This is a genomic window from Cohaesibacter sp. CAU 1516 (assembly GCF_005771485.1).
GTDB classification, from domain to species: domain Bacteria; phylum Pseudomonadota; class Alphaproteobacteria; order Rhizobiales; family Cohaesibacteraceae; genus Cohaesibacter; species Cohaesibacter intestini.
The window spans coordinates 869902-1331274 of record NZ_VANT01000001.1 but is presented as its reverse complement, the minus strand read 5'-3'; the positions used below and the strand labels follow the sequence as shown (position 1 = coordinate 1331274).

Below are 461373 nucleotides of genomic sequence, written 5' to 3'. Positions count from 1 at the left end.
TGATCCTTGACTGAGTGATTGCAACTTGGGATAGCTACCCATCCGGCCGCATTATAGATCAGGATCCGGCAAATGTATGCAAGCACTTGCCAGTGCCGCAACACCCTCTTTTCTGCCAGTAAAACCAAGGCGTTCGCTTGTGGTTGCCTTGACGCTGACCCGCCCAATTGCGATCTCGCAGATGTCGGCAATCGTGGTGCGCATTGCCGGACGATGCGGACCAATTTTCGGCGCCTCGCAAATGACTGTCAGGTCAATATTGCCAATCTTGCCACCCAGCTCACGCACACGTCGTACCGCATCCTTGAGAAACAAATCAGACGGAGCCCCTTTCCACTGTGGGTCCGATGGCGGGAAATGTGTGCCGATGTCACCATCAGCGATCGCTCCGAGGATCGCATCCGTGATCGCGTGCAGGCCAACATCAGCGTCTGAATGCCCTTTCAGCTTCCTGTCATGCGGAATTGAGACGCCGCCAATGATCACGGCATCCCCGTCATCGAACGCGTGAACGTCATAGCCGGTGCCTAAGCGAATATCCGTCAGTGGAGCAGAAGAGCCCTGTTGGGTGGATGAGGTGCGTTCACGCATTGTCTTGTCAGCCATATCGAGATCTTCCGGATTGGTCAGTTTGATATTCTTTGAGCTGCCTTCAACGATCCAGACGCGCTCACCCGCCCATTCAGCGACCGCAGCATCATCCGTGAAAGTGAGATCATGTTGTTCGCTCGCCGCCTCATGGGCCGCAAGAATGAAGGGATAGTCAAAGCCCTGTGGTGTCTGCGCGGACCATAGAGCGGTGCGATCAATTGTCGCGGCAATATAGCCAGCGCCATCAATCTGTTTGATCGTATCGGTCACCGGACTGGCAACCAGACAAGCCTTGTGACTGGCAAGGGCATCAAGGCAACGCTCAAGAGTGTCGCCGGTCACAAAGGGCCTCGCTGCATCATGGATCAACACCTTGTCGGGCTGATGGGCCTCTAGAGCACGCAGTCCATTCAGAACCGACGCCTGCCGCGTTGCGCCGCCCATCACCGGAGCACAGAATTTCGCGCGCTCTGACGCTGACAAAGAGGAGAAAGCCGCCGCGTAGAGCGCTTCATCGCCTTCGGCAATCACGACCAGCGCCACGTCAATCACAGTGCTTTTGGCAAACACATCCAGCGTGTGGGCCAGCACCATTCTGCCCGCAACTTCGACATATTGTTTGGCTACCTGATCTTCAGGTCGGCGTGCACGACTGCCAGACCCTGCGGCGACAATGATGGCGGCTGACGTCATTTCGGAGCCTTTTCCGGTTTATGAATTCTTCCCAGCTGCTTTCAAACATATTAGACGAGGGGTCAAGGTGCTTTCTGGGGCTTTTGGGTGCAAAGGGTGTGAATGACTAAATATTGACCATCGAATTAGCTTGCACATTTATTAGGCATCTTTATACTGAGCTCCAATTGTAGCTGTATCAAGAGAGCTTTATGACGACTGCACCCCTCCATTCTGCCGCAAATCCACTGTCCATCGGATCGGTAACGGTACCAAACGCCGTTTTTCTGGCTCCGATGTCAGGCATCACGGATTTGCCATTCCGGGAGATCGCAAGGCGATTCGGGGCAGGGCTTGTGGTCTCCGAGATGGTCGCAAGCAAAGCGTTCGCTGTCGGCAAGGAAGAGATGCGTCTGCGAGCCGAAGGGCAGGGCATGGACATTCATGCGGTACAGCTGGCAGGCAACCGCCCCGATTGGATGGCCGAAGCTGCCAAAATCAGCGAAGGGGCAGGGGCCTCCCTCATTGACATCAATATGGGTTGCCCGGCCAAGAAGGTCATTTCCGGTTATTCCGGCTCGGCTTTGATGCGCGATCTCGATCAGGCCCTGAGTCTGATTGATGCCGTGGTGGAAGCCGTCGCAGTCCCCGTAACGGTCAAGATGCGCCTCGGCTGGGATGTTGACAGTCTGAACGCACCAGAACTTGCCGCTCGTGCTGAACAGAGCGGCGTGGCTCTGGTAACCGTCCATGGCCGCACCCGCAATCAATTCTACAAAGGCAATGCTGACTGGTCTGCCATCAAGGCGGTAGCGGATGCCGTCACCATTCCGCTCATTGCCAATGGCGATGTGCTCGATGAGAGCGACGCGCCCGACATTCTCCAACAATCCGGCGCAGACGGGCTGATGATCGGACGTGGCGCCTATGGTCGCCCTTGGCTTCCCGGCCACATTGCGCACTATCTGCACACTGGCTCGCGCCGGAGCGCACCTGAAAGCACAGCTCTGCTTGAGCTGATCTGCGAGCATTATGACCGGATGATCGACTATTACCCGGATGTGGTCGGTGTGCGCTGCGCCCGCAAGCATCTGGGCTGGTACATGGATACTGTGACCGAGCAGACAGACCTTAGCGGTTCACTCGCGGCACAACTGAGAAAGAGAATTTTAACAGCCGACGATCCGAAAGAGGTCCGCGCTGGCTTGCGCGACTTTTTCAGCGTGGCTGCAGAGAGGCAGGTTGCATGAGTGAGAGACAAAAGAGCCCGAATCCGACAGAAGTGCCTTACCAGTCAATGATGAGCGCCTTGCCGCATCCTGTCATCATGGTCGATGAGGACAGTTTTGTCATTGCAGCCAACGACATGGCACAGTTCTTCTTCCAGTCAAGCGCAACCTATCTGGCCCGACACAAATTGTCAGATCTTCTGCCCTTTGGCAGTCCGGTGCTGGCATTGGTAGAACAGGCCCGTGACCGGTTGGCTCCGGTCAATGAATATCGCGTCGACATCTCCAACCCGCGCATCGGTGTCGATAAGGTTGTCGATGTCTATGCCGGTCCGGTGCAAGACCGCACTGGCGCGGTCGTGGTGATGCTGCATGAACGCTCGATCGCCGACAAAATGGATCGCCAACTGACGCACCGAGACTCCGCCCGCTCGGTCACCGGGCTTGCCGCCATGCTGGGCCATGAGGTCAAGAACCCGCTTTCGGGCATCCGTGGCGCCGCCCAATTGCTGGAAAGCTCAGTCTCGGATGCAGACCGCGCCCTGACGCAACTGATCACCGAGGAAACCGACCGCATCGTGCGCCTGATTGATCGAATGGAAGTCTTTTCCGATCAGCGCCCGGTAGAGAGGGAAGCGGTCAACATTCACGTCGTTCTTGATCGGGTCAAGCAATTGGCGCACGCCGAGTTTGGGGACAAAATCCGCCTCACCGAGCATTATGACCCGTCCCTGCCTGCCGTTTATGCCAATCAGGATCAACTGGTTCAGGTCTTCCTGAACCTTGTCAAGAATGCTGCCGAAGCGATCCTTGATACGCAGGATCCGGAAATCGAGCTGACCACAGCATTCCGCCCCGGCATCCGCATACAGGTGCCGGGTTCTGCAGAGAAGACCTCTCTGCCATTGGAGATCTGTGTCAAAGACAATGGACCCGGCATCCCGAAAGAAATCGAGGATTGCCTGTTCGACCCGTTTGTTACTTCCAAGACCAACGGATCCGGCCTTGGATTGGCGCTGGTTGCCAAATTGATTGGCGACCATGGCGGCGTCATCGAGTTTGACACTGCAGGCCGCCATACCGTTTTCCGCGTCATGCTGCCCACCAGCGACGAAAGCCATTCATAGGAGTTTGGACCATGAGCAAAGGGACAATCCTTCTTGCCGACGACGATACTGCAATCCGCACAGTGCTCAATCAGGCCCTGTCCCGGGCAGGTTACACGGTGCGGCTGACCTCCAACGCCACCACTTTGTGGAGCTGGATTTCACAAGGCGAGGGCGATCTGGTGATCACCGATGTCGTGATGCCGGATGAGAATATTTTTGACGTGCTGCCGCGCATCAAAAAGGCAAGACCGCATTTGCCGGTCATCGTCATGAGTGCTCAAAACACCTTCATGACCGCCATTAAGGCCTCTGAGCGCGGCGCTTATGAATATCTCCCCAAACCTTTCGATCTGAAAGAACTGATCAATATTGCCGGTCGCGCACTGTCTGAGCCACGCCCCAGCCTGCAGGTTTCCGAAGAGGATGGGATGGACATTCCTCTGATCGGCCGGTCAGCCGCGATGCAGGACATCTACCGCATGCTGGCGCGCCTGATGCAGAACGACCTGACCGTCATGGTCACCGGCGAAAGCGGCACCGGCAAGGAACTGGTCGCCCGCGCCCTGCATGATTATGGCAAGCGCCGCAAAGGTCCGTTCGTTGCCATCAACATGGCGGCCATTCCCAAGGATCTGATCGAGTCCGAGTTGTTCGGCCACGAAAAAGGCTCCTTCACCGGCGCCCATGGCCGCTCGGCAGGCAAGTTCGAAATGGCCGAAGGCGGCACCCTGTTCCTTGACGAGATCGGCGACATGCCGATGGAGGCGCAAACCCGTCTGCTGCGTGTCCTTCAGCAGGGCGAATATACCACGGTCGGCGGTCGTACCCCGATCAAGACCAATGTTCGCATTGTCGCCGCCACCAACAAGGATCTTCAGTCTCTCATTCATCAGGGGCTGTTCCGCGAAGATCTGTTCTTCCGTCTCAATGTTGTCCCGATGCGCTTGCCGCCTCTGCGCGAACGCTCTGAAGACATCAAGGATCTGGTCCGCCACTTCTTTGCCATTGGTGAACGCGAAGGCCTGCCGGTCAAACAACTCCAGCCAGAAGCCCTCGACGTCATGCTGCGCTATCGCTGGCCGGGCAACGTGCGAGAGCTGGAAAATCTGGTGCGGCGTCTTGCAGCCCTCTATCCGCAGGAAACCATCACCAGTGTTCAGATTGAAAATGAACTCAATCAGATCAGTCTGACTTCGGAAATCCAGCCAGAACAGAAGGTTCAGAGTCTGTCCGGCGCGATGGAATCCTATCTGGAACAACTATTCAAGGAATATGGTGACAGCCTTCCCCCTCCGGGCCTTTATCATCGACTGCTACGGGAAATCGAGTTTCCCCTGATTTGTGCGTCTCTGGCTGCAACCAAAGGCAACCAGATCAAGACTGCCGAGCTCCTCGGGCTGAACCGCAACACCTTGCGCAAGAAGATAAAAGACTTAGAAATTCAAGTCGTTAGAGGAGCCTGATACATTATTCGAGCTCTTTGACACACAACATCTGTGACTTTTCCGACACAGTTTCTCCGTTGACCATGGACAGGCCCTCCAAGACCTGTCACATTTAGGCAACAATTCAGAGGAATAGAAAGGGCCTGCTTCTTCCAAAAGCCAGGCCCTTTGCGAAGGAAACGCCGCGCGTGTCGAGTATGTCTCATAACGAACCCAAACAAAAAGCCTCCTTGTGGCGTGACCCGTTGGATACACTGACCGACAATATCAGCGTCAGCGCCAACCAATCGGACAAGCGTAGCTGGTCGCGCATCGCCGGCTTGATCATGGTCATTCTGGCCGTGCTGTCCGGGATAGTTTCTTTCGTCATCCTGCTGGGTCTTACATCCATTGAGCCAACCGAGCAGGTCATCGGCATTGCAATGATCATCAACGGGGTCATGCTGGTGTTGCTGACCCTGATGATCGGTTGGGAAGCAACTCGAATGCTGTGGGCGCGCCAGAAGGGCCGCGCCGGGGCAGGGCTTCATATCCGGGTGATGGGCCTGTTCGCTTTGGTGGCAGCGGCCCCGACCATTCTGGTGGCCATTTTTGCCTCTATCACACTTGATCAGGGCCTTGATCGCTGGTTCTCGTCGCGCACGCTGGCCATCATCAACAGCTCAAAAACAGTTGCCGATGCTTACAATCAGGAGCATGCCCGTGTTCTGCGCAACGAGCTGCTCGGCATTGGTCGTGTGCTGAATGAATCCGAACCCTATTTTCTGTTGGCAGAAGACCGCTTCAGGGCAATCTTTGCGCGTCAAACCCGTATTCGTGGCATTCCGGCTGCTTTTGTGGTGGACGGCGAGGGAACGGAAATGATGGCCTCACCAAGTCGCCTCAATCAGCCGGTTCCCAGAATGCCAACCAAAGATTTGCTGGAACAGGCCCGCAGTCAGCCCGTATTGATCGCGTTGGGCGAGTCCAACCTCGTCGCCGGCATCATGCGGCTGGATGAGTTTAGCGATGCCTATCTCTTCATTGTGCGCGTGATTGATCCGGTGGTGTCGAACTTCCTGCGCATGACATCGGAGAATGTGCAGGAATATCAGGCATTTTTTGAAAGCCGCTCGAGCATCCAGACCGCCTTTGCCATTCTGTATGTTGGTGCGGGATTGATCATCCTGCTCTCCACCACATGGTTCGCCATTGGCTTTGCCAACACCCTTGTTTCGCCCATCCGGCGCTTGATTTCGGCGGCAGAAAGCGTCCGCAACGGCGATCTATTCGTTCAGCTGCCGATCGATCAGCGTTCGTCTGATTTCAGCAACCTCAACAACACCTTCAACACCATGACCATGGAGCTGCGGTCCCAGCGGGATGAGTTGATTCTCGCACGCGACGCGATGGATGCCCGTCGACGGTTCACCGAAGCCATGTTGCAAGGGGTCAGTGCCGGTGTCATCGGTGTCGATGCGACTGGATTGATTACCCTTGCCAATCCGTCGGTTCAGGACTTGCTCAATGCAAGGGAAAGCGATCTTCTCGGGGAGGATTTGCGCAATGTCTTGCCCGAGATCGCTCCGCTGGTTGAAGGGGCCGAAAGCAAAATCGGGGCGCACAAGGAAGAACAGGTCGCCATTGTGCGCGACGGCATAGAACACGCCATGCGCGTCCGCGTCACCTCGGAACGCGGCGAAGAAGATGTGCATTCCTATGTCGTTACCCTCGATGACGTGACCGATCTCGTATCTGCCCAACGGTCAGCTGCATGGGCAGATGTCGCTCGCCGCATTGCCCACGAAATCAAAAACCCGCTGACACCCATCCAATTGTCAGCCGAGCGCCTCAGACGACGCTATGGCAACAAGGTGGCGGAAGATGACCGCAAGGTGTTTGACCAATGCGTGAACACCATCGTGCGTCAGGTTGGCGATATCGGCCGCATGATCGATGAATTTTCCTCCTTTGCCCGCATGCCCAAACCGGTATTCGAGCCCGGAGACCTGTCCGAAGTGATCAAGCAATCGGTCTTTCTGATTGAGGTGGCCAATCAGGATATCACTTTTAACACAGACATACCGGAGAAGATGCCCGGATCATTTGACCAAAGGCTTCTGTCGCAAGCGGTTGCCAATGTGGTCAAGAATGCCACGGAAGCGATTGGCAGGAGCGAGGACAAGGCAACCTGTCCCGGCCAGATCACCGTCTGCGGTAAAGAAGATGCGGACGCCTATTGCGTTCGGGTGATCGACAATGGTGTCGGCTTGCCAAGCTCCAACCGACAAATGTTGCTCGAGCCCTATATGACGACGCGTGAATCCGGCAGTGGTCTGGGATTGGCGATCGTAAGAAAGATCTTGCAGGAGCATGGCGGATCTATTCATTTGCGCGATGCACAGGAAGTGTCTGATTTTGCGAGTGGTGCCTGTATCGAAATGCGGGTGCCAAAGGTCGCGGAATATCAGGATGAAGGCGCTGACGATGGATCGGAGGCAAACTACAATTCCGGATTGGGATTGCCAGCCAGCCCTGCAACCAAGACAAGTGAAGGAGAATGACCATGACGGCCGATATTCTCGTTGTTGACGATGAAGTGGATATTCGCGAACTGGTAGCGGGCCTTCTGGAAGATGAGGGTTATGAAACCCGCATGGCGGCCCATAGCGACGAAGCGCTCGAATTGATTGAGAAGCGACGTCCATCACTGATATTCCTTGACATTTGGCTTCAAGGATCGCGACTGGATGGCCTCGCCCTGCTCGCTGTCATCAAGCAGAAACATCCGGAGCTGCCAGTGGTCATGATCTCTGGTCATGGTGGCGTCGAGACTGCGGTGGCAGCCATCAAACGTGGGGCCTATGACTTCATCGAAAAGCCCTTCAAGGCTGACCGGCTGATACTGGTTGCTGAACGCGCCCTCGAGGCTTCGACTCTGAAACGGCAGGTCAAGGATCTGAAGTCTCGTTCTGGCGACACAACCAAGCTGGTTGGTTCGTCCAGCGTCATGAATCATCTGCGCCAGACCATCAACCGCGTTGCCCAAACCAACAGTCGGGTCCTGATTTCGGGCCAGTCCGGCTCCGGCAAGGAGCTGGTCGCACGCTGCATCCATCAACAATCCCACCGCGCCGACAATGCCTTTGTGGCTTTCTCTCCCATCCAGTTCAATGACGAAGATCTCGAAATCGCGCTGTTTGGTACCGAAGCCGATGGCACCAGCGCCCGCAAGATTGGCGTGCTGGAAGAAGCCCATGGCGGCACCATCTATTTTGAGGAAATCGCGGATCTGCCAAGCGAAATCCAGAGCAAACTGACCCGTGTTCTGACAACCAGCAAGTTTATTCGCGTCGGCGGACAAAAGCCGGTGCAGGTCGATATCCGCGTCATATCCTCCACCGCCCGCAACATGCAAAGCATGGTTGAGGAGGGGCACTTTCGCGAAGATCTATTCCATCGTCTCAATGTGGTTCCGCTCTCTGTTCCAGCCTTGGCAGACCGCCGTGAGGATATCCCGGAACTGGTTTTGCATTTCATGGAAATGCTCTCCTCCACCTCTGGCCTGCCAGCCCGCAGGATCGGTGAAGACGCCATGGCGATTTTGCAGGCGCATAACTGGCCGGGCAACATCCGTCAATTGCGCAACAATATCGAGCGTCTGCTGATTCTCACCAAAGGCGACGAACAAGCCATCATTACCGCCGATCTTCTCCCCTCGGAAGTCGGAGAAACCGCGCCCAGTGTGCCGGGCAGCGGCGAAGCGGGCGAGCAAATCATGTCTCTGCCACTGAAGAAAGCCCGTGAGGTGTTTGAACGGGAATATCTCAAAGCCCAGATAGCGCGCTTTGGCGGCAATGTCTCAAGAACCGCAGAATTTGTTGGCATGGAACGATCCGCTTTACATCGAAAACTCAAGAGTCTGGGTGTGGTTTAGCGTTTGCACAGCCAGAGCGAAAGCAAATGGCATCCCGGTCATGCACGGAATTGAACCTAGGCATGCGTTTAAGAGATTGGGCTGAATGACAAAATATGCCATAAAGCAGGCTCGACAAGACTTTGTGGCAGGACCAGTTGCATGGTGAAGGGTAGGGCAGTGCTTTGGCTGACACCTTCCAACATGCAAAATAAATAGAAGGCAATCGGCTATGAAAGTGGTGATTTGCGGCGCGGGGCAGGTTGGCTATGGCATCGCCCGGCATCTGGCATCCGAGCAGAATGACGTCACGGTCATTGACAGCTCACCCGCTCTGGTTTCTGCCATTCGCGACTCTCTCGACGTCCGAGGCTATGTCGGTCACGGCGCACATCCCGACGTGCTCGCCCGTGCCGGAGCAGATGAAGCCGACATGATCATTGCAGTCACCCTGTATGACGAGGTCAATATGGTTGCCTGTCAGGTTGCGCATTCAATTTTCAATGTTCCGACCAAAGTGGCACGTGTCCGCGCGCAATCCTATCTGGAAAAACACTGGGCTGATCTCTTCTCGCGCGAACATCTGCCAATCGACGTGATCATTTCACCAGAGGTGGAAGTGGGCGAAATGGTTCTTTCGCGCATGGCGATGCCAGGAGCCGAAGACACCGTCCGTTTTGCCGATGGTGAGGTCCTGATGATCGCCATCGAATGCTCCGAAGAATGCCCTGTTGTCGACACACCCTTGCGACAGCTGACCGAACTGTTCCCGGATTTGAACGCAGTCGTTGTCGGTATCCGGCGCAACGCCACCCTGTTTGTGCCGCACGCCGAGGATCAGATGCTGGCGGGTGACCGCGCCTATGTGGTTGTTGAACGCGAACAGGTCTGGCGTACATTGAGCATTTTCGGACATGAAGAAGGGCAGGCCAATCGCGTGGTCATAGCAGGCGGGGGCAATATTGGCCGCTATGTCGCCCTGGCCATCGAGGAACGGCGCAACCGCACGCGCGCCAAGGTGATTGAGCTTAATCGCGACCGCGCCATCAAGATTGCCAACGATTTCAACGATACGATCGTGTTGCAGGGCAGTGCACTTGATCGCGACATTCTCAAGGAAGCAGACATTCGCGACACCGACACATTGATCGCCCTAACCAACAACGATCAGGTCAACATTCTGTCCTGCGCCATGGCCAAACGCATGGGCTGCAAGCGCACCATGGCACTGCTCAATGATTCTCACTATCCGGATCTCGCTTATGATCTAGGGATTGATTCCTACGTGAATCCGCGCTCCGTTACCATCTCCAAGATCCTGCAGCATATGCGCCGGGGTCGCATTCGAGGCGTTCATGCGGTAGAAGATGGGGCCGCGGAAGGCATCGAGGCCGAAGCACTCGAAACGTCACCACTGGTAGGCCGCCCGTTGCGCAGTGTCGAGTTCCCCGACGGGGTTCGCGTTGGTGCCATCTATCGCGACGGCAAGGTGCTATCCCCCAATGGAGACGTCTCCATACAGGCCGGCGACCGTGTGATCCTTTTTGCTCTCGCCGATCGCGTTAAGCAGGTGGAGCTTTTGTTCCGCGTCAGCTTCGAATTCTTCTGATTCCGACGGATATCGAGACCCATGATCGCGATCCTCTATTTCCTGTCGATTTTGCTTGGCGCCCTAGGCGGGTTAATGCTGCCTACGGCCCTTGTCGCCTTGAGCGCAGGAGATAGCGAACTGGCAGGATCCTTCCTGCTGACATCCGGCCTGACCGGTTTTTTCTCTGGCGGGGTCTATTTCGCCTTGCGCGGCCACAAGAAGGAACTGGTCAACGCCCAGACCTTTTTGCTGTGTGTGCTGGCATGGTTCGGCCTGCCATTGGCCGGGGCCTTTCCGTTTGTCATTTCCGGTCAACTCAACGGCATCGATTCCTTGTTTGAAGCTGCGTCCGGGTTGACCACGACGGGTTCAACTATGTTTCGCAGCCTAGCCGATGTACCAACTGCAATGATTTTTTGGCGGGCGATCTTGCAATGGTTCGGCGGGCTTCTCACCCTGTTGAGCTTTTTGCTCATTCTGGCCCCGAGTGGCATCGGCGGCTTGCCCAATCAGCAGGTTGGTGTGATCGAACGCAATCTTGGCGATGATGCGGGGCGTCTGCTTTATGTGGTGCGCCAAATTGCGGCAGCCTATTCGGTTCTCACACTCACGCTCGCCTGGTTGCTGATCATTGCCGACATTCCCCCTTTTGATGCTATCTGTCTCGCCTTTTCCACTCTGTCGACTGGTGGTTTCATGCCAATTGACGGAACACTGGCAGAATATGACAATCGACTGGCGGAACTGATCATCGCAATGGGCATGATCATAGGCTCAACCAGCGTGCTCTGGCATCGAATGGCGGTACGCGGCAAGTTCCCGTTGCTGCGGGAGCATATGGAAAGCATAGCCATGCTGGTGTTGGTGCTTAGTCTGGGCTTGCTTTATTCCATTGTCTTGTTCCGCTTGGCAGGCAGTGCCTCCGTCTTGCCGCCATCATCGGCGCTGCGTCAGGGTTTCTTTGCCGCCATTTCGCTCATTTCTACCTCGGGCTTCGAACTGCGCCATGCCGACGTCACCGTCCTGCCAAGCCTGCTCGTCATCTGTGTCGCCTTGGTTGGTGCCACACCATTTTCGACCGCAGGCGGTTTGAAACTCTATCGAATCGGCGCGATGACCCTTCAGGCAATGAGCGAAATTAGCCGTCTCATTCATCCCTCATCAGTGCAAGGAGGCAGGATTGGCCGCAGTGCCTTTACTGTCCGATTGCTCAAGGCAATCTGGTCCTCTTTCCTGTTGTCGATGATTTTGATTGCCGTGGTTGCCGGCATGGTGACCTATGACATTGGTCACTTCGATGGCGGTCTTGTCGCTGCCATCTCCAGTTTTTCCAACATCGGCCCCCTCTATACAACGGGCTGGAGTCAGGTGGGCGCTTGGCCGGCCTATTACGACATGGATTTGATTGTCAAATATGCCCTGATTGTCACGATGGTTCTCGGGCGCATCGAAATTATTGTCTTGCTTGGGGCGTTAAATCTGAATTTCTGGCGTCGTTAGGACGAGATATAGTGCAACCCTGTGCATCTCAAACGCCAATACTAGCAACGCATTCATCTTTCAACGCATTTGCAAGGCTTTAGACTTGTCAAAAGTGAATATTTATAACAATTGTCGCTTGGCAATCGAACGGATATGGTTAAACTGTAAAGAATCGGTCCCTAGAACCGTTTTAAAACGCTAAATTTGCAGCAGCATGGCATGTGTGGGGATGTTGTGCTGTGTGCTCGGCATCTATTTCCCCCAATTTGTGGACAAGACCCGTAATCAAGTTATGCGGTTGCAAAAGGATCAGAATGTCACTGGTCTATTAGGAATGACTGCGTCATACTGCAACCGTTTTCCGGGTTAATAACCGAGTGATGAAATACAACAATAAGGCAGGACTTATGGCAGAAAGAGCCCAGAACCTCCAGGATACCTTTCTTAATCACGTACGTAAGACGAAGACACCATTGACCATTTTCCTCGTCAATGGCGTGAAGTTGCAAGGTGTTGTAACCTGGTTTGATAATTTTTGCGTGCTGCTGCGGCGTGATGGGCATTCCCAACTCGTTTACAAGCATGCAATTTCTACGATCATGCCAAACGGCCCGCTGTCTCTTTTTGAGGCTGGCGAGACTAACGAGAAAACTGAGGGCTGATTGTCCGATTTCAAAGATATGGGAAACGGGGTCGCTGAAAAAGGCGAAGGCAAACTGATTGATCGCCGAGCAACCCCGACCCGCGCACTTGTCCTAGTTCCGATTCTTTCCACACCGCTGCAAAACAAGGCCGCCGCTGAAGGTCGACTGATCCGGCGCACAGATGACGCACGTCTGGAGGAAGCCGCCGGATTGGCCGCAGCGATTGAGCTTGATATCATTCACGTTTTGCGCGTTCCTCTGAATGCCTTGCGTCCGGCAACGCTGCTGGGCACCGGCAAGGTGGCCGAACTGGGCCATCTTATCAAGGACGAAGAGATAGAGTTGGTCATAATGGACCACGCCCTGTCGCCAATCCAGCAACGCAATCTGGAAAAAGAATGGGGTTGCAAGATCCTAGACCGTACCGGTTTGATCCTTGAGATCTTCGGCCGTCGCGCCCAGACCAAAGAAGGTCGACTGCAGGTAGAGCTAGCCCATCTCAATTATCAAAAAGGGCGGTTGGTTCGCAGTTGGACCCACCTGGAACGCCAGCGCGGTGGCATTGGCTTCATGGGTGGTCCCGGTGAAACCCAGATCGAGGCTGACCGACGGGCCTTGCAAGACAAGATCAACCGCCTTGAAAAAGATCTCGAGCAGGTGCGGCGCACCCGTGGCCTGCATCGCAGCAACCGCCAGAAAGTGCCACACCCGGTTGTCGCTCTGGTCGGTTATACCAACGCTGGCAAGTCGACGCTGTTCAACCAGCTGACCGGCTCCAACATCTTTGCCAAGGATTTGCTGTTCGCGACACTCGATCCGACACTTCGCACATTGGCTTTGCCTCATGGACGCCAGATCATTCTGTCCGACACGGTGGGTTTCATTTCAGATTTGCCGACGCATTTGATCGCCGCCTTCCGCGCGACACTGGAAGAAGTGCTGGAAGCTGACGTCATTCTTCATGTTCGCGACATTGTGCATGAAGATACCGGCGCACAGGCTGCCGATGTGGCCAGCGTGCTCCATGATCTCGGTATCGAAATTTATCAGGATCCACGAGTCATCGAAATATGGAACAAGATTGATTTGCTCGAAGAGGAAGAGCGGCAAACAATTCTCGACCGCGCCGCTTTGCAGCAGCCGTCACGCACGACAGGCCAGTTGCAACCCGTCGCCCTGTCAGCAACGACAGGCGAGGGCACCGATATCCTGCTGCATGAAATCGAAGTCAAGCTTGCACAGAATGACAACATTCTGTCGATCCATCTCGGCTTTGAAGATGGAGAAGGGCTCGCGTGGCTTTATCGTCATTGTGATGTTCTGGAACGAAATGACAGCGAAGACGGCATTGACCTGACGATCCGGGCACCGGAAAAGCTACAGACCGAATTGCTTAATCGCTTTCAGGTCAACTGATGTGTTTGAGCGGATAATGAGAAGGCCGGGAAGGCAACATAACCTTCCCGGCCTTTGGCATTTCCCTATCCTTCAAGCCCCTGCGACTGGTTCGCGCAGCCCCCCCCAAAAAAATCCAAGACTCTTCAGCCTTAATTTTTCTTGGCCTGCTGCCAAAGCTGTTCCATCTCATCAAGTGAGGCAGCTTCGAGCGAGCGGCCCTGCTGTTCCAGCGCCTGTTCGATGAAGCCAAAGCGGTCGCGGAACTTCTGGTTGGTCGCAGCCAGTGCCTCATCGGGCTCCACATGCATGTGACGCGCAAGATTGGCCACAGCGAACAGCAGATCGCCAATCTCATCCTTGATGGCCTCATCATTGGTGCCGTCGGCCTGATCCAACTCAGCCCGCACCTCTTGGGCTTCCTCGATAATCTTGTCGAGCACAAGCTTCGGGTCATTCCAGTCGAACCCGACTCTACCGGCCTGCTTTTGCAGTTTCACCGCTGCCTTCATGGACGGCAACCCGCGCGGCACATCATCCAGCAGACCCTTCGTCCCATCTTCTAGCCCCAACTCGGTCCGGTGGATGGCACGCTCCGCTTTCTCTTCCTGTTTGATTGCTTCCCACGCCTCCCGCACCAAGGCTTTGCCACGCTCACCCGCATCGCCAAAGACATGAGGGTGGCGGCGGATCATCTTCTTGGTGATGGCATGAACCACATCGCCGAAGTTGAAGCGCGCCGGCTCGTCCGCCAGTTCACTGCCCATCTGAGCATGAAAGACAACTTGCAACAGCAAGTCTCCCAACTCCTCGCGCAAATCATGCATGTCATTGCGCTCGATTGCATCTTGCACCTCATAGGCTTCTTCGATCGTATAGGGAATGATTGATGCAAAGGTCTGCTCAATGTCCCATGGACAACCGCTCTCTTTGTCGCGCAACCGTTGCATGATCTCGACAAGCATCTCAATGTCGCGGGAAGGGGCAATTGTCATGGTTGGCTCATTTTTCTGAATGGGAGGAGAGGGAGGAAGGCGGCTTGCACCCGGTGATCATATCCCGTTTATGCCCAAAGCCCTTGCGCTTGGCAATGGAGAAGCCAGCGGCCTGCAAATTACGCCGCACCCAACCGGCCGCCGTGTAACTGGCCAGCGTGGCATGATCGGTACTGGCATCAAACACAGCCTGCATCAACGCCCCCGACCATAGGTCCGGATTGGTTTTCGGATTGAAGCCATCCAGATACCAGGCATCGACGGCGACAGGCATTGTAGCGAGTGCATCCACCGCGTCACCGATATAGAGCAGCAGCCGCACCCCATCAAAGGACAGTGCCTGCCAACCAGCCTGCTCCGGCTGCCATGCGGCCGCCAACTGATTGGCCAGAGGATGCAGAATCTCCCATGGTGACAAAGCGGTCAGAAGGCTCATCCGATCCATCGGATATTTCTCTACCGAAACAAATGTCAGTGACTGTTGCGCAGAGCGCGCCGAGCCATCCAAACCTTGCACCGCTGACCCGTGAGCAAGCCACGTGGCGAGAAAGTTCAATCCGGTACCGAACCCCAACTCACCAATCACCGGATTGTCGCCCGCCCACCAGCGATCCGGCAGGCCATTGCCATCAAGGAACACATAACGTGTTTCTTCCAGACCGTCGGTGCGGGAATAATAGGTATCGTCAAAGCGTGTGGATTTGGGGGTCAAATTGTCCAGCCAGACAAGTTCGGGCTGTTTAGGCATGGCTTTTTTCCGGCAAAGGAGTAGGTTGCAGCAAACAATACGCGGCTTTAGTTTGCCGCCAGTCTACCTGTCATAAAAAGAAATGAGCCCCATGCCAAGCCCTCAAACGCCTGTCACCCCAACTCTTGCCAAACAGCACCATGACGTCATCATCATTGGCGGTGGTGTCTTTGGCCTTTCCATCGCTCGCGCCACTTTGGCCGCGGGTTTGAGCACCATGCTGATCGACAAAGGCGAAATCGGGCAGGGCGCCAGCTATGGTCTATTAGGGGCGCTGCTGCCCCATATGTCTGAAAGATGGAATGAGAAAAAACAATTTCAATTCAATGCATTGAAAAAGCTTTCTGAAGTTAAAGTGCAACTTGAGGAAGAGACTGGAATGTCCATTGGCTACGACCGCTGCGGCCGCGTCGTTCCACTGGCAACCGCCAATCTTCGCGAGCGTCATGAAATCCGATCCAAGGAAGCCGAGACTTTGTGGAATGGACCAGAAACTGGTTATTTTCACCGAGTCTATGAACCAAGCGATCTCAATGGCTGGCTGAATACAGACCTTTGCCCGGAAGGCTATGCCTTTGACAATTTCTCAGCCCGGGCCAATCCGCGCGCCTATTGTGCGGCAGCCAAAGCATCGGTCGAGAAACGCGCGGGCACTTTGCTGGAATGCACGGAAGTGGTCGACATCAAGGACAATGGCAACGGTGCTGAAGTAACACTCAAGAGCGGCGAAACGCTCTCTGGGGGCATCGTAGTTCTTGCTGCAGGCTATCGCAGTTTCCCGATGCTCGAACGTCTGACAGGTCTTGAAGCGCTTGGCAAAGGCATCAAGGGTCAGGCCTTGATCGCCAAGGTCGGGCAGGCGGATGGATTGCCCATTCTTTATGACCGCAAGATCTACGTCGTACCGCACGATGGCGGCGTTTGCGCCATAGGCAGCACCACAGAGGAAGAATGGGACGACGAGAACAGCACAGACGAGCGCTGCGACGACATCTGGGCTCACGCCAACACGCTTTGCCCAATGCTAAAGGATGCTCAAATCCTGCAACGTTGGGCAGGTATTCGCCCAAAAGCAACCAAGCGAGACCCGATGGTCGGCTTCCTGCCAAACTCCAAAAGCGTCTTTGTCGCCACGGGCGGTTTCAAGATTGGCTTTGGATTGGCATATGACATCGCTCAGGTATCCGTAGAACGGATTGCTGGACTGGAAACAACGATCCAGTTGCCTGCAAGCTTCGAGATGGCCCATCATCTTGATGGCAAAGACTGGTAGCATCGATCAACGCACATCACCGTGGCGGCGCGTATGCCGTCACGGTGTGAGCACATGATCAAGGGCAGTAGCGCAAGTCCGCAAGAGTGGAGCGGGGCAATTTGAAAATAAATTGAGACCGATATCACGGTCCCAATGATCATATATATAATTCGTGTAATCTATATTATGGAATTTTTATCTTAAAGTCATTTTGAGGACCACTCTCGATTGAGACTGGATTATATAATAAAAACAAAGACTAATCTGATATTCTTGATTCACTTACTTCAAACATCACACCAGTCATCCGCATTATCTGGAATCAACGATGTCTCCTATGGACAACTGCATAACGCGGCAAGGCCCAAAGACCAAAGACGTAGCACAGCTATCAGCTATCAGCTATCAGCTATCAGCTATCAGCTATCAGCTATCAGCTATCAGCTATCAGAAAATGTTGGAGCAAAAGAAGCTGACTGTCCAGCACCAATGCATGCTCATGCATCAGTCCGCTCAGATGCGGTCAAAGGACAGAACCATCCCGTCATAGGCCGGAACCACATTGTCCGGTAAGGTCCGGCACAAAGTGTCATAATCCATGTCGACATGCATGTGAGTCAAAATGGTTTTGCGCGGCTTCAGCCGCTCCACCCAGCTCAACACCTCATCGAGGGAGAAATGACTTGGATGAGGTGCATAGCGAAGTGCATCGACGATCCAGACATCAAGGCCCTGCAGCATCAGCTCGGTCTCAGGCTCGATGTCACTGACATCGGAGCTATAGGCCAGATTACCGATACGAAAGCCCAGCGAGTGAATGTCCCCATGCACCTGATTGTAAGGCATGGCATCAATCGTCCCTGCAGGCCCTTCGACAGAAACCAACTGGCCATGCTCGATCAGGCTCGGATCCAGGATCGGAGGATAAGAACTACCAGGTGGTGTTTCGAGACAATAGCCAAAGGCTTGCTCGATCCGTTCCATCGTCATTGCATTGGCGTGGATTTTCACCCGCTGTCGACGATTGAACACAAAGGCCCGCAAGTCATCGATACCGTGCAAATGATCCGCATGCGGATGGGTGTAAACAACACCGTCGACCCAGTTGATTCCCGCCGTCAGCATTTGCTGGCGAAAATCTGGACCGCTATCGATCAGCAGTCGAGTGACAGTGTCACCGTCGAACTTTTCCACCAGTGCAGAACAACGGGTGCGGCGGTTCTTCGGATTGTTTGGGTCGCATTTGCCCCAGTCATTGCCAACCCGTGGCACGCCGGGAGAAGACCCGCATCCGAGAATGTGAAATTTATAGCCGCTTTCCGTCATTGCTTTCCTCAAGTCGCAGGATCCGCAGTCTAGCTGCGCTCTGCCTTGCTGAACAGACGGAAAAAGTTGTCTGTGGTGATCTGCGCAATCGCGTCCTTCGAGACACCTTTGACGTCAGCCAGAACCTCCGCCGTATGCGCCACATAGGAAGGCTCATTGCGCTTGCCGCGATATGGCATCGGTGCCAGATACGGCGCATCGGTTTCCACCAGCAACTGATCAATTGGCACTTCAGCAACGATATCGCGAATATCCTGAGAGCGCTTGAAGGTCAGAATGCCGGAGAGGGAGACATACATCCCCATTTCAACGGCCCGCATGGCGAGTTCGCGTCCCGACGAGAAGCAATGCAGAATGGCTTTATAAGGCCCCTCTTCCATCCCTTCACTCAGGATCGCGATCATGTCCTCATCCGCATCACGCGAATGAATGACCAGCGGCAGACCGGTCATCTGCGCCGCCTTGATGTGGGTGCGCAAGCCCTGAGCCTGCGCTTCCCTTGGGGCATTGTCATAGAAATAATCAAGCCCTGCTTCGCCGATCGCCACGCATTTGGGATGCTCCGCCAGCTTGGCAATATCGTCTGCGCTGAAATCCATTTCCTGATCCGCATTATGCGGATGGGTGCCGACCGAGCAGAAGATATTGTCATAGCGTTCCGCAATGGCCTTGATCTGATCAAACTTGCGAATATGAGTGCAGATGGTCACCATATGCCCGACGCCTGCCAATTCGGCACGCCGGATCACATCGTCCAACTCTTCCTTGAAATCGGGAAAGTCCAGATGGCAGTGGCTGTCGACAAGCATGGGTCGATTTATTCCTCTTCTTCGGTCTTCTCAACATAGCGCGGGAAGACCGGGCTTGGCTTGTCAATTGGCGTGCCAGCTTTCAGGCGATGCTCGGCACCTAGCGAGGCAAAGCTGCGCTCCTCATCAGCCAGTGCAAATAGATCCAACAACTTGGCCGCAGAGGTCGGAATGAAAGGCTGAGCCAGAATACCAACCTGACGGATCACTTCCGCCGTGACATAAAGAACCGTCTTCATCCGTTCCGGATCACTTTTGCGCAAGGCCCAAGGCTCTTGTGAAGCGAAATAGCGGTTGGCTTCGCCAACCACATCCCAGACGGTTTCAAGCGCCTTATGGATCAGCTGCTTGTCCATGAAGGCCTGACATTTTTCCAGCATCCCATCGGCCTGGACCAACATCGCTTTGTCTTCAGCGCTATAGTCCCCCGGTGCAGGCAGAGCCTTGTCGCAGTTCTTGGCGATCATCGACAAAGAACGGCTAGCCAGATTGCCCAGATCGTTGGCAAGATCGGCATTGGTCCGGTTAACGATGGCCTCGTGGCTGTAATTGCCATCCTGACCGAACGGCACTTCGCGCATGAAGAAGAAACGGGTCTGATCAAGACCATATTCTTCAATCAAGCCAAAGGGATCGATCACATTGCCAACCGACTTGGACATTTTCTCGCCGCGGTTGAACAGGAAGCCATGGGCATAGACACGCTTGGGCAGTGGAATGCCTGCGGACATCAGGAAAGCAGGCCAGTAAACCGCATGAAAGCGAATGATGTCCTTGCCGATGATGTGAGTGGCATTGGACCAATAGTTCTGGAACTTCTCACTGTCCATGTTCGGATAACCAAGCGCAGTGATATAGTTGGTCAGCGCATCAACCCAGACATACATGACGTGATTGTCTGTGCCCGGCACCGGAATACCCCAGTCAAAGGTGGTGCGCGAGATTGACAGATCGCGCAGACCGCCCTTCACAAAGCTCATCACCTCGTTGCGGCGCTCGGACGGGCCCATGAAATCCGGTTGGCTTTCATACAGCTCCATCAGCTTGTCCTGATAGTTGGACAGACGGAAGAAGTAGCTTTCCTCTTCGGTCCATTCCACTGGCGAACCCTGTGGGCCATAACGCACGCCATCTTCGCGCAGTTCGGTTTCGCTTTCAGCATAGAAGGCTTCATCGCGTACGGAATACCAACCGGCATAGCTGTCGAGATAAATGTCGCCAGCCTCTTCCATTGCCTTCCAGATGGCCTTTGACGCCTCATAATGGCGCGGCTGCGAGGTGCGAATGAAATCATCATTGGAACAGCCAAGGGCCTTGGCCATTTCTTCAAACACAGGCGCATTGCGGTCCGCCAACTGAGCGGCGGTCAGTCCCTGCTTCTCCGCCGTCTGTTGCATCTTCTGGCCATGCTCGTCTGTGCCGGTCACAAAGAAGACATTGTAACCATCCAGCCGCTTGAAGCGTGCCATGGCATCCGTTGCCATCATCTCGTAGGCGTGCCCGATATGAGGCGCTCCGTTGGGATAGGAAATGGCGGTGGAAATGAAAAACGGTTGCTTGTCAGTCATGCCGGATGTCGTCTTTTCAAAAGGTTGTTGTCTCGATGCGGGATTTCCAGATGATAGCGACCTTGATGTCGCCGCAACAAATCGGGCGACCATGAGGGGTCGGGCTGGAAATGGTCACCTGAGGTTTTGGGCGAAGGGGCCGGTTGCGTCAAGGCTTTTCATTGATGCTTGCCCGTTTATGGTCAATTTGCCCCCATTCGTCAGGTACACAATCTGGTAATAGCTGACAGTGATGGGAGAAACTCAGAGGCCTTTGGAGGCTTTTGCCACCATCCGCATCACGGCGATGACGGCTTGCTTCTTGTCGAGATTGAAAATGCGGGTTTCGCGCAAGATAGAACCTGCTTTCTCCCAGGCCTCGGCCAAAGGGTAGAGGTCGGCCCCGCTCACATCCCCCTTCCCGCCGCCTTTATGCAGCTGATTGGAAAGGTGGCGGTGAACAAGATCAGCAAACCCATCGAACCGTTGATCCTTGCCGCGCTGATCAACCATTTCCGCAAAAGCACTCAGGCTTTCATAATCAGGATTGTAAGGGGGCTGCAACAACCGCTCGAAAGCGTGGACCAGCACCAGACCTTCATCGCTTTGCAGTTCGGCAGCCTTGCGGATTGACCCGTCACACAGAATGCTGAGATCTGCCACCTGATCACCGGATGCTATGTCCAGCCCCATCAGGGCTTCCGACAAAACCGGATTTTCGAGCGGAGCGAAAGACAGGCGACGACAACGCGACCGGATGGTCGGCAACAGGCGCCCGGGCGCGTGGGAGACCAAAAAGAAAATAGCATGCTTGGGTGGTTCTTCGAGTATCTTCAACAAGGCATTCGCCGCATTGCCATTCAAATCGTCAGCGGGATCGACGATACAAACACGCCAGCTATTTTCACCCGCCGTAGAGCCAAAGAAGCGCACGGTTTTGCGCACTTCATCAACCGTAATTTCGGTGCGGAATTTCTTGGTTTTTTGATCATAAGGACGATCAATCGCAAGCAGATTTGGATGAGCATAATTGGCAACCAGTTTGGCCGCGTGGCTGTCGGGACTGACATCAAGACTGCTAGGTCCGAAACGATCACCAAGCAGGGAATCCCCTGCAGACATCCCTGACGACCCCAACCCTTCATTGAAAATGAACCGCGCTGCCCGATAGGCAAAGGTTGCCTTGCCAATCCCTTTCGGTCCAGTCAACAACCATGCATGATGCATCTTGCCCGACTGCCAAGCGGACAAAAAGGTCTCTTCCGCCTTGCTGTGACCGAAAAACTGCTCTTGCTGGTGCGGAGCTGCCAATCCTTCCAGACTATCAAAAATCGGAAAATCCAGATCCATATCCGCCATCTAAGCCTCTACGCTTTCACGCTTGTTGTCGTCCTGATCCGACAGGAGCTTGGCTTCCACGACTTGCCAAATATCTGCAGCAATTTCATCCACGCTCTGCGACGCATCAATCACCTTGCAGCGCTTGGGATCACTATAGGCAAGTTGCAAAAAGGCATTGCGTCGGGCTTCGTGAATGACAAGATCTTCGCGTTCGAACCGGTCGGCAATCTCGTCAGCGGACCGTCTTGCATGCGCTCGGCTCATGCCCACTTCAGCGCGCAAGTCCAGAATAAGTGTCAGATCCGGCCGCATGCCATCAATGGCAAGACGCTCCAGCTGATCAACCAATTCAGGGGCCACACCACCGCTTTCCCCTTGATAGACTCTGGTGGAATCCATAAACCGATCGCACAGAACCCACTGTCCCTGTTCAAGCGCAGGCTTGATCTTGCTGTCCACATGATCAGCACGGGCCGCGGCAAAGAGGATCGCCTCACCGCTTTCCCCCAACCCCATCTGATCGGCGATGCCTGACAGCAAAACATGCCGCAAGGCTTCCGCGCGCGGTGAGCCGCCAGGTTCACGGCTTTTGATACAATCGATATTCTGCTTGGACAAACGCTCTTCAAGCAAGCGTATCTGGGTGGTTTTTCCGACCCCTTCGCCCCCTTCAAAGGTTATGAATTTGCCTTTTCGCATAAATATCTCGATTGTTGTTTCAGTGGCACCACGCACCGGCGCCGACACCCTGCGCGAATCTCTACAAGCCGATTAGTCAGGCAGACGCTCCGACAAACAAGAGGCTTTTCATAAAAAAGCCTCTTGCATACACGCCTTTGTGTGACCCTTAAAGAATCCCCTATGTGTCAAACGCGCGATAGCTGAATCACAGCCATCCAAGCAACAGTTCTTGAAGACCATCCATGGCGCGCTGGCTCAGTGTTCCCTTGCCTACCGAATGACCGGTAACCAGCGGGGTCTCCAAAATGACTGTGTCATCTGACCAGACCTTGAGGGTTGCCACCTTGGCTCCCTCCTCTAGCGGCGCTTTCAGCGGTCCTTGATAGTAGATGCGAGCCTTCAGCCGGCCTTCCTGCGACCGAGCCATGAAAACGCTGACAGGGCGTTCACTGACCAGCATTACGCTGGATTGATCCCCACCATGCACATTGGCAGTCGCGATTTCCTCATCGGCATCATAAATGCGTTTGGAGGTAAAGGCCCGAAAGCCCCAACCCATCAGTTTGCGGGCTTCTTCACGACGCTCTTTCTTGCTTTTCATGCCACTGAGCACGGCAATCAGACGCTGATCCCCCTGCTTGGCGGACGAAACGAGACCATAGCCGGATTTTTCGGTGTAACCGGTTTTCATCCCGTCGGCTCCTTGCGTAAACCCAAGGGTGGGATTGCGATTGCGCTGGGTGATGTTGTTCCAGGTGAACTCGGGAATGGAGAAAAAGTGATAATATTCCGGGTAGGTTTCGATGATGTGCCGCGCGAGGATCGACAGATCCTTGGCGGTCACATGCTGTCCCTCTGCTGGCAAACCGGTGGAATTGACAAAATTGGAGCCGGTCAGACCGATATCCTCGGCGCGGTTGTTCATCAGTTGCGCAAAACTCGCCTCATTGCCCGCCATGCCTTCGGCAACAGCAATACAGGCATCGTTGCCCGATTGCACAGTGATGCCCTGAATAAGGGCCTCTAGCGGGACACTGGACCCAAGCTTTGCAAACATGGTCGAGCCGCCCGAATTGGCGCCGCCCTCTCGCCATGCAAATTCTGAGATCAGAAACTCGTCTTCCATAGACAAAGAGCCGGTCTTCAAAGCATTGAAGACGACTTCCAACGTCATCAATTTCGCCAAAGACGCAGGAGGAATTTGCTCATTTTCGTTTTTGCTCAAAAGCACTGATCCAGAATTGGCATCAATCATGTAGGCCTGTTCAGCCTTGGTCTGAAACACTTGAGCCTCGGCAGACAGGCCCGGCAAGACAATCAGACCGGCTGTCAGAAGAGCGAAAAAATTATTACGCTTGCAAAACAAATTTAGCATTCTTACCTCGTAAAGTCTTCTCAGTTGGGGGAGAGTCCCTCGCCTCGCCAATCCCAACAATCAATGAAACCCACTTGGTTCTTCAATGGCTTTCTTATGCATGCAGGCAGTAAACACTGAGCCACGATCTGTTCGGCACAACATCAATCATCAGCATTAGACCTGCATGGCCTGAATCTCTGGCGATAGTACAACGCAAACCCAAAAAGAAAAAGGAGAGGACTGGCCTCTCCCTTCAAAACTGCTTGAATATGCGTCAGAATTTCCAACCCAAGGAAAGGTTATCCAGACCCCTAGCCTCGTGGCAGCCCGAAAGATTGCCGCAGCAGGTCAATATCCCCCACGCCGACACCTGATTTGAGCGCAGTCAGACGCAGCAACACACGCCCATCGACCAGAGCAACCATGTCGACCGCACTCAATTGGGCAAACTCTTCTGCCAAACGTTTGGCATAGGCAGGCTTGAACACACCCAGCTTGATCGGCTCGCTCAGCGAAACGGCATGAGAGCCATTATGATGTTTCACATAACCAGCGGCCTCGCGGGATAAAATTTCGGACATCTCCCTTTGGTTCGGCTGCGACACGATCGCATCGATCGCAGCGTGACCTGCCGCAATCCGGGTTTCAATCGCAGCGTAATTCAGCTGGATCGGAGCCAACTCGACCAAAGGCGGCAAATCGCCTTTGGATGGCAACACCGCTCCATCGCCCACCAGATCAATCGGTGCCCAAGAACCGGCTGGCGCCGGCGCGGACAACTCGACCGGACTTGGTGCAGACGCCTTCGAACCGAGCGGCGGCAAGTGGGCAAGAAGATAATTGCCCCGTTTTTTCGTTTTCTGTTGCGGCTTGGCAGAGGCAACCATGATCCGCTGAGGCGCATCGCGGTCGCTGCCATTGCCTGGTAAAGACTTCCGATCGTCACCAATCCGCTGGCCCGGCCCACGATAGGACGCCTCGAGATACGTACGATCCTTGCCGTCCATCCGCGCCTTGCCGACATATTTCACCCGAACGTTGGCAATCCCGTCTCGTTTGAAATCAAGCACTTCTGCCACGCGTTTTGACAAATCGATAATCCGATTGTGCGCATAAGGGCCGCGATCGTTGATCCTGACAATCACCGAGCGACCATTTTTCAGGTTGGTCACTCTCGCATAAGAAGGCAGTGGCAGTGTCGGGTGGGCTGCCGTCAAATCATGCATGTCGAAAATTTCGCCATTGGCAGTCAGACGGCCGTGAAAATCATCGCCATACCAAGACGCCCTGCCCGTTTTGTTATAGTTGGGCTGGTGTTTTGGCACATAAGTCCGGCCAGCAACTTTGTATGGTCTGCCAACCTTGTAATGCCCACCACCTTTTCGGAAATCTGACCGCTCGTTGGCCACGCGCGCACTCGCAGATACCCCATATTTCGGGTCATACTTGCCCTTGCTCGGTGAGCCCGGACCAGACGAACATGCTGCCAGCAGCATGGATGCAGCCGCAATGGCACAAAACGTAAAAGCTGATTTCTGGCCCGACACAAGACCAGACGAAGGGCGAGCCCCCATGGCGGAAATCCATTTGATTGACGTGTTCATGTCGACAAAACTCACAACTCGAAAGCCGACGCACCCGTCCCGGCGGTAACGTGAATAATCAAGGTTAACAAGGCCGAGACCACATACAGGATCCAGTTTAGCTTGCAAAAGACTGTTATTCCTGAATCTGGGTCAAAATTCCAGCAAAAACCACGCCTTCCGCTCCACATGGTAAAGACTTGATTAAAAATTCCAAAGCCATATACGTTGGCTCTTTAACTATGAGGCAAGCCCAATCCCCCTTGACGTTGGCTCTCAGAGATCGCCCTTTCAGCGTTTTTCAACAGTCAACGCCCTTTTTGTAGCGAACGCTTGCATTTGCCAGCAAATAGCGGCAAAAGGGCGATCAGCCACACACTGTGGAGAGGTGGCAGAGTGGTCGAATGCTCCGGTCTTGAAAACCGGCGTGCGTGCAAGCGTACCGTGGGTTCGAATCCCACCCTCTCCGCCATCCCCTTGCATTGGCAAATGATCTCAACAACTTATTGATATCTTGAGGGTTTGACTTCCCGCTGTTCCATCAGACTGTTGTAGCGTGCAATTTTGTATGAGGCGGCGCGCTGGTCCCGAGTCTAGCCACGAATAAGGCGGCGCAGGGAGCAATCCCACGCCGCCGTCAATTGGCTTCCACAGCGCGATGTGGTGCCTGGCAGGAAGCCTTGAGCGTCTCCCATCTCGCTTGGGCGCTGCATGACATTCCGTCCGATCCGTTCCATGCCTCCTATGATGCAGCATCCCTTGATGACATCCAGCTGGTCCATTGCGCCTGCAGCCCCTGTTCCGGCCAGCGCGGCGGCAAGCAAAACCATCACCGAAATCGCCTTCCGCTGGGGCTTTAATGATGCAGCCCATTTTAGTCGATCTTTCCGCCGCTGCTATGGTGAAGCCGCGCGCGTCTTCAGAAGTCGTTACCCGTGAAAATAAAAGCCAAACACGGTTGAAACCGCCCACGACTGATAAGGCCATTCTGCCTTTTGATGCGCTGAAACGATGATTCTGATCATCGGCAACAATCGAATCTCTCTATTTTAAATGTACCTATATTCCACGTACTTATTTAGGATTGCAGCTGAGCCGGATATTGGACCTGATGGTGCTTTATGCATATTTGCGAAGAAAATCATTCACCCAAACCACATAGAGTAACCTGTCGTTTTCATAGACTATCGTGTTATTTTCTACTCGCCGTGGTTGCGGTTGCGGGAGAGCTATAACACAATTCAACGCGCTTGGTTCCCACGGAGCCAAGGGAGGAAAAAGTCATTCTGCGCGAGTGCGTTAAGCCAATTTGAGGGGGGCGGCAGGTATGGCGAGGGATTCCAATCCAGCGCTGGAAATGCGCGATATTTCCAAAACCTTCGGGGCTATTCGCGCTTTATCCGATGTATCTCTGACGGCCTATGGCGGTGAAGTTCACGCTTTGATGGGTGAGAACGGAGCTGGCAAATCGACGCTTATGAAAATCCTGTCGGGCGCTTACAAGTCCGACAAAGGTGGAGAAGTCCTAATCTCAGGAAATGCCATGCCGACTGGCAATCCAAAGATTGCAAAGGCATATGGCATTGCTGTCATTTATCAGGAATTGTCTCTCGCACCCAATCTCACTGTCGCTGAAAATATTTTCCTTGGCAACGAACGCGCTCGTTTCGGGCTCGTCAATCATGCGGCCATGCGCAACGAAACCCAGCCTATATTGAACCGTCTGGGCGTTTCGTTCCTCCCTTCCACGAAAGTCAGGGATCTTTCTCTTGGCGAGCGGCAATTGGTAGAAATCGCACGCGCCCTGTCGGCAGATGCGCGCATCATTGTCATGGACGAGCCGACAACCGCCCTCTCCAGCCGGGAAACCGAGCGCCTGTTTGATGTCATCGAAGCCCTCAAACAAGATAACATCGCGATCATCTATATCAGCCACCGTATGGAAGAAGTGTACAAGCTCGCCGATCGCTGCTCGGTGCTGCGCGATGGCAAATATATCGGCACGCTGGATCGTCAGGAACTGAGCGCTGAACGCCTGATCTCGATGATGGTTGGACGGGAGCTGTCTTCATTCTACAAAAAGGAACACCGAGCCGAGGATCTGTCGGACATTGTCATGCGCGTTAAAAGGTTGGGTGACAACCGCAAGGTGCGCAATTGCTCATTTGAGGTCCATCGTGGTGAGGTGCTCGGCATCTCGGGGCTGGTCGGCTCTGGCCGGACAGAACTCGCTCGTTTGATTTATGGAGCGGACCGCAAAGAAACGGGCCAGATTTTTCTTGATGGCGCGCAGGTTGACCCACAAAGCCCCGGTGATGCCCTGTCCAAAGGCATCGCTTATCTGACCGAAGACCGCAAGCAGTTGGGGTTGTTTCTTGAGATGTCGATCTCAGACAACATCAACATGTGTGTGATGAGTGAAGATGCGACAATGGCGGTTCTCAAAAACTTCGCCAAAGCAACTCAAAGGTCCGGCAAGGCATTTGAGGACTTGTCCATCAAAGCGCCGTCCGCGTCGGTTGTGGTCGGGTCTCTGTCGGGCGGAAACCAACAAAAGGTGCTTCTTGCCCGCCTTCTCGAAGCAAAGCCCAAGGTCATTCTGCTGGATGAACCCACACGTGGTGTCGATGTCGGGGCCAAGTCGGAAATTTATCGCCTGATCGATGAGTTGGCTCGGCAAGGGATGGCAATCGTCATGATTTCCAGTGAGCTACCGGAAATTGTTGGCGTGGCTGACCGCGTCCTCGTGCTGCGGGAAGGCGAAATTGCAGGCGAGGTCAAAGCCAGCCAAGCCCAACCCATTCAACAAGAAGCGATTATGAGGCTTTCAACGGGTACGATCGCTGGAAGTCACCCCGCACAATAATTAGCAATGCGCCAAAAGGATCGTTCAAGATGAGCTCTGCTCCGACCTCAAATTCCAAGAATTCATCCGCTCAATTCAAAGGCATCATTCGGGCTTTGGGCATGTTGCCTGTCTTGATCCTGTTGGCGCTCGCCTTTCACGCCCTGACAGGCAAGTTTCTGGCGGCTGGCAATCTGTCCATTGTCTTGCAGCAGGCGTCCATCAACATCGTTTTGGCCGCAGGCATGACCTTTGTCATCTTGACCGGCGGCATCGATTTGTCGGTGGGCTCCATTTTGGCAGCATCGGCCATGGCCGCCGTGATTATGTCACTCATTCCGGGGCTGGGATGGATCGGCGTTCCAGCCGGGATTGCTCTGGGGCTTGTGTTTGGTCTTGTCAATGGCGCCTTCGTGGCCGTTCTGAAATTACCGCCCTTTATCGTGACATTGGGGTCACTGACGGCGGTGCGCGGGATTGCCCGGCTTCTGGGTGGCGACACCACGGTGTTCAATGCGGATCTGCCCTTTGCCGTGATCGGGGACGGCACCATTCTTGGTGTGCCAATCCTGGCGATCATTGCCATTTCCGTGATCATCTTGTCCTGGTTCATCCTGCGGCGCACCATTCTGGGCACCTGGATTTATGCCGTCGGTGGCAATGAGGAAGCGGCGAGACTGACCGGTATCAAGGTGCCGCTGGTGCTGCTGTTCGTTTATGCCATGTCTGGCATGATGTCGGGCCTTGGGGGGGTGATGTCAGCCGCACGCCTCTATGCGGCCAACGGCCTGCAACTCGGTCAGGCCTATGAACTTGACGCCATCGCGGCGGTTATTCTTGGCGGCACCAGTTTTGTTGGTGGCGTCGGCTCCATTACGGGCACTTTGATCGGCGCGTTGATCATAGCTGTCCTTTCGAACGGCCTGATCCTCACTGGTACCTCGGACATCTGGCAGTTCATCATCAAGGGTCTCGTCATCATCGCGGCGGTCACGCTGGATCGTTTCCGCGGGAAAAGCACGACCGCCTGATCGACAAGCCCATCTTCAAACTTGTTATCCATTTTCCAAGGGAGGATTTAAAATGGGAAAAGCACTTAAACTCGTACTGGGCGCAGCAACCGCTTTGTCCGTGTTGGCATCGGGCGCAATGGCCGCCGATAAGGAACTCAAAAGCATCGGGATTTCTGTCGGGCTGCTCGGCAATCCATTCTTCGTTGCCACCATCAAAGGCATCGAGGACCGTGCACGTGAAATCAACCCAGATGTTGAAATCACATCCGTTTCTGCGGACTATGACCTGAACAAACAGGTCAGCCAGATCGATAGTTTCATCGCCAAAGGCGTGGACATCATCATGCTCAATGCAGTGGATGATACTGCGATCGCACCGGCTGTGAACCGCGCCAAAAAGGCTGGTGTGACGATTGCTGCTTTTGACGTGTCCGCACCTGGCGCAGATGTCACCGTGATGACCGACAATGTGGCAGCTGGCCGCAAAGCCTGCCAATATATTGTCGATGCGCTTGATGGCAAAGGCAATGTAGCCATCATCAAAGGCCCGTCGTCCTCCTCGCTCAACGACCGCTTCAACGGCTGCATGGGTGTATTTGAGAAGAATTCAGATATCAAGGTTGTCTCCAACGACCAGAATGGTCTGGCCGCGCGCGAAGGCGGCATGAATGTGATGCAAGGTCTTTTGACCCGCTTCTCCGATCTTGATGCTGTCTTTGGTGCAAATGATCCAATGGCTCTTGGTGCGCAACTCGCCGCCAAGCAGCTGAAACGGACCGACATCATCATCACTGGTGTTGATGGGGCGCCTGACACTGAAAAAGCGCTGGCCGATCCAGATTCCCTGATCAAGGCATCCGCTTCGCAGGATCCCTATGTCATGGCTGGTGAAGCACTAAAAATGGGCTATGATTTCTTCAATGGCAAGAAGCCTGAAAAAGACACCGTCTTGATCGACCCTGTCCTGATCACGGCAGACAATCTGAAAGACTATAAAGGCTGGACCTCTCCTCGCTGATTGCGAGATGAGCGAACGTTAAGACAAAGGGCCGGAACCATCGCAGGTGGTTCCGGCTCTGTTTGTTTGTGCTGCGAGAGCACCCATCAAAACCACCCTCCCCGCCATATCCCTTTGAAGATCGAAAGAGCGAGACAAGGCAGGCAAAAGTTCCCTTGTTCACGCTTGATTTTTACTGTTCCCAAAAAAGGGTTAGATCTTTTTGTCGGTTACCAGCCTGAAGCCCAAATGCGGCGGCGGGGTACCAACCGCGCAGCCGCCACGCGCCGGGTCTCTGACCAGAAACGGAATAACGGCCATATGCTCCCCGGCAACGTAAAATGCAGGGCAACGCTGTTTGGAAACTGTTCCACTTTCACCGACATAGCAGTCATCGGTCCATTCCCAAACGCTGCCATCCAAGTCGGCAATCCCTTGTGCATTGGTAGAAAAGCTGCCTCTTTTCTCCAAACGCCGGGACTTGCGTGCATTGACCAGATAGTCAGACGCCCAACGTAGAGAAGGATCGGAAAAGATTGGCTCAGGCTTTTCGGGCAAGACAGGTTTGGCCATAAACTCCCATTCCTTGGTGGCAGGCAGCCGGAAGGGATGATTGGCGCGTTCCGAGATCCAGCGAACATACTGACTGATGTCGAGATAGTTCAATCCAGTGGCCGGCGCATCCGCTGCGGTCAGTCCCTTTGGTGGGCGAAGTTTCTCAGAACAGACGCCCTCGGCATGACATGCATTCCATTCGGCAACGGAGACTTCGTATTTCTGGACGAAAATAACGCGCCCATCCGGCAGTTGAACGGACGTTTCGGCCATTTGCGGCAAATAGGCCCGATTGGGAAGGGTGCCGGAGCGATATAGCATATATACCGCTCCAGCGAGACACAGCATCACCAGGCAAAGAATAGTCAGGGGCTTTATCCCTATTCTGCAGTGGGGGGGGGAGATGATGCTGGTCATATCTGCAGTCCTGTCGTTATTTGGCCCCTAGGAGTCAGACTGAGGTTGCCCTTGGAGCAACGACCTGCTCCATCAGTTCATTGTCCCACTCCCCATCGACGACGAAATGGGCTGTGGCGCCAAGCAATGCAGCCTCAATGAGATTGTGGTTCACATAGGCATAGACACCGGGCTGCTGGAAGGTATACAGGGCCGCACCTGCACTACCACCGCGAATAAACCAGCTTTCAAGACCGGTCTGCGGCGCGTCGGAGAAGGAACCGGCCTCCCAGACATATTCTCCATGCCCACCAATGAGATGCGGGCGTGAATCGCGGTTGGCCTGATTGTGGATCATCAGAACAGTTTCACCCACTTTTGCCCGCAAGGCGTGATCTCCGGTCAGTGCACCAACCGATCCGTTGAAGACGGAATGGGTCGGAACAAGAGTCCGCATCGCGTCAATGCTGTCGGCATAATCGTCGCCGGCCGCTTCGTAGGTCTTGTAGTCTCCATTCTCGTCTTGCGGCAGATAGAAGTCCTGCTCACCGATATAAGCGATGCTATCGTAGCGCAGCGGGTTGCCATCACGATCCTTGAGCCCATCGCGCGGCAATACCATAACCGCACCATTCATGCCGTGCGTAACGTGATAGGGAATCATCGCTCCACCAGGGGCGCAGTGATAGGTGAAGACACCCGGTTTGGTCGCCTTCCAACGCAACACAGCTTCTTCACCCGGATAGACATGGGTTAAACCACCGCCACCCAACGCTCCCGTCGATGCATGGAAATCGATATTGTGTTCCATGATGCTGTTTTCCGGGTTGCGCAGGGTCAACTCTACATAGTCACCCTCATGCACGATGATGAGTGGTCCGGGCACAGACCCGTTATAGGTCAAGGCCCAGATACTGGCACCGGTGTCCTCATCAACCGTGATCAACCGTTCTTCGGTCACCAGTTCCACTTCAACAATCTTTGGACCACCCTTGGCGACCTGATCATGCTTTGGAGCAAAAGGAGGATCGACAAGCTCTTGCTTGACGCGTGTATAGCCAGAAAGATCAACCGGTTTCGCTTTGGCCTTCGTTTGCGCTTCTGCTTCAGCGCTTACAAACTTTGCGGAAGGGCTACGAGGTGTTACGGAACGCAAATGAGGCATTGCCTGAGATGAGGCTGCTCCCGCTCCGACGGCAACAGCTGCAGCGCCCCCCACGAGGCCACCCCGCAACAGGGCGCGGCGATTAAGATTGATGCTATTCTGTTTTCCTGACTTGAACATTGCGTCCTCCGGTCTCTTGCATGTCAGTAGAATTCTGCGTTGGGTGTCTTAGAGATTTGAGAGTTGCTCTTCAAAGCGTGCCTTGGCTTTTTTGGGAATGCGCCCTTCAAGGAAGGAAGCAGGTGCCTCTGCACCATCGCCCACAGCGATGGTCATCACCATACCCATGGCGAAATGTGGTTTACATTCAATTGCATAGAAACCTTCTGTGGTCAGGGTAACCTCGATTTCTTTGCTCATCTTGCCTTTGAACGGCTCAGCCCCTTCCGGGATACGCCCTTTGACGGTTTGAGCATTGTGGCCCTTGTCGGTGGGAATGAAGCGAACCGTATCGCCGCTGGCGATGCGAAGGAACTCGGGCTCAAAGACCATGCGTTCCTTGCCGCTCTTGTTGAGCATTTTGACTTCGAAAGTCTCCGCGAGAGCAACGCCTCCCATAAGACCCGTTGCGATTGCTGTTGTGATCAGTGTGCGAAGCATGTGTCGATATCCTCATTGGTTATTGATCTGTTGCTGTCGAAGCTACATCGCACGAGCAAAAGAACGTTGTTCTGGCACAACCTTCTCAATAGTTTTCCGGGCAGCAACCGAAATGAGTGGTGGAAGTTGTGCGCATGAAACGCTAGAAAACGGCTATGGGAGAAGAAAAACCGCCAAAGACAATGCCGAGGCTTGATGAAAGCCTTCTGACGCATATCCCGCCCTTCTCAAAGTTGGCGCTGAACGAGATTCGTGAGATTCTCGATCAGGCAAGTTCGCGACGCTATAGCGAAGGCGTTGCCGTTTTCTCGGAGGGCGGAGCCGCCGATCGCTTCTTCATGCTTCTGGACGGCTATATCCGCGTCATTCGTGTGACAGAGACCGGCGAACAAGTCATCGCTCTGCATATCCCATCGGGACAATTGTTCGGCATTGCCAAGGCCCTGGGGCGCGACACCTACCCCGCCACAGCGGTGACGGCTTCGGAGGCCATCATTCTAAGCTGGCCGAATTCCTTATGGGATCGCTTTGTGACGAATTATGAGGGCTTCTCAACCGAGACCTACAAGATTGTCGGCAAGCGGGTCGGTGAAATGAACATGCGTCTTGTGGAGATGGCAACTCAGCAAGTCGAGCAACGGGTGGCAAACGCCTTGATGCGTCTAATTAGCCAGACGGGCCGAAAAGTGGACGATGGAATCGAGGTCGATTTTCCGATCACACGGCAAGACCTGTCCGAAATGACAGCGACGACATTACACACCGTTTCACGCCTCTTGAGCGGCTGGGAAAAACAGGGGCTGATCAAAAGCCGCAGGAAACGCATCCTCGTGACCGACCCCCATGGTTTGATGTTGCTCAGTCAGCAACGTTGATGGCTGCGCGAAGTTCAACCCGGAAGCTTTCTTCATCCAGATCATATTCGGCACAGGCGTCTGCTATTGTGTGAAAGGGGTTCACCAGACACCCCACGCACAGCATTTTATGGTGCAGAAACACACCTACGGTCTGAGGCCATGTTTTCATAACCTCATCGAGCGTCAGGTCAGGATTTTCCAGATTTGCAATGGTCATCGGTCAATATCTCCTTCCTGCCATTCTAGGGAGTTGATCGCCTCAAACGTTGTTCCAGCGCAAACTTCGCCTTTACGAAACACGCTAGCTATTGCGGTATTCCCGATTGATTTGGAGGCCGTCGATGGCAGAAATACTGACAAAATCGCGGGCAAGGAATGTGTTTTACGGAGGCTCACTTTTCTTCGTTGCCGTCTTTATCGCCCTCACCGTGCATAGCCATTATTATGTACTCAACAATTCTACATCCAAATTGCCACTGACCGAGGAAGTGGTGTTGGGCAAACGGGTCTGGGAGAAAAACTCCTGTATCAACTGCCACACACTTCACGGTGAAGGCGCGTATTTTGCCCCCGAAGTTGGCAACGTCATGACCCGTTGGGGTGTTGCCGATGATCCCGAAGGGGCGTTCGAAACCCTCAAGACCTGGATGGAAGCCCAGCCTTCGGGCGTCGAAGGCAGACGCCAAATGCCAAACTTTCATCTGACTGACGAAGAGATCCGAGGGCTCGCAGAATTCCTGCGTTGGGCTGATCATACGGACACGCAAGGCTGGCCGCCGAACGACGCGGGCTAAGGGAGAGGACCATGAAATATCAATCTCAAAAGGTGGCCAAGGCCTATTTCTACTGTGCCATGGCACTGTTTGGCGTGCAGGTGCTTGGCGGACTGCTGGCTGGCTGGATCTATGTCTCGCCAAACTTTCTATCCGACCTTGTACCATTCAACATCATCCGGATGATCCACACCAATGCGTTGATCGTCTGGTTGTTGCTGGGCTTTTTCGGAGCGGCCTATTTTCTCGTCCCCGAAGAGGCAGAACGAGAGCTTTTCTCGGTCAAACTGGCTTACATCCAGCTTGCACTATTGATGGTGGGCACGCTGGGTGCCGTGGCTGGCTATCTGGTCGGCATTCATGAAGGACGTGAATTCCTCGAACAGCCACTCTGGGTGAAACTCGGAATTCTGGTTGCTGCAGTCATCTTCCTGGTCAACATTTCGCTGACCGTTCTGGCTGGGCGCAAAACCGCAATCACCAACGTGCTGCTGATGGGTCTGTGGTTGTTGTCCCTGTTGTGGATTTTTGCCTTCATCAATCCAGAGAATCTTAGCCTTGATAAAATGTACTGGTGGTTCGTTGTTCACCTGTGGGTGGAAGCAACCTGGGAACTGGTGATGGCTGCGATCCTTGGTTATTTGATGCTCAAACTGACCGGTGTTGACCGTGAAGTGGTCGAGAAGTGGCTCTATGTCATCGTTGCCACCGCCCTCTTCTCGGGCATTTTGGGGACGGGACACCATTTCTACTGGATTGGTTTGCCGGGTTACTGGCAGTGGATCGGCTCCATCTTCTCTACATTCGAGGTAATCCCCTTCTTCCTGATGATGTCCTTCGCCTTCGTCATGGTCTGGAAGGGACGCAAGAACCACCCCAACAAGGCCGCTTTGTTGTGGTCGCTGGGGTCTTCCACGGTTGCCTTCTTTGGCGCTGGCGTCTGGGGCTTCTTGCACACCCTGCATGGGGTCAACTTCTACAGCCATGGCACGCAAATCACCGCAGCCCATGGGCATCTGGCCTTCTTTGGCGCCTATGTTGCCCTCAATCTGGCGGTCTTCACTTACGCAATGCCAATGCTGCGCAACCGCGATCCTTATAATCAGGTGATCAACATGGCGAGCTTCTGGCTGATGACCGGTGGAATGGCCTTCATGACCTTCGTTCTGACCTTTGCAGGAACCATCCAGACGCACATGCAGCGTGTGATCGGCGACTATTTCATGGAAGTGCAAGACAGCCTGTCGGTCTTCTATCTGATGCGCTTTGGAGCCGGTGCAGCGGTGGTATTGGGGGCCCTCGCCTTCATCTATTCGATCGTTGTCGCCCAGAAACGTGAAGTGATCGCGCCAGGATCAGCCAATCCGGCCCCAGGAGAATAAGGAGATGAATATGCAGATGCGTAACCAGATCCCTTACTATTTTCCAACCGGTAACGAGTGTGATCTCTTTGAAACCGCATATGACAAAGGTCTGCCCCTTCTTTTGAAGGGGCCGACCGGCTGCGGCAAGACACGGTTTGTCGAACATATGGCAGCACGCATGGGCAAAAAGCTCTATACCGTTGCTTGTCACGATGATCTGTCTGCAGCAGACCTGATCGGACGTTACTTGCTCAAGGGCGGGCAGACACAGTGGGTTGACGGGCCTTTGACACGCGCCGTCCGAGAAGGTGCGATCTGCTATCTCGACGAAATCGTCGAGGCCCGCAAAGACGTCACCGTGGTGTTGCATCCCCTGACAGACACCCGGCGGACCTTGGTCATTGACCGCACCACCGAAGAACTCGTAGCCCCTCCGGGCTTCATGCTGGTCGCCTCCTACAATCCCGGCTACCAAAATGTGCTCAAACGCCTGAAGCCCTCTACAAGACAACGCTTCTTGTCGATGTCCTTCGACTTTCCCGATCCGGAAAGTGAGATTGCCGTCATCTCGAGTGAATCCGGGCTGGAACCTGGCCGCGTTGCGCCTCTTGTCCGCCTGGCAGGGCACATCAGAGCTCTCTCGGGTATGGATCTGGAGGAAGGTGTTTCCACGCGTCTCCTGATCTACACTGCCAAACTGGTAGCTGGCGGTATGGGGATTGATCAGGCCATCACCGTCGCAATCATCGAACCTTTGACAGACGAACCAGATGTGAAGACTGCTCTGAACGATCTGGTTTCAACGATCTACGGGTAACCTCATGCATTTGCTCGACTTGATGGAACCGGAAGAAACCGTTGGCAACCTCTGGCACGACTTGGCCAGTGGCATGGGGATCGACGCCAGCTATCCCGATGAAGCGGTCTCACTTGACGGTCTGGGCACCAGCCTTCTGTTGCTTTTCCGGGCATTGGGAGGCAGTCCATCCGTCGATTTGGTGCCATCTCCCGCCACGCTTGTACAGCATCGACGGCCCCAGTTGCGCAAGCTCGGTGCCGAGCGAGATCGTGAATGGGTGGCCAGCTTTGACGCAGAACGCCTCCGGTTGCCGCCGGCCATCTCCCATTTTCCAAGCCGCGCACTCAATCGTGCCTGTTACTTCTGGCTGACGGCCCTTGCGGCTTTGAACCGTCCTGAAGACGACATCAACACCTCGCCCCAAGGAGCCTGTCCGCAACAAGACTGGGCACAGATTGAAGCCAACCGTAAGGCAACGGACCGGTCACTTGAGGCTTGTCCCGGATTGGCCGCGCCCTTCGAGCAAATGCGTCTACATCACCTCAGCCAGCGAAAGGCTTTACCCAAGGCTGGTGCTGAGGCACAAATTGAAGCTGCACTCTTGGCGGTCCTCGGCAGAGAGAGCGTGGATCGTCCATCTCTAAACAAACAGGGACGCAACCACGCTCCCTTCATGACGGTTCCCCTCTGGCTGCGGTTCGATCACCGCCAAGCGGGGTCATCAAGTCATGAGCAGACAGGCGATGACACCGCAACGGCACCATTTGGTGCGACAACGTCGCGCAAGGTGGGAGAGCGAAAAGAGCAAGAGCAAACCAACCGGAAAGACAGCTTTGTCATTCACAGGTTTGAATCAATCCTGTCGTGGGTCGAGTCCATGAACATCAATCGCAGTGTTGATGATGACGATCTCGACAATGCCCAAAAAGCCGCCGAAGATCAGGATCGCATCACCCTGTCCAAGCATGACAGGCGGATTGCCTCCCGGCTCAGACTTCATCTCGACCTGTCGCCTGCCGACAGCCTGCATGAAAAACTGGCGGGAGAATTTGTCTATCCGGAATGGGATCACCGGACACGAAGCTATCTTGATGGTCATTGTCGTGTGCTGGAAGCCCCCGCGCACCCCGAAGCCAGTGACAGCTTCGTTGCCGATCCGCGCCGCATTCGCGCAGTCCGCAAACAGTTCGAAGCCCTCAGACCCAGGCGCAAAATACAACCGCGTCAGATCGACGGTGCCGAGCTCAATCTGGATGCCCTGATCTGCATGCAAACAGACCTCATGGCAACTGGCTATGGCAGTGACCGGATCTGGATGGATCAACGCCAGAGCGAGCGCGACCTGTCCGTCGCTTTCCTCATTGACACCTCCCGCTCCACGGAAGCCGCGATTGGCGACACCTCGGTGATCGATGTCGCCAAGGACGCGATGACGGCGCTTGCCTTTGGCATCGATGCCGCGGGCGATCATCTGGGGATCTGGAGCTTTTCCTCGCTCAAACGCGATCGTGTCTTTTTAACCAAGGTCAAAGACTTTGACGATCCTATGAGCCAAACCATCGCCGACAATATCGCCTCTCTCAAACCGGGACATTTCACCCGACTGGGTGCAGCGATACGCCATGTTGCCAGCAAGCTGGAAAAGCAACCTTCCACGCGCAAGTTGCTGATCGTCCTGACAGATGGCAAACCCAACGATCTGGATCACTATGAAGGCCAACACGGCATTGAAGACAGCCACATGGCGGTGCGAGAAGCGCGTCGAGCCGGTCTCACCCTGCATGGTGTTATCATAGACGAAGATGGTCAGGACTGGTTCGCACGGATCTTCGCACGCGGTGGCTTCACACTGCTGCCTGACCCCGAGCGTCTGCTCAGGGCCTTGCCTGAAATCTACCGCACACTGACAAGAGATCAATAAGAAGGAAGATCGACATGCGTTACCTGACATTCGCCCTCGCCATGCTGCCAGTCTCCGCGCTTGCAGCCCCTTATGATCGCCCCCTCCCGCAGGCCCAATCAGCCACTGCAGAATTATGGTTCGCACTGGCCAGCGTGACATTGATTGCCGCGCTATACTGCGTGCACCGTGTGGTGTCTCGGCGATGAGAAGGACAGGCTGGTCAGTGGAAAAAATCACCTTGGCACTCTATCCTTTCGGGGCTGGAGCGATGGCCGTCAATGCCTTCTTCGCGTCCCTAATTTTCAGCTGGATCGGAGGTCCGATCCTTTCCACCACCGCAGCAATTGCGATTGGAGCCGTGATCGGCCTGCCTGCCACCTATGCTTTCGCCCGTCACATCCGGGCACTCATGGATCAGGCCGATGCAGGACCTCATCACTGACTCTGTGTAGCCATTTTCACCCAAGGATCACGCAAATGAGCCAATCAACTGCAGACCAAATGAGACGCTGGCAAGGACCTGCAATCCTGAGCTACGGGTTTCGTCCTTTCTTTCTTCTGGGAGCCATCTGGGCCTCGGTTGCGGTGGTGGTTTGGATTCTGGCTCTGTCCGGCAATCTCACGCTCTCGAGCGAAATGGACCCGGTGTCATGGCACGCCCACGCCTTTCTGTTCGGCTATACAGGCGCGATTATCGCTGGCTTTCTGCTGACCGCCGTTCCCAATTGGACTGGTCGTCTGCCCGTTATAGGTTGGGCGTTGGCAGGGCTTGTCGGCCTTTGGATTGCCGGTCGTATCGGTATCCTTTTTTCACAAGCCTTGCCATACTGGGTGGTGATAGTCGGTGATCTGGCTTTCCCGATTGTGCTCGGGCTGGTCATCCTGCGCGAGATCGTGGCGGGCAAGAACTGGCGCAATCTGATCATCCTGTTGCTTCTTGTCGTCTTCACGCTTGCCAACCTTCTGTTCCACATCGATGTGCAGAATGGGTACTATGCGGCACAAGGATATGGGGCCCGTTTGGGGCTGGCAGCAGTCCTATTGATGATCGGCGTCATCGGCGGACGCATCGTGCCCTCCTTCACACGCAATTGGCTGGTGCGTGAAGGTTACAAACAGATGCCCGCCGCACCCATGCAACGCCTCGACAAACTGGTTCTGCTGGTGAGCATACCGGCATTCATTATGTGGGTGCTCTGGCCAGACTCTCCACTCGCGGCGGCCTTGTTGTTTCTCTTCGGTGTTGGACACACAGCAAGGCTAGGGCGCTGGAAGGGCTGGTTCACACGTTCCGAGCCACTGGTGGTTATCCTGCATCTTGCCTATCTGTTTCTACCGCTGGGGGCATTCGCCATGACATTTGCAATTGTCCGTCCTGACATTCTGCCAGCCTCGGCAGCACAACATCTCTGGATGGCGGGCGCACTGGGCGGCATGACCTTGGCGGTCATGACACGGGCATCCCTTGGGCATACCGGTCAACCTCTTCATTCCGGTATTGGAACCTCCGTCATCTATCTGGCGATCATGGCGTCAACCATCGTCCGGTTCATCGCCGGTTTCTGGCCCGAAGATATGCTCTACCACATGGCGGGTGGGCTCTGGTTCGTTGCATTCGCCGGTTTTGCCATGGTCTATGGACCGCTTCTGCTGCGGCCACGGAGCTGAAACATCGGTCAGCCCGGATCAAGGCAGATGAACGACGCGACCGCACATCTGTGATGGGTTTGATTATCGCCTAGCCAACATTGGCAAGATCAAACCCCACCGGGTCTCTTGAGGAGAGCCGACTTTTTCGAAACCAAGTTTCCGATAGACGGCGATTGCCCGTTCATTGTCTGGATGGGGATCCGTCGCAATCACTGGTGCCCCATCATCGAACAAGGATTGCATTCTCGTGGCGATGAACGCCGATCCATGTCCGATACCGACCATGTCAGCCTCACCGATAAACTGATCGATCCCCCGGGATCCCTTGGGAAGATAGGAGAAATGGTGCTCTTCCCATCCATGCACTGCATAATCCTGCATGAAGGCAAAAGGACGCGCAGCGCGTGAAACAATCCAGCGCGCCACCCGAATATCCGCCAAATCCGCTTCAGAATAGGGTTCAGATGCATCCCACCATTCGACAACATGCGGGGTCTTCTGCCATGCTTCCAGCAAGGCAAGATCATCCAAGGTCACTCTTCGAAATGTGTAATGGCTGGCTGAGGTCATCCAGTAATTTTATCACATTGTCTGAGGGTAGGCATGGCAATATAGGCTGGAATAGTGCCCTGGATCCAAAGGAAAACCGAGACATATTCCAACCAAACCACGTCTACCCTCTCCCCACATCATCATCAGCGGTTCGCGGAACAGAAAAGCCTCGAATGATTGCCAAACAAGTCCTTTCTTCAAAGCGGCCGTAGCTGGTCAGCTCCGCTTTTGCAGATGCTCAAACAGCCGCGCGATGGCCTCGGCTCCGGGATCAATGTGCCCTTCCAACTGCTTGGAGCTGATATAGGCCGCACGCCCCGCTTTGGCGCTCAGCATCAAGGCTGTTTCATTGGCACCATCACGGGCTGCCTTGGCAGCCGCTGCAATACCGTCACCCAACGCGTCAAGAGCCGGAGCCAGCGCGTCGACCATCGTCCGGTCCCCCAAACGAGCCCCGCCAATTTCCTGCATTCGAGCAAGCCCCGCTTGAAAGGCCTCGCGTGCAGGCAACCCGCTGGATGCGCCATCGCCTGTCGCCGCAAAGAAAATGGCGAGCAAGACACCAGATGAACCGCCCATGGTCTGGCTCAACTCCAGCCCAATGGCGCGATACAGTTGAGTATGGTCAGCCAGTGGCAAACGATCCATCGCATCAATCAGGGCACGCGCGGCCCCGGCAAGGGTTGAACCGGTGTCACCGTCGCCGGTCTTGGCATCAAGGGCATTGAGATCATCCTCCGCAGCAATCAACACCTTGCAACAGTCGATCAGAAACTCCCGCGTTGCTGCATGATCACTTGGCAGTGGGGTGATCGGTGTCAAGCCATCTGGCAAGGAGACAGTTTCAACCGGAGCAATCTCACAAACCCCCGGCCACGCCGCCACAGGTGTCGGCTGATCCAGCAACTGGATTTCCTCATTGCTGGCGGGATAAACCGAAATCGAGAAGCCATGCATGTCAAGGGATGTCATCAAGGCAGCCGGGCCAACGATATACTCGATCTTCTCACCGATACGGGACTGGCTCAACTCATACAGCAGCACATTCATCTCAAGGATCGACGTGCCGCCGAGATTGTTGAGCAAGACAACATAGCGCTCTTCGGTCATCAGGGTTTCGAGCTTTTCAACCATTGCCGACATGGCTTCCCTTGCATGGGTGAAGGCAACCTGCTCAACGCCCGCCTCGCCATGAATGCCAAGACCCAGTTCGGCCATACCTTGCGGGATACGGTCTTCCTTTGGAGATCCGGGAACGGAACAGGTGCTCAGGGACATGCCGATGCTTTTTGTCCCTGCAATCACCTTGCGGGCCGCTTCGGCAATCGTTTCCAGATCCTCACCGCGTTGGGCCAAAGCTCCTGCAATCTTGTGCACGAACAGGGTCCCGGCAATTCCGCGCGCCTGCGGCAGATCCGGAAGAGCGATGTCATCATCGACGATGACCATCTCAACCTTGAGGCCAAAGGCCCGCGCCCGTTCAGCAGCAAGGCCGAAATTGAGCCGATCTCCGGTATAATTCTTGACGATCAACAGACAACCCGCCGGACCGGTGACCGCGAGAATGCCAGCCAAAACCGCATCCACGCTTGGTGAGGCGAAAATGTCGCCACAGACCGCTGCGGTCAGCATACCTCGGCCGACAAACCCGGCATGAGCCGGCTCATGCCCCGAGCCACCGCCTGAAACAAGAGCAACCTTGGAGCGGTCCCAGTCCTTGCGGGTCACCACCTTGATGTGAGGATACCCGTCAAGGCGCAGCAATGTCCGTCCTGATGAGGAGACAACGGCATCGATGGCTTCGAGGACCATGTCTTCCTTTTTATTCATAAAATGGGCCATAGTGTTCCCCTAGTTGGCAATGCGATCGCCATCTGCATCAAAGTAGAATGGCTTCTCTGGCTGAATTTTGACAATGTCACCGCTATTGAGGCCCGTATGAGCGTCGGTCACGGTGACCAGATCATGATCTTTGAACGAGAGATGCAGCCGGGTCTGATCTCCCAGATGTTCTACCCGTTTGACGAAACTATCCTCCCCGGCCCCCTGCTCTATCTGTTCGGGTCGGAGCCCGATTGACTTCGCATTGGCAGGGGCATTGGGAAACAGATCCGCAGGCAAAATATTGATGCGAGGCTGCCCAAGGCGGCTGGCCGCATAAATGCTCACCGGATTTTCATAGATGTCGCGCGGCGTCCCGAACTGGACCAGTTTTCCGTGATCCAGAACGCCCACATGGGTCGCGATGGTCATTGCTTCCACCTGATCATGGGTCACATAAAGCAGTGTCGCTCCGGAATGGGCCTGAATGCTTTTCAGCTCGATCCGCAAATCAGCCCGCAGCTTGGCATCAAGCGAGCTGAGCGGCTCATCCATCAGATAGATGGATGGATTACGCACCAGCGCCCGACCAATGGAAACGCGCTGCATTTCACCACCGGACAGGGCCGTGGCCTTGTTGTCCAGCTTGTGCGAGATCTGCAGGATTTCAGCCACATGATTGACCTTCTCGACAATCTGATCTGCCGGTGTGTTCAGCAGGGGTGACTTGAGCGGAAATTCCAGATTTTGCCGCACCGAGAGATGCGGATAGAGCGAATATTGCTGGAACACCATCGCCACATTGCGCTGGGCCGGTGTCAGTCCCTTCATTGACCGATCGTCAATAAAGATCTCGCCGCTATCGGGCACGTCCAGCCCCGAAACCATGCGCAAGGTTGTCGTCTTTCCGGCACCGGTCGGCCCCAGCAACACAACAAAGGCACCATCAGGAATGGTCAGGGAAACATTGCTCAAGGCAAGGTTGTCGCCGAATGCCTTGGTGACATTTTCCAATCGAACCTCAGCCATGATGCAGCACTCCTTCATTCGCTTCCGACACCAAAGCACGTCCCTTGGTGCCTTCAAAAACGGTCAGGGTGCGTTCATCGAAGTGAAGCCCGACAGTCTCGCCTTCTTTCACCGGCACTTTCGATGAAATGCGGGCCTTGATGACCCCGTTTGGCGTCTCGAGAATGACGATCTGGGTCGTTCCGAGATATTCACTCGTCAGCACCTTGCCCCGATAAGCGGAGGAGTCAGAAAAATGGATATGCTCGGGACGAACGCCCAGCGACAACTGACCCTCAGCCCCTTCGCGCAACACCGGCACCTTGATCTGATGCCCATCCAGCGAAACGGAACTGGCCCCCGACCCGATCATGCCTTCAAACTCAAGAAAGTTCATCGACGGCGAACCGATAAAATCCGCAACAAACTTGGTTGCAGGCCAATCATATATCTCCTGCGGCTTACCGAATTGTTCGACAACGCCATGATTCATCACGACAATCTTGTCCCCCATCTGCATGGCCTCGAGCTGATCATGGGTCACATAGACGGTGGTTGCTCCCATCCGGTCATGCAGCGCCCGCAACTCCTCGGCCATATGCTCACGGAACTCCGCATCAAGCGCGCCCAGAGGTTCATCCATAAAGAAGGCCTTGGGCTCACGCACAATGGCTCGCCCGAGGGCGACCCTTTGTCGATCCCCACCGGACAAACCACCCACGGGCCGATCCAGCATATGCTCAATGCCCAGAATACAAGCGACTTCGTGAACCCGCTGCCTCGCCGCTTTCTTGGGCATGCCCTGACTAAGCAGAGGGTAGGCCATATTCTTCCCAACATTCATGTGCGGATAGAGCGCAAACATCTGGAAGACAAAGGCAATATCGCGCTGGGAGGCAGGCTTCATGCCCACTTCCTCACCATCGATATAAATTTGTCCACTGGTCGGCAGTTCGAGCCCTGCCATCATCCGAAGGGTTGTGGTCTTGCCACACCCGGACGGCCCCAGAAGCATGAAGAATTCACCATCTTCGATTGTGAAGCTCGAGGACTTCACCGCAGTGAATGCACCGAAATCCTTGCGCACATTTTCAATTCTGATCTGTGCCATGAGTCACTCCGGAAAATGGCTGACGATGATGAACATCACAGTGCCAACCAGCGTTATGATGAAGGAGTAGGTGAACAGCGACATAATCATTGGCTGCATCAGCATGACCACTCCAAGTGCGATGAGGATGGATGCCACCATCTCCCAGGGGCCACGTCTCAGGCGCAGCAAACCATTGACAAAATTCGTCATTTTCTTACAGCTCCGAACGTGATGCCACGCAGCAGATGTTTGCGTAGAAGGATGGTGAAGACCATGACCGGTAGCAGGAACAGGGTTGCGCCTGCCGCAACAGCCGGCCAGTCCTGTCCGCCGACACCAATAATCGTTGGAATGAAGGGCGGTGCTGTCTGGGCGGTGCCAGAGGTCAAAAGAACCGCAAAGGCATATTCATTCCACGCAAAGATCAGACAGAAAATCGCAGTCGAGGCGATGCCGGTGGCGGCCTGAGGCAAAACCACCTTGTAGAAGGCCTGAAACCGCGTATAGCCATCAATCAACGCTGCCTCTTCATATTCGATGGGTATCTCGTCAATGAAGCCATTGATCAGCCAGACAGACAGAGACAGATTGACCGCCGTGTAAAGCAGGATCATCCCGGCATGAGTGTCATTCAGTCCCAGTTGCCGGAACATCAAAAAGATCGGGATTGCAACGGCAATTGGCGGCATCATCCGTGTGGAGAGAATGAAGAACAGCAGATCATCCTTCAGCGGCACCCGGAACCGGGAAAAGGCATAGGCAGCAGCGGTCCCCAGAACGATTGCAAAGAAGGTGGACCCAAAACCGATGATCACCGAGTTGAAGAACCGTTCAGAAAAGCGGGATGGGCCAACAATGGTGTTGCCTTTCTCGCGCACCAGACGCTCATACCACGGCATGTCATCGGTGATCTGTGTGGTGTCATTCTGATTGATACGGGTCTGCGTGGTGAACAGGTTCACATACCCCTCCACCGTCGGTTCAAAGACCACTTTGGGTGGATAGGCGATGGAATCTGGCGAGGATTTGAAGCCCGTCGCGATGATCCAGACCAACGGCAGCATTGTCAGCAGCGCGTAGGAAATGACCAGAATGCCGGCGAGCCATTTTTGCCGTTTGGACGGCTCTGTGACGGAGAAACTCATCTTTCTTTCACCTTGTTGAGCGCCTTGACATAGATGGAGGCCAGACCGAACACGGTCACGAACAGAATGACCGCATAGGCAGAGGCATAGCCCGTGCGCCACTTCTCAAAAGCCTCACGCTTGAGGTTGATAGAGGTGAGTTCCGTGGTTGAACCGGGACCGCCACCCGTCAGCTGAACCACCAAGTCGAACATCTTGAAATTCTCGATGCCGCGGAACAGCACCGCCAACATCAGGAACGGCAGCACCATCGGAATGGTAATGGTCCAGAATTGCCGCCACTTGCTGGCCCGGTCACATTCCGCCGCTTCATAAATACTGTCGGGAATGGAGCGCAGACCGGCCAGACAGATCAGCATCACGAAGGGCGTCCACATCCAGGTGTCCACGATGACGATGGCCCATGGTGCCAGAGACACCTCCCCGATCATCGTAAAGCTGGATGGATCCGCTCCGGTGAAGAATCCGATGATGTAATTGAACAGACCAATTTGCGGCTGATACAGGAAAGTCCAGAAGTTGCCGACCACCGCAGGCGACAGCATCATCGGCAGAACAATGATGGTCGTCCAGAGATCGTTGCCTTTGAACTTCTTGTTGATCAGATAGGCCAGAGAAAAGCCGATCAAAACCTGCAATATGATGGTCCAGACCAGAAAGTTGGCCGTTGCCTGCATCGTGATCCAGATGTCATTGTCTGTCAGGATGCGTTCATAATTGCGCAGCCCGATGAAATCGACGTCACGGTTGGGGCGGTTGACGCGATAGTTGGTAAAGCTGAGATAGATCGTCCAGATCAGCGGGAAGATGTTGATTGCCAGCAACAGCACGATTGTTGGCGCAACAAAGATCCATGCGATGGCTCTGTCCGACAATCCTGTGATCTTATGAGCGACATCCGGCGGCGTGGACCGCGCAGCACGCTCCAATACAGATTCCGACATAACAGTCTCTTGAAAAAAGGGTGCAGGCTGGCAATGCCGGGACGTCACTTTGTCTCCGGCATTGCCGTCTCACCAGGAGGATAAACCGGGCTCAGAGAGGGCTATTTCTTGCCTTCATCCTCAAACACTTCGTCCCAATCCTTGACAAGGCTGTCCAACGCTTCTTTCGCTGTGCCCTGTTCGGCAATGACGTAATTGTGCACGCGGGACTGCATGGCCAAAAGCAGATCGGCATAGGCAGGCTCTGCCCAGAAGTCTTTCACAATCGCCATGGAGTCGAGGAAGGTCTGCGCAAAAGGCTGGCTTTTTGCAAAGTCCGGCGCTTCCACAACAGCTCGGAAAGCAGGTGCGCCGCCGGCATCCCACCATTTCTGCTGAATCTCGGGCTGTGCGAACCACTTGATATATTCAAGAGCGGCATCCTGCTTGGAAGAATAGGAAACCACAGAGATGCCCTGCCCGCCCAACTGCGCGAAGTGACCACCGGGGCCTTTGGGGTTGGAAAAATAGCCAGACTTGCCACCGCCGACATTCGGATCAGCTTCAACGCCGGGCCAGATGAAAGCGAAGTTCATCTGCATGGCCACCTGACCGGATTTATAGGCGTCGATATCTTCGGACATGTACCAATCCGAGGAGCCCGGAGGGGTGCAGCAATCATAAAGCGACTTGTAGTATTCAAGCCCGGCAACGGCTTCCGGAGAGTTCACAAACCCTTCCAGTTCGTATGGCTTGTTCGGATCCTCATACTTGAAACCGTAATTGTAGAGCGCATTGGTCACACCCATCGTGATGCCTTCCGAACCACGCTCGGTATAGATGGCCGCTCCATAGACGGTCTTGCCATCAATTTCGCGTCCCTGGAAGAATTCGCCGATCTGTTTGAGCTGTTCCAGTGTCTCAGGAGCATCCAGCTTGTAGCCGTATTTCTCCATGAATTCCTTTTGCAGCTCGGGGCGTTCAAACCAGTCCTTGCGATAGGTCCAACCAACCACGTCTGCATAGGCGGGCAATGCCCAGTAGTTCGGGGTATTCTTTGGCCATTCCGAATATCCGGTCACGGTCGCCGGAATGAAATCATCCATCGAGATTCCCTCTTTCTCGAAGAAATCATTCAGTTTGACATAATGGCCATTTTCTGCGGCGCCGCCGATCCACTGGCTATCACCAATCATCAGGTCGCACAGTTTGCCGCCAGAGTTCAATTCGTTGAGCATCCGATCAGCGAAATTCGGCCATGGCACAAACTCGAAGCTCATATTGTGGCCGGACTTCGCTTCGAAATCCTTGGAGAGCTCAACAAGGGCATTTGCCGGATCCCACGCTGCCCAGCACAGGGTCAGATCCTCGGCCTTTGCCGCAGCGCTACCAAACAGGCAACTGCCGACGGTCAGCCCCAAAATTGCAGCAGAATTCAAAAACTTTGATTGCATGTGATGTTCCTCCCAATGTCGACCTCGCAAAAGACAAAGCAAAGCCGTCTCGAGCACTGCCGTGCCCAAGGTGCAAACCGAAACCGAGGCACGAGCCTCAACTTTGGTATGATTTCACTCCCTATTCGATGAAATGCCTTAAAAACTCCCATTTACATAAGGCCCATCGCACTGTCACCATAACTGAGGTACGTGCGTCAATTCAAGAGAAAATTTTAACTCTCTTTACCAATCAGCTTGCTTTTCAAGGCGGTTTGTTCGAAAAATCTCATATTGAGGTGACCACCTCAGAACCAGAAGAGGGTCAAATGAGGCCAACAACCAAAGATCTCGCAGAAGCCGCAGGGGTAAGTCTTGCCACCGTTGATCGCGTGCTCAACAACCGGCCAAACGCCAGCAAAAGATCCATTCAAAAGGTGAATGAAGCCATTGAAAGAATTGGTTTCGTCCGTAATTTTGCGGCGGTCAGTCTGGCCCGCAACAAAGCCTACAGAGTGCGCTTCATTCTCCCCACTGCAGGGGATCTCTACCTTGAGGAACTGCTCAAGCAAGTCGGTCATGTCAATGAAAGCCTTCAGCAGGAACTGGCCTCAGCGGACACCGTTCAGCTGCCGATGAATAATCCACATGCCGTGGCAAATTACCTCTCCACTCTGGATGTAACCGACGTTGATGGCATCGCCATTATGGCCCCGGAATCGCCGCAGGTGCGCGATGCGATGACCCGACTGGGGGAACGCAACATCAAGGTCGTTCAGTTCCTGTCAGGACAGGAAAGCCATGACGATCTGGATTTTGTCGGGATTGACAACTTCGCAGCCGGAGCGACCGCGGCACGCATCATTGGGCGATTTGTTGACAAGCAGCCCGGCAAAATCATGGTAATTTCGGAAACCATGCAGTCGCTGGACAGCATCGAGCGTCGTCTGGGCTTTGATCAGATCATCAATACCGAATTTGGTCATCTCTCTGTCTTGCCTTCACTGGAAACCTACGCCGATGACGCTCGCGCCCACAGGATCATCGCCAGACAGGTTGAGAGAAATGACGATATTGTCGGCCTGTATGTGATGAGTTCCGAAGCCCGCGCCCCCGTCGTCCAATGTGCGCGATCTTGCGATCTGGCGAGCCTGACCGTGGTTGCCCATGAACGCACACCCTTCAGCGAACAGGCTCTCAAAACCGGAGACATAGACGCCATCATTGCGCAAAACCCGAACAGCGCTGTACGCAAGGCCGTGCGGATGCTGCGCACAAGAAGCGAAAACAGAGAGCCAGACCTGAAACAGGAAAATCTACGCATCGAAGTCTTGCTGAAGGACAATCTTTGAAAGCCAGCTCGGTGGAAAAATCCAAAGGATGAACCGATGGGGTAAATCGTTGACGACAAACCGCGCTTCGATAGCGCCGTGATATTCGAACAATTTGAAGCAACCATTTACAAGAACTTTAATATACTTCCCGTTTAACGACATTGCTGATTATTAATTACTTTACTCATGTGTGATAAAAACACGTTGCTCAAAAAGCCTATTCAAGAATAGAGCCGGGATCAATTTCAGGTCCCTAGGAAGAATGGCGGGGGACAAACACATGACAAACGAAGCTTGCCAGTCGCGCACGCTAAGCGATCGTATCGTTGGATTATCAGACTGGCTTACCCGACTAGACTATTTCGTTGCCATTCGTCGCGGTTTTATTCTGCCCTTTCCACTGATCATGATTGGTGCCCTTGCCCTTCTTGTCAAACACTCGCCCTTTCACATCCTTGAAAGCACCATTCCAGATAGGTGGCAGTCATTTCTGGTAAAGACCCTGGATTTGATCATCGCCGGCACCTTTGGCATCGCAGCTTTGGTCGTACTCATTGGATTTGCCACAATCCTGTCCCAGCTTCACAACAAAAAGCCCGACAGAATCATCGCAAATCCAATAGTGACGGTCACTGTCGTGCTGTGCTGCTATCTGGTGCTTGCTGCGCCCGCCATGGGTGGGGACCTCAGTGCGGCCATGAGCCTGAGCCGGGGGCTGTTGACGGCCGCATTGACCGCATCGCTGGCCGGTACGATTTATTTGAAAATTCTAGAAGTGCGCTGGTTCCGGTTGCCTGTGACCGGATTAACCCACGACCCATTGGTTGGAGATGTTTTTGTCTCCCTCCCCGCGGCAGCCATCACGATCATTATCTTTGCAGGCGCAAAGGCTGCTTTGATCCTTGGCGGCAATGCCGATATACTTCAAAGCATCAACACTCTGATTTCCGCTCCATTCAAGGGAGCTGAACTTGGTCTCCCTTTCGCCATTGCCTATGAGACGGCCGCGCAAGTCCTTTGGTTCTTTGGGTTGCACGGGACCAGCACTCTGCATGTCGTATCGGAACAGTCCTTTGTTCCTGCCACCATTGAAAACCACGCCTTGGTGGCCAATGGTCTGCCGCCACAGCATATCGTCACCACGCAATTGATCCATCTATTTGCGCGATTTGGCGGATCGGGAAGCACCCTCAGTCTGATTTTGGTCATGTTGTTTGCTTCGAAATCGACCACATACAAGCGCTTTGCTCTGATCGCCCTGCTGCCCGCCATGTTCAACATCAACGAACCGCTTCTTTTTGGCATCCCGATCATCCTCAATCCGATCTTCGCGATTCCCTTCATCCTGGTCCCTATCTGCCAAATCATCATCGGTTATCTGGCCATGTCTCTGGATCTTATGCCCCTGACTTCCTACCCGATCGCCTGGACCACACCTGCTCTGATCAGCGGCTATCTGGTGACTGGCTCCATAGCCGGTTCTGTGGTGCAGATGGTCGGTCTGGCCGTTGGCTGTGTGATCTATTATCCGTTTCTTCGCTTGATGGAGCAGCTATCGACCCGACGCAATCAGCATGTGCTTGGCAATCTGATGAAGGCCTCGACCCTCAATCCACTTCAGGGACAAGCTATGCGACTAATAGGCCAACTCGATGAAGAAGGTAGGATGGCGCGCGCATTGGCAGACCAATTGCAGCGTTCGCTCAAAGGAAAAACCGACCTCTTTCTTGAATATCAGCCCCAGGTCGATATCAAGAAGAAGAGGGTCATTGGCGTCGAGGGACTTTTGCGATGGGAGCATCCACATTTCGGGCGGATCGCCCCGCCCATTACCGTGGCACTGGCGGAGGATCTGGGTGTCATCAACCAACTTGGATATCGAGTGCTGGAAATCGCTTGCGAGCAACGTGTGAAATGGTCCAAACATCTGCCACATGATCTGCTGATTTCGGTCAATGTCGCACCAAGGCAGCTCTCTGAAAAAGACTTTGACGTCCGCGTGCTGCAAATTCTCGACAAAGTGGGATTGTCACCGAAGCTGCTCGAATTGGAAATCACCGAGTCCACCGCTCTGCTGCCGGAGATGCACTCCATCGACTGTCTGACGCGGCTTCGCGATGCTGGCGTCAAAATTGCACTCGACGATTTCGGCATGGGCTACACATCACTGCATTATTTACGCCTACTTCCGCTGGATGTGGTCAAGATCGATCGCTCTTTGACCATTGCCAACAGCGTCAACGAACAAATCGTCAAAAGCATTCAGGAACTGACTGCTTCGCTCAACATATCAACCATTATCGAAGGGGTCGAAAGCGACGAGCAGGTCGAGACTTTTGCTGCACTCGGCTGCTCGGTCTTTCAGGGTTATCTTTTCAGCCGGCCGCTGTCTGCCGATCAAATCGTACCTTTTGTCGATAACATCGGCACCTCAACGCCCATACCGGTGACAGATCCCAACTTGCTGTTTTTGGATACAGAACACCAACGGGCTTCAGCCTAACCTGAATTGGGATGCAAGCAACGAGGCCCCCAAAGGCTCGACTAGTCCGAAAAAAGAAGGGCGGAACCGCATGTCCGCCCAACATCAAGTCATCTTCTTTGCAATCGACAGACCAGTGAGCACTGGATTTGCCCTCACGAACAGGCAGCCCTGATCGCCTGCTCGAAATAGTGATAGTCATGCCCGCCGACCGGCTTTCCCCAATGCGGAGGAATGATCACCCGGTAGCGCGGTCCACTCGTGCGATAGTACGAGTAGATGTAATAGCTAAGGCCATTCCGGCAACGGATGACGGTAATATCAGACTCCTCTCTATTGGGTGCCGCCGACTGATGGAAACGCTTCACGACGACATAGGCATTTGCCGGAGGTGTCGAGACCATCAATGCGCCTGAAAGGACCAGACTAACGGAGATGGCTCGGATGATCGATTTGCTTATTTGTCCCCCAAACATGGTTCCTCCAATTTCACCACACTTATACCAAACACGATCTGCCTGTGCTCGGCCGACAGTGTTCCAACGGGTCAAAATATTTCACTGACCGTGGGATCTCGCAATTGGGGTAGATGTACTAGGGGTTTATGCCCAATAAGACAGTGTGAGCTGGCGCGCGGTGGTTCGCGAAGGGCAGGAACAATAAAGGCTTCACACTGAATACGCATTGCTGCTGAGACATCCTTTCACTATTCTATCCGTAAGACAGCGTTGGAGAAACCGCATCCAATTGGGAACGGTCCGACGTGAAGACAAAAGTCCAGTAAAGGCAATGATCCATGTCCAAACAGATTGTCGGCGGCGGCCACAAGAAGGTTCTTTACACCCTCAACACACTGCGCCAGATCGGTGTGGTGAAGTCGGCCAAAGCCTTGACGAGCAAAAACACCTGCAAGTCCTGCGCTCTTGGCATGGGCGGTCAAGCGGGCGGCATGGTCAACGAGATTGGCGAATATCCGGCGGTCTGCAACAAAAGCGTTCAGGCCCAGTCGACTGATATTCAGCCGCCGATCCCCAATGCACTGTTTGACAAACACACCATCGCTGAGCTTCAGGAATTGACCGGCCGGGAGATGGAAACCCTCGGTCGCCTGAATGTTCCCCTATACAAGGCGCAAGGAGCAACATCCTTCACCAAAATGGATTGGGAGAACGCTTTGCAGATTGTGGCGGACAAGTTGAAAGCCACGGACCCGGCCAGAAGCTTTTTCTACTCCTCAGGCCGTTCCTCCAATGAAGCCGGTTTCCTGTTTCAATTGATGGCCAGAATGTATGGCACCAACAATGTCACCAATTGTTCCTATTTTTGCCATCAAGCCACAGGCATGGGGCTGGGATCGACCATCGGCACCGGCACATCAACCGTTGAACTGGCAGATCTGACGGGATCCGATCTGATTTTCGTGATTGGTGCCAATCCAGCCTCCAATCATCCACGCTTCATCCATAAGCTGCTCGAATGCCGCAAACGCGGTGGTCACGTGGTGATGATCAATCCGGCAAAAGAACCGGGTCTGGTTCGCTTCGCCTCCCCCAAAAGCGCCAGAGCCATGATGACTGGCGGTCGCGATGTCGCCTCTCATTATCTTCAACCCAAGATTGGAGAGGATCTGGCACTGTTCAAGGGGCTCGCCAAGGCGCTGATTGAAGCAGGCAGTCTCAATGACGCTTTCATCGCCAACCACACCAACGGCTTTGACACATTCTTGGCGGATATCAACGCCACGACATGGGATGAGATCACCAACAGATGCGGCGTTCACCGCGCGCAAATCGAAGAGGTCGCCGCTATTTATGGCCGAGCAAAGTCCGCGGTCTTTGCATGGGGCATGGGCATGACCCATCACCTGCATGGCGTCGAGAATGTCGAAATGATTGCGGCCCTCGCCCTGATGCGCGGCATGGTGGGCCGCCCTGATGCCGGCCTACTCCCCTTGCGTGGCCATTCAAATGTTCAGGGCGTAGGCACGATTGGCGTCAAGCCGGTGTTGCCCCATGAGATCATGGCCAAGATGGAACAGGCGTTCGGCATCACGCTGCCGGACACAAAGGGTCTTGATACCATGGCGTCCCTGTCGGCAGCGCATGACGGCAAGATCGATTCAGCCATTATCATGGGCGGCAATCTCTATGCAGCCACACCTGACACCAAATGGGCAAAAGAGGCGTTGGAGCGCATCGGCTTCAAACTCTTCATGACCACCACACTCAATCAAGGTCACGTCAATGGACTGGGCGATGGCGAGGTTCTGATCCTGCCGGTCACCGCCCGCGACGAAGAATGGGAACCGACCACACAGGAAAGCATGTTCAACTATGTCCGCCTGTCCGATGGTGGTATTCACCGCCTCGACAATGTGCGACCAGAATCCGTCATCCTGTCTGCTATTGCCTCCCGCCTGCTGGGAGATGACATCATTGACTTCAAACAGTTCGGCAAACATAGCCAACTGCGCAAAGCCATTGCCAATCTAGTTCCCGGCATGGAAGAGCTTGCCGACATCGATGTAGCCAAACGGGAATTCCACATTCACAACCGGATCCTTCACAGCCCGGACTTCAATATGCCTGACGGCAAAGCGCGCTTTGTCACCCACGCTCTGCCAACACAGGAAAAGAGTGACTTCATCCTGTCCACCATGCGCAGCGAAGGTCAGTTCAACTCCATCATTTATGAAGAAAAGGACACCTATCGCGGCACAAAGACCCGCTGGTCCATTCTCATGAATGCAGACGACATGAAAAGACTGGGCATTGAAGCAGAAGCCAAGGCCAACGTCACCTCACCCAACGGGACGATGAACGGGGTGACCGTCTATCCCTTCGGACTGCCTCAAGGCTCGATCCTCGCCTATTATCCCGAAGCCAATATCCTGACCGATACCAAAGTGGATCCGCGCAGCAAGACACCTGCCTTCAAGTCAGTTCCCGTCCATGTCACGCGAGCGAAATCGCCGCAAACTTAAACGCGCCTATCGCAGCAACAATTGCCGGTCTGATCTGGAGGACAGGACGGGCTCTCACAGCCCCTGCCTGACTGACAGGAAAAAGCTGTGATATTTTGTCGTACATCGCAATTATTGCATGTTTCGTCACATAACCGATATCCACCCCTCTTAGGTCTGAAGCCTGAATGGAGACAGCACCCCGACCACATGCCGCTGTCATCCGTTTCGTTGCATTTGGACCAATTGAGGGACTATCATGAATTTTTCAATGATCAAGACGCTGACCCTGACCGCAGCTTTGCTCAGCACGACCGCGATGTCTGCCTTTGCAGACGGCCATATCAAGAATATCGGCGAAGTCACCGCCCTGATCCCGGAAGCCTCCACCGCAGTCGACCCTGCACACGCCACCATTGATGGCGCCTCCGGCGACACCGCTTTTCCCTATATCTCTGCCATGAAGCCACTCGCCACCGTCGGCGAAGTGGACAAGATGTCCGGCCAGCCACTGACCGGCTATCCCGATGGCCATTCCGCCTGGTTGATCGACGAGAACACTGTTCGCATCGCCTACCAGTCCGAAAGCTACGGCCCGATGTCTTCCGAGACTGTTGCCCAGAAAATGGCAACCGGTGCCACCTTCACCGGCTCTCAGGTGCATGTCATCGACTTTGACCGCATTGAGCTGGCCAGATTCCTTGGCAACGACAAGATCTCTGCCGAGATCGTCAAAGGCTCCGGCCATCTCTACAATCGCATTTTCAATGTCTTTGGCAATGAAATGAAACCGAAGTCCGAAGGCGGCGTCTGGGGCAATCAGACCAAGCCAGACGGCACCGTCGTCGACTATGCCCCAAAGATGCAGCTGAAAGAGGCTGACTTCTTCGTCAACTCCTTCTGCGGGTCCTGGTTCGAGCCTGCCAACAAATATGGCGCGGGCATCGGCTTTGCTGACGACGCCTATCTGATGGCCGAAGAGTGGAACATCCAGCGGATGTTTGACACCACTGAAGATAAGAAAGTCGTCAAATCCGAAATCGACACACACGACACCATGGGCCTGGCTTCGATCGTCGTCGACGTGAAAAATCAGGTTGCCTATACGGTCCCAGCCCTTGGTCAGACCGGTTATGAGAAACTGGCACCGCTCAACCCACAGCATCCTGACTATGTTCTGATTGTCGCCTCTGGCTACAACCATGATGTCGAGCCTGCACCACTGAAGGTCTATGTCGGCAAAAAGGGCGTTGGTGTTGACGGCAAACCTCTGCCTTCAGATGCCTCCGAGCGTGACCAGTTCCTCGCACGCAACGGCCTGCTTTATGGCAAGCTCTATGGTCTGGCTCTGGCCAACGACAAATTCGCCTCTCTTGGCATCGAAAAAGTTGACACCAAAGAGAAAATGTTCGACGCCTATCTGACAAACGCCGACGCACCCAACAGGTTTGATGCCGTCTTCGCGCCCACGTCCTATCAGTGGGCAGGCTGGGACAAAGGCGTATCCGTCCGTGAAACCGAAATGCTGAAATGGCAGGACGCTGGCGAGCAGCCAGAAGGACACACTTTCTTTGTTGGCGATTCCAAAGCCGAGCATCCTGCCGTTGATCCAGACATCACCAAGACCCGTTACGTTCAGGCCATGACCTACAAGGGCGGCCTGCTCGGTCTGGATTTTGGTGATATGAAAGCGGTCTTTGATGCAGCCAACGGCGATTTGCCAGCCACCCTTCCTGTCAAGGCAACCCGCACGGTTGCAGCCGTTGACGGAGCCCTGACCATTGATGTGGCAGACAAAGGCATTAAGCATGGCGGTGAAGGCGACCATTCCACCTGGCAGGATGGCTCCGCTAAGACCGTGGCACCTGATGGCCTTTACTGGGTCAAGGCTGCAGACAAGGACGTTCTGTTCCTTGATGAGGATTCCGGCAACGCCCTAGGCGAGCGCAAGATGGCGCTGCCTCTGAACGCCGCAGACATGACCCTTGCAGAGCCCGGCAAAGGCTATCTGCTGGCAATTGCTGGCGGCAAAAAGAACCCGCGCGCTGCCAACAAGATCGCCGCTTATCCGGGCACCTTCAAAAAGGCAACCTCGACCGAATTCTCCGGTTCGTGGAATATTTCCTCCCTGATCGCCAAGAAATCGGACGGTTCCTTCTACACCGCGGACGAACTGGCAGGAACCGGCCAGCAGAAGATCAACGGCACCATCGCTCTGAACGACTCCACGCTCATCGGTGTTGTTCAGCATAAAGGCGAAAGCGCTGGCGCAGTGAAAGAAGTCAAGGCCGACCAGGGCGGTCAGCTATTCATCTTTTCGCCAAACCTGCCAAAGTGATTTCCCTTTAAAGACAAGCAAACCGTGGCCGCGCAAAGCGGCCACGGCAGACATCATCAAGCCAGAAAGCCGCCACCATGCCCCGCTTTTTCCTCGCAACGCTTATGTTGTTGATTGCAGCAGCCTGCCCTGTCCAGGCGAAGGATGACGGACTGATCAATGCCGGCAAAATCCTGTTTGAAGACAATTGCATCGAATGCCACGGCGAGGATGCGAAATCCGGTGATTCCGGTGACATCCGTGATGCCGACCTGCAACAGGTCACCATGGCAACCGGAGGCTTCGAAACGATGCCTGACTTTGAGTTTGAACGCGAAACAATCGAAGCGTTAGTCGCCTATCTCAATAGTCTACAGTAGCTTGTCTTCATGTCATTGCACATGAAATTGAGTGCAGCAGCCCTAACCCCGTTGCGCAAGAAAGGCTTCGAACGCAGCCAGAGTTCTTTCTGAGACATGATGCTCGATGCCTTCTGCATCGGCCTCGGCTGTTTCCTTGGGCACCCCGACAGCCACCAGCAAATCGACCACGGAACGATGCCGCGCCCGCACCTTGTCGGCCAGCTTGGCGCCTTTTTCTGTCAAAAAGACCCCGCGATAGGGCCGAGACATCGCCAAACCTTCCCGTTTCAGTCGTGCAATGGACTTGGTTGCAGTGGGATGGGCCACCCCCATACGCTCCGCAATGTCAGCAATGCGCGCCTCCCCAAGCTCTTGCATCAGATCGCCGATCATTTCGACATAGTCCTCAAGAACCGCCTTGGCTTGCGCCTCCCGAGCGCGGGCAAATCTCTGTGCCTGCAAGGTCTGCTTGCTCATATGTCCGTCCTTATCCTTGGCTCGGCTTTATGCCGTATTGTCTGGCGGTGAACTCAATCCCGAGATGCAACGGCCGCTTATCGCGAACACACCTGCGATGGCTCGGATCAATTGATCACGCCTCATTATCCTTTATAGCCATGGGTACAGTTTGACCTTTGGAAAATCAATTTGTCAAATCGCATAAATATAAGGCGCGACATATTTGCCTATTGCACGAGATGTAGCCTTGGCTATATTTCTAAGCCAGACTACTTTTCACCCAAAGCCCTGAAGAAGTTCGACCAGCATGTTCGCCACAGATCAAACACGAGAAGGCATGAATGCCGTTTTGTCAGGAGAAAGGCGCGGTTTTCGCAGCAAACTTCTCTTTGCTGGCCCCGCTGTTATCGCCTCCGTCGCCTATATGGATCCCGGCAACTATGCCACCAACATTCAAGCGGGTGCCGGATATGGTTACAAACTGCTCTGGGTGGTGCTGGTCGCCAACCTGATCGCCATGTTGTTTCAGGCCCTGTCCGCCCGTCTGGGCATTGTCACAGGCAAAAATCTGGCTGAATTGTCACGGGATAACTTCTCGCCTGTTATGGTCTGGGTGATGTGGTTCGTCAGCGAGATTGCCGCCATGGCAACCGACCTTGCAGAATTTTTGGGTGGAGCCATTGGCCTTGCTCTTTTGTTCGACATGCCGCTGATGGCAGGCATGGGGATCACAGCGACAGTCACCTACGGTATATTGCTTTTCGAAAACAAAGGGTTCCGACCGATGGAGCTGATCATTGGCGCCATGGTTGGTGTCATTGGTCTATGCTATCTGGTGGAGATTCTGATTGCCCCGATTGGCTGGGGCGATGCCGCAGTCGGCATGGTCACTCCCGAACTGGCCGACGCCACCGCGCTGACCATCGCCGTTGGCATCATCGGCGCGACCGTCATGCCCCACGCCATTTATCTCCATTCCGGCCTGACCCAGAACCGATCCGAAATCCGCAATGAAGAAGACCGCAAACGGGTGCTGAAATTCTCCAACACAGAAGTGGTCATCGCTCTTGCGATCGCAGGCATGGTCAACATGGCCATGGTCATGATGGCATCGAGCGCCTTTCATCAGGGCCATAGCGAAGTGGCCGAAATCGAGACCGCCTATCACATGCTCACCCCTTTGCTCGGTGGTGCAGCGGCTGGCGTTTTCCTCATTTCGCTGATCGCGTCGGGCATTTCCAGCTCTGTCGTCGGCACCATGGCTGGCCAAATGATCATGCAAGGCTTCCTGCGCTTCCGCGTGCCCTTGCTACTCCGCCGGCTGGTCACCATGCTGCCTGCCTTTGTGGTGGTCGCAATGGGTGCCAACGCCACACAGGCCCTTGTCATCAGTCAGGTGATCCTGTCTATCGCCCTTCCAGTGCCGATGATCGCCCTGATCATTTTCACCTCTCGCAAAGACATTATGGGTCCTTACGCCACAGGTCCCGTCGTCCGCCTGCTGTCGATGATCGGTGCCAGCGCAGTGCTCAGCCTCAACTTCATTTTGCTGGCTGATGCTTTTGGTGTGCCTATACCCTTCCTTGCAGGATAAAGGGAACTCACCATAGCGCCTTTGTAACGAACTGTAACTGGCTGCAATCCTGTTACAGTCCACGACACATCTGCTATTTTTTGACACAGTTGTGCGACGCAGCGGGACTAGTATCTTGGTCAAATATCCATGAAACTCTTGGACCGGAGTTCAGCTATGTTGACCAAGAAACCCAACCAATCCCTTTTCCGCCGTATTCTGTTCTGGACCCATCTGGGTGTCGGCATCGCAACAGGCATCGTTGTGTTCGTGCTAGCCCTGACCGGCGCATTGCTCACTTATGAAGCCCAGATCAAAGCAGCCTATGAGCCATCGGTGGCCCCGAGCGTCGACAAGGCCGAAATGCTGTCCACCGATGAACTGGTGGCCATTGCCCGCCCTGTCTTTTCGGGCCGCACGACCACGCTTGACATCTACAAAGATTCCACAAAGCCGGTTGCCGTGAAGGCGGGGCGGCACGATTACAAGCTGCTTGATCCCTACACCGGTCAATTCATTGCAACAGAAACGAATCCGAGCGAAGGTTTCTTTGAGTTTGTTGAAGACCTGCACCGCAGTCTGGCCGGCGGGCGCAACAGCGTTGGAGCTGACATTGCCAAAGCCGCCAATCTGGCATTTCTGTTCCTGATCCTGTCAGGCATCTATCTCTGGATGCCCAAAAGGTGGAAAGGGTATTTTCTGAAACAGCGCATCCTGTTCACCAAGATGCCGACCGCCAAAGCCCGGGACTTTAACTGGCATCACGTCTTTGCCTTCTGGATGCTGATCCCGCTCATCGCAGTGGTCGGCACAGGGGTGATCATCTCCTATGGCTGGGCCAACAAACTGGTGTTCGAGACCGCAGGCCTTGATGTCCCGATGGGTCGAGGCAAAGGTGGTGGCATGTGGGCCAAGTCCTCAGGCAGCGGCGTGTCGAACAAACCTGTCGAAGAGCTGGTTTCCTTTCAGGCCATCTATGAGAAAGCGCGCCTCGTACGTGACGACTGGAACAGCCTGTCCATCATCGTGCCGGGCAATGAGAAGGCAAAAAGTGTCGATGTGCTGATCGACCGGGGCAATGGCAAACAGGTTGCTTTGCAACAGCAGATCACCTATAGCCGCGAAACCGGAGACGTGATCAAGGAACAGGGACCGGATCAATTGGCCACACCAACCCAGACCCTCAAACGCTATATCCGCTTCCTGCATTCCGGCGAAGTCTATGGCATCATTGGCCAAACCTTGGCAGGCCTCGCCTCGGTGGCATCACTTTTCCTGGTCTGGACCGGTCTTGCCCTCGCATGGCGTCGCTTGATCAGTCCCCTCTTTGTGAAACGGGCCAAGCCAAACCGCACCCTGTTGCACAACTAGCCTCCAACAGGTCACGAAAACAAAGATGCGCCACCAACTGGTTGTTGGCGCATCGTTTTTGGCAGCAGGAAAAGCCTGCTCAATTATCAAACCGATAGACATCAATCGGTTGTTGCCGCCCCCGCAAGGTCTTCTGGCCGACAACTGACCACCCGGTACATTCAGCAACCGCATCGACGGTGGAGCCACCAGCCAGAGCCACAGTGCGGGCATCGGCTGCCACTTCCTTGCCAAGCTCCTGCAACCGCGCAGCAACATTCACCGTGTCGCCAATCACCGTATAATTCATCCGAACCTTGGAGCCGCTGATCCCGACCAGCACATCCCCCGTGCAAATCCCGATCCGCAACCGCATGCTTTCATCCGCGCGTGCTTCGAAGGCCGTCAAAATGTCTCGGGCCGCAGCCAGCGCCCGCTCCGCATGGTCAGGCTGTTGCACGGGTGCCCCCCAGAAGGCCATCACACCATCGCCAAGAAACTTGTCGACCGTTCCCCCAGCCTGATCAACGATGGTTGTCACCATCTCGAAGTGATCATTCAGCAGCGTCGCCGTTTCCTGCGGAGATTTTTGTGTCGCCAATGTAGTGAACCCGGCAAGGTCGGTGAACATGATCGTCATGTTGCGTAGCTCGGTCCGGTCAGCCCCGATCGCCGTGCCATCCATCACCTGCCGCACCACATCGCGCGGTACAAATTTGGAAAAGGCACCCAACGCCCGAAACGCAGACAGGATCGCACTGTTGGCCTCATCCAGTTCCTTCATCATCGACTCATTGAGCTCCGGCATCTCCTCGAGCGAAAGATTCTCCATTTTTCGCGCTGTTATTGCCAACCTTTCAATCGGTCGTCCAATCATGATGCTGATGAAAACGCCAATAGCCAGAGACAGCGCAACAATGCCCAATGATGCATAAACCATTGTCCGGTTTTCGGAAAAGACTGCGCCAAATATCTTGGCTTCCGCATGCAAACCGACCATCAAGGTGATGTTTGGCCGGGCAATGTCTGTCCAGGTAAAGACCCGCTTTCCTCTGTCTCCCCGGTCAATATGGGCATTCTCAATCGGCAAATCCCGATAATCCTTCGAATGGAGCCAGATGTTACGCAAGTCCCGATCGCCTGCATTGGCCAATGGCAATGAGCTGGGCGGCGCATCCGTGGTCCAGCTGGAATGAGCCATCAGGCTGGTCTTGTCGGCCAACAGATAGGACCGCTCCCGCTTCAAGTCACTCACGTCGGCAATTGTCTTGGACAAAGCTGCGGGGAAAAGGGTGATGGACACCGCATTGGCCTTGTTGGAGGCCGCTGGCAGGTGATAGAGCAGAGCTCCATCTTCCGGCACCTTGGACCAGCCCTTGGCAACCGCTTCAACAGAAGGATCTCCGGCGCTGGCCAACTCAACGGCACCCTTGGCGGTGCGCATCGCGGATAGATCCGAAAGCGTGATACGCATGGGAGCAGCACGCGCCGATAGCGCAGAGACAATCAGCGTTTCGCGAGCCTTGACCTCATCAAGTGGAGACAGCCCCAGATGAATCATCTGGGCAAGGCGCTCGACGTCATCAAGATGCCCATTGACGGCGTCCGACAGGCGCGTCACCCGCTGCTTGGTTTCCAAAGCGATCTGCTGACCGAGCAACTGTCGCGCATGCGAGCCCATGTAAAAGATAATGATCATCGTTGTGATGATCAGCAGTGCGCCGACGCTGACACCTAGCATCACCGAAATAGGCAACCGAGGCCAACGGCGCCGGTTGCTTGCAAGAGACTTTTCCATACCGATCGCCAATGATCCAAGAGAGCAAACCATCACCCCGCACGTGCGAGACGCATGCGGGAAAGCCTACTCATTTTGGCCATGGATGAAAAGCGCAAACCAAGTCACATCACCCAAGCAAATCACCCAAGACATGTGCCGCGCTGAAAGGCTCACCAATCAGGCCATCAGGCTTAGGCGACGAATGCCACGGCATCATCAAGCAAGGCTTGTTGACCAGTTCCACGATTGAAACTCCGGGTGAACAAGGCAAAGTCCTTCAATGGCATCGGTCGGGCAAACAAGTATCCCTGATAGGCATGACAACCCAGTTGCTGCAAACGCACTCTTTGTGCTTCCGTTTCGACACCTTCGGCGATCACACTCAGACCAAGGGTTTTGCCAAGGGCAACAATCATCTCGGCAATCGCGGCATCGTTGGGATCAATCAGGATGTCGCGCACGAAGCTCTGATCGATCTTGAGCTGATCGAGCGGCATTTCCTTCAAATAGAATAGAGACGAATAGCCAGTGCCAAAATCATCCAGCGAGAACAGAACCCCGTACTTTTTGAGATTCAGCATCTTGCAAATGCACTCGTCCATATTGCGCACAAGCATGCTCTCGGTGATTTCGATCTTCAGCTTGTCGGCAGGAGCGCCGCTTTCTTCCAGCGCGGAGATGACCGACCGGACGAACCCCTTGGCATGCAGCTGCACAGGGCTGACATTGATCGAGAGAACCAGCTTCGACAGGATCGGGTCTTTCGCCCACTCGGACAATTGCAAACAGGCCGTTTTCAGGATCCAGTCACCAAGGCTCAGGATCAGACCGGAGCTTTCCGCAATAGGAATAAATTCTGCTGGCGGCACCATCCCCAGATCGTCATGGGGCCAACGCAACAAGGCTTCAACACCGACAATTTGGCCGCCACTGTTGATCTGAGGCTGATAATAGAGCTCCAGTTTTCCCGCATTCAGGTCACGCTTCAGATCTGCTTCCAGCACGGCACGGCTATACGCTGCCGTCTGCATCTCAGGGTCAAAGAAACGAATGGCATTGCGTCCGGCCCCCTTGGCATCATACATCGCCATGTCAGCCTGTTTGAGCAATTCATCAAGCGACATGTCATCGGTCGAGAAGATCGCGATACCAACACTGGAGGAGCAGGAATATTCCACTTCACCCAGCTGGAATGGCATTTCGAAGCTATTGAGAATAGCCTGCGCGGTGTCCTCCGCCAAAAGGGCTGCTTCCGCTTCGCTCGTTGCATCAATACCGGTGAGCAAAACCACAAACTCGTCGCCGCCGAACCGGGCGATGGTGTCTCCGGCCCCGACGCAGTTGGTCAGCCGCTTGGCTACTTCCTGCAAAAGCCGGTCTCCCATGTCATGCCCGTGGGAATCGTTGAGAAGCTTGAAGCGATCCAGATCCATGAACAAAAGCGCGTTATAGGCATCTCTTCGCCGACTGTCCTCGATAGCGACCTTCACTTCTTCTTCCAGATGGGTGCGGTTTGCCAGACCTGTCAACTGATCATAATAGGCGAGATGCGTAATCTTTTCCTGATTGAGCTTCTCTTCAGTGATGTCCTGAACAATACCCACCAGCCAAAGCGGTTGCCCAGCTTCATCAAACTCTGCCACCTTGCCACGATCCCAAACCCAGATGATCTTCCCATCCGGTCGTTTCATCCTGAACTCGATGGAATATGGCAAATTGCGCTCGACCAGCATCTGCAGCGCCTGACGCACCTTTGATCGGTCTTCAACCAGAATACAGCTTTCGAACTCTGCAAAGGAACAGTCACTCCCCTGAACCCCGGTAATCAATTCCCACTGGTGATTATGCAGCACCTGATTGGTTTTTGCATTCCACTCCCACAAGCCTTCCTGAGACAAATCCAGAACCTGCTGCAACCGTTTCTTGTTGCGATCCGCCTCCACCTTCAGTTTGGTGATATCGGTGATATCCTTGGCCAGTACGAAAATTTTAGGATCGCCATTGATGTCACGAAACGGAATCTTGAGCGACTGGAAGTGGCGAGCCTCACCGGTTTCCGTATCGGTGGAATCCTCATAAACCTGCTCAATCTGATTCCTGTTCATCACGGCCTGAACATTTTCAAGGAAGAAGTCCGCCTGTTCCCGGTTGCCGGTAAAGTGGAAGTCATCTTTCCCAACCATGTCTTCAGGCTTAGCCCCATAAAGTGAGGCGACCGTTTCATTGCAGAAAACAAAATTGCCATCATAATCTTTGGCAAGGACGACGTCAGGCATGGCGTCAAAGATGCGGGTCAAAATTGCATTATGCTTCCGGTATCGCCGTTTGATCACGCTCATCAGAGTGAATGCACTGATCCCGTTGATGGCAAACACCACGGCAACTGCGAGTGGTCCAGCAATTGCCCCCTCGATCAAAGAAAGCGCGACCAGAATACCAAGGGAGTTCAGCAACACATGGAGCATCACCATGCCAGCCAGTCTCTTCCATGATAGTCCCGTGATGTTGAACATGCTCAACCCTCGCCTGCAATATGCTTGAATTTTGGACGCCTTAATCAGTAATTCGATTAAAATTAGAATCGAAATGTCAAAATAAACCTAATGCGCTTCCCACTAGTTGGGGCATTTGTGCAATGATTTGTTCATGTTAGCAGACAGGCGAGACAGAATGCGGTGCAACAGCACAGCCGCAGCAGGCAATAATGTCTAAAATTCTGAGGGGATCAAGGAATACGCACTAATGCGGAAGATCGCAGAAACCTGCGAAAGGTTCAGCGGATCTGTAGTTCCAGCTCTTGTCGCATCGATCGGTATTTGTGCCGCACATCACGCAAGGACTGAATGCGATCCATCAAGTCCTTAATCTTGCGCTCATAGTCGGCAATCGTCTGGCGAGATTGTGTGATTTCATTGTCCGACTGTTCCTCTTTGGCCGTAACGGCCTCGAAGGCCGCATCGAACAGGGCCGCTGTCTCACGGACATAAGCATCACTCAGCACGGACTTTGTTGATGGAAAGCGAACCTGCATATGCTCAATCAGGCGCATGATGCCAATGCTTTCCCACTCGCCGTCCACTTCGCGGATTTCGCCATTTTGAGCAACGAAGGCGACATTCTCCCGAATATCCGGGATCATGATCGACAACCGAGCCAAGGTTGCCCGGTCATTGCCCTCATGGTTGCGGAAGGCACTGTCGAACAGACGCAGAGCAACAGTCTGATCTGCTGCAGACAAGGCGCAATAGCTTTCCCGGAACGTCTTGTTGTCCAGCGCTTCAACGGTCTCGGAAAAAACCTTTCCGCTGCCATCCAGCTCTCCTCTGACGTCATCCAGACAAGACAGAGCGGGCGTTGAAAACAAAAAAACGGACAGCGCGAGAGAAGAGAGGCGTTTCATCACAACCCACAGGGTTTGGCAGAGAGACATTTTGAACCGCGCGACCATAAGTTTCCTATCGAAACCATATTTGGGACCCGGGCGACCAAAAATTGTAGGTCGCTTGTATCAACAAATCCCCCCGCTTGGGAACAGCAAAAGAGCAATCAGTGCGCCAAACCCTCAAGAAACTGTCGATATGTCGAGAAATTTCGATGATTTTCGTGTCCGCTTTGATAAAGCGCTTCGCGAGACCGCTCGATTTCGAGCATTGGAGTTTTACTTTGTCCTGAGTTCCAACGCTGCCAACCAAGACATGCAGCTGGAGACCGACCCGCCGAAGAATGACATGTCCTGGAGGGACTATGAAGATTCGTGACTATGTGAAAATTGAGAATGCGACCGATCTCAGTCGAACCGAAGTGGGACGGATAGGCACTGCAGTCATTTTCATTGTGGCAGTGATGATCTATTCAGGCAATCAGTTTGCCCATGTTGAACAATCCTTCTTGTTGATTGCAGCCTCGGTGATCGGAGCCTACATGGCCATGAATATCGGAGCCAACGACGTCGCCAACAATGTTGGCCCTGCAGTCGGCTCCTTCGCGATGACCATGACGATGGCAATCGGCATTGCCGCCATCTTTGAAGCAGGCGGCGCCATCATCGCCGGGGGCGAAGTGGTCAACACCGTCAAGAAAGGCATCATCAATCCGGCAGATCTGAGCAACAAGGATGTCTTTGTCTGGGCAATGATGGGAGCCTTGATGGGTGCGGCCATCTGGCTCAATGCGGCAACCTGGCTCGGCGCACCGGTTTCGACCACCCACTCGATCGTTGGTGGCGTGATGGGCGCAGGCATTGCGGCGGCCGGTTGGGAAGTCGTCAACTGGGGCTCAATGTCAAAAATCGCCGCCAGTTGGGTGATTTCCCCTGTCATGGGCGGCATCGTTGCGGCTCTGACCCTTTACATGCTCAAGAGACTGGTCTTCTTCCAACCCAACCCGGTGGCAGCCGCACGGCGAATTGTCCCGATCATGATTTCCATCATGGCTTGGGCCTTCACCACCTATCTTGCTTTGAAGGGCATCAAAAAGCTCATCAAGATTGATTTCAGCACGGCGCTTATGGCTGGTGCAGCGGTCGCGGTGCTCTGCTATCTGATCGTCAAGCCGATGGTCGCCCGGGCAACAAAGGACCTGGCTCCAGACAGGAACAGCGTCAACAGCCTCTTCACCGTGCCGCTGATCTTTGCGGCAGCGCTTCTCAGCTTCGCTCATGGTGCAAATGATGTCGCCAACGCCGTGGGCCCGCTGGCAGGTGTCGTCGAAGTACTCAGTTCAGGCTCCGGTTCCGCCAAGGTGAGCATACCCATGTGGGTCATGGTCATTGGCGCGATTGGCATTTCCGTCGGGCTGGCGCTGTTCGGGCCGAAATTGATCCGCACCGTCGGCAGCGAGATTACCGAGCTCGATCGCTCGCGCGCTTTTTGTATCGCGCTTGCGGCGGCCGTAACTGTGATCATAGCCAGCCAGCTCGGCATGCCAATCAGCTCCACCCATGTGGCATTAGGGGCTGTTTTCGGCGTTGGGTTCCTGCGTGAGTTCCTCGACCAGCGCATGGGCCGGGTGGTCGAAACCGTGCTGGCCAAGCATCAGGGCGACCCGGACATCGACCATGTCGAAGAGGTGCTGATGGAATTCAAAAATGCCCCGCTGGACGACAAACGCCTGATGCTCAGTGCGTTGAAAGAAATGGGTCCGGAAGCGGCCATCTCCGCCGCTCAGCAGAAAAAGCTGAAAAAGGCCCTTAAGCGTCAACTGGTCAAACGTTCGTCTCTTTTGAAGATTGCATCGGCCTGGGTGATTACAGTTCCGGTATCTGCCTGCCTTGCAGCCTTTTTCTTCTACACGCTGCGCGGCATGATGATCTAAGCAGACCAACAATCGCTCCATTGCGACAAACCCGGTCTCATCGAGGCCGGGTTTTTCGTTTGGATCATGGTGGCTTTTAGCAGCCACACGGCGTCAACTCTGCACTGTCAGAGGAACAATAGATCTCCTGGCGCGGAAACCCGATCACATGCCCATCAAAGGTTGCGCGAAAGCCGCCATTGGCCCAGCACCATTCCCCCTGCCCCAGCACCTTGTGCGACGCATCACAGCTTCGGCCCAAATAGATCTTCTCCGGGTTCAGTGTCTCGACACGCGACATCGCGCCACCCTCGATAAAACGAAAAACCGGATAGCTGGATGTCAGCACATATCCATCCTTGTTGCAGGACATGCGATAGGCATGGGCTTCAGAAGAAACATAATCGCCAGCCATAGCATGAAAGGAAAAACTGGAAAGAAACAAAAAACAAAGGAAGGTGCGCATCAGCAATGCCTCATATCAGGGGCCGCAACTAAGTGATTTCACTCTATCGTCGATTTAGCGACCGATACAAGAAGGGAAATCAATCTCCCTCCCAAACCACGTAGATACAAAAAAAATGAGGCCCATCACAAGGAAGGACCTCATTTGCAGCATCCAATGAAGCGAGTCCCCCACATATACTAGACCCTAAGGACACTGCCAATAATAACAAGTCATCGAAAACCAGCACCTTCATCATGCAGAAAATCTGGGACACAATCAAGCCCTACACTTGTACCAAGACGCTACCTATACGCGCATTTCACAAAAATATACCCAACTTTCTACCTTAAATAGTGATCAAATTATAGGCAACTCATATAGTTGACACCACTTTGACCTCTTCTGCCACGATCCGCAGATAGAAGATTGACATTCCATTCAATATACCTATAAAACTAGTTTATTCGAATTATTTCACGATGAGGTGCAAACGTTGAAACAGGAACAGGCCGCCCTTGGCTTTGCTGCAATCGGTTCGGAAGCAAGACAGGTGGTGTTGCGCTGTCTGGTGCGTGCGGGCTCTGAAGGTTTGAGCGTCGGCACCATTCAGGAGCGAACCGGCATCGCCCCCTCAACGCTGGCCCATCACCTGAAGTGCCTCGCAGCCGCCGAGGTCATCCTGCAGGAAAAACACGGAAGATCGATCGTCAACAGGGCCAACTTCGATCATCTGAAGCTACTGTCCACCTACATTCTCGACGAATGCTGCGCCGACGAGAGCCCCTGATCGGCGTTCAAATCTTTCATTCCATCAGATCATGTCACGAGGTTCCCCATGACGGAAGTCACCCAAGGTCTCTCCCCCACCTGGCGCTCCCAGCTCAATGGGTTGCTATCGCCATGGACCATTGTCATTCTGGCCCCGGTTTGCGTTGCAATTCTGGATTTTTCCAATCTGGTCCCGGTCACCTCAATTGCGGTCAAAGCTTTTCTGGGCACACTGCCAGTCATCGCATTTGCCGTCTTTCTGATTGCCTATCTCAAAGCCGCTGGCGCGGAAGCCATGGTAGCTGAAGCCTTCAAGGGCAAGGAAACCCGGATGATCTTTCTGGCCGCCTTGCTCGGTGGTCTCGCGCCCTTTTGCTCTTGCGAGGTAATCCCTTTCATTGCGGGTCTGCTGGCCTTGGGAGCGCCTTTGTCAGCGGTCATGGCCTTCTGGTTGTCCTCACCCTTGATTGACCCACCGACCCTTCTGATCACGGCATCGGCTTTGGGCTGGCCATTTGCGGTTGGCAAAGCTGTCTCCGCTGTAGCATTGGGGCTGTTCGGCGGCTTCGTCATTGCCTTCGTGATCAAAGCTGGCTGGCTGACCGAGCCACTGAAGAAAAACTCCGTCGGATGCTCGTCCTGCGGCTGTGGCCCCTCACCCTTTTCGGGAAAACCTGTTTGGCCCTTCTGGAAGGAAGACAAACGTCAGGCTCTGTTCTGGAGCGAGTTGAAAACCAATGCCCTGTTTCTGATCAAGTGGCTGGCGCTCGCCTACACGCTCGAAGGGCTGTTGATCACCTATGTCCCGGCCTCGGTCATTGCCGGTCTGGTTGGCGGGTCCGGCATCCTGCCGATTGGCATTGCAGCCTTTGTCGGCATCCCGGCATATCTCAACAGCTATGTTGCCCCGCCGCTTCTCGCCGGATTGATGGAACAGGGCATGAGTGCTGGTGCGGCCATGTCGTTCATGGTTGCCGGAGCCGTCAGCTCGATCCCCGCCATGGCGGCGGTCTGGTCGCTGGTCAAACGCCGAGTCTTTGCCCTTTATCTCGGGCTTGGGGTTGTTGGCGCCATTCTGTCGGGCGCCATCTTCCAATTGTTCATCTGATGTCACGCCCCGCCTTGATGATCAAGGCGGGGTTTCTGATCCCGGACGCCCCCCCAAAAAATGCAGGCAATCATCTCGCGAGGAACCCATGACTGGCATCGTAACACTGGAAATTGACTGCCGAGACCAAAACGGCATCCTGCTGGCCCCAACCGGCCTTGACACCCCGCACGAGCGCTGCCTTGGTCTACAGGTAAAGGGGGGTGTTGCCCAATCGGTCATCGAAACCCAAACCGGTCAAGGCCTGCAGCAAATCACCCCGCAAGCAGAAAAGCTTGTCCTGACCTATTCCTATCAGAATGATGACAGCGCCCAGCCCTATCCCGATGCGATTTTCCGTTTCCACAACAGTCGCTTCACCCGAGCGGCCGACGCCCTGTGTGAAGAAGCAAACACCATTGCGCCAGAGCTGACGGGCACGGACCGCATTCAAGCCATTGCCTGCGCCACCGCAGAGCGCTTCACCTATGGCCACCCGCCAGAACGGTTTTACGAAGGCCATGACGAGGTCCCTGCATTGGGATGCGGTGTGACCGAAGGCTCCTGCGTCGACATCAACACCTATTTCATTGCCGCCTTGCGCGCCACTGGCTTTGAAGCGGGCTATGTCACAGGCTATTTCTTCCCCGAAGAAAAGGCTGGTCTCTGCAATGACATGCATTGCTGGGTCATTAGCCGCCATAACGGCGTCTGCCTTGAATGGGACATTGCCCATCACCTGAAAATGGGCCGCAAGGCTATCGAGGCGGGCCTCAACCCCAAGCCCGGCTGTCGCCACGCTGTGGCCCACTCCATGGGATTGGACATACAAGCCCTCGGCATCAAGGACATGAAGCTTATCGCTGAGCCCATTTGGCTGCTGACAGAGGGTCAGCTCTTACCTTCATCTCCAGTTATTTCCAGAGTGGCGCTCTGACGCCCGACAAACAAAAGCCCGGACAAGGCACCATCTCATCCGGGCGTTTCTAAATTTGTCTTGAGGCTTATCACTTGAGGGTTGTGCGGGTGCCAGACGTATAAGCGGTGAAGCCCTTCACGAGTTTGTCCCGATTGCTGCCTTTTGGCCCAATCCACAAGGAGCAATGAAATGCGCGCCCCGCACTGCGAGCGGTCAGTGTCTTGCTATATTTCTTGGAAAACGGTTGGCTAGAATCGCGGATCACAGGTTTGAAATCCAGCTGACCCTTATACGCCAAAACCACCCAGCCGCGATTGTCCTTGTTGGGCACTGTTTTGAAGGACACAACAGGCTTTAGAAACTTCCCGGCCTTGTCTGCATTGGCGCAGGACATGGCGGTTGGGATCTGGTTTGAACGCATGAGTTTCTTGACCTGCTTCATAGTCTTACGATCAGAGTCCATATAGGCGTCCGCAGCAACACTTGTCACAGAAGCCGCAATGAACGAGGCCATCACTCCGGCAAACAAAAGGCGGGTTCCAATTACAGAAACGTTCATAATCCAACTTCCATCTTTCCAAATTGCGATTTTGCAACCCTACAAATACAATTTTCGGTTGTCTCTTGTTGATTTTGCTTATTCTTGATCAATAACTTTACTTACCCACGAAAAAGCGACCATCCCCATACAAAAAGCCCCCGGAAATATCACCTTCCGAGGGCTCTTAAGTTTATGGCCTGCCCGAACCGGGCAGCGTCAAACTCGCCTTATTGTGGCAGTTTGTCGTCGACGCCTTTGACATACCAGTTCATGCCAAGCAGGGTGCCATCATCCAGCACTTCGCCTTCTTTAATGGCCTGAGACCCATCCTGCTTGAAGATCGGGCCGTGGAACGGATGCAGGGTGCCTGCTTTGATGGCAGCAGTGGTTTCTTCAGCCATTTTCACAACATCGTCTGGCAGGTTGGTGAATGGTGCCATATGAACCATTTCCTTGTCGAAACCACCCCAGGTGTCTTCGGCTTTCCAGGTGCCATCCATGGCAGCCTGAACGCGAGACACATAATAGTCTGCCCAATTGTCAACGATCGCGGTGAGCTGGTTCTTTGGAGCGAACTTGATCATGTCGGATGCCTGACCAAAGCCGAGCACATTGCGCTCCGCTGCCACCTGCAAAGGTGCCGCAGAGTCGGTATGCTGGGAGATGATGTCAGCGCCCTGATCAATCAGAGCTTTGGCAGCATCAGCTTCCTTGCCCGGATCGAACCAGCTGTTGACCCAAACAACCTTGACCTTCATGTCAGGATTGACAGACTGCGCACCCAGCAGGAAGGAGTTGATGCCGCGCACCACTTCCGGAATTGGGAAAGAGCCGATATAGCCAACGGTGCCGGATTTGGACATTTTGGCAGCGATCTGACCAATCACGTAGCGGCCTTCATAGAAGCGGGAGCCATAGGTCGCAACGTTCTTGGAGCGCTTGTAACCGGTCGCATGCTCGAACTTCACCTTTGGATATTTCTTTGCAACCTTGATGGTTGGGTTCATGAAACCAAAGGACGTCGTGAAGATCATGTCGTTGCCAGAACGGGCCAGCTTTTCGATCACACGCTCGGCGTCAGGTCCTTCGGAAACATTCTCAACATACGTGGTCTCGACTTTGTCGCCAAAAGCGGCTTCGACAGCGAGACGACCCTGATCGTGCTGGTAGGACCAGCCCATATCACCCACCGGACCAACATAAACAAAGCCAATTTTGACCTTGTCAGCAGCCTGCGCCGCGCCCGCGGCCAGACCCAGAGCAACGGCAGCCGCCGCTACAAAAAGCTTTTTCATTTGAAGCATCCCTCTCATGGTTGCCAGATCCATTGACTGGATCCTTTGCTTGCGATTGCTGCATCCCGAACAGGACCATCCGGAATGCTGTTTGTTGGACTGTCGGCAGCCTTGCGACAGTCAATCATCGATCCGGAACAAAGGCCTGTCCAAGACAGGACGGGGTATTGACCCGCGCAACATTCCGGTTGCGTGAAATAAGTATCAAGGCGGCGATGGTCGCCAGATAAGGCAGCGCAGACAGCAGCTGGGACGGAATGCCCACCCCAAAGCCCTGTGCATGAAACTGCAGGATCGAAACAGCCCCGAACAAATAGGCACCAACCGCAATGCGAACAGGCAGCCAAGAGGCGAAAACAACCAGCGCCAGTGCGATCCAGCCACGCCCGGCCGTCATGTTTTCGATCCACAGATTGGTGTAGACCAGCGACAGATAGGCGCCGGACAGACCTGCACACAAACCACCAAACAGCACCGCACCAAACCGCACCCGAATAACACTATAGCCAAGAGCATGCGCGGAGCCGTGATTTTCACCGACCGCCCGGATGATCAACCCCCAGCGAGTCTTGAACAACAGCCAACTGACACCTGCCACCAAAGCGATGGCGATATAGAAGAGAAGATCCTGCGCAAACAATCCCCTGCCGATGATCGGAAGACTGGACAGAAACGGAATGGCAATCGGTTCGAGTTTGATGCCCGGCGTGCCGACAAAATGCTCCCCAAGCATCCCTGACAGGCCAAGCCCAAGCAGCGTCAACGCCAGACCGGTCGCAACCTGATTGGCCACCAGCCCCAGCGTCAAAAGGCCGAACAGAGCCGCCATGGCGATGCCGCCCGCCATCCCGGCCAGAATACCCAGATAAGGATTGCCCGTTGTTAGCGAGGTCGCAAAGGCACAGACTGCGCCAAGGATCATCATACCCTCAACCCCGAGATTGAGCACACCGGACCGTTCGACCACGAGCTCGCCAATCGCCGCCAACAGCAACGGCGTCGAGGCAGTAACGATCGAGATCAGCAATGCTTCTGCAAATTCCATCAGTGTGCCTCTTTGCTCACGGTCTTTGTGCTGACCAGTTTGATGCGATAGTGGATGAGCGTGTCACAGGCCAGAACATAAAACAGCAAGATGCCCTGAAACGCCTTGGAGGTCTTTTCCGATACGCCCAACTCAACCTGCGCGGCCTCCCCGCCCAGATAGGACAGAGCCAGCAGCAAACCGGCAAAGATGACACCAATCGGGTTCAGACGACCCAAAAAGGCCACGATGATCGCCGTGAAGCCATAGCCCGGTGAAATGGTCGGAATAAGCTGCCCCATCGGTCCAGCCACCTCGAGGATGCCGGCAAGACCCGCCAGAGCGCCAGAGACGACAAAAGCAAAGACTGTCATGCGCTCGCGCGAGAAACCGGCAAAGCTGCCAGCCCGCGGCGTTGCACCCAGAACCTTGATCTCAAACCCTTTCAGCGTGCGGGCAAACAGCACGAAGATGACCCCGGCGGCAATCACCGCGAAAACCGCACCTATATGCATTCGCCCTCCTTCAAACACACTGGGTGTCAGAGCGAAATCATGGAACAGACGGCTTTCGGGGAAGTTGAACCCTTGCGGATCCTTCCATGGACCACGCACCAGATAATCGAGCGCCAGCAGGGCCACATAGGTCAACATCAGGCTGGTCAGGATCTCATTGGCCCCAAAGCGGTTTTTCAACAAAGCCGGCAAATAGCCGAACAGGCCACCCCCCAGTGCCCCCATCGCCATCATCACCGGGAACGTCATGACACTTTGCCAGTCAGGCAGCAGGATCGGCGCAACCGACCCGCAAATAGCCCCAATGGTAAACTGGCCTTCTGCACCAATATTCCAGTTGTTCGACCGGTAGCAAATGGTCAACCCAACGCCAATCAAGATCAGAGGCGACGCCTTGACCACCAGCTCCTGCAGGCTCCAGCTGTCGAGCAGCGGCTCGACAAAATAGACGAACAGGGCCTGGCCGGGATGAAAGCCCAGCAAACCGAACATCACCGCGCCCGTTGCCAAAGTCAGCAGGATCGCCAGCAAAGGCGACAAGAGTGACATCATGTTTGATGCGGCGCGGCGTTTTTGCAATTCAAGACGCATGGGAGCCTCCTTCTTCAGAGGTCTTTTCACTTGAAACGACAGGAATGTCATCCAGATGAGGATCGACCCCATGGACGCCACCCATCAACAGACCGATCCGCTCCAGCGTCATGGTTTCAACCGGTTCGGCTTTTGACAAAGTGCCCTCATTGATCACGGCAATCCGATCGGCCACTTCAAAGATTTCATCAAGATCCTGTGAGATGACCAGCACCGCCGTCCCTGCACGCGCCAGATCAAGCAATGACTGTCGGATCAAGGATGCCGCTCCCGCATCAACACCCCATGTTGGCTGGGAAACCACCAGCACGCTCGGCCCCCGGTCGATTTCGCGGCCAACCACGAATTTTTGCAAATTGCCACCGGACAAGCTGCCCGCATGCGGGTCTGGCTCGCCCTTGCGAACATCAAAGGTCTCGGAAATACGGTGACCAATCTTGCCCGCTCTGGTTCGCTTGATGAAGACACCATTGCGTGTCAGCGGCTTGTCCGACCCGTGACGGGTCAGCAGCACATTCTCTGACAGGGATAGACCGGGAACTGCGGCGTGGCCCAGCCGCTCTTCAGGTACAAAGGCGGCGCCTAGATTGCGCCGCGCCGTCACGCCCTTGTGACCGACTGCTGCGTCATTGATCAAAACCGCGTCGGCTGCGCTGTCGCGTTCACCGGAAATGGCATCGAACAATTCAGACTGACCATTGCCCGCGACACCGGCAATCGCCACCACTTCACCACCCCGAACCTCGAGAAAAATGCGTTTCAGCTCGATGGAAAATGGCCCTTCGGGCAGCAGATCCAGATTGTCGAGACGCAGACGTACCGGCGCATCTGTCAGATCCGGTTTGTCGCGCAGCACTGGCTTGACGCTTGTCCCGACCATCAGGGTCGCCAACGATGAGGCCGTCTCTTCCGAAGGGGTGCAATGGGCCACCAGCTTGCCATGGCGCAAAATGGTAGCTGTGTCACACATCCGCTTCACTTCCTCTAGCCGATGACTGATATAAAGGATCGAGCGCCCTTCCTTGGCCAACCGGTCAAGGGTTTCAAACAGCAACTCCGCTTCCTGCGGTGTCAAAACCGAGGTCGGCTCATCCATGATGATCAGCTGCGGATTCTGCAACAGACAACGCACAATCTCGATCCGCTGGCGCTCACCAACCGAAAGATCTGCAACCAGATTGTGTGGCTTCAGCGGCAGACCATATTCGATGCTGACCTGTTCAACCCGCTTGGCAAGCGCTCCCATTTTCTGCCCCTTGGGCAGAGCAAGCGCGATATTCTCAACCACGGTCAAGCTGTCAAAAAGAGAAAAGTGCTGGAAAACCATACCGATACCCAGCTTGCGAGCATGGGCCGGATCGGACAGGCGCACAGCCTCACCCTTCCAGTAGATCTCTCCCGCTGTCGGCTCAAGCGAGCCATAGAGCATCTTTACCAGCGTGGATTTGCCTGCACCATTTTCACCCAGCAAAGCGTGGATTTCACCGGGCTGAACCAGAAGGTCAACGGAATCATTCGCCAACAATGTGCCAAATGCCTTGGTAAGACCCTTGGCTTGAAGTAAGGGGACGGCCGTCATGTTTGCCTGTCTTCATGAAATTCTTGAGGGGGGACATGGCCACCAAGACAAAGAGATTGACGAAGCAATCCACTGCCCGGTTTTGGGTCCCGATCCATGGCAAACCGGACATAAAGCATCGATCCGATCACCGCCAAATTCCTGTCCATGTTTAAGTGACATTCCTCTGACAATCTATACGGAAGTCATAGGAACCTGCAAAATTGTTGCCGTTTTTCAGCAGAAATTAGAGAGTTATTCAGGCAACCAACAGCAGTGTGCACATATCGTGATCGATGTCTATTTGAGTGATAACCAAAAGAGACTGAAAGATTTTCAGGAGATTCATGAAAATCGAGTCAGTCTGATAAAAGCCTTTTGAAAATAGGGACTTGTACTTATTGCACAAAAAACGACATCACTGACGCAATAAAACAGCTACGACGCAAAAAAGCGGACCAGCCCCTCTGATCCGCTTGCAACAGTGATTTGAGTGCATCAGAAACCGGATGCGACCCGTCAGCCATTGAACAGATCGGCAAAGAATTGTCGCGCATGCGCCAAAAACATTGCTGGCGCCAGTTTCAATTGCCGTTGCTGATGGGTGACAATCGACAGGGTATTATGCTGCAATTGCTCATCGGTCAGGGGCACGAACTGCAGGTCAGAATGATCCAGATTGTCCTTGAGACCAATACGCGTCTGGAAACAGATACCAAGCCCCCGCGCTGTCAATCGCCGCATCATTTGCAGGGTGCTGACTTCGGCAAAGACCGAAGCATCCTTGTCCGACTCCGCCAGCAGGCGATCAAGCGCAGTGCGCAAGGAGAGGCCTTTGGATGGCAGGATGATCGGATAATCGAGGCAATCGGCAAAAGCACAGGCACTGCGATTAACCAATGGATGATCACGCGTAGCCACAGCGCCAATCTCGAACGGATGAGAATAGTTGACCGCCAACAGATCATCATCTGGCGGATCAAAGGTGAACCCGATATCGGCATCAGAATCTGTTACCAGACGGGCGATCTTGTCCGAATGGGTTACTGTGATCCGCAACTGGATGTCCGGATAGCTCTTGCCGAATGAAGCGGCCAAATCGGACAGCAACTCGGTTGCCACGCTCTCCACGCTGGCAATTCGAACAATCCCGCGCTTCAAGCCCTTGAGCGCATCAAGCTCTGATGTCGTCTGCTCAAAATCCCGCAACACGTGCGTCACATGGCGCAACAGGATGTCTCCCGCAGGCGACAATTGCAATCGGCGCCCGACACGCTCGAACAGCGGCACACCGAGGCTTTCTTCCAGCCAGAGGATTTGTCGATTGACCGCCGAGGAGGCAACATTCAGTTCACGGCTGGCGGCCCGAATGGCCCCATGTTCGGCAACAGCCGCAAAGTACCGCATGGCGGGGGAATAAAGAAGACGTGCGCGATCCAGGGGTCTGCTCCACAAATTTGGGCTCGACCATGCTTGAAGACAATCCCGGCGAAAAGTCACATTGCCGTCAAACGCAGTCGGTCAGGATGAAAACGCAGTTTTTCGGACTGAAGTCCTTGAAATTGCTCTTAGCCAAGAGTGGCACATTCGGAACGGTGAAACAAGATTTGCGCGATGGATTTGGGCCAGACCCGCCCAAAGAGACAGATTTTTTGCGCACTTTTTTTGCATCAATCAGGAAAATCAGAGGCGATTTAGCGAACAATGCATCTGCTCCACATCGCATCAAGCCCGTTCTGCATCCGCTTCGGCCGCTTTGAGCCGCGCCAACTTGCGGCGACGGCTGGCGTCGAGCGCGATGATGTTGAGGATTTCGACCAGAACGGAAAAGCCCATCATCGCGTAAATGTAGCCCTTCGGCACATGGAAACCGATGCCATCACCGACCAACGCAAAGCCAATCAGCATCAGGAAAGAAAGAGCCAGCATCTTGGTGGTTTGATGCTTTTCGATGAAACGGGCAATAGGCCCGGAGGCCGCATACATGACCACCATCGCAATCACCATCGCCGCAATCATCACCTCGACATGCTCAGCCATGCCGATGGCCGTCACGATGGAATCAATGGAGAAAACCAGATCGATAACGATAATCTGGGCAATCGCCGCTCCAAACACATATTCCGCAGCGCCTGTGCGGATTTTTGTTTCATCCTCGTCGGTAAATTCCAGTTCCAGATGGATCTCCGCCATAGCCTTGTAAATCAGGAACAGCCCCCCGACGATCATGATCAGGTCGCGCCAGGAAAACCCGTGATCGAACAAGGTGAAGACTGGTTTGGTCAGCCCGATCAGCCACGTCAACGCAAACAGCAAAGCGATCCGGAAAACCAGCGCCAGCAGAATCCCAATCGCCCGAGCACGATTGGCCATCTGCGCAGGTAGCTTGCTCACCAGCACCGAAATGAACACCACATTATCGATACCAAGTACGATTTCCATCGCGGTCAGTGTCAAAAGACTGGCCAGAATGGTCGGATCCATCAGATCAGGAAACATAGCGAGCCCCTCGTTAGGCATGATGGTGTGTCAGGGACGCAGCAACATTGTCAGGCTCAACGCATTCACGGCGCCTCAGGTCCGAATTTTGTTGCGGCGATAGTGCAGGAATGCACCAATGGCGAAGAAATAAAGGCCTGTTGTGGTCAAGACAATCTGATCAAGCTGGTTGACCTGCATATCATTGAGAATGACACGCAATGCAAAGACGGACCATATGGCAACAGCGGCCAACGTGAAGGGTCGGAATTCCTTGACCCGCACCGGGTGAATGAATTCCACCGGTACAAATTGAGCGATCGCCAGAAACAGCACCATCCCCATCCCCAACACTGGCCCGGGCGTCCAGAGGAACAAGTAGAACAAAGCACCGTTCCACACGGCAGGGAAACCGCGAAACGCTTTGGATTCGGTCTTCATCCGATCATCGGCAAAATAGAGCCCGCCAGTCACGATGATAACACTCGCCGCGATCAAATCGAGCGGCTGAGGCAACAGATCGGCCCGCGCCAGCGCAAAAGCGGGAATGAATACATAAGTGGCATAATCGATCACGAAATCGAGACTGTCGCCACTCCAGTTGGGCAAGGTCTCGATCACCTTGAACCGCCGGGCCAGCGGACCATCCACCCCATCAACCAACTGCGCAACAAACAGCCAGAAGAACATGTCCATCCACTCTCTGTCGGCGGCCGCAACCAGCGCCAACAAAGCAAAGATCCCGCCGGATGCGGTGAGGATATGGATCATAAAGGCTAGAAATTTGTTCATTTGTCTTGCTTCTTATATCGAACCGAGCGCTGCAGGCGATCTGTCCAGATCCACCATCAACACCTTGCCACAGACCGGATGGTCATGAGTTCAGCTTGTCGAGCTGATTTGAAACGCGCCTAGAGCCCCAAAATCGTACGCCCGGCAGGCGAGATCGAAAGAACCATCAGACCCCATACAATCAGGAAGATTCCAATCCCGCGCGTCACCCACGGATTGGGAACAACCTTTTCAATACCCATCAGGAAGCCCAGAATGGCCATCCAGATGATATTCATCACGCCGACAGCAAACATCACCACCATCAGCGCCCATGTGCACCCGGTGCAGAACAGGCCCTGCTCCAGTCCCATCACATAGGATCCGGCGCGCGTTCGGAAGAATCCGCTCTCGCTCCGTCGATTGAAATAGGGAAATGGCAGTTGACAGCGCAGAAGGCAAGCCTGTTTTGCTGTGGTGAACTGATAAAAGCCTGCCAAAAGCAACGTTGAGGCAGAAAAAACCATCGACGCAGGCGCCATCACCGGCGACATGGTCTGAATCTCGGTCAGACCCCACTGGGCCAAGGTGGCGACCAGTGCAAAGCCGACCCAGATGGTCAAATAGCCAAGCGCCAGCATCAGGATCGAGAAGAACCCGGCCTTACGTCCCTTGCCTTCCTCGACAGCGGCATAGCTTTTGAGAATCGGTGCGGCCGTGGGCAACATCATGGCGACCGCCATCATGACCCACATGGCGAAGACGATTGAGAGATCCTCAAAACCCCATGCCCCCTGCCCCGGCATGCCGAAATGGCCAATCGCTGCCGAGGGAGCACAGACAGCTGCAATGAAAGCGCGGGTTGTGGCATCAAGGCTTTCAAAGCCGTTAAACACATTGAAAGCCGACATGCCCGGCCCCAGCGCTCGCATATCCATGTCGGGTGCCATGTCCACCACCATCGCGAACAGATAGAACCAGGCAAAAAGAGAGGCAATCGCGATGGCCACAAACAACAGGATGCGTGGCTTGGTTTCCGCAGCTGCCAGCTCGGGATGCTCTGCCCTAAAGCGCCGCATTTGCTCATGCAATTGCCGCGAACTGCTGGTATCGAAAAATGCACTGAGAAAACTCATCTTGGTCCAAAGTCCGTGCGTAGGAATGGTGAGGCGCACGGGTTGGATCCGGGCCTTGGTGGGATCAGAAGTAACCCATATATCAAGCCTTGTCATGCGCTATTCTGTCACAAGTCCAACCTTGTCGACGGATGGAATAAGGCCTATTGAGGGGTGGAAGTGGAACCAAGAGCAGGGTAAGAGCATGTCTAGGGCGATAAGTCTTTGACGTCAAACAGGTTGAGGTAGGGAATGCAGGATCAGAATGTGGTCAAAAAGATCGATGTTGCCGTGGTGGGCAGTGGCCCGGCTGGCCATGTTGCGGCCATTCAAATGGCAAAATTCGGCCTCAGCACCGTTCTGATCGGCCCAGCGCACAGTGGTACCGATGGTCGCACCACGGCCCTGCTTGGCAGCTCGGTTTCTTACCTTGAGCGCCTGGGGCTGTGGCAAGCGGTAAAGGCCGAAGGACAAGCCCTACGCGTCATGCGGTTGATCGATGATACAGGCCGTCTGTTGCGTGCCCCAACCACCGAATTTGACAGCTCGGAAATCAGTCTTGAGGCCTTCGGCTATAACATCGACAACAACAAGCTGGTCGCCGCCTTGCATGCCGGTTTGGATGGCACACAGGACAATCTCATCGAAGATCAGCAATTTGCATCTTCTGTTTCTCTGGACGAAGACAAGGCCAGCATCACCATGCAAGATGGCACCATATGGCAGGCCAAGCTGGCGATCGCCGCGGATGGCCGCCAGTCGCTGGTCAAGGCAGCCGCGAACATCGAGATGCGCAAATGGTCCTATCCGCAAGCTGCTTTTGTGCTCAATTTGCGGCATGGCTCAACCCCGCACAACAACACATCAACCGAGTTTCACACCAAGACGGGCCCCTTCACTTTGGTGCCCTATCAGGATGCCTACACATCCAGCCTCGTTTGCGTGGTCACCCCGGAAACAGCAGCAGAGTTGAAGGCAATGAGCCACGAGACGCTGGCATTGGAGTTGGAACGCCGCGCCCATTCCATTTATGGCGCGTTTGAAATCCTGACCGAGCCTCAGGTCTTCCCTTTGGCCGGCATGGTTGCCAAGGGCTTTTGCGGCCCCCGTGCAGCGCTGATTGCCGAAAGTGCCCATGTCTTCCCGCCCATCGGCGCTCAGGGACTCAATCTCAGCCTGCGCGATATCGAAGCATTGGCCGATGCCATTGAAGATCAGGGTACCACGGGCTTGCAGGATCCCGGCAACGACAAGCTGCTCGCTGCCTATGATCGCTCACGCCGTGCCGACATTTGGTCGCGCACCGCTGGCGTCCACATGCTCAATATGTCGCTGTTATCCGCGCTGCCCTTTGGTCAGGGCGCCCGCACTGCCGGTCTTGCGTTGGCCAATATGGTGCCATCCTTCCGCCGCTTCATGATGAAGGCAGGTCTAGACGCCCCCAGCCGCATCGGCTCGGTCGGTGGCCCGGCAAATGACTAAAGCTGCCAATCAGAAGGGCAACACATTCTGCGTGATGAGATAGAGAAAGAAGGTCACAGTCACCACTGAGACAAGCGTGCCGATCATCACCGTACTGGACGCCCGCTCGACATAGACATCATATTGCTGGGCAACGATGAAGACATTGGCGGCAGGCGGCAGGCAAGCCATCAGGATCGCCGTCTTGATCCAGACCTCCGGCACGGTGCCCAGAAAGCCCAGCAGCAAGAACAACAACACCGGATGCAGCACCAGCTTGATCGGCAGCAAAACCGACAGCTCCCCCGGAATCCGTCGCACCTGCCGCAAGGCAACCGCCACCCCCATTGCAAACAGAGCGCAAGGGGCCGCCGCGCCGGACAGGATCCGCAGCATTTCAGCAATCCAGCCGGGTGGCTCAAAATGAATGGCGGCGGCCAGAACACCCAGAATGGTTGCAATGATGAAGGGATGCAAAAACACCTTCTTGACGACATAGAGCGTCAATTCGCGGCCACTTTTCTCATCCGTTCCACTCAAGGCCATGAAAATCGGGATCAGGGTGAAGAGCAACAGCGAGTCGAAACAGAAAATCAGTGCCGTGGGCACCGTCGCCGCCGGCCCCAGCGCAGCCAGTGTCAGCCCCGGCCCCATATAGCCGATATTGGAATAACTGCCGGCCAACCCCTGAATGGTGGCCTCCGCCATATTGCCCTTGGTCTTCCACAAACCGAACACGAAGGCCAGAGTGAAGACGATATAGGTCGTCACCGTGGTCGCCACCACAAAGCTCCAATTGGTCAATTCTTCCAATGGCGTCTGGGAGACAAGCCGAAAGAACAAAGCTGGCAAGGCAATATAGACGACAAAGAAGTTCAGCCACGCTAACCCACCCTCTGGCAATCTGGTGATCTTGCCAGACAAAAAGCCCAGAAAGATCAGACCGAAGAAGGGCAAGGCCAAGGTGAACAGGTCGCTCATGGATAACTCGTTTGGGATGTGGCGCTGCAGCGCAGGAGGCGGAAGGATGCTCAAAGCAGGACTAAGTGTGTATCCCTAGCCTTTCAAACTTGCAAACCAAAATCAATGGCTCGCTCGAGACAGTCCTCTGCCTGCTGCTCAGCTATTGTCTGGCAGTTGTCCATCAGTCTTATTGCGTTGCAGCAAAAATTGCGCTGCTAATAGAGCAACGAATGCGCCGCACAATGACGGGTCACGCCCATGGGCCTTCCATGACCGCCCTGCCATGTCGAGCGCCTCAGGGAGGATAACAGCATGAAAACACCATCAGCCTTTTACAAGCCACTGGCCATAGGCGCGCCGACCCCGTTTCGCGAAAAACCGGTCCGCGTCGAGCGGATGATCCACTTTGTCCCACCGCATATCGAAAAGATGCGAGCCAAGGTGCCAGACCTGATCGCCAAGGTCGATGTGGTGTTGGGCAATCTCGAAGATGCCATCCCCGCAGATATGAAGGAAGCCGCCCGTGCAGGCTTCATCCAGATGGCCCAAGACAACGAGTTTGGCGAGACCGGTCTATGGACCCGCGTCAATTGCCTCAACTCCCCGTGGCTGCTTGACGATATCACCGAAATTGTCTCAGCGGTTGGCAACAAGCTCGACGTGATCATGCTTCCCAAGGTCGAAGGTCCCTGGGACATCCATTATCTTGACCAGTTGCTGGCCCAGCTGGAAGCCAAACACGGCATCGACAAGCCAATCTTGATCCACGCCATTTTGGAGACCGCGGAAGGCGTCAACAATGTCGAGGCCATTTGTGCCGCCTCCCCGCGCATGCATGGCATTTCGCTGGGACCGGCCGATCTGGCGGCCTCGCGCGGCATGAAGACCACTCGCGTCGGTGGCGGACATCCGGGCTATCGGGTATTGGCCGATCCGGTAGAGGGACAGACCCGCGCCATCTATCAGCAGGATCTCTGGCACTATACCATGGCAAAGATGGTTGATGCCTGCATGGCCCATGGATTGAAAGCCTTTTACGGCCCCTTTGGCGATTTCTCTGATCCTGAAGCCTGTGAAGCCCAGTTCCAGAACAGCTTCCTTTTGGGCTGCATGGGAACATGGTCTTTGCATCCAACCCAGATCGACATTGCCAAACGGGTTTTCAGCCCAGAGGTGGATGAAGTCAAAATGGCCCTGCGCATTCTGGAAGCCATGCCGGATGGCACCGGAGCGGTGATGATCGACGGCAAAATGCAGGATGACGCCACCTGGAAACAAGCCAAAGTGATCGTCGATCTCGCTCGACAGGTCGCCACCAAAGACCCGGAAATGGCCGACGCATATGGTCTGAGCTGACAGGTCCCCCGAAAGCCACAAGCCATTGCATTCAGGCGCTTTGGCCTGTGGCTTGCCCGGCTCAGACCCGGCCATGCCCGTTCACGAAACGGTACAAGTCCGCCATCTGTGAAATGTCACTTGACTTCACCTCTATGATCTAGTCTTTTCTGCGCTCCTGCCCGCAGCCTGATTTCCTGCATTCAATCATTGGAACTGATCAGTGTTTGTGTGGTAGGCTGAGAGCAGCCCGAATATATGGCTGCCAGCATGGTCCCCCCCGAGATGCCCGGCATCAACAGACCGACATTGACCGGGATGAAACCATGCTGTCGCAAGCAACAAGCATTGCTTCTCCACCAGCAAGGGAAGACAATGCCTTTCAAGAGGGTAGCGGAGCCTGAAGACATGCCAGAAATGAAAATCGCCAAATTTCAGATTGGTCAGGTTGTGCGCCACCGTGTTTATTCCTTCCGTGGCGTGATTTTTGATGTCGACCCTGAATTCGCCAATTCAGACGAATGGTATGACGCGATCCCCGAGGATGTGAGACCGCGCAAGGACCAGCCTTTCTATCATCTGTTTGCCGAGAATGAAGACACAGAATATGTGGCTTATGTTTCCGAGCAGAATCTGCTGGAAGACAAGAGCGGAGAACCGGTACGCCATCCGCAAGTGCGCCAGCTATTCAAAGGCATGAAAGAAGGCATCTATCAGCCTGAAGATGACCTTGTGAACTAATAGCCAATCAAGTTTGATCAATAAAAAAGCCGCGCTCCCATCTTGGAAGCGCGGCTTTTTTGGTATGGCAAGATGGCCGACCGGTGTGTCAGCCAACCGACGAAGGACGGCTTAGTTACCTTCGGCCTTGTTTTTCTGCTCGAGCAGCTTCTGACGCTGTTCTTCTGCACGCTTGCGCAGCAGTTCCTGAAGCTTTTCCTGCTCCTGAGCGGTTTTGCGAACGTCGATCGGATCACCATCGTAGCTCTTGGTGAAGCCGGTCAGCGTCAGTTCAAACCGTACAGGCTGGGCCTGCTGGTTGAGAGCGGTCACGACGATCTGCGCACCTTTCTTCATGGAATCGATGAAGGTGTCATCCACCGCCATGTCAGAGAAGCAGGCATTGGGGAAACAGATGGAGAATGTGCTCTTGAGCTGCTTGCCCTTGTCGATCTGCACCGTCAGGCCATGACGCAGCAGCATGCCGGGGGTCAGAGCGACCACCAGAGCCTTGCGTTTGGCGCCTTCAAGTTCGCGCACAGAGACAGAAGCCAGAAACTGACCGGTTTCAGCCTTCATTTCCTGGGTGATGGCACAGAGCTGCTTCTTGCTCTTGGGATCTTCGTTACAGAATTTCAACCAATTTTGCTGTGCAAGAGCTTCGGCGTCGATTTCCTGCGCCTGAGCATTGGTGCCCGGCGCGGCAAGGGCAACCAGCGCCAGAAAAGCGGCGGTTGTAACTGGCTTGATCCATTTCGAAGCCTTGTCAATCATGAGCATGAAAGAGAATCCCGATATTTATAATTCAGTGTTCGCAGGAAGGCATTTCCCGGTTCTGGTTTCAGTCGTCGTACTCTGTCAGGTCGCTGCCCGCACATCAATCTGCGCAAATCCACTTTGGACGCGCTCTTGAACGCAAGCCAACTCCACAACAGCCCCGAATCCCGTGTCAGCCTCTTCATTCACAACGAATTAGGCAGAATAGTGACTGTCGTACTTCTTCTACAGGGTCAAATGCAAAATTTCCAGTAGGCTGAACTCGTATGTGGCCGTTTTCCCGCCCGTGTTAGATAATAGGGTCTGATTTGATTCCTGCCTGCCCTAACGCCAATGGCATCCTCGCTGAACACCATTGGCCTTGAACTGCCCATTAGGAGCTTCATATGCCGATGACGAGTCCGCCCCGCTTTGCCAATGGATCCGACAAACTTGGTCGTCAGCTCCGTCAGCTCTGGCAGACAGGCGTCCTGACGCTTGGACTGATACTGACGTCAGGTCCGGTGCTTGATAGTGTGGCGCATGCTGAACCGACCCATGGCATCGCCATGCATGGTACACCAAAATATCCAGCCGACTTTGCCCACTTCGACTATGTCAACCCGGACGCTCCCAAAGGTGGCCGCATCCGGTATGGCCTTAATGGCAGTTTTGACAGCCTCAATCCCTTTCTTCTGAAAGGGGTGGCCCCACGCGGATTGTGGGATGTCGATTATGGTCTCAATGTTTATGAGCCCCTGCTCGCTCGCAGCGACGATGAAGCATTCTCCCTCTATGGCCTGATCGCTGAATGGGTCGACATGCCTGAGGACCGCTCCTCAATCACCTTCAAGCTCCGCGATGAAGCCAAATTCTCAGACGGCCATCAGATTGATGTCGAGGATGTCAAATTCACTGTCGCGTTGCTGCGCGACCATGGACGCCCGGCCTACAAGAGCCGCATCACCCGCATCATGGCCATCGAAGAGCCCGGCGAACGCCAAATTCGCTTTGTCTTTGAAGATGGCTCCGACCGTGAGTTGCCTTTGTTGATCGGCATGCTGCCTGTCCTGCCAAGCCACGCCATCAAGACCGAGGATTTCTCAAAATCTGGCATGTATCGCTTCGTGGGTTCCGGGCCATATCTGATCGATGATGTTGATCCGGGCACCCGTCTCACACTGACGCGGAACCCCGATTACTGGGCAAAGGACCTGCCGATCAAGGTGGGGCAGAATAATTTCGATACCATTGAAATAGAATATTTCCGCGACAATACCGCCATGTTCGAGGCCTTCAAGAAAGGGGCCTTTGACCTGTTGCCCGAAAGCGATCCGGCCCGCTGGGCCAATCAATATGATTTCAACGCAGCAAAGGACGGCCGCGTTGAAAAGCTGACCCTGCAATCCGGTCTCCCCAAGGGAATGTCGGGGTTTGTTTTCAACACACGCAAACCGGTTTTTGCCGACCGGACCGTTCGCCGCACTCTTGCCACCCTGTTCGACTTCAACTGGGTGAACAAAAATCTCTATCATGACCTGTTCACCCGCACCGCTGGATATTTTCAGAATTCCAGCCTGTCGTCCCTTGGCCAGCCGATGAGCGAAGCCGAGAAAACGTTGCTGGCACCTTATCTGGACGGCATCGACAAAGAGATCCTTGAGGGTACATATGAGCCGGTTTCCGCTGCTGACGCCCGCGACATGCGTAAAGTGATGCGACGGGCCATCAAGGATCTGGCTGCAGCAGGATACGGCCTCAAGGGTGCGGTCATGACCCATCTGGAAAGCGGCCGCCCGCTGGCCTTTGAGTTTTTGGCCACCAGCAAGGAACAAGAACGGCTAGCCCTGTCCTATGCCCGTATCCTTGAAAAAATCGGCATTACGATGTCCGTCCGGGTGGTGGATTCAGCGCAATATTGGGAACGACGCAAGGTGATGGATTTCGACACGATGAAAATGTCCTGGAGCGCATCGCTGTCTCCGGGGAATGAGCAACAGGCCCGCTGGCATTCCTCCCAACGCGACAAGGATGGCTGGTTCAATCAGGCCGGTGCCGCCGATCCTGCCATTGACGCGATGATCGACGCTCTGCTCGCCGCCCGTACGCAAGAGGATTTTACCGCCGCCGTCCGCGCCTTTGATCGTGTCCTGATCAACGGCTATTATGTGGTGCCAATGTTCCATAAAAGCGACCAGTGGCTTGGACTTTGGAAACGCATTGCCATGCCCGGAGACGACGCAAAGGGACGCCCGCTCGCAGGCTATCGACCCACCACTTTCTGGTATCGCGGCGAATGACACGATCAGCATTGTTCCGAACTCCACCAAGATCGCAACAAGGGGCTGTGTCGCCCCTTGTGGAATCATGTAAACTGTTTCCAACTTGCGTATCGCGTCCAAGAGGGAAAGAGGCTTGAAATGCTCCTCAACACGCCAGATCACATTGAAACTTATCGAGCATCAGGCCTGTGGGGAACTGAACGCATAGACCAGCGCTTCGCCCATTGGGCGCAGGAGCGCGCAGACGAAATCGCACTGATTGACGACCAAACCCTGCATACGGTTTGTGGACGACAACCCCAATGCCTGTCCTTTGGCCGTGCATGGCGACGCGTGGTTGCGATTTCCGAGTTCCTCTCCGGCATTGGAATGAAAAGTGACACGGTGGTGGCGGTCCTGCTGCCCCCTAGCGTCGACGCAGCCATCCTGACCCTTGTCGCCAGCCGCATGGGGCTGATCCTTGCCCCCATTCCGTTGACTTCGGGCGAAGCCGACATCCGCAACTGCCTCGAACAGGTTGGCGCCAAAGCCATTGTCTGCTGCCCCCATTATGAAAGCGAACCGGTCGGCGAACGCGCGCGCAATGTCGCCGCTGACATGTTCTCCATCCGCTTTGTCTTCTGTCTGGGCGATGGTGCCCCTGAAGGCCTGATCGAACTGCAATCGATGATGGACGATGAGGACACGGCTCTCGATGAAGAGACCTTGTTCGACATTGCCCCCCTGCCCGACGCCAATTCCGTTTTGGCCATTCATTGGGCATCGGCTGGCAGTGTGGTCAGCAAACCGTTGGGCCGCAGCCACAACCAGTTGCTGTGCGCCTCGCGCCATGTCTACGAACAGACCGGACTGGAACCCGGCGATTGCCTGATGATGGCCTATCACCTCTCCGGCCTCACAGGCTTTGCAGCCGGCATCATCACCGCCTTTGATGCGGGCATTCGGTTGCAATTCCATCAATTCCGAAACCTTCAGGGTTTCAATGCCGCTTTGTCCGAATATGGCGTCCAGCACATCATGCTGCCCGGCGGTCAATGGCGCCATCTCCACCCGGAGTTGGTCATGGCGGTTCGCGAACAGCTCAAGAGCATCTCATTGATCTGGAGCCGTTCACATGCCCAAGGGGACGTATTCCCCGAGAACGAAACCGCAGCCCGATTGCTTGATGTGACCAATTTCGGCGAACTGGCTTTGCTTGCCCAGATCAGACGCTTGCCCGGAGAAATCGGCTCGGTGCCCCTTGGCACCATCGAAGCCCGCAATGTGCCCGGTGCGGCCTATCTCGAGACCCATCTTCTAGGCGTCGATGAAACCAAAGCCAAGACCGAGAATGGTGTCGTTGGCGGTGAATTGTGCCTCAAGGGGGCAATGGTACCAACGGCTGCATTCCCGTCCGCAGGTGCTATCGAAGGCACGCCCCTGCGCATGACCGAGCATGGCTTTGTCCGTTCCGACGTCGCCTGTCAGTTGGTCACCGAAAGACATGGTGACGAGCGGGCCCTGTTCCGTCCCCTTGGTGACATTTCTGATCTATTGTCGATGGGTGGCTTGACGGAACGCGCGGTCGACATTGACACCCTTTACAAGCAATGCCCGGGGGTCACCGATGCCGCCGCCTTCACCGCACGCTCATCTGACGGGGGACCGGACCACTTGCTCGCAGCCCTTGTGGTGCATGATGAGGAAACGGCCCGGGAAGATTTCTATGCCTTTCTAAAAAGCTGCAAAGTATCCTCGACCAAATGGCCACGCGATATTCTGTTTGTTCAGGCCATTCCGCGCTCTACCGATGGCCGCGTCCAACGTGGAAGTCTGATTGAAGCCGCAAAACTTCACAATGTTGCCTGAACCTGTCTCAAGCACCAAAAACACCAATAACAAGCATACTGAGAGGGTCGCATGGCCAAGCAGGCATTGATTTTTACCGATCCGGACTATGGTCTGGATATGCCGCAATGGTCCGACATGCTGACCGAGGCGAATTTTGCCGTCTGGTCTCATTGTGTCCATTCCGAGGACAGGCCCGACGACGTATCCATGGCGGCCGACATTCTGCTGGTCGACCTGTTGGACGTCAGCAAGGACCGCGTGGCGCTCGTCGTCGAACGCGCCTCAGCCCTGCGCAAATCTCTAGGCTTCTCTCAGGCAAGGGTGCCGATGGTCGCCATTGCCGACCCCTCGGTGGCCCTGAGGGAAGAGTTACTCACGCCCTTTGCCGATGTGTTGAAACCGCCTCTCACGCTTGATCTGATCAGCAACCGCTTGACCTCACTGATGCGGCTGGCAACCATGCGAAGAGAGGCCGAGCGGCGCTCGAGAACTTTCAAACGTTTCGGCGTCGGCCTGCCGGTGGTGCCACCCCCAAGCAACCTTGAGAACCAGTCCCTTCTCTATCTGGGCTCCGGCATGGCCTTCCTGCCCGTCGAATGCGCCCTGCCCGAAACCATCAGCACCACAGCGGCCCTGACACCGGCAATGGCGCTCCATTATCTCGAGAATGAGAGTTTCGATACGCTGGTCGTCGAGTTGAGCGACTATAACGAGCATCTGATCCACTTCATTGGGGACCTGAGACGCAACCCGAACTATTTCTCCTTCCCGATCATCCTGCTGTGCCACAAGGAAGCGACAGAGGACGGTCTTGCGGGGCTGGCAGCAGGGGCAAACGACATCGTGACCTTCCCCTTCTCTGAGCGTTTCTTTGAAAACCGTATCGAAATCCTCGTCAATGAAGAGCGCTATCGCCGCCAGCTGAAAAAAATCTTCAACGAAGCCCGGCTCTTGATGCCAACCGACGCCACCACTCGGCTCTATTCGGAAGAATTTCTCAAGGCCCATCTGCAAGTGCTGCACGAACAGGAAAACACAGCCAGCATGACCTTTGCGGGGATCGATATCTCGTTTGATCTCGTGCAGGGTGAGAGGCGCGAACAATCTCCAAGCCCTGCCTTGCTGGCACGGGTCGGCCGGATGATCTATTCCCTGATGCGGGCCGAGGACTTGCTGGCCCGCCTCGACAATGGCCGCTTTGTCGCCTTTTTCCCCGATACGGACCTGTTCGAAACCCGAATTGCGCTCCAGCGCATTCGCTCCATCGTACAGCTCAGCCCCTTTGTCGAGCAGAATAGCGGCATGGGGGTCAATGTGGTGCTCGACTTCTCACTGCATCATTGCGACAGCAACAAGGTCGATTTCGACATCGAACGAATTTTAAAAGACCTGTTCGAAAATCCCGTCGTCCGCTTCTGACAAACAATACGCTGAAATATTCGTCAGCCTGACGCTTGGGCAATCTTCGCCAACTGGGTCATGATCACCGCCGTACCCTTGAGCCTTGCGCCGGGATTGTTCCAGTCGCGCGCAAGGAAAATCCGCTGATCCGGGCGGATCTTGGCCAGCAAGCCCTGCTCGGTGATGAACTGCACCAACCCCTGCGGATTGACAAATTCGTTGTTGCGGAAACCGATGACGGCCCCTTTCGGCCCGGCATCGATCTTCTCGACATTGGCCTTGCGACACAGCCCCTTGATATAGACGATCTTCAACAGATGCTTGACTTCATCGGGCTGCGGCCCGAAGCGGTCGGTCAGCTCGGCACCGAACTCGTCAATCTCATTGGCATCCACCAAATCGGCCAGACGGCGATAGAGGCTGAGGCGCAGCTGAAGATCGGCGACATAGCTGTCGGGGATCAGAACAGGCGTGCCAATGGATATCTGCGGCGACCATTTGTCTTCCATGATCGTCATATCCCCGGAGCGCAGCGAGGCGACCGCTTCTTCGAGCATCTGCTGATAAAGCTCGTAGCCAACTTCCTTGACGTGACCGGATTGCTCTTCGCCGAGCAAGTTGCCCGCCCCGCGAATATCCAGATCGTGGCTTGCCAGTTGGAACCCGGCCCCGAGGGTATCGAGGCTTTGCAGAACCTTCAGGCGACGCTCGGCGGTCGGGGTCAAAACCTTCTTGGCTGGCACGGTAAACAAGGCATAGGCACGGGTTTTCGACCGCCCCACACGACCACGCAGCTGATAAAGCTGGCTGAGGCCAAACATATCGGCACGATGAACGATCAAGGTGTTGGCTGTCGGAACATCAATGCCGGATTCAACAATCGTCGTCGACAAAAGCACATCAAACTTGCCGTCATAGAAGGCGGTCATGATGTCATCCAACTGACCAGCAGGCATCTGACCATGCGCCACGGCCACCTTCAGCTCCGGCACCTGCTCCTCCAAGAAGGTCTTGATTTGGGCAATGTCAGTGATACGGGGACAGACATAGAAGCTTTGGCCACCACGGTAGCGCTCACGCAACAAGGCTTCCCGGATCGTCAGGGCATCGAAAGGTGATATGAAGGTCCGGACCGCCAGACGGTCGACAGGCGGCGTGGCAATCAGCGACAATTCCCGTACCCCGGTCAGTGCCAGTTGCAAGGTCCGCGGAATCGGCGTTGCAGACAGGGTCAAGACATGCACATCAGCCCGTAATTCCTTCAGTCGTTCCTTGTGCTTGACGCCAAAATGCTGTTCTTCGTCGATGATCAGCAATCCCAGATCGCGGAACTCTATGCTCTTGCCAAGCAAGGCATGGGTGCCAACGACAATGTCCACCGAGCCATCCTTGAGGCCCTTCTTGGTCTGGTTCAATTGCTTGGTCGAAACCAACCGCGACGCCTGTTCGACAATCAGCGGGAAACCGGCAAAGCGGTCTGCAAAAGTCTTGTAGTGTTGCCGAGCCAACAAAGTGGTTGGCACAACGATGGCAACCTGTTTGCCATTCATCGCTGCAATAAAGGCCGCCCGCAGTGCGACTTCCGTTTTGCCAAAGCCCACATCGCCGCAAACCAGACGATCCATTGGCCGACCGGAGCCCATGTCGTCAAACACCTGTTCAATGGCGTTGAACTGGTCCTCGGTCTCGTCAAACGGGAAGCGCGCAGAAAATTCGTCATAAAGGCCTTCAGGCGGTGTGATCCGTTCGCCCTGTCGCAACTCGCGCTCAGCCGCAACCTTGATCAACTGATCCGCCATCATGCGGATCCGGGCCTTCATTTTCGATTTACGCGCCTGCCAGGCAACGCCACCCAGTTTGTCGAGCTGGGCTTCGGTGTCCTCCGAGCCATAGCGCGACAAAAGCTCGATATTCTCAACCGGCAGGAACAGTTTGTCGCCACCTGCATAGTGGATTTCGAGACAATCATGCGGCGCACCCGCAGCATCCACCGTCTGAAGCCCCATGAAACGGCCGATACCATGCTCGATATGGACGACGATATCCCCCTGCGACAAGCTGGTCGCTTCGGTCAGAATGTCAGAGCTTTTCTTGCGGCGGCGTTTGGAACGGATCAGCCGATCGCCCAGAATATCCTGCTCGCCGATCACCACATCCTTGTCCGTCTCAAAGCCGCTTTCCAGCTCCAGAACGGTCAGGCCCACCTGCTTAGCAGTGATCACACTGCGCGCCGCCCATGTCTCATACGGCACAAGCCCGCTGATGCCATGGTCAGTCAGAACCTGATGCATCCGCTCTGCTGAGCCTCTGGTCCAGCAGGCAATGGTAACCCGTTTCTTTTGTTCTTTCAGGGTCTTGATGTGCTCAATCACAGCATCGAACACATTGACATTGTCCGCACTGCGTTCCGCAGCAAAGGTGCGACCCTGTTTGCCACCAAGGTCAATGATTGTCTCGACACCGGTTGGCGGCACATCAAACGGCGACATACGGATGCGGGTCTGCGTCCCCAGCCGACTGGTCCATTCTTCCTTGTCGAGATAAAGCAGAGAAGGCTCTATCGGCTTGTAAGGCACGCTTTGTTCCAGCCCGGACTCCATCCCTTCCTTGCGGGCGAGATAGTGATCCTGCACCAGATCCATGCGCTCGCCGATGGCATCATCGCTGAGCGGGTCCAGCAGAACCGGCGCGTCTTCGGTAAAGTCGAACAGGCTTTCCAGATCATCATTGAAGAAAGGCAACCAATGCTCGATCCCCTGATAACGTCGCCCTTCACTGACCGCCTGATAGAGCATGTCATCGCGGGTGGACGCGCCGAAACTGGCTGTATAGCGACGGCGGAAACTGGAAACTGCCTCATCGGTCAGCACCACTTCAGAGGCGGAGACCAGTTCGATTTCGCGCAATTGGCCGACAGAACGCTGGTTCTGCGGATCAAAGCTGCGAATGCTTTCAAGTGTGTCACCAAAGAAATCAAGCCGCACCGGCTCCTCAGCCCCCGGCGCAAACAGATCGAGAATGCCGCCACGCACCGCATATTCCCCCTGCTCGCGCACCGTCGGGGTGCGCAGGAAGCCGTTGGTCTCAAGCCAACCAATCAGGTCGTCCATATCGACACAGTTTCCCGGACGGGCCGACCAGCTCTGTTTGCGCACCGACGCGCGGCTCGGCACCCGCTGGAGGATCGCATTGACGGAGGTCAGCAACACGGTTGGCTGACCGAAGGTCTGGTAGGCCATTCGGGACAAGGCTGTCATGCGCCGGGCCGAGATTTCGGCATTGGGAGACACCCGGTCATAGGGCACGCAGTCCCAAGCTGGAAACGAAACACAGTCCAGCTTGGGTGCAAAATAACGCAAGGCCTGTTCCATCGACGCCATCCGCCGATCATCACGGGCAACATAGACCGCAACAATCTTGCGGTCCTTATTGGCCTTGAGATGAGCAGCAGCCACTTCCGCCAGCGCATAGCCTTCCAGTCCGTCAGGCACATGGGTGACGTTGATCATCATCGAGGAGGACAGGGCGTCAGAAAAATTGGTCATTGCGAAATGTGGCTCATCAAAAGGCGGGAACAGAACGGCAGGCAATTGCCTTATGGCACAAAAGACACCCTAAAGGCCAGAAATGACAAAGGCGGCCCGATAGATCGCCCAGAGAACGAAATGTCGGACCGCCTTTGAAAAATCCAAATCAGAGCAAGCCTGTTTCGAAATTCTCGTGGTAGTTTTTGATTTTGTAGAAGAGCGGGCAATCAAAGGCTTCCGGCACGGGCAACTCATCGGTGAACCACTGAATCAAATCGCGGTCAAACTGATCGAGCAGCATTTCCAACTGCCCCAGTTCCTCATCACTGAGATTGTCCAGCTCGCCATCGACGAAACGGCCAAACATCAGGTCCATTTCCTTGATACCGCGATGCCAGGCACGCATGAGAATCTTTTTGCGGCGGACATCAAGCCCTTCACTGCTACGGGTGGTACCTTGGGACATGGTCTAGCTCCTATGAGGGTCTTTTCAAAGTTGGTTCTGTATAGCGCCTGTCAACGCACTTGTCAGCATCTGATCGATCAGCTATCACAAAACAAATGGTGAACATGGATTGACGTTATACAGGATTTTGTCCATGCTTCGCATGATTTGTCCATTGCCCCAAAAGAGCCGATCAAAAGAGCCACACCATGCGCCCTAGCCACCTCAACAGCTACTTTGCGTCCCTGATGTCGCTCAAGGGCGTGGGACCCAAGATCGCACAAGCCTTTGCCAAGCTATTGCGCGGTGATGTTCTGCTCGAAGCCCGGCGGATTGATCTGCTGCTGCATATGCCGGTCGGGGTGATCGACCGCAGCCTGCAGTCCGATCTCGCAACCGCCCCCGAAGGGGCCATCGTCACAGTCAAGGTGACCATCGACAAACATCTGCCGCCACCACGCAACAATCGCCGTGTCCCTTATCGCATTCTCGCCCATGACGAGACGGACGATCTGACCTTGACCTATTTTCATGCCAAGGGAGGCTATCTCGAAAAGCAATTGCCCGTCGGCGAAATGCGTTACATTTCGGGTCGGTTGGAGCGGTTCAATGGCGGCCCACAAATCACCCACCCGGATCATGTGGTCTCGGAAGCCGATTTTGCCACCATGCCACTGCTGGAACCCGTCTATCCGCTGACGGCCGGGCTGTCGGGCAAAGTGCTGCATAAGGCCGTGCAAGCGTCCCTTGATGATCTGGAATCCTTGCCCGAGTGGCAGGATCAGGCTCTGATGGATCGGGAAAAATGGATGCCCTTCGACGAAGCGCTCCGGCGTGTCCATCTGCCGCACGATCTCGCTGATCTGGAAGAAACCTCCCCGGTCCGCAAGCGCTTGGCCTATGACGAGTGTCTCGCCAACCAGTTGGCACTGGCACTGGTGCGCAGCAAGGTGAAAAAATCCGCAGGCATCGCCCGTTGCTGGGAGGGCAAGCTAAAGGCAAAACTGCTCGCAGCCCTGCCCTTCACACTGACCGGCAGCCAGACGGAAGCCATCGCAGACATCGAGGCCGATCTGGCTTTACCTGAACGCATGTTGCGGCTGGTGCAAGGCGATGTCGGCAGCGGCAAGACCATGGTTGCCCTGATGGCCGCCGCCGACGTAATCGACTCTGGCTCGCAAGCCGCGATGATGGCGCCGACCGATCTGCTGGCCCGCCAACATTATCAATCCGTCAAATCGCTGTGCGAGGCGGTTGGCATCCGCGTTGCGGTTCTGACCGGCAAAGACACAGCCGCCACGAGGCGTGACACCTTATCGGCACTGGAAAAAGGCGACATCGACTTCCTGCTAGGCACCCACGCCTTGTTTCAGCAGACAGTCGTCTTTGCCGATTTGGGATTGGCCATCGTCGACGAGCAGCACCGCTTTGGTGTCCATCAGCGGCTCACTCTGTCGGCCAAGGGCGAAGCAACAGACTTGTTGGTGATGACTGCCACCCCGATCCCGCGCACCCTCGTGCTCACCCATTATGGCGACATGGATGTCTCCCTGCTGACCGAAAAGCCGGCGGGACGCAAACCGATCGACACCCGCACCATGAATCTTGAAAGACTGCCCGAGCTTGTCCAGCGACTGGCTCAAGCCATTGATCAGGGTGTGAAATGCTATTGGGTCTGCCCACTGGTCGAAGAATCCGAGCTGCTTGATGCGACCGCCGCAGAAGATCGCTACGCCACTCTAAAGCAGGTCTTTGGCAATAAGGTGGAACTGGTCCATGGCCGCATGACATCGGATGAGAAACGCTCCGCCATGGAACACTTCAAGGATGGCGACGCGCAAATCCTTGTCGCCACCACGGTGATTGAAGTCGGCGTTGATGTGCCCGAAGCCACCATCATGGTGATCGAACATGCCGAACGCTTCGGCCTCGCCCAGTTGCATCAGCTGCGCGGCCGAGTGGGCCGTGGCGACAAGGCCTCATCCTGCATCCTGTTGTTCAAGGGGCCGCTTGGCCAAGTGGCGCGCGAGCGGCTCAACATGATGCGCGAAACAGAAGATGGCTTCCGCATTGCCGAGGCCGATTTGCGGTTACGTGGAGAGGGTGACGTGTTGGGCACCAAGCAATCGGGCCTGCCGGGCTTTCGCCTGACCGACCCGGAAGCCCATAAGGGACTGATGGAAATGGCCCGCACGGAAGGCCGCCTGATCATTGAGACCAATCCGGATCTGGAAGGCATCCGTGGAGCAGCCTTGCGCGATTTGCTCTATCTATTCAGCAGAGACGAAGCAATCCGTTTGCTCAAAGCCGGTTAATCGAGCCGCGCTCACCGGCCCAGAACCGGAAAGAATTTGCGTTTTCTGCGCGTCTGTTTCGGATCGGAAAGCGTATCTGCTTCCTCTGATGGACCGTCACTTGGGGATGCATCTTCAGGCGCATCCACCTCAATCTGCGCGATGTCTACCACATCACTCTCGATGGTCTGTGGTTCGATACCGAATTTCTCGGCAAGCTTGTCCCGCTCTTCTTCAGCGGCATGTTTGGCAATGAAGTCTGGCGTCACAAGACCCGCAGAAATAACCAGCTTGGCAGCATCTTCAACACTCATATCAAGGATGATCACATCCTCCCGCGGCACGAACAGCAGGAAACCGGAGGTCGGGTTCGGTGTGGTCGGCAAGAAGACCGAGATGAACCCCTCGTTACTGCCTGTCCGATCGGCCAACCGATGCGACACTTCCCCCATGGTGCTGGTCGCGATAAAGGACAGCGCCCACAAGTCCCGCCGTGGATACTCGATCACCGCAGCCTTCGTGAAGGTCTGGCCTTTCTGGGAGAGGACCGTTTCGAATATCTGCTTGAGCGCGTTGTAAATGTTACGCACCAAGGGCATCCGACCCACCATCACCTCGCCGTAACTCAGGAAGGAGCGACCAACAAAGTTGGCTGTCAGGAAGCCCAGAATGGTCAGAATGATCAGCGAGAAGATAAGCCCAACACCGGGCACAGAGAACGGCAGATAATTGTCCGGATTGTAGATATGCGGAATGTAGGGTTTGACCGTATCATCGACCCACTGGATGAAGGACCACGTGATGAACAGAGTGATGCCGATCGGCGCGGCGATGACAAGGCCGGTCAGAAAGTAATTTCGAATGCGTGCGCCAAAACTCAAACCGGCATGCTCCTGAGAGTCTTTCTTGTCTTCGCCTTTATGTTTGGACATATTCTGCTTCTTCCTGTTGAGCGCACACCTGTCGAGCGACCTGACCGGGAGCGGGAAACCGCATCTCACACGTCTCGAACAGCGCACCATCGCTGACTTGCATGACTGGTCGGCATGACTGCATCAAAACAATCCGCCCACCGGGCACACCAGTCAACCTATCTTGTAAATAGTGCGGCGACGGGCATTTGAAAAGCACAATCAGCGTGTTTCGTGCCGTTTTCGTGATCTCTGAGCAATTGCACCCAGCGTTTCAACTGCCTATATGCTAGGGTGGCCGCGCACACAATTGAAGTTGCGTCGCAATCGCGAGAAGTCATTCATGGAACATTTGAAACGCCCATTCTTCATGTCGATCGGACTGATCCTGTCCGGCATTGGCATTGCAGGGGCATTTCTTCCCGTTTTGCCGTCGACCATCTTCTTTATCGGAGCAGCCTACTTCTTTGCCCGCAGCTCTCCCCGTCTAGAAGCCTGGCTTCTGACGCACCCTTTATTTGGGCCTCCCGTCGTCGCCTGGCAGGATCACGGCGCAATTCCGCGCAAGGCAAAATACCTTGCCTTTGCGGGCATGGCGTTGGGGTTCGTCTCATTTCTCTATCTCGTGCAGCCCGGACTTTGGCTTCTTGTCGGAGTGTCCCTGTTTTTCGCTGCCAGTGCTCTTTACGTCGGCACAAGACCAGATGGACCAACGCCCAATCCAGGCTCAGACCTATAGGTCTTTCCCTCCATGGCGGGGAAAAGGGCGCCATCGGGCGCCCATGCATGATGCAGGCGATCACTCCACCGTGACGGATTTTGCCAGATTGCGCGGCTGATCAACATCGGTACCCATGAAGTTTGCCGTGTGATAGGCAAGCAACTGTACCGGCAAAGCAAGAACGATCGGTGCGATGATATCCGGCACGGTCGGCATGACGATCGTCTGACAATCTTCAAGCCCGTTCTTGTCCGCCCCCGCCTGATCGGTAATCAGGATGATCCGACCATCACGGGCCGCCACTTCCTGCATGTTGGAAACGGTCTTCTCATAGGAAGAATCATTCGGAGCAATGACGACAACCGGCATGGTCTCGTCAATCAGGGCAATCGGTCCGTGCTTCAATTCACCCGCCGCATAGCCTTCCGCGTGGATATAGGAGATCTCCTTGAGCTTCAGCGCCCCTTCCATGGCCAGCGGGAAGTTGGTGCCGCGGCCCAAATACAGCACATGCTTGACCTTGGAAAGATCATGGGCCAGCGCCTCGATATCGTCGGAGGCTCTCAATGCCTGACGGATATATTTTGGCAGCTCACTCAGTGCCTTGACATAATCTTGCTCTTCCGCCGCCGAAATGGTGCCCCGCGCACGACCAGCCATGATGGCCAAGGCCAGCAACACCGACAACTGGCAGGTAAAGGCCTTGGTCGAAGCCACGCCAATTTCCGGTCCGGCAATGGTCGGAAAGATTGCATCGCTTTCGCGCGCGATGGTGCTTTCCTGCACATTGACGATGGCCGCAATATGCTGCTTTTGGGCACGGCAATAGCGCAAGGAAGCCAGCGTATCTGCCGTCTCACCCGATTGAGAGATGAAGAGGGCCAAGCCGCCCTCTTCCATCGGCATCTCGCGATAGCGGAATTCTGACGCAACATCGATATCGACCGGAATGCGGGCCAGACGCTCAAACCAGTATTTGGCCACCACGCCCGCATAATAGGCCGTGCCGCAAGCCGACATCGCAATCCGGTTCAAACTGGCAAAGTCAAAGGGCAGCTTGTTGTTAAACCGAACGGTGCCGGAAGCAAAATCAACATAGTGAGCAAGGGTATGCTGGATCACCTCGGGCTGCTCATGCATTTCCTTTTCCATGAAATGCTTGTGGTTGCCCTTGTCGACAATGTTGGCCGAAGCCTGCGCCGTGGTAGACCCGCGTTGAACCAGTTCGTTATGCTCATCAAAGATCGAGATTGTGGTGCGGCTCAGAACCACCCAATCGCCTTCTTCGAGATAGGTGATCTCATCGGTGAACGGTGCCAGTGCGAAAGCATCGGACCCAAGGAACATCTGTCCTTCCCCGTGACCAACTGCCAAGGGCGAGCCGCGACGGGCACCGATCATCAGGTCTTCCTCGCCGGAAAAGATAATCGCCAGCGAGAAAGCCCCTTCCAATCGGCCGAGCACAGCAGACACCGCATCGACCGGCATCTTGCCTGCATTGAGTTCATCCTGAATGAGATGAACAACGGTTTCGGTATCGGTTTCGGTCTCGAACACGTGGCCCTTGGCGGTCATCTCTTGGCGTAACTCGCGGAAGTTCTCGATGATGCCATTATGAACAGCGGCTACATTGCCCGCGACATGCGGATGAGCGTTGGTTTCGTTCGGGATGCCATGGGTCGCCCAACGGGTATGCCCAATGCCAATGGTGCCATTGAGCGGATTGTCACCCAGTAGTAATTCGAGATTGCGCAGTTTGCCTGCGGCTCGCCGCCGTCCCAACTGCCCCTCATGGATCGTGGCAACGCCAGCGGAATCATATCCGCGATATTCAAGGCGCTTCAAGGCATCGACGAGCAACGGAGCAACAGCTTCGTTACCAAGAATTCCAACAATTCCACACATGGCAATGTCTTTCCTGAAAAAGAGGGTCGTCGTTGATACGACGCGCAAATATTCATTTGCTTTTGGGTAACCCACGCAAACCGGATTCGCGAAATCAAATCAGTTTGCAGTTTCTAACGGCCCAGTCCTTAAAAGACAGGTGCCAAACGTAACCTTATGACTTTTTGGCCTTTTTCGCCCTGAAGGCAGCCGCCCAGCCGTCCTTTACAAAGGCCTTGGCACGGGTCACGGCAAGGGCATCAGCGTTAACGGGAGATGTGATAACGCTACCGGCCCCGACAATCGCTCCGTCCCCGATCTTGGCCGGAGCAACCAGAGCGGTGTTCGACCCAATGAAGGCCCCGACCCCGATGTCGGTCTGGAATTTGTTGAACCCATCATAGTTGCAGGTGATGGTCCCGGCCCCGATATTGGCCTTCGAGCCAATGCGGGCGTCGCCAATATAGGACAGGTGATTGACCTTCGCCCCTTTTTCGATCTTCGCCTTTTTGGTCTCGACAAAGTTGCCAATCTTGACGTCCGCTTCCAACTCGGTGCCCGGCCGCAGACGCGCATAAGGACCAACAACACAGCCTTCGGCCACGCTCGCCCCTTCCAGATGAGAAAAGGCGCGAATGGTGGCATGGTCCGCAACGCTGACGCCGGGTGCGAAAATCACATTCTGCTCGATCAATACATCCCTGCCCAGCTTGGTATCGTGAGAGAAAAAGACCGTATCAGGCGCAAGCAGGGTCGCCCCCTCTTCCATCGCCTTGAGCCGAGCCGCAGCCTGATAGGATGCTTCAACCTTGGCCAGATGAGCGCGATTATTGACCCCTTGCAGCTCCGCCTCTGGCGCTTCGATCGCCGTCACGGCAAGGCCGCGTGCATTGGCAAGCTCGACCGCGTCGGTGAGATAATACTCCCCTTGGGCGTTGTTGCTGCCGATGCTTTCGAGCAAAGACAGGATCACCTTGCCAGAAAAGCCCATGATGCCGCCATTGCAGAACGTGACGCCCAGCTCCTCAGGGCTGCAATCCTTGGCTTCACGGATCGCCACCAACTTGCCGGCCTCTTCGAGCAGACGCCCATAAGGCCCCGGCTCATCCGTTCGGAAGCCAAGCACCACCACATCATTGCCCTCAGCCAGCTTCTGCCGCATGGCAAGGATGGTTTCGGTGCGCAAAAGCGGCGTATCGCCAAACAGCACGATCACATCGTCGCAAGCTTCAACCAGATCGGCCTTGGCGGCCAGCACCGCATGGCCTGTGCCCAGCCGTTCCGTTTGTACGTGCGCATATACAGCGGGGTGAATGGCCGCTGCCGCCTTGTGGACAGCCTCCATTTCAGGCCCGACCACCACAGACACCAGTTCAACACCCGCGTCCCGCGCCACTTTGGTCACATGACCGGCCATCGACAGCCCGGCCACCTCGTGCAAAACCTTTGGTTTGCTGGACTTCATGCGGGTTCCCTGACCTGCAGCCAGAATGATCGCCTGGCATCTACGCTCAGCCATGAATGCTCTCCTTGCGGACAATTAGTTTTCTCTATGCTTCTTAGTTCATATTTAACTAAGGAACAATTGAGACACTTCATAGAACGACCCTTGCGGGACTCACAAAAAAAGACTTTGCTTAACGGAGCGTGAAACACAGATTCGCGCGTGAAGGAGGCAGTTTGTAATGGCGCGGCCAGGCAAAGCCATCTTCGATGTAGCCATGATGGCAGGTTGGGCATTTGCGGCAGTCCTGACCGGCTTGGTTGCCTTGACGATGGTGGATGACACCGGCGATTCCGCGACAGGCCCCAGTGTAGTAGCATCACTGGGCAACGACGATTCACGCCTTGTGACCGGCAGCATAGACCGCCAGAGCACCGGCACGGTCCGGCCGCACAATCTCCAAATCAACAATCCGGTTGCCCGCCAGAATGAAAGCTTCAATCCTTTTTCCGATCAGGTAAACCATCAATCGGACCAGATCCGCGATGTTTTGGCCGAACTGAGAGCCCTAAAGCGTGAAGTTGCCGCCTTCCATGTGAGCACCAAGCGTCTGCGCAGCGAAAATGATCTCTTGAAACAGCGTCTGGCCAAACTGGAACAGCCCCGAACAACGGATAATGCGCCGGTCCGCGTTGTGACCTTGCCGAAACGCGACGATGACCGGGTTCTTTGGCCACGCTCTGCAGACAACAACATGCCGATCGACAACACCGCCACTGGCTCCATTGCGCCGACTAACCCGATTCCACCAAGTGGCCCTGCTTTCGATCCCTTTCAGAAAAAGCCCCAGTCTGCGGTAAAAGTCTCTCAGGAACCACTGAATATGGATCTGACGGTTGAGGGACCCAATGGCCATATGATGCTGCCAAAGATCAAGCCAAACGAGCGTCCAGCCGTGCTGCAAAAAGCCCATGAGGGCCTCAAGCCAAAAAGCGAAGTGGTGGATGCCCCGCAACAGGCGCTCAATTCCAGCCAAACCTCCTTCGGACTGGATCTGGGGCAGTTCATCTCCATCGCCGATCTCGAAGGTGCATGGAAAGAAGTCTCGATCTCACAACGCGCGATCGTCGGCGATCTGAAACCTCTGAGCAAGATGGTCCGCAACGCCAACAACCAACTGTCCCTCGATCTGATCGCAGGACCGATCCAGAACGCAGCCCAAGCAGCCAACCTGTGCGCACAGTTGAAGTTTCGTGGCTATGCCTGTCGGGTTTCCGTCTATCAGGGACAGGCACTGGCAAGCCGCTAGAGCATTTTGTGCCCTCCACCCGCTCGGGCTGTCATCCCGTCTCAAGACGGATTGCGCCGCGACCAAGAGACGTATAAAAGCAACTCATCTTACGTAAACGCCCTGAGCAATCAGTCCCCATTTCAAGACTGACATGCCTTCAGCTTTGCGCCACCCTTGCCGATCCCTTCTTTGCCAGCTGAAGAGGCCACCCCGTGTCACCGCATCTCCTTGCCTATCTGCTGCTCGCAGCCAGTCCCTTTTTCTTTTCCTCCAATATCATTATTGGCTCGATCGCGGTGCGCTCGATTGAACCCTTCACCTTGACATTCTTTCGCTGGGGGCTGGCTTTCCTGATCATCCTGCCGATGGCATGGCGGGCGATGGCCAATCACCGGCACCTTCTGATGGCGCAATGGAAGCTGATTTCTCTCAATGCCTTTCTCGCCATGGGGCTGTGCGGTACCGGGGTCTACTGGGCACTGAAAAACACCTCAGCAACCAACGGAACATTGATCTACACCGCCGCCCCGGTCATCATCATTCTGATGGAATGGCTGTTTCGTGGCCGCGCCATCAGTTTGCGCGAAATTCTCGGAATCATCGCGGCGATCTGCGGCATTCTCTTCATTATTTTCAAAGGGAGTTTGACGGCTATGATGGCAGTGCAGTTCAACAGCGGAGATCTGCTGTTCGTGATTGCTGCAACCTCCTGGGCTATCTATTCCGTGCTATCGAAGAATGAAGCCCTGCGCCCCGTGCCGACCGTTGGCATGTTCGCCATTGTTGCCTTGATTGGCGCGGTGATACAGGTGCCCTTCATGATCTGGGAGCTGGGCACGACTGGGGCTTTCCCGACCACACAGGATCAATGGGCGAGCCTGATGGGGCTGGCCTTCATCTCGTCCGTTCTGGCCTTTATCGCCTACCAGTTTGGCATCAAGACCCTCGGCCCGGCGACGGCAGGCATCTTCATGTATTTCATGCCGCCAGTCGGGGTGGTACTCGCCGTTGTGTTCCTTGGCGAGCAGTTCCACACCTTCCATATGGTCGGACTGGTGCTGGTGCTCTCAGGGGTGATTATGGCAACATTTCCTGCAAGACAGTTGTTCCGCAAGACCCAACAGGCCTAGCCAACAGGATGCGTGCGCCCGCCTCAGCCAAGATTATTGAGGGCGGGCAGCATTTCCTGAAGCCAGAAGGCGGCATTCTGCACCTGACCGGTGACGAACAAAATCCCGGTCACGACCAGCAGACCGCCCATGAGCTTTTCAACCAGCCCCATATGCTTTTTGAAACGCTGCATCATGCCCAGAAACTGTCCGGCGAAAGCTGCAGCCAGCAAAAACGGGATCCCGAGACCGAGGCTATAGACCGTCAAAAGCAACATGCCCTGCTGCACGCTTTCCTCGGTTCCCGCCACAGCAAGGATCGTCGCCAACACCGGTCCAATGCATGGGGTCCAGCCAAAGGCAAAGGCAAGGCCGATCAGATAGGCACCGAGCAGACCGGCGGGTTTCCTCTGCACATTGACCCGCGCCTCGCGATACAAAAAGGCAATCCGAAACACGCCAAGAAAATGCAACCCCATGACGATAATGATTGCGCCTGCCACATAGGACAGAATGCCTGAATAGAGCTTGAGATATTGGCCAATGACCGACGCTCCGGCCCCCAGCAGCACAAAGACGGTGGTGAAGCCCAGCACGAAGGCAACAGCAGACAGGATGATCCGGCTCGCCGCCCGCTGCTTGTCATTGGTCCCGGTCAACTGGTCCATAGACACGCCCGCCATATAGCAAAGATAGGGCGGCACCAAAGGCAAGACGCAGGGAGAAACGAAGGAAATGAAGCCCGCCAGCAAAGCGCCGGGATAGGTTACGTCAAAGGCCATCGGATATGCTTCTCCTCGTATTTCTCATTGCCTGCCCGCCGACACTGCGCGCCAGACAGCAGCCTGCACCTGAAGGCCACAGTCGGGCCTATTGCGCCATCATGTAAGCGGGCTTCCCCCTCTCGTCCAATCACAGTCGCGAGAGGCCCCGGCTCCGCAGGCACCACTGTCTTTCCCTATTGCAGGCAATGGCGACCAAAGCAAGGGATGGAAAGGTGACATATCGGAAAGCTTGCGGCAAATCCCCTCACTGCAGCGACAAATGCTATGATATAAGACCGATAATCGCAGCCATTCGAAACCCGGAAATCACGCTGTTATGACCACTTGAGAGTTTTCCCACGAAAAATAGATTGAATTCCCTGTGGGTGTTGACTGACCTGAAAATATCTTTAAAAAGGCGCTCACCACACAAGGCGTGCCCGTAGCTCAGTTGGTAGAGCATCCGACTTTTAATCGGACGGTCGAAGGTTCGAATCCTTCCGGGCATACCAATCTCCCTCATAATCGGGACTGTATGGTTCGCTCAAAAAGCGTCCTCGGTCTGGTTTTGAGTGAAAAGTGGTAAGTTTTCTGAAAGCTTCATGCTTTAGAAAACACGGAACAGGTGCCCGTAGCTCAGTTGGTAGAGCATCCGACTTTTAATCGGACGGTCGAAGGTTCGAATCCTTCCGGGCATACCATTTCCCTTTCTTCTTCCTGAAATCCTATTGTGATTCCTTCCAGCTGCGGCTTTGTGTCCTGTATTGAGAGCCTCAAGCTGTGCCCAGCGTCGTGAAACAAGAGTTATTCACAGCGCTCCAGACTGCATCCCCCAACGCAACATGTGACAATTTAATAACTTGAAATTGCACGATTGTGACGCACTTTTTGCACCCTCTCTCCACCTCGCTGGATGAGGCAGCGACTTCAATTCCTTTAACATATTCGTGATTTTACTGATGAAGCGCAATTTTTGCGCTACATTATAGGGAAGACTTCGACCAATTCAAAAATTGACCGAAGCAATAACAGAGGAGACGCCACCACTTAGAAATCGGAGAATCATTATGAAACACGAAACCAGCAGCGGTTTCGCCGATTGGCAAACCGAACACTCAAAATCAGCGCAACAGGACAAACCTGCGCAAACCAAGATGGCAATGTGGGTCAGAGGCTTGTTCTTTGCCGCTCTCATGGCGGTTGGCACCATTGCCTATTCCACATCGTCCAAGGCAGACGATGCCAAGGCCGTCACAGCCAACGTGCCGGACGCACAGACAGAACCCGACATCGCCCCGTCCAACCTCCTGGTTTTGACGAAAGTGGATCGTGCGGCCATTCAGTTCGTCGTCAAAATGCACATTGCCAGCCTCAACCAGCAACGTGCCGACCTGTTTCACAAGACCTTCACAAAGAAGACTCAGGCCGCCTTCAATTCCCCTGACGAAATGCTGATCTTCTTCTCGATCCGCTATTTGCCGGTCGTTTTTGCGGAAGATTTTCGTTTTTCAGACATCAGCCTTGATGGATCAGTCCCCATCCAGCATGGCTATCTGACTGACAGACGCGGCAAGCGCTGGCGGTTGTCCTATGGCCTGCAAAATCTTGGCGACAGCGACTGGCGGATCATTTCAAGCGCCATTGTCTTTGCCCCGGGCGATCCAGCCTAACGCCCATATCGACCTGTTGTGAGGGATATCAGATCCCTCACAAGGCCACCCTTTCAGAACGAACGGAAGCTTTCCTATCAAAGGGCAGGCAGATCGCCGCGTGCCCAGCCTTCCTTGACTTCGGCCTTGTGATCGGCAAAACGGCCCGCTTCAATGGCATCCCGCATGCCCTGCATCAGAGCCTGATAATAGGCCAGATTGTTCCAGGTCAGCAGCATTGAACCAAGCGCCTCGTTCGATTTGACGAGGTGATACAGATAGGCACGGGAATAGTCGCGCGCTGCCGGGCATGTGCTTTCCGGGTCAAGCGGACGATGGTCGTCCTTGTGACGGGCATTCTTCAAGTTGATCTTGCCAAAGCGCGTATAGGCCAATCCATGGCGTCCGGCACGGGTCGGCATCACACAATCAAACATGTCGACCCCACGGCTCACCGCCTCGATCAGATCGTCCGGCGTGCCAACGCCCATCAAATAGCGCGGCTTGTTCTCCGGCAAGATCGGACAGGTCAGCTCCAGCATGTCAAGCATCACATTTTGCGGCTCACCCACGGCCAAACCACCAATCGAATAGCCTTTTAGATCCATCGCCTTGAGCGCCAAGGCCGATTCCTCACGCAGGCGCGGCACGTCGCCCCCCTGCACAATGCCAAACATCGCCTGCCCCGGACGGTCACCAAATTGCACTTTGCAACGCTCGGCCCAACGCAGGGACAGCTGCATGGCTTTTTCGATTTCTTCTTCGCTCGCAGGAAGCTTGGTGCATTCATCCAGCTGCATCTGGATATCAGAGCCCAACAAACACTGAATCTCAATCGACCGCTCCGGCGTCATCATATATTTTGCGCCATCGATGTGGGATTTGAACTCGACACCCTTCTCGCTCATCTTGCGCAACTGAGCGAGTGACATCACCTGAAAGCCACCGGAATCCGTGAGGATCGGGTAAGGCCAGTTGGCAAATTTGTGCAGACCACCCAGCGCATCAATCCGTTCAGCACCGGGCCGCAACATCAAATGGTAGGTATTACCCAGAATGACGTCGGCCCCCAGGTCCCGTACCTGACCCGGATACATGAACTTCACGGTCGCAGCGGTGCCAACCGGCATGAAGGCGGGCGTGCGGATCGTGCCGCGCGGCATGGAGACTTCCCCCCGGCGTGCCTTGCCATCCTGCGCCAGTAGCTTGAAGCTGAATTCCGTTGGGCGCGGATCTGGCAAAGGCTGGCCCAGCCCCATCCGGTCGGCGTCAATGGCAGGTGTGCTGTTCGGTGTCATGTCGGTCATTGTCTGGTCTTTCTTTCCCGGCGCAGGCAACCTCAAGGGCGCAGCAGCAACGAGGAATCCCCGTATGAATAGAAGCGATAGCCGTTCTTGATGGCATGCGCATAGGCTGCCTGCATCCGTTCCTGTCCCATGATGGCAGAAACCAGCATGAACAGGGTGGATTTTGGCAGATGAAAATTGGTCATCAAGCCATCAATCGCCCGAAAGCGATAGCCCGGTGTGATAAAAATGGCGGTATCACCGCAAAAGGGCTGCACGACACCCGCCTCATCCGTCGCGCTCTCCAGAAGCCGCAGAGAGGTCGTACCGACCGCAATGATCCGATTGCCCCGCGCATGCACTTCGTTCAATCTGGCGGCCATCTCAGGACTGATCTCGCCCCATTCCGCATGCATCACATGGTCTTCGGTATCATCCGCCTTGACCGGCAGGAAAGTCCCTGCCCCCACATGCAAAGTCACGAAGTGCCGTTCGATGCCTTTGGCATCCAGCGCATCGAAAAGCCGGTCGGTGAAATGCAGCCCGGCGGTTGGTGCTGCAACCGCGCCCTCTTCACGGGCATAGATGGTTTGATAGTCGGTCTTGTCGCGCTCATCCTCGGCGCGTTTCGACGCGATATAAGGCGGTAGCGGAATATGGCCCACCTCGGCGATCGCAGCATCAAGCGACGCCCCTTCGGCGTCAAACTGCAACACCACCTCGCCCGCATCCCCTTTCTCAAGGATGCGCGCGCTCAGATGGGAGCCAAACTCGATCCGATCACCAAGCTGGACCTTTTTCGCCGGCCGGGCAAAGGCACGCCAGGTTGCCAGATCTTCGCGTTTGTGCAGATTGAAATGGATGCCGGCGCGAATATCACCGCGCACCCGGGTTCCTGCCAGTTCCGCCGGGATTACCTTGGTATCATTGAACACCAAAGCATCGCCAGGCTGCAGAAAGTCAGCCAGATCGAGCACCCGGTGAGTTTCGAAGGCACCGGATGGTGGCACAAGCAACAGCTTTGCCTCGTCGCGCGGATCATGCGGACGCAAGGCGATATTCTCGGCGGGAAGGTCAAAGTCGAAGAGGTCGACGCGCATGAATTGGCTCAGTCATCGATGGGCGCATGGCTCATCAAGTGCTCCAGGCGCGATTTTGCAGAACAACACGGTATCCGTCCGGATCTTCAAAGGTGATCCCGACCTGATCCCAATAGTCATTGTTGGATGGGACGGCTTCATATCCTGCCTGCCGCATCATATCAACCCGTTTCTGCCATTCTTCGCGCTCAGGCAGGTAGAAAACCAGCAAAGCCTCATGATCCGGCGCCCGCGGCGCCGTCACACCATGCTCAATGGTGAATTCGAGATGATAAGGGGCATTGGGGTGACCGATGATCAGGCCATCAAAGCCGTTATGCCCCTCAAAGGAGCCAAGAAGAGCGAAGCCCAGACCCTCGCAATAAAAAGCTTTAATTGCTTCAAAATCGCAACAAGAACGAGCAACGCGCATTTTAGGAAAGTGAATGTCGTAACTCATGCAAGGTCCGGGCTTCGAGAAAGGTCTTAGACGTCAGCAGCGACGCGCATGGAAACGATGCTGTCAGGATCCTGCACCGGCTCGCCACGCTTGATTTCGTCGATATTTTCCATGCCTTCGATCACATCACCCCAGTAGGTATACTGGTTGTCGAGCCAAGGGGCACGGTCAAAGCAGATGAAGAACTGGCTGTTGGCAGAATTCGGGTTCATCGCACGGGCCATCGAGCAGGAACCGCGCACATGCTCGGTGGTGGAGAATTCAGCTTTCAGGTCAGGCTTGTCAGAACCACCAGTACCGGTGCCATGAGGGCAGCCAACCTGAGCCATAAAGCCATCGATAACCCGGTGGAACACGATACCGTCATAGAATTTTTCGCGCGCCAGCTCTTTGAGGCGCTCGCAATGGGCCGGAGCAAGGTCCGTACGCAGGGCGATGACAACTTTGCCCTTGGTGGTTTCCATGATCAGGGTGTTTTCGGGATCTTTGATCTCTGCCACTTGTCTCTTCCTTTTCTAAGAGAGTAGGCCCCGCTCCATTCTGCGATGGATATCGGAGCTGTTTGCAAAGGCCTGTCTTGGCAACAGCCCTTACATATTGAATTGCTAGGATTATTCGGCGTCAGCTGCAACCTGCATCTTGACTATAACGTCGGGATTTGCAGGCGGTTCGCCCTTTTTCAGGCGATCAATGAATTCCATGCCTTCGGTCACTTCACCCCAGACCGTATATTGGCCATTGAGCCAGGACGCGCGATTGAACATGATGAAAAACTGGCTGTTGGCACTGTTCGGAGATGAGGAACGCGCCATGCCCACCACGCCGCGTTCAAACGGACGGGCATTGAACTCGGCCTTGAGATCCGGCAGATCCGACCCCCCGGTGCCATTGCCACGCGGGTCGCCAGTCTGGGCCATAAAGCCATCAATCACACGGTGAAATTTTAGCCCGTCATAAAAGCCTTTGCGGGCCAGTGTCTTGATCCGCTCCACATGCTTGGGGGCAAGATCCGGCCGCATCTTGATGACAACACGGCCATGCACCGTGTCAAGATAGAGCATATTGTCCTTTTCGTCCGCGAAGGCAGTCTGCGATCCGCTCCAAACGAGAGTAGCCAGAAGACCAGCAGTCAGAAACAAGCGTCGGGTAAGGGTCATGTATTTTCCGTTCAGCTAGAGAGCTTTTTGTCAAAGGCCGCTTTAACGACATCGGGCACGAAGGGTGAAATGTCGCCCCCCATGACGGCAACCTGACGAATCAGACTGGCAGCAATATGGCGTACCGAGCTGCCTGATGGCAAATAAATGGTCTGCACTTCCGGCGCCAATGTTTCATTGATCCCCGCCAACTGCATTTCATAATCAAAATCGGTGCCGTCGCGCAACCCACGGATCATAATGGTCGCATCGGATCGTTTGGCGGCATTGATCACCAAATCATCAAACGTCACCACTTTCAGCTCGGTTTCCGTTTCTGCGGCAATCGGCGAGACCACCGCATGAATAAGGTCATGGCGTTCCTCCGGCGTGAAAAACGGGGCCTTGCCATGATGCACCCCGATGGCCAGCACCAACTCATCAACCAGATGGCAGGCGCGATGGACAATATCGAGATGACCAAAGGTGATCGGATCAAAGGATCCGGGATAAAGGGCGACTTTCTTTGACATTGTCTGCTTCCATTGCATTGCGTGCCTGCCCTTTTCAAGACAGGAAATATACAACGCTGTCAATAGTGCAATACTCGAATTCAGGCTTGCCTTCCAAAACGAATAATGAGAGACATCCGTAAAAATGAATAGGAGATGAACGCGATGCTCAGCCCTACTTCATATAGGTTTCGATAAAAGATTTTTTAACGTTGATTTCGTAATAATGCTGATAATTCGGGGATGTTGATATGGCTTCTATGGAAAAAACCAAATTCTTCGTGGCAACTGGCATCATGATTTGCGTGATGGGGCTTGGATTCATTGCATTGAGCGGCACGTCAGCCTTGTCTGATGGCTATGGCACTCCACTCGATATTTCGAGCTTGGGCTTTTTCGGTGAGTCGAACTCCGGCGCCTGCGTCGCCCAAAAAGGCACCAGCTCCTGCAGCAGCGAACTCGCGCTGGTCAACTGAGCTCTTGAGAACACGCCATTTCTCTTAGAGATCAAGCATAGCTCAGGCACCACGTGTCAGAGCTATGTATCAGAGCATTTTCCATTTTCTTCGATAATCAGAACACAAGATTCTGTCCTGTGCAGTTGCCAGCCCATGCAATCTTGACCATCTGACCAATAAAAAAGGCCCGTCTTGCGGGCCTTCTTTTTTATCTTGTCGCACATAGTTTCCGTGGGAGATTAGCTTTCATCTCCAGATGGTTCGGCGTCTGGAGGCGTTGCACCACCCTCGGCGTCCCCATCCAGCTCATCAGCATCTTCCACCTCGTGATCTTCCTCGGAGATTTTCTCCACGGACACCACGCGCTCGCCTTCGCGGGTCTTGAACACTGTCACGCCCTGCGTCGAGCGCCCCGCAATACGAATACCATCGATTGGACAGCGGATCAGCTGACCACCATCGGTCACCAGCATGATCTGGTCGCTTTCCTCTGCCGGGAAGCTGGCAATCAGCGGGCCGTTGCGGTCATTCACGGCCATGGCAACAATGCCTTTGCCACCGCGACCCGAGGTCCGATATTCATAGGACGAGGTCCGCTTGCCAAAGCCATTCTCAGAAATGGTCAACACGAACTGCTCGGCTGCGTCCATGGCGGCATATTTGTCACCAAGTTCAGCGCCAACAGCATCGGCTTCAACATCGCTCGTCTCCTCGGTCTCTTCGCCAGTCAAGGCACGGCGCATCGCACTGGCCCGACGCAGATACTCACTGCGCTCATCCGGCGTAGCATCGAAGTGACGCAGGATCGACATGGAAATGACCTTATCATCCTCTTCGAGACGAATGCCGCGCACACCGGTCGAGCCACGGCTCTGGAACACGCGCACATCTTCAACCGGAAAGCGGATGCACTGGCCATTGGCCGTCGTCAGCAACACATCATCATCCGCGTTGCAGGTCTCAACCCCGACAATGCCGTCATCGGACCCTTCTTCAAACTTCATGGCGATCTTGCCATTTCGGTTGACCAGTTTGAAGTCGGACAGCTTGTTGCGGCGCACCGATCCGGAGATGGTGGCAAACATCAGATCGAGGGTTTCCCAGCTCTCCTCATCCTCTGGCAATGGCAGAATAGAGGTGATCCGCTCACCTTGTTGCAAAGGCAGCAGATTGATTAGAGCCTTGCCCTTGCCTTGTGGAGCGGACAATGGCAGACGCCAGACCTTCATCTTGTAGGCAATGCCGCGCGAGGAGAAGAACAGCACCGGCGTGTGGGTATTGCCCACAAACAGCCGCGTGACAAAATCTTCATCCTTGGTCGCCATGCCGGAGCGTCCCTTACCACCACGGCGCTGGGCGCGATAGGTGGAGAGCGGCACACGCTTGATGTAACCGGCATGGGATACGGTCACCACCATTTCCTCACGCTGGATCAAGTCTTCATCGTCAAAGTCGGCGCCACCTTCGACAATCTCGGTGCGCCGTGGGGTGGCGAATTCTTCCTTCAGATCAAGCATTTCCTGCTTGACGATGGAATAGATCCGCTCACGCGAGCGCAGAATATCGAGATAGTCGGTGATTTTCTCACCCAGCGCATTCAGCTCATCGCCGACCTCGTCACGACCGATTGCCGTCAAACGGGCCAGACGCAATTCAAGAATGGCGCGGGCCTGTTCTTCTGACAGATAGTAAGTGCCGTCGTCATTGATCCGATGGCGCGGATCATCGATCAACAGGATCAAATCCGCCACATCCGTGGCCGGCCAGCGGCGTTCCATCAACTGGTTACGCGCGGTCGTTGGATCAGGCGCATTGCGAATGGTGCGAATGACTTCGTCAATATTGGCAACCGCGATCGCCAAGCCAACCAAAATATGGGCGCGATCACGGGCCTTGTTCAGCAGATATTTCGTCCGACGACTGACAACTTCTTCCCGGAACTGATTGAAGGCATGCAGCACGTCACGCAAATTCATCAGTTCAGGCTTGCCACCATTCAGCGCCACCATGTTGGTGCCAAACGAGGTTTGCAGCTGGCTGAAGCGATAAAGCTGATTGAGCACCACATCAGGCACCGCATCGCGCTTCAACTCGACCACAACCCGCATACCCAGACGGTCGGATTCATCGCGAATATCGGAAATACCCTCAATACGCTTGTCGCGCACCGCCTCGGCGATCTTCTCGATCATCGTTGCCTTGTTCACCTGATACGGGATCTCGGTGACAATCAGCGCCATGCGATCCTTGCGGATCTCCTCGACATCAACCTTGCCGCGCATCATCACCGATCCGCGACCGGTATTGTAATAGCTGCGGATGCCTGCCCGGCCCAGAATGATGCCGCCGGTCGGGAAGTCCGGACCCGGTGCATATTCGAGCAACTCTTCAGCCGACAAAGCCGGATTGTCGATCAAGGCAATCGAGGCATCAATCACTTCACCCAGATTGTGCGGTGGAATGTTGGTCGCCATCCCGACAGCAATACCGCCTGCCCCGTTGACCAGAAGGTTCGGAAAGCGGGCTGGCATCACGCCGGGCTCTCTCTCGGACCCATCATAGTTATCGAGGAAGTCAACGGTATCCTTGTCAAGATCGCCGAGAATGGCCTCGGTGACCTTTTCCAGACGACATTCCGTATAACGCATTGCAGCCGCGCTATCGCCGTCAACAGAGCCAAAGTTGCCCTGCCCGTCGATCAGCGGCAAGCGCAGAGAGAAATTCTGCGTCATGCGCACGAGGGCTTCATAGATCGCACTATCACCATGCGGGTGATACTTACCCATCACGTCACCGACCACACGGGCCGATTTGCGGTAGGGCTTGTTCCACTCGTAGCCATTCTCATGCATGGAATAAAGAATGCGGCGATGCACCGGCTTGAGGCCGTCGCGCACATCGGGCAAGGCACGGCTGACGATCACGCTCATGGCGTAATCGAGATAGCTGCGCTTCATTTCATCCGTGATGGAAGTGGGCTTGATATCGACGGTTAGTCCGTCGCCCGAATCGTTCATGTTTTTGTCTGTCAAAGGAGTGTCTCGAATCCCTGTCAAAAAGGTAGTTCTGTATAAACGATTTGCGCCGCCACATCAAAATTTTGCTCTTGCCCTGTTAGCAAATAGGCTGAACATTGTCGACCAGGGCCATTCCTGATATGCGAGTGGTTTCCATATGTTGTTGGCGGACCGTTTCCTCTGCGTTTCAGCCCTTGCCATCAGGCGCAAAAAAAATGCGGGAAAGTGAGACATGCTGCCATTTGATACATTGCTGAATGCCTTCGTTACCCTGTTCGTGACCATCGACCCGATCGGCCTTGCGCCAATCTTTCTGGCGGTCACCAGTGGCGCATCCAAGCAGGAACGTTTCAAGATCGGAACCCGCGCGGTGATTGTGGCCGCGGGCATCCTGTTGACCTTTGCCTTTGTCGGCCAGATCATCCTGTCAGTGCTTGGCATCTCCCTGCCTGCCTTCCGGATTGCCGGTGGCTTGCTGCTCTTTTTCATTGCCTTTGAAATGGTTTTCGAGAAACGCAAGGAGCGCAAATCAAAATCTGCTGAGGAAGCCTTGTCCGACGATGAAATGCACGACATTGCAGTTTTCCCATTGGCCATCCCGCTGATATCGGGTCCTGGTGCCATATCGGCGGTGCTGCTTCTGTCTTCCCAGTCCACCAACTGGGTCGAGATGACCTCCATTCTTGCCATCATTGCCAGCGTGCTGCTGCTGGTGTTGCTCACCTTTGCCATTGCAGGTTGGGTGGAAAAGGCCCTTGGTGACAGTGGCCGCAACATTCTAACCCGTCTGCTCGGCGTGCTGCTCTCGGCGCTGGCCATTCAGTTCATCGCCGATGGTGTCCGTGCCATGATCACCGGCTAACGCACAGCCAAACATGCCCGCCGAAAGGGGATGCTCCCAAAGGCAGGTGCACCAGGTACGTCCAATCTTGTCAAGCACCCGAGGCGGGCTTATCCTTCATTGCGGAGGACATGCGTATGAGTAACAAGACAGCCGAAGAGCTCGAGCTGAAAATCCAGATGGATGTCGGCGAGCTTCGTGCTCTGCAAGCAAAAGCCGAGGCGCGTGCGGGCAGTGACGCCCTTCCGGCCCAACGGCGATTGCGCTCCATCTATTTCGACACAGCCGATCATGCCCTGCGGAAAGCTGGCATCGCGCTGCGGGTGCGCGATGATGATGGCTGCTGGATCCAGACCATCAAGGCCAAGACCAAGGTTCAGGGCGGTGTGTCGAACCCGCAGGAAAGTGAAACCGAAATCGCAGGTCCAAAACCGCAGCTGGACCAAATCCTCGACGGTAGCTTGCGTGCCAAGGTCCAAGACGCAACCAACGGCGCGCTGGTCTTGCCCATCTTCGAAACCGTTGTTGAGCGCACCAGCTTTGATTTGCACACGGCCAATGGTGGCTGCGTCGAATTGGCCATCGATATGGGGCATGTCTTCAGCGACAAGGGCCTTCAGCCCATCGGCGAAGCGGAACTGGAACTGAAATATGGCAATGTTGCCGACCTGCTCGATTTGGCCGGGGCCCTGTTCGAAGGTCAGCATTGTCGTCTGGCCAGTCGCAACAAAGCCACCCTTGGTTACGTCCTGATCGGAGCGGAGAGCGCCAAACCGCCCAAACCCAAACCTGTCAGCTTGCCCGCTCTCACAACAGGCCAAAGCATCGAGCAGACATTCATCCAGCAAATGGACCCCATTGTTGCAGCGATCCTGCACAATTGGCACGTCATGACGCAAAGCCCCAATCCCGAAGGACCGCATCAACTGCGCATCAATCTGCGCCTGCTTCGCAGCCTGCTACGAGCCTTTCGCCCGGTGATCGACGGCCCGCCGCTGCGTGCCCTCGACAAGAAGGCACGCACTCTGTCGCGGCATGTGGGACAACTGCGCGACATGGATGTGCTGGTCGAAGACATCTATTTGCCCGTCGTCGCGCAAACTGACGGGGATTTGAGCAACGAGCAACGCATCCTGACCGGCCGGCTCAAACGCTATCGCGACATGGTCCGCAGGCATGTGCTCGAAGAGCTGGAACAATGGTCCCACGCCTCCTTCCAAATCGAGTTGGCACTTTTCACCCGACAGAAAGCCTGGCGCAAATATGTCTCCAAACCAGACAGGAAAGCACCCATCGACGGGTTGGCGGCCAAGGCACTGGACAAATCCCTCGGGCAAGCCAAACGTCATGGTGACCATCTGACAAAACTCACCCCGGATGAACGCCATGCCATGCGCAAGCGCCTCAAGACGCTGCGCTATCAGGGACAGCTCTTCGCCACCCTCTATGACACCGATAAAACCAACGCCTTCAACAAGCGTCTGAAGGCGTTGCAGAAAATCTTTGGCTACATCAATGACGTGGAAATGGCGGAAAAGCTTGGTGCCGTCACCCAATTGGCAGGCGGCAGCGACGAGAGCGATGCAGCCATCGTCGCCCATGTGCTTGAAACGCATCAAACCGAAGCCGATCACGCTTGGCACAAGGCAAAGAAACGCTGGAAACAATTCGACAAGGCCAAGATGTTCTGGCACTGAACCGCAAACCAATGCGGTCCCGCAAACCAAAAAGGCCCGATCCTGTGATCGGGCCTTTTTGTTTCATATCAGAAGAGACAAGCCTACATCGGCTTATCGACCCCTTTGAGCGCCACATAGATCGCGGGAATGACCAAAACCGTCAGCAGCGTCGAGGAAGCCAACCCGAACAACAGCGAGATGGCCAGCCCCTGAAAGATCGGGTCCGCCAAAATCACCGCAGCCCCGATCATCGCAGCCAGCGCCGTTAGCATGATCGGCTTGAAGCGGATGGCCCCCGCCTCCAGCAACACATCCTTTAGCGGTCGCCCTGATCCTTTTTCATGACCAACGAAATCAACCAGCAGGATCGAGTTGCGTACGATGATCCCGGCCAGAGCGATGAAGCCGATCATCGAGGTCGCCGTGAAGGCAGCATCAAACAACCAATGACCAAGCATGATTCCGATGAGGGTCAGCGGGATCGGCGTCAACACCACCAACGGCACTCGGAAGGAGTGGAACTGGGCCACCACCAAGGCATAAATACCCAGAATGGCGATGGCAAAGGCTGCCCCCATGTCGCGGAACGTGATCCAGGTCACTTCCCATTCTCCATCCCACAGGATCGATGTGACAGATTCATCCTTTGGCTGACCATTGAGCAAGATCTGCGGCTTGGGCAGATCGCCCCAATCATGGGCATCGATCTTCTCCTGCACCGCCAGCATGCCATAGATCGGGGCTTCAAAATCCCCGGCAAGGTCGGCCATCACCATTTCTGCCGCGCGGCCATTATGCCGGAAGATCGGAAAACTCGCCTGCTCCCGCTCGATCCGCACCACATCCCCAAGTTCGATCACACCACGTTCGCCCGGAATGGCATTCTGCGGCACCGGGATGGTGAGCAAGCGCTCGGAAATCGTCAGATCGGACCGATTGGGCTTGACGGCAATCGCAACCGGACGACGCCCGCCCCCTTTGTGGGAATAACCAACCACCTGCCCATTCAGATAGTAGCGAATGGTCTGATAGACATCTCCCTGCTCGACCCGATGATATTCCAGATTGTCTTGATCGATGCGAATGCGCGCGCGTGTCGTCGGGACACCGAAACTGTCATCGACATCGACAATGAAGGATACAGCGTCAAACAGCTTGCGCAATTCTGATGCCACCGCACGGCGGGTTTCCGGGTCCGGACCATAGATTTCCGCCAGAAGCGTCGAGAGAACAGGTGGTCCGGGCGGCACTTCAACCACCTTCAAAACCGTGCCTTCCGGCTGTGGCACATCAGCGATCAGGTCGCGGACTTCCAACGCCACCGCATGGCTGGTCCGGTCGCGGTCCTCCTTATTCACCAGATTGATCTGCAAATCCCCCTGCTCCGGATTGGTGCGGAAGAAATAGTGCCGTACCAAGCCGTTGAAACCAAAAGGTGCAGCCGTCCCTGCATGGGACTGGATCGAGGTGATTTCAGCGATGCCTTTGAGACGATCAGCCGCTGCCGCCAACAATCGATCGGTAGCCTCCAGACTGGAGCCTTCGGGCAAATCTGCGATCACCTGCAGTTCCGATTTGTTATCAAACGGCAACAGCTTGACCGTCACATCCTTGGAATAAATCAGCAGGGTCGAAGCAATGGTCGCCACCCCAACCAACAGCAAGAAAATCCAAGCCCGCCCGCGGCCTGACAGGATCGGTGTCGCCACGAGGCGATAGCTGCGCCCCAAAATACCGCCGTCAGCCGCTTCACTATGGCCGGGTTTGCCGATGAGATTCATCAGCCAAGGCGTCAGCATCACCGCAACAAAGAAAGATAACACCATCGCCGCAGAAGCCACCGCCGGGATTGGACTCATATAAGGCCCCATCAGCCCGGAGACAAACATCATCGGCAACAAAGCAGCCACCACGGTCAGGGTGGCAATGACTGTCGGATTGCCAACCTCAGCCACCCCTTCAATCGCCGCCTCGATCTTGGAGCGATCATCCTTCATCGCCCAGTGCCGCGCGATATTCTCGATCATCACAATGGCATCATCGACCAGAATGCCGATGGCAAAGATCAAGGCGAACAACGACACCCGGTTGATTGTGTAGCCCATCAGATAGGCGGCCGCCAAAGTCAACAAAATGGTCGTTGGAATGACAATCAAAACCACCAGACCTTCGCGTAGCCCGATGGCAACGCCGACCAGAATGACAATCGAAATGGTCGCCAGTCCCAGATGATAGAGCAGCTCATTGGCTTTTTCATTGGCCGTATCGCCATAATTGCGGGTGACATCGACACGGATGTCCTGCGGGATCAATTGCCCCTTCAATTGCTCGACACGCTCCAGGATGGCGTGGGAGATATTGACCGCGTTCGCTCCCTTGCGCTTGGCAATGGCCAGCGACACTGCGGGCAACCGCTCAAAGCCACCCTCCTCGTTGCGCGTCAGGTTCCAAACCCGGTGATCCTTCTGGCTTTGCCCAACCACGATTTTGGCCACATCCTGCACATAGACCGGACGCCCGTCGCGGCTGGTCAGCAACAGCAATCCAATCTCGGAAGCGCTCTGCAAGGTCTGCCCGACCGCCACCGGCAAGGACCGGTTCTGTTCACGCAACGCGCCGGTCATGAAGGAGCTGTTGGCAGACTGCACCTTGCCCACCAATTGCTGCAAGGTCAGGCCGTAAAGGGCCAGTTTTTCCGGGTCCGGTTCGATACGGATCTGGTCTGTCTGCCCCCCCACCAGATAGGTAAGGCCAATATCCTCGAGCTTGGACAGTTCCACTCTCAATTCATCTGCAATGTTATAAAGGGCAGCATCGGTCCAACGGTCGGCAACCGAGCGGTCCGGCGACAGGGTCAGGACGTTGATCGCCACATCATCGATGCCGCGCCCCACAACCAATGGCTCGGGGATACCGACAGGAATGGCCGAGAGATTGGCGCGGATCTTGTCATGCACCCGCAAAATAGCGGCGTCCGAGCTGGTGCCAACCAGAAAACGCGCCGTGACCACCACCTGATCGTCATAGCTGTTGGAATAGACATGCTCGACACCATCAATGCTCTTGACGACGGTCTCCAGCGGCTCGGTAATGAGCTTGACCGCATCATCTGCCTTCAAACCGTCTGCCCGGACATGAATATCGACCATCGGCACAGAAATCTGCGGCTCTTCCTCGCGCGGCAAGGCCATCAGGGCCACCAGACCCAGCGCAAAAGAGGTGATCAGCAAAAGGGGCGTCAATGGCGAGCGAATGAAGCTTTTGGCCAATCCACCCGACAGGCCGAGGCCCAGTTTTTTTGGGGATTTATTTTTGTCCATGCTCGCCCCCTTGCGGCTGGATCAGAATGTCACCAGCCTCAATGCCAGAGAGAATTTCGACCATCAGACCGCTCTGTTTGCGGTGACTGCGCCCCACTTGCACGGCGATGTCAGCTGTTTTGTCATCGGCCAGTCTGGACGTGACAAAATCAACCCCAAAGCGCGTGAAAACCAGATCATCAGGCACCAGCAAGGCGGATCGTTCCCCGGCACTGACGCGCACCTGAATGCGCTCTCCGACAAAATAGTCGCCCAAATCCGGAACCGTTGCATCGGCAAGCACACGACCATTGGCGATTTGCGGGTACACCTTGACGATTGTTCCAGTCCGATCACAGCCTTTGGCGCAATCCTGCCCTCGGGCCGCGAGCGCAACGCTATCGCCCTTATGCAAGAAACGCGCATGGCGCTCTGGCAGCGAAAGGCGCAATATATAATGTTCCTTGGCAATGGTGGCGACAGCCTCTCCGGGCATCACGACCGACCCGACCGTGATCGGCACATCCAGCACCCGACCCGTCTGTGGCGCCAAAACGGCGCCCTCTTCCAGCTGACGCACAATCACGGCCTTCTCGGCCTCAGAAGCCTCAAGCTTGCTTTTTGCAACGTCATATTGGGTGTTGATCTGATCGAGCCGTGCCTTGGTGGTTGACCCGCGCTGGAAAAGGGCCTGTGTCCGCTCCAACTCTGTCTTGAGATTGGCAATCTCCCGTTCCGCAGCGCGGATCTGCGCCTCGATGGCCTCAATCTGCAGATCAAGCTTTGGGTCCTTGACCAAAGCGATCACGGCACCTTCTTGCACAAGATCGCCCTCGGTCGCACTCAACTCGGTCACCGTTCCGGAAATGCGCACCCGCGCCGCAATCGCGTCGGTGCTTTCAACGGTCGCGAAGACCGCCTTTTTGTCTGCAATGGTCATTGCCTTGACGACAAACCCCTCCGCTTGCGCGGCAGTCACCGCCAAAAGCAGGCTCATCAGGCTTGCGACATGCAAAGAAGCCCTGAAAGGGTTGAAGAGTGGGTTTGAAATGGTGCGCATGGTTCTCATGCTCCTGCCTGAGTGAATTATATTAGTATTTACGAATATAAGAAACTATTTGCTTTGTCAAAGGCCAGACATCGCAATTCGCTATTTTCTTCTGCGCGCCCATCAGATAGGAATCAAACATCACTCTGTTCCGGGGCGACAGAAAGAGGAGAAGAGACTTGGCTGCTGGGTCCAAAAAGGTCATTTATGCCGCATTGGCAGGCAACGCGCTGATTGCCGTAACCAAATTCATCGCGTCATCCATCACCGGCTCATCAGCCATGATGGCAGAAGGCATCCACTCACTGGTGGATACTGGCAATCAGGGCCTGCTGCTCTATGGCATCCGTCGGGCCGCCCAACCCGCAGACAAGAAGCATCCGTTCGGCTATGGGTCAGAGCTCTATTTCTGGGCCTTTGTCGTGGCTTTGTTGATCTTTGCTGTTGGCGCAGGTCTCTCCATTTATGAAGGCATTCACAAGGTGCTTGAGCCCTCCGAGATCGCCGATCCGACCATCAACTTCGTGGTGCTTGGCCTTGCCATCTGCTTTGAGGGCTGGGCCTGGATGGTGGCATTCAAGGAATTCAGCAGCACAAAAGGCAAGAAAGGCTGGGTGGCTGCGGTCAAGGACTCTAAGGATCCTACCGTTTTCACTGTCCTGTTTGAAGACTCAGCGGCCATGCTGGGGCTGGTTGTCGCAGGCATAGGCATCGCCATCGCTTACTATTTCCACATTCCGTGGATGGATGGTGCAGCCTCCATTGTCATCGGCATCATTTTGGCGACAACAGCCTTCCTGCTCGCCTATGAAACCAAGGGGCTACTGATCGGGGAAGCTGCGTCAGACGAGTTGGAGAGCGAGATCGCCAGCGTGGTGGCCAGTCACCCGGCAGTGACGACCGTCAATGAATTGCGCACACTGCATCGCGGCCCCAACGAGGTTTTGTTGACCCTCAGCCTCGATTTCCGCAATGATCTGATGGTGGGTGAGTTGGAGAAGGTCATCGCTGACCTTGAAACCCAGATCAGGGACCGCTTTGACAGCATCCATCGGATTTTCATTGAAGCCCAGTCCTACAAGGACCATCTTTCCGTTGCCCAGACGATGAATGAGCAAGCCTGACCAGCACCTAGGCAACGCTCCTCTTGATTCTTCAAAAAGCCCCGCACTGCTACATGTGCGGGGCTTTTGTTTTGCCCGTCCTCGGCGCAAAATGGGTAAAGCACATCCAATCAGGAGGGCCACATGCGCTTATTCCCTTCATCTTTGCCGCACATCTGGAACGCCAGCCGTCCCCTTGCCTGCCTCATTCCTCTGCTTGGCTTCACCATGTCGGCAGAAGCGGGCAACTGTGACCGCATCCATTATGGCACCGAACTGGTCGACGATGTCACCTATTGCGCCAGCTCCATCCTCCCCAACTCGCGGGTCGCCACCTACCGACCGGGCAACCTTGAAGGTTGGGGCCTATCAAAGGCACACCGGGCCTGGTGCGAAGGCGCCTATGGCTCGGGCGAAGGCGAGTGGGTTGCCATGCAAGTCCGCCCCGGCACCCGCATTCGCAAGATAATGTTCCTGAATGGCTATCAGAAAAGCAACAAAAGCTATCGAGAGAATGCCCGGGCGCGGGACATAACGATCGAAACCGACCAAGGGGCACGCTTCTCTCATCGACTGGACGATCGCCCCGGCGTGCAGGAAGTCTATCTTGGTGGTTGGCACGATGTGCAAACCCTGCGGGTCTATATCGAGACTATCTATCCGGGCTCAAGATATGACGATCTGTGCCTGTCTGGAATGGCGCTGGATTTCGAAGATCTCCGTGACTTCGAATACCAGCAGCAATAGGTCAGGCAAGGCCAGACACAAGAAAACCCGGCCAAAGCCGGGTTTTGTATCGCATCGACAAGATCCGATCGGTCAAAATGGAATATCGTCGTCCAGATCGTCGCGGAAGTTGCTTGCCTGTGGGCTGCTCTGCTGTGGTCCACCACGCTGACCACCAAAGTCGCCCCCCTGCTGACCACCGAAGTTGCCGCCGGGACCACCAAAATCACCGCCTTGCTGACCACCAAAGTTGCCACCACCGCCGCCTTCGCCGCGATTGTCCAGCATGGTCAGATTGCCGTTGAAGCCCTGCAGAACCACTTCGGTCGAATAGCGATCCTGACCATTCTGATCCTGCCATTTACGGGTCTGCAGCTGGCCTTCCAGATACACTTTAGAGCCCTTGCGCAGATATTGCTCGGCAATACGGCACAGACCTTCATTGAAAATGACCACCCGATGCCATTCGGTTTTTTCGCGACGCTCGCCGGTGTTGCGATCCTTCCAGCTTTCGGAAGTGGCGACCGAGAGATTGGCGATGGGGCGGCCGTCCTGCGTGCGGCGAATATCCGGGTCATTGCCCAAATTGCCCACGAGGATGACTTTGTTCACACTACCGGCCATTCGATTGTCCTTTTTATATCTGATCTTTCCGGCCCGTTTGTAACGGGATTGAATTGTTCGCCAGCATAGGCAAGAACGAAGATCAGTTCCATCCTCTCTTGCTTCAATCCCCGACAATCCCGCAAAATGGACTGAAAACCTCGTCATTCCGGCTTCGATATCGATGCCTGATGCCATATTTTAAACGATTCACACCATAGAACAAAATGTGTACATTTTAAATTTGTCTCGCTAATATGACCAAAAATTGAATCACTCAAACCGCGTGATTGCCATAGGTTTGACAAAGCACTATTGGAAGCTGTGAAGGCGTCATCAGGACTTTCCCAGAGGAATGATCCTTTGCGCTTCGTCACACGTACCAACGACTTCAGCGATTGTGCCCACAAAGCCCATTGGAATACCAAGCGATCCGTCCCGAAAAGGTCTGTCATGTACAAGGATAACGAGAAATCCGTTGCTCCCTCCCAGGTTTCATCCCAGAAAATGATTTCGATTCGCGGCGCGCGGGAGCATAATCTCAAGAATGTCGATCTGGACATTCCGCGCGATCAGCTGATCGTCATGACCGGCCTGTCTGGTTCGGGCAAGAGCTCGCTTGCCTTTGACACCATCTATGCGGAAGGCCAACGGCGTTACGTGGAGTCACTCTCCGCCTATGCTCGGCAGTTCCTTGAAATGATGCAGAAGCCGGATGTCGACCAGATTGACGGCCTGTCGCCCGCCATTTCGATCGAACAGAAGACCACGTCACGCAATCCACGCTCCACCGTCGGTACGGTGACCGAGATCTACGACTATATGCGTTTGTTGTTTGCCCGCGTCGGCATTCCCTATTCACCAGCCACGGGGCTGCCGATTGAGAGCCAGACCGTCAGCCAGATGGTCGACCGGGTGATGGATCTACCGGTCAAATCGCGCTTTCTTCTGCTCGCTCCGATTGTGCGTGGCCGCAAGGGAGAGTTCCGCAAGGAGCTAGCCGAACTGGTCAAACGCGGCCTCACCCGCTTTCGCATCGATGGGCAGATGTATGACGATGGTGACCTGCCGACACTGGATAAGAAGTTCAAGCATAACATTGAGGTCGTGGTTCACCGCATGGTGGTCAAAGAAGGTATTGAAAAGCGCCTTGCCGACTCCCTCGAATTGTCTCTGGAGCTGGCCGACGGTCTGGCGATTGTCGAACTGGTTGACGAGAAGGACGATAAGGGAGAACCAAAACGCATCACCTTCTCGGAAAAATTCGCCTGCCCGGTCTCCGGCTTCACAATTCCGGAAATTGAACCACGGCTTTTCTCGTTCAACAATCCCTTTGGTGCCTGCCCGACCTGCGATGGTCTGGGCAGTGAATTGCAGATCAGTCCCGATCTTGTCGTCCCAGACACCTCACTCAGTCTCAAGGATGGGGCCATTGCGCCATGGGCCAAAGGCACCTCGCCATTCTATCGCCAGACACTGGACGCCCTTGCCAAGCATTATGACTTCAAGCTGACCGTGCCGTGGATCGAACTGCCCTTCAAGGCACAGGAAGTGCTTCTGTATGGCACGGGCGAGGAAAAGGTTCAGTTCGTCTATGACGACGGTGCCCGCTCCTACAAATCGCAAAAACCATTCGAGGGGGTCATTCCCAATCTTGAGCGCCGCTTCCGCGAAACCGAAAGCAACTGGGCGCGCGAGGAGATCGGCAAATACCAGTCAAGCCACCCCTGCTCGGCCTGTGATGGCCACCGCCTGAAGCCCGAGGCCTTGGCGGTCAAGCTCGACAATAAGCATATTTCTGAAGTCTCCAGCCTGTCGATCCGCGCTGCCGCTCACTGGGTGCGCGACCTGCCGGACAGCTTGACGCCCAAACAAATGGAAATTGCCGAGCGGATTCTCAAAGAAATCCGTGAGCGCCTGACCTTCCTCAATGATGTGGGGCTGGAATATCTGACCCTGTCGCGCAATTCCGGCACCTTGTCGGGCGGCGAAAGCCAGCGCATCCGACTCGCCTCGCAAATAGGCTCCGGCCTGACCGGTGTGCTTTATGTGCTCGACGAACCTTCCATCGGCCTGCATCAGCGCGACAATGCCCGCTTGCTCGAAACCCTCAAACATCTGCGCAATCTGGGCAACACCGTCATCGTGGTCGAACATGATGAAGACGCGATCCTAACCGCAGACCATGTCATCGATGTCGGCCCCGGTGCAGGCATCCATGGGGGACGGATTGTCTCACAAGGCACCCCAGACCATATCAAGAATGACCCGGCATCGCTGACCGGCCAGTATTTGTCCGGCGTTGAAGTGATTGGCGTTGACCACGAGCGCCGCAAGGGCAAAAAAGGCAAAAATATCACGGTCGTCAATGCCCGCGGCAACAACCTCAAAAATGTCACGGCATCGATTCCCCTTGGCACCTTCACTTGCGTGACGGGCGTTTCTGGTGGCGGCAAGTCCACCTTCCTGATCGATACCCTTTACAAGGGTGCAGCCATGAAGCTCAATCGTGCCCGTGCCATGCCATCCCCGCACGATCGGATCGAAGGCTTGGAACATGTCGACAAGATCATCGATATCGACCAGTCACCGATTGGCCGCACACCACGCTCCAATCCGGCCACCTATACCGGGGCCTTTACCCCGATCCGCGAATGGTTCGCCGGTCTGCCGGAAGCCAAGGCACGCGGCTATGCACCGGGCCGCTTCTCCTTCAACGTCAAGGGCGGTCGTTGTGAGGCCTGTCAGGGCGACGGGGTGATCAAAATCGAAATGCACTTCCTGCCCGATGTCTATGTCACCTGTGACGTCTGCAAGGGCCACCGCTACAATCGCGAAACCCTTGAAGTGGAATTCAAAGGCAAATCCATCGCCGATGTGTTGGAAATGACCGTCGATGAAGCCGCCGACTTCTTTGCCGCGGTGCCATCGGTGCGTGACAAGATGGTCACCCTGCAAAGAGTGGGGCTTGGCTATATCAAGGTCGGCCAGCAAGCGACCACTTTGTCGGGCGGCGAAGCCCAGCGCGTGAAATTGTCCAAGGAATTATCCAAACGCTCAACGGGTCGCACGCTTTATATTCTAGACGAGCCGACCACCGGTCTGCATTTCCACGATGTAGCCAAGCTGCTCGAAGTGCTGCACGAGTTGGTGAGTCAGGGCAATACGGTGATTGTCATCGAGCACAATCTCGAAGTGATCCAGACTGCGGACTGGATTCTCGACCTTGGCCCTGAAGGTGGCGATGGCGGCGGCCAGATTGTCGCTCAGGGCACGCCGGAGGATGTTGCCAAGCATGAGCGTAGCTATACCGGCATTTTCCTCAAGGAGCTGCAGGACCGCCGCAGCAAGCCGTAATTCTGTCCACAGCGCCCACTTTTTCCACATGGCGCGAAAATAGGCACTCCAAGACAGACGCCAAAAAGACGGAATCAGGGTTGGCATCGCATGATTGCCAGCCCTTTTTGCTGCAAAAACGCATGGCTTGTGCACATTGATATACAGAATTGTTGTCTTTGAACTAAATCAAACCCTTTAGCTCGCCTTATGTTGCAGTGCATAATATCAAGGCAGATTTGGCAGAAAATGCTGTTATTTTGCTCGTATTCACCGACACAAATTTCGGCCTAAGCGCTCTGTAGGCGCCAACTTACGTAGATACCTCTAATTGGAAGGTCGAAACCTGACCTTTTGGGTAATTTTTTAAACCATTGTAATTGCAAAGAAAATACATCTACTCACCATTTCTCAGGTGGGAAACCCAACTAGACTGCGACAATTTTACAGATTTGCACGAGATGCAGAACTGCTATGCAATATTGTGCAGTGCACATTCATTTCTGATTTGTTAGAAATATTCCAACAACAGTGATCAACAAGATCACTTCAGAAATTCAGGTTTCCTCCTCCTCCCAGAAACCTGATGGTTTCAAAACGACCTCCTCCCCGTTTTGAGACGTTCAATAAGCCCACCGGACCTCCTCCCCCGGTGGGCTTTTTGCTTTCCGCCTTTCTGAAACCCCGGAAACGGACGCAAGTCTCATCAATCAGCGCGCGCAACAGCACGCTCCCGGACAGGATCCATGCGCATTCTGTTATTTTGAAGGGATTAATGCAGTCCGGCTCAGCTTGCCTGTCGGGACGGGGATTCGCGATACCAGGCTTCCAACGGCTTGATGATTGGCAGAACGCCATTGTCGTGACGCCAGCTATCAACCGCGTGCCTTTTTCCGCTTTCCTTGTCCTTTACCACGGCTGTGGCGTGGGGATAACGACCATCAAGGAAAAAGCCGCGAGCCACCGGCGCAAGCACGGTGTGATATTTGAGCAATCCGTTTTTCTCGGCATAGGTCAGATAAGACGTGGTGTTGCTGGCTTCATCGATGCAATCCATTTGTCCTGCGACACCGGAATTGCGCATATCAAGCCCGCCAATATCCTTGTCAGAGCCGACAATCGGCCCAACCCGCTTCTCGAACCATTGAACGGCCTTGCCGATGGCTTCGCGCTCAGCTTCCGGGCTCGCCTTGCCACGCGCCAGAATGGACTTGAGCTTTGCCAGATCCTTTTCACCGGGTCTGAAACTGTGCTTCAGTTTGCACCCGAAGGCATGGCAAATGTAAATCTGGCTGCTGCTCGGCGCGCGATAGCTCATCCGCGAGGACCAATCGTCCAGAGAACTGGTGCTCTGGGTCTGGCACCCGGCCAGCAAGGCTGACAATCCGCCGACTAGGCAAGAAAAAGAAATGGCTTTGATGCGGGTCATGATGTGAATGAGTCGGCTCCGAAAGGCTGTGTCGCGTCTAATCATGTATCACCGCACCTGGGCAATGCCAAATGGAAAAATTCCAATAGACGCCCATCATGATGCAGATCTGCGAGCCAACGACAGGGCCATCTTTCTGCGCTCAAGGCACAAGTCAGGCTTTGCTTCTGAGTCGAAGGATGATAGGAAAACCCACTTTCCCTCGCTTAGCAAAGCTATCTGGAGTGTTGGCAGATCATGCAAACCAAAAAATCCGTTCGTATCATCGGCGCCGGTCTTGCAGGCTCTGAAGCCGCTTGGCAATTGGCCAATCAAGGCGTGCCCGTGATCTTGCAGGAAATGCGCCCTGTCCGCTCGACCGATGCCCATGTCACGGATCACTGTGCAGAGCTGGTCTGCTCCAACTCTTTTCGCTCTGACGACCATGAGGCCAACGCGGTCGGTCTGCTGCATCAGGAAATGCGAGAGGCGCAGTCTCTGATTATCTCCGCGGCCGATGCCAATGCCGTGCCTGCAGGTGGCGCGTTGGCAGTTGCGCGTGAAGCGTTTTCCGAAGCGGTCACCGACCGTTTGGCGGCCCATCCTTTAATCACCTTGGTGCGGGGTGAAGTGGACGCATTGCCTGATCCTGAGGCGGGCCTTTGCCTGATCGCCACCGGCCCCCTTACCTCCAAGTCACTTTCCGAGGCAATCTTGGCGGCAACAGGCGAGGAATCCCTCGCATTTTACGATGCCATTGCACCGATCGTCCATTTCGACTCGATCAATATGGACAAAGCATGGTTCCAGTCCCGCTATGACAAGGTCGGCCCGTCAGGCACAGGCGCGGACTATATCAATTGCGGCATGAACGAAGCCGAATACAAGGCCTTCATCGCGGCGATGCTGGAAGCAGACAAAGCTGAATTCAAGGAATGGGAAGAAAAGGCGAAATATTTCGACGGCTGCCTGCCGATTGAAGTGATGGCCGAGCGCGGCATCGACACGCCTCGCTATGGTCCGATGAAACCCGTCGGCCTGACCAACCCCCATGATCCGGATACCGATCCCTATGCGGTGGTGCAATTGCGCCAGGACAACAAGCTCGGCACCCTCTACAACATCGTCGGCTTCCAGACCAAAATGAAATATGGCGCACAAGCAGACGTCTTTCGCATGATCCCCGGTCTCGAAGAGGCCCAGTTTGCGCGCCTTGGTGGTATTCACAGGAACACTTTCCTAAACTCGCCGAAGCTGCTGGACCAGAGCCTGCGCCTCAAATCGATGCCTCATCTACGCTTTGCCGGTCAGATCACCGGCTGCGAGGGATATGTGGAATCAGCGGCGATTGGTCTGTTGGCGGGTCGCTTCATCGCAGCTGAGCTTGCCGGACGCACCCTTGCCCCACCGCCGGAAACCACCGCCTTTGGTGCGTTGCTTGGCCACATCACCGGGGGACATTTGATCGATTCCAACGGCGGTCAGCGCTCTTTCCAGCCGATGAATGTCAATTTCGGGCTGTTCCCACCCGTGGAATTTTCGCGCCGCCGGGAAGATGGCTCGAAAATGCGGGGGCCAGAAAAGCAGTTGTCGAAGAAAAAAGCGCTCACCAAACGGGCATTGGAAGACATCAAGGGCTGGTTGCAACAGGCATAGCCAGCCAACAGGCCTTGGGGCGCATCAGACAGCAGCTGCCATTCGCCAAATCGACCCGTAACAGCGCCACCGCGCCAAACGAAGCAACCTTGCGGGGTGCTTCTGGCGCATCCGGATCATCAAACGGGCCGGAGCAAGCCGCAAAAAGGCAGGGGCAATCTGGCTTCGTACATCCTTGGGCACCAGCTTCAATTCTGCCATTGCTTTGGCATGATGCATTTCAGCCAGCTCACTAAGGGTCAGAAGGGCCGCGGCCACGTTGGCTTTAGACTTGTCGGCAATCAAATCTGCCTGAGCCAAGCCATGGGCGGCAAAAGCATCGGCAGGCAGGAATAGTTTTTGCCGCTCCACATTTTGAGGCCAGTCAAACAGATGCTGTGCCAGACAGATCGCCATTGCGGCATGTCCACACAAACCGGAAATATCAGCAACATCCTTGCAAAGAATCTGTGCCGAGAGCATCAGGGCCAACGCTTCTGTTTCTCCCGCATAGGTCTCGAAATGCGGCATATCCGGCATCGGGTCATTATAGAGATCGAATCGACGCGCTTCGATGATCGGAACCAAACGGTCGATCGGCAATGCATGCCGACGCTGAACCGCTTTTAAGGCCGAGGCGACGGGTCCAACATTTCCCACCTCATTTCCAGGGCTCTGATCAACATTGGCGTCAGCGACGATATCCCGCCACCATGTCAGACGGATTTCTCCCATCGCGGACTCGCTAACGCGCGTTGGAATCACGGCGACATCAGCAAGGAAACATTGAAAAGCAAGAAAGTCAGCGCGAACAGCCTCAGGCGCTGTCAGGCTGGCAAAATACCGCACTGGATCAAGACGTTTCAGCTCGGACTGACAGAAGGCAAACGCATCATGCAGGTCTGACATGCTGGAGCACCTTTCGGCTCAATCGACAGGCAACAGGACGGCAGCGACGGCTCGATCTTCGGACAACAGGATATTGAGCGTGCGCACAGCCGCACCTGTATCCATCACATCCAGTTTCAGCCCTTCACCACGCAAGTGCCCTGCAACTTTGGGGTCCAACGGAGTGAGCCGGGGTCCCGTACCGATCAGCAGGATCTCGATGTCGTCTTTCTCTGTGAGAATCCGCTCAAAGCTCGCAAGGCTGAATGGGCCATCCTCAGGCAGGTCCCAACGGCGGGTGCCGCTCGGCAGGACCATCAAGGCACCTTGATGGGACATATCGCCGAAGCGAAAGCCACCATTGCCATAATAGTCGATGGGGTCTCGTCCGGGATAAAAGGCATCGACCATTTCGATACCAGCGGCCAGAGCGACGGCATTCTCGATGAAGCCATCGGCTTGAGGCGCGACGCCGGGCGGAGTGTCCCCCTGCCCGGCGCGCGGTTTTGGATTGGGATCGGGCTTGTCTTTGTTGCCCTTCAACCAGTTGAAAATCATCGGATCAAGAGGCCGTCACATTGCCAGCTTCGTCCGTTTCGGACGGCACCGCAACCTGTTCGGAGCGCAGCTTCAGGAAGATGAGCAACGGAGAGGCGATGAAGATCGACGAATATGTACCGACAAAGACACCCCAGATCATCGCGAAGGTAAAGGACCGGATCACTTCACCGCCGAGGAAATAGAGCGAGCCGAGAGCCAGCAAAGTGGTCACCGAGGTCAGAAGCGTCCGGGACAGGGTCTGGTTGATCGACAGATCCAGTACTTCCGTCAGAGGCTTCTTCTTATATTTGCGCAAATTCTCGCGAATACGGTCATAGACCACCACGGTATCGTTGAGTGAGTAACCGACGATGGTCAGAACCGCTGCGATGGTGGAGAGGTTGAACTCCATTTGCAGCAAGGCAAAGATACCAATGGTCAGGATCACGTCGTGCGAGGTGGCTATCACGGCCCCAAGCGCAAACTGCCACTCAAAGCGGAACCAGATATAGACCAGAACTGCGAACAGGGCAGAAATCACGGCAATGGAACCGGCACTTGCCAGCTCACCGGAGACACGGGGCCCGACCACCTCGACACGGCGATATTCCACCGTGTTGCCGAGGGTTTCCTTGACCAGCGTGACAACATTCTGCTGGGCTTTTTCGTGGCCTTCTTCGCCGGCATCCTGCGTCTGAACACGGATCAAGACCGTGTCAGGCGCACCGAACTCCTGTACTTCCACGTCCCCCAAACCAAGTGTGCCAAGTTTGGCGCGCATATCGCCAACATCGGCCACCTGTTCAGCGGTCTTGACTTCAATCAGCGTGCCGCCTCTGAAGTCGATGCCGAAATTGAGGTTGAAGATCAGGTAAAGAGCAATCGAGGCGATCACCAGCAAACCGGAGAGCGGAAAGCTCCAAAACCGATCTTTCATGAACGGGATATGGGTGCCATCCGGGATAAAACGAAGCGGTTTCATATCAGTCTCTCCGTTGGATCAAATAGGCAAGTTGGCAGGACGGCGGGCCTTGACCCATGTCGCCACCAGCAAGCGGTTGAAGGTGAAAGCGGAGAAGACGGTCGTCACGATACCGACAGCGAGGGTCACAGCAAAACCACGCACAGGACCGGAGCCGAGCGAGAACAGAATGATCGCCGCGATGAAGGTTGTGATGTTGGCGTCAAGAATGGTTCCCAGCGCCCGGCTGTAACCGGCATCAATCGCCGCAATGGTCGACCGACCGAAATTGTTTTCTTCGCGAATGCGCTCATAAATCAGCACGTTGGCGTCCACTGCCATACCCACAGTAAGAACGATACCGGCAATACCCGGCAGGGTCAGCGTGGCACCAAGGCCGGACAGAACACCAATGATCATGCCGACATTGACCACCAGGGCGATGTTGGCAAATACACCGAACAAACCATAGCTGATCAACATGAAGATCACGACGGCACAAGCCCCGACAAGACCGGCAACTTCGCCTGCCTCAATGGAGTCCTTGCCAAGGCCCGGACCAACGGTGCGTTCTTCAATGATGGTAAGATCGGCAGGCAACGCGCCAGCCCGCATCAACACCGCCAGATCATTGGCGCTATCCACTGTGAAGGATCCGGAAATGATACCGGAGCCACCGCGGATCGGTTCGCGAATGGAAGGCGCGGAGATGACCTCATTGTCAAGCACAATGGCGAAGGGCAGACCGACATTCTGCTCCGTGACGCGCGCAAATTTCGTTGCACCCGACGTGTTGAAACGGAACGAGACAACAGGTTCGTTGGTCTGCGGATCAAAGGTTGGCTGTGCATCATCCAGCTCATCACCGGAAATCAGCACCCGTTTGTTGACAAGATAAGGTGTGCGTTGGTCGGCAGGCAGAGGATTTTGAGGATCTTGCGCTTCGAACAATACTTCCGAGTCCAGTGGAGGACGGGTTTGCAGCGCATTTTCCGGCGCCATCGAGGTATCCACCATCCGGAACGTCAGCTTGGCGGTGGATTCAAGAATTTTCTTCAGGCGATCGGAATCCTGCAGCCCCGGCACTTGGACCAGAATGCGGTTGTTCCCCTCACGCTGAATGGAAGGCTCTGTGGTACCCAGTTCGTCAACACGTCGGCGGATCACTTCAATCGACTGCGCTACGGCATTCGAGACGCGCGACGTGATACCTTCCTCGGTCAGACTGAGACGGAACAGACCATTCTCATTGACATCAAGAACGGTTTCCATCGCACCGCCCCCTGACAGAATTGACGAGGTGACCGGTTGAACGAGGGTTTGAAGTTTCGTCCGCGCTGCTTCCAGATCGCCAAGTTCGCGAAGGCGTACTTGCACTGCGCCGTCTTTGACTGCGAGACCTCTATAACCGATCTTGTCTTCACGGAGCCGGGAGCGGACATCACCGCGCAGAACTTCAAGGCGTTCCTTGATGACACCCTCTTCCTCAACTTGCAGCAGGATATGGGCCCCGCCCTGAAGATCAAGACCAAGAACCAATTGTCCGGACGGCATCCAGCTTGGCATCGTGTCTTTGAGGAATTTTTCGGAAAAGAGATTGGGAAGAGAAAACAGGATGCCCACGATCACGGTGATCAGGACCAAACCCACTTTCCATTTGGCGAAATGTAGCATGCGGCTATCCTACCATTATAGGCAGAGCACCCGGCGCGAACCGGGTGCGACTTGAAATGAAATAAGGCTCAGGCAATCAGGCTTTGCCAGCAGGCTCGGTCTTGGAGCGAACTTCTGCAATCGACTTGCGAACAACTTTGATTTTCACGCCTTCAGAAAATTCAACGGTGACTTCGTCACCTTCGGTCGCGTTGGTGATCTTGCCCACCAGACCGCCACCGGTCACGATGGTGTCGCCACGGCGCACATTGGCCACCATCTCGGCGTGTTTTTTCACCTGCTGGCGTTGCGGACGGATGATCAGGAAATACATGATCACGAAGATCAGGACAAACGGCAGGAGTTGCAGAATTTGCGCGTCCATAGAGGCCTCCTTTGCGGTGTGTACCCACCCATCGGGCACATTCCGTGGATATGTTGGACCATGATTATGGTCGGGAATGGGGTCGAGCGGACTATAGCGATCCAACGACACTTTGCAAAGTGTCCGTGAACGGTTTGCAACGCTGTATCCAACTCTGCTAATCAAGGGCTAGACATAATGATCCTTTGCACAAGATGAAAGGGGCAACAGGCGGTTCCTCCCGTTTTTTCGCCACCTTTTCCGCGGCTTGGGACGCCAATCACGGAGCCTTTCCTTCCATGTCCGCCAGTGAGCTCGAAAGAATCGCAAAACTGCTGAAGAAAATCCACATCTCAATCGATCGCGCCGTGCCGCCAGAGACACCGAAAACGGATCTCAACGCGGCTGATGCCTTTGTTTGGCACGCGACCCCGGTCGCTTACCTCCAGCCGGTCACAAAGGTCAATCGTGTGGATATCAGTCTGCTCAAGGCAATCGATCGAAACCGCGACATCATCCTTGAAAATACCCGGCGCTTTGCCAAGGGCCTGCCGGCCAACAACGCACTTTTATGGGGTGCCCGTGGCATGGGGAAATCATCGCTGGTCAAGGCCTGTCATGCAGCGGTGAATGAGCAGACAGCAACAGAAGACCGCCTCAAACTGATCGAAATTGCCCGCGAGGACATCGAAAGCCTGCCGATCCTGATGAACCGTCTGCGGGGACGCACGGAACGCTGCATCCTCTTCTGTGATGATCTGTCCTTTGACAGCGGCGAGAATGCCTACAAATCCTTGAAGGCCGTGCTTGATGGCGGCATCGAAGGGCGCCCGGACAATGTACTATTCTATGCCACATCCAACCGCCGCCACCTGATGCCGCGCGACATGATCGAAAACGAAAAGTCGACCGCCATCAATCCCGGCGAAAGCGTACAGGAAAAGGTCTCCCTGTCCGACCGTTTTGGCCTCTGGATCGGCTTTCACAACTGCTCGCAGGATGACTATCTGGCCATGGTCAATGGCTATGTCGCTGATTATGGCATCGAGGTCGACCCAAGCGTCTTGCGCGCCGCGGCTTTGGAATGGGCCACCACCCGCGGCTCCCGCTCCGGTCGCGTCGCCTGGCAGTTCATTCAGAATCTCGCCGGTGAAAAGGGCGTCAAGCTACGCTGACAGTGCCCGAAACACCATCAAGAAAGCAATGAGTGAAGTGGTGGCTTTGCCGAATAAGGACAAAAGCCACCCCTATCCAGATCAAGACACCCTGCATATTTCCGCTGCGAAGCAACCCGGCTTAGCATAGTGTGCGTGGATATAGCTGACGGCCGGGTCTGCCAGAAACGCCTCGATACTGGTCCTGATTTCGTCACCACTGGCAAGATCCGCATGAACAATATGATGCGCCTTGTCGAAGGCCCGAAGGGAAATAACCCGGCGGGTCATGACGTCTGGCACTTGATCGATATAGTGGGCGGCCTGTTGCGGAGCCTCACAGATGAAAATGGCGTGACGGGATCGATAGGGCGATTGGACGGGCAAATGCTCATAATTGAGCAGCAAGGCCGTTTCACCAATTGCCATGTCTCTTAGTCCCACACGATCCGGAAAGCCTGGGCATTCTTCCACCTGATAGCGAATGACCCCTTGTTGTTTCAGAATGTCATCCGACAACCCGAACAAATGAGAAAACTGGTCAGGCTCCAGCCCGGAAATTTGAAAAGACATGGTTTGCTCCGTTTGAATACCAATCAATGTCCTGCATCCTAGGAACAGCCATCACCATCGGCAGCCCGTTTCTTGCTTGCCAACAGAAAAGCCTTCAGAAACAAAAAAAAGCCCCGGCCAAACCAATGACCGGGGCTTTGAACAGTCTCTGGGATCAACTTACAGAGCGGCCAAAATGCGCTCCAAAGCTTCCTGCACCTTGGCTTTTAGAGCATTCTGCTCTTCCAGCTTGGCCTTCTGCTCGGCAACGATGTGATCCGGCGCATTGGCAAGGAATTTCTCGTTGCCAAGTTTGGCTTCGAACTTAGCCGCCACTTTGGAGATCTTGTCGATTTCCTTTTCCAGGCGGGCCTTTTCAGCGGCCAGATCGATCACACCAGCCAGTGGCAGAGCGACGGTTGCTTCATTGACAACCACCTGCGCAGCCCCTTGCGGCACTTCGTCAGAGATCTTGATATCTTCAACACGTGCCAAACGCTTCAGCACAGCATCCTGATTGGCAAGGCGTGCTTTGGTCTCGTCACTGGCACCAACAATTTCCAGTTTCAACTGGCTGGACGGTGGAATATTCATTTCCGAGCGCACAGAGCGAACCGCGCTGATGATATCAACCAACCAGTTGATTTCATCGGCCGCACCCGTGTCGGCAATGTCATAGCTCGGCCAGCTTTCGGTGATCAGCAGACCATCGCGCGCCGGGCCGGTCTTGCCGGTTTCCGCCCACAGCTCTTCGGTGATGAATGGCATCAGCGGATGCAGCAGCAAGCAGATCTGATCAAGCACCCAAGCCGCACAGGCTTGCGTCTCACTCTTGGCATCGCTCTCGCCGTCGGCCTGCAAAATGGGCTTGGACAGCTCGATATACCAGTCACAATAGAGGTTCCAGACGAAGCGATAAAGCCCGTTGGCCGCATCATTGAAGCGATAGGTCTCGATCGCGTCAGACACTTCCTGCGCGGTTTTGGCCACTTCGGTGACAATCCAGCGGTTGATGGTTTCCTTGACACTGTTCGGGTCGAACCCTTCGACGCGGGCGCAGCCATTCATCTGGGTGAAGCGGGTTGCGTTCCACAGTTTGGTGCCGAAGTTGCGATAACCGGCGACGCGGCTCGTGGCGAGCTTGATGTCACGGCCTTGCGCGGCCATCGCCGTCAGGGTGAAGCGAACGGCATCCGCGCCATATTCTTCAACCAGATCCAGCGGATCGATGACATTGCCCTTGGACTTGGACATTTTCGCGCCATGCTCATCACGCACCAAGGCATGGACATAAACCGTGTGGAACGGCTCCTGCTTCATGAAATGCATCGACATCATCATCATCCGGGCAACCCAGAAGAAAATGATATCGAAGCCGGTGACCAGCACGTCGGTTTGATAATAGCGGTCCAGCTCAGGGGTTTTGTCCGGCCAGCCCAAAGTCGAGAAGGGCCACAAGGCAGACGAGAACCACGTATCAAGCACGTCTTCGTCGCGGGTCAGTTCAACCTCTTTGCCGAACTTCGCCTTGGCCTGCTCCATCGCCTCTTCTTCGCTGTAGGCAACAAAAACGGACTCGTCCGGGCCGTACCATGCCGGGATCTGATGGCCCCACCAGAGCTGACGGGAAATACACCATGGCTCGATATTTTCCATCCACTCGAAATAGGTCTTTTCCCAATTTTGCGGTACGAACTTGGTGCGGCCTTCGCGGACTGATGCAATGGCAGGTTCGGCCAAGGTCTTGGCATCGGCAAACCACTGGTCGGTCAGCATCGGCTCGATGACAACGCCGGAGCGATCACCGAATGGCTGCATGATCTTTTTGTTTTCAACGTAAGGCACGTCATTGCCGTCTTCATCCTTGGCAAAGACGCAGAGGCCTTCCGCATTGATGGCAGCAACAATCTGCTTGCGCGCTTCAAAGCGATCCAGACCGCGATATTCATCAGGCACAAGGTTGATGGCGTCAACTTCGCTCTCGCTTGGCAGATCGCCAGACTTGGCAATCGCAACAGCCGTGGCAGAGCATTCTGCATAAGGCGCGCCATCGGCCCGAAGTGCGGCCTTCATATCCATCAGGCGGTAGCAAGGAATGTTGCCGCGACGCGCAACCTGATAGTCGTTGAAGTCATGGGCACCGGTAATCTTCACCGCACCAGAACCAAAATCCGGATCCGGATAGTCATCGGTGATGATCGGGATCAGGCGGCGATGCTCTTTCGGACCGACCGGGATTTCACAGAATTTGCCAACAATCGGCGCGTAGCGTTCATCGGACGGATGAACGGCAACCGCACCGTCACCCAGCATGGTTTCAGGACGGGTCGTGGCAATCGAGATATAGTCCCGCTCTTCCTGGAAGGTGATGTTGCCGTCTTCATCCTTCTCGGTGTAGGTATAGGTCTCCCCACCAGCCAGCGGATATTTGAAGTGCCACATATGGCCATCGACTTCCTTATTCTCCACTTCGAGATCAGAAATCGCAGTTTCAAATTTCGGGTCCCAGTTGACCAGCCGCTTGCCACGATAGATCAGGCCATCGTTGTATAGCTCGATAAAGACCTTCTGAACGGCCTTGCTCAGACCCTCATCCATGGTGAACCGCTCGCGCGACCAGTCCGCCGTTGCGCCCAGACGGCGCAGCTGATTGAAGATCGTACCACCAGACTCGCCCTTCCATTGCCAGACGCGCTCGAGGAATTTCTCGCGGCCCATATCCCGGCGGGACGGTTCCTTGTTGGCCGCCAACTGGCGCTCGACAACCATCTGCGTGGCAATACCGGCATGGTCCATGCCCGGCTGCCACAGCACATCCTTGCCATGCATGCGGTGGTAGCGGATCATCACATCCTGCAGGGTATTGTTGAGCGCATGGCCCATATGGAGCGAGCCTGTCACATTCGGTGGAGGGATCACGATGCAGAAGCTGTCCTGCCCGTCCTTCTTGCCAGCACCTGCCTTAAAGGCACCGGATTGTTCCCACGCATCATAAAGGCGCGGCTCAACCGCCGCCGCATCGAATGTTTTCTCCAGCATCATACTTCCATATCGCAGGCATAAATGGGGTGTCCCCCTCGCCTGTCTCTCAAATGTCAGATCCCGGCCATGGCACGCCAAGCCTGATCAAAAAAGTCTCGGGTAAGGTGTAAATCCCATTCCGCCCCGGCCTGTCAACCATTTGAGAGGCCTTGCGCGCAATCTTGCGCCAACTGACGCATATTTCACGCACAAAAAGAACGCAAACGCATCAAAAAGGTGGCGAATATGAGGATTTCATAAGGGATTGGTGCGGGTGATCAGCGAAAATGCTGCTCACCCCTGGACACTCGCTCAATCTCGGCACGGACAAGCCGCTCGACCATAATTGGCAAATTCTGATCCAACCATGCCTTCAGCATCGGCCGCAGCATGTCCTCGACCACATTTTCCATGGTGCGTGGATTGTTGGACAAAACCGTATGGGTAAGATTGCCAAACGCACTGGTGACGATGGATGAAACCTCATCAGAGACCAATGGAGAGCCACGACCGACATCTGGCAACGGCCCTGTCGGCGTCGGTTCGGTTTCAATGCTCGCCTTGAGCATCTCCGGCACCTTCTGCTCCAGCGATTCCTGAACCTTCTGTTCCAGTGCAGATGGTTCGGGTTTTTCAGGTTCTGGAGCCGGTTCCTTTTCGGCGAACATTAGGTCGTCATCCCGCGGCTCGACCAGATCTGGCTCCTGCCAAGCGGTCTGAAGCTCGAGAACCTCTTCTTCCTCTTCCGGCTCGTCGGCTTCCGCCGCCATGGCCGCAGCCATGTCCATTTCGAGGTCTTCTTCCGGTTCTGGCTCTGGATCCGGGGCTGGGCTGTCAAACAGCGCATCCAAGTCATCCTGACTAAGCTCGGTATCGCCCGCGGGCAACTCTGCTTCAGGTTCTGGCGCACTATCTTGACTGATGGCAGCTTCCTCGTCGGAAATGATGCGACGAATAGACGCCAGAATTTCCTCCATAGAGGGTTCTTGAGCTGCACTGGAATTCGACATGGCCTCACCCGAAACTACTGACAAACTAGGTCGATGACCGCCCCACGCTCCGCCGTGAACATGATTCGGTTATCTCTTAACTATAGGCGGTTTCAATATTTGTTGAAATCCGAACAGCCAAAAACCGCCAAACAGATGTGGAGGGACCACCTAAATCCCCCAATTTTAGCGCCTTTCTGCGAGCAATTCGACCAAAGGCACACCAAAAACACCAAGCCAACCCGATGGCGTTGGTCATAGGAAAGCATTCCCCGAACTCAAAAAGGGACGCAATTGCGTCCCTTTGAAGTAAAAACCTAGCCTCATTAGCTGCTGACCAGATAGGGAACCGGATCAACCGGATCGCCCTTGATCCGCAGTTCGAAATGCAATTGCGGGCTATCCACATCCCCCGAGCGACCGGCTTGAGAAATAATCTGACCGCGACGCACCTGTTGCCCCTTGGACACCATAATCTTCTCGTTATGCGCATAGGCCGTCACATAGCCGTTTGCATGTTGCACAAGAACCAGATTGCCATAGCCCTTCAGCTTGTCACCCGCATAGATGACCGTTCCACTCTCTGCGACCCGAACCGATGTACCGGCAGGCACTGCGAGATTGATACCGTCATTGCGACCGCCATCACGCTTTCGGCCATAATTGGAAATGATCCGCCCCCGAACTGGCCAACGGAACTGTGGATCGTTTGATGCGACACGCGCGTCAGAGGGCTTGGATGGCTGCGAAACAGGGCGCGCATCGGACTGAACATCATCGGGCAGTCCGACAGGCTGGCTCAGCGCGGCAACTTTGCGTCGGGTCACCTTGGACTTTGGCGTTGAAGCTTTGCTGACAAACCGTGGTTTGGTTTTCGGCAGCTTGGCAAGCCGCAGCGGTGTTTTCACCTTTTGCTGAGAAACAGCAGTCACTACGGTCGACTGACGATTGATCGACGCAGTTGATGTGTAATCAACATTCTTTTGCGGAATCCTGAGACGCTGCCCCATGCGGATACGCGATGTAGGCGACAAACCGTTGACCTGAGCCAGAGTCTTTGTCGACACACCATATCGGCTGGCAATACCACTCAGCGTATCGCCGGGCATGACCATGTGACGGTTCTGCGCGTTGGCCTGCTGCTGATGACGCGACACATTCACGGCATAAGGGGTGTTGGACTGCAGCCGCAAAGGATTGGCCTTGGGCACCCGAAGCGCAATCGGCATGGTCGGCAGGCTGGAGGTCTGAACAGACGGCGACTGCCAACGGGTCTGAGGCTGCACGGATGGAGCCGGCTGAAGCTGCGCCTGCTGGTAGACAGGAATGATCAATTGCTGACCCGGTGCAATAAAGCTCTGATCTACCAATCCATTGACATCGGCAATTGCCTTTGCCGGAACACCATAGCGACGCGACAGCCCCTGAATATCGTCACCCGGCAAAGCAGTGATCATCGACCCGCCAGCACTGGTCCATTGACCACTGGTGCGGGGAGCAGAAACCCTCTGCTGGTTCAAGATCGGGCGATTGGCAACAGGCACGCGTGCATTTTGTGACTGGATCGCAGCGGGCGGCTGGATCGAAGCAGTCGATGTATAGTCGACCGCCTTTGGCTTGGGCGATGACTTTGGCAGGGAGAAGAATTTTGATATCGAGAAGCGACGTGTCTGCTCAACCGGCTTTGGCGGCATTGGCTGCGCTGCAATAGGCACATTCACCGTAGCACGGGGTGCCAAAGTCTGAGGCCGATAGGTCGCCAGTTGCGTCTGTTTCGCACGTGGCGCTGCTTTTGGCATACTGTCAAAGCGCGAAACAACAACCGGAGGCCCACTAAGAGGGGTCGAATTGATGGAACTGGTTGCAGTATAATCCGCTGAGCGCACATTCACCGGCACAGAGACAGGAGCGGTAACGGGCACCCGATTGCTCGCCACTGTGACCGGAACGGACTGGGTTGGCGCCTGCACGATCGGCGGCATCGGCTGGGAATAAACTGACTGCGGCGTTGCGCTTGGAATCGAATTGGTGACGAACTGTTGCTGTGCTGGCGGCGTTACATAAACCGTTTGAGGCGGGCTATAGACAGGGGCCGGTTGGGTGACAGGGCGTGCAGGAGCGACCGCAGCAGGCATCGACTGAACGGCAGCGCTCTGAACAGGCACCTGCTTGGTTGAGTTGGTGAAAATGCTTTGCTGATTGGGCGTATATCCCCTTTTGCTGGGATCGCCCCATTGTCGTTCCAAATCTCCACTACAAGCCGCCAGCGTCGCTGCAATGGCAACGATGGACGTTGTTGAGAGACATTTACGCAATACAGAATAGTTCATGCCAACACCGGTTTCAAACGCACTACACCCCAGGTTTGGCTACAATTAAACCGCAGTAACCTTTCCAAACCCTTAAAAATGCATCTAAAACTGTCGATTGGCTGAACCATCCAGCATTACGGATTCAGCAGAGATTCCAATTCACTGACAGGAGAAACAACACAGACAACGCCCCACCCGAAACGGGGAAACACCTAGCCTCTAGCTTAGCTTTCCGAGCGTGACGTGATCCGTCATATCCAGATTGAGTGGCGTCACCGATATCTGCTGGTTGTAAATAGCATGCAAATCGGTGCCCGGCTTTGGATCAAACCGGCGGCCTTCAAATCCAAGCCAGAAATAGCTCTGCCCGCGCGTATCCACCCGCGGCTCCACGCTCAATTGTGCCTGATCCCGCCGCCCTTGCTTGGTGAAAACAACATCTTTCACCTCATCGGGATGGCAATCGGGGAAGTTGATATTGAGCAGGGTCTGGAAAGGAAGATCGTGATCAAGCAGGCCTTTCACCACCTCCGCGCCTTTTTCTGTGGAACAGGTCCAGTCGACCCCGTCCTTTGATTGCCAGCCATAGGATTGGCTGAGCGCGAAGGAGCGGATGCCGAGCAGCGCCCCTTCCATGGCACCGGCCACCGTGCCCGAATAGGTCACATCTTCGGCCATATTCTGTCCGCGATTGACGCCGGACAGAACGAGATCGGGTTTTTCGGGCAACACATGCCCGACACCCATAATCACGCAATCAGTCGGTGTGCCATGCACGGCAAAGCGCTTTTCGCCCAGCTCACGCAGACGCAACGGGTCATGCAAGGTCAGGGAATGGGACATCCCGGACTGCTCACTTTCCGGAGCGACAATCCAGACATCATCTGAGAGGGAACGCGCAATTTTCTCCAGAACTTCCAGACCTGGAGCATTGATACCATCGTCGTTGGTCAGCAGAATGCGCATCTTTCCCTCTTTTCTTCAAAATTACGATCGCACACTTCCATGTGCGCGATACGGAAAACCCGCCAAACGGATCAATGGATCATACGCACCGAGTTCATGCGCTGATCACCTCAAGACCACCCATATAGGGACGCAAAACCTCCGGGATCACGATCGACCCATCGGCAGTCTGATAATTTTCCATGACAGCGATCATACAACGGCCAACCGCAACACCGGATCCGTTCAGCGTATGCACAAATTTCACATGCTTCTCACCGGGCACCCGATAACGGGCATTCATCCGGCGGGCCTGAAAATCGCCACAGGTGGAAACGGACGAAATTTCGCGATAGGCATTCTGCCCCGGCAGCCACGCTTCGATGTCAAACGTCCGGCGCGCGCCAAAGCCCATGTCGCCACAGCAAAGGGTCATGACACGATAGGCAATGCCCAGCTTCTGCAGCACGGCCTCGGCACAGGAGAGCATCCGCTCCTGTTCTGCGACCGAGCTGTCCTCGTCAGTGATGGAAACCATCTCGACCTTGTTAAACTGGTGCTGACGCAACATGCCGCGCGTATCGCGCCCAGCCGACCCGGCCTCGGACCGGAAACACTGGGACAAGGCCGTAAAGCGCATGGGCAACTGATCCCCGTCAACGATATTGTCACGCACCAGATTGGTCAGCGGCACTTCGGACGTTGGAATGAGCCAGCGGTCATCGTCGGTATGAAAGGCATCTTCGGAGAATTTCGGCAGTTGTCCGGTGCCATACATCGCATCCGAACGCACCAATGTCGGCACAGACACTTCATCATAGCCATGTTCATTGACATGGAGATCGATCATAAATTGGCCAATCGCCCGTTCCAGCCGCGCCAGCTTGCCCTTCAGAACGACAAAGCGCGAACCGGAAATCTTGGCAGCGGCTTCAAAATCCATCCCGCCCAATGCTTCGCCAAGTTCGTAATGTTCCTTTGGCTCGAAGTCCATCTGGGGAATATCACCCCAGCTGTGATGCAGAACATTGTCCGCTTCATCCGCTCCGGGAGGCACATCATCCAACGCAAGGTTCGGCAGGGTGCTCAGCGCTTCAATCAGTTCGTCCTGCAAGGCACGGGTCTTGGCTTCACCGTCCTGAATGATGCCTTTCAGGTCGCTCACCTCGGCCATCAGGGCCTGTGCCTTTTCCTCATCGCCCGAGCCCTTGGCCTTGCCAATTTCCTTCGAAGCGGCATTGCGCCGCTGCTGGGCGTCCTGCAAGGTCTGAACATAAGCGACGCGCGCATCATCCAGTGCGATCAAACGGGACGAGGAGGCTTCGGCGCCGCGCGCAATCTGGCCTTGATCGAAGCTTTCCGCATTTTCGCGTATCCATTTGATATCAAACATGACAATAGTTCCGTTTGTTGCACTGTCGCAAAATCTTTCGGGAGACCGACCGGATCGACACCCGCGCTCGAAGACAGCTTGGCCACGAGGCCCTGCCCGATAAGCAAATCAGGAAGGACACGAGTCGGCAAGATGCTAATGGTCGCGCGAAAAATAGGTAAAGGCACCAGAAGACGCAACCCCCATGCAGGACGCGGCTGTTATTCAGCCAAGTAACCCACAAACTGTGTTACTTCCGCAACGAAAAAGGGCGGCCAAGCCGCCCAATTTCGTGGAGATTTACTCCGAGAATTCCTCGCCTTCAAGTTCCTTCTCAAGGCGTTTCTTCTCAACCAGTTTCACCGACCAGATTGACAACTCATAGAGCAGCAACGTCGGCACGGCCAAACCCAACTGGCTGACCGGGTCTGGCGGCGTGAGAACCGCAGCCATTACGAAGGTCGCCACGACCGCATATTTGCGCTTGGCCTTGAGGCCTTCCGCATCCACCAGTCCGGCGCGCGCCAGAAGGGTCAGAACCACCGGCAGCTGAAACACCAGACCGAAGGCAAAGATCAGGGTCATAATCAGCCCCAGATATTCACTCACCTTTGGCAAGTGGGTGATTTGCGCCACCCCTGCCCCGGTCTGCTCCATCGACAGGAAGAATTGCATCGCCAACGGCATCACCACGAAGAATACCAACGATGCCCCTATGGCAAACAGGATCGGCGTGGCGATCAGAAACGGTGCAAAGGCCTGCCGCTCATGTTTGTAGAGCCCCGGTGCCATGAACATGTAGATCTGACTGGCGATGATCGGAAAGGCGATGAACAGCGCACCAAACAGAGCCAGTTTCAACTGGGTGAAGAAATATTCTTGCGGCGCGGTGAAGATCAGTTCGACCTGACGCGACTCGCCCACTGCCGTCTCGTAAGGGATGATCAGAATGTTGAAAATATCAGCTGCAAAGAAGAAGCAGACAATAAAGGCAATCGCGACCGCAATGACCGCTTTCATCAACCGGCTGCGCAACTCGATCAAATGCTCGATCAACGGAGCTTTGCTCTCCTCGATCAGTTCCTTGTCACTCTCAGTCATTTAATCGGCCTTTGCGCTGGATTTGTCAGCAGAAGCGTCTGTCTTGTCTTTGGAATCTTCAGCCGGTGCCGCAACAGGGGCCGGGTCGGCGGCCGGTTTGGCATCCCCCTCGTCCACCAGATCCGCAGCAGCCGTGTTGGCAGCTTCTTTTCTGGCGGCCACATCAGCCATTGCTTCGTCAAAATCCCAACTCGCTTCATTGAGATCTTTCTTGAGTTCATCGGTCACATCGTCAAGCGAGCCGATTTCCTTGGTCACAGCATCCTTGATGGCATTGGTCGGGTTCAACTTGCGTGCGTCACTGATGGTATTCTTGACATCCTCAAGCTCCGCTTCCCGCAGGGCTTCATTGAACTGGCCCTGAAAGTCTCCCGCCATCTTGCGCATACTACCCACCGTCTTGCCGATGGTACGCAACAGACCAGGCAATTCCTTTGGCCCTACCACCAAAATGGTGACGATGACGATGACGAGTATTTCCGTCCAACCGATATCAAACATGGATGCACACCGGCTCCGCTAAAGAGAAAAGAGAACAGGCGACGACGGACAAATCCCGGTGGCGCGACCCCGTCACGCCACCCTTGCACGCGCCACCAAAGCAAAGCAAAGCAATGCCTGCCAATGGTCACATGAACCGGCAGGCACGACAACAGGTCCTAGCTGACCTTGTTTTTCTCTTCGCTTTCGGATTCCACTGTCTCGGACGGCTTGTTTTCGATCGCGTCCTGCGCGGTGTCTTCGTCCTTGAGGCCTTTTTTAAAGCTGTTGATGCCTTTGGCCACATCACCCATCAATTCGGAGATTTTGCCACGGCCGAACAGCAATACGACCACAACCGCGATGATGACAATCTGCCAGATACCAATCTGTCCCATTTGAATTCCCTGTAATTGATCTTGTCGTTATAGGAAGCATAGCTCCCGATTATATTTATGCCTAGTTTGCTGGCACTGTTTCCTAGAGAGATAAGCCCTTTAGTCTTCCTTGGCAAATATCAGCACATCTTTTTTACGAAAGGATACACCGATATTCTCGCCAACACTGAATATCTGCCCGGCACTCGAGCGCACGAAAAACGGCTGATCCACCCCCTTGACCGAAATCTCATACAGATCCACTTCGCCAAGGAACATGCGCCGCCGCACCCTTGCGGCAATGGCCGGCACATAGGAGCCATCAATCGCCACATGCATTTTGACACCCTGCTGACGGACACAAACCATCAATGGCTGCTCTTCGTCAAAGCCCTCACAGGCAAAGTCACCGACCACCGTTCTGGCCTTGCCCGAGCGATAGACGCCTTCAATTTCATTGAGATCCGAGAAAAAGCGCGCAGCCCAATGATTGGCTGGATGATAGTAAAGCTCTTCGGGTTTCGCATATTGAACTATCCGACCATCCCGCAGCAGCACAATTCTGTCACTCATCCGCAAGGCTTCTTCCGGGTCATGAGTAACGATGATGCAGGTTGCGCCAATCTCACGCAGAACCGCCAGTGTTTCGTCGCGAACCCGGTCACGCAAACGATTGTCCAGACCGGAAAAAGGCTCATCCATCAACAGGATACTGGGGCGTGGCGCAATCGCTCGCGCCAAGGCGACCCGCTGTTGCTGCCCACCGGAAAGCATATGTGGATAATGGTCGGCATAGTCCGCAAGCCCCACGCGGCCAAGGGCAGCCAAAGCCTCGATCTCCGACGCCTTTGAGGGCAGATCGGTAAGACCAAACATCACATTGCGCAGGATCGAAAGATGGGGGAACAGCGCATAATCCTGAAACATCAGACCGACACTGCGCTTTTCGGGCGGCACAAAGATGCGACCGGACGATACTTCGCGGTCATTGATCAACACCGTACCCGCCGTCTGCCGTTCAATCCCGGCAGCGATCCTGAGCAGGGTCGTTTTGCCCGAGCCGGACTGACCGAGCAGGGACACAACCTCACCGGGCTTGATACTCAGCGAGATATCACGCAACACCTCTAACCCGTCAAAGCTGCAGGCGACCGATTGGAAGGTCAACCCGGCGGCAAAAGTGGTTCTCGCCGTGCCCCGGTGACCCCATTCGCCATTCTGTCGCTCTGCGCTCATTCAAAACTCCGCACTCGGTCTTCCCCAACCATGTAGCGCGACTGGGGCCCAAAACTCAAATTGAAATTGATTGAAACACTTATATCCAAAAGCAGGGCAACCACAACGTGGTCACTCATCCTCAAGTGCGACGGCCTCCAATGCCTCGGCCTCATCAGCATCAAGTGGATCTTCATCCTCCGCAAGATCCTCATTGTCATCGGGCGTCGGCATCGAGAATGCAGGCGGGAGTGCGGAATCAATCATGCCCGCCCCCTTCAATTCTTCCAGCCCCGGCAAATCCTGAATCGTGGTCAAATCGAAATGGACCAGAAACCGGTCGCTGGTGCCAAAAGTCACCGGACGGCCTGGCGATTTCCGCCGTCCCCGCACCCGGATCCATTCGGTCTGCAACAATACGTCCAGTGTCCCTCGCACTGTCGACACACCCCGGATCTGTTCGATCTCCGCCCGCGTCACCGGCTGATGATAGGCAATGATGGCAAGGGTTTCGAGCGCCGCACGGGACAATTTACGCGGCTCGATTGATTCGGCCTGCATCAGGAAGCCCAGATCTTTTGCGGTACGGAACAACCATTTTCCCTCGACCTCAATCAGATTGACCCCACGCTCCGCATAGTCCTGCTGCACCTGCCTGAGCAAAGATCGCACATCGAGATTGTCCGGCATTCTGAGTGCAATCTCACCGATGCTCATTGGCTCGACGCTGGCAAACAGCAACGCCTCCAGCATGCGCTTGAGCTGCAACCGCGCTTCAGCCGCCAGCGCTGACAGGTCGGGATCCTGTTCAAAATCGCCAAAATCCGGCAGCATGCCATCGTCTTGCATCATCGTGCCTTCCTCGGAGTACGAATATAAATGGTGCCAAAGGCATCTGTTTGCTTCAGCTCGAGCTTACCTTCACGCACCAGCTCCAGCGAGGCCGCAAAAGAGCTGGCCATCGCGGTCACCTTAATGTCGGTCATTTGCAGATAGCTCTTGAGGATCACGTCAACCGGCGTCCAGTCCGGCTGCAGCCCGACCAGTCGGGTCAGGACATCCCGCGCTTCCTGCAAGGACCAGACCTGCCGCTTACGCACATGGACCAACGAGACCGATTGCCGTTGCCGCAAGGCCGCATAGGACGTCAACAAGTCATAAAGAGAGGCCGAAAAATGGATCTTGCGGTTCAGCGACATATCTTCTGGCTGTCCCCGCAGGAAAAAGTCCTTGCCCAATTGCTGCCGCTCCATCAACGCACCCGCCGCCTTGCGCATCGCCTCCAGTTTACGCAAACGAAAGGCAAGCATCGCCGCCAATTCTTCCCCGCTGGGCTCGTCGCCCTCATCCACTTGCGGAATAAGAAGCCGCGACTTGAGATAGGCCAGCCAAGCCGCCATCACCAGATAATCCGCCGCCAGTTCCAGACGCAGTTGCCGCGCCTGTTCAATGAACAACAGATATTGTTCAGCCAATGCCAGCATCGAAATCTTGGTCAGGTCCAGCTTCTGTTGCCGCGCCAATGCCAACAAGAAATCAAGGGGGCCTTCAAAGCCCTCGACATCAACAATCAGTGCCTCTTCGCCGACACCTGCCTTCTGCACCAGATTGATGCCCGCCATGTCCGCCCATTTGTCTGCGTCATCATCGGCTGCGACAGAATCCGCCGCCTCTGAAGAGGCGTCTGAGGAAGGTGCATTGATTTCATCGTCTGTGACCGACATTGGATCGTTCCTGCAGCCTTACGCTGCAAATCGTATGGGCACGCGGGCAAGCATGGTTGTAGCAGTCTCTTTCATGCAAAAGACTACCCCCTTATCCCGGCACAACCAAGAGGATAACCAAAAAACCCGGCACATAGGCCGGGTTTTCTCTTAGTCTCAGACAGCCCGTCTTATCGAGTGGCAACCAGACAGTCGCCGCCAGCATTCTTGATGCTTTGACAGAAAGCAGTTGCCCCGGCACGGTCTCCAAACTGGCCAACCCGCACCCGATAGAAGGTGCCACGATCACCCAGATTGGCTTCTTTGATGTCCGGCTGATAGCCATTGAGGATTGGCAGGCGAGCCTGAATGTTGGCAAAGCTTGCCCGTGCCTGATCCGGCGTCCGCTGCGAGGTGATCTGAACGGTATATCCGCCAAGCGAGTCATTGTTGGCTTGAGCAACCGGCCGAGGTGGCACTGGCTGCGCCGGAGTGCTTTGCGGCACCAGAAGCGTCGGGCTGTTGCTTGCAGGTTGCTGAGCCACCGGCTGAGCCGGTGCTGCGGCCTGTGCAGCCTGCTGCAAAGCCACCAGTTCATCCGGCTTGGCGCGTGGCAGCGGCAGTCCAGTTGCCGCATTGCCTGCATCATTCACATTTGCATCTGTGTTGGTGTTGGCGTTGGCATCGGTCCCTTGCAGAAGGCCACCTTGTTCGATCCCGTTGTTGAAGGTCGAGTTCATCGCCTGCTCGGACGGGGTCTGGTTCAGCAATTGCTGGTCAACGGATGGCGCTTGAGTCTGGTTGGCCGTGTCACCGGAATTTGCCGTGACAATGGTGCCATCGGGACGTACCACAACAGTCCGCACCTCTTTGGGCCGCACCGGATTGGTTGATGCATCCGTATCCCCGTTCTGGGCAACGTTGGTTTCACCACCTGACAGTGAAATAACCCGTGGAGCCTGACCATCGCGGGTCAGTGCCAGTGGTTTTTCGGTTGCCGGCATCAGGGTGCTCGGTCCTTCGTCACTCTTGGTGCCATCGATGCGGTCGTAAACGGCAGCATTCTGATTCGGGATCACTTTGCCACCCGGATCATCGGGAACTTCCTTGACCGGACCGGTATTGGCCTCGACCACAGGGGTTTCGGTGCTGTCTGAATCGCTCTGACCAAAGCCCCAGGCGATCAGACCACCAACGGCAATCACACCCACCGCGGCCAAAGCAGTGATCAAACCTTTGCGTGATTTCTGCTGTTTGGGAGGCTGGGCGGTGGTCATGTCAGGACCGAGGGCAGAATAATCCTCATCCCCCAAATACGGAGAGCTTTCAGCCGCAGCCTGAGCAACACCCGGATCTGCATACGTCCCATGTGGGCCGGATGCCATTGGATAATCATTAGGGGCAGCATATCCACCTTGCTGCGCAGCATAGGCATCGGACTGGGCATAAGGCTGTTGCTGATAATGCGCGTCCTGATCCTGATACCCGTTTTCATAGCCAGCCTCCTGAGGCTGCTGATCGGGATAGCTGGAATAGCCATGCTCGCGACCACTCACATCAACCGCTGGTGCAACAGGTGCACGGTCGAGCATCGGATCGGGATAATGCGAAGACGGCTGAGCCGGAGCCTGATTGAACGCAGCAAACGGATCACTGGCCGGGTCGCTGGCAACAGGCGCACGCACCTCAGGCACGGGCTGGTGCACATAGCTCTCAGGCTCCTGCGGAGCGGCAGAAGGATAGTCAGGTGCACTTTCCCGCGCAGGCTGTGACCAGGAGGCCTGTTCCTCTTGCCGTGTCTGACGGGCAGACCGGTCAAGGGAAACGGAATCTGGTGCGGCTTGCCCCGGACGGAACCCGCTCATTGGATCTGCGGGATTTTCCTCTCGCACAGGTTCCCTCGACTGATAGCTTGGAGCCGCTTCCCGCTGGGACGGACGTCTCAATTGGCCATAGCTGCCACTGGTCGCCACATCGTCCGCATCACGCGCCGAAACGGCCGGAGCCGCAGGACGCTCAGCAGGGCTCTCGGTCGAACCACCCCGGATCAGGCTGCTCCAGTCATCAAGACTGGGTGCACGCCGCTCAGCTGCAGTGGGAGCCGCTGGCGCATCAGAAGCTGCAGGGGTTGGCTCATATCGTGGCGACGCCGCAACCGGCGGCGCAAGTGGAGCATCTTCAGGCTGCGCAGCCGGTTTTTCTTCGGCCGTTTTTGGCATCTCGAAGCTTTCTGGCTGGGACCCGCGCAAACCTGCAGAGAAATCCTGAGACGGTACGGACGCAGGCTGTGGCGCTTGCGGCGCCGAAGCTTGCGGTGCCGAAGCTTGCGGTACTTGCCGAGCCAGAGGATGTGGACGCGTTATTGGATCCGGCTCGCGCTCGGCCACCGGCTCAGATGGACGGGAGGCCGCATCAAGCCCTTGCTGCAAACGCAACTCGCGGATCAGCTCCTGTTCGAGCTCTCGCAATTCTTCTTGGGAAACTGCCGCAGGCTGCCCTTTCGGGGATGCTGCAAAATCGAAGTCCTGATTGACGATTCGATCCAGCTCAGCGAGTGGATCCTCTATCGCCTGTCCCGCATCGGGTTTAGGCTGCCCCTGCTCGTTGGAGGAGGGCCAGCCTGGAATCGGCGGAATGGGCTTCTTGTCATTGGTATCAGACATGACGATTTGCCTTTATAATCATACTCTTCACTCGTAATGCCTGGCAAAGCTTGTCTGGAACTGGGTCCGAGGCGACATTATCGCATTTCTTCTGGTGCCGTCACACCAAGCAAGCTGAGGCCCGTAGCAATGACGGTCGCAACAGCTTGAACAAGAGCCAAGCGCGCTTGAGTCATCTTTTCATCTTTAGCGTTAATAAAGCGTAATTGCGGCATTTCCTTGCCTTTGTTCCACACAGAATGGAAATATCCGGCAAGATCATACAGGTAAAAAGCCACCCTGTGGGGCTCTTGTGTTTCAGCAGCACCTGCTGCAATACGTGGAAATTCAGACAGCTTGCGAATAAGGGCCAGTTCAACTTCGTCCTCAAGGGCGCTCAGATCGGCTTTTGCAAGATCAGCCTGAGCAACTGACAGATTCGGAATCTCGGTTGCTGCCTGACGGAAGATCGATGCCGTCCGGGCATGCGCATATTGCACATAAAAGACCGGATTGTCCTTGCTCTGCTCGGTCACCTTGGCAAAGTCGAAGTCGATGGTCACTTCGGACTTACGGTACATCATCATGAAGCGCACCGCATCGCACCCCACTTCCTCGACCACGTCGCGCAAGGTGATGAAATTTCCGGACCGCTTGGACATTTTCAGCTGTTCGCCATCGCGCATCAGGTTGACCAGCTGGCAGATTTTGACATCCAGTCCACCCTTGCCTTCGGTGATCGCCGCAACGGCTGCCTTGAGGCGTTTCACATAGCCACCATGGTCAGCCCCCAGAATATCAACCTGTTGGGCATAGCCACGTTTGAACTTGTCAAAGTGATAGGCAATGTCGTTGGCGAAATAGGTGTTTGAGCCGTCCGATTTCTTCAGCGGCCGATCGATATCATCGCCAAAGTCGGTAGAGCGGAACAGGGTCTGTTCGCGATCTTCCCAATCATCCGGCAACTGGCCTTTTGGTGGCGGCAATGTGCCGACATAGACCTGCCCCTTGCCCGTCAACCAGTCGATGGCTTCCTTCACCCGATCATGCTCGCCGTGAATGAGGCTGCGTTCGGAGAAGAAGACGTCATGTTTGACATTCAGTGCCTCAAGGTCGCCGCGAATCATGTCCATCATCTTGTCGACGGTGAAGGCCCGCACCAGCGGCAGCCATTCTTCTTCTGAAGCTTGTTTCAGCTTGTCGCCATGCGCCTTGGCCAGAGCCTCTCCGACCGGCACAAGATAGTCGCCGGGATAAAGCCCTTCGGGGATATCGCCGATTTCTTCGCCCAGCGCTTCGCAATAGCGCAAATAGGCAGAGCGAGCGAGCACGTCGACCTGCGCACCTGCATCATTGATGTAATATTCACGACACACATCATAACCGGCAAAGTCCAGCAGATTTGCAATACAGTCACCCAGCACCGCGCCACGCGTATGGCCCACATGCATCGGGCCGGTCGGGTTGGCAGAGACATATTCGACATTGATCTTGGCACCCTGCCCCAGATCGCCGCGGCCAAAGTCAACGCCGCTCTCGACAATGGTACGCACCACGCTGCGCCAGAAATCGTCAGACAGGGTCAGATTGATAAAGCCCGGCCCCGCGACATCTGCTTTGGCAATGTCGCCATCTTCCACCAGAGCATCGACAATCTTGTTCGCCACGTCGCGCGGCTTCATGCCCACCTGCTTTGCCAAAACCATGGCAGCATTGGTCGCCAGATCACCGTGGGACGCATCGCGCGGCGGTTCCACATTGACCCGTGACAGATCAAGCACCGCCCCATCGCGTGCCGCAAGATCCGTCTTGCCAACAGCAGCAACAACCCGTTCGGTAAACAGCGTAAAGACGTTCATTTCATTTCCAGTCTGATGTCTTGATGGACCGCAGCCCGGCGCCAACCTGTTCGGCGCACGGCTCGACTGCATCGTCCGTTTCTTTCAAAGCGTCCAAGGGACAAGGGCATGTCTCACGACACTTGACCTGTTCAGATCAAGCCCGGTGAGGAACAGCTTGCTCGCATCAAGCCGTCAAGCGGCTCTGTCCCTGTTCTTTCAAGGGTTCGGCTACGCTCTAGCGCAAATCCGGGGTGACGTCAAACAATCGCAGATGCTCCAAAATGGCAAACCGATCCGTCATCCCTGCCATATAGTCCGCCACCCGTCGGGCAAACACCTCCTGGTCGCAATCATCCAGCCCATAGCGCCATTCCTGCGGCAAGGTCTCAGGACCGGTCATGTGGTAGGTGAACAGATCGCGCAGCACCTGTTCCGCATTGCCCATCACCTGCATCACATGCGGATCTCGATAAACCCGTTCAAACAGAAACCGCTTGATTCCGGCCTCCGCCTTGGCCATGTCCTCGGAGAAACAGACAATGGTCTGCCCCGCTCGGCGCACAGCCTCCACATCACCGGGCGCAATCTGTTCGAGATTGGCCATCGAGGTCTTGATGACATCTTCCACCAAGCGCGTAATCAGGCGGCGAACAATCTCATGCACCACCCGCGGCTCTTCCAGCCCCGGATAGCGTGTCCGCACCTCGCGCAGCGCCTCCCCCGCCAACGGCACATCGTTTAAGTCATCCAGCGAAATCAACCCGGCCCGCAAGCCATCATCGATGTCATGGGTGTTATAGGCAATGTCGTCAGCCACGGCAGCCGCCTGCGCCTCGATGCTGGCATGGGACCACAGCATCAGATCCTGCTGCTCCGCATAGACACGAATGCCAAATGGCAGACCATCGGCGTAATGGCCAATGCCGTTGCCTGCCAGATCCGTCAGCGGGCCGTTATGCTTCACCAGCCCTTCAAGGGTTTCCCAACTGAGATTGAGCCCGTCATAGTCGGCATAATGCCGCTCCAGCTCAGTGACCACCCGCAAGGATTGGGCATTGTGATCAAAGCCCCCATAAGGCTGCATCAAATCATCCAGCGCCCGCTCCCCCGCATGACCAAATGGCGTGTGCCCCAGATCATGAGACAGAGCCAGGGCTTCGGCCAGATCCTCATCGACCGACAAGGCACGGGCAATGGAACGGGCAATCTGACTGACTTCGATCGTATGGGTCAGACGGGTCCTGTGCAAATCGCCTTCGTGATAAAGAAAGACCTGTGTCTTGTGTTTGAGCCGACGAAAGGCCGAGGAATGAATGACCCGGTCACGATCCCGCTGAAACGGCGTCCGCGTCGGGCTGTCTGCTTCCGGGACCAGACGCCCCCTGCTTTCCAGCGGTTGAACCGCATAGACAGCTCTGGGCTGCGCACCGAAACCGATCATTGCCGACATATTATCATCCATTTTGCATTCAACAATTCGCAAGCCACGCGCCAAGACCATTGACTTAAGCCCAGCCTGCCTTAACTATCAGGGTAACTCGAACACTGTGTGAATGTCTGACCAAATTGGTCCATCCACAGAAGACACATCACTCTTCTAGGCAAGTGATTGAGGATCGGGGCCATGTCGGCCCACTTCTCCACCACCACGAACCAGAAGAGCAAAACGGGACACTTTTCCATGTCACAAACCATCACAGTCACCGATAGTGCCATTCGCCGAATCGCCTTCATCCTTTCCAAGGAGCAGGAAGGCTCGATGCTGCGTATTTCCGTCTCCGGCGGTGGCTGCTCGGGTTTTCAGTATAATTATGATCTTGTCACCCAGAAGGAAGGGGACGATCTTGTCATTGAGCGCGACGGCGCTGTGGTTCTGATTGATCCAATGACCCAGCAATATATGGAAGGATCCGAGGTCGACTTCGTTGACGACATCATGGGACAGGCTTTCCAGATCAAGAACCCGCTGGCCACCGCCTCCTGCGGCTGCGGTACCAGTTTCGCGCTCTGAAACGCGCAATCATCCCCTCGTAAAAGATTTATCGCCCGGACGGGCAAAGGCAAACTCCATGCGCATCGCAACCTGGAACATCAACGGCATCAAGGCCCGTCACCCCAACCTCCTGCGCTGGCTGGAAGAGGAACAACCGGACATTGCCTGCCTGCAGGAAATCAAGTCGGTTGATGAGGCTTTTCCGCGTGGCGAGATCGAGGCGCTTGGCTACAATGTCGAAACGCATGGCCAGAAGAGCTTCAATGGCGTGGCCTTGCTGTCCCGCACACCCTTTGAGGAAGTCAATCGCGGCCTGCCCGGCGATGACAGCGATGAGCAGGCCCGCTTTATCGAAGGCGTTTTGGCAACCGACAAGGGCCCCTTGCGGGTCGTCAGCCTGTATCTGCCAAACGGCAATCCGGTCGATACCGACAAATATCCATACAAGCTCAACTGGATGCGCCGTCTGATCGATTGGAGCCGGAACCGGCTCGAGCTGGAAGAAGCCTTTATCCTGTCCGGTGACTATAATGTCATCCCGACGGCCGACGATGTCCACGACCATGAGGCATGGTGGGGCGATGCGCTCTATCGCACCGAGACGCTGGAATTGTTCCGTGAGTTGAAGGCCCTTGGTCTGACTGAAGCCTTCCGCGCCTGCAATGCAACCCCGCATCTTTATTCCTTCTGGGATTATCAGGCCGGTGCATGGCCACGCAATCACGGCATCCGCATTGACCATCATTTGATGTCGCCAGAAGCAGCCAATCATCTCAAGGGCTGCATCATTCAAAAAGACACCCGAGATTGGGAAAAACCATCCGACCATGTCCCGGTGATGCTGACGCTCGATTGCACACCGCAATAGAGCGCGCCCATAAAAGACCAACAAAAAAAGCGGACCGTTTCGGATCCGCTTTTTTTGTAGACTAATCTCTGCCGGGTTTAGCGTTTGCCGCCATAAACCCATTCTTCGGCCATGACCACGGCTTTCTTGCGCGTTGTGTCATCAGCCAAAGCAAAGGCGGCTTCCTGACGGTCCAGCACCACAGGATTGCCGGAATCAAGCAGCCGCGCAATGGTCAGCCATTTCAGGCCATTGACCGGTTGGCGAGGCACTTTTTCCCCTTCAAGCAACAGATCACCCAGCTGCAATTGAGCCTTGATATGTCCCTTACGCGCAGCCTTGTTCAACCAGCGGGCAGCCTGACGTGGATTGGTCTTGCCATTGCCTTGATCCAGATAGGACAAGGCCAGGTGATACTGAGCATCAGGGTCACGGAAATAGGACGCGGCATATTGCAGGATTTCGTGTGCCTTCTCGCGATCAGGCCGCACCTTGCTCTTGATACCGACTTTGAGAAACTCACTGAGTTTGACAAAAGCGTTGGACACATAGCGCGCCTCGATCGAACCGGGTCGCGCGTCGCCATGCTGGGCCACAATGCCATTGAACAGATCGAATGCCCGTGCCTGATCTTTCGACACGCCATCCCCTTCTGCATACATCCGCCCCAGCTTCCACTGAGAAACCATATGCCCATTATGCGCCGCATAGGTCAGCGCATCGACAGCCGTGGTCTTATCGCCGAACTGATAGGCCTGAGCACCGAACCGGAAAGCATCATCCGGTTTCGCGCCACCTTGCAGCATCGTGCGAGGATCAAAGGCAGAACCCGGCGTTGACACAATGCCTGCGACAAGCGCAGTCATGGCCAAGGCACATGCCCTGCTCAGCCATTTGCCGTGCATCCCGTTCATGTTAATCACCGAACGCTTCACCATTCTGTTGAGCTGGCCTCATATCGGACCTGCTTCATTGCTTTCGTCCGCGTGGTGCGGCTCCCTGTCTCATGGGTGTCACAGACAACGGACATCCCAATCGCGTTTGCGCCTGACTTGTCTTCCAATCATGTCGATAGTTTGACGAAACGACGAAAGTGTCTGACGTGGTAAACGGCGATGGTCTGTCTCTGACCTGCCTGCTCAGATCTGTCTGAGGTCTGTTTTGGCAGTGTCGGGGGCGCTTCCTGAGTCCGTCTGCAAGACTGTTTCTGGAAGCAACCTCCGGCGTCGCGCCTGTGTCCCGTGATCCCAATTTGTCAGCATAATGTGGCTGAAGCCGGGCAGAAACCATGAAGCAACATGGTTAACGAATTACTTTCTTGTAATCCGTGTCTTTTGTGCAACGCATGACCGTTTGGCAACCAACATACAAAGGTTGACCGTCATGACGAACTTCATATGGAAAGACAAAAAGAAGGCGTTAGCCGTAAATCAGATCGGCCCGCTTCTCAAAGGCCGTTGAGAATTTATGAAAGGCCTTGTCAAACATGGCCCCCATCAAACCTGCCAGCATGCGGCTGCGGAACTCGTAATCGATATAAAAAACGATCACCGACTGATCATCCCGCCCCTCAACCGGCTCAAAGGTCCAGCGATTTTCCAGATGCTTGAAGGGCCCGTCGAGATACTCCACCAGAATCTGATGGGTCTGGGGCTTGACTGTCACCTTCGAGGTGAAGCTTTCTTGCACCATCTTGTAGGCCACCGTCATGTCGGCGACCATGATAGCACCATCCGCAGTCACCTTCTCACCGCGGACATGCAGGCTCTTGCACAAAGGGACAAATTCCGGATAGCGACGAATATCGGCGACCAGATCAAACATCTGCTGGGCGGAATGCTGAACCGTCTGGCGGGTCTCAAACTTCGGCATGAGTGGGTATTGTCCTCACTCAGCGTCCGAGTTTGGCAAGCCGAGCGGCTTTCAGTTTGGCAAAATCCTCGCCTGCATGATGCGACGAACGGGTCAACGGATTGGCCGACACCAGCATGAAGCCCTTGGTATAGGCGATGGTCTCATAGCCTTTGAACTCTTCCGGCGTGACAAAGGACATCACCGGATGATGTTTCTTGGTTGGCTGAAGATACTGACCGATGGTCAGGAAGTCGACGTCGGCAACTCGGAGATCATCCATCAACTGAAGCACTTCGTTGCGCTCTTCCCCAAGGCCCACCATGATACCGGACTTGGTGAACATGGTCGGATCGATTTCCTTCACCTGCTGCAACAGACGGATTGAATGGAAATAGCGGGCACCGGGACGGACCTTGAGATAATTGGACGGCACGGTTTCCAGATTGTGGTTGAACACGTCCGGCTTGGCCGCAACCACTGTTTCAAGGGCCCCTTCCTTGCGCAGGAAGTCAGGCGTCAGAACCTCGATGGTGGTCTCGGGCGATGCTTCGCGAATGGCGTGAATGACATCGGCAAAATGCTGAGCGCCGCCATCGTCGAGATCATCCCGGTCAACGGAGGTGATCACCACATGCTTAAGCCCCATCTGCGCCACGGCCCGACCGGTATTTTCCGGCTCTTTGGGGTCCAGCGCACCGGGCATGCCGGTGGACACATTGCAAAAAGCGCAGGCACGGGTGCAGATCTCACCCATAATCATGAAGCTCGCATGTTTGTGCGACCAGCATTCCCCCATATTCGGGCAGCCAGCCTCTTCACAGACCGTGACGAGATTGTTTTCTTTGACGATCGCGCGGGTCTCTTTATAGGTGGGAGATCCCGGCGCTTTCACACGGATCCAGCTTGGCTTGCGTTGGATCGGATTGTCAGGCCGATGGGCCTTTTCAGGATGGCGTGGACGCGGAGCCGCTGGAGCCGGTGCGCCTGCATTTTCGGAAACCGTATCAATGATGGTGACCATTCACTCTTCCTCGCCATCCCGCTTTTCAAGAAACTGACCTGCTGTATCTGACCGCCTTCACACGGTCAAGCCGGTTAGCTTCGAACTTTTTGATAGATGAACAACACCAGGATCGCCCCCAGCGTCGCAATGATGGTTGTATCCAGCAAGGCATTCTGCACGAATGAAATGTGAAAGCGGCTGGCAATGAAACCACCCACAAATGCCCCAACAAGACCAACAATCAAATTGGTCACAAGCCCGTGATTGGACTTCGTGACTTTCTCAGCAATAAAACCGGCTACGATGCCGACAATGATCCAACCGATAAACCCCATATTTTCGCCTCTCTCACGCTTTGCATCCTTGGGCCTTGCCCACCGGATGATATCTTTAGCCAGTCAAACCCCTGACTGACTTCGATCAGAGCCCGAACCAATTGCGCCCCTTCCCATAAATAGCATCTTATTGGCCATCTTCAAGGAAAAGCACGCCCTCGAGGTCGGCTTCCCGACCCCGATGTCCGACACGGCAGACGAAGCCATCATCTCTCCAGAGAGACAATGTCGGCTTAGGACTGGATCATCATGCCATAAGCATCACGCACCGATTCCGGCATCATTTCCGAAAGGGTCGGATGCGGGAAGATGGTGTGCATCAATTCTTCTTCCGTGGTCTCCAGACCCATGGCGACACAGAATCCCTGAATGAGCTCGGTCACTTCCGCGCCAATCATGTGCGCGCCCAGCAGCTGGCCGGTCTTTTTGTCGAAGATGGTCTTGACCATGCCTTCCGGCTCCCCGAGGGCAATGGCCTTGCCGTTGGCGATGAACGGGAAGCGACCAACGCGGACATCAAGGCCTTTTTCCTTGCAGGCCTGTTCGGTGAGGCCAACGGAGGAGACCTGCGGATGGCAATAGGTACAGCCCGGGATCTTGCTCTTATCCATCGGATGCGGTTTTTTGCCAGCGATTGCCTCGATACAGACCACGCCCTCATGCTCGGCCTTATGCGCCAGCATCGGAGGACCGGCGACATCGCCAATCGCATAGATGCCTTCAACATTGGTCCGCCCATAGCCATCAATCACGATGCAACCACGGTCGGTTTTCACCCCAAGCTTCTCAAGGCCAAGATTTTCGACATTGCCCACCACACCAACAGCGGAGATCAAACGATCTGCCTTGATGGTTTCAGTCTTGCCACCTTTTTTCTCAACCTTGGCAACCACATTGTCGCCGCCCTTGGTGACGCTGGCCACCTTGGCTTCCGTCAAGATCTTGATGCCCTGCTTTTCCAAAGCCTTACGCGCCATGCCGGAAATTTCATCATCTTCCACAGGCAGGATCTTCGGCAGCATTTCCACCACAGTCACCTCGGCACCCATCGTGCGATAGAAGCTGGCAAACTCAATACCAATGGCACCCGAGCCAACAACCAGCAGGCTCTTTGGCATGATGTCCGGCTTCAGGGCATCAAAATAGGTCCAGATCAGCTTCTTGTCCGGCTCAAGACCCGGCAGAACGCGCGGACGGGCACCAGTGGCCAGAATAATATGCGGCGCCTTGTAAGTGCCAGCATCATCTCCAGTCACCTTGATTGCTCCCTTGCCTTCCAGCACAGCAGCCCCCTTGATAACGGTGACCTTGTTCTTCTTCATCAGGAAGCCAACGCCATTATTCAGCTGTTTGGACACTCCACGGGACCGTTCGACCACTTTCTGCAAATCGAAGCTGATGCCGTCTGCCGACAGGCCATAATCCTTGGCATGCTGCATATAGTGATAGATCTCGGCCGACCGCAGCAACGCCTTGGTCGGGATACAGCCCCAGTTCAGGCAGATGCCACCAAGATCATTCTTCTCGACGATCGCGGTTTTCAAACCAAGCTGGGAAGCGCGGATCGCGGTCACATAGCCCCCCGGGCCAGAGCCGACGATGATCACGTCAAATTCATTTTGTGCCATTCCTGAGGTTCCTCTACTGTAAGTCTTCGCAGCGGATCCGATCCGCCCCTCTTGCATCTCTTGCGCATGCCCGCACAACCGCCAAAGCATGCTGTCATTCCATCTTTCGTCACGCCAACAGGCCACCCTGCCCGCGCCATATCCTACATTGTTAAACGGATGGCCAAATTACAGCCGCTCACGCAGCTGCTAGCCTGCCGCTTCCCGCCCCATCAAGACAGGACGAACCATGACATTGCTGTCCATCAAATCCCGTTCTCTGGCCTTGTTGTGTCTCAGTCAGGTTGCCGTATTGTCCCTGTGGTTTTCGGCGTCCGCCGTGGCCCCAAGCCTTGCCAAGGAATTTGCTCTGAGCGGCGGTGATGTCGCGCTCTTGTCCTCGTCCGTACAGGCGGGCTTTGTCCTTGGTTGCCTGATCAGCGCTGCCCTCGGGCTTGCGGATCGCACTGATCCACGCTTGCTCTATGCCATTTGCGCGGTGGCTGGCGCGCTCGCCAACTTCGCCTTCTTGCATGTGGAACCGGGCACCAGTCTGTCGATCTTCTTGCGCCTGCTGACCGGCGCAGTGATTGCGGGGGTTTATCCGGTGGGCATGAAAATCGCCATGAGCTGGGCCAAAGGCGACGCAGGCATGCTGGTCGGCATGCTGGTCGGCTCGCTGATGATCGGATCGGCCTCCCCACACATCATCGCCTATTGGGGCGATGTCGACTGGCGCGCGGTGCTGTCTGCCACCAGCATCATATCCGCCGTTGGCGGCTTGTCGGTGATGCTGGTCGCCATCGGCCCCAACTTTGCCAAAAGCCCGAAATTCAAACTCGGCCTTGCCTTTGAGGCCCTGACCAACAAACCCATCCGCCTCGCCAACTTTGGTTATTTCGGCCATATGTGGGAGGTCTATGCCATGTGGACCTGGATTGTGCTCTATCTGGGTGCCAGCTTCGAGGTGAGCGGCATCGACAATCCCGGCAAATGGGCCTCGCTTGTTGCCTTCTTCACGCTGGCTGCAGGCGCGCCGGGTTCCATTTGGGGCGGACGCATTGCCGATAAGGTCGGCCGCACCCTGATGACCAGTGTGGTGCTCGCGGCCAGCGGCACCTGCAGCCTGATCATCGGCCCACTCTTTGGCGGCCCGGTCTTCCTGGTGGTTCTGGTTGCCATTCTCTGGGGCGCAACGGTCTCGCCGGACAGTGCGCAATTCTCCACCGCCGTGGGCGAATTGTCCAAGCCGGAAAATCGCGGCACGATGCTGACCATGCAGACAGCAATCGGCTTTTCCCTTGCGCTTGTCTCTGTTCAACTCATGCCCCATTGGATCGCCCTGGTTGGTTGGCATTGGGCCTTCACACCGCTGGTGGCGGGCCCGATCTTCGGAATTATCTCGATGCTCAGACTGAGACGCCTTCCGCAATCCCGACAATTGGCGAGCGGACGCCGCTAACCTACCTTTGCGCCGGGAGAACCGGGTCGCAGAGGCTGCGGCCCGGACAATGTGTGTCTTTCAGGGATGCCGGTATCAGACCAACATGCTCATTGGCTTCTCGATATAGGCCTTGAAGGCCGCGAGAAGCTGGGCACCAAGAGCACCGTCAACGACCCGGTGATCGCACGACAGGGTCACGGACATGACGTTGGCAACAGCCACCGCGCCATCCTTGATCACCGGACGTTTTTCACCAGCACCAATGGCAATGATCGTGCCATGCGGCGGGTTGATCACCGCAGAGAAGTTCTTGACGCCAAACATGCCAAGGTTGGACACAGCCGTGGTGCCACCCTGATATTCTTCTGGCAGAAGCTTCTTGTTACGGGCGCGGGCGGCATAGTCTTTCATTTCATTGGAAATGGCAGACAAGGCCTTCTGTTCAGCCTTGCGAATGACCGGTGTGAAGAGACCATCTTCCACCGCAACCGCAACACCAACATCGGAATGCTTGTGCAACAGACGTGAGCCTTCGGTCCAGGTGGCATTGGCCATTGGCACCTTCTGCAGCGCCATTGCCATCGCCTTGATGATGAAGTCATTGACCGACAGCTTGAACATTGGCTTGCCATCCGCATCAAGCGGCGCTTCGCCATTGATCTGACCACGCAGGGCGAGCAGAGCGTCGAGCTCCACATCCATTTCGAGATAGAAATGCGGCACGGTCTGCTTGGCTTCGGTCAGGCGACTTGCCACAACCTTGCGCATGCCACTATGCGGCACTTCCTCGTAAGTCCCCTCTTCATAAAGCGCCTTGATGGCATCATCGCTTGGGCCACTTGGTGCAGACTTGGCAGGAGCTGGAGCAGCATCGGCGGACGCTGCTTTGTCGGCCGCTGGAGCCGAAGCAGACGCACCCGCAGTGCCAGCTTCAAGAGCCGCATCAATGTCGCGCTTGACGATACGACCGCGTGGACCGGTGCCTTCAATCTTCGCCAGATCCAGATCATTGATCTTGGCCAGACGACGGGCCAATGGCGAGGAGAAAATCCGGTTGCCATCAGCCGAAGTTGCCACAGGACCAGCAGAGACGTCAGCAGCAGGAGCCGCAGGCGCTACCTCAGCTTTCGAAGCCTCTTCAGCAGGGGCTGCCGCCGGGGCCGGAGCGGCAGCAGGAGCCTCATCGATGGCAGAAGCGTCTTCGCCTTCCTCAAGCAGAATCGCAATCGGTGCATTCACGGAGACATCAGCAGAACCGGCTTCGACCAGAATCTTGCCAATCACGCCTTCATCAACGGCTTCCACTTCCATGGTCGCCTTGTCGGTTTCAATTTCGGCAATCACATCACCGGCAGAAACCTCATCGCCTTCCTTCACCAGCCATTTGGCCAGATTGCCGCTTTCCATGGTCGGGGAAAGGGCCGGCATCGTAATCGTTACAGGCATATCACTCTCCCTCAGGCGTAGGTTACGGCTTTGACAGCATCAATCACCTCGGCAATGCTTGGCAGGGCCAGCTTTTCGAGGTTGGCAGCATAGGGCATTGGCACGTCTTTACCCGTGACGCGCGCGACCGGTGCATCCAGATAGTCGAAGGCCTGTTCCATGATCCGGAAACCAAGCTCCGAGGAAATCGAGCATTGCGGCCAGCCTTCCTCGACGGTCACACAGCGACCGGTCTTGATGACGGAACGCAGCACCGTGTCCATGTCCAGCGGACGAACGGTCCGCAAATCGATCACTTCAGCATCGATGCCTTCTTTGGCCAGCTCTTCAGCCGCACCCAGCGCATAGGTCATGCCGATCCCGAAGGAAATGATGGTCACGTCATTGCCGCGGCGGGCAATGCGCGCTTTACCGAGCGGCACAGCGTGATCTTCCAGATCCGGCACATCGAAGCTGTGACCGTAAAGGATCTCGTTTTCGAGGAAGACCACCGGGCTGTCGGACTGGATGGCAGACTTGATCAGACCCTTATAGTCAGCGGCGGTGTATGGCTGAACAACCACCAGACCGGGCACGGACGAATACCATGCAGAGAAATCCTGACTATGCTGGGCACCGACGCGTGCAGCAGCCCCGTTGGCACCACGGAAGACAATCGGGTTGGTGATCTGGCCACCGGACATGTAAAGCGTCTTGGCAGAAGAGTTGATGATGTGGTCCATCGCCTGCAGGGCGAAGTTGAAGGTCATGAACTCAACGATTGGACGCAGACCCGCCATCGCGGCCCCGGCTGCAAGACCGGTGAAGCCGTGCTCGGTGATCGGTGTATCAATCACGCGTTTCGGACCAAATTCGTCCAGCATGCCCTGGGTAATTTTGTAGGCACCCTGATATTGCGCCACTTCTTCACCCATGACAAAGACACGGTCATCCTTGCGCATTTCTTCCGCCATGCCGTCGCGCAATGCTTCGCGTACAGTCTGGGTTTTCATGGGTGTGCCTTCCGGCACTTCTGGCTCTTCCTCGACATCCGGCACGGTCACTGGCGCTGGCTTGGCAGCTTCGGCAGGGACGCTCTCGGCAGGCGTGGCTTCTTGCGAAGCTGGCGCCGCAGGCGCTTCAACAGCGGCATCATTGAGAGCAGACTCGTCTTCGCCCTCTTCGAGGATCAAGGCGATCAGGCTGTTGACCTTCACCCCTTGCGAGCCTTCCGGCACCACGATCTTGCCGAGCGTGCCTTCTTCAACCGCTTCGACTTCCATCGTCGCCTTGTCGGTTTCGATTTCGGCAATCACGTCACCAATGGCAACCGCATCACCTTCATTCTTGAGCCACTTGGCCAGATTGCCCTCTTCCATGGTTGGAGACAGAGCAGGCATCAAAACTTGGATTGGCATAATCTCTACCTCTTACCCTTCAACGTAAATATCGGTCCACAGCTCGGACACATCCGGCTCGGGATCGTTCTGGGCAAACTCGGCGGCTTCGGAAACGACCGCACGAATATCCTTGTCGATGGATTTCAGCTCGTCCTCGGTCGCCATCCCGGCATCAATCAGACGCGCACGCACCTGCTCGATCGGATCATGGTCGTTGCGCATCTTCTGCACTTCTTCCTTGGAGCGATATTTCGCCGGGTCCGACATGGAGTGACCGCGATAGCGATAGGTCAGCATTTCGAGGATGTAAGGCCCTTTGCCTTCACGCGCCCATTCAACAGCCCGCTCGGCGGCAGCAAGAACAGCACGCACGTCCATCCCGTCAACCTGTTCACCCGGAATACCAAAAGAGGCACCGCGCTGGGAAAGGTCGGTGTTGGAAGAAGACCGCTCAACCGAGGTCCCCATGCCATATTTGTTGTTTTCAATGATATAGATGGCTGGCAGGTTCCAGAGCTTGGCCATATTGAAGCTCTCATAGACCTGACCCTGGTTTGACGCGCCATCACCGAAATAGATCAGCGAGACATTGTCATTGCCAAGATAATAGTTGTTGAAGGCAAGACCAGTGCCGATAGAGACCTGAGCACCGACGATGCCGTGGCCGCCGAAGAAATTCTTCTCGCGGCTGAACATGTGCATCGAGCCGCCCTTGCCCTTGGAATAGCCACCCTTGCGTCCGGTCAACTCCGCCATTACGCCTTTAGGATCCATTCCGCAGGCCAGCATGTGGCCATGGTCGCGATAGGAAGTGACAACCTGATCGCCATCCTTGGTGGCCATCTGCATGCCGACAACGACCGCTTCCTGACCGATATAAAGGTGACAGAAACCGCCGATCAGCCCCATGCCATACATCTGGCCAGCCTTTTCCTCAAAACGGCGAACCATCAGCATTTCACGATAGGCGTGAAGCTCCTGTTCCTTATCAAACTCAACAATGGTACGATTAACTTGGGTACGAGACCCTTTGGCCACCGTCTTCTTGGTGGCACTTGTTCCGGATGCTGCCATGCTGGTGCTCCCTCAAGCGTTTCCTTGAGCGCACCATAACTTAGAAATGCACGCACCGCAATTGCGTCATAGTCGCTATTAAGCACCTAAAATAACGCTTCATATTATTGACATTTCTATGGAATTTTATTTTAACTGATTTTCAGTTAACTGAACTTCGTAAACCGAATTCAAGTTAATTTGTCAAAATGACAATCTCATCAGGATGCGCGACATTCATATTGGCACGGGCCCGCTCTTCCATCATGTCAGGATCGAGAGTCTCACGACGAAACAACGCGATGCGATGCTCACGCGATTCACGCACCAGCCGCAAGGCATGCAGATCAGCTTCCAGTCCATCCGCACGCGCCTTCATGGCCGTCAGGGAATAAACCCCATACCCGCCATGCAACGCGTGAAACACAAAATACGCAAGAATCAACAGAAAGCTGATCGGCAGCATCAATTGACGCAGCACTGAATTTCGTCTCTGGCGAGTAGCCATGCCGTACACCCTAACTAATCGGCTTATCGAGCAGTACGCAAAACCCTTTCTGCTCGATACAGTCTCTTTTTACGCCTCCTAGCGTTAACAAACGCTTTCATTTCCCGTCCAAATCTCAGAATTGCAGACATTTTTGGTATATGAAAACTTAATAAATTCAATCAGTTAACGATTGATTTACAAAACTGAATCAAAGCGGCACAGCCAGACAAATTAGCTTAGGAACATTGCCCATTCATCAGGACAAAGTGAGCCGACCACCACATCGCCCCTTCATTTGATCTTGGTCATGGGAATATGCGATCAACAATGCGATGCCAGACAGAGCGCTCATTTCGGCTCACAATGTCCTTTGCTGCTTCTACTCAGCCTCCTCAATCGATCCCACCGGAAAGGTCGACATCCATCCACTTCCCGGTCCCTCATCACAAGGCCCGATCATGCCTCTTTACAGCCGCACACTCCCTGCCTTCACCGACTTGCGGGATTTCATGCGCTTTTGCGAGAAGAAAGGGCAACTCCTGCGGATCAGTGAACCGGTCTCCATGAAGCTGGAAGCCACCCAGCTACAACGCCGGATCATGGAGCAGGACGGCCCCGCCCTGTTGCTGGAGCATCCCATCTGCAGCAATGGCGCACCGAGCGACATGCCTGTCCTGCTCAATCTGTTCGGCACCGTGGAACGGGTCGCATGGGCCTTGGGCTGCGAAAGGGATGCCTTACTGGAGCTGGGACAATTTCTGGCCTATCTGCGCCAACCCCAGCCGCCGACCCGCTCGGAATTGCTGGGAGCCATTTCACCGTTGCTCAAAGCCGCCACCAGCCTGCGCGGCAAGATCCAGTCCGCCGCCTTTTCGCAAGAAGTGGTCGACACCGGCGACGCCATCAATCTTGATCGCTTACCAATCCAGACCTGCTGGCCCGGCGAACCAGCCCCTCTGATCACATGGCCGATTGTCATTACCCGTCCGCATGACAAACAGACGGACGATATCAAACACTATAATTGGGGCGTCTATCGCATGCAGCAAGTCAGCCGCAATCAGGCTTTGGTGCGCTGGCTGGAAAATCGCGGTGGCGCCGCCCATTTCCGCTCATGGCACCAACAGGGCGAAGACATGCCCATCGCCATAGCCATTGGCGCAGACCCTGCGACCATCATGGGCGCTGTCACACCCATCCCCGAAACACTGAGCGAAGCACAATTTTCCGGTCTATTCCGGGGCAAGCCAACCCAATTGGTCAGGGCCAAGACCCAGCCGCTGCTGGTGCCCGCCAATGCGGAAATCATCATCGAGGGCACTGTCTCGGCAACCGAAACCCGCCCCGAAGGCCCCTATGGCGATCATACCGGCTATTATAATGCAGTCGAACCCTTCCCCCTGATGACGGTCACTGCTGTCACCCGCCGCCATGAGCCGATTTATCTCTCCACCTATACTGGCCGCGCACCGGACGAACCCTCGGTTATTTCTGAAGCGATGAATGATGTCTTCATGCCGCTGGTCCAGCAGGTCTTCCCCGAGGTCACCGATTGCTGGCTGCCACCAGAAGCCGCCTCCTATCGCATTGCCGTCATCGCCATCGACAAGCGCTATGCCGGACAGGCCCGTCGGGTGATGATGGGCATGTGGTCCATGCTGCCGCAATTCAACATGACGAAACTGATCATCATCGTCGACAAACACATCAATGCCCGCAACTGGGCCGACGTCATGTGGGCGGTCGCCACCAAGATGGATCCGTCACGTGATCTGTTGACCATCGACAACACCCCGATGGATTATCTCGATTTCGCCTCGATCCGCGAAGGCCTTTCCGGCAAGCTCGGCATCGACGCAACCGACAAGATCGGCACCGAGACTGACCGCGAATGGGGGGCAGAGATGCGGATGGATGACGAGATCTGCACCAAGGTCGATGACCTGCTTGCCTCCATCCATGCGAAAAAACAGTGAGGCAGCCATGACCAATCCCACCAAAAAGAAAATCGGCATCGTGGTTTCTGGCGCATCCGGATCGGTTCTGGCACTTGAAAGCCTCAAGCTCCTGCGCCAGCTGGCAGAGACAGATCCAACGCTTCAGATCCACGCCATCCTCACCGACGGTGGCCGCCAGACCGCCTCTTTGGAGCTTGAGTCACACGAACAGGCACTGCTCGAAAGCCTGCCAGATCATCTCCATGATGATCGTGACCTGACCGCCTCCATCGCCAGCGGCTCCAACCCGCTGGACGCCCTACTGATCGTTCCCTGCTCGGTGCGCAGCCTGTCAGCCGTGGCGCACAGTCAGACCGACCGCCTGTCGATCCGTGCCGCCGATGTGATGCTGAAAGAACGCCGCACGCTCGTTTTGGCCGTCCGCGAAAGCCCGCTGCATCTGGGCCACCTGCAAGCCATGCAGATGGTCACCCAGATGGGCGGCATCATTGCCCCGCCCCTGCCCGCCTATTATCTCAAACCACAAAGCATCACCGAGCTTGCCCGCCAGAATGCAGCGCGCCTGCTGTCGCTTTGCGGCCTCCCGGTCGGCGACCTGATGCAACGCTGGCGGCCCGAGACGCCCTCTCAGAGCTGATTTCGATGATTCTAAACAGGATCGACCGGAATGACTGTAAAAAGGCCTGACAGCCCGCCTGTCTTCGCCTAAGGTCTCTTTGGCACGCCAAGGGACGAAAAAGGGGAAAGACATGCTGTTGTGGGTCGCATTGAAGCAAACTCTGGCAGGCGCTTGGCGCTTGGCCATTGGCATCATTCTTGGCACAGCGCTCTATATCTATTGCTTTCTTTATCGCGAAGATATCTACCGGCAGGTCCACCTTTCCACCCGTCAGGCCGTCGACTGGCTGGAGACACAGCCCTTCATCATGGATTATGCCAAATGGTATGAGCTGTTGAAGATCGATGACAAGCTTGCCTTTGCCCTCTATGTCCTGTTTGCCCGCATCGTGTGGATGTTCTTTGAAACAGTGATTTCCTATCTCTTCCGCAAAATGAGCGAAGGAGAAGGATAAGACACACAAAAAAGCCCGCCCAACAAGACCCACGAGCCCCTCAAGGGAACACGGCTCTTCCAGTTCGGACAGGCTGATTGTCTTAACGTGTGGACACAGAAACTGGTGCGTCAATCGGCAGAATGACCGAAGCATTGAGCAATTTGCGGAAAACCGCGAACCAATAGACGATATAAGCAATCCCGAAGGTTACGATCGACAAAAGCAACCAAATCACTGCATGCCCGACAATTTGCGCAAGCGTGAAATCGACATACAGTCGTCCGATTTTGTTTCCATGCTCATCAACCACGAATGTTCGGTTGATTGGTGCCTTGTTCAAATAATAGGGCATGACAAACAATGCCAAACCGAAGGTGATGAAAGACAGCACCACCCACAAGACAACCAACCCAATTCCCTCAATCAATTCCAATTCACATCTCAAACTACGCATTGCGCTTTTCCCAGATAAACTTTCAGCGGTCCGCCTTGACCGCAACAACAATAAAAAAGTAGTCACCACCAAAAGCCCAACATCAGAAGTGCAAGCATCCACAAAAAAACCGACGCACCCGTCAGGATGCGTCGGTTTCAATCTTGTCAGCTGAACCCGAAAGCCCGGCTCAATCCAGCAATTAGCCTTTGAGGATCGAGCGGCCAGCGAATTTCGCCATTGGGCCAAGCTCTTCTTCAATGCGGATCAGCTGGTTGTATTTTGCCAAACGGTCGGAACGAGACAGTGAACCGGTTTTGATCTGACCGCAGTTGGTCGCAACAGCAAGATCAGCGATGGTCGCATCTTCGGTTTCACCGGACCGGTGAGACATCACAGCGGTGTAACCGGCTTTATGAGCCATTTCGACAGCTTCCAGAGTCTCGGTCAGGGAACCAATCTGGTTCACTTTGACGAGGATGGAGTTGCCGACACCCATTTTAATGCCGTCACGCAGGCGTGCAGAGTTGGTCACGAACAGATCGTCGCCAACCAGCTGGCATTTGTCGCCGATTTTCTCGGTCAGCAGTTTCCAGCCTTCCCAATCGTCTTCGTCCATGCCGTCTTCGATGGAGATGATCGGGTACTTGGCAACCAGAGCTGCGAGATAGTCAGCCATGCCAGCGGAATCAAGCACGGTGCCTTCGCCTTTGAGATTGTATTTGCCATCTTCGTAGAATTCGGAAGAAGCACAATCCAGAGCGAGATAGATGTCTTCACCCGGCGTGTAACCAGCATCCTTGATGGACTGCATGATGAAATCAAGCGCTGCTTCGGTGGATTCAAGGTTTGGAGCAAAACCACCTTCGTCACCAACAGCAGTGTTGTGACCGGCTTTCTGCAGACCTTTTTTCAGGGAGTGGAAAACTTCGGCACCCATGCGAACGGCTTCAGCGATGCTGTCAGCGCCCACAGGCATGATCATGAATTCCTGAATGTCGATCGGGTTGTCCGCATGCTCGCCGCCATTGATGATGTTCATCATTGGAACTGGCAGGGTGCAAGCATTCATGCCGCCCACATAGCGGTAAAGCGGCAGGCCAGCAGCCTGAGCAGCAGCCTTGGCAACAGCCATGGAGGTACCCAGAATGGCGTTTGCGCCAATGCGACCTTTGTTTTCAGTGCCGTCGAGTTCGATCATTACCTGATCAAGCTGGATCTGGTTCTCGGCATCGAGACCAACCAGAGCGTCAAAGATTTCATCATTGACAGCTTCGACCGCCTTGGTCACACCCTTGCCAAGATAACGCTCTTCACCGTCACGCAGTTCGTGCGCTTCGTGCACGCCGGTGGAGGCGCCAGATGGAACGGCTGCACGGCCAAAAGAGCCGTCTTCCAGAACGACGTCCACCTCAACGGTAGGGTTGCCGCGGCTGTCCAGGATCTCGCGACCCAAGATGTCGATAATTGCGGTCATGTTCATACCTCAATTTGCATGGATTGAATGAAATCAGATGCTTGCTGTCTATCGAAAATCGTCACAGAATCCTAGGGCAGATTGCATCTTTTTTGCCAAATCGGAGCCTAGAGGAGCATTTTGACAGCCCCATAACGAACATTTGCCCTTTTCGTGTCCGACCTGTGCAAAACTATGCTTTAGTCGTAGACCGTTTGTATCGTATGTCGCACCGGCTTTCAGCGATGCGACCCGGACAAAGTTGGGCAAATCAAGTCCCTAGACCGCTCCTCTATTCATCGGTTTGAAAAAGATTGCAACGATACAGATCAAGGCGCTCTCCGGAATCCACATGAAGAAAATCCCCAATCAAGGCGAAATCCAACCGCAACAGCAGCTTGGCCGATGCGGCATTATGCCTTGAGACGATGGCGAACAATTCCGACAGGTCACAGGCCTGCCGCGCATGCTGCATCACCGCCAGACACGCTTCCCGCGCATAGCCTTTGCCCCAAAAGGATGGAAGCAACGCATAGCCGAGATCAATCCCCTCTAGTCCCTCCCTGTTGACCAACCCGCTCATGCCAATGGGCACGCCATCATGGGTTTCAACCAGATAGAGTCCAAAGCCATTTTCCAGATAGGAACGCTGCAACACGGTCAGCAGATAGTCCTCGGCCTCAGCAACGCTTCTGATGCCCCTGTCCCCAATATTGGCGTGGTAGGACGGCTCATTCAGCAGCCCCAGAAGAAAGGATGCATCCGACCGCTCGAACCGGCGCAAAACCAATCGGTTTGTCACAGCAATGATCATTGACCCTCCCGGGGAAACCTGCTTCAACATTAAACAAAGGCACGCACGTTTTGAATCGCCTTGATCCTTACCCGGATCTCTTAGGACCGGAGCTCTTAAGAAATGCACGATAGAGGCAACCAAAGCCAACCACCAGAGGCGATTGGCACAATCTGAAGACCTCTGGAGCGCCACATATCATTCAATCCATTGCAGCAAAAATGGGGATAGCCTTGACAAAACTGATCATAACCAATGGGGACAGCGCCGCCGACCTGTTGGCCGAAGCTGGCTATGAAGACACCATTTTGCCATGGCGTGACGTCTTGCACGAAGGCCCGATCCCGGATGCCGAAGACGATCTGTTCGGGCTGATTCGCAGCAAGTATCTTGCCGGAGACGACCAAAGTCAGGCCAAAGAAATCCTGCAAGATTTCAAGGATCGTCTGACACTGATGCGCGATCATAACCGCTTCGAGCGGATTGAATTATGGTTCGAGCACGATCTCTACGACCAACTGCAGATCCTGCAAATTCTCGACATGCTGTCCCGCTTTGGCCGGATCAACAATGTCTTCATCATTCAGGCTCCGACCTATCTGGGCATGCAAACCCCTGACAATATTGGTCGATTTGAGGAATTGGGCTTGCCGGTGCTGGACCGCATGTTTGCCTTCGCCTCGCGCGCATGGCGCGCCTATGCTTACGCTGGCCCCAAAGCGATCAACAAAATCCGACAGGAACCGATCCCCGGCTTCCCCTTCATGGGTCAGGCCTTTTTGCGTGCCTTGCAGGAACTGCCCGGCACGGATGGTCTGTCTCGTACCGAGCGCCAGATTCTCTACAGCCTTGATCGCGGCGTCGCCCGCCCGGGCATGCTGTTTGCACAGGTACAGAATATGGAAGAAGCGATTTTCCTTGGCGACATGAGCTTTTTCAAGATCCTTTCGGGCCTGCAATATTGCCCCCGTCCGGTCCTGACCGGACTGCCGCAGGAATTCAAGGCCCAGATCCTGTCTGACAGCCCACAGCGCAAAGAGTTCATCACCTCGCCTCTCCACATCACCGAGTTTGGCAAGGACGTGCTGGCTGGCAAGGCCGACTTCCTGTCAGAAAACGGCCTGCATCGCTGGTGGGGCGGCACAGAACTGACCACCAGTGACCATTGGCGATGGGATGACGAGGCAGAAAGCCTCACGCGGCACCGCGCGGCCTGACTGACACTCACGGACCCGACAAAAAAGGCGCATCCCCAAGGACGCGCCTTTCTGAATGCAATCAGTGAGGCTTTATCGACCGTGGGTCACGAGCACCAGCGAGACCAGAGATATGGCGGTCAGGCTCAAGGCTGGCAGAATGATCGCCGGATAGCCGAAGGTGGCAATCGCAAAGCCCCAGCCAACCAGCAAGGCCAGCACGAAAAGAACAAAAAGGGACACTTTGATGGAACTTGAGGAGGTTGCTGCTTCGCTCATTTTGGTCTCACCCTTCAAACTGGCGGCACTCGCACGCCGATCATTTCATTTGCCATGAAACGACATGGAATTCCGTGACGCTCAAACCACCCAATAGTTGGCAATCATTGCAAGTAGGTGTTTGCGCGTATGTTTCTTTCCCTTAAATAGAAACATCCAACCGAAATGGTAATTACAAATACGTAACTGTGCTCTTCTGCCGCACCTTTTACCCATGCCGGAATGCAGCAGAAAAAGACAAAGAAAAACCCTCACCGCAAAGCAATGAGGGTTTCTCGGACTTTCGCGATTTCAATAGCCTTAGGCTTTGGCCAAGGCATCAAATTGCTGCAACTGGCGCAACAAACCTTCAAGTTCCTTGATCGGAACCATGTTCGGACCATCACTTGGCGCCCTGTCCGGATCTTCATGGGTTTCAATAAACAGCCCAGCCACACCAACAGCAACCGCTGCTCTGGCCAGCACAGGGACAAACTCCCGCTGACCGCCGGAGGTGCTGCCCTGTCCGCCCGGCTGCTGCACCGAATGGGTCGCATCAAAAATGACCGGAGCACCCGTCTCAGCCATAATCGGCAGGCCGCGCATATCAGTCACCAGCGTATTGTAGCCAAAGGAGGTGCCGCGATCTGTCAGCATCACGTTGGCATTGCCACTATCAACTATTTTGGCAGTCACATTGCGCATATCCCATGGTGCAAGAAACTGACCTTTCTTAACATTGATGACAGCCCCCGTTTTGGCCGCAGAAACCAGTAGATCGGTCTGACGGCACAAAAAGGCCGGGATCTGCAAGATGTCAACGACTTCGGCAACCGCCTGGCACTGATCGGCCTCATGAATGTCGGTCACCACCGGCAGGCCATATTTTTCCTTGATCTCGGCGAAGATCGGCAAAGCCTTCTCAAGACCGATGCCTCTTTGAGAATTCAGGCTCGTCCGGTTTGCCTTGTCAAAGGAGGATTTGTAGACAATGCCAATATTCAGATTGTCGGAAATCTCTTTCAGGGCTGCAGCCATTTCGAGCGCGTGCTCGCGACTTTCCATCTGGCAAGGGCCAGCCAATACGGACAAAGGCAGATGATTGCCAAACTGGACCGAGCCAGCTGAAACAACTTTGTTGGGTGCAGTCATGATCTCATCTCGTTGAAGGTTGTTGGGGTGCTCTGGGCGCCGGCCCGAAGCCGCAACATCTGTGTCTGCCCAATAGGGCTATTGTGTGTTTTTGCATCGTCAAGCCTGCCGCAGCAGCAGGCCACAGCCACACAGGGCATCCGGCTGGACGACCAGATGTCCGGCATAATCAAAGTAGGGTATCTTTGCAGCATCGAGCGCCGCTTTGGCGCGCGCCAGATCAAGACAGATAATCAGTGCAGCGATCCCGCCATCCTGAGCCAGTGAAAGTGGCAAATCGAGCCCATAGAAGGTCTTGGCAGCCAGCGGTGTTAAAACTTCCAGCACGCCATGGCCGGTATCCACCACCACACCGGCACTGGTGGAACGCATTTCCCTCTGACCGGAAAAACCACCCAGAAACTCATGATGATCGGATGGATTGTCTGCGCTGAACACGACCGAGCAAAGACGCTGTGCGCCATTGGCATGCTGCTGATAGTCCGGTTTCCAGAAATGCTCGGGCTCATGCTTGTGATGGCAGATGAAGAAACCCGTATTGTCCATCAAGGCATTATGCAAAAAGCCGTTGGAGAAGCTGACCGTTTTTGTCGATCCATCTGGTTGGACCGCTTGGCGCTCGAAATCAAACTGCGGATAGGTTTCCAGATTGAGCGCCTGAAAGATTGCCAGATCCCGATCCACATTGTCAGATCGCAGGACCAGCATCGATGCCCCTTCCCGCTCTTCAAGAAAGGTCTGGTTGAAACGGGCAAAGGAGAAATCCCCTTCCGTCGCTTCAGGCATCAGGCTTTCGTCATGCACAGACAGAAGCTCAATGAAGGCCCCATCCAGCTGGACAAGGGCATTTTTGGTCCCGAACGGATGATAGGCCGTAGGCGTAATGGTAAAACCGAGAGAGCGATACAGCGCGCAAGCGGCCTCCAGATCCCGAACCGCCACGACAACATGATCAACACCACGCAACATAACCTATACTCCCCCAGCTAACCAACAGGACAGTTTCACTATGACCCAGTCCAAATCGGCATGGTTGACGGCTGGCCCATTTTGCTCAGCGGGTCAGCCATCCAATTCCAAATCCTCGACCGATCAGACCAGTCGGCTTTGCTCCACCGCAGCTCCGATGAAGGAAGCAAACAGTGGATGCGGAGCAAAGGGGCGGGATTTCAGCTCTGGATGATACTGAACCGCCACGAACCATGGATGATCAAGAATCTCGACCGTCTCCGGCAGAACCCCGTCAGGTGACAAACCGGCAAATTTCAGACCGCACGCTTCGAGCTTCTCTTTGTAGTCGATATTGACTTCATAGCGATGCCGATGGCGCTCATGAATGACGGTCTCGCCATAGATATTGGCGATTTTCGACCCTTCGATCAAATGGGCTTCATAGGCCCCCAAACGCATGGTGCCGCCCAGATCACCATCCTGTCGCCGGGTTTCCAGCGCATTGCCTTTGGTCCACTCGGTCATAAGACCGACAACGTGGCTACCAGCCTCACCAAATTCGGACGAAGAGGCATCCTTGATGCCAGCCAGATTGCGCGCCGCTTCAATCACCGCCATCTGCATGCCGAAGCAGATGCCGAAGTATGGGATTTTATTCTCACGGGCATATTTGACCGCAGCAATCTTGCCTTCGGCCCCACGCTCCCCAAAGCCGCCCGGCACCAGAATGCCATGGACACCTTCCAGACGAACCGTCGGATCGCTGTCGCCTTCAAAAATGTCGGATTCGATCCAGTCGAGTTTGACTTTGACCTTGTTGGCAATGCCCCCATGGGTCAGCGCCTCGATCAGAGACTTGTAGGCATCGAGCAGCGAGGTATATTTGCCCACAACCGCAATGGTCACTTCCCCTTCCGGGTTGCTCAACCGATCGACAATTTCGTGCCAGCGATCAAAATTCGGCTTCGGTGCGCCGTCAATGCCAAAAGCGGCCAACACTTCCTTGTCCAGCCCTTCGGCATGATAGGAAAGCGGCACTTCATAGATATTGTTGACATCCAGCGCCTGAATGACCGCCTCGGGGCGAACATTGCAGAAGAGTGACAGCTTGCGTCGTTCCGCTTCCGGGATCTGACGATCACAACGCACCATCAGGATGTTTGGCTGAATGCCGATCGACCGCAATTCTTTCACCGAATGCTGCGTCGGTTTGGTCTTCAACTCACCTGCACTCGGGATATAAGGCACAAGGGTCAGATGAATATAGATGGCCTGACCGCGCGGCAACTCGTTGCCCAGCTGACGGATCGCTTCGAAAAATGGCGTCGCTTCGATGTCGCCCACCGTGCCGCCAATTTCGCAGAGCACGAAGTCATAATCATCGTTGCCGTCAAGAATGAAACTTTTGATCTCGTCCGTCACATGCGGAATCACCTGAACTGTACCGCCCAGATAATCGCCCCGCCGTTCCTTGGTCAGGATGTTCTGATAGATCCGCCCGGTCGTGATATTGTCCTTCTTGTTCGAAGGACGACCGGTAAACCGTTCATAATGCCCCAGATCAAGGTCTGTCTCGGCACCATCATCGGTGACGAAGCATTCCCCATGCTGGTAAGGGGACATCGTCCCGGGGTCGACATTGAGATAGGGATCAAGTTTGCGTAGCCGACAAGAATAGCCACGCGCCTGTAGAGCCGCTGCAAGGGCCGCAGACGCAAGCCCTTTGCCAAGCGAAGACACCACACCGCCAGTAATGAAAATATATCGCGCCATGGACCTGTAGAGTACTTATCTTTGAGTCGATTCGCCAAACAAATCGGCCTCGTTCCACCATTTAAGTGACCCATGCCGCCCGCTCCGGCACCCCTGTGCCCGAACCACCACCCTTGATGGCAACAGACCCACAAGAAACGAAACAGACAGGCGATCAGCCACCCAGCGAGCGCGCGCGCCTCACCCCGACAGGGGTGTCAGGAATAGGAATGACGAGCGCATGACTTCAAAACCACCTATCTCAGATCGGGATAACCGCACATTTCGGCAGGCAGTCAACAGAAACCGGCCCATGCAGCGAGGCAAAGGCCGGTTGAAAAAGTGTCAGAATCTGGTCTCGCACGAGACAATTCCGCCTTACTCCGAGGTCGGAACCTGTGGACCGCTCGGGGTCGCAGGTGCCACCGGAGCCGCAGGTGCGGTTGGCGTCAACTGTTGCAGCTCGTCCAGAATACCGCCCTGACCCGGGGTCGCAGGCGTCTCGGTGCCGGTCTGGGTTGGCACATTATCCAGCACGTCAGCTGGGCTGCTTTTCTGCGAGGCCAGAATACCAAGACCCAAGGACGTAATGAAGAAGCCAGCCGCCAAAATCGCGGTGGTCCGGGTCAGCAGGTTTGCTGCGCCACGTCCGGTCATAAAACCGCCGCCGCCACCGCCGCCGCCGATGCCAAGCGCGCCGCCTTCGGAGCGCTGCAGAAGCACCACAACCACAAGGGCAGCAACAATCAGCAAGTGAATGACAATAACAACTGATTCCATCGTCCAACCGTCTCTTAAAACAGTCAATCGGGCCAACAAAGAACTGCGGCCCGACGCAAAAGGTTCATATTTCTTGGGCGTCTTCTACAACAAGACTCCCGGCAATACCAGTGCCAAGCTGAGTTTTTTCCGTGCGCCCTTGCCTATTTGGGAACAAAGCCACCAACAAACAAGACCAAAGGGTGCCATTGAGACACCCTTTTCCCTTTTCTCAAAGGTACAACGGCAAATTACCTCATCAGGGCCTAGCCGCTTTCAAGGCCTATTTGTAGGCGGCCAAAATGCCAAGGAAGTCTGCCGCCTTCAGGCTGGCGCCGCCCACCAGAGCCCCATTCACATTGTCAACACCCATCAGCTCAACAGCATTGGAAGCCTTGACCGAACCACCATAAAGCAAACGCATGGATGCCCCGTCTTCACCAAGGGCTTCAACCAACTGCTTGCGCATGAAGGCATGCACTTCAGCCACATCTTCAGCGGTTGGCGTCAGACCGGTGCCGATTGCCCACACCGGCTCGTAAGCAATAACGGTGTTGGCTGCGGTCGCACCCGCCGGAATGGAACCAGCCAGCTGGGACCCGACGACTTCGAGGGTTTCTCCACCCTTGCGCTCAGCTTCGGTTTCACCAACACAGATGATGGCAACCAGATCCTGCGCCCAGACGGCTTCCGCCTTGGATTTGACGACGTCATTGGTCTCGCCATGATCAGCACGGCGCTCGGAGTGACCAACGATCACGGCATCAGCACCAGCATCGGCCAGCATTTGGGCAGAAATGTCACCGGTATGGGCACCGGATACATTGAAGTGACAATCCTGCGCACCAATGGCAACCGCGCTGTCAGCCGCTTTTTCTGCAAAAGCAGCAACCAAAGTGAAGGGAGGACAGATCATGGTATCAGCTTTGGCAGCAAGCTCAGCGTCGAATCCGGCGATCAACGCCTCGAGTTCTGGGGCGGATGCCTTAAGGCCGTTCATTTTCCAGTTACCGGCGACGAGAGGTTTGATGCTCATATGTCTGATCCTTCAATCTGATGATGGGTCCAAAAATTGGGTCTGAGAGAAGAAGTCAAAACCGAACTGTGCCGCACCAACGCGCCACAAGAAAATGCCTCCGCCTCCCGGATTGCCCTTCTCATACTCCAACTTTAGGTGCATTTGCACGGCAAGGCTGCCATGCAGAGCTGTTTTCCCCCTACTTTTCTCGTGATTGGGTCACAAAATCCCCCTGATCGGATCAGATCACCAATCTTTCTGCGAACAAAATCCGCACCGTCCCCATTTGTGCCACCTTTTCAGCACGGATTGGGTTGCAGCTTGGACATGAGCTTTCTATGATCCGGCGAACATTTAAGAAAGGCAGACGGGCCGCCAAAAATGTATGAAACCATGACGGTTTGGTCTTTACCCGCCTGCACGATAGAAGGACACACCATCCCATGATGGACACTATGCGTTCGATGGCCTCGGGTTTTGTTGCCAAAATCCTGATGGGCCTTCTGGTTCTGAGTTTTGCGGTCTGGGGCATCGCAGACATTTTCTCCAATTTTGGTCGCGGTGCCGTTGCGACGGTTGGGGAAACCGAAATTGATGGCCGCGATTACCAAAGCGAACTGATTCTGGAAGTCAACGCGCTGTCAAACCGGTTGGGACGCCGTCTGACCAGCGCTGAGACAGCGGCCTTTGGTCTCCCCAATCAGGTGCTTGGACGCCTGATTGGCGAAGGCTCTCTCAATGATCTGGCCCGTCGTTTCAATATGGGCCTCTCGCCGACCGAACTGGCCAAGAGCATCGCTCAGGAGCCAGCATTTCAGGCGCTTGGCAAATTTGACCGCAACCAGATGAACCTCGTTTTGCGCAATGCAGGCACCACTGAGGATCGCTATGTGGTCAATCGTCAGAATCTCGAAGTCCGCCGCCAACTGGCCGCCGGACTGACAGGGAAAGCCACCCTGCCCGTTGCAGCATTGAAGGTTTTCAACACTTTCAGCTTTGAGACCCGCGACATTTCCTATGTGACCTTGAGCGAAGACACTGTCAGCGAGATTGAAGATCCATCCGATGCTGAACTGACAAGCTATTTCGAGCAAAAGAAGATGGCTTTCCGGGCACCGGAATATCGCACCTTCGAAATGCTCAAGCTCGAGCCGGGCGACATCATGGACGCTTCCAAGGTCACCGACGAAGACGCCAAGCATTATTATGAAACGGTCCAGAACCGTTTTGTGCAGCCAGAACGCCGCCAGATGCAGCAGATCCTCTTCAGCACGGAAGAAGATGCCAAAGCCGCTTCTGACAAGATTGCCAATGGCTCCACCTATGAAGACATCATGACCGAGCGCAATCTGACCGAGGCCGACATCGACTTCGGGCTGCTGACGAAGGCTGAAATCCCCGAAAAAGTGGCCGCTGATGCTCTTTACACATTGGAAGAAGGTCAGGTTTCCGACGTCATTAAGGGGCGCTTTGGTTATCTGTTGCTGCGCAACGCCAAGACCGAGGCCTCTCAGGCGTCCCCATTTGATGAAATCAAGGATCAGTTGAAAGCTGAAATCGCCGCAACCCGCGCCAAGGACGATGTTCTGAGCGTCTTCGACCAGGTTGAAGATGAACGCGCGGGCGGAGCAACCCTGAAGGAAGTCGCAGACAAGATGCAGCTGCCGTTGCGGATGGTTACCGCCATTTCAGTTGCAGGCGATCTGCAGTCCGGCGACAAAGTGACAGACCTTCCGGCGCAGGCAGATCTGCTGAAATCGGTGTTTGACAATGATGTCGATTTCGAAGCCGACCCGGTGGAAATCGAGGATTCCGGCTACGCCTGGTTCATGGTCAAGGATGTGATCGAAAGCCGCGACCGCACTCTGGATGAGGTCCGCAACGATGCCATTGCCGCATGGAAGAAGGACCAACGTGCGGAGCGCAATGCAGCCCGCGCTGCGGATCTTCTCAAAGAGGTCAATGCAGGCAAGAGCCTTGAAGACGTTGCGAGCGAACAAGGGCTAACCCTTGAGAAAGCCGCCAATGTCTCTCGTCAAGGCAGTGCGGCGCTTCCAACACCTGCCGTACAGCAGGCTTTCAATGGTCCCGAAGGTCACAAAACCAGCGCCGTTGAAGGCACGATCCAATATGTGCTCGTGGTCGACAAGGTCACCGAGCCGGACTTCGATGCCGATGCCCTGCAGATTGCGGGCCTCAAACAGCGCCTCAACGAAAATGCAGGCAACGATATGCTTGGTCAGTTAAGCGAAACCATCCTGCGCGACATTGGTTACACCATCAACGAAGCCATGATGCAGCAGATCGTCAATGGTGCCCGCTAAGAAGTGCCTTTCATCGACCAATTGACAGGTTATCTGTTCGGGACATCATACATGGTGCCCCGAACAGCCCCTCCAACAAAAAGGCCACTCTTATAAAAAGGCCGACCAAAGCAATCATATTGACGGCATCAGACCGGACGTTTCTGGAGAGCATTATGGATGAATTGAAGCCTTTTCTGGCGCACGTTGCCGACGGCAAGAGCCTCAGCCGCGAACAGGCCGTAGAGGCCTTTGACATCTTGATGAGTGGCAAGGCCACCCCGTCCCAGATAGGCGCCTTCTTGATGGCTCTGCGCGTCCGTGGAGAAACCGTCGACGAAATCACCGGTGCAGTCTTCGAGATGCGCAACAAGATGACGCGTGTCACGGCTCCCGCTGATGCGGTGGACATTGTCGGCACCGGTGGCACCGGCACCAAGACCTACAACATCTCGACCTGTGCCGCGATGATCATGGCCGGTGGTGGCGTGTCAGTCGCCAAGCATGGCAACAAGGCCCTGTCCTCTCTGTCCGGCTCAGGCGATGTGCTGACCAGTCTTGGCGTCAATCTCGCTCAGGATCCGGACGGCGTTGCCCGCTGCATTGAGGAAGCAGGCATCGGTTTCATGTTTGCCCCGAACCACCATTCCGCCATGCGGTTTGTCGGCCCGACCCGCGTTGAAATGGGCGTCCGCACCATATTCAATCTGCTCGGCCCTCTCTCCAACCCGGCAGGCGTCAAGCGTCAGCTGATCGGTGTCTTTGATCCCCATTGGCAGATCCACTTTGCCGAAACCCTGAAGGCTCTCGGCTCGGACTTCATCTGGGTGGTTTATGGTGCGGGTGGTTTGGATGAAATCTCGACCCTTGGCGAAACCAAGATCACGCAGTTGAAAGACGGCACCATATCTGAATTCATCATCGCACCGGAGGATGTCGGCATCAAACGGGCGACGATCGAGGATATTCGCGGTGGCACCGGCGATGACAATGCCAAGGCTCTGATGGCCTTGCTCGAAGGCGAAAAGGGCCCTTATCGCGACATCGTCCAGATGAATGCCGCCGCAGGTCTCTTGATCGCTGGCAAAACGGATAGCTATGCCGACGGTATTGAGCTGGCCGCAGAAATCATCGACAGCGGCAAGGCTCTGGCTGCGCTCAACAAGCTGGTGGACGTCTCCAATCGCGACTGATTGCGAAGATCCAATCGCAACCGACCAGACCCCAAAGTCATACAGATACAGGCTGAGACACGCTCCATGGCTGACATTCTCAAGAAGATCGAACTTTACAAGCGCGAGGAAATTGCCGCTGCCAAGGCTGTGGCAACGCTTGATGACCTCAAGGCACAGATTGCCGGTCAGGCCCCGGTGCGCGGCTTTTACAATGCGCTGAAAGCCAAAGTTGATGCGGGCCTCTATGCGCTGATTGCCGAGGTGAAGAAAGCAAGCCCGTCCAAAGGCCTGATCCGGGCCGATTTTGATCCGCCAAAGCTCGCCAAAGCCTATGAAGATGGCGGTGCGGCCTGTCTGTCCGTGCTCACCGATACGCCCAGCTTTCAGGGCCATCCCGACTTTCTGGTGGCGGCTCGCAATGCGGTTTCCCTGCCTGCTCTGCGCAAGGATTTCCTCTATGAACCCTATCAGGTCTATGAGGCCCGCGCATGGGGCGCAGACTGCATTCTGATCATCATGGCATCTGTCACCAATGAGGAAGCCAAGGCATTGGAAGAAACCGCCTTTGCACTGGGCATGGATGTGTTGATCGAAGTCCACAACGCCGAAGAGCTGGACCGCGCTTTGGAGCATCTGACCTCACCGCTGCTTGGCATCAACAACCGCAATCTCAAGACCTTTGAGACCAGCCTGCAAACCTCAATCGACCTTGCGCCACGGGTGCCGGACGACAAATTGCTGGTTGGTGAAAGCGGCCTCTTCACGCCAGACGATCTCGCCATGCTGGCCAGCAAGGCCCGGATCGAGACATTCCTGATCGGCGAAAGCCTGATGCGTCAGGATGATGTGACCAAAGCGACCCGCGATTTGCTGGCCCGCTAGGGTTTGAGGCAGCTTGACTGACGGGAGGATCACCATATGAGCGAAGCCAAACTGACCCATATCGACGAGAGCGGTGCCGCCCATATGGTCGATGTCTCGGACAAGGTGCCGACAAGCCGGATTGCCATTGCCTCGGGCCAGATCCGCATGAAGCGCGAGACCCTTGACCTGATCACCTCGGGCCAAGCCAAGAAAGGCGACGTGCTGGCCACCGCGCGCATCGCCGGCATCATGGCCGCCAAACGAACCCATGAGCTGATCCCGCTCTGTCACCCTTTGGCCCTGTCCAAAGTGTCTGTGGAGTTTGAAACCATTGAAGACCTGCCGGGCATTCGCGTCACCGCGATGGCCAAGCTGACCGGACAAACCGGCGTCGAAATGGAAGCCCTCACGGCGGCCTCCATCGCCTGCCTGACCATTTATGACATGGCCAAGGCTGCAGACAAGGGTATGGTGATCGACGCGGTGCGTTTGCTTGAAAAGACTGGCGGCAAATCCGGTCCATGGCAGGCTGCATCCTAAGCCAGATACGCGATAAGAAAGCACCATCATTGGGAGGCTCATTATGTCCTTGATGCCGGTTGAAGAAGCCCAGAAGCGCCTGCTTGCATCCATTCCCACGCCCGGCACGCAAGACGTGGTCTTGGCGGAAGCCTATGGGCGCATTTTGGCCGAAGATCTCGCAGCCCATCGCGACCAGCCGCCTTTTGCAGCCTCCGCGATGGATGGCTATGCGGTCCGCTCCGCCAACATCAAGGATCTGCCAACCAAGCTGCAAGTGGTCGGCGAAGTACCGGCAGGCACCCTCTTCCCCGACAGTCTACACAATTGGGAAGCGGTGCGCATATTCACCGGCGCCCCGGTGCCTGAAGGCGCGAATGCCATCCTTATTCAGGAAAATGCCGAGCGCGATGGTGCCTTTGTCATGGCTTTGGAAGCGGTCACTGAAGGGCAATATATTCGCCCCGCTGGCATGGACTTCAAACGCGGCGACGTGTTGATCAGGGCTGGCACCAGACTGACCGCGGGCAATCTGGCACTTGCTGCAGCCATGAACCGCCCCAGTGTCAAAGTCCGCATGCGTCCCAAGGTGGCGATCCTCGCCACAGGTGATGAACTGATATTGCCGGGGGAAAATCCACGCCCGGAACAGATCGTCGCCTCCAATACATTTGGCGTCGCAGCTTTGGCCCGCGAGGCTGGAGCCGACATTCTTGATCTGGGACTGGTCGGTGATGACAAGACAGCGATCGCAGCCAAGGTGGAAGAAGCCCGCGCTGCCGGGGCCGATATCTTGGTGACCAGTGGAGGCGCGTCTGTCGGGGACCATGATCTGGTGCAAGATGCGCTGACAGAGGCAGGCATGACGCTTGATTTCTGGCGCATTGCCATGCGGCCGGGCAAACCCTTGATGGCAGGCAAACTGGACGCCATGCAGGTGATCGGTCTGCCCGGCAATCCGGTTTCGGCCATGGTCTGCGCACTCCTGTTTATCTGCCCACTGGTGCGCGCGATACAGGGCGATACCGATCCGCTGCTGGTCGAAACAGCCGCTTTGGGCGGCCCGGTTGCCGCCAACGACAAGCGCCAGAGTTATCTGCGCGCCAGCCTCAGCCGCAATGCTCAAGGTGGCCTGATTGCCACGCCGTTCACCGGTCAGGATAGCGCCATGCTGGCAGGCTTTGCCCGCGCCGATTGCCTGCTGATCCGCCCGCCCCATGCGGCAGCCATGGACGCAGGCGCATCCTGCCAGATCATCCGGCTTTAAAAATCATCATGTGAAACGAAAAAAGGCTGCCCCATTGATGAGACAGCCTTTTTTCAATCACGATCAGCACGACATCTAGTCGACGAAAGCGCGTTCAACCACAAAGGTTGCCGGACGCGCATTGGAGCCTTCCTCCAGACCAAAATCTTCAAGCACTTTCTTGGTGTCATTGAGCATCGCCATCGAGCCGCAAATCATGCCACGGTCGGTTTCCGGATTGATCGGCGGTACACCGAGATCCTCAAACAGCTTGCCCGATGTCATCAGGTCGGTGATGCGACCCATACGGGGAAACTCCTCGCGGGTAACCGAGTTGTAGAGAACCAGCTTCTCAGCCGCAAACTCACCGATCAGCGGATCGCTCTTGCACAGCTCAAACAGCTCTTCGCCATATTTCAGCTCGTCAATCTCGCGGCAGGTATGGGTCAGGATCACCTGATCGAATTTCTCATAGGTTTCCGGATCGCGCATCAGCGAGGCGAAAGGCGCAATGCCCGTGCCGGTCGAGAACATGTAAAGACGCTTACCCGGAATCAACGCATCATTGACCAGCGTACCAGTCGGCTTCTTGCGCATCAGGATGGTGTCGCCGGGCTGGATCTTTTGCAGATGCTCGGTCAGCGGGCCATCCGGCACCTTGATTGAATAGAATTCCACTTCCTCATCCCAGGACGGGCTGGCGATGGAATAGGCACGGAAAACGGGACGCTCGGCATTCGGCAGGCCAATCATCACGAACTCGCCGGAGCGGAACCGGAAGGATGCCGGACGGGTAATCCGGAACTTGAACAGACGATCCGTATAATGTTCGACTTCGGTCACCGTTTCGGCAAAGACATTGGCCGGAATCGGAAAGACCGATTTGCTCGCAGCAAGGGCTTCAACGGCCTCGGCTTGTTGCGTCATAACAAACTCCTCTTGTCATTCTCTAACCAGTCCAGCAGCTTTTTCTTCAAGCGCTTCATCTACTGGCCGTGGGTGTTCTAAAAATGCAAGCACTGTCAGCGAGCGCGCGTCCTCTCGAACAAGATGATCCCACCTCATTCCAACACGACGACAACAGCCTTTGCCCTGTCTATGGTCAGGTGACCGCAAAAACCTTGATCTTTATCACCCGACCTCATTGTCTGGTGAAAAAGTTCATGAAAGCTTCATATATTCAAAAGCAATCAAAGGTGGCAAGCGACCATTGGTCACAGGGCCCATCCGCAGAACTGCGATGGAGGTCCGGTGCCCTGATATCGTTTTGGCGGGCAAAGTGCAACTAGCCTTATCGCCGCCGAAGGAAAATCAGCTCCTTCTTTGGCGCAGCCAAGTCCGGCTGGCAATTGGCGCGTCACCCTCATGGGCGGTCGGCTGGTAATAGTTGGTCACTTCAGGCCACTCACCCCGTTCGAGGCCAGCCCTCACCTTGTCACTGGTAATCAGGAAGCTGTCGACGCCACAACGCTCAAGAAACGGCATCTGGTCGAGGATAAAATGCCCCACCGCACGGATTTCACCCTTGTAGCCATAGCGCTCCTTGAGCAACCTGGCTGAGGAAAATCCGCGCCCATCGGAAAAGGCCGGAAAGGAGATAGCAATCAGCGCAATGCCATCGAGATAAGGGGCCAGAGCCTCAACATCATCGCCGGGCTCGACACAAACCCCGAAACATTGCGGCAGGTTGGCCCGCAACTCAAGCAACCGAATGGCTTCGGCAAAGGTCAGAATGGGACGATCGACATCTACAGGCGACTGGTCGCCTTCCAACATCTGCCATTTGTTTTCATGAAACGCCCGGTCCTTGTAAAGAGGCGCTCTGTGCTGGTTGTTTTTCGCAGTCATAGTCAGTCCTCTTACCATCAGATATGCAATCCGCACTCGGTCTTGTCGGAACCCTTCCAACGGCCGGCACGCGCATCTTCGCCGTCTTCTACCGGGCTGGTGCAAGGGGCGCAACCAATCGACAGATAGCCCCGTGGCACAAGTGGATGACCCGGCAGGCTATGCGCCTTGATATAAGCTGCTACATCCTTCGGACCCCAGGAGGCCAGAGGATTGACTTTCATCTTGTCGCCATCAAGCTCGAACACATTCAGATCTGCCCGATCATTGGTCTGGAAGCGTTTCCGTCCGGTGATCCAGCCTGAATAGTTTCTCATCACACGGGCCAATGGCACGGTTTTGCGCAGATCACAGCAGGCATCCTGACTGGTGATCCAAAGCGCCCCTCTTGGGTCTTTTTCCTTCAGATCATCCGGGTCCGGTGTTACCGCCTGCAAGTTGGTCAGTCCGAAATGCTCTTTCAACTGATCGCGATAATGCAGCGTGTCATAGAAATGCTTGCCCGTATCGATGAAAAGAACCGGATAGGACGGATCTATCTCGGCAATCATGTGCAACAGAACAACCGAGTCCGCACCAAAGGAAGAAACCAGAGGCACTTGCGCTCTGCCGCCATGCCCCGCCAGCCAGCGCAACACTGCTTGCGGTGCCTCGGAGCCGAAGGCCTCGTTCAGGCTGTCGACACCCGCCTGATCGGGCACTTGAAACTGTTTGCTCTCACTCATAAGCCCCTCACGCTGCTTTCTGGTCGCTTGGATAAAGCGCTTCTTTGAAAGGCTTTGGTCCGACCCGACGATAGGCATCGATGAAACGCTCGTCGTCCGACAGGCGCAGCCCGATATAGGTATCAATCACGGCCTCGATGGCATCAGTCAGTTCGGCAGCCGGGAAACCACGGCCAAGGATGGCACCAATCGAGGTATGCTCGTCCGACGATCCGCCAAGGGTGATCTGGTAAAGCTCTTCGCCCTTGCGATCGACACCAAGAATGCCGATATGGCCCACATGGTGGTGACCACAGGCATTGATGCAGCCCGAGATATTCAGTTTCAGATCGCCAATCTGCTTCTGGCGTTCAATGGCACCAAGACGCTCGGAAATATCCTGTGCGATCGGGATCGAACGGGCATTGGCCAGAGCGCAATAGTCTAGCCCCGGGCAAGCGATGATGTCGGTCACCAACCCGACATTGGCCTCGGCCAGATCCACCGTCACCAGCGCCTGATAGATGGCATAGAGATCTTCCTTCGCCACATGGGGCAGAACCAGATTCTGGGCGTGACTGACCCGCACTTCGTCATAGCCAAATTGGCTGGCGAGATCGGCCACCAAATGCATTTGTTCCGCAGTCGCATCCCCCGGCACGCCACCGACGGGCTTCAAGGAGACCGTGACGCTGACATGGTCAGACACCTTGTGGCCGTGAGTATTCTGGCTCACCCACTGGGAAAAGCCGGCATCCCGCGCCCGCGTCTCGGCCAGCTTGGCCGCACCGGCTGACGCATCGCGCAGCTTCGGCATGGCGAAATAGGCATCAATCCGCTCAATCTCTTCCTTGGGGATATCGAGGAAGGTCGACTTCACATGGGCATATTCCGCTTCGATATCGGCCTGCAACTGCTCCAGACCCGTCTCGTGGACGAGGATCTTGATGCGAGCCTTGTATTTGTTGTCGCGACGGCCATAGAGATTATAGACGCGCAGAACGGCTTCGAGATAGCTCAGGATATCCTGCTCGGCGACACCTTCGGCCACAAGCTTGGCAATCATCGGGGTACGCCCCTGCCCGCCACCGACATAGACGTCAAAGCCAACGCCGCCATCGGCCAATTGCACCAGCTGCAAGCCAATGTCATGAACACGGATTGCCGCACGGTCCTGTTTGGCTCCATTGATGGCGATCTTGAATTTACGCGGAAGGAAGCTGAACTCCGGATGCAGGCTCGACCACTGGCGAATAATTTCCGCATAGACCCGTGGGTCAGCCACTTCATCATGGGCCGCACCGGCAAAGTGATCCGTCGTCACGTTGCGGATACAGTTGCCTGATGTCTGGATCGCATGCATGTCCACTTCAGCCAGATCCTGTAAGATATCCGGCGTATCAGACAGCGACGGCCAGTTATATTGAACATTCTGTCGGGTGGTGAAATGCGCATAGCCACGGTCATATTTGGTTGCGACATCGGCCAGGCGATGCAGCTGACGGCTATCGAGTGAGCCATAGGGAATGGCAACGCGCAGCATATAGGCATGGAGCTGGAGATACAGGCCATTCATCAGGCGCAAGGGCTTGAACTCATCTTCGGTCAGCTCACCGGAAACGCGGCGTTCAACCTGGCTGCGAAACTGCGCCACACGCTGGTTTACAAAGGCGGCATCGAATTCGTCATAACGATACATGGTCTGGTCCTTGACTTGAAAATCCGTTAGGCGGCAATAGTGCGGCTTGCCCTATATGGTCACTCAGTCCGCAGCCGTCGAAAATTGGCGCTCGAGAGGAATGGCATCAAAAGGCTGAATGGTTGGTCCGTCCGACCGGATACGCTCCCGCAGCCGGTCTGCCACAACGTGGCCATTGTCCTGTTTGCTTACCGGGATGACATCAAGACTGACAATCATATCGCTCTGCTCACCAAGCACGGTCTGAGCCTCATCGCTCGTGTCATAAAGCCGCGCGCCCTGAAGATCCTCGACCCAGTGATGCGCTGCCGCCAGATACACGACTATGCCGTCAAGCAATCTATTGCCCGTTACAACAAACATGCTGTTTCTTCCCAATGGTATGGCAGCCGGACAAGCGGCGCCCAAATACGGTAAAAAGGGGTATTGAGTATCCCCTGCTGTCATTGTTGAACGAGATTTAATGGCTTTCCCACGCAGCAACAATGAAGAGACATGCGAAAGGCGAAAGCGATTTACCCACGCGGGCAAAGATCGAACGCCGTGCTACAGCAGACAGTCGGGATAAGATTTTATTCTATTCCCCCACACCACGAAAAAAGGCTTCCCGGCACGATGCGCCAGTGGGAAGCCTTTTTCCTCTCTATCGATTCTGCCAAGCAGGCAGAGCCTTGTCCTTGAAGCTTATTGCCGCAACAATGGAACAACGTTGCGTGGATTGATCTGATCGCGCAATGGGCGCAAGCTCACACATCCCCGTCCCGGCAAGAATCTTGCGCCGGGTTTACAGGCACAGGAGGTCCGCGATGTCTTGCGCATATTGGGATAGCGGCAAACGCACTTCTCGCCCCGCTTGATGGCCGTTGTTCCATCACAGCGCGGTGGCTGCGGCACGACCACCTTCTGACAGCCACGACCGGGCACAAACTTCAAGCCCGGCAGACAGCGACATGCGGTGTTTGACGTTTTCGCCATGAAGGGATAGCGACAATCGCAACGGTTGTTGCGCAACACTGTCGTACGGGCATCACAGCGTGGGGGCCGAGGTCGATCCAACCGCACACATCCCCGGCCCGGACGCAACTTGGTTCCACGCGGGCAGGCACAAGCCACCGGCGACCGGCGCACCATATTGTCATAGCGGCAAAGGCAGGCCTTGCCCCGTTGAATGGTCGTCGCCTGATCACAAGCAACCGGTTGTGGCCTTGGCCGATCTACGCACCCTCGTCCCGGTACAAGGCGACTGCCGCGCGGGCAGACACATTGGGTCGGCGAGATCTTGCGCATGCCATCATAGCGGCAGGAACAACGGTTGCCCCGCGGCCGGGTTGAGCGCAAATTACAATCCGGCAATGGCACCACAATCGGTGGATCAAAAACCTCTGGTGGCTCAACGACTGGCGGAGGAGGCAGAGGAACACCCTGAAGCGGTACATCCACACAGGACTGCCTTGAGCGATCCCCAATCGGCGTTCCGGCATTGGCAAACAACGCTGGTGACAAGTCGCCTGTAACAGCCATTCCCAGCAAAGCCTGCAATTCTTCAAGGCCTCGCCGCGTGTTCGGTCCCATCCGGCCATCCACCCCACCGGAGCGGATACCATTGGCTTCGATCAGCATCTGAGCTGCCGTCACTTGCTGAACCGGTGTCTGGCCCACACCCAAGAGAGCACAATTGTCAAACCGGCGATCTCGCGGTGGGGCTGCCAGACGCATATCAAGGGTCAGGCGATGGGTTTCCCCCGCCTCAATCCGGATTCTATCCGTAAGGCAAAGGACCGACGCGCCAATCACCCGAGAACAATGCCAGTCTCGCCCACGCGACACCCGTACATCAATCACATCGGTGCCAGAGAAGCTGTCGGTGACCATCAGACTGTCCGTATAGGCCCGATCGCCGCGGTTGGTCACCGCGATCGAGAAGGCACAGCGATAGGCGCGGTTTGCGCGATCAAGTGAACAATCACTAATGCTGCGCTTCAGAATGCTCAGCTCAGGTGGTGCAGGCTGGTCGGGCAGCGGGATGACCGGCGGTTCCTCTTCCCTCTGTTCGGGCTGCTCTTCTGGTGGCTGATATCCGATGCCCTGACAACCATAGATTTCCACATCCCCGACCAAACCACTGTCACTGCGATCGGGATAGGCGCCGTCATAATCGATGAAATGGCTCTTCCATGGCGGGCTATTCTCTTGCCGGGACAAATCGAATGGCTGCGCTTGCACCCCATCAATCCGCATCGCACCACCGTCTTTCAGGCGCTCATCCAGATTGGGCGCAAAGCGCAGACGTTCACCACTGCTCCAGAGCACATTCTGGCAGGCATCTGCGTCCATCTTGCCGTTTGCGTCATAGTCGGGCCCCAGCGCCACACCACCGGTGCCATTGCTATACTGACTGGCAAAGCCGATGGCATAGGGTTCGGGCTGAGCCCGCCAGCTGTCATCACGCTCTTTGACGAAGCGCAGCACCTCAGCCCGCCGCGCCTTGGTCACCTTGGAAAAATCGAACGAGCCGACACGCTCCCCACGCTGGGCAAGGATCATCGAACCATCAGGCCCAAAAGCAATATCAGTAATCTCAAGCGGAGGAACTCCGTCCGGCAGGATCAGTTCTTTGCGGGCATCAAACAGGAAGCCGCCATCACCGGGCGCAATACCAACCGACCAGATCTCCGGCCCGTCAGCCACGGCATAAAAGAGCCGCCCCTCATGGGCAGCCAAGCCCCAGACCCGTCGTTCTGCAGGGGCGAAGTGCCAACTCTCCGGATCCTCAACATCAAAGCTGGGATCACGAATATCAAGACGCGCCGTGCCTTCATGGGAGACCTTCGGCAGCCCGGCCAGAGACCGCGCTGTGGTTCCGTGGTCAAAGGCCTCGAGCACATTGCCATCCATATCAAGGCGGAAAATCATCCCCGTTTCCAGATCGGAGACGAAAAGTTGCTGGCTCTGTTTGTCAAAGGCAATATTGCCAAGGGCAGGCCCAGCATTGGCTTTGCCCGCCAGCTTGATCGAGGCAAACAGCGAGACTTCTCCGCTCACGCCATCCACTTTCCAGACGCTGCCCGGCGCATTGTCCGGGTTCGGTCCAAACAGCCCTTCCATAAAACGGGCATCAGCTCGCCCGGTCAGCAGCTTGTCTTCCTGCCCGTCTCCATTCTGGTCCGCACCGGAGATCGGAAGACCATAAGCTGACGTCGCCGTCAGATAAAGGCTGGGCGCCTCTGCGTCATCCAGTGCTATACCGAAAATCTGCCCGACCGCTCCGGCTGGAATTGTGACATAAGCGGGTCGTTTGGCTTCTTTGCCTTCAAACGCCCCCAAACCATCAACCGGAAAGACGGAGACCGAGGCTCCTTCGAGATTGATAAAGCCGTCCCCGCTTTCATTGGTGCCCGAAAAGCCAGACATCACAAGGCTCGGCCCCTTGAGAAATCTGTCATTTCCTGCCAACTGGCTGCCTTGAGTCCCAACCGTCACGGTTAAATCTTCGGGCACAGCGACCGGATCACGCGCCTTTGCTCCGGTGGAAACGATCGTCATGCCGAGAAGGAATGACGCAAGTGTCATCCAGCGCGACGCTCTATAGCAACTGATAATACACATTCGATATTGCTCCCCTCATCAGGCATCCTCACAACTGGTCAAACCAGCCCTGCCTGTTTGCGCTCCGAACAAGCGAAATATTGCCCCGGATCGCACCACACGCACGCATTGTACCATTCGATAGAGGCAGAATGAGGCAGCAAGCCAGAAAAAGACAAACTCTGGCAGTCATCCACCGCAAGTAGGCTAGTTTTGGCCTTTTCATGCGCTCCAGACCGTCAACCGTTGCAAGAAAATCACGCCCTAACCACAATCTGTAATTTATTAGATTGACTAGATACAACCAGTACACTAACAATCCTTTCAGTTGTATACAAAATTTAATTCAACTTATACGAATTACGCCTCATCAGGCCAGACTTAAGTGACCAATGACAGGCAATTCCAGAGCGGACTGCCATCCAGAGTGTCATTGACCGGGGGAAAAACAGTGAAAAGACTTTTCGTTCTTGTCGGCATTCTCGCCGCAACTGGCCCCGTCGGGGCCGCCGAACTGACCTACACGCCGGTCAACCCATCCTTCGGGGGCAACGCGTTGAACTCATCACACCTAATTTCAACCGCCAATGCCCAACGCACGGCGACTGCAACACCACGACCATCACCCAATCGGGTTACTCCAACGACCTGAACAGCGTCACGCAAACCAACACCGGCGATGATGACAACAGCATCACCGCAACGATCATTGGTGGCAACAATGGCTCGACCTATATTGGCGGTGTGAGAGAAACGCTCGACGGCTATGCAGCGAATGTGGGGGTTACCAACGGCGAGCTCATTCAGAACGGCACCGGCAACACGATTGAGCTGAATGTCAATGGCGAAGGGCAGTGTATTTTGTCTTTCTCAGCCACAGGGCAAGACGCGCTCTATCCCATCAAGCCGCAAAACTGCATCAATCAGTTGGCAAGCATTCGCGGCTGGACGCTGAAAAACAATCAGTTGATCTTCGTTGACGACAAAAAACTCCCTCTGGCAGCGGTAGGTGGCAACCAACAGCGCATTTCCGGAAGGTTCCTGCAAAGTGGAATGCCCCTCATTCTGGAAAAGGCAGCTTTGGCACAACAGGTCACAGCCTCCAGAAAGGCTATTCGCTGTTCCTATCTCGGCTATGGCCAAACCTGCGCCAAACCGCGACAATTCGCCCCCCCAGCGATGGGCACCGACGGAACAGCCGACATCAAGGCACTGGTCAATCTCAACGTCCGCAGCGAGCCCCGCAACAATGCCACGGTCAAAGCAGTCCTCAAACCGGAGAGTTGTGTCAAGGCAACCTTCTGCAGTCTCGCTTCTGACGGTCTTTGGTGTCGCATCAAACTCAATGATGGCATCGGTTGGATCAAGAAACAGGCCGTCAGGCAGAAGCAATGGCCGATCCTGACCTTCGTCAATGGCTGCTGACAGGCCGGGCAGCACCTTTGAGCCAATCGACGGGCGCAATCGAGTCATCTAAGAAGGGGAAATAAGGCAATCCGGGTAAACATACTTGCTTCTCGGTCGAGCCGACCGTCCCTTTCATAGATGATTGACGCCCCGTGACAAATCCAGCCTCTCCCCTTGCTTCCATCACACTCGCCTGCCCTTGGCTGACGATCCAGTTTTCCCGCACCATGCGTGTGTTGAGTTGGGCCATCGACCGCCCCGGCCTTGTCGAGGCCGACCGTATCCTGTGGCGAGAAGTCAAGAACCATGATCTGCCGGTTGACCTGGACGTGCGCACATGGCTGCAGCATGAGCAGGACAAAAACGGTTTCACCAATGCAGTCACGATGCTCACCTCACGCAGCATCACTCGATATGAGATTGCGTCTGCAGAAGTGGACGAGGTATCAGCGCTGTGTGTCGCAACCGTCGGTTTGTCGAACGCAGAACGGATCGGCGTGCGGGTTGATCATCAGGACAAGGACTGGGGTACCATCAACATTGCCGTGCTGCTTAGCGAAGGCCTGACCGAAGCCGCCATGCTCGAAGCCAGTTCGATTGCCACCCAAGCCCGGACAGCGGCCATTTGCGACGCGCACTATGCGATCCCGACCGGCCTTGCGACAGGCACAGGAACGGATTGCATCGCCATTGCCGCCCCCATCGGCGACACTTGCTTTGCCGGCCTTCATACGGCCATTGGCGAAGCCATCGGCAAGTCTGTCTATGACGCAATCGCCAAGGCTGTTGCCGACTGGATTATGGAAAATGATCCCGCCAACAAAGGCACAAAGGCTGTGTCCTGACTGGCACCCTCCCACCTTGAACAGCAGCGCAAGGCAAGAAACCGCGGTTACATGCGACGAATGCAGAATTTCCCCTTGCGGAACACAGAGGGAACAGATATGGTTTGTTCGTGATTTGTGCCACAGATGTCTCGCTTGATTCTCAGCCGGGCATTTTGCTTCAGACAGGAGACAGCAATGCTTACGCGAAAACAGCATGAACTTCTGATGTTCATCAACGAGCGCATCAAGGAAACCGGCGTTCCTCCTTCCTTCGACGAAATGAAAGATGCCCTCGATCTGCGTTCCAAATCCGGCATTCATCGCCTGATCACGGCGCTGGAAGAAAGAGGCTTCATCCGCCGCCTGCCCAACCGCGCTCGCGCACTCGAAGTGCTCAAGCTGCCAGAAGCGAACAGCCCTACTCTTCATTCCGCCACCCGTGGTTTCTCACCCTCCGTCGTAGAGGGCGGTTTGGGCAAGAAGAAAACCCCTCCCGCCAGCAAACCGGTTGCCGACGAACAAAGCAGCGGCGTCTCTGTCCCTGTCATGGGCCGCATTGCTGCCGGTGTTCCCATTTCCGCAATCCAGCATCAGTCTCACACCATTTCCGTGCCTGTTGACATGCTGCGCGGTGGCGAGCATTTCGCGCTTGAGGTGCGCGGCGATTCCATGATCGAAGCGGGCATTCTTGATGGCGATACCGTCGTGATCAAGAAGTCCGACGATGCGGTCTCCGGAGATATCGTTGTCGCACTTGTTGATGATGAAGAGGCAACCTTGAAGCGCCTGCGCAAGAAAGGCGGCTCCATCGCACTGGAGGCAGCAAACCCGGCCTATGAAACCCGGATATTCGGACCGGATCGTGTTCGGGTGCAGGGCAAGCTTGTTGGCCTAATGCGTCAATACTAATCGCGGCTGGTTCGATCGCCTCAAAGCAATCAACACAATAGGCCACCCAAATCCTTTGGCGAGCCCAGTTTGGGAGGCCAAAGGCCCGCAGGGCATCACGGTGTCTAATTCGATATCGCGGTTGCTGAATGCCACCGTTGATCAAGACACCTATGGCGCGATGACCAAGTAAGCGTCATTGCCAAATATGTGTCATTGCCAAGGGCGACGCCCCGCGATGAAGGATGCAACTTCGTGCAGCTCCCAGTGATGGCTTGCCGCAGTGCCATCATAAGTCGTTATTGGCCGTCTCGCTGCTGTATCCTTGGCGTTCGACACAGAGCTTTTGCCGCTTTTGTCCACGACAGGTCTTGCAATCTGCTCAAACCAGACAAAACGGCCCCCCCCCTCTGCCAACTCATCCGGTCCAATGCGATGGCGAGGTCCCGCACATGCGGCAGGAATAGGTAGCTTCGAGACGATGATGTCGTGCGTGGCACACTCTTCGTCAAAGGCAGACGCCTTGCGCACCAGACCAATCGAAAGCGCTGTCGGACGACCATCCGCCCGATGGAGACCAGCAGCAAAACAAGCAAGCCGGTCACATCCCGCCTTGGGCACCTTGCCCTCTTCCTCATGGCGTGTTGTCACACGCACAGCAGCGCGTAGCCCTGAAGTATTCCGTTCGCCTTCGGCATGAGGGTCGTCTTCTGCTCGGTTTGCGGCCAGCAAGCGGGCATCACCGTCAAAATGCAACAAAGAGGCAAAATCAATCGTGACGCGTTTCGAGCCGATCTGATGCCATCTCTGGTCTGTGCCTCGATAGGCCACCCTTGTGCCATTGCCAGAAATCCAGAGATCGGCAGGCACGACCAGATGCCAGACCAGCAGAGCGGCCCCAATCGGAGCAAGCGCCAGCCAAGCAAGCCCACCACGGTGGATGGCATAGGCCGCAATCGCCAGTACAAACAGCCACAAGACCATACCCTGCCCACTGACCACCAACAGCTGTTCATCTGTATGCTCGGCAATCCAACGCGCAGATGCAATCACCCGCTCCAGTCCCCAGCCGACCAGAGGCAATGTCAGCGCCTGCAACCCAACGGGCACCAGTGCGACGGAAACCAGCCCAAACGGCATGACAATCAGACTGATGATCGGCATCACCATCAAGTTGGCAATCAGGCCCAGGGGAGCCATCTGCTGGAAATGGGCAATGGAAAAGGGCAACACAGCGACACCCGCAATCAGGGAAGTTGCGCCGATTCCGCCGATCCAGCGCACCGCCGTGCGTATCAGCGCCATCCAGTGCAGGCCGGACGCGTGATATTGCGTTCCCCTGTCTTCCTGCTTTACCCGATAAGCAATGCGCATCACCCGTATTCGGTCATAGGAGGCGATCAGTGCAGCGGTGGCAGCAAAGGACATTTGCATGCCCGCCTCAACCATTGAATAGGGCTGAAAGAGGATCACCGCAATCAGGGCCAATGCCAGATTATGCAGGGTCAGTGCCGGACGCCCCAATATGATTGCGATCAGAAAAATCGCCATCATCAGAAAAGCCCGGATCGTCGCAACCGACCCACCCGACAGAACCAGATAGCTTGCAGCACAAATAAGGGCGATGGCCGCAGCCCATTGTCGGATCGGATATGACAAGGCCAAATGCGGCACCAAGGCAAACAGGGCCCGCACGCCCCAAAAGATCGACATGGAAACAAGCGCCATATGCAGCCCTGAAATGGCAAGTATATGCGCCAGACCACTCTGCCTGAGAGCTTCTTTCACATCACTGGCCAGATAGTCTCGCTTGCCGACTGCCAATGCTATGGCAAGGCCTCCGGCCTCCCCTTCTATCCGCTCCAAAATCTGCGTGGCGATCGCACTTCTCTTGCTTTCGATCCCGTGCCGCGCCCCATCCCACCATGCCACAACACCCGTATCCTGCGCCTTTGGCAGCCGCTCAATCTTGCGCCCCATATAGCCTTGCCCGCCGATCGAACGCGCCCAGAGATAGCGGGCATAATCAAAGGCACCGGGATAGGAAGGCCGTTGCAGCGGCTGCAATCTGGCCCATAACCGGATCCGCTCCCCCACCGCAAAACGCTCCCCCAACGCCTTGCGCACCAGCAGCAGACGCTGTGGCAACGGATCGGTTCCAATCCGGTCAATCGTCTCCACGCGGAGTGTCCAGCGTTCATCTTTGCGACCGTTCCGCTGCCGATAGTCGATATGATCAATCACCCCTGTGATCGCGCTGGATAGCTCTCTCTGCAAGACTGGGGTGGCCGCAAACTGCCCGTGATAACTGGCAACAGACAGGCCGGACAGCGCTGAGATGGCCAGCAGAAGAACAAAATCCACCAGCCCCTTTCTGGCCCGCCGCCATCCCCATAGAGCGCTTGCCAGCATCAAAGTTACCACAATCATGAAACTGGGCTCATCCGGCAGCGAGTAATAGGCCCCGGCACCAAACGCCATCGCCAGTGTGCACCAAAGAAAGCGGGCATTCCGGCACGCGCAATCGTCCCGCCAGCTTGCCGCCAGCTGCAGGCCTAGCGCCTCTATCATCAGATAGAGCCGCATCCAGATCCCGACAGTTGACAGAGAAGACGAAACGCGCATGTTGCCCACCGCTGCCCGCTGTTCAAGCGGCATCTCAGGCGTCAGCAGGTCCTCGAACTTCCCTTCAGACGACAGGACAGCCCTCTTTTCCCCTTTTTCCGCGCTTCCGGCACCCATGAGGCCTTTCACCCCGATATCAAGCTGTGTTAGATCCTTGGCAAATCACAATGCCGGTGACCGAACCCTTCCGGTTGATGCGCCCTCTTCTTCGCGGCGTCACAACCAACCTCAACCACCGGTTTACCTTATCCCGAATGACAGGTTATTGATAGCATTATGTGTTCTGAGGTTGTAACGCGCTTCGCACCATCGCCCACCGGGTATCTGCATATCGGCGGCGCCCGCACCGCTTTGTTCAACTGGCTGTTTGCCAAGGCCAACGGCGGCAAGATGCTGCTGCGCATTGAAGACACCGACCGTGAACGGTCCACTGACGCTGCCATTGACGCGATCATTGCCGGCATGGACTGGATGGGCCTGTCGCCCGAAGGCGAGCCGATCTCGCAATATTCCCGTGTTGAGCGTCACCGCGAAATCGTTGAGCAGCTGCTGGCAGAGGGCAAGGCCTATCGCTGCTATTGCTCGCCTGATGAGCTGACCGAGATGCGGGAAAAGGCGCGCGCCGAAAAACGCCCACCGCGCTATGATGGCACCTGGCGCGACCGCGACCCGTCCGAAGCCCCCAAAGGGATCAAGCCAGCCATTCGCATCAAGGCACCGCTCGAAGGCGAAACCGTCATTGAAGACAAAGTGCAAGGCACCGTTCGTTTCCCCAACAAGGACCTTGATGACATGATCATCATGCGTTCAGACGGCAATCCGACATACAATCTGGCCGTCGTTGTTGACGATCATGATATGGGCATCACCCACATCATCCGTGGCGATGATCACCTGACCAACGCCGCCCGCCAGACACTCGTTTATCAGGCGCTTGGCTGGCACACGCCAATCATGGCGCATATTCCGCTGATCCATGGCCCCGACGGTGCCAAACTTTCCAAACGTCACGGCGCACTGGGTGTTGAAGCCTATCGCGATATGGGCTACCTGCCTGAAGGCATGCGCAACTATCTTGTGCGCCTTGGCTGGGCTCATGGTGACGATGAAGTCATGACCACCGAACAAATGATTGAATGGTTCGGCTTTGACGGCATGAACAAGGCGGCGGCCCGGTTCGACTTTAAGAAGCTGGAAAATCTCAACGGCATCCATATGCGCAATGCCGATGATGCCGCCCTTTACGATCAGTTGATTGGCTTGTTGCCGCATCTCGAAGACGGTCAGGCCATGCTCGACCTGATTGATGAGGCCAAGAAGAGCCAGATCATGATGGCCATGCCAAGTGTCAAGGAGCGGGCCAAAACTCTGCTTGATCTGAAAGCGGGCCTCGCTTTCCTGTTCGACACGCGTCCGCTGGCAATGGAAGAGAAGGCCGCCAAGCTGCTGACCGATGAAGCCAAGGCGATGTTGGGCGATCTGCTGCCACGACTCGATGGCCTTGAAGAATGGAGCCTTGAAAGCACCGACGCCGTTGTTCGCGCCTTTGCGGAAGCCAAAGAGCTCAAACTTGGCAAAGTTGCTCAGCCCTTGCGGGCAGCTTTGACTGGCCGGTCCACCTCGCCGGGTATTTTTGATGTGCTGGTTGTGCTGGGCAAGGAAGAGTCTGTGGCTCGCCTGAAGGACCAGACTGCCTGACATCACGAACAATTGTGCACCACTATTTGCAGGGCCGGGCTTCATGCCGCGGCCCTGCTTTCATATATAGGAAGCACAAATGATAATGTTCTAGGCAAAAGCCCTCCAAAAGTTGATTCCCGGAGCCAAGTGCCCGTCCCATTTCAGATTTTGGAAACGGGAAAAAAACTTTACCAACTCACATTCTCTATCAGAATGTAACAATGCCTTACAAAATAGAGATCATACTATGGTAGAATAAACTACTGAAATTTATGAATTTTTCCCAATTCTCCGCAATAACACGCATGGAACAGACCTTGCAGATCAGGGAAAAATCATATACCGAAAGCACAGTTCCTTTGTTGCCTCGGAGGGTCAGCTGCGCCCAGACGCACCCTTTCATTCCGATTGCAACAGAAATTGTTTTCTAAATTTGGGAGTAGCCGAATGAGTGACAACAAAGCAACATTGAACGTTGGCGATAAGAGCTGGGAATTCCCAATCCATAGCGGGACCATTGGCCCGGATGTAATCGACGTTTCCAAGCTCTATGCCCAAACTGGCATGTTCACCTATGATCCAGGCTTCACATCGACAGCCTCTTGTGAATCCGAGATCACCTATATTGATGGCGACAAAGGCATCTTGCTGTATCGTGGCTATCCAATTGAACAGCTTGCTGAACAGGGCGACTTCTTGGAGACCTGCTTCCTGCTGCTGTATGGCCACCTGCCAACGGCGGCTGAAAAGCTCGACTTTGACACCCGTGTGACCCGTCACACCATGGTGCACGAGCAGATGAGCAAATTCTACACCGGTTTCCGCCGTGACTCGCACCCGATGGCCATTCTCGTTGGCGTGATTGGCGCTCTGTCGGCCTTCTATCACGACTCCACCGACATCACCGATCCGCATCACCGCATGGTTGCCTCCCTGCGCATGATTGCCAAGGTGCCGACCCTTGCTGCCATGGCTTACAAATACACCATTGGTCAGCCATTCGTATATCCGCGCAACGATCTGGACTATGCAGCCAACTTCCTGCATATGTGCTTCTCCGTGCCAGCCGAGCAATATAACGTGAATCCGGTTCTGGCCCGCGCCATGGACCGCATCTTCACGCTGCATGCGGACCATGAGCAGAATGCTTCCACCTCCACCGTTCGCTTGGCCGGTTCTTCCGGTGCCAACCCGTTCGGTTGTATCGCTGCCGGTATCGCCTGTCTCTGGGGTCCTGCCCATGGTGGCGCCAACGAAGCAGCGCTGAACATGCTGCACGAAATCGGCACCCCTGATCGCGTGGACGAGTTTGTCCGTCGCGCCAAGGACAAGGACGATCCGTTCCGCCTGATGGGCTTTGGTCACCGCGTTTACAAAAACTACGACCCACGCGCCCGCATCATGCAGAGCACCTGTCACGAAGTGCTCAATGAACTTGGCATCAAGGACGATCCGACCCTCGAAGTCGCGATGGCTCTGGAAAAAATCGCTCTCAATGATGAATATTTCATCGAGAAGAAACTCTATCCAAACATCGACTTCTATTCCGGCATCACCCTGCGCGCCCTTGGCTTCCCTGCAGAGATGTTCACCGTGCTTTTCGCTCTGGCCCGTACCGTTGGCTGGATTGCACAGTGGAAAGAAATGGTCGAAGATCCATCCCAGCGCATCGGTCGCCCACGTCAGCTCTTCTCTGGCGCAACGGCACGCGACTACGAGGCCATCGACAAGCGCTAAGAACGCTTATGCATCAACGGAAAAGGCTCCCATTCGGGAGCCTTTTTTGTATCCACTGCCATGCAACAGGACTGACCTATTTGGCACCCAAGTGGTTGAAAAACCGGATGCAAACCGTTGATCTATTTGGCAAGATGGTCCAGCACAATCCGCGCCACCTGTCCGCTCGGCGTGCCTTCGGGCAATTGCATACGCTCATCCAGCAGCTGCAAGGCGGCCATTTGAGCTGCCCGCTCCTGGCTGTCGGACAACAGCGGGAGCAGATGCGCCGCCAGCGTGTCCGCATTGGCATCCTCATCCAGAAATTCCGGAATCGCATTGTGGCCAAGCACCAGATTGGTCAGCACGAAGGAATGGGCCTTGAACAGAAATTTGAGCTTCCCCATAAGCCAATCGACTTTATAGGCCACAACCATCGGAATGCCTGCGAGCCCCAGCTCCAGCGTCACGGTGCCAGAGGCGGCCAAAGCTGCATGCGCCTGACGGAAGGCCGCGAACTTCGCCGCTTCTCCCTCCACGATCTCTGGCGCAACGGTCCAGTCTTGCAACCCCTCATCAATCAGACTGCGCAAATGACTGACCGCAGGCAAGATCACCCGTAGATTGGGATGCTGCGCCTTGGCTTGTGCCACCACAGCCCCGAATTCAACCATCAGGCGACTCACCTCACTGCGCCTTGATCCCGGCAGCACCAGCAACACCGGCGCGTCCAGCGGCCCTCTCTCGCCCTCAGACGGCCGCAACACATCCAGCCGTTCAATCAGAGGATGGCCAACATAGGAACAGGCGGGTCCACCAAGATCCTTATGGGCTTGCACTTCGAACGGCAGCAGAGCCAGCACATGGTCGACATAACGGGCCATTTTTTTGGCGCGTCCCGGGCGCCAGGCCCAGACACTGGGAGATACATAATTGACAATTGGCAAATCCGGACGCTGTTTGCGCACGCGTTTTGCAACGGCATGGGTAAATTCCGGACTGTCAATGATCAACAAAAGGTCCGGCTTGGTTGCCAGAATATCGGCAACCACCTCCATGCCACGTCGGTGCAATGCAGGATATTGCTTGATGATGTTGACCAGACCCATGACCGCGATGTCTTGCAGCGGAAACAGGCTTTTGAGCCCTTCGGCCTGCATGCGTTCACCAGCCAGCCCGGCAAAGGCAATCTGCCCCCCAGTGGCTGACTTGAGCGCCAAGACCGCACGCGCCCCAAGCTGGTCGCCGGACTCTTCACCGATCACGATATAGATGAGTGGTCTATTTTGCTCTGCCACGGCTTCCTCCTTCATCACCTGTTTGATGGTTACGAAAGACAATCAACCAATCACAGGCAAATGTCATCCAACCGACGAGATTGCAGGATCAGCCCCGAAGCAACGGCTTTCTGCACAGTTTCCTGTCGATTGGCACACAAGACCTGACCAGCGGCGCAAATGATCCCCGCCAGACCGGCCCGCTTCACATTCTCAACCGTGCGCGGGCCAATTGTGGGCATATCGAACCGCAGATCCTGCCCCGGTCGTGCCCGCTTCAACAACAGGCCTTCCTTGCCGAAATTCCAGCGAGCCCGCTTCTGCTCACGGATCTGAAACACCCGTTCCAGCATCTGGTCGGTGCCCTCAGGCCCTTCCAACGCGAGGATACGTCCGCCAGCCACGACCACTCCTTGCCCGGCATCAAGCGCACCGGTCAAAATAGCGGCCTCTGATGCCAGCTCGATATCGACTTCCATTTCATAGGATTTGACGGCCCCAACGCATAAGTCGTCGCCCACTACCAGAGACGGCGCAACATCGGGCACAGCCATCAGACGCAAGCCGCGGCGTTCAACGAAATTGGCGACCCCCGCCAACACACCCTCATCACCGCCACCAGCCATAATCTTGAGTATCTCAGGCAGCGCCTTCACGGCACCAAAATCGAGACGCACGGACTTGAAATCCGGGCGCGAGGTAATTGAACCGATAAACAGCACATCACGGATCTGCATTTGCTCAAGCAGTTTGAACAAGCGCCCGATCTCACCCCATTTGAGCCATGTATGGGGATGGCCGGAAATCCGGTCATCCGCCTCACCCACCAAACCAAACAGGAAATAGTCACGGCCCGAATTTTTCAGGGCCGCGGCCACCTCGAGCGGAAGATCATGACCGCCGGCAATGATGCCCACCGGCCCATCACCAGGCATTGTCATGGCTAGTCTTTTTGGTTGCGTGGCGTGCAAAGCGCCTTCTTGGTATCTGCGCGAATGAAGTCGATGATTTTCATCACATTTTCATCCTCGGCGAACATGTTAGCCACGTCATCGACCCGCTCGCTGAGTGTGCCTTCATCGGCGAATAGCAAGCGATAGGCGTGACGCAGATTGTGGATCTGCTCACGGCTGAATCCGCGACGCTTCAACCCGACAATGTTCAACCCGCCCAAATGGGCCCGGTTGCCAATGGCCGAACCAAATGGAATGAGATCATTCTCAAGACCGGACATGCCGCCAACGAAGGAATGTTCACCCACACGCGCAAACTGGATCACTGCAGACATGCCCGCGACAATCGCATGGTCACCAACCTGTACATGGCCAGCCAATGTTGCATGATTGACCAGAATGACATGATCACCAACAACGCAGTCATGGGCGATATGCGCGCCGACCATCAGATGGCAGAAATCACCCACACGGGTCATGCCACCGCCACCCTGGGTGCCCGGATTGATGGTCACATATTCACGAATATTGACATTGTCACCAATGACACATCCAACATCTTCCCCTTCAAACTTCAGGTCCTGCGGCTTCAGGCCCACAGCAGCGAAAGGAAAGATCTCCACATTCTTGCCAATTGTCGTGTTGCCATCGACAACGACATGAGAATGCAGCTTGCCCCCTGACCCGATCGTTACATCTGCGCCAATAACGCAATATGGGCCAATTTCGATATCATCGGCGAGCGTCGCACCCTCGGCAATGATGGCAGTTGGATGTATTGTTGCCATTAGTTATCTTCATTTCCTACGAGCATGGCGCTCACTTCGGCTTCGCAAACCTTGACGCCATCAACCTGGGCTTCGCACGCGAATTTCCAGATGGTGGCCCGATTGCGGATCTTTTTGACGTGAATATGCACCACATCACCGGGCACGACCGGCTTGCGGAACTTGCATTTGTCGATCGTCATGAAATAGACGACGCTTGGCGGGCCCATTTCCTTGCGATTGTTGACGCAAAGGGCACCAGCCGTCTGGGCCATCGCCTCAATCAGCAACACGCCTGGCATGACCGGCTGATTGGGAAAATGGCCTTTGAAATGTGGCTCGTTGATGGTGACATTCTTGATGCCGACACAGCTATCATCGCCGTCCATATCGATGATCTTGTCAATCATCAGGAAGGGATATCTGTGTGGCAGAAGTTCCATGACGCGCATGATATCTGCGCTATCAAGGGTCTTTTTTTCAGTCATGTTATCTTCCCTTCAGCACCCACATCCCGTCCAGATGGCCTGGCCCCTTACCAAGCAGTGCCGATTTTCAGTCTTATACAACAAAGATCAACCATGCCACCAATTTGGCGACCAACAAGCGATCCGAAGCGATCAGTTGCCCTTTTCAGCGAGCTTTTTCAAGGCCGCCATTTCGCGGAACCATTGCTTGACCGGTTTGGCCGGAACACCACCAAAGCGGCCCCCCGCAGGTACATCTTCGCGCACCACACTGACCGCGGCGATCTGGGCGCCCATGCCAATTGTGATATGACCGGCAACACCGGACTGACCGCCGATCGCAACGAAATCTTCCAGTCGTGTAGACCCGGAGATCCCCACTTGTGACACAAGAACACAATGCCTGCCAACTTCTACATTGTGGCCAATCTGCACCTGATTGTCGATCTTGGTGCCTTCACCGATGATCGTATCGCGATTGGCTCCACGGTCGATGGTGCTGTTGGCGCCGACTTCGACGTGATCCTGAATGATCACACGACCGACCTGAGGCACTTTCTTGTGGCCCATCGGGCTCATGGAAAAACCAAACCCATCCTGACCACAGCAGACACCGGGATGAAGGATAACATGATCCCCGACCAGAGAATGCTGAATCACGGCATTGGCGCCGATATGACAATTCCGACCAATGCGCACGCCCTGCCCGATCACCGCATTGGCACCAAGCGTCGTACCGCTTCCAATCTCGGCACCTGCCCCCACATTGGCACCCGGCTCAATGCAAACACCCTTTTCAACCTTGGCTGTCGGATGAATATGCGCCGCCTGAGAAATGCCTCCATCGCTCTCAAAATAGGGCAGAGGCTTTATCGCCTCCGGATAGAAGGCCGTAGAGACAATGGAAAAGGCGTCATATGGATTGCCGACAACCAGCGCGACAACCCCTTCGGGCACTTTTGGCGCATAGCGCTTGCTGCACAAGACGGCCGTTGCCTGGGTTGATTCCAGTAAAGGCAGATATTTCGGATTGTCGAGAAAAGAGATCTGCCCGCCAAGCGCCGTTTCAATCGGTGCAACCGCATGAATAGCCTCAGACGCATCAACGCCTTCAGGCAACTGAGCAGACACAAGTTCGGCGATCTCGCCAAGCTTCAGGCTCTCTACTTTATTGAAAAAGGTTGGTTCAGTCATGATTGCCTTCATAAAAAAAGCCGCCGCCCGAATGAGCAGCGGCTTTTTAATCTATTGTCCATGCATCAGAAATTGGATGCAGCGCCGAAGCGGATGGACTGGGTGTCATCATAGCTTTCTTTCGAAAGCGCATAGGCATAGTCAAGACGCAACATGCCAAACGGGCTCGCCCAGATCAGACCGGCACCAATAGAGGACCGGATGCCGCCATTGTCATTGTAGGTGCCGCTTGCAGCATCACTACCAAACAGTGTGCCAGCGTCAGCAAAAACCGAACCGCTGATACCAACTGTTTCTAGGCCACGGATCGGGAACTGGAGTTCAGCCGTTGCGTTGATATAGGTCTTGCCACCAATCGCATCACCGGATGTTTTATCCCGTGGGCCATAACCGTTAGGCGCAAAGCCGCGGATGGTTTCCCCACCCTGGTTAAAGGCATCAAGCAAACGCACATCGTCGTTGCCGTAACCTTCAATGTGACCGGCACCAACACGAACCATGCCGACGAGGCCCCAAGCAGGATACAATTCGCGATAATAGCGCGCATCAATGGTCGAGCGAACGAACTTCACGTCACCGCCAATACCGGCAAATTCCTGATTGAAGCGTGCAAACACACCTTCATTCGGCTTCTGCATATTGTCGAGCGTGTTGTAGATCAGACGATACCCAACAGCAGACTTGATGGTCGCTCCTTCAGCCTGTGACTGAAGAATGGCAAGCGAAGTACCGGTATAATCGGACAGTTTCTTTCTCTCAAACGTATAGTATGGGTTGAAAGTCAGATCACTGGTGATCGGCAGGCCAAACCGAATGGTTCCGCCGGTCCGCTCATAGTCATATTCGCGGGTCGCATTGTCTTCATAAGATTCCCGGAAGACATCGAAACCGGCGGCCATGCGGCGACCAAGGAAATATGGCTCCGTGAAGGAGAAGGAGTAATTCCGTTTACTGGTACCGAAACCTGTGGCTGCACGCAAAAACTGCCCGCGCCCCATGAAGTTTTTCTCGGTGATCGAGATATCCGCGATCAGCCCGTCCGTAGTAGAATAACCACCACCAATAGCAACGGCGCCCGTACCCTTCTCGACAACCTCGACATTCAGCACCACGCGATCAGACGAGCTGCCTGGGGCCGTACCGATTTCGACCTTTTCGAAGAAACCAAGTGCATTCAGGCGGCGTTTCGCACGATCCAGCAGAACACGGTTGAAGGCATCACCCTCAGCCATGTCAAACTCGCGACGAATGACATAATCACGCGTCCGGGTGTTGCCACGAATATTGATGCGCTCGATGTAAGCACGCGCGCCTTCATCAACCTGATAAACCAGATTGATGGTTTTGTTCTCGTAGTCGCGGTCGGCACGAGGACTTACCCGTGCAAAAGCGTAACCAGACTTGGAAATCTCGATGGTCATGTCTTCGAGCGTATCGGAGACAGCATCCTGACGATACACATCACCAGTTTCAGTCTTCAGCTGGGAGCGCAAGGCTTCGGCATCGACATCTGGCACGGCGCTATCGATTTCGACTTCGCCAATTTTATACTGCTCACCTTCATCAACCGTAATCGAAACGAAAAAGACATTCCGTTCACGATCAAGGTCGGCAATGGAAGAAACAACACGGAAATCAGCGTAACCATGATTGAGATAGAAATTGCGCAGAAGTTCTTCGTCAGCCGCCAGACGCTCAGCGTCATAGACATCATTCTTGGTGAACCAGCTCAACCAGCCGGTTTCCTTGGTTTTAATCACCCGTTGCAGACGGCTATCGCTGAATGCCTTGTTGCCAAGAATACTGACGCGGGACACCGCAGTCTTGTCGCCTTCATCAATTTCGAACACCAGATCCGAGCGATTGCGTCCCAGATCGATGACCTTTGGCTCAACCTTCGCGCCAAACCGACCGGACCGGCGATAGGCTTCGAGAATACGCTGCGCATCGGTGCGAATTTTGGTTTCGCTCAGTATGCCGCGGCTTTTCGAGGTAACGATCTGTTCGAGATTCTTGTCTTCGATGCGTTTATTGCCTTCAAAGGCAATGCGGTTGATCACCGCATTCTCGACAACGTCAACAATGAGGCTCGAACCACTACGGCGAATTTTGACATCCTGGAACAGGCCGGTCTGGTACAGCGCCTTCAGCGACTCATCCACCGCAAAAGCGGTGGCTCGCTGACCTGGCTTGACCTGAATGTAGGACCGGATCGTATCGTCGGAAACGCGGGCATTGCCGCGAACGTCAACACGGGAAACAGTCTGCGCAAATGCAGGGCTAATACTAAAAAGATCGACGGGACCAAGCGGAACGCCCACACTCATTACTGTTGCTAGAGCCGCTCCCCAAGCGATGGTCTTTAATTTTTTCATCAGCCCAAACACTCTTATATCTGCTTCATCAATTCGTTTTGGACACAAATGTGCCCACGAAATGGAATCTTTATGTTCATTAGGGTTTTACCCTGAATCTCACAAGGATCAACCCCCCAAGTTGCCCAATTGGGCTTATGACCACAGTCCGTTGCCGTTAAGCCACATCTTTCTTGTTGAATCCGCACAAACTTTCCATATGCGCAGACCCAACCAAAAAGAATCCCTTAGCGCAAAAATATCTGCGTTATGTCATTGAAAGTTGCAAAAAACATCAATGACAACACCATTGCCAATCCAATCTTGAAGCCAAACTCCTGACTCTTGGCAGACAGCGGTTTACCGCGAACAGCTTCAATTGCGTAAAAGGCCAAATGTCCGCCATCAAGCATCGGAACCGGGAACAAATTGATAAGCCCGATGCTGACTGACAGCATACCGGCCAGATTGACCAGCGCCACAAGACCCAAAGTCGCCACCTGCCCGGACACCTGAGCCACGCGGATCGGACCACCCAATTGATCGGCATCTTCCTTGCCAACAAAGATGCGTCCGATATAACCCAGCGTGCGCTCGATGATGAAATAGGTTTCTTCCACCCCACCCCACAAAGCTTCTCCCGGACCATATTTTTTCAGCTTCACGTCTTCTGGGCGAGACTGGTGACGAATCCCCAGCACGCCGATTTTTTGCTTATTGCCAAACTGATCGGTCACCTCGGTCCGCCGTGGTGTCGTCATCAGGGTAATCAGCTCACCATCACGATCGACAACGATCTTCAGGGTATCTTCTGAGCTCAAAGCCACAACCCGCTGAACATCAACGAAGGCCTCGATCTCGGTTCCATCAATGGACACCATGATGTCACCGGGCTTGAAACCGGCTTCCTCAGCGGCACTTTGCTCCACCACACTATCGACACGCGGCACCATCAGCGGCTTGCCATAGGCAAACAGAAGGGTCGCAAAAATGACGATTGAAAGAAGGAAGTTGGCGAATGGACCAGCCGCGACGATTGCCGCTCGTGCCCAGAGGGGCTGAGCATGCAGCGATCCATCTCGCGAATCTTTGCCCATAGCATCAAGCGCTTCCTGATCGGGAACACTTGCGGCATTTTCATCGCCTTCGAATTTCACATAACCGCCCAAGGGGATAAGGCTGAATTTCCAACGTGTTCCATGCTTGTCATAAAAGCCGAACAACTCGCGCCCAAACCCGATCGAGAAGGCCTTGATCGTGACACCGCACCAGCGTCCGACCATGAAGTGACCCAACTCGTGGAAGAAGACAACGATTGTAAGAACAAACAAGGCGGGAATTGCGTAGCCCAGCAGGCCGGAACCGGCTGAAAACACGCTCTGAAGAAATTCCATTCATATCTCCAATATCTCTGAGGCGAGACAATAATCCTCAGACTCTAAAGAAGGCTTAAATAGGGTGAAATTGCGCAGAGATCAACAGACGAGCCTTACGACTTCCGGCCTCAATTCACCACAACCTCAATCTTTGCCCTGAGGCGCCCCGAGAAGAGCAGAAAAGTCAATAAAATCAGCAGCCCGTTTCAGTGATTGATAACTCGCTTCAAAGTGAGCACTGAAATGGATGAAACCATGGATAACAGACGGCACCGGATCATAACAATGCGGCACCCCCGCTTCGACCATGCGCCCCGCAAGCCAACGCGTATCGTCAGCCAAACAATCGCACTCCGCCTCACACAAATAGGCTGGCGGCAATCCGGCCATATCGGCCTTGCTCAATTCCCCATAACGTGGGTCAACAGGCCCTGAGAGATAATCATCCCACATTTGCTTCATGCCTGCGGTCGCGAGCCCATTGCTACCATCACCATAAGCCAGATGGGAGGATGTATCGAAGGCGTAACGATAGCAGCCATACCAAAGAAGCAAACCGGAAATCGGCCAATCCTTGCCTTCGTCTCGCGCCCTCAGCGCAAGAGCAAGTGCCAGATTGGCACCCGCACTGTCCCCAGCCAGCACCAACTTGGCAGAGGTCGCATCCGCAATCGCAGCAAGTTGCCCGAACAATGCGTCCATTGCTGCTGGATAAGGGGCTTCAGGGGCCAGAGGATAGGTCAATCCATAAACCGTTCGACGGCTCAGCGCCGCGAGATCGGTCAGGATACTGCCATGGGTCACCAGATCGCATTTGCACCAGCCGCCCCCATGAATATAAACAATGACCGCATCCGAACGAATATCTGACAGATTGGAACGATAGATCCGGCCAAAGGCGCCATCCTCAGTCGTCACCGCATCATGATGTCGCCCCAGCAGGTCTTGACGAATCTCGCTGGAACGCCGCCGCGTCTCCTCAAGGCTGACCGGTTGATCAGCCGGGGGACGAAAGGAAAATCGCGCATCGACTTCCATCAGCTTTTTATCCGGAGTTCCCACCATGGCGCACCTCTGCTTGTCAGCCTGAGTTGAAAAGGATCGCAGTTAGCCTGCATTTTATACCAAGTTTGCCCGCACTTCGTCAGCCACGCACCTTGCCGCAGCGTCCGTGGCCAGCACCGCATCCACCGACCCGACTGGCCCCACCTCACCCAGCTGAACAAAGCGGTCCATCACCGCCTCGACCATGCGAGCAATGCCCCCAAACGGCAATTGATGATCCAGAAAGGCAGCAACTGCGACTTCATTGGCCGCGTTCATGATGTTGGGCAAATTGCCGCCAACCCGGAGCGACTCGAGTGCCAGCCCAAGACAAGGGAAACGCGCCATATCGGGCGCTTCAAACGTCAACTGGGCGATCTCGACAAGCGAAATCCGCCGCGTATTGGCAGCGGCCCGTTGCGGCCAAGCCAGACAATGGGCGACAGGAATGCGCATATCGGCGGCCCCCAGATGGGCCAACATGGAGCCGTCACTATAGGTGACCAGACCATGAATGATCGATTGCGGATGGACGATGACTTTCAGTTTTTCGAGTGGCATATCATAGAGATGATGCGCTTCGATCACTTCCAGCCCCTTGTTCATCAACGAGGCGGAATCGATCGTCACCTTCGCGCCCATCGACCAGTTGGGATGGTTCAGCGCCTGCTCGGGCGTTGCCTTCTCTATGTCGCCTTGCGCCCAGGTACGGAACGGCCCGCCGGACGCGGTGATCGTCACATCCTCGATTTCGTCGCGGTTGGCATCGTCGAAAATCTGGAAGATCGCACTATGTTCGGAATCAACCGGCAAGATGGGTTTACCCAAACGCCGCGCCGCATCCATAACCAGATCACCAGCACAGACAAGCGCCTCCTTGTTGGCCAGAGCCACCTGATTGCCCGCTTCGAGCGCCGCCATAGTCGGGCGAATTCCTGCCGCGCCGACAATCGCCCCGACAACCATATCCGCGGGCCAGGCAGCAGCTTCGGCCAACCCGGCCTCCCCGGCCCCGACAGCAATGCCCGTGCCAGACAATGCGTCTTTGAGCGCATCAAGGCACTGTTCATCTGCCACAGCCGCAAAGCCTGCCTTGGTCTCAATCGCAATCTGCGCCAGCTTTTCGACATTGCCGTTGGCGGTCACAGCACCGACGCGATACCGATCAGGGGAAGAAGAAATGATATCAAGCGAGGAGTCGCCAACCGATCCGGTCGCCCCCAACACTGAAATGACCTTCGGACCATGCTCCGTGGCCGAAGATCCAGCCGATTGAAGCGGATCAGCCCCAGAATCAGTCGCCTGATCCATCATTGATTCCTCCTACTTGTAATCATACACCCGTGGCAGAGTGCGCTTTACCAGACCAGAAAGCCGGTCGCCACAGAACCAATATCGGCAAAAATCAAACCGATCAGCGCGGCACAGACAACCGCCACCAGCAGTCCGTCCACCCGGTCCATCACGCCCCCATGACCGGGAATGAGATTGCTCGAATCCTTGACATTGAACAGCCGCTTCATGTGCGATTCTCCCAAATCCCCCACTTGCGAGACCACAGACAGACCTGCCAACAAAAGGGTCAGTTTGACGGTCGGGTCGATCTTGAGCAGAAACGCCACGAACAGCGCAAAAGCGGTGCCACCAACCAGCCCGCCAAGGGAGCCGGACCAAGTTTTTTTGGGCGAGACCCGCGGCCACAATTTCGGCCCGCCAAGGGACTTGCCGACAAAATAGGCCACCACATCCGTGCCCCAGACCACCGCAAACAAAATCAGAATGGCAGCAAAACCATGGGCACTATCGGCCCTCAGCGACAGAATCGAAAAACCGAATGCCGCCGCATAGATCACGCCCGAGGCGCACCACCGAGCGTAGGGATAGGAGCAGCGCGCAAACGCCAAAAACGCAGCACCAATCAGCGGAATGATCAAGGCCGCCTGCCAATAGCCAAACCAGAGACAAAGCAACGACGCCAAAATCGCCCCATAGCCGACATTGGCCGGCACACCGAAGGGCTGCTCACCAACAATGGTAACCCATTCCTTGTAGATCAGGAGGGTGACAACACCGAAAAAGAGCGCGAAGGCCACTCCACCCCACCAGGTCACAGAGAAGGCGGCGACGGCCAGCACAACACCAGACATGGCACGCACTGCCAAATCCGACCAATTCGCTTTGGGTTTCGGTTTCGGCTGGTCCTCGAAAGGCGAATTTGTCTCTTTATTCAGCGCCTTGTCTCCCGTATTGAATGCGGCTGCATCACTGGTCCGCGTGTCTGCAAGGCACTGCAAGCCTCACGATCCGGTTGCCACCACCTGAGCATCATCCGTCAAATCGTCCACCGCCAGACCACCAAAGCGGCGATTGCGGCGGCCATATTCTTCCAACGCCAGTTCAAGTTGACGACGGTCAAAATCAGGCCAGAAGCAATCCACGAAAATGAACTCGGAATAGGCAGCCTGCCAAAGCAGAAAATTGCTCAACCGTTGCTCACCACTTGTCCGCAGGATCACATCTGGATCCGGGATTTCGGCAGAATAGAGCGAAGCGGAAATCATCCCCTCGTTGATGGCATCTGGTGCAAGCCGTCCCGCCTGCACCTCGCGTGCGAGCGCCTGAAACGTCTCGACCAATTCCTGCCGTGCGCCGTAATTAAACGCAATGACAAGGGTCAAACCTGTATTTTTGCAGGTCTTGCTTTCCGCCTTTTCCAGCAATGCAACGATATCCGGCGCCAGTCCATTCCGGCCGCCAATCACCGTGACCCGCACATTCTGCTTGTCGAGGGTCGACAGATCCTTGCGGATGAAAAGCTTCAGCAACCCCATCAGATCGCGCACTTCGCTTTCCGGGCGTGCCCAGTTTTCCGAGCTAAAGCTGAACAAAGTTAGATATTGAATGCCAAGGTCGGCCGCATTGGCGACGATCTCGCGCACGGCGACCACCCCTTGCCGATGCCCTTGCGTGCGCGACAAGTTGCGCGACTTGGCCCACCGTCCGTTGCCATCCATGATGACTGCCAAGTGTCTGGGAACGACCATGGTCCTTGTCTGCGGCGTTTCCGCGATGCCTGTATGGCCACCCATCGACACTCATTCCTCCAACTGGACCGCAGCCCAGCCGGGCCATGACAGTCTGTTGTTTCATTTGGCAGCGCAGCATGCCGGTCGGCACAGCCACGCAACGGAAAAGCCCAAACAGGGTCCAAGGCTCCTTCACCGGAAGATAACCCACCGCACCTGCTCTGGGACCTCGAATTGATAAACGTGAGCGCCCCGAAAAGGGCGCTCACAATCGCTGCAATCCACCAGACGATCTCAGGTCAAATCCTAGACCTGCATGATCTCGGCTTCTTTGCCTTCGAGCATCGTATCGATGTCGGCGACATATTTGTTGGTCAAGTCCTGAATTTCGTCGGAATAGATACGCACTTCGTCTTCGCTCATGCCGTCTTTTTCGGCTTTCTTGCACATATCCATGCCATCGCGGCGCACGTGACGCACGGCAACCTTGGCATTCTCGGAATAGGAATGGGCAATCTTGACCATTTCCTGACGGCGCTCTTCGTTGAGTTCGGGAATGGGCAAACGAAGGAGCTGACCGTCCGTTACCGGGTTGATACCCAGATTGGATTCACGGATGGCCTTCTCGACCGCATTCACCATGCTCTTGTCCCAAACCTGAATCGACAGCATCCGAGGCTCAGGAACAGAAACCGTACCAACCTGGTTGAGTGGCATGGTCTGTCCATAGGCTTCCACCACGATCGGCTCAAGAAGGTTGACGGAAGCACGCCCGGTCCGCAAACCGGAGAGTTCCGTTTTCAGCACAGACACAGCACCCTTCATGCGACGTTCGAGATCGTCAAGATCCAGTTCTTCGGCAGACATTGTAAAGCCTCTTTATCGTTTCACGTGTTTCTCATTCATACCCGCCAAACGGCGTTTGAACAGTCATGATAGCAGCGGTCTCTCGTCCCCTGCCAGCCACGCCTCCTCCGCGCCTGACGGCCACATACCCACAAAAGCGGGAGCCGTTCTAATCCGAAACCACCGTCGCCCGGCCCGCGCCTTTGAGAATCGCAAGCAGACCGTCGGGTTCATGGATCGAAAATACAATTATCGGGATATTCCCGTCCTGAGCAAGGGCAATTGCTGCCGCATCCATAACCTTAAGGCCCTGTTTGAGCACTTCGGCGTGGGTAATTGTCTCATATCGCTCCGCATCCGGGTTGGTTTTGGGGTCTGCCGAATAAATCCCGTCGACCTGCGTGCCCTTCAACAAGGCATCACAGCCCATTTCTGCGGCGCGCAAAGCAGCGCCAGAATCAGTGGTGAAGAAGGGATTGCCAGTGCCCCCGGCGAACAGGACGACCTTGCCTTCTGCCAGATACCGTTTGGCGCGACGCTGGGTAAAACTCTCGCAGATCTTCGGCATATCAACCGCAGACAAGACCACAGCAGGCACATCGGAAGCATTCAGTGCATTGGCCATGGCGAGCGCATTCATCACGGTTGCCAGCATGCCCATATGGTCTCCGACCACCCGATCGCCCCCTTCAGCGGCTACCGAAACACCACGGAAGATGTTGCCACCGCCGATCACGACGCAGATTTCCGCTCCCATCGCGCGCGCTCTTTTGATGTCACCAGCCACCCGGTCAACCACACTGGTATCAATCCCGAAAGCCTGATCACCCATCAGCGCCTCACCGGACACCTTGAGCAGGATGCGTTTATATTTCAAATCTGTCATTGTCTACGACCCCATCGTCACGCATCAGCCAAAACCGATCTTGCGTGCTTGCGCTCATCCTGTCCGGCGGCAAGCCTGACAGCCAGATATCCGACCACCAGCCCGGCAACGATCACCTACAGGCAAATTTGGTAAAACTTGTGGCAGGACAGCCATGTCCGGCGAAGATATCGCATCCGCTCGCAGCAGGAACGAACGCAAAGAAAAGAGCTTCCACGACGCGCGCGCAAGCCGTCTCCACAAGCCGCCTCTGCATACACGAAGGGCGCTGGTTCGTCATCCCCAGCGCCCTTTGTTTTTCAAAGATTCACACCCCTGTCATGCAAACAGGGTGGAGCAGACCTTAAGCCTGGCCAGTTGCAGCAGCAACTTCAGCAGCAAAGTCTTCTTCTTTTTTCTCGATGCCTTCACCAAGAGCGAAGCGAACAAAACCAATCAGCTTGATTGGGGCGCCAACATCGCCTTCGGCATTTTTGATAGCCTGCTCAACGGTGTTTTCACCGTCAATCACGAAGGTCTGCTTCAACAGCACAACTTCTTCGAAGAATTTGCGCATGCGGCCTTCGACCATCTTCTCGATGATGTTTTCTGGCTTACCGGATTCGCGAGCCTGTTCGGAGAACACAGCTTTTTCGCGCTCGACAGCGGCAGGATCAACTTCTTCGGTGGTTGCAGCCAATGGGTTGGTTGCAGCAACATGCATGGCAATCTGTTTGCCAAGGGCGTCGAGCTTGGCAGCGTCGCCTTCGGATTCCAGAGCAACCAGAACGCCCAAACGGCCAAGGCCTGCGGCAGTTGCATTGTGCATGTAGGAAGAAACAACACCTTTTTCGACAGACAGAACAGCGCCGCGACGCAGGTTCATGTTTTCGCCGATGGTAGCAACTGCGTTGGTGATGGTTTCTTCAACCGTTTTGCCATCGCCAAAGTCAGCAGCCAGAATGTCTTCGTTCTTGCCGCCAGCAGTGATCGTAACGTCAGCGACTTTACGAACCAGAGACTGGAACTGCTCGTTACGGGAAACGAAGTCGGTTTCAGCATTGACTTCAACCAGTGCAGCTTTGTTGCCTGCTTCGGCAATACCGACCAGGCCTTCAGCGGCAACACGACCGGATTTCTTAGCAGCCTTGGACAAACCTTTGGTGCGGAGCCAATCGATAGAGGCTTCCATGTCACCATCATTTTCGGCCAGTGCTTTTTTGCAGTCCATCATGCCCGCGCCAGAAACTTCGCGGAGCTCTTTCACCATTGATGCTGTAATCGCCATTGCAGCCTCACGTCCTTTATAAAACAAGCCAATGGTCGCACAGACCAGTCCGCGCGACCCAATTGAATGAAGGCCGGGAAAATCCCGGCCCAATGTCTTTTCTCGCCTTAAGCTTCAGCAGGAGCAGCGGCTTCTTCGCCTTCAGCTGCTTCTGTTTCGACCAGAGCGGGCTCAAGCAGCCCTTCTTCAGCTTCACCAAGATCCAGACCAGCGTCGCCAGCAGAACGGGAAATACCGTCAATTGCAGCGCCCACGATCAGATCGCAGTAAAGGGAGATCGCACGAGCCGCGTCATCGTTGCCCGGTACCGGGAAGTCGATGCCGTCTGGGTCGCAGTTGGTATCAACAATCGCAGCCACTGGAATGCCCAGACGACGTGCTTCGTTGATTGCGATGGTTTCTTTGTTGGTGTCGATCACGAAGATCAGATCAGGCACACCGCCCATATCCTTGATACCACCAAGAGCGCGTTCCAGCTTGTCACGCTCGCGGGTCAGGGTCAGGCGCTCTTTCTTGGAGTAACCTTTGCCTTCAGCATCCAGAACTTCGTCAAGCTTGCGCAGACGCTGGATCGATTGGGTGATGGTTTTCCAGTTGGTCAGCATGCCGCCGAGCCAGCGAGAGTTGACATAATACTGCGCGCAAGATTTTGCAGCTTCAGCAACAGGCAGAGAAGCCTGACGCTTGGTGCCAACGATCAGAACGCGACCGCCACGAGCAACGGTATCGGAAACAGCCTTCAGAGCGTCGTTCATCAGAGGAACGGTCTGAGACAGATCGATAACGTGGATGTTGTTGCGAGCGCCGAAAATGAATTTGCCCATTTTCGGGTTCCAGCGGTGGGTCTGGTGACCAAAATGCACGCCTGCTTCAAGCAGGGAGCGCATGGAAACTTCAGGAAGTGCCATGGTAATATTTCCTTTTACCGGTTTAACCTCTGCGGGAGGTGGCCTAAAGCGGCACCGGATGGACAAAGGCTCATTTCTCCGAGCCAATACCCGCTCCCGCATGTGGATTCGAGGGGGCTTATAGGCGGTCTATCTCAGGAATGCAAGGCGCAAAGTCCCGTTTGGCGGATTCCTGCGGGATTTTCCCCTTTTCTCCGATTTTTACTCGCTCGCAGCCCGGCGAAAGGCTGCTGGCGTCATCCCGGTCCCGGCCTTGAACTGACGGGTAAAGTGGCTCTGACTGCTAAATCCACAATCCAGCGCCACCTGAGACAAGGCATCCCCCGCAAGGATTCGCGCCCGTGCCCGTTCAACGCGCCGTGCAGTGATCAATCCCTGAGGTGTCACGCCACAGCTTTCCTTGAAAGACCGCTGAAAGTGAAACTCACTCAGGTCCGCAATGTCGGCAAGGTCTTTCAGACGGATTACTTCATCCAGATGACATTCGATATAATCAACCACCCGCTTGCGCGTACGCGTCGACAAACCACCCTTCACCCGATCAAGGCGAACGGCCGATATTGAATCATTTGAAATGATATGATGAACAACATCCATCATGACCATATCCGCCCGCAAGGGGTCACTTTCCTGCAAGGCAGCATGAAGCGCCATGAAAGAAGATTTCAACCCACCCGCAGGCTGGTAGGTCACATCAGCCAGCGAAAAACTAAGGCTGTCACGCTCGGTCCATTCGCTAAACATCCGCCGCATTTCGGTATCGGGCAAATAGAGATGGACCATCTCGAGCGGTCGCGTAATCCGCCATTCCGAACTCTGCCCATGAGGAAAAATGCACATAGCACCCGGCCATCCCTCAACGGGCCTCTCATCAACACGCCAGACCCCTTCGCCGCCGCGCACATAAAAGCTGAAAGTATGACCGCTCAACTGATCATATCGCATATAATCATCACTGTTCGTCCAGATCGCACAAGACCTCCCAAACCCCAGATCAAGGCTGGCGGTATGGCTCGCGCTTGGCGAAGCATAGAGATAGCTGTAAACGGAATGGGACGGCGACTTCATTTGGTCTTTCTGCATAAGGCGGGAGATCAAAAGATGCTTTCTAACAGGTGAAACGCTCTGCGAACAGAGGCCCGATCTGCCTCCCACGAGACAGGCTTCACTATACCGCCTCGGACCGCACCAAGAAAAGCCCAACGACAGCTTCCAGACACCTGCATGATCATTTCACCGCAAGATCGTGCAAAACAAGCGGGAAAAACTGTCTTATCAAAAGCCTCCAAATTTCAAGGAGAGCATCATGATTGCCATCAGTTTCATTGCCACCGTTCTGATCTGGGGCACCACCTGGATCGCCATTGCCTTGCAGGTCGGCCCCGTGCCGGTGCTGGTTTCGGTTTTTTACCGCTTCGCGTTGGCTGGCATCCTGTTTTTGCTGTTCCTTGCCGCTTCGGGTCGCCTGCGCGTCCCAAACAGGGCAGAACAACCATGGCTGATTGCGCAGGCCTTCTGCCTGTTCAGTCTCAACTTCATCTGCTTTTATTCCGCAGCAAGTCACATCCCGTCAGGCCTAATCTCGATCATCTTTTCATTGGCAACGATTTTTAACGCACTCAATGCCCGACTATTCTTTGGCGATCGGATTTCCGGCCAAACCCTGCTGGCCAGTATCTTGGGCATTGCTGGCCTCGCCTTGCTGTTCGGCCCCGATATCCTGAGCGCAGAATCGGAAAGCACCCTTCAGGGCGTCGGACTGGCCATGCTGGGCACCCTGTTCTTCTCCCTTGGCAACATGGTCTCGCGCCGCAATTCGGCCGCGGGCCTGACGCCAGTCACCGCCAATGCATGGGCCATGGGCTATGGCGCTCTGATCATGCTTGCGCTGATCGGCCTGTCCGGTACACCGGTCATTCTGCCAACCAGCACCACCTATCTCGGCGCCCTCATCTATCTTGCCACCATCGGCTCGATCATTGGCTTCACCACCTATCTCTATCTGGTGGCCAAAATCGGCTCTGCCAAAGCGGCCTATGCGACGGTCTTGTTCCCGATCATCGCACTGGCACTCTCGACCCTTTATGAAGGCTATCACTGGCAATGGACCGGCATCGTCGGTCTCGTTTTGGCGCTCAGCGGCAATCTGGTCATGTTTGCCCGCTGGCCGAACGCCCGGCCATCCAAAGAGGCACAAAGCAGCCAACCGTCCGCAGCAGAATAAAGCATCTACAGGATCAAGTTGGGGTCAGAAGACCCCGACCTGCACATCGACAACCCCCTTGATCGCCTTCAGCGACCGACCCACTTCCGGTGAGACATAATAGGTGCCATTGATCCGCATCTCGACTTCGCAATCCCCATCATCCAGCATGACAATGACCGACACTTCCCCATCCCCCCGGTCATCCAGCTGAGCCCTGAGCGAATGCAGTGGCGTGTCATCTCGGACAAACACCTGCATCGTCTTGCGCACATTATCGCTTTGCAGCGGCCGCACATTGTTGATCCGCACCGACACCCCTTCAGGGCGCTCGTCGGCCCCCACTTCAAGGATCACCGTCTTACCCGGCTCCAGCTTGTCGCGGAAACGGTGCAAGGCTTCAGAAAACAACACAGCTTCATACTGTCCGGTCGGATCAGAAACATTGATAATGCCCATCCGGTTGCCGGTCTTGGTTTTGCGCTCCTGCCGTCCGGTGATCGTGCCAGCCAGCCGGCCCGCCGTTGCGCCCTGCTTGACCGCCACCTCAAAGGGCTGCCAGAGCTGAATGCGCATCTTCTCCAGCTGCGGAATATATTCATCGAGCGGATGAGCTGAGAGATAAAAGCCAATCGCCTGATATTCCCGCTGCAATTTCTCTTCGCTGGTCCAAGGCCGCATATCCGGCAACGGCAGAGGGGCCGCTTCCTCAGCACCGAACAATCCGCCCTGCCCCGAAGAGCTGTCACGGGCATGGCTTGCCGCCTCGCCCATAATCACATCAATCGAGGCCACCACCTGTGCCCGGTTCGGATTGAGCACATCAAAGGTGCCAGCAGCTGCCAAATTTTCGATCGTTCGCTTGTTCAGCACCTTAGGGCTGATCCGCTTGGCAAAATCAGCCAAATCCTTAAACGGCTTGTCACCCCGGACTTCCATAATATGTTCGGCGGCAGGCTGCCCTACCCCCTTGATCGCCGCCATCGAATAGATGATCGCGCCGTCTTTCACGACGAAATGCACTCCGGATTCGTTAATCGACGGAGGACGCACTTCAATACCAAGGCGCAAAGCATCGCGGCGGAATTCGGACAATTTGTCCGTATTGTTCATATCGAGCGTCATGATCGCGGCCAGGAATTCGACCGGATAATTGGCTTTCATATAAGCCGTCTGATAGGCAACCAAAGCGTAAGCCGCTGCGTGAGACTTGTTGAAGCCATAGTCGGCAAACTTCGCCACGAGATCATAAATCTCGGAGGCCTGCTCCCGGCTCACTCCGCGCTCTTCTGCACCATCACAGAAGCGGACCCTCTGCTTCTCCATCTCCTCACGGATCTTCTTACCCATCGCACGGCGCAGCATATCAGCTTCACCAAGGGAATAGCCCGACAGGATCTGGGCGATCTGCATCACCTGTTCCTGATAAATGATGATGCCGTAGGTTTCTTGCAGCACGGGCTGGAGCAGCTCATGCAAATAGTCCGGCTTTTCCTCTCCCCGCTTTCGGGCGCAATAGATCGGGATGTTGGCCATCGGCCCCGGACGATAGAGCGCCACAATAGCGATGATATCTTCAAATTGGTCAGGCTGCATATCGAGCAAGGCTTTGCGCATGCCCATCGATTCCAGCTGGAACACGCCAACCGTTTCGCCCTTGGCCAAGATCTCATAAGAGGGTTTGTCGTCAATCGGAATTTCAGCCAGATTGATCTCGATGCCCCGTTGCGCCACAAATCGCACCGCATATTCCAGCACGGTCAGCGTTTTGAGGCCCAAAAAGTCAAACTTGACGAGACCGGCCTGCTCGACCCACTTCATATTATATTGGGTGACCGGCATGTCCGAGCGCGGGTCTCGATACATCGGCACCAGCTTATCGAGTGAGCGGTCGCCAATCACGATACCGGCGGCGTGGGTTGAAGCGTGACGATAAAGCCCTTCGAGCTTGAGCGACATATTGATCAGACGATCAACAATCTCCTCATCCCGCCGCGCTTCATTCAGCCGTGGCTCCTGCTCCAAAGCCTCAGGCAAAGACACAGACACCGCGCCCTTCATCGGCACCATCTTGCAGAGCTTATCGACCTGCCCGAACGGCATCTGCAACACGCGCCCCACGTCGCGCAGCACAGCGCGCGCCTGCAGGGTACCATAGGTGATGATCTGCCCCACATTGTCGCGCCCATATTTGCGCTGGACATAGCGGATCACCTCTTCGCGCCGGTCCTGACAGAAGTCGATATCAAAGTCGGGCATCGAGACGCGTTCTGGGTTAAGGAAGCGTTCGAACAGCAAGGCAAAGCGCAAGGGGTCAAGGTCGGTGATCGTCAGAACCCAGGCAACCAGCGAGCCAGCCCCAGACCCACGGCCCGGTCCGACCGGAATGCCATGTTCCTTGGACCATTTGATAAAGTCCGAAACGATTAGAAAGTAGCCGGGGAATTTCATCGACTCGATAATGCCGAGCTCGAATTCAAGCCGATCCCAATAATCCTTCTCCTCCTTATCAGGAGCCAGACCATGCACGGCAAGGCGACGCTTCAGGCCCTCTTCGGCCTGCCGCCGCAACTCGGATGCCTCGTGTCTTTCCGCCTCTTCCGGGTCCGCATCCGCACCAGCGAACCGGGGCAAAATAGGGTTGATCGTGCGGGCCCGCGTGACACAGCGACGGGCAATCTCGATCGTGTTCTCAAGAGCCTCCGGCAGGTCGGCAAACAACTCTGCCATTTCATCCTGACTCTTGAAATAATGCTCCGCCGTCAATTGTCGTCGGTCTTCCTGAACCAACACCTTGCCCTGAGAAATGGCAATCAGAGCATCATGCGCTTCGAAATCCTCACGCTCGGCGAAATAGACATCGTTGGCCGCAACCAACGGCAAATTCATCTCATAAGCCAGATCTATAATTTGAGGCTCGACGATGGCTTCATGGGCAAAGCCATGGCGCAAAATCTCGACATAAAGCCGATCATCAAATATGTCGCGAAGCTTGCCGAGGCGCTCTCGCCCCAACTCCGTATGGTGATTGAACAGAACCCGGTCAATCGGTCCATTGCCACCACCCGTCAGGCAGATCACCCCTTCACCAAACTCCGCCACGTCGCTCAATAGCACGTGAGGCTCCTGATCATCATGGGGCACCAGAAACGACCGCGAGACCAGACGCACCAAATTGGCCAGCCCTTGATCCGTCGCACCGATCAGCACCAAAGTCGGAAAGTCGGTATGGCCAACGCCTTTGACATCCCCATCGGTGAAATCGACTTCGATCTGACAGCCAATGATCGGCTGCAGGCCATCACCAACGGCTTTTTGAGAAAATTCCAGCGCTCCGAACAGATTGCGCGTATCGGTCATGGCGACCGCAGGCATCTGGAGGCTTTTGGTCTTCTTGATCAGCTTGGCGACCGGCAATGCGCCTTCCAGCAAGGAGTAAGCGGTATGCACATGCAGATGGACAAATTTCAGATCTTCGGAGACCGCATTCATTGCTCACACCTCATGACCGGTCACCCAGTCAACAGACGGGTGCGCAGAACCAATAGACGCATCTCACAACAAACACAGAGCGCCACGACAGGCGATCCAGAATAAAAGTCAACCAACGAGTCGAAAAGGGAGACTTGGACTTTATCCCGTCTTATCCCGATGCCAGAACACAATTGCAGCTGAACCACGCAACGTCCGGGCACTTAGTCTCCTTTAAAAGAACTGGCAACAGCCTTCACTCTGCACAAGGATTTCCACAGACACAACAGGCCTGCACCAAACGACAATCAAACCAGAATTGTCGTCCAAACACTCAACATGGACATAAACGTGATCAAAGAGCCAAGAGCGAGAACATCACGGATAATCATAACACAGTCTCCAAATTGTTCCTCAATTGGGCTCATTATGTATTTGTTTTGTTCTTTTATCAAGAAAATTTCACTTTCAAGAAATTCAAATTATTATCTATAGATATCATATATTTAGTCAAATTTGTTCTACTTTTATTCACATCCTATGTAATTTTTTTGAAAGGCCCCGGATCATGTTTTGCGGAAATGTGGAGCCGGGTTTGTGAATTTGTGCATAAAGACATTTTGCCCACAGCCTGTCCCAACACTATCCACAACCCCCACAAGGAAAGTCTCGCATTCTGCTGACTTGTCCCCATCTGTCCACCAGTCGTGCACAGGCGAGCTGCCGGACAAGATGCCCCGCAACGAAAAGTGGAAGTAAAAGAAATGACAACCCGTTGCCCGTGACAGGGACCGGCTCAAAGCTCGACGATTTTTCCGTCGACAATCGTGATCTGACGATCCATCCGTTCAGCAAGAAACAGGTTATGGGTCGCGACCAACGCAGCAATCCCCGACTGCTTAACCAGAGAGTTCAACGCCTTGAAGACATATTCTGACGTGTTGGGATCGAGGTTACCTGTCGGTTCATCCGCCAAAAGGACCCGTGGCGCATTGGCCATGGCGCGGGCAATGGCAACACGCTGCTGCTCACCGCCAGACAACTCGGCCGGACGATGCTGGGCCCGATGATCGACCTTCATATAGGAGAGCAACTCCAGCGCCTTTGCCTTGGCTTCTGACGGCTTTTCACCACGAATAAGCTGCGGCAAAGTCACATTCTCAAGCGCTGAAAACTCTGCCAGCAAATGATGGAACTGATAGACAAACCCGATTTCATTGCGGCGCATCAGGGTCCGTGCCCGATCAACCGCCTGACCTTGTGGTTCTCCGGCGATAAAAACTTCCCCCGATGTAGGCCGCTCAAGCAGACCCGCTATATGCAACAGGGTCGATTTCCCTGCCCCGGAGGGTGCCACAAGCGCGACCATTTCACCGGCACGCACCTGTAGATCCGCTCCATCCAACACCACCAGATGTTTGTCGGCCTGCTCATAGGAGCGATGCACATCAACCAGCGCCAGCAGAATGTCGGGGTCAACAGGTTGGGTGTCAAGCATATCTGGCTCATACTGGAGGTCATAAGGGTTCGGAGCAAGCTCTGCTGGCTGCTGTTGCTGATCGTCGGCTGTTGCGACAGAGGGCATCACGGGCAAGCCCGACGGATAGGGCGTTTCGGCGGGTGCCTGCTTCGCTGCCTGTTCGTCCACATGATCGCTGGGGCTCATCTCTTCACGCGGTGTCAAGGCAGGCTCGGTTGGCGCCGGAGATGGATCTGCGGGAACGGACGCAGTTTGTCCGGATGGCCCAGACGGCATAACAGGCTGACCGCCACGCTCCTGCTCCTTCTTGCGGCGTTCTTCTTCCTCGGACAGGACAGGCCAGAAAAAGCTCTTTCTATTCATAGCGCAGCGCCTCCACCGGATCGAGCGTCGAAGCACGCCATGCAGGATAAAGGGTTGCAAGGAAGGACAGTACCAACGCAATGAGAACGACGGACACAGTCTCGGTCACATCCATATCCGCTGGCAATTTCGACAGAAAATAGAGCTCGGGCGAGAAAAGCTCGGTCCGCGTGATCCAGGAGACGAACTGCCGGATGCTTTCGATGTTGAGACAGACAAGCAGCCCCAGAATAAAGCCGGCAACCGTCCCGACAAAGCCAATAGCAGCCCCGGTCATCATGAAAATCCGCATGATTGAGGCGCGCGTTGCCCCCATGGTGCGCAAAATCGCGATGTCGCTGCCCTTGTCCTTCACCAGCATGATAAGACCGGAAATGATATTCAGCGCAGCCACCAGAATGATCAGCGTCAGAATGATGAACATCAGATTGCGCTCGACTTCCAAAGCCGAAAAGAAGGTGACATTGCGGAAACGCCAATCGGTGATGTAAATCTGCCGGTCGACGGCTTCCTCAACCATGGGCCGCATCTGACCAACAGCATCCGGATCATCGACATAGACCTCGATGGCCGAGACTTTTTGATCCTGATTGAAATAGGCTTGAGCTGCAGCAAGCGGCATGAAAATGAAGCTGCTATCATACTCACTCATACCGATTTCGAACACAGCCTTGACCTTGTAGGACTTGATCCGTGGCGCGACCCCCATCGGCGTCACAGCGCCTTTGGGTGAAATCAGTGTCACACTATCCCCAAGCACCACCCCCAGCAAGCGGGCAATTCGAGACCCAAGTGCGATGCCTTCGCCATCATCAAAGCCCTCAAAGCTGCCTTGCAAGACGTTGCTGGACACCAGCTTCAGCTTGGAAACACTTTCCCCGCTCATCCCGCGCACCAGTGCCCCAACGGCCCCACCCGGACCGGAAGCCAGAATCTGACCTTCGACGAACGGCACGACATAGCGCACGCCATCGACCCCTTCGACCCGCTTGGCGATGGTGTCATAGTCGGTCAGCGGACTGTCTTGCGGCTGGATGACCAGATGGCCATTAATCCCGAGGATCTTGTCGAGCAACTCCGTCCGAAAGCCATTCATCACCGCCATCACGATGATCAGCGTCGCAACGCCAAGCATGATGCCGCAGAAGGATAGCCATGAAATGATGGAGATGAAGGTTTCTCGCCTGCGGGATCGCAGATATCGGAACGCCATCATCCATTCAAATGAGGCGAATGGCGCTTTGGTCTCGGACGCAGACATTCAATTCTCCAGACGGAGCCGCCCACGCTCAGGTGCGTTGGGCAGCCCAACAAGCAGACATGTCGAATCAAGCAAATCGATTCCTGATGACATCAGTGTACAGGAAGAGACCAAAGCACCGACAGATGGTGTTTTGGTCATTCCCATAATCCGATGAGGGATCAGGAGGCCCGCTCCGCAATGATGCGCTCAACAACAGCATCAACAGAAACCATTTCCCGCTCGCCAGTAGCGCGGTCCTTGACTTCCACTTCATTCGACTTCAGGCCACGCGGACCGACAATCACCTGGGTCGGCAGACCGATCAGATCCATCGTGGCAAATTTCGCACCAGCCTGACCAGTGCGGTCATCATAGAGAACATCGATTCCGGCATTTCCAAGGCGCTCATAGAGCTGCTCACAAACAGCATCCGTATCTTCGTTGCCAGCCTTCATATTAATCAGGCCAATATCGAATGGAGCAACCGACTTGGGCCAAATGATGCCATTCTCGTCATGGCTGGCCTCGATGATGCCGCCCAACAGACGGGAAACACCAACGCCGTAGGAGCCCATATGAACCGGATATTCCTTGCCATCGGCCGCCATGACCTTGGCATTCATCGCATCGGAATATTTGGTGCCGAAATAGAAGATGTGACCGACCTCGATGCCGCGCGCCGCAATGCGGTCAGCTTCAGGCACCGCGTTGAAGGCGGCTTCATCATGCATTTCCTCGGTCGCGGCATATTCGCTGGTCCAGTCGGCAACGATACCGGACAGATCGGCATCAAAGTCGAGGTCATCGCCGGGCACTGCCTTGGTCAGATAATCGCGATGACAGAAAACCTCGCTCTCGCCAGTATCCGCCAGAATGATGAACTCATGGCTCAGATCGCCGCCGATCGGACCTGTATCGGCTTTCATCGGGATGGCCGTCATGCCAAGACGCTTGAAGGTACGCAGGTAAGCCACGAACATCCGGTGATAGGCCTCACGCGCCCGCTCCTCATCGGTGTCGAAGCTATAGGCATCTTTCATCAGGAACTCGCGCCCGCGCATCACACCGAAGCGTGGGCGGATCTCGTCGCGGAATTTCCACTGGATGTGATACAGGTTGAGCGGCAGATCCTTGTAGGACTTCACATAGGAGCGGAAAATGTCGGTGATCATTTCCTCGTTGGTCGGGCCGAACAGCATGTCGCGTTCATGCCGGTCAACGATGCGCAGCATTTCCTTGCCATAATCGTCATAGCGCCCGCTTTCCTTCCACAGCTCGGCTGGCTGCATGGTCGGCATCAGCAATTCGATCGCACCAGAGCGATCCTGTTCCTCACGCACGATCTGTTCCACCTTGCGCAGCACACGCAAGCCCAGTGGCAACCAGCTGTAGATCCCGGCCTGTTGCTGGCGAATCATCCCTGCCCGCAACATGTAGCGGTGTGAGACGATTTCGGCTTCTTTTGGGGTCTCTTTCAGGATTGGAAGAAAATAGCGGGAAAGACGCATGATGCTGGGCTCATTCTTTTGAAAAAGGGACGAACATGGTGGGCGCAAGTCGCATCAACCAAAGACGCGGATGATCTGCGCAGCTTAATCTGTTTCAGCCGTTTTTACAGACGACTCGTGGCGGTTCGACAGCAAACTGCATGAACAGCCATTCGGTCCCTGCTTTTTGCACAGAATTAGCGGCCACATCAAGGAAATCCCTTACTTCACGCACGCAAAATAGCCTCAGTCGCATCGAAAAACCGCTGCATCTGCTGATCGTAAACCACAGTGATTCACGAAATTGCGAAAAACTACGCAAGAGTCAAAAAAGAGTGATGACAAAAGGCTCTGTAGGGACTAGTCTGCCTTTCATAAATATAAGAGATATGCTCACCACAGTTATCTCATCTCGCGCGGAAAATGTCTTGGGAGGATAAATGATCTCTGGCGCGCTCTAGGGCTGCTGCCGCTCTCAACTAGCAACCAAAAAGCAAGTCGAGCAAAGAGATCACGTCGCGATACTTACAGAAGCAAGGCCTTTGGCCTTGCTTTTTTTATGCGCGCGTTTCTGAAGTCCGCAACCAGCAAAACCCTGATAGAGCGGTTTTTATCCAGACCAGCTTTTCCTCCAGCCTGTCCTCATCGGTCCGACCAATATAGACCGACATTAACAAATATATGACACTCGGCACTGTTTTCAGGTGAGCGGACCTAGGCCACGGGCCAACTGGCCACGCGGTTAAGGAAAAGCGCACCCAAAAAGAAGAGGGCTCGCTGTCTGAAGACAACGAGCCCTCTTCACTGGAACTGAACCTAGCCTCTGCCTAGCGTAAGCTATCTGGCATTGGCAGGAATGTCAGGTCATCAAGACCCAAGCCCTGAACCTCAACGGCCCAGTAGAACAATCCGAACAGTAGACAGGCCACAATCGTGGTGACCATAACCTTGCGCCACATCATGGCTCTGGCAGGAGCGCTGGCTGTCGTGCCAAGCCGTCTCTCGCTCAATTCCGCCTGAGTCCTTACCCCGAAGGGTAATACGAGAAACAATGTAACCCACCAGATGATGAAGTAGATTGCAAGGCCACTGATCAAACTCATTCAGTCGGTCCCGTTCCTGAAAGGATTAAACCTGCTCCAGCTCGGTCAGGGTACCGCAGAAGTCTTTTGGATGCAGGAAGATTACTGGCTTGCCGTGTGCGCCGATTTTTGGCTCACCGTCGCCGATAACGCGAGCGCCGTCAGCTTTCAGTTTGTCACGAGCAGCGATGATATCGTCTACTTCGTAGCATACATGATGGATGCCGCCCATAGGGTTTTTCTCAAGGAATTTCAGGATTGGGCTATTTTCACCAAGTGGCTCGAGCAGCTCAACTTTGGTGTTAGGCAGTTCAACGAAAACAACGCGCACGCCGTGGGTTGGTTCGTCCTGAGCAGGAGAAACTTTGGCACCCAGGGTGTTGGCATAGGTAGCAACAGCAGCGTCCATATCTGGAACAGCGATAGCAACGTGATTAAGACGACCAATCATTTCCTTCTATCCTTTCTATCGATTGCCCTGCGGTGAAGGAGTTCCTTCAAAGGGAGGCCAGCAGAGCCTAAAGAAAATGTACACACGTCATACCAAGTTGATCATCACCGCAACAGTTGGCTTTTTAGCCCAGTGTTGATGAACTTCAGAACGGACAGAACGTCGCACCGCTTCACGTAACACCTCGATATCTTTACGTTTTTTGGCCGGCATACCTTTAATGGCACCATAGATGCCAGCTTCAACAATTTCGATAAAAAGACGATTCTTTTTGTTGCGGTCGGGGATACCTGCCAAAGCCATTTGTGGACGACCCAGAATCTCTCCCTTTGTGCTGACCGTCAGCGCCACAGCAATGTGGCCGACAAAGGAGAGCTTGCGTCGCTCCTGAATGCCCATTTCCTCAAAAGTACCGACCAGCGATCCGTCCTTGTAGAGCCGACCGCCCAAATACTCGTCCCAACTCTTGACCATTCCGCCAGCCAGACGGGCCATCCAGCCATTGCGCACATGCAGCACTTCCTTGACGCCCATAGCGCGCGCCAAACCGGCATGGGCTTTCAGATGCATCTCTTCCCCATGCACGGGCACGGCGATTGATGGCTGCGTCCATTCATACATCTTGCGCAAGTCATCCCGCTTCGGATGGCCTGAGACATGCACCCGCGCATCGCGCTCCGTGATGATGGTCACGTCCTGCCGCGCCAGATTGTTGATCACTTCATTGATCTCGCGCTCATTGCCCGGAATGGCCTTTGACGACATGATCACCTGATCGCCCTTTGAGAACTGCACCGATGGATGCTCACCACCGGCAATCCGGGCCAGAGCCGCGCGTTTTTCCCCTTGCGATCCGGTCAGAATGGCGACCACCTTGTCGCGCGGCAGATAACCATAATCCTGCTCGGACAGGAATTCGGGCACATCCTCAAGATAGCCCTGCTCCTGCGCCACCTCGATGAAACGCCACAGGGCCCGTCCAACCACGACACATTGCCGGTCATTGGCCCGTGCCGCCCGCGCGATGGCCTGCACCCGCGAGACGTTGGAGGCAAAGGTCGTCACCGCGACTCGGTGTTTGGCCTGGCCGATCAAATGGGTCAGTTCTTCTTCAACATCCTGCTCGGAAATCGACGAGCCTTCGCTCAGCGCATTGGTCGAATCGCAAATCAGTGCCAGCACGCCCTCCTTGCCAAGTTCGATGAAGCGGGCAATGTCGGTGCTCTTGCCGACGCCGGGTCGGTCATCAAGCTTCCAGTCACCACTATGCAGAACCAAGCCATGCTCGGTGCGAATGGCCAGCGCATTGGCTTCGGGGATCGAATGCGAAACGGGAATAAACTCCACATTGAACGCGCCGATCTGCACCCGTGCCCCCTGCTCCACGCGTATGACCGGAATATCGGGCGCATCATGTTCATGCTCCCCCTTGGCTTCCACCAGATCCGCCAGAAAGCCCGTTGCATAGACCGGCACATCCAGCCGTTCCCAAAGGGAAAACAACGCGCCAAAATGATCCTCATGACCATGGGTGATCACCAGTCCGTCGATCCGGTCCCGCTCTTGCTCGAGAAACCGCATGTCGGCAAAAATCAGATCAGCACCGGGATGAGCCTCATGGGCGAAGGCCACACCGAAATCGACGATCAGCCATCTCTTGTCTCCCTCTGGCCCGACGCCATAAAGCGCCATATTCATACCGATTTCGCCAACGCCGCCCAGCGGCATGAAGACCAGTTCCGACTTACTCATCAATCTCTCTCAATCCCTTTCGAACGATCTTATCGAATGGCACCCGGCCAATACACGTCGCCCGCATAAATGATCCGCTGTGTGCCGTCCGGCAGGCGCATGATCAGGGCGCCCTGTTCATCGAGTTGTTCAAATGTGCCATGCACATCTTCATCGGGCAGGCGCGCCACCACCGGCTGGCCAACGCCGCGGGCGCGTAGCAGCCAGTCATCGCGAATCTCTGCCATGCCATCCCCACCATCCCACACCGAAAGCCGCTCATCCAGATGATGGGCGAGACGTTCAAACACCTGCTCCGGAGCAATATCATAGCCATATTGCAGCAAATCCGCAGCAGCCAACCCTTCGGTTGTTTCGGGATGATTGCGGCAGTTGATGCCAATGCCAATCACCACCGCCTGAGCGCCATTCAGCAAGGTGGTGGTTTCCAGCAAAATACCACAGATCTTCTGATCGCCCCAAAGCACATCATTGGGCCATTTGATCGTCAGCTCGGCCCTCTGAACCGGCGATAGCATGCCACTGATCGCGCGATGCACAGCGGTCGCCGCCACCAAAGGCAATTGCCCGATGGCCTTCATCGGGGCAGGATCAATCAGCAGAAGGCTGGCAGACAGGTTGCCCTGCTCCGAACTCCAATGCCGCCCGCGCCGTCCGCGTCCCGCAGTCTGCTCACCAGCCGTTACCCACAAATTGCCTGCCCTGCCATCTCTGGCCGCGTCAAGGGCATAGCGGTTGGTTGAGTCGATGCTTTTGAATGACAGATGACGATAGGCAGCAGGAATGTTGGACACGAGGGAAACTCACTCATCGATGCGCTGATGTCAGGTTCCTCGCGCCAACGCGGAAGACCGACAGCAGGGGAAATTCGAGTATGTGATCATCAGGCAGATGGCAGGTTGATTCCAACCCGCGCAAGTGATGTTCGGCAACGGTCCGATCAGCGCTTGCAAGCCGCCCAAATGACACCGCCCGAGGAAGCCCCCGGGCAGCAAAGTCTTAACACAACAATCGGTGTCTGTATCAAAAAATTGCCTTTGTTCCGCCTTTGGGATCAGAAAAAGCTCTTCGCAGCTTCCTCAGCCATCACCCGGATCGGGCCGATATAAAGCACCATGGTAAAAATAAACGCACCACTGAGGATCAGCACGGTTCTCAACTCCACCGGGCTTGCTTCAAAGCTGGGTGCGGGATCATCGAAAAACATGATCTTGACGATCCGCAGATAATAATAGGCCCCGACGACCGACGCCAATACGCCAATCACAGCCAGCGGATAGAGACCGGCCTCAATGGCGGCGAGGAACACAAAGAACTTGCCAAAGAAACCGCCCATCCAAGGCACTCCGGCGAGCGAAAACATGATCACGCCAATCAGGAAGGCCATTGGCAAGTCCGTCTTGGACAGCCCCGCCAAATCATCAATGCTCTGCACCATGCCATCCTTGCGTCGCATCGAAAGGATGGCAGCAAAAGCCCCCAGCGTCATGGCGATATAGGTGATGAGATAAATGATCAGCCCCTCGATACCCGCCGCATTGCCTGCCGCCAGACCAACAAGCGCATAGCCCATATGGCCAATCGAGCTATAGGCCATCAGCCGCTTGATATTCTTCTGCCCGATTGCAGCAAAGGCACCCAATACCATCGACAGAATCGAAATGAAGACAATCACCTGCTGCCATTGCATGTCGATCAACTCGAACGCCCCGAAGACAAACCGGACGATCAGCCCCATCGCCGCCACTTTCGGCGCGGCAGCCAAAAAGGCGGTGACCGGCGTCGGCGCCCCTTCATAGACATCCGGCGTCCACATATGGAACGGCACAGCGGAGATCTTGAATGTCAGGCCTGCGAGAATAAAGACCAACCCGAACACCACACCCAGCCCCGGCTCGTCGACATGCAGGGCTTCGGAAATGCCAGCAAAGGATGTGTGGCCGGTAAAGCCATAGATCAGGCTCATCCCATAGAGCAGCATGCCCGAAGACAGAGCTCCGAGAACGAAATATTTCAGGCCCGCTTCCGTCGCCTTGGCGCTGTCGCGTTTGATGGCAGCCACCACATAAAGTGCCAGCGACTGCAACTCCAACCCAAGATAAACCGCGATCATGTCGTTGGCAGACAGCATCATCAGCATGCCAAGGGTCGAAAGCAGGATCAGCACCGGATACTCGATGATGTCGAACTTTTCCGCCCGCGCATAGCCAACCGTCATCGCCAGCGCCACCCCGGAAGACAGCAGCACCAACAGCTTCATCAACCGGGCGAAGGGATCAAGAATGAAGGCACCATTGAAGGTTTCAACCTTGGCTTCCGGTCCGATCAGCAGCAGCACCCCGGCTAGGATCAACAACGCCACTGCCAGTCCTGTCACCACCTGACTGTTTCTTGAGCCACCAAAGGCGCCAATCATCAACAACACCATAGATCCCACCGCGAGCAGGATTTCCGGCAAAACCGGCATCAGGTCGGGAAGCGCAGCCAACTCAGGGGTCATGTTTCACTCACTTCTTTCAGTGGTCGCCGCGGCCCTATTGGGCCAGCATGGCAACCTTGTCCGCAGCAGCCAGAGCCGCCTGATAATTGTTGATCAGATTTTCCACCGCCGCAGCCGTGACATCCTGAATGGGCGCCGGATAGATACCGAACAGAACAGTCAGGAAGGCCAACGGCACCAGAATGATCTTCTCGCGTCGGTCCATGTCGAGAATGCCTTTGAGGCTTTCTTTCTCAAGCTTGCCAAACACCACCCGGCGATAGAGCCACAGCGCATAGGCCGCCGACAGGATCACCCCGGTCGTGGCGAAGAAGGCGAACCATGTATTGGTCTGAAACACACCAAGGATGGTCAGAAACTCGCCGACAAAGCCAGACGTGCCCGGCAGGCCAACATTGGCCATAGTGAAAATCATGAACAGGGTCGCAAAGACCGGCATCCGGTTGACCAGCCCGCCATAGGCAGAAATCTCGCGGGTATGCATCCGGTCATAAACCACCCCGACACACAGGAACAAGGCGCCCGAGACAATGCCGTGCGACAGCATCTGGAAGATGCCGCCCTGTACCCCCTGCGAGGTCATGGTGAACAGGCCCATCGTCACATAACCCATATGGGCAACGGAGGAATAGGCAATCAGCTTCTTGATATCCTCCTGCGCCAAGGCCACCAGCGAGGTATAGATGATCGCCACCGCCGAAAGGGCAAACACCATTGGCGCAAAGTAATCAGACGCCAGCGGGAACATGGGCAACGAGAAGCGCAGGAAGCCATAGCCACCCATCTTCAACAGGATTCCGGCCAGTATGACCGAACCGGCGGTCGGGGCTTGCACATGGGCGTCCGGCAACCAGGTGTGAACCGGCCACATCGGCATTTTCACCGCAAAGGACGCAAAGAAAGCCACCCATAGCCAGAATTGCATCTCGGGCGAGAAACTATGCGCCAACAGCTGGACAATATCGGTCGTGCCCGCATCCCAATACATCGCCATGATCGCCAGCAGCATCAGGACCGACCCGATCAGCGTATAAAGGAAGAACTTGAAGCTGGCATAGACCCGGTTTTTGCCGCCCCAGACACCGATGATGATGAACATCGGAATGAGACCGGCCTCGAAGAACAGATAGAACAGCACCAGATCAAGCGCACAGAAGACGCCGATCATCATGGTTTCCAGCACCAGGAAGGCAATCATATATTCCTTCAGGCGCTTGGTCACCGAATTGCGGCTGGCAAAAATCGCAGCAGGCATCAAGGCAGTGGTCAAAATGACAAACAGCATCGAAATGCCATCCACCCCCATGCGATAGGCGATGGTGGCACTCAGCCAATCGGCGCGCTCCTGCATCTGGAAGCCTGGATTTTCCGGGTCGAACTGGTTCCAGATCAACAGCGAGATCAGGAAGGTAACAATCGTCGTCCAGAGCGCCACATTGTTGATGTTGCGGCGGGCAATGGCATCATCCCCGCGCACCAGCAGGATCATCAGCGCACCGACAAGCGGCAGGAAAACGACGGTCGACAGCAACGGCCAGTTGTTCATTAGTGCGCCCCCCCGCTCAGCATGACGTAAGTTACCAGAAGCGCCGCGCCGATCATCATGGCAAAGGCATAGTGATAGAGATAACCAGATTGCAATTTGACCACCCGCTGGGTGACATCCAGCACACGGGCCGCAATGCCATTGGGTCCATAATGGTCAATGATCCGTTCATCGCCCCCCTTCCACAACACACGACCAATCCACTTGGCAGACCGCACGAACAAAAGGTCATAAAGCTCGTCGAAGTACCATTTGTTGAGCAGGAAACGATAGAGAATGTGGTGCCGTTCGGCGAGTTTCTTCGGGATCTGCGGTGAGCGGATATAGAAAAGGTAAGCTGTCACCAAGCCAAGCAGCATCATGACAAACGGCGCCAGTTTCACGGCCCATGGAACATTGTGGAACGCATGCACCAAATCATTCTCGGCCGAGACAAACAACGCCCCTTTCCAGAAATCATCATAATGATGCCCATAGAAGTCGCCAGCAAAGACCATGCCCGCAAAAACCGCACCGATGGCCAGCACCATCAAAGGCACAATCATCACTTTCGGGCTTTCATGGATATGGGCCTTGACGTCCGGGCTCATCCGCTCACGGCCATGGAAGGTCATGAAGACCAGACGCCAGCTATAGAAGCTGGTGAACAAGGCGGCAATCACCGTCAAGCCAAAGGCATAATCACTAAAGGCATTGTTGGCGGCAAAGGCGGATTCGATGATCGCATCCTTGGAATTGAACCCGGCAAAGCCGATCAAGGTACCCGGAATGCCAACACCGGTCAGCGCCAAAGTGCCGATCAGCATCAACCAGTAGGTCAGTTTGATATGCTTGGCGAGCCCGCCCATCTTGCGCATATCCTGCTCATTGGACACCGCATGAATGACCGAGCCGGCCCCAAGGAACAACAGTGCCTTGAAGAAAGCATGGGTGAAGAGGTGGAACACCGCCGCCCCATAGGCCCCGATACCCAGCGCCACAAACATGTAGCCAAGCTGCGAACAAGTCGAATAGGCAATCACTCGCTTGATGTCATTTTGAACCAAGCCAACGGTGGCAGCAAAGAAGGCGGTGGTCGCGCCAATGAAGGTGACCACTTCCAGCGCCGTTGGCGCCAGCTCGAACAGAGGCGACAGACGCGCCACCATGAAGACACCCGCTGTGACCATCGTCGCCGCATGGATCAAGGCCGATACCGGCGTTGGACCTTCCATCGCATCAGGCAACCAGGTATGCAGCAGGAACTGCGCCGACTTGCCCATGGCACCCATGAACAACAGAAGACAAACAGTCGTCAGTGCATCCCAATCCTGCCCGAGGAAATGGATCGTCTGTCCCTTGATGCCCTCTGCATTGGTGAAAATCTCGCTGAAGCTGATCGTATCGAACAGCACATAAACGCCGCAAATCCCTAGAGCAAAGCCGAAATCCCCGACCCGGTTGACAATGAAGGCCTTCATTGCCGCCGCATTGGCTGACGGTTTCTGATACCAAAAGCCGATCAGCAAATAGGAGGCAACGCCTACCCCTTCCCAGCCAAAGAACATCTGCAACAGATTGTCAGCGGTGACCAGCGACAGCATCGCAAAAGTGAACAGCGACAGATAGGCAAAGAAGCGCGCGCGATGCGGGTCCTCGTGCATATAGCCGATGGAATAGACATGAACCAGCGAGGAGACCGTGTTGACCACCACCAGCATGACGACCGTCAGGGTGTCCACCCGGATCGACCAGTCAATGGTCAACGCACCAGACTGGATCCATGTGAAGATGGAAACGATCCGCGTTTCATCATGGCCAAACCCGACCGAGAAGAAAGCAATCCATGACAACAGAGCGGCAATCACCACCAGCGCGCTGGTGATATATTCCGATGCCTTGTGGCCCAAAGACCGACCGAACAGACCGGCGATCAAGAAGCCCAGAAGCGGTAAAAAGACGATGGCCGAATACATGATACTCTCAGCCCTTCATCATGTTGATGTCTTCAACCGCGATGGAGCCGCGATTGCGATAGAACACGACCAAAATGGCCAACCCGATAGCGGCCTCGGCCGCGGCGACAGTCAGGATCAGCAGACCAAAAATCTGCCCCACCAGATCGCCCAGATAAGAGGAGAAGGCGACCAAATTGATATTCACTGACAGCAGGATCAACTCAATCGACATCAGGATGACGATGACATTCTTGCGATTGATGAAGATGCCGAACATCCCGATCACGAACAGGATCGCTGCTACAGTCAGATAATGGCTCAGTCCGATTTCCATCTTTCTGGCAGTCCCTTCTTCTCATGCCCTTGCAGGCCCACAGACAAGGGAACCGGTAGGCTATATGCCTTTGCCCGATTCCACTTTCTTGATTTCAATCGAATTCTCGATCGTCCGCGCCACCTGACGCGTAATATCCTGACGCTGAACATCCTTGCGATGATGCAGCGTCAACACGATGGCCCCGATCATGGCGACCAACAGGATCATCGCCGCGCTCAGGAAGTAATAGACATACTTGGTATAAAGCAGCGATCCGATCGCTTCGATGTTCGACATCTCGGCCAGATCAGGGATCGGTTCACCCAGATTGGCCACCACGTCGGGGCTGATCGCCCAGCCGCCAATGGCAATGATCAGCTCGGCCAGCAACACCAAACCAACCATCAGGCCAATCGGCATATAGCTCAGGAATCCCGCCCGCAGCTCGACAAAGTCGATATCCAGCATCATCACGATGAACAGGAACAGAACCGCCACCGCGCCGACATAGACCACAATCAGCAACATCGCCAAAAATTCTGCCCCCAGCAGCACGAACAGAGCAGCGGCATTGAAGAAGGCAAGGATCAGGAACAGCACCGAATGAACCGGATTGCGCGCCCCGATCACCATCAGCCCGGACCCGAGCAGGACCGCCGAAAAGAGATAGAAGAAAAAGCTCTGAAGAATCATGTCTTTCGCTCTGAAGCCCGGTCTTGGGCTTCCCTTCCGTTATTCCTTGCCCCGCCCATCAGCGATAAGGCGCGTCCATTGCAATATTGCGAGCCAGTTCCAGCTCCCAGCGTTCGCCATTCTCCAGCAGTCTTTCCTTGTTGTAGAACAGTTCCTCGCGGGTCTCCGTGGCAAATTCGAAATTCGGCCCCTCGACAATCGCCTCCACCGGACAGGCCTCCTGACACAGACCACAATAGATGCATTTGGTCATGTCGAGGTCATAGCGGGTGGTGCGGCGGGTGCCGTCATTGCGCCGAGGGCCAGCTTCAATCGTAATGGCCTGCGCCGGACAGATCGCCTCGCACAGTTTGCAGGCAATGCAACGTTCTTCCCCGTTGGGATAGCGTCTGAGTGCATGCTCCCCGCGAAACCGGGGGCTGACCGGCCCCTTCTCAAACGGGTAATTGATCGTCGCCTTGGGCGCAAAGAAATAGCGCATCGAGAGGAAGAAGGCAGAAACAAACTCCTTCAACATCAGCGATTTTGCAGCTTGAGCAAGTGCCATACTATCCTCCAAAGAACCGTTGGCCAGCGACAAAGCCGACAAGAGTGAACAAGACCGGCATCGGAATGCGATACATGAAGCGCGTAAAGTCGGCCACCTGAGCCTGTTTTTTGGCGTCCAGTGTGGTGCGCCGTCCCATGATAAAGCCGTCGTCCTGCGCCCGCAGAACCGCCGGCAACACCAGAAGATTGGCGAGCACAGCCGTCAGCAGCCCGATCAGGGCGCCCAAACTGCCAGCAATGAAAGGCGTCATCACCATGTTTCTCTCCAAGCGGCTTATCCAGCCAATGACAATCCGGCCCAATAACCGATCACCGGGAACAGCAACTGGGTGCCACACCAGATGCCGAACTGAATCCAGTCCCCGTATTTCTTCGTGTCCGGATGATTGGCCAAGCCCTTCTCCGAACGCATCTTCATCCATTTTGCCCCGATCAGACCGCCGATCATCTTGAAATCGGCCCAACCGATCACACCACCAATCAAGGCCCCGATCATGCCGGGCAGTGACAATTCAAACATATCGTCTCTTCGCCTCGCTTACGGAGCCCAGCCCATGAACTGCAGCACACCGGCCACCAGCACCACATAAAACAGCGACAAAGGCAGAAACACCTTCCAGCCAAGGCGCATCAACTGGTCATAGCGGTAACGCGGCACAAAGGCCTTGGTCATGGCAAACATGAAAAACACGGCACTGGCCTTCAAAAAGAACCAGACCACCCCCGGCACCCAGGTAAAGGGCGCAAAATCAAACGGCGGCAACCAGCCCCCCATAAACAGGATGACGGTCATCGAACACATCAGCGCAATCGCCACATATTCGCCGAGCATATACATCATGTAAGGGGTCGAGCCATATTCGACCATGAAGCCCGCAACCAGCTCCGATTCTGCTTCTGGCAGATCAAAGGGAGGCCGGTTGGTTTCGGCCAAAGCCGAGATGAAAAACACAATGAACATCGGGAAAAGCGGCAGCCAGTACCAGTTAAGGAAACTGAGCGATGGCATGCCGAGCCATGTTGCCATGCCGTCTTTCTGGGCCAGCACGATGTCAGTCAGATTGAGCGAACCGACGCAAAGCAAAACAGTGATGATGACAAAGCCGATGGAGACCTCGTAGGACACCATCTGCGCCGCCGAACGCAAGGCAGACAGAAACGGATATTTCGAGTTCGACGCCCAGCCCCCCATGATGATGCCATAGACACCGAGCGAGGAAATGGCGAGAATATACAACACCCCGACATTGATATCGGCAATCGCCCAGCCTTCAGCCACAGGCACCACAGCCCATGCGGCCAAGGCCACCGTCACCGTCATCAACGGCCCGAGCAGGAAGATCACTTTGTTCGAGCCAGATGGGATCACCGGTTCCTTCAAGACGAACTTCAGCAAATCGGCAAAGGATTGCAACAGACCCCAAGGCCCGACGACATTTGGCCCGCGCCGCATCTGCACCGCTGCCCAGACCTTGCGGTCGGCATAAAGGACATAGGCAATGATCACCAACAGGGCGACAAGCAAAAGCAAAGATTGCCCTATGATAATCGCGCCGGGAATTAGCCAGTTTGTGACAAATCCATCCATTCGTCAGTCCCTTTACTCTGCGGCGTCTGCCGCGCGTTCCTTGGCCAATGCGCTGCACTCGGCCATGGTGGCGGAGGCGCGAGCAATCGGATTGGTCAGATAATAATCGGCAATCGGCGAAACCATCGCCTGCCCCTTGACGGGTTTGGCAAGCTTGGCCAGCGCCTCGACGTCGGCGACATCGCCAACAAGACATTCATCGACATTGGCAAGATCCGGATGCGCCTCGTACAGTTTGCCGCGCAATTGTTGCAGGCTATCAAATGGCAATGTCTTGCCAAGCACCGCAGACAGCGCCCGCAGGATCGCCCAGTCTTCCTTGGCATCCCCCGGCGCAAAATTGGCCCGATAGGCCATCTGCACCCGGCCTTCGGTATTGATGAACAGGCCGGATTTTTCGGTATAGCTTGCCCCGGGCAGGATCACATCCGCATGATGCGCCCCGGCATCGCCGTGGCTGCCAATATAGATCTTGAAGGCATCGTCAAAGGCATCAAAGGCCAACTCGTCCGCGCCCATCAGGATCAGCACCTCAACGCCCCCATTCTGCATGGCAGCAATATCCTTGCCCCCATCCTGCGGCACGAAGCCGACTTCAAAGGCCCCGACGGCACTGGCATCGGTATGCAGCACCGAGAAGCCATTCCACTCAGCACCTGCCGCGCCACAAGCCACCGCCAGCTTCGCTGCCTGTCCTAGAACCGCAAGGCCATCCTCATGGTTGATCGCGCCCTGCCCGATCAGGATCAGCGGCCGCTCGGCCTTGTTTAGAATGTCAAAGAAAGCCCCATCACCACCAGCAAGGCTTGCCAGCGTATCCGAGCCTGCGCCCAAATAGTCATAGTCATATTTAAGGTCGGTCTGCTCACCGATCACGCCGATCCGCACGCCACCCGCCAGCCACGCCTTGCGAATGCGGGCATTGAGAACGGCAGCTTCCATGCGCGGATTGGAGCCAACAATCAGGATCGCATCGGCGTCTTCGATGCCCTCAATCGTCGCATTGAACTGATAGGCAGCCCGGCCCATCGCCGACGTCAGCACCGAGCCATCCTGCCGGGCATCGAGATTGCCCGAGCCCAGCGAGGCCATCAGCATTTTGAGCGCGAACATTTCCTCGACGCTCGCCATGCTCCCGGCAATCGCACCAATCCGGTCACCAGACAGACCATTGAGCTTGTCAGCCACGCACCTGAAGGCTTCGTCCCACGCAACCGGGGTCAGCTTGCCATCCTTGCGGACATAGGGCCGATCCAGACGCTGGCTTTTCAGCCCGTCCCAAATGAAGCGGGATTTATCAGAAATCCATTCCTCATTGACCGCATCATTGTTGCGCGGCTGGATCCGCATCACCTCAATGCCGCGTGTATCCACCCGGATATTCGAGCCAACGGCATCCATCGCGTCGATGGTTTCGGTCTTGGACAGCTCCCATGGCCGCGCCGTAAAGGCATAGGGGCGTGAGGTCAGTGCCCCGACCGGGCAGAGATCGATCACATTGCCCTGCAACTCCGATGACAATGCCGCTTCAAGATAAGTGGTGATTTCGGCATCTTCGCCACGCCCCACCAAACCCAGTTCCTGAATGCCCGCCACCTCGGTGGTGAAACGCACACAGCGGGTGCAGTGAATGCAGCGGGTCATCACGGTTTTGACCAAAGGCCCAATATACTTATTCTCGACCGCCCGCTTGCTTTCGCCATAACGCGAACCGCCCTTGCCATAAGCCATGGCTTGGTCCTGCAGATCGCATTCCCCTGCCTGATCGCAAATCGGACAATCGAGCGGATGGTTGATCAACAGGAACTCCATCACCCCTTCGCGGGCCTTTTTCACCATCGGCGACTTGGTGAAGATTTCCGGCGGTTCTCCATCGCGACCCGGACGCAAATCGCCCACGCGCATCGCACAAGAGGCAGCCGGCTTTGGTGGCCCGCCCTTGACCTCGACAAGGCACATGCGGCAGTTGCCCGCCACGGACAGACGCTCATGGAAGCAAAAACGCGGAATCTCCGCCCCGGCCTCTTCTGCGGCCTGCAGAAGGGTATATTCGCCGGGCACCTCGATTTCGTTGCCGTCAACAACCAGCTTTGCCATAGTCAACTTCCCTTGCGGTCCTCAGTCTGCGCCCTGTAAGCGGCCAACAGCGCCATTACGTCGATCCCATCGATGGTCATCCCCGAAAGATTGCAATGTGTCAGGGCGACACCGCTGAGATTGGCGTGATCCACGACCACCCCGGACAGGTTTGCCTTCTTGACCGACCAACCAGACATATTCACTTCTTCGAAGGAACAGCTCGACATATTCACGCCTCTGTAGCTGGTCCCCATCAGGTTTACATTGTCAAATGTGCACCCTGTCAATTTCACATTGTTGAAGCTCGAGTTAGACAGATCGCAGTCTGTTGCGTCGATCTTTTCTTTCTCCTCAAAAAGCTTCATAGCATCCTCACTCTGCCGCCACCTGCGGAGCCTCATCCGGCTTCGGATTGGCCGTATATTGATCAATGCGTTCCTCGATCACCGGGCGGAAATGGCGGATCAGGCCCTGGACCGGCCAGGCTGCAGCATCGCCGAGCGCACAGATTGTGTGCCCTTCCACCTGTTTGGAGACCTCGAACAGCATGTCAATTTCCTTTTTCGACGCTTCGCCCCGCACCATGCGTTCCATCACGCGCCACATCCAGCCCGTGCCTTCGCGGCATGGGGTGCATTGGCCGCAGCTTTCATGTTTGTAGAAATAAGACAGCCGGGCAATCGCCTTGATGATGTCGGTTGACTTGTCCATCACAATCACCGCCGCCGTGCCAAGGCCAGAACCAAGGCCCTTGAGACTGTCAAAATCCATCGGGCAATCAACAATCTGCTTGGCAGGTACGCACGGCACCGAAGAGCCACCCGGAATAACAGCCAACAGATTGTCCCAGCCACCGCGAATCCCGCCGCAATGCTTGTCGATCAATTCCTTGAACGGCACTGACATGGCTTCCTCAAAGGTCGCGGGCTGGTTGACATGGCCAGACACACAGAACAGCTTGGTGCCGTGGTTATTCTCAGCCCCAAAGCCTTTGAACCAAGCCGCCCCACGCCGCAGGATGGTCGGCGCAACGGCGATGGATTCCACATTATTCACCGTCGTCGGGCAGCCATAAAGGCCAACATTGGCCGGGAATGGCGGCTTCAGGCGCGGCTGGCCTTTCTTGCCTTCAAGCGACTCAAGCAACGCCGTCTCTTCGCCGCAAATATAAGCCCCGGCCCCATGATGGACGATGATGTCGAAATCATAACCGTGAATGTTGTTCTTGCCGATCAGCTTGCGATCATAGGCCTGATCGATTGCGGCTTGCAGCCGCTCCCGTTCACGAATGAACTCGCCACGCACATAAATGTAAGCGGCATCAGCCTGCACGGCGAACCCGGCAATCAGACAGCCTTCCACCAGATGATGCGGATCGTGACGCAGAATTTCACGGTCCTTGCAGGTGCCCGGCTCGGATTCATCCGCATTGACCACCAGATAATGCGGACGCCCTTCCTGTTTGGGTGGCATGAAGGACCATTTCAGCCCCGTCGGGAAGCCAGCACCGCCCCGGCCGCGCAGACCGGACGCCTTCATCTCCTCGATGATCCAGTCACGGCCCTTTTCCAGCAAGCCTTTGGTGCCATCCCACTGCCCGCGCTTCAGCGCCCCATCCAGCCCCCAGTCATGGATGCCGTAGATGTTGGTGAAAATGCGATCTTTATCCTGGAGCATTGCGACCATCAGCTGTCTCCCTTGCTCTTGCTGGAGTCAACTTCGCCTGCTTCGACCCGCTTGGAAAAATCTGTTTCGCCACCGGCTGCCAGGGTCTTGGCCTGTTCGATCCAGTTTTCCCGCGCAATCCGGCCACGGAAAGACAGTTGCGCATCAACAAAGGCGCAATTCTCATCCGTCCAGGCAGCGATCTGCGAAAAATGATAGACCCCGAGGCCATTCAGTTTGGCTTCAATTTTCGGCCCGATGCCGCTGATTTCCTTCAGATTGTCAGCCACGCCATCGGCAGGTGCCTCGAGCAGGGCCGGTGCGTCGCCATCTGTCTTGTGGGCTTGCTTGTCGATCGCCACTCCCGGCTTTGCCTCGGAGGCTGCCGCCTTGGCATCTGTCTCCTTGGGTACGGCTTTTTCGACGGGCAACTGGTCGGCAGGCTGGCTTTCCTCGGCAGACTCTTCCGGAATGCCCGCACCCAGACCATATTTCACCACCGAACCATCATAGAGCGCAGGGTCGGTCAGTGTCACAGGCCCTTCCGCAGGTGCCGAACCGATCCGCCCTTCCTGCTGAGAACCCGGTTTAATCTCTTTGCCGGCGTCAATTTTGGCAATGAGATCTTCCAGAATTTCCGGCGTCAGATCTTCATAAGTGTCCTTGAAAATCTGGATCATCGGTGCGTTGACACATGTGCCAGCGCATTCCACCTCTTCCCACGAGAAATTGCCATCCTCGGACAGGGTGAAGGGCTTGTTGGCAATCTTGTTCTTGCAAACCCGGATCAGATCTTCCGCTCCACGCAACATGCAAGGCGTCGTACCGCAGACCTGAATATGGGCCTTGGCACCAACCGGCTGCAACTGGAACTGGGTGTAGAAAGTCGCAACTTCCAGCACGCGGATATAGGGCATCGACAGCATGTCGGCGACATATTCGATCGCCGGTTTGCTGATCCAGCCTTCCTGTTCCTGTGCCCGCATCAGAATCGGGATCACAGCGGAAGCCTGACGGCCCTCGGGATATCGTTTGATCACACGCTGCGCCCATTCGAGATTCTCCGCGGAGAAATCGAAAGAGGCAGGCTGTTCGCTATGCAGGCGACGGACGGACATGTCTGCCGTTCCTATTCTTTGTTTGATCGCGGCGCCCAGAGCGCGTTGATCCAGTTCACATCATTCTGGGACCATCATGGCGGCCCCGCAAAAACTCTTAGCGATCAATTTCCCCGAACACGATGTCGAGAGAACCGAGAATGGCCGAGACATCCGCCAGCTGATAGCCGCGCGACAGGAAATCCATCGCCGACAAATGCGCATAACCCGGCGCACGAATCTTGCATTTGTAAGGCTTGTTGCTGCCATCGGCGACGAGATAGACACCAAACTCACCCTTTGGTGCCTCCACGGCGGCATAAACTTCACCCGCCGGCACGTGGAACCCTTCGGTATGCAGCTTGAAATGATTGATCAGCGCTTCCATCGAGCGCTTCATCTCGTCCCGGCGCGGCGGCACGATCTTGTCATTTTCCGCCATAACCGGCCCCTGCCCGTCTGGACGACGCAGTTTGTCGATGCACTGGCGCATGATGCCGACCGACTGGCGCATCTCTTCCATCCGCATCAGATAGCGGTCGTAATTGTCACCATTCTTGCCGACCGGAATATCAAATTCCATTTCGTCATAGCATTCATAAGGCTGGCTCTTGCGCAAATCCCACGGCACACCGCACGAGCGCACCATGCAACCGGAAAAGCCCCATGCCCAGGCATCATCAAGCGCGACGATGCCAATGTCGGCATTGCGCTGCTTGAAAATCCGGTTGTCGGTCAACAAGGCGTCAATGTCATCAACCACCTTCAAAAACGGATCGCACCAAGCCTCGATATCATCAATCAGATCCGTTGGCAGATCCTGATGGACACCACCGACCCGGAAATAGTTGGCATGCAGCCGCGCCCCGGAGGCCCGTTCATAGAAGATCATCAGCTTTTCACGCTCTTCAAAGCCCCAGAGCGGCGGCGTCAACGCCCCGACATCCAGTGCCTGCGTGGTGATGTTCAGCAAGTGGTTGAGAATGCGGCCAATCTCGGAATAAAGCACCCGGATGAGCGACGCACGGCGTGGAATTTCCAGCCCCAGCAACCGTTCAACCGCCAAGCAGAAGGCATGCTCCTGATTCATCGGCGCAACATAGTCAAGCCGGTCGAAATAGGGTGTCGCCTGACTGTAAATCTTGTGCTCGATCAACTTTTCAGTGCCACGATGCAAAAGACCAATATGCGGGTCAACCCGCTCAACGATCTCTCCATCCAGCTCCAGAATCATCCGCAGCACACCATGGGCCGCCGGATGCTGCGGGCCGAAATTGATATTGAAATTTCTGACTTTTGCTTCAGCCATCTGTCTCGATCCCTCTCAGCCTCACCTAGCCCTTGGCCTTTTCATCGCCCGGCAGCGCATAGTCAACGCCTTCCCATGGGCTGAGAAAATCAAAATTGCGGAATTCCTGTGCCAGCTTCACTGGCTCGTAGATGACCCGTTTCTTCTCATCGTCGTAGCGCACTTCATAATAACCCGTGAGCGGGAAGTCCTTGCGCAGCGGATGGCCGTCGAAGCCATAGTCGGTCAACAGTCGTCGCAGGTCCGGGTGGCCAACAAACAGAATGCCATACATGTCATAGGCTTCACGCTCGAACCAGTTGGCCCCTGGATAGACCCTACAGGCCGAATCGACATGATCACTCTCCGATGCATTCACCTTGACCCGAATGCGGCTATTCTGTTTTGGACTGAGCAGATGATAGACCACCTCAAACCGTTCCGCCCGGCCCGGATAGTCAACCGCAGTCACGTCAATGAAGCAGGCAAACTGGAGCCGAGGATCATCGCGCAGGAACCGCAACACTTCGAGAATGTCCGGCCGCTGAACGGTCACGGTCAGTTCGCCAAAGGCAACCGCCCAGTCAACAACCTTCCCTTCCAGAGAAAAAGCGACATAGTCGCCCAGATCTCGCAATGCCTCGTCCATAATGCACGATCCTGTCTCGGGCCAGATGACCCATGGTCCTTGAATATCTTTAGCCCACCCGACAGCAAACGGCGAGTGAACCATCGTCGAGTGACTCAAACTGCTAACGTTCGATTGAGCCGGTGCGGCGGATCTTTTTCTGCAGCAGCATCACGCCATAAAGCAACGCCTCGGCCGTTGGGGGACAGCCGGGAACATAAATATCGACCGGAACAACCCGGTCACAACCGCGCACAACTGAGTAAGAATAGTGATAGTAACCGCCGCCATTGGCACAGGACCCCATCGAGATCACATAGCGCGGCTCGGGCATCTGGTCATAAACCTTGCGCAAGGCCGGAGCCATTTTGTTGGTCAGCGTTCCGGCGACAATCATCACGTCGGACTGGCGGGGCGAACCGCGCGGCGCAAAGCCGAAGCGTTCGCAATCATAGCGCGGCATCGACATCTGGATCATCTCGACCGCGCAACAGGCCAGACCGAAGGTCATCCACATCAGCGATCCCGTACGCGCCCAGTTGATCAGATCATCGGTCGCGGTAACGATGAAGCCCTTGTCCGACAATTCCTCATTCACCTGCATGAAGAAAGGATCGTCAGCGCCGACAGGTTTGCCGGTCTTCGGGTCCAGAATACCCTTCGGCTGCTCTGCTACCAGCGTTTGATTGTTTCCGATCAATCCCATTCCAGAGCCCCTTTCTTCCATTCATAGATGAAGCCGATCGTCAGAATAGCCAGAAAGATCATCATCGACACAAAACCGAACATCCCCAGATCACCGAAGGCGACCGCCCACGGAAACAGGAAGGCCACCTCAAGGTCAAAGATGATGAACAAGATTGCCACAAGATAGAATCGCACATCAAACGTCATGCGCGCATCGTCGAAGGCATTGAATCCGCACTCATAGGCTGACAATTTTTCCGGATCGGGATTTTTGTAGGCAAGAATAAAGGGAGAAATCAGCAGTGCCAGGCCGATCACCAACGAAATACCAATGAAAATGATGATGGGCAGATATTCCCCGAGCAGATTTTCCATCGCTAGTCGGTCCTCTCCATCTGATGGCAACGCATGTCTTGTACCGCTTGAAACAGATGTCGTGTCAAACACCCTGTATCGTCAAGCGAAATTCTGCGACATCAGATACATACACTCAGAACGAGCGCTATTGGTCAATGGCACGATTAACTCAGTGTAAGTGCTTAGGCAAGGAATTTGTGGCGTTACAATGCCAATGAACTAGAGGTTTGCCAGTAGATTGTGGCAAACTCTGTTATAGCCAAATCACTCTCGCAACATTGTTTCGCACTCTATCCAAACCCAGCTTTCCAGAGCTTAACCACCTGTCCCATAAAGGGAAACCATTGCGTGCCAACAAATCGCACCACTGCCCTCCTGTGGCATCTACGATGTGCCAACTTGGCGCAGGCAAGCCCAACCACATGGTCACCCACAATGAAATCGAATTCAAACTGTGAAATATGCTTAGAAGTCATACTCTTTTTGCCGAATTTGATTTATTTCGGGTCGTAAAACAAAATCCTATCTATACACTAAAGGATAATGTGCCTAGGTTGTCGCCGAGACACCAGCGACAGAATTCTCACTCTCCATGCTCCCAAGATGGTTCAATCCAGAAAAGAGGCAAGTTTGATGAAAACAGCAACAATCGGATCAGCCATGATCGATATCATTACCATTGTTGCGGACAATGATATCGAGCGCATCTCCATGACCAATGCGCACAATTCATTTTTGCTGCTTGAACAAGGCCGGAAAATTGACGCGCGCAATATTTCGACTCATGTCGGAGGCGGCGCGATCAACGCAGCCGTAGCACATGCCCGCCTTGGCCACGAAACAACACCGACCGTCAAACTGGGTGACGATATCGAAGCCCAGATGGTGCGCGAGCTTTTGAAGCGAGAAGGTCTGTCCGACGGAAATCTCATGGTGACCGACAAGGCCATCACCGGCTGCTCAGTCATCATTGCCTCCCACGACCGCAATGCCTCAATCTTTACAGCGCGCGGCGCAAACTGTCTGGTGGTGGATGATGACATCCATGAAGGCATTTTTGATGGCGCCCAGCTTCTCCATATCGCACCCATGTCGAAAGAATCGGCAGACGCCTTCCCGATGATTTGTCAGCGTGGCCGAGAGTCCGGCGCCTTTGTGGTCGCCAACCCCGGCGAGCGCCAGATCAACCGCCGTGGTGAGCAATTCATCGAGACTGCCAAGAATATTGACCTGATCAACATCAACCGTGCCGAAGCGGAATGCATGTTGCCGGTCCTGCTGGAAAACAGCGATCACAACAACATGCGCACCATCAAATTCACCGAACGCCCAGAGCGCAGCCTGTTGACCCGTGGCCTGATCATGGATCACACCCACTGCTCACTCGCTGGCTTCATGTCCTTGCTGATGGCTGCAGGCCCGAAATGGGTACTGATCACCGACGGCACCGGCGGCGCTTATCTCAGCGGTGAGAAAGGCGTTTATCATTGCCCGATCTTCAAAGCCAACGTCAAAGGCACCGCAGGCGCAGGTGACGCCTTTACATCAACTTTCGGCGCGATGCTGGCCGACGGTGCAGAGCCGGAAAAAGCCCTGCAGCTGGCCGCCATCAATTCAGCCTCCGTGGTGGAATATGTCGACACCCAATCCGGCCTGCTTGACATGGAAGAACTCGAAGCCCGCTTCGCCAAGGATGGCGACATACTCGAAGTCAAATTCTGGCCTTGGCAGGGTTGATCACCCGGTTCAGTTTGAGAAGTCATGAAGCCGCATTCCCAAGGATGCGGCTTTTTCTATGTGCGGCTGACGACTGCTGCACAGTCTCCTGCCCTGAACACTTTTCCGCTCCGTGCCAGCAAGTAGCCTGCGGCCTCTCCAAGGCCCTCTGAGCGCCACGACAAAGGGCCTCAGAGCATGCATCGAAACATCCAACCAATACCGAAACTGTAGCGACACAAATGCCCTCACAGAGCAGCAAACAACGCAAATAGTTGGGAAATCAACGCATAAAAAAAGCACCTTGCGGTGCTTTGGCCACTTGCCTCCAAAGGGAGAAAGTGGCGAGAGTGACGGGACTCGAACCCGCGACCTTCGGCGTGACAGGCCGACGCTCTAACCAACTGAGCTACACCCCCGCAACATGCGGTCCAGACAGTCACAATCTGGATGCGGGATCTGGGTGGCGAGAGTGACGGGACTCGAACCCGCGACCTTCGGCGTGACAGGCCGACGCTCTAACCAACTGAGCTACACCCCCAGTACCCGGCCCACACTCACTGTCGCCGAAGCGTCATGTTCGTGTGGAGTGGCGCTGAAATACGACGCTGAGGTATTGAAGTCAAGCGCCGTACAAATTCTTTTTGTGCAAACTTTCAATGCCCTGTGAGAAACCTGATGTTTCAGCCAATTTTTTCCTGTGAGAAAGAAATGGCCTTGGAAAAGTTTCGCTCACCCCACCGGATCGCACCCACCCGCAACAGCGCAATGCATACATCCTTGCAGGGATTCCCCTTCCCTGCAAACGAGACGGATCGGTCAAGCCACAAAGCAGCCCTCAAAGTGCCGATCCAGATGCGGCAGCGATTTCCCCAACGAATGGGGAACACTGTCATTTTTTTGTTGCAAGCAAGCCTGTCAGACCGTAAAAGCACCTCACGCACAACGGCGCAAGGGTGATTAGCTCAGCTGGTTAGAGCATCTCGTTTACACCGAGAGGGTCGGGAGTTCGAATCTCTCATCACCCACCATTTCTTGCTCGTCAAGAAATGGGCTGAAGCTTCCAAACAAACGGAACCATCAGCGGCAAGCGCATTTTCGATTTCGAAAATCGCTGAGAGCCATAGAGGCTTGTGCGGAGTTTTTCGGCGTTTCTCTGAAACGCTAAGGGTGATTAGCTCAGCTGGTTAGAGCATCTCGTTTACACCGAGAGGGTCGGGAGTTCGAATCTCTCATCACCCACCATTTCCCAAGCTTTTGCAGAGCAAAAGCGTTATGACCCATCCACTCAATTTGAATTTGAAGCGGCAGGTGCATTTTCTGTAGGAAAATCACCCAGAGCCCGAGAGCGTTTGCCACGCAAAAGCGCAACATCCCTCCCCCACAGCTCGACATCATCTGCGAACCGCCAAAACGACAACAATGCGGACATTTCAGACGTTCGCTGCATAGCCGAAATTTCACAGCGATATAGAGTGCTTCAGGTAAACAGGGCGGATTGCCGACATTTCCTGCACGTGCACAATCCTCGATGCTGCAGGCAAGAGCTGACATTCAAGGGGTATCGAAGCTCGTCCTGGCTATCACGGCTCGTTCGGGCGGTAAGCGGGCGTTCGCCGCGCGCGAGAGAGAAGCATGCCGGCACACCAAGAAATGCCGTTCAAATGGAACTGAGAGCGAGTAATTTTTCGCAGCATTCTGCACCTTGGGCTCGTGGTCACAGGTACGACAGCAGAGGCGTTGACATACCTGTGATAAATTGCAATACGCTTGAGACTGAGAACGGCGCACCAATTGTTGATCCGGCAAACTTTAATTTACCATACAGGTGCAAAATGGATAGTAAGAACTTTATTTACACACCCATCTGGGTCCGCGTTCTGGCTGTTGGCGCTCTCGCAATCACACTAGTCATGTCGCTTTTTGTTACGTGGCACTATCTGGGAACAGACAAGGAAACATGGCTGCTTGTCGCCATGTCGCTTGCTCAGGTGTCTGCATCCGGTCTCGCCTTTGCGTTAGTTGTTTTCTATTCATCCAAGGATGCCGGCTTATCTGGCCTGCAACATAAAACAAATGCGTTTCTCTGCCGAACACTTCCACGAAACTTGCTGCTCATAGATATCCCAACTCCTCTTTTGCTGGACTGGAAAGAATCAAAAATCAGCAAAAGACAGATAAATAGAGATTTGTCAAATTCTCCCACGAGCGTCAGAATACAAAAAGTCTCCGGTGGAAATTCGGCCCTGTATGTCATTGACGCGTTGGGAGAAAGTCTGAACTTTCGGGTGCAGGTCAATGTGTGGGAGCTCACAGTTTCATACTATTTCCCTGCCGAATCCCATTTAGATGTTGATAAACTGAAAGACAAATTGGAGTGGGCGACAAGCCGATTTACGAAAATAGTAGGATATAATGAGAGTTGGTATTTCAGCAAAGAAGATTTTGACCAAAAGAGCTATGTATCCGTTCATCTGACAAAAGACTTCGACAGTGATTTTCTTGATGACGACAGGCAAAAACTTAATTTTGCGCAAGACCTTACTACCAGCACAAGATCATTGATAAAGGAGTGCAAAGCCCAAGGTATCGCTTTGACTCATTGAGCCGAGTTGACAAGGTCGCATCCAATTCCAATCATTTCTTCATTTGTCAGGTCTGCCATCATTCGCCGCGTAAAAATGCTGCACGAGGGGCGAATGGCCGGTCTCGTGAAGCTGCAGCGCAGCGCTCGGCAGGAAAGCGAACGGCAGGTCTGGGCCGCGATTTTCAGCCGCCTTTTGTTGCGGATGCGAACGTTCCTTCATTTTGAAGGTCTCGAAAGGGCTCCAATCCGGTATTCTTCCTCACGCCACATGGTGCCTGAGACTTTTGAGGAACGCATAGACGCGTTTTTCGGTCTTTCCTTTCTCGAAGGCTTCGAGAAGCGCCTCAGTCCAGCCATCTTCAGGGTTCAGCTCTTCAACAAAGCCCTCAAACTGGTCCAACTCACCACGCGTCAGTGGCAGGGCTTCGGCGGCTTTGAGCAAAGACAGCAGCTCATGGGCTCGCAGTAAAATGACAAAAGCGCTGGTCATGTCGTTGAGCAGGCTTTGCTCGAAATGCCAGTTGCGCCCACCAAACAAGTCCTGCACCACCCGCTGCCCTGCCCCTTGGCAATTGAAATTCATGCAGCCGTGGTAACCTTCCGCCTCTCTGCAATCATATATCTTGCAGCCGTTATTCTTATCGAGCTGTGGGCATGGCGCCCCATTGGGCTTGTCGATCGGAAACATGTCCGACTTGTCAAAAGCAAGCGAAACACAGCACAAGGCCGCACATTTGGAACAATCCGGTTCCAGCAAGTTTTCGTCGATCATGAAGCATCCTTTTCAAGGGTCAGGCATTGGTCTTGGCCATTGTAGCAAAAAACCCCCGGCCCGTAAGAGAGCCGAGGGTTTTAAAAGCTTAGTGAGCCAGTCGTCAGCTGATTAGCTGTTGACGGCGTCCTTCAGACCTTTACCAGCTTTAAACTTAGGCGTTTTGGAAGCTGGGATCTGAATGGTATCGCCCGTGCGCGGGTTACGACCTTCGGTAGCTGCACGCTCGGTCACGGAGAAGTTGCCAAAACCGATGATGCGCACTTCATCACCACCCTTCAGGGTATCGGAGATGATGTTGAACAATGCATCGACAGCGTCACCAGCTTGCGCTTTGGTCAGGTCTGCCTTTTCAGCGACAGCAGAGATCAGTTCATTCTTGTTCATAATTAATTCCTTCTCGGTTCAATCACGAAAGCCTCAAGTCCTTCGCGACGCTTAACCCTTATGAATCACCACACCTTGGGAAAATACCAGACGCGAGTTGCGACAATCCGGCGAAACAGGTGAGAAATCAAGCATAAAATTCGCAGAAATCAGCCATTTCAAACGCTGTAAACAAGAAATAGAAATCTGTTGCGTAAAAAACGAGCAAGCGAAATTAAATGTTGCCGTTTTTCCCCGTGATTTGGTCGGCTTTTCCCGAACAATCCGCTGATTCCCGCCAAAAATCCAGTTTGTTTGAAGAGGACCATTGAAGAGGTCAGCCAGATTCGCCCCCTCCCGAATTTCGACACCAGCAGACAAAAGAAAACCCGCTCAAGGCGGGTTTTCATTTTTCTCGCGGCTCGATCAACCCAAGCCTTAATGCTGAAGCGAGGTTGAGTCTTCGGACTCGTCACTCTTCAGGCCGACATCCGGCATCTGGCTTTCATCCCATTCAATTGGTTCGGGCAGTTCAACAAGCGCATGTTCCAGCACCTGCCCGACATTGGAAACCGGGACAATATCAAGCGCGTTCTTCACATTGTCCGGAATGTCGGCCAAATCCTTGGCATTCTCTTCCGGAATGAGAACGGTCTTGATGCCGCCACGCAAAGCCGCAAGCAATTTTTCCTTGAGGCCTCCAATCGGCAACACACGGCCGCGCAAGGTGATCTCACCGGTCATGGCAACATCCTTGCGCACAGGGATGCCGGTCATGATGGACGTGATGGCAGTTGCCATCGCGATACCAGCCGAAGGTCCATCCTTTGGCGTTGCGCCTTCGGGCACATGCATATGGATGTCTTTCTTGTCGAACACAGGCGGTTCAACACCGAAATCCACGGCCCGCGAGCGGACATAGGAGGCGGCTGCCTGAATCGACTCCTTCATCACATCACGCAGGTTGCCCGTCACGGTCATCTTGCCTTTACCCGGCATCATGACACCTTCGATGGTCAGCAATTCGCCGCCCACTTCCGTCCAGGCAAGGCCGGTAACAACACCAACCTGATCTTCAGAATCGATCTCCCCGAAGCGGAACCGCGGAACCCCGAGGAAATCCTCGATATTGTCCGTGGTCACATCGATCTTATCGAGCTTCTTCATGATCAGATCCTTGGTCACCTTACGCGCCAGCTTCATCAGCTCACGCTCAAGGTTACGCACACCTGCTTCGCGGGTATAGCGCTGGACGATCATCCGAAGACCGGAATCATCAAGGGTGAATTCGCTGTCCTTCAGGCCATGATCCTTGGTTGCTTTCGGGATCAGGTGACGGCGTGCAATTTCCACTTTCTCGTCTTCGGTGTAACCGGCAATGCGGATCACTTCCATACGGTCCATCAACGGCGCTGGGATATTCAGCGTGTTGGCCGTGGTGATGAACATGACATTGCTGAGGTCATATTCCACCTCAAGATAATGGTCCATGAAGGCGTGATTCTGTTCCGGATCAAGCACTTCAAGCAAAGCCGAAGACGGGTCGCCACGGAAATCCATGCCCATTTTGTCGATCTCGTCGAGCAAAAACAGCGGATTGGCCTTCTTGGCTTTCTTCATCGACTGGACAACCTTGCCCGGCATCGAGCCGATATAGGTCCGACGATGACCCCGAATCTCGGCTTCATCCCGCACACCACCAAGCGCCATGCGAACAAATTCACGGCCCGTGGCGCGTGCAATCGACTTGCCAAGCGAGGTTTTACCAACACCCGGAGGACCAACGAGGCAGAGGATCGGGCCTTTGAGCTTGTTGGTGCGGGTCTGCACCGCCAGATACTCGACGATCCGTTCCTTGACCTTCTCGAGGCCATAATGATCCGTATCGAGAATGGATTCAGCTTTCTCAAGGTCAACCTTGACGCGGGACTTCTTGCCCCACGGAATACCGGTGAGCCAATCGAGATAGTTGCGCACCACGGTGGCTTCCGCCGACATCGGGCTCATTTGCTTGAGCTTTTTCAGCTCTGCATCAGCCTTCTCGCGCGCTTCCTTCGACAGCTTGGTTTTCTCGATGGTGTTTTCCAGCTCGCGGATCTCGTCCGCGCCATCCTCAGAATCCCCCAGCTCCTTCTGAATGGCCTTCATCTGCTCATTCAGATAATACTCGCGCTGGGTTTTCTCCATCTGACGCTTGACGCGACTACGGATGCGCTTTTCCACCTGCAGAACGGAAATCTCGCTCTCCATCAGGCCAAGCACCTGCTCAAGCCGCTCGACAACGCTGACAATACCAAGAATTTCCTGTTTTTCCTGGATCTTGATCGCAAGGTGCGAGGCAACCGTATCGGCCAGCTTCGAGTAATCCTCGATCTGGGACACAGCGCCAATCACTTCAGGCGACACTTTCTTGTTCAGCTTGACGTAATTTTCAAATTCGGTCGACACGGAACGGGCCAAGGCTTCAACCTCAACCTGATCGCCGTCATCATCGCGCATCACCGTTGCGCTGGCTTCGAACAGATCGTCGCGCTTGGTGAAGTCGCAAAGCTTGGCGCGGTCCATCCCTTCGACGAGCACCTTGACGGTCCCATCGGGCAGCTTGAGCAACTGCAGGACGCTGGCGAGCGTTCCAATCTTGTATATGTCTTCAGGGGCCGGATCATCGTCGCCGGCATTCATTTGCGTTGCCAGCAAAATCATCTTGTCCGACTGCATCACTTCTTCAAGCGCGCGAATGGACTTTTCGCGTCCGACAAACAAAGGCACAATCATGTGCGGGAAGACAACAATGTCTCTTAGTGGCAAGACCGGATAAGTGTCTGCAACCTTCTGGCCGCTCTCATCGATTTGATCTTCGGTCATGCTTCCTACCTTTCTTGGCTGCGTCACCTTTCCAAAATAGACAAGGCAACGTTTGCGGCCTCATTTTGGCCCGCAAATCAGCAGGTACCCCTCGCAAGCCAATCATTGGCTCCGAGGACAAGTCTGGTCACCTGCAGGGAATGGGTGAGACTCAAACACGCAGTTTCACCACGGTATCATTTAGTTGGGACTTGACGACAGGCTTTTCAACCCACTCCACAAGCCAATGTCATCTTTGTGAACAAACACAAAAGGCAATTCGAACCAAAGTCTACAACTTTCATCAATACTTCTCTAAGCAATTGAAAGATCGATTAAATCACAGTCATTTTATTGACTTTACGGTTCAAAACTATATTTGGCTCAATTGGTTTTGGACATTGGAAAACCGGGCGAGAGACGGACGCGACAACCAAGACAAAAGCCAGCGCATCAGCCTGTTACTTCAGTCTTGCCAACAAAAAAGGCGACCTTAAGGCCGCCTCCTTGAAACATTTGATCTTTGAACCCTCAGGCGGTTGAAGGCTCAGCTTCGGACTTGATGTCGCCATAGATATAGAGAGGACGAGCTTCCCCCTTGATGACATCACCGGAAATAACCACTTCCTCAACACCCTCAAGGCCCGGTAGCTCATACATGGTGTCGAGCAAAATGCCTTCGAGAATCGAGCGCAGGCCACGAGCCCCGGTTTTACGTTCAATCGCCTTGCGAGCCACGCCACGCAGAGCCTCTTCGTGGAATGTCAGGCGCACGCCCTCCATTTCGAACAAGGCCTGATACTGCTTGACGATCGCATTTTTCGGCTGCGACAGAATGGAGACAAGCGCGTCCTCATCCAGATCTTCCAACGTCGCCAAAACCGGCAAACGACCGACAAATTCCGGAATGAGACCGAATTTCAGCAGATCTTCAGGTTCCAGCTCACGGAACAACTCGCCCGTGCCACGTTCGTCCGCATCCTTGACCTTGGCCGAGAAGCCGATGGACGTGTCATTGCCACGCTGGGAAATGATCTTGTCGAGACCAGCAAAAGCGCCGCCACAAATGAACAGAATGTTGGAGGTATCCACCTGCAGGAATTCCTGCTGAGGATGCTTGCGCCCCCCCTGAGGCGGCACAGAAGCAACCGTGCCTTCCATGATTTTCAACAAGGCCTGCTGCACGCCCTCGCCCGATACGTCACGGGTGATCGAGGGATTGTCGGACTTGCGGGAAATCTTGTCGATCTCATCAATATAGACGATGCCGCGCTGGGCCTGCTCGACATTATAGTCAGCAGCCTGCAGCAGCTTGAGAATGATATTCTCGACATCTTCACCCACATAACCGGCTTCAGTCAGGGTGGTCGCATCCGCCATGGTGAAAGGCACATCAAGAATACGGGCCATGGTCTGGGCAAGGAAGGTCTTGCCGCAACCGGTTGGACCGATCAGCATGATGTTCGACTTGGCAAGTTCGATCTCGGTGCTCTTCTTGCCATGAGCCAGACGCTTGTAATGGTTATGAACGGCGACAGACAACACACGCTTGGCACGATCCTGCCCGATAACGTAATCATCCAGCACTTCACAGATTTCCTGCGGAGTCGGAATGCCGTCCTTGGATTTGACCAGCGAAGACTTATTCTCTTCGCGGATGATATCCATGCATAGCTCAACGCATTCATCACAGATGAAAACGGTTGGACCTGCAATCAGCTTGCGCACTTCATGCTGGCTCTTGCCACAGAAGGAGCAGTACAGCGTGTTCTTGTTATCGCCACCACCGGCCTTACTCATGTAGGTGCCTCTTCTCTCGTTGCCAGAAGACAGAATCCGTTCAACTCTGCCCGCATGTCTAGTTTATGGTGCTGTGCATAGGCTGCAAGCAAAATAAACCCATCGGTTGGTCTGCTGTTGTATTAATTTTTCCAATTACCACAACAGCAGAGCATATTTCTAAAAGGATGTACCCCAAATCATCAAGATAGGCTTAATGCAACCCTATTTTGGGGACACATCACGCGGCCGGAAACATTCCGGCCGGTGCACCGGATTTTATTCTTTCCCGGCATCCTTCTGCTCTTCAGACTCGTCCGCCAAAGACTCACGATTCTCGACAACACGATCCACAAGACCCCAGTCCTTGGCTTCGGTTGCGGTCATGAAGTGGTCGCGATCAAGGGTCTGCTCGACGATGTCATAGTCCTGATCGCAATGCTTGACATACACTTCGTTCAGGCGACGCTTCATTTTCAGGATGTCTTCGGCGTGGCGCTGGATGTCAGACGCCTGCCCCTGGAAGCCACCAGATGGCTGGTGAACCATGATGCGGGCATTCGGCAGCGCGTAGCGCATGTCCTTTTCACCGGCGCACAACAGCAACGACCCCATCGATGCGGCCTGTCCCATACACAGCGTCGCAACCGGTGGCTTGATGAACTGCATGGTGTCATAGATCGACATACCAGCGGTCACAACGCCACCCGGCGAGTTGATGTAAAGCGAAATCTCTTTCTTCGGATTGTCCGCTTCAAGGAACAGCAACTGGGCACAGACCAGAGCCGCCATGTGATCCTCGATCGGACCAGTGATGAAAATGATGCGCTCCTTGAGAAGGCGCGAATAAATGTCGTAAGCGCGTTCACCCCGGTTGGATTGCTCCACAACCATGGGAACCAAATTCATTGCAAGATCAATCGGATCCTTCATTGCACTTTCCTTCTCAAGACCTCTTCGGCCATCCGTTCAGAGATGGAGCCTCTACATTGCCCCATCTCGGCTCATTCCGTCCGGCGCAAATACCGACAAACCCTCGCCTGCCGTGCATCCTTGCCGCGCAACATCACGACACCATAACCCCCTGCACGGGATTGCGGCCAAGTGATGGCACCACCACCGACCGCCCTTGTCGATTATGATTTAACCGGCCTGCAAGCGCACTCCCTGAGGAAAACCGCTCAACAGATCGCCGATCCGCATCATCAAGGCCTCACGCTAACTACGACTCGAATCGCCTGCACGGACCACTTTTCATCGTCATAGCATCGCGAAAATGAAGATTTTACTGACAAGCGCAATTGGCCCGCCCAAACCGTCAGCGTCCGTCAACAGAGGGCAATCTTATCCACCCCACTTATGCACTGACCAGCCCCATTCAAGGCTTTTGGTGAATCCTTTGAAGAAAGTCCACTACGAATTTCCTCAAACGCCGTTCGCCAGTTTCACACATGAAATATGGACACAAACAACCAGAAAACGTCAATATTTCAACATCCTTGCAACAGAGACGATAACAAAGACCTATTCCTCGGCTTCATAAAGAAGCTTGAACGCCTCGAACCGCTGGCGATTCTCCCCCATGTCGGCAAAGCCCACCCGCGACTGCGATCGGTAATGCACCTTGCGGGCAGCCACGTCGAAATAGACCTCGACATCATCACGAAACCGGAAGATAGGGCTGACCGCAATGGCATGGATATAAGTCGGCTTTTCCTTGATGATCGCAACGGTCCCAAGTGCCTCAAACGCCTGTTTGACAGCATCGACCGTCTGGGTGATGTCGGCCTTGAAGGCAAGGCTCGGCACCCGCTTTTCTTCATCTGCCGCCTGACTGGACACGCCGTTGGGCCGCGCCGAAAGTGCTGGCAGGCGCCCTTCCCTGACCCCCAGATCCGTGGGAGGGGTGATGTTCAGATAGAAGGCGATGATGATGAAAGAGGCAATCGCGAGAACAACACCGCCGACAATTCCGTTCATGGGATCTCTTCTCACTTGGATGATGATGGGGCCAAACGCAAACCGCCCGCGTCCGGAAGGCGCGGGCGGCATGCTCATTCGATAACGAGGAAGGCTTAAGCTTCTTCGTCTTCGGCGATCATTTTCTCCAGCTCTTCCTTGGTAACGGTCTTCTCTTCAACCTTTACCAGCTCGAGCAGGTAGTCAACGACCTTCTCTTCAAAGATCGGTGCGCGGATGGATGCAAGGGCATCGGCATTCTGGGTGTAATATTCAAACACCTGACGCTCCTGACCCGGGAACTGCTGCGCGCGCTGCATGATGCCGCGCTGAACCTCTTCGTCATTGACCTTGATTTCGTTCTTGTCGCCAATTTCGGAAAGAACCAGACCAAGGCGCACACGACGCTCGGCAATCGCCTTATATTCTTCGCGGGCTTTCTCTTCGGTGGTGTCTTCGTCCTCGAAGGTCTTGCCAGCTTCGTTCATTTCAGAGTTTACCTGTTTCCAGATATTCTCGAATTCCTGCTCCAGAAGAGTAGGAGGAACTTCGAACTTGTGCAGTTCATCAAGCTTGTCGAGAAGCTGACGCTTCACGCGCTGACGGGTCATCGTGCCATACTGGGAGACAACCTGATCTTTCAGGATCTCTTTCAGTTTGTCGAGAGACTCGAGACCCAGCTTGGTTGCGAACTCATCGTCGATTTCCAGCTCGCCCGGAGCCTGAACTTCCTTGACGACGATTTCGAACTCAGCGTCTTTACCAGCCAGATGCGCTGCGCCATATTCCTCAGGGAATGACACTTTGACAACGGTTTCGTCGCCAGCGGACACGCCAACCAGCTGCTCTTCAAAGCCCGGAATAAAGGTGTTGGAACCCAGAACCAGTTCAGCATTCTCGTCTGCGCCGCCATCAAAGGCTTCACCATCGATTTTGCCAAGATAGGACATCAGAACCTTGTCGCCGTCTTCAGCTTTGCCTTCTTTGGCCTCAAACGGACGGGAGCTTTCGCCGATCTGCATCAGGCGCTCATCGACTTCGCTGTCCTCGACTTCAACAACCGGGCGCTCGATTTCAACGCCGGAAACATCAGCCACTTCGATTGCTGGCATCACTTCATAGATGATGTCGAATTCGAGATCCGCTTGCGCATCCATGATTTTCATGGCTTCTGCTTCGTCCTCGGTCATGTTGTACCGAGGCTGCATGGCAGCTTTCTCATTGCGCTCTTCAAGGGAAGTGCGGGTGGTTTCGCCGATCAGATCCTGAACGATTTCACCCATCAAGGCCTTGCCATGGAGCTTGCGGACATGGGATGCAGGCACTTTACCTGGGCGGAAGCCGTTAATGCGGACCTGGTCCTTGATCTCGTCGATTTTGGCGACCAACTTGGCTTCGAGATCAGAAGCAGGAATCACGACTTTCAATTCGCGTTTCAGACCTTCGGACAGGGTTTCGGTTACCTGCATATCTATCTGCTTTCGTTCTTGTCATATACAATATGGTTCGGGGCATGGTCGGATGACATCCAATAAGGATGCCAGACTCCGTCAAACCCAATTTCGTTTCGACCGCCGTCGTCTGATGAAAGACAAGCCAGTTCCGAGCGGGTCAAGACAAAGATCTCCTCGTCGGCTCATTCGAACCGTACACCCCTCAGCCCTGTCCCGATCGTCCTGCCAAGACCTGCCAGACCCCCGATTGCTCGGACCTCTGACAGACCATTGCCAAGAATCCTGAATGCGCGTCCTTATCCAAAAAACCACAACGCTTTTCGGGGACACGCAATTCAGCCGGTCTGTCTTCCCTCTTTCACCCTTCAAGCGGCAAAAGAGGCGATTGGTACGGGTGGAGGGACTTGAACCCCCACGGCTCTCGCCACCAGAACCTAAATCTGGCGTGTCTACCAATTCCACCACACCCGCACGGCAAGCGCAGTTAGCGCCAGCAAATCGAGCGGTGCCTCTATAGCACCCGATAGAGAAAGCGCAAAGAAAATTTCACATTTCTCTCCTTATTCCCCAACCTCTCTGGGGGAATCCGGTGAAAGCCTGTTGCTTTCCGCCCTTTCTCGCGTGCGGCGGATTAATCATCCAGCATCATGAAATCCGCATCCACCCCATTATCAGGCACAATTTGGGCCAATTCTTGATACAGCGCCGGCAAAGCTTCGGGCAAATCCTCTGAAATCAAGCCCGGCCCCAGTGCAAGCCCCGCCTGTCCATGGAGCCAGACCCCGGCGGACGCAGCATCGAGCGCCGGCATCCCCTGAGCCATCAACCCGGCAATGATGCCAATTAACACGTCACCACTGCCAGCTGTCGCAAGATAGGGCACGCCTTGAGAATGGATCACCGCTCGTCCCTCTGGCGAAGCAATGATGGTGTCAGCCCCCTTAAGCACCACATGGGCGCCACTGCGTTGCGCGGCCATCAGCGCGCAATCGAGCTTTGACAGTCCCTTATCTTCCCGCACCCGGTGCGACAGGTCAGGAAACAGACGGGCAAACTCGCCCTCATGAGGGGTCAGCACAAGACAGCCTGAGCGGGCAGCCGGGCTGTCACGCAAACTGCTAAGATCAAACTCACCCATCTCGATGCCCTGCGACACACAGGTGATCGCATCCGCATCAAGCAACAGGCACAGATCACGTTCAAGAATCGTATAAAGGAGAGAGCGCTGCTCAGGGGCCGTTCCCATGCCGGGCCCAGCGACCAGCACATCATAGCTCCGGCGCGACAACACCGTAGCCAGACTGGCGGCATCCTGCACAGGCTCAACCATAATCGCCGTGATTTGCGAAGCCACCACATGAGCTGCATCCGGTGGCGGCGCCACCGTTACCAAACCGGCCCCTGCCCGCAAAGCGCCCCGCGCGGCAAGGCGTGCAGCACCGGAATGAATGGCATCGCCCGACAAAACCAGACAATGGCCCCGGTGGAATTTGTGGTCAGCCAGACGGCCTGATGCAATCCGCTCAATCGGCTTCAGGGCTTCCGGCCAGTTATGAACCCAGAGCGCGGGAACATTCTCCGTCGCACAATGGCCCGTTTCCTCGAGTAGCTGAGACGGAATACCGATATCGACACAAGACACGTCACCGCAAGAGGCCTTGCCCGGATAAAGCAGATGACCCGGCTTCTTGCGAAAGAAAGTCACGGTTCGATCGGCCCGTACGGCCGCACCGGCAATGTGACCACTGCTGCCATCCACACCGCTTGGCAGATCAACCGCCACGACCGGCAGTCCGGATTGATTGAGCGCGTCAATCAGATCCGCCAACTCCCCGGAGATCGGCCGGGTCAACCCGGCTCCGAACAGCGCATCAATGACAATATCGGCATCATCCCACAACCCTGGTGACAAGGCGAAAACCTCATCGCCCCATTCATCTGCAGCCAATGCGGCATCGCCTTCAAGCTCTTCGATCGACACCGAGCAACCCAGAATGACGCTCCACCCCTCCTCTTCCAGCAGACGCGCAGCAACAAATCCGTCCCCACCATTGTTGCCCGGACCACAGAGAATACAGACCATACCCGACGCGCCGGATCCGGTTTTCTCTTCTAACAACTCAATCGCAGCCTCGGCAACTGCCTGCCCCGCCGCTTCCATAAGCTGATATCCGGGCACGCCACTCTCAATGGTCAGGCGATCCGCCTCGCCCATTTGCTTTGGCGTCAGTATCTCAGCAGCCACCCCGAACCGATCCAATTTTGTCATGATGCCGTCCCTTGCTCTGGCCGCCAGTTCCGCAACCGACCAGATTCACTCAACAATGCGACAAAGCCTACCGACGAGCAGGCTGCGGCACAATCAAACAAGCACGCCCTCACCACAAAAAAGTGTCGAACAAGACGAGGCACCTTCAGCGCAACAGCTGCCCTTATATTATGCAACCAAAGGGGTAAATATGACAAAATGGCGCGAAAGTAACCCGACCGCCCCCTGCGACACAAAGGATGAACAGGGCTATTTTGACTACTATTTCATCAATTGCCTATTTTTATAGCTTATCCTTTCCCCAATATGCCTGATAAATCGTCCTCGTCATACTGGCGAAGCCTGCATTTTCCTGCTTTTATCAACATCAACCGAATTGGCATGAAGAATGCATAATTTCTGACAAACCTACCAACGCCCCACATGGGCGATGAGCAACAGACACGGTTCACGGCTGACAACAGCGGCGCAACTTGGGGAAGCAAAGAACGATGAAGAAAATCGAGGCAATCATCAAACCTTTCAAACTTGATGAAGTCAAAGAAGCGCTGCAAGATGTTGGCCTGCAGGGTATCACTGTCATCGAAGCGAAAGGCTTTGGACGTCAGAAAGGCCATACCGAGCTGTATCGTGGCGCAGAATATGTCGTCGACTTCCTGCCAAAGGTAAAAGTTGAAGTCATCCTGCCGGAAGATCAGGTCGATGCCGCCATCGAAGCGATCCAGAAAGCGGCCCAGACCGGGCGCATTGGCGATGGCAAGATCTTCATCTCCACGGTTGAGCAGGTCATTCGCATCCGTACCGGCGAAACCGGCGTTGACGCGATCTAAGCGACCAGATGAAGGTCCCTCACCCGGACCGACACAGAACCACACCTTCTAGAGAAAACTAAGGAACAAGGCAGGTCTCGCCCCGACGAGAAACAGATCGGCTCCGCGAGACCTGCTTGGGAACACAGACAGTAAAGGATACTGGAATGAGCACACCAGCTGAAATCGTAAAGTTGATTTCCGAGCAGGATGTCAAATATGTCGACATCCGCTTTACCGATCCGCGTGGCAAGCTGCAGCACGTCACCGTCATTGAAGATCAGGTTGACGAAGACTTCCTCGAAGAAGGCTTCATGTTCGACGGGTCTTCCATCGCCGGTTGGAAGTCGATCGAAGCATCTGACATGAAACTGATGCCTGATTGCGAAAGTGCCTATATCGATCCTTTCTACGCAGAAAAAACCCTCTGCATCCATTGCTCCATCGTCGAGCCGGACACCGGCGAAGCCTATGAGCGCGATCCACGCGGCACCGCAGAGAAAGCCGAAGCTTACCTGAAATTCTCCGGTATCGGCGACATCTCCTACTGGGGTCCGGAAGCAGAATTCTTCCTGTTCGACGACGTTCGCTATTCCAACACCATGAACAAGGTATCCTATGAAGTGGATGCGATTGACGCGGCTTGGAACACCGACAGCGAATATGAAATGGGCAACATGGGTCATCGTCCTGGCGTTAAGGGCGGCTACTTCCCGGTCAACCCAACCGACCATGCGCAGGACATCCGTTCCGAAATGCTCTCCACCATGAAGAGCATCGGCATGAAAGTCGACAAGCACCACCACGAAGTGGCGTCTTGCCAGCACGAACTCGGCCTGATCTTCGGTTCCCTGACCAAACAGGCAGATGAGCTGCAGAAATACAAATATGTGATCCACAATGTGGCTCAGGCATACGGCAAAACCGCCACCTTCATGCCAAAGCCGATCTATGGTGACAACGGCACTGGCATGCACTGCAACATGTCCATCTGGAAAGACGGCAAGCCGCTCTTTGCTGGCGACAAATATGCAGACCTGTCTCAGGAAGCCCTGTACTTCATCGGTGGTATCCTGAAGCACGCCAAGACCCTGAACGCCTTCACCAACCCTTCGACCAACTCCTACAAGCGTCTGATTCCAGGCTTCGAAGCTCCGGTGCTGCGTGCATATTCTGCTCGTAACCGTTCTGGCTGCGTTCGTATTCCTTGGACCGAAAGCCCGAAAGCAAAACGCGTTGAAGCACGCTTCCCGGATCCTTCCGCGAACCCATATCTCTGCTTCGCAGCACTGCTGATGGCTGGCCTTGACGGCATCAAGAACAAGATCGATCCAGGCCCGGCAATGGACAAAAACCTGTATGATCTGCCTGCTGAAGAACTCGAAGGCATCCCAACGGTTTGCGGTTCCCTGCGTGAAGCCATGGACGCCCTTAAAGCGGACCACGACTTCCTGCTGGCTGGCGATGTGTTCACCAAAGACCAGATCGACGGCTACATCGAACTCAAGATGGAAGAAATCGAGCTGTTCGAACACACCCCGCATCCGGTGGAATTCGGCATGTATTACAGCTGCTAAAGTGTTTGGCTCCGCCAAACACGCCGAAGCGACCCTCTTGTGAATAGGTCGAAGCGGCAGGTGCTTTTCCCAAAAGCACCGAGCGCAAAGAATCAAGAAAGGGCCGGTTTCCACCGGCCCTTTTTTTTGCAATCCGTTATCCATCCCACAACTTTTCCGAGTTTTTTACGGAGCGGCTAAATAATTATGACGATCAACCGGCCTCCCGACACAGAGGATGAGATAATTGAACATGCTGGAAGAAGCAAAGAACCAACTGTTTAACGCCGAAAGCAAACTCAAAAAGAGAATGACTTTCATAGCGCTCGCCTACCTCGGGATTGTTTGTACTTGGGACCTGTTCTATCCGAGCAGACAGGTGAACTATAGGCTGGATGTCACATTCGAGGTCGATGGCGTGCCTGTCACGGGCAGTGGCGTCTTTCAGCTTACCGTTTGGACGCAACCAGAGTTGATAACGTTTGTGTCAGGCGGTCAAGAAACCACGGGCGAGGCTGTGACTGTGGAATTGCCCAATCGCTCCGATCTTTTCGTGTTGATGGCCGTTTGGGATGAAGAAGAATGGGTGAGCACAAGCCACGCTTCTCCACGCTTTGATGACCTTCTTTACTATGCATGTGGTGTCCACGACAGATGGAAAAGGAGCGCTTGAGCTCAGCCTCTATTGCCCGGATCATCGCAGAATTGAAGGGCACGTGTTTCATTCCAGACGAGCAGCTGCCCATTATGGTGCGGTTTGTAAATGCCGCAAACCCCGCGACTGTAGAACGGGTCTATCCTGACCATCCTGAAACAACTTTGGACGATGGGGTGAAGTTTATTGAAGCGCGTGTAACGATCACAAATGCCGCGATTACAAACGGAATCTCGCAGCGTCTCCCCTGGTTGGACGAAGAAGCCCGTAGTTCGAGTATTCTCACGAAAGCGATGAGTGAAGATCAAAACACTTCCACATTTGCAAGATCGCTTGTTCGCGATTACTTCAAAAGATAATTTCTTTTGCGAAAGCAATCGAAGTACGACTTAGCCTCGACCATCACTATTTTTGGAACCTGACTAGAGCGCCTACGAACCAAACGCCAGCGGCTGGTAAGATAAAATGGCCATGGAACTTTGAAACACTGTCACATCAACAAAAACAGCATGGCCAGCAAAATGGTGGCAGCCATATTGGTACGAAAAGACAGCTCCGTTGCTTCGCCCACCCGTTGCTGCGCTTGTCCCGCCCGATAGAGGCTGGATCTCAGCTCGACGACCGAGCTGCGCAACTCATCAATATCTGCTTCTACGCGGTTCATTCGTTTTTTGGATCCTGTCTGATCACGCCCCAAGCATAACCCGGACAGAATAAAGCCCAAATCGTTAACAAACATTAACCATACTTCAATTTGTTCAAATCAACCGATGAATGGTGAAAAGAAACGGGTCCGTCTTGACAGGGCAGCCTCCGCGCTTGCAGCGGGTCAACAGCCAAACATCCACATTTCTGCCGTCCGACTTGACCGGACGTCGTTTCCCAAAGACATTGAGGCAACAAAACGGCGCCTGATTCGAACCGACGAAGCGCCAGAAACAAGAACCGGCCCCGCGAAACCCAAGCAAGCCGCGATCTATTGTTCCTCAAACAATGGGTAGTCAATGTCTGCATCAGATGATCTTTTTGCTGTCATGCCAACTCCGAAGGGCAACAAGCCTGTTGCCAAGCAACCAAAGGCAGCAGACATAGCCGCCAAGCCGGCGACATCCCCTGCCCCGATCCCGGCGGCAAAAGCGGACTATACAGCAGCCGACATTGAAGTCCTCGAAGGCCTTGAACCCGTTCGCCGCCGCCCCGGCATGTATATTGGCGGCACCGATGAGAAGGCACTTCACCACCTGTTCGCCGAAGTCATCGACAACTCGATGGACGAAGCGGTTGCGGGACATGCCACATGGATCGAAGTGGAGCTGCAGACCGACGGCATGCTTGTCGTCACTGACAATGGCCGCGGCATTCCTGTTGACCCACATCCGAAATTCAAGGACAAGTCGGCGCTGGAAGTGATCCTGACGACACTCCATGCGGGCGGCAAATTTGATTCTGGCGCCTATGAAACATCTGGCGGCCTGCATGGCGTGGGCGTGTCTGTGGTCAACGCCCTGTCCGAGACCCTTATTGTCGAAGTGGCGCGCAACAGGAAGCTCTATCGCCAGTCCTTTTCCCGCGGCATTTCCCAGGGTCCTGTCGAAGAATTGGGCGATGTCCACAATCGCCGTGGCACCAAGGTCGCCTTCAAACCCGACCATGAGATTTTTGGCAAGAAGGCCCGTTTCCGGCCTGAACAATTGCTCAATATGGCACGCTCAAAGGCCTATCTGTTTGGCGGGGTCGAAATCCGTTGGTCCTGCGCACCAGAGCTGCTGGAGCATTCCCCGGAAGTGCCACCCAAAGCCACCTTCCACTTCCCCGGCGGTCTGAAAGACTATCTGTCTGCGACGCTAGGCAAACAGAATCTGGTGACACCGGAAATTTTTGCAGGCAAGAGCGAGAAGACCAGTGGCCACGGCGCGGTCGAATGGGCCGTCTGCTGGTTTGGTGGCGACGGCTTTTCCAATTCCTATTGTAACACCGTGCCGACACCAGAAGGCGGCACCCATGAGACGGGATTGCGCACAGCTCTGCTGCGCGGGCTGAAAAACTATGCCGAACTGACCAACAACAAAAAAGGTGCTCTAATCACCGCTGACGACATCATGACCAGCGCTGGCGCCCTTTTGTCGGTCTTTATCCGCGAGCCGGAATTTGTCGGCCAGACCAAGGATCGTCTGGCAACCACGGCAGCCACCCGGATTGTCGAACAGGCCATCCGCGATCAGTTCGACCACTGGCTGACCAACGCACCGCAACAGGCGAACCGTCTGCTTGAATGGGTGGTGGATCGGGCCGAAGAACGCCTGCGCCGCCGCAAGGAAAAAGACGTCACCCGAAAATCGGCTGTCCGCAAGCTGCGCCTGCCGGGCAAGCTGGCCGACTGTTCGCAGAATGCCAAAGGCGACACCGAAATCTTCATTGTCGAGGGCGACTCAGCCGGTGGCTCCGCCAAACAGGCCCGCAACCGGTCGACGCAGGCGGTCCTGCCTTTGCGCGGCAAAATCCTCAACGTTGCCAACGCCAGCCGCGACAAGCTCCATGCCAACCAGCTGCTGGCTGATCTGGTACAGGCGCTGGGCTGCGGCACGCGCAAGACCTATTCCGATGAAGAATTGCGCTATGACCGCGTCATCATCATGACGGACGCCGACGTCGATGGTGCGCATATTGCTTCGCTGCTATTGACCTTCTTCCAGCGCGAAATGCCACAACTCATTCACAATGGCCATCTCTATCTCGCCATTCCTCCGCTCTATCGCATCTCTCAGGGTGGCAAGACGCTCTATGCCCGCGATGATCGTCACAAGGATGAGCTGCTGGCAACGGAGTTCAAAGGCAAGGGCAAGATTGACATTGGCCGGTTCAAGGGCTTGGGGGAAATGCTGCCCGCCCAGCTCAAGGAAACCACCATGGACCCCAAGCACCGCACATTGCTGAAAGTCCAGATCATTGATATGGTGCCCGGCGAAACCAAGGATGCCGTCACCCGGCTGATGGGCAACAAACCCGAAGCCCGCTTTGAGTTCATTCAGGAAAATGCCGAATTTGCGACCGATCTCGACATTTAACCCGCGCTTGTTGGGCATGCGCTGGCTTGCCACGGGCTTTTTGGGCCTCGGTCTGGCCTTCTGTGTGATCGATGCGCCAAAGGCAGCCGAGAATCTACCACCCTATGAGCAGAGCCTAAGACGGTTGAGTGCAGTCGTTGGTGCCCTGATGTTTCTCGATCCTCTCTGCAACAACACCAGCGCCACCAGCTGGTATGAACAAATGGCCGCCCTGCTGGATGCCGAAAATGCAGACGACGCCCGTCGCCGCAACATAACGGATCGTTTCAACCGCGCATATCGCACCTATGCCCGCACCTATCGCTCCTGCAACAGCCAGGCAGCCAAGATCACCGAGATCTACCACGCAGAAGGTCAGGCCCTGCTCAATCAGCTCAAACTGAAACATGCCCGTTAACCATTTCGGTTAATTTCTACGGATAAGCTTAACCCTTTCGTAACCACCTTCCCATCTGACGCCCGAATTGTGCTACATCTGTCCTCAGATGGCCATTATCTTGATCCAAGATTCGATCAAGGGCCGGATCAAAAGGTTAACGAACAGGGCAGAAAACCATGACCGACAAATCACCTATTCAAGAGTCTTTCGGCATGGAAGAGCGCCTCGAAGTAGATCGCCAGAAGCAGGAAGCAATTTCCATCCTCGGAGACCTGTGGGATCAGGCCTCCGATGAGGGCATCAATATTGATTGTTTGGCCCATGCCGCCCTGTTTCAGGCCCTGAGCAGCCTTGTGCTGGCCTATGGCGAGGAATCTGTCGCGGACTTCTGCTCCGCTCTCCCTGACCGCATCATGTGCGGCGATTATAGCCTTGAGCGTAAACTGCAATAGCGCCGCAAAGCACAACAAGCCACTGCCAAGAGGGAATGCCACGATGGGACCGCACCGACACATTCTGTCCTGCCTCGCTCTCACCGCTTTGCTGGCATTGCCGACAGCCCCGTCCCAGGCAAGTCAGGTCACCATTGAACGGATCATTGTCCAGCCTGACCATTCCACTTCCAGTGCCGACACCAACCCAATGCTTGGCCCCAATGGCGAGGATGCCGGTCGCTCCGGCATCACCCTGGATGGAGAACAAAAGAGCCTCAGCCCCGATATCGCACCGGACGGCCAGTCAGGCGACGATGCACCGATGGCAGCAGAGACCATCGACATGGCACCGCCGCCGGTCATTCTACGTGACCTTGACGCTCTGCCCGCCCCTGTCCGCCGCATGTATGAGGCTCTGACCAAAGCTGCGGCATCCGGTGAGCTCGAAGCCATGCGGCTGCCCATGGAAATGAATGAAGTGACCCCGGTCATTGGTCTTGACGGCGGCACTTCAGACCCGATTGAAGCGCTTCGTGCCATGTCTGGCGACCCGCAGGGAAGCGAAATTCTTGCCATCATCTCGGAATTGCTCGAGGCAGGCTTTGTCCATGTTGATGAGGATACACCGCAGGACATGTATGTCTGGCCCTACTTCGCCCACTATCCGCTCGCAGCTCTGACCAAGCCCCAGCGCGTTGCGCTGTTCCGCCTGATCACCGCTGGCGATTTTGAGGATATGGACGCCATCGGACACTACACATTCTTCCGCCTCGGCATCGCCCCAGACGGCACTTGGCATTATCTCATCGCCGGAGAGTGAACCGGTCGCCTTGTCTTTCTTCCATCTTCTCGCCTTGTAAAAGCCGCAAATCTGCCCCATATTGGCGGTGGATTTTATCAGTTGATTTCAGAGAATGCATTTCAGGCTGGGGGCAGCATGGGACGGCGCAAAAAGGCACATGACAGCCGGTGGCTGGCTCCGCGGAACGAAGATCGGCATTGCCTGCGCAGAGCTGCTTTTGGTGAACAGCGTGGTTCCAATGCATCAAGCTATGGCTCACTGGTTCGTCGCACGATTCTGTTTCAGTTCCGGCTTGCCGCAGATGGCTTACGTGATCTTTTACTAAGCCCGATTTCCGTGATCGCCGCTCTGTTGGGATTGCTCAATCCGGACAATCCATCTTGGGCCTTTGATCGTTTGATGGCGATGGGGCGCGTTTCGGACCGCTGGATCAACCTGTTTGAACAGGAACACCAAAATCCCGTTCATGACCGCAGCCAGACGATGGATGATCTGGTGAATCACATCGAGCGAGAAGTTAAAGCTCGCATGGACTCGGATGCAGCCCCCTTGGATGCCGGTTGGGCCAGCAATGTTCACGCCGCTTTCAAGGGCAAGCACCCCGGACGCTGAGCCGACGGATGGTCGGCCTTTTTGGTCAATCGCGCCAATTGCACAATCGATAATCACTTCTCGGGATGAAAATCAGGGAAAATTGTGCCGAAACGTCCAGATTCGCTGTGAAATAAACCCTGTTTGCCCCAATCGATTGACAATTCCTGTCAAACTCGTATGGTTCGCCCAAATTGAAACACCTGTCTGCCTTCAACGGATCTGAATCCCCAGATCGCGCTGAAGCACAAAGCAAAATGGTTCCTGCATCGGATGAAGTTTTCGGATCTAGGTCTGAGTGAAAAAGTGCTGGCGGCGGTTGACTCTGCTGGTTACGAAACGCCTACGCCAATTCAGGCTCAGGCAATCCCCCACATCCTTGATCGCAAGGACGTTCTGGGCGTTGCGCAAACGGGCACCGGCAAAACGGCATCTTTCACGTTGCCGATGCTGTCGCTGCTCGAAAAAGGTCGCGCCCGCGCCCGCATGCCACGCACGCTCATCCTTGAGCCAACGCGCGAGCTTGCGGCTCAGGTTGAACAAAGCTTTGAGGTCTATGGCCAGAACCATCGCCTGACCGTGTCCTTGCTGATTGGCGGCGTATCCTTTGCCGACCAGCTGAAAAAGCTGGATCGCGGTGCGGATGTCTTGATCGCCACGCCAGGTCGCCTGCTCGATCATTTTGAACGCGGCAAACTGCTGCTTTCAGCGGTTGAAACCTTCGTCGTTGACGAAGCCGACCGCATGCTCGATATGGGCTTTATTCCCGACATCGAACGCATTTGCAAGCTGCTGCCCTTCACCCGTCAGACCGTTTTCTTCTCGGCCACCATGCCAAAGGAAATCCAGTCGCTGGCTGATCAGTTCCTGCACAATCCGGTCAAAGTTGAGGTGACGCGCGCTGCCTCGACCGCAAAAACCATCGCCCAGCACCTCATTTCCTCGGGCAGCAAGCCTTGGGACAAGCGCGCAACCTTGCGCAAGCTGATCAATGAGGCCGAGGTACTGCAGAATGCCATCATTTTCTGCAACCGCAAGCGCGACGTGGCAACCGTCTATCGGTCCCTGACCAAGCACGGCTTCAGCGCCGGTGCATTGCATGGCGATATGGATCAGACTTCACGCATGGCAACGCTCGATGGTTTCAAAAAGAATGAAATCACTCTGCTCGTTGCCAGCGACGTGGCCGCCCGTGGCCTCGACATTCCAACGGTCAGCCATGTCTTCAATTTCGACGTCCCGACCCATGCGGAAGATTACGTTCACCGCATCGGCCGCACGGGGCGCGCTGGCCGCACCGGCGTTGCGGTCACCATTGCCACCAAAGCCGACAAGAAGTATCTCGATGCCATTGAGAAACTGACAGGCGATGGCGTCAAATGGATCGGTGAAATGGACTTCTCATCCCCATCGGGAGATGATGGCGATGAAGAAAGAGGCGATAAGCGCCGTGGCCGTCGTGGTGGCAAGGGCCGCGATGACAGCAAGGGCCGCGATGACAGCAAGAGCGCCAGCGGCAACAATCGCAAACGCGTGCGTCCGGACAAGGATGAGCGAAGCGACGACAAACGCGAAGAGCGTCAGGCAACGCCCACCCCGGAACCGGTTCGAGCAGAACCACCCCGTCCGGCGCCGCAGCCTCAGCGCAATCGTGACAACAACCGTCGTGGACGCGATCGCGACGACCGCCGGGTGATCGGCATGGGCGATCATGTGCCTGCCTTTTTGCTGCAGCCAATACGCCCGCCAAAAAGCAGTTCGGAAAGCGAAAACAACGCCGATTAACAGCCGCATTAAGATTTGCCACAGACACTATGGCACCTTGGCAAATCAAACAGGTTCCCTCGGCGAGAGGCATCCTGCACCAACAGTCGGCTGATCGTAACAAAAATGCTGCAAATGCCCTCTTGCAAATAGCGAGCGGGCATTTTTCTTGCCGTGAACGAAAGATCTGTAAAATACAGTCCCTCTTTGAAAAAACGCCCATCATGGTTTTTTACCCAAAAGATCTTGGCTGTCTTTCGAGCGTTTAACGTCGTTTTAAACCTTGCCTGACTAAAGTATTTCCAGTTTGGGGAAACAAAGAGGATTTGCGCACTAGTTTCGCGCAAGGGTTGCAATGGAAAACAGTGATTATAAGCGCACTTATATTTATGGGGAATCTGCGCTTGGCAATCTGAAGAAAAATCAGATGCCCGCATATCCTCGCAATTATGAAATTTGGTATACCTATGCCGCAGGTTTCAATCGAAACCTGAACAAGGCAATTAACGACATTCTTCGTTCCACTGGCACTATCTCTCTCAAGCAAATCGACGCAATCTATAACGAGCATCTGGCCCCCACACGCATCAGTGATCGCGTTGATGAAGTGGGCAACAAGATCTCGACGGAATTGCGTTCGATCGTGCGTGAGGTCGAGGACTATCTGAGCACCGCCAACCATTATGGCGACGCCCTGAAAGGTGCCTCGAAAAATCTGTCACAAACCGAAGACCGTCAAGTCATTCGCGAGATTGTCGCGCAGTTGATTTCCGAAACCAAGGATGTCGAATCCCAGAACCGGGCCTTGAGTACACAGCTGGCTGAATCGCAGGCGCAAGTACTCGAACTGCGCCAGTCGCTGGACACCATTCGCTACGAGTCTCTGACCGACGATTTGACCACACTTGCTAACCGCAAGCATTTCGATCGCTCGCTCGAACAGGCCATGGAAGAAGCAGAGGAAACCGGCGAACCGCTTTCCTTGCTGATGACCGACATCGATCATTTCAAGAAATTCAACGACACCTTCGGCCACCAGACCGGCGATCAGGTCCTGCGTCTTGTTGCCGTCGCGGTCAAACAGAATGTCAAAGGTCAGGATATCCCGTGCCGCTATGGCGGGGAAGAATTTGGCGTCATTCTGCCACGCACCAATCTCAAGCAGGCGCTGTCGGTTGCTGAAAATATCCGCAAGGCCGTCATGGCCAAGGAACTGATCAAACGCTCGACCGGTGAAAATCTCGGCCGCATCACCATTTCGATCGGCTGCTCGACCTTCTCCAAGGGGGACAAGGTTCAGGATCTCATCGAACGGGCAGACCAGTGCCTTTATGCCGCCAAGCGCGGCGGTCGCAACCTTGTCAAATGCGAAACAGATCCCGATGTTGGCGCTGTCGACGTCAAGAATGGCGCAGCCTGACGCCATCACAATCAAAAAAAGCGGCTCTTGAGCCGCTTTTTCTATATCCGACAACATGTCACCAACTATTGCGCCTTTCGCATGCTTTCCAGCGCAGTCGGATCAACAGGCGTCAAGGCAACCGATTCCCCGCAGCCACAGGCCGAGGTCTGGTTTGGATTGTTAAAGGTGAAACCGGTGCGGAACTTTGTGACCTCATAGCCCATCTCGGTGCCAAGCAAAAACAAGACCGCCTTGGGGTCGACATAAACCGACACCCCCTTATCCTCGACCAGATCGTCCTTTGGATCAGGATCGACAACTTTGTCGAGCACATATTCCATACCAGCGCAGCCCCCATTCTTGACACCCACACGGATGCCCTTGATCGGATCGGACGCATTGGCAACAATCTCACGGATGCGCTCAGCCGCATCATCCGTGATGCTCAAAACCTGAAATCTTCCAACCATGAGAAAAAATCCCCTTATCACAGCCCATCAGGGCCCATTCATCAATACCAGTTGATGGCAATTTTCGCTTCTTCGCTCATCCGGTCCGGGGTCCAGGGCGGATCAAATACCATGTTGACCGTCACCATGCCGACACCTGGCACCGAATTGACCGCATTCTCGACCCAACCCGGCATTTCACCCGCCACAGGGCAGCCCGGAGCGGTCAGGGTCATATCAATATCAATGTTACGCTCATCATCGATATCCACCCGATAGATCAGGCCAATCTCATAGATATCAGCCGGAATCTCCGGGTCATAAACCGTTTTCAGAGCAGCAACGATATCCGACGTCAATTGTTCCAGCTCGGCAGCCGGGATAGCGGAGCCCGGCGCTGCGCTTGCCGCCTCAACGTCTTTCTCCGGGGTCTGGTTTTCCTGTGACGTATCGCTCATGTCATCTTTCCATATCAAGTGCGCCAGCCTTGCGGCGCTCATCTCACATATCAGCTAAAGAAGGCCTGCGCTTTCATCAAGGCTTCAGCAAGCGCGTCCACCTCTTCCTTGCGATTGTAAAGCCCGAACGACGCCCGACAGGTCGAGGTCACGCCAAAGCGTGTCAGCAAGGGCTGCGCGCAGTGTGTTCCAGCCCGAACAGCCACACCGGAACGATCGATAACCATTGAAATATCATGGGCATGAATTCCTTCCATTTCAAAGGAAACAATCGCACCCTTGTCCTTGGCCTGCCCAATGATGCGCAGGGAATTGATCCCCGACAGCTTTTCGTGAGCATATGTCTTCAAGGCCTCTTCATGGGCAGCGATCCTGTCGCGCCCGATACCATCAATATAGTCAAGAGCAGCGCCCAAGCCAATAGCCTGTGCAATTGGTGGCGTTCCTGCCTCGAACTTATGCGGAGGCACACCATAGGTGACGCCATCAAGCGTGACATCCTTGATCATCTCGCCACCGCCCATAAAGGGAGGCATGGCATCCAGCAGCTCGGCCTTGCCATAGAGCACACCAATGCCCGAAGGTCCGTATAGCTTATGGCCGGTCATGGCGAAGAAATCGGCATCAAGATCCTGAACATCGATCGGCATGTGAACCGCCGACTGACTGCCATCCACCAGCACCTTGGCACCAGCTGCATGGGCTTTCTCGATAACCTCCTTGACCGGCACGATCGTTCCCAGCGCGTTTGACATCTGCGTGATGGCAACAATCTTCGTTCGCTCCGTCAAAAGCGCCTCAAACTCATCCATCAGGAAGTTGCCATCCTCATCGACCGGCGCCCATTTGATCACGACACCGAGCCGCTCGCGGAAGAAATTCCACGGCACAATGTTGGAATGATGCTCCATGATCGACAGGATGATCTCATCCCCTTCTTTGAGCACCAGACTGCCATAGGACTGAGCCACCAGATTGATGGCTTCGGTCGAAGAGCGCGTGAAAATAATATTGTCAACAGACGGGGCATTGAGGAAGCGGCGCACTTTTTCACGCGCCGCCTCAAAATTGTCGGTTGCCGTATTGGAAAGGAAATGCAGCCCGCGATGGACATTGGCATATTCTTCGCTGTAGCACCGGGTCACCGCGTCAATCACAACCTGCGGCTTCTGCGCAGAGGCGCCATTGTCGAGATAGACCAGCGGATTGCCATAGACTTCCCGAGACAGGATTGGGAAATCCGCCCGAATGGCATCAACGTCATAGTCGGCCACAGGGGCCATTATCGGGGACTGCATTGTCTTTCATCCCTTTTCAAACCGGACACGAGGCCCTCCAGAGGTTAGTGGTCCACCCCTAGGCGGTCCGCAATATAGGCTTCCAGCGCTTCAACGAACTGTTCGTTCGAAACATTTTCAACCGCTTCGGCAAGGAAGGCCAGCACCAGCATCTTCTTGGCATAATCATGGGAAATGCCACGAGCCCGCAGATAGAAGAGCAGATCTTCATCCAGCTCTCCACAGGTCGCGCCATGGCCACAGACTACATCGTCGGCAAAGATCTCCAACTCTGGCTTGTTGTAGAAGGCCGCATCCTCGGACAGCAGAAGCGCTTGGCTCATCATCTGGCCATCAGTCTTCTGGGCAGGCTGACGCACAAAGATCTTGCCCTGGAACACGCCTTCTGCCTTGTCATCAAGCACCGTGCGATATTGTTCCTTGGAGTTGCAGTGCGGCACCGCATGGTCAACCTTCAAGGTGATGTCACTATGCTGCGAGCCATCGGCGATTGTCGCACCGAACAGGTCGGCATCGGAATGCTCACCCTCGAAGCGCACGAAAGACTGCGACCGAACGAACTTGCTGCCCGTCGACATGGTGAAATGCTCAAAGCGCGCCTGACTACCCAGAATGGCGGTTGTCGAGCCCACATGCACCGCTTCCGAACCATCGCGCAGCAGACGCATGACATGCACTTCCGCTTCATCGGCAATGCGATAGTCAATGGCACTGTTGAGCTGGTAGGCTGTTTCATCACCAATGAAAGTCTCAACAATCGAGACTTTTGCACCCTTTGAAGCCACCACACGACTGCGCACGGTAGAGAGACCGCCACCGGAAACGATGTTGCAGATCTCGATTGGCATGGAGACATCAGCCCCTTCCGCCACTTCGATCACCACACCATCCTGCAGCAAAGCGGTGTTGAGCGACAGGGCGATATCGTCCTTGGCAACCTCAGGGTCGTCAATTACGAAAGTCCCCGCCTGCAGGGCTTCGGCAACGGATTTGACGCTGACAGACGCATCAATCTTGTCGAGATTGGACAAGGAGGCCATGAAAGCCCCATTGGCCAGCACAATACGCGCCCGATCAACACCCTGAAGGATATTCAGCTCAGACAGCAAGGACGTCAGAACCGCCTCATCAGCTGGCTCCGACAAAGCAACATCGGCGGGCATCATTCGTTTGAGGTCGGAATATTTCCAATCCTCAACACGCTTGTTTGGCAGACCTTCGGCCTCAAACAGGGAAATGGCATCGGCTCTGAGGGATGCAAAGCGTGCCTCACCGACCAAACCACCTTGCGCATTCTTGAGGACAGCCTCAAGCGCTTCATCGGCGGCCGTTTTGATTACAGGATTTGTCATCAACGTCTCCCCACTCAAGCCGCAGCTTCGCCGGTAAATTCGGCATAGCCTTTTTCTTCCAACTGCAAGGCAAGATCCTTGTCGCCCGATTTCACGATCTGGCCCTTATACATCACATGCACCACGTCCGGCACGATATAGTCGAGCAGGCGCTGATAGTGGGTGATGATCAGCATCGAACGCTCTGGCGAACGCAAAGCATTGACGCCGTCAGAGACAATACGCAGGGCATCGATATCGAGACCGGAATCGGTCTCATCGAGAATGCAAAGCTTTGGCTCAAGCAGTGCCATCTGCAAGATTTCGTTGCGCTTCTTCTCGCCACCGGAGAAGCCGACATTGAGCGGTCGGCGCAGCATTTCCTGCGTGACATTCAACTGGGCAGACAGTTCCTTGACCTTCTTCATGAAATCAGGGGTCTTGATCTCCCCTTCTTCGCGTGCGATCCGCTGGGCATTCAGAGCGGTCTTCAGGAAGGTCATGTTCGACACGCCCGGAATTTCGATCGGATATTGCATGGCAAGAAACAGGCCAACAGCCGCACGCTCTTCAGGGTCCATTTCGAGCACATTCTCGCCGAAGAACAGGATCTCGCCCTCGGTGATTTCATAATCATCCTTGCCAGCGAGCACGTAGGAGAGCGTCGACTTGCCAGAGCCGTTCGGCCCCATAATGGCATGCACTTCGCCAGCCTTGATGGTCAGGTTGATGCCGTTGAGGATTTTGTTGCCTTCCACTTCGGCATGAAGATTTTTGATTTCCAACATAGTGTTTATTCCCTTTGGGGCGTCACGTCTTTACGCTTCGCCATCCCAGTAATCATATGAGTCCGTTCGGCGGCCGATATGAACGAATTCACCGGACAAAAAGCTCTCGCCTTTCAGTCGCGCGACCGCTGCAAACTTGCCAGAATCCGGATATTCCACGATCTCGGGCTCAACCTTGGTCGAGATGCCGAGATATTTCATGGTCACCGAGCCAGTATTGAGGATCTGATGAGCAACCTCCGGCCCGCCCGCAGGCGCCGCCAGAATGTCACCAGCCTTGATCGGAAATTCCTCAGTCCCGAAACGATAGATCCCCTCACCCTCGAGAATGACGAAAGCCTCGTCATTGGCCGAGTGGGCGTGATGTGGGTAGGCCTTCTTGCCTGGCTCTACGATGGTCAACATCATGCCAAGCTTGCCAAGACCAATCAGCCCGCCAATCCGCCCCAGCTGGGACTGGAACGCCCCGCCATTGCCACCGGAGACAAGCTCCAGATCGGCCAGATTGACAATTGGATGTTTCGTTTCGTTGGACATGGAATTCCCTTAACCAACAGACCCTTCAAGCGAAATACCGATCAGCTTCTGCGCTTCGACGGCAAATTCCATCGGCAATTGCTGAATGACATCCTTGACGAACCCATTGACGATCAGCGCCACAGCTTCCTCTTCGCCAATGCCACGTGCCCTGCAATAGAACATCTGATCATCGGAGATTTTGGAGGTGGTGGCTTCATGCTCGAAAATGGCCGAGGCATTCTTGCTTTCAATGTAAGGGATCGTATGCGCCCCACACTGATCGCCGATCAGCAAACTGTCACACTGAGTGAAGTTGCGCGCGTTGGATGCCTTTTTGTGAGCGGAGACAAGACCACGATAGGTATTGTCCGAGCGCCCGGCAGAAATGCCCTTCGAGATAATCCGCGACGAGGTATTCTTGCCCAGATGGATCATCTTGGTGCCACTGTCGATCTGCTGACGGCCATTAGAAATGGCGATCGAGTAGAATTCACCAACGGAATTTTCCCCGCGAAGAATGCAGCTTGGATATTTCCAGGTGATGGCAGAGCCGGTCTCAACCTGCGTCCAGGAAATTTTGGCATTTTTCTCGCGGCAATCGCCACGCTTGGTGACGAAGTTATAGATGCCACCTTTGCCTTCGCTGTCGCCGGGATACCAGTTCTGGACCGTCGAATATTTGATCTCGGCATCTTCCAGCGCGATCAGCTCGACAACCGCCGCATGCAGCTGGTTTTCGTCACGCTGAGGCGCGGTGCAGCCTTCCAGATAGGACACATAAGAGCCCTTGTCGGCAATGATCAGGGTCCGCTCGAACTGACCGGTATTCTGTTCATTGATCCGGAAATAGGTCGACAGCTCCATCGGACAACGCACGCCCGGCGGCACATAGACGAAGGATCCGTCAGTGAAGACCGCGCTGTTTAGCGTCGCATAGAAATTGTCAGTTACCGGCACAACGGAGCCGAGATATTTCTGCACCAGTTCAGGATAGTCCCGCACTGCTTCCGAAATGGGACAGAAAATCACGCCCGCTTTCTTCAGCTCTTCCTTGAAGGTGGTTGCCACCGACACGGAATCGAACACGGCATCAACCGCGACCCTTGAATATTGGCGATCTTCTTCCGACACACCGGCCAGAATTTCCTGCTCCTGCAACGGAATTCCAAGCTTCTCATAGGTGCGAAGCAGTTCGGGATCCACTTCGTCGAGGCTTTTGGGTCCATCCGACCCCTTTGGGGCAGAATAATAATAGATATCGTTGAATTTCGGTTTCGGATAATCGAGCTTGGCCCATGTGGGCTCTTCCATGGTCAACCAGCGCTTATAAGCATCCAGTCGCCATTCCAGCATCCATTCCGGCTCTGTCTTTTTCGCCGAAATGAAACGGATCACCTCTTCACTCAGACCGAGCGGCGCTTTTTCCGTCTCGATCTCCGTCACGAAGCCATATTTATATTGGTCAACGTCGATCTGTTTGACCTGATCGACCGTCTCCTTAACAGCAGCCATTTGCTACTCCATGTTGAGCGGTTTCAAGGACCGCCGGTCAATGGGCTTTTCAGCCACTCTCCTCTGCATCATCGTCGGACTGGCAACAACACCGCCAGCAAGGTGAAACCGTCCGGGACATCCGATGGCAGGTAATGCAACATCCCATTTCACCTTGATGTTTCACCCAGATACGTGTGGTGAAACCATCCAGTTCTTTTTGATAATCACTTGCAAAAACAAGCGATTACGAATTCGCTTATGCCCTATATAGGCATTCACCCTAGGCATTCTCAACAAGGCGGGCCGTATTTATTGAGTTTTTCTCGCATATTTTCCGCAATTGCATGATCAGTCGCGACAAATCCGCCTCTTCGCTGTTCCAACCAAAGCTCACCCGGATGGCTCCACTGGCCACATCCACGCTATATCCCATTGCGGTCAACACATGAGAGGCCGTTACCTTGCCTGACGAGCAGGCCGAGCCAGAACTGACAGCAACGCCACCCAGATCAAGCTGAATCAAGGTTGTTTCGCCCTTCAGACCCGGAATGGCAAATTGGCAGCTATTGCCAACACGCGGGCTTTGTTGACCGAAAATGATCACTTCGGGTGCCATGGCAACAAGCGCGGCTTCAAAGGCGTCGCGCAAGGCTTTTTGCTTGACAATACCTTCAGCAGATGTCAGCGCGTTTTCCGCATTGAAACAGGCCTCACCAAAGCCAGCGATGCCCGCGACATTCTCGGTGCCTGCACGCAAACGATTTTCCTGCGGCCCCCCAGTGATCAGCGGCTGAGGCTCCAGTCCCTCTGCTGCCATCACCAACGCCCCGACCCCCTTCGGTCCACCGAGCTTATGCGCAGACAGAGACAGGCTGCTACAACCTATTTCGGCCATGAGAAGCGGGATGCGTCCAGCCGCCTGCACTGCATCGAGATGAAAATAGGCATTGAACTCGGAGGCAAGCTGACCAATTGCATTGATTGGCTGAATGACGCCGGTCTCGCTGTTGACCGCCATGACAGCAATCATCGCCCGTCCCGCGGCAGGATCATGAGCGTCCAGCATGGTGCGCAAAGCGGCCAGATCAACAATTCCGTCGCTATTGACAGGAATTTCGCTTACCGCCTGAGCTGCAAAGCGCCCGCCTTCGCGAACAGAAGGATGCTCAATGGCGCTCAAATACAAATGCGAAGCCGGGCTTGGCGCATAAGCCTCTTTCATCTCGGGCGACAAAGCCAGCATATTGGCTTCACTGGCCCCGGAGGTGAAAATCACATCCCCTGCCCGCGCACCAACCAAATCCGCGACCTGCAGCCGCGCCTTCTCTATCAAGCCACGCGCGGCCCGTCCTTCCATATGCACGGACGACGGATTACCGCTCACCTCCCAAGCAGCCAGCATCACATCGCGCACGCCGGGACGTAAAGGAGATGTCGCATTATGATCAAGATAAGCTCTGAGCATCGTTATTCATTCGCCAGCAAAGATATCACGGTCCCAATAAAGGTATCAGGCTCAAAGATCTGGTCTTCGACCCGGCTACACGCAGTCACACAAGAATTCAGCGATCATCACAACTAAAAGACTTGAAATGGGTGTGTTGCTTCGTGCTATGTAGGATACACAACAAGGAGCACCCGCCTTCAGTTTTGAACCATTCTAAATTAACGCTATAAAACTTGCCTCACGCAGTCAAGTTATATCCGTTTTGCATGTCGCAAAAAATAAGCATTTACACACAAATGCTGCGGCGACGCGCAGAAGGCAGGTGATCAAGGGCGCAAAGCCCCTGATGAAGCAACAACGATAGAGAGAGGACCGGGCATATATGCCAGAGGTGATCTTCAATGGCCCTGCGGGGCGCCTGGAAGGCCGTTTGCATCCGTCAAAGAATCGCAAGGCTCCCATTGCACTTATTCTTCATCCGCACCCCCGCTTTGGTGGCACGATGAACAACGAGATTATCTATAATCTCTATTATATGTTCGCACGACGTGGCTTCACCGTGCTGCGCTTCAACTTCCGCGGTGTCGGCCGATCACAGGGTACGTTTGACCACGGTGTTGGCGAACTGTCTGACGCAGCCGCCGCGCTCGATTGGGTCCAGACCTATCATTCCGAAGCACCGGGTGTCTGGATTGCCGGCTTCTCCTTTGGCGCCTGGATCGGCATGCAGCTCCTGATGCGCCGTCCGGAAGTCGAGGGCTTCATTTCGATTGCCCCACCGGCCAACCTTTATGATTTTTCCTTCCTTGCCCCTTGTCCGTCCTCCGGTCTCATCACCCATGGCGGCATGGACAAGGTGGTGCCACACAAAGATGTGCAGGCCCTCGTTGACAAGCTGAAAACCCAGAAGGGCATTGTCATCGATCAGGAAATCATTCCTGGTGCCAACCACTTCTTCAAGGAAGAAACCGATCAGCTGATCAATGTCTGTGCCAACTATCTTGATCGCCGTATCGGCTTTGATCCATCCCAGCTTGAGGATGTGACCGAAGGCGGAGATCAGGCAGAAAGCGCCCTTCAGATCTAGACCTGAACGTCTGCAAAAGGAAAAGCCGCCTCATACGGGCGGCTTTTTTGTGTCTATGAAGCGCGTTACCAAAAATCCAGATTGCTCTGCGACGTCGCCCCTCGGGCTTTTTGCGCCTGACGCCAGTCAAGCTCATCACGCACCATGGTCAACGCCTTTTCCGCTTCAGCCAGCGGGCCAGAATAGACATAGCCCACCTCGTCGCCATAATAGACCCGAACCCGCCATTGCCAGCCCTCCTGCATCCGCGCAAGGAAGCCTTTCTCGTCCAGTCCCTCAAGGAAATTCATCGGCAGAATGAAGGCCACCGGATTGACCATATAGACATCGGTGTTGGCGATCCTTTTGCGATCAAGGAACAACTCGGCCCACACCCTTGTCTTGGTAGACAGATCATACAGTTTGCGCTTTTTCTCAAAAGGCATGCCGATGAACGCGAGTTTGATGCCGTCTGGCGCAAACCGCAAGCCCACCTTGGGTTCCTTGAAAAGGCCTTCCAACGCGGCGAAGGCATCTGTATCAGGCAGAATATAGCGTTTGTCATAGGTCATCCGGGTCATCGGAAAGCCCAGATAAACGCTTTCCAGACTGCGTGAGCGCAACAACCAGCGATCATGAATCAAGTCAAGATCACCAATCTCCTTGCCGGTCTGCACCTCGCGCTTGGCAAGATAGGCAGACCACGCATCCATGTCAGCCTGAGCGCCAGAAGGCGCGATCAGAACAAGAGCAAAGGCAAGCAGAAGACATCGCGACGCGGCGCGCAGAAGGACCATCAGACACACTCCAGCAGAGACCCGGAACATCGGTTCAGGACAAACTCGAATGCGTCAGACCATAAGCGGTTGATCACAGAAGGCAACAGCCTTCTGCCATCTGCAGCCTGTCAAAAAGGGTCAATTGGCAAACTGCAATCACGCAGCGGCATCAAGCATTATCAGCCACGGAAGGCTCGGCCAACACACCACCGCATGTCGGCTTTGCAACTCCGGTTGTGCCCGGATAAGTCAGCGGCAATCCCAATTGTGACCGCACAGCCAAATAGCCGAAGGCTTCCGCCTCCATCGTGTCGCCCTTCCATCCCAGATCATCCGCTGGCATGACCGGCATGTCCAAGGCACCGCGCAGCTGGTCCATCAGAAACTGATTATGCTGCCCGCCGCCACAGATCACGACCATTTCGGCCGGGTGCCGCTCCAATTGCTCCATATGCTCAAGGCCAAGTGCAATGGTTTCCGCTGTCAGGGCGGCAAGGGTCGCCGCGCCATCTTCAAGGCTTTTGTCCATCACAGCGGACATGTCAAAGGCATTCCGGTCAAGGGACTTGGGGGCCGGCTTGCGGAAATAGGGATCGGCCATGATTGTCGCCAGCACCAGATAGTCGATCGTCCCGGCCCGCGCCAGCTTGCCGCCCTCATCCATCTCAAGGCCAGCCTTCTCGCGCACAAAATCATTGATCAGCGCATTGCCCGGTCCACAGTCAAAGGCAATCATCATACCGCTCGCGCCAATGAAGGTGATGTTCGCCACGCCGCCAATATTGACAAAAGCAATCGGCAGCGGCAAATCCAGCTGTTGTTGAATGGCACTGTGATAGACCGGAACCAAAGGGGCACCCTGCCCACCAAGCGCTACATCCGCCGCTCTGAAATCATGCACCACCGGTAGACCAAAGGCGTCTGCAAGCGCCTGTCCATCACCGATCTGCACCGTCAGACGATTGGCCGGATCATGCCAAACCGTCTGACCGTGAAAGCCAATCACGTCGGGACGGTGCTTTTTGCCCTTGTCACTGGCCAACAGGCTTTCAACAGCCTGTTTGTGCGCCTCGGTGATCAGGTCTTCAGCCTTGGCAAGCGCACCCGGACGCGCTGTGCGGTCCTTGAGATCGCGCGCATCCACAAGCGCCTGTCTCAACAGGCCTTGTTCTTCATCGCTATAGGGACGAAAGACCGACGCAAGCGGACGGACAAATTGCGTACCGTCTGTCTCGATCAGGGCGGCATCCACACCATCGCAGGACGTTCCGCTCATCAGACCCACAGCGATCGACATTTTTGCGTCATTCTTAGCCATTTTGTCCCCTTCTCTCAATCTTGCTAGTGATCTTTAATGCGATCTTTGCTAGACAGTCGGCCCGTGGTGCGTCCGACACATCCCGTCAGCGAAGCATCATCCTAATGCAAGTTTGGCAATAGACCTATTGCCGGAAATGCCGAGGGAACCAAACCACCTTACCATGGTCAAAACACGGCCAGACACTCGTCCGGTCCATTTCAAGCCATGTTAGATTATTTGGGGTGTCCGTCGCCCGGCGACAACCCATCCCAAAGATCATTAAGAAGCAACAACCGTTTAATGAAGGAGAAAAGCGGCTATGACCGCCTTCAAATCCGACTTTCTACACACCCTGAATGAGCGTGGCTTCATTCATCAGTGCTCGGACCCGGAAGGGCTGGATCAACTCTTTTGCAAGGAAACGGTTACTGCTTATACGGGCTATGATTGCACCGCAGCCTCCCTGCATGTGGGCAATCTGGTTTCCATCATGATGCTGCATTGGCTGCAACAGACCGGCCACCGCCCGATCACCCTGATGGGTGGCGGCACCACCATGGTGGGCGATCCGTCCGGCCGCGATGAAACGCGCCAACTGCTGACTCCAGCCAAAATTCAGGACAACAAGGAAAGCATCCGTGATATCTTCGCCAAGCTGCTGACCTTTGGCGAAGGCGCAACCGACGCCGTTCAGGTTGACAATGCGGACTGGCTCCTGAAGCTCAATTATATCGAATTCCTGCGCGATGTCGGATCGAAATTCTCGGTCAACCAGATGCTGGCCCGCGATTCCGTTCGTTTGCGCCTTGAGCGCGAACAGGCCCTCTCCTTCATCGAGCTCAACTACATGATCCTTCAGGCCTATGACTACACGGTGCTGAATAAGGAATATGGCTGCCGCTTGCAGATGGGTGGATCGGACCAATGGGGCAACATCGTCTCCGGTATTGATCTGTGCCGCCGGATGAACCAGACCGAGACCTTCGCATTGACCGTGCCCCTGATCACCAAGTCGGACGGCTCGAAAATGGGCAAGTCTGTCGATGGCGCGGTCTGGCTGCGGGGCGACATGTATAGCCCATACGATTACTGGCAGTTCTGGCGCAATGCCGGCGACGCCGATGTCGGTCGCTTCCTACGGCTCTACACCACCATGCCGATGGATGAAGTGAAACGCCTTGAGGCACTGGAAGGCAACGAGCTGAACGAAGCCAAGAAGATTCTGGCAACCGAAGCCACTGCTCTGATCCATGGCCGTACCGCAGCAGAAGAAGCCGCTGAAACCGCCCGCAAGACCTTTGAGGCAGGTCAGGCATCTGCCGCCAACCTGCCGACGATCGACATTGCGCAAAGTGATCTCGATGCAGGTCTGGGCGTTCTGAGTGCCTTTGTCACAGCTGGCCTTGCCAAATCCAACGGTGAAGCCCGCCGCTCGATCAAGGGTGGCGCCTTCAAGCTCAATGACGCCCCAGTCGCCGATGAGACCGCCTTGATCACCAAAGCCGATCTCAATCCGGATGGCGTCATCAAGCTGTCCATGGGCAAGAAGAAGCATGTGTTGCTCAAACTGAGCTAGGCAGCCACGGCAAGAGACGCTGCAACCAACGTGAAAAGGCTCCCTTCGGGGAGCCTTTTTTGGTGTGCGACATGGTGTGACACTATCGATTGAACTCGAAAATCTGCCGGAACACACCCGGTGCCAATACAGAGGCCGGGTTGATGAAGACTTCCGGATTCGACAGGCTTCCCTTCACCTTGAAGGTGATGCCGATCAGACCTTCATTCTTGCGCCCGCCAATGATCCGCCCCAACACCGGCACCCGGCTGAAAATATTATTGAGACCATAAGCCGGAATATAGGTCCCGCCCAGCGAAAGGGTCTTTTCCTTCAAATTGAGGCTGCCGCCCATAGTCGCCCCAAGAGAGGCACTTTTCAAAACACCGTCGCGAATGCGATAGATCCCATCCTGACCCGAAAATTGCAGGGTTAGTTTGGCGAAGTCATTGCTAACCTGTTGCCCTGACCCACTTTGTTCGCGTTGCTGCTGCACCCGGCCAGAGAGATTAAAATCCTTCATCAACACCGAGCCGGACACCTTGTCCCAGCCATCCTGCAAGGCAACCGACATGGCCAGTCGACCACCCAACACCCGATCCAGCGCCCCGGTGAAGCGCAACAACGCGCCTGCATCGCCACTGGAGATCTGAACGGTCGGATGCTTGTCCTGTTTGGTATCAACAGACAATTGCGACCGCCCATCAATCAGCCCCTTGGCCTTGATGCTCTTGTCCTTGCCCTTCATCGTCAGGATGCTGGCCGTAAAATCGGATAAGGTATGACCGGACAGACCGATAATCCTTTTCACGGCCATATTGATCCGGTAGCTGCCCGTCGGCGCAGCACCCTTCTGGGTAGGAGCCCCGATGCTGCCCGAGAGGAACTTGCCACGCAGATCCAACAGGTCACCAGTCAGACGCACCGTATAGAAATCAGGTTGGCTCTGGACCACATCAAGACGCAACCGATCGCCGCGGCTGAGACGAAGATTGGCCACAGTCAGTTTCTGCAAGCCACTTTGCTTGTCGATCTCTGCCGAGCCAACAGCATCGAAGCCATCCCCCGTCAACTTGGCGTCACGCACAGACAGAAGCCCACCCTTGTCAGCCAATGCGAAGATGGCCGTACCACGTACATTGGCCTTTTTTCTCCAGCCGATTTCATCCAGCGCAATCACAGCCTTGGTTAGATCGACCTCAAAGTGGGTCACGCCCTCTTCATTGCCGTCCTGGCGAGCCTTGACAAAGATCGGTCCGCGCAACCAGTCCGACAGATCAAACCCCATCTTGCGGCGATCATCGTCATCCAGTTTGAGCGCAAATTTGGAAGAAAAGGCCACGGAATCATCCGTCGAGGTGACAAGATCGAGATCCGTCTTCAATCCGTCAACCAAGCCATTGCCAACAATGGCGATGCGGGATCCATCGGTATTGATCGATAAGGTGGCATCATTCAGCTTGTAGCCGCGGATCGACGCCGCGCTGGCAAAATCCTTGAGCTCAATCTTGGCGCTATAGTCGACCTCTTCCTTCTTCAGGTCCTTGAGGAACGGAAAGCGCACCTTCACGCGGGCATGAGCACGCCCTGACAGGTCTCCGGGTTTGTGTTTTTCCTGAGCCAGCACATTGAGCGGATCACTATCGGCGATTTCCCCGAGCGCAGCAGCATCCCCTTCTCCGTCAACAACAACGACACCGATGGGCGGCTTTTCCGAGTGATCGGGAATTTCGATCAAACCCGAATTGATTGGGAACCGACGCCCTGCCTTGGTCAGGAAATAGCCCTCATCAATCGAGGCGACAAATGTGCGCCCGGTGATAACCCCCGATCCGTCCACCTTTTCCGCTGGTGGCAAATCGCCAAAGCCCTTGATACGCAGATCCTTGGCCCCGAAACGAACCAGAACAGCTTCGTCAGGCAAGATCAGACGGTTGTCCTCATTGCGCTCCAGCATGCTCTCGGTGAGCGACAGTTCTATGGTGCCGCCCGTCATTTGGCCTGCCCCAATATTCTCAATGATCCATTGACGGGCCCCATTGGCAATCGGCACAGGCCAGATTGCCCCCAGCAGATCATAGGGCATTGCGGACGCGACAAACGTCATGGTCGCCGTCAATTCTCCATTGACCCATGCCATTGAGCCTGATCCCTGAACGTTGCCCTCATCGGCGATGGCAGCAAAGCGTTCAATGGTCGAAACACCGCTCTCACGGCCTACTTTCATGTTCAGGATCAGTTGCTTGAGAAACTTGGCCGGATTTGGATTGTCCCGCGCGGCGAGCTTGATATCTGCACCTTCAAGTGCAATGCGAATGTCGCCATCCTGCGTTTCCGGCCAGACGGCCACACCACGAAACTCACCACCGGTTTCGCCAAACAACACCTTGCCACGCTCAAGCTTCATCGCCCGAATACCCGGGTCCCAGTCCAGCCGAAAACTGGCCTCATCAAGATAGGTGCTGTCCTCGGCATCAAATTCCAGCTGCCCGGCCCCCACATCCAGTGCCGTGCGCATGTCAACCAGCTCGCCCTTCAGATCAAAGTCGAAACGAGCCGCTCCATACAAGGAAGCCGCAAACTGGAAATTCTGGCTCTTGTCGGCAAAGCGTGGCGCCAAGTCGGCCAGAGAGAGATCGGCGAAACGCAGCTCGATCGAGCGCCCCTCTTCACCCTTCTGGTCTTCCTCAAGCGGATACTCAGCCATCGCAAAGGCGATCCGGCCATTGTGGCCGTCCGCGGCAAAATCGATGCGCCAGAGATCATCCTCCGCACCGGTCGGATTGTAGGACAGAGCGACATTGTGAAAACTGCGGCTGCTTCCTTCGATCTCGTCTTCCAACGCAATCTCGGTATTACGGATCAGGATACGAGGCGGCCGCTTGGTCAAATCCGGATCGGTCAGCGGCTTGATGGCGCGACGCATCGAATAGGCGAGAGAAACGAATTCCGGCTCATCAGGGTCGTAGAAAATCGCCTGCGATCGGACCGGCGGACCAAATACTTCTTCATCGGCCCCGGGATCCTGCCCGGCAATCAAAATGCGGCCATTTTCATCCCGTCGCACATGCGCCATCATTTCCGGAATATAGATTTCAGTGGGACGAAGTTTCGACGAAATCAGATCAAGCAGGCCAACCACAAGATCAATCCGTGGTGCTGACAACAGCGTCTTGTCCGGATCCTTGAGCGAAATGCCGGAAAGGCGCAACGCCAGACCGCCCTGATCAGCAAAACTCACCAGAGCATCCTCAATTTCGAGGCTCTGTCCTTCCGGCAAAGCCCCTTCGGCCAAGGCCTCAATCTGGTTGAGAAAGCCACTAACGGAAACAGGCGCAATCGACAATCGGACCAAGACCAACCCGACCAGCAAAACCACAAGAACCAATAGCCCAGACAGTCCCCAGAGGGTCTTCCGCAACCAACTGGATGACCTTACGGCAACCGGAAGGGTCTCATCGCTTGCACTCACAGCACCCGAAACCGGTTCGTCTGGTAAAGTCTCTCGCTGTTGCTCTGGGCCCGCGTTATCGGTCAAGATTCTTGTGTCTCCATCTTCGCTTAGCCGGCAAGACGACCGAAATATGCTCACGTCCCGCTCTATTCCTGTTAGGCCAGATTCGGGGCGCTCACAAGAGCTTTGTCCTCATCATCGCAGCAAAGAGAGCAACAAGGTCATCTTGCCCCGCTTTTCGCTCCGAACAAACGGCGCTGATGCAGGTCCAGCAACCAAACCACTTCGTAAATAAGAAAACGAAACAGCGAAGGGACAAGACATTCGACAGACAAGGCAATAAAACTGTACCAATCCAATGCCACATGAAAGAGTCGAAAGGATGGCCAGATGAGCGATCAGACAGCAATGCTTCAGGAAGGGGCACCCGCTCCCGATTTCAACCTGCCCGTCAATGGCGGCAACACGATCACATTGAGCACCATGAAAGGCCAGCCGGTCATCGTCTATTTCTACCCTAAGGACAACACGCCAGGATGCACGACCGAAGCGCTCGATTTTTCACAATTGGCAGACGATTTTGCAGCCCTTGGCGCCGGTATCATTGGCATCTCGCCCGATAGTGTCAAGAAACACGAAAACTTCGTCGCCAAGCATGACCTGAAAGTCACCCTCGCCGCCGATACGGAAAAAGAGGTCTGCGAAGCCTATGGAGTCTGGGTGGAAAAGAAGATGTATGGCAAGACCTATATGGGCGTCGAACGCTCCACCTTCCTGATCGATGCAGATGGCAAGCTGGCCAGAATCTGGCCAAAAGTCAAAGTGAAGGGTCACGCAGCCGAAGTGCTCGAAGCCACCAAGGCACTGAAGGCATAACCTGCAAGGCAGCGCCTGCCCTGAAAAGCAGGCGCGGCAGCAGCTCTGGCGACCAAATGCAAATGCTGTAATTGCATATATTTAGCAATGAAAACGCTTTTCACATTAACCATTTGGAAAGCGCTAACACACGGTTTCTAAACGAAATTGGCTCTTTCAACCAACCGCTGAAATCACGATCAGTAACGAAAAATTAACCATACTCGCAGCTTAATAGGAGAGGCTGTCTGGCTGACTATCGAGCCAAATAACGAGTATGGATGCAAATGCTTTCCCAGAGTAACCGTCGCGAATTTGGTAGACGCACCGAACCACACCGGATCATCATCGCCCATGGTGATGTCGTGCAGGATTTCACGATCCGTCCGTGGATTGTGACGAGCGTAATCATCGTTGGCCTCATTTTCAGCTGCCTTTATCTCTCTGCCACCGCCTATCTCGTATTTCGTGATGAAATCATTAGCTTTTCCCGTTCCGAGCAGGCACTGGCGCAGAATGCCTATGAAGATCGCATTGCCCATCTTCGCGCCCAGCTGGACCGGGTCGCCAGCCGTCAGATGATCGATCAGCAGGTGATGGAAACCCATGTCCAGAACCTGATGCGCAAACAGGCGGACTTTGAAGCCTATTCCTCGGTGCTTGAGCCGATTCTCAATAAAGCACGCAAAGCAGGCATGACGATTCGGTCTGATTTGAAGGTTCCCCTTCCCAAAACCGCCCCATGGCGCGCCAAGAACAAAGACAAGCAGGCAAAGGCACCAGCCCAGAGCGCTGAAATACCGACAAAAGTGGCTGCAGCATCCGCTGTCGATGTAGGATTTGATGTCGGTTTTGATTCCCGAGAAAACATATCCAATCGTTTTCGCGAACTGGCCAAACTGGGTTTTCGATCCTCCCAGAGCTTGGCAAAGGACATGACGCCGACCGGCAGTATCCAGGTGGCTGATACAGCACCCCTCGGGTTGAAACCAACTTCGATCATCGACACGCTGGAAGTGAAGGAAGACAACACCACCATCGTCAAGTTGGCAGACGCAGCCAGCCGCTTGGAAACCGAGATGCTCGACAGTCAGGCCATCCTGCACAATCTGCTCAATGACATTCGCAAAAAGACCGCCAGCGTCGAACAGCGCATTGCCAAGCTTGGCGTGAAGATCGAAAAATCCGAGCAACTGGCGGTTGGTGGACCTTATGTCCCGATCACCGCAGAACTTGATCATGACGAACTGGCGGAAAAAGCCGAACAGGTGACACTGGCACTCGACCATTTCATGCAACTCAAGCGCAATGTCAGCAGGCTTCCCATCTCCCATCCCTTGCCCACGGCACGCCTGTCAAGCCGCTTTGGCGTTCGCAAGGATCCGTTCCTGAACCGCATGTCGATGCATTCAGGCGTCGATTTGGCGGAACGGTATGGCACATCCATTCGCGCCTCCGGCAGTGGTGTGGTAACCCGGTCCGGTCGCATTTCCGGTTATGGCATCATGGTTGAAGTGGATCATGGCGGCGGTGTCATCAGCCGCTACGCCCATATGAGCAAGGCATTGGCGAAGAAGGGCGAAAAGGTCAACAAGGGCACTATTCTGGGCAAGGTCGGTTCCTCGGGCCGGTCAACCGGGCCGCACTTGCACTTTGAGACCCGCGTCCACGGCAAGGCTGTTGATCCTTACGCTTTCCTGTCTGCAGGAAAAGAGCTTCGGCACCTGATTTGATCCGACACGCCTTTGAAATAACAGCAGCGAAATGCAGGCACAAAAAAAGCCCGGTCGAAACCGGGCTTTTCTTTTGTCGATCAATCAGATCAGACAATGTCTTCGATTGGCGTTTCGTCGCCATCGCCATAGGCGCGCTGAGCAAGCGCCGCTTCCATATAAGGTGTCAAGGCACCATCAAGCACATCCCCCGGACTGGTGCTTTCCACCCCGGTACGCAAATCCTTGACCAGTTGGTAGGGCTGCAAGACATACGACCGGATCTGATGACCCCAGCCAATATCGGTCTTGCTGGCCGCCTCCGCATTGGCCTTGTCTTCGCGGATCTGCAACTCGCGCTCATACAAACGCGCCTTGAGCATGTCCCAAGCCTGCGCCCGGTTTTTGTGCTGGGAGCGCTGGTTCTGACATTGCACCACAATGCCCGTCGGCTGGTGCGTGATACGAACCGCAGAGTCGGTCGTATTGACGTGCTGACCACCCGCCCCGGAGGCGCGGTAGGTATCGATGCGGCAATCGCTCTCATTGATCTCGATATCGATGGAATCATCGATCACCGGATAGACCCAGATCGAGGAGAATGAGGTATGGCGACGCGCCTGACTGTCAAAGGGCGAAATGCGCACCAGACGATGCACGCCACTCTCCGTTTTGGCCCAGCCATAGGCATTCTCGCCCTTGACCATGATGGTCGCAGCCTTGATGCCCGCCTCCTCGCCCGGCGTCACTTCCATGACCTCGACCTTGAAGCCTGCCTTTTCAGCCCAGCGCGTATACATGCGCAGCAGCATGGACGCCCAGTCCTGGCTCTCCGTACCACCGGCACCCGAATGCACCTCGATATAGCAATCATTGCTATCGGCCTCACCGGACAACAGGGTTTCGATCTGCTGACGCGTGATCTCGGAAAGCAATCCCTGCAAGGTCGCCTCGGCGTCCGCAACGATATCGGCATCCTCTTCCATCTCACCCATTTCGATGAGTTCGATCGAGTCTTCCAGATCCTGCGTGGCACGATTGAAACCATTGATCGCCGATTCCAGCTTCTGGCGCTCCTGCATCAGCTTCTGGGCTTCCTGCGGATCGTTCCACAAGGTTGGATCTTCGGCGAGATTATTCAACTCTAAAAGGCGTTTCTGGGCTGTATCCCAGTCAAAGATGCCTCCTCAGCAGAGCAAGACCCTGCTTGATTTCGTCGACCACATTTTGAATTTCTGCGCGCATTGTCTTTTCGCTTTGCTTTCAAAAAACCGGGAGGAAGCATCCCTGCCCGGCAACCGTTCATGACAAAGCGGATGCCGCAAGTACGCCATCCGCCTGACTGAAAGAAAATGATGGGTCTTAATACAGACCGCCCGTGCCTTGCGTCAAGGCCCGTTCGGCTTCCTGGGCGGAAACCGGGCGCCCCATATCCTCGGTGAAACCGATGATCGAATAGCTGTCAGGCGGCGCAGTGCCGGGCTTGAAGGCTTCCAGAATCACCCCTTCACCGCTGGCAGATTCTCTAAGCCCCGTGCGGCGATCAATCGGAATGAGCTGCAACCCTTCCGGAACCGGGAAAGGCTTTTTCGGCTGATCAGCCAATGCCACCTTCATGAAGTCGGTAAAGATCGGGGCTGCCAATCCACCACCTGACGCCTTGCGCCCCATCGGCCGCGGTCGGTCATAGCCCACATAGACGCCAACCACCAGATCCGGCGAATAGCCCACAAACCAGGCATCGCGCTCGTCGTTGGTGGTGCCGGTCTTGCCAGCAATCGGCTTGCCTACCTTACGCACAACCGGCGCAGTGCCGCGCAGCACGACCCCCTCCATCATGGAGGTGATCTGATAGGCGGTCATCGGATCGAGCACCTGTTCCCGATTGTCAACGACCTGAGGCTCATCCTGATAGGCCCAGCTCTGAACATTGCATTGCTCACAAATCCGCTGGTCATGTTTGTAGATGGTCTTGCCATAGCGATCCTGCACCCGGTCGACAAAGGTCGGCGTAATCCGTCGCCCGCCATTGGCCAGCATGGAATAGGCCGTTGCCATCCGCAGCACGGTCGTCTCACCGGCCCCCAGAGCCATGGAAAGCACAGGCATCAGATTGTCATAGATGCCGAACCGTTGTGCATATTCCGCCACCAGAGGCATGCCCATATCCTGCGCCAGACGCACGGTCATCACGTTACGTGACCGCTCAATGCCAAGGCGCAGGGTAGATGGACCATAGAATTTGCCACCATAGTTTTGGGGTCGCCAGATGCCCTGACCACCACCCTGCTGGATTTCGATCGGCGCATCCATGACCACACTGGACGGCGTATAGCCGTTGTCCAGTGCCGTTGCATAGACAAACGGCTTGAAGGAAGAACCGGGCTGACGGTAGGCCTGCGTGGCCCTGTTAAACTGGCTCTGGGCAAAGGAAAAGCCGCCAGCCATGGCAAGCACACGACCCGTATAGGGATCCATGGCGATCAGCGCACCAGAGACTTCTGGCACCTGCTGAAGGTCATATTTGCTCCCCTCGCCCTTGCTGCTGACATAGACCACATCGCCGGGCTGAAACACATCGGACACCGCTTTGACAGCTTTACCCTTGCGATCACCACTTTCCCATTTGGCCCATTTGAGGTCGGAAACCGAAATCACACCGGTCGTCCGCTCCGCAGACAATTTACCCGTCTCGTCAATTTCGGGCTGCAAGCCAACGCTCGCTTCCTTGCCCTCTGCCGACAGGATGACAGCCAATTGCCATTCCGGCACATCACTCAGCGGCTCAACCTTGGCAAGCTTGCGTCCCCAATCGCCAGAAGGATCGATGGTCGTCACCGGACCGCGCCACCCCTTGGTGTGGTCAAATGCAACGAGGCCATCGCTCAGGGCTTTGCGGGCTTCCTGTTGCAGCCCGACATTCAGCGAGGTCCGCACAGACAGGCCACCATTATAGAGTTTGTCTTCACCAAATTCTTCACCGATCCAACGGCGCACCTCTTCGGCAAAATAGTCCGCGGCGAAGATGTGCGCACCGCGCGACCGCATCTTCACTTCCAGATCCATGGCCTTGGCCTGATTGGCCTCCTCGACCGTCACATAGCCATTATTGACCATCTGATCGATCACCCAGTTGCGCCGCTCGATGGCCTTATCGGTTCGACGGATCGGGTGATAATTGTTCGGCGCTTTCGGCAACGCAGCCAGATAACCGATTTCTGCCAGATTGAGCTCATGCACCGACTTGTCAAAATAGTGCAGAGCCGCTGAGCCAATCCCGTAGGAGCCGATACCAAGAAAAATCTCGTTCAAATAGAGTTCAAGGATCTCATCCTTGCTGAAGGCCTGTTCGATACGCATCGACAACAGGGCTTCCTTGATCTTGCGCTCATAAGACTGCTCGGAGGTAAGAAGAAAGTTCTTTGCGACCTGCTGGGTAATCGTCGAAGCACCAACCAGACGGCGGTTTTGCCCATAATTTCGGATGTTGGTCAACACGGCGCGACCAATGCCGAAATAATCGATACCCGCATGATCATAGAAATTCTTGTCCTCGGCGGACAGGAAGGCCTGTTTCACACGATCCGGAATAGCCTGAATCGGCAGGAACAGGCGACGCTGGCGGGCATATTCTGCCATCAGCTCACCATTGCCTGCATGAATGCGTGTCATCACGGGCGGCTCATAATTCCTCAGCGCCGTAAAGTCCGGCAGCCCCTGCATCATGGAGTTGAGGAAAATATAGACAGCCATCGCCGCTACGATGAACAGAACGGAACCTGCGGCAAAAAGAAAGCCGAAGAATCGCCAAATTATCATATCTGTCCCTATTGCTTCTGTTGGCCCGCCCTGTCGCTCACCCTGTCGCCCAGGCAGGTTGCCCGTCGATCACCCGACGGCAGCCCCTTGCATGGTGCGCTCAGCGATCCGCGCAATGCTCCAAGAATCGTCGCGCGAGCAAATCGCATACCACACCGCTAAGGCAAAGACTTATTCTGCCCGATTTCAATTTGCAACACTCACATGACATTGGGGCAGCAAAAGGGCTGACCTGTTGCGCGTTTGCTGCATCCAGAATGAGTCAGGAACTTGTCACGACAATTGCAACCCGGCAGATTGTTGCCGATCAGCCAGAACTTTTGGTGAAAAGTCCACTGCTATGGGTGGAACGGCGGGCAAAGAACATCTCGATCGACTTGCTGATCGATTGGATGGCCTTCTTCTGCCATGTCTTGGAGGTCAGAGCCGACTGATCCTCCTTGTTTGACAAATAGCCAAGCTCCAACAGGACGCTCGGAATGTCAGGTGCCTTCAACACCTTGAACCCGGCTGACCGTTGCGGACGCTTGGCGAGTCGAATGCTGGATTCCAGCGCTCCGACAAGGGTGCGGGAATAAAGAGAAGAATGATTGGAGGTCTCGCGCCGCGTCAAATCAATCAGAATATCCGCGACCACATCATCCTTTTCTTCCATCTCAAGACCGGCGAGCAAATCCGAGCGATTCTCCCGATGCGCCAGATCAGCAGCAATTGCGTCAGACGCCTTGTCGGACAAGGTGTAGACAGTAGCCCCTCGAACATAGCTTTGCCTCACAGTATCCGCATGTATTGAGACGAACAGATCTGCATGGCGAGCCCGGGCAAAGGCCACCCGCTTGGACAACGAAATGAATGTGTCCGTTTCACGGGTCATCGCCACCCGGAATCGCCCATCGGCCAGCAAATTTTCGCGCAACGCAAGAGCAAAGGCCAACACCAGCTTGCTCTCGACATGCCCCTTGGGCGAAACAGCGCCAGTATCGATGCCGCCATGCCCCGGATCGAGCACCACCAATGGCCTCGGATCTGCATCCTTGCGATCTTTTGCCAAAGGATGCGCCGACAGGGCCGCGACTTTTGCCGCCGCCTCGCCCTCGACCTCAACACGAATAACATCCCTGAGCGACTGTTCGGAGAATTCACGTTCATCGACGCGCGACAATTCAATCACCAGCCGCGCCTCATTGTCGTCAACGGCAGGCAAGCTATAAGCCTTCATCACCTTGGCCGGGCCATTCAGATCAAGCACAATCCGGGACCGCTGGTCGCCAAAATTGCCGAAACGGAAATTGCGCACCATGCCACGCTCGACCTGCGCCATCGAATGGGCCATCTCGAAATCCAGATCCGGTAAGTCGATCACCAGACGATAGGGCTCGGCCAAAGCAAACACGCTGAAGCTGACAGGGCGGGAGACATCAAGCACAAATTTGGCCGTCTTGCCGTCGCCAGAGGTGCGTACAGCCTGCACGACCACTGCCCCGCTGTCGCTCTCGACCTTGGCTGCGGGCGCTTTCGTGGCAGCCTGCAACCCCACAACACCCAAACCGGCGAGGGTCAGGGTCACGAACAGGCAGACCACCAGACAGTGACGCATGTGGCGAGACAGATTGGACAATATCATAGGCGCACTCTTGAAGCATTCCTTGGCTGGGGCGAACCATGCCGCGGTTCGATTTGGCAACAGTTGCTAAACCATAATCGCCCCGAGGTTAACCCCCTCTTGACAGAAAGTTGGTAGTGAGGATTCGCACGTATGATGTTCAGCTTTAAAAACCCGTCTAAAGATGAGCTAAATCTGGACCAAGACTTGCATATTTGATTTAGGAACCCTACAAAGATGAAAGGCCATTGTTGCATAGCAATGATCCGATTCGACTGTCCGCTGTTACGATCTGGCTTTTTGCCCCATCAGCACACGCGGCAGGTGGTCAGATGCAGGAAGACTGATCAACACGAAATGTGACGCCTCGCGAGATGCGCAGACGCCTCGGACATACCAAGCTTGATGCAAAATGCCTAAACAAGTCAGATATTTAGCCTGACACACCGATTTTTCCGCCGCAGCAAGGGGTGCATGAGAAACGTGCCCCCGTCTGTAGGCCCAGAACCCCGACCCGGATACCTTCACAAAGGCCATGCCGGGTACGAAATTGAAAACAAGAGGATCTCGCCTGGTCATGCATATGAGAACCGGCCCCAACTCCAGAGACAGCATTGCAGCAAGACTGCACGCCCTGGCTTTGGACGGTTTGCATATCCTTCCACAGCGAAAGGCAAGGTCGTCATCAGACAAAAACGGAATAACGCGAACCTGCCGGGTGCCTGAAGCATTGGCCAGAACGGTTGTCGGCGCGCTGTTTCGTGGAGACATTACCCAATGGCAAATCAAATGCTCGTTGATGCGACGCATCCGGAGGAAACCCGGGTGGTTGTCGTACGCGGCAATCGGGTTGAGGAATTCGACTTCGAGTCCGCCAATCGCAAACAATTGCGTGGCAATATCTATCTAGCCAAAGTCACCAGAGTTGAACCATCTCTGCAGGCGGCTTTCGTTGATTACGGTGGCAATCGCCACGGTTTCCTCGCATTTAGCGAAATTCATCCGGACTATTACCAGATCCCGGTTGCCGATCGTCAGGCTCTTCTGGAAGAAGAAAAAGGCCATGGCAACGATGATGATGATGTAGAGGCAAGTTCCGAGAAGGAAAAGCCCAGCAAAGAGAAGAAGCCGCGCAAGTCGCGCCGTCGCTCTTCGCGGTCCAGCCGCAAGAATGCGGAAGACAAGGCAGAAGCTCAGGCAACTGAGGCTCAGGAAACGACAAACGAACAGAGTGAAGCAACGGACGTGGAAGCCGCTGCTGATGCTGCTGCGTCCTCTTCTTCTGAAACCACTGATGCGCCTGTCGTTGCAGACGCTGGCGATGCAGGATCCGCTACGGAACAAACGTCTGCTCCGGAAAGCACATCTTCAGATGACGAAGCTTTTGTCACCGCCTATGAAGGCGATGAGGCCGCGATTGATCTGAGCAAAGACGACGCCTCCGACGACAGCGACGGATCCGGGACACCACCGGCGCAAGCCCACGCCATTGCCGAAGCAGAAAGCGTCAGCGCCGATCCCGAAGACATTGAGGAAGCGGAAGAGCTGGACGACGAAGACCATGTCTCGTTTGAAGCCGTCGATGACGAGGACGATGAAGACGACGACAGCGATGAAGAGTCCGATGTCGAGCATGTCGGTGCCGAAGACGCCTTGGAAGAAGTGCCGGAGCGCCGCTCCCGCCGTCGCACACGTCAGTATAAAATTCAGGAAGTTATCAAGCGCCGCCAAATCCTGCTTGTGCAGGTGGTGAAAGAAGAACGTGGCAACAAGGGCGCAGCCCTGACCACCTACCTCTCGCTGGCTGGCCGCTACTCGGTTCTGATGCCAAACACCGCCCGTGGCGGCGGCATCTCCCGCAAAATCACCAACGTCACCGACCGCAAGCGCCTGAAGCAGATTGCTTCCGACCTCGAGGTTGCCGACGGCATGGGTGTAATCCTGCGCACCGCTGGTGCTTCGCGCACCAAGACCGAAATCAAACGCGATTTCGAATATCTCCTGCGTCTGTGGGAGAATGTCCGCGATCTGACCTTGAAGTCGGCAGCGCCATTGTTGGTCTATGAGGAGGGCTCGCTGATCAAGCGCTCCATCCGGGACCTCTATAACAAGGATATCGATCAGGTCCTTGTGGCGGGCGACGAAGGCTACAAGGAAGCCAAGGGCTTCATGAAGATGCTGATGCCGAGCCATGCCCGGAATGTGCAGCCTTATCGCGAGCCACAGCCGATCTTTACCCGCATGGGCATTGAGAGCCAGCTCGACGCGATGTTCAGCCCGCAAGTGACCCTCAAGTCCGGCGGCTATATCGTCATCGACCAGACCGAAGCGCTCGTCTCCATCGACGTCAACTCCGGTCGCTCGACCCGCGAGCACAATATTGAAGACACCGCCCTGTCGACCAACCTTGAGGCAGCCGAAGAGATTTCGCGTCAGCTCCGCTTGCGTGATCTGGCTGGCCTTGTGGTCATCGATTTCATCGACATGGAAGAGAAACGCAACAACCGTGCGGTTGAGAAGCGTCTGAAGGACTGCTTGAAGTCCGATCGCGCCCGCATTCAGGTTGGTCGCATTTCCCATTTCGGGCTGCTTGAAATGTCACGCCAGCGCATTCGCACCGGCGTGCTGGAAAGCACCATGGACCCCTGCCCGCATTGCCATGGCACCGGCTATGTGCGTGCAGCAGCCTCTGTGGCCTTGCTGATCCTGCGGACCATTGAAGATCATTTGCTCAAGGGTGTGACCCACCATGTGGTCGTCAAGACCCGCACCAATGTGGCGCTCTATATCCTCAACCAGAAACGAAACAATCTGTTTGAGCTGGAAAACCGATTTGGCGTCTCCATCACCATCGAGGTGGATGACAGCCTGGAAGGCAAGCATCTGGAAATCGAGCGGGGCGAGCCGCTGGAACAGCCAGTTGCGCCAACCCAGACTGTGTCGATGATCCTGACCGATGATCTGGATGACGATCTGACGGAAACCGAGATTCAGGAAGACCGCGAACGCGACGAGGAAAGCAGCTCGAAAAAGCGCCGCCGCCGTCGTCGTCGCCGCAAGTCCAACTCGGACATGCAAGCCGATGCACAGAATTCGTCGGACGATCAGTCTGACGACGAGTCCGACAATGGCAGTGACAACGAAGAACAGTCTGCATCGGACGAGGAAGGCAACGAAGACAAGCCCAAAAAGAGCCGCCGCCGCGGCCGTCGGGGTGGTCGTCGCAACCGTCGCAACCGCAATGGTCAGGACGACATGTCCGCCGATGGCAACGACGGTGAGACCAACACGGACGCTGACGGTGACAACGCCAACAGCGACGAAGCCTCCTCTGAAACGCCATCTGAATCCGGTTCTGTAGCAGACACGGCTGGTGATGAAGCCAAACAGGCGGAAAGCACTGACAGCCCTGAACCTGTTGCGCCAACCCCGACAGATGAAGCGCCAGTCACAGATACGCATGCCGAGGCAGCGCCTGCAGAGGCAGTTGAAGACGTGGTTTCTGACACTGCTGCTGCGCTGGCTCCTGAGAGCGAAGAAGCAGCGCCTGTTGTTGAGGAAAAAGCAGAAGCGGTGACCGATAGTCAGCCAGAAGAGGCAGCACCGGCAACCGAGTCCTCCGATGCTGCTGAGGCCGAAAGCGAAGACGACGCAGCCAAAGCCCCAGAGGGCGAAGGCGAGACACCGGAGACGTCTGCCAAGCCATCGACCGAACAGGAAGAAACAAAGCCGGAAGACAAGCGTCCGAAACGCTCTGGCTGGTGGAACCGCTCCGGTTTCCTCTAGGCTTCCAGAACAAACGCATCAAAAAGGCCGCTCCGATATCGGGGCGGCATTTTTTATTGGCAACCAGGGCTGTTCGTTCCGATCACAACCACGCCTTCAGACGCCGAACCGCTTCATGCATATCCTCTTCGGTCCCGGCAAAAGACATCCGCACATAATGATGGCCGCGCGTGGTATCGAAGTCGGCGCCCGGCGTCAAAGCGACACCAGCCTCGGTCAATGACCGTTTGGCAAAATCCATCGAGTCATTGGTCAGTCGGCTGACATTGCAATAGGCATAGAAAGCGCCATCCATCGGCATGAAGTCGCCCAACCCCAACGCAGGCAGGGCTTCTTTCAGAAAGGCCCGGTTGCGCCCATAGCCAGCCTTGATGCCTTCGAGTTCCTCGCGCGCATCAAAAGCAGCAATCGCCGCCACCTGAGAAAGCATCGGTGCAGAAATATAAAGGCTTTGGCCAAGGCACTCGACAGAGCGCCGGGCCTGTTCAGGCAGCACCATCCAGCCGATCCGCCAACCGGTCATGCAATAATATTTGGAGAAGGAGTTGATGATCACCACATTGGGGGAATAGCGAAGGGCAGTCTCCGCCTTCATGCCATAATCAAGCCCGTGATAGATCTCGTCGGAAATGAACCAGATACCAAGCTCTTCGCAAGTCTCGATCACCGATTGCAGAGCGTCAGGCTCCATGATCGTGCCAGACGGATTGGCGGGCGAGGCAATCAACACGCCTTTGACAGGCTTCTGGGCATGCGCCGAGCGAATGGCCTCCGCCGTCAGGCACCAACGATCTTTTGCCCTTGTTTCCACCTCGACCACCTCGAGACCCAGCGCCGCCAAGATGTTGCGATAGGCAGGATAGCCGGGGCTTGGCAGAATCACGCGATCGCCAGCCTCAAACAATGCCAAAAATGCCAGATTGAACCCTGCACTCGACCCGGTGGTGACGGCAATGCTATCAGGCGACACCGATACCCCATATTGGTCCATGTAATGCTGTGCAATCCGCTCTTTGAGCGGTGCAATGCCCATTGCGTCGGTATAGCCGATGCGCCCGTCAATCAGCGCCTTTTCCGCCGCCTCGCGCACCAGACGGGGCGCAGGCGCTCCGGGCTGCCCGACCTCCATATGGACGATCTGTTGGCCGTCCTTTTCCAGCGCATTGGCCCGCGCCATCACATCCATCGCCAGAAACGGCTGGATCGCACCGCGTTTGGAAATCCTGAGCATTTGTCTTTTCCTTTTTGCGCTCTTGTCCTGTTGTGCCATATTTTCACCCACTGAGGATGCAGACTGGCGGGAAAGCTCCCCGAGGAGCACTCCGTTTCCAGACCAGTCCGGCATGCCAATGGCCGATCACTGGTGCGAAAATCAGGCACGAAAAGAGGTTGTGATCATGGTTCAAGGCTTTGGTATCAAGTCTTTGCGCAAACTTCTACCCTTCTCACTGGTCGACCATCGTCCAGTGCGTGCAGGCCCCGCACCCCACAAGGCCAGCACCAAACTGTTGACCGGTCTGATCGCCGGTCTGATCGGCCTGACGCCATTGCTGCATGCCACATCCGCCGAGGCCCAGCGTGGTCGGATCAAGCTGGTACGCGATGCAGAAACCGAAGAACTGATCCGCGACTATGCCCGCCCGATCTTCAAGGCAGCAGGCCTCAAGCCGCAGAATATCCGTATCCACCTTGTCAACGACCCCGCATTGAATGCCTTTGTCGTCGACGGCAAACGGATGTTCATCAACACCGGCACGCTGATCACCGCCAAAACTCCGAATGAAGTGATTGGCATCATTGCCCACGAAACCGGTCACATCGCTGGTGGCCACCTCATTCGTCTGCGTCAGGCCATTGAAGGGGCTCAAACCATCGCCGCCATTGGCATGATCCTTGGGGCAGGTGCTGCCGCCGCCGGTGCGGCCTCGGGCAATGCCAGTGCAGCACAGGCAGGCACGGCCATTGCGGCCGGTTCACAGGGCATCGCGCAACGCACTTTCCTCAACTATGCCCGAACCGAGGAGACGGCCGCCGACCGTGCAGCCATCCGGTATCTGCAGCGCACAGGCCAATCCGCCAAAGGCATGCTGACCACCTTCGAGCGGTTCGCCGATCAGGCCCTTTTCTCGGGCAATTTCGTTGATCCTTATATTCGTTCCCATCCGCTGCCTCGCGAACGCATTGGCCAAATCGAACGGTTGGCGAAGAAAAGCAAATTCTTCAACCGCAAGGACAGCGCCCAACTGCAGGCCCGCCACGATCTGGTCCGCGCCAAACTTGCGGCCTTCACCTTCAATGGAAAACGCACCATGCGGATGTTCAAGGGCAACAGTCTTGCCGACCGCTATGCGCAAGCCATCGTCACCTATCGCCTCGGCAGCCACAAAAGGGCGCTGAAGATGGTCGACGGTCTGTTGAAGGCAGCCCCCAACCATCCCTATTTCTGGGAGTTGAAAGGCCAGATTTTGCTCGAAACCGGCAATGGAGACCGCGCGATTGCACCGCTCAACAAGGCTATTTCAATGAAGCCCAATGAAGGCATTTTGCGGGTCATGCTGGGGCAGGCGATTCTCTCGTCAAAGTCCAACCGCAACTACCGCCAAGCGGTCGACCATTTGCGCCGTGGCTTGCAAAATGACCCCGATCTGGGGCTCGGCTATCGGCTTCTGGCCCAAGCCTACGACCAGTTGGGCAATCGCGCTTTCGCCGAGATCGCGACCGCCAACGGCTATTTTGCAGCAGGAGACATCCGTTCGGCCAAGGCGATGGCCGCCCGAGCCCAGAAGAAACTGCCGCGCGGCAGCCCGGAATGGCTGCAGGCCGATGACATTCTGTCCTACAAACCACCACGCCTTTAACTGATGGCCCTTTAGGCTGGCAATGGCGTGCCTTTCACCGCAATAACTTCACTTTCCAGTGAGTATTCGCATTTATACGACGCAGCCACGCCGATTTCGCCTATTCTGCAACCAACTTCGCGACACCGCGCGATGGTCCGGGCACCCGCCAACAGACCAACGCTTCGACACGAGACAAAAGAGGATGTCTTCATTCATGCGCTCATTGAAAAACCTGACCGCCAGCCTGATCATCTCCCTTGCGGCCTTCGGCTTCACCGCAACGCCGTCCGCTGCTGAAAGCTTTGATGCCGATCAGAAACAGGAAATCGAAAAGATCGTCAAAGACTATCTACTGGAAAATCCGAGCGTCATCCGCGACGTCTTCGGTCTCCTTCGGGCGGAAGACGCCAAGCGGGAAGCAGCCGACCGCGAAGAACGGGCGGAGCAGGCCAAACAGGCACTGGCTGATAACAAAGATGCCCTGCTCAGCGCCGAAGGACAGGTCGTGTTTGGCAACCCGGATGGTGACGTCACACTGGTAGAATTTCTCGACTATAACTGCGGATACTGCAAGCAAGCCTTCTCCAGCATGATCGACCTGCTCGAAAGTGACAAAAATCTGCGCTTCATTGTCAAGGAATGGCCGGTGCTCGGTCAGCCCTCCATGGAAGCCGCCCTCGTCGCCATGGCTGTCTCTGAAGCAGCGCCCGAAAAATACTGGGACTTCCATAAAGACATGATGACCCTGCGCGGCCGGGCCAACAAGGAATCGGCGCTGCGTGTCGCTGAAAAACTTGGCATCTCCCGCGACGACCTCGAAAAACGCTTCGAAGACCGCGCCCTGCTCAAGCCAATTGAAGAGAATTACCGTCTCGCAGAATCTCTGCAACTGACCGGCACCCCCGGTTTCATCATTGGCGATGAAGTGATTCCCGGCTTTGTGCCCGCAGACGTTCTGATTGGCAAAATCAAAGAGGTGCGCTCCTGCGGCTCCACCAGTTGTTAAGAGCGGAGCACAACACGGGGAGGCCGTGGGTTTTGCATTCTGAAAAGACGGCAGTCGGCACAAACCGACTGCCATTCATTACGTTACGTAAGAACGAACTGGATCAAGGTCTTACTTTTCGCAAAATTCTCACTCAAAATGCTCTCCCAAAGAAGAAAAGAGTGGAGTGCTACTCTTTTCTATCTCAAAACGAGTTCCTATATTTGGCGTCACGGCTGGTAACAAGAATGTGATCCTAGCCGTGGCTGAAATTCACTTGGATAATACAATGACAGACACGATTTTCGTTCTTAACGGTCCCAACCTCAATCTACTTGGAACAAGAGAACCTGGTATTTACGGGACCCTAACCCTGAGTGACGTTGAAGCGGCTTGTCACAAAAAGGCATCGGAACTGGGCGTGTCGGTGGATTTCCGCCAAAGCAATCATGAAGGCGAGTTGGTTGACTGGATTCAGGAAGCCGGACAAAAGGCAAAAGGCCTGATCATCAACCCAGCCGCCTATTCCCATACGTCAGTTGCCCTTCATGATGCGATCCGCGCAAGCGGCCTGACCGTTATCGAAGTCCATCTGTCCAATATTCATGCACGGGAAACCTTCCGCCACAAATCCTATGTCTCTCCGGTCGCAATGGCTGTTCTATGCGGTCTGGGCGTGGACGGATATACTATGGCGATGGAAGCCCTCGTGACCCATCTTGGCAAGCGTGACAGGTAAACCGTCACCCTGCAGCCTCTTTCGCAACAGCGGGAAAATCCTGCTTTGAAAATACGGAATGCGAACAAATGACAAAAGACAAAAGCAAACTTGATCCTGACTTCATCCGTCAGCTGGCAGAACTGGTTCAGGAAACAGATCTGACGGAAATCGAAGTCGAGCAAAATGACTTGCGCATTCGAGTTGCTCGGGAAGTGATCATCCAGCAGGCGACCTATGCGGCTCCGGCGGCAGCAGCTCCGGCACCTGTTGCTGCGCCAGTGTCTCCTGCCCCTGTGGCTGCTGCCGCTCCTGCTGCATCGGACAATGCATCCAATCCCAATGCGGTTCGCTCCCCGATGGTTGGCACCGCATATCTGGCACCAGAGCCGGGTGCACCAAACTTTATCTCCGTTGGCGACAAGGTCACAGAAGGCCAGTCTCTGATGATCGTCGAAGCCATGAAAACCATGAACGACATCCCTGCGCCACGCTCTGGCACGGTAACGGCAATCCTCGTTGATAACGCGCAGCCTGTCGAATATGACGAGCCGCTGGTCATCATCGAATAAGGCGCCTGCCAAACAAACTTATCTTGCAGCATTCTGGCACACCCGGAATGCTGTGGAGTCTAGGGGAAATTCATGTTTTCTAAGGTTCTGATCGCAAACCGAGGCGAAATTGCCCTTCGCGTTTTGCGTGCCTGTAAGGAGCTGGGGATTCAGACGGTGGCCGTTCATTCCACCGCCGATTCCGAGGCCATGCATGTCAAACTCGCCGACGAGAGCGTCTGCATCGGCCCACCTGCGGCCAGAGACAGCTACCTCAACATCGTCAACATCATTGCCGCCTGTGAAATTACCGGCGCTGATGCGGTTCATCCGGGCTATGGTTTCCTGTCGGAAAATGCCCGTTTCGCGCAAGCGCTGGAAGACCATAATATCGGCTTCATCGGCCCGAAGGCTGAACATATCCGCATCATGGGCGATAAAATTGCCGCCAAGCAGACCGCCAAACGTTTGGGTATCCCGGTGGTTCCCGGCTCTGACGGCAGCGTTGTCGATGCCGAGGAAGCCATCCGTCTTGCCGAAGACATGGGCTATCCGGTGCTGATCAAGGCCGCCTCCGGCGGCGGCGGCAAGGGCATGCAGGTGGTCCACAAGTCCGAAGACATGGCGCGCGCCTTCTCTACCGCACGCGCCGAGGCCTCTGCGAACTTTGGCGATTCCACCGTCTATATCGAGAAGTATCTCGCCAAACCGCGCCACATCGAAGTACAGGTTCTGGGTGACGGCAATGGCCATGCCATCCATCTGGGCGAACGCGACTGCTCCTTGCAGCGCCGGCACCAGAAGGTATGGGAAGAGGCCTGTTCCCCTGCCCTGAATACCGAGCAGCAGAACCGGATCGGCGAAATCTGCGCCGACGCCATGAAGCAGTTGTGTTATTCCGGTGCAGGCACCATCGAGTTTCTGTATGAAGATGGCGAGTTCTATTTCATCGAAATGAACACCCGTCTGCAGGTCGAGCATCCGGTCACCGAAATGATCACCCGCATCGATCTCGTCCATGAGCAATTGAAGATTGCCGCCGGCATCGGCCTCGACATCCAGCAGTCCGATGTGACCTTCTCTGGCCACGCCATTGAATGTCGCATCAATGCCGAGAATGCCAAGACCTTTGTGCCATCTCCGGGCAAGATCTCCCACTATCATCCTCCGGGCGGCCTTGGTGTCCGCGTCGATTCCGGTGTCTATCAGGGCTATTCCATTCCACCCTATTATGACAGCCTGATCGGCAAGTTGATTGTTATTGGTCGCAACCGTGTGGAATGCATGATGCGCCTGCGTCGCGCGCTCGACGAGTTCGTGGTTGATGGCATCGACACAACTCTGCCGCTGTTCCGCGATCTGGTAGACAATCCCGACATCGCAAACGGTGACTATGACATCCATTGGCTGGAAAAACACCTCGCCGAGCCGCAGGATTGATCCAAACCTCGTCTATCGAATGGAAGTCAAGGCCGCGCTCCCCCGCGCGGCCTTTTCGTTGTCAGGCGCAACAGTAAATTTCTTAGGATAGTTTTCTTGTTGCGGACATTCCAGAAACCACCGTCCTACTTTGTTCAAACAAGTTGGACTAGGATTGCGCCATGTCTGACGATTCGTCCCCCTTTGAGATCACACCGCAATTGCTGCTACGCGCCTATGCCTGCGGAATCTTTCCCATGGCAGAAGACGCCGAAGACCAGAGCGTAATGTGGATCGAGCCTGAGATGCGCGGGGTCATCCCGCTGGATGGCTTTCATGTCTCCAAGCGCATGGCCCGCACCATGCGGACGACCCCCTACAAGATAACGGTCGATCAGGATTTCGATGGCGTGATGAATGCCTGCGCCGAATCCACCGAAGATCGCCCCTCCACCTGGATCAATGCCCAGATCCATATGCTCTATCGCGAGCTGTTCCGCATGGGGCATTGCCATTCGGTTGAAGTGTGGGATAAAGACCAACTGATTGGCGGACTGTATGGCGTCAGTCTGGGCACCGCATTTTTCGGAGAAAGCATGTTTTCGCGCGCCCGCGACACTTCGAAAATGGCGCTGATTCATCTGGTGGGGCGGATGAAGGCCGGTGGCTTCACGTTGCTTGATACCCAGTTCATCACTGATCATCTGATGCAGTTCGGAGCGATCGAGATCCCCAAGGCGGACTATCAGGACCAGTTGCGCAAGGCACTGGAACGCGAAGCCAATTTCTATGCTTTGGACATGGCAACAGGTCCGGACGCCCCCTGATCAGGCATCGCTCAACGCACTGCGAAAAAATGTGGTGGGCGTTTATTGTGGTTTGGGAACGCTGGAATCCTGCTTGCAGCCTTCCAACCACACATCATAGACCCCGTGCTCGACTGCATTCAGGCCCGGACTGGAAGCAAACATCCAGCCTGTAAAGATCCGCCGAACCTTGCGCTCAAGCGTGATTTCATCCACCTCGACAAAGGCAGACACCTGCTGGCGCTCCGTCTCAGGTCGGGAGTAGCAAACCCGTGGCGTCACCTGCAAGGCACCGAACTGCACGGTCTCGTCAATATAGACATCAAACTGGATGATCCGGCCGGTGATCTTGTCCAGTCCGGAAAAGATGGTCACATTGTTGGCAATCTTCTCGGCCGACGCTGGAGCGGCAACCATCACACTGGTGGACACAATGCCCAAAACCATCGCCATGCGAGAAAGGCGGGACCCAATCCGGTTCACCAAAGACAACATCGACTTCTCCGACATCCAGCGACCCGCGACATTGTCGGGCATTCTGGACTTTTCTGACAGGGAACGCGGCTCGTCAGGACGAATCCGCCTTCAATCGCACCACCCCGGCACGCTTCGTTCCTAGCCCTGTTTGCCCCTCGAAGGCAAGAGCCGAAATGGCGATTTTCCGAAGGTCCGCAGCAAGGATGCAACACAATGGGCACAAAACAAAATCGCCGCTCTGTGTTGAGCGGCGATGATATTGTGGATCAGGATCCGGGTATCAATGTGGCATCAGGGTGTCCAGGCCTCGTAATCCCCTGATACTTCCGGTCGTTTCTGCGGCGACAGAATTGACCCGTCCGGGCGATAGGCCTGCGGCGTTCCTGTGCGGTTGGGTATGTGCCCGCGCTCCCACGGCCAAGGCACATGTTCATCCTGACTGGGCGGCACATCAACGCGATAATGCAGCCAGCCATGCCAGCCAACCGGAATAGCACTCGCTTCGGCAGGATCGGCATACACGACCCACCGGCGCTCGCCCTTGCGGCTGCCCGAATAGGCAGGGTTGTTAGGCACCTTCTGCTTATAATATTTGTTGCCGAAATCATCCTTGCCGACACAAAAGCCGTGGCGCTTGGTGTGGTACCAGGTACCGAAGGTCGTGTTACCCCACCAGGTGAAGACCATTCTCAGCATATTCTTCATTGTGAACCCGCTTTGACGCATTGGAATTGCTTGGCACTATGCCAACATATATCCGCAATTGTCCAGACTGCTTTGGTCAAAGCTGGCGCGGAGAGCCATAAGCATCAGCCCTAAACTGAGAAAAGAGCCACATTCTCCCTCCACCGAATGCAACTCTCTTCCCTCGCCCCACGGTCGACTGAATCTCTATCCAGCTTTGCGCCGACTGACCCCGGCATAACGACGCGAGCGTTGCCCACTGCGCTGCGCTGCACGTTCTGCCATTTCTCGTTCCTCGCGCTCCTCGCGTTGTTTGCGCAACTTCTCGCCAATCATCATGCCCGTGGACATCCGCTTGATCGTCCGGACCTCTTCCTTGTTGTGATCGATCTGACCCTTGAGAATGCGATCCACGGTCCGTTGGCTTTCCACGGCTTGCGGCAGCACTTCGGTGTGGAACTGTCGCGCCTTGGCCAGTGATTCCATCCGCGACTTCTTCTCTTCGAGCATTTCCTGCATGCCATCGATCACATAGCGATCGCCATCCAGCCGCATCATGCGAGGGTCTGTCACCAACGAGCGCAACCGACTTTGCAACACCGCCGCCGACATTGGCTTGGCCAACACATGATGCGCGCCACATTCAAACAACTGTGCTACCCGGCGCTCCGTGGCATGGGCAGTGATCACAACCACCGGAATGTAACAAAGCGGTGCCATCGTCTGCTGCCGGATCAACCGCAACAACTGGGTACCGGACATTGGGGACATGGCAAGATCTGTCAGGATGACATTTGGTGGTTCATGCATGATGGCCTGCAAAGCCAAGTCTGCGCGATCATAGGCCCGAACCCGTTCGACCTTGAGAGCCGAGATCATGGATCGAATCATCGTCAGGACTGTTTTGGAGTCATCAACGATGACCACGTCGAGCGATTCGACATCCAGTCCATAGGCAGCATGATGCTCCAACATTTTACCCAACCTGTTGACTTCGTTTGATTATTGTCAGTTCAGTCATCAGTATGGCACAGAGCTTTTAACTCACGCTCAAATTTGGCCTGTCAATTTGAACCCAATTTGATTTCAATTTTAACAGATTTGTGTCCGCCTCTTATCCAAGCAGTAACAGAGAGGGGTTGACGGCCTGAAAGTGCGATTCTTCCTCATTTGCATCCTGTTTCACGAAACACTAGATATAGATATGCACACAATGCCAACCACTATCCATAGTTAACGCGTAATTCCGCGACTTGACGATTTGCGGTCCAAAAAAGCATACTCTGATCCTGTCGCGACGGGCGCGCCACGTATGTGTTTCTGGACCTGTTTTCCAGACTTCCCGACCCAGTATCGAGTGTGAATAACGACGGATCACGGTTCCCCCTAATGCCCATCAAATTGGCTAAGGGAGAAGAAACCGGGACCGGGCAATACTTGTGTCTAATGCTGGAAGATTGGGGCGAGAAACACTATATATAGCGCATCGGTCGCCAAGTTGGACACCATATATAGATTCTGTTAACCTAATTCTGGATCTAATGGTGTTCGTCAACCGAGTGCATTTTGCCACGATTCTGTGGGTGGGTGGACTCGAAACTGAGACAGTGTTGCGGACCGAACCATGGCCACGGTTTATCTCAATCACTGTTTTGCAATTGGCTGGCGAAGGATTTCGTTGGCAGACACATATCTGTAGGGGCTTATTCAATGCGTGTAGAGCGGCGCTATACCACCGAAGGCAAATCGGCCTATGAAGGCATCGAGTTTCGCAAGGCAACAAGTGAAATTCGCAATCCGGACGGGTCCATCGTCTTCAAACTTGAAAATATCGATGTTCCGGCTTCCTGGTCACAGGTTGCAGCCGACATTCTGGCCCAAAAGTATTTCCGCAAGGCTGGCATTCCAGCCGCGCTGAAACGCGTTGAAGAAAATTCCGTTCCCTCCTGGTTGTGGCGCTCCGCCCCCGACGAGGAAGCCCTTGCCCAATTGCCCGAAGACGAGCGCTACGGTCCGGAAATGTCTGCTCAGCAGGTCTTTGACCGTCTGGCTGGCACATGGACCTACTGGGGCTGGAAAGGCGGCTATTTCGATAGCGACGCCGACGCCCGCGCTTTCTTTGACGAACTGCGCTACATGCTCTGCACCCAGCGCGTCGCACCGAACTCGCCACAATGGTTCAACACTGGCTTGCATTGGGCCTATGGCATCGATGGCCCATCTCAGGGGCACCATTATGTCGATTTCGAAACCGGCCGTCTGACCCGCTCTGCCAGCGCCTATGAGCATCCCCAGCCCCATGCCTGCTTCATCCAGTCCATCGCCGATGATCTGGTCAATGATGGCGGCATCATGGATCTGTGGGTGCGTGAAGCCCGCCTGTTCAAATATGGCTCCGGCACCGGCACCAACTTCTCCTCTCTGCGCTCCGAAGGCGAATCTCTTTCCGGTGGCGGCAAGAGCTCGGGCCTGATGTCCTTCCTCAAGATCGGCGACCGGGCAGCGGGCGCGATCAAATCTGGTGGCACCACCCGCCGGGCAGCGAAAATGGTTGTTGTCGACATCGACCACCCTGATATCGAGGCCTATATCAGCTGGAAAGTGAAGGAAGAAGAGAAGGTTGCAGCCATTGTTACCGGCTCCAAGATCGTCTCCAAACACCTGAAAGCCGTCATGAAGGCCTGCGTCAATTGTCAGGGCTCCAACGACGAATGCTTTGATCCAGCCAAAAACCCTGCCTTGAAGCGCGAAATCCGCCTGGCCAAAAAGTCTCAGGTGCCGGAAAACTATATTCGCCGCATCATCCAGTTCGCCAAACAGGGCTACAAGGATATCGAATTCCCGATCTACAACACCGATTGGGACAGCGGTGCCTATCTGACCGTGTCCGGCCAGAATTCCAACAACTCCGTCCGCGTCACCGATGATTTCCTCAATGCCGTCAACGAAGACCGCGACTGGAACCTGATTGGCCGTATAAAAGGTGATGTCCGCAAGACCGTCAAAGCACGCGATTTGTGGGAAAGCATCGGCTATGCCGCTTGGGCATCCGCTGATCCGGGCCTGCAATATCACACCACCATCAACGATTGGCATACCTGTCTGGCAGACGGCGAGATCATCGCATCCAACCCCTGCTCGGAATATATGTTCCTTGACAACACCGCCTGCAACCTTGCCTCCATCAACCTGCTGCAGTTCCTCAAAGCGGACGGCAAGTTCGATGTAGAGCAGTTCGAGCACACCACCCGTCTGTGGACCATGGTGCTGGAAATCTCGGTTCTGATGGCTCAGTTCCCATCGCCAGAGATCGCCGAGCGCTCTTATCTCTACCGCACGCTGGGTCTGGGTTATGCCAACATTGGCGGCCTGTTGATGACCTCGGGCATTCCTTATGACAGCGACGAAGGCCGTGCGATCTGCGGTGCCATCTCCGCACTGATGACCGGTATCTGCTACGCCACCTCGGCTGAAATGGCCAAGGAATTGGGGGCTTTTGCCCGCTACGAAGCCAATGCCGAGCATATGCTGCGTGTCATTCGCAACCATCGCCGCGCTGCCTATGGCCAGAATGATGGCTATGAAGGCCTCGACACCAACCCGGTCGCCCTTGACCATGCCAACTGCAATGACAAGCATCTGTTGAACCATGCTGTTCAGGCATGGGACAAAGCCCTTGAGCTGGGTCAGCAATATGGCTACCGCAACGCCCAGACCACCGTGGTTGCCCCAACCGGCACCATCGGCCTTGTCATGGATTGCGACACAACGGGCATCGAACCGGACTTTGCTCTGGTCAAGTTCAAGAAGCTCGCCGGTGGCGGCTACTTCAAGATTATCAACCGCGCCGTACCAAATGCCCTGCGCACCCTTGGCTACAATGAAGACCAGATCAAAGACATCGAAGCCTATGCAGTTGGTCGCGGCACGCTGAAAAGCTGCAATGCCATCAGCCACAATGCCCTGAAAGGCAAAGGCCTGACCGACGAAAAACTGGCAACTGTAGAAGCAGGCCTTGCAAGCGCCTTCGACATCAAGTTCGCCTTCAACAAGTGGACACTGGGCGAAGACTTCTGCAAGGATACTCTCGGCTTCACCGCAGAACAGCTCGATGACCCGAATTTCGACCTGCTGGCAGCCCTTGGCTTTTCCAAGGAAGAAATCGATGTCGCCAACATTCATGTCTGTGGTGCAATGACGCTGGAAGGCGCTCCGCATCTCAAGGATGAGCATCTGCCGGTCTTCGACTGCGCCAATCCATGCGGCCGCATCGGCAAACGCTATCTGTCGGTTGAAAGCCACATCCACATGATGGCCGCATCCCAGCCCTTCATCACCGGCGCGATCTCCAAGACGATCAACATGCCAAATGATGCATCGGTTGAGGATTGCAAAGAAGCCTACATGCTGTCATGGAAACTGGCCCTCAAGGCCAATGCGCTCTATCGCGACGGCTCCAAACTGTCCCAGCCTCTCAACAGCCAGCTGTTGGCCGATGATGAGGACGAAGCAGAAGATGCAGCCGAAGCCATCGCAGCCACCGCGACGCCTGTTCCAGAGCGTGCAACTCTGGTCACAGAAAAGATCGTTGAACGCATCATTGAACGTCGCATCCGCGAGCGTGAAAAGCTGCCAGATCGCCGCAAGGGCTACACCCAGAAAGCCACCGTTGGCGGCCACAAGGTCTATCTGCGGACCGGTGAATATGATGATGGCTCCATTGGCGAGATCTTCATCGACATGCACAAAGAAGGCGCAGCCTTCCGCTCGTTGATGAACAACTTCGCCATCGCCATCTCGCTTGGTCTGCAATATGGCGTGCCGCTGGATGAATATGTCGACGCCTTCACCTTCACCCGGTTCGAGCCGGCTGGCATGGTGCAGGGCAACGAGGCAATCAAGAACGCCACCTCGATCCTCGACTATGTCTTCCGCGAACTGGCCGTTTCCTATCTGGATCGTCACGATCTCGCCCATGTCAATCCGGACGACATCGCGACCACCTCCACCGGCAAGGGGTCGGCTGAAGGCAAGACCCCGGTTCCGATTTCCAAAGGCCTGCTGCGCGGCAAGACTGAGCGCTTCAAGCTGGTCGATGGACAGGACGTCGCCCAGAGTCAGGCCGCAGCGCCAACGGCTGCGATGCCATCTGGCACCACGACCATGCTGAAATCGGAAAGCCAAGCGCAGCCAAGCCCGACCGAGGTCGGCCAGATCAAAGCCGAACCAACCAAGGCCGATCAGATCGCTCTGGCCCGCATGAAGGGCTATGAAGGGGAAAGCTGCAGCGAATGCGGCAACTTCACCATGGTCCGCAACGGCACCTGCCTCAAATGCGATACCTGCGGTTCGACCAGCGGCTGCAGCTAAGATCCTTTGATTATGACAAACACAAAGCCCCGCTCACATCGAGCGGGGCTTTTTCGTTTCAAGCGATATGAATGAGACTATATTCCGCCCTCACCGCTCCGTCAGAGCCAACCGCGCGCCCAGCGCAACGAAGCTCGCAGCGAAACCGCGCTTCAGCCACGTCATCACGCCCGGCCGGGCCAACAGCTGGTCCCGCACCTGTGCAGCAGCTCCAGCAACAAGAGCAAAGACCACAAAGGTCATGGCCATGAAGACACCACCCAAATAGATCATGTCCCCGACCGGGTTGGTCGCTTCGGCGGAAATGAATTGCGGTAGAAATGCCAGAAAGAAGATCGACAATTTCGGATTGAGCAAATTGAGCAAGATACCGTCGCGGATAATGGAGGCTGATGACCGGCGGACTTGGTGTTCGGGTTCCAGAGTTGACCTGTCAAAGCGGCTGCGATCCCGGATCATTTGATAGGCCATGAACAGCAGATAGGCCACACCGGCAAATTTAACCACCTGGAAGGCCAGAGCGCTCGCATGCAGCAAGGCAGCAACCCCCAGAATGGCGGCGGTTATGTGCGAAATGATCGACAATGTTCCACCCAACGCCGCGATCAATCCGGCGCGAAAGCCATGCGACAGGGTCGAGACGAGCGTGTAAATCATGCCCGTTCCCGGTGTGATGACAATGAACAAAGAGGTCAGTAAGAATTCTGGCGACATGAAACAATCCCATGATGAAAAGCAACGTGGGATCAGGCTAGGTCATATGGCAAACGCCGCCAACCCGAAACTTGCGCGGCGATCAATCCGTCTGGAAATGGCACTTATTCATCGTACCGAACTGATCAAGCCCAACGGTTTGATCAGAGCGGATCTCGGTTCTGCAGCCAAACCGGGCGCCGCTAAACGGCAACACATTGACTTTGGCTTTCAACCCCTTACCGACGGGCAGGCATACAGTCGCCCCGGCAACAAAGGTTCGCTCGAGCATTCCGGCGCTCGACGACATAACGACATAGAGATTTTTGGGCGTGTCATTGCGAACGCACGCAGCCTCGGCAGCGGTCGCAAAGAGCGGGAATGCGCAGAAAACTGCGACTATCGAGATACATTTCCGCACGGGGGCCTCGGATTTCACGTCAACTCTCCTGTGCTTGTGATGGCGAACAACCAAATTCGGGTCGCCCGGCCCGAAATTAATCGCGTTCTTAACCATGCTACGCGTAAACCTGTAAACAATTTCAAAAATACGGCAATTTTTATGATGAGCCGGAAGAACGGAATGGCTTTCAGCAATCTAGGCACAAGTCGCAGGATAGTTCATGGTGCTGTAAGCTGGAAAACAAATCAATTGATCACATATATGCAACAACAAAGCGATAACCGTTGCCGAAACAACATTTCTCTTGACCTTTTTCTCTAACAGGTAGAAAAGGCCAGAGGAAAAGGAGAAAGATTAAGAATGAAAAAGCCCTTTTCCGTGATCACGCCCAACGCGTTCAGCCACGAGACCTTTCGCAATGCGTCCGAAGCCATTGATCGGTTGCTGGCCATCTATGACACCCATACCAGTTTTCTGCAGGATGCCTTCACCCGCGTCGCGCAAGGCGATGTCCCTGCCTCTGGTCGCTATCGAGCGACCTATCCCGAAATTCGCATCACCACCGACACGCATGCCCAGATTGACAGCCGCCTGTCTTTTGGCCACGTACCCGGCCCGGGCTGCTATGCCTCCACCATCACACGGCCAGACCTGTTTCGCCACTATCTGACCACCCAGATCGGGTTGCTGTTATCCAACCATCAAGTGGCTATCGAGGTCGGCCCATCCCAAACACCGATCCCGGTGCATTTTGCTTGGCCCAACGGCATGGATGTCGATGGAGAATTGCCAGAGACCTGGGCGCGGCCTTTGCGCGATGTGTTTGATGTGCCGGATCTTGCCATCACCGATGACGCCATTGTCAACGGCACCCGCCATTTCGGCCCAGATGATGTGGTCCCCCTTGCGCCCTTCACCGGTCCGCGCATCGATTATTCGCTCCATCGTCTGGCCCATTACACCGCCACCAAGCCCGAGCATTTCCAAAATTTCGTGCTCTTTACCAACTACCAATTTTATGTTGATGAGTTTGTGGCGTGGGCACGCAAGGAAATGGCAAAAGGCAACTCGGACTATGAGAGTTTTGTCGAGATCGGCAACATGATCACACCGAGCGGGTCGGAGGCACCAACTGAAGGCATGCCACTGAGCCGGTTGCCGCAAATGCCTGCCTATCACTTGAAGCGCAAGGATCACAGCGGCATCACCTTGGTCAATATCGGCGTCGGACCGTCCAACGCCAAAACCATCACCGACCATATTGCCGTCCTCCGCCCCCATGCCTGGCTGATGCTTGGCCATTGTGCGGGCCTGCGCAACACCCAGCGCTTGGGCGACTATGTTCTGGCCCATGGCTATGTGCGCGAAGACCATGTCCTTGATGCCGACCTGCCCACATGGGTGCCGATCCCCGCATTGGCCGAAATACAGGTCGCGCTGGAAGGTGCGGTCGCCGAAGCCACCGGCCTTGAGGATTACGAGTTGAAAAAGATCATGCGGACCGGCACCGTCGCCACCATCGACAACCGCAACTGGGAACTGCGCGACCATGAAGAACCGGTTGAGCGTCTGTCCCAGTCCCGCGCCATCGGGCTGGATATGGAATCCGCCACCATTGCCGCCAACGGATTCCGCTTCCGTGTGCCCTATGGCACCCTACTCTGCGTCTCTGACAAGCCACTGCATGGGGAGCTCAAACTGCCCGGCATGGCCAGCAGCTTCTATACCCAACAGGTCGCCCAGCATCTGCAAATCGGCATTCGGGCGATGGAAAAGCTCCGCGAGATGCCAATTGAACGTCTCCATTCAAGGAAGCTGCGCAGCTTCGCCGAAACGGCATTCCAATAGAAGATCCAACAAAAAAGGCGCCGCAAGGCGCCTTTTTCATATGATATGAAAATCAATCAAACATCTGAATTGGCAAAGTAATTTTGCGCATCAACCGTCGCCAGCGCAGTCATGTTGACCACACCGCGCGAGGTGACCGACGGGGTTAGAATATGGGCAGGCTTGGCCATGCCGATCATGATCGGCCCCACATGCAGCGCTTCGGTCATTTCCTTGATCAGGTTCAGCGCGATATTGGCGGAATCCATTGACGGGAAGACCAGCAGATTGGCACTGCCCTTCAATTTCGAATTCGGCATCACCCGATCGCGCAACACCTGCGACAGGGCAGCGTCCCCATGCATCTCGCCATCGACTTCCAAATCCGGAGCCGCCTGCCAGATGATGTCCAGCGCTTCGCGCATCTTCAGGGACGTGTCAAAGTCGCGCGTCCCGAAGTTGGACGAAGACAACAAGGCAACCTTTGGCGTCAGACCGAAGCGACGGATATGCTCCGAAGCCCGCAAGGCTGTCTGGGCGATTTCCGAGGCGCTGGGATAGTTATTGACATAGGTGTCGGTCAGAAAATAGGCACCACGCCGATTGATCAGCAACGACAGGGCTGAACATTCCTTAAAACCCTCCTGCAAGCCGATGATCGACTGGACTTCAAGCAGATGTTTGCGAAAACGACCGTCAAGGCCACAGATCAACGCATCTGCATCCCCCCGCGCCACGGCCAACGACCCGATGATGGTGGTGTTGGACCGCACGATGGTGCCTGCCGCCTGCGGATGCACACCCTTGCGGCCCACACAGGCAAAATATTCGTTCACATAGTCACGATAACGTGGATCATCGAGCGGGTTGATGATCTCGCAATCCTCACCCGGCTTGAAGCGCAAACCGAAGCGCTCGGCCCGCTTCTGCATCACGTCCGGGCGCCCGATCAGGATCGGCTGTGCCAATCCATCCTCGATGGCAATGGCTGCCGCACGCAGCACGCGTTCATCTTCACCATCGGAATAGATCACCCGCTTGGGATCACTCTTGGCCTGCGCGATCATATTCTTCATGATCAGACCGGAGCGGAAGACAAAGCGGCCCAAACGTTCATTATAGGCGTCGAAATCCTCGATTGGCCGCTTGGCCACCCCGGTTTCCATAGCCGCCTTGGCGACCGCCGGCGCAATGCGCAGGATCAGCCGCGGATCAAAAGGCGTGGGAATGAGATAGTTGGGGCCAAACGGATGCAACTGGCCTTCCGCAGCGCGGGCCGCGACCTCGGAAATCTCTTCCTTGGCCAGTTCCGCGATCGCTCGAACTGCCGCATGCTTCATTTCTTCGTTGATGGCGGTCGCTTCCACATCCAGTGCACCGCGGAAGATATAGGGGAAGCAGAGCACATTATTGACCTGGTTCGGATAATCCGAACGGCCCGTGCAAAGCACAGCATCCGGACGCACCGCCTTTGCCTCTTCAGGCATGATTTCCGGCGATGGGTTAGCCAGTGCCATGATCAGCGGATTGGCAGCCATTTTCTTGACCATCTCCGCCTTCAGAACACCGCCTGCCGACAGACCAAGGAAAATGTCTGCGCCATCAATCACTTCATCCAGGTCGCGCAGATCGGTTTTCTGGGCAAAGACCGCTTTCCACTCGTCCATTTCTTCCCGGCCTTGATAGACAACACCGTCAATGTCCGAGACCCAGATATTCTCTTTCCTGGCCCCAAGAGAGACCAGCAAATGCAGGCAGGCCAGCGCAGCGGCCCCGGCACCGGACGCAACGATCTTGGCGTTCGCAATGTCTTTGTTGGCGTGGCTGAGACCGTTGAGCACCGCCGCCCCAACAATGATAGCCGTGCCATGTTGGTCATCATGGAAGACCGGGATATCCATCCGCTCGCGCAGCTTGCGCTCGATTTCAAAGCACTCAGGCGCCTTGATATCTTCAAGATTGATACCGCCAAACGTTGGCTCCAAAGCCGCCACCACGTTGACGAATGGATCGATTTCGGTTTCATCCACCTCGATATCGAACACGTCGACACCAGCAAATTTCTTGAACAGGACCGCCTTGCCTTCCATCACCGGTTTGGAGGCCAACGGGCCGATTGGACCAAGCCCGAGAACGGCTGTACCGTTGGAAACGACCGCCACCAGATTACCGCGTGCCGTATAGTCGAAAGCCTTGCCGGGATCTTCGGCAATGTCATTACAAGGGGCCGCCACGCCGGGGCTGTAAGCAAGCGCCAGATCGCGCTGGTTGCCCAGTGGTTTCGTCGCTGCAATTTCCAACTTACCGGGTTGCGGATAGGAGTGGTAGAAGCAAGCAGCCTCATCCAACTCGCTTCTGGCTTTGGTCTCTTCGGTCATGATGTCTATCTCGTGCTTTGATTATGTCTTCTTGAATTCCCGCAGGCATTCAGCCGCCGGATGCACTGATTGACGCGGGGTCAACCAGCCGAGCCTCCTGATCCGAACACTAGACCTTTTGCGTAGGAATAGCGATATTACCCACTCAAGAAAAAAGCAGCGAAAGGCATTTGTGACGATTGCACCCCACAAACTTCCCCTTTCGGATAGGCAGCAAACGCCATCGCCTGAGAAAACAATCTCATTCAGACTGCCTACAGCGCCGCACATACAGATATGTCAGAGATTGCCAGGGGATGTCAGATCAGCAAACGCTTACGATCGAGTTGGACGATCAGGCAGCTGTCGCTTGCTCACGATCCGCTTGTTCGCCCTTGTTTGATGCTCCATTGGCTTCCGGTGCTTTTGGAGGAGCAATGCGTTTGGCACTCGCCTTGAACAGGTCGACAAAGGAGTTGGCAGGCAATGGTGGGGCAAACAGATAGCCCTGAGCTGCAGAGACACCCATCTTGCGCAAAAGCAGAACCTGCTGCTCGGTCTCAACGCCTTCGGCAATCACGCCGATATCCAGCTTGCCTGCCAGCTGAACGACCCCGCCAACCAGTTCCTTGCCTCCAAGCCCCCTGTTAAGGGAATCAACCATCAGCTTATCAAGCTTGAGAATATCGACACCGAAGGTCGACAGATTGTGCAACCCGCTATGTCCCGACCCGACATCATCAAGAGCGATCTCGGCACCCAAAGCTTGAATCTTCGAAATCACATCATTGGCAAGTTCGATATCATTCAACGGCACACGATCTGAAATCTCGAAAATCAGATTCTTGTAGGTAACCAGACTGTCCTGAAAGACATCGCGAATATCTGAGACAATCGTGTCATCAGCCAATTGATGGGAAAACAGATTGAAGGACACATGGAATTCCAGCCCGGTCGCCGCAACAGGCGCCAGAATATCCCGAGTCGCTTCCATGATATGGCAGGTGACTTCCCGCGTAAGTCGGAAATTTTGCGCCAACGGCAGGAATTCATGCGGCGGTATCGTTCTGCCATCGGGTTTGTGCCAGCGCGCAAGCACTTCGCAGCCGGTGATCATGCCCGTTTCCAAATCGACAATCGGCTGCATGAATGGCACAAACTCACCATTGTCGATCGCGTCAAGAATGCGGTCACCTTCATTCGGCCGATAACGTCCCAGATAATAGCCCCAGAACAGAGCGATGAAGCCGAAAATCGTGCCAAAGGCACTAACAATTTCCCGCATTTCCTCGGTCACGGCATAGAGCGCATCTTCCGAAATCGAGATATCGACCTCAAATGGCAGATACTCCGAAAGCTTGTGCACCTTGACGATGGTGTCACCGCGCATATTGCTTGGTTCGAGGATATACCACGGGTTGCCCGCCCCCATCGACAACATGGCAATGCGAAATGGGCGCAAGTCATTGCGCACCGGGTCCGTGCTTATCAGCTCGCCCGGCACCCGCGCCACAAGACGGCGACCATTGGCCACATGGCGCGCGACCAGCAAAGAAGGAAGCGTATCCTCCCCTTCTCCGGACAATGAAAGCGTGATTTCGGGATTGTTGACAGAGAAGTTTGGCAACAGTCCCGCCTGCCGCGAGGACTGCCCCAAATCGGTGCAAACCAGATTGCCATTGCGATCGACCAGACCAATCGTGTCGACCCATGCAAGGGAGCGCGTAGCTTCACTATAGAGATAACGGTGATCTGCCGTGCAGGACAGGCCATTGGATTGGGCCAATCGGTTGAGCAGCTTGATCGCCTCTTCCGTCGCATGCGCAGCCCTCTCCATCATCAACTGGCTTGCCACCTCGACATCGGCTTTGATGTCCTTCTTGGCTTGCCATAACAGGATAGACTGCGCTCCAAGCGTCAGGAAGTAGGCCCCGATCACTCCAAGCAACATGAAAAGCGCTATCTTTTTCCCGTTTCTGATCATGGAACCCTGCAAGTTGATTGACTCGCATTGCAGCATAAAGCAGTGAAAAATCGGTATATTTTTCAATGAATCACAAGCTGTATGCAAAAAAATGATCCCCAAGCAGGAGATCAGCACAGACACGCAAAAATGAGAGGGTTCTTACGCGGACTTTACAGCAGACATGGCACCAGTATCTTCTCTGGAGACGTCGCTGGCTGCATCCTTTTTGACCTGCTTACCAGCATTACCACCAAGTGCTTCGACCAGTTGCAGATAGGCACTGGCAGGCAGTGGAGGAGAGAAAAGATAGCCCTGCGCTTCGTTGATCCCCGACCGCCGCAAATAGGCCAATTGCTCTTCGGTTTCAACACCTTCAGCAACGACGACCATATTCATGCCGCGCGCCATCTGGCTCAGGGAATCGACAATCGGAACCTGACTGCTATCCCCGGTAATGGCATCAACGAACAACTTGTCGATCTTGATGATATCCATGCCGAGGGTTTGAAGGTAGGTAAAGCCGCCATGGCCGGTCCCCGCATCATCCAGCGCCACACGGATACCCAGTTTTTGCATCCGCATGATAATAGCCCGCGCCCGATCAAGATTTTCAAGCGGCTGGCGCTCCGTTATTTCAAACACCAACTGGTCAAACCGCACGCCGCTATTGCCGAAGCACTGCTCGATTTCAGACACCACTTTCAAATTGTCGAAATGGCGGTTGAACAGGTTGATTGCCACTTTCAAATGATGGCGCCCTTGATAGGCCCCTCCAAGATCCTGCGCCACCTGCTCCATCAAGGATGTCGTCATTGGTCGTGCCAGACCGGTTGCCTCGGCCAGATCAATGAAATGCCCCGGCGACAGGATGGTGCCGTCTTCCTTGCGCCAGCGGACCAGCACTTCGCAGCCAGACAATCTACCACTTTGGATATCGATAATCGGTTGATAATACGGAATGAACTCGCGCCGGCGAATGCCTTCCTCGATGGTATTGTGCGGGTCGGGTTTCTTCAGCGCCATGCGCACGAAGAAGATGAGGATCAGGGCTCCGCTCAGAACGCCAAAACCATTGATGACATTCATCGCTCCGCTCGACGCGGCCCAGGCCTCCTGAAACGGCAAACTGGCCGACACTGAAATCGGATAGCGACTGGACTTTTCCTGATGGGAAATCAAGTCATCCTTGAGAACCGGATTCTCGTGAAAGGTGGCAAAAGGCGCCCGTTTCAGAAGGCGGCTCTTGGGTGTGGTCTCGACAAGCATGGTGCCGTTTTCAAGCATCACAGACAGCTCAAAGCTACTGGAAAAATCACTTTGCCGGTCATCGAGATTGAAAGCATCCTCAAGGATGAACCCGCCAATCGAAACCTGATCATCGATCGACCAATTGACCAGTAGCCCGCGCATTTCGGAATCCCGATCTTGAACAGCCACATAACTCAAATGGTCAACGCCACCAACAGCCTTGGCGGAAATCGGATGGAAACTGGCGCTTTGCTGCATCGACGAGCAATACATGAATTCGCCGTTATAGATCAGCCCCACATCATGCAGCACTGGATGCCGCAAAATCATCGACCGGAACCGGTCCTGCAACGACTTGTCGCAAACTGGCACGCGATAATGCGGCAGCACAGAAAAGATGTCGATGGCTGTCTGGATAAGCGTCTCGGACCGTGCCAACACCCGCTTGGATGTCTGCTCCAACTGCTGGTGCCCTTGCGTCATGACATAATCGCGCATGAAGATGTTGGCCGCAAACAAAGGCAGCACACCTAACACAACGCCCACAAGGAGCAAGATTATGGATCTGATCGGTTTTCGCAAGACGCATAGCCCTCCATACCGTACAAACGATAGTAATGGAGCCCTAACATTGACTTAATTCCGCGACCGCCAGCAGGCAGAAACAGCTTATTGCAAGACGAAAAATGCAAGAATTCACAACTTGTTACCTTTGCAGTCCAGCACTTAACGTCAATCGGATCCCGAAAGGTCGATCACCAAAATATGGCTTGTCTTTTCCCCCTATCGTGCGCAGACTTCTTATTATCGCCATGAAGACAATTGAAGGTTGCCCAAAAAATGCACACATAGCTGCACAATGAGGTGACCCGGAACCGAATTTCATAAAGCCCGACGTCTGCTCGACCCAACCCCGAGCTCTAACCAATTTCTTTTTTTGACCGATCTTGTCTTCGAAAAATCAAGAGGCAAATTGACAATGAAACGCCACGCTCTTTCCTTATCTTTTCTTCTCATCTCCACCTCGCTGGTGCAGGCCCAAAGCGATGCCGAAAAGGCCTTTCAGGCCATGATCGATGACGTCAATGCCTCCGGCTGGCTGACGGTGGAGGTCGGCTCGACACACTATCAGGCAGACAAGGATCTGTTGACCGCTCAGAATGTCGTCTACAAGCTCAATTGGTCTTTGCCTGAAACGGGCATAAAAGCCGCCAACAGCACAACCACTGACGCAACAGAAAACGGCACCGCGGAAAACGACGATCTTACCATCGATCTTGAAATCACGGTGCCATCCATGACTGGCGCAGGTTTCGCCCTCAAGGAAGACGGCATCACCTATGACAGCATCATCTATGAAGGCATAACCTTTGATGTGACGCTGGATGCCGAAGGCACCGCGAGTGACATGCAACTGAAGGCGCGTGCGCTCGGCAAGGATCAGGTGAGCAATGGATTCCAGCCTTTTGTCGGCGAATTCAAGATTGCGCCCTCCCGACCAATCGGCAGTTTCCTTGACTATATCCGCCCCATCCTGACCAAGCCGTCCTACGAAAAATATAGCTCCGACGGCTATATCATGACCCAGTTCGCGCCCGACGGTGCCGCAATCGAAGAACGCGAAATCGGCCCCATCACTCTGACAGACTTCGCCAATGGCCGGATAGACAGCATGGAAATGGCCTATCAGAAGGGCAAGATTTCCGTTGTTGAGCGGGGCAAAGAGGCAAACGACGACCTGCCCTTTGATCAGGTGACATTTGAAGCAGGCAAGACCGTCTATGAAGGCTATGACATGGCCGCTCTTTGGGCTGCCATTGACCCCGGCATGCCGCCGATCGAAGGCACCAGAGACGTTGTCAAAGTGGCAACGACCGAAAACATGTCCTTTTCCGCAAAGGGCTTCTTTACCGCCACACTGGGCCCATCAACTCAAAAAGACCTCACGGTAAAACAGCCTGCAAGTTACATTGTCCCTTTGCTGGACAAGATGATCAGTCAGGACCAAAAACCAGACAAGATGCCACCGGAAGACCAGAAGGCCTTGATCAAGGCTGGTTTTGATCTGGCAAGGTCCTTCTCCTATGGTCTGGGGGAAGTCAAAGACATTCAGTTCAGCGGCACCATCCCCGAAGGCGACTTGTCAGGCCAGACAGTCGAGGCCAAACTGAGCTCAATGCGCATCGCCGACATCAACAAAGACGGCATTGGCGAAATGTCTCTCTCTGGATTTGACTTCACAGGTCCGGTTGGGGTGTCCGCAGCCTTTGATCGCTTTGCTATCGAAAATCTCGAATTTCCCAATTATGCCCATATCGAAACCGTGATCGACAAGGGACTGGCGGGCGAAGAGCCAACCCCGGCTGACTCAGCCAAGCTGGCGCCCAATGCCATCAAGATGGTGCTCAATGGCCTGAAAGTCAGGGATCCATCCGCCAACATGGTCAGTGCCAACCAGATCCTGATCGAAACCAAGAAACAGGGTCTCGCCATTCCGACCCTGATCAAGACCCGTATTTCAGATCTGTCAGTACCGAAAGATCTGATCCAGCATCCGATGGTGTCGGTGCTGATGACTCAGCTCAATATGGAACGCTTGTTGGTCAACGAAGACATCACCCTGCGTTGGGATGAAGCCAGCGAAAGCATCAAACTCGACCCACTGAATATCGAACTGGCTGACATCGCCAAGCTCGATGGCTCGATCAATTTCGGCGGCATCCTGCGTGCCTACCTGGATGATCCGGAACAGGCCCAGGCAGCAATCGCCACCGGTACGGTGCTGCCATCCTCCCTCACCCTGACCAATCTTGGCGGCATTGATGAAATGATCAATATGGCAGGTGGCTTCTCTGGCATGGGACCCGATCAGGTGCGCAGCTTCGCGGAAAGCCAGATACAGGCCATTCTCTCCGCCTTCACCAAACCGGACTTCGCCCAGATGGTGGCAGGCGAGGTCAAAGCCTTCCTTGCCAATCCGGACAACATCACCATTTTGCTCAAGCCCGGTGCTCCTGTCCCAGTTGCTCAGCTGCTGGGCGCGGCCTCACAAGCCCCGCACGCGATTCCGGACATTCTGAAGATCGGCGTAACCGCCAATCAGTGAATCCAATCCCGCCCCGCTGCCCTCAAATCTCGGTGCAACGGGGCGACAGCCCCAAACGATAATCAACCGGAATTCAGGTGATACGGTCATTGGGGCCAACAATCGGACAAACAAAAAGGGCGCTCACCAGAACGCCCTTTTTCTATTTCAAATCAAACTTTTAAGAAAAAGTCTTATTCCGGCAAGTTAAGCCGCAGATGCAATTCACGGAGCTGTTGGTTGGTTGGCTCGCTTGGCGCGCCCATCAACAAATCTTCAGCCTGCTGGTTCATCGGGAACAGGGTGATCTCACGCAGGTTCGGCGTACCACACAGCAGCATCACGATACGGTCCAGACCCGCAGCCATGCCACCATGCGGTGGCGCGCCATACTGGAATGCACGATACATGCCGCCAAAGCGCTCGATCAGAACCTCTTCATCGTAGCCAGCAATTTCGAAGGCTTTCTTCATCACTTCGATCTTGTGGTTACGGATCGCGCCGGAGCCGATTTCAAAGCCGTTGCAGACCACGTCATACTGATAAGCATCGAGCTTCAGAGGGTCCGTTTCCTCCAGCCCTTTCAGCTCGCCCTTTGGCATGGAGAATGGGTTGTGGCAGAAATCGACTTTCTCTTCGTCATCGTTCCACTCATACATCGGGAAGTCGACGATCCAGCACAGCTCGAAGCGATCACGATCGATCAGATCCAGCTCTTCACCAGCCCGGTTACGAGCCTTACCGGCAAAGTCGTAGAATTTCTTCGGATCACCCGCAACGAAGAAGCAGGCATCACCCGCATCCAGACCCAGCTGGGTGCGGATGGCTTCGGTGCGCTCTGGGCCGATATTCTTGGCCAGTGGACCTGCGCCCTCAAGGCTGCCATCGTCATTCTTGCGCCAGAAGATATAGCCAAGACCCGGCTGACCTTCACTCTGCGCCCAGCTGTTCATGCGGTCACAGAAGGTACGCGAGCCACCGGTTTTGGCCGGGATGCCCCAGACTTCATTCTGCTCTTCTTCCAGCATGCGGGCAAAGATCTTGAAGCCCGAGCCACGGAAATGCTCGGAGACTTCTTCCATCTCGATCGGAATACGCAGGTCAGGCTTGTCAGAGCCATATTTGCGCAGTGCTTCCGCGTATGGAATGCGTGGGAAGTCTTGCGTCACAGGCTTGCCATCAGCAAATTCAGCAAACAGATCGCGGATCACCGGCTCCATGGTGTTGAGCACATCGTCTTCGGTGACGAAACTCATTTCCACGTCAAGCTGGTAGAATTCGCCCGGCAGGCGATCAGCGCGCGGATCTTCATCGCGGAAGCAAGGGGCAATCTGGAAATATTTGTCAAAACCGGAAATCATCAGCAGCTGTTTGAACTGCTGCGGTGCCTGTGGCAGGGCGTAGAATTTGCCCGGATGAATACGGCTTGGCACCAGATAGTCACGCGCCCCTTCCGGAGAAGAAGCAGCAAGGATCGGCGTCTGGAATTCGTTAAAGCCGATATCCTGCATCCGGCGACGGGCCGAAGCGATGATCGCAGAGCGCTTGAGAATGTTGCCATGGATGGTTTCGCGACGCAGGTCAAGGAAACGATATTTCAGGCGCGTATCTTCAGGATAGTCCGGCTCACCAAAGACCGGCAGCGGCAGCTCTTTTGATGCGCCCAGCACTTCCAGCTTGGAAATAAAAATCTCGACATGCCCGGTAGGCAGGCCTTCATTGATCGTCTCGGCGGTGCGGGCTTTGACTTCACCTTCGATCAGAATGCACCATTCGCCGCGCACTTTTTCGGCTTCGGCAAAGGCAGGAGAATCCGGATCGGCCACGACCTGGGTGAGACCATACTGGTCGCGCAAATCGATAAAGAGAAGACCACCATGGTCTCGTACGCGGTGAACCCAACCGGAAAGGCGAACGTGCTCGCCCACATTGCTTTCGCGAAGGTCGCCACAAGTATGGCTGCGATAAGGATGCATGAATAGTGTCCTGATTCTGGAGATATCGGACCCCTCACCCCTTTGAGGCAAGAGCGCCCATCCCGATTTGAAAACTCGACCGAAAAATCGACCCGCACTTAATAGAGGGGATTTCCTTCAGTTTCAATGAAAAAGGGCGCGCAAATGACGCCCTCGATGCTTCAGGCCGGACCGTGCATTTCTGAACCGAAACTGTCAAGCCAGAGGACTGGCTTCGGCGCCTTTTTGCGTGAAAATCAACGAAAAACGAGCGATTGGGACGAACAGGCCGACATTTGCTGCAACTAATCCCCATTTCACGGGCATTGTCTGAAAGAGTGGGCGACAAAACTGGATTGTTTCTATATAAGCGATTGCGAAATGAAAACAATTACGACCACTGCCGAGTTGGCAGACGCCTGTACCCAATTTGCTGCGCATCCCTATGTCACCGTAGACACGGAATTTCTGCGCGAAACAACCTATTGGCCCAAGCTTTGCCTCATCCAGATGGCAGGCCCGGATCTATCGGTTATTGTCGATCCGCTCGCGGATGGCATTGATCTGGCTCCCTTCTTCGCCTTGATGGCTGATGAGAGTGTGACCAAGGTGTTTCACGCCGGTCGTCAGGATATCGAGATCATCTATCATCTCGGCAATCTGATCCCGGCGCCCATGTTCGACAGTCAAGTCGCGGCGATGGTCTGCGGCTTTGGTGATTCCATCTCTTATGATCAGCTGGTCCTGCGCCTCACCGGCAACCGGATCGACAAATCCAGCCGTTTTACCGACTGGTCCCGTCGTCCCCTGACCGACAAGCAACTCACCTATGCGATGGCAGACGTTACCCACCTGCGGGATGTCTATCATGCTTTGCGTGCCAATCTCGACGAGCAGCAGCGCAGCGAATGGGTGCAGGAGGAAATGGAAATCCTCACCTCGCCGGAAACCTACTATACCGAGCCGGTCAATGCCTGGAAGCGCATGAAACTGCGCATCCGCAAGCCCCGCGAATTTGCCGCCCTGAAGAAGCTGGCCGCTTGGCGCGAGAAAGAAGCCCAATCCCGCAACGTGCCACGCAACCGCATTCTCAAGGACGAGGCTATTTTCGAACTGGCGATCCAGCAACCGCAAAGCCCGGATGCTCTGGCCGCCCTGCGCTCGGTCTCCAAAGGCTATGAACGGTCCAAATCTGGCGTCGATCTCCTCGAGATGATGCAGGAAGTGGCGAAAATTCCGAATGAGGACCTGCCTGAGGTTCCAAGGGGAAAGGTCCAGCCCGAAGGGTCGGGCGCCGCGGTCGACTTGATGAAAGTGCTGCTAAAGCTCACCTCAGAGAAGCACGGCGTGGCCGCAAAGGTCATCGCAACCGTTGATGATCTGGAAAAGATTGCCAGTGACGACGAGGCAGACATCCCGGCCCTAAAAGGCTGGCGCCGGGAGCTGTTCGGTCAGCACGCCCTATTGATCAAAAAGGGCGAACTGGCCCTGCGCCTTGAAGGCAAGAAGGTGGCAACCATCGAATGCGAGCCGCCTGTTCTGCCCGAAAAGAAGCCTGCGAGCAAACGCCGCCGCAAACCCAAAAAGCCGGATCCAATCCAGCAAGAGGCAGCCGCACAAAAAGCCGAATAGCAAAAGACGATGCCAGCGTCAGCTGACATCGTCTTTTTTCAGATCCAGCGCTGCAAAAAGCCGGACGCCCCAGATACCGCTCAGGCTTCTCCCGACACCTCGCCGATCATGTCGAATTCTTCGTCCAGATCTGGCTCGATGCGCTCGGCACCGCTCAATGTGGTGTAAGGCAGCGCACCATAGCGGGCCACCAGACGGCGCCACATCTCGGCGATCATATCGATCAGCACCTGATCATCCTTCAGCACCACCTTGATTTCCAGCAACCGATCAGAATCGACCCGACAGAAAGTCAAAGCCATCTCCGAGGGCTGATCAGCCTCGATCCGGGTAACCTCGACCCATGCTGCCTGCGCGTCCTCGACCGACAATACGCTTCGGGCCATGACAAAATCCTGCCCGGGTGGGAACATGCTCTCCGCCACATCGACCAGACGCACCTCTTGCCAGCTCGGCCAAATTTCGCAAAGGAAGGCCTCCCCCTGCTCCGCATGATCCTGAGCACACCACGCGATATCGCTCAGTCCCTGCTCGACAAGGTCGGTTTCAAACGTCACACGCACTTCGGCAAGACATCGATAATCGAGCACGGAAATCCGCTTGCCAGCCTCGGTCTGGGTGATTGCACTGTCATCGCTGGCAGCGAAATAGACATACTCACCATAAGGGTCTCGGTCATGGTAGCATTGAGGCACCAGTTTGGGATCTGGCAGCACGCCTTCTTCAAGGGTTCCTTGCAGCACGACCCAAGTGACCGGGGCTGCGCCCTCAGACGCGATGGCGCTTGTGTCACTCTTGTTCATTTTTGTCTCCAGTGCCTGTTATCAGGCAACACCACTCACTATTTGACAGCAGCATCATAGCCAAGCAATCGCACAAAACTGGTAAAGCGGCGCACCAGCTTGTCATGCACCAACATTTTCAGCTCATCGGGAATATGCAGCGTCGCCACATCATCCTCAAGCGACACACGCAACTGCGGCAAAATACCGGGCAATTCCCCGGCCGCGACATGGGCAAAGCGCAGGGCAGCCCCTGTGACCCGTGCCATGGTGCGCAAATGCAAATCCGTCACCGCTCGCATCCTCAAACTCATGTTTGAACCGGACAGGCCTTCAAAGCGGAAATAGTTGGACATGGCCAGATAAGCCCGTCCCGGATGATCAATGCCGATGAAGGATCCATGAGCAATGATGTTGAGGCTTTGCGTCCCGCGATAGTCCGGATGGGCTCGCCAGCCGATGTCCGCCAACAGACAGGCCGCCCGACGCAACCGTTTTTCATAGGCGTTTTCATCCACCTTCAGCGTCCCATAGACCTGGTCCATCCAGTCTGCCAGCTCATGGGCATAAAGCGGCGCCCGAGACCGCAGAATACACAGTTCCTCGCACGCGGTGAGCAAGGGATCCTCTGCACGTTGCTCGTCGGTCAATTGTTCAAACAGATGCCCTTCACGCACCCCGAGGGAGGAAATGACCACACGCTTGGGCTTGCCGATGCGTAGCAACTCATACATCACCGCCGCACCAAAAGGCAGCAGATTGCGTCTTGCCTTGGAAACCGCTCCGATACCGGAAAAATCCTCGATATCACCGCGCATGCACTGGCGACAGAATTCCATCGCCTCATTCACCTCGATCTCATAGTGATGCATGACATTGAGCGGATAGGCGATGGAGGCCATATGCAGCTTGCCCAAAGCGCGCCAGGTGCCTCCGACGGCATAGAAGGTCTTGCCCTTGAGGTCGGCCAGTTCGGCAGATTCATCAAGAGATTTGCGGGCGATCTCCATTGCCTTCTTGGTCGAACCGTTGGCCATTTCCCGAATGCGCAAGCCACCCAGCGGATAGGTTGACCCGGTACCAAGTGCGTGCCCGGCAACATCAATCAGCTCAAGGCTGCCGCCGCCAAGGTCACCGACCACGCCATCAGGCTCCAGCATCGCAGACATCACACCACGAGCGGATTTGCGGGCTTCATCCTCACCGGACAGCACCTGCGGCGCAACACCACATATCTCTTCGACCGCAGTCAGAAAGGCAGAACCATTCTTGGCATCCCGCGCCGCAGCAGTGGCCAGCACATGCACGTCTCGAACCCCGGAATGATCCAGCATGAAGCGAAACCGCCTGAGCGCATTCAACGCCGCTTCCACCGACTTCTTGTCGAGTTTGCCACTGGAGGCCAAGCCCTTGCCAAGGCCGCAAAGCTGCTTTTCGTTATACATCGGCACAGGCGCCCGTGCGAGGCGCTCATACATGACAAGACGCACGGAATTGGACCCGATATCGATAACGGCGACAGGGACGGATCCGGCGATCCGGCCCTGAATGGTGAACTTGTCCAAGGGATTGTTACCCTTGGACCCGGTCGGTAAATGCTGTTGGAGCGTCATGTTCTAGTGAGTCACCTCGGCCCGACAGGCTGGGATTGGTCATGAAGAATTTATGGGCGTTGAAAGGTTCTTCCCCTTCCGCTGCCCGGATGCGACGCGACGACCCATCCGGCAGGATTTCCCAGCTCTGCTGGTTGTCCATCAGGTTGGCTGCCATGATCTGATCCAGCACCTGCGCATGCACTGTCGGATTTTCCACCGGAATGAAGGTTTCACAACGACGGTCCAGATTGCGCGGCATCAAATCAGCCGACCCCATATAAATCACTGCATCCGGGTTTGGCAATTCCTTGCCGTTGCCGAAACAGACGATTCTGGAATGTTCAAGGAAGCGACCCACAATCGACTTCACCCGGATGTTGGAAGACAGGCCCGGCAATTGTGGCCGCAGGCAGCAAATACCGCGGATGACCAGATCGATCTTCACCCCGGCCTGACTTGCGCGATAGAAGGCATCAATCAGTTGCGGATCCACCAGCGAGTTGGCTTTGGCCCAAATCCGCCCCGGACGTCCCTGTCTGACATGTTCGATTTCCTTCTCGACATAGTCAATCAGGGTGCTACGCAAGGTATATGGCGAGACCAGCAGATGCTTCAGTTCGGCCGGTTCGGCATAGCCGGTGATGAAGTTGAACACCCGGGCCACATCCATGGCGATTTCTTCGTTGGCAGTGAAGAAGCTAAGATCGGTATAGATTTTGGCGGTGATGGGGTGATAGTTGCCAGTGCCCGTATGGCAATAGCTCACCAGACGCCCCCCTTCTCGACGCACCACCATTGACAGCTTGGCATGGGTCTTCAGCTCGATGAAGCCGAACACCACTTGCACCCCGGCGCGTTCCAGATCGCGCGCCCAGCCGATATTGGCCTCTTCGTCGAACCGGGCCTTGAGCTCAACAAGAGCCGTGACAGACTTGCCCGCTTCGGCCGCTTCCACCAGAGCGCGGATGATCGGCGAGTTTTTCGATGTGCGATAGAGCGTCTGCTTGATTGCCATCACATCCGGATCACGGGCGGCCTGCGTGAGGAACTGCGCCACCACATCAAAGCTCTCATACGGATGATGGATGATCAGATCCTTTTCCTTGATCGCCGCAAAGCAGTCGCCATTATGCTCGCGTATCCGCTCAGGGAACCGGGCAATGTAGCGTTTGAATTTGAGGTCCGGGCGATCGATATCAACCAAATCCGAGAGATCATTGAGCGCCAGAGGCCCGTCGATCTCAACCATTTCGTCTTCCACCACATCGATCACCCGGGCAATGAAGGCCCGCAATTCCGGTGGGGTACTGGCTTCGATTTCCAATCGGATGACCGATCCGCGGCGGCGGCGCTTCAGCGCGGTTTCAAAGTGCCGCACCAGATCTTCCGCCTCTTCCTCGATCTCGATGTCCGAGTCGCGAATGATCCGGAACGCGCCAAGTCCCTTGACATTATAGCCCGGAAAGATCTTGTCGATGAACAAAGACACCACCTGCTCGACCCGGATGGATCGATTGCTTGATGGTCGATCCTCAAGGCTCGGCAACATGACAAACCGGTCAAGGGTGTGCGGCATGCGAACGATGGCGGTCAGATGCTCATGATCATCGGTGGCTTCGAGATTAAGCACCAGTGAGAAGCCCAGATTGGGAATGAAGGGGAACGGATGCGCCGGATCAACGGCAAGCGGAGTCAGAACCGTGAAAATCCCCTCAAGGAAGACCTTTTCCAGCATCTCCATATCAGACGCCGTCAGATCCTCTGGCTCGACCATATAGATGTCTTCGCCTTCAAGCTCCTGCCGCAGGGCACGGTAGCGCTCCTGCTGACGATTGACCAGTTCGGTCACCGCCGCATTGACCTTGACGAGCTGCTGGCTCGGCTCCATCCCGTCGGCACTGACCGAATGGACACCGGCACGCACCTGACCTTTCAGGCCGGCCACGCGCACCATGAAAAACTCATTGAGGTTGTTGGCCGAAATGGACAGGAAGCGCAGACGTTCCAGCAATGGATGTGCGGGATTTTCGGTTTCTTCGAGCACCCGGCTGTTGAAGCCGAGCCAGGACAGCTCGCGGTTGACAAAACGCCCGGGGCTGCGCATCAGCGCCTCGATTTCCTCTTCGGTGGGAAGCAGGTCATCCAATGCACCCTCGCCTGCAGCGTCATTGGCCTGCTGCGGCTCTGGAGCGTTGTTGTTTTGGTCGATAGTCTCAGAAGTCGTTTCGAATGTGTCAGACATAAACCTCTGCCCGTTGCTGTCTCGTCCGAAACAAACCGTCCGAAGCACAAGCTTCACCCGGCAGTCCGGTTCCCCACCCAAGCGCCATGGATCGATCATTTCAACAAAGTACCGACCCTTGGCATGTGAAAAGCAAGTGTGCCACCGCAGCCACCACCACCCGCCAATCGCCGACCCGAATGGGTCAAAAAACGGCAGGAAAGACAGCAGACAGCGACGACGCCAGATCGAAGTCACGCCTCGGATTCATCATGTGAATCACGTGCGCAACCGGACCCAGCCAATATAGGCCTAGCATAGCATTCTTGTGACGTTTGCCTCAATCCCAATGAAACCAAAGCAGCATTGTGAACAGGCATCTAGCGGCACCTGTCAACGCTGCCATTGCATCGAAAAGAGAGACACGACAGACCGGAGCCTAGATCACCCCGTCATCCAGTTCCTTGAGAATTGTCGAGGCGAAGGGGCGCGTGATGGTACGCCGCCGCGCAAGCGCCTCCCGGTCAATGGCATCAACCACCTTCAAGGCCGCGGCAATCGATCGCTCCATCCTGAGGACAATGAACTCGATCACCGCAGGGTCCGGTGCCAATTGCCGATCAGCAAACAGCTTGACCAGCACCGAGCGCAGCAACTCATCATCGGGCTCGAAAATTTCAACCGGGGTGGTCAACCTGAGACGCGACATCAGGTCCGGCAGAGCCACACCCCACGCATCGGGCCATTCCCGTGCTGTGATCAATACATAGGCCCCAGCCTCGCGGGCAGAGTTCAACAGGTGAAACAAGGCTGTATCATCGCGCTCCGGCCCATCAGCATCTTCCACAACGATTGCCCCACCCGCGACCAGCTCCGTCGGATCACTGCTATTGAGCTCTTCTAGGCTGACAATCCGCGCATTGCAGCGTTCTTGCCAGATGCGTGCCAGATGCGATTTTCCCGCACCAACAGGCCCGGCCAGCAGCAACCAGGTCGAGGGCCAATCCGGCCACAGGTCGATCATGTCGAAGGCAGCCGCATTCGATGGCCCGGGCAGGAAATCCTCCCGCCCCATTGCCGTCTCATGCGGCAGCCGCAATGACATTTGATCACCCTGCATTCAGCTTCATGCTCCTGTGCGAGAAGAGTGGAAGGCTTCTCAAGCCTCGTCTTCGGTTTCGTCTTGTGGCTTCAACACAAGGTTTCCCTTGGTGCCTCGATAGAGCGGTGACTGAAGATATTGCTCAAGAATGTAGCGAATGATGACGCCGACAGCAGCAGCTGCTGGCACAGCAATCAACATGCCGACAAATCCAAACAGCGAACCAAAAGCCAGCAAGGCAAACATCAGCCAGACCGGATGCAACCCGACCCGTTCCCCCACGAGGCGAGGCTGCAGGATGTTGCCTTCCAAAAACTGGCCAATGGCAAAAATACCAAGGGCCAAGCCAATCGGCAGCGGTTCCGGCCAGAATTGCACGATTGCCACCCCACCGGCCACCAACAGCCCCAACGTCGCCCCCACATAGGGGATGAAGCTGATAACGCCCGCCCCGAGGCCAATCAGCAGGCCAAAATTCAAACCAAGCAGCGACAAGCTGACCGCATAGAAGACCCCAAGAATAAGACCAACGGTAATCTGCCCGCGCACAAAGCCCGAAACACTCTCGTCCATCTGATTGACCAGACGACGGATCGTATATTGGTGATCCCGTGGCAACCACCCGTCAATGGTGGCAACCATCCGGTCCCAATCATACAGCAAATAGAAGGCAACCACCGGTGTGATCACCAACAGAGCCAGCATGTCGATCAACGCCTGACCGCCATTCCACAAGGACTGAATCAACGTCCCGATCCATTTCGCCCCCTGCCCCATCAGGTCCTTGATATTGTTCTGCACGCTGGCGGCATCGAAGTCAGACAGGAAACGCGGCAGAAAGTCGGAACTCGAAGTGAGGATCAGTTTCTGCAAGGAAGCCATGTAGCTGGGGAATTTCTCGGCAAATCCGGCCATCTGGTTGGCCAGTGTCGGCACCAGCACCACCAGCATCATGATGAAGAACAGAACGAACACCATCAACACCGACACCGTCGCCCACATCCGGTTCATCCCCAGACGCTCAAAGGCATCGGCAACCGGATCCAGCAAATAGGCAAGAGCCATTCCCGCAACGAAAGGCAGCAGGATGCCCCGAAAGACATAGAGGCTGACAATCATCACCACCAGCGCGACGAGCCAGACGGTAAACTGCTTTTGCAAAGTCATGAATGTCGCTCCAATCGAAACAGGTGCTCAAAGGGCTTTCGGACAGTCGGTAGCTTCGTCTCTAGCCATCCACCATGGCCATAGCAAGCCCATTGTCAGGCTTATTCCGAAAAAGTCGCCGCCAACCCTCATGAACGATCACTCGGCCCGCGCCATGTGACCAACCCAGTCCACCATGTAGGCAATCGCCGATGTGACCGTGAAAATCACCACGACATTGCCCAGAATATCACGTTCCCCATTCAGCGACAGGAATGCCCCAAGCTCCGCCAACACCAGACCCGCAAACAGGATCTGCACAGTCGTGTTGGCCTTCGAGATCATCAGCGGCTTCATCGGCACGGGCTGATCCAGCATCCAGGACAGAACCACAGCGCCGACAATCAGTATATCGCGACTGACCACCGCGATCACCACATGAGTGGGAATTTCCAGCATGAATCCGAGCGTCACATAAATGCTAACCATCAGCGCCTTGTCGGCCAGCGGGTCCAGATAGGTCCCCAGCACCGACTGCATATTGAATTTGCGCGCCAATATTCCGTCAACCGCATCTGACGCCCCAGCCACAAGAAAGGTCCAGAAGGCGAGATCATAGCGCCCTTCCACCAGCAACCAGACGAGCAATGGCACCATCAGCATCCGGGCAATCGTAATGATATTGGGTAGGGTCAAAATTGGAACTCTTTTTGTCTTGTCATATTTCTTTTTGTCACGGAGAACGAGCGAGGGCAGGAAGTGCGCCAGCACCGAGGCGACCAGCCAACCCAAGGGCTGGTCTGAATATGCGAACAATGGCGGCAACACCTCTCCCTATTTGGGCACTTGCTGAGTGATTTCCAAGCGTTAATCCACCTTCCAAAGGTGCAAATCGTGCTTTTTTTGAACAAGACTTGCTTTTGACTGCAAATTCGTGTGTGTCAGGGAAAATGCTATTTGCCTCTGCCCATTCTTTCAGGATGCTACCATGTCAGACCAGACGAACAAGCCGACCCAGTCCCCGGCTCAGTCCAATCATCTCACCTATGCCGATGCTGGCGTGGATATTGACGCAGGCAACGCCCTCGTGCAGGCCATCAAGCCCATTGTCAAGGCAACCGCTCGCCCCGGCTCGGATACCGATATCGGCGGATTTGGTGGATTGTTCGATCTGAAGGGTGCGGGCTTCAAGGACCCCATTCTGGTGGCTGCCAATGATGGTGTCGGCACCAAGTTGAAAATCGCCATTGAAACCGGCAAGCATGACACGGTCGGCATCGATCTCGTCGCTATGTGTGTCAATGACCTGATTGTTCAGGGCGCTGAGCCGCTATTCTTTCTCGACTATTTCGCCACCGGCAAACTGGATGTCGAGGCCGCCACCGATGTGATCCGCGGCATTGCCGAGGGCTGCAAGCAGGCTGACTGTGCGCTCATCGGTGGCGAGACGGCTGAGATGCCGGGCATGTATGCGGATCAGGATTATGATCTGGCTGGCTTTTCCGTGGGTGCTGCTGAGCGTGGCAGCCTGTTGCCGCGCAAGGTCGAAGCTGGAGACAAGCTGATCGGTCTGGCTTCTTCCGGCGTTCATTCCAACGGCTTTTCGCTGGTCCGCCGCATTCTGGAGACCAACGGCCTGACTTTTGCTGATCCCGCTCCTTTCGCCGAAGGCAAGAGCATTGGCGAAGCTCTGTTGGAGCCAACCCGCATTTATGTCAAGCCGATCCTCAAAGCTCTCAAGGAAAGCGAAGGCATCAAGGCGCTGGCGCACATCACCGGCGGTGGCTTCCCTGAAAATATCCCACGCGTTCTGCCGGACAATCTGGCCGCTCACCTTGACCTTGCTGCGGTTACCCCGCCTGCCGTCTTTGGTTATCTGCAAAAGCTCGGTGGCGTTGCCGACAAGGAAATGCTGCGCACCTTCAATTGCGGCGTTGGCATGATTGTCGTCACCGATGAAGCCAATGAAGACGCCGTGATGGCCAGCCTGAAGGCCGCCGGTGAAAACCCGATTGCCCTTGGCTCTCTGGCCCCGCGCGATGGCGATGCGGTCATCTATGACAGCATGATCTCCTTCGGAGACTGATCATGAGCGCTCAGAAGAAACGCACAGCCATCCTGATTTCGGGCCGTGGCAGCAATATGGAAGCCATTCTGGCAGCGGCCCGCGCGACCGACTATCCTGCCGACATCGCCTTGGTGCTGGCCAACAAGCCCGACGCCAAGGGGCTGGAAACGGCTGAGACTGCCGGTATCAAAACCGCTGTCGTCGATCATCGCCCCTTTAAGGGCGACCGCGAAGCCTTTGATTCCGAGATCCATCGCATTCTGGAAGACAATGATATCGAGCTGGTGGTGCTGGCTGGCTTCATGCGCATCCTGACCGCAGGCTTTGTTGCCAAGTGGGAAGACCGGATGCTCAACATCCATCCGTCCCTGCTGCCAGCCTTCAAGGGCCTGCACACCCAACAGCGGGCGCTGGATACCGGCTGCCGGGTTGCTGGTTGCACCGTGCATTTCGTTCGTGCCGACATGGATTCCGGCCCCATCATCACCCAAGGGGTGGTGCCAGTGCTCGATGGCGACGACGAAGACAGCCTCACCGCCCGCATCCTCAAGGTCGAACATCAAATCTATCCCCGCGCAGTCGCGCTGGTCGCGGCTGGCAAAGTCTCGGTCGAAGGCATGCGCGTGCAGATCAATGACGACGCACTCGACGGATCCATCGCGCTGATCAATTGATTGGTATTTGTCAGATCAAAAACCCCGCGCGACACGTTGTCAGGCGGGGTTTTGTTTGTTCATTGTCTGTCAGCAGTCGTCAGACGACATTCACTTGCTGCATTTGGCATAATTGGTCAGAACGATCTTCTTCTGCGCGCGCGAAAGATCACTATCACTGCGCGCCTCTGTCAGTTCTTCCTTTGACAGGCTTTTAACATAGGCCTTGGCCGCACAGCGGCAATCGCCCAAAATCCCCTTTGTCTCGCCATTTTTGGCCCGCTTCCATTGGTCATAGAGGCAATAGTCGACCACACGGGCGCGATAATCATCCACCGACAAAACCCGATCGTCAGCACTGGCTCCTGCGACAGACATCGACAGGGTGGAAACAGCAAACAAAGCAACACAAACATTGCTGAGCATTCTGGACATCACAAACTCCTGGCCTCTCGGCCTCAACATTATCACTTGGGAGAGGCATCCTCTCCACCAATCATTCAAACCACCAGAAAGCAAATTCTGGCTGCTCAGAGCATCACACCCGCAACAGTTGGGTTTCATACTTTCCCAACGTCAACCACGATCACTTTAGAGATTCCACTCTCACAGGCAAAGCAAGATATGAGTATTTTCCCAAGCTCGCCACTTGCCATGGGCAAAAATCCGATCTACCAGTGAAATGCAATCCCATTTTCGCGCGTTTCACATCGAACGCACGACCGATCTTTCGAGAATTGTCCATGAGCATTGAAACCTGGCTGCTGTTTGTCGCCCTGTCTGTCCTACCTGCCTTCAGCCCCGGTCCGAGCCTGCTGCTGACCCTGTCCAACGCCTTGCGTTTTGGTGGAGTTTTGCCAATCTGGTCGGCTACGGGCAACACAATCGGCATGGCCATCATCGGTCTTGGCGTGACCTTCGGCCTTGGCGCCCTGATGGCCACCTCCAGTACAGCTTTTCTGGTGCTCAAGATTGTCGGAGGATGCTATCTGGTCTGGCTCGGCATCAAGACCTGGCGCGACAAGTCCTCTTTCGAAATGACCTCGGAAATGGTCAAGCTTCCCAGCCGGCGCGGAATCTTTTTGACCGCTCTTGGCGTGGCGGTGACCAATCCAAAAGCCATTGCCGTACAATTGGCGATCATCCCGCCTTTCCTGTCTGATCCCACCACCCTGCATCGCGATGGCGCAATCATGGCCGTGACCTATGCCCTAATGTGCCTGATGAGCCATCTCAGCGTCGTCATGCTCTCCAGCCGCTTGCGTGGTTTCTTCTCCAATGCCAAGCGCATGCGCTATCTGCGCCGCGGCATCGGCGCCACCTTCATGAGCTTTGGTGCAGCTTTGGCCGCAGCCAGCCGCTAAGACGACCTAGTATTTCTGGATTTGCGGCGCATCATCGTCGATTGTGTAATAGTCTCCCTTGTCCTTGACGAAGATATGCTTGCCAATCTCTAGGCCAGTCGGCGCGTCAAGGCAGCCAGCGGCGATTCCAATGCCCTCTTCATCATTCATCCGATAAAACAGGCTTGAGCCGCAGAACCGGCAAAAACCACGCTTGGCGAAATCAGAGGACTCATACCAGGTCAGCCCTTCTTCTTCGATGAACGTGACCTGATCAAACGGTGCATGGGTCGCCGCCCAAATATGGCCGCTCGACCGTCTGCACATCGTGCAATGGCACACATTGAGTTCTTTACGCACCGTTTCGACCTCAAACCGCACCTTGCCGCAATTGCATCTTCCTGTATTCATTTTGCCCCCCGTCTCGGCTTTTCAGTATGAATCCTTAAAGCATACTGGCTGCTCACGATTAGCCAAGCACCAACCAACAAAAAAAAGCCGCCTGCATCACGCAGACGGCCTTTAACAAGATCAATCGGAAATCCGATTAGCCAACGAGTTCGTCGTCGGAGAAGAAGAACTTGATTTCTTCTGCAGCGGTTTCCGGAGCGTCAGAACCATGGACGGAATTTTCGCCGATGGACAGAGCAAATTCCTTGCGGATGGTGCCTTCAGCAGCTTCTGCTGGGTTGGTGGCGCCCATGACTTCGCGGTTTTTCGCGATGGCATTTTCGCCTTCCAGAACCTGAACAACAACAGGCTCGGACATCATGAACTCAACCAGCTCACCAAAGAAAGGACGCTCTTTGTGAACAGCGTAGAAGCCTTCAGCCTGTTCCTGAGACATGCGGATGCGCTTGGAAGCAACGATACGCAGGCCAGCTTCTTCAAACTTGGCGATGATTTTACCGGTCAGGTTACGCTTGGTTGCATCCGGCTTGATGATGGAAAAAGTGCGTTCAATAGCCATCGAAAGAATCCTCGTGAGATATCAGATATGCGAAAAGCCCCATCACAAGAACAGAATTCCATAGAGATTTCTGCCTATTTTGCGGGCCGAATTTGGCCGCTATATAGCCGCCTGAGCATCGGCCTGCAAGCCCCTTTCCCATTTCAGCCCGGTCGCCCGCCACTCCTCAACGGATTTATGCCATATAGTCGAGGCCTTCGCGCCTTTCGCAGCATTTCGTCGCATCTCACGTGAATTTTGCCTTTCGACCCAGACCGTCATAGAGATCCAAGCAACGCTCGAACCATTGAGCCACCGGGTCGTCCGCTTCAAGGAAGGCAAAGTCCGAGACCATCCGCCCCCACTGGAACGAGCCAAAGACACAATAATCCGCATAGATCGGACTGTCGCCACCGATGAAATCCTGTTTGCGAATGGTCAGCCGCAAAGGCAGCAGACTGTCGCGAAAACGCTGGATGGCATCTTCCGTGCGATCCACCACTTCATGCAACTGCTTGCCAAAGCGTTTTTCTCGGCTCTGTCGGAAATAGGCTTTGTCCGCTTCGTTCAACCCGTCATAGATATCGAGCAAGGTGAATCGGGCAATCTGGGCATCCACTGTCGCATTGGTCCACCAATGCATGAACTGCGCTGTTCGAATGCCGCCTTCACCACGAAACAGACTGGGAGCATCTGGATAGGCCTTTTCCAGATATACGGCGATCTCGAAGGATTCCCGCACCACACTGTCTTCATCCACCAACACCGGCAGGGTTGTTTGCCCGCCCCCTTCGATGGTTCCGATTTCAGTAAAGAGGGTTGGCACCGTCTCACATTCCAATTGCTTGTGCGCCAGCGCCATCTTTGTGCGCCAGCAAGCGGGCGAAAACCGAAACGCCCGGTCCGCGCCGCACAGGTCATAAAGTTTGATGGTCATGCTCTTGTCTCCAGACGTCTGACCCCGATGGCTGGTTCGAACATCGGGGCCTTATTGGCCTCAGAGTTTGCAACGCGCCATGGCCGATGACCAGTAATTTTCCGGTAAGTGGACATTTTCCCACTCACGTCCGTGTGTTTTCCTCACCACGTCCCGCACAAATGTTCCGGGATAAAAGCCACCACCCCAGTTGTGCGATTGCCAAGGGGCGGGAAATGGGGCACAAGGCAGGAATTATGCTTCATATCAATAATCTCACTTTCCGCATCGCTGGCCGCACTCTGTTTGAGGAAGCCACCCTCGTCATCCCCGAAGGCGCAAAAGTCGGCCTCGTCGGGCGCAATGGCACGGGCAAAACAACCCTGTTCAAAATCCTCGTTGGCGAACTCAGCCCCGAAAGCGGCACGGCCTCGATCCGCAGGGGTGCCCGCGTCGGACAGGTGGCACAGGAAGCCCCTGCCAGCGACGAGACACTGCTGTCGTTCGTCCTTAAGGCAGACAAGGAACGCACGGCGCTGTTGGCGGAAAGTGAAACGGCCACCGACCCGGACCGCATTGCGGAAATCCAGTTGCGACTTGCCGACATCCACGCCCATTCGGCCGAAGCGCGTGCGGCCACCATTCTCCACGGTCTGGGCTTTGATGCAGAGGCACAGGCCCGCCCGACCAAGGATTTTTCCGGTGGCTGGCGGATGCGCGTGGCGCTCGCCGCCATTCTCTTCTCCGAGCCAGACCTGTTGCTGCTCGATGAGCCGACCAACTATCTCGATCTGGAAGGCACTCTGTGGCTTGAGGCCTATATCGCACGCTATCCCTATACCGTGATGATCATCAGCCACGACCGAGACCTGCTCAACAAGGCGGTGGATCACATCGCCCATCTTGATCAACTCAAGCTCACCGCCTATCGCGGCGGCTATGATCGCTTTGAACGCACCCGCCGCGAAAAGCTTGAATTGCAGCAGAAAATGCGCACCAAGCAGCTGGAACAACGGGCGCATATGGAAAAGTTTGTCGAGCGCTTCCGCTACAAGGCCACCAAGGCCAAGCAGGCCCAGAGTCGCCTGAAGGCCTTGGAGAAAATGGCTCCGATTGCCGCCGTTATGGAAGACCACATCCACCCCATCACCTTCCCCAACCCGCAAAAGACCATGGCCCCGCCGATCATCCGGATGGAAAAGGCCTCAGTGGGTTATGAGCCGGGCAAGCCGGTTCTGCGCAATCTCAGCCTGCGCATCGACCCCGATGACCGTCTCGCGCTTCTGGGCGCCAACGGCAACGGCAAATCAACCTTTGCAAAGCTGATTTCCGACCGCCTACAAATCGATGCTGGCGATATTTTCCGCGCCAACAAGCTCGACATTGCCTTCTTCGCCCAGCACCAGCTGGACGAATTGCGCCCCAATAACAGCGCCTATGATCACGTCCAGCCTCTGATGCCCGACGCACCAGAAGCAAAGGTTCGGGCGCGGGTGGCCAATATGGGTCTTGGCATCGAGAAAATGGATTTGCCCGCCAAAAGCCTGTCAGGGGGAGAAAAAGCCCGTCTGCTGCTGGGTCTGGCCACCTTCCACGGCCCTCATCTGCTCATCCTCGATGAGCCGACCAACCATCTGGACATCGACAGCCGCGAAGCACTGGTCCATGCAATCAATGATTATGAAGGGGCAGTGTTGCTCATTTCCCATGACCGCCATCTGATCGAGGCCTGTGTCGACCGTCTGTGGCTGGTCCATGACGGCACTTGCAAGCCCTATGATGGGGATCTGGAGGATTATCGCCGCCTGCTGCTTGCCACCCGCAACAATCCCGACAGCACGGAAAAAGCCAAAAGCGCCAGTGGCGAGAGCAATCAGGCCATCGAAAAACGCCGCTCTGCAGCAGAAAAGCGCAAGGAACAAGCCCCTCTGCGCCGCAAAATACAGGCGGCCGAGCGCGACATGGACAAGATCCGCGACCGCATGGCCAAGATCGACGACATGCTCGCCGACCCGGACCTGTTTGCCAAATTCCCCGAAAAAGGCGCGAAATTGTCAAAAGACCGCTCTGATCTGTCAGACCTGCTCGAAAAGATCGAGGAGAAATGGCTGGAAATGAGCGAAGAAATCGAGGACTAGACCATGCCCCAGTCCATGTCGCTGGTCGCCATAGTTGTGCGCGATTATGACGAAGCCATTGGCTTTTATGTCAACACGCTGGGCTTTGAGCTGATCGAAGACACTTATCAGCCAGAGCAGGACAAACGCTGGGTCACCGTCCGGCCCAAAGGCGGCGGGGCTTTTGCTCTTTTGCTGGCCCGCGCCTCGAATGACCATCAAAGCCAGTATATTGGCGATCAGGCCGGCGGTCGGGTGTTTCTGTTCCTTGAAACAGACGATTTCTGGCGCGACTACAAGCTCTATCAGGATCGCGGTGTCACCTTTGTCCGCGAGCCACTAAAGGCCGATTACGGCACGGTGGCGGTCTTTGAAGATCTCTATGGCAACCGGTGGGATCTGGTCCAGTATGACCAGTCCCCACTCAAACAGCTTTAGCCTTCAAGCCCGGAACGCAACACCGTCAGAAGGTGCGCGCCCACTGAAAGCAGCTGGCGACGGTTCCCCCCTGGTAGCGTTCAATCCGAACCTTGTTGTTGTTGCTATATTTGCCGCAAAAGATGCTGAACTTGCCGTTTTTCTGATAGCGAATATAGAAAGGGCCATCCTTCATGTTGTTGCGCCAATAGCCGCGCAACAGATTGCCCTTGCTGTCGCGATAGCTGCCTTGCCCATTGCGCTTCCCATTGCGCCAATCCCCTACATAGGACGCGCCATTGGCATAAATCATCTTGCCTTCGCCATGCACCTTGCCCTTGAGCCACTGGCCGCGATAACGCCCGCCTTTGGCGAAGGTCATCGTGCCTTGTCCCTGCCTGACACTGCGCACCATGTTGCCTTCATAGACATTGCCATTGGCATATTGGCAGACGCCGTAGCTGGAAATCTTGCCCTTGGAAAACTCACCGCGGCAGCGCGTGCCAGACTGATAGGTATAGACGCCATGCCCCGCCATACGCCCACGGGCGAAGGTGCCCTTGTAACTGGCTCCTGACCTGAAGCGGAAGATCCCCTGCCCGTGCGGCAGCTTCTTGTTGTTTTTGCCTCTGATATACTGCCCCTCATAGACACCATCCTTATATTGAATGGTCACGGCAGTGGCTTCGAATGTCGTGAAAGCCAGAACCGACAATGCAAGCGCAGAAACGCGTACCAATCCAGCCATAGTAAGTCCCCCGGAAATCTTGGATTCGGGGCAAGTCTGCACAATTCGTCACAGGTGGACAATTCGGCCAGATGTAGCAGTTTGAACAAAGAGATAGGATAGATTGTCGCAGGTCCGCACGCCGAAAAGCAGCGTGGGCAAACCGAGTGGTCAGGCCTTTTTTTGCCAGCCGCCGCGTTCGCTCTGCTGCCAATAGGTCACCGGGAAGCCCGCCTCCTTGAGCGCTCGCCAGCTTTGCCGCGCGGCTTGCAGAGCCTCGTGATCATTGCCGTCAAACATCAGAATTGCCCGTTCCAACCCCTCAAGCAGGGTCAGATCGCTTTCCGGCTTTGCCCCATCAACGAAAAACCGCACCGCCGCTCCATTTTCGGCCTTGATCCCCTCAGAAGCGATCAGCACCGGCTGTCGACCGGCATGCGCCATGCTGGCCATGCCATGGGCAAGAAAACTGTCTTCCCGCCATGTCCAGAGATGATTGTCAAGCGCAGTGGCCCGCTCGTGCGAGCCGGTTTGAACGAAGGCAGACCATCCCTTCTCGACGCATTTCTCCAACAACAGGGGCAAGGTCCCTTCGAGCGGCTGCATTTGCAGATGATAGAAAAAAATGTCGGCGGGCATGGTCATTCCCTGATTGGACGCAACAGACTGACTTGTAGCATGTCCCCGCAGCCAAACAAAAGGGGCGCATTCTCAGCGCCCCTCTGTCTTTCAACAAACAAGGCTGAAATCAGCCTTCATAATTGTCTTTGACCAGACGGTCGAGCAGACGCACGCCAAAGCCCGATGCCCAGCTCTGGCTGATATCGGTTTTGGGCGAATCCATCGCGGTACCTGCAACGTCAATATGTACCCAGTCGGTGTCCCCGGCAAAGCGTTTGAGGAACTGCGCCGCCGTGATCGAACCGGCCCAGCGACCACCGGTATTTTTCATGTCGGCAAACTTGCTGTCGATCATCTTGTCATATTCTTTGGCCAGCGGAAGACGCCAGACCGTTTCACCGGTCACTTCGCCCGCCTGACTCAATTGGGCGCACAATGCGTCGCTATCAGAAAAGATACCCGCATTCTGCGTCCCCAGCGCCACCAGAACGGCCCCGGTCAGGGTCGCCAGATCGATCATGAAGCGCGGCTTGAACTCTTCCTTGGAATAATGCAACAGATCAGCCAGTACGAGGCGGCCTTCTGCGTCGGTATTGATGACCTCGATGGTCTGGCCAGACATGGAAGTGACAATGTCGCCCGGGCGCTGTGCCTTGCCATCTGGCATATTCTCGACAAGACCGATGATGCCGATGGCATTGACCTTGGCCTTCCGGCCTGCAAGCGCGCACATCAGGCCAGTCACAGCAGCAGCCCCGCCCATGTCACCCTTCATGTCTTCCATGCCACCAGCGGGCTTGATGGAAATGCCGCCAGTGTCAAACACCACACCCTTGCCGACAAACACCACGGGTGCTTCGCCCTCAGCACCACCGTTCCATTTCATGATGGCAACCCGTGGCTTGCGCTCAGACCCCTGGGCCACACCCAGAAGCGCCCGCATACCAAGCTTTTCCAGATCCGGCTGTTTGAGGATTTCCACCTCCGCACCAAGCGATTCGAGCGCCTTGGCACGTGCCGCAAATTCTTTCGGACCAAGCACGTTGGCTGGCTCATTGACCAGATCGCGGGCCAGAATTGTACCGTCAGACACCGCATCGTCTTTTTCCCATGCAGCAATCGCACCTTCGACATCGGCGCAAAGAATGGACACCTTAACCGCGTCTTTTTCTTCCTTCGGTTTGCCTTTTTCGGTCTTGTAGGTGTCAAACTCATAGGCCCGCAGCTTCAGCCCCATGGCGATCAGCGACGCAGAAGCAGCATCGAACTCGACCCCTTCGGCTTCCAGAACGACCGACCCCTTGGCTTTGCCTTTCAGCTCTGCCATGGCGATGCCACCAAGACGCAGGAAGTCCTTCTCACTGAGCGCTTCCTCACCGATCCCGACAAGAGTGATCCCATCCAGCTCAACACCAGACGGTGCAAGGATTGAGGCTTTCGATCCGAGTTCCCCTTTGAATTCAGCCACTTTTATTGCCCGACTGATGGCGCCAGCACTGGCCTCATCGAGTTGTTTGGCCACGGGTCCCAACGCAAGAGACTTGCCAACCAACAAAATGGTGACGCCAGACTTGGGGGCAGTGACGGGATGAAATTTGAGGTCCGGGAGTTTTGTCATAATGATCTTGTCTTTCTAGCTTGAAGAAAAATCCGGCACGCCCTGAAAAGAAGGATCCGCCGGATGCGAAAGAATGAAGTATGTTGTCTTATAACTTGGAACCATCGCGCAGCAAGTTCAAGTCGCAAAGCTGCGGATCAGCAAAAAGCCCCACTGCCGGACCATTCCTGTCCACCGAACAGCGCCCGAGGGATCAAACTCCTGTCAGAACCACCAAAAAGACTTGCCTTTCAAGAGGCTTCAAAGCCATATAACCAACACACTTCGGCCCTAACGCTGCCGAACAATGCAAGAAAACCAGACCAGCAGACGAACCGCGGCCACATGAAGCTGATTGAACGCTATATCTTTTTCCGTGCAGCCACGGCTTTTCTAATGTCCGCTGCCGTTTTGACCGCCATCATCTGGCTGTCGCAAGCCCTGCGTGACATGGATCTTGTCACCGCCAAGGGGCAGACTTTGCTAATCTTTTTTTCCATGACCTCGCTGGTTCTGCCAACGCTGGTGATGGTGATTGCCCCCTTTGCGGTGATGATTGCCGCGGCCTACACCCTCAACGGCCTGAATGCCGACAGTGAATTGGTTGTGATCAACGCCACCGGCGCTTCGCCATGGGTGGTGTTGAAACCGATTCTGGTGCTCGGCATCGTCGCAACTTTGATTGGTGGCGGGCTCAGCCTGTATGCGGCACCTCACGCTCTGGGCACCCTGCGTGGTTATATCTCGCAGGTACGTGCCGATCTGGTTGCGCGCATCGTCAAGGAAGGCATCTTCACCGAAATTGAAGATGGCATGACCTTCCATATCCAGAAGCGCGAGCCCAATGGCATCATGCGCGGGCTGTTTCTGTCCGACGAACGAGACCCGGCCCGCCATGTGGTCTATTCATCGGAGTTTGCCCAGATCGTCGAAACAGGCGAAGGCACCTTCTTGAAAATGGATCGAGGCACCATCCAGCAGCAGAATCACAATGTTGATGACAATGGTCAACGCATCGACAATCAGGAGGACTTCGGTTCGGTCAACATCATCGAATTTGACTCCTACGCTATCGATCTGTCCAAATTCACCGGCGTCGGGGAAACCGCCAGCCGCTACTTCAAGCCGCGCGAACGCTCGACCGCATATCTGATCAACCCTGACACCGACGATCCCATCTATCAGGCATTTGCCGACCGGTCCCGTGCCGAACTGCATGACCGCTTTGCCAACCCGCTCTATAATCTCGTCTTTGCCACCGTCATTACCGCTTTTCTGGCACAGGTCCGTACTACGCGAGAGCGACGTGGCAGTGCCATTGTCATTGCTGTGATCATTGCCACCAGCCTGCGCATGATGGGCTTTGCCTCCATGAGCTTGGCGGTGCAGTCCGCCTGGGCGGTCCCCATCATGTATCTGGTGCCTGTTGTTTCAATTCTGCTCAGCCTTTGGGTCATTCTCACAGGCCGCCGGATCATCCTGTTCGATAATTTGATCCGCTCCATCGAGTTGTTCAATGAACGCATTTCGAATAGGCTGAGCGCACTCACCGGCAAGCCCGACATTCAAGGCGCTCAGTAAGGTCAGGTCACCACGTTGCCAAAGATTATCTCGAGATACATCGCCAGACAATTTCTCTTCATGATTCTGGCCAGCTTCATCGGCTGTTTTCTGCTGATCCTGCTGATCGACTTTGTCGAGTTGATCCGCCGGGGTGGTGACAAGGAGAATGCTGACCTCTGGTCCCTCTTCATGATGTCCCTGTTTCGGGTGCCTGTATTCACCGAACAGATCATGCCCTTTGCCGTTCTGTTCGGCTCGATTGCGGCTTTTCTCAACCTCTCCCGCAAGCTTGAACTGGTCATCATGCGCGCGTCCGGCATGTCCGCCTGGCATTTCTTAAGCCCTGCCCTGTTTGTTGCGGTTGCCTTGGGGGTTCTGGCTTTCTCTGCCTACAATCCCGTTTCGGCCTATCTGATGGACAAGTCGCTTGAAATTGATGCGCGGATCTTCGGCGCAAGCTTCAGTCCCGCCGATCAGGCGTCAAGTCGGGACTGGGTGCGACAACAGGGAGAAGACGGAGATTCAATCCTCAAGGCCATTTCCAGCCATGACAATGGCCGCCAACTGGCAGGCATAACGGTCTTCTCCTATGACAAGGAAGGCAACTTCCTCGAACGGGTCGATGCCAAGACAGGTCGCCTCGAAGAGGGCTATTGGCGGATGAGTGACGTTCTGGTCACGTCAGCCTCTGCCGCACCGCGCCATTATGAGACATATCTGGTCAGCACCCACCTGACCGCCGAAGAAGCCAGCGAGACCATGGCCAAGCCCAGTTCAGTGCCCTTCTGGGAACTTGCCGCCGTCATCGATCGGGCCGCCCGATCCGGCCTGCCTGCACACCGATATCGCTTGCAATATCAAACACTCCTAGCCCGCCCTCTGCTCATGGCTGCAATGGTCCTGATCGCTGCAACCGTCTCCTTGGGTGTTTTTCGCTTTGGAAATGTGGGTAAGATGATTCTGGGTGGTGTTCTGGCCGGGTTCGTGCTTTATGTTGTGACCGAACTGGCAAAAAACTTCGGCAGTACAGGACTGGTTAACCCAATTCTGTCAGCTTGGCTTCCAGCGATTGTTGCGTCCTTGATAGGGTTCTCGATTTTGTTATATCAGGAGGACGGATAAGTATGATGAGTACCGTCCATACCAACAGGCCCAAAACAGTGATTTCGCGCCCTGAAAAACCATCAGGTTTGCGCGCCTGTTTGCTTGCCTCGGTTTTGCTCATTACCCCCTTCGGTTTGGTCCCTGCTGACGCGCAAGGTCTATCCAATTCCCTCAATATCACGCGCCCGGATCAGAAGACCCGCATGCTGGTCGAAGCCGACCAGATGGTCTATGACTATGACCGCGAGCGCGTGTCCGCTGTCGGCAATGTCCAGATCTATTACGGCGTCTATGCGCTTGAGGCAGACAAGGTCACCTATGACCAGAGTTCTGCGCGCCTGATTGCCGAGGGCAATGTTCGCCTGACCGAGCCGGATGGCAACATTGTCACCGCCAACTATATCGACATCACCGACGACTTCCGCACCGGCTTTGTTCGGTCCCTGCGCGTCCAGACGCCTGAAAAGGCACGGTTTGCTGCTGAAAGCGCCGAACGGCCCGATGACGATATCACGATTTTCGACAAGGGCGTTTACACCACTTGTGAGCCCTGCCGCGACAATCCGAAAAAGTCGCCTCTCTGGCAGATCAAGGCCTCCCGGATCATCTACAATTCCAAGGATAAGATGGTCTATTACCGGTCTGCCAAGTTCGAGTTCCTCGGTGTACCGCTGCTCTATACCCCTTATTTCGCCCATCCCGACCCGTCCCGACAACGCGCAACAGGGTTCCTGCTGCCTTCCGTCGGCTATGACAGCAAGCTGGGCGTCCATGCCAGCGTTCCCTATTACTGGGCGTTGACCGACAATTATGACGTGACCTTCACGCCAGCCTATTACTCCAAGCAAGGTCTTATGGCCTCGGCCACATGGCGGCATCATCTGGCAAAGGGTCAGTATGAAGTCATCGGGCATGGCATTCTGCAGCAGGATCCAAAGGAATTTTCCGGGACCAGCGGCAATCAGGATTTCCGGGGTGCGATTGAGTCCAAAGCAGAATTCAATCTGACCAAGCAATGGAAATTTGGCTGGGACGTTGCCCTTCTGTCGGACAAGCGCTTCCTGCGTGACTATAATCTGACCGACGCTGACGAAGACAAACGCTCGACATTGTTTCTGGTTGGTCAAGGCGAACGAAACCATTTCGACGCGCGCGCCAACTATTACAACATCATGACGGACAATCTGAGTCAGGGCCAGCAGGCCATCATTCATCCGTCCATTGATTACAGCGCCTACGCCAAGCAGCCTCTGCTGGGGGGCGAAGCACGTCTCAAAGTCAATTCGACCACCCTGACCCGCAACGAAACCAACAGCGAAACCGTTGGTGGCATCACCCGTACCTACGGGCTGAATGGCAATTATAACCGCACCAGCGTCGAAGCCAGCTGGAAGCGCAAATTCATTGCGCCGGGCGGTCAGGTCATCACCCCCTTCACCTCCCTGCGCGGCGACTTCTACTGGATGCCGAGCAAATCCGGTGCACCGGCAGCTCTGGTCGATGACGATTACGCCTTCCGCGGCATGCCGACCGTCGGTGTCGACTACCGTTTGCCAATCCTTGCCGTCAACGGCACCACGTCGCATATCATCGAACCGATCGCTCAGGTCATTGTCAGCCCGAATGAAGCCCATGTGGGCGCGGTGCCCAACGACGATGCCCACAGTCTGATTTTTGACGACAGCATCCTGTTCGACCCGAACAAATTCTCCGGTTACGATCGGGTTGAAGGCGGCACCCGTGCCAATGTGGGCTTCCAGTATCGCATGCAGTTGGCCTCCGGCTGGTCCTTTAACGCACTGGCAGGCCGGACCTATCATTTGGCAGGGACAAATTCCTTCTCGGAACAGGACCTGACAAGCACGGGTCTGGATAGCGGTCTTGACAAGAAGGCCTCGGACTATGTTGCCCGGGTCGGCATCAATTCCAATGGCGCCTTCCAGGCAATTGCCCGTGGACGCTTCGATGCCAAATCAGCAGATCTGAAATATGCGGCCATCGAGGCCTCAGGATCCCACGGCCGACTGTCAGGGACCCTTGGCTACAGTTACACCGACAAGCGCCCCTCCGCCGGTATCGCCACGGTACGACAGGAGCTTTCCACCAGTGCCGCTTACAAGCTGAACGAATATTGGACAGCTGCAGGCGCGGCTCGGTTTGACATGGCGCAGAATGACTTTGTCGAGGGATCCCTCGGATTGAAATATGATGATGAGTGTTTTGCCATCAGCCTGAACTATTCCCATGAGCGGGATATCTATACAGACGAAACCAGTGAACAGAAAATTCAGTTCCGGTTGGACATCAAATCCATTGGTGGTGGCAACTTCAGCCACGGCTTCTAGTAAGAACGTCTTTAGATTGCCGCAATTTTGCGATTTTGTCTGGCGAGGACAGGGCCGATGGCTGGTTCGGGTCCCAATTTTATAAAATCTGTTCGGACTGTACCGGGTGACGACAGCTGACAGCAACAAAACTGAAACAACGAGCGGATCCATGACTGACATTCGATTGAAATCCTCTGCCCTGTTGCTTGCTCTGGCGATGACCATCCTGCTCGCGCCGACCCTTGCACCCAACGCCAAGGCCAGCGGAATTGTTGCTGTCGTCAATGGCGCCGCAATCACTGATTTGGATATCACTCAACGCCAGAAGCTGGAACGCCTGCTGTCGGGTGGAAAGCGCAGGCTGAGCAAATCAGCAGCACTGAATGCGATGATTGATGACAAGTTGAAGCTCATTGAAGCCCGCGACCGCAACCGAACCCCATCGGATTCCGATATTGACAACGCCCTTGGCAACATGGCGCGCAACGCCAAAATGTCATCAAAACGCCTGACTGGCATTTTCCGTCAGGCAGGCGTCAACAAGGAAACCCTCAAGGAATGGCTGAGAGCCCAATTGGCCTGGCGCAGCCTGATCCGAGCCCGCTTCAACGCTCAAATCCGCGTGGATGAGGCAGAGATTATGCAAGCCCTCAATGAAAAGGGTGAATCAAGGAACAGCGTGGAAAGCACGATCCAGTTCGATCTGACATCAGTGCTGTTTGTCGCACGCGCCAAGAATCAGAATCTCCGCCTGCGTGAAGCCAAGCGTTTCAGGGACAGTTTTCAGTCCTGCGACACGGACCTTGAGAAAGCAAGACGCCTGACCGATGTCGCAGTGACCCGAGTGGGACGTCGCGAATCCGGCGCCTTGCCGCCTGCCATCTCCAAAACCCTTCGTGATACGCCAGTGAATCGTTTGACACAGCCGCGGAAAACGGATACCGGATACGAGATGCTGGCTGTGTGTGGCAAGAAAGACCTCGGCAAAGAGGCCACCTTGCGCGACGAGATCGAGACAAAGCTTAAAGATGATAGAAGCAAAGCCTTGTCTCGCAAGTATCTCGCTGAATTGCGCGCACGTGCCGTCATCGAAAAGCGTTAGTATCATCGCAAAACAACAATCACTTTGATGACAGCACGCAAGATCAGACAGATGTCGGGGACCATCGCCTGAACGAATATTCTCTGATCCAAGTCGGCTTGGTCGCGTTTGCCTCGCAAATTGTAGGTTTCGTGGCCGGAACGCTTGTGCTGTCATAGAGCATCGTGGCTATTTGCAACGTTACATGCTCGTGCCAACCAGATTGATCAGGAAACAGTTATGCCTACAAAACCCGATATTCTTGCCGTCTCAATGGGCGAACCCGCTGGCATTGGCCCGGAAATCGTTCTCAAAGCATGGCTTGCCAGTGAGAAGGAAGGCCTGTCACCTTTCGTCGTCTTTGGCGATCCGGAGTTGCTCGAAAGCCGGGCAAGAATGTTTGGCCTGTCGGTACCCATTCTCAAATGCGGTCTGGATGACGTTTTCGACGCCTTCCCTATGCATCTGCCGGTCATACCGCTCGAAAACAAGATGAACTGCAATCCCGGCGAGCTTGAAGTTTCCAATGCTCCAGCGGTCATCGAGGCCATCGAAAGAGCGACAGCCGCCGTACTCGACGGTAAGGCCAAAGCCCTTGTCACCTGTCCAATCCAGAAAAGCAATCTCTACAAAGCCGGATTCGAGCATCCCGGCCATACAGAGTTCCTTGGTGTGCTGGCTGAGCAGAAGACCGGAGAAAGCGCCACGCCAGTGATGATGTTTGCCGGACCGGAGTTGCGTACAATTCCTGTGACCGCCCACATTGCGCTCAAGGACGTTCCCGAAGCTTTGACGCCTGAGCGGATCGAACTGGTCGCCCGGATCGTTGCCAATGACCTCAAAAAGGGCTTCGGCATCGTGTCTCCACGCATCGTGGTGTCAGGCCTCAATCCGCATGCCGGTGAAGAAGGCAAGATGGGATCCGAAGACGATGCAATCATCGCTCCGGTCGTCAAGAAGCTGCAGGCCGAAGGGATTCGCATTTCCGGCCCCTATCCCGGCGACACCCTGTTCCACAAGCGCGCGCGCGAAACCTATGACGCCGCCATCGCCATGTATCACGATCAGGCACTGATCCCCGTCAAGACGATCGCCTTTGATGAAACAGCCAACGTCACCCTCGGCTTGCCTTTCATCCGCACCTCGCCGGATCATGGCACCGCACTCGACATTGCTGAAAAAGGCATTGCCAATCCATCAAGCCTGATTGCCGCCATTGAACTGGCCGGCAAGTTGAAAGCCTGACCTCACATCCCGGTCAGCATGCAGGAAAGCCCACAAGACCCATGGCACAAATCGACAATCTACCGCCACTCCGTGAGGTCGTAGACAAGCATGACCTCAGAGCGAAAAAGAGCCTTGGTCAGAATTTCCTGTTCGATCTCAATCTCACCTGCCGCATTGCCCGTGCGGCAGGGGACCTTTCCAACCATACGGTCATTGAGGTCGGTCCCGGCCCCGGCGGCTTGACCCGCGCTTTGCTGCATGAAGGTGCCAAAAAGGTCATCGCCATCGAGATGGACCCCCGCGCCATGAGTGCATTGGCCGAAATTTCCGATCATTACCCGGACCGTCTCGAAGTCATTCAGGGCGATGCCTTGAAGGTCGATATGCGAGAGCTGGTGCCCGAAAGCCCGGTCCGTATTGTTGCCAACCTGCCCTATAATGTCGGCACGCAGTTGCTGCTTCACTGGCTCGAGCAGGACCCTTGGCCGCCCTTCTATGACTCACTTACCTTGATGTTCCAGAAGGAAGTCGCCGAACGGATCATTGCGACCGAGCAGGACAAGGCCTATGGCCGCCTCGGCATCATCGCCGGATGGCGTTGTCATGCAGAGAAATTGTTCGATGTATCCCGTGAGGCCTTCAATCCACCGCCCAAGGTGACCTCTGCGATCGTGCACCTCACGCCCAAGGCCAATCCCCTGCCCTGCAAGCTCAAATATCTTGAACAGGTGACCGCCGCGGCGTTCGGGCAGCGCCGCAAAATGCTGCGCCAGAGCCTCAAAAGCCTCGGGGTGGACCAAATGGCCCTGATCGAACAGGCAGGCCTTGAGCCAACCCAGCGGGCCGAAACCGTATCCATCGAAGGCTTCGTTGATCTAGCCAATATCTTCGAGGCGATGAAGCAAAGCTGATCCGAAACAAAAAAGGGTGCCACAATCGACTGTGGCACCCTTTTTCATTGCTAAGCCAATGGATCAGCTCTTGTTCAGCATATCGTCAACAAAGGTCCGCGCGCCAATGACCCGCTCGCGCCGATGCCGCTCTGCCTCGACGATGGAGGTAACCGCCTTGAAGGCCTTTTCCAGATCATCATTGACGATCACATAATCATATTCGTCCCAGTGGCTGATCTCGATCTTGGCATTTTCCAGACGGCGGGCAATGACATCCTCAGCATCTTCAGCCCGGCGCACCAGACGGCTTTTCAGCTCTGCCATGGAGGGCGGCAGGATGAAGATCGACACAACATCCTTGCGGGCCGCTTTCTTCAGCTGCAAGGTGCCCTGCCAGTCTATGTCAAACAGCACATCGCGCCCTTGCGACAAGGCTTCCTCGACCGGATCACGGGGCGTGCCGTAAAAGTTTGAATGAACCTCTGCCCATTCCAGCAGGTCACCCCGTTCACGCATGGCATGGAACTGCCGCTCGGAGGTGAAATGATAATGCACCCCGTCAATTTCACTGCCGCGTTTGGCCCGCGTGGTAGCGGAAACCGAAATGTGCAAATTGCGGTCGCTATCGAGCAAGTGACGACAAATGGTCGATTTACCTGCCCCTGACGGCGAAGACAGCACCAGCATCAGGCCGCGACGGATCATGGTTGGATTGGACATGCTTCTTCACTCCACATTCTGGATCTGCTCGCGCAGTTGCTCGATGGTGGCCTTCAGGTCAAGGCCGATTGCCGTCAGACTGGTGTCGTTCGATTTGGAGCACAGCGTATTGGCCTCGCGGTTGAATTCCTGCGCCAGAAAATCGAGTTTGCGGCCCACCGGCTTGCCCTCATCCAGCAAAGCCCGAGCTGCGGCGCAGTGCGCATACAGTCGATCAAGCTCCTCGCGAATATCCGCCTTGCCAGCCAACAATACGGCTTCCTGATAGAGACGATCCTCGTCAAAGCCCTTGTCGCTTTCAACAATCCGGTCGATCTGGGCGCGCAATTTCACACGAATGGCGTCAGCAGTCCGGGCCGGACAGTCTTCGGCCTGTTTTGTCAGAGCCTCAATTTCATCCACCCGCTGGCGAACAATCTCATCAAGCATCGCCCCTTCGCTGCGGCGAGAGGCATCAAGATCCGCCACAGCGGCTTCGCAGCTTTCCAGCAAGGCGGCAACCAGAGCTGCACGCTCTTCTTCGCTCTCTTCCTTTTCAACCGGCTCAAGCACACCCCTGATCGCCAAAATGCCATCAAGACTCGGCTTTTTGACATCCAGCTTGCCTTCGACCAGCGCCATAGCGTCGAGCACAGCGTCCAGCACATTCTGATTGACCTGCAAAGTCTGACCGACCGCATCGGTTTGCACGGTCAAGGTCACAAAGCAGGATCCACGCGCCAACCGTTGAGACACCAGATTACGAACCGGGCGGTCAAGATCGTCAAACCCGTTAGGCAAGCGCAGGCGCAAATCCAACCCCTTGCCATTCACCGTTTTGATTTCCCAGGTCCAGCTATAGCCTTCCACTGCACCACTGGCCCGTGTGAATCCGGTCATGCTTACAAGCGTCATCGTCATTTTCCCTGACATGGCCCCAAGCGATGAACCGCACATGAGCCTTCTGAAATTTGCCCTACATTCTGACCCAGCCCCCACCATGTCAAGCGTCCGACAGGCAAAAGCGACGCGCAGCATCCACTTCTGCGAGGTATCAACAAGGTGAGCGACAAGCCCACGAAAAAGGGCGCCTTAAATGAGACGCCCCCTTTATATCTGCTCGTCAGCAAAGGCGGATCAGTTGGCCGAAGCGTCTGCTTCCCCGGCCTTTTTCTGTGCATCAATCCGCTGACTCTCCAACTGCCGCCACCGTTTGACGTTGCGATTATGCTCGGCCAGTGTTTCGGCAAAAGCATGACCGCCTGTGCCATCAGCCACAAAGAAGAGATCCTTGGTGCGGCTTGGATTGGCCACGGCCTCCAGAGCCGCACGCCCCGGATTGGCAATCGGCCCCGGTGGCAACCCCTCGATCTGATAGGTGTTGTAAGGCGTCTTCTTATCGAGATCGGAGCGGAAGATCGGGCGACCGGATGGCTTGCCCTTGCCGCCGAAAATGCCATAAATGACGGTCGGGTCCGTTTGCAGCTTCATGCCCTTGTTCAGGCGATTGACAAACACCCCGGCGACACGCGTGCGCTCTCCGGCCATCCCCGTCTCTTTCTCGACGATCGAAGCCAGCGTCACCATTTCCTGCTTGTCCTTGAGTGGCAGATCAGAGGTCCGGCGGGCCCAGATTTCATCGACCGCCCTTGTATGGGCATCCATCATCCGCTTGAGCATGTCTGCGCGCGTGGTGCCACGTGAGAATTTGTAGGTTTCCGGCAGGATCGATCCTTCTGCAGGCACCTCTCCGAGATCACCGACAAGCACCGAATCCTTTTCCAGCAGAGCATGCACCTGATAGGACGTATAGCCTTCGGGAATGGTGATCGAATGCAGGATCGATTTACCCGAGGTCAGAACATTCATCACCTGATGCATTGAAATGCCCGGATTGAACAGATATTCCCCGGCCTTCAGATTCGCCTGCTGCTGGTATGCCTTGACCCCATACTCGAACACCGTCTTGTCACTGATGATATTTTCCTGCTCAAGAATACTGGCAATGGTCGCAAGCCCCGTACCGCGGCTGACCAGAACCGTTTTCTCCTGAGTCAACGGCCCTTCTTCGATGAAGGTCTGCTTGCCATAGTAAAGCAGTCCCGCAACGGTCAGAACACCAAGCAGCACGACAGTAACGACAAAATTCAAAAACACCACGACCGGATGGCGCACAGCTTTTGACCGGGTCGGTGGTGGTGGCGGGGTTTCCGGCTCAATTGCCTGACGCGCACTGCGTGGCGCTTTCAGTTGCCCATCATCACTCGACGCAGGCTTGACTGGCTCGGGATCCACCTTGCTGACAGGCTCGGACTTGGACTCAACCTTGGCCTCATTGTCAGACTTAGTCTGGGCCTCATCTGTTGACGCAGCCTCGTCGGCTTTCTCCTGCGCAGCATCAGCCTTTGCACTCACACTTGCATCTGCATCTGTCTTTGATGGAGCATCACTGCCGGTTGTCTCGCCCTGATCCTTGTCAGCCTTGCTTACCGCCTCAGGCTCATTGGCTTTTTGGCCATCTTCGATGTTCTCGGTTTTACCGGCACCATCCTTGGGCAGTTCGTCCTTGTCTTTGGTGTCTTCAACCATATCAGCCTCAAGTCAATAAACTGTGCTTCGCCGGGCCAATTGGCATTGGTCCAAGACCCGGCGTCGTACGGGGCACCTTGCCGTTTTGAAGTCTGGCATGCAACCAGTCTCCAGTCAGTCAGCAAGGCTCTAAGCAGTCTTCATGGCAAAAAAGAGACGGTCGATGACCGCCTCTCGTCGCAGTGTCAGGCAATGAACCCTAGTCAGGCGCTTTCAGAATAAGCGAGGCATTGGTGCCCCCAAATCCGAAGGAGTTGGACAACGCCACCTTGATTTCCATCTTCTTGGCCTTGTGCGGCACAAGATCGATCTTCGTTTCAACCGACGGATTGTCAAGATTGAGCGTTGGCGGTGCAATCTGATCACGGATCGCCAGCGAGGTAAAGATCGCCTCCAGCGAGCCGGCAGCACCCAGAAGATGACCAACCGCCGATTTGGTCGAGGACATGGTCAACCCGTCAGCAGCATCACCGACCAGACGCTCAATCGCCCGCAATTCGATCTCGTCACCCAATGGTGTCGATGTGCCATGCGCGTTGACATAGTCGATCTGGTCCGCCGTGATGCCAGCCCGTTTCATCGCAGCACTCATGCAGCGATAAGCCCCGTCCCCATCCTCGGCGGGAGCCGTGATATGGTGGGCATCACCAGACATGCCATAGCCAATCAGCTCGGCATAGATTTTCGCACCGCGCGCCTTGGCATGTTCATACTCTTCAAGCACGACGACGCCAGCGCCCTCTCCCATGACGAATCCATCGCGATCCTTGTCATACGGACGGGAAGCTATCTCCGGCCGATCATTGAAGTGGGTCGACAAAGCCCGACAAGCAGCAAAGCCGGCCAGAGACAGACGGCCAATCGGGCTTTCGGTGCCACCAGCCACCATCACATCCGCGTCCCCAAGGGCAATCATACGACCAGCATCGCCGATGGCATGGGCCCCGGTCGAACAAGCCGTGACCACCGAGTGGTTCGGACCCTTCAGGCCGTTGCGGATGGAAACATAGCCAGAGGCCAGATTGATCAGGCGACCGGGAATGAAGAACGGACTGATCCGGCGAGGCCCCTTCTCCTGCAGATCGTAGGCAGCGGCTTCTATTCCCAACAGGCCGCCAATGCCGGACCCGATCACCACTCCGGTTGCGATCTGGTCTTCATAGCTTTCCGGCTTCCAATTGGCATCAGCCAACGCTTCTTCTGCTGCAGCAATTGCATAAACGATGAAAGGATCGACCTTGCGCTGTTCTTTCGGAGGCATGACAGTATCAGGATTGAAAGTGCCATTGGTACCATCCCCAAACGGCAACTGGCAGGCAATTTGACAGGCCAGATCTTCGAACTCGAAGCCAGCAACGCGCTTTGCACCACTTTTCCCCGCCAGAATATTGGACCACGTCGTTTCCACATTGGCACCCAACGGGCTCACGGTTCCCAAACCGGTTACGACAACTCGTCTCATCCTTAGTCTCCGATCCTTTTGTTCGTGATCTCGCCTCATCGGGAACAGAACCGGTGGCGAGTGTTATTTCACAATCTATTAGCGCAAAAAAACGCAGAAGTAAGCCTTTTTCGACACTTATTCCAGTTGGACACACACCCTTGAATGCCCTCAGCCCCCTCCAGCACGGCAACACAATGCAGCAAGCACAGCTTTCTGCAACCCGGTTATACACTTCCCCCTACAGAAAATCACACAAGATCCCTTGAACCCTTTTAAAGCTGTAGGGCAACAAATCTGATTCCTCCAGATACAAAAAAACCGGAAGGAGCATGCGCACCTTCCGGTTTTCAATCCAATTGATCCCGATCTCAGCGATCAGGTCCAACCAAAGCCATTAGCCAGCAGCTTTGGTCAGGAAGGAGACAGCGTCGCCAACGGTCTGGATGGTTTCAGCAGCATCGTCTGGAATTTCGGTGCCGAATTCTTCTTCGAAAGCCATAACCAGCTCAACGGTGTCCAGGCTGTCTGCACCCAGATCGTCGATGAAGCTTGCAGTGTCGGTCACTTTTTCAGCTTCTACACCGAGATGTTCGATCACGATTTTTTTTACGCGTTCAGCGATATCGCTCATGTTTCTTCCTCAAATTTGTCAATCGATCTAAAGCTCCACCTGATCGCATTTCATGTTTTTTGCGTCAGGACAGCGCCTTGTTTCATTGGCTTATGGCTTCTCGACTGACAAAAGTCTTGCGAGAGAGCCCCGGTGGGAAAAAAGTCCTGAGAGGCAAAACCTGACAAAACTTTCCCGATTGCGTACACCGCCAACTGGCCCACAGGATCGAAAAGATCAATTGTCGCGAGCACCTGGCCGTCAAACCACTTCCAAATCGGCCAAAACCCTTGGCTTACCCCGGAATTCGCGCGGTTCGTAACACACTTTCTTGCGCTTGAGAAGCTCTGTATTTGCTCTAAGAGCCAAAAGTCCCGATCATCCCAAGTCTTTTTCAGGGCAGAAGGCTATCAAACAAGGGACAGATCAACCAATCCCCTTCTTCCCCGATGCATTCCGATTCCATGCCATACATGATGTGAACCGGGATGCAAAAATAGCAATAGAGAAGACCGATTCCTAAGCAATTTGCCCGGACCGGTCTTCTTTCAGATCATAGCCATGCCGCCATTGACATGCAGGGTCTGACCCGTGATGTAGGCTGCTTCTTCGCTGGCAAGATACACCGCCGCTGCAGCAATTTCTTCTGGTGTGCCCATCCGGGACGCCGGAATGGAAGCATTGATGGCTTCCTGCTGTTTCTCGTTCAGCTTATCGGTCATTGCCGTCTTGATGAAGCCCGGCGCAATGCAATTGGCCGTGATGCCACGGTTGGCAACTTCCTGCGCCAAAGATTTGGTCATGCCGATCATGCCGGCCTTGGCAGCCGCATAATTGCCCTGACCCGCATTGCCAGTCACGCCAACAATCGAGGTGATGCCGATGATGCGGCCATTGCGGCGCTTCATCATGCCGCGCAGCACCGCGCGTGACAGACGCATTGCAGAAGTCAGATTGACGTTGAGCACCTGCTCCCAGTCTTCGTCCTTCATACGCATGAACAAACCGTCACGGGTAATGCCAGCATTGTTGATCAGAATATCAATCTGGCCCATCGCGCCTTCGGCGTCTTTCACCAGTGAAGCAATCGAATCTGCATCAGACAAGTTGGCTGGCGTAACGAAAACCCGCTCTCCACCCAACTTCTCTGCAACAGATTGGAGCACTTCAACGCGCGTACCGGAAAGAGCAACTGTGGCACCCTGTGCATGCAATGCAGCAGCGATGGATTCGCCAATGCCGCCACTTGCACCGGTAACAAGTGCACATTTCCCGCTCAAATCAAACATTCTCTTCTTCCTCCTGGATCGACCCGCTTGACACCAGATCATCAAGAATACCAGCCAGAAACAACGACTTGAAAGGAGTTCAGAACCAACGCTGCGGTTCTGAACTCCCTGAGACTGGGTCGATCAATCCTGTCTTCCTCTTTTCAAAATGATCTCTCACGACAGGACATGTATGTTTGTTTTTATATGTTTCAAATGGCCTTTAGGCCAATTTCAGCATTGCTGCGTCAATATCAGTCAGTTCGCCAACATTGATGGTTTCAACACCTCTCGCAATGCGCCGCGCCAGACCGGACAGCACCTTGCCAGCACCAACTTCATAAAGTGTGCTCACGCCGTTGGAAGCCAGCCAGGAGATGGATTCAGACCAGCGCACCATGCCAGTGACCTGCTCGACCAGATGACGACGAATGGCTTCCGGATCGCTAACCGGACCAGCCAGAACGTTGGCAATCAGCGGAACAACCGGCTGGTTGATGGTCGCCTTGGCCAGAGCCTGAGACATCACGTCAGCAGCAGGGGCCATCAGGGCGCAGTGGAACGGAGCACTCACCGGCAGCAGCAAAGCGCGCTTGGCACCTTTTTCCCGCGCCAGACGGGTCGCACGCTCAATCGCGGCCTTCACACCGGAGAGAACAACCTGACCGGCGGAGTTGTCGTTGGCAACCTGACAGACTTCACCTTCGGAGGCAGAATCGGCAACTTCTTTGACATCGTCGATGTCCATGCCGATGATCGCAGCCATGGCGCCCTCACCGACAGGCACGGCCTGTTGCATCGCGTCACCACGGATGCGAAGAAGGCGTGCGGTATCGGACAGGCTCAACGCGCCAGAAGCAGCCAGCGCGGAATATTCACCCAGAGAGTGACCGGCAACATAGGAGACCTTGTCAGCCAGAACGAGACCACGTTCTTCAAGCACGCGAAATGCGGCGATGGACGTGGCCATCAGAGCTGGCTGGGCATTGCGGGTCAGGGTCAGCGTCTCGGCCGGACCATTCCACATGATGTCGGACAGCTTTTCACCAAGCGCATCGTCGACTTCTTCAAAAACAGCGCGCGCAACAGAATATTCATCTGCCAGCGCCTTGCCCATGCCGACAGTCTGACTGCCCTGACCAGGGAATGTAAAAGCGATTTTCTTCATTGCGTTTCCAACCTCAAACACCTAAAGGACGCACATTCTTCAACGTACGTTTGTTTACTGACATCCGCCAGCCCTTTTTCATATTGGACAGGGCCGAGCAAGAGACGCTCACCGGATAGGCCTATCGGAATCCAACTGTTCCGCGCGCTTTTCCAGTCACTTTGACGCGTCTGTGACAACCTTCCACGCATTTGGCTTTATTAGACGAAAGAGTCAAGAGCACGCAGCGCGCGCAACGCAAAAACTTGCCAAATTAGACTTTATTCCGGGCTTCACAGCCCCCATCTTCAGTCAAAATTCCACATGACATTACGTAACGTAATCAAATTCACCGCTTTTTACAACAATTGACAATTTGCCTGACAAAAGCAGAACCAACCAGATCAAGAGGGCAGCTTTTCCGAACAACGGGCAGAATCACCCCATTTTTGCCTTGCACATCCCAGATTTTCCGCTATAAAGCGCCAATCAGCTTGGCGAGGCCGAGGGCTGAACGGAAGACTATTGCCTGAATTCCTTGCGGAATCGACCGCATTCAGAGTTTCTGGCTTTGGTAGGGAGCATGTTTCCCGCCTTCCGGTGTCTTCGCTCTATAAAGCGGTTTATTCTCAAAAGAGCCTTGTCTGAGGCTTTTTGGAGGCTTTGCGCCAGCCAGACTGATGAACATTAACTTGATAGACAAGGCAGGAACAATGGCGCTGTACGAGCACGTTTTCCTTGCTCGCCAGGATATTTCTCAGCAGCAGGTTGAGTCTCTGGTAGAGCAATATAAAACCCTGATCTCCGAAGCTGGCGGCACCGTCGGCAAGGTTGAATTCTGGGGTCTGCGGTCGATCGCATACCGCATCAACAAAAACCGCAAAGCACACTATGTTCTGATGAACATCGACGCACAATCTGACACCGTTGCTGAAATGGAACGTCAGATGCGCCTCAACGAAGATGTCATGCGTTTCATGACCATTCGCGTTGAAGAACATGAAGAAGATCAGTCTGCAATGATGCAGAAGCGTGATCGTGATGACCGCCGTGGCGGTCCTCGTGGTGATCGCGGTGATCGTCCGGATCGTGGCCCACGTCGTCCACGCCGCGAAGAATCTGCAGCTGAGTAAGAGGAGCAAGAACCATGTCTGGAGCACGTCGTCCATTTTTCCGTCGTCGCAAAACTTGCCCTTTCTCCGGCGATAATGCACCGAAAATTGATTACAAGGATATCCGTCTTCTGCAGCGCTACATTTCCGAGCGCGGCAAGATTGTTCCTTCCCGTATCACGGCAGTTTCTGCCAAGAAACAGCGTGAGCTGGCCCGTGCCATCAAACGCGCTCGTTTCCTCGGCCTTCTGCCTTATGTCATCAGCTAATCGCTGAGAGACAGACATTCGCGAAGGACGGATAACCGCCCTTCGCCTCTCTCCCTGAGAGAAACAACAATGTGATCGTTGGGGTATGGCATCGCGACCTGCCTCTAACCGCCACCAGAGACCGAACGGTCAGCGGGACAGCAAAAGAATGAACCACTATCTTCCCATCGCCATTGTTGCAGGCTTCTGCACAACCCTTTTGAATATCTCCGGTTATGCCGGTGGTATTTTTGGTCTTGGCTTTCTGCTGGTTCTTGCCGCTCCTCTACCGCTGATGATCGCCTCGCTTGGCTGGGGCAACTTTGCCGGTCTTATTGCCGCCCTCACCTCTGGCGTCACCACAGCTTTGATGATCAGCCCTCTGGCCGGTTTGCTGTTTGCACTTCTGACCAGCCTGCCTGCCTGGTGGATCTGCCATCTTGCCAGCTTGAGCCGTGTCGATGAACACACTGGCGAGGTTTTCTTTTATCCGCTCTCTCGCCTGTTGATGTGGATCGCGGGCTTCGCAGCCGTCGCGACGCTGGCCATGTTCGTGCCGTTTGGCTTCAGCCTCGATACCTACATGGATGCCATCTCCACGCTGGTTAAACAGATCTATGACGGCGGTCAGTTCGCCGACGCTGGGGTGGACCTCGACGGTCTGGTGCAGCTGGTTGGCCGCATGGCGCCCACGGCATCGGCCCTGATGCTGGTCTTCAGCATGGCAACCAATCTTTATATTGCAGGCAAGGTGGTGCACAAATCAGGTCGGCTCGCCCGCCCGTGGCCGGGCCTGCATTGGCTGACGCTCCCGCCGGTCGGGGCTTATATCTTCCTTGCCGCCCTCATTGGCCTCTTCGTGCTGCCGGACCTGTCAGGCGTCCTGGCGCAGATCGTCGCCTCCTGTTTCGGTGCAGTCCTGTTGCTGGTTGGCCTGTCTGTCATTCACAACATGACGGTCGGAAATCCCTTCCGGGGCGGCGTTCTTTGGGTCACCTATATTCTGCTCATCATCCTTCAGTGGATCAGCTTTTTCGTGGTCATTTTGGGAACCACCGAAGTTTTGCTGGATCTGCGTGCCAGAAGACTGTCCTCCCGATCCAATGATGGACCAGACGGACAGAATGACGATCAGAGCGAGCCGGATTGATCCAATCCGACGCCGCTCACGACAATGAACCGGACCCTCATTCTTATAGAGATTCAGGGATCCAACAAAGACAACAAATTGGGCCTTGCCCGACCACAACAAAGACCGGATCCAATTCCGGTGAATGGAGATCAAAATGGAAGTCATTCTGCTTGAACGCGTTGCCAAGCTTGGCCAGATGGGCGAAATCGTGTCCGTACGTACTGGTTATGCCCGCAACTTCCTGCTGCCTCAAGGCAAAGCCATCCGTGCAACTGACGCCAACAAAAAGCGTTTTGAAGCCGAGCGCGCCCAGCTGGAAGCCCGCAACCTCGAAGCAAAATCCGAGGCAGAAGCCCTCAAAGAGCGCATTGGCGAGAAAACGGTCATCATCATCCGCGCCGCGTCCGAAACCGGCCAGATGTATGGCTCTGTTTCTCCACGCGATCTGGCAGATGCCCTGACCGAAGAAGGCGTTTCCATCAGCCGTACCCAGATTTCTCTGGAGCGTCCGATCAAATCCATCGGCATGCACGCTGTCACCGTCATTCTGCATCCAGAAGTCGAACTGACTGTTTCCGCCAACGTTGCCCGTTCCATGGACGAAGCAGAACGTCAGGCTGCCGGCGAAGATCTGTCCCGCACCGAGCGTGACGAAGACAACTTCGAGTTCGAAGAAGATCTGGAACTCGACGAAGAGCTGCTGGAAGAAATTGAAGGCGAAGAAGAAGCAGAAGAAGCTTCTGAAGAAGCCGCTGCAGAAGACGAAGAATAAGATCGCGTCCGACGCACTGCGATACGGATATCACCGTATCGTCCACAAGCTATCAAGGCCCGGCCCACAAGCCGGGCCTTTTTGCATGTTACGCTATCGGCAGGCCATCGGGAGGTAAATTCGCCCCGATCATACTGTCAATTCGGTCTAGAAACGATTCTCTCTTACGTGAATCAAATCGAATCAGAGTCCAGCAAAAAAGGGCGGCGAAAAATTTCGTCTGTTGATTGCCGTGAATCATCTATCAGACGCTTCAATTTGCATCCGACCTGTGTCTAGTTAGATAACCACTTGAGCAATGAGGCACGAAAAACATGGAAATGGCCGCCAAGCGCGACGGCGATGAGCCGACCCTTGCCCGTCAGGCACCGCACAATCTGGAAGCTGAACAACAGCTGCTGGGGGCGATTCTGGTCAACAACCAGACCTATGACAGGGTAGAGTCCTTCCTCAAGCCGCACCATTTCTTTGACCCGAATCTGCGTGAAATCTATGAAAAGGCCTCGATGCTGATCCGGGCGGGCAAGATCGCCTCTCCAGTGACGCTCAAGACCTTTTTCCCCGCTGATCACATGGTCGCGGAAATGCCGGTTGATATTTATCTGCTGCGTCTTGCCTCTCAGGCCACCTCGATCATCAATGCCGAGGATTTCGGTTTGCTGATCATGGATCTGGCGACCCGCCGCGATCTGATCGAGATCGGCACCGACGTGGTCAATGTCGCCTTTGATGCCCCAATTGACACCCCGCCCAAGCAACAGATCGAAGACGCCGAAAAGCGGCTGTTCGAGCTGGCAGAAACCGGTGGTGACAAGGGCGGGTTCGTTACCTTTGCCACCGCCGCGACCGAAGCCATCGAGATGGCCGAAGCCGCCTACAAGCGCGACGGCCAGTTGTCGGGCATTTCCACCGGCCTGAAGGATCTCGACCAGAAGATGGGCGGCTTGCAGCACTCGGATCTGATCATTCTTGCTGCCCGTCCTGCGATGGGTAAAACCTCGCTTGTGACCAACATCGCCTACAATGTCGCCAGCGCCTATCGCGCCGAAGAGCAAAAAGACGGCTCTTTGAAAACCATCAATGGCGGTGTCGTTGGCTTCTTCTCGCTCGAGATGTCCGCCGAACAGCTCGCAACCCGTGTGATTGCCGAGCAGGCGATGGTCTCCTCTGAAAAGATCCGCCGTGGTAAAGTCGATCAGGACGAATTTGCCCGCATCGCCCACAAGGCGCAGGAAATGCAGATCACACCGTTGCATATTGACCAGACCGGTGGCATCTCCATCGCCCAGCTGGCCGCCCGTGCCCGGCGCCTCAAACGCCAGAAGGGCCTCGACCTGCTGATCATCGACTATTTGCAGCTGTTGAGCGGCTCCTCTTCCAAGGCGTCACAGGGCCGTGTGCAGGAGATCACCGAGATCACCACCGGCCTGAAAGCACTCGCCAAGGAACTGGCCGTGCCGGTCATTGCCCTCTCCCAGCTTTCCCGTCAGGTGGAAGCCCGTGACGACAAACGCCCGCAGCTTGCCGACTTGCGTGAATCCGGCTCCATCGAGCAGGACGCCGACGTCGTGATGTTCATCTATCGCGAGGAATATTATCTCGAGCGCATGGAGCCCAAACCCGGCACCGAGGAACATTTCACCTGGCAGGCCGAAATGGACCGCGCCATGGGCAAGGCAGAAATCCTGATCGCCAAGCAGCGCCACGGTCCAACCGGTAGCGTGCCAGTTGCCTTCCAGCGCGAGTTCACCCGCTTCTCCGATTTGGCCCGCGAAGACTATCTGCCGGATACCTACGAATAGGCCATCTCAGTCTGCTGACCGCAGCGAATCCCGCGCGATCGGCACAGACGTCAGAGACTGTCTGTCCGACGGTCTTGGCTGTCTCTGTGCCCGGACCAATTTGCCTCGGGTTTGGCAAGCGTCAAACATTGACAAAGGCAGCACAGAAACAAGGCGCGGCCTCTGCACCATGTGCAAAGCTCATTGGCAGATCGAACAAGCCCTTGCGTTGCAAGCGGCTTTTGCGCAAGCTACCGCATTCAGTCCCTGTTTTTCCGCCCGCTTTTCTAGCCGGTTTTGCAAAGACCCGACCATGCCCCAAACGCCAATTCAGCCCTCGACCCACATAGCCTTCACCGCTGCGCCAAGCGAAGCCACCGCAGGCAGCCTGCTGACGATTGATCTTGCAGCCCTTGCGGCCAACTATCGTTTTCTCGCCAGCAAAAGCGATCATGCTACCTGTTCTGCTGTCATCAAGGCTGACGCCTATGGCACCGGTCTGGAACAGGCAGCCATTGCCTTGTCAGAGGCAGGCTGCCAGGTCTTTTTTGTCGCTCATCCGCGTGAAGGTGAACGCGTCCGCTCACAGCTGCCAGACGCCACCATCTATGTTCTGAATGGTTTGGTTGGTGATCATAGCGACGAAGCGCTTGGCTATATCTGTGCCCACAGCCTGCGCCCCGTGCTTGGATCATACGAAGAGATCGATCTTTGGCACGCCTATTGCGAAAGACTGGGGCTAACGATGCCATGTGCACTGCATTTCGACACTGGCATGAACCGGATGGGGCTGAGCCTGAAGGCCGCCCACAGCTTGTCAGAACGCTGGGCAGCCACGCCGCCAAACTTCGAAGTAACCCTGATCATGAGCCATCTGGCCTGTGCCGATGAGCCAAGCCATCCCCTCAACAAAGACCAGCTTGAGCGCTTCCGCGCCATCCGAGCCTGTTTCCCGACCATTCCTGCATCCCTTGCCAATTCAGCCGGGATTTTCCTTGGATCCGACTATCATTTCGACCTTCTGCGCCCCGGCATCGCGCTTTATGGCGGCCAGGCGATCAATGAGGCACCCAATCCTATGCAGGCGGTCGCCACCCTTGAAAGCCGCATCTTATCCACCCGCAAAGTGCCTGAAGGCTGGTCCGTCAGCTATGGTGCTTGCGAGGTCACCAAACGTGAAAGCCGCCTTGCCACCCTGTGTATCGGCTATGCGGACGGCTATTTGCGTGCCGCAGGCAGCTCGGACAAGGCGAAGGGCGCTTCAGTCTGGATTGCAGGCCACCGCGCCCCCATCATTGGCCGGGTGACGATGGATCTGACGATCATCGACATCACCGACATTCCCCAAGAGCTGACAGAGCCGGGAACCTTGGTGGAAATGTTCGGATCAAACATCGCTGTTGACGAAGTGGCCGCCCATGCGGGAACGATCGGCTATGAAATCCTGACGAGCCTTGGCCTGCGCGCCTATCGTCGCTATCTCTAAGCCCCACCCTTCGCTTCGAATCAGCCTGCAAGGACTCCATCATGGCCCGCAAGAAATCCACCTTCGTCTGCCAATCCTGCGGAGCGATCACCAACCGCTGGGCGGGAAAGTGCGAAAGCTGCGGCGAGTGGAACTCAATCATGGAGGAAGTCGAAGGCGCCGGCATTGGTGGCTCGCCACGCACGGTGCGCGGAAAGTCAGGCCGGGTGGTGGAACTGGTTTCTCTGTCTGGACAGGAGCAGCCTGCCCCGCGCATCGAGACCGGCGTCAGCGAGCTGGACCGGGTGACAGGCGGCGGTTTTGTCAAAGGCTCCGTCCTGTTGCTGGGTGGCGATCCGGGCATCGGCAAGTCCACCCTGCTCATTCAGGCCTCCGCCGCCCTGACCCATCGCGGTCACCAAGTCGTCTATATTTCCGGAGAGGAAGCCATTGATCAGGTGCGCCTGCGGGCCTCGCGTCTCGGTCTCGCGCAGGCAAAAGTGCAGTTGGCAGCGGAAACCAGCGTGGAAGACATTCTCGCCACCCTCACCTCCGGCCCTGCCCCCGACATGGTGGTGATCGATTCCATTCAGACCCTTTGGACCGACAGCGCCGACAGTGCTCCGGGCACGGTCACACAGGTTCGCGCTTCGGCGCAGGCCATGATTCGCTATGCCAAACAAACCGGCGCTGCTGTCATCCTCGTTGGCCATGTCACCAAGGATGGCCAGATTGCCGGACCGCGCGTTGTGGAACATATGGTCGACGGCGTGATGCATTTCGAGGGCGATTCCGGCCATCAGTTCCGCATATTGCGGGCCATCAAGAACCGCTTCGGCCCGACCGACGAGATCGGTGTGTTCGAAATGACCGGGGGCGGCCTGTCACAAGTTGCCAACCCGTCCGCCATGTTCCTTGGTGAGCGCAACCTTTCGACACCGGGTGCAGCGGTCTTCGCCGGAATGGAAGGCTCGCGCCCGTTGCTGGTGGAAATTCAGGCCCTTGTCGCCCAATCCCCCCTTGGCACCCCGCGCCGCGCAGTGGTGGGGTGGGATTCCAGCCGTCTCGCCATGGTACTGGCCGTGCTCGACGCCCATTGCGGTGTCCGGCTGTCCAGTCACGACGTCTATCTCAATGTGGCAGGCGGCATGAAGATCACCGAACCGGCGGCCGACCTGGCAGTGGCCGCTGCGCTGGTTTCCTCGCTGGCAGGCGTGGCTTTGCCCTCCGAGGCGGTGTATTTTGGCGAGATCAGTCTGTCGGGAGCCATCCGCCCTGTCTCCCATTCCGCTGCCCGGATCAAGGAATCAGCCAAACTGGGTTTCTCCAGCGCCTCGGTCCCCGAAGCATCCCTCAAAGCCACCAAATCCACCGAATTGAGCCTGACCAGTCTTGAAACCCTCTCCGATCTGGTGGCCCGCATCGCCGTCGGCTCGAACCTGAGCGAGAGTGATGACTAGCCGGGGACGACAGATGCCAAATTGTTGCAGCTTGTTGCAGGGAGGACGCACAGCAAGGCCGATATTGGTCCTTGTTGCCCCAACAGGCGCATAAGTTGCGCAAAAGGCCTTGCTCTTGCCCCCTTCATGGCCCTATAGAAACAAGCAAACGCGAAAGACGCCGGATCAGCCATCCATGCAGGATCCGTGCATGGCTCACTAACAGGATGGAATTCTGATGCCCATCACACTCCTCGACGGGATTTTTCTCATCGTCTTGTTGATTTCCGCATTCCTGGCCATGATCCGTGGCTTCGTGCGTGAGGTCCTATCCATTGGCGCCTGGGTTGCAGCTGCCTTTGCAACCATCTATCTGTTTGATCAGGCCCTACCCCTCGTCAAAACCTATCTGCCGCAGCCTCTGGTCGCGCAGGCGGCGACCGCTCTGGGGATCTTCCTGATCACCCTGATCGTTGTCTCCTTCATCACCATTCAGATTTCCGACTTTGTTCTCGACAGCCGGATTGGTGCACTCGACCGGACACTCGGCTTTGTCTTTGGCGCGGCACGTGGTGCCATCCTGATGGCGGTGGCAATGATCATGTTCAACTGGTTCCAGCCTGAAGACCGCCAGCCAAACTGGATTGCACAGGCCAAGGCCAAACCTTTGCTCAACCAGATCGGCGACAAACTGATCGGCCTCTTGCCGGAGGACCCCGAAGAGCAGCTGCTTGAAAAGCTCAAGCAGCGCCGAAAGGGGCTGACCGACAACGAGAATACCAGCTACAAATCCGGCGAAAGCAAAGAGCTGGACAATCTGATCAGTTCGAACAGCAAGAATTGATGCTGTTGATGACCAAATGGTCGCGTATTTCAAGGCAAGGCTGACGAAAGCGTCTGTCTATGCTAAAGGAAGAAGACAGAATTGGCGGGGCACACCCCGCCATTCGTCGTTTTACTGCTTGGTGCATCCCTTTTGTGCTCAAACCAGCTAGGGATGCTCTGAACATCAGAGCACCAGCCCACCAACGGCTTTGTGCTCGAAATCGAAAAACGGACATTCCCGCGCCTCAAATCCTAGCGCCCAGATTGAGAAGTACAATCCGATGCAAAAAAACAACTCACAGATCGATCCTCAAAGCGTCTTGCGGGATCAGGATGAAGATTGGAATCTGGAAGGGGATACACTGCACGAGGAATGCGGTGTGTTCGGTGTTTACAATGTAGAGGACGCTTCGGCCCTGACCGCTCTGGGGCTTCATGCCCTCCAGCATCGCGGTCAGGAAGCAGCAGGCATCGCAACCTATGACGGCCACCATTTCCATCTGGAACGCAGGTTCGGCCTTGTGGGTGACAATTTCTCCAACGCCTCAGTGATGGAGCGCCTGCCCGGTTCAGCCTCTATCGGCCATAACCGTTATTCCACCGCTGGTGGGGCAGCCTTGCGCAATGTTCAGCCACTCTTTGCCGAGCTGGAAGGGGGCGGCATTGCTGTGGCCCACAATGGCCAGTTCACCAACGCCATGACCCTGCGCAAGTCGTTGATCAAGCGCGGCGCGATTTTCCAGTCCAACTCCGATTCGGAAGTCGTCCTGCAGCTGATCGCCAAGAGCCGCGAAAACAATATCGTTGACCGTTTCATCGATGCCATCCGGCAGATGGAAGGTGGTTATGCTCTGGTCGCTCTGACCCGCAAGAAGTTGATCGGCGCCCGCGACCCTCATGGTATCCGTCCGTTGGTTCTGGGCGACCTCAATGGCTCACCGGTTCTGGCATCGGAGACTTGTGCCCTCGACATGATTGGCGCCGACTTCGTTCGCGACGTCGAGAATGGTGAAGTCGTCGTCTGCACCGATGAAGGGATCCAGTCCTATCACCCCTTCCCCGAGAAGCCGGCCCGTCTCGACATCTTCGAATATATCTATTTCTCCCGCCCCGATTCTGTGATTGGAGGGCGGTCGGTCTATGATGTGCGCAAGAATCTCGGTCGCGAGTTGGCCAAGGAACTGCCGCTCGACGTGGATGTGGTTGTTCCAGTCCCCGATTCCGGTGTCCCAGCGGCTCTTGGCTATGCACAAGAGACCGGCATCCCGTTCGAACTTGGCATTGTCCGCAACCACTATGTCGGCCGGACCTTCATCGAACCTTCCCAGCATATCCGCGCCCTTGGCGTTCGCCTGAAGCACTCCGCCAACCGCTCGCAGGTCGAAGGCAAACGGATCGTGCTGGTCGATGACAGCCTCGTGCGTGGCACCACCTCGACCAAGATCGTGCAAATGATGCGCGACGCCGGTGCCAAGGAAGTCCATATGCTGCTGGCCAGCCCGCCCATCACCCATTCTGATTATTATGGCATCGACACCCCAGACCGGAAGAAGCTGTTGGCAGCGCAATATGACCTTGAAGGCATGCGCGACTATATCAGCGCCGATTCTCTGGGCTTCATTTCCATCGATGGCGTCTATCGGGCCTGTGGCTTCAAGGGCCGCAACAACGAGGCTCCGCAATTCACCGACCATTGCTTTACCGGCGACTATCCTACCGAGCTGGTCGATGTGGACGGCTCGGAAAATCACCGCGGCGGTGGTCTGCTGAAAGACTGACCCCGGACAGCCCTCTCTCCAAGGAAAGGCAACCTCATGACTGAAAAACGCCTTGAAGGTCGCATCGCCGTTGTCACCGGCGCGTCCCGTGGCATCGGCTGGCAGGCCGCCCTCGCGCTCGCGCGCGAAGGAGCCCACATCATTGCCATCGCCAAAACCGTCGGCGCATTGGAAGAACTCGATGATGCGATTCAGGCCTTCAACGGGTCGACCACTTTGGTGCCGCTTGACCTGATGGATTATGACGGCATCGACCGTCTGGGCGCGGCCATCTATGAACGCTGGGGCAAGCTCGACATTCTGCTGGGCAATGCCGGGCTGTTGGGGGCCATCACCCCCCTTGGCCATGCAAACCCGACCAAGGACTGGGACAAGGTGCTCGGCGTCAACCTGACCGCCAACTGGCGTCTGATCCGCTCACTCGACCCATTGCTGCGCCAGTCCGATGCGGGCCGTGCCCTGTTCATGAGTTCCAGCGCTGCACACAAGTGCAAACCCTTTTGGGGCGTCTATAGCGTCTCCAAGGCTGGCCTCGAAGCCATGGTCCGTACCTATGCGGGCGAGATTGAACAAACCAATCTCAAGGTCAACAGCTTCAATCCCGGCGGCACCCGCACCGGCATGCGTGCCAAGGCAATCCCCGGCGAGGATCCGATGACCGTGCCACATCCAAGCGAAGTGGTACCTTTCATCGTTGATTGCCTGCTGCCTGACTGCGACAAGAATGGTCAGCTCTATGACTTCCCGACCCGATCTTGGAAGAGCTATGACCATCCGGTCCTTGGCTGACCGAGCAGACCAATATAAAGCCCCGGACGGCATCAGCCATCCGGGGCTTTTTTTGTTTGAAAACAGGAAACTAGCAGCAAAAGAAGAATCAGATCCTGTGTCTTTCCTCGCCCCCCCTGACTCATTTTGTGAACGAGGTGATTCTATGTCTCAATTTGCAGATTCTCCGTCTGAACTTGTTGAATCAATCCCTCAATCAGCCCAGAATCAAACTCTCAGCACCACCCCACAAGACTCTGAAAAGACTCACGACAAGAAATAAGTTCCATAACTTATTCCGCCAATTCCGTCTCTTTTTCCGGAAATGAGCCGTAGCCCTGCCGTTCGAGATCTTCCACCTTGCGCAGCTTCTCTTCGGCTTCGCTTGCTTCGCGCTGACGATCCCACATCGAGGCGTAAAGCCCCTGCTTCTCGAGCAGCTCCCCATGGCGTCCGCGCTCGCGAATACGCCCTGCTTCGAGCACGATGATCTCATCGGCATTGATCACCGTGGACAGGCGGTGGGCAATGACAAGGGTCGTGCGATTGTTCGAGACCTCATCAAGGGCCGACTGGATTTCCTGCTCGGTATGGCTGTCGAGTGCCGAAGTGGCTTCATCAAGCACAAGGATAGGCGGTGCTTTCAGGATGGTTCGGGCAATCGCCACGCGCTGCTTTTCACCGCCCGACAATTTCAGACCACGCTCGCCCACTTCTGTCTCGAAGCCTTTCGGCAGGCTGGCGATAAAGTCGGACACCTGCGCCATCCGCGCAGCGTCTTCAATCTCGGACCGGTCCGCATCCGGACGACCATAGCCGATATTGTAGAGCAGTGTCTCATTGAACAACACGGTATCCTGCGGCACCATGCCAATCTGGGCGCGGAGGCTATCCTGCTGCACGGCACGCAAGTCCTGCCCGTCGATGCCAATCGAACCATCGATCACATCATAGAAACGGAACAGCAACCGTGAGATGGTCGACTTGCCTGCCCCCGAAGGCCCGACAATCGCCACCGTCTTGCCCGCAGGCACCTCAAAGCTGATGCCCTTGAGAATGGGTCGATCAGCATCATAATGGAAATGGACATCATCAAAGCGAATAGACCCGCCATCAACGGCCAAACGCTGCGCATCCGGTTTGTCCTGCACTTCTTCAGGTTGACGCATAAGTTCGAACATGGCTTCGAGATCCACCAAGCCTTGCTTGATCTCTCGATGCATCGACCCAAAGAAGTTCAAGGGCGGTGCCAACTGCATCAGGAGCGCATTGATCAGGACAAAGTCGCCAACTGTATTCTCACCCTTCATAACGCCCCAGGCCGACAGCCCCATGCACAGCGCCATGCAGGCAGAGAAGATCGCCGCCTGTCCGAAATTAAGCCATGCCAGCGACACCCACGTTTTGATCGCCGCCACCTGATAGCCGGCCATTGACTTATCGAACCGGGCCGCTTCAAGCTTCTCGTTGCCGAAATACTTCACGGTCTCGAAATTGAGCAGACTGTCGACAGCCTTCGAGGTTGCCTCATTATCGGACTCGTTCATCTTGCGCCGAATATCGATCCGCCATGCCGTCACCTTGATGGTGAAACCAACATAGAGCGAGATCATCACAACCACGATGATCACATAGACAAAGTCAAACTCATAGGCGATGACGGCCGCCATCAAGACAAACTGCATCAATGTTGGAATGGCATGCAGGATCGTGTGGCGGACCACCCCTTCGATGGCACGGGTGCCGCGTTCAATGATCCGCGACAAAGCCCCGGTCCGCCGCTGCAAATGAAAGCGCAGAGACAGGCGATGCATGTGCTGGAAGGTTTCATAGGACAGATTGCGCACCGCATGTTGCCCCACCCGGGCAAACAGGGCATCGCGCGTCTGATCGAAGGCGACATTGACAATCCGCCCTGCCCCATAAGCAACAACCAACAGGATCGGTACGGCAAGCCAAGCGGCCACCCCCACCCCATCAGGCGCGGAAGGATCCGCCAACTCATCGGTTGCCCATTTGAAGAAATACGGTGTCAAAACGTTGATCACCTTGCCGATCAACAAAGCGGTAATAGCCAACGCCACGCGGCGTTTCAGATCAACCCGGTCCGACGGCCAGATATACGGCCAAAGGTTGCGCAGGGTCTGCATTGCGGAAGCCTCTGCATCGACACGGCCGATCTTCTCGGCTGCCGGGGCAGCGACATTGGGTGTTTGCACCATGTTGTGGTCCTAAAGCGGTTCGGTCATCGAGACTGCGACCACCCCACAAAGGGCAGCCACCACACGAAAAGGGTCAGGAGACGTGTGACGCAGAATCGAGAGATTGGAAGAATTGCTCGCTCTGGCTTTTCAGCAAAGCGATGCCTTGTGCGTTGAGTTTGTAGTGGGAATGCTGACCGCAGGCCTTATGCTCGATAAAGCCTGCCTCGCGCAGCACTTTGAGATGTTGCGAAACGGTGGATTGCGCCAACGGCAACTCGGAGCAAATGTCACCGCAGCAGCGATGATGGTCGGCAGCCAACCGCGTCAGGATCATCAAGCGAACCGGATGCGCCAAGGCTTTGTATAGTTGCACAAGCTCGCCATTCGGGTGGCAGCAACGATGCCCGGCCGCATCGACAGGCAACCCGGTCCGAGAGCAAATATCCTGATCTGTCACGCGCGTTCCCTTGAAGATCTGGTCACATGAGTCTTATCGTTTTTTTTCGATGAATAACAGAGTCTAGATCACCTCGCAAGGATCTATCGTAAAAAAACGATAAAACGACAGACAGCAAAAAGCCCGCCAGAAGGCGGGCTTAATGGAATTTGTTGAATCAAATCCTGAATCTCGAAAGACCAGAACTGACGCAAAAGAAGTGCTCAATCAGCCACCATTGGCAGGGCTAGTCGCTGTGGCGTCGGCGCCATCCATTGCATCCGCGGCACCTTCTGGAGGCGCTTCGACCGCATCAAAATTGCGTTCCCATCCATCTTCACCTTCCGGCAGTTCAAACACCTGGCCCGGATAAATCAGATTCGGATTGCGGATCTGTTCGATATTGCCGTCATAAATGGTGGAATAGCGAATCCCTGCCCCATAGACGCGGCGTGCGATCTCCCACAGATTGTCACCACGGCGAATGATCACCTTCTTGGTCTTAACAGGCTGAGATGCAGCCGGCGTTTCGTTGACTGGGGCTGGTGTATCGCTCGTCGCACCAGCAGGGTCGGCTTCGGCCACCACAGCAGGTTTGCTTTCACTCTCAACCGGTGCAGATGCCTTTTTGGTGAACACGACTTCGGCCCGTTTGGCGACAACGCCACGCTTGGTGTCGAGCAGATCGACGCGCGCACGATGCTCCCCGGCATTCAGTTTCAGCTTGCCATCAAACAAATAGCGCCCGGTCTCACCACTGCGTTGATCGGACACCGCACGATTGTCAACATAAAGACGAACAATCGACCCGGCAGGCTCCGCAGCCCCGGCAATGAACAGAACATCGCCTTCAATCTCGACCGCCTCGATCGAGACGAGTTGATTGGATGACGCTGCCTCTGGGTCCACCTCTTTCGGCTCCTCGGCAGGCTTTTCCTCTTGCTTGACCATCTCGGCGGCAGAGTCTTCTGACTTCACCTCGGCGACAGGCTCGACAGGTGCCTTGGCTTCGTTCATCACAGCAGTCGGTTTCTCGACCTCTGGCTTGGTCTCTTCAACTGGTGCCTTGGCTTGCTCGACAGGAGCAGCAGGTGTGTCATCGTTTGCGGCCTCGACAGCAGGATCCGAGGCCTCGGAGGTCGCAGGGTCAGCTGCCTGAGCCGTCTTTTCTGGCTCAACCGCTGCATCTGGTTGCGCAGGCGCGACCATTGGCTCGGTCTTTGGGGCTTCTGCCTTTGGTGCCGCAAGCTTTGCCAGCACCTTGGAAGCCTGACCTGGCGCTGTCTCAATAACCAGCAACTCACCGCTGCCATCTTCCGGCAGGGCTACCGTTACATTGCTGGTCGATGCTACCGTGTTGGCACCATCTTTCGAAGAAGCCATCAGCGACAAATCAGAAACGCCCTGCTCCAGCGCTTCAGCAAGAAGCATCACCCAATCACCATTGGCATCGGCAACTGCCTTGGCAAGCGTCTCTTCGCCATTTTTCAGCTCAACCAGCCAGCCCGGGCTGGCCTTGCCTGCAACAAGAGTCTCCCCATTGGGCTCGACACGAACCACATCGAAAGAAGGGGCCGGTGCCTCGGGTTTGGCCTCGGATGTGACGTCCGGTTCTGCCGCCTTTGCCGGCTCTGTGACCGCTGGCTCGGCATCCGTCGGTTGATTATTCTCGGCAACCTCCTTGACCGGTGCGGGCTCAGGCTGTTTTGCCTCGGGCTGCACAGCTGGCTTTTCGTCGGTTTTCGGCTCGTCCACGTCTGGAGCCTTGGCCGCATTTTCTAACGGCATGGCAGTTTCGGTCACGGCGGGTTTTTCAGGCGTCGTCTTGTTTCCCAATCCCAATTGATCGGCAAAGACAAACACACCGAGAGCAACGGCAATTACGCCACCACCAACGGCCATCAAAAGAGCAGCAGGCTTCATAGTTCCATCACACTTGTTTGACGCCACTTTTGGCGTCGGTCCATCCAGACTATCGTGTCACTTAAGAGATTGCACAGGGCTATTAGATACTATCGCCCATTATCATTTTTGTCGTTAGCACAGAGCCTTGTTCAATCTGCTTAAAGAGCGCGGAAGCGGCGGATTCCTTTTATTTGCCAGTTTGGATTAACCTGTTTTTCCCTGTCGGGCAAGCAATTGCCCCTTGCAACTGGCCGGAATCTGGCGATTTGCGCCCGGAATGACACCGAAACCGCTCCAAATGCCATTGCGTGGGGAAAGCGGCGCAACTTTCTTGACCCGGCCCCCATCCAATGCGACACAGATTTCATGGCAAAACTTGAAAAAATCTGCGTTTATTGTGGCTCTGGCCGTGGTAACGATCCGGCCTATGCTCAGGCCGCTGAAACCCTCGGCCAAAGCATGGCGAAAGCCGGTATTGAGCTGGTCTATGGCGGCGGCTCGGTTGGCTTGATGGGCATCACGGCCAAAAGTGTCCTCGACCATGGCGGTCGGGTCACCGGCATCATTCCGGGCTTCCTGCAACAGCGCGAGGCAATGCTCGATGATGTGCAGGAGTTGATCATCACCGAGGACATGCATGAGCGCAAACGCATGATGTTCAATCATGCTCAGGCCTTCGTTGCCCTGCCCGGCGGCATCGGCACTCTGGAAGAGCTGGTTGAAATGCTCACCTGGGCCCAGCTTGGGCGTCACAAGAAGCCCGTTCTGCTGGCCAACATCAACGGCTTCTGGGATCCCCTGACCGTGCTGCTCAATCACATGCGCAATGAGGAGTTCATTCGCGACGGCATGGAAGTTGGTTTTCTGACTGCAAGCAGAGCCGAGGACATCGTCCCACGGCTAATCGAAGCGGCCGCCGCAGTGCCGGACAGCGCCATTGGCGTGGGTCATGACAGCGACGATTTGAAACGACTATGATCGCGCGGTGATCCTTTGGACTAATTTTGCGATCCTATCCACCGCAAACGATGCCTTTTCTGCATCAAATTGATATGGCGCATTGGCCGCGCTGGTTTCGTGGTCTATGCCGAACCCGGGCACAATCGACCGATTGCTGCCGCCTTGAAGCAGCCCGCAATGTCTGGCCGCGATCAAGCCCCCGAGACAGTCGAGAACGATCATGAACCAGTTTGCCCTGATGGGCACCCTTTCGGCCCTCGCCGTTGGCATTTTTGTCGGTGTGCAGGGGATCTTTGCGGCACGTATGAGCATGGCAGACAATGCGATCAGCACCGGCCTTGTCATTCTGATTGCCGGCGGTTTGCTCGGCGCCTTTTTCCTTACCCTGCTCTATCCGACCGGTAATTTCACCGTCGCCCCGCTCGACATGTCCCGCATCGGCCTGTCTTTGATTGGCGGTTTGGCAGGTGTGGTGATTGTCACGGGCTCAGCTTATGCCTTCGGCCATGTCAGCCCGGCAGCGGCTGTCCCGCTGATCATCTTTGGCCAAATGGCCCTCGCTTTGCTGGCCGACAATTTCGGCTGGACAGGACAGGAGCCACAGCCAATCGACATGCGCCGCATTGGCGGTCTGGTCATGCTGGCTGGTGCAATCTGGCTATTGCTACCCAAAAACGACTAGACTTGCAGAGGTGTCGGTTTCTTCTTCTGACGGCGCGACGCCGTCAGGGCGTCATAGCAATAAATCAGCACCGACAACCAGATCAGAGCAAAGGTAACGAGCTTGCTCGTCGAGACCGTCTCACCCAGCACGAACACCGCCACCAGAAACTGGATGGTCGGGTTCATATATTGCAGCACGCCAATGGTTGCCATCCTCAGGCGTTGTGCTGCAGACGAAAACCATAGCAGCGGCAGATAGGTCACAAGGCCCGTCAGCAGCAGGAACATGGTTGTCTTGGTGCCATAACCGATCAAATGCCCCTCGCCCATGCCATGCACATAAATAAGAAAGCCGATGGCAAAGGGCGAAATCAGGATCAACTCGATCAGCAGACCGAGATTGGCCCCCACAGGCACGATCTTGCGCAAATAGCCATAGATTCCGAAGGTCACGGCCACCGTCATCGAAACAATCGGCAAAGTGCCAAGCAAGGCGAGCTGCAAGCTGATGGCAATCACCGCCAAGCCGATCGCCACGCCTTGCAAGCGAGACAACCGCTCGGACAGCATCACATATCCCATTGCCACATTGACCAGAGGCACGATGAAATAGCCAAGACTGGCTTCCGTCGCCTGTCCGTTGCTGACTGCCCAGATGTAAGTCAGCCAGTTGACCGAAATCAGCACGCTGGTCGCCAGCAGGATCAGCAAGGTTCGTGGGGTGCGAAAGATCTGCCAGACCTCACCCCAACGCTTGCGCCAGACAAAAAACAGCGACAGAACCAGCAGCGACCAGCCAACCCGATGTGATACCACTTCCATCGGCGGCACATGGGACAGATGCGCATAAAAGAGGGTCAGAATCCCCCATGACCCATAGGCACCAATGGCCGCCAACAGACCCAGCCGCGTCTCCCGTTGGGACGCATCGTCACTCTTGACGCTGGCCATGGGCGATGGCCCGCCGCTATCTTTTGGCAGTTGAGACACAGGGTCCTCGCTTTACCCGAGCAGACCGAACCCCGGCCCCTCACGCAATCATGAATATTTGAAGAGCTTGTAGGTGACGGAATCCACCAAAGCCTGGAAAGAAGCGTCGACAATATTCTCCGAAACGCCAACTGTAAACCAGCGATGGCCCTGCCCGTCCCGGCTTTCGATCAAAACGCGGGTAATGGCGCTTGTGCCGCCATTCAGAATACGCACCTTATAGTCGACCAGTTCGAGATTTTCGATCTTGTCCTGCAAGGTGCCAAGATCCTTGCGCAAGGCGATATCGAGGGCGTTGACCGGGCCCTGTCCTTCGGCCACCGACATGCGGGTCTCCCCATCAATCTCCACCTTGACGACAGCCTCGGACATCGTCACCAATTCGCCCATCGCATTATAGCGGCGCTCAACCACGGTCCGGAAGCTCTCCACCCGGAAATAGTCAGGCACGCTACCCAGATGCCGCCGCGCCAGCAGTTCCAACGACGCGCCCGCCCCTTCATAGGCATAGCCTTCCGCCTCACGCTGTTTGACAATCGCCAACAGATCCGGCAGGCGCGGATCCTTCTTGTCGACCTTGATGCCCATCCGGGTCAACTCGTCGATCAGATTGGAGAGCCCCGCCTGATTGGACACCAACACCCGACGATGATTGCCGACCTGCTCGGGGGCCACATGTTCGTATGTATGCGGGTCTTTCAGAATGGCCGATGCGTGAATCCCGGCCTTGGTTGCAAAGGCGCTTTCGCCCACATAGGGCTGATGGCGATCTGGCGCTTCATTGAGCAAGTCATCGAATTGTCGCGAGATCATCGTCAGGCTTTTCAAGCCTTTGTCGTTGACGCCAACTTCGAAACGATCAGCAAATTCCGGCTTCAATTTCAGGGTCGGGATCAGCGACACCAGATTGGCATTGCCACACCGTTCGCCAATGCCATTCAGTGTGCCTTGAATTTGCCGTGCACCACCGCGCACCGCCGCCAACGAGTTGGCCACCGCCTGCTCGGTATCATTGTGGGCGTGAATGCCAAGATGGGATCCTGGCACATGCTGCGTCACATCCTGCATGATTTCAAAGACTTCGTGCGGCATGGTGCCGCCATTGGTATCACACAAAACCACCCAGCGCGCGCCGGCCTCATAAGCGGTCTTGACGCAGGCCAGAGCATAGTCGCGATTGGCCTTGTAACCATCAAAGAAATGCTCGCAATCAACCATGGCGACCTTGCCCGCCGCAATCGCAGCCTTGACCGAGTCGGCAATGCCTTCGAGATTTTCCTCATTGGTGCAGCCAAGCGCCACGTCAACATGATAGTCCCAGCTCTTTGCCACATAACAGATGGCATCGGCGGAAGAATTGATCAGAGCCTGCACGCCGGGGTCATTTTCCACCGACCGCCCGGCCCGCTTGGTCATGCCAAAGGCGGTGAAGGTTGCCTTCTCCGTCCGCTTCTCGGTGAAAAAAGCATCATCCGTCGGATTGGCACCGGGATAGCCGCCTTCCACATAATCCACCCCAAGCTCATCCAGAATGCGAGCAATGACAATCTTGTTCTCAACGTTGAAATCAAGGCCGTTGGTCTGAGCACCATCGCGCAGCGTGGTATCGAACAGATAGAGACGTTCTTTGGTCATTGCTTTGGGTCCCGAATTGCAGTCTGGTTGGTGTTTGCGATCGTCGTTTGGGCTTTTGGAGCCCGCAATTGCCACCCACCCCTTATTGTCTTTGTTTCCGGAGGGTGGGTAGAGAAGAACCCGCAATGACGCCATTGCGGGTTCCTTACATTCAGTCTTTCAGGGTCCAGCTTGTTTCAAACTGCCCCGTTTCTTTATTCTTGGAATCTTTCAAGGCCACACCCATGGCGGCAAGCGTATCGCGCAGCTCATCAGACTTGGCAAAGTCCTTGTTGTTGCGGGCATCCAGCCGCTCATCCACCAGCGCCTGAATGGCGGCTTCATCCACATTGGCGGCATCCGCCGGACGCCAGTTGGCCCAGTCCTTCGGATCTTGCGCCAAGACGCCGATCAATTGCTGCAGGCTGGCCTTCAACCGTGCCGCAGCCTCGCGATCCCCGCCTTGCGCCTTGCTGCGCAAGCCATGCAGTTCGGCAATCGCCTTAGGCGTATTGAGATCATCGGCCAACGCAGCGATGACGGCTTCATCTGGTTCGGATGCCTCGACATCAGCCGTCAGGGCATACCATTGATCAAGGATTTTCTTGGCTTCACGCACCCCGTCCGCCGTCCAGTTGAACGGCTTGGCATAATGGGTGGTCAGCAAGGCCAGCCGGATCGCTTCCCCCGGCCAATGATCGATCAGGTCATGCACGGTGGTGAAATTGCCAAGCGATTTCGACATCTTCTCCCCTTCCACCTGAACAAAGCCATTATGCATCCAGACCCGAGCCATGGTGTGATTGCCATGGGCACAGCGAGACTGGGCGATCTCATTCTCATGATGCGGGAAGGTCAGATCGATCCCGCCGCCATGAATGTCAAATTCCTCACCCAGATGCTTCTCGCTCATGGCAGAACATTCGATATGCCAGCCCGGACGCCCCGCGCCCCACGGGCTCGGCCAGCTCGGCTCGCCTTCCTTGGAGGGTTTCCACAAAACGAAATCCATCGGATTGCGCTTGTAAGGGGCCACTTCGACTCGCGCGCCAGCAATCATGTCGTCGATGGAGCGACCGGATAATTCGCCATAATCCTTCATCGTATCGACCGCAAACAGCACATGGCCTTCGGCGGCATAGGCATGGCCTTTTTCGATCAGGGTGCCGATCATCGACAGCATCTCATCGATATGCTCGGTCGCCCGCGGTTCGATCGTCGGGCGCATGGCGCCCAATGCATCCATATCCGCATGATAAAGCGCCGTTGTTTCCTCGGTCAGCTCGCGAATGGAGATGCCACGATCGGCCGCCCTGGCATTGATCTTGTCATCCACATCGGTAATGTTGCGCACATAGGTCACATGCTCGGCCCCATATGTATGGCGCAACAGACGAAACAGCATGTCAAACACCACGACCGGACGGGCATTGCCAATATGGGCCGTGTCATAGACGGTGGGTCCACAGACATACATGCGAACATTGTTCGGATCGATCGGCTCGAAAGCCTCTTTGCGCTTTGTCAGGCTATTGTAAAGCGTCAGCTTTGCTTGTTCGGCATGTTTGGTCATTGACCCATTCCCAATCTGTATCTGCGACTCGTGCAGAAAAAGTCTTCAATTTCAAACGCATCGTTACCTTGGCGCGGCCCGGAATGCAAAATACCGGACATGCCAGAACAACAACCGCACATCGGGCGTTGGCCGGAAATCGTTTCAAGATATTGTAGGGATGAGCGAAACGGCTCCAGCCAGCGATATGCTAGTGGATAATAATCGAACCAATAATGCAGCAGTTGGTAGGACGATCCGTTTTCATGGCCGCCACAATGGCCAAATTGTCGTGGCGCGTCAACCGCCCAAAGCCGCCAAACAGCAGAATAAAGCGCGCTATCCACGCATCAACCCGCAATATCTGCAAGATTCCGCGCAACTTTGGAACCGAAAACGGACAAGAAAGCGGTCAGAAAAAATGGTTTTACACATCCAAACCATCACCATTCATCAACATGAACCGAAGATGAATGATCACCTCAGACTTCGTTCAGCCCGCATTTCGTATGGTGTTTTCATCAATCAGGATCACAATGGTTCGGCTTGATGAGACCTTCATTTTCGCCACTCACACTGGCAATCGAATACGGCAAAGAACCCATCCCATGGGCATTTATGCCCGAACCAGTCGCACCCACTCTTTGCCGCATGGAAGCTCCTGACTTCATTGTCAGGAGCTTTTCCATTTTCAGACAGGGTGATTCTGTTTATCATGAACAACCGAGTCACGTTCTTCACAGGCAATCAATTTCCTGCGCGATAAACTGAATAATCGTTTAAGCTTCCAACGTCCAATTGCTTAGTATTTGTAACTAGGGCTGTCCAAATTGTGGACCAATGACCACAAAAAATGACGGGAATCCGCGAAAACAGCTTCACTCGACTAAGCCATCGGTATAGTAATGTCCCAAGATGACCGGAGACCTATTGTCACACGACACCAAGGAGAAGGAGGGGTATGGCGGACAAACGGACTAAAAAACGTCTGAAAAATCAGTCTACCCAAGAGCTCCCGGAGCTAGAGACCCTGACATGAATATGAACATTCAAGACCTGGAAAAAAATTCAGAAGAGGCGGCAGGATTTCTAAAACTCCTTGCATCCGGCCCTCGTCTCCTCATTCTGTGCCAACTTATTGATGGCGAACAGAATGTCGGCACCCTTGCCGAGAAAACCGGCCTGCGCATGACAACCGTGTCCCAGCACATGGCCCTGATGCGCGCCCAAAGCGTCGTCACGACCCGTCGTGAAGGCACCACGATCTACTATTCCCTCGCCAGCCCGGTTGTCGAGGAAGTGCTTTCGGTCTTGCATAAGAGCTTCTGTCAGCCTTAGGATCAGCCTCATCACATCCACGCAAGAGCCGAAAGGTCTGATTCAGATCTTGAGGACAGCATCTGTCGAAATGGCCACAGGTCTGACGACAGATGCCGACAAGGTTTGACCCAAGTCCATGTTCAGCAACGATCTCGGGGCACGACCTTCCCCGTTTATCAAGGAAATTGCTCCGCCCTCTCTGGCCCGGTGCCTGACAGCCCTTGCCGACTTGCCCCATGTTGCTTTTCTCGACAGCGCTGCCCCGTCCGGCAAACTGGGACGCTACTCCTATTTGGCGGCAGACCCCTTCGGCATTCTTACCTCCCGTGATGGCAAGGCCTTCTGGAACGGCGATATACTGCCCGATGCCCCGTTGATCGCACTGCAAAAGGCCCTCGACACGCATCAACTGACTTCGGTAGAGGCAGACATTCCGCCATTTCAGGGCGGCGCCATCGGCTATTTCGCCTATGAAGCGGGCCGTTTGCTGGAGCATTTGCCAACCACCAGCCGAGATCAAGACCGACTGCCCGATCTGCATTTGCCCTTTTATGATGTCATTCTAGCGGTCGACCATTTTGCCGATGGTCCGGATGCAGCACCGCGTGATCGAGCCTGGATCCTGTCGTCCGGCTATCCGGAGCGGGGAGAAGCCCGCGCCGCACGCGCCCGTTTGCGGCTAAAATGGTTTCGGGATCTGCTGCAAAACCCGAGCAACCCGTCAAACTCGAACGACACCCCACCCGCAATCACCGGCTGGCGCTCCAATTTCACCCGACAGGCTTTTGAAGCGGCTATTGAGAAGACCCGTACCCATATCCGCGATGGCGACATCTTTCAGGCCAACATCACCCAATGTTTCAGCGCTTGCTTGCCAGCAGGGGATGCCGCCTCCCCCCTTGCCTATTATCTCCAGCTGCGCAGGCAAAACGCTGCCCCCTTCGCCGCCTATCTGGACTGCGGCGATCATGTGATTGCCTCCAGCTCGCCGGAACGCTTTGTAACGCTGGATGCGAAAGGCTGTGTCGAGACACGACCGATCAAGGGCACGGCCCCACGGGATTTGACCGACCCCGCCCGTGATGCTCACCATGCGGCGACATTGCAAGCCAGCGACAAGGACCGAGCTGAGAATATCATGATCACCGACTTGATGCGCAACGACCTGTCACGGGTTTGCAAGGCCGGATCGATCGAGGTGCCGGACCTCTGCACCCTTGAAAGCTATGCAAGAGTGCATCATCTGGTCTCCTCTGTCACAGGCGAGATGAAAGAGGGGCTGGGAGCCGTCTCCCTGCTGGGTGCAACCTTCCCCGGTGGGTCCATCACAGGCGCACCAAAAATTCGCGCCATGGAAATCATCACAGAATTGGAGGACCTGCCGCGTGGCGTCTATTGTGGTGCCATCGGCTATCTTGGCTTCAATGGCGCAATGGATACCAACATAGCGATCCGCACCGTGACCTTCCGCGATGACAAGGTGCAGTTTCATACGGGTGGAGGCATCACGATCCTGTCTGATCCCTCTGCGGAATATGAGGAATGCCTACACAAAGCCGCTGCCCTTTTTCGCGGTTTGGGTACCTCGGTTGAAGCGGAACGAGACACGATTGAAGCCCGAAACAAGCCTGCGGGTCGGGACGGTTCATGATCCTCATTCTCGACAATTATGACAGCTTCGTCTTCAATCTGGCCCGCTATTGCGAAGAGCTGGGCGAGCAGGTCGCCGTCTATCGCAACGATGCCTTGAGCCTTCATGACGTAGCTCGTCTCGACCCAGATGGCATCCTTTTGTCTCCGGGGCCGGGAAGACCGGAGGATGGCGGCATCATGATCGACCTGATCAAGTCCTTTTCCGGTCGCATCCCGATCCTTGGCATCTGCCTCGGCCATCAAGCCATCGGCGCGGCCTTCGGTGGCACCATCACCCACGCAACTGAACCAATGCACGGCCGATCCAGTCAGATTTCCCATGATGGCAACGGCCTGTTTGCAAACCTGCCCAATCCCTTGCGCGTTGGTCGCTATCACTCGCTGGTCGTTGCTCCGGACACGGTCCCTGATATGCTGCGCATCACCGCCCGCTCAGAAGCGGGAGAAATCATGGCGCTCTCCCACCGGACCCACCAGACCCATGGGCTGCAATTCCATCCGGAATCGATCCTGACCGATCATGGCCACGATTTGCTGAAGCATTTTCTGGAGGAGCTTGATGACTGACCCGCATTCCGGCTTTACAAAAGCCGTCTGGATCGATGATACCCTTCTGCGCGGCGAAGAGGCCACAGCAGCAAAGATCGCACTCGACAATCGCGGTCTGTTGCTCGGCGATGGAATCTTTGAGACCTTGCCAATCCTCAAAGGCGCACCAATTTGGTGGCCAGAACACCGCAACCGCCTGCTGACCAGCGCCCATCGTCTTGGCATCGCGCAGAAGGCGGCGGCGCTAGACGCCATCGTTCAGGAGCTGAGCGATGTCAACGCGCAAACCAATGCCATCCTGCGATTGACCGTGATCCGCACACAGGGTGGGCGGGGTCTTGTGCCCGCAGAAGCAAGCCCCGGCTTCGCCTTTGCCAGCGTGGCCCCCTATCCCGACAGCATGGCCTTTGACTGCCTCAGCCTGATCACCAGCGCCATCCGCAAGAATGAAGGCTCCCCCTCTGCCAGTCTCAAAAGCCTCAATTATCTCGATCACATATTGGCGGCAAAAGAGGCATCACAAGCAGGCGCAGGCGACGCCCTGATGCTCAACAACAAGGACAAGGTTGCCTGCACCACCATCGGCAATGTCTTTGCCGTCTTTGGCAACAATCTCGTCACCCCACCGCCCCAAGATGGCCTACTATCCGGCATCCTGCGCAGCAAGGTCCTTGCTTATGCCGCGAATATTGGGTGCGAAGCGAAGGAGCAAAGCCTCACCCTCGACGACATGAAAAAGGCTGATGGTGTCTTTCTCACCAACAGCCTTCGTATCGTTCGCAGGGTCAACCAGCTGGATGACCATATTTATTATGCCTCAGACGAGGACATCATCGCGCAGCTGCAAGCCCTCTTTCGCCGCATCTTGACGGAAGCAGTCCACCCGTTCGAGGCACGCTAAAGGGTAGGCAACCAAACCTATTTCAGCCAGTCGCCACAGCGCGACGCCTCATTGTTGCCCCAAGGCATGATCGGCACGGTGGAAGTGGAGTTTTTCGGGCTGCCTTCAATCAGCTTGTCCGAATAAATCAAGTAAACCAGCACGTTGCGTTTGGAATCACAACCGCGCACGATGCGGGTTTTCTTGAACAGAAGCGACCGACGCGTGCGGAACATTTCGTCCCCTTGCTCAAACTTCTCCTTGAAAGAAATGGGACCAACCTGACGACAGGCCAGCGACGCATCGGAGACTTCCTCAGCCACACCAAACATCCCCGAAATGCCACCTTTTTCCGGCACGGTGAAGTGACAGGCAACCCCGTCAATCAGAGGGTCGTCAATGGCATAGGTTGCCAATTTGTGATCCGGGGTCAGGAACTTCCAGACCGTCGATTTCTTGAAAATCAAGTCCGGCCCGTCAGCAGCCATGGCTGACGTAACCCCAAGTGCCAGCGCAAGGCAGGCCCCCATCAATGAACGAAACATAGTCTAATCCTGTTTTGCTACTGGTTTGGCAGTATCGACTCGCATAATGCTTGCATCTGATAAACAGGCCGATATGGCCGGTTCGTCAATATTCGCACGCGAAAGCGAAGTCCCTTATTGGTTCAGATATAAGTCATGCAGATCAAATTGCGACCCTGAGATAGGCAAGACAAGAACAAACGCACAGCCATGAGGCAGTTTCATTGCAGCCATGCATGAAATTCGGGCGTTCGCGGCCTTGCAATACACACATCAGTCCGTTAGAAGAATTCTAAATTAGTTGATTTACGTATTCGCCGACCAAATTGCTCGGCTTGAATGCCATTTCCCGAACAGGAACCCTTATGACAATGGAAACCGCTACCCCGACGGGTATGAGCGCGCGCCTAGCCAATATGATGTCCCCAAAACAGCTCAAGACAGACACGCTGTCCGGTCTGACTGTGGCTTTGGCCCTCGTACCTGAAGCCGTTGCCTTTGCCTTTGTGGCGCAGGTCCATCCACTGGTCGGCCTCTATGCTGCCTTTATCGTCGGCCTGATTACCGCTTTGTTCGGCGGTCGTCCGGGCATGATTTCCGGTGCCACTGGCGCACTGGCCGTCGTGATGGTCTCATTGGTCATCAATCATGGCGTGGAATATCTGTTCGCCACCGTCGTGCTGATGGGCTTGCTTCAGATCACCGCCGGCATCATGCGTTGGGGCAAATTCATCCGCATGGTGCCCCATCCGGTGATGCTCGGCTTCGTCAATGGCCTTGCCATCGTCATCGGTCTGGCACAGCTGTCCCAGTTCAAGGTCAAGGATGCCGCTGGAGAGTTGGTCTGGATGACCGGCACCCCCCTTTACACCATGCTCGGCCTTGTGGTGCTGACTATGGTCATCATCTGGCTTGCGCCTAAGGTGACCAAAGCAATTCCCGCCCCTCTGTTGGCGATTGTAGGCGTCTCCATGCTGGTGATTGGCCTTGATCTCAATATTCCGCGTGTTGGCGATCTAGCCACCATCGCCGGGGGCCTGCCTGAATTCCACATTCCAATGGTTCCCTTCACCCTTGAGACCCTGAAGATCATCTTCCCTTATGCAGCCATTCTGGCGGCCATTGGCCTGATCGAAAGCCTGCTGACCCTTAATCTCGTGTCGGAAATGACTGACACCCATGGGGGAGCCTCCAAGGAAAGCATCGCACAGGGCGCAGCCAATGTCGTCACCGGCTTCTTTGGCGGCATGGGCGGCTGTGCCATGATCGGTCAGTCGATGATCAACGTGAAATCCGGCGGCCGCACCCGCTGGTCCGGCATTTCCGCAGCCCTGTTCCTGCTGTCCTTCATCCTCTTTGCCTCGGGCCTCATTGAACAGATCCCGCTCGCGGCTCTGGTCGGCGTGATGTTCATGGTCGTCATCGGCACCTTCGCATGGCGCAGCCTCAAAATCATGCGCGGCATTCCCCGCCATGACGCCTTCGTCATCATTCTTGTGACCTGCGTCACCGTCTATTCCGACCTTGCGGTCGCCGTGGTCGTTGGTGTGATTGTTTCCGCTCTGGTCTTTGCCTGGGAAGCCGCCAAACGCATCGACGTCAAAGTCGGCGTCGAAGAGCATGGCTGGAAAGTGTATGAATTGCACGGCCCGCTCTTCTTTGGCTCTGTTGCCAGCTTTCAAGAGCTGTTCGACCCGAAAAGCGACCCCGAAGATGTGGTTATCGAGTTCAAATCTGCCCGCGTCTGGGACCATTCCGCGCTTCAGGCTATAGACAGCCTTGCCACCAGATATGACGAACAAGGCAAAAAGCTGCATCTGCGCCACTTGTCACCGGACTGCCGCGAGTTGCTGCAAAAAGCCGACAAGTTCATCGAAGTTTCGGTGATTGAAGATCCCAAATACCAAGTGGCCGTCGACTATTCCGAATTGTTCGGGAAAAAGCACGGTATCGCTGCCAACTAAAACGCTGCTGTGTGGCAAAGCCAAACAAAAGCCTCTGTCGGATTGAGATCTGACAGAGGCTTTTTCGCAGGCTAAGAAATGGTCTTTAAAGAGTAGAGCCAAGGCTTTTGTAAGCGCCCTCATGATAGAGCAAAGGTGCGGCGTCCCGTTTTGTGACCGACAGCACCCGTCCGATCAAAATGATATGGTCACCCCCTTCGACAATCTGCTCGACCTTGCAGTCAAAGGTCGCCAGAGCCCCGTCAAGCAACGGCGCACCGGTTCCCCCCGCCTGCCAGTTGATGCCATCAAAACGATCCTCGATCATCGCGGCAAAGCGATTGGAAATCTCCATCTGATCTTCGGCCAGAATACTGATGCCGTAAAAACCGCTCTCCGCAAAAACATCAAGCTGATGGGACTGCTTATTGAGGGACCACAGAACCAACGGTGGATCCAGTGAGACGGAGTTGAAACTGTTCACGGTCAGGCCATGTGGCTGACCATCCTTGTCCAGGGTAGCGGCAACCGTGATGCCTGTGGCAAAGGTGCCAAGGGCCTGGCGAAATTCAACATCCGTGATCATCAACTTTTCCGTTCGTCTTGGCGACTGGTCGTAGCCGCTTTGCTCCTCAGCCCATATTACGAACCAGAAGCGCCATTGGGATTTGTCGCTCTCTTAGCGCACTTTCCCCAAGGGGAAAAGGGGCATCAATAGAAAGACTGATGCCGGAGACAGAACGTCGCCCCCCACACTGCCTGTGAGTGTCTTGTCACTTTTGATCATGGCATTTGCATGTGAAACTGTTTGATGAAACAAAAGGACAATAATTTCGCCTCATTCTGGGGTGATTCTGGATTCAAATCAGCAAAAGGGTGCTGTCGCTCTCATTGCCTGAGCGCCCTTCCCTGCCCCAACCAGCAAGAGCCCTTACCTGCGGGCCAAAAGACGTCCTGAAAGCGGATGATGACCTTGACGCTGCGAACCAAGATTGCCGGATTGACCTTTGCGCTGATGACGCTATCGGCGGGTGTGATGAATGCTCCGAATGCCAGCGCGCAGACCGTGTCACGGGTCACCATTGCCCAGCATTGCGCCCAACTGGAGGGCGAACTGGCCCGGATGCAACGCGCCAAACATTCCCGCTCCAACCGCAATTTCGAGAAATATGACGCCGCCGTCCACAAGCAGCTGGCACAGCTGGACAATGCCAACCGCTTGGCCAAACGGGACAGCTGCACCGGTCGGCGTGGTTTCCTGTTTCGCCGCTCGCCAAAGGCCAGTTGCCCGGCTTTGTTGAAGCGCATTGACAAGATGCAGCGCAATCTCGCCGCTCTGGAGCAAAAGCGCGCACGCTATGCGCCGTCAGCCCCGCAAGACAATGGTCTGGAAAAAGCCCGCATCCTGCGTGAGCTGGGCAATGCGGGCTGTGGCCAGCAATATGACCGCTTTGCTCGCGCCGAACCAATCCAAAAGCGCCGTGGCCTGTTTGGCTCGATTTTCCGCACCCGTGAGAGTAATCTCAGCAGACAATGGGGCTATGATGATCGGGACATCCCGGAAGTCGGCACCTATAAGACGGTCTGCGTTCGGGCCTGTGACGGCTATTTCTTCCCGGTCAGCTTCTCCACCACCCAAGGCAGCTTCGAGCGTGATGAAAATACCTGTCAGTCACGCTGCCCCGGCGCCGATGTTGAGCTGTATATCTATCAAAATCCCGGCGAGACGCCCGAGGACATGCGATCCCTGAGCGGACGCCCCTACAATTCGCTCGAAACAGCCTTCCTCTATCAGAAGGAATATGTTTCCAATTGCAGCTGTCAGGCCCCGCAAAGCCAACTGGCTTCGATCGCCGGCGACAGTGCCCCCTCGCTGCCGACAACACCGGCCAATCCGGCCATTCGGCCAGAGCCTGAAGATGCAGCCCCCACAGGTCCAATCGTGCCTCTGCCAATGCCCAAACAGAGCATCATGGTTGACCCGGACACCCGTGCCGCCCAGCGCTTAGGGGTTGCCTTTGCGCCTTACAAACCACCAGAAGTGCGCTCCGACAAAGGCGTCGTGCACACCGCCGATGGTCGCTCCATCAGGATAGTCGGTCCGAAGTTTTTTGGTACCCAAGAATAGGCAGAAAAGCCGCCAGTTCTGGCCCATGGGACCGTCCGGTCAAGGCCACCCGCAGCGGCATGAACAGACCTTTGCCCTTGCGCCCGGTCTCGCTCTTCACCGCATTGGTCCAGGCCTTCCAGGTCGTGCCATCCCAAGGCTCATTGGGCAACAATTCCAAGGCCTTGGCATAAAAACCTGAATCATCTTCTGATCTGGCAACCGCATCTTCGGGCAGGCCTTTGTCGACGATATCCCACCAGCCCTTGGCGTCGGGCAGCCGCTCGATATTGCCACGCACGGCGAGCCAGAATTCTTCGCCACCCGCAACGCCCAAAGCCGCCAGACGGTCGCTCACCTGTGCATAGCTCTTCTCATGCAGGATGCGCGCATTGAGGTGCCCAAGGTCGGCCATATCGAATTTCGATGCATTGCGCGACACTTTATCCAGCTCGAACAAATCGGCCAAAGCCTGCATATCGGCCAGCGGCTGCACCGGTTCGGACGTGCCAATCAGAACCGCAAAGATCGCAACCGACAAAGGCTCGTTGCCCTCGTCCTTCATGGTACGGATCGACAAAGAACCGAGACGCTTCGACAGTCCTTCGCCGGTCGCACTGGTCAGCAAATTGTGATGGGCAAAGCCCGGAGCCTTGCCGCTAAGCAATTCAAACAGCTGGATCTGCACCGCCGTGTTGGTCACATGGTCATCACCGCGGATCACCATGGTGACGCCCATATCAATATCGTCAATCACCGATGGGAGGGTATAAAGGTAAGTGCCATCTTCGCGGATCAGCACCGGATCGGACACGCTGTCGCATTCAATGCTTTGCTCACCGCGCACACCATCTTGCCAGGCGACGGTCTTGTGATCGAGCAGGAAGCGCCAATGGGGCCGACGGCCTTCGGCCTCAAAGGCGGCTTTTTGTTCCTCTGCCAGCTCCAAGGCGGCCCGATCATAAACCGGTGGCAAGCCACGGGCTCGCTGGCGCTTGCGCTTGCGGTCCAGCTCATCAGCTGTCTCATAACAGGGATAAAGCCGTCCCATAGCCTTCAGCTTCTCGGCCACCGCATCATAGGACGCCATCCGGGCCGACTGTTTTTCCACCCGGTCAGGCTTGATCCCAAGCCAGTCGAGATCTGCTGCAATACCGTCGGCATATTCCTGCCTGGAGCGTTCTTGATCGGTGTCATCAAACCGCAGGATGAATTGCCCGCCGCTTTTGACAGCGGTCAGCCAATTGATCAGCGCCGTGCGCGCATTGCCAATATGAATATTGCCCGTCGGAGACGGAGCGAAGCGAACGATTTCAGCCATCAGGCGATCTTCCTTTAAAGTCTGGAAACGGTCGGAACGTCAGCTGCGGTCCCGGAAGCCGTTGGTAATGGGGTAGCGGCGGTCGCGCCCGAAATTCTTTTCCGACAATTTGACCCCCGGCGCCGACTGGCGGCGCTTATATTCAGCGATATAGAGCAGATGCTCGATGCGATGGACCAGAGCCTTGTCATTGCCCCGTTCGACAATCTCATCGACCGCCATTTCCCTCTCGACCAGACATTCAAGAATGTCATCGAGCACCGGATATTCCGGCAAGCTGTCCTGATCTGTCTGGTTCTCGCGCAATTCTGCCGTTGGTGCCTTGGAAATGATGTTGGTCGGGATCACCTCACCACCCGGCCCCATCGTCCCGTCCGGCTTGTTGGCATTGCGCCAAGCAGACAGGTGATAGACCTGCATCTTATAAAGATCCTTGATCGGATTGTAGCCGCCATTCATGTCGCCATACAACGTCGCATAGCCAACCGACATTTCGGACTTGTTGCCGGTGGTCACGACCATATGGCCGAATTTGTTGGAGATCGCCATCAGGATGGTGCCACGGGCGCGCGATTGGAGATTCTCCTCCGTCACCCCTTCGTTGGTGCCATCAAACAGGCTTGAGAGGGCATGAGCAAAGCCATCCACCGGCTCGGCAATGTCGACAATGTCATAGCGCACGCCAAGGGCTTTGGCACAATCAGCCGCATCCTTGAGGCTTTCCTCCGAGGTATAGCGATAGGGCAGCATCACACAATGCACCCGGTCCGCCCCCAAGGCATCCACGGCCAAAGCGGCGCATATGGCAGAATCAATCCCCCCCGACAGGCCCAGAACAACACCGGGAAAGCGGTTTTTGTTGACATAATCGCGCAAGCCCAACATGCAGGCAGACCATGCGCCGGCATCGCGATCCATCACAGGAACGATCGGCCCTTCCAGCCGCCAACCCTGCTCACCGCGCACAGCGGTTACCACCTGCTGATCCTCGGCAAAGCCAACCATTTGTGTCGCCAGCGAGCGGTCTGCATTCAGGGCAAAGGACGCGCCGTCAAACACCAACTCATCCTGCCCACCAACCTGATTGACATAGATGAGCGGCAATTCGGTCTCGACCACCCTCTGGACCGCCACTTGCTGGCGAATGTCCCATTTGTCGAGATTGAACGGCGACCCATTTGGCACCACAAGGAGTTCAGCACCTGTCTCCATCAGGCATTCGCAAACATCGCTATCCCAGATATCCTCACAAATGGGCACACCCACAGCCACGCCCCGAATAGACATCGGCCCCGGCATCGGCCCGGCAGAAAAAACCCGTTTTTCATCAAACACGCCATAATTGGGCAGGTCGGCCTTGTAACGCACGGTCTGGACTTCGCCATTATCAAGCAAGCAAACCGCATTATAGAGCTTGCCATCATGCACCCACGGCGTGCCGATCAGGATCGCTGGTGCATCGCCTTCGGTGACCTCTGCAAGCTTTTCGACTTCCGCCCGACAGGCCACCTGAAAGGCTGGTTTCAACACCAGATCCTCTGGCGGATAGCCAGAAATGAACAACTCGGTCAAGACGAGGCAATCGGCCCCCTGTTCTGACGCGACCCTATGGGCGGCCCGTGCTTTGGCAGCATTGCCAGAAAGGTCGCCCAAGATCGGATTGAGTTGGGCAAGGCTGAATGTGAGCTTATCGGTCACGCGCTTTATTCCTGTCTTGGAAGCAGCACCGGAACTTGCCTGCATGACAGGCATCCACTCCGAGCTGCAGACACACGACCCGGCAATTGCCGGGCACATCATTTCAACAATGCAAGGCTTACGCCTTACTCTCTCTCAAGAAGAGATATAAAGGCAGCGCCAACGAGAATCCAACGCAAAGTGTCGCAGGCAGAACCAACCACCAGTTTCTCACACTCAGTTGACGTGCATCGACAAAGGACCAAACCCAGAAAACGAGGATCGACAGACTGATATCCACGGTCAGTCCCTTGGCCACAGCAGTGGGGGTCATCTGGGCAAAGAACAACGCAAAGTCAGCGCCGTGAGAGGAAAAGAAATCAGCGAAATGGATCCACGGCCAAAGCGTACCAACCAAACACATCAACAGATAAAATCGAGCAAGGGTCATATCAATCTCCAGATCTTTGTTGTCTTTTACTGCTTCCCGATCAGGTCCGTTCACCCAAAAGCAAAAGGCACAACAAAAAAAGCCTGACCGTTAAGTCAGGCTTTTTGTATTTTTAGCAGGATCAAATTGATCAGGCGACGTTGGCAGCAGCCTGTTTGCGCTCTTCCCGGTCTTTCTTGATATTGTCGGCAATCAGGAAGGCCAGTTCAAGTGCCTGATCGGCATTGAGGCGTGGGTCACAAACGGTGTGGTAGCGATCGGTCAGATCATCTTCGGTGATCTCATGCGCGCCACCAGTGCATTCGGTGACATTCTTACCGGTCATTTCCACATGGATACCACCCGGATAGGTGCCTTCAGATCGGTGAACCGCAAAGAAGCTCTCGACTTCTTTCAGGATCCGCTCGAACGGACGGGTCTTGTAGCCATTGTTCGCCTTGACCACGTTGCCATGCATCGGATCACAGGACCAGACGACCTTTTTGCCTTCCCGTTTCACGGCCTTGACCAGAGCAGGCAGGTGATCAAACACCTTGTCTGCACCAAAGCGGGTGATCAGGGTCAGGCGGCCAGCCTCGTTGTCCGGGTTCAGCACGTCAATTAGACGCAGAAGATCGTCCGGATCAAGCGACGGGCCACATTTCAGGCCGATCGGATTTTCGATGCCACGGAAGAATTCCACATGGGCATGATCGATCTGGCGGGTGCGGTCCCCGATCCACAGCATGTGGCCGGAGGTGGCATAATAATCGCCAGACGTCGAATCAACCCGGGTGAAGGCCTCTTCATAGCCAAGCAGCAAGGCTTCGTGGCTGGTGAAGAAATCGGTCGAACGCAGTGCTTCCGTCTGCGATGGCTCCACCCCACAGGCACGCATGAAAGCCATTGCCTCGGTGATGCGATCTGCCAGTTCCTGATAGCGGTGGCCTTGTGGACTGTCAGCAAGGAAGCCCATGGTCCATTGATGGACATGATCGAGATTGGCAAAGCCACCCTGCGCAAAAGCACGCAACAGGTTCAGCGTCGCCGCTGACTGCCGGTAAGCCATCTCCATCTTGTGCGGATCAGGGATACGGGCGTCTTCGGTAAAATCGATGCCATTGATGATGTCGCCGCGATAGCTTGGCAGTTCCACACCGTCAACAGTCTCTGTCGGCGAGGAACGCGGCTTGGCGAACTGCCCTGCAATGCGGCCAACCTTGACCACGGGCGATGCGGCGGCAAAAGTCAGCACCGCAGCCATTTGCAGGAATACGCGGAAGAAATCGCGAATGTTGTCAGGGTGATGCTCTGAAAAGGCTTCGGCGCAATCGCCACCTTGGAGCAGAAAACCATCACCTTCAGCAACCCGGGCCAGCTGCTTGCGCAGTTTGCGGGCCTCGCCAGCAAAGACCAAAGGCGGATAGGTTGCAAGGCGACCTTCAACAGCGTCTACTGCCTCCTGGTCGGGATAGTCCGGAACTTGCAGGATCGGCATCGACCGCCAGCTGTCCGGGGTCCAAGTCTTGCTCATAGTACCCTCTTTTTCTTTACTGAGTGCCAGGAAAACCTGGCGGACAAAAAGACCGGCCCCAAGCATTCATCCGATATCAGGCCGGTCGAAACGTTGTTATACACATCTGAACTACACGTTTCCATAGATGTAAGCGCATAAACAGGAAAAGTCTGTGAGTCTTTTTGTTATAAAAGAACAGAAAGACAGCAGATTCAGTCCATTATATTCCCGCGTTTATCGGAAAAAGGCAGCTTGAAATTGCCAAACAACGAGCCGCCATCCGTCTGGGAGGACGCGAGACCATCTGGCGGGCTGCATGTGAAGGCGGCAATACGCTCTCCATCAACGACGGCGATCGGGCCCTCGTCACTCGCTGCATGCCAGCGCCAGTGATAGGCATCATCACTGATGCTCACCGGTTCACCCATTTCGAAATAGGCCTTTGCCAGATTGTCTCCTTGCGCAACTGAGCTGCAGACGCTGGCAGGCAGAGCCGCCCATTGACCACAGGTCCCGTTCAAGTAGCAATCGGGTTTCACACACAGGCCGGGTTTGGCAACCCAGCGGCCACCATCAACAATTTGGCAAACCTGTTGCTGGGCAATCTGCCACGCACCGGGTGCCTTCAGAAGCGCCAGAGGCCAAAGCACGATCCCGCAGACAAGACCAACCACGAAAGCGGCAACAACAGACTGCTTCACAACACTTGCGCCTCCCGACGCCTTTCTTACTGGATTTTCCGCTTTGCTGCCTTCGCGGCATAGGGGTTGTCCCCCTTGCGCATCAGCATCCGCACGGGCACAGCCGGAATATCAAAGCTTTCCCGCAAGTCGTTGAGCAAATAGCGGGTATAGCTATCCGGCAGGGCTTCAGGCCGCGAGCACATCACCACGAAAGTCGGCGGACGGGCTTTGATCTGGGTGGCATAGCGAATTTTGTTGCGCCGACCACCAGCAGCCGGAGGCGGGTGTGAGCCAACCGCATCATTCAGCCAGCGATTGAGCCGGGAGGTCGAAATCCGGCGATTCCAGATTTCATAGATGTCGAGAACGGCCTGCATTAGACGGTCAAGATTTTTGCCCGTCAGACCGGAGATCGGCACCATCGGCACATCGCGCATCTGCGGCAGCAAGCGGGACGCTTTCTCACGCAGATCAGCCATCACTTCCTGAGGATTCTCGATCAGATCCCACTTATTGAGAGCGATCACGATGGCCCGGCCTTCGCGCTGCACCAGATCGGCAATCTGCAAATCCTGCTTTTCGAACGGCTTGGTCACATCAAGCGTGACAACCACCACTTCGGCAAACTGGATCGAACGCAGAGCGTCGGACACTGACAATTTCTCAAGCTTTTCCTGCACCCGGGCTTTCTTGCGCATGCCAGCGGTATCAAACAGCTTGATCTTGCGGTCACGAAACTCCCAATTGACCGAAATGGAATCGCGGGTGATGCCCGCTTCCGGCCCGGTCAACAGGCGGTCCTCACCAATCATGTGATTGATCAGCGTCGACTTTCCCGCATTGGGACGCCCGACAATCGCCACGCGCAGCGGCTTGGTCGGATCATAAAGCGGAGCTTCGGATTCATCATCCTCGATAACGACATCAACCTGTGGCCCGTCTTCCTCGGCAAGCAAGCTGTCGAGCTGATCATTGAGCGGACCGGCAGCCGCCAGTTTTTCTTCCTCATATTTCAGCAATGCTTCATACAGATCGGAAATGCCGATGCCATGTTCGGCGGACAGAGGCACAGGATCGCCAAGTCCCAGCGCAAAGGCTTCATAAAAGCCCGCATCGGATGCCCGACCTTCGGACTTGTTGGCCAACAGGATCGTCGGCTTGCCTGCCTTGCGCACCATCTTGGCGAAATATTCATCCATCGGTGTGATGCCAGCCCGTGCATCCATCATGAACAGAACCACATCCGCCAAGGCAATGGCTTCCTCGGTCTGCAGACGCATGCGGGTTTCAAGCGCATCTTCCTCGGCGACTTCAAGCCCGGCGGTATCAATGATGTTGATCGTCAGATCACCGATCCGAGCTTCGCTCTCGCGGCGGTCACGGGTAACACCGGGCCGGTCATCAACCAGCGCAAGCTTCTTGCCAACCAGACGGTTGAACAAGGTGGATTTGCCGACATTGGGTCGGCCAACAATGGCCACATTCAGTTTCATAACGTTTCCAAAACGCTTTCCGTCCCGACCATCCGGCGCTGCTTGGCAACAGCCTGTCGGGAACGCCAACGGGGAAGACCGCAACCTTGCGCCGTCTCAGCCCGCTAGATAACACAAAACCCCGGACCGGACCCAGGGCACTTCTTATTCTTGTTCGAGCCTTGAAGGAAAGGCCCGCCCTCCCCGCATTTGGCGGGACGGGCGGACCTGATCAATCAAGACAATGATGACTGTCCGTCAGACAAGTCCGGATCAGTTATAGCCGGACAAACGCCCCGATCCACTCAGGGTGATCAGACGACCACCCACCGCGATCGGCGCAATGAAGACAGGATCCTTGGTATTTTTGTTCAGCTTAACCTGCCCATTTTGCGGGCTGACGGCTGCCAGCTGTCCTTCACTGGACGCAGCCCAAAGGCTACCACCGGCAAGCACTGGACCGGCCCAAGTCGACCGCTTTTTCTTCTCTCTAATGGACGGCAACTGGTTTGACCAGCGAATTTTGCCTGTCTTGCGATTGAGCGCAAAGATCCGGTCATCCAGATCAAGCACAAAGACACTGTTGCCGTTGACGACTGGCGCGTGGCTCGAACCGATATTGCGTTCCCAAAGCCGCTCACCATCACGCAGACGGAAAGCCACCATGTTGCCACTGACCGACGCCACATAAGCAACCCCATCAGCAATCACAGGACCACCCGCAACCGCAGAGATGCCAGACACGGCAAAGCGGCGGCTCCCAAGCACCATGGTGTCGGTCCAACGCATTTCGCCGGTTTTGATATCAAGAGCGGCCAGTTCACCGGAAGTGCCAGCAAACAAAACAGTGTTGCCACTGATCGCCGGAGCCGCAGCGCCAATCAGGCCCGCCCCTTCGGGAATGCCATTGAAGGACCAAAGCTCGGTGCCATCAGACACATTGACCGCATAGATCGAATTGGTTGCTGTCACCGCCAGCACGACATTGCCCTGCACCGCAGGCGCGCCGCGGGCCGGCGCATCCAGAGCAAAGGACCACAGACGGCGACCCGAACCACCTTCCAGCGCAACCAGCTCGCTAAAGCCTGACGCCGCATAGACACGGTTGGCATCCATTGCCACGGCACCGCCTGTGGCAATGCCTTTTTCATTTTCCGGCCGAATGGATGTCGACCAGATCCGGCTGCCATTGGCGGCAGAATGAACAGACACCTTGCCATCCGGCCCGTAGACAGCAACACGCCCGCCATAAGAGACCGGACGCGCACCGGCACGTGGATCGCTCTCGCCGCCGCGAATGGTCGCGCTGACGCTCCAAATCCGATTGCCCTGACCGCTATAGGACGCATGAGGCGGATTGTTCGTAGCCGGACCACCAGCCTGCCCCCAGCTGTTGAAGGCAACGGCACCGGAAAGAGAAACCGGGCTGCTGTCTTCGGACTTGATTTCAGCCGCGGTTTCAAACAACGACGTCCGGGTGCCGGGCAATGGCACTTCCTTCTTTGAGAAAGGATTGATGTCACTGGCCAGATCCGCAACGCTGGTGCAGCCAGCCACCAGTCCCACCAATAGCATCGACGCCAACACGCAAACCCGTCGTGCCGTCAGACCTTTGCCGTGGTTCAGCTCAGCTGGTTTCATGAGGATTTTCCTTCGCTTGGCGCGAATTTCGAGCGCAGGAAGTTGGCATAGACCTCGGCCCGCTGACGCATCTGCGAGGGCGTTTCCGCATCAGCCACCATACGCTCGGCAATGGGCAGAGCCTTGTCATATTCGGACTTTTCGATATGGGCCAGCAAGACCAGCTCACGCGCACTGTGACGGAAGCCATTGTCATCCATCATGCCAGACAATTGCAAAATAACGTCATCCGCCTTGCCCTGATCCAGCATCAGAATGTTGGCCCGCACCCGCGCCAGATCCTGAATGACCGCGTCATGGGATGGATTGGCAGCAATCGCTTCAAATCCGGCAATTGCGCCATCAACATCACCTGAAGTGGCTTTCTCGGCAGCAATCCGCATTTCAGCCAGCAACGGGTAGCCACCAGACCCTTCGGCCTTCAGGCTTTCCAAGGCAGCGATGGCTTCGCTCGACTGGTTGTTGTCGGACAGGGTCAGCGCTGCAAGGAAGGCATCGCCAGACTGTTGCGCCTGTGTTTCCTTCCAGTAGTCATAGCCCTTGTTGGCAGCGGTTCCCAACACGATCAGCAGGGCGAAGCCGATAACGAAAGGCCCGAAACGGTCCCAAAGATTGCGGATTTCCTCTTGGCGCAGCTCTTCGTCTACTTCGCGGATAAAATCGGTGTCCGACATGATCTAATGCATCCATCCTTCGACTGAAACGATCAGCAGGTCAAAGCCCGCATCCGATCGCTTCACATACCGGCCATCACCGGCAAAACTCATCCATGCAGGTGAAAAGACCTGCACGTCACTTAATATCTTTTGCCGGACATTAGCGAGTCACACGACAACACGCAATCACTGCAATGCCGTTAGACCCTGAATTGACGGAGAAAACCCCATGCTTGGCCACACCAAGCAGCAAGTACGGGGATCGATCCGGTATTTTTCCAGCCGACATTGCTTCCACAGGCAATGTGGCAGCAATGGGGTCGCACGGCACTTTCCTGCAACCAACTGCCGGACCAAACAGAAGACGGGCCTGTTATTCAGACCTTTTTCGCGAAAACACACTCAGCCGAGTGGTGCCACATCAAAGGCCCATTCATGCAGCCAAAGCACCATCACCGCATAGAAGCCCAAGCCAAGAACGACCGCATAGACATCATTAAGCCAGCGCCCCTCAGGCACGACCACAAGCCCGGCCTGAATGCGTTTTTTGAGCGAGATACGATAGGTGACCGCATAAAACAGGAAAAAGCCAAACAGGATGACATCAGCCAGCGTGCCATTGGCCATCAGATGCGCAAGCGCCCAGATCTTGATGGCAACGGACAAAGGTGAGGTAAGCTTTTCTTTGATCTTGCCCTTGAACGGCGCTGCAAACAGCAGAATGGAGGCAAACAACATCAAGGTTGCTGCCAAATGGCGGGTCCAAACCGGTGGATACCACAGCACCACATCATACCGGGCCTCGAAATACCCCCCGAATATCAGCGCTACGGCAGCAAGAGCGACAATCCCATGCAGGGCACGATAGCCCATCATGCCAATACGCTCCACGAGTGCATTTTTAAGGGTTTGGCGCTGCGGCACCAGATGAATAGCAAAAAACAGGATGATTCCGGCAATCAGGGCGAGCATGTGTATGTCCAGTTCAGTCAGGTCTGCGGGCTAGGTATCGAATGTTGCGGTGACTGTCAATTCTTGAGATCACAACTCAACTATATTTGACAAACGTCCTCCTCACCCTACCCTAACGGCAACCAACGCCACATCCCGTGCGGTAACCGACGCAATTGACCAGAAACCCGCCATTTTCATCCATTGGTCTAGACGCATGCGATAAGATGTCCGCACGCACCAAAAAGCCATTGACCTTCTCTGCCACTTGCACCACGCTATCTGACATAGGAACTCTACGGACAAGTAGAGCAATCGGGTATGAACTTGTCAGATGCCCTTCGTTAAGCATGCAACATGAGGGAAACGCTCTTCTCCCCAAGGCCGCCCCAAGCTGGTATATGGGCTGGGTCAGTGGGGTGAGCCATTCGGCAAGCGCTAAGTGCCAAGTGCGTAGCAACCATCAACAGGCCTACACGGGCGCCCGCCCGGATCGCGGGACAGTGCCTCAGGGCCGCTAGGCTGGCGACCAGAACCGCCATTCGGGAGGTGCCATGTCTATCTCGCCCAAAGCTGCCCTGAAAATGCTCGAAGGAAAGCGCATCGAGATTTCAGATCTGAGTGATATGTCAAAGGAAGCGCGTGACATTGTTTCCCTAGACCAGCAAAGCGTCGGCCGCCTGTCGCGCATGGACGCCCTGCAGGGACAGGCGATGGCAAAGGAAGCCCAGCGCCGCCGCGATGTCGAATTACAGCGGATCGAGCAGGCCTTTCAACGTCTGGAAGATGGCGACTTTGGCTATTGTGTCGAGTGCGACTCCAAAATCCCCCTGAAGCGCCTCGAAATCGACCCCGCCGCAACCCACTGCGTGCAATGCGCTTCCCTGCTGGAAAAGCTGAAAAAGAACTGACGGTCTTAAGGTTAAGGCAAAATGAAGGCAATTGCAGTTTGCAATGGCTCTAAAAGCAGGTTTTGATAGAGGCATCATCTGCACGGAAATCTGTGCGAAGTCGTGAACAGCCTTGCAAACCTGACAGTTCAAGAGACGGAGTTACGAAGCGAACAGCACAAAAGACCACAGGCGCACCAAGCCATGCCCTGATAATGTTCCTTCGATTGGCTCTCCGGTTTGCTCGCCTGGCTGTTTCCGACCTCAGAAGATCGGGGAACAGACTGCAAGGGGAGCAGACACCATGACCGACCGCAATCAAAAATCTCTCTACCATTGCGTCTTGTCCATTGCAGACCAAACCGTAAGGCATGGGGCTCTCAAATGGACAATGATGGCATGCCTTGCCCTTGCCTTGGCACTCACCTTCCAGCCACGTTCGGCTGAGGCGAAAAGCCGGGGCGTTCATGTCACGATTGATATTTCCAGTCAGAAGATGTTTGTCACAGTCAATGGCAAGCGGCGTCACGCCTGGCCTGTCTCGACGGCACGCCGAGGCTATCGCACGCCGATTGGCAAATTCCGTCCAACCCGCATGCATCGTCGTTATTATTCCAAACGATATCGCGGTGCACCGATGCCCCATTCCATTTTCTTTTATCGAGGCTACGCCATCCACGGCACCAATGCCATCAAGCGTTTGGGGCGCCCTGCCTCTCATGGCTGCATTCGCCTGCATCCCGACAATGCCAGAACTCTGTTTGATCTGGTCCGCCGCAATGGTCCTCGCAACACCCGCATCGCCATTCGCCGCTAAAATAAGCAGCGAACCACACGTAAAAGGACGCCAAAGGGGCCTACTCCTTGTCTTTCGGTGGCAGGTCACCAACGAATCGCATTGTCAATGCGATCCAGCCAATCAACTCATCCTGCGAGCAATCATCCGCATCTACCCGGACAAATCCGGTCATCGGACGCGACCCGCTAATCAGGGTGGATGCCCCGGGCCTTGCCAAGGCTTCCATCATGTTTTTCTTGCCGACTCGGAACATAAAAACCCGAGTGCCCGATCTATCAATATGCGTGCCGCCAATCATATTGCCAGCGGTGAGGAAGCAAAGTCCTCCCATCATCTTCACCTCCGCCACATCGGGCAACTCAGCCACGACATCACGGAGGCGATGCGCATCAACTTCATCAAAAGCCATAATAAACCCCACAGATCGCAATACTTTTTTAAAGGGCCATTGTAGCAATTAAGTATATTAGTGCAAACTCATATAAAAAAAGGCACCCCGAAAGGTGCCTTTTTGGAAAATAGTTTTTGAGCAAAAATGAGAAATCATTCCCACTCGATCGTCCCGGGAGGCTTCGATGTGACGTCATAGACGACACGGTTGATGCCTTTGACTTCGTTGATGATACGGGTCGCCGCTTTCGACAGGAAGTTCATGTCGAAATGATAAAAATCGGCGGTCATGCCATCAACAGAGGTCACCGCACGCAGGGCACACACAAACTCGTAAGTCCGGCCATCCCCCATTACACCGACGGTTTGCACCGGCAAAAGCACGGCAAAAGCCTGCCAGATGGCATCGTAAAGACCAGCCTTACGGATCTCATCAAGATAGATCGCATCAGCCTGACGCAGGATGTCGAGTTTCTCGCGGGAGATCCCACCCGGGCAACGGATCGCCAGACCCGGACCCGGGAAAGGATGCCGACCAACAAAGTCACTTGGCAACCCAAGCTCGCGACCCAGCGCGCGGACTTCGTCCTTGAACAATTCGCGCAGTGGCTCGACCAGCTCCATATTCATCCGCTCAGGCAGACCGCCCACATTGTGGTGCGATTTGATGGTCACGGACGGACCGCCGGTAAAGGAGACGGATTCGATCACATCTGGATAGAGCGTCCCCTGAGCGAGGAAATCCGCGCCACCGATCCGTTCGGCTTCATCTTCGAACACATCAATGAACAGGCCACCGATGATCTTGCGCTTGCGCTCCGGATCGGTTTGGCCTTCCAAAGCGGAAATGAAAATTTCCGACGCGTCCACATGCACCAGCGGGATATTATAATGCTCGCGGAACAGGGAAACCACCTGCTCGCTCTCATTCATCCGCATCAAGCCGGAATCGACATAGATACAAGTCAGCTGGTCGCCGATCGCTTCATGGATCAACACAGCCGTCACGGACGAGTCGACGCCGCCAGACAGGCCACAAATGACCTTTTTGTCACCGACCTGCGCCCGAATGCGTGCAATGGCTTCGGCACGGAAATGCGCCATCGTCCAGTCTTTGGAGCAACCGCAGATGTGATGCACGAAATTTGAAAGCAGTTTGCCACCGTCCGGCGTATGCACCACTTCAGGATGGAACATCACGCCATAATGCTTTTTCTCTTCGTTGGCATAAGCCGCATAAGGAGCATTTTCCGATACACCGATCACTTCAAAGCCCGGAGCCAGCTCGACGACCCGGTCGCCATGGCTCATCCAGACTTCGTGACGAGAGCCGATTTTGTCCCAGATGCCCTGAAACAGCGGGCTTTTTCCGACCACTTCCACATAGGCACGGCCGAATTCACGATGGTCGGAACCTTCTGCCTTGCCACCGGTCTGCACACACAGCGTCATCTGGCCATAACAGATCCCCAGAATGGGAATGCCAGCATTGAAGATCGCCTGCGGGGCACGAGGAGACCCGATATCTGTCGTCGAGGCCGGACCGCCAGAGAGGATGATGCCCTTGGGGCGCATCTCGTAAAATGCCTTTTCGGCATTCTGGAACGGCACGATCTCGGAATAGACACCCGCCTCACGCACGCGCCGCGCGATCAACTGCGTGACCTGTGACCCAAAGTCGATGATGAGAATCTTATCCGTCATTGGCCCTTTTTCCTGATTTGCGTTTCGCTCTTGTCCTCGAGCTTTAATCATCCTCTTAGGACGAAGCCACGGCAAACGCAACGTTCCTTGACGATTTCCGTGCATCAAAAAGAAAAATGCCGACTTTTCCAAGTCGGCATTCTTCAATGCTCCAATTGCAGCATCAGATACCCGGCCTTTGAACCCCGAAAAACGCCGGGACACAACGCAGACAGGCCGAGGGGTCTGTTTCTATTCGCCAGCCTCAGCCAAAGGCCCTCCTTCGGCCAGCATTTTTTCCAGATTGGCCTCTGGCACCAGATCATGAGGATGGGTTTCAAACGGCTTGGCCGGACCGGATTCGATCCCGAGCTGCGCCAGCAACTGCCGGTCCGCCACCGCATCCGGATTCTCAGTCGTCAGCAGGGTTTCGCCATAGAAGATCGAGTTGGCACCAGCAAAGAAGCATAAGGCCTGCCCTTCCTTCGACAAGGCCTTGCGTCCGGCAGACAGCCGCACCGCCGAGCGCGGCAGAACGATCCGCGCCACAGCAATCATCCGGATGAAATCGAGAGATTCTACCGACACATGCTCGGCAAAGGGTGTGCCATCGACTGGCACCAGATTGTTGATCGGCACCGATTGCGGGTGGATCGGCAGATTGGCAAGGGTGCAGAGCATGTCAGCCCGGTCGACCTCCTCTTCTCCCAACCCCAGAATGCCACCGGAGCAAACATTGATGCCCACTCCCTGCACAGCTTTGAGCGTATTGAGCCGGTCTTCGTAAGAGTGCGAGGTCACAACCTTGCAATAATGGGATGGCGAGGTATCAACATTGTGATTGTAATAATCGAGCCCGGCATCCTTCAACTGTGCCGCCTGCTCACGGCTCAGCATGCCAAGGGTCATGCAGGTTTCCATTCCAAGGTTTTTCACCTCTTGAATGATCCCCGCCACGCGCTCCATGTCCCGATCCTTGAGATTCTTCCACGCCGCCCCCATACAGAAGCGCGATGCACCCTGAGCCTGCGCCTTCTGGGCATAGGCCTTGACCACATCCTTGGTCAGCATCTTCGAGGCTTGCAAGCCAGTCTGATAACGCGAAGATTGCGAACAATATTTGCAATCCTCCGAGCACCCACCGGTCTTGATATTGAGCAGCGAAGACAACTGCACCTCATTGGCAGGGAAGTTGGCGCGATGCACGCTCTGCGCCTTGAACAACAGATCATTAAACGGCATTTCAAACAGGGCCATGACCTCTTCGCGGGTCCAGTCATGACGGGGGGAAAAGTCTTCGGAATTGGCCAAGAAGGAAAGAGACAAGAAGAAGCTCCTTTCGCAAACGGCATTCGGTCAGTCACCGCAATGCGATCAAATGAGTGGGGGCCTGTCGGCATTCATCCCCTAAGCATTTCACGCGATCACGACCACCTCAAGCAACAACAAGGAAACCAAACGCAAAATCGAAGAATACTTAACCTTAGATATAACAACTATCGATCAATTATTCACACATACGATACGCAACAATAGTTATTGATCAAAATCATGAGATTAAAATTTCATAACAGTCGGAGTTTATTGTAATTTTATTTCATTGACCTCAATCAATACGCATTTTTATCAATGACTGCAGCCCAATCCCACGTCACTTTTGCATTTCAAAACCACGCCCCCCCAGAATCAGAAAACCCGGCCTACAAGCAAACCGGGTTGATACCGCACAAAAAGAGCAGCGACGCGCGATGAGAGAATCTCAGGCCAAGGTTTTGAGCAACTGGGACAGACGAATGCGATCCTGCACATTCATGCCCTTCAAGAGGTCGCTTTCCATTTCCATCACCAGATGGCCAATTTCTGAGGCCACATCGCGGCCCTTCTTGGTCGGCTTGAGAACCACCAACCGCTTGTCGCGCTTGTTCACTTCACGCTTGATCAGCTTGCGATCTGTCAGGCGTTTGGCGGCACGGGACACAGCCACCGTATCCAGCAGCGTTTTTGGCTCCACTTCACGCACAGAGACCGCCCCCTCGCGTGACAAGGAAGCCAGCACCTGCCATTCAGCAAGGCTCATATCCCACTCTTCCAATAGCATCTTGCTCATCCGGCGAGACAAGCCTTGCGCCACTTCCAGAATGCGATAGGGCAGGAAATTTTCAAGCGTGAAAGCCTCGTCATTGGCCAGCGCCGTAGCCGGACGGCTTTTTGCTTTTGCGCCAGACTTGGCCGCAGACTTTGCCTTGGGCAGCAAGGGCTCCAGGTCCGCAGGCTCCTCCAACGCAAGCTTTGGCTGCGGCGGGGCCATGTCCGGCAAAGTGTCGAACATCGAAACCTGCACGGCATCTCCGGCTTTGGCCATGGCTTCATTCCCTCTCGAAAACAAAAAAGATCACGAGTCGTGGTTTACCCCAGCCTCGCGATCTTTTCAATTCACTGGATATGATATCAGACGAAGTTACTGACAGAAAACAGCAAAATTAACCTACTCAGGACGCCGCTCCAGCACCGAGAAGAAAAAGCCATCGGTCTGGGTCGAGGCCGGCGTCAAGGTCACGCTCATCATGTCAGAGGACCAAGGCTTGGGCGCGTCAAAGCCATAAAGATCCTGCCAGACCTCACCAGCCGAGACCAACTCGAAATCGGGATTATTTTCAATGAAATGATAGATCTGGTCTTCATTTTCCGCCGCCAGCACCGAGCAAGTGATATAGACCAGATAGCCACCGGGGCGAACAAACTGGCGCGCTTGTGCCAGCGCCAACTGCTGCTCTTCCACCCGTTTGCCGAGCTGCTCTTCGGTCAGCTTCCATTTGGTTTCCGGGCGACGACGCCACGTTCCGGTTCCGGTGCAAGGCGCATCCACCACCACGCGATCCATCCGACCAAGCAAATCATCCAACGCACCGTCATTCGGCGTCCGGGTCTGGGCGTTGCGGACGCCAGCCCGCGTCAGCCGATCAACAATCGGCGCAAGACGCGAAGCGTCCGCATCATAGGCGTAGATCTGGCCTTTATTCTCCATCTGCGCGGCCATGGCCAGCGTCTTGCCGCCACCACCGGCACAATAATCAAGCACCTGCTCACCGGGCCGCGGGTAAATCAGGCTGGACACGATCTGACTGCCTTCATCCTGCACTTCATAAAAGCCCTTGCGGAAGGCCGGATCGCCCTGAATATTCGGCTGGCGCGAATCCCCCTTGCCTGCCGGGAAGCGCAGGCAATCCTTGCCCAGAGCCGTGCGGCGCGGATTGAAGCGCGACAGCTCCTTTTCCACCTTCTCGATGCTGGTCTTGAGGCGATTGACCCGGATATCAACCGGTGGCCGCTGGGAAAAGGCCCGGGCCTCCAGCAAAGCCTCCTCTTGGAAGGCTTCCATGAAGCTCGCTTCGAGCCATTCAGGAATGTCGCCACGCACCCAGAAAGGGGCGTCTTTCATCGATTTGGCTTGAATGGCCGCTATCTCGGCCTCACTCAGAGGGGCTGGCGCATGATTGTCATCGGCAATCAAGGCGTTCAAAGCCTCGACATCCTTGTTCCAGTCAAAGGCCATCGTCGCCAGTGCCAACGCGCGCGGGGTCTCTTCGCCCATTTTCCAAGCATGCGAGGCGCGCGACCGTAAGGCATCATAGACAATATTGCCAATTGCCGAACGGTCGCCCGAACCGGCAAAGCGGTGATTGCGTCCCCAATCCTTCAGCGCCTCGGCCACAGGACGCTTGCGCCCTTCCACCTCTTCCAGCACTTCGATAGCAGCTTGCAGTCGACCACCCAGCTTCATTGTCTTTTCCTATGAAATAGTCTTGTTCCAAGTCACGCAGGTATAAGAGAGACCGTCGCCAATGCCAAGTGAAAAACGACACAAAACAGCAGCTTTCTAAAACCACTTGAGCCACTTGAAAATGGCGACCTGCAGCGCGACGAGCCCTGCCAGCAGGCCGAGGAAAATCCAGAAGGCTGATCCACTCTCCGCCCCCGGAATGCCACCGATATTGATGCCCAGCAGGCCGGTCAGAAAACTCAGTGGCAGGAATATCGCCGTGATCACGGACAGCACATACATTTGCCGGTTCAATCGGTCCGCCAGCGCATGGGCAATCTCGTCCTTGACGATCTGACAGCGCTCACGAATGGCGTCCAGATCCTCCACATAGCGGGTGACATGGTTATAGGATTCCTGAAAATGCCGAAGGTGCCGATCACCGAGCCAGTCAATATCCGCCAGCAAAAGCAAATCAATCGCATCGCGCTGTGGCACCAGATAGCGCCGAAAGGCAATGGCCTGACCACGCACGTCGACAATCTGCTCTCGCAGGGATACATCCGGCGTCACCAGAACCTGTTCTTCGATCGCATCCGTCGCATCATCCAGCGCTGACAAGGTCGGCTCAAGCCGCTGGATCAGACGCTTGCACAACATGCTGAGAAACTGTCCCGTATCCTTCGGCCCCTTGCCCGACTGCAGCAAAGCTTCAAGATCACCAACCGCCCGCACCCGCTCGTGGCTGACACAAATGATGCGGCTCGGCTCAGCCCAGACGCTGACCGACACCATGTCTTCCGGCTCCTGCCCGTCATTGAGGTTGACCCCGCGCAGCATCAGCAAAACACCATTATCAATCTGCGTCATCCGGGGCCGTGTCTCGACATCGAGCAAGGCATCAAGCACCAACAGATCAAGCTTAGGAAAGGCTGCTTTCAATCCGTCTCGGGCTTCCGGTCTGGAGCCATCAAAATGCAGCCAAACCAACCCGTCGACCTGATCCAGCCCCACCAATTTATCCTGCGCCAAAGGCGTTGCGCCGCCTGCACCATCCAGCAAAAAGGCCCGCAAAATATGCTCGCTCATCAAAGACACCTCATTGATCGCGCAAAGGAACTCGGCTCACCCTAACAGGCCTATGCGGGTTCGACATCCCGGAAAAAATCCAGAAACGACAAAGTAGCCGCCGCACTAGCACCTGCCCCCCAAATCACCATTCTAAAAAAGATCTCAAAACTTCTACGCGAATGGCGGGTGTGCGGGACAAGAGGACGGCGTTTGATCGATCGCGAGATGCAACAAATCTCACCGTCCCATGCCTTGAGAAGAACTGCCTGTAGATGATACCTAAATAGGCGGTCGTTTCAGGACGGTTCATCCCCTTGCAATTTCAATCCACTTGGACTGCGCCAGATTTGCTACAAACAGGTATTTACGTCTTTCTTGATGATCTTTTCCCAGTCTTCACCCAAAGTGCCTCTGGCGTCGACGCCACCGGATCCTTTAGGAAGAAGACGTACAGCAAGACCTTGGCTAAAGAATCCACCGTATAAAGGATCACCTCCATAGTAGGTCGTATTCGCTGAGCCAAACACGCTGTTGCCGACAACAGTTCCGTTCATTGTGGTGTTGCTATAAACTGGCGTATGGCCGATAAGCCTCACGTCACTGTGCTGGCGAGAGTCCAAAATGGCAAATTCATCATAACCACGTCTGATGGTCTCAATGGCAGCCATCTTAAGTGCGACCTTTTGGGCGCCTGACTGACCACAATCAGAGTCTGTGCTTGTGGTAATTATGATCGTATTTTTGTTAACAGGCATGACGGATGAAGACGCACAGCCCGCAAGCAATACCAAACATCCTATGGTGAAAATCTGCTTCATGAACGAACCACTCCCAAAATTGAATGCAACCCTAACCAGGGATTAAAGATTTTCAAACCTGCAACCTTAAGAATCAACAAGCAAAGCGTCGCGATAAAAGGTATGAACAGTTCGCACGAGTATTCTAAGCACCTTGCACGCGTTCCTGCCCCCGCTCAACCAACACGCGACACATGGCAAGTTTCATTTAAGTATTCCCCCGCACCCCTACGCGCTCGATTTTTCTCTACATTGTCACTTATCCGAAAGAAGAAACAAAAGAGCCAATAGAAACATAGGCTCGTTGGCCTAAATCCTATTGGCTTTTTTAGCATTGCAAGAGCGAATGAGTCTTAGCTCACGCCGCCATAGTTCGGGCTTTCGCGGGTGATCGTGACGTCGTGTGCGTGGCTCTCACGCAAGGAGGCCGAAGAGATGCGGACGAATTTGGCGCGCTCTCGGAACTCGGCCAGATCTTTTGAGCCGGTATAGCCCATGGCCGCCCGAAGGCCACCAGCCAACTGGTGCAGAACCGCTGCAACCGGGCCTTTATACGGCACTTGACCTTCCACGCCTTCGGGCACGAGCTTGAGATTGTCGCGCACTTCGGCTTGGAAATAGCGGTCGGCGGAGCCGCGCGCCATGGCACCAACAGAGCCCATGCCGCGATAGGATTTGAACGAACGGCCCTGATAGAGATAAACCTCTCCGGGGCTTTCGTCGGTGCCAGCCAACAGCGAGCCAACCATGCCGACCATCGCACCACCGGCCAGAGCTTTGGCCAGATCGCCCGAGAATTTGATGCCACCATCCGCAATGGTCGGCACGCCAGCCTCTGCTGCAGCAGCCGAGCAATCCATCACGGCGGTCAACTGAGGCACACCAACGCCAGCGACAATCCGGGTGGTACAGATCGAGCCCGGCCCGATGCCGACCTTGACCGCATCCGCCCCTGCATCAATCAGCGCCTTTGTGGCACTCGCTGTGGCCACGTTACCGGCAATCACCTGCACATTGTTGCTTGCCTTCTTGATCCGGGTCACAACATCAAGCACTGCCTGGCTGTGACCATGGGCGGTATCCACCACCAAAGCATCAACCTCGGCATCAATCAGCGCCTCGGCCATCTCGAACCCCTTGTCACCCACGGAGCAAGCAGCGGCCACACGCAGACGGCCTTGCGCATCCTTGCAGGCATTGGGGTTGAGACGGGATTTTTCGATATCCTTCACGGTGATCAGACCGATGCAGTGATATTTGTCATCGACCACCAGCAACTTTTCGATACGGTGTTGGTGCAGCAGCCGCTTGGCTTCTTTCTGCGACACCTGCTCGGTGACGGTGATGAGATTGTCGCGGGTCATCAGCTCATAGACGCGCTGCTCGGGATCGGAGGCAAAGCGCAGATCGCGGTGGGTCAGAATACCGACGAGACGGCCCGTCTTCTCGCCATCCTTGGTGCCTTCGACCACAGGCACGCCAGAAAAGCCATATTGCTTGGTCAGGGCCTTGGCTTCCTCCACCGTATAGTCCGGTGTGATGGTTAGCGGATTGACGACCATGCCGCTTTCGAATTTCTTGACCTGACGGACCTGCTCGGCCTGCTCTTCAAGGGACAGATTCTTGTGAATCACACCCATACCGCCAGCCTGCGCCATGGCAATCGCCATTTTGGCTTCAGACACGGTGTCCATTGCGGAGGACAGGATCGGCAAGCTGAGTTCAATTTCCTTGGTCAGCCGCGTGGTGATATTCACCTCGCCGGGCATCACGATGGAATGATCTGGCTGAAGCAGAACGTCGTCAAACGTCAGCGCTTCGCGACCGGTGGAAGGTTCAAGGATGATGGCCATGTCAACAGTCCTCTGAGTTTGGTTTGCCATGCCGGGAGGGAGGGGACAAACGCGGTGCCAAAAGGAAAATGCCTCTATGGAGCCTGCCAGAATACTGCAAAACAGGAGCCATTTGATCAGAAGCGATTTGATAGAAGTTGACGCTGGTCACTACCATGCTTGCTGGCCTTTGCCTAGCAAAATCATGACTCTGTCATTTCTTTTGCCCCAGCAAAAATAGCCTGCGTCCAAAATGCAAAAAATCAGGCCACAGCAGCGCAATATCCGAAAAGTTTCGCACCTCATCCTGATAAGGAACACCAAGAAACGTTGCCGCCAAAGCAACGCCTGTTGATAAATTGCGAACACTTGTCGTCCCCAACCGCCTAAGCGGTGCCAAATGCCCTTGGGCACGCCTGACGAGGGTGACACCGCTCACCTGAAGGAAGATTTCAACACGCCAAAAGGCGAAGCACAAAGTGCGCCCCAATCCCCCACCTTTCCGTCGGGGAACCGGGCATGATGCAAGCTCGCCAGTCTGAGCGGCAAGGGCTTCGTGAAGGCGGCTCGAGCAAGCCATCGGCGGATCTACGGTTTTCTGCGCTTTATTGCGGGAAACGCGGCAAAAGGACGATTGGCCAACCCCTCTCCAAACCTCAGCCAGCCCTGTGTCTGGCCGCTCGGACGCAACAAAAGGCCATAACCGGAAGAACTAAGGGAATTTACGTGCGCCATTTTGGCGCAGGTGGCGATGATTTTTGTCATTCAAAACCTGCTATTTGTCGCCAAGATGAGCATTCCAATGCGCAGTCCGAAGGCCCCTCAGGATAGCCTCGCCAGGGTTGCGATTGTCTGCATCTCGAAGACAGCCCGCAATCCGGGACTGAGGAGATACGATAATGACTGACGGAACGGTGCGTTCTTTCCCCCCATGCGTCGCACGCCTGACCCAGTTTTTGCCCCTGATGCCACTTGAACGCCTGATTGCTGGCGCGGCCAACCGGATTGCCTACGAGCATCCGGAATTCTTTGAGCGTCTGGGCGACTATGCCGAAAAGTGTTTTGTGGTGGTGCCGACAGATCTCGACTGGATCGCCTGTCTGACCTTCTATAATGAACGCGTCCAGATTCGCCTCTCACGCTCGATTGATGCCTTCCCGAACCGGGATGTCACCGTCTCAGCTCCCTTCATGTCCCTGCTCGATCTGATGGATGGCGAGGAAGATGGCGATGCCCTGTTCTTCTCGCGTGATCTGACCATCGAAGGCGACACCGAAGCCGTGCTGGCCCTGCGCAATGCGCTCGATGATGCGGAAATCGACTTCATCCACGAATGCGCCCAGATGGCGGGCAAGTTGTCCCGTCCCGTTGAATCCGGCGGCAAGGCCATTCTGGAAACCCTGCGCAACGGCTCCTTCACGACGGCAGCCCGGCAGGCCAATGACAATGCAATGGTGATGGAACCAATGCATGGGGTTTATCCGACCTAAGCCATTCCATTCACCGGGCATCAAGACCCGGTAGGACAAGAAACAGCCCGCATGGCCCGCACGTTTTTCGACGTTGCGGGCATGCGATCATCTGGATCCCGAAAAAGGGTTCAAGGACCAGATCTGCAGTTACCAGGAGGAGAGATGACCCAGAAAGCCATGGAACTGGTTTGCCCAGCAGGCACCCCTGCCGCCCTGCGCACGGCCGTTGACGCCGGTGCCGACACCGTTTATTGCGGCTTCCGCAACGAAACCAATGCCCGCAACTTTCCCGGCCTCAACTTCTCGACCAAGGAACTGCATCAGGGCATCGATTATGCCGCCGCGCGCGGCTCCAAGGTGCTGGTCGCGGTCAACACCTTTGCACAAGCCGGCAAGACCGACCTCTGGCGCGAGGCCATTGATGAAGTCGCCGCGTCCAATGCCCATGCGATCATCCTCGCCGATCTGGGCATGCTCGACTATGCCGCAACCAAGCATCCGGATTTGCGCGCTCACCTGTCGGTACAGGCCGCTGCGGCCAATGCGGACATGATCAATTATTATGCGGATGAGTTCAACGTCAAACGGGTTGTCCTGCCGCGTGTCCTCACGGTGCAGGAAATCGCCGCGATCAATGCAGAAATCACCTGCGAGACCGAAGTCTTCATCTTTGGCGGCTTGTGTGTGATGGCAGAAGGGCGTTGTTCCCTCTCCTCCTATTGCACCGGCAAGTCTCCCAACATCAATGGCGTCTGCTCGCCTCCGGGTTCGGTCAAATATGAAGATCGTGGCTCCCATCTGGAAAGCACGCTTGAAGGCATCACCATCAACCAATATCCCAAGGGGGAAGCCGCCGCCTATCCGACCCTTTGCAAGGGCCGGTTCGAAAGCGATGGCGAAGTGGGCTATGTGTTTGAAGATCCGGTGAGCCTGAATGCCGCCCATCTGCTGCCCCAGCTGCAACAGGCAGGCGTCACAGCTTTGAAGATCGAAGGCCGCCAGCGCGGCAAGGCCTATATGGCGCAGGTTGTCAAAAGCTTCTGCACCGCGGTGGATGCGGTTGCCACCGGGCGTAGCGTCGATCTCGATGCCATTCTGGCACCACTGACCGAGGGCCAGAAGACCACCAAAGGCTCCTACCAGAAAACCTGGCGCTAAGGGAAAGGACCCGGCAATGAAACATACCGAACTCACCCTTGGCCCTTGCCTGTTCAACTGGTCTGAAAGCGACTGGCGCGATTTCTATTTCAAGGTTGCTGACGAAGGCGACTTCGATCTGGTCTATATTGGCGAGCCGGTCTGCTCCAAGCGCTTGCCCTTCCGCAACAAGGTGCTGCCCGACATTCTCGAGCGGATGGAAAGTGCTGGCAAGAAGGTCATCATTTCCACGCTTGCGCTGGTGACCACCAAGCCCGAGCGCAAGAACCTGCAGGAACAGTGCGAGCAGGATATGTGGATGGTCGAAGCCAATGACCTGACCGCCCTCGCCTTTTTGAAGGGCCGCGACTATGTGGTCGGCCCCTATATCAACATCTATAACGAGGCAACCATCCGTTCGCTCGCCAGCCGGGGTGCTGTGCGGTTTGTGCTGCCAGCAGAAGTGCCGGCCGAAACCACGGCCCAATTGATCAAGGCGGCTCCTGAGCCAGCCTATGAATTGCAGGTCTTCGGGCGGCTGCCGCTGGCCTTGTCAGCCCGCTGCTATCACGCCCGTCTGCATCATCTGTCCAAGGACAGTTGTCGCTTTGTCTGCGAAGTGGATCCCGATGGCCGCGACGTCAAGAGCCTGACCGGGCAGGATTTTCTGGCGGTGAATGGCATCCAGACCATGTCCCATGGCAGCCAGCTCTTGCTCGACGAACTGCCTGCCTTGGCAGAAGCCGGGGTCAACGCCTTCCGTCTGTCCCCCCATACCGGTGACATGCTGGCGGTCGGAGAAACCTTCCGTGCTTTCACGCAAGGCAACATCGATGCGTCCGAGGCGCGCGCCAAAATCACCGAGCTGATGCCAAACCACGATTTCGTCAATGGATTTATCCATGGCCAGCCGGGGATGCAGCAGGTGGAACAGGCGCTGGATCTAGGGACAGACACGCCTCATTAGGGCGTGGTTTTATCAAAGGCATCAGGACAACAAAAAACGGGCACCAGACATCTGGTACCCGTCACTCAAACTTACACATTGGCCACCGTCCGGTGCTGGAACCTTCACTTTGGTTCGCCGTCCTGAAACGCAGTCGCTCGTTTCCGGGCGGAGATCACCCCTTCGGGCAATCGGACAGGCTTAGTGCAGACGCATCCACTCACGTGCTTCACGCTGGGCGCGGGAAATTTCAAGCGTCGACATCTCGAATGTCAGTTCCTGCCGACGGATCGCTGCGTCACGGTTGCCTTTCATGGCGGCAAGATTGAACCATTTGTGTGCTGCCACCAGATCCGGCTCACCCTGTTCGCCAACTGCGAAAGACAGCCCCAACTGGAAGAAAACTTCGCCACTGGCATCAAGACCAACACCATTCAGCTCTGAAATTTCATATTCTACTCTAGCCATTTTACATCCCCATTTCTGGATATCTGCCAGACCCGTCCAAGGTCCGATTGCCGTGGGCGTTTGCCCGTCCTCATGAGATCAATGGTGTAAGAAATCCCTCAATTCGACGTAAATTTCCTTGGTTACCGCAATGAAAACAAAAGGTTACAAGTTCCTGAAGCTAACTTTTCAGTAACCTAGAAATCGGCAGAAAGCTGCGGGGCGTGAAGAAAACTTGAAGAGAATGTGAGCATTCGAGGTAACCATTGGGAAACCATGCGAACGCTTTTCAACAAGACAGCCCTAAGCAAAAGCAACAAGGGACAAAGGGCGCATCCCAAAAGTTAGGCGCAGGCGAAAGACTGCAAAAACTGGCAAAAGCAAAGAAAAACCCCTGCAATCCTGCGATTGCAGAGGTATCCAAAAAATCCATACCACCATGAGGGTCGCTTGTTGGCCACAAATGGCGCAAGGCAGACACTCAGACCAATAACGACCAGAGGCCGTTAAAGACTCATCTTGTAGCCGATATGGGTCGCTTCAAAACCGAGTTGATCATAGAAACGCTGGCTATCGCCGCGGGTCTTCGACGTGGTCAGCTGCAGGATCGCGCACCCATCAGCCTTGGCCTTGTCCATCGCCCAGGCAAACATCTGCTTACCAAGACCACGGCCACGGAAATAGGAGTGAATACGCACAGCTTCGATCTCGGCGCGTTTGGCTGCCATCACCGACAGGCCGTGCATATAGACCAGCTGGAAGGTGCCCACCACCGCACCGACTTCGTCACAGGCGACAAAGATCGAATTGTTGGCATCCGCGGAGATTGCGTCAAATGCTTCATAATAGGGGGTGAGATCAGCGTCATTCTCACGGTCTTTGCCGATAACGTCGTCAATCAGCATCGACACGATAGCAGGGACATCTTTTCGTTGCGCTTCCCGAATTTCAATCTGAAACACAATCATAACTCCTTCAAAAGCGTGCCCGGAGGATCGGCACAGGCTATCATGTGGATTCTCCCATCAATGCTCTCCCTTAAGGAGAAGCCGATAGGCAAGTCGGCTTTTCTTTAGCCGACTTCTTATACGATAGTCTTGTCATAAGTCATGTCGACCCACAGAGGAGTACAAAAAACGGGTATTTTTCTCGCAAAATTTGCACACTTGTCTCTGAGTTCGACGATTTGTGCCAATTTGCCAGCGCAAGCTGTAGTCTTCCTGACAGAGAAAGAGAAATTGGTCCTATTATACGCTTAAATAACAGGCCCAAAACAAAGCGCGCCCAAGCAACTCACACCGAGTTACTCAGACGCGCATCAAAGATCAAAGACTATCGCCGGTAGCGATGCTAGAACAGGGCAATACCGGTAAAATAGGGATGGGCAAAAACAAGACCGATATAGAGCACCACCGAAATGACCAGCAGTCGGAGCTCCCGCATCCAGCTCCAGGGGTCCGGTGGACGATAGGCCCCATCGCGTCGATTGATGCCGACGATCGAAATCAGCGCCCAGACAACCATCCCCCCAAACAGCACCAGCGAGCGCGGGTCATTATTGACCAGCAAATGGCCAGTGCCCCAGACAATGACACCGGTCAACATGGGATGACGAATGACACGGCGAATGCGACTCTGCCCCTTGGCAGCCCCAAACAGAATGATTGCGGCGAGAATGAAGGCATAGGTGACGTGCCGCAACGAATAGCCACCAGCAAACAGCTCTTCCCCAGCAACCGAGCTGCGCCAGCCCATCACCATTAGCCCGATTGAGCCGAACATCAACAGACTGAACAGCCCACGATATGGCCCCTCGCCTAGTTTGGACTGAAATCCAGCGCGCATGGTTGGCGCAAAGATGGGTAAGAAGTGGAGCACTGACCAAAGCAGCACCCCCAAAACAAGCAAAGTCATTGATTGGTCCCCCAATGGTCCTGAAACCGCAAGTGATCGCCAGCAAGAGGAAGAACTGCTAGGCCACCTAATTAGTTATCGCAATAACGATAAACAAGTTACCAAAGAGAAGCATCCCCCTCTTGCTTTCTATCCAAGACAAATTTGGCGTGACTGTCCAGACACAATCGTGCATAGAAAAAGGCGCGGAATGTCTCCCGCGCCCTTGTCAGCAATGAATGATTAGACTGACTGCAAAGTTTAGATGCCAAGCTTGTCTTTCAGGATCTGGTTGACCGCTTGCGGGTTGGCTTTGCCCTGCGAAGCCTTCATCACCTGACCGACGAACCAGCCAATCAGGCCCGGCTTGTCCTTGACCTTCTCGACCTGATCGGGATTGTTGGCGATGATGTCGTCGACAATGGCTTCAATCGCGCCGGTGTCGGTCACCTGCTTCATGCCGTTGGCTTCCACCACCTCGGCAGGGTCGCCCCCGTCGGTCCAGACGATTTCAAACAGATCCTTGGCGATCTTGCCGGAAATATCGCCCGCCTTGATCAGATCGACAATCTTGCCCAGCTGGTCAGCGGAAATCGGGCTGGCATCAATGTCGAGACCTTCCTTGTTCAGACGACCAAGCCATTCATTGATCACCCAATTGGCAGCAAGTTGGGAATCACGACCATTGGCCACTTCTTCAAAGAAGTCAGCCAGACGCTTGGAAGCGACCAGAACCGACGCATCATAAGGCTTCAGGCCCAACTCGGAAATGAAGCGTTCGCGCTTGTCATCTGGCAGCTCGGGCAGCCCCTGACGCAAGGCATCCACATAGGCATCGTCAAATTCCAGCGGCAGCAGATCAGGATCCGGGAAGTAGCGATAATCATGCGCTTCTTCTTTCGACCGCATCGAGCGGGTTTCGCCCTTTTTCGGATCGTAAAGACGGGTTTCCTGATCAATCGAGCCGCCATCCTCAAGGATTGCAATCTGGCGACGGGCTTCATACTCGATCGCCTGACCGATGAAACGGATCGAGTTCATGTTCTTGATCTCGCAGCGGGTGCCGAATTCATCGCCCGGACGACGCACAGACACGTTGACATCGGCCCGCATCGAGCCCTGCTCCATATTGCCGTCAGACGTGCCAAGATACCGCACGATGGTCCGCATCTTGGTCATGTAGGCCTTGGCTTCCTCTGACGAGCGGATATCAGGCTTGGAGACGATCTCCATCAAAGCCACGCCGGAGCGGTTCAGATCAACAAAGGACATGGTCGGATGCTGGTCATGCATCGACTTGCCCGCATCCTGTTCCAGATGCAACCGCTCAACGCCCACTTCGATCCGCTCGCCATCCAGCATGTCGAGAATGACAATACCTTCGCCAACAATCGGATCCTTATATTGCGAGATCTGATAGCCCTGCGGCAGATCGGGATAGAAATAGTTTTTGCGGTCAAAGACCGAGCGATTGTTGATCTCGGCCTTCAGGCCAAGACCGGTCCGGATCGCCTGACGCACACATTCCTCGTTGATCACAGGCAGCATGCCGGGCATGGCTGCATCAACGAAGCTCACATGGTCGTTGGCCGCGCCACCGAACTCGGTGGAGGAACCAGAAAAGAGTTTTGCCTCGGAGGCGACCTGCGCATGGATTTCCATGCCAACGACCACTTCCCAGTCGCCCGTCGCCCCTTTGATCAATTTGCTGGACGCTTCAGCCATATTTTCGTCCTCAGCTATGGGAGCGCGTTGCCGCTGCTCCTCACTCAATAGATAACAGCACTCAATCGGTGCCGGATGTCTCTTGTTTGTCTGCCTGAATGGCCGCGATGGCCACTGTCTCATAATCGATATTGAGGTCGATCAGTTGCTCCCAGAATTCCATATAGAGATCTGGTGGCAGATCATGGTCTTCAAGCGCGGCCAACACCTTGTCCAGAACATCCTTGACGCGCCAGTCAACCCGCGCCTCGTTGGGGTCTGTCTTGATGTGGGCCATCCGCCGGATATAGCCGTCGCGCTGTTTGAACAACGCGATCAGCTCCCGGTCGACCCGGTCGATTTCCTCACGAATATGAGCACGTTCAGTGCAGTCTTCAGGCTTTCTCATCGCCTTTTGATCTTTCAATCTCGGCTCCTACCACCACTTGGCTGGCGCTTCCATGATGCCAGCGGCATCTTCCAGAACGCCCGCTGCGCGGAACAGGGTTTCCTCATCGAATGCCTTGCCGATCAGTTGCAGCCCCATCGGCAAGCCCTCAGCCGACTTGCCAGCAGGCACCGCAATGCCCGGCAGACCAGCCATATTCACAGTCACAGTGAAGATGTCGTTGAGATAGTTCTGTACCGGATCAGTCACCTCACGGCCCAACTCAAAGGCAGCCGATGGGGTAGCTGGCGTCAGGATGGTGTCGACGCTTTCGAACGCTTTCTCAAAGTCCTGCTTGATCAGCGTGCGGATCTTTTGGGCGCGCAGATAATAGGCATCATAATAACCAGCGCTCAGCACATAGGTGCCGATCAGGATACGACGCTTGACCTCGGAGCCAAAGCCAGCGGCGCGGGTCTTTTCATACATGTCGACGATGTCATCACCGGGAACGCGCAGACCGTATTTCACGCCGTCATAACGGGCAAGGTTGGACGAAGCCTCAGCCGGTGCCACGATGTAATAGGCTGGCAGGGCATATTTGGTCATTGGCAGGGAGATATCGACAATCTCCGCCCCGGCTGCTTTCAGCCAGTCAATCCCCTGCTGCCAGCAGGCATCCACCTCTGCAGGCATGCCGTCGACGCGATATTCTTTGGGAATACCAATGCGCATGCCGCGAATGTCGCCGGTCAGCGCGGCTTCATAATCGGGCACAGGCAGGTTGACGCTGGTGGTGTCTTTCGCATCAACCGACGCCATCGACTTCATCAAAATGGCAGAATCGCGCACGGTGCGGGTGATTGGTCCGGCCTGATCAAGCGAGGAGGCAAAGGCAATCATGCCCCAGCGCGAACAACGGCCATAGGTTGGCTTCATACCGACCGTACCGGTAAAGGCAGCAGGCTGGCGGATCGAACCACCGGTGTCCGAGGCAGTTGCAGCCGCACAAATGCGTGCCGCCACAGCCGCAGCCGAGCCACCTGAAGACCCGCCGGGCACCCGGTCAATGTCTTCACCCGTCGCACGCCAAGGGTTTTTAACCGGGCCGAAATAGCTGGTCTCGTTAGCAGATCCCATGGCAAACTCGTCCATATTGAGCTTACCGAGCATAACGGCGCCATCGTCCCAGAGGTTTTGCGTCACGGTGCTTTCATATTCCGGCGTGAACTTGTCCAGAATATGCGAGCAGGCCTGTGCGCCGACACCCTTGGTGCAATAAAGGTCCTTGATCCCGAGTGGAATGCCTTCCAGTGCGCCAGCTTCGCCCTTGGCGATGCGCGCATCAGACGTCTTTGCCATTTCAAGCGCCTTTTCCGGCGTCTTGATGATATAGGCATTGAGCGCATCAGCTGCGTCAATCGCGCTCAAGTAGCTCTGGGTCAACTCGGTTGCGGTAAATTCTTTTTTTGCCAGCCCGTCGCGGGCCTCTGCAATTGTCAAAGCCGTGAGATCTGTCACTCTGGCTTCCTCATCACTTTGCAGGAAGGTCGTCCGTAAGCCCCAAGGCCTCTATCGTCCGAACAATCCCGATCCATCTCATTTAAGGGTTCGCCAAGACTTGCCGCCCAAACGGGGACAAGCACCTGAAAGGGTCTATTCGATGACCTTTGGAACCATGAAAAAATTGTCTTCGGACATGGGCGCATTGGCCACGACGCGGTCGGCATAGTGGCCGTCGGAGATCACGTCGTCCCGCTTCTTCATTTCCTGATCGACAACGGCAGTCATCGGAACCACATTATTGACATCCACTTCATTGAGCATCTCGACCCAATCGAGAATGGAGTTCAGTTCACCCTTGAGGTTCTCCGCCTCTTCTTCTGTAACGGACAGGCGGGCGAGACGCGCCACGCGCTTGACCGTATCCTTGTCAATTGACATGAATGCAAGCCTTCCAAATGAAAGGTCCGGCGCACGTCTTGAAAAAACGCAGACAGCAGCCCGGACATACTATGAGTCTCATCTCACTCATCAAGGGCTATAGCATTGCTGAAGAAAGGGGTGCAACTCCCCAACGGTCCAAAGCCCGCACGAAAGTCACCATGGCATCAAGGAATATGCCGATTTTCCCCATTTGCTATTCTCTTGCCACAAAAAGCCGAAGACAGCGCGCTCAGAATCGGGACAAGAAGAAGGCAAATCGATATCCCCCTTACCCGCCCGAACAAGGTCTTTGCGATGCCATCGCCAACCTCACAGCGATCCGTTCCGCTTCGCCTCCTCGCCATTTCCGGGAGTGCACGTCAGGAATCGACCAACACTGCGCTGCTCCACGCCGTCCGCAAAGCAGCCCCTGAGGGCATCAATGTCACGGTCTTTGATGCGTTGGGTACATTGCCCGTCTTCTCACCCGACCTTGAAGCCAATCCATTGCCCCCTTCCGTTGCCGCCTTCATGTCAGCAGTGGAAACCTGTCACGGCATCATCATATCCAGTCCCGAATATGTCCGCACCCTGCCCGGCGGCCTTAAAAATGCCATTGATTGGCTTGTATCCGGCGAGCAGATCATCGACAAACCAGTAGCGCTCTTGCATGCCTCCCACCGGGGAGATGACATGCTCGCCACCTTGCGGCTGGTGCTCTCAACCATAACCAGTCGATTTGAACCAGACATCTTCGAACGCTTCGCACTGATGAAGGCTTCTCCCGATGAAATAGCCCATATCATGCGCGCGCCGGAACAAAAAGCCAGAATACAGACCTATCTCACTTCCTTTGCCAACGCCTGTGAAACGACCAAAGACGAATTAATCGGTTGAACCAACAGGCTCAACAAGCCACAACACTGCAATCAAGGCATTCCAGCAACGAGAGACCCAGCACATGGCCCGCAAGAAGAAGAAAAAAGCGCCGATTGACATTCCGCTGCATGACCTGATCGCCGGATTGAAACCCGGCGAGCGGCTGATGGGACTTGATCTGGGCACCAAAACCATCGGCGTTGCCGTGTCAGACACTGGTCGGATGATCGCCAGTGCCGCTGAGACCATCCAGCGCAAAAAATTCTCGCTCGATGCCGAACGGATGATGGTTCTTTGCAAGGAGCATAATGTCGGTGGCTTCATTCTGGGCATGCCGCTCAATATGGACGGCTCTGAAGGTCCACGCGCTCAGGCCACACGCGACTTTTACCTCTCCTTGCGGGATCTGTGGCGCGAGCGCGAAACGGATCCGATCCCCGTCACCTTTTGGGATGAGCGTCTTTCAACCGTCGCTGTCACCCGCACCCTGCTCGATGCCGATACCTCGCGTGCACGCCGTGACGAAGTGGTCGACAAAATGGCCGCCTCCTACATTCTGCAAGGCGCTCTGGACCGAGCGCGTCTGGCACCCGACCGGGGGACAGAAGACAATGACGGCCAACCTGAAGACTGATCAAAGAAGGCAATTGGTGGGCATTACAGACTTGCCGTAACCCACTGACCCCGGTACACAGGATCAAGCCTGTCGGGCCAGCCTTGTCCAATCGTCCCTCCGCCCTTTTGGTCCCCTTACCGTCCGGAATGCCCAATGCTGCTCATACTCGAAGCCATGATTCCCACCTTTTGCCTTGTTGCGCTGGGTCTCTATATCCGCCGCAGCGAAATGGTGCCGGAAAATCAGTGGAACGGACTGGAGACCCTTTCCTATTGGCTTTTCTTCCCGGCGCTCATCTTTCATTCGCTGGTCTCGGCGGATTTGAAGAATGTGCCTTTGGGCGAAATGGCCGGCGCGCTGATTACCACCCTCGTCGTGATGGCGCTGATTCTGCTGGTTGCCTACCCAATGATGAAGTCAGCCCTGTCGCTTGATGGTCCGGCCTACACCTCGATTTATCAAAGCGTGTTGCGCTGGAACGGTTTCATTGCCCTATCCATCGTCCAGAAAGCCTACGGCACCGATGCCATGGCTCTGGTTGCCGTTGCCATGGCCACGATGATTCCGGTGATCAATGTGATTGTCGTCACCATTCTTGCCACCTTCGCTTCCAAAACAAAGCCGCAAGTCGCCAGCGTTTTGATGAATATTCTCAAAAATCCGCTGATTTGGGCCTCCGCAGGCGGGCTGGTCTTCAACATGCTGGAAATCCCCATTTGGGACGCGATCGGCACCACCATCGAGGTCACCGCGCGCGCGGGGCTTGCCACTGGCCTGTTGATTGTCGGCGCAGGCCTCAAGCTGCGCTATCTCTTCCCGCCCAGCTTGTTCAACTGGATCGGCACCCTCTGGCGGCTGATTGCCATGCCAGCTCTGGCTCTTGGCGTCGGGCTGTTTTTTGGCCTTGAGGACGAAGTGCTCGAAATCGCCGTCATCTGCATGGCCGTACCAACCGCCATGAATGGCTATATTCTGGCCAAGAAAATGGGCGGCGACGCGGAATTGCTGAATGGCATGGTCACGCTGCAAACCGGCCTTGCCGTTCTGACCATTCCGTTATGGTTGCTGATCATCCGCAGTTTCATCACCGGATGACCCATGAAATGGGGCGATGCCGGGTTGATCAATTTTCAACGAGTCAAACGGTTTCTCACTCTTGCGGCCCGGAACGATTCCACCTATAGCTATACATCTAGCGAAAACCCCGAAACGCTAGGATAAAGACGTGGCATTTGCGCATCGCCATTTGCTCGGCATTGCCGGGCTGACCCCTCCCGAAATCACAGCTCTTTTGGAACTGGCACAGGAAGCCATTGCCGTTTCCCGACAGGTCGAAAAAAAGAAGGCCATTCTGAAGGGCCGCACCCAGATCAATCTGTTCTTTGAGGCCTCCACCCGCACCCAAAGCTCATTCGAGCTGGCAGGCAAACGCCTCGGCGCGGACGTCATGAATATGGCGGTCAAGAATTCCTCGGTCTCCAAGGGCGAAACCCTGCTCGACACCGCGCTGACCCTCGGCGCGATGAATCCGGACATTCTGGTCGTCCGCCATGGCGCCGCCGGTGCACCGCAATTGCTGGCCCGCAAGGTTGGCTGCTCGGTGATCAATGCCGGTGACGGAGCCCACGAGCACCCAACACAGGCCTTGCTCGACGCCTTGACCATTTTGCAGCACAAACCAAGCCTGCAAAATCTGGTGGTTGCCATTTGCGGCGACATTCTCCATTCCCGCGTAGCCCGCTCCAACATCCAGTTGCTCAATGCCATGGGCGCGGAAGTGCGGCTGATTGCCCCCTCCACCCTGCTGCCCGCCGATGTCGAGGCGCTCGGCGTCAAGGTCTTCCGCGACATGAAGAAGGGACTGGACGGCGCTGACGTGGTAATGATGCTCCGCCTGCAGCTCGAACGCATGAATGGCGCTTTCATCCCATCGGTGCGTGAATATTTCCACTTCTACGGCCTTGACGAAGACAAGCTGCAACATGCCGACAAGGATGCCATCGTGATGCATCCCGGACCGATGAATCGCGGCGTTGAAATTGACAGCTCGGTCGCTGATTCAGGACGCTCGGTCATCCACGAGCAAGTCGAAATGGGGGTCGCCGTCCGTATGGCGGTGATTGAATTGCTGGCCAAAAACAGCCTGGAACTTGGACCGGTTGAGGTGGAATAAGAGAGAATGATCATGCCAGACAGACAACAATCCGCCTTTGCCCTCACCAACTTGCATCTGATGGATCCATCGACCGGTCTCGATGAAAAAGGCGCCATCCTCGTCGAAGACGGCCGCATCAAGGCCATCGGCGCCAATGTGGCAGGCCAGCTTCCGACCGACATTTTGCGCGTGGATGGCCATGGCAAGGTTGCCGCGCCGGGCCTCGTCGACATGCATGTCACCACCGGTGAGCCGGGTGCCGAGCATCGCGAAACCCTCAGAAGCGCCAGCCGTGCAGCCGCAGCAGGCGGCGTCACCACCATCGCCACCATGCCCGACACCGACCCGGTGATCGACGATATCGCTCTGGTTGATTTCATCAAGCGCCGGGCTCGTGACACGGCCAGCGTCCATGTCGCCCCCTATGCAGCCATGACCAAGGGTCTCAATGGCAAGGAAATGACCGAAATTGGCATGATGCTGGAGGCGGGCGCCGTCGCCCTGACCAATGGCCGCCGGGCCATCACCAATGCCCAGGTCATGCGCCGGGTTATGACCTATGCCCGCGATTTCGATGCCCTCATTGTCCATCACCCCGAAGACCCGGATCTGGTCGGCAATGGGGTGATGAATTTGGGTGAAACCTCCACCCGACTTGGCCTTGCCGGCATTCCGGCCGAAGCCGAGACCATCATGGTGGCCCGTGACATCCGCCTCGCCCAGCTGACCGGCTGTCGCTACCATGCAAGCCAGATCAGTTGCGCCGAAAGCCTGGAAATCATCCGCCGCGCCAAGGATAAGGGTCTCGATGTTACCTGCGGTGTCTCGATCAATCATCTGACGCTGAATGAGAATGACATCGGCCTCTACCGTACTTTCTACAAAATGTCCCCGCCTTTGCGCAGCGAAGACGAACGGCTGGCGATGGTTGAAGGCGTTGCCGACGGCACCATCGATGTCATCCATTCCGCTCACGATCCGCAAGACGTTGACACCAAGCGCCACCCCTTCGCCGAATGCGCCGACGGTGCGGTTGGTTTGGAAACCATGTTGGCGGCCGCCATGCGTCTTGTTCACAGCGATCAGTTGAGCCTGATGCAGGCCTTCAAGGCTCTATCCACCACCCCGGCGGCTCTGCTGTCTCTGGATGCCGGCACTCTGAAACCGGGCAATCCGGCAGACATCATCCTGTTTGACCCGGATGAACCTTGGGTGATGGATCGCGATCTGCTGAAATCCCGCTCCAAAAACACAGCCTTCCACAAAGCGCGTCTATCCGGCCGGGTTTTGCAAACATACGTTGAAGGCCAGTTGGTTCACCATTACGATCCTTCTTGAGCCTGGCTCAACAGAATCAACATCGCGCCGGACCAACACGCTTGGCCCGGCCCCTTGCGCCTGAGGACAGACAATGCCCGATCCGATCAGCCTGACCTATTCCCTGCCCTACTATCTCATGGCGCTGGCATTCGGCTATATTCTGGGGTCCACACCCTTTGGCCTGTTGCTGACCAAATTTGCCGGGATGGGCGATGTCCGCAAAATCGGCTCAGGCAATATCGGCGCGACCAACGTGCTACGTACCGGCAGCAAGAAGTTGGCCTTTTTCACCCTGCTCGGTGATCTGCTCAAAGGCACCATTCCCGTTGTCATCGCTGCCCAGTGGGGTCCGGAAACTGCCAATCTGGCCGCCATCGGGGCCTTCCTTGGTCATCTCTTCCCCTTTTGGTTGAAATTCAAGGGTGGCAAAGGCGTCGCAACCTATCTCGGCGTGCTGCTCGGCCTCTATTGGCCCGCCTTCCTGCTGTTTGCCTTCACTTGGCTCGCGGCCGCTTTCATCACACGCTATTCGTCCCTGTCTGCCCTGATTGCCAGTGGCATGATGCCCTTTGCTCTGATGGGCTTTGGCGAATGGCAGATGGCAGAAGTCTTTGCGGTGCTAACGGCTCTTTTGTGGGTGAAACACAAAGCCAATATCAATCGCCTCTTAAACGGCACCGAAAGCAGGATCGGCGGCAAGAACAAGTCCGAGACCGACAGCGAGTCCGAACCGGCCACCGACGGACCGGACGCATGAACCGGACCGATCCCGCCATGGCAGAGACCGCATCCAATGCAACCTCGTTGCCATCTTCGGGAGATGTCTCCTCTGCCCTTCGCCTGAGCGACAAGCAACGCTTCGACTGGTTACAGCTAATTCGCTCGGCTAATGTTGGCCCAGCAACCTTTTATCAATTGCTGGCTCACTATGGCTCAGCCCGCAAGGCAATATTGGCGCTGCCTGACCTTGCCCGCAAAGGTGGCAGCAAACGGAAAATACAGATCGCGTCTGAAGCTGACATTGCCGAGGAGTGGCAACAGCTGCATCAGGCAGGAGCCCGTCTCGTGGCCCTTGGCGAAAAAGACTATCCGCAAGACTTGACGCAAATCCATGCCCCGCCGCCCCTCCTCACCATAATGGGCAACTGCGCTTGGGCGCAAAGGCAGACAATCGCCATTGTCGGTTCGCGCAATTGCTCTGCTGCCGGGCGGAAACTGACCGGGCAGATTGCCGCAGATCTGGGGGAGGCAGGCGTCACCATCGCCTCAGGGCTGGCGCGTGGCATCGATACAGCCGCCCACAAGGCAAGCCTTGAAACCGGCACCATTGCCGTTGTTGCTGGTGGTCTCAATCGCATCTATCCACCGGAAAACATCGATCTGGCTCACGCAATCGCCCAGCACGGCCTTTTGATTTCCGAAATGCCATGGAACTGGCAGGCCCGCAGTCAGGATTTTCCCCGCCGCAACCGGATCATTTCCGGCTTGTCCGCAGGCACGTTGATAGTGGAAGCCGCCAAGCGGTCCGGATCGCTGATCACTGCCCGCTATGCACTGGAACAGGATCGCGACGTGTTTGCCATACCCGGCTCTCCGCTCGACCCCAGAGCCGACGGTGGCAATCACCTGATCCAGCAAGGGGCCTGTCTTGTTTGTGACGCCAACGATATTCTGAGCGCACTGACAAACCGCCTACCACACGACCCCGCGCCCCTGCCTCTTGGTTTCAAGGAACCGGCTGATAATAAGGCGTATGCAGAGGACCAAGAAGAGGATGCGCTTTCGCCAGACCAGCGGGATCGCTTTGTTTCCAGCTTGTCGCCCACTCCAATCAGCGTCGATGAGTTGCTACGACAATCAGACCTGACCGCCTCACAAATCCAGATGCTTTTGCTGGAGCTTGATATTGCCGGGCGCCTCGAGCGCCATGGCAACCAGATGGTGTCCTTGCTCGGCTAAACGGTGATCCTCACCACCGCGCCCTGCTCCACTCTAGGTCGGCAATCTTTTTTGGACTGCCTCCGACGATCCATCAGAATAAAAGTCTGCCAAACATGCAGCAGCCGGCAAAGGCCTATTTACGCACCTGCTTAGCGATTTCCATGGCTTCAATCATGGCCATCTCCAACAGATAGACCAATAGAGCAAGCTCCTCCTGACGGGCCATCTCGGTCAATTCCTGCAAATGCGAACAAATATAGTCCGCTGTTTTGACTTTCCCCGTCCCTTGAGAAGACAAACCACCCACAACACTCAGCTTCTTTTCCATTGACTCCACCAAACCTGTCACATGAGCCAAATCCCAATGCGGCCCCCCATTCCGGTTTCGCATGTTTGACTGCTTCACGGGCGATACGGTTGCTGCATGACAGCAAGCCCCAGCCTTCATATCTCAACCTTACACGTTTAAAACTAAGTTGTATACAACCTTTTCACACCCAATAGGTTGTATATTCATTCGTCTCACCTGTGTGTGAAAGCCAAAATAGTTTGATCGAATTTGCTCAGAAGCCTTGACGTTCACGGGCTGAGCGGTCATTTGACAGAAAACAAATATAGTTGAATCAGGGACTCTCGCCACCAACCGACTGCAACCAGAGCAGCCAAAGTTTGGTGACTGGAGTGTTGTAAAGACAGGTTTCGCATGGACGTCGTCATCGTTGAGTCACCGGCCAAAGCCAAGACAATCAACAAGTATTTAGGCAAGAATTACAAGGTCATGGCATCCTACGGCCATGTTCGAGACCTGCCATCCAAAGACGGCTCCGTCCTGCCCGACGAAGATTTTGCAATGACGTGGGAAGCGGACGCAAAATCAAAGAAGCGTCTGTCCGACATTGCCGCAGCGGTCAAGGAATCCGACCGCCTCATTCTCGCAACTGACCCGGATCGCGAAGGGGAAGCCATCTCTTGGCATGTGTTGCAGGTGTTGAAAAACCGGCGCGGCGTTCTCAAGGACAAGCCCGTTCAGCGTGTGGTCTTCAACGCCATTACCAAACAATCCATTCTCGAGGCGATGGACCATCCGCGCGACATTGATGTGCCGTTGGTTGATGCCTATTTGGCCCGCCGCGCCCTTGACTATCTGGTCGGCTTCACCCTGTCGCCGGTTCTCTGGCGCAAGCTGCCCGGCGCCCGCTCGGCTGGACGCGTTCAATCGGTCGCCCTGCGCCTCGTTTGTCAACGCGAAGAAGAAATCGAACGCTTCGTGCCGCAGGAATACTGGTCCATTCTGGCGGACCTGCAAACCGCAGCTGGCGCCGATTTCCAAGCCCGCCTGACCGCTGTTGACGGCGAGAAGAAAGGCCGTCTGGACATCGCCACTGGCACGGAAGCGGCCGATATCAAGCAGTTGATCGAGCAATCGGGACTGACGGTCCGCTCGGTTGAAGCCAAGCCGGTGCGCCGCAATCCCTTTGCCCCCTTCACCACCTCGACCCTGCAGCAGGAAGCCTCGCGCAAACTGGGCTTTGCCGCCGCCCGCACCATGCAGATCGCCCAGAAGCTCTATGAGGGCATTACCCTTGGCGGCGAGACCACCGGTCTGATCACCTATATGCGTACCGACGGTGTGCAGATCGCGCCAGAAGCCATTGGCCCGATCCGCGATGCCATCGCAAGCGAATTCGGCAAGCAATATCTGCCCGAAAAACCGCGTGAATACAGCACCAAAGCCAAGAATGCGCAAGAGGCCCACGAGGCCATCCGCCCAACCGACATCAGCCGCCATCCCAAACAGATGGCATCTTATCTAGATGATGAGCAGCTCAAGCTCTACACGCTGATCTGGCGCCGCACCATGGCCAGCCAGATGGCCTCGGCCCAGATGGAACGCACCACAGTCGACATCACGGCCAGCAATGGCACCCGCAGCGCCGATCTGCGCGCCACCGGTTCCGTTGTCCGCTTTGATGGTTTCCTGACGCTCTATACCGAGACCAAGGACGATGATGACGACGAGGAAAGCAACCGCCTGCCACCAATGACCAATGGCGAGAGCTTGAAGCAAAAGGCCATCACATCGAGCCAGCATCACACCGAACCTCCCCCTCGTTTCACCGAAGCCACGCTGATCAAGCGGATGGAAGAACTCGGCATCGGCCGCCCTTCCACCTACACCGCGACCCTATCGGTCTTGCGCGATCGTGGCTATGTGACGCTCGACAAGAAGCGCTTGATCCCTGACTCAAAGGGCCGTCTCGTGACGGGCTTCCTGTCCAACTTCTTTGAGCAATATGTGCAATATGACTTCACCGCTGAACTCGAGGAAAAGCTCGACCGGATTTCTGCTGGTGAGCTCGATTGGAAAGATGTGCTGCGCGATTTCTGGAAGGAATTCGCCTCCCATGTCGACGGCACCAAAGAATTGCGCGTCTCGCAAGTGCTCGACACCCTGAATGAAGTGCTCGCTGCCTATGCCTTCCCACCCAAGGAAGACGGCACCGACCCGCGCGCCTGCCCGTCTTGCGACGATGGCCAGCTCAGCCTGAAAACCTCGCGCTATGGTGCCTTTGTCGGCTGCTCCAACTATCCGGACTGCTCCTACACCCGCCAATTGACCAAAGACGGCAATGGCGATCAGATTGCAGGGGCTGATGCAGGTCCAAAACTACTCGGCATCGACCCGGAAACCGATCTCGAAGTCACCCTGCGCACCGGTCGTTTCGGCCCCTATGTGCAGAAGGGTGAGGACAAGAAGCCGCCGCGCTCTTCCATTCCCAAAGGCTGGCCGCTCGACAGCATCGATCTGGAAAAGGCTTTGCAGCTGCTCTCCCTGCCCCGCGAAGTGGGCACACACCCGGAAGACGGCAAGATGATTTCCGCCGGTCTGGGGCGCTATGGCCCGTTCGTGCTGCATGATGGCACCTATGCCAATCTGCCAGGTGTTGACGACATATTCACCGTTGGGCTCAACCATGCAGTGACGCTGTTGGCTGAAAAACGGGCCAAAGGTGGTGGTCGCGCCACGGCCCAAGTCCTCAAGGATCTGGGCGAGCATCCTGATGGCGGCGCCATTGCGGTCAAATCCGGTCGCTATGGCCCTTATGTCAATCACGGCAAGATCAATGCCACGCTACCCAAAGACATGGACCCGCAATCTGTCACCGTTGAACAGGCTCTTGAGATGATTGCCGCCAAGGCAGGAGCAACCAAGAAAAAGGCTCCCACCAAGAAAGCAGCAGCAAAAAAGACAACGGCGAAAAAGACCACAGCAAAGAAAACGACAACGAAGAAGGCTCCGGCCAAAAAGACCGCAGCCAAGGCAAAAGACGCCGAACCGGCGGATGACAGCCCCCCCTTCGACGTCGACTGACGCTGACAGACAACAAGGCACAAAACGCCAAAAGCCCGGAAGGACCGACCCTTGATACGCAAACGCAGACCAACCATCGAGGACGGCCTTCCTTCCAAAGAAGAGATCCTCGCCTTCATCGCCGAAAATCCCGGTCAGGCCGGGAAACGCGAGATTGCGCGCGCTTTCAACATATCCGGTGGCGCGCGGATCGGGCTCAAACGCATCCTCAAAGAACTTACCGAAGACGGTCACATCGAGAAAAGCCGCAAACGCCTTGTCAAGGCAGGTGAATTGCCTGCCGTCGGCATTTATCGGATTGCCGAACGCGATTCCCACGGCGATCTCATTGGCCTGCCGGTCAAATGGGAAAGCGACCATGGCGAACCGCCGCGCGTTCTCATTCAACCGGACAAAAAGTCAAAAGCCGTGCCGGGCGTTGGCGACCGGGTGCTGGCCAAGATTGTCGAAACCCATCACGACCAGTTTGAAATGGCTGGCATCCGCCAGACCGTCCGGGTCATCAAGATCCTGCCCAAACGGCAAGATTCGATTCTTGGCATCTATCGCCGTGACCCCATTCATGGCGGTGGCCGCCTTGTGCCGATCGACAAGAAGACGCAGGAAATGTCGATTGACGATTCGGGCCGCGGTGAGGCAGAGGAAGGCGATTTGGTCGCCGTCTCCATCACCCGCTCTGGCCGCTCGCGCACCCCGCGCGCCCATGTGCGCGAAGTGATCGGCCCGATGGCCTCTGAGCAGGCCGTCAGCATGATTTCCATCCATGCGCTGGAAATCCCCTATATCTTCCCCGACAATGTGCTGATGGAGGCCGAGCGCGCCACACAGCCCACCATGAAGGGCCGTGAAGACTGGCGTGATCTGCCGCTGATCACCATCGACCCCGCCGACGCCAAGGACCATGACGACGCCATCTATGCGGAACCGGATCCGGATCCGGCCAATGATGGCGGCACCATCGCCTATGTCGCCATTGCTGATGTCGCCTATCATGTCCGTCTTGGCTCCCAGCTCGACCGCGAAGCCTTCAAGCGCGGCAACTCGGTCTACTTCCCCGACCGCGTCGTGCCGATGCTGCCCGAGCGGATTTCCAACAATCTGTGCTCCCTGAAAGAAGGCGAAGACCGCCCTTCGATGGCAGTACGGATGATTTTCGACAAGCATGGCACCAAGAAAAGCCACTCCTTCCACCGGGTGATGATCCGGGTCGCGGCTGGCATATCTTACAATCAGGCGCAGAATGCCATTGACGGCACGACGGACGAGAAGACCGCACCAATCCTTGAGCGCATTCTCAAGCCCCTGTGGGACGGCTATGCCATCCTCAAGGCCGGGCGCGACGCCCGCGAACCGCTGGAGCTGGACATCCCCGAGCGCAAGCTTCTATTGACCCCTGAAGGCAAGATCGACCGGGTTTATGTGCCGCCGCGCCTCGATGCCCACAAGCTGGTCGAAGAGTTCATGATTCAGGCCAACGTGGCCGCCGCAGAGACGCTGGAAAAGCGCAAACAGAAACTCGTCTACCGCATCCACGACAATCCCTCGCCCGAAAAGCTCGAAGGGTTGCGCGAGTTCCTCCAGTCACTTGATCTCAGTTTGCCCAAGGGCGGCAATCTGCGTCCCTCCATGTTCAACACCATCCTCAATCGCATGGCTGACACGGAACATGGCCCGCTGGTCAGTCAGGTGGTGCTTCGCTCACAGGCGCAGGCAGAATATAACCCGGACAATATCGGCCATTTCGGCCTCAACCTGCTGCGCTATGCCCATTTCACGTCACCGATTCGGCGCTATGCCGACCTGATCGTCCACCGCGCCCTGATCGCGGCTCTTGATCTGGGTGATGATGGCCTGCCCAATGGCTTCGAGACCAAGCTTGGCGATATTGCCGGCCATATCTCGACCACCGAGCGCCGCGCCATGACCGCCGAACGCGATACCAAGGATCGGCTGATTGCCGGGTTCCTGTCCGGCAAGGTGGGCGCGAAATTTACCGGCAAAATTTCCGGTGTCACCCGTGTCGGTCTGTTTGTCCAGCTTTCTGACACAGGCGCGGATGGCTTCATCCCCGCTTCCACCATCGGCTACGATTATTATGCGTTTGACGAAGCCAACCACCAGCTGGTCGGCGAAGCAACCGGCGAAACCTTCCGTCTGGGAGACATGGTCGAGGTGAAACTCGTCGAAGCGGCCCCCATGGCAGGAGCCTTGCGATTCGAAATGCTGTCCGAAGGCCGCAAGCACCCCAAGGGCCGCCTCAGTCGAACCCGAAGCGTGCGCGGCCGAACCAACGGCATACCGAAAAAGGGGCGCGGCAAGAAATTGCCCGGCACCACACGCCCCCGCTCCACCAAGCCCAAAAGAGGCAACAAAGGGAAGAGATAGACAAGTTACGTAATTGTACTATATATAGGTTTGCTCGACTGTTTGAGGGGATCAGTCGGAACGGAACAAGCCGAAAAGGACGACAGGTCAGTGACAAGTCAAGTAACAAGCAGCTTCAGCCTGCAAGCCAAACCCCGCCGTGATGTCTTTGCCGCCATGCTGCAAGGTGCCCTCTGCCGTTGCCCAAACTGCCAGACTGGCCGTCTGTTTGGCGGCTTTTTGAAAGTCTCTGACACCTGTAGCCATTGCGGAGAGACCTATTCCCACCACCGCGCAGACGATGCCCCTCCCTATTTCACCATTTTCATCGTCGGTCACATCATTGTGCCTTTGGTTATCTGGGCAGAAGTAGCCTTCAAACCGGCCCTATGGCTTCACATGGCCATCGGGATCCCCCTCACCATTGCGATGTCTTTAGCATTTTTGCGACCTATCAAAGGCGCGATTGTCGCTTTACAGTGGGCGAACTATATGCACGGCTTTGACCCCAATGCCGAACCCGACTTCCCGGATCGCGCCTAATATTGGGCCGGTAGGTCGGTCATCCCATCAACACGAGTGCGCACGAGCCCCCTATTTGAGTGGCCGACCGAGAGACCATGTCCGAATTGATTGAAAAGCCCCCCGTCGCTCACCCGGAGCTGACCGCCAACGCCCTTCGCATGTATGACAAGGCGCATACAAACATCCGCCCCAAAGATGCCGCCACGCTGATCATCCTTGATCGCGAGCATGGAGAGCCGAAAATCCTGATGGGCCGACGCCACATGAAGCACCGCTTCATGCCCGGCAAGTTCGTCTTTCCCGGTGGTCGCCTTGATTCGACCGACCGCCACGTTCCCTTTGCCGCCGACCTGCACCCGCATGTGCTCGAAAAGCTGCGGCACAAGGCCAAGAACGGTGACAGCGACGCCCGCATGCGCGGCCTCGTCATGTGTGCCATTCGCGAAACCTATGAGGAGGCTGGCCTGTTTCTTGGCGTCAAGGGCACAGACAGACGTCTGAAAGGGGGCGATTGGGAGGCCTTCAAGGAGCGCGGCCTGCTGCCAGACCTCTCCCCCTATCGCTTCATCGCCCGTGCCATTACCCCTCCGGGCCGCACACGGCGCTTTGACACCCGCTTCTTTGCTGTCGATGCCTGCCACATCATTGACCGCCTGCCAGAGGGCACAGGCCCGACAGGCGAGCTGGAGGATCTCCACTGGCTGACCATTGATGATGCGCACAAGCTCGACCTGCCGCGCATCACCCAGGAGATTCTCACCGAGCTGGCAAACCGTCTGGAACGAGACCCGGACTTCACGCCCAACGAAGCCACGCCCTTCTTCTACATGCAGGGCAAGGAAATGGTGCGGTCCGAGCTTTGATCACGGCTTTGCAGGTGTTTTTGCGGTTTCGAGCGTTTGAAAGTGCAATGTGATTAAGAATGGCGTCGATAATTGGCGCCACACTCTTGACAATAAGCCAACTTTGCGTAGTTTGGCGGCTCGAAACAGGTTTTATGCTGAGCCGGTTCTTTTCCGCTCAGCGCATCTTCAGCCCGCACCCTTTGGTGAGTGACAGACCAGCTGTCAAAACCAACTGCGGGCCCAAGAGACGGAAAAGACAAAATGGCTAAGGCAACAACTATCAAAATCCGTCTGGTCAGCACCGCTGATACGGGTTACTTCTATGTCACCAAAAAGAACTCCCGCACCATGACCGAAAAAATGGTCAAGCGGAAGTATGACCCGGTGGCAAAGAAACATGTTGAATTCAAAGAAGCAAAAATCAAGTAAGCTTCTCTGAAAGACAGATTTCAAAAGGCTCGCAAGATCATCTTGCGGGCCTTTTTGCATTCGGAACTGCTTGCATTCGAGACGACAGGCAACCGGACTGGATGATTGAAAGAACCAGAAGCTGAGAGGCAGGCTGCCCCCTCTCTTCAGACGTGCCGCATGTTCCCCCTATCCTCAGCATCGCGATCTGAGCATGTTCCACCGGCGTTGGGCATACAGACCCTGAACACCCACCTGAACACCCAACAGCAAGCCAAGCGGTCAGCACAGACCTTCGCGTCCCGTATGGGCGCAAAGGCGACAGCGAAAGGTGGAAAGGATCGGGGAAAGTCCCGTTAATAAAAGGATGGCCGGTTCAGATGCAGACCACTTGAGGAGGCCACTCTTGCTGCGCCTGAACCGACCAAGCCCCACGGTCCCAGGAGATGCGGCGGACCTGAGTGTTCCGTAGGGGATAATTCGTGGGTGGATTGAGTTCGCGAGCGCATACAGTTGAACTGCAAAGCATACACAGACGTCCCCACTTCCATCATGCTAGTCCAGCGTAACAAAAATATTCAGGATTTCAACGAATTGTTTAAACATTCAATAAGAATACCCGAAATTCACCAACAATTAACCTTAACATGCCTGTAAACAGCACAAAGTCGCACCCAAAGGGCATGGAAGCGACACTTCTATTGGCGATTTTATGAAGACAGAGGCTTAATATCCCCAGAAAGCTGGCTCAACCGCCAAATTGGCGAGTCGTGAAACCCTCTCAACTTGTCAAGCGGCCTCTTCACTAGCAACCACAACGCGGTTTCGGCCACTCTCCTTGGCGTGATAGAGCGCATTGTCAGCCCGTTTCAGCAACCGATCCTGACTTTCCGCCCCATTCTGTACCGAGGCCAGCCCGATCGACACGGTCACATCAAGCATGTCGCGGCCCTTATGGATGATAAACGGCTTTTCCGAGACCTTTTTGCGAATCCGTTCGGCGACCACGGTTGCCAAAGCATGGTCGGTATCGGGCATGATCACCACGAACTCTTCACCACCATACCGGCAGACAAGATCGATCCCACGGGTATTCTTGCGAATACGATTGGAGAATTCCTGCAACACTTCGTCACCGGCATCATGGCCATAGGTGTCATTGACCGATTTGAAATGGTCAATATCCATCAACAACAGTGACAAAGGCTTTTCTTTATCTTTCGCCGAGACCAGCAGCGAGTTTAGGTGAGTTGTCATGTAACGGCGATTGTAGAGCTTGGTCAGTCCGTCGAGAACAGCCAGTTCCATCGTGTGCTGGATCGAGTCCCGCAATGCATCGAGATACCGCTTGCGCAGCACCTGTGTCTTGATCCGGGCCAACAGCTCGTTGCGGTCAACCGGCTGACGCACATAATCATTCACCCCGAGATCCAGGGCCCGCATAATCCGGCCCTGATCGCTCTCATCGGCAAGAACAAGGATCGGCAACATCCGGGTGCTTTCAAGAGAGCGCAACTGAGCGCAGAGCCGCAAGGCATCAAAGGTCTGCGTTCCCAGATTGACCAGCACGCAGTCCAGATCCTCATCCGTGCAGCGGCGTAGCGCCATCTGGACATCATTCTCGAAGCTCAGCTCGTAATCACCCCGCACCTGCTTGCGAATTCGATCGGAGCTGGAACGCATGTCATCAACCAGCAACACCCGTCCGCCTTCGTGATGCAGCAGCTTTTTCATGAAACTGCCATCATCAAGCCCCATCTGCTCGGACGTCGAGGCACGAGACCGCAACTCATCGGTCATCATTTTGATACGAACCAGAGACTTAACCCGGCTGATCAGCGCGATGTCATTGAGCGGTTTGGTCAGGAAATCGTCCGCCCCGGCCTCCAGTCCGGATACCCGGTCACTGACCTGATCCAGCGCCGTCACCATCACAACGGGAATATGCATGGTTTGCGGATTGGCCTTGATGCGGCGACAAACCTCAAATCCGTCCATTTCCGGCATCATCACATCGAGTAGCACAATGTCGACCATGTGCAGATCGAGAATCTCCAATGCCTCTTTGCCGCTCTTGGCACAGAGCACATCGAAATAGTCCGCCATCAGGCGGGCCTCAAGCAATTTCACATTGGCAGGGATATCGTCAACGACCAGGACACGAGCGGACATCAAAATTCCTCAATCGAAAGATTGTCAGGCTTCACCGGCATAGGTGCGCACGGTTTCGATAAATTTGGCAACAGAAATGGGTTTCGAGAGATAGGCCTCACAGCCCCCCTGACGAATCCGTTCCTCATCCCCCTTCATGGCGAAGGCCGTGACAGCGACCACCGGAATGGGGCGCAAATCGTCGTCTTCCTTCAGCCACTTGGTGACTTCCAACCCAGACACCTCTGGCAGTTGAATATCCATGAGAATTAGATCAGGCCGATGCTCGCGCGCCAAATCAAGCGCCTCCAACCCATTGCGGGTTCCGACCGTGTCATAGCCATACGCTTCCAGAAGATCGAGAAAAAGCTTCATGTTCAGCTCGTTATCTTCGACAATTAGAATTTTCTTGGCCATGGTCCCGTCCATCGATCTGAAATACCTGGGCAGACCCGGTGCCTCGATCAGATTGATCTGGGCTTCTGCAGGGGATGCGGTATTATCTGTTCACTTTTATACGCAACAAATCTTTCAAAAGGGCAAACATTGCCAATGACTATAAACCGTTCTCTGCCAAACTTCGAGACTGCAGAAGCCATTGCCATCAAGGCGTTAGGTTTTTTGTCAGCAGATCCTGAATTGATGGGCCGTTTCCTGGCCCTTTCGGGGCTGGATCCCTCCGACTTGCGTGACATTGCGTCCGAAGCTTCCTTTCTTGCGGCGATTCTAGAGTTTCTGCTGACCGATGATTCGCTGTTGCTGACCTTTGCCAGCAACCATGGTCTGACGCCTGAAGAGGTCGTCACCGCCAAGGCGCGTCTTGACCCAATGAGCAGCGCCTCAACTGGCTCCCTTTAAAGAGACGCCCATGTCACCCCACGCGGCCCATGCAACAGATGCCTACCTCTGCCGGGATTGCTTGGCCGAAGGGGATGGGGCGCCGTCGCGCTGCCCTCGCTGTCGGTCCCCGCGCCTGATCCGCCATCACGAACTGCGTACGCTCAGCATTGCCCATATCGATTGTGATTCTTTCTATGCGGCGGTGGAAAAACGCGACAATCCGGCCGTACGTGACAAGCCCGTGATTATTGGTGGCGGCGAGCGGGGCGTGGTCTCCACCGCCTGCTACATTGCCCGCATTCGCGGCGTGCGCTCGGCGATGCCAATGTTTCAGGCAAGAAAGCTCTGCCCCGAAGCGGTCGTCATTCGCCCCAATATGGAAAAATACAGCCGCGTCGGCAAACAAATCCGTGCTGCCATGCAAGCGCTCACCCCGCTGGTTGAGCCGCTATCCATCGACGAGGCCTTCCTCGATCTCACAGGCACCGAACGCCTGCATCATGCCTATCCGGCCTATACCCTCGCCCGTTTTGTCCGCGACATTGAAAACGACATCGGCATCACGGTCTCGGTAGGACTGAGCCACAACAAGTTCCTCGCCAAGGTCGCCTCCGATCTCGACAAACCCCGAGGCTTTGCCATCATCGGCAAAGAGGAAACCGACAGTTTTCTGGCCGATAAGCCAATATCCCTGATCTGGGGTGTCGGCAAGGTGACCCAGAAAAAACTGGCTCAGGATGGCTACCACACCATCGATCAGCTGCGCCGGGCAGATGAGACAGACCTGGCCAAACGCTATGGCACCATGGGGCTGCGCCTCGCTCGCCTTGCCCGTGGACAGGACAACCGCACCGTGTCGGCAGACTCCGAGACCAAGAGCATCAGTTCGGAAACCACCTTCAACCGCGATCTCTCAAGTGCCGATGAGTTGTTGCCGATCCTGCGTCGCCTGTCAGAGAAAACCGCCGAGCGCGCCAAAAAGGCGGGTCTGGCAGGCCGCACCATCACGCTCAAAATGAAATCGGCCCAGTTCAAGAGCATCACCCGCAGTCGGTCCCTGTCCGACCCGACCCAATTGGCCGACAAGCTTTACACCATTGGCAAGGATATGTTGCTCAGGGAACTGGGCGAGGACAAACGCTTTCGCCTGATCGGCATCGGCCTCAATGAGCTGCATGACGCGGCCTTTGCCGACCCGCCAGACCTGATTGATGAGCAAGCGGGCAAACGGGCCGAGGCCGAAAAGGCCATAGACAAGCTGAGTGCCAAATTTGGCAGTCGCATGGTCGAGTTGGGCCTGACCATGAAAGGCAAACTGAAAAGTGAAAGCCCGTCGGATGGCAAAGTGGTTGAAATCCATTCGGCCCAGAAGCCAGATGAGGATAGCGGTCTGTGAAAGCGCAAGTCAGGCCTAAGGACAAGTGGCAACAGGCAGCATGTCGAGTGACTGCAATCTGGCGCGCATCACATAGTCGGAAAAGACCAGCCGCAACGAGCCGCTAACGCCATTTTCATACAACACGGTCGAGAGCTCATAGAGCGGGGTCATCGCCTCGCTTTGCTCGGACGCCTGAAAATAGGCGATGGTCAGCGGCCAGCGTTTCATTGTGCCTAGCGTGGCCAGCGGCCCTTGTGCTGGAGACGTCGCTGGCCCCGAACGGGTCATCGGCCCGATGCTCGAAGTGGTGTGATAATAGGCCCCAACTTTTTCTGCCCCATCGAACAAATGGGCCGAAAACAGCCGTTCTCCGTTCAAGGCGGCTATGATCAGGGCCTGTTGGAAGCCGATCGGGAAAAGCACCTTGTGCGGCAATGTCAGCGCATCATTCTGCGGCTCCCGCATGGTCAGCTCTGTCAGGTCCCCTTTCAGGGTTGCAACACCCCTTTGCTTCTGAGCCAATCGATTGCCAATCAACCGGCGCGATACAAATTCGAACGTGTCGGCCTGCGGGTCCTCAAATCCGGCAATCTGCAAATCCTCAAGGATCCGCCCGCCCTCGACCATGTCTGCGGCCGTCACCAGCCGCTGGGTCATTGAATAGCCTTCGCATGGACCACCGGTCAGCTCATAAACCATTCGTCCGGACAAAGCCATCAGGGCCGCAGGCTGGGCCAATCGCCGCCCACCTTCCTCCAAAGTGATCTCATAGACCGCTCGATAAGGTGCCAACGTCACCGTTTCTGCCGATAATGCAATTGCAGGAGAAAACCAGACCACGGCCAGTCCCCAACCAATAGCCATGCGCATGCCATTCCCGATCCGGGACAGCCAGTCTCCACTCACGACAACTGCGACACGCAAAAAGTTCAAATTCGGTACTCCTTGAATACTCTTGGTGATCATGACCTGAAATGCGTATGCCATACAAGTTTTTTGGCAAGGTTTTTCTGGCAATGGCGATCCACCTCCCCTATCTATGAGGCACCCAAGGAACTCGCCTCACATGAAGGGGCGCCCGGTTCACCCAATTCATCTCAACAAGAGGAAATCCCATGTCCGGTGTCATCGACAGCAAACTCGCCGAACTCGGCATTACCCTGCCAGAAGCAGCAGCCCCTGCGGCCAACTATGTTCCCTTTGTTAAAACCGGCAATCAGCTGTTCATTTCCGGTCAAATCCCGATGACCGCCGAAGGCATTCAGTTTCAGGCAAAACTTGGCGACACGATGCAGACCGAACAAGGGGCAGAGGCTGCAAAACTCTGTGCCATCAACCTGATCGCCCAGATGAAGGCTGCGACAGGCGACCTCGACAAGGTGGCCCGCATTGTCAAACTGGTCGGCTTTGTCAATTCCACCGGTGATTTCACTGAGCAGCCTGCAGTTATCAACGGCGCTTCGAATTTCATGGTTGAAGTCTTTGGTGACAAGGGACGGCACGCCCGTTCTGCGGTTTCTGCTGCGTCCCTGCCTTTTGGTGTGGCTGTTGAAATCGAAGCCATTGTTGAGCTGAGCGAAGACTGATAGCGTCAGGGGGTCGAATCCCACCAATGCACAGGCCGACCCCCTCATGCCCAACCAAGATTTGAGCTGGCTCACCAGACGCCCCATCGCCCATAGAGGTCTTCATGATGTGACCCAAGGGCGTGTTGAAAATTGTCGCCAATCCTTTGATGCCGCCATCAGCCATGACTTTTCCATCGAGCTGGATGTGCAGATTACCAAAGATGGCAAGGCCGCTGTTTTTCATGATTACAGCCTCGAGCGCTTGACCAACGGAACCGGTCGCCTCGACGAAATGACCCTCTCAGAGCTGAGCTTAGTCTCTTTCAAGAATGGCAGCGATCCGATCGAGGAATTGCCATCGCTGCTGGCCCATATCGATGGGCGCGTTCCCCTTGTCATCGAGCTTAAAACCCCGAAAGTGCAGGATGGTCGGCTGGAGCGTGCTGTCGCTGCCAGCCTGAGCACCTATGATGGCCCGGTTGCCCTGATGTCCTTTTCACCGATGGTCGTCACCGAGCTGCACCAAGTCACCGACCGGCCACGTGGCATCGTGTCATGTGATTTTTTCCGTGACAAGGATGGGGCAGATCTGCCCGACGAAGAACGCTATCAGCTGACCCACCTGCTCCATGCAGGTGTGAGCAAGCCTGACTTCATTTCCTATTGCCAAAAGGATTTTCCCGCCCCTTCTGTCGATCTGATGAAGGCCCTCACGGGTCTGCCTGTCATCTGCTGGACCACCAAATCCGTAGAAGATCATATCTGGGCGCTGAAGCATTGCGATCAGGTCACCTTCGAAGGCTACGACCCTGACGCCATTGCGGACTGATCTGTTGTCGCCCAAAATTTGAGCGCCCTTTTCGACGGCAAGCCATTGAACCCTTTTGATATCTGACCGATATTAGGAGGGCTCCACTGTCTTCCCGGCCACTAGAATGTGGCTGATCGCCACCGCATCCCAAACGCAAAAGGGCGCTCCATGTCTCAGGATATGTCACAGGATAGAAGCTTCCAGCTGCATATTCTCCATGCCATCAGCGAGATTGGCGAAGCAGCATGGAATGGCTGTCTTCATGACACATTGAGCGCACGCAAGGCCAATCCCTTTCTCGACTATGCCTTCCTTGATGCACTGGAAAAGTCTGGCTGCGTTTGCGAACAGACCGGTTGGCTTCCCCATCATATGGCCCTTAAGGACGAGGATGGCACCGTGCTGGCCGTCCAGCCACTCTATCTCAAGTCCCACAGTCAGGGCGAATATGTCTTTGACTATGCCTGGGCCGATGCCATGGAGCGGGCGGGCGGACAATATTATCCCAAGCTGCAAAGCGCCATTCCCTTCACCCCGGTCAATGCGCCCAAGGTGCTGAGCCGCAAGGGCGTCAACAGCGATGTCGCCATTGCCGCGATGGCCAATGGCCTGAAACAGCTTTGCGACCGATATCCCATCTCCTCGGCCCACTTGACCTTCCTGCCAGAACAACAGAAGACCATCTTTGAAAGGCAGGACTTCCTTGTGCGACGGGATCAGCAATTCCATTGGGTCAATGAAGACTATGAAGACTACGAGGATTTTCTCAGCCACCTCTCCTCGCGCAAGCGCAAGAATATCCGCAAGGAACGCAAGACCGCCCAGAGCCATGGTCTGACCATTCTCGACAAGCAGGGAGACGCAATCCTTGAATCCGACTGGGACGCCTTCTTCGACTTCTATATGGATACCGGCTCACGCAAATGGGGCAGTCCCTATCTCAACCGCACCTTCTTTTCGATGATCGGCGAGCGAATGGCAGACCGGGTGTTGCTGATCATGGCCTATGATGGTGATTTGCCTGTTGCCGGGGCGCTCAATTTCATCGGTGGTGATACCCTTTATGGTCGCTACTGGGGCACCATAGGTGACTATCCCTGCCTGCATTTCGAGCTTTGCTATCACCGGGCCATCGACTGGGCGATTGCCCACGGTCTGATGTGCGTTGAGGCAGGCGCTCAAGGGGAGCACAAGATCGCCCGTGGCTATGAACCCCAGACCACATGGTCTGCCCACTGGATCGATCATCCCGCCTTCCGTGAGGCCATTGCCGACTATCTGGAGCGGGAAAGACAGGCGGCTGAAGCCGAGCAGGATTTCCTCGCCACGCTTTCCCCATTCAAAAAAGGCAATGGATAGATTTGCGTCCTCGGCGCTGCTAGTCTGCCCCCAAACAATTTGCTCTTTGATGGACGGATTTGCGTGATGACGACACCTGCCTATGACACCGACAATATCTTTGCCAAGATCCTGCGCGGCGAGCTGCCAGCCCACAAGGTCTATGAAGATGACATGACCATTGCGATCATGGACATCATGCCTCGCGCCGACGGCCACACATTGGTCATCCCGAAAAATGCCTCGCGCAACCTGCTTGATGTCAAGGCTGAGGACATCAACGCCGTCATGGCCACGGCCCAGAAAATCGCCCGCGCCCAGATGACGGCCTTCGAGGCCGATGGCATCACCGTGCAGCAATTCAACGAAAGCGCTGGCGGACAGGTGATTTTCCATCTCCATGTCCATGTCATCCCGCGCAAGGAAGGCGTTCCGCTCAAGCCTCATACCGGCGAGATGGCCGACGGAGAGCTGCTGTCGGGCTTTGCTGACCAGCTGCGCAAGGCACTTGAGGCAGCATAAGCCAAGCCCCAAAACAGAATCATAGAAGGCCCCTCCCCGGGGCCTTTTTCTTCGCTGCATCAGAGCGTTGCGCCAAATAGCAGCGACAGGGAAACCAGAGTTCCGCCGCCGACAACCACCGCCAAAAGCAAGTTTCGGATGAGGCCAAAGTAAAGCCCGACAGCAAGCCCCACCGCCACCAGCCTGATCCATACCGGCACTTCCACCAGCGCACCGGATGGAAACAGGATCAACCGCATGATGACCCCGGCCACCAAGGCATTGGCCACAGCACGCGCCAACAGGATCCACTCGCTGTCATCGCGCAGTCGCCCGGCAAAGGCAATGCCAATCCAGCGCCAGATATCGGTCGGAATGGACGCTGCCAAGAGAATGAACAGAAAAGGCCACCAAGCCGCATCAATGGCGTCAAAGGTCAGATTCATGCCCGCTTCCTCGCAACATAACCGATCCCGTAAGCAGCAATACCACCAACCAGCCCGGTCCAGATCAGATCCGTTCCCGGCACATAGAGGGCAAAGAGCGGCCCCAGCGCAAAACCGAAGATCAAGGCAAGGCGATCAGACAGGATCCGCGCCGCGCTGGGCAGGGTCAGCATGAAATAGAGCGGCGTTGTCATGAACAAGGCGGCGGCGACAAGGGGCGGCACCAAGCCGGCAATCGCAAAGCCCAGAGCCGTGACGAAAATATTGATCGTCGTCAGCGTCAGCGCAAAGCCTGCATAGAAAGGCACCCGTGCATAGCGCGGCAAGGCGAGCAAATGGGTCATGCCGAAAACCCACGAAGTGATGGCCGTCACATGGCACAGAATCACCAGTTTCCATGTCGGGGTGTTCCGGCCGCGCACTTCCGGCACGAAAGCCACAATCATCGGCATCATCCGGATCGAGGCCAAAGCAACCGCCGTGGCAATCGCCAACAGCCCCGCGCCGGACACAATCCCGCCCACCAGAACAACCGCACTTGGCAAGGCCCAAATGGACAATGTCATGAACATCGCATGGGTGACATCAATGCCGCTCTCGCGTGCAAAGCCGCCAAAGCCCGCAAAGGAAATGCACAAAACCGCCGCCGGGGTGGAAATCAGGTGCCGCATGCCGCGCCGATACCAGTAGAAACCGGAGCGTCGCGGTGCCTCCTTGTTTGGCGGCGCACTCAATGGGTCAGTCTTGCTCATTCCAATGCTCTTGTGTTCCAAAGCCAGAAAAGGGTAGCCACATAAAGATCCAATCGACGGACCGAGGCTTCTACCAACGCCAGAAAGCAGGTGTCAGGATTGCCAGTCCAGACAAGATCTCAAGCCGTCCCAGGATCATTTCCATGGCCAGCAGCATCTTGTCTCCGTCGGGCAAAGTGGTGAAATTGCCTGCAGGACCAATAATTTCCCCAAGCCCCGGCCCAACATTGGCCAAAGCCGTAGCCGACGCACTGATCGAGGTCATGAAATCCAGACCCGAAATTTCAAGCAAGATGGCAAAGAAGGTGAATGTGCCGAAGAACAGAAAGATCAGGCTCATGGTCGAGACAGCCATTTCATCGTCGACAATCTTCAACCCATAGCGCATTGGCCTCACCCGATGTGGATTGACCAGTTTGCCGACCGCATTTTTGAGCACTTCCCACGCCACGACAAAGCGGAATTGCTTGAGGCCGCCCGATGTCGACCCGGAACAGGCCCCGAAGAATGTCAGGCCAAGGAAGATTGCCCAGAAGAGCGGTCCCCAAAGCTGATAGTCCCCAGCCGCATAACCCGTCGTCGTCATGATCGAAATGACATTGAACAGCGACAGAACCAGATCATTCAACTCGGTTTCCGGATAGACCATTTCCTTGGCAAGGAAGATCGCCACTGTCGCCCCAATCACCACTTTCACATACAGCGCAATCTGCGGATCCGCCTCGCGATCAGTCGCGGTCAGGCGAATGAGATACAGAAAGGGAAGCCCGCCCAGAAACATGAAAAAGGAGGCAGTCAACAAGATGCCCATAGAGTGGAAATGCGCCAGAGACTCATCCGATGTGGAGAATCCCCCCGTTGATACCGTCGTCATCGCATGATTGACCGCTTCGAACAGGGTCATGCCGAGCAGGAAATAGGCAGACGCACAGGTCACCGTGAGAACCACATAAACGGTGGCGATCTTGGCCGCCAGATCCTGAATGCGTGGATAGGGATTCTCGCTCTGCTCAGAGCTTTCCAGAAAGAACAGTTTCTGACCACCCATGCCCAGCACCGGCAGGATCGCCACCCCGATGGCAACAATCCCCAACCCACCGATCCATTGCATGAAGGAACGCCAAAACAACAGGCCCGGAGCCATGCTATCCAGACCGCTCAGCACCGTTGAACCGGTGGTCGTCAGGCCGGAAACCGTTTCAAAGAAGGCATCGGCGAAACTCAGATGCAACGAAGAGAAGTAAAGTGGCAGAGAGGCAAACAGACTGATCAGGATCCAGATGCCATTGACAAACAGGATCGACTTGCGGATCGACCAGTCTCCCTCCTGTTCACGCACAGCCAGAAACAGCCCGACGCCAAAGGACAGACAAATCGTACCACTGCCGAAAAAGACCAGCCAATCATCATCGTGAAAGGACAAATCGATGATGGCCGGTAGAAACATCAGGCCGCCAAGGATGGCAATCAATATCCCGAGAACAGAGACCATTGGATCCACTCTTTCCTGTCGGCGTACCCTGTCGCCAGCAAACCCGGCGGAAAATACGCCCCTGAAAGGAGAAAGAAAAGGCAGCTTGTGAATAACAGCTATGCGGCTTTGAGGGGAGAGACTAAGGGAAGATGCTGAGACACGATGAAAAGCAAGGCATTCCGGGCAAATTCGGGCCCTCAGTCCTCGCCTCCGAAGAACTTCTGATAAACGAGTGTTATCAACAGCATATAGCCAGCAGCCAGCGACAGGACGTTTTTCAGAAGCTCCACCCCATCCGCTTGGCCGGTTACCGGATCAATCAGACTGCCAAACAGGCCATTGGGAAAGGCCGCCCGCATGGTGGCACTCGCGCCCATCAGGGCAGCGATCGCAAAAGCGAAGAACAAGAGAAAACGAGCGAGCCACGGTGGGATATCAGGAAACATGGTGCATCAGTCTGGCAAAAGGGAACCCAAATGACAAATGCCGGACCAAGGCCCGGCATAGTGTGTTATTTCTTCTCGACCTTGGCAACTTTTGGCACGGAGCCGCCTTTTTTCGGAGGGGAGCGACGGCGTTTCTTCGGCGCATCCTTTTCCTTGGCAGCGTCCTCATCCTCTGCCTTGGGCTCGTCCTGAGGATCATCCTCTTGCTCCTTGGCCTTGGATGGCTTGACTGGAGCATCTTCGAGTACGGTGAGGAACAGTTTCTCCATATTGTCGAGATCGATATCGACCTTGACGGTGCCGCCTTTGGTCAGCTTGCCAAACAGGATCTCCTCGGCCAATGGCCGCTTGATATGTTCCTGAATGACACGCCCCAACGGACGCGCTCCCATCTTCGGATCATAGCCTTTTCTGGCAAGCCATGCGGTCGCGGCATCGGTCAGCTCGAATGTCACACCACGATCGGCAAGCTGCGCTTCAAGCTGCATGACGAACTTGCGCACCACCTGATGCACCACTTCAGTCGGCAGGGAACCAAAAGGAATCACCGCATCCAAACGGTTGCGAAATTCCGGTGTGAAGAGCTTGTTGATCGCTTCTTCATCATCGCCCGAGCGCGCATTGTTGGTGAAGCCCATGGCCGGTTTGTCCATTTCGGTCGCCCCGGCATTGGTGGTCATAATCAGAATGACATTGCGGAAATCAACCCGCTTGCCATTGTGATCGGTCAGTTTGCCGTGATCCATCACCTGCAACAGGATGTTGAAGAGATCCGGATGGGCCTTCTCGACCTCATCGAGCAGCAGAACGCAATGGGGATGCTGATCCACCCCATCGGTCAACAAACCACCCTGATCAAAGCCGACATAACCCGGAGGCGCACCAATCAGACGCGAGATTGTGTGGCGTTCCATATATTCCGACATGTCGAACCGCAGCAGCTCGACCCCCATCAGGTCGGCCAACTGACGCGCTACCTCGGTCTTGCCCACCCCGGTTGGACCGGAGAACAGATAGTTGCCGATGGGTTTTTCCGGCTCACGCAAGCCAGCCCGAGCCAGTTTGATCTGGCTCGTCAAGGCATCGATCGCCTGATCCTGACCGTAAACCATCCGCTTAAGATTGGTTTCCAGATTGCCCAGAACTTCCTTGTCATCCTTCGACACCGTTTTGGGTGGAATGCGGGCCATTGTTGCGACGGTCGCTTCCACTTCCTTGGCGCTGATGCTTTTGCGGCGCTTGGATTGCGGCATCAGTTGCTGCGCTGCCCCGGTTTCGTCAATCACATCAATGGCCTTGTCCGGCAATTTGCGGTCATGAATATAGCGGGCCGACAATTCCACCGCCGACTTGATCGCATCATTGGTGAATTTGACGCTGTGATAGTCTTCGAAATAGGGCTTCAGGCCTTTGAGAATATCGATGGCATCCGGGATGGATGGCTCATTGACGTCGATCTTCTGGAAACGACGCACCAAGGCGCGGTCCTTCTCGAAGAACTGACGATATTCCTTGTAGGTCGTAGACCCCATGCATCTGAGATTGCCCGCAGCGAGCGAAGGCTTGAGCAGGTTGGAGGCATCCATAGCCCCGCCAGAGGTCGCACCCGCACCAATCACCGTATGGATTTCGTCAATGAACAGGATTGCCCCGTCATACTCTTCAATTTCCTTGATGACGCGCTTCAGGCGTTCCTCAAAATCACCGCGATAACGGGTTCCGGCCAGCAAGGTGCCCATATCAAGGGAAAAGATGGTCGAGCCTTTAAGGACGTCCGGCACCTTGTCTTCGACGATCCGCTTGGCCAGCCCTTCCGCAATGGCGGTTTTACCGACCCCCGGATCACCAACAAATAACGGGTTGTTCTTTGAACGGCGGCAAAGCACCTGAATGGTCCGGTGGATCTCGGCATCACGCCCGACCAGCACGTCGATTTTGCCGTCGCGCGCCTTGTCGTTGAGATTGACCGCATAGGCCTTGAGCGCTTCGGCACCGCTGGTACCGCCCTCATCCTCTTCACCTTCGAAATCGATATCATCATCCTCATCGGCACCGGTCGGCGAAAGCCCATCAGCCATACCGGGCACCTTGGAGATGCCGTGTGAAATATAATTGACCGCATCATAGCGGGTCATGTCCTGATCATGCAGGAAGTAGGCTGCATGGCTTTCGCGCTCTGCAAAGATAGCCACAAGCACATTGGCTCCGGTCACTTCCTCGCGGCCCGAAGACTGCACATGGATCACAGCGCGCTGAATAACCCGCTGGAATCCAGCCGTCGGCTTGGCATCGAGTGATTTTTCCAGCACCAGATTGGACAATTCATTGTCGATATAATCTTGCAGGTTGGCTTCCAACAGACGCAAATCGACCCCGCAGGCACGCATAACAGCGGCTGCATCACTATCTTCGATCAACGCCAGCAGGAGATGTTCCAGTGTGGCATATTCCTGCGATCGCTCATTGGCAACCGACAGAGCTTTATGCAGGGCAATTTCAAGGCTGTTAGAAAATGATGGCACAGGCGTTCCTCACTTCTTTTCCATAATGCATTGCAGCGGATGCTGGTGTTTCTGGGCAAAATCCATAACCTGTGAAACCTTTGTCTCGGCAACTTCATAGGTAAACACACCACATTCCCCGACACCATGATGGTGAACATGGAGCATGATCCGCGTCGCGTCTTCCCGTCCCTTGTTGAAGAAGGCCTCCAATACATGCACAAC

394 protein-coding genes, 8 tRNA genes and 1 pseudogene (1 of these 403 only partly in view) are annotated in these 461373 nt (G+C 55.3%); 160 read left to right on the top strand and 243 right to left on the bottom strand.

All coding sequences use genetic code 11. The features are described from left to right. Positions 1 to 51: 51 nt before the first annotated feature. Entirely contained in the window at positions 52 to 1284 is a 1233-nt protein-coding gene (locus tag FDK21_RS06060; protein ID WP_138147800.1) for a bifunctional 2-C-methyl-D-erythritol 4-phosphate cytidylyltransferase/2-C-methyl-D-erythritol 2,4-cyclodiphosphate synthase, read from the bottom strand. Between the two features lie 191 nt (positions 1285 to 1475). Between FDK21_RS06060 and dusB the strand changes: the two genes are divergently transcribed. From dusB to hflX, 9 genes are all read left to right on the top strand, one after another. Continuing rightward, positions 1476 to 2513, top strand: coding sequence for a tRNA dihydrouridine synthase DusB (gene dusB / locus FDK21_RS06055; RefSeq protein WP_138147799.1), 1038 nt, complete (start codon positions 1476 to 1478; stop codon positions 2511 to 2513). Then, the gene (locus tag FDK21_RS06050; protein ID WP_114008682.1) at positions 2510 to 3619 is read left to right on the top strand and encodes a nitrogen regulation protein NR(II); all 1110 of its coding nucleotides are present in this window, start codon (positions 2510 to 2512) and stop codon (positions 3617 to 3619) included. Before dusB ends, FDK21_RS06050 begins: the two co-directional genes overlap by 4 nt. Positions 3620 to 3630: 11 nt before the next feature. Then, on the top strand, positions 3631 to 5064 hold the full coding sequence (gene ntrC, locus FDK21_RS06045) for a nitrogen regulation protein NR(I) (RefSeq protein WP_114008683.1): 1434 nt from the start codon (positions 3631 to 3633) through the stop codon (positions 5062 to 5064). A 179-nt stretch (positions 5065 to 5243) separates the two neighbouring features. After that, positions 5244 to 7589, top strand: a complete 2346-nt coding sequence (locus FDK21_RS06040) for a PAS domain-containing sensor histidine kinase (RefSeq protein ID WP_246657513.1) — start codon at positions 5244 to 5246, stop codon at positions 7587 to 7589. 2 nt (positions 7590 to 7591) lie between these two features. Further along, on the top strand, positions 7592 to 8962 hold the full coding sequence (locus tag FDK21_RS06035) for a sigma-54 dependent transcriptional regulator (protein ID WP_138147797.1): 1371 nt from the start codon (positions 7592 to 7594) through the stop codon (positions 8960 to 8962). Between the two features lie 211 nt (positions 8963 to 9173). After that, positions 9174 to 10550 (top strand): Trk system potassium transporter TrkA, encoded by a 1377-nt coding sequence (gene trkA, locus FDK21_RS06030; protein ID WP_114008685.1) that lies wholly within the window; start codon positions 9174 to 9176, stop codon positions 10548 to 10550. 21 nt (positions 10551 to 10571) lie between these two features. Beyond that, positions 10572 to 12032 carry a potassium transporter TrkG gene (locus FDK21_RS06025; RefSeq protein WP_138147796.1) on the top strand — a complete coding sequence of 487 codons (1461 nt, stop codon included), beginning with the start codon at positions 10572 to 10574 and terminating at the stop codon, positions 12030 to 12032. Positions 12033 to 12394: 362 nt separating this feature from the next. Then, positions 12395 to 12676, top strand: coding sequence for an RNA chaperone Hfq (hfq, locus tag FDK21_RS06020; RefSeq protein ID WP_114008687.1), 282 nt, complete (start codon positions 12395 to 12397; stop codon positions 12674 to 12676). An 18-nt stretch (positions 12677 to 12694) separates the two neighbouring features. Then, positions 12695 to 14074, top strand: a complete 1380-nt coding sequence (hflX, locus tag FDK21_RS06015; protein ID WP_114009609.1) for a GTPase HflX — start codon at positions 12695 to 12697, stop codon at positions 14072 to 14074. 131 nt (positions 14075 to 14205) lie between these two features. Here the strand turns inward: hflX and mazG are convergent, their stop codons facing one another. Further along, complete coding sequence (mazG, locus tag FDK21_RS06010; protein ID WP_138147970.1) at positions 14206 to 15042, bottom strand: nucleoside triphosphate pyrophosphohydrolase; 837 nt, start codon at positions 15040 to 15042, stop codon at positions 14206 to 14208. A gap of 13 nt (positions 15043 to 15055) precedes the next feature. Further along, positions 15056 to 15796, bottom strand: coding sequence for a tRNA (5-methylaminomethyl-2-thiouridine)(34)-methyltransferase MnmD (gene mnmD, locus FDK21_RS06005; protein ID WP_138147795.1), 741 nt, complete (start codon positions 15794 to 15796; stop codon positions 15056 to 15058). 91 nt (positions 15797 to 15887) lie between these two features. Here mnmD and FDK21_RS06000 point away from each other — a divergent pair, with 91 nt between their 5' ends. Continuing rightward, positions 15888 to 17069 carry an FAD-dependent oxidoreductase gene (locus FDK21_RS06000; RefSeq protein WP_171021958.1) on the top strand — a complete coding sequence of 394 codons (1182 nt, stop codon included), beginning with the start codon at positions 15888 to 15890 and terminating at the stop codon, positions 17067 to 17069. Between the two features lie 495 nt (positions 17070 to 17564). Here the strand turns inward: FDK21_RS06000 and FDK21_RS05990 are convergent, their stop codons facing one another. The 7 genes from FDK21_RS05990 to FDK21_RS05960 all read right to left on the bottom strand — a co-directional run bounded on the left by FDK21_RS05990 (position 17565) and on the right by FDK21_RS05960 (position 25716). Further along, on the bottom strand, positions 17565 to 18377 hold the full coding sequence (locus FDK21_RS05990; RefSeq protein WP_138147792.1) for an MBL fold metallo-hydrolase: 813 nt from the start codon (positions 18375 to 18377) through the stop codon (positions 17565 to 17567). Between the two features lie 29 nt (positions 18378 to 18406). Beyond that, on the bottom strand, positions 18407 to 19186 hold the full coding sequence (locus FDK21_RS05985; protein WP_138147791.1) for a TatD family hydrolase: 780 nt from the start codon (positions 19184 to 19186) through the stop codon (positions 18407 to 18409). 8 nt (positions 19187 to 19194) lie between these two features. Further along, the gene (metG, locus tag FDK21_RS05980) at positions 19195 to 20847 is read right to left on the bottom strand and encodes a methionine--tRNA ligase (protein WP_138147790.1); all 1653 of its coding nucleotides are present in this window, start codon (positions 20845 to 20847) and stop codon (positions 19195 to 19197) included. Between the two features lie 150 nt (positions 20848 to 20997). Then, entirely contained in the window at positions 20998 to 22092 is a 1095-nt protein-coding gene (locus FDK21_RS05975) for a DNA polymerase III subunit delta' (RefSeq protein ID WP_138147789.1), read from the bottom strand. Further along, complete coding sequence (gene tmk / locus FDK21_RS05970; RefSeq protein WP_138147788.1) at positions 22093 to 22773, bottom strand: dTMP kinase; 681 nt, start codon at positions 22771 to 22773, stop codon at positions 22093 to 22095. Positions 22774 to 22960: 187 nt separating this feature from the next. Next, positions 22961 to 24130 (bottom strand): D-alanyl-D-alanine carboxypeptidase family protein, encoded by a 1170-nt coding sequence (locus tag FDK21_RS05965; protein ID WP_171021957.1) that lies wholly within the window; start codon positions 24128 to 24130, stop codon positions 22961 to 22963. Between the two features lie 293 nt (positions 24131 to 24423). Beyond that, positions 24424 to 25716: a septal ring lytic transglycosylase RlpA family protein gene (locus FDK21_RS05960; RefSeq protein ID WP_138147787.1), complete on the bottom strand. Its 1293-nt coding sequence runs from the start codon at positions 25714 to 25716 to the stop codon at positions 24424 to 24426. Positions 25717 to 26077: 361 nt separating this feature from the next. Between FDK21_RS05960 and FDK21_RS05955 the strand changes: the two genes are divergently transcribed. Further along, positions 26078 to 26167 (top strand) — tRNA-Ser (locus FDK21_RS05955). Positions 26168 to 26288: 121 nt separating this feature from the next. Here FDK21_RS05955 and FDK21_RS20895 read toward each other — a convergent pair. Beyond that, positions 26289 to 26528, bottom strand: a complete 240-nt coding sequence (locus tag FDK21_RS20895) for a hypothetical protein (protein ID WP_171021882.1) — start codon at positions 26526 to 26528, stop codon at positions 26289 to 26291. Between FDK21_RS20895 and FDK21_RS20765 the strand changes: the two genes are divergently transcribed. From FDK21_RS20765 to FDK21_RS05935, 4 genes are all read left to right on the top strand, one after another. Beyond that, positions 26431 to 26634: a helix-turn-helix domain-containing protein gene (locus tag FDK21_RS20765; RefSeq protein ID WP_348639241.1), complete on the top strand. Its 204-nt coding sequence runs from the start codon at positions 26431 to 26433 to the stop codon at positions 26632 to 26634. The two genes, FDK21_RS20895 and FDK21_RS20765, sit on opposite strands and share 98 nt — an antisense overlap. A gap of 388 nt (positions 26635 to 27022) precedes the next feature. After that, positions 27023 to 28561 (top strand): sugar ABC transporter ATP-binding protein, encoded by a 1539-nt coding sequence (locus tag FDK21_RS05945; RefSeq protein WP_138147786.1) that lies wholly within the window; start codon positions 27023 to 27025, stop codon positions 28559 to 28561. A 29-nt stretch (positions 28562 to 28590) separates the two neighbouring features. After that, positions 28591 to 29571 carry a ribose ABC transporter permease gene (locus FDK21_RS05940; RefSeq protein WP_114008698.1) on the top strand — a complete coding sequence of 327 codons (981 nt, stop codon included), beginning with the start codon at positions 28591 to 28593 and terminating at the stop codon, positions 29569 to 29571. Between the two features lie 118 nt (positions 29572 to 29689). Continuing rightward, a complete protein-coding gene (locus FDK21_RS05935; protein WP_114009612.1) occupies positions 29690 to 30571 on the top strand; it encodes an ABC transporter substrate-binding protein in 882 nt (293 codons plus the stop codon). Between the two features lie 192 nt (positions 30572 to 30763). Here the strand turns inward: FDK21_RS05935 and FDK21_RS05930 are convergent, their stop codons facing one another. The 3 genes from FDK21_RS05930 to FDK21_RS05920 all read right to left on the bottom strand — a co-directional run bounded on the left by FDK21_RS05930 (position 30764) and on the right by FDK21_RS05920 (position 33266). Continuing rightward, entirely contained in the window at positions 30764 to 31426 is a 663-nt protein-coding gene (locus FDK21_RS05930; protein WP_210238679.1) for an SUMF1/EgtB/PvdO family nonheme iron enzyme, read from the bottom strand. A 130-nt stretch (positions 31427 to 31556) separates the two neighbouring features. Continuing rightward, positions 31557 to 32666: a copper-containing nitrite reductase gene (gene nirK, locus FDK21_RS05925; protein WP_246657512.1), complete on the bottom strand. Its 1110-nt coding sequence runs from the start codon at positions 32664 to 32666 to the stop codon at positions 31557 to 31559. 168 nt (positions 32667 to 32834) lie between these two features. Continuing rightward, entirely contained in the window at positions 32835 to 33266 is a 432-nt protein-coding gene (locus FDK21_RS05920) for a pseudoazurin (protein WP_114008700.1), read from the bottom strand. Positions 33267 to 33421: 155 nt separating this feature from the next. Here FDK21_RS05920 and FDK21_RS05915 point away from each other — a divergent pair, with 155 nt between their 5' ends. Next, positions 33422 to 34141 carry a Crp/Fnr family transcriptional regulator gene (locus FDK21_RS05915; protein ID WP_246657491.1) on the top strand — a complete coding sequence of 240 codons (720 nt, stop codon included), beginning with the start codon at positions 33422 to 33424 and terminating at the stop codon, positions 34139 to 34141. Here the strand turns inward: FDK21_RS05915 and FDK21_RS05910 are convergent. Further along, complete coding sequence (locus FDK21_RS05910) at positions 34125 to 34340, bottom strand: DUF1858 domain-containing protein (protein WP_138147784.1); 216 nt, start codon at positions 34338 to 34340, stop codon at positions 34125 to 34127. The two genes, FDK21_RS05915 and FDK21_RS05910, sit on opposite strands and share 17 nt — an antisense overlap. Positions 34341 to 34464: 124 nt before the next feature. On the opposite strand from FDK21_RS05910, the gene FDK21_RS05905 reads away from it, so the two are divergent. From FDK21_RS05905 to FDK21_RS05875, 7 genes are read left to right on the top strand one after another with little or no spacing between them, the layout of a single operon-like run. Then, positions 34465 to 34917, top strand: a complete 453-nt coding sequence (locus FDK21_RS05905) for a cytochrome c (RefSeq protein WP_138147783.1) — start codon at positions 34465 to 34467, stop codon at positions 34915 to 34917. Between the two features lie 11 nt (positions 34918 to 34928). Then, the gene (locus FDK21_RS05900; RefSeq protein WP_138147782.1) at positions 34929 to 36278 is read left to right on the top strand and encodes a cbb3-type cytochrome c oxidase subunit I; all 1350 of its coding nucleotides are present in this window, start codon (positions 34929 to 34931) and stop codon (positions 36276 to 36278) included. 4 nt (positions 36279 to 36282) lie between these two features. Then, entirely contained in the window at positions 36283 to 37077 is a 795-nt protein-coding gene (locus FDK21_RS05895) for a CbbQ/NirQ/NorQ/GpvN family protein (RefSeq protein WP_138147781.1), read from the top strand. A gap of 4 nt (positions 37078 to 37081) precedes the next feature. Next, positions 37082 to 38980 (top strand): VWA domain-containing protein, encoded by a 1899-nt coding sequence (locus FDK21_RS05890; RefSeq protein ID WP_138147780.1) that lies wholly within the window; start codon positions 37082 to 37084, stop codon positions 38978 to 38980. 14 nt (positions 38981 to 38994) lie between these two features. Then, on the top strand, positions 38995 to 39168 hold the full coding sequence (locus FDK21_RS05885) for a protein NnrT (protein WP_138147779.1): 174 nt from the start codon (positions 38995 to 38997) through the stop codon (positions 39166 to 39168). 17 nt (positions 39169 to 39185) lie between these two features. After that, entirely contained in the window at positions 39186 to 39404 is a 219-nt protein-coding gene (locus FDK21_RS05880) for a hypothetical protein (protein WP_198662849.1), read from the top strand. A 35-nt stretch (positions 39405 to 39439) separates the two neighbouring features. Continuing rightward, positions 39440 to 40630 carry an NnrS family protein gene (locus FDK21_RS05875; RefSeq protein WP_138147778.1) on the top strand — a complete coding sequence of 397 codons (1191 nt, stop codon included), beginning with the start codon at positions 39440 to 39442 and terminating at the stop codon, positions 40628 to 40630. Between the two features lie 63 nt (positions 40631 to 40693). Here FDK21_RS05875 and FDK21_RS05870 read toward each other — a convergent pair whose 3' ends face one another. The 8 genes from FDK21_RS05870 to FDK21_RS05835 all read right to left on the bottom strand — a co-directional run bounded on the left by FDK21_RS05870 (position 40694) and on the right by FDK21_RS05835 (position 48608). Further along, a complete protein-coding gene (locus tag FDK21_RS05870; protein ID WP_138147777.1) occupies positions 40694 to 41182 on the bottom strand; it encodes a GNAT family N-acetyltransferase in 489 nt (162 codons plus the stop codon). Between the two features lie 198 nt (positions 41183 to 41380). Then, the gene (locus FDK21_RS05865; RefSeq protein WP_138147776.1) at positions 41381 to 43006 is read right to left on the bottom strand and encodes a dihydroxyacetone kinase subunit DhaK; all 1626 of its coding nucleotides are present in this window, start codon (positions 43004 to 43006) and stop codon (positions 41381 to 41383) included. A gap of 9 nt (positions 43007 to 43015) precedes the next feature. Next, positions 43016 to 44014 carry an ABC transporter ATP-binding protein gene (locus tag FDK21_RS05860; RefSeq protein ID WP_114008710.1) on the bottom strand — a complete coding sequence of 333 codons (999 nt, stop codon included), beginning with the start codon at positions 44012 to 44014 and terminating at the stop codon, positions 43016 to 43018. Next, positions 44007 to 45104 carry an ABC transporter ATP-binding protein gene (locus FDK21_RS05855; protein ID WP_138147775.1) on the bottom strand — a complete coding sequence of 366 codons (1098 nt, stop codon included), beginning with the start codon at positions 45102 to 45104 and terminating at the stop codon, positions 44007 to 44009. The genes FDK21_RS05860 and FDK21_RS05855 overlap by 8 nt, the downstream gene beginning before the upstream one ends. 3 nt (positions 45105 to 45107) lie before the next feature. Then, positions 45108 to 45296: a hypothetical protein gene (locus FDK21_RS05850; RefSeq protein ID WP_138147774.1), complete on the bottom strand. Its 189-nt coding sequence runs from the start codon at positions 45294 to 45296 to the stop codon at positions 45108 to 45110. After that, positions 45293 to 46231: a carbohydrate ABC transporter permease gene (locus FDK21_RS05845; protein ID WP_114008713.1), complete on the bottom strand. Its 939-nt coding sequence runs from the start codon at positions 46229 to 46231 to the stop codon at positions 45293 to 45295. The genes FDK21_RS05850 and FDK21_RS05845 overlap by 4 nt, the downstream gene beginning before the upstream one ends. Then, positions 46228 to 47175 carry a sugar ABC transporter permease gene (locus FDK21_RS05840; RefSeq protein WP_114008714.1) on the bottom strand — a complete coding sequence of 316 codons (948 nt, stop codon included), beginning with the start codon at positions 47173 to 47175 and terminating at the stop codon, positions 46228 to 46230. Before FDK21_RS05840 ends, FDK21_RS05845 begins: the two co-directional genes overlap by 4 nt. 101 nt (positions 47176 to 47276) lie before the next feature. Beyond that, on the bottom strand, positions 47277 to 48608 hold the full coding sequence (locus FDK21_RS05835; RefSeq protein ID WP_114008715.1) for an ABC transporter substrate-binding protein: 1332 nt from the start codon (positions 48606 to 48608) through the stop codon (positions 47277 to 47279). On the opposite strand from FDK21_RS05835, the gene FDK21_RS05830 reads away from it, so the two are divergent. Continuing rightward, positions 48578 to 49939: a LacI family DNA-binding transcriptional regulator gene (locus FDK21_RS05830; RefSeq protein WP_348639238.1), complete on the top strand. Its 1362-nt coding sequence runs from the start codon at positions 48578 to 48580 to the stop codon at positions 49937 to 49939. The genes FDK21_RS05835 and FDK21_RS05830 overlap by 31 nt on opposite strands. A 244-nt stretch (positions 49940 to 50183) precedes the next feature. Continuing rightward, positions 50184 to 52424 (top strand): EAL domain-containing protein, encoded by a 2241-nt coding sequence (locus tag FDK21_RS05825; RefSeq protein WP_138147773.1) that lies wholly within the window; start codon positions 50184 to 50186, stop codon positions 52422 to 52424. Positions 52425 to 52558: 134 nt separating this feature from the next. On the opposite strand, the gene FDK21_RS05820 is transcribed toward FDK21_RS05825, so the two are convergent. Continuing rightward, positions 52559 to 52879: a hypothetical protein gene (locus FDK21_RS05820; protein ID WP_138147772.1), complete on the bottom strand. Its 321-nt coding sequence runs from the start codon at positions 52877 to 52879 to the stop codon at positions 52559 to 52561. Positions 52880 to 53199: 320 nt separating this feature from the next. On the opposite strand from FDK21_RS05820, the gene FDK21_RS05815 reads away from it, so the two are divergent. From FDK21_RS05815 to FDK21_RS05805, 3 genes are all read left to right on the top strand, one after another. Then, positions 53200 to 55386, top strand: a complete 2187-nt coding sequence (locus FDK21_RS05815; RefSeq protein WP_138147771.1) for an FdhF/YdeP family oxidoreductase — start codon at positions 53200 to 53202, stop codon at positions 55384 to 55386. Between the two features lie 238 nt (positions 55387 to 55624). Further along, positions 55625 to 57703, top strand: coding sequence for a calcium-binding protein (locus tag FDK21_RS05810; RefSeq protein ID WP_138147770.1), 2079 nt, complete (start codon positions 55625 to 55627; stop codon positions 57701 to 57703). 77 nt (positions 57704 to 57780) lie between these two features. Next, positions 57781 to 58062 (top strand): cytochrome c, encoded by a 282-nt coding sequence (locus tag FDK21_RS05805; protein WP_138147769.1) that lies wholly within the window; start codon positions 57781 to 57783, stop codon positions 58060 to 58062. Positions 58063 to 58104: 42 nt separating this feature from the next. Here the strand turns inward: FDK21_RS05805 and mntR are convergent. Further along, positions 58105 to 58527: pseudogene (gene mntR / locus FDK21_RS05800) on the bottom strand (manganese-binding transcriptional regulator MntR); the annotation flags it as partial. A 313-nt stretch (positions 58528 to 58840) separates the two neighbouring features. On the opposite strand from mntR, the gene FDK21_RS05795 reads away from it, so the two are divergent. Together FDK21_RS05795 and FDK21_RS05790 are read left to right on the top strand one after the other, a co-directional pair. Further along, positions 58841 to 60097: an Nramp family divalent metal transporter gene (locus FDK21_RS05795; protein ID WP_245418430.1), complete on the top strand. Its 1257-nt coding sequence runs from the start codon at positions 58841 to 58843 to the stop codon at positions 60095 to 60097. Positions 60098 to 60253: 156 nt separating this feature from the next. Next, a complete protein-coding gene (locus FDK21_RS05790; protein ID WP_171021956.1) occupies positions 60254 to 61447 on the top strand; it encodes a PepSY-associated TM helix domain-containing protein in 1194 nt (397 codons plus the stop codon). Positions 61448 to 61526: 79 nt separating this feature from the next. Here the strand turns inward: FDK21_RS05790 and FDK21_RS05785 are convergent, their stop codons facing one another. From FDK21_RS05785 to FDK21_RS05775, 3 genes are all read right to left on the bottom strand, one after another. Next, a complete protein-coding gene (locus FDK21_RS05785) occupies positions 61527 to 63224 on the bottom strand; it encodes an adenylate/guanylate cyclase domain-containing protein (RefSeq protein ID WP_171021955.1) in 1698 nt (565 codons plus the stop codon). 173 nt (positions 63225 to 63397) lie between these two features. Beyond that, positions 63398 to 65719 carry a GGDEF and EAL domain-containing protein gene (locus FDK21_RS05780; protein WP_138147765.1) on the bottom strand — a complete coding sequence of 774 codons (2322 nt, stop codon included), beginning with the start codon at positions 65717 to 65719 and terminating at the stop codon, positions 63398 to 63400. Between the two features lie 260 nt (positions 65720 to 65979). After that, positions 65980 to 66606, bottom strand: coding sequence for a hypothetical protein (locus tag FDK21_RS05775; RefSeq protein ID WP_138147764.1), 627 nt, complete (start codon positions 66604 to 66606; stop codon positions 65980 to 65982). A gap of 344 nt (positions 66607 to 66950) precedes the next feature. Between FDK21_RS05775 and FDK21_RS05770 the strand changes: the two genes are divergently transcribed. Further along, a complete protein-coding gene (locus FDK21_RS05770; RefSeq protein WP_138147763.1) occupies positions 66951 to 68519 on the top strand; it encodes an inorganic phosphate transporter in 1569 nt (522 codons plus the stop codon). A 76-nt stretch (positions 68520 to 68595) separates the two neighbouring features. On the opposite strand, the gene FDK21_RS05765 is transcribed toward FDK21_RS05770, so the two are convergent. After that, positions 68596 to 68964, bottom strand: coding sequence for a hypothetical protein (locus FDK21_RS05765; protein WP_114008729.1), 369 nt, complete (start codon positions 68962 to 68964; stop codon positions 68596 to 68598). Between the two features lie 475 nt (positions 68965 to 69439). On the opposite strand from FDK21_RS05765, the gene FDK21_RS05760 reads away from it, so the two are divergent. The 3 genes from FDK21_RS05760 (at position 69440) to FDK21_RS05750 (ending at position 71738) form a co-directional block, all read left to right on the top strand. After that, complete coding sequence (locus FDK21_RS05760) at positions 69440 to 69733, top strand: helix-turn-helix domain-containing protein (RefSeq protein ID WP_138147762.1); 294 nt, start codon at positions 69440 to 69442, stop codon at positions 69731 to 69733. A gap of 48 nt (positions 69734 to 69781) precedes the next feature. After that, positions 69782 to 70822, top strand: coding sequence for a permease (locus FDK21_RS05755; protein ID WP_114008731.1), 1041 nt, complete (start codon positions 69782 to 69784; stop codon positions 70820 to 70822). An 88-nt stretch (positions 70823 to 70910) separates the two neighbouring features. Then, complete coding sequence (locus FDK21_RS05750) at positions 70911 to 71738, top strand: transglutaminase-like domain-containing protein (protein ID WP_138147761.1); 828 nt, start codon at positions 70911 to 70913, stop codon at positions 71736 to 71738. A 70-nt stretch (positions 71739 to 71808) separates the two neighbouring features. On the opposite strand, the gene FDK21_RS05745 is transcribed toward FDK21_RS05750, so the two are convergent. The 5 genes from FDK21_RS05745 to FDK21_RS05725 form a co-directional block, all read right to left on the bottom strand. Then, positions 71809 to 72279 (bottom strand): hypothetical protein, encoded by a 471-nt coding sequence (locus tag FDK21_RS05745; protein ID WP_138147760.1) that lies wholly within the window; start codon positions 72277 to 72279, stop codon positions 71809 to 71811. Between the two features lie 209 nt (positions 72280 to 72488). Further along, on the bottom strand, positions 72489 to 73556 hold the full coding sequence (locus tag FDK21_RS05740) for a BMP family ABC transporter substrate-binding protein (protein WP_138147759.1): 1068 nt from the start codon (positions 73554 to 73556) through the stop codon (positions 72489 to 72491). 124 nt (positions 73557 to 73680) lie between these two features. Beyond that, positions 73681 to 74601, bottom strand: coding sequence for an ABC transporter permease (locus FDK21_RS05735; protein WP_114008734.1), 921 nt, complete (start codon positions 74599 to 74601; stop codon positions 73681 to 73683). Then, complete coding sequence (locus tag FDK21_RS05730; RefSeq protein ID WP_114008735.1) at positions 74601 to 75686, bottom strand: ABC transporter permease; 1086 nt, start codon at positions 75684 to 75686, stop codon at positions 74601 to 74603. Before FDK21_RS05730 ends, FDK21_RS05735 begins: the two co-directional genes overlap by 1 nt. Further along, the gene (locus FDK21_RS05725) at positions 75676 to 77265 is read right to left on the bottom strand and encodes an ABC transporter ATP-binding protein (protein WP_138147758.1); all 1590 of its coding nucleotides are present in this window, start codon (positions 77263 to 77265) and stop codon (positions 75676 to 75678) included. The genes FDK21_RS05730 and FDK21_RS05725 overlap by 11 nt, the downstream gene beginning before the upstream one ends. Here FDK21_RS05725 and FDK21_RS05720 point away from each other — a divergent pair. Further along, positions 77264 to 77626 (top strand): hypothetical protein, encoded by a 363-nt coding sequence (locus FDK21_RS05720; RefSeq protein ID WP_138147757.1) that lies wholly within the window; start codon positions 77264 to 77266, stop codon positions 77624 to 77626. The genes FDK21_RS05725 and FDK21_RS05720 overlap by 2 nt on opposite strands. 137 nt (positions 77627 to 77763) lie before the next feature. Here FDK21_RS05720 and FDK21_RS05715 read toward each other — a convergent pair whose 3' ends face one another. From FDK21_RS05715 to FDK21_RS05700, 4 genes are all read right to left on the bottom strand, one after another. Then, positions 77764 to 78699 (bottom strand): LysR family transcriptional regulator, encoded by a 936-nt coding sequence (locus FDK21_RS05715; RefSeq protein WP_198662853.1) that lies wholly within the window; start codon positions 78697 to 78699, stop codon positions 77764 to 77766. A gap of 270 nt (positions 78700 to 78969) precedes the next feature. Continuing rightward, the gene (locus tag FDK21_RS05710) at positions 78970 to 79743 is read right to left on the bottom strand and encodes a TerC family protein (protein WP_114008738.1); all 774 of its coding nucleotides are present in this window, start codon (positions 79741 to 79743) and stop codon (positions 78970 to 78972) included. Between the two features lie 75 nt (positions 79744 to 79818). Beyond that, on the bottom strand, positions 79819 to 80514 hold the full coding sequence (locus tag FDK21_RS05705; protein ID WP_114008739.1) for a CDP-alcohol phosphatidyltransferase family protein: 696 nt from the start codon (positions 80512 to 80514) through the stop codon (positions 79819 to 79821). Between the two features lie 119 nt (positions 80515 to 80633). Continuing rightward, positions 80634 to 81629, bottom strand: coding sequence for a DUF2182 domain-containing protein (locus FDK21_RS05700; protein ID WP_210238677.1), 996 nt, complete (start codon positions 81627 to 81629; stop codon positions 80634 to 80636). A 231-nt stretch (positions 81630 to 81860) separates the two neighbouring features. On the opposite strand from FDK21_RS05700, the gene FDK21_RS05695 reads away from it, so the two are divergent. Continuing rightward, complete coding sequence (locus FDK21_RS05695) at positions 81861 to 83090, top strand: UbiH/UbiF family hydroxylase (RefSeq protein ID WP_138147756.1); 1230 nt, start codon at positions 81861 to 81863, stop codon at positions 83088 to 83090. A gap of 9 nt (positions 83091 to 83099) precedes the next feature. On the opposite strand, the gene FDK21_RS05690 is transcribed toward FDK21_RS05695, so the two are convergent. Next, positions 83100 to 84050, bottom strand: coding sequence for an AEC family transporter (locus tag FDK21_RS05690; protein WP_114008741.1), 951 nt, complete (start codon positions 84048 to 84050; stop codon positions 83100 to 83102). Between the two features lie 294 nt (positions 84051 to 84344). Here FDK21_RS05690 and FDK21_RS05685 point away from each other — a divergent pair, with 294 nt between their 5' ends. Both FDK21_RS05685 and hspQ read left to right on the top strand, forming a co-directional pair. Further along, positions 84345 to 85388 (top strand): CoA ester lyase, encoded by a 1044-nt coding sequence (locus FDK21_RS05685; RefSeq protein WP_138147755.1) that lies wholly within the window; start codon positions 84345 to 84347, stop codon positions 85386 to 85388. Between the two features lie 396 nt (positions 85389 to 85784). Then, positions 85785 to 86108, top strand: a complete 324-nt coding sequence (gene hspQ, locus FDK21_RS05680; protein WP_114009620.1) for a heat shock protein HspQ — start codon at positions 85785 to 85787, stop codon at positions 86106 to 86108. A 111-nt stretch (positions 86109 to 86219) separates the two neighbouring features. Here the strand turns inward: hspQ and FDK21_RS05675 are convergent, their stop codons facing one another. After that, positions 86220 to 86867 carry an invasion associated locus B family protein gene (locus FDK21_RS05675; protein ID WP_114008743.1) on the bottom strand — a complete coding sequence of 216 codons (648 nt, stop codon included), beginning with the start codon at positions 86865 to 86867 and terminating at the stop codon, positions 86220 to 86222. 383 nt (positions 86868 to 87250) lie between these two features. Here FDK21_RS05675 and FDK21_RS05670 point away from each other — a divergent pair, with 383 nt between their 5' ends. The 3 genes from FDK21_RS05670 to FDK21_RS05660 all read left to right on the top strand — a co-directional run bounded on the left by FDK21_RS05670 (position 87251) and on the right by FDK21_RS05660 (position 92374). Beyond that, positions 87251 to 89143: an extracellular solute-binding protein gene (locus FDK21_RS05670; RefSeq protein WP_246657490.1), complete on the top strand. Its 1893-nt coding sequence runs from the start codon at positions 87251 to 87253 to the stop codon at positions 89141 to 89143. Between the two features lie 120 nt (positions 89144 to 89263). After that, positions 89264 to 90973, top strand: a complete 1710-nt coding sequence (locus FDK21_RS05665; protein WP_138147754.1) for an AMP-binding protein — start codon at positions 89264 to 89266, stop codon at positions 90971 to 90973. 51 nt (positions 90974 to 91024) lie between these two features. Continuing rightward, complete coding sequence (locus FDK21_RS05660; RefSeq protein ID WP_138147753.1) at positions 91025 to 92374, top strand: diguanylate cyclase; 1350 nt, start codon at positions 91025 to 91027, stop codon at positions 92372 to 92374. Between the two features lie 23 nt (positions 92375 to 92397). On the opposite strand, the gene mfd is transcribed toward FDK21_RS05660, so the two are convergent. Then, positions 92398 to 95901: a transcription-repair coupling factor gene (gene mfd / locus FDK21_RS05655; RefSeq protein ID WP_210238676.1), complete on the bottom strand. Its 3504-nt coding sequence runs from the start codon at positions 95899 to 95901 to the stop codon at positions 92398 to 92400. A 148-nt stretch (positions 95902 to 96049) separates the two neighbouring features. Further along, the gene (locus FDK21_RS05650) at positions 96050 to 96349 is read right to left on the bottom strand and encodes a succinate dehydrogenase assembly factor 2 (protein WP_114008746.1); all 300 of its coding nucleotides are present in this window, start codon (positions 96347 to 96349) and stop codon (positions 96050 to 96052) included. Positions 96350 to 96537: 188 nt separating this feature from the next. Here FDK21_RS05650 and recG point away from each other — a divergent pair, with 188 nt between their 5' ends. Then, the gene (gene recG, locus FDK21_RS05645; RefSeq protein ID WP_138147752.1) at positions 96538 to 98643 is read left to right on the top strand and encodes an ATP-dependent DNA helicase RecG; all 2106 of its coding nucleotides are present in this window, start codon (positions 96538 to 96540) and stop codon (positions 98641 to 98643) included. 11 nt (positions 98644 to 98654) lie between these two features. Here recG and FDK21_RS05640 read toward each other — a convergent pair whose 3' ends face one another. Further along, the gene (locus FDK21_RS05640; RefSeq protein ID WP_138147751.1) at positions 98655 to 99554 is read right to left on the bottom strand and encodes a DUF502 domain-containing protein; all 900 of its coding nucleotides are present in this window, start codon (positions 99552 to 99554) and stop codon (positions 98655 to 98657) included. Between the two features lie 322 nt (positions 99555 to 99876). Here FDK21_RS05640 and FDK21_RS05635 point away from each other — a divergent pair, with 322 nt between their 5' ends. Further along, a complete protein-coding gene (locus FDK21_RS05635; RefSeq protein ID WP_138147750.1) occupies positions 99877 to 100272 on the top strand; it encodes a YbaN family protein in 396 nt (131 codons plus the stop codon). Between the two features lie 60 nt (positions 100273 to 100332). Here FDK21_RS05635 and glmS read toward each other — a convergent pair whose 3' ends face one another. Continuing rightward, a complete protein-coding gene (glmS, locus tag FDK21_RS05630; protein WP_138147749.1) occupies positions 100333 to 102159 on the bottom strand; it encodes a glutamine--fructose-6-phosphate transaminase (isomerizing) in 1827 nt (608 codons plus the stop codon). A 154-nt stretch (positions 102160 to 102313) separates the two neighbouring features. Continuing rightward, a complete protein-coding gene (glmU, locus tag FDK21_RS05625) occupies positions 102314 to 103657 on the bottom strand; it encodes a bifunctional UDP-N-acetylglucosamine diphosphorylase/glucosamine-1-phosphate N-acetyltransferase GlmU (RefSeq protein ID WP_138147748.1) in 1344 nt (447 codons plus the stop codon). A gap of 166 nt (positions 103658 to 103823) precedes the next feature. Between glmU and FDK21_RS05620 the strand changes: the two genes are divergently transcribed. Both FDK21_RS05620 and FDK21_RS05615 read left to right on the top strand, forming a co-directional pair. Further along, on the top strand, positions 103824 to 104891 hold the full coding sequence (locus tag FDK21_RS05620) for a DNA replication initiation control protein YabA (RefSeq protein ID WP_138147747.1): 1068 nt from the start codon (positions 103824 to 103826) through the stop codon (positions 104889 to 104891). A gap of 194 nt (positions 104892 to 105085) precedes the next feature. After that, positions 105086 to 106003: a DMT family transporter gene (locus FDK21_RS05615; RefSeq protein ID WP_138147746.1), complete on the top strand. Its 918-nt coding sequence runs from the start codon at positions 105086 to 105088 to the stop codon at positions 106001 to 106003. A gap of 23 nt (positions 106004 to 106026) precedes the next feature. On the opposite strand, the gene FDK21_RS05610 is transcribed toward FDK21_RS05615, so the two are convergent. Further along, complete coding sequence (locus FDK21_RS05610; protein WP_114008754.1) at positions 106027 to 106764, bottom strand: cytochrome c biogenesis protein CcdA; 738 nt, start codon at positions 106762 to 106764, stop codon at positions 106027 to 106029. A 418-nt stretch (positions 106765 to 107182) separates the two neighbouring features. Here FDK21_RS05610 and FDK21_RS05605 point away from each other — a divergent pair. The 3 genes from FDK21_RS05605 (at position 107183) to FDK21_RS05595 (ending at position 108416) form a co-directional block, all read left to right on the top strand. Further along, positions 107183 to 107258: transfer RNA gene (locus FDK21_RS05605), tRNA-Lys, on the top strand. Positions 107259 to 107371: 113 nt separating this feature from the next. After that, positions 107372 to 107447 (top strand) — tRNA-Lys (locus tag FDK21_RS05600). A 366-nt stretch (positions 107448 to 107813) separates the two neighbouring features. Continuing rightward, positions 107814 to 108416: a DUF4864 domain-containing protein gene (locus FDK21_RS05595; protein ID WP_114008755.1), complete on the top strand. Its 603-nt coding sequence runs from the start codon at positions 107814 to 107816 to the stop codon at positions 108414 to 108416. A 77-nt stretch (positions 108417 to 108493) separates the two neighbouring features. Here FDK21_RS05595 and tgt read toward each other — a convergent pair whose 3' ends face one another. The 6 genes from tgt to coaD form a co-directional block, all read right to left on the bottom strand. After that, positions 108494 to 109654: a tRNA guanosine(34) transglycosylase Tgt gene (gene tgt / locus FDK21_RS05590; RefSeq protein WP_138147963.1), complete on the bottom strand. Its 1161-nt coding sequence runs from the start codon at positions 109652 to 109654 to the stop codon at positions 108494 to 108496. Between the two features lie 80 nt (positions 109655 to 109734). Then, positions 109735 to 110781, bottom strand: a complete 1047-nt coding sequence (gene queA, locus FDK21_RS05585) for a tRNA preQ1(34) S-adenosylmethionine ribosyltransferase-isomerase QueA (protein WP_138147745.1) — start codon at positions 110779 to 110781, stop codon at positions 109735 to 109737. Between the two features lie 34 nt (positions 110782 to 110815). Beyond that, entirely contained in the window at positions 110816 to 111220 is a 405-nt protein-coding gene (locus FDK21_RS05580; RefSeq protein ID WP_171021954.1) for a VOC family protein, read from the bottom strand. Between the two features lie 26 nt (positions 111221 to 111246). Next, on the bottom strand, positions 111247 to 111720 hold the full coding sequence (locus tag FDK21_RS05575; protein ID WP_114008758.1) for a peptidylprolyl isomerase: 474 nt from the start codon (positions 111718 to 111720) through the stop codon (positions 111247 to 111249). 111 nt (positions 111721 to 111831) lie between these two features. Then, a complete protein-coding gene (locus tag FDK21_RS05570) occupies positions 111832 to 112281 on the bottom strand; it encodes a peptidylprolyl isomerase (RefSeq protein WP_246657510.1) in 450 nt (149 codons plus the stop codon). Between the two features lie 107 nt (positions 112282 to 112388). Then, positions 112389 to 112889 (bottom strand): pantetheine-phosphate adenylyltransferase, encoded by a 501-nt coding sequence (gene coaD / locus FDK21_RS05565; protein ID WP_138147743.1) that lies wholly within the window; start codon positions 112887 to 112889, stop codon positions 112389 to 112391. 230 nt (positions 112890 to 113119) lie between these two features. On the opposite strand from coaD, the gene FDK21_RS05560 reads away from it, so the two are divergent. Then, complete coding sequence (locus FDK21_RS05560; RefSeq protein WP_114008760.1) at positions 113120 to 113344, top strand: hypothetical protein; 225 nt, start codon at positions 113120 to 113122, stop codon at positions 113342 to 113344. Positions 113345 to 113565: 221 nt separating this feature from the next. Here FDK21_RS05560 and gyrA read toward each other — a convergent pair whose 3' ends face one another. After that, the gene (gene gyrA, locus FDK21_RS05555) at positions 113566 to 116343 is read right to left on the bottom strand and encodes a DNA gyrase subunit A (protein ID WP_138147742.1); all 2778 of its coding nucleotides are present in this window, start codon (positions 116341 to 116343) and stop codon (positions 113566 to 113568) included. Positions 116344 to 116575: 232 nt separating this feature from the next. Here gyrA and FDK21_RS05550 point away from each other — a divergent pair, with 232 nt between their 5' ends. Both FDK21_RS05550 and FDK21_RS05545 read left to right on the top strand, forming a co-directional pair. Beyond that, positions 116576 to 117205 carry a MarC family protein gene (locus tag FDK21_RS05550; RefSeq protein ID WP_114008762.1) on the top strand — a complete coding sequence of 210 codons (630 nt, stop codon included), beginning with the start codon at positions 116576 to 116578 and terminating at the stop codon, positions 117203 to 117205. 116 nt (positions 117206 to 117321) lie between these two features. Beyond that, entirely contained in the window at positions 117322 to 118881 is a 1560-nt protein-coding gene (locus tag FDK21_RS05545) for a CYTH and CHAD domain-containing protein (protein WP_171021953.1), read from the top strand. An 83-nt stretch (positions 118882 to 118964) separates the two neighbouring features. Here FDK21_RS05545 and FDK21_RS05540 read toward each other — a convergent pair whose 3' ends face one another. Both FDK21_RS05540 and FDK21_RS05535 read right to left on the bottom strand, forming a co-directional pair. After that, positions 118965 to 122183, bottom strand: coding sequence for an efflux RND transporter permease subunit (locus FDK21_RS05540; RefSeq protein WP_246657489.1), 3219 nt, complete (start codon positions 122181 to 122183; stop codon positions 118965 to 118967). Next, entirely contained in the window at positions 122170 to 123222 is a 1053-nt protein-coding gene (locus FDK21_RS05535; RefSeq protein ID WP_210238675.1) for an efflux RND transporter periplasmic adaptor subunit, read from the bottom strand. The genes FDK21_RS05540 and FDK21_RS05535 overlap by 14 nt, the downstream gene beginning before the upstream one ends. 167 nt (positions 123223 to 123389) lie before the next feature. On the opposite strand from FDK21_RS05535, the gene FDK21_RS05530 reads away from it, so the two are divergent. Together FDK21_RS05530 and FDK21_RS05525 are read left to right on the top strand one after the other, a co-directional pair. Next, on the top strand, positions 123390 to 124334 hold the full coding sequence (locus tag FDK21_RS05530; protein WP_114008764.1) for a cation diffusion facilitator family transporter: 945 nt from the start codon (positions 123390 to 123392) through the stop codon (positions 124332 to 124334). Between the two features lie 123 nt (positions 124335 to 124457). Continuing rightward, positions 124458 to 125060 carry a hypothetical protein gene (locus FDK21_RS05525; protein ID WP_138147740.1) on the top strand — a complete coding sequence of 201 codons (603 nt, stop codon included), beginning with the start codon at positions 124458 to 124460 and terminating at the stop codon, positions 125058 to 125060. Positions 125061 to 125132: 72 nt separating this feature from the next. Here the strand turns inward: FDK21_RS05525 and FDK21_RS05520 are convergent, their stop codons facing one another. After that, positions 125133 to 125663 carry a single-stranded DNA-binding protein gene (locus FDK21_RS05520; RefSeq protein WP_114008766.1) on the bottom strand — a complete coding sequence of 177 codons (531 nt, stop codon included), beginning with the start codon at positions 125661 to 125663 and terminating at the stop codon, positions 125133 to 125135. Positions 125664 to 126095: 432 nt separating this feature from the next. Between FDK21_RS05520 and uvrA the strand changes: the two genes are divergently transcribed. Continuing rightward, a complete protein-coding gene (uvrA, locus tag FDK21_RS05515) occupies positions 126096 to 128999 on the top strand; it encodes an excinuclease ABC subunit UvrA (RefSeq protein ID WP_138147739.1) in 2904 nt (967 codons plus the stop codon). Between the two features lie 766 nt (positions 129000 to 129765). Here the strand turns inward: uvrA and FDK21_RS05510 are convergent. Beyond that, complete coding sequence (locus FDK21_RS05510) at positions 129766 to 130452, bottom strand: hypothetical protein (protein ID WP_198662858.1); 687 nt, start codon at positions 130450 to 130452, stop codon at positions 129766 to 129768. A 192-nt stretch (positions 130453 to 130644) separates the two neighbouring features. Between FDK21_RS05510 and trmFO the strand changes: the two genes are divergently transcribed. Then, positions 130645 to 132042 carry a methylenetetrahydrofolate--tRNA-(uracil(54)-C(5))-methyltransferase (FADH(2)-oxidizing) TrmFO gene (trmFO, locus tag FDK21_RS05505; RefSeq protein ID WP_138147738.1) on the top strand — a complete coding sequence of 466 codons (1398 nt, stop codon included), beginning with the start codon at positions 130645 to 130647 and terminating at the stop codon, positions 132040 to 132042. Between the two features lie 24 nt (positions 132043 to 132066). Here the strand turns inward: trmFO and FDK21_RS05500 are convergent, their stop codons facing one another. The 5 genes from FDK21_RS05500 to yajC all read right to left on the bottom strand — a co-directional run bounded on the left by FDK21_RS05500 (position 132067) and on the right by yajC (position 136448). Continuing rightward, positions 132067 to 132930, bottom strand: a complete 864-nt coding sequence (locus FDK21_RS05500; RefSeq protein ID WP_138147737.1) for a squalene/phytoene synthase family protein — start codon at positions 132928 to 132930, stop codon at positions 132067 to 132069. 18 nt (positions 132931 to 132948) lie between these two features. Next, on the bottom strand, positions 132949 to 133338 hold the full coding sequence (locus FDK21_RS05495) for an MTH938/NDUFAF3 family protein (protein WP_138147960.1): 390 nt from the start codon (positions 133336 to 133338) through the stop codon (positions 132949 to 132951). A gap of 133 nt (positions 133339 to 133471) precedes the next feature. Next, a complete protein-coding gene (gene secF / locus FDK21_RS20890) occupies positions 133472 to 134431 on the bottom strand; it encodes a protein translocase subunit SecF (protein WP_138147736.1) in 960 nt (319 codons plus the stop codon). Positions 134432 to 134449: 18 nt separating this feature from the next. Further along, positions 134450 to 136084, bottom strand: coding sequence for a protein translocase subunit SecD (gene secD / locus FDK21_RS20885; RefSeq protein WP_138147735.1), 1635 nt, complete (start codon positions 136082 to 136084; stop codon positions 134450 to 134452). A gap of 76 nt (positions 136085 to 136160) precedes the next feature. Further along, complete coding sequence (gene yajC, locus FDK21_RS05480) at positions 136161 to 136448, bottom strand: preprotein translocase subunit YajC (protein WP_114008769.1); 288 nt, start codon at positions 136446 to 136448, stop codon at positions 136161 to 136163. Between the two features lie 278 nt (positions 136449 to 136726). Between yajC and FDK21_RS05475 the strand changes: the two genes are divergently transcribed. Beyond that, on the top strand, positions 136727 to 137602 hold the full coding sequence (locus FDK21_RS05475; protein ID WP_138147734.1) for an ATP-binding protein: 876 nt from the start codon (positions 136727 to 136729) through the stop codon (positions 137600 to 137602). An 81-nt stretch (positions 137603 to 137683) separates the two neighbouring features. Here the strand turns inward: FDK21_RS05475 and FDK21_RS05470 are convergent, their stop codons facing one another. The 15 genes from FDK21_RS05470 to FDK21_RS05400 all read right to left on the bottom strand — a co-directional run bounded on the left by FDK21_RS05470 (position 137684) and on the right by FDK21_RS05400 (position 157581). Then, entirely contained in the window at positions 137684 to 138154 is a 471-nt protein-coding gene (locus FDK21_RS05470; RefSeq protein ID WP_138147733.1) for a DUF1203 domain-containing protein, read from the bottom strand. Between the two features lie 159 nt (positions 138155 to 138313). Continuing rightward, positions 138314 to 141172: a valine--tRNA ligase gene (locus FDK21_RS05465; RefSeq protein WP_138147732.1), complete on the bottom strand. Its 2859-nt coding sequence runs from the start codon at positions 141170 to 141172 to the stop codon at positions 138314 to 138316. Between the two features lie 260 nt (positions 141173 to 141432). Then, positions 141433 to 142164 carry a DUF2497 domain-containing protein gene (locus FDK21_RS05460; protein WP_138147731.1) on the bottom strand — a complete coding sequence of 244 codons (732 nt, stop codon included), beginning with the start codon at positions 142162 to 142164 and terminating at the stop codon, positions 141433 to 141435. Between the two features lie 305 nt (positions 142165 to 142469). Next, a complete protein-coding gene (locus tag FDK21_RS05455; RefSeq protein WP_138147730.1) occupies positions 142470 to 144473 on the bottom strand; it encodes a LysM peptidoglycan-binding domain-containing M23 family metallopeptidase in 2004 nt (667 codons plus the stop codon). A gap of 201 nt (positions 144474 to 144674) precedes the next feature. Next, positions 144675 to 145421, bottom strand: coding sequence for a 5'/3'-nucleotidase SurE (gene surE, locus FDK21_RS05450; protein ID WP_138147729.1), 747 nt, complete (start codon positions 145419 to 145421; stop codon positions 144675 to 144677). Positions 145422 to 145515: 94 nt separating this feature from the next. Beyond that, positions 145516 to 146793: a serine--tRNA ligase gene (gene serS / locus FDK21_RS05445; protein WP_138147728.1), complete on the bottom strand. Its 1278-nt coding sequence runs from the start codon at positions 146791 to 146793 to the stop codon at positions 145516 to 145518. Between the two features lie 279 nt (positions 146794 to 147072). Continuing rightward, entirely contained in the window at positions 147073 to 147873 is an 801-nt protein-coding gene (tatC, locus tag FDK21_RS05440) for a twin-arginine translocase subunit TatC (RefSeq protein WP_114008775.1), read from the bottom strand. Continuing rightward, complete coding sequence (tatB, locus tag FDK21_RS05435) at positions 147874 to 148374, bottom strand: Sec-independent protein translocase protein TatB (protein ID WP_114008776.1); 501 nt, start codon at positions 148372 to 148374, stop codon at positions 147874 to 147876. A 158-nt stretch (positions 148375 to 148532) separates the two neighbouring features. Next, positions 148533 to 148751, bottom strand: coding sequence for a twin-arginine translocase TatA/TatE family subunit (locus tag FDK21_RS05430; protein ID WP_114008777.1), 219 nt, complete (start codon positions 148749 to 148751; stop codon positions 148533 to 148535). Positions 148752 to 148850: 99 nt separating this feature from the next. Continuing rightward, entirely contained in the window at positions 148851 to 149966 is a 1116-nt protein-coding gene (locus tag FDK21_RS05425; protein WP_114008778.1) for an ABC transporter ATP-binding protein, read from the bottom strand. A 111-nt stretch (positions 149967 to 150077) separates the two neighbouring features. After that, positions 150078 to 150797: an SMC-Scp complex subunit ScpB gene (gene scpB / locus FDK21_RS05420; protein WP_245418389.1), complete on the bottom strand. Its 720-nt coding sequence runs from the start codon at positions 150795 to 150797 to the stop codon at positions 150078 to 150080. Continuing rightward, a complete protein-coding gene (locus FDK21_RS05415) occupies positions 150794 to 151567 on the bottom strand; it encodes a ScpA family protein (RefSeq protein ID WP_138147959.1) in 774 nt (257 codons plus the stop codon). Before FDK21_RS05415 ends, scpB begins: the two co-directional genes overlap by 4 nt. Positions 151568 to 151839: 272 nt before the next feature. Continuing rightward, positions 151840 to 154311, bottom strand: coding sequence for an SPOR domain-containing protein (locus tag FDK21_RS05410; RefSeq protein ID WP_138147727.1), 2472 nt, complete (start codon positions 154309 to 154311; stop codon positions 151840 to 151842). Positions 154312 to 154388: 77 nt separating this feature from the next. Continuing rightward, positions 154389 to 156149, bottom strand: a complete 1761-nt coding sequence (gene argS / locus FDK21_RS05405) for an arginine--tRNA ligase (protein ID WP_138147726.1) — start codon at positions 156147 to 156149, stop codon at positions 154389 to 154391. A gap of 217 nt (positions 156150 to 156366) precedes the next feature. Beyond that, positions 156367 to 157581 (bottom strand): deoxyguanosinetriphosphate triphosphohydrolase, encoded by a 1215-nt coding sequence (locus FDK21_RS05400; RefSeq protein ID WP_138147725.1) that lies wholly within the window; start codon positions 157579 to 157581, stop codon positions 156367 to 156369. A gap of 231 nt (positions 157582 to 157812) precedes the next feature. On the opposite strand from FDK21_RS05400, the gene erpA reads away from it, so the two are divergent. Both erpA and xth read left to right on the top strand, forming a co-directional pair. After that, entirely contained in the window at positions 157813 to 158142 is a 330-nt protein-coding gene (gene erpA / locus FDK21_RS05395) for an iron-sulfur cluster insertion protein ErpA (protein ID WP_114009635.1), read from the top strand. Positions 158143 to 158200: 58 nt separating this feature from the next. After that, positions 158201 to 158992 (top strand): exodeoxyribonuclease III, encoded by a 792-nt coding sequence (xth, locus tag FDK21_RS05390; RefSeq protein WP_138147724.1) that lies wholly within the window; start codon positions 158201 to 158203, stop codon positions 158990 to 158992. 77 nt (positions 158993 to 159069) lie between these two features. On the opposite strand, the gene FDK21_RS05385 is transcribed toward xth, so the two are convergent. From FDK21_RS05385 to lpdA, 5 genes are all read right to left on the bottom strand, one after another. Then, on the bottom strand, positions 159070 to 159837 hold the full coding sequence (locus FDK21_RS05385; protein ID WP_171021952.1) for a tetratricopeptide repeat protein: 768 nt from the start codon (positions 159835 to 159837) through the stop codon (positions 159070 to 159072). 553 nt (positions 159838 to 160390) lie between these two features. Next, complete coding sequence (locus FDK21_RS05380) at positions 160391 to 160843, bottom strand: SRPBCC family protein (protein ID WP_138147723.1); 453 nt, start codon at positions 160841 to 160843, stop codon at positions 160391 to 160393. A 19-nt stretch (positions 160844 to 160862) separates the two neighbouring features. Next, the gene (gene lipA / locus FDK21_RS05375) at positions 160863 to 161846 is read right to left on the bottom strand and encodes a lipoyl synthase (RefSeq protein ID WP_138147722.1); all 984 of its coding nucleotides are present in this window, start codon (positions 161844 to 161846) and stop codon (positions 160863 to 160865) included. Between the two features lie 74 nt (positions 161847 to 161920). Next, on the bottom strand, positions 161921 to 162163 hold the full coding sequence (locus tag FDK21_RS05370) for a GlsB/YeaQ/YmgE family stress response membrane protein (protein WP_114008787.1): 243 nt from the start codon (positions 162161 to 162163) through the stop codon (positions 161921 to 161923). 233 nt (positions 162164 to 162396) lie between these two features. Next, on the bottom strand, positions 162397 to 163791 hold the full coding sequence (gene lpdA, locus FDK21_RS05365) for a dihydrolipoyl dehydrogenase (RefSeq protein WP_114008788.1): 1395 nt from the start codon (positions 163789 to 163791) through the stop codon (positions 162397 to 162399). Between the two features lie 229 nt (positions 163792 to 164020). Here lpdA and FDK21_RS05360 point away from each other — a divergent pair, with 229 nt between their 5' ends. Beyond that, positions 164021 to 165232, top strand: a complete 1212-nt coding sequence (locus tag FDK21_RS05360) for an MFS transporter (RefSeq protein ID WP_138147721.1) — start codon at positions 164021 to 164023, stop codon at positions 165230 to 165232. A gap of 75 nt (positions 165233 to 165307) precedes the next feature. Here FDK21_RS05360 and FDK21_RS05355 read toward each other — a convergent pair whose 3' ends face one another. The 4 genes from FDK21_RS05355 to FDK21_RS05340 form a co-directional block, all read right to left on the bottom strand. Further along, a complete protein-coding gene (locus FDK21_RS05355) occupies positions 165308 to 166660 on the bottom strand; it encodes a pyruvate dehydrogenase complex dihydrolipoamide acetyltransferase (protein WP_138147720.1) in 1353 nt (450 codons plus the stop codon). 11 nt (positions 166661 to 166671) lie between these two features. Then, complete coding sequence (locus FDK21_RS05350; RefSeq protein WP_114008792.1) at positions 166672 to 168057, bottom strand: pyruvate dehydrogenase complex E1 component subunit beta; 1386 nt, start codon at positions 168055 to 168057, stop codon at positions 166672 to 166674. Positions 168058 to 168069: 12 nt separating this feature from the next. Beyond that, positions 168070 to 169113 (bottom strand): pyruvate dehydrogenase (acetyl-transferring) E1 component subunit alpha, encoded by a 1044-nt coding sequence (pdhA, locus tag FDK21_RS05345; protein ID WP_114008793.1) that lies wholly within the window; start codon positions 169111 to 169113, stop codon positions 168070 to 168072. Positions 169114 to 169288: 175 nt separating this feature from the next. Further along, positions 169289 to 169600, bottom strand: coding sequence for a septum formation initiator family protein (locus FDK21_RS05340; RefSeq protein WP_114008795.1), 312 nt, complete (start codon positions 169598 to 169600; stop codon positions 169289 to 169291). 440 nt (positions 169601 to 170040) lie between these two features. On the opposite strand from FDK21_RS05340, the gene FDK21_RS05335 reads away from it, so the two are divergent. From FDK21_RS05335 to FDK21_RS05325, 3 genes are all read left to right on the top strand, one after another. Beyond that, positions 170041 to 171558 carry a UbiD family decarboxylase gene (locus FDK21_RS05335; protein WP_138147719.1) on the top strand — a complete coding sequence of 506 codons (1518 nt, stop codon included), beginning with the start codon at positions 170041 to 170043 and terminating at the stop codon, positions 171556 to 171558. 7 nt (positions 171559 to 171565) lie between these two features. Continuing rightward, entirely contained in the window at positions 171566 to 172177 is a 612-nt protein-coding gene (locus FDK21_RS05330; RefSeq protein ID WP_171021951.1) for a UbiX family flavin prenyltransferase, read from the top strand. Positions 172178 to 172289: 112 nt separating this feature from the next. Continuing rightward, positions 172290 to 172613, top strand: a complete 324-nt coding sequence (locus tag FDK21_RS05325) for a hypothetical protein (RefSeq protein ID WP_138147717.1) — start codon at positions 172290 to 172292, stop codon at positions 172611 to 172613. Between the two features lie 82 nt (positions 172614 to 172695). On the opposite strand, the gene FDK21_RS05320 is transcribed toward FDK21_RS05325, so the two are convergent. From FDK21_RS05320 to FDK21_RS05310, 3 genes are all read right to left on the bottom strand, one after another. Beyond that, positions 172696 to 173190: a DUF6693 family protein gene (locus tag FDK21_RS05320; protein WP_138147716.1), complete on the bottom strand. Its 495-nt coding sequence runs from the start codon at positions 173188 to 173190 to the stop codon at positions 172696 to 172698. Between the two features lie 40 nt (positions 173191 to 173230). Continuing rightward, positions 173231 to 174505 carry a phosphopyruvate hydratase gene (gene eno / locus FDK21_RS05315; protein ID WP_114009636.1) on the bottom strand — a complete coding sequence of 425 codons (1275 nt, stop codon included), beginning with the start codon at positions 174503 to 174505 and terminating at the stop codon, positions 173231 to 173233. A 271-nt stretch (positions 174506 to 174776) separates the two neighbouring features. Beyond that, entirely contained in the window at positions 174777 to 175298 is a 522-nt protein-coding gene (locus FDK21_RS05310) for a GNAT family N-acetyltransferase (protein WP_157967586.1), read from the bottom strand. Between the two features lie 212 nt (positions 175299 to 175510). Here FDK21_RS05310 and FDK21_RS05305 point away from each other — a divergent pair, with 212 nt between their 5' ends. Continuing rightward, the gene (locus FDK21_RS05305; protein ID WP_157967587.1) at positions 175511 to 176494 is read left to right on the top strand and encodes a DUF1835 domain-containing protein; all 984 of its coding nucleotides are present in this window, start codon (positions 175511 to 175513) and stop codon (positions 176492 to 176494) included. Between the two features lie 72 nt (positions 176495 to 176566). On the opposite strand, the gene FDK21_RS05300 is transcribed toward FDK21_RS05305, so the two are convergent. From FDK21_RS05300 to tpiA, 6 genes are all read right to left on the bottom strand, one after another. Beyond that, positions 176567 to 176752 (bottom strand): hypothetical protein, encoded by a 186-nt coding sequence (locus FDK21_RS05300; protein WP_138147715.1) that lies wholly within the window; start codon positions 176750 to 176752, stop codon positions 176567 to 176569. Between the two features lie 300 nt (positions 176753 to 177052). Further along, the gene (kdsA, locus tag FDK21_RS05295; RefSeq protein ID WP_138147714.1) at positions 177053 to 177883 is read right to left on the bottom strand and encodes a 3-deoxy-8-phosphooctulonate synthase; all 831 of its coding nucleotides are present in this window, start codon (positions 177881 to 177883) and stop codon (positions 177053 to 177055) included. A 99-nt stretch (positions 177884 to 177982) separates the two neighbouring features. Further along, positions 177983 to 178852, bottom strand: a complete 870-nt coding sequence (locus FDK21_RS05290) for a VOC family protein (protein WP_138147713.1) — start codon at positions 178850 to 178852, stop codon at positions 177983 to 177985. 123 nt (positions 178853 to 178975) lie between these two features. Next, positions 178976 to 180607, bottom strand: coding sequence for a CTP synthase (locus tag FDK21_RS05285; protein ID WP_114008808.1), 1632 nt, complete (start codon positions 180605 to 180607; stop codon positions 178976 to 178978). A 357-nt stretch (positions 180608 to 180964) separates the two neighbouring features. Beyond that, complete coding sequence (gene secG, locus FDK21_RS05280; RefSeq protein ID WP_138147712.1) at positions 180965 to 181366, bottom strand: preprotein translocase subunit SecG; 402 nt, start codon at positions 181364 to 181366, stop codon at positions 180965 to 180967. A gap of 262 nt (positions 181367 to 181628) precedes the next feature. After that, on the bottom strand, positions 181629 to 182381 hold the full coding sequence (gene tpiA, locus FDK21_RS05275; protein WP_138147711.1) for a triose-phosphate isomerase: 753 nt from the start codon (positions 182379 to 182381) through the stop codon (positions 181629 to 181631). 425 nt (positions 182382 to 182806) lie between these two features. Here tpiA and FDK21_RS05270 point away from each other — a divergent pair, with 425 nt between their 5' ends. From FDK21_RS05270 to glp, 5 genes are all read left to right on the top strand, one after another. Next, positions 182807 to 184687, top strand: a complete 1881-nt coding sequence (locus FDK21_RS05270; RefSeq protein ID WP_138147710.1) for a SurA N-terminal domain-containing protein — start codon at positions 182807 to 182809, stop codon at positions 184685 to 184687. A 155-nt stretch (positions 184688 to 184842) separates the two neighbouring features. Further along, complete coding sequence (gene trpD / locus FDK21_RS05265) at positions 184843 to 185859, top strand: anthranilate phosphoribosyltransferase (protein WP_114008814.1); 1017 nt, start codon at positions 184843 to 184845, stop codon at positions 185857 to 185859. Positions 185860 to 185925: 66 nt separating this feature from the next. Continuing rightward, positions 185926 to 186723 carry an indole-3-glycerol phosphate synthase TrpC gene (gene trpC / locus FDK21_RS05260; protein WP_114008815.1) on the top strand — a complete coding sequence of 266 codons (798 nt, stop codon included), beginning with the start codon at positions 185926 to 185928 and terminating at the stop codon, positions 186721 to 186723. 36 nt (positions 186724 to 186759) lie between these two features. Further along, a complete protein-coding gene (gene moaC / locus FDK21_RS05255; protein ID WP_114008816.1) occupies positions 186760 to 187245 on the top strand; it encodes a cyclic pyranopterin monophosphate synthase MoaC in 486 nt (161 codons plus the stop codon). 43 nt (positions 187246 to 187288) lie between these two features. Continuing rightward, on the top strand, positions 187289 to 188491 hold the full coding sequence (glp, locus tag FDK21_RS05250; protein WP_138147709.1) for a gephyrin-like molybdotransferase Glp: 1203 nt from the start codon (positions 187289 to 187291) through the stop codon (positions 188489 to 188491). Between the two features lie 75 nt (positions 188492 to 188566). On the opposite strand, the gene FDK21_RS05245 is transcribed toward glp, so the two are convergent. From FDK21_RS05245 to FDK21_RS05220, 6 genes are all read right to left on the bottom strand, one after another. Continuing rightward, positions 188567 to 189397: a ferredoxin--NADP reductase gene (locus FDK21_RS05245; RefSeq protein WP_114008819.1), complete on the bottom strand. Its 831-nt coding sequence runs from the start codon at positions 189395 to 189397 to the stop codon at positions 188567 to 188569. Positions 189398 to 189781: 384 nt separating this feature from the next. After that, positions 189782 to 190318 (bottom strand): DUF934 domain-containing protein, encoded by a 537-nt coding sequence (locus tag FDK21_RS05240; RefSeq protein WP_210238673.1) that lies wholly within the window; start codon positions 190316 to 190318, stop codon positions 189782 to 189784. 17 nt (positions 190319 to 190335) lie between these two features. Continuing rightward, the gene (locus tag FDK21_RS05235; protein ID WP_171021950.1) at positions 190336 to 191043 is read right to left on the bottom strand and encodes a phosphoadenylyl-sulfate reductase; all 708 of its coding nucleotides are present in this window, start codon (positions 191041 to 191043) and stop codon (positions 190336 to 190338) included. Between the two features lie 7 nt (positions 191044 to 191050). Then, complete coding sequence (locus FDK21_RS05230; RefSeq protein WP_138147707.1) at positions 191051 to 192721, bottom strand: nitrite/sulfite reductase; 1671 nt, start codon at positions 192719 to 192721, stop codon at positions 191051 to 191053. Positions 192722 to 192784: 63 nt separating this feature from the next. Continuing rightward, positions 192785 to 193084, bottom strand: coding sequence for a DUF2849 domain-containing protein (locus FDK21_RS20575; RefSeq protein WP_157967589.1), 300 nt, complete (start codon positions 193082 to 193084; stop codon positions 192785 to 192787). 321 nt (positions 193085 to 193405) lie between these two features. Continuing rightward, complete coding sequence (locus FDK21_RS05220) at positions 193406 to 196291, bottom strand: peptidoglycan-binding domain-containing protein (RefSeq protein WP_171021949.1); 2886 nt, start codon at positions 196289 to 196291, stop codon at positions 193406 to 193408. Positions 196292 to 196757: 466 nt separating this feature from the next. Here FDK21_RS05220 and FDK21_RS05215 point away from each other — a divergent pair, with 466 nt between their 5' ends. The 4 genes from FDK21_RS05215 (at position 196758) to lexA (ending at position 199449) form a co-directional block, all read left to right on the top strand. After that, positions 196758 to 196958: a curli assembly protein CsgF gene (locus FDK21_RS05215; RefSeq protein ID WP_246657488.1), complete on the top strand. Its 201-nt coding sequence runs from the start codon at positions 196758 to 196760 to the stop codon at positions 196956 to 196958. 92 nt (positions 196959 to 197050) lie between these two features. Further along, entirely contained in the window at positions 197051 to 197731 is a 681-nt protein-coding gene (locus FDK21_RS05210; protein ID WP_138147704.1) for an SH3 domain-containing protein, read from the top strand. A 134-nt stretch (positions 197732 to 197865) separates the two neighbouring features. Continuing rightward, positions 197866 to 198558, top strand: a complete 693-nt coding sequence (locus FDK21_RS05205; RefSeq protein WP_246657487.1) for an adenosylcobinamide amidohydrolase — start codon at positions 197866 to 197868, stop codon at positions 198556 to 198558. A 177-nt stretch (positions 198559 to 198735) separates the two neighbouring features. Next, on the top strand, positions 198736 to 199449 hold the full coding sequence (gene lexA / locus FDK21_RS05200) for a transcriptional repressor LexA (RefSeq protein ID WP_114008841.1): 714 nt from the start codon (positions 198736 to 198738) through the stop codon (positions 199447 to 199449). 192 nt (positions 199450 to 199641) lie between these two features. On the opposite strand, the gene FDK21_RS05195 is transcribed toward lexA, so the two are convergent. After that, on the bottom strand, positions 199642 to 202170 hold the full coding sequence (locus tag FDK21_RS05195) for a ComEC/Rec2 family competence protein (RefSeq protein ID WP_138147703.1): 2529 nt from the start codon (positions 202168 to 202170) through the stop codon (positions 199642 to 199644). 159 nt (positions 202171 to 202329) lie between these two features. Here FDK21_RS05195 and gltX (FDK21_RS05190) point away from each other — a divergent pair, with 159 nt between their 5' ends. Both gltX (FDK21_RS05190) and gltA read left to right on the top strand, forming a co-directional pair. Then, complete coding sequence (gene gltX / locus FDK21_RS05190; RefSeq protein WP_138147702.1) at positions 202330 to 203751, top strand: glutamate--tRNA ligase; 1422 nt, start codon at positions 202330 to 202332, stop codon at positions 203749 to 203751. A 429-nt stretch (positions 203752 to 204180) separates the two neighbouring features. Continuing rightward, positions 204181 to 205470, top strand: a complete 1290-nt coding sequence (gltA, locus tag FDK21_RS05185) for a citrate synthase (RefSeq protein ID WP_114008845.1) — start codon at positions 204181 to 204183, stop codon at positions 205468 to 205470. Between the two features lie 122 nt (positions 205471 to 205592). Here the strand turns inward: gltA and lpxB are convergent, their stop codons facing one another. From lpxB to FDK21_RS05105, 16 genes are all read right to left on the bottom strand, one after another. Continuing rightward, the gene (gene lpxB, locus FDK21_RS05180; protein ID WP_348639237.1) at positions 205593 to 206747 is read right to left on the bottom strand and encodes a lipid-A-disaccharide synthase; all 1155 of its coding nucleotides are present in this window, start codon (positions 206745 to 206747) and stop codon (positions 205593 to 205595) included. Between the two features lie 50 nt (positions 206748 to 206797). Beyond that, the gene (gene lpxI, locus FDK21_RS05175; protein WP_114008847.1) at positions 206798 to 207667 is read right to left on the bottom strand and encodes a UDP-2,3-diacylglucosamine diphosphatase LpxI; all 870 of its coding nucleotides are present in this window, start codon (positions 207665 to 207667) and stop codon (positions 206798 to 206800) included. Positions 207668 to 207669: 2 nt separating this feature from the next. Continuing rightward, positions 207670 to 208467: an acyl-ACP--UDP-N-acetylglucosamine O-acyltransferase gene (gene lpxA, locus FDK21_RS05170; RefSeq protein WP_114008849.1), complete on the bottom strand. Its 798-nt coding sequence runs from the start codon at positions 208465 to 208467 to the stop codon at positions 207670 to 207672. Then, positions 208467 to 208934: a 3-hydroxyacyl-ACP dehydratase FabZ gene (gene fabZ, locus FDK21_RS05165; protein WP_114008850.1), complete on the bottom strand. Its 468-nt coding sequence runs from the start codon at positions 208932 to 208934 to the stop codon at positions 208467 to 208469. The genes lpxA and fabZ overlap by 1 nt, the downstream gene beginning before the upstream one ends. A gap of 132 nt (positions 208935 to 209066) precedes the next feature. After that, positions 209067 to 210107, bottom strand: a complete 1041-nt coding sequence (gene lpxD / locus FDK21_RS05160) for a UDP-3-O-(3-hydroxymyristoyl)glucosamine N-acyltransferase (protein WP_138147701.1) — start codon at positions 210105 to 210107, stop codon at positions 209067 to 209069. Between the two features lie 65 nt (positions 210108 to 210172). After that, positions 210173 to 212482, bottom strand: a complete 2310-nt coding sequence (bamA, locus tag FDK21_RS05155) for an outer membrane protein assembly factor BamA (RefSeq protein WP_138147700.1) — start codon at positions 212480 to 212482, stop codon at positions 210173 to 210175. Positions 212483 to 212709: 227 nt separating this feature from the next. Then, entirely contained in the window at positions 212710 to 213855 is a 1146-nt protein-coding gene (gene rseP / locus FDK21_RS05150) for an RIP metalloprotease RseP (RefSeq protein WP_114008855.1), read from the bottom strand. A gap of 126 nt (positions 213856 to 213981) precedes the next feature. Beyond that, entirely contained in the window at positions 213982 to 214902 is a 921-nt protein-coding gene (locus FDK21_RS05145) for an alpha/beta hydrolase (RefSeq protein ID WP_138147699.1), read from the bottom strand. Positions 214903 to 214956: 54 nt separating this feature from the next. Next, positions 214957 to 216192 (bottom strand): 1-deoxy-D-xylulose-5-phosphate reductoisomerase, encoded by a 1236-nt coding sequence (locus FDK21_RS05140; protein ID WP_138147955.1) that lies wholly within the window; start codon positions 216190 to 216192, stop codon positions 214957 to 214959. Between the two features lie 47 nt (positions 216193 to 216239). Beyond that, positions 216240 to 217028, bottom strand: coding sequence for a phosphatidate cytidylyltransferase (locus FDK21_RS05135; protein ID WP_138147698.1), 789 nt, complete (start codon positions 217026 to 217028; stop codon positions 216240 to 216242). Positions 217029 to 217178: 150 nt separating this feature from the next. Then, positions 217179 to 217970, bottom strand: a complete 792-nt coding sequence (locus FDK21_RS05130; RefSeq protein WP_138147697.1) for an isoprenyl transferase — start codon at positions 217968 to 217970, stop codon at positions 217179 to 217181. Positions 217971 to 218213: 243 nt separating this feature from the next. Beyond that, complete coding sequence (gene frr, locus FDK21_RS05125) at positions 218214 to 218774, bottom strand: ribosome recycling factor (RefSeq protein ID WP_114008861.1); 561 nt, start codon at positions 218772 to 218774, stop codon at positions 218214 to 218216. 148 nt (positions 218775 to 218922) lie between these two features. Then, entirely contained in the window at positions 218923 to 219639 is a 717-nt protein-coding gene (gene pyrH / locus FDK21_RS05120; RefSeq protein WP_114008862.1) for a UMP kinase, read from the bottom strand. A 343-nt stretch (positions 219640 to 219982) separates the two neighbouring features. Continuing rightward, the gene (gene tsf, locus FDK21_RS05115) at positions 219983 to 220906 is read right to left on the bottom strand and encodes a translation elongation factor Ts (protein ID WP_114009640.1); all 924 of its coding nucleotides are present in this window, start codon (positions 220904 to 220906) and stop codon (positions 219983 to 219985) included. Positions 220907 to 221013: 107 nt separating this feature from the next. Then, positions 221014 to 221814, bottom strand: a complete 801-nt coding sequence (gene rpsB, locus FDK21_RS05110; protein WP_138147696.1) for a 30S ribosomal protein S2 — start codon at positions 221812 to 221814, stop codon at positions 221014 to 221016. A gap of 201 nt (positions 221815 to 222015) precedes the next feature. Further along, positions 222016 to 222882: an AraC family transcriptional regulator gene (locus FDK21_RS05105; protein WP_246657486.1), complete on the bottom strand. Its 867-nt coding sequence runs from the start codon at positions 222880 to 222882 to the stop codon at positions 222016 to 222018. 238 nt (positions 222883 to 223120) lie between these two features. Here FDK21_RS05105 and FDK21_RS05100 point away from each other — a divergent pair, with 238 nt between their 5' ends. Further along, the gene (locus tag FDK21_RS05100; RefSeq protein WP_138147694.1) at positions 223121 to 224038 is read left to right on the top strand and encodes a DMT family transporter; all 918 of its coding nucleotides are present in this window, start codon (positions 223121 to 223123) and stop codon (positions 224036 to 224038) included. 24 nt (positions 224039 to 224062) lie between these two features. On the opposite strand, the gene dnaE is transcribed toward FDK21_RS05100, so the two are convergent. The 25 genes from dnaE to FDK21_RS04975 all read right to left on the bottom strand — a co-directional run bounded on the left by dnaE (position 224063) and on the right by FDK21_RS04975 (position 252294). Continuing rightward, entirely contained in the window at positions 224063 to 227509 is a 3447-nt protein-coding gene (gene dnaE / locus FDK21_RS05095) for a DNA polymerase III subunit alpha (protein WP_138147693.1), read from the bottom strand. Positions 227510 to 228284: 775 nt separating this feature from the next. Then, a complete protein-coding gene (locus FDK21_RS05090; RefSeq protein ID WP_138147954.1) occupies positions 228285 to 228986 on the bottom strand; it encodes an ABC transporter ATP-binding protein in 702 nt (233 codons plus the stop codon). A 337-nt stretch (positions 228987 to 229323) separates the two neighbouring features. Further along, a complete protein-coding gene (locus FDK21_RS05085; protein WP_138147692.1) occupies positions 229324 to 230592 on the bottom strand; it encodes a lipoprotein-releasing ABC transporter permease subunit in 1269 nt (422 codons plus the stop codon). 161 nt (positions 230593 to 230753) lie between these two features. After that, the gene (proS, locus tag FDK21_RS05080) at positions 230754 to 232082 is read right to left on the bottom strand and encodes a proline--tRNA ligase (RefSeq protein WP_114008870.1); all 1329 of its coding nucleotides are present in this window, start codon (positions 232080 to 232082) and stop codon (positions 230754 to 230756) included. An 806-nt stretch (positions 232083 to 232888) separates the two neighbouring features. Further along, entirely contained in the window at positions 232889 to 233164 is a 276-nt protein-coding gene (locus FDK21_RS05075) for a DUF1467 family protein (RefSeq protein WP_114008872.1), read from the bottom strand. Between the two features lie 25 nt (positions 233165 to 233189). Further along, positions 233190 to 233594 carry a methylmalonyl-CoA epimerase gene (mce, locus tag FDK21_RS05070; RefSeq protein ID WP_114008873.1) on the bottom strand — a complete coding sequence of 135 codons (405 nt, stop codon included), beginning with the start codon at positions 233592 to 233594 and terminating at the stop codon, positions 233190 to 233192. 87 nt (positions 233595 to 233681) lie between these two features. Beyond that, the gene (locus FDK21_RS05065) at positions 233682 to 235346 is read right to left on the bottom strand and encodes a ribonuclease J (RefSeq protein WP_171021947.1); all 1665 of its coding nucleotides are present in this window, start codon (positions 235344 to 235346) and stop codon (positions 233682 to 233684) included. Positions 235347 to 235375: 29 nt separating this feature from the next. Then, positions 235376 to 236140, bottom strand: coding sequence for a biotin--[acetyl-CoA-carboxylase] ligase (locus FDK21_RS05060; protein ID WP_138147690.1), 765 nt, complete (start codon positions 236138 to 236140; stop codon positions 235376 to 235378). 260 nt (positions 236141 to 236400) lie between these two features. Beyond that, positions 236401 to 237846 carry an NADH-quinone oxidoreductase subunit NuoN gene (nuoN, locus tag FDK21_RS05055; RefSeq protein WP_114008878.1) on the bottom strand — a complete coding sequence of 482 codons (1446 nt, stop codon included), beginning with the start codon at positions 237844 to 237846 and terminating at the stop codon, positions 236401 to 236403. A 34-nt stretch (positions 237847 to 237880) separates the two neighbouring features. After that, complete coding sequence (locus tag FDK21_RS05050; RefSeq protein ID WP_114008879.1) at positions 237881 to 239392, bottom strand: NADH-quinone oxidoreductase subunit M; 1512 nt, start codon at positions 239390 to 239392, stop codon at positions 237881 to 237883. Then, positions 239392 to 241347: an NADH-quinone oxidoreductase subunit L gene (nuoL, locus tag FDK21_RS05045; RefSeq protein WP_210238672.1), complete on the bottom strand. Its 1956-nt coding sequence runs from the start codon at positions 241345 to 241347 to the stop codon at positions 239392 to 239394. The genes FDK21_RS05050 and nuoL overlap by 1 nt, the downstream gene beginning before the upstream one ends. A 7-nt stretch (positions 241348 to 241354) precedes the next feature. Next, on the bottom strand, positions 241355 to 241663 hold the full coding sequence (gene nuoK / locus FDK21_RS05040; RefSeq protein ID WP_114008883.1) for an NADH-quinone oxidoreductase subunit NuoK: 309 nt from the start codon (positions 241661 to 241663) through the stop codon (positions 241355 to 241357). Positions 241664 to 241723: 60 nt separating this feature from the next. Further along, on the bottom strand, positions 241724 to 242338 hold the full coding sequence (locus FDK21_RS05035) for an NADH-quinone oxidoreductase subunit J (RefSeq protein WP_114008884.1): 615 nt from the start codon (positions 242336 to 242338) through the stop codon (positions 241724 to 241726). A 58-nt stretch (positions 242339 to 242396) separates the two neighbouring features. Continuing rightward, complete coding sequence (gene nuoI, locus FDK21_RS05030) at positions 242397 to 242885, bottom strand: NADH-quinone oxidoreductase subunit NuoI (protein ID WP_114008886.1); 489 nt, start codon at positions 242883 to 242885, stop codon at positions 242397 to 242399. 1 nt (position 242886) lies between these two features. Continuing rightward, positions 242887 to 243144, bottom strand: coding sequence for a hypothetical protein (locus tag FDK21_RS05025; protein WP_114008887.1), 258 nt, complete (start codon positions 243142 to 243144; stop codon positions 242887 to 242889). A gap of 17 nt (positions 243145 to 243161) precedes the next feature. After that, positions 243162 to 243407 carry a hypothetical protein gene (locus FDK21_RS05020; RefSeq protein WP_114008889.1) on the bottom strand — a complete coding sequence of 82 codons (246 nt, stop codon included), beginning with the start codon at positions 243405 to 243407 and terminating at the stop codon, positions 243162 to 243164. Between the two features lie 18 nt (positions 243408 to 243425). Next, a complete protein-coding gene (gene nuoH / locus FDK21_RS05015) occupies positions 243426 to 244475 on the bottom strand; it encodes an NADH-quinone oxidoreductase subunit NuoH (protein ID WP_138147688.1) in 1050 nt (349 codons plus the stop codon). A gap of 12 nt (positions 244476 to 244487) precedes the next feature. After that, positions 244488 to 246572 (bottom strand): NADH-quinone oxidoreductase subunit NuoG, encoded by a 2085-nt coding sequence (gene nuoG / locus FDK21_RS05010; protein WP_138147687.1) that lies wholly within the window; start codon positions 246570 to 246572, stop codon positions 244488 to 244490. Between the two features lie 2 nt (positions 246573 to 246574). Then, the gene (locus FDK21_RS05005; protein WP_138147686.1) at positions 246575 to 246919 is read right to left on the bottom strand and encodes a pentapeptide repeat-containing protein; all 345 of its coding nucleotides are present in this window, start codon (positions 246917 to 246919) and stop codon (positions 246575 to 246577) included. Positions 246920 to 246926: 7 nt separating this feature from the next. After that, complete coding sequence (gene nuoF, locus FDK21_RS05000; RefSeq protein WP_138147953.1) at positions 246927 to 248231, bottom strand: NADH-quinone oxidoreductase subunit NuoF; 1305 nt, start codon at positions 248229 to 248231, stop codon at positions 246927 to 246929. Between the two features lie 8 nt (positions 248232 to 248239). Next, complete coding sequence (gene nuoE, locus FDK21_RS04995) at positions 248240 to 249337, bottom strand: NADH-quinone oxidoreductase subunit NuoE (protein WP_138147685.1); 1098 nt, start codon at positions 249335 to 249337, stop codon at positions 248240 to 248242. A gap of 97 nt (positions 249338 to 249434) precedes the next feature. Continuing rightward, entirely contained in the window at positions 249435 to 250625 is a 1191-nt protein-coding gene (locus FDK21_RS04990; RefSeq protein ID WP_138147684.1) for an NADH-quinone oxidoreductase subunit D, read from the bottom strand. 25 nt (positions 250626 to 250650) lie between these two features. After that, positions 250651 to 251253 carry an NADH-quinone oxidoreductase subunit C gene (locus FDK21_RS04985; RefSeq protein ID WP_138147683.1) on the bottom strand — a complete coding sequence of 201 codons (603 nt, stop codon included), beginning with the start codon at positions 251251 to 251253 and terminating at the stop codon, positions 250651 to 250653. A gap of 103 nt (positions 251254 to 251356) precedes the next feature. Next, complete coding sequence (locus FDK21_RS04980) at positions 251357 to 251938, bottom strand: NADH-quinone oxidoreductase subunit B (protein WP_171021946.1); 582 nt, start codon at positions 251936 to 251938, stop codon at positions 251357 to 251359. Then, positions 251929 to 252294 carry an NADH-quinone oxidoreductase subunit A gene (locus tag FDK21_RS04975; RefSeq protein ID WP_114008900.1) on the bottom strand — a complete coding sequence of 122 codons (366 nt, stop codon included), beginning with the start codon at positions 252292 to 252294 and terminating at the stop codon, positions 251929 to 251931. The genes FDK21_RS04980 and FDK21_RS04975 overlap by 10 nt, the downstream gene beginning before the upstream one ends. Positions 252295 to 252909: 615 nt before the next feature. On the opposite strand from FDK21_RS04975, the gene FDK21_RS04970 reads away from it, so the two are divergent. Further along, positions 252910 to 254013 (top strand): carbohydrate kinase family protein, encoded by a 1104-nt coding sequence (locus tag FDK21_RS04970; protein ID WP_171021945.1) that lies wholly within the window; start codon positions 252910 to 252912, stop codon positions 254011 to 254013. A 321-nt stretch (positions 254014 to 254334) separates the two neighbouring features. On the opposite strand, the gene FDK21_RS04965 is transcribed toward FDK21_RS04970, so the two are convergent. Further along, a tRNA-Asp gene (locus FDK21_RS04965) sits at positions 254335 to 254411 on the bottom strand. Between the two features lie 45 nt (positions 254412 to 254456). After that, positions 254457 to 254533, bottom strand: a tRNA-Asp gene (locus tag FDK21_RS04960). 413 nt (positions 254534 to 254946) lie between these two features. Between FDK21_RS04960 and FDK21_RS04955 the strand changes: the two genes are divergently transcribed. From FDK21_RS04955 to FDK21_RS04945, 3 genes are all read left to right on the top strand, one after another. Then, positions 254947 to 255023 (top strand) — tRNA-Val (locus FDK21_RS04955). Positions 255024 to 255160: 137 nt separating this feature from the next. Next, positions 255161 to 255237, top strand: a tRNA-Val gene (locus FDK21_RS04950). 590 nt (positions 255238 to 255827) lie between these two features. Further along, complete coding sequence (locus FDK21_RS04945) at positions 255828 to 256598, top strand: hypothetical protein (protein WP_138147681.1); 771 nt, start codon at positions 255828 to 255830, stop codon at positions 256596 to 256598. Positions 256599 to 256637: 39 nt separating this feature from the next. Here the strand turns inward: FDK21_RS04945 and FDK21_RS20570 are convergent, their stop codons facing one another. The 11 genes from FDK21_RS20570 to FDK21_RS04895 form a co-directional block, all read right to left on the bottom strand. Further along, positions 256638 to 256799 (bottom strand): hypothetical protein, encoded by a 162-nt coding sequence (locus FDK21_RS20570; protein ID WP_157967595.1) that lies wholly within the window; start codon positions 256797 to 256799, stop codon positions 256638 to 256640. Positions 256800 to 256838: 39 nt separating this feature from the next. Next, positions 256839 to 257351: a hypothetical protein gene (locus FDK21_RS04940; protein ID WP_138147680.1), complete on the bottom strand. Its 513-nt coding sequence runs from the start codon at positions 257349 to 257351 to the stop codon at positions 256839 to 256841. Positions 257352 to 257462: 111 nt separating this feature from the next. Beyond that, complete coding sequence (locus FDK21_RS04935) at positions 257463 to 257738, bottom strand: HU family DNA-binding protein (RefSeq protein ID WP_114008909.1); 276 nt, start codon at positions 257736 to 257738, stop codon at positions 257463 to 257465. Positions 257739 to 257789: 51 nt separating this feature from the next. Continuing rightward, the gene (locus FDK21_RS04930) at positions 257790 to 258098 is read right to left on the bottom strand and encodes a hypothetical protein (protein WP_138147679.1); all 309 of its coding nucleotides are present in this window, start codon (positions 258096 to 258098) and stop codon (positions 257790 to 257792) included. A 57-nt stretch (positions 258099 to 258155) separates the two neighbouring features. Further along, positions 258156 to 260582, bottom strand: a complete 2427-nt coding sequence (lon, locus tag FDK21_RS04925) for an endopeptidase La (RefSeq protein ID WP_138147678.1) — start codon at positions 260580 to 260582, stop codon at positions 258156 to 258158. A 510-nt stretch (positions 260583 to 261092) separates the two neighbouring features. Next, a complete protein-coding gene (clpX, locus tag FDK21_RS04920) occupies positions 261093 to 262361 on the bottom strand; it encodes an ATP-dependent Clp protease ATP-binding subunit ClpX (protein WP_114008912.1) in 1269 nt (422 codons plus the stop codon). A 258-nt stretch (positions 262362 to 262619) separates the two neighbouring features. After that, positions 262620 to 263273: an ATP-dependent Clp protease proteolytic subunit gene (locus FDK21_RS04915; RefSeq protein ID WP_138147677.1), complete on the bottom strand. Its 654-nt coding sequence runs from the start codon at positions 263271 to 263273 to the stop codon at positions 262620 to 262622. A 591-nt stretch (positions 263274 to 263864) separates the two neighbouring features. After that, complete coding sequence (locus FDK21_RS04910) at positions 263865 to 264320, bottom strand: DUF1499 domain-containing protein (RefSeq protein ID WP_114008915.1); 456 nt, start codon at positions 264318 to 264320, stop codon at positions 263865 to 263867. Between the two features lie 95 nt (positions 264321 to 264415). Beyond that, the gene (gene tig, locus FDK21_RS04905; protein WP_114008916.1) at positions 264416 to 265768 is read right to left on the bottom strand and encodes a trigger factor; all 1353 of its coding nucleotides are present in this window, start codon (positions 265766 to 265768) and stop codon (positions 264416 to 264418) included. 371 nt (positions 265769 to 266139) lie between these two features. After that, positions 266140 to 266224: transfer RNA gene (locus FDK21_RS04900), tRNA-Leu, on the bottom strand. Between the two features lie 160 nt (positions 266225 to 266384). After that, the gene (locus FDK21_RS04895; RefSeq protein ID WP_138147675.1) at positions 266385 to 268022 is read right to left on the bottom strand and encodes an NAD(P)H-hydrate dehydratase; all 1638 of its coding nucleotides are present in this window, start codon (positions 268020 to 268022) and stop codon (positions 266385 to 266387) included. Positions 268023 to 268513: 491 nt separating this feature from the next. On the opposite strand from FDK21_RS04895, the gene FDK21_RS04890 reads away from it, so the two are divergent. The 4 genes from FDK21_RS04890 to FDK21_RS04875 all read left to right on the top strand — a co-directional run bounded on the left by FDK21_RS04890 (position 268514) and on the right by FDK21_RS04875 (position 271401). Further along, entirely contained in the window at positions 268514 to 268852 is a 339-nt protein-coding gene (locus FDK21_RS04890) for a P-II family nitrogen regulator (protein ID WP_114008918.1), read from the top strand. A 146-nt stretch (positions 268853 to 268998) separates the two neighbouring features. After that, a complete protein-coding gene (glnA, locus tag FDK21_RS04885; RefSeq protein ID WP_114008920.1) occupies positions 268999 to 270408 on the top strand; it encodes a type I glutamate--ammonia ligase in 1410 nt (469 codons plus the stop codon). 232 nt (positions 270409 to 270640) lie between these two features. Further along, a complete protein-coding gene (locus FDK21_RS04880) occupies positions 270641 to 271060 on the top strand; it encodes a hypothetical protein (RefSeq protein WP_210238671.1) in 420 nt (139 codons plus the stop codon). Then, on the top strand, positions 271042 to 271401 hold the full coding sequence (locus tag FDK21_RS04875) for a hypothetical protein (protein WP_138147673.1): 360 nt from the start codon (positions 271042 to 271044) through the stop codon (positions 271399 to 271401). Before FDK21_RS04880 ends, FDK21_RS04875 begins: the two co-directional genes overlap by 19 nt. A 131-nt stretch (positions 271402 to 271532) precedes the next feature. On the opposite strand, the gene FDK21_RS20565 is transcribed toward FDK21_RS04875, so the two are convergent. After that, positions 271533 to 271706, bottom strand: coding sequence for a hypothetical protein (locus tag FDK21_RS20565; RefSeq protein ID WP_157967597.1), 174 nt, complete (start codon positions 271704 to 271706; stop codon positions 271533 to 271535). A 340-nt stretch (positions 271707 to 272046) separates the two neighbouring features. Between FDK21_RS20565 and parE the strand changes: the two genes are divergently transcribed. The 7 genes from parE (at position 272047) to FDK21_RS04840 (ending at position 279497) form a co-directional block, all read left to right on the top strand. Further along, the gene (parE, locus tag FDK21_RS04870; RefSeq protein WP_138147672.1) at positions 272047 to 274107 is read left to right on the top strand and encodes a DNA topoisomerase IV subunit B; all 2061 of its coding nucleotides are present in this window, start codon (positions 272047 to 272049) and stop codon (positions 274105 to 274107) included. Further along, positions 274076 to 274504: a TIGR02301 family protein gene (locus FDK21_RS04865; RefSeq protein ID WP_114008925.1), complete on the top strand. Its 429-nt coding sequence runs from the start codon at positions 274076 to 274078 to the stop codon at positions 274502 to 274504. Before parE ends, FDK21_RS04865 begins: the two co-directional genes overlap by 32 nt. Before the next feature lie 158 nt (positions 274505 to 274662). Further along, positions 274663 to 274938 (top strand): hypothetical protein, encoded by a 276-nt coding sequence (locus FDK21_RS04860; protein ID WP_245418394.1) that lies wholly within the window; start codon positions 274663 to 274665, stop codon positions 274936 to 274938. 43 nt (positions 274939 to 274981) lie between these two features. Further along, complete coding sequence (locus FDK21_RS04855) at positions 274982 to 275740, top strand: hypothetical protein (protein WP_138147671.1); 759 nt, start codon at positions 274982 to 274984, stop codon at positions 275738 to 275740. Between the two features lie 117 nt (positions 275741 to 275857). Then, entirely contained in the window at positions 275858 to 276334 is a 477-nt protein-coding gene (locus tag FDK21_RS04850; protein ID WP_138147670.1) for a hypothetical protein, read from the top strand. Positions 276335 to 276586: 252 nt separating this feature from the next. Then, on the top strand, positions 276587 to 278098 hold the full coding sequence (locus FDK21_RS04845; RefSeq protein WP_138147669.1) for a DEAD/DEAH box helicase: 1512 nt from the start codon (positions 276587 to 276589) through the stop codon (positions 278096 to 278098). Positions 278099 to 278504: 406 nt separating this feature from the next. Continuing rightward, positions 278505 to 279497 carry a GGDEF domain-containing protein gene (locus FDK21_RS04840; RefSeq protein ID WP_245418395.1) on the top strand — a complete coding sequence of 331 codons (993 nt, stop codon included), beginning with the start codon at positions 278505 to 278507 and terminating at the stop codon, positions 279495 to 279497. 65 nt (positions 279498 to 279562) lie between these two features. Here the strand turns inward: FDK21_RS04840 and sufA are convergent, their stop codons facing one another. The 8 genes from sufA to FDK21_RS04800 all read right to left on the bottom strand — a co-directional run bounded on the left by sufA (position 279563) and on the right by FDK21_RS04800 (position 287281). Further along, positions 279563 to 279949, bottom strand: a complete 387-nt coding sequence (gene sufA / locus FDK21_RS04835; RefSeq protein WP_114008930.1) for a Fe-S cluster assembly scaffold SufA — start codon at positions 279947 to 279949, stop codon at positions 279563 to 279565. A gap of 41 nt (positions 279950 to 279990) precedes the next feature. After that, on the bottom strand, positions 279991 to 280386 hold the full coding sequence (locus tag FDK21_RS04830) for an SUF system Fe-S cluster assembly protein (protein WP_114009645.1): 396 nt from the start codon (positions 280384 to 280386) through the stop codon (positions 279991 to 279993). A 50-nt stretch (positions 280387 to 280436) separates the two neighbouring features. Continuing rightward, entirely contained in the window at positions 280437 to 281684 is a 1248-nt protein-coding gene (locus FDK21_RS04825) for a cysteine desulfurase (protein ID WP_171021944.1), read from the bottom strand. A gap of 44 nt (positions 281685 to 281728) precedes the next feature. After that, positions 281729 to 283036: a Fe-S cluster assembly protein SufD gene (gene sufD / locus FDK21_RS04820; protein ID WP_138147668.1), complete on the bottom strand. Its 1308-nt coding sequence runs from the start codon at positions 283034 to 283036 to the stop codon at positions 281729 to 281731. A 14-nt stretch (positions 283037 to 283050) separates the two neighbouring features. Continuing rightward, positions 283051 to 283803, bottom strand: coding sequence for a Fe-S cluster assembly ATPase SufC (gene sufC / locus FDK21_RS04815; protein ID WP_138147667.1), 753 nt, complete (start codon positions 283801 to 283803; stop codon positions 283051 to 283053). Between the two features lie 30 nt (positions 283804 to 283833). Further along, complete coding sequence (locus FDK21_RS04810; RefSeq protein WP_138147666.1) at positions 283834 to 284340, bottom strand: cupin domain-containing protein; 507 nt, start codon at positions 284338 to 284340, stop codon at positions 283834 to 283836. 9 nt (positions 284341 to 284349) lie between these two features. Next, a complete protein-coding gene (gene sufB, locus FDK21_RS04805; protein WP_138147665.1) occupies positions 284350 to 285834 on the bottom strand; it encodes a Fe-S cluster assembly protein SufB in 1485 nt (494 codons plus the stop codon). Positions 285835 to 286096: 262 nt separating this feature from the next. Next, positions 286097 to 287281: a cysteine desulfurase family protein gene (locus tag FDK21_RS04800; protein ID WP_348639236.1), complete on the bottom strand. Its 1185-nt coding sequence runs from the start codon at positions 287279 to 287281 to the stop codon at positions 286097 to 286099. Positions 287282 to 287645: 364 nt separating this feature from the next. On the opposite strand from FDK21_RS04800, the gene FDK21_RS04795 reads away from it, so the two are divergent. Continuing rightward, complete coding sequence (locus FDK21_RS04795; RefSeq protein ID WP_114008937.1) at positions 287646 to 288350, top strand: alpha/beta hydrolase; 705 nt, start codon at positions 287646 to 287648, stop codon at positions 288348 to 288350. 65 nt (positions 288351 to 288415) lie between these two features. Here FDK21_RS04795 and FDK21_RS04790 read toward each other — a convergent pair whose 3' ends face one another. Both FDK21_RS04790 and FDK21_RS04785 read right to left on the bottom strand, forming a co-directional pair. Then, positions 288416 to 289126, bottom strand: coding sequence for a tryptophan 7-halogenase (locus FDK21_RS04790; protein ID WP_171021943.1), 711 nt, complete (start codon positions 289124 to 289126; stop codon positions 288416 to 288418). 151 nt (positions 289127 to 289277) lie between these two features. Beyond that, on the bottom strand, positions 289278 to 290426 hold the full coding sequence (locus FDK21_RS04785) for an anhydro-N-acetylmuramic acid kinase (RefSeq protein ID WP_246657485.1): 1149 nt from the start codon (positions 290424 to 290426) through the stop codon (positions 289278 to 289280). 301 nt (positions 290427 to 290727) lie between these two features. On the opposite strand from FDK21_RS04785, the gene tyrS reads away from it, so the two are divergent. Further along, positions 290728 to 291984 (top strand): tyrosine--tRNA ligase, encoded by a 1257-nt coding sequence (tyrS, locus tag FDK21_RS04780; RefSeq protein ID WP_138147662.1) that lies wholly within the window; start codon positions 290728 to 290730, stop codon positions 291982 to 291984. Positions 291985 to 292066: 82 nt separating this feature from the next. On the opposite strand, the gene FDK21_RS04775 is transcribed toward tyrS, so the two are convergent. Beyond that, the gene (locus FDK21_RS04775) at positions 292067 to 295501 is read right to left on the bottom strand and encodes an AsmA-like C-terminal domain-containing protein (protein WP_138147661.1); all 3435 of its coding nucleotides are present in this window, start codon (positions 295499 to 295501) and stop codon (positions 292067 to 292069) included. Positions 295502 to 295807: 306 nt separating this feature from the next. Between FDK21_RS04775 and bcp the strand changes: the two genes are divergently transcribed. Together bcp and FDK21_RS04765 are read left to right on the top strand one after the other, a co-directional pair. Next, positions 295808 to 296293, top strand: coding sequence for a thioredoxin-dependent thiol peroxidase (bcp, locus tag FDK21_RS04770; protein ID WP_210238670.1), 486 nt, complete (start codon positions 295808 to 295810; stop codon positions 296291 to 296293). Positions 296294 to 296559: 266 nt separating this feature from the next. Beyond that, on the top strand, positions 296560 to 298005 hold the full coding sequence (locus tag FDK21_RS04765; protein WP_210238669.1) for a M23 family metallopeptidase: 1446 nt from the start codon (positions 296560 to 296562) through the stop codon (positions 298003 to 298005). Positions 298006 to 298094: 89 nt separating this feature from the next. Here FDK21_RS04765 and prfB read toward each other — a convergent pair. From prfB to FDK21_RS04750, 3 genes are all read right to left on the bottom strand, one after another. Further along, positions 298095 to 299229 (bottom strand): peptide chain release factor 2 gene (prfB, locus tag FDK21_RS04760; protein ID WP_114008942.1). Its coding sequence is split into 2 segments (ribosomal slippage): positions 298095 to 299159 and positions 299161 to 299229, totalling 1134 coding nucleotides; the frame shifts between segments, so codons are not numbered across the junction. Between the two features lie 117 nt (positions 299230 to 299346). After that, entirely contained in the window at positions 299347 to 301797 is a 2451-nt protein-coding gene (locus tag FDK21_RS04755; protein WP_138147949.1) for a penicillin-binding protein 1A, read from the bottom strand. Between the two features lie 313 nt (positions 301798 to 302110). Beyond that, the gene (locus FDK21_RS04750; protein ID WP_138147659.1) at positions 302111 to 303427 is read right to left on the bottom strand and encodes an N-acetylmuramoyl-L-alanine amidase; all 1317 of its coding nucleotides are present in this window, start codon (positions 303425 to 303427) and stop codon (positions 302111 to 302113) included. Between the two features lie 756 nt (positions 303428 to 304183). On the opposite strand from FDK21_RS04750, the gene FDK21_RS04745 reads away from it, so the two are divergent. Beyond that, complete coding sequence (locus FDK21_RS04745; RefSeq protein WP_138147658.1) at positions 304184 to 307192, top strand: ribonuclease E/G; 3009 nt, start codon at positions 304184 to 304186, stop codon at positions 307190 to 307192. An 82-nt stretch (positions 307193 to 307274) separates the two neighbouring features. On the opposite strand, the gene FDK21_RS04740 is transcribed toward FDK21_RS04745, so the two are convergent. Beyond that, entirely contained in the window at positions 307275 to 308423 is a 1149-nt protein-coding gene (locus FDK21_RS04740; RefSeq protein WP_138147657.1) for an aminotransferase class I/II-fold pyridoxal phosphate-dependent enzyme, read from the bottom strand. A gap of 166 nt (positions 308424 to 308589) precedes the next feature. Between FDK21_RS04740 and FDK21_RS04735 the strand changes: the two genes are divergently transcribed. The 6 genes from FDK21_RS04735 to aat all read left to right on the top strand — a co-directional run bounded on the left by FDK21_RS04735 (position 308590) and on the right by aat (position 314532). Further along, entirely contained in the window at positions 308590 to 310050 is a 1461-nt protein-coding gene (locus tag FDK21_RS04735) for a M48 family metalloprotease (protein WP_138147656.1), read from the top strand. A gap of 196 nt (positions 310051 to 310246) precedes the next feature. Further along, complete coding sequence (locus tag FDK21_RS04730; RefSeq protein ID WP_138147655.1) at positions 310247 to 311038, top strand: DsbA family protein; 792 nt, start codon at positions 310247 to 310249, stop codon at positions 311036 to 311038. Between the two features lie 268 nt (positions 311039 to 311306). Further along, positions 311307 to 311756 (top strand): type II 3-dehydroquinate dehydratase, encoded by a 450-nt coding sequence (aroQ, locus tag FDK21_RS04725; protein ID WP_114008947.1) that lies wholly within the window; start codon positions 311307 to 311309, stop codon positions 311754 to 311756. Positions 311757 to 311824: 68 nt separating this feature from the next. Continuing rightward, on the top strand, positions 311825 to 312307 hold the full coding sequence (gene accB, locus FDK21_RS04720; RefSeq protein WP_114008948.1) for an acetyl-CoA carboxylase biotin carboxyl carrier protein: 483 nt from the start codon (positions 311825 to 311827) through the stop codon (positions 312305 to 312307). 72 nt (positions 312308 to 312379) lie between these two features. Next, positions 312380 to 313726, top strand: coding sequence for an acetyl-CoA carboxylase biotin carboxylase subunit (gene accC, locus FDK21_RS04715; RefSeq protein ID WP_114008949.1), 1347 nt, complete (start codon positions 312380 to 312382; stop codon positions 313724 to 313726). A 161-nt stretch (positions 313727 to 313887) separates the two neighbouring features. Then, positions 313888 to 314532, top strand: coding sequence for a leucyl/phenylalanyl-tRNA--protein transferase (gene aat / locus FDK21_RS04710; RefSeq protein ID WP_138147654.1), 645 nt, complete (start codon positions 313888 to 313890; stop codon positions 314530 to 314532). Positions 314533 to 314574: 42 nt separating this feature from the next. Here aat and FDK21_RS04705 read toward each other — a convergent pair whose 3' ends face one another. The 3 genes from FDK21_RS04705 to FDK21_RS04695 all read right to left on the bottom strand — a co-directional run bounded on the left by FDK21_RS04705 (position 314575) and on the right by FDK21_RS04695 (position 316647). Beyond that, a complete protein-coding gene (locus FDK21_RS04705; RefSeq protein ID WP_245418433.1) occupies positions 314575 to 314964 on the bottom strand; it encodes a DUF2155 domain-containing protein in 390 nt (129 codons plus the stop codon). A 315-nt stretch (positions 314965 to 315279) separates the two neighbouring features. Further along, a complete protein-coding gene (locus FDK21_RS04700; RefSeq protein ID WP_114008951.1) occupies positions 315280 to 315693 on the bottom strand; it encodes an NADH:ubiquinone oxidoreductase subunit NDUFA12 in 414 nt (137 codons plus the stop codon). A 186-nt stretch (positions 315694 to 315879) separates the two neighbouring features. Further along, positions 315880 to 316647: a response regulator gene (locus FDK21_RS04695; protein ID WP_114008952.1), complete on the bottom strand. Its 768-nt coding sequence runs from the start codon at positions 316645 to 316647 to the stop codon at positions 315880 to 315882. Between the two features lie 735 nt (positions 316648 to 317382). On the opposite strand from FDK21_RS04695, the gene FDK21_RS04690 reads away from it, so the two are divergent. Next, positions 317383 to 321042, top strand: a complete 3660-nt coding sequence (locus FDK21_RS04690) for a vitamin B12-dependent ribonucleotide reductase (RefSeq protein ID WP_138147653.1) — start codon at positions 317383 to 317385, stop codon at positions 321040 to 321042. Positions 321043 to 321132: 90 nt separating this feature from the next. On the opposite strand, the gene FDK21_RS04685 is transcribed toward FDK21_RS04690, so the two are convergent. Continuing rightward, positions 321133 to 321756 carry a LysE family translocator gene (locus FDK21_RS04685; protein ID WP_138147652.1) on the bottom strand — a complete coding sequence of 208 codons (624 nt, stop codon included), beginning with the start codon at positions 321754 to 321756 and terminating at the stop codon, positions 321133 to 321135. Here FDK21_RS04685 and FDK21_RS04680 point away from each other — a divergent pair. Further along, a complete protein-coding gene (locus tag FDK21_RS04680; protein ID WP_138147651.1) occupies positions 321755 to 322459 on the top strand; it encodes a hypothetical protein in 705 nt (234 codons plus the stop codon). The two genes, FDK21_RS04685 and FDK21_RS04680, sit on opposite strands and share 2 nt — an antisense overlap. Before the next feature lie 39 nt (positions 322460 to 322498). Continuing rightward, positions 322499 to 323986, top strand: a complete 1488-nt coding sequence (locus FDK21_RS04675) for an AMP nucleosidase (RefSeq protein ID WP_138147650.1) — start codon at positions 322499 to 322501, stop codon at positions 323984 to 323986. Between the two features lie 56 nt (positions 323987 to 324042). Here the strand turns inward: FDK21_RS04675 and FDK21_RS04670 are convergent, their stop codons facing one another. The 3 genes from FDK21_RS04670 to FDK21_RS04660 all read right to left on the bottom strand — a co-directional run bounded on the left by FDK21_RS04670 (position 324043) and on the right by FDK21_RS04660 (position 330055). Beyond that, positions 324043 to 326343, bottom strand: a complete 2301-nt coding sequence (locus FDK21_RS04670) for an NADP-dependent malic enzyme (RefSeq protein WP_138147649.1) — start codon at positions 326341 to 326343, stop codon at positions 324043 to 324045. A 334-nt stretch (positions 326344 to 326677) separates the two neighbouring features. Continuing rightward, the gene (locus tag FDK21_RS04665; protein WP_171021942.1) at positions 326678 to 328273 is read right to left on the bottom strand and encodes an EAL domain-containing protein; all 1596 of its coding nucleotides are present in this window, start codon (positions 328271 to 328273) and stop codon (positions 326678 to 326680) included. 174 nt (positions 328274 to 328447) lie between these two features. Further along, positions 328448 to 330055 (bottom strand): EAL domain-containing protein, encoded by a 1608-nt coding sequence (locus FDK21_RS04660; RefSeq protein WP_138147647.1) that lies wholly within the window; start codon positions 330053 to 330055, stop codon positions 328448 to 328450. A 460-nt stretch (positions 330056 to 330515) separates the two neighbouring features. On the opposite strand from FDK21_RS04660, the gene FDK21_RS04655 reads away from it, so the two are divergent. Continuing rightward, complete coding sequence (locus tag FDK21_RS04655; RefSeq protein ID WP_138147646.1) at positions 330516 to 332642, top strand: hypothetical protein; 2127 nt, start codon at positions 330516 to 330518, stop codon at positions 332640 to 332642. Between the two features lie 173 nt (positions 332643 to 332815). On the opposite strand, the gene aspS is transcribed toward FDK21_RS04655, so the two are convergent. Further along, the gene (aspS, locus tag FDK21_RS04650) at positions 332816 to 334597 is read right to left on the bottom strand and encodes an aspartate--tRNA ligase (RefSeq protein ID WP_138147645.1); all 1782 of its coding nucleotides are present in this window, start codon (positions 334595 to 334597) and stop codon (positions 332816 to 332818) included. Positions 334598 to 334957: 360 nt separating this feature from the next. Here aspS and rnd point away from each other — a divergent pair, with 360 nt between their 5' ends. Then, positions 334958 to 336208, top strand: coding sequence for a ribonuclease D (gene rnd / locus FDK21_RS04645; protein WP_138147644.1), 1251 nt, complete (start codon positions 334958 to 334960; stop codon positions 336206 to 336208). Between the two features lie 80 nt (positions 336209 to 336288). Here the strand turns inward: rnd and FDK21_RS04640 are convergent, their stop codons facing one another. The 6 genes from FDK21_RS04640 to FDK21_RS04615 all read right to left on the bottom strand — a co-directional run bounded on the left by FDK21_RS04640 (position 336289) and on the right by FDK21_RS04615 (position 343750). After that, a complete protein-coding gene (locus tag FDK21_RS04640) occupies positions 336289 to 337011 on the bottom strand; it encodes a hypothetical protein (RefSeq protein WP_138147643.1) in 723 nt (240 codons plus the stop codon). Between the two features lie 38 nt (positions 337012 to 337049). Continuing rightward, entirely contained in the window at positions 337050 to 338555 is a 1506-nt protein-coding gene (locus tag FDK21_RS04635; RefSeq protein WP_246657484.1) for a Ppx/GppA phosphatase family protein, read from the bottom strand. A gap of 7 nt (positions 338556 to 338562) precedes the next feature. Continuing rightward, positions 338563 to 340827 carry an RNA degradosome polyphosphate kinase gene (locus tag FDK21_RS04630; protein WP_114008965.1) on the bottom strand — a complete coding sequence of 755 codons (2265 nt, stop codon included), beginning with the start codon at positions 340825 to 340827 and terminating at the stop codon, positions 338563 to 338565. A gap of 418 nt (positions 340828 to 341245) precedes the next feature. Continuing rightward, on the bottom strand, positions 341246 to 341926 hold the full coding sequence (locus FDK21_RS04625; protein WP_114008966.1) for a hypothetical protein: 681 nt from the start codon (positions 341924 to 341926) through the stop codon (positions 341246 to 341248). Between the two features lie 39 nt (positions 341927 to 341965). Beyond that, a complete protein-coding gene (locus tag FDK21_RS04620; protein WP_138147641.1) occupies positions 341966 to 343075 on the bottom strand; it encodes an AI-2E family transporter in 1110 nt (369 codons plus the stop codon). 138 nt (positions 343076 to 343213) lie between these two features. Then, positions 343214 to 343750, bottom strand: a complete 537-nt coding sequence (locus FDK21_RS04615; RefSeq protein ID WP_114009651.1) for a CDP-alcohol phosphatidyltransferase family protein — start codon at positions 343748 to 343750, stop codon at positions 343214 to 343216. 292 nt (positions 343751 to 344042) lie between these two features. Here FDK21_RS04615 and purM point away from each other — a divergent pair, with 292 nt between their 5' ends. Both purM and purN read left to right on the top strand, forming a co-directional pair. Beyond that, on the top strand, positions 344043 to 345140 hold the full coding sequence (purM, locus tag FDK21_RS04610; RefSeq protein ID WP_138147640.1) for a phosphoribosylformylglycinamidine cyclo-ligase: 1098 nt from the start codon (positions 344043 to 344045) through the stop codon (positions 345138 to 345140). A gap of 2 nt (positions 345141 to 345142) precedes the next feature. After that, on the top strand, positions 345143 to 345796 hold the full coding sequence (gene purN / locus FDK21_RS04605) for a phosphoribosylglycinamide formyltransferase (protein ID WP_138147639.1): 654 nt from the start codon (positions 345143 to 345145) through the stop codon (positions 345794 to 345796). Positions 345797 to 345886: 90 nt separating this feature from the next. Here purN and FDK21_RS04600 read toward each other — a convergent pair whose 3' ends face one another. After that, positions 345887 to 346210, bottom strand: a complete 324-nt coding sequence (locus tag FDK21_RS04600) for a hypothetical protein (protein ID WP_138147638.1) — start codon at positions 346208 to 346210, stop codon at positions 345887 to 345889. A gap of 308 nt (positions 346211 to 346518) precedes the next feature. On the opposite strand from FDK21_RS04600, the gene FDK21_RS04595 reads away from it, so the two are divergent. Continuing rightward, positions 346519 to 347139 (top strand): LysE family translocator, encoded by a 621-nt coding sequence (locus FDK21_RS04595; protein ID WP_138147637.1) that lies wholly within the window; start codon positions 346519 to 346521, stop codon positions 347137 to 347139. A 6-nt stretch (positions 347140 to 347145) separates the two neighbouring features. On the opposite strand, the gene FDK21_RS04590 is transcribed toward FDK21_RS04595, so the two are convergent. The 3 genes from FDK21_RS04590 to FDK21_RS04580 form a co-directional block, all read right to left on the bottom strand. Next, positions 347146 to 347529: a GFA family protein gene (locus FDK21_RS04590; protein WP_114008972.1), complete on the bottom strand. Its 384-nt coding sequence runs from the start codon at positions 347527 to 347529 to the stop codon at positions 347146 to 347148. 136 nt (positions 347530 to 347665) lie between these two features. Next, entirely contained in the window at positions 347666 to 348088 is a 423-nt protein-coding gene (gene ndk / locus FDK21_RS04585; RefSeq protein ID WP_114008973.1) for a nucleoside-diphosphate kinase, read from the bottom strand. Between the two features lie 226 nt (positions 348089 to 348314). Then, complete coding sequence (locus FDK21_RS04580) at positions 348315 to 349004, bottom strand: glutathione S-transferase family protein (protein ID WP_138147636.1); 690 nt, start codon at positions 349002 to 349004, stop codon at positions 348315 to 348317. A gap of 236 nt (positions 349005 to 349240) precedes the next feature. Between FDK21_RS04580 and FDK21_RS04575 the strand changes: the two genes are divergently transcribed. Next, positions 349241 to 351121, top strand: a complete 1881-nt coding sequence (locus FDK21_RS04575; protein WP_114008975.1) for an ATP-binding cassette domain-containing protein — start codon at positions 349241 to 349243, stop codon at positions 351119 to 351121. Between the two features lie 3 nt (positions 351122 to 351124). Next, positions 351125 to 351538 carry a VOC family protein gene (locus tag FDK21_RS04570; protein WP_138147635.1) on the top strand — a complete coding sequence of 138 codons (414 nt, stop codon included), beginning with the start codon at positions 351125 to 351127 and terminating at the stop codon, positions 351536 to 351538. A gap of 25 nt (positions 351539 to 351563) precedes the next feature. Here FDK21_RS04570 and FDK21_RS04565 read toward each other — a convergent pair whose 3' ends face one another. The 3 genes from FDK21_RS04565 to FDK21_RS04555 form a co-directional block, all read right to left on the bottom strand. Further along, positions 351564 to 352265: a hypothetical protein gene (locus tag FDK21_RS04565; RefSeq protein ID WP_138147634.1), complete on the bottom strand. Its 702-nt coding sequence runs from the start codon at positions 352263 to 352265 to the stop codon at positions 351564 to 351566. A 150-nt stretch (positions 352266 to 352415) separates the two neighbouring features. Next, positions 352416 to 352883: a DNA polymerase III subunit chi gene (locus FDK21_RS04560; RefSeq protein WP_210238668.1), complete on the bottom strand. Its 468-nt coding sequence runs from the start codon at positions 352881 to 352883 to the stop codon at positions 352416 to 352418. 109 nt (positions 352884 to 352992) lie between these two features. Then, a complete protein-coding gene (locus FDK21_RS04555; protein ID WP_138147632.1) occupies positions 352993 to 354483 on the bottom strand; it encodes a leucyl aminopeptidase in 1491 nt (496 codons plus the stop codon). 324 nt (positions 354484 to 354807) lie between these two features. Between FDK21_RS04555 and lptF the strand changes: the two genes are divergently transcribed. From lptF to rsmA, 6 genes are all read left to right on the top strand, one after another. Then, positions 354808 to 356043 carry an LPS export ABC transporter permease LptF gene (lptF, locus tag FDK21_RS04550; RefSeq protein WP_171021941.1) on the top strand — a complete coding sequence of 412 codons (1236 nt, stop codon included), beginning with the start codon at positions 354808 to 354810 and terminating at the stop codon, positions 356041 to 356043. 15 nt (positions 356044 to 356058) lie between these two features. Beyond that, positions 356059 to 357147: an LPS export ABC transporter permease LptG gene (gene lptG, locus FDK21_RS04545; RefSeq protein ID WP_281405403.1), complete on the top strand. Its 1089-nt coding sequence runs from the start codon at positions 356059 to 356061 to the stop codon at positions 357145 to 357147. Positions 357148 to 357152: 5 nt separating this feature from the next. Then, the gene (locus FDK21_RS04540) at positions 357153 to 359474 is read left to right on the top strand and encodes an LPS-assembly protein LptD (protein WP_210238667.1); all 2322 of its coding nucleotides are present in this window, start codon (positions 357153 to 357155) and stop codon (positions 359472 to 359474) included. A gap of 151 nt (positions 359475 to 359625) precedes the next feature. Continuing rightward, a complete protein-coding gene (locus tag FDK21_RS04535) occupies positions 359626 to 360558 on the top strand; it encodes a SurA N-terminal domain-containing protein (protein WP_138147628.1) in 933 nt (310 codons plus the stop codon). Positions 360559 to 360777: 219 nt separating this feature from the next. Beyond that, positions 360778 to 361782: a 4-hydroxythreonine-4-phosphate dehydrogenase PdxA gene (pdxA, locus tag FDK21_RS04530; RefSeq protein ID WP_114008984.1), complete on the top strand. Its 1005-nt coding sequence runs from the start codon at positions 360778 to 360780 to the stop codon at positions 361780 to 361782. A 41-nt stretch (positions 361783 to 361823) separates the two neighbouring features. After that, positions 361824 to 362675, top strand: coding sequence for a 16S rRNA (adenine(1518)-N(6)/adenine(1519)-N(6))-dimethyltransferase RsmA (rsmA, locus tag FDK21_RS04525; protein ID WP_138147627.1), 852 nt, complete (start codon positions 361824 to 361826; stop codon positions 362673 to 362675). 63 nt (positions 362676 to 362738) lie between these two features. On the opposite strand, the gene gmk is transcribed toward rsmA, so the two are convergent. The 7 genes from gmk to fabD all read right to left on the bottom strand — a co-directional run bounded on the left by gmk (position 362739) and on the right by fabD (position 370435). Next, positions 362739 to 363377 (bottom strand): guanylate kinase, encoded by a 639-nt coding sequence (gene gmk, locus FDK21_RS04520; RefSeq protein ID WP_138147626.1) that lies wholly within the window; start codon positions 363375 to 363377, stop codon positions 362739 to 362741. A gap of 6 nt (positions 363378 to 363383) precedes the next feature. Next, positions 363384 to 364271, bottom strand: a complete 888-nt coding sequence (locus FDK21_RS04515; protein ID WP_138147625.1) for a YicC/YloC family endoribonuclease — start codon at positions 364269 to 364271, stop codon at positions 363384 to 363386. A gap of 222 nt (positions 364272 to 364493) precedes the next feature. After that, complete coding sequence (gene mltG, locus FDK21_RS04510; protein WP_138147624.1) at positions 364494 to 365945, bottom strand: endolytic transglycosylase MltG; 1452 nt, start codon at positions 365943 to 365945, stop codon at positions 364494 to 364496. Between the two features lie 199 nt (positions 365946 to 366144). Continuing rightward, on the bottom strand, positions 366145 to 367407 hold the full coding sequence (gene fabF, locus FDK21_RS04505; RefSeq protein ID WP_138147623.1) for a beta-ketoacyl-ACP synthase II: 1263 nt from the start codon (positions 367405 to 367407) through the stop codon (positions 366145 to 366147). Between the two features lie 376 nt (positions 367408 to 367783). Next, the gene (locus tag FDK21_RS04500) at positions 367784 to 368020 is read right to left on the bottom strand and encodes an acyl carrier protein (protein ID WP_114008988.1); all 237 of its coding nucleotides are present in this window, start codon (positions 368018 to 368020) and stop codon (positions 367784 to 367786) included. A gap of 527 nt (positions 368021 to 368547) precedes the next feature. Next, positions 368548 to 369288 carry a 3-oxoacyl-[acyl-carrier-protein] reductase gene (gene fabG / locus FDK21_RS04495; RefSeq protein WP_114008989.1) on the bottom strand — a complete coding sequence of 247 codons (741 nt, stop codon included), beginning with the start codon at positions 369286 to 369288 and terminating at the stop codon, positions 368548 to 368550. 202 nt (positions 369289 to 369490) lie between these two features. After that, positions 369491 to 370435, bottom strand: coding sequence for an ACP S-malonyltransferase (gene fabD, locus FDK21_RS04490; RefSeq protein WP_114008990.1), 945 nt, complete (start codon positions 370433 to 370435; stop codon positions 369491 to 369493). Between the two features lie 692 nt (positions 370436 to 371127). Between fabD and rpsF the strand changes: the two genes are divergently transcribed. From rpsF to FDK21_RS04435, 11 genes are all read left to right on the top strand, one after another. Continuing rightward, positions 371128 to 371547, top strand: a complete 420-nt coding sequence (gene rpsF, locus FDK21_RS04485; RefSeq protein WP_138147622.1) for a 30S ribosomal protein S6 — start codon at positions 371128 to 371130, stop codon at positions 371545 to 371547. A 14-nt stretch (positions 371548 to 371561) separates the two neighbouring features. Continuing rightward, positions 371562 to 371795 carry a 30S ribosomal protein S18 gene (gene rpsR, locus FDK21_RS04480; protein WP_114008992.1) on the top strand — a complete coding sequence of 78 codons (234 nt, stop codon included), beginning with the start codon at positions 371562 to 371564 and terminating at the stop codon, positions 371793 to 371795. A 148-nt stretch (positions 371796 to 371943) separates the two neighbouring features. Further along, on the top strand, positions 371944 to 372924 hold the full coding sequence (locus FDK21_RS04475; RefSeq protein ID WP_171021940.1) for a DUF2232 domain-containing protein: 981 nt from the start codon (positions 371944 to 371946) through the stop codon (positions 372922 to 372924). Positions 372925 to 373060: 136 nt separating this feature from the next. Continuing rightward, positions 373061 to 373678: a 50S ribosomal protein L9 gene (gene rplI, locus FDK21_RS04470; RefSeq protein WP_114009652.1), complete on the top strand. Its 618-nt coding sequence runs from the start codon at positions 373061 to 373063 to the stop codon at positions 373676 to 373678. A gap of 314 nt (positions 373679 to 373992) precedes the next feature. Beyond that, positions 373993 to 375480 (top strand): replicative DNA helicase, encoded by a 1488-nt coding sequence (locus FDK21_RS04465; protein ID WP_114008994.1) that lies wholly within the window; start codon positions 373993 to 373995, stop codon positions 375478 to 375480. A 292-nt stretch (positions 375481 to 375772) separates the two neighbouring features. Continuing rightward, positions 375773 to 376945 carry an alanine racemase gene (alr, locus tag FDK21_RS04460; protein WP_138147620.1) on the top strand — a complete coding sequence of 391 codons (1173 nt, stop codon included), beginning with the start codon at positions 375773 to 375775 and terminating at the stop codon, positions 376943 to 376945. Between the two features lie 41 nt (positions 376946 to 376986). Beyond that, entirely contained in the window at positions 376987 to 378384 is a 1398-nt protein-coding gene (gene radA / locus FDK21_RS04455; protein WP_114008996.1) for a DNA repair protein RadA, read from the top strand. 217 nt (positions 378385 to 378601) lie between these two features. Beyond that, positions 378602 to 379207 (top strand): CvpA family protein, encoded by a 606-nt coding sequence (locus tag FDK21_RS04450; protein ID WP_138147619.1) that lies wholly within the window; start codon positions 378602 to 378604, stop codon positions 379205 to 379207. Between the two features lie 262 nt (positions 379208 to 379469). Further along, positions 379470 to 380966, top strand: coding sequence for an amidophosphoribosyltransferase (gene purF, locus FDK21_RS04445; RefSeq protein ID WP_114008998.1), 1497 nt, complete (start codon positions 379470 to 379472; stop codon positions 380964 to 380966). A 36-nt stretch (positions 380967 to 381002) separates the two neighbouring features. Then, complete coding sequence (locus tag FDK21_RS04440) at positions 381003 to 381755, top strand: SDR family NAD(P)-dependent oxidoreductase (RefSeq protein ID WP_138147618.1); 753 nt, start codon at positions 381003 to 381005, stop codon at positions 381753 to 381755. Next, the gene (locus FDK21_RS04435; RefSeq protein ID WP_138147617.1) at positions 381733 to 382017 is read left to right on the top strand and encodes a hypothetical protein; all 285 of its coding nucleotides are present in this window, start codon (positions 381733 to 381735) and stop codon (positions 382015 to 382017) included. The genes FDK21_RS04440 and FDK21_RS04435 overlap by 23 nt, the downstream gene beginning before the upstream one ends. Before the next feature lie 10 nt (positions 382018 to 382027). Here the strand turns inward: FDK21_RS04435 and FDK21_RS04430 are convergent, their stop codons facing one another. The 3 genes from FDK21_RS04430 to FDK21_RS20755 all read right to left on the bottom strand — a co-directional run bounded on the left by FDK21_RS04430 (position 382028) and on the right by FDK21_RS20755 (position 386297). After that, the gene (locus FDK21_RS04430; protein ID WP_281405402.1) at positions 382028 to 383956 is read right to left on the bottom strand and encodes an ABC transporter ATP-binding protein/permease; all 1929 of its coding nucleotides are present in this window, start codon (positions 383954 to 383956) and stop codon (positions 382028 to 382030) included. A 73-nt stretch (positions 383957 to 384029) separates the two neighbouring features. After that, on the bottom strand, positions 384030 to 384395 hold the full coding sequence (locus tag FDK21_RS04425; protein ID WP_114009000.1) for a metalloregulator ArsR/SmtB family transcription factor: 366 nt from the start codon (positions 384393 to 384395) through the stop codon (positions 384030 to 384032). 207 nt (positions 384396 to 384602) lie between these two features. Next, positions 384603 to 386297 carry a LysM peptidoglycan-binding domain-containing protein gene (locus tag FDK21_RS20755; RefSeq protein WP_138147616.1) on the bottom strand — a complete coding sequence of 565 codons (1695 nt, stop codon included), beginning with the start codon at positions 386295 to 386297 and terminating at the stop codon, positions 384603 to 384605. Between the two features lie 348 nt (positions 386298 to 386645). Between FDK21_RS20755 and FDK21_RS04415 the strand changes: the two genes are divergently transcribed. Together FDK21_RS04415 and FDK21_RS04410 are read left to right on the top strand one after the other, a co-directional pair. Then, complete coding sequence (locus FDK21_RS04415) at positions 386646 to 387257, top strand: TIGR00730 family Rossman fold protein (RefSeq protein WP_114009654.1); 612 nt, start codon at positions 386646 to 386648, stop codon at positions 387255 to 387257. A gap of 202 nt (positions 387258 to 387459) precedes the next feature. Next, positions 387460 to 387921 carry a DMT family transporter gene (locus FDK21_RS04410; RefSeq protein WP_138147615.1) on the top strand — a complete coding sequence of 154 codons (462 nt, stop codon included), beginning with the start codon at positions 387460 to 387462 and terminating at the stop codon, positions 387919 to 387921. On the opposite strand, the gene rarD is transcribed toward FDK21_RS04410, so the two are convergent. The 3 genes from rarD to cysS form a co-directional block, all read right to left on the bottom strand. Further along, positions 387918 to 388853: an EamA family transporter RarD gene (rarD, locus tag FDK21_RS04405; protein WP_138147614.1), complete on the bottom strand. Its 936-nt coding sequence runs from the start codon at positions 388851 to 388853 to the stop codon at positions 387918 to 387920. The genes FDK21_RS04410 and rarD overlap by 4 nt on opposite strands. An 87-nt stretch (positions 388854 to 388940) precedes the next feature. Continuing rightward, entirely contained in the window at positions 388941 to 390527 is a 1587-nt protein-coding gene (gene cimA, locus FDK21_RS04400) for a citramalate synthase (protein WP_138147613.1), read from the bottom strand. A 151-nt stretch (positions 390528 to 390678) separates the two neighbouring features. Continuing rightward, positions 390679 to 392079 carry a cysteine--tRNA ligase gene (cysS, locus tag FDK21_RS04395; RefSeq protein ID WP_138147612.1) on the bottom strand — a complete coding sequence of 467 codons (1401 nt, stop codon included), beginning with the start codon at positions 392077 to 392079 and terminating at the stop codon, positions 390679 to 390681. A gap of 160 nt (positions 392080 to 392239) precedes the next feature. Between cysS and FDK21_RS04390 the strand changes: the two genes are divergently transcribed. The 5 genes from FDK21_RS04390 to FDK21_RS04370 all read left to right on the top strand — a co-directional run bounded on the left by FDK21_RS04390 (position 392240) and on the right by FDK21_RS04370 (position 396481). Further along, the gene (locus FDK21_RS04390) at positions 392240 to 392608 is read left to right on the top strand and encodes a hypothetical protein (RefSeq protein ID WP_138147611.1); all 369 of its coding nucleotides are present in this window, start codon (positions 392240 to 392242) and stop codon (positions 392606 to 392608) included. A 491-nt stretch (positions 392609 to 393099) separates the two neighbouring features. After that, on the top strand, positions 393100 to 393396 hold the full coding sequence (locus FDK21_RS04385; RefSeq protein ID WP_114009655.1) for a metalloregulator ArsR/SmtB family transcription factor: 297 nt from the start codon (positions 393100 to 393102) through the stop codon (positions 393394 to 393396). A 118-nt stretch (positions 393397 to 393514) separates the two neighbouring features. Next, positions 393515 to 395029, top strand: a complete 1515-nt coding sequence (gene pabB / locus FDK21_RS04380; protein ID WP_138147610.1) for an aminodeoxychorismate synthase component I — start codon at positions 393515 to 393517, stop codon at positions 395027 to 395029. Continuing rightward, a complete protein-coding gene (locus FDK21_RS04375; RefSeq protein WP_138147609.1) occupies positions 395026 to 395598 on the top strand; it encodes an aminodeoxychorismate/anthranilate synthase component II in 573 nt (190 codons plus the stop codon). Before pabB ends, FDK21_RS04375 begins: the two co-directional genes overlap by 4 nt. Further along, the gene (locus FDK21_RS04370; protein WP_138147608.1) at positions 395591 to 396481 is read left to right on the top strand and encodes an aminotransferase class IV; all 891 of its coding nucleotides are present in this window, start codon (positions 395591 to 395593) and stop codon (positions 396479 to 396481) included. Before FDK21_RS04375 ends, FDK21_RS04370 begins: the two co-directional genes overlap by 8 nt. Positions 396482 to 396498: 17 nt before the next feature. On the opposite strand, the gene FDK21_RS04365 is transcribed toward FDK21_RS04370, so the two are convergent. Beyond that, positions 396499 to 397005 (bottom strand): CreA family protein, encoded by a 507-nt coding sequence (locus tag FDK21_RS04365; RefSeq protein ID WP_114009011.1) that lies wholly within the window; start codon positions 397003 to 397005, stop codon positions 396499 to 396501. Between the two features lie 374 nt (positions 397006 to 397379). Between FDK21_RS04365 and FDK21_RS04360 the strand changes: the two genes are divergently transcribed. Further along, positions 397380 to 398948 carry a SulP family inorganic anion transporter gene (locus FDK21_RS04360; protein ID WP_114009012.1) on the top strand — a complete coding sequence of 523 codons (1569 nt, stop codon included), beginning with the start codon at positions 397380 to 397382 and terminating at the stop codon, positions 398946 to 398948. An 85-nt stretch (positions 398949 to 399033) separates the two neighbouring features. Here the strand turns inward: FDK21_RS04360 and FDK21_RS04355 are convergent, their stop codons facing one another. Continuing rightward, positions 399034 to 399513: a flavin reductase family protein gene (locus tag FDK21_RS04355; RefSeq protein ID WP_138147607.1), complete on the bottom strand. Its 480-nt coding sequence runs from the start codon at positions 399511 to 399513 to the stop codon at positions 399034 to 399036. Between the two features lie 381 nt (positions 399514 to 399894). On the opposite strand from FDK21_RS04355, the gene FDK21_RS04350 reads away from it, so the two are divergent. Further along, positions 399895 to 401055 (top strand): DUF2865 domain-containing protein, encoded by a 1161-nt coding sequence (locus FDK21_RS04350; RefSeq protein WP_171021939.1) that lies wholly within the window; start codon positions 399895 to 399897, stop codon positions 401053 to 401055. Here FDK21_RS04350 and gltX (FDK21_RS04345) read toward each other — a convergent pair. The 9 genes from gltX (FDK21_RS04345) to FDK21_RS04305 form a co-directional block, all read right to left on the bottom strand. Further along, positions 401015 to 402355 carry a glutamate--tRNA ligase gene (gene gltX, locus FDK21_RS04345; protein ID WP_138147605.1) on the bottom strand — a complete coding sequence of 447 codons (1341 nt, stop codon included), beginning with the start codon at positions 402353 to 402355 and terminating at the stop codon, positions 401015 to 401017. The genes FDK21_RS04350 and gltX (FDK21_RS04345) overlap by 41 nt on opposite strands. Before the next feature lie 39 nt (positions 402356 to 402394). Continuing rightward, positions 402395 to 404098: an NAD+ synthase gene (locus tag FDK21_RS04340; RefSeq protein ID WP_138147604.1), complete on the bottom strand. Its 1704-nt coding sequence runs from the start codon at positions 404096 to 404098 to the stop codon at positions 402395 to 402397. Positions 404099 to 404171: 73 nt separating this feature from the next. Beyond that, entirely contained in the window at positions 404172 to 404483 is a 312-nt protein-coding gene (locus tag FDK21_RS04335; RefSeq protein ID WP_138147603.1) for a DUF2834 domain-containing protein, read from the bottom strand. 130 nt (positions 404484 to 404613) lie between these two features. Continuing rightward, complete coding sequence (locus tag FDK21_RS04330) at positions 404614 to 405996, bottom strand: 3-deoxy-7-phosphoheptulonate synthase class II (RefSeq protein WP_114009018.1); 1383 nt, start codon at positions 405994 to 405996, stop codon at positions 404614 to 404616. Between the two features lie 194 nt (positions 405997 to 406190). Continuing rightward, positions 406191 to 406679: a hypothetical protein gene (locus tag FDK21_RS04325; RefSeq protein ID WP_138147602.1), complete on the bottom strand. Its 489-nt coding sequence runs from the start codon at positions 406677 to 406679 to the stop codon at positions 406191 to 406193. A 26-nt stretch (positions 406680 to 406705) separates the two neighbouring features. Then, positions 406706 to 408154 (bottom strand): ribosome biogenesis GTPase Der, encoded by a 1449-nt coding sequence (gene der / locus FDK21_RS04320; RefSeq protein ID WP_114009020.1) that lies wholly within the window; start codon positions 408152 to 408154, stop codon positions 406706 to 406708. 252 nt (positions 408155 to 408406) lie between these two features. Beyond that, positions 408407 to 409774 (bottom strand): PQQ-binding-like beta-propeller repeat protein, encoded by a 1368-nt coding sequence (locus tag FDK21_RS04315; protein WP_138147601.1) that lies wholly within the window; start codon positions 409772 to 409774, stop codon positions 408407 to 408409. After that, positions 409771 to 410448 (bottom strand): tetratricopeptide repeat protein, encoded by a 678-nt coding sequence (locus tag FDK21_RS04310; RefSeq protein WP_138147600.1) that lies wholly within the window; start codon positions 410446 to 410448, stop codon positions 409771 to 409773. Before FDK21_RS04310 ends, FDK21_RS04315 begins: the two co-directional genes overlap by 4 nt. 384 nt (positions 410449 to 410832) lie before the next feature. Beyond that, positions 410833 to 411402, bottom strand: coding sequence for an NnrU family protein (locus FDK21_RS04305; protein WP_138147599.1), 570 nt, complete (start codon positions 411400 to 411402; stop codon positions 410833 to 410835). Between the two features lie 533 nt (positions 411403 to 411935). On the opposite strand from FDK21_RS04305, the gene FDK21_RS04300 reads away from it, so the two are divergent. Both FDK21_RS04300 and FDK21_RS04295 read left to right on the top strand, forming a co-directional pair. Continuing rightward, positions 411936 to 412292 carry a TraR/DksA C4-type zinc finger protein gene (locus FDK21_RS04300; RefSeq protein WP_114009024.1) on the top strand — a complete coding sequence of 119 codons (357 nt, stop codon included), beginning with the start codon at positions 411936 to 411938 and terminating at the stop codon, positions 412290 to 412292. A 283-nt stretch (positions 412293 to 412575) separates the two neighbouring features. Then, entirely contained in the window at positions 412576 to 413088 is a 513-nt protein-coding gene (locus FDK21_RS04295; RefSeq protein WP_138147598.1) for a L,D-transpeptidase, read from the top strand. Between the two features lie 40 nt (positions 413089 to 413128). Here FDK21_RS04295 and FDK21_RS04290 read toward each other — a convergent pair whose 3' ends face one another. The 9 genes from FDK21_RS04290 to FDK21_RS04250 all read right to left on the bottom strand — a co-directional run bounded on the left by FDK21_RS04290 (position 413129) and on the right by FDK21_RS04250 (position 423093). Next, positions 413129 to 413479 (bottom strand): TfoX/Sxy family protein, encoded by a 351-nt coding sequence (locus tag FDK21_RS04290; protein WP_138147597.1) that lies wholly within the window; start codon positions 413477 to 413479, stop codon positions 413129 to 413131. A gap of 134 nt (positions 413480 to 413613) precedes the next feature. Beyond that, the gene (guaA, locus tag FDK21_RS04285) at positions 413614 to 415164 is read right to left on the bottom strand and encodes a glutamine-hydrolyzing GMP synthase (protein ID WP_114009027.1); all 1551 of its coding nucleotides are present in this window, start codon (positions 415162 to 415164) and stop codon (positions 413614 to 413616) included. A 231-nt stretch (positions 415165 to 415395) separates the two neighbouring features. After that, complete coding sequence (gene bioB / locus FDK21_RS04280; protein ID WP_348639235.1) at positions 415396 to 416469, bottom strand: biotin synthase BioB; 1074 nt, start codon at positions 416467 to 416469, stop codon at positions 415396 to 415398. A gap of 433 nt (positions 416470 to 416902) precedes the next feature. Then, the gene (locus FDK21_RS04275; protein WP_114009028.1) at positions 416903 to 417505 is read right to left on the bottom strand and encodes a MarR family winged helix-turn-helix transcriptional regulator; all 603 of its coding nucleotides are present in this window, start codon (positions 417503 to 417505) and stop codon (positions 416903 to 416905) included. Positions 417506 to 417628: 123 nt separating this feature from the next. Next, a complete protein-coding gene (locus FDK21_RS04270) occupies positions 417629 to 418924 on the bottom strand; it encodes an RsmB/NOP family class I SAM-dependent RNA methyltransferase (RefSeq protein ID WP_138147596.1) in 1296 nt (431 codons plus the stop codon). Between the two features lie 96 nt (positions 418925 to 419020). Continuing rightward, the gene (locus FDK21_RS04265) at positions 419021 to 419992 is read right to left on the bottom strand and encodes a zinc transporter ZntB (RefSeq protein WP_171021938.1); all 972 of its coding nucleotides are present in this window, start codon (positions 419990 to 419992) and stop codon (positions 419021 to 419023) included. Positions 419993 to 420324: 332 nt separating this feature from the next. Then, on the bottom strand, positions 420325 to 420792 hold the full coding sequence (locus FDK21_RS04260) for a hypothetical protein (RefSeq protein WP_138147595.1): 468 nt from the start codon (positions 420790 to 420792) through the stop codon (positions 420325 to 420327). A 332-nt stretch (positions 420793 to 421124) separates the two neighbouring features. Further along, entirely contained in the window at positions 421125 to 422624 is a 1500-nt protein-coding gene (gene guaB / locus FDK21_RS04255) for an IMP dehydrogenase (protein WP_114009034.1), read from the bottom strand. 193 nt (positions 422625 to 422817) lie between these two features. Further along, positions 422818 to 423093, bottom strand: coding sequence for a hypothetical protein (locus FDK21_RS04250; protein ID WP_138147594.1), 276 nt, complete (start codon positions 423091 to 423093; stop codon positions 422818 to 422820). 409 nt (positions 423094 to 423502) lie between these two features. Between FDK21_RS04250 and FDK21_RS04245 the strand changes: the two genes are divergently transcribed. The 3 genes from FDK21_RS04245 (at position 423503) to FDK21_RS04235 (ending at position 426179) form a co-directional block, all read left to right on the top strand. Beyond that, on the top strand, positions 423503 to 424093 hold the full coding sequence (locus FDK21_RS04245) for an SCP2 sterol-binding domain-containing protein (protein ID WP_114009036.1): 591 nt from the start codon (positions 423503 to 423505) through the stop codon (positions 424091 to 424093). Positions 424094 to 424252: 159 nt separating this feature from the next. Further along, positions 424253 to 425233, top strand: coding sequence for a peptidase U32 family protein (locus FDK21_RS04240; protein ID WP_138147945.1), 981 nt, complete (start codon positions 424253 to 424255; stop codon positions 425231 to 425233). Positions 425234 to 425249: 16 nt separating this feature from the next. Beyond that, complete coding sequence (locus FDK21_RS04235; RefSeq protein ID WP_138147593.1) at positions 425250 to 426179, top strand: U32 family peptidase; 930 nt, start codon at positions 425250 to 425252, stop codon at positions 426177 to 426179. 180 nt (positions 426180 to 426359) lie between these two features. Here FDK21_RS04235 and FDK21_RS04230 read toward each other — a convergent pair whose 3' ends face one another. From FDK21_RS04230 to gatC, 7 genes are all read right to left on the bottom strand, one after another. Further along, positions 426360 to 426626 (bottom strand): SEL1-like repeat protein, encoded by a 267-nt coding sequence (locus FDK21_RS04230; RefSeq protein ID WP_114009038.1) that lies wholly within the window; start codon positions 426624 to 426626, stop codon positions 426360 to 426362. 485 nt (positions 426627 to 427111) lie between these two features. Continuing rightward, positions 427112 to 427573: a GNAT family N-acetyltransferase gene (locus FDK21_RS04225; protein WP_198662870.1), complete on the bottom strand. Its 462-nt coding sequence runs from the start codon at positions 427571 to 427573 to the stop codon at positions 427112 to 427114. Between the two features lie 382 nt (positions 427574 to 427955). Continuing rightward, entirely contained in the window at positions 427956 to 428519 is a 564-nt protein-coding gene (locus tag FDK21_RS04220) for an NnrU family protein (protein WP_138147592.1), read from the bottom strand. Positions 428520 to 428759: 240 nt separating this feature from the next. Continuing rightward, positions 428760 to 430223, bottom strand: a complete 1464-nt coding sequence (gatB, locus tag FDK21_RS04215; RefSeq protein WP_138147591.1) for an Asp-tRNA(Asn)/Glu-tRNA(Gln) amidotransferase subunit GatB — start codon at positions 430221 to 430223, stop codon at positions 428760 to 428762. A gap of 61 nt (positions 430224 to 430284) precedes the next feature. Then, a complete protein-coding gene (locus FDK21_RS04210; protein ID WP_138147590.1) occupies positions 430285 to 430629 on the bottom strand; it encodes a chorismate mutase in 345 nt (114 codons plus the stop codon). 9 nt (positions 430630 to 430638) lie between these two features. Continuing rightward, positions 430639 to 432111, bottom strand: a complete 1473-nt coding sequence (gatA, locus tag FDK21_RS04205) for an Asp-tRNA(Asn)/Glu-tRNA(Gln) amidotransferase subunit GatA (RefSeq protein ID WP_114009042.1) — start codon at positions 432109 to 432111, stop codon at positions 430639 to 430641. A gap of 135 nt (positions 432112 to 432246) precedes the next feature. After that, positions 432247 to 432534, bottom strand: a complete 288-nt coding sequence (gatC, locus tag FDK21_RS04200) for an Asp-tRNA(Asn)/Glu-tRNA(Gln) amidotransferase subunit GatC (protein WP_114009043.1) — start codon at positions 432532 to 432534, stop codon at positions 432247 to 432249. 297 nt (positions 432535 to 432831) lie between these two features. Here gatC and FDK21_RS04195 point away from each other — a divergent pair, with 297 nt between their 5' ends. The 7 genes from FDK21_RS04195 (at position 432832) to dprA (ending at position 439445) form a co-directional block, all read left to right on the top strand. Beyond that, the gene (locus tag FDK21_RS04195; RefSeq protein WP_138147589.1) at positions 432832 to 433413 is read left to right on the top strand and encodes an NADPH-dependent FMN reductase; all 582 of its coding nucleotides are present in this window, start codon (positions 432832 to 432834) and stop codon (positions 433411 to 433413) included. Positions 433414 to 433561: 148 nt separating this feature from the next. Beyond that, positions 433562 to 434029, top strand: a complete 468-nt coding sequence (gene ruvX, locus FDK21_RS04190; RefSeq protein WP_246657507.1) for a Holliday junction resolvase RuvX — start codon at positions 433562 to 433564, stop codon at positions 434027 to 434029. A 135-nt stretch (positions 434030 to 434164) separates the two neighbouring features. Beyond that, positions 434165 to 435106, top strand: a complete 942-nt coding sequence (locus FDK21_RS04185; RefSeq protein ID WP_138147587.1) for an AEC family transporter — start codon at positions 434165 to 434167, stop codon at positions 435104 to 435106. Between the two features lie 130 nt (positions 435107 to 435236). After that, positions 435237 to 436184 carry an aspartate carbamoyltransferase catalytic subunit gene (locus FDK21_RS04180; protein WP_114009047.1) on the top strand — a complete coding sequence of 316 codons (948 nt, stop codon included), beginning with the start codon at positions 435237 to 435239 and terminating at the stop codon, positions 436182 to 436184. A gap of 12 nt (positions 436185 to 436196) precedes the next feature. Further along, entirely contained in the window at positions 436197 to 437504 is a 1308-nt protein-coding gene (locus FDK21_RS04175; RefSeq protein WP_138147586.1) for a dihydroorotase, read from the top strand. A gap of 73 nt (positions 437505 to 437577) precedes the next feature. Then, positions 437578 to 438243 carry a glycerol-3-phosphate 1-O-acyltransferase PlsY gene (plsY, locus tag FDK21_RS04170; RefSeq protein ID WP_114009048.1) on the top strand — a complete coding sequence of 222 codons (666 nt, stop codon included), beginning with the start codon at positions 437578 to 437580 and terminating at the stop codon, positions 438241 to 438243. Next, the gene (gene dprA, locus FDK21_RS04165; RefSeq protein ID WP_246657483.1) at positions 438240 to 439445 is read left to right on the top strand and encodes a DNA-processing protein DprA; all 1206 of its coding nucleotides are present in this window, start codon (positions 438240 to 438242) and stop codon (positions 439443 to 439445) included. The genes plsY and dprA overlap by 4 nt, the downstream gene beginning before the upstream one ends. A 115-nt stretch (positions 439446 to 439560) precedes the next feature. On the opposite strand, the gene FDK21_RS04160 is transcribed toward dprA, so the two are convergent. Continuing rightward, positions 439561 to 439755 (bottom strand): hypothetical protein, encoded by a 195-nt coding sequence (locus FDK21_RS04160; protein ID WP_138147585.1) that lies wholly within the window; start codon positions 439753 to 439755, stop codon positions 439561 to 439563. A gap of 375 nt (positions 439756 to 440130) precedes the next feature. Here FDK21_RS04160 and topA point away from each other — a divergent pair, with 375 nt between their 5' ends. The 5 genes from topA (at position 440131) to rpmG (ending at position 446963) form a co-directional block, all read left to right on the top strand. Continuing rightward, entirely contained in the window at positions 440131 to 442800 is a 2670-nt protein-coding gene (gene topA / locus FDK21_RS04155) for a type I DNA topoisomerase (protein ID WP_138147584.1), read from the top strand. A gap of 51 nt (positions 442801 to 442851) precedes the next feature. Further along, entirely contained in the window at positions 442852 to 445185 is a 2334-nt protein-coding gene (gene rnr / locus FDK21_RS04150) for a ribonuclease R (protein WP_138147583.1), read from the top strand. Between the two features lie 156 nt (positions 445186 to 445341). Beyond that, complete coding sequence (locus FDK21_RS04145; protein ID WP_138147943.1) at positions 445342 to 445707, top strand: DUF983 domain-containing protein; 366 nt, start codon at positions 445342 to 445344, stop codon at positions 445705 to 445707. 77 nt (positions 445708 to 445784) lie between these two features. After that, entirely contained in the window at positions 445785 to 446552 is a 768-nt protein-coding gene (locus FDK21_RS04140) for an NUDIX domain-containing protein (protein ID WP_245418398.1), read from the top strand. A gap of 243 nt (positions 446553 to 446795) precedes the next feature. Continuing rightward, positions 446796 to 446963 (top strand): 50S ribosomal protein L33, encoded by a 168-nt coding sequence (gene rpmG / locus FDK21_RS04135; protein WP_090071899.1) that lies wholly within the window; start codon positions 446796 to 446798, stop codon positions 446961 to 446963. 768 nt (positions 446964 to 447731) lie between these two features. Here rpmG and FDK21_RS04130 read toward each other — a convergent pair. Together FDK21_RS04130 and FDK21_RS04125 are read right to left on the bottom strand one after the other, a co-directional pair. Further along, complete coding sequence (locus FDK21_RS04130) at positions 447732 to 449114, bottom strand: PleD family two-component system response regulator (protein WP_138147582.1); 1383 nt, start codon at positions 449112 to 449114, stop codon at positions 447732 to 447734. A 24-nt stretch (positions 449115 to 449138) separates the two neighbouring features. After that, entirely contained in the window at positions 449139 to 449510 is a 372-nt protein-coding gene (locus tag FDK21_RS04125) for a response regulator (RefSeq protein ID WP_114009663.1), read from the bottom strand. Between the two features lie 135 nt (positions 449511 to 449645). Here FDK21_RS04125 and FDK21_RS04120 point away from each other — a divergent pair, with 135 nt between their 5' ends. Next, positions 449646 to 449951 carry a DUF3572 domain-containing protein gene (locus tag FDK21_RS04120; RefSeq protein WP_138147581.1) on the top strand — a complete coding sequence of 102 codons (306 nt, stop codon included), beginning with the start codon at positions 449646 to 449648 and terminating at the stop codon, positions 449949 to 449951. Positions 449952 to 449961: 10 nt separating this feature from the next. Next, positions 449962 to 451329 carry a DNA polymerase IV gene (locus tag FDK21_RS04115; RefSeq protein ID WP_138147580.1) on the top strand — a complete coding sequence of 456 codons (1368 nt, stop codon included), beginning with the start codon at positions 449962 to 449964 and terminating at the stop codon, positions 451327 to 451329. Positions 451330 to 451344: 15 nt separating this feature from the next. Here the strand turns inward: FDK21_RS04115 and FDK21_RS04110 are convergent, their stop codons facing one another. After that, positions 451345 to 452244: a DUF1849 family protein gene (locus FDK21_RS04110; RefSeq protein ID WP_171021937.1), complete on the bottom strand. Its 900-nt coding sequence runs from the start codon at positions 452242 to 452244 to the stop codon at positions 451345 to 451347. Between the two features lie 182 nt (positions 452245 to 452426). On the opposite strand from FDK21_RS04110, the gene FDK21_RS04105 reads away from it, so the two are divergent. From FDK21_RS04105 to FDK21_RS04090, 4 genes are all read left to right on the top strand, one after another. Continuing rightward, complete coding sequence (locus tag FDK21_RS04105) at positions 452427 to 452897, top strand: RidA family protein (protein WP_138147578.1); 471 nt, start codon at positions 452427 to 452429, stop codon at positions 452895 to 452897. A 46-nt stretch (positions 452898 to 452943) separates the two neighbouring features. Beyond that, a complete protein-coding gene (locus FDK21_RS04100) occupies positions 452944 to 453708 on the top strand; it encodes a glycerophosphodiester phosphodiesterase family protein (protein WP_138147577.1) in 765 nt (254 codons plus the stop codon). A gap of 150 nt (positions 453709 to 453858) precedes the next feature. After that, a complete protein-coding gene (locus FDK21_RS04095) occupies positions 453859 to 455049 on the top strand; it encodes a GNAT family N-acetyltransferase (RefSeq protein ID WP_246657482.1) in 1191 nt (396 codons plus the stop codon). A gap of 66 nt (positions 455050 to 455115) precedes the next feature. Further along, positions 455116 to 455550 (top strand): HIT family protein, encoded by a 435-nt coding sequence (locus tag FDK21_RS04090; protein ID WP_138147941.1) that lies wholly within the window; start codon positions 455116 to 455118, stop codon positions 455548 to 455550. A 59-nt stretch (positions 455551 to 455609) separates the two neighbouring features. Here the strand turns inward: FDK21_RS04090 and FDK21_RS04085 are convergent, their stop codons facing one another. The 6 genes from FDK21_RS04085 to clpS form a co-directional block, all read right to left on the bottom strand. Then, on the bottom strand, positions 455610 to 455975 hold the full coding sequence (locus tag FDK21_RS04085; RefSeq protein WP_245418400.1) for an AzlD domain-containing protein: 366 nt from the start codon (positions 455973 to 455975) through the stop codon (positions 455610 to 455612). Further along, positions 455972 to 456727 carry an AzlC family ABC transporter permease gene (locus tag FDK21_RS04080; protein ID WP_138147576.1) on the bottom strand — a complete coding sequence of 252 codons (756 nt, stop codon included), beginning with the start codon at positions 456725 to 456727 and terminating at the stop codon, positions 455972 to 455974. Before FDK21_RS04080 ends, FDK21_RS04085 begins: the two co-directional genes overlap by 4 nt. A 70-nt stretch (positions 456728 to 456797) precedes the next feature. Next, positions 456798 to 458219 carry a TrkH family potassium uptake protein gene (locus FDK21_RS04075; RefSeq protein WP_114009060.1) on the bottom strand — a complete coding sequence of 474 codons (1422 nt, stop codon included), beginning with the start codon at positions 458217 to 458219 and terminating at the stop codon, positions 456798 to 456800. Between the two features lie 179 nt (positions 458220 to 458398). Further along, entirely contained in the window at positions 458399 to 458647 is a 249-nt protein-coding gene (locus tag FDK21_RS04070) for a hypothetical protein (protein WP_138147575.1), read from the bottom strand. A gap of 65 nt (positions 458648 to 458712) precedes the next feature. Further along, positions 458713 to 461169, bottom strand: coding sequence for an ATP-dependent Clp protease ATP-binding subunit ClpA (clpA, locus tag FDK21_RS04065; RefSeq protein ID WP_138147574.1), 2457 nt, complete (start codon positions 461167 to 461169; stop codon positions 458713 to 458715). A 9-nt stretch (positions 461170 to 461178) separates the two neighbouring features. Beyond that, positions 461179 to 461373, bottom strand: partial view of an ATP-dependent Clp protease adapter ClpS gene (gene clpS, locus FDK21_RS04060; protein ID WP_114009063.1) — the 3' portion only. The gene runs 132 nt beyond the window's last position; 195 of the gene's 327 nt are visible here — the last part of the coding sequence; its start codon lies off the right edge, out of view; the stop codon is at positions 461179 to 461181.

Coding starts and splice junctions, on each gene's coding strand:
- FDK21_RS06060 (WP_138147800.1), bottom strand. CDS start 1,284: ATGACGTCAGCCGCCATCATTGTCGCCGCAGGGTCTGGCAGTCGTGCA.
- dusB (WP_138147799.1), top strand. CDS start 1,476: ATGACGACTGCACCCCTCCATTCTGCCGCAAATCCACTGTCCATCGGA.
- FDK21_RS06050 (WP_114008682.1), top strand. CDS start 2,510: ATGAGTGAGAGACAAAAGAGCCCGAATCCGACAGAAGTGCCTTACCAG.
- ntrC (WP_114008683.1), top strand. CDS start 3,631: ATGAGCAAAGGGACAATCCTTCTTGCCGACGACGATACTGCAATCCGC.
- FDK21_RS06040 (WP_246657513.1), top strand. CDS start 5,244: ATGTCTCATAACGAACCCAAACAAAAAGCCTCCTTGTGGCGTGACCCG.
- FDK21_RS06035 (WP_138147797.1), top strand. CDS start 7,592: ATGACGGCCGATATTCTCGTTGTTGACGATGAAGTGGATATTCGCGAA.
- trkA (WP_114008685.1), top strand. CDS start 9,174: ATGAAAGTGGTGATTTGCGGCGCGGGGCAGGTTGGCTATGGCATCGCC.
- FDK21_RS06025 (WP_138147796.1), top strand. CDS start 10,572: ATGATCGCGATCCTCTATTTCCTGTCGATTTTGCTTGGCGCCCTAGGC.
- hfq (WP_114008687.1), top strand. CDS start 12,395: ATGAAATACAACAATAAGGCAGGACTTATGGCAGAAAGAGCCCAGAAC.
- hflX (WP_114009609.1), top strand. CDS start 12,695: ATGGGAAACGGGGTCGCTGAAAAAGGCGAAGGCAAACTGATTGATCGC.
- mnmD (WP_138147795.1), bottom strand. CDS start 15,796: ATGCCTAAACAGCCCGAACTTGTCTGGCTGGACAATTTGACCCCCAAA.
- FDK21_RS06000 (WP_171021958.1), top strand. CDS start 15,888: ATGCCAAGCCCTCAAACGCCTGTCACCCCAACTCTTGCCAAACAGCAC.
- FDK21_RS05990 (WP_138147792.1), bottom strand. CDS start 18,377: ATGACGGAAAGCGGCTATAAATTTCACATTCTCGGATGCGGGTCTTCT.
- FDK21_RS05985 (WP_138147791.1), bottom strand. CDS start 19,186: ATGCTTGTCGACAGCCACTGCCATCTGGACTTTCCCGATTTCAAGGAA.
- metG (WP_138147790.1), bottom strand. CDS start 20,847: ATGGTCGCCCGATTTGTTGCGGCGACATCAAGGTCGCTATCATCTGGA.
- FDK21_RS05975 (WP_138147789.1), bottom strand. CDS start 22,092: ATGGCGGATATGGATCTGGATTTTCCGATTTTTGATAGTCTGGAAGGA.
- tmk (WP_138147788.1), bottom strand. CDS start 22,773: ATGCGAAAAGGCAAATTCATAACCTTTGAAGGGGGCGAAGGGGTCGGA.
- FDK21_RS05965 (WP_171021957.1), bottom strand. CDS start 24,130: ATGCTAAATTTGTTTTGCAAGCGTAATAATTTTTTCGCTCTTCTGACA.
- FDK21_RS05960 (WP_138147787.1), bottom strand. CDS start 25,716: ATGAACACGTCAATCAAATGGATTTCCGCCATGGGGGCTCGCCCTTCG.
- FDK21_RS20765 (WP_348639241.1), top strand. CDS start 26,431: ATGCCTCCTATGATGCAGCATCCCTTGATGACATCCAGCTGGTCCATT.
- FDK21_RS05945 (WP_138147786.1), top strand. CDS start 27,023: ATGGCGAGGGATTCCAATCCAGCGCTGGAAATGCGCGATATTTCCAAA.
- FDK21_RS05940 (WP_114008698.1), top strand. CDS start 28,591: ATGAGCTCTGCTCCGACCTCAAATTCCAAGAATTCATCCGCTCAATTC.
- FDK21_RS05935 (WP_114009612.1), top strand. CDS start 29,690: ATGGCCGCCGATAAGGAACTCAAAAGCATCGGGATTTCTGTCGGGCTG.
- FDK21_RS05930 (WP_210238679.1), bottom strand. CDS start 31,426: ATGCTATATCGCTCCGGCACCCTTCCCAATCGGGCCTATTTGCCGCAA.
- nirK (WP_246657512.1), bottom strand. CDS start 32,666: ATGCCTCATTTGCGTTCCGTAACACCTCGTAGCCCTTCCGCAAAGTTT.
- FDK21_RS05920 (WP_114008700.1), bottom strand. CDS start 33,266: ATGCTTCGCACACTGATCACAACAGCAATCGCAACGGGTCTTATGGGA.
- FDK21_RS05915 (WP_246657491.1), top strand. CDS start 33,422: ATGGGAGAAGAAAAACCGCCAAAGACAATGCCGAGGCTTGATGAAAGC.
- FDK21_RS05910 (WP_138147784.1), bottom strand. CDS start 34,340: ATGACCATTGCAAATCTGGAAAATCCTGACCTGACGCTCGATGAGGTT.
- FDK21_RS05905 (WP_138147783.1), top strand. CDS start 34,465: ATGGCAGAAATACTGACAAAATCGCGGGCAAGGAATGTGTTTTACGGA.
- FDK21_RS05900 (WP_138147782.1), top strand. CDS start 34,929: ATGAAATATCAATCTCAAAAGGTGGCCAAGGCCTATTTCTACTGTGCC.
- FDK21_RS05895 (WP_138147781.1), top strand. CDS start 36,283: ATGAATATGCAGATGCGTAACCAGATCCCTTACTATTTTCCAACCGGT.
- FDK21_RS05890 (WP_138147780.1), top strand. CDS start 37,082: ATGCATTTGCTCGACTTGATGGAACCGGAAGAAACCGTTGGCAACCTC.
- FDK21_RS05885 (WP_138147779.1), top strand. CDS start 38,995: ATGCGTTACCTGACATTCGCCCTCGCCATGCTGCCAGTCTCCGCGCTT.
- FDK21_RS05875 (WP_138147778.1), top strand. CDS start 39,440: ATGAGCCAATCAACTGCAGACCAAATGAGACGCTGGCAAGGACCTGCA.
- FDK21_RS05870 (WP_138147777.1), bottom strand. CDS start 41,182: ATGACCTCAGCCAGCCATTACACATTTCGAAGAGTGACCTTGGATGAT.
- FDK21_RS05865 (WP_138147776.1), bottom strand. CDS start 43,006: ATGGCCCATTTTATGAATAAAAAGGAAGACATGGTCCTCGAAGCCATC.
- FDK21_RS05860 (WP_114008710.1), bottom strand. CDS start 44,014: ATGGCTGAGGTTCGATTGGAAAATGTCACCAAGGCATTCGGCGACAAC.
- FDK21_RS05855 (WP_138147775.1), bottom strand. CDS start 45,104: ATGGCACAGATCAGAATTGAAAATGTGCGCAAGGATTTCGGTGCATTC.
- FDK21_RS05850 (WP_138147774.1), bottom strand. CDS start 45,296: ATGACGAATTTTGTCAATGGTTTGCTGCGCCTGAGACGTGGCCCCTGG.
- FDK21_RS05845 (WP_114008713.1), bottom strand. CDS start 46,231: ATGAGTTTCTCCGTCACAGAGCCGTCCAAACGGCAAAAATGGCTCGCC.
- FDK21_RS05840 (WP_114008714.1), bottom strand. CDS start 47,175: ATGTCGGAATCTGTATTGGAGCGTGCTGCGCGGTCCACGCCGCCGGAT.
- FDK21_RS05835 (WP_114008715.1), bottom strand. CDS start 48,608: ATGCAATCAAAGTTTTTGAATTCTGCTGCAATTTTGGGGCTGACCGTC.
- FDK21_RS05825 (WP_138147773.1), top strand. CDS start 50,184: ATGGCGGGGGACAAACACATGACAAACGAAGCTTGCCAGTCGCGCACG.
- FDK21_RS05820 (WP_138147772.1), bottom strand. CDS start 52,879: ATGTTTGGGGGACAAATAAGCAAATCGATCATCCGAGCCATCTCCGTT.
- FDK21_RS05815 (WP_138147771.1), top strand. CDS start 53,200: ATGTCCAAACAGATTGTCGGCGGCGGCCACAAGAAGGTTCTTTACACC.
- FDK21_RS05810 (WP_138147770.1), top strand. CDS start 55,625: ATGAATTTTTCAATGATCAAGACGCTGACCCTGACCGCAGCTTTGCTC.
- FDK21_RS05805 (WP_138147769.1), top strand. CDS start 57,781: ATGCCCCGCTTTTTCCTCGCAACGCTTATGTTGTTGATTGCAGCAGCC.
- FDK21_RS05795 (WP_245418430.1), top strand. CDS start 58,841: ATGAATGCCGTTTTGTCAGGAGAAAGGCGCGGTTTTCGCAGCAAACTT.
- FDK21_RS05790 (WP_171021956.1), top strand. CDS start 60,254: ATGTTGACCAAGAAACCCAACCAATCCCTTTTCCGCCGTATTCTGTTC.
- FDK21_RS05785 (WP_171021955.1), bottom strand. CDS start 63,224: ATGGAAAAGTCTCTTGCAAGCAACCGGCGCCGTTGGCCTCGGTTGCCT.
- FDK21_RS05780 (WP_138147765.1), bottom strand. CDS start 65,719: ATGTTCAACATCACGGGACTATCATGGAAGAGACTGGCTGGCATGGTG.
- FDK21_RS05775 (WP_138147764.1), bottom strand. CDS start 66,606: ATGAAACGCCTCTCTTCTCTCGCGCTGTCCGTTTTTTTGTTTTCAACG.
- FDK21_RS05770 (WP_138147763.1), top strand. CDS start 66,951: ATGAAGATTCGTGACTATGTGAAAATTGAGAATGCGACCGATCTCAGT.
- FDK21_RS05765 (WP_114008729.1), bottom strand. CDS start 68,964: ATGCGCACCTTCCTTTGTTTTTTGTTTCTTTCCAGTTTTTCCTTTCAT.
- FDK21_RS05755 (WP_114008731.1), top strand. CDS start 69,782: ATGACGGAAGTCACCCAAGGTCTCTCCCCCACCTGGCGCTCCCAGCTC.
- FDK21_RS05750 (WP_138147761.1), top strand. CDS start 70,911: ATGACTGGCATCGTAACACTGGAAATTGACTGCCGAGACCAAAACGGC.
- FDK21_RS05745 (WP_138147760.1), bottom strand. CDS start 72,279: ATGAACGTTTCTGTAATTGGAACCCGCCTTTTGTTTGCCGGAGTGATG.
- FDK21_RS05740 (WP_138147759.1), bottom strand. CDS start 73,556: ATGAAAAAGCTTTTTGTAGCGGCGGCTGCCGTTGCTCTGGGTCTGGCC.
- FDK21_RS05735 (WP_114008734.1), bottom strand. CDS start 74,601: ATGGAATTTGCAGAAGCATTGCTGATCTCGATCGTTACTGCCTCGACG.
- FDK21_RS05730 (WP_114008735.1), bottom strand. CDS start 75,686: ATGCGTCTTGAATTGCAAAAACGCCGCGCCGCATCAAACATGATGTCA.
- FDK21_RS05720 (WP_138147757.1), top strand. CDS start 77,264: ATGTTTGCCTGTCTTCATGAAATTCTTGAGGGGGGACATGGCCACCAA.
- FDK21_RS05725 (WP_138147758.1), bottom strand. CDS start 77,265: ATGACGGCCGTCCCCTTACTTCAAGCCAAGGGTCTTACCAAGGCATTT.
- FDK21_RS05710 (WP_114008738.1), bottom strand. CDS start 79,743: ATGTTTCCTGATCTGATGGATCCGACCATTCTGGCCAGTCTTTTGACA.
- FDK21_RS05705 (WP_114008739.1), bottom strand. CDS start 80,514: ATGAACAAATTTCTAGCCTTTATGATCCATATCCTCACCGCATCCGGC.
- FDK21_RS05700 (WP_210238677.1), bottom strand. CDS start 81,629: ATGAGTTTTCTCAGTGCATTTTTCGATACCAGCAGTTCGCGGCAATTG.
- FDK21_RS05695 (WP_138147756.1), top strand. CDS start 81,861: ATGCAGGATCAGAATGTGGTCAAAAAGATCGATGTTGCCGTGGTGGGC.
- FDK21_RS05690 (WP_114008741.1), bottom strand. CDS start 84,050: ATGAGCGACCTGTTCACCTTGGCCTTGCCCTTCTTCGGTCTGATCTTT.
- FDK21_RS05685 (WP_138147755.1), top strand. CDS start 84,345: ATGAAAACACCATCAGCCTTTTACAAGCCACTGGCCATAGGCGCGCCG.
- hspQ (WP_114009620.1), top strand. CDS start 85,785: ATGAAAATCGCCAAATTTCAGATTGGTCAGGTTGTGCGCCACCGTGTT.
- FDK21_RS05675 (WP_114008743.1), bottom strand. CDS start 86,867: ATGCTCATGATTGACAAGGCTTCGAAATGGATCAAGCCAGTTACAACC.
- FDK21_RS05670 (WP_246657490.1), top strand. CDS start 87,251: ATGCCGATGACGAGTCCGCCCCGCTTTGCCAATGGATCCGACAAACTT.
- FDK21_RS05665 (WP_138147754.1), top strand. CDS start 89,264: ATGCTCCTCAACACGCCAGATCACATTGAAACTTATCGAGCATCAGGC.
- FDK21_RS05660 (WP_138147753.1), top strand. CDS start 91,025: ATGGCCAAGCAGGCATTGATTTTTACCGATCCGGACTATGGTCTGGAT.
- mfd (WP_210238676.1), bottom strand. CDS start 95,901: ATGACCAATTTTTCTGACGCCCTGTCCTCCTCGATGATGATCAACGTC.
- FDK21_RS05650 (WP_114008746.1), bottom strand. CDS start 96,349: ATGTCCCAAGGTACCACCCGTAGCAGTGAAGGGCTTGATGTCCGCCGC.
- recG (WP_138147752.1), top strand. CDS start 96,538: ATGCGCCCTAGCCACCTCAACAGCTACTTTGCGTCCCTGATGTCGCTC.
- FDK21_RS05640 (WP_138147751.1), bottom strand. CDS start 99,554: ATGTCCAAACATAAAGGCGAAGACAAGAAAGACTCTCAGGAGCATGCC.
- FDK21_RS05635 (WP_138147750.1), top strand. CDS start 99,877: ATGGAACATTTGAAACGCCCATTCTTCATGTCGATCGGACTGATCCTG.
- glmS (WP_138147749.1), bottom strand. CDS start 102,159: ATGTGTGGAATTGTTGGAATTCTTGGTAACGAAGCTGTTGCTCCGTTG.
- glmU (WP_138147748.1), bottom strand. CDS start 103,657: ATGGCTGAGCGTAGATGCCAGGCGATCATTCTGGCTGCAGGTCAGGGA.
- FDK21_RS05620 (WP_138147747.1), top strand. CDS start 103,824: ATGGCGCGGCCAGGCAAAGCCATCTTCGATGTAGCCATGATGGCAGGT.
- FDK21_RS05610 (WP_114008754.1), bottom strand. CDS start 106,764: ATGGCCTTTGACGTAACCTATCCCGGCGCTTTGCTGGCGGGCTTCATT.
- FDK21_RS05595 (WP_114008755.1), top strand. CDS start 107,814: ATGAAACACGAAACCAGCAGCGGTTTCGCCGATTGGCAAACCGAACAC.
- tgt (WP_138147963.1), bottom strand. CDS start 109,654: ATGGGGCTGGGCCAGCCTTTGCCAGATCCGCGCCCAACGGAATTCAGC.
- queA (WP_138147745.1), bottom strand. CDS start 110,781: ATGCGCGTCGACCTCTTCGACTTTGACCTTCCCGCCGAGAATATCGCC.
- FDK21_RS05580 (WP_171021954.1), bottom strand. CDS start 111,220: ATGAGTTACGACATTCACTTTCCTAAAATGCGCGTTGCTCGTTCTTGT.
- FDK21_RS05570 (WP_246657510.1), bottom strand. CDS start 112,281: ATGCTCTATCTTGACACGGTGCATGGCCGTGTTGTCATCAAGATGCGG.
- coaD (WP_138147743.1), bottom strand. CDS start 112,889: ATGTCAAAGAAAGTCGCCCTTTATCCCGGATCCTTTGATCCGATCACC.
- FDK21_RS05560 (WP_114008760.1), top strand. CDS start 113,120: ATGGCTTCTATGGAAAAAACCAAATTCTTCGTGGCAACTGGCATCATG.
- gyrA (WP_138147742.1), bottom strand. CDS start 116,343: ATGAACGATTCGGGCGACGGACTAACCGTCGATATCAAGCCCACTTCC.
- FDK21_RS05550 (WP_114008762.1), top strand. CDS start 116,576: ATGCTGCCATTTGATACATTGCTGAATGCCTTCGTTACCCTGTTCGTG.
- FDK21_RS05545 (WP_171021953.1), top strand. CDS start 117,322: ATGAGTAACAAGACAGCCGAAGAGCTCGAGCTGAAAATCCAGATGGAT.
- FDK21_RS05540 (WP_246657489.1), bottom strand. CDS start 122,183: ATGGACAAAAATAAATCCCCAAAAAAACTGGGCCTCGGCCTGTCGGGT.
- FDK21_RS05535 (WP_210238675.1), bottom strand. CDS start 123,222: ATGCGCACCATTTCAAACCCACTCTTCAACCCTTTCAGGGCTTCTTTG.
- FDK21_RS05525 (WP_138147740.1), top strand. CDS start 124,458: ATGCGCTTATTCCCTTCATCTTTGCCGCACATCTGGAACGCCAGCCGT.
- FDK21_RS05520 (WP_114008766.1), bottom strand. CDS start 125,663: ATGGCCGGTAGTGTGAACAAAGTCATCCTCGTGGGCAATTTGGGCAAT.
- uvrA (WP_138147739.1), top strand. CDS start 126,096: ATGTACAAGGATAACGAGAAATCCGTTGCTCCCTCCCAGGTTTCATCC.
- FDK21_RS05510 (WP_198662858.1), bottom strand. CDS start 130,452: ATGATTAGACGCGACACAGCCTTTCGGAGCCGACTCATTCACATCATG.
- trmFO (WP_138147738.1), top strand. CDS start 130,645: ATGCAAACCAAAAAATCCGTTCGTATCATCGGCGCCGGTCTTGCAGGC.
- FDK21_RS05500 (WP_138147737.1), bottom strand. CDS start 132,930: ATGTCAGACCTGCATGATGCGTTTGCCTTCTGTCAGTCCGAGCTGAAA.
- secF (WP_138147736.1), bottom strand. CDS start 134,431: ATGAAACCGCTTCGTTTTATCCCGGATGGCACCCATATCCCGTTCATG.
- secD (WP_138147735.1), bottom strand. CDS start 136,084: ATGCTACATTTCGCCAAATGGAAAGTGGGTTTGGTCCTGATCACCGTG.
- yajC (WP_114008769.1), bottom strand. CDS start 136,448: ATGGACGCGCAAATTCTGCAACTCCTGCCGTTTGTCCTGATCTTCGTG.
- FDK21_RS05475 (WP_138147734.1), top strand. CDS start 136,727: ATGTCCGCCAGTGAGCTCGAAAGAATCGCAAAACTGCTGAAGAAAATC.
- FDK21_RS05470 (WP_138147733.1), bottom strand. CDS start 138,154: ATGTCTTTTCAAATTTCCGGGCTGGAGCCTGACCAGTTTTCTCATTTG.
- FDK21_RS05465 (WP_138147732.1), bottom strand. CDS start 141,172: ATGCTGGAGAAAACATTCGATGCGGCGGCGGTTGAGCCGCGCCTTTAT.
- FDK21_RS05460 (WP_138147731.1), bottom strand. CDS start 142,164: ATGTCGAATTCCAGTGCAGCTCAAGAACCCTCTATGGAGGAAATTCTG.
- FDK21_RS05455 (WP_138147730.1), bottom strand. CDS start 144,473: ATGAACTATTCTGTATTGCGTAAATGTCTCTCAACAACGTCCATCGTT.
- surE (WP_138147729.1), bottom strand. CDS start 145,421: ATGCGCATTCTGCTGACCAACGACGATGGTATCAATGCTCCAGGTCTG.
- serS (WP_138147728.1), bottom strand. CDS start 146,793: ATGTTTGATATCAAATGGATACGCGAAAATGCGGAAAGCTTCGATCAA.
- tatC (WP_114008775.1), bottom strand. CDS start 147,873: ATGACTGAGAGTGACAAGGAACTGATCGAGGAGAGCAAAGCTCCGTTG.
- tatB (WP_114008776.1), bottom strand. CDS start 148,374: ATGTTTGATATCGGTTGGACGGAAATACTCGTCATCGTCATCGTCACC.
- FDK21_RS05430 (WP_114008777.1), bottom strand. CDS start 148,751: ATGGGACAGATTGGTATCTGGCAGATTGTCATCATCGCGGTTGTGGTC.
- FDK21_RS05425 (WP_114008778.1), bottom strand. CDS start 149,966: ATGAGCGCAGAGCGACAGAATGGCGAATGGGGTCACCGGGGCACGGCG.
- scpB (WP_245418389.1), bottom strand. CDS start 150,797: ATGATGCAAGACGATGGCATGCTGCCGGATTTTGGCGATTTTGAACAG.
- FDK21_RS05415 (WP_138147959.1), bottom strand. CDS start 151,567: ATGGCGGGCATCAATCTGGTGCAGAAGGCAGGTGTCGGCGAAGAGGCA.
- FDK21_RS05410 (WP_138147727.1), bottom strand. CDS start 154,311: ATGTCTGATACCAATGACAAGAAGCCCATTCCGCCGATTCCAGGCTGG.
- argS (WP_138147726.1), bottom strand. CDS start 156,149: ATGAACGTCTTTACGCTGTTTACCGAACGGGTTGTTGCTGCTGTTGGC.
- FDK21_RS05400 (WP_138147725.1), bottom strand. CDS start 157,581: ATGTCGGCAATGATCGGTTTCGGTGCGCAGCCCAGAGCTGTCTATGCG.
- erpA (WP_114009635.1), top strand. CDS start 157,813: ATGTCACAAACCATCACAGTCACCGATAGTGCCATTCGCCGAATCGCC.
- xth (WP_138147724.1), top strand. CDS start 158,201: ATGCGCATCGCAACCTGGAACATCAACGGCATCAAGGCCCGTCACCCC.
- FDK21_RS05385 (WP_171021952.1), bottom strand. CDS start 159,837: ATGACTGCGCTTGTCGCAGGCATTGTGTCAACGCCGGGTTCTGCCTTT.
- FDK21_RS05380 (WP_138147723.1), bottom strand. CDS start 160,843: ATGCCGAAGTTTGAGACCCGCCAGACGGTTCAGCATTCCGCCCAGCAG.
- lipA (WP_138147722.1), bottom strand. CDS start 161,846: ATGGTCACCATCATTGATACGGTTTCCGAAAATGCAGGCGCACCGGCT.
- FDK21_RS05370 (WP_114008787.1), bottom strand. CDS start 162,163: ATGGGGTTTATCGGTTGGATCATTGTCGGCATCGTAGCCGGTTTTATT.
- lpdA (WP_114008788.1), bottom strand. CDS start 163,791: ATGGCACAAAATGAATTTGACGTGATCATCGTCGGCTCTGGCCCGGGG.
- FDK21_RS05360 (WP_138147721.1), top strand. CDS start 164,021: ATGACATTGCTGTCCATCAAATCCCGTTCTCTGGCCTTGTTGTGTCTC.
- FDK21_RS05355 (WP_138147720.1), bottom strand. CDS start 166,660: ATGCCTGTAACGATTACGATGCCGGCCCTTTCCCCGACCATGGAAAGC.
- FDK21_RS05350 (WP_114008792.1), bottom strand. CDS start 168,057: ATGCCAATCCAAGTTTTGATGCCTGCTCTGTCTCCAACCATGGAAGAG.
- pdhA (WP_114008793.1), bottom strand. CDS start 169,113: ATGGCAGCATCCGGAACAAGTGCCACCAAGAAGACGGTGGCCAAAGGG.
- FDK21_RS05340 (WP_114008795.1), bottom strand. CDS start 169,600: ATGGCTACTCGCCAGAGACGAAATTCAGTGCTGCGTCAATTGATGCTG.
- FDK21_RS05335 (WP_138147719.1), top strand. CDS start 170,041: ATGCCTCTTTACAGCCGCACACTCCCTGCCTTCACCGACTTGCGGGAT.
- FDK21_RS05330 (WP_171021951.1), top strand. CDS start 171,566: ATGACCAATCCCACCAAAAAGAAAATCGGCATCGTGGTTTCTGGCGCA.
- FDK21_RS05325 (WP_138147717.1), top strand. CDS start 172,290: ATGCTGTTGTGGGTCGCATTGAAGCAAACTCTGGCAGGCGCTTGGCGC.
- eno (WP_114009636.1), bottom strand. CDS start 174,505: ATGACCGCAATTATCGACATCTTGGGTCGCGAGATCCTGGACAGCCGC.
- FDK21_RS05310 (WP_157967586.1), bottom strand. CDS start 175,298: ATGATCATTGCTGTGACAAACCGATTGGTTTTGCGCCGGTTCGAGCGG.
- FDK21_RS05300 (WP_138147715.1), bottom strand. CDS start 176,752: ATGAGCGAAGCAGCAACCTCCTCAAGTTCCATCAAAGTGTCCCTTTTT.
- kdsA (WP_138147714.1), bottom strand. CDS start 177,883: ATGACTGCACCCAACAAAGTTGTTTCAGCTGGCTCGGTCCAGTTTGGC.
- FDK21_RS05290 (WP_138147713.1), bottom strand. CDS start 178,852: ATGTTGCGTGGTGTTGATCATGTTGTCGTGGCGGTTCGGGATCTGGAG.
- FDK21_RS05285 (WP_114008808.1), bottom strand. CDS start 180,607: ATGGCGCGATATATTTTCATTACTGGCGGTGTGGTGTCTTCGCTTGGC.
- secG (WP_138147712.1), bottom strand. CDS start 181,366: ATGGAATCAGTTGTTATTGTCATTCACTTGCTGATTGTTGCTGCCCTT.
- tpiA (WP_138147711.1), bottom strand. CDS start 182,381: ATGAGCATCAAACCTCTCGTCGCCGGTAACTGGAAAATGAACGGCCTT.
- FDK21_RS05270 (WP_138147710.1), top strand. CDS start 182,807: ATGATGGACACTATGCGTTCGATGGCCTCGGGTTTTGTTGCCAAAATC.
- trpD (WP_114008814.1), top strand. CDS start 184,843: ATGGATGAATTGAAGCCTTTTCTGGCGCACGTTGCCGACGGCAAGAGC.
- trpC (WP_114008815.1), top strand. CDS start 185,926: ATGGCTGACATTCTCAAGAAGATCGAACTTTACAAGCGCGAGGAAATT.
- moaC (WP_114008816.1), top strand. CDS start 186,760: ATGAGCGAAGCCAAACTGACCCATATCGACGAGAGCGGTGCCGCCCAT.
- glp (WP_138147709.1), top strand. CDS start 187,289: ATGTCCTTGATGCCGGTTGAAGAAGCCCAGAAGCGCCTGCTTGCATCC.
- FDK21_RS05245 (WP_114008819.1), bottom strand. CDS start 189,397: ATGACGCAACAAGCCGAGGCCGTTGAAGCCCTTGCTGCGAGCAAATCG.
- FDK21_RS05240 (WP_210238673.1), bottom strand. CDS start 190,318: ATGACTGCGAAAAACAACCAGCACAGAGCGCCTCTTTACAAGGACCGG.
- FDK21_RS05235 (WP_171021950.1), bottom strand. CDS start 191,043: ATGAGTGAGAGCAAACAGTTTCAAGTGCCCGATCAGGCGGGTGTCGAC.
- FDK21_RS05230 (WP_138147707.1), bottom strand. CDS start 192,721: ATGTATCGTTATGACGAATTCGATGCCGCCTTTGTAAACCAGCGTGTG.
- FDK21_RS20575 (WP_157967589.1), bottom strand. CDS start 193,084: ATGTTTGTTGTAACGGGCAATAGATTGCTTGACGGCATAGTCGTGTAT.
- FDK21_RS05220 (WP_171021949.1), bottom strand. CDS start 196,291: ATGACACTTGCGTCATTCCTTCTCGGCATGACGATCGTTTCCACCGGA.
- lexA (WP_114008841.1), top strand. CDS start 198,736: ATGCTTACGCGAAAACAGCATGAACTTCTGATGTTCATCAACGAGCGC.
- FDK21_RS05195 (WP_138147703.1), bottom strand. CDS start 202,170: ATGGGTGCCGGAAGCGCGGAAAAAGGGGAAAAGAGGGCTGTCCTGTCG.
- gltX (WP_138147702.1), top strand. CDS start 202,330: ATGTGTTCTGAGGTTGTAACGCGCTTCGCACCATCGCCCACCGGGTAT.
- gltA (WP_114008845.1), top strand. CDS start 204,181: ATGAGTGACAACAAAGCAACATTGAACGTTGGCGATAAGAGCTGGGAA.
- lpxI (WP_114008847.1), bottom strand. CDS start 207,667: ATGACAATGCCTGGTGATGGGCCGGTGGGCATCATTGCCGGCGGTCAT.
- lpxA (WP_114008849.1), bottom strand. CDS start 208,467: ATGGCAACAATACATCCAACTGCCATCATTGCCGAGGGTGCGACGCTC.
- fabZ (WP_114008850.1), bottom strand. CDS start 208,934: ATGACTGAAAAAAAGACCCTTGATAGCGCAGATATCATGCGCGTCATG.
- lpxD (WP_138147701.1), bottom strand. CDS start 210,107: ATGACTGAACCAACCTTTTTCAATAAAGTAGAGAGCCTGAAGCTTGGC.
- bamA (WP_138147700.1), bottom strand. CDS start 212,482: ATGAAAAAATTAAAGACCATCGCTTGGGGAGCGGCTCTAGCAACAGTA.
- rseP (WP_114008855.1), bottom strand. CDS start 213,855: ATGGAATTTCTTCAGAGCGTGTTTTCAGCCGGTTCCGGCCTGCTGGGC.
- FDK21_RS05145 (WP_138147699.1), bottom strand. CDS start 214,902: ATGGTGGGAACTCCGGATAAAAAGCTGATGGAAGTCGATGCGCGATTT.
- FDK21_RS05140 (WP_138147955.1), bottom strand. CDS start 216,192: ATGGATCAGGCGACTGATTCTGGGGCTGATCCGCTTCAATCGGCTGGA.
- FDK21_RS05135 (WP_138147698.1), bottom strand. CDS start 217,028: ATGTCTGGTGTTGTGCTGGCCGTCGCCGCCTTCTCTGTGACCTGGTGG.
- FDK21_RS05130 (WP_138147697.1), bottom strand. CDS start 217,970: ATGGGTGGCCATACAGGCATCGCGGAAACGCCGCAGACAAGGACCATG.
- frr (WP_114008861.1), bottom strand. CDS start 218,774: ATGTCTGCCGAAGAACTGGATCTTGACGATCTCGAACGTCGCATGAAG.
- pyrH (WP_114008862.1), bottom strand. CDS start 219,639: ATGACAGATTTGAAATATAAACGCATCCTGCTCAAGGTGTCCGGTGAG.
- tsf (WP_114009640.1), bottom strand. CDS start 220,906: ATGGCGATTACAGCATCAATGGTGAAAGAGCTCCGCGAAGTTTCTGGC.
- rpsB (WP_138147696.1), bottom strand. CDS start 221,814: ATGGCACTTCCTGAAGTTTCCATGCGCTCCCTGCTTGAAGCAGGCGTG.
- FDK21_RS05105 (WP_246657486.1), bottom strand. CDS start 222,882: ATGAAGTCGCCGTCCCATTCCGTTTACAGCTATCTCTATGCTTCGCCA.
- FDK21_RS05100 (WP_138147694.1), top strand. CDS start 223,121: ATGATTGCCATCAGTTTCATTGCCACCGTTCTGATCTGGGGCACCACC.
- dnaE (WP_138147693.1), bottom strand. CDS start 227,509: ATGAATGCGGTCTCCGAAGATCTGAAATTTGTCCATCTGCATGTGCAT.
- FDK21_RS05090 (WP_138147954.1), bottom strand. CDS start 228,986: ATGCTTGACACCCAACCTGTTGACCCCGACATTCTGCTGGCGCTGGTT.
- FDK21_RS05085 (WP_138147692.1), bottom strand. CDS start 230,592: ATGTCTGCGTCCGAGACCAAAGCGCCATTCGCCTCATTTGAATGGATG.
- proS (WP_114008870.1), bottom strand. CDS start 232,082: ATGCGTCTTTCCCGCTATTTTCTTCCAATCCTGAAAGAGACCCCAAAA.
- FDK21_RS05075 (WP_114008872.1), bottom strand. CDS start 233,164: ATGAGTTTGATCAGTGGCCTTGCAATCTACTTCATCATCTGGTGGGTT.
- mce (WP_114008873.1), bottom strand. CDS start 233,594: ATGATTGGTCGTCTTAATCACGTTGCTATCGCTGTTCCAGATATGGAC.
- FDK21_RS05065 (WP_171021947.1), bottom strand. CDS start 235,346: ATGAGTAAGTCGGAACTGGTCTTCATGCCGCTGGGCGGCGTTGGCGAA.
- nuoN (WP_114008878.1), bottom strand. CDS start 237,846: ATGACCCCTGAGTTGGCTGCGCTTCCCGACCTGATGCCGGTTTTGCCG.
- FDK21_RS05050 (WP_114008879.1), bottom strand. CDS start 239,392: ATGAACAACTGGCCGTTGCTGTCGACCGTCGTTTTCCTGCCGCTTGTC.
- nuoL (WP_210238672.1), bottom strand. CDS start 241,347: ATGTATTCGGCCATCGTCTTTTTACCGCTTCTGGGCTTCTTGATCGCC.
- nuoK (WP_114008883.1), bottom strand. CDS start 241,663: ATGGAAATCGGACTGAGCCATTATCTGACTGTAGCAGCGATCCTGTTC.
- FDK21_RS05035 (WP_114008884.1), bottom strand. CDS start 242,338: ATGATTCTTCAGAGCTTTTTCTTCTATCTCTTTTCGGCGGTCCTGCTC.
- nuoI (WP_114008886.1), bottom strand. CDS start 242,885: ATGGCACTTGCTCAAGCTGCAAAATCGCTGATGTTGAAGGAGTTTGTT.
- FDK21_RS05025 (WP_114008887.1), bottom strand. CDS start 243,144: ATGGTGATGACGCCTTTCATTGCTGGCAGTTTGGGCGCCCTGATCGGG.
- FDK21_RS05020 (WP_114008889.1), bottom strand. CDS start 243,407: ATGTTTGAATTGTCACTGCCCGGCATGATCGGGGCCTTGATTGGTGGT.
- nuoH (WP_138147688.1), bottom strand. CDS start 244,475: ATGGATGGATTTGTCACAAACTGGCTAATTCCCGGCGCGATTATCATA.
- nuoG (WP_138147687.1), bottom strand. CDS start 246,572: ATGGCAAAGCTGGTTGTTGACGGCAACGAAATCGAGGTGCCCGGCGAA.
- FDK21_RS05005 (WP_138147686.1), bottom strand. CDS start 246,919: ATGAAGCTTTTTGAGGAGAAAGAAAAGATCGACGCAACAGACTGCGAT.
- nuoF (WP_138147953.1), bottom strand. CDS start 248,231: ATGCTCCAGGATAAAGATCGCATTTTCACCAACATCTACGGCATCCAT.
- nuoE (WP_138147685.1), bottom strand. CDS start 249,337: ATGTCCGTCCGTCGCCTGCATAGCGAACAGCCTGCCTCTTTCGATTTC.
- FDK21_RS04990 (WP_138147684.1), bottom strand. CDS start 250,625: ATGGCTGAAGCAAAAGTCAGAAATTTCAATATCAATTTCGGCCCGCAG.
- FDK21_RS04985 (WP_138147683.1), bottom strand. CDS start 251,253: ATGGACGAGGCATTGCGAGATCTGGGCGACTATGTCGCTTTTTCTCTG.
- FDK21_RS04980 (WP_171021946.1), bottom strand. CDS start 251,938: ATGGGATTGATCGGAAACAATCAAACGCTGGTAGCAGAGCAGCCGAAG.
- FDK21_RS04975 (WP_114008900.1), bottom strand. CDS start 252,294: ATGGAAAATCTGCTCGGGGAATATCTGCCCATCATCATTTTCATTGGT.
- FDK21_RS04970 (WP_171021945.1), top strand. CDS start 252,910: ATGAAAACAGCAACAATCGGATCAGCCATGATCGATATCATTACCATT.
- FDK21_RS04945 (WP_138147681.1), top strand. CDS start 255,828: ATGGATAGTAAGAACTTTATTTACACACCCATCTGGGTCCGCGTTCTG.
- FDK21_RS20570 (WP_157967595.1), bottom strand. CDS start 256,799: ATGAAGGAACGTTCGCATCCGCAACAAAAGGCGGCTGAAAATCGCGGC.
- FDK21_RS04940 (WP_138147680.1), bottom strand. CDS start 257,351: ATGATCGACGAAAACTTGCTGGAACCGGATTGTTCCAAATGTGCGGCC.
- FDK21_RS04935 (WP_114008909.1), bottom strand. CDS start 257,738: ATGAACAAGAATGAACTGATCTCTGCTGTCGCTGAAAAGGCAGACCTG.
- lon (WP_138147678.1), bottom strand. CDS start 260,582: ATGACCGAAGATCAAATCGATGAGAGCGGCCAGAAGGTTGCAGACACT.
- clpX (WP_114008912.1), bottom strand. CDS start 262,361: ATGAGTAAGGCCGGTGGTGGCGATAACAAGAACACGCTGTACTGCTCC.
- FDK21_RS04915 (WP_138147677.1), bottom strand. CDS start 263,273: ATGAAGGATCCGATTGATCTTGCAATGAATTTGGTTCCCATGGTTGTG.
- FDK21_RS04910 (WP_114008915.1), bottom strand. CDS start 264,320: ATGAACGGAATTGTCGGCGGTGTTGTTCTCGCGATTGCCTCTTTCATC.
- tig (WP_114008916.1), bottom strand. CDS start 265,768: ATGCAGGTAACCGAAACCCTGTCCGAAGGTCTGAAACGCGAATTGAAA.
- FDK21_RS04895 (WP_138147675.1), bottom strand. CDS start 268,022: ATGACAAAATTGGATCGGTTCGGGGTGGCTGCTGAGATACTGACGCCA.
- FDK21_RS04890 (WP_114008918.1), top strand. CDS start 268,514: ATGAAGAAAATCGAGGCAATCATCAAACCTTTCAAACTTGATGAAGTC.
- glnA (WP_114008920.1), top strand. CDS start 268,999: ATGAGCACACCAGCTGAAATCGTAAAGTTGATTTCCGAGCAGGATGTC.
- FDK21_RS04880 (WP_210238671.1), top strand. CDS start 270,641: ATGCTGGAAGAAGCAAAGAACCAACTGTTTAACGCCGAAAGCAAACTC.
- FDK21_RS04875 (WP_138147673.1), top strand. CDS start 271,042: ATGGAAAAGGAGCGCTTGAGCTCAGCCTCTATTGCCCGGATCATCGCA.
- FDK21_RS20565 (WP_157967597.1), bottom strand. CDS start 271,706: ATGAACCGCGTAGAAGCAGATATTGATGAGTTGCGCAGCTCGGTCGTC.
- parE (WP_138147672.1), top strand. CDS start 272,047: ATGTCTGCATCAGATGATCTTTTTGCTGTCATGCCAACTCCGAAGGGC.
- FDK21_RS04865 (WP_114008925.1), top strand. CDS start 274,076: ATGCCGAATTTGCGACCGATCTCGACATTTAACCCGCGCTTGTTGGGC.
- FDK21_RS04860 (WP_245418394.1), top strand. CDS start 274,663: ATGACCGACAAATCACCTATTCAAGAGTCTTTCGGCATGGAAGAGCGC.
- FDK21_RS04855 (WP_138147671.1), top strand. CDS start 274,982: ATGGGACCGCACCGACACATTCTGTCCTGCCTCGCTCTCACCGCTTTG.
- FDK21_RS04850 (WP_138147670.1), top strand. CDS start 275,858: ATGGGACGGCGCAAAAAGGCACATGACAGCCGGTGGCTGGCTCCGCGG.
- FDK21_RS04845 (WP_138147669.1), top strand. CDS start 276,587: ATGAAGTTTTCGGATCTAGGTCTGAGTGAAAAAGTGCTGGCGGCGGTT.
- FDK21_RS04840 (WP_245418395.1), top strand. CDS start 278,505: ATGCCCGCATATCCTCGCAATTATGAAATTTGGTATACCTATGCCGCA.
- sufA (WP_114008930.1), bottom strand. CDS start 279,949: ATGGTTGGAAGATTTCAGGTTTTGAGCATCACGGATGATGCGGCTGAG.
- FDK21_RS04830 (WP_114009645.1), bottom strand. CDS start 280,386: ATGAGCGATACGTCACAGGAAAACCAGACCCCGGAGAAAGACGTTGAG.
- FDK21_RS04825 (WP_171021944.1), bottom strand. CDS start 281,684: ATGCAGTCCCCGATAATGGCCCCTGTGGCCGACTATGACGTTGATGCC.
- sufD (WP_138147668.1), bottom strand. CDS start 283,036: ATGACAAATCCTGTAATCAAAACGGCCGCCGATGAAGCGCTTGAGGCT.
- sufC (WP_138147667.1), bottom strand. CDS start 283,803: ATGTTGGAAATCAAAAATCTTCATGCCGAAGTGGAAGGCAACAAAATC.
- FDK21_RS04810 (WP_138147666.1), bottom strand. CDS start 284,340: ATGTCCAACGAAACGAAACATCCAATTGTCAATCTGGCCGATCTGGAG.
- sufB (WP_138147665.1), bottom strand. CDS start 285,834: ATGGCTGCTGTTAAGGAGACGGTCGATCAGGTCAAACAGATCGACGTT.
- FDK21_RS04800 (WP_348639236.1), bottom strand. CDS start 287,281: ATGCTCAGAGCTTATCTTGATCATAATGCGACATCTCCTTTACGTCCC.
- FDK21_RS04795 (WP_114008937.1), top strand. CDS start 287,646: ATGCCAGAGGTGATCTTCAATGGCCCTGCGGGGCGCCTGGAAGGCCGT.
- FDK21_RS04790 (WP_171021943.1), bottom strand. CDS start 289,126: ATGGTCCTTCTGCGCGCCGCGTCGCGATGTCTTCTGCTTGCCTTTGCT.
- FDK21_RS04785 (WP_246657485.1), bottom strand. CDS start 290,426: ATGGCTAAGAATGACGCAAAAATGTCGATCGCTGTGGGTCTGATGAGC.
- tyrS (WP_138147662.1), top strand. CDS start 290,728: ATGACCGCCTTCAAATCCGACTTTCTACACACCCTGAATGAGCGTGGC.
- bcp (WP_210238670.1), top strand. CDS start 295,808: ATGAGCGATCAGACAGCAATGCTTCAGGAAGGGGCACCCGCTCCCGAT.
- FDK21_RS04765 (WP_210238669.1), top strand. CDS start 296,560: ATGCTTTCCCAGAGTAACCGTCGCGAATTTGGTAGACGCACCGAACCA.
- FDK21_RS04750 (WP_138147659.1), bottom strand. CDS start 303,427: ATGATATTGTCCAATCTGTCTCGCCACATGCGTCACTGTCTGGTGGTC.
- FDK21_RS04745 (WP_138147658.1), top strand. CDS start 304,184: ATGGCAAATCAAATGCTCGTTGATGCGACGCATCCGGAGGAAACCCGG.
- FDK21_RS04740 (WP_138147657.1), bottom strand. CDS start 308,423: ATGCTCAGGATTTCCAAACGCGGTGCGATCCAGCCGTTTCTGGCGATG.
- FDK21_RS04735 (WP_138147656.1), top strand. CDS start 308,590: ATGGTTCAAGGCTTTGGTATCAAGTCTTTGCGCAAACTTCTACCCTTC.
- FDK21_RS04730 (WP_138147655.1), top strand. CDS start 310,247: ATGCGCTCATTGAAAAACCTGACCGCCAGCCTGATCATCTCCCTTGCG.
- aroQ (WP_114008947.1), top strand. CDS start 311,307: ATGACAGACACGATTTTCGTTCTTAACGGTCCCAACCTCAATCTACTT.
- accB (WP_114008948.1), top strand. CDS start 311,825: ATGACAAAAGACAAAAGCAAACTTGATCCTGACTTCATCCGTCAGCTG.
- accC (WP_114008949.1), top strand. CDS start 312,380: ATGTTTTCTAAGGTTCTGATCGCAAACCGAGGCGAAATTGCCCTTCGC.
- aat (WP_138147654.1), top strand. CDS start 313,888: ATGTCTGACGATTCGTCCCCCTTTGAGATCACACCGCAATTGCTGCTA.
- FDK21_RS04705 (WP_245418433.1), bottom strand. CDS start 314,964: ATGGCGATGGTTTTGGGCATTGTGTCCACCAGTGTGATGGTTGCCGCT.
- FDK21_RS04700 (WP_114008951.1), bottom strand. CDS start 315,693: ATGAAGAATATGCTGAGAATGGTCTTCACCTGGTGGGGTAACACGACC.
- FDK21_RS04695 (WP_114008952.1), bottom strand. CDS start 316,647: ATGTTGGAGCATCATGCTGCCTATGGACTGGATGTCGAATCGCTCGAC.
- FDK21_RS04690 (WP_138147653.1), top strand. CDS start 317,383: ATGCGTGTAGAGCGGCGCTATACCACCGAAGGCAAATCGGCCTATGAA.
- FDK21_RS04680 (WP_138147651.1), top strand. CDS start 321,755: ATGAAACAATCCCATGATGAAAAGCAACGTGGGATCAGGCTAGGTCAT.
- FDK21_RS04685 (WP_138147652.1), bottom strand. CDS start 321,756: ATGTCGCCAGAATTCTTACTGACCTCTTTGTTCATTGTCATCACACCG.
- FDK21_RS04675 (WP_138147650.1), top strand. CDS start 322,499: ATGAAAAAGCCCTTTTCCGTGATCACGCCCAACGCGTTCAGCCACGAG.
- FDK21_RS04670 (WP_138147649.1), bottom strand. CDS start 326,343: ATGACCGAAGAGACCAAAGCCAGAAGCGAGTTGGATGAGGCTGCTTGC.
- FDK21_RS04665 (WP_171021942.1), bottom strand. CDS start 328,273: ATGTTGCTTGGAGTGATCGGGGCCTACTTCCTGACGCTTGGAGCGCAG.
- FDK21_RS04655 (WP_138147646.1), top strand. CDS start 330,516: ATGAAACGCCACGCTCTTTCCTTATCTTTTCTTCTCATCTCCACCTCG.
- aspS (WP_138147645.1), bottom strand. CDS start 334,597: ATGCATCCTTATCGCAGCCATACTTGTGGCGACCTTCGCGAAAGCAAT.
- rnd (WP_138147644.1), top strand. CDS start 334,958: ATGAAAACAATTACGACCACTGCCGAGTTGGCAGACGCCTGTACCCAA.
- FDK21_RS04640 (WP_138147643.1), bottom strand. CDS start 337,011: ATGAACAAGAGTGACACAAGCGCCATCGCGTCTGAGGGCGCAGCCCCG.
- FDK21_RS04630 (WP_114008965.1), bottom strand. CDS start 340,827: ATGTCTGACACATTCGAAACGACTTCTGAGACTATCGACCAAAACAAC.
- FDK21_RS04625 (WP_114008966.1), bottom strand. CDS start 341,926: ATGCAGGGTGATCAAATGTCATTGCGGCTGCCGCATGAGACGGCAATG.
- FDK21_RS04620 (WP_138147641.1), bottom strand. CDS start 343,075: ATGACTTTGCAAAAGCAGTTTACCGTCTGGCTCGTCGCGCTGGTGGTG.
- purM (WP_138147640.1), top strand. CDS start 344,043: ATGTCAGACCAGACGAACAAGCCGACCCAGTCCCCGGCTCAGTCCAAT.
- purN (WP_138147639.1), top strand. CDS start 345,143: ATGAGCGCTCAGAAGAAACGCACAGCCATCCTGATTTCGGGCCGTGGC.
- FDK21_RS04600 (WP_138147638.1), bottom strand. CDS start 346,210: ATGTCCAGAATGCTCAGCAATGTTTGTGTTGCTTTGTTTGCTGTTTCC.
- FDK21_RS04595 (WP_138147637.1), top strand. CDS start 346,519: ATGAGCATTGAAACCTGGCTGCTGTTTGTCGCCCTGTCTGTCCTACCT.
- FDK21_RS04590 (WP_114008972.1), bottom strand. CDS start 347,529: ATGAATACAGGAAGATGCAATTGCGGCAAGGTGCGGTTTGAGGTCGAA.
- ndk (WP_114008973.1), bottom strand. CDS start 348,088: ATGGCTATTGAACGCACTTTTTCCATCATCAAGCCGGATGCAACCAAG.
- FDK21_RS04580 (WP_138147636.1), bottom strand. CDS start 349,004: ATGACCATCAAACTTTATGACCTGTGCGGCGCGGACCGGGCGTTTCGG.
- FDK21_RS04575 (WP_114008975.1), top strand. CDS start 349,241: ATGCTTCATATCAATAATCTCACTTTCCGCATCGCTGGCCGCACTCTG.
- FDK21_RS04570 (WP_138147635.1), top strand. CDS start 351,125: ATGCCCCAGTCCATGTCGCTGGTCGCCATAGTTGTGCGCGATTATGAC.
- FDK21_RS04565 (WP_138147634.1), bottom strand. CDS start 352,265: ATGGCTGGATTGGTACGCGTTTCTGCGCTTGCATTGTCGGTTCTGGCT.
- FDK21_RS04560 (WP_210238668.1), bottom strand. CDS start 352,883: ATGCCCGCCGACATTTTTTTCTATCATCTGCAAATGCAGCCGCTCGAA.
- FDK21_RS04555 (WP_138147632.1), bottom strand. CDS start 354,483: ATGACAAAACTCCCGGACCTCAAATTTCATCCCGTCACTGCCCCCAAG.
- lptF (WP_171021941.1), top strand. CDS start 354,808: ATGAAGCTGATTGAACGCTATATCTTTTTCCGTGCAGCCACGGCTTTT.
- FDK21_RS04540 (WP_210238667.1), top strand. CDS start 357,153: ATGAGTACCGTCCATACCAACAGGCCCAAAACAGTGATTTCGCGCCCT.
- FDK21_RS04535 (WP_138147628.1), top strand. CDS start 359,626: ATGACTGACATTCGATTGAAATCCTCTGCCCTGTTGCTTGCTCTGGCG.
- pdxA (WP_114008984.1), top strand. CDS start 360,778: ATGCCTACAAAACCCGATATTCTTGCCGTCTCAATGGGCGAACCCGCT.
- rsmA (WP_138147627.1), top strand. CDS start 361,824: ATGGCACAAATCGACAATCTACCGCCACTCCGTGAGGTCGTAGACAAG.
- gmk (WP_138147626.1), bottom strand. CDS start 363,377: ATGTCCAATCCAACCATGATCCGTCGCGGCCTGATGCTGGTGCTGTCT.
- FDK21_RS04515 (WP_138147625.1), bottom strand. CDS start 364,271: ATGACGCTTGTAAGCATGACCGGATTCACACGGGCCAGTGGTGCAGTG.
- mltG (WP_138147624.1), bottom strand. CDS start 365,945: ATGGTTGAAGACACCAAAGACAAGGACGAACTGCCCAAGGATGGTGCC.
- fabF (WP_138147623.1), bottom strand. CDS start 367,407: ATGAGACGAGTTGTCGTAACCGGTTTGGGAACCGTGAGCCCGTTGGGT.
- FDK21_RS04500 (WP_114008988.1), bottom strand. CDS start 368,020: ATGAGCGATATCGCTGAACGCGTAAAAAAAATCGTGATCGAACATCTC.
- fabG (WP_114008989.1), bottom strand. CDS start 369,288: ATGTTTGATTTGAGCGGGAAATGTGCACTTGTTACCGGTGCAAGTGGC.
- fabD (WP_114008990.1), bottom strand. CDS start 370,435: ATGAAGAAAATCGCTTTTACATTCCCTGGTCAGGGCAGTCAGACTGTC.
- rpsF (WP_138147622.1), top strand. CDS start 371,128: ATGGCGCTGTACGAGCACGTTTTCCTTGCTCGCCAGGATATTTCTCAG.
- rpsR (WP_114008992.1), top strand. CDS start 371,562: ATGTCTGGAGCACGTCGTCCATTTTTCCGTCGTCGCAAAACTTGCCCT.
- FDK21_RS04475 (WP_171021940.1), top strand. CDS start 371,944: ATGAACCACTATCTTCCCATCGCCATTGTTGCAGGCTTCTGCACAACC.
- rplI (WP_114009652.1), top strand. CDS start 373,061: ATGGAAGTCATTCTGCTTGAACGCGTTGCCAAGCTTGGCCAGATGGGC.
- FDK21_RS04465 (WP_114008994.1), top strand. CDS start 373,993: ATGGAAATGGCCGCCAAGCGCGACGGCGATGAGCCGACCCTTGCCCGT.
- alr (WP_138147620.1), top strand. CDS start 375,773: ATGCCCCAAACGCCAATTCAGCCCTCGACCCACATAGCCTTCACCGCT.
- radA (WP_114008996.1), top strand. CDS start 376,987: ATGGCCCGCAAGAAATCCACCTTCGTCTGCCAATCCTGCGGAGCGATC.
- FDK21_RS04450 (WP_138147619.1), top strand. CDS start 378,602: ATGCCCATCACACTCCTCGACGGGATTTTTCTCATCGTCTTGTTGATT.
- purF (WP_114008998.1), top strand. CDS start 379,470: ATGCAAAAAAACAACTCACAGATCGATCCTCAAAGCGTCTTGCGGGAT.
- FDK21_RS04440 (WP_138147618.1), top strand. CDS start 381,003: ATGACTGAAAAACGCCTTGAAGGTCGCATCGCCGTTGTCACCGGCGCG.
- FDK21_RS04435 (WP_138147617.1), top strand. CDS start 381,733: ATGACCATCCGGTCCTTGGCTGACCGAGCAGACCAATATAAAGCCCCG.
- FDK21_RS04430 (WP_281405402.1), bottom strand. CDS start 383,956: ATGGTGCAAACACCCAATGTCGCTGCCCCGGCAGCCGAGAAGATCGGC.
- FDK21_RS20755 (WP_138147616.1), bottom strand. CDS start 386,297: ATGAAGCCTGCTGCTCTTTTGATGGCCGTTGGTGGTGGCGTAATTGCC.
- FDK21_RS04415 (WP_114009654.1), top strand. CDS start 386,646: ATGGCAAAACTTGAAAAAATCTGCGTTTATTGTGGCTCTGGCCGTGGT.
- FDK21_RS04410 (WP_138147615.1), top strand. CDS start 387,460: ATGAACCAGTTTGCCCTGATGGGCACCCTTTCGGCCCTCGCCGTTGGC.
- rarD (WP_138147614.1), bottom strand. CDS start 388,853: ATGGCCAGCGTCAAGAGTGACGATGCGTCCCAACGGGAGACGCGGCTG.
- cimA (WP_138147613.1), bottom strand. CDS start 390,527: ATGACCAAAGAACGTCTCTATCTGTTCGATACCACGCTGCGCGATGGT.
- cysS (WP_138147612.1), bottom strand. CDS start 392,079: ATGACCAAACATGCCGAACAAGCAAAGCTGACGCTTTACAATAGCCTG.
- FDK21_RS04390 (WP_138147611.1), top strand. CDS start 392,240: ATGAGCGAAACGGCTCCAGCCAGCGATATGCTAGTGGATAATAATCGA.
- FDK21_RS04385 (WP_114009655.1), top strand. CDS start 393,100: ATGAACATTCAAGACCTGGAAAAAAATTCAGAAGAGGCGGCAGGATTT.
- pabB (WP_138147610.1), top strand. CDS start 393,515: ATGTTCAGCAACGATCTCGGGGCACGACCTTCCCCGTTTATCAAGGAA.
- FDK21_RS04375 (WP_138147609.1), top strand. CDS start 395,026: ATGATCCTCATTCTCGACAATTATGACAGCTTCGTCTTCAATCTGGCC.
- FDK21_RS04370 (WP_138147608.1), top strand. CDS start 395,591: ATGACTGACCCGCATTCCGGCTTTACAAAAGCCGTCTGGATCGATGAT.
- FDK21_RS04365 (WP_114009011.1), bottom strand. CDS start 397,005: ATGTTTCGTTCATTGATGGGGGCCTGCCTTGCGCTGGCACTTGGGGTT.
- FDK21_RS04360 (WP_114009012.1), top strand. CDS start 397,380: ATGAGCGCGCGCCTAGCCAATATGATGTCCCCAAAACAGCTCAAGACA.
- FDK21_RS04355 (WP_138147607.1), bottom strand. CDS start 399,513: ATGATCACGGATGTTGAATTTCGCCAGGCCCTTGGCACCTTTGCCACA.
- FDK21_RS04350 (WP_171021939.1), top strand. CDS start 399,895: ATGACCTTGACGCTGCGAACCAAGATTGCCGGATTGACCTTTGCGCTG.
- gltX (WP_138147605.1), bottom strand. CDS start 402,355: ATGGCTGAAATCGTTCGCTTCGCTCCGTCTCCGACGGGCAATATTCAT.
- FDK21_RS04340 (WP_138147604.1), bottom strand. CDS start 404,098: ATGCAGGCAAGTTCCGGTGCTGCTTCCAAGACAGGAATAAAGCGCGTG.
- FDK21_RS04335 (WP_138147603.1), bottom strand. CDS start 404,483: ATGACCCTTGCTCGATTTTATCTGTTGATGTGTTTGGTTGGTACGCTT.
- FDK21_RS04330 (WP_114009018.1), bottom strand. CDS start 405,996: ATGAGCAAGACTTGGACCCCGGACAGCTGGCGGTCGATGCCGATCCTG.
- der (WP_114009020.1), bottom strand. CDS start 408,154: ATGAAACTGAATGTGGCCATTGTTGGCCGACCCAATGTCGGCAAATCC.
- FDK21_RS04315 (WP_138147601.1), bottom strand. CDS start 409,774: ATGAAACCAGCTGAGCTGAACCACGGCAAAGGTCTGACGGCACGACGG.
- FDK21_RS04310 (WP_138147600.1), bottom strand. CDS start 410,448: ATGTCGGACACCGATTTTATCCGCGAAGTAGACGAAGAGCTGCGCCAA.
- FDK21_RS04305 (WP_138147599.1), bottom strand. CDS start 411,402: ATGCTCGCCCTGATTGCCGGAATCATCCTGTTTTTTGCTATTCATCTG.
- FDK21_RS04300 (WP_114009024.1), top strand. CDS start 411,936: ATGTCTATCTCGCCCAAAGCTGCCCTGAAAATGCTCGAAGGAAAGCGC.
- FDK21_RS04295 (WP_138147598.1), top strand. CDS start 412,576: ATGACCGACCGCAATCAAAAATCTCTCTACCATTGCGTCTTGTCCATT.
- FDK21_RS04290 (WP_138147597.1), bottom strand. CDS start 413,479: ATGGCTTTTGATGAAGTTGATGCGCATCGCCTCCGTGATGTCGTGGCT.
- guaA (WP_114009027.1), bottom strand. CDS start 415,164: ATGACGGATAAGATTCTCATCATCGACTTTGGGTCACAGGTCACGCAG.
- FDK21_RS04275 (WP_114009028.1), bottom strand. CDS start 417,505: ATGGCCAAAGCCGGAGATGCCGTGCAGGTTTCGATGTTCGACACTTTG.
- FDK21_RS04270 (WP_138147596.1), bottom strand. CDS start 418,924: ATGAAGCTGGGTGGTCGACTGCAAGCTGCTATCGAAGTGCTGGAAGAG.
- FDK21_RS04265 (WP_171021938.1), bottom strand. CDS start 419,992: ATGAGCGAGCATATTTTGCGGGCCTTTTTGCTGGATGGTGCAGGCGGC.
- FDK21_RS04260 (WP_138147595.1), bottom strand. CDS start 420,792: ATGAAGCAGATTTTCACCATAGGATGTTTGGTATTGCTTGCGGGCTGT.
- guaB (WP_114009034.1), bottom strand. CDS start 422,624: ATGGCCATCATCCTTGAACCTTCCACCGGTCGCGAAGCGCTGACGTTT.
- FDK21_RS04245 (WP_114009036.1), top strand. CDS start 423,503: ATGACTGACGGAACGGTGCGTTCTTTCCCCCCATGCGTCGCACGCCTG.
- FDK21_RS04240 (WP_138147945.1), top strand. CDS start 424,253: ATGGAACTGGTTTGCCCAGCAGGCACCCCTGCCGCCCTGCGCACGGCC.
- FDK21_RS04235 (WP_138147593.1), top strand. CDS start 425,250: ATGAAACATACCGAACTCACCCTTGGCCCTTGCCTGTTCAACTGGTCT.
- FDK21_RS04230 (WP_114009038.1), bottom strand. CDS start 426,626: ATGGCTAGAGTAGAATATGAAATTTCAGAGCTGAATGGTGTTGGTCTT.
- FDK21_RS04225 (WP_198662870.1), bottom strand. CDS start 427,573: ATGATTGTGTTTCAGATTGAAATTCGGGAAGCGCAACGAAAAGATGTC.
- FDK21_RS04220 (WP_138147592.1), bottom strand. CDS start 428,519: ATGACTTTGCTTGTTTTGGGGGTGCTGCTTTGGTCAGTGCTCCACTTC.
- gatB (WP_138147591.1), bottom strand. CDS start 430,223: ATGGCTGAAGCGTCCAGCAAATTGATCAAAGGGGCGACGGGCGACTGG.
- gatC (WP_114009043.1), bottom strand. CDS start 432,534: ATGTCAATTGACAAGGATACGGTCAAGCGCGTGGCGCGTCTCGCCCGC.
- FDK21_RS04195 (WP_138147589.1), top strand. CDS start 432,832: ATGCCATCGCCAACCTCACAGCGATCCGTTCCGCTTCGCCTCCTCGCC.
- ruvX (WP_246657507.1), top strand. CDS start 433,562: ATGGGACTTGATCTGGGCACCAAAACCATCGGCGTTGCCGTGTCAGAC.
- FDK21_RS04185 (WP_138147587.1), top strand. CDS start 434,165: ATGCTGCTCATACTCGAAGCCATGATTCCCACCTTTTGCCTTGTTGCG.
- FDK21_RS04175 (WP_138147586.1), top strand. CDS start 436,197: ATGCCAGACAGACAACAATCCGCCTTTGCCCTCACCAACTTGCATCTG.
- plsY (WP_114009048.1), top strand. CDS start 437,578: ATGCCCGATCCGATCAGCCTGACCTATTCCCTGCCCTACTATCTCATG.
- dprA (WP_246657483.1), top strand. CDS start 438,240: ATGAACCGGACCGATCCCGCCATGGCAGAGACCGCATCCAATGCAACC.
- FDK21_RS04160 (WP_138147585.1), bottom strand. CDS start 439,755: ATGGAAAAGAAGCTGAGTGTTGTGGGTGGTTTGTCTTCTCAAGGGACG.
- topA (WP_138147584.1), top strand. CDS start 440,131: ATGGACGTCGTCATCGTTGAGTCACCGGCCAAAGCCAAGACAATCAAC.
- FDK21_RS04145 (WP_138147943.1), top strand. CDS start 445,342: ATGCTGCAAGGTGCCCTCTGCCGTTGCCCAAACTGCCAGACTGGCCGT.
- FDK21_RS04140 (WP_245418398.1), top strand. CDS start 445,785: ATGTCCGAATTGATTGAAAAGCCCCCCGTCGCTCACCCGGAGCTGACC.
- rpmG (WP_090071899.1), top strand. CDS start 446,796: ATGGCTAAGGCAACAACTATCAAAATCCGTCTGGTCAGCACCGCTGAT.
- FDK21_RS04130 (WP_138147582.1), bottom strand. CDS start 449,114: ATGTCCGCTCGTGTCCTGGTCGTTGACGATATCCCTGCCAATGTGAAA.
- FDK21_RS04125 (WP_114009663.1), bottom strand. CDS start 449,510: ATGGCCAAGAAAATTCTAATTGTCGAAGATAACGAGCTGAACATGAAG.
- FDK21_RS04120 (WP_138147581.1), top strand. CDS start 449,646: ATGACTATAAACCGTTCTCTGCCAAACTTCGAGACTGCAGAAGCCATT.
- FDK21_RS04115 (WP_138147580.1), top strand. CDS start 449,962: ATGTCACCCCACGCGGCCCATGCAACAGATGCCTACCTCTGCCGGGAT.
- FDK21_RS04105 (WP_138147578.1), top strand. CDS start 452,427: ATGTCCGGTGTCATCGACAGCAAACTCGCCGAACTCGGCATTACCCTG.
- FDK21_RS04100 (WP_138147577.1), top strand. CDS start 452,944: ATGCCCAACCAAGATTTGAGCTGGCTCACCAGACGCCCCATCGCCCAT.
- FDK21_RS04095 (WP_246657482.1), top strand. CDS start 453,859: ATGTCTCAGGATATGTCACAGGATAGAAGCTTCCAGCTGCATATTCTC.
- FDK21_RS04090 (WP_138147941.1), top strand. CDS start 455,116: ATGACGACACCTGCCTATGACACCGACAATATCTTTGCCAAGATCCTG.
- FDK21_RS04085 (WP_245418400.1), bottom strand. CDS start 455,975: ATGAATCTGACCTTTGACGCCATTGATGCGGCTTGGTGGCCTTTTCTG.
- FDK21_RS04080 (WP_138147576.1), bottom strand. CDS start 456,727: ATGAGCAAGACTGACCCATTGAGTGCGCCGCCAAACAAGGAGGCACCG.
- FDK21_RS04075 (WP_114009060.1), bottom strand. CDS start 458,219: ATGGTCTCTGTTCTCGGGATATTGATTGCCATCCTTGGCGGCCTGATG.
- FDK21_RS04070 (WP_138147575.1), bottom strand. CDS start 458,647: ATGTTTCCTGATATCCCACCGTGGCTCGCTCGTTTTCTCTTGTTCTTC.